The 461373-nt window shown below is 40.6% G+C and carries 478 protein-coding genes, 1 tRNA gene, 2 other RNA genes, 18 pseudogenes and 6 riboswitches (1 of these 505 cut by a window edge); of the genes and pseudogenes, 288 read left to right on the forward strand and 211 right to left on the reverse strand.

The features are described from left to right. Positions 1-285: 285 nt before the first annotated feature. A complete protein-coding gene (locus tag ACJROX_RS15345) occupies positions 286-1194 on the forward strand; it encodes an endonuclease/exonuclease/phosphatase family protein (protein WP_408011529.1) in 909 nt (302 codons plus the stop codon). Positions 1195-1336: 142 nt separating this feature from the next. Continuing rightward, positions 1337-1486, forward strand: coding sequence for a hypothetical protein (locus ACJROX_RS15350; RefSeq protein WP_408011530.1), 150 nt, complete (start codon positions 1337-1339; stop codon positions 1484-1486). A gap of 89 nt (positions 1487-1575) precedes the next feature. Here ACJROX_RS15350 and ACJROX_RS15355 read toward each other — a convergent pair whose 3' ends face one another. Together ACJROX_RS15355 and ACJROX_RS15360 are read right to left on the reverse strand one after the other, a co-directional pair. Next, a complete protein-coding gene (locus ACJROX_RS15355) occupies positions 1576-2067 on the reverse strand; it encodes a hypothetical protein (protein ID WP_408011531.1) in 492 nt (163 codons plus the stop codon). Between the two features lie 506 nt (positions 2068-2573). Further along, positions 2574-3593, reverse strand: a complete 1020-nt coding sequence (locus ACJROX_RS15360; RefSeq protein ID WP_408011532.1) for a DUF3231 family protein — start codon at positions 3591-3593, stop codon at positions 2574-2576. Positions 3594-3721: 128 nt separating this feature from the next. Between ACJROX_RS15360 and ACJROX_RS15365 the strand changes: the two genes are divergently transcribed. The 3 genes from ACJROX_RS15365 (at position 3722) to ACJROX_RS15375 (ending at position 5344) form a co-directional block, all read left to right on the forward strand. Next, entirely contained in the window at positions 3722-3898 is a 177-nt protein-coding gene (locus ACJROX_RS15365) for a hypothetical protein (protein WP_408011533.1), read from the forward strand. Between the two features lie 259 nt (positions 3899-4157). Next, the gene (locus tag ACJROX_RS15370) at positions 4158-4454 is read left to right on the forward strand and encodes a transposase (protein WP_408007393.1); all 297 of its coding nucleotides are present in this window, start codon (positions 4158-4160) and stop codon (positions 4452-4454) included. Between the two features lie 8 nt (positions 4455-4462). Beyond that, entirely contained in the window at positions 4463-5344 is an 882-nt protein-coding gene (locus ACJROX_RS15375; RefSeq protein WP_408007392.1) for an IS3 family transposase, read from the forward strand. 69 nt (positions 5345-5413) lie between these two features. On the opposite strand, the gene lexA is transcribed toward ACJROX_RS15375, so the two are convergent. Then, positions 5414-6031: a transcriptional repressor LexA gene (lexA, locus tag ACJROX_RS15380; protein ID WP_408011675.1), complete on the reverse strand. Its 618-nt coding sequence runs from the start codon at positions 6029-6031 to the stop codon at positions 5414-5416. Positions 6032-6191: 160 nt separating this feature from the next. Here lexA and ACJROX_RS15385 point away from each other — a divergent pair, with 160 nt between their 5' ends. The 13 genes from ACJROX_RS15385 (at position 6192) to ACJROX_RS15445 (ending at position 15771) form a co-directional block, all read left to right on the forward strand. Beyond that, positions 6192-6503: a LysM peptidoglycan-binding domain-containing protein gene (locus tag ACJROX_RS15385; protein WP_408011534.1), complete on the forward strand. Its 312-nt coding sequence runs from the start codon at positions 6192-6194 to the stop codon at positions 6501-6503. A 22-nt stretch (positions 6504-6525) separates the two neighbouring features. Beyond that, a complete protein-coding gene (locus ACJROX_RS15390; RefSeq protein WP_408011535.1) occupies positions 6526-7179 on the forward strand; it encodes a recombinase family protein in 654 nt (217 codons plus the stop codon). Between the two features lie 68 nt (positions 7180-7247). Then, positions 7248-7475: a DUF896 domain-containing protein gene (locus ACJROX_RS15395; RefSeq protein ID WP_408011536.1), complete on the forward strand. Its 228-nt coding sequence runs from the start codon at positions 7248-7250 to the stop codon at positions 7473-7475. 110 nt (positions 7476-7585) lie between these two features. Next, the gene (locus ACJROX_RS15400; protein ID WP_408011537.1) at positions 7586-7864 is read left to right on the forward strand and encodes a hypothetical protein; all 279 of its coding nucleotides are present in this window, start codon (positions 7586-7588) and stop codon (positions 7862-7864) included. A gap of 312 nt (positions 7865-8176) precedes the next feature. After that, entirely contained in the window at positions 8177-10171 is a 1995-nt protein-coding gene (tkt, locus tag ACJROX_RS15405) for a transketolase (RefSeq protein WP_408011538.1), read from the forward strand. A 150-nt stretch (positions 10172-10321) separates the two neighbouring features. Beyond that, on the forward strand, positions 10322-10765 hold the full coding sequence (gene sirA / locus ACJROX_RS15410; protein WP_408011539.1) for a sporulation inhibitor of replication protein SirA: 444 nt from the start codon (positions 10322-10324) through the stop codon (positions 10763-10765). 107 nt (positions 10766-10872) lie between these two features. Further along, the gene (locus ACJROX_RS15415; RefSeq protein ID WP_221564615.1) at positions 10873-11088 is read left to right on the forward strand and encodes a YneF family protein; all 216 of its coding nucleotides are present in this window, start codon (positions 10873-10875) and stop codon (positions 11086-11088) included. A 157-nt stretch (positions 11089-11245) separates the two neighbouring features. After that, complete coding sequence (gene mnmH, locus ACJROX_RS15420) at positions 11246-12310, forward strand: tRNA 2-selenouridine(34) synthase MnmH (protein WP_408011540.1); 1065 nt, start codon at positions 11246-11248, stop codon at positions 12308-12310. 92 nt (positions 12311-12402) lie between these two features. Further along, positions 12403-12954: a TVP38/TMEM64 family protein gene (locus ACJROX_RS15425; RefSeq protein ID WP_408011541.1), complete on the forward strand. Its 552-nt coding sequence runs from the start codon at positions 12403-12405 to the stop codon at positions 12952-12954. 20 nt (positions 12955-12974) lie between these two features. Then, entirely contained in the window at positions 12975-13844 is an 870-nt protein-coding gene (locus tag ACJROX_RS15430; RefSeq protein ID WP_408011542.1) for a D-alanyl-D-alanine carboxypeptidase family protein, read from the forward strand. Between the two features lie 42 nt (positions 13845-13886). Continuing rightward, entirely contained in the window at positions 13887-14600 is a 714-nt protein-coding gene (locus tag ACJROX_RS15435) for a cytochrome c biogenesis CcdA family protein (protein WP_408006105.1), read from the forward strand. 262 nt (positions 14601-14862) lie between these two features. Continuing rightward, on the forward strand, positions 14863-15288 hold the full coding sequence (locus ACJROX_RS15440) for a Na(+)/H(+) antiporter subunit B (RefSeq protein WP_408006106.1): 426 nt from the start codon (positions 14863-14865) through the stop codon (positions 15286-15288). 24 nt (positions 15289-15312) lie between these two features. Continuing rightward, entirely contained in the window at positions 15313-15771 is a 459-nt protein-coding gene (locus ACJROX_RS15445) for a CcdC family protein (protein WP_408006107.1), read from the forward strand. 32 nt (positions 15772-15803) lie between these two features. Here the strand turns inward: ACJROX_RS15445 and ACJROX_RS15450 are convergent, their stop codons facing one another. After that, positions 15804-16232 (reverse strand): DUF2621 domain-containing protein, encoded by a 429-nt coding sequence (locus tag ACJROX_RS15450; protein WP_408006108.1) that lies wholly within the window; start codon positions 16230-16232, stop codon positions 15804-15806. A gap of 342 nt (positions 16233-16574) precedes the next feature. On the opposite strand from ACJROX_RS15450, the gene ACJROX_RS15455 reads away from it, so the two are divergent. From ACJROX_RS15455 to fni, 3 genes are all read left to right on the forward strand, one after another. Further along, complete coding sequence (locus ACJROX_RS15455) at positions 16575-16835, forward strand: hypothetical protein (protein ID WP_408006109.1); 261 nt, start codon at positions 16575-16577, stop codon at positions 16833-16835. Further along, complete coding sequence (locus tag ACJROX_RS15460) at positions 16836-17051, forward strand: Ger(x)C family spore germination C-terminal domain-containing protein (protein WP_408006110.1); 216 nt, start codon at positions 16836-16838, stop codon at positions 17049-17051. Between the two features lie 88 nt (positions 17052-17139). Beyond that, complete coding sequence (fni, locus tag ACJROX_RS15465) at positions 17140-18177, forward strand: type 2 isopentenyl-diphosphate Delta-isomerase (protein WP_408006111.1); 1038 nt, start codon at positions 17140-17142, stop codon at positions 18175-18177. A gap of 39 nt (positions 18178-18216) precedes the next feature. On the opposite strand, the gene ACJROX_RS15470 is transcribed toward fni, so the two are convergent. Then, on the reverse strand, positions 18217-19809 hold the full coding sequence (locus tag ACJROX_RS15470; RefSeq protein ID WP_408011676.1) for a sodium:solute symporter family protein: 1593 nt from the start codon (positions 19807-19809) through the stop codon (positions 18217-18219). 166 nt (positions 19810-19975) lie between these two features. Next, entirely contained in the window at positions 19976-20530 is a 555-nt protein-coding gene (cudC, locus tag ACJROX_RS15475; RefSeq protein ID WP_408006112.1) for a choline uptake/conversion transcriptional regulator CudC, read from the reverse strand. Positions 20531-20852: 322 nt separating this feature from the next. Between cudC and betB the strand changes: the two genes are divergently transcribed. Together betB and ACJROX_RS15485 are read left to right on the forward strand one after the other, a co-directional pair. Further along, on the forward strand, positions 20853-22328 hold the full coding sequence (gene betB, locus ACJROX_RS15480) for a betaine-aldehyde dehydrogenase (RefSeq protein ID WP_408006113.1): 1476 nt from the start codon (positions 20853-20855) through the stop codon (positions 22326-22328). A gap of 41 nt (positions 22329-22369) precedes the next feature. Beyond that, the gene (locus ACJROX_RS15485; protein WP_408006114.1) at positions 22370-23578 is read left to right on the forward strand and encodes an iron-containing alcohol dehydrogenase; all 1209 of its coding nucleotides are present in this window, start codon (positions 22370-22372) and stop codon (positions 23576-23578) included. Between the two features lie 402 nt (positions 23579-23980). Here the strand turns inward: ACJROX_RS15485 and ACJROX_RS15490 are convergent, their stop codons facing one another. The 3 genes from ACJROX_RS15490 to ACJROX_RS15500 form a co-directional block, all read right to left on the reverse strand. Continuing rightward, a complete protein-coding gene (locus ACJROX_RS15490) occupies positions 23981-25075 on the reverse strand; it encodes an RNA-guided endonuclease InsQ/TnpB family protein (RefSeq protein WP_408011615.1) in 1095 nt (364 codons plus the stop codon). Positions 25076-26029: 954 nt separating this feature from the next. Beyond that, the gene (locus tag ACJROX_RS15495; protein ID WP_408006115.1) at positions 26030-26224 is read right to left on the reverse strand and encodes a hypothetical protein; all 195 of its coding nucleotides are present in this window, start codon (positions 26222-26224) and stop codon (positions 26030-26032) included. A 215-nt stretch (positions 26225-26439) separates the two neighbouring features. Beyond that, positions 26440-26536, reverse strand: a tRNA-Sec gene (locus ACJROX_RS15500). A gap of 755 nt (positions 26537-27291) precedes the next feature. Here ACJROX_RS15500 and ACJROX_RS15505 point away from each other — a divergent pair. The 8 genes from ACJROX_RS15505 (at position 27292) to ACJROX_RS15540 (ending at position 35303) form a co-directional block, all read left to right on the forward strand. Next, positions 27292-27864 (forward strand): recombinase family protein, encoded by a 573-nt coding sequence (locus ACJROX_RS15505; RefSeq protein ID WP_408006116.1) that lies wholly within the window; start codon positions 27292-27294, stop codon positions 27862-27864. Between the two features lie 110 nt (positions 27865-27974). Next, positions 27975-29915 (forward strand): selenocysteine-specific translation elongation factor, encoded by a 1941-nt coding sequence (selB, locus tag ACJROX_RS15510; RefSeq protein ID WP_408006117.1) that lies wholly within the window; start codon positions 27975-27977, stop codon positions 29913-29915. Then, a complete protein-coding gene (locus ACJROX_RS15515) occupies positions 29881-30918 on the forward strand; it encodes a glycosyltransferase family 4 protein (RefSeq protein WP_408006118.1) in 1038 nt (345 codons plus the stop codon). Before selB ends, ACJROX_RS15515 begins: the two co-directional genes overlap by 35 nt. Continuing rightward, positions 30915-31805: a phosphate/phosphite/phosphonate ABC transporter substrate-binding protein gene (gene phnD, locus ACJROX_RS15520; RefSeq protein ID WP_408006119.1), complete on the forward strand. Its 891-nt coding sequence runs from the start codon at positions 30915-30917 to the stop codon at positions 31803-31805. Before ACJROX_RS15515 ends, phnD begins: the two co-directional genes overlap by 4 nt. 5 nt (positions 31806-31810) lie before the next feature. Further along, positions 31811-32569 (forward strand): phosphonate ABC transporter, permease protein PhnE, encoded by a 759-nt coding sequence (gene phnE / locus ACJROX_RS15525; RefSeq protein ID WP_408006120.1) that lies wholly within the window; start codon positions 31811-31813, stop codon positions 32567-32569. Further along, positions 32569-33321 carry a phosphonate ABC transporter ATP-binding protein gene (gene phnC, locus ACJROX_RS15530; protein ID WP_408006121.1) on the forward strand — a complete coding sequence of 251 codons (753 nt, stop codon included), beginning with the start codon at positions 32569-32571 and terminating at the stop codon, positions 33319-33321. The genes phnE and phnC overlap by 1 nt, the downstream gene beginning before the upstream one ends. A gap of 344 nt (positions 33322-33665) precedes the next feature. Continuing rightward, the gene (locus ACJROX_RS15535; RefSeq protein ID WP_408006122.1) at positions 33666-34841 is read left to right on the forward strand and encodes a styrene monooxygenase/indole monooxygenase family protein; all 1176 of its coding nucleotides are present in this window, start codon (positions 33666-33668) and stop codon (positions 34839-34841) included. A 111-nt stretch (positions 34842-34952) separates the two neighbouring features. After that, positions 34953-35303 (forward strand): hypothetical protein, encoded by a 351-nt coding sequence (locus ACJROX_RS15540; protein ID WP_408006123.1) that lies wholly within the window; start codon positions 34953-34955, stop codon positions 35301-35303. On the opposite strand, the gene ACJROX_RS15545 is transcribed toward ACJROX_RS15540, so the two are convergent. Further along, positions 35270-35776 carry a glycine/sarcosine/betaine reductase selenoprotein B family protein gene (locus tag ACJROX_RS15545; RefSeq protein WP_408006124.1) on the reverse strand — a complete coding sequence of 169 codons (507 nt, stop codon included), beginning with the start codon at positions 35774-35776 and terminating at the stop codon, positions 35270-35272. The two genes, ACJROX_RS15540 and ACJROX_RS15545, sit on opposite strands and share 34 nt — an antisense overlap. A gap of 99 nt (positions 35777-35875) precedes the next feature. Further along, complete coding sequence (gene selD / locus ACJROX_RS15550) at positions 35876-36928, reverse strand: selenide, water dikinase SelD (RefSeq protein ID WP_408006126.1); 1053 nt, start codon at positions 36926-36928, stop codon at positions 35876-35878. A 173-nt stretch (positions 36929-37101) separates the two neighbouring features. Here selD and ACJROX_RS15555 point away from each other — a divergent pair. Together ACJROX_RS15555 and selA are read left to right on the forward strand one after the other, a co-directional pair. After that, a pseudogene (locus ACJROX_RS15555) lies at positions 37102-37293 on the forward strand (Rdx family protein); the annotation flags it as partial. A gap of 81 nt (positions 37294-37374) precedes the next feature. Further along, positions 37375-38769 (forward strand): L-seryl-tRNA(Sec) selenium transferase, encoded by a 1395-nt coding sequence (selA, locus tag ACJROX_RS15560; RefSeq protein ID WP_408006128.1) that lies wholly within the window; start codon positions 37375-37377, stop codon positions 38767-38769. A gap of 176 nt (positions 38770-38945) precedes the next feature. Here the strand turns inward: selA and ACJROX_RS15565 are convergent, their stop codons facing one another. Continuing rightward, positions 38946-39086 (reverse strand): small acid-soluble spore protein P, encoded by a 141-nt coding sequence (locus ACJROX_RS15565; protein WP_408006129.1) that lies wholly within the window; start codon positions 39084-39086, stop codon positions 38946-38948. A gap of 195 nt (positions 39087-39281) precedes the next feature. On the opposite strand from ACJROX_RS15565, the gene ACJROX_RS15570 reads away from it, so the two are divergent. Then, the gene (locus tag ACJROX_RS15570) at positions 39282-39539 is read left to right on the forward strand and encodes a hypothetical protein (RefSeq protein ID WP_408006130.1); all 258 of its coding nucleotides are present in this window, start codon (positions 39282-39284) and stop codon (positions 39537-39539) included. 330 nt (positions 39540-39869) lie between these two features. Here ACJROX_RS15570 and sspO read toward each other — a convergent pair whose 3' ends face one another. Next, complete coding sequence (gene sspO / locus ACJROX_RS15575; RefSeq protein WP_408006131.1) at positions 39870-40007, reverse strand: small acid-soluble spore protein O; 138 nt, start codon at positions 40005-40007, stop codon at positions 39870-39872. Positions 40008-40230: 223 nt separating this feature from the next. Here sspO and acnA point away from each other — a divergent pair, with 223 nt between their 5' ends. From acnA to ACJROX_RS15595, 4 genes are all read left to right on the forward strand, one after another. Next, positions 40231-42942, forward strand: coding sequence for an aconitate hydratase AcnA (gene acnA, locus ACJROX_RS15580; RefSeq protein ID WP_408006132.1), 2712 nt, complete (start codon positions 40231-40233; stop codon positions 42940-42942). Positions 42943-43006: 64 nt separating this feature from the next. After that, positions 43007-43705 carry a thermonuclease family protein gene (locus ACJROX_RS15585; RefSeq protein ID WP_408006133.1) on the forward strand — a complete coding sequence of 233 codons (699 nt, stop codon included), beginning with the start codon at positions 43007-43009 and terminating at the stop codon, positions 43703-43705. Between the two features lie 111 nt (positions 43706-43816). Beyond that, positions 43817-43945 carry an FbpB family small basic protein gene (locus ACJROX_RS15590; protein WP_408006134.1) on the forward strand — a complete coding sequence of 43 codons (129 nt, stop codon included), beginning with the start codon at positions 43817-43819 and terminating at the stop codon, positions 43943-43945. Positions 43946-44032: 87 nt separating this feature from the next. Continuing rightward, positions 44033-44173 carry an acid-soluble spore protein N gene (locus ACJROX_RS15595; protein ID WP_408006135.1) on the forward strand — a complete coding sequence of 47 codons (141 nt, stop codon included), beginning with the start codon at positions 44033-44035 and terminating at the stop codon, positions 44171-44173. Positions 44174-44448: 275 nt separating this feature from the next. Here ACJROX_RS15595 and ACJROX_RS15600 read toward each other — a convergent pair whose 3' ends face one another. Together ACJROX_RS15600 and ACJROX_RS15605 are read right to left on the reverse strand one after the other, a co-directional pair. Next, the gene (locus ACJROX_RS15600) at positions 44449-44832 is read right to left on the reverse strand and encodes a DUF2935 domain-containing protein (RefSeq protein WP_408006136.1); all 384 of its coding nucleotides are present in this window, start codon (positions 44830-44832) and stop codon (positions 44449-44451) included. Continuing rightward, positions 44804-45256: a DUF2935 domain-containing protein gene (locus ACJROX_RS15605; RefSeq protein ID WP_408006137.1), complete on the reverse strand. Its 453-nt coding sequence runs from the start codon at positions 45254-45256 to the stop codon at positions 44804-44806. The genes ACJROX_RS15600 and ACJROX_RS15605 overlap by 29 nt, the downstream gene beginning before the upstream one ends. A gap of 236 nt (positions 45257-45492) precedes the next feature. On the opposite strand from ACJROX_RS15605, the gene ACJROX_RS15610 reads away from it, so the two are divergent. The 4 genes from ACJROX_RS15610 to ACJROX_RS15625 all read left to right on the forward strand — a co-directional run bounded on the left by ACJROX_RS15610 (position 45493) and on the right by ACJROX_RS15625 (position 49259). Continuing rightward, the gene (locus ACJROX_RS15610; RefSeq protein ID WP_408006138.1) at positions 45493-46005 is read left to right on the forward strand and encodes a hypothetical protein; all 513 of its coding nucleotides are present in this window, start codon (positions 45493-45495) and stop codon (positions 46003-46005) included. A 128-nt stretch (positions 46006-46133) separates the two neighbouring features. Further along, the gene (locus tag ACJROX_RS15615; protein WP_408006139.1) at positions 46134-48476 is read left to right on the forward strand and encodes an AAA family ATPase; all 2343 of its coding nucleotides are present in this window, start codon (positions 46134-46136) and stop codon (positions 48474-48476) included. A 12-nt stretch (positions 48477-48488) separates the two neighbouring features. Continuing rightward, positions 48489-48923: an acyl-CoA thioesterase gene (locus ACJROX_RS15620; RefSeq protein WP_408006140.1), complete on the forward strand. Its 435-nt coding sequence runs from the start codon at positions 48489-48491 to the stop codon at positions 48921-48923. A gap of 30 nt (positions 48924-48953) precedes the next feature. Further along, complete coding sequence (locus ACJROX_RS15625; protein ID WP_408006141.1) at positions 48954-49259, forward strand: hypothetical protein; 306 nt, start codon at positions 48954-48956, stop codon at positions 49257-49259. A gap of 109 nt (positions 49260-49368) precedes the next feature. On the opposite strand, the gene ACJROX_RS15630 is transcribed toward ACJROX_RS15625, so the two are convergent. Further along, on the reverse strand, positions 49369-49665 hold the full coding sequence (locus ACJROX_RS15630) for a HesB/YadR/YfhF family protein (protein WP_408006142.1): 297 nt from the start codon (positions 49663-49665) through the stop codon (positions 49369-49371). Positions 49666-49901: 236 nt separating this feature from the next. Here ACJROX_RS15630 and ACJROX_RS15635 point away from each other — a divergent pair, with 236 nt between their 5' ends. Further along, positions 49902-50777: a GDSL-type esterase/lipase family protein gene (locus ACJROX_RS15635; protein WP_408006143.1), complete on the forward strand. Its 876-nt coding sequence runs from the start codon at positions 49902-49904 to the stop codon at positions 50775-50777. A 5-nt stretch (positions 50778-50782) separates the two neighbouring features. On the opposite strand, the gene ACJROX_RS15640 is transcribed toward ACJROX_RS15635, so the two are convergent. Then, positions 50783-52189, reverse strand: a complete 1407-nt coding sequence (locus tag ACJROX_RS15640) for a Na+/H+ antiporter NhaC family protein (RefSeq protein ID WP_408006144.1) — start codon at positions 52187-52189, stop codon at positions 50783-50785. A gap of 121 nt (positions 52190-52310) precedes the next feature. Here ACJROX_RS15640 and dat point away from each other — a divergent pair, with 121 nt between their 5' ends. The 4 genes from dat to ACJROX_RS15660 all read left to right on the forward strand — a co-directional run bounded on the left by dat (position 52311) and on the right by ACJROX_RS15660 (position 56265). Beyond that, positions 52311-53159 (forward strand): D-amino-acid transaminase, encoded by an 849-nt coding sequence (dat, locus tag ACJROX_RS15645; RefSeq protein WP_408006145.1) that lies wholly within the window; start codon positions 52311-52313, stop codon positions 53157-53159. A gap of 507 nt (positions 53160-53666) precedes the next feature. After that, entirely contained in the window at positions 53667-55169 is a 1503-nt protein-coding gene (locus tag ACJROX_RS15650; RefSeq protein WP_408006146.1) for a DEAD/DEAH box helicase, read from the forward strand. A gap of 30 nt (positions 55170-55199) precedes the next feature. Further along, positions 55200-55688 (forward strand): metallophosphoesterase family protein, encoded by a 489-nt coding sequence (locus tag ACJROX_RS15655; RefSeq protein WP_408011678.1) that lies wholly within the window; start codon positions 55200-55202, stop codon positions 55686-55688. A gap of 25 nt (positions 55689-55713) precedes the next feature. After that, a complete protein-coding gene (locus tag ACJROX_RS15660) occupies positions 55714-56265 on the forward strand; it encodes an N-acetyltransferase family protein (protein ID WP_408006147.1) in 552 nt (183 codons plus the stop codon). A gap of 269 nt (positions 56266-56534) precedes the next feature. Here ACJROX_RS15660 and ACJROX_RS15665 read toward each other — a convergent pair whose 3' ends face one another. Next, positions 56535-58133, reverse strand: a complete 1599-nt coding sequence (locus tag ACJROX_RS15665; RefSeq protein ID WP_408006148.1) for a Na+/H+ antiporter — start codon at positions 58131-58133, stop codon at positions 56535-56537. Positions 58134-58297: 164 nt separating this feature from the next. Here ACJROX_RS15665 and ACJROX_RS15670 point away from each other — a divergent pair, with 164 nt between their 5' ends. The 5 genes from ACJROX_RS15670 to ACJROX_RS15690 all read left to right on the forward strand — a co-directional run bounded on the left by ACJROX_RS15670 (position 58298) and on the right by ACJROX_RS15690 (position 63538). Continuing rightward, positions 58298-61912 carry a dynamin family protein gene (locus tag ACJROX_RS15670; protein WP_408006149.1) on the forward strand — a complete coding sequence of 1205 codons (3615 nt, stop codon included), beginning with the start codon at positions 58298-58300 and terminating at the stop codon, positions 61910-61912. Beyond that, positions 61902-62090 (forward strand): hypothetical protein, encoded by a 189-nt coding sequence (locus ACJROX_RS15675; RefSeq protein WP_408006150.1) that lies wholly within the window; start codon positions 61902-61904, stop codon positions 62088-62090. The genes ACJROX_RS15670 and ACJROX_RS15675 overlap by 11 nt, the downstream gene beginning before the upstream one ends. Before the next feature lie 10 nt (positions 62091-62100). Next, positions 62101-62361, forward strand: a complete 261-nt coding sequence (locus ACJROX_RS15680) for a DUF2533 family protein (protein ID WP_408006151.1) — start codon at positions 62101-62103, stop codon at positions 62359-62361. Positions 62362-62647: 286 nt separating this feature from the next. Beyond that, positions 62648-62980 (forward strand): thioredoxin family protein, encoded by a 333-nt coding sequence (locus tag ACJROX_RS15685; protein ID WP_408006152.1) that lies wholly within the window; start codon positions 62648-62650, stop codon positions 62978-62980. Between the two features lie 21 nt (positions 62981-63001). Then, positions 63002-63538: a DJ-1/PfpI family protein gene (locus ACJROX_RS15690; protein WP_408006153.1), complete on the forward strand. Its 537-nt coding sequence runs from the start codon at positions 63002-63004 to the stop codon at positions 63536-63538. Between the two features lie 190 nt (positions 63539-63728). Here the strand turns inward: ACJROX_RS15690 and ACJROX_RS15695 are convergent, their stop codons facing one another. Then, on the reverse strand, positions 63729-64895 hold the full coding sequence (locus ACJROX_RS15695; RefSeq protein ID WP_408006154.1) for an aminotransferase A: 1167 nt from the start codon (positions 64893-64895) through the stop codon (positions 63729-63731). Positions 64896-65048: 153 nt separating this feature from the next. On the opposite strand from ACJROX_RS15695, the gene ACJROX_RS15700 reads away from it, so the two are divergent. From ACJROX_RS15700 to ACJROX_RS15765, 14 genes are all read left to right on the forward strand, one after another. Then, positions 65049-65882 (forward strand): sulfurtransferase, encoded by an 834-nt coding sequence (locus ACJROX_RS15700; RefSeq protein WP_408006155.1) that lies wholly within the window; start codon positions 65049-65051, stop codon positions 65880-65882. A gap of 606 nt (positions 65883-66488) precedes the next feature. Beyond that, entirely contained in the window at positions 66489-67094 is a 606-nt protein-coding gene (locus tag ACJROX_RS15705; protein WP_408006156.1) for a trimeric intracellular cation channel family protein, read from the forward strand. 154 nt (positions 67095-67248) lie between these two features. Then, positions 67249-68109: a putative beta-lysine N-acetyltransferase gene (gene ablB / locus ACJROX_RS15710; RefSeq protein ID WP_408006157.1), complete on the forward strand. Its 861-nt coding sequence runs from the start codon at positions 67249-67251 to the stop codon at positions 68107-68109. A gap of 69 nt (positions 68110-68178) precedes the next feature. Then, positions 68179-69594 carry a sigma-54 interaction domain-containing protein gene (locus ACJROX_RS15715; protein ID WP_408006158.1) on the forward strand — a complete coding sequence of 472 codons (1416 nt, stop codon included), beginning with the start codon at positions 68179-68181 and terminating at the stop codon, positions 69592-69594. A gap of 180 nt (positions 69595-69774) precedes the next feature. Then, positions 69775-71163 (forward strand): lysine 2,3-aminomutase, encoded by a 1389-nt coding sequence (gene ablA, locus ACJROX_RS15720; RefSeq protein WP_408006159.1) that lies wholly within the window; start codon positions 69775-69777, stop codon positions 71161-71163. An 11-nt stretch (positions 71164-71174) separates the two neighbouring features. Next, a complete protein-coding gene (locus ACJROX_RS15725) occupies positions 71175-71447 on the forward strand; it encodes a YokU family protein (protein WP_408006160.1) in 273 nt (90 codons plus the stop codon). Positions 71448-71658: 211 nt separating this feature from the next. After that, entirely contained in the window at positions 71659-73029 is a 1371-nt protein-coding gene (locus ACJROX_RS15730) for an aspartate aminotransferase family protein (protein WP_408006161.1), read from the forward strand. Positions 73030-73074: 45 nt separating this feature from the next. Then, a complete protein-coding gene (locus ACJROX_RS15735; protein WP_408011679.1) occupies positions 73075-73776 on the forward strand; it encodes a CoA transferase subunit A in 702 nt (233 codons plus the stop codon). Continuing rightward, on the forward strand, positions 73719-74381 hold the full coding sequence (locus tag ACJROX_RS15740) for a 3-oxoacid CoA-transferase subunit B (RefSeq protein WP_408006162.1): 663 nt from the start codon (positions 73719-73721) through the stop codon (positions 74379-74381). Before ACJROX_RS15735 ends, ACJROX_RS15740 begins: the two co-directional genes overlap by 58 nt. A gap of 25 nt (positions 74382-74406) precedes the next feature. Continuing rightward, on the forward strand, positions 74407-75663 hold the full coding sequence (locus ACJROX_RS15745; protein WP_408006163.1) for a peptidase: 1257 nt from the start codon (positions 74407-74409) through the stop codon (positions 75661-75663). A gap of 322 nt (positions 75664-75985) precedes the next feature. Then, positions 75986-76495 carry a hypothetical protein gene (locus ACJROX_RS15750; protein WP_408006164.1) on the forward strand — a complete coding sequence of 170 codons (510 nt, stop codon included), beginning with the start codon at positions 75986-75988 and terminating at the stop codon, positions 76493-76495. A gap of 181 nt (positions 76496-76676) precedes the next feature. Next, positions 76677-77027: a hypothetical protein gene (locus ACJROX_RS15755; RefSeq protein WP_408006165.1), complete on the forward strand. Its 351-nt coding sequence runs from the start codon at positions 76677-76679 to the stop codon at positions 77025-77027. A 108-nt stretch (positions 77028-77135) separates the two neighbouring features. Beyond that, on the forward strand, positions 77136-77384 hold the full coding sequence (locus tag ACJROX_RS15760; RefSeq protein ID WP_408006166.1) for a hypothetical protein: 249 nt from the start codon (positions 77136-77138) through the stop codon (positions 77382-77384). Between the two features lie 119 nt (positions 77385-77503). Then, complete coding sequence (locus ACJROX_RS15765) at positions 77504-79036, forward strand: hypothetical protein (RefSeq protein ID WP_408006167.1); 1533 nt, start codon at positions 77504-77506, stop codon at positions 79034-79036. A gap of 28 nt (positions 79037-79064) precedes the next feature. Here ACJROX_RS15765 and ACJROX_RS15770 read toward each other — a convergent pair whose 3' ends face one another. Continuing rightward, the gene (locus ACJROX_RS15770; RefSeq protein WP_408006168.1) at positions 79065-79325 is read right to left on the reverse strand and encodes a DNA alkylation repair protein; all 261 of its coding nucleotides are present in this window, start codon (positions 79323-79325) and stop codon (positions 79065-79067) included. A gap of 98 nt (positions 79326-79423) precedes the next feature. Between ACJROX_RS15770 and ACJROX_RS15775 the strand changes: the two genes are divergently transcribed. The 9 genes from ACJROX_RS15775 (at position 79424) to ACJROX_RS15815 (ending at position 84200) form a co-directional block, all read left to right on the forward strand. Next, entirely contained in the window at positions 79424-79555 is a 132-nt protein-coding gene (locus tag ACJROX_RS15775; RefSeq protein WP_408006169.1) for a hypothetical protein, read from the forward strand. Between the two features lie 233 nt (positions 79556-79788). Beyond that, positions 79789-79932, forward strand: coding sequence for a hypothetical protein (locus tag ACJROX_RS15780; protein ID WP_408006170.1), 144 nt, complete (start codon positions 79789-79791; stop codon positions 79930-79932). Between the two features lie 357 nt (positions 79933-80289). Further along, positions 80290-80904, forward strand: a complete 615-nt coding sequence (locus ACJROX_RS15785) for a hypothetical protein (protein WP_408006171.1) — start codon at positions 80290-80292, stop codon at positions 80902-80904. A 14-nt stretch (positions 80905-80918) separates the two neighbouring features. Continuing rightward, positions 80919-81491, forward strand: coding sequence for a signal peptidase I SipW (gene sipW / locus ACJROX_RS15790; RefSeq protein WP_408006172.1), 573 nt, complete (start codon positions 80919-80921; stop codon positions 81489-81491). Between the two features lie 79 nt (positions 81492-81570). Further along, a complete protein-coding gene (locus tag ACJROX_RS15795; RefSeq protein ID WP_408006173.1) occupies positions 81571-82167 on the forward strand; it encodes a TasA family protein in 597 nt (198 codons plus the stop codon). A gap of 116 nt (positions 82168-82283) precedes the next feature. Further along, positions 82284-82976 (forward strand): LPXTG cell wall anchor domain-containing protein, encoded by a 693-nt coding sequence (locus ACJROX_RS15800; protein ID WP_408006174.1) that lies wholly within the window; start codon positions 82284-82286, stop codon positions 82974-82976. Positions 82977-82981: 5 nt separating this feature from the next. Then, on the forward strand, positions 82982-83587 hold the full coding sequence (locus tag ACJROX_RS15805; RefSeq protein ID WP_408006175.1) for a class D sortase: 606 nt from the start codon (positions 82982-82984) through the stop codon (positions 83585-83587). An 18-nt stretch (positions 83588-83605) separates the two neighbouring features. After that, on the forward strand, positions 83606-83857 hold the full coding sequence (locus ACJROX_RS15810; protein WP_408006176.1) for a hypothetical protein: 252 nt from the start codon (positions 83606-83608) through the stop codon (positions 83855-83857). Positions 83858-83888: 31 nt separating this feature from the next. Continuing rightward, a complete protein-coding gene (locus ACJROX_RS15815) occupies positions 83889-84200 on the forward strand; it encodes a helix-turn-helix domain-containing protein (protein WP_408006177.1) in 312 nt (103 codons plus the stop codon). A gap of 32 nt (positions 84201-84232) precedes the next feature. On the opposite strand, the gene ACJROX_RS15820 is transcribed toward ACJROX_RS15815, so the two are convergent. Continuing rightward, positions 84233-84565 (reverse strand): helix-turn-helix domain-containing protein, encoded by a 333-nt coding sequence (locus ACJROX_RS15820; RefSeq protein ID WP_408006178.1) that lies wholly within the window; start codon positions 84563-84565, stop codon positions 84233-84235. 73 nt (positions 84566-84638) lie between these two features. Beyond that, positions 84639-84782: an anti-repressor SinI family protein gene (locus tag ACJROX_RS15825; protein ID WP_408006179.1), complete on the reverse strand. Its 144-nt coding sequence runs from the start codon at positions 84780-84782 to the stop codon at positions 84639-84641. A 31-nt stretch (positions 84783-84813) separates the two neighbouring features. Continuing rightward, positions 84814-84899, reverse strand: a riboswitch (cyclic di-GMP riboswitch). A 292-nt stretch (positions 84900-85191) separates the two neighbouring features. Here ACJROX_RS15825 and ssrS point away from each other — a divergent pair. From ssrS to ACJROX_RS15840, 3 genes are all read left to right on the forward strand, one after another. Beyond that, positions 85192-85376: non-coding RNA, 6S RNA (ssrS, locus tag ACJROX_RS15830), on the forward strand. A 257-nt stretch (positions 85377-85633) separates the two neighbouring features. Then, complete coding sequence (locus ACJROX_RS15835; RefSeq protein ID WP_408006180.1) at positions 85634-86509, forward strand: 5'-3' exonuclease H3TH domain-containing protein; 876 nt, start codon at positions 85634-85636, stop codon at positions 86507-86509. A gap of 103 nt (positions 86510-86612) precedes the next feature. Beyond that, the gene (locus tag ACJROX_RS15840; protein WP_408006181.1) at positions 86613-87491 is read left to right on the forward strand and encodes an NAD(P)-dependent oxidoreductase; all 879 of its coding nucleotides are present in this window, start codon (positions 86613-86615) and stop codon (positions 87489-87491) included. A gap of 203 nt (positions 87492-87694) precedes the next feature. On the opposite strand, the gene ACJROX_RS15845 is transcribed toward ACJROX_RS15840, so the two are convergent. Next, entirely contained in the window at positions 87695-88087 is a 393-nt protein-coding gene (locus ACJROX_RS15845) for a reverse transcriptase-like protein (RefSeq protein ID WP_408006182.1), read from the reverse strand. 142 nt (positions 88088-88229) lie between these two features. Between ACJROX_RS15845 and ACJROX_RS15850 the strand changes: the two genes are divergently transcribed. From ACJROX_RS15850 to ACJROX_RS15865, 4 genes are all read left to right on the forward strand, one after another. Next, on the forward strand, positions 88230-88766 hold the full coding sequence (locus tag ACJROX_RS15850) for a type 1 glutamine amidotransferase domain-containing protein (RefSeq protein ID WP_408006183.1): 537 nt from the start codon (positions 88230-88232) through the stop codon (positions 88764-88766). A 230-nt stretch (positions 88767-88996) separates the two neighbouring features. Continuing rightward, complete coding sequence (locus tag ACJROX_RS15855; protein ID WP_408006184.1) at positions 88997-89188, forward strand: zinc-finger domain-containing protein; 192 nt, start codon at positions 88997-88999, stop codon at positions 89186-89188. Positions 89189-89429: 241 nt separating this feature from the next. Next, positions 89430-89735, forward strand: coding sequence for a DUF6123 family protein (locus ACJROX_RS15860; protein ID WP_408006185.1), 306 nt, complete (start codon positions 89430-89432; stop codon positions 89733-89735). A 128-nt stretch (positions 89736-89863) separates the two neighbouring features. After that, positions 89864-90508: an HD domain-containing protein gene (locus tag ACJROX_RS15865; RefSeq protein ID WP_408006186.1), complete on the forward strand. Its 645-nt coding sequence runs from the start codon at positions 89864-89866 to the stop codon at positions 90506-90508. Positions 90509-90648: 140 nt separating this feature from the next. On the opposite strand, the gene ACJROX_RS15870 is transcribed toward ACJROX_RS15865, so the two are convergent. Continuing rightward, complete coding sequence (locus tag ACJROX_RS15870) at positions 90649-90969, reverse strand: 2Fe-2S iron-sulfur cluster-binding protein (RefSeq protein ID WP_408006187.1); 321 nt, start codon at positions 90967-90969, stop codon at positions 90649-90651. Positions 90970-91071: 102 nt separating this feature from the next. Here ACJROX_RS15870 and ACJROX_RS15875 point away from each other — a divergent pair, with 102 nt between their 5' ends. The 6 genes from ACJROX_RS15875 (at position 91072) to ACJROX_RS15900 (ending at position 97036) form a co-directional block, all read left to right on the forward strand. After that, positions 91072-91491 carry a VOC family protein gene (locus ACJROX_RS15875; RefSeq protein ID WP_408006188.1) on the forward strand — a complete coding sequence of 140 codons (420 nt, stop codon included), beginning with the start codon at positions 91072-91074 and terminating at the stop codon, positions 91489-91491. Positions 91492-91508: 17 nt separating this feature from the next. Then, the gene (locus ACJROX_RS15880; protein ID WP_408006189.1) at positions 91509-92402 is read left to right on the forward strand and encodes a S1 RNA-binding domain-containing protein; all 894 of its coding nucleotides are present in this window, start codon (positions 91509-91511) and stop codon (positions 92400-92402) included. A gap of 140 nt (positions 92403-92542) precedes the next feature. Continuing rightward, positions 92543-94231 (forward strand): formate--tetrahydrofolate ligase, encoded by a 1689-nt coding sequence (locus ACJROX_RS15885; RefSeq protein WP_408006190.1) that lies wholly within the window; start codon positions 92543-92545, stop codon positions 94229-94231. A 273-nt stretch (positions 94232-94504) separates the two neighbouring features. Continuing rightward, entirely contained in the window at positions 94505-95992 is a 1488-nt protein-coding gene (locus ACJROX_RS15890) for an IS1182 family transposase (RefSeq protein ID WP_408006191.1), read from the forward strand. 173 nt (positions 95993-96165) lie between these two features. Continuing rightward, on the forward strand, positions 96166-96735 hold the full coding sequence (locus ACJROX_RS15895; RefSeq protein WP_408006192.1) for a cysteine hydrolase family protein: 570 nt from the start codon (positions 96166-96168) through the stop codon (positions 96733-96735). Next, on the forward strand, positions 96722-97036 hold the full coding sequence (locus tag ACJROX_RS15900) for a hypothetical protein (RefSeq protein WP_408006193.1): 315 nt from the start codon (positions 96722-96724) through the stop codon (positions 97034-97036). Before ACJROX_RS15895 ends, ACJROX_RS15900 begins: the two co-directional genes overlap by 14 nt. Positions 97037-97179: 143 nt before the next feature. Here the strand turns inward: ACJROX_RS15900 and ACJROX_RS15905 are convergent, their stop codons facing one another. Then, positions 97180-97683: an N-acetyltransferase family protein gene (locus ACJROX_RS15905; protein ID WP_408006194.1), complete on the reverse strand. Its 504-nt coding sequence runs from the start codon at positions 97681-97683 to the stop codon at positions 97180-97182. A gap of 105 nt (positions 97684-97788) precedes the next feature. On the opposite strand from ACJROX_RS15905, the gene ACJROX_RS15910 reads away from it, so the two are divergent. The 3 genes from ACJROX_RS15910 to ACJROX_RS15920 all read left to right on the forward strand — a co-directional run bounded on the left by ACJROX_RS15910 (position 97789) and on the right by ACJROX_RS15920 (position 102178). Continuing rightward, complete coding sequence (locus tag ACJROX_RS15910; protein WP_408006195.1) at positions 97789-98394, forward strand: DUF3298 domain-containing protein; 606 nt, start codon at positions 97789-97791, stop codon at positions 98392-98394. A 224-nt stretch (positions 98395-98618) separates the two neighbouring features. Then, positions 98619-101633 carry an SNF2-related protein gene (locus ACJROX_RS15915; protein ID WP_408006196.1) on the forward strand — a complete coding sequence of 1005 codons (3015 nt, stop codon included), beginning with the start codon at positions 98619-98621 and terminating at the stop codon, positions 101631-101633. Continuing rightward, positions 101630-102178: an SWIM zinc finger domain-containing protein gene (locus ACJROX_RS15920; RefSeq protein ID WP_408006197.1), complete on the forward strand. Its 549-nt coding sequence runs from the start codon at positions 101630-101632 to the stop codon at positions 102176-102178. Before ACJROX_RS15915 ends, ACJROX_RS15920 begins: the two co-directional genes overlap by 4 nt. 142 nt (positions 102179-102320) lie before the next feature. Here the strand turns inward: ACJROX_RS15920 and ACJROX_RS15925 are convergent, their stop codons facing one another. Beyond that, positions 102321-102461, reverse strand: a complete 141-nt coding sequence (locus ACJROX_RS15925; protein ID WP_408006198.1) for a hypothetical protein — start codon at positions 102459-102461, stop codon at positions 102321-102323. Between the two features lie 217 nt (positions 102462-102678). Here ACJROX_RS15925 and ACJROX_RS15930 point away from each other — a divergent pair, with 217 nt between their 5' ends. The 3 genes and pseudogenes from ACJROX_RS15930 to ACJROX_RS15940 all read left to right on the forward strand — a co-directional run. Continuing rightward, positions 102679-103815 carry a conserved virulence factor C family protein gene (locus ACJROX_RS15930; protein ID WP_408006199.1) on the forward strand — a complete coding sequence of 379 codons (1137 nt, stop codon included), beginning with the start codon at positions 102679-102681 and terminating at the stop codon, positions 103813-103815. An 81-nt stretch (positions 103816-103896) separates the two neighbouring features. Continuing rightward, positions 103897-104331, forward strand: coding sequence for a BrxA/BrxB family bacilliredoxin (locus tag ACJROX_RS15935; protein WP_408006200.1), 435 nt, complete (start codon positions 103897-103899; stop codon positions 104329-104331). A gap of 106 nt (positions 104332-104437) precedes the next feature. Further along, positions 104438-105504 (forward strand): annotated as a pseudogene (locus ACJROX_RS15940) (transposase); the annotation flags it as partial. A 343-nt stretch (positions 105505-105847) separates the two neighbouring features. Here the strand turns inward: ACJROX_RS15940 and ACJROX_RS15945 are convergent. Continuing rightward, a complete protein-coding gene (locus ACJROX_RS15945) occupies positions 105848-108019 on the reverse strand; it encodes an MMPL family transporter (RefSeq protein WP_408006201.1) in 2172 nt (723 codons plus the stop codon). 223 nt (positions 108020-108242) lie between these two features. Further along, the gene (locus ACJROX_RS15950; RefSeq protein ID WP_408011680.1) at positions 108243-108395 is read right to left on the reverse strand and encodes a YjcZ family sporulation protein; all 153 of its coding nucleotides are present in this window, start codon (positions 108393-108395) and stop codon (positions 108243-108245) included. 215 nt (positions 108396-108610) lie between these two features. Between ACJROX_RS15950 and ACJROX_RS15955 the strand changes: the two genes are divergently transcribed. The 29 genes and pseudogenes from ACJROX_RS15955 to ACJROX_RS16095 all read left to right on the forward strand — a co-directional run bounded on the left by ACJROX_RS15955 (position 108611) and on the right by ACJROX_RS16095 (position 132752). Beyond that, entirely contained in the window at positions 108611-109402 is a 792-nt protein-coding gene (locus ACJROX_RS15955; protein ID WP_408006202.1) for a class I SAM-dependent methyltransferase, read from the forward strand. 324 nt (positions 109403-109726) lie between these two features. Further along, entirely contained in the window at positions 109727-111022 is a 1296-nt protein-coding gene (locus tag ACJROX_RS15960; protein ID WP_408011681.1) for an MDR family MFS transporter, read from the forward strand. Between the two features lie 110 nt (positions 111023-111132). Beyond that, positions 111133-111984 carry an amidohydrolase family protein gene (locus ACJROX_RS15965; protein WP_408006203.1) on the forward strand — a complete coding sequence of 284 codons (852 nt, stop codon included), beginning with the start codon at positions 111133-111135 and terminating at the stop codon, positions 111982-111984. Positions 111985-112400: 416 nt separating this feature from the next. Continuing rightward, positions 112401-113435, forward strand: a complete 1035-nt coding sequence (locus ACJROX_RS15970; RefSeq protein WP_408006204.1) for a threonine aldolase family protein — start codon at positions 112401-112403, stop codon at positions 113433-113435. A gap of 128 nt (positions 113436-113563) precedes the next feature. Beyond that, on the forward strand, positions 113564-114475 hold the full coding sequence (locus ACJROX_RS15975; protein ID WP_408006205.1) for a rhodanese-related sulfurtransferase: 912 nt from the start codon (positions 113564-113566) through the stop codon (positions 114473-114475). 493 nt (positions 114476-114968) lie between these two features. Further along, positions 114969-115166, forward strand: coding sequence for a hypothetical protein (locus ACJROX_RS15980; RefSeq protein WP_408006206.1), 198 nt, complete (start codon positions 114969-114971; stop codon positions 115164-115166). Between the two features lie 213 nt (positions 115167-115379). Further along, positions 115380-116312: a glucose-1-phosphate thymidylyltransferase RfbA gene (gene rfbA, locus ACJROX_RS15985; protein WP_408006207.1), complete on the forward strand. Its 933-nt coding sequence runs from the start codon at positions 115380-115382 to the stop codon at positions 116310-116312. Next, positions 116305-117342: a dTDP-glucose 4,6-dehydratase gene (rfbB, locus tag ACJROX_RS15990; RefSeq protein WP_408006208.1), complete on the forward strand. Its 1038-nt coding sequence runs from the start codon at positions 116305-116307 to the stop codon at positions 117340-117342. Before rfbA ends, rfbB begins: the two co-directional genes overlap by 8 nt. Then, complete coding sequence (locus ACJROX_RS15995; RefSeq protein WP_408006209.1) at positions 117339-118280, forward strand: glycosyltransferase family 2 protein; 942 nt, start codon at positions 117339-117341, stop codon at positions 118278-118280. Before rfbB ends, ACJROX_RS15995 begins: the two co-directional genes overlap by 4 nt. A 4-nt stretch (positions 118281-118284) precedes the next feature. Further along, a complete protein-coding gene (locus ACJROX_RS16000; protein WP_408006210.1) occupies positions 118285-118977 on the forward strand; it encodes a GNAT family N-acetyltransferase in 693 nt (230 codons plus the stop codon). Continuing rightward, entirely contained in the window at positions 118977-119342 is a 366-nt protein-coding gene (locus ACJROX_RS16005) for an EamA family transporter (RefSeq protein ID WP_408006212.1), read from the forward strand. Before ACJROX_RS16000 ends, ACJROX_RS16005 begins: the two co-directional genes overlap by 1 nt. A gap of 10 nt (positions 119343-119352) precedes the next feature. Beyond that, a complete protein-coding gene (rffA, locus tag ACJROX_RS16010) occupies positions 119353-120483 on the forward strand; it encodes a dTDP-4-amino-4,6-dideoxygalactose transaminase (RefSeq protein WP_408006213.1) in 1131 nt (376 codons plus the stop codon). Next, positions 120446-122134 (forward strand): DUF6044 family protein, encoded by a 1689-nt coding sequence (locus tag ACJROX_RS16015; protein WP_408006214.1) that lies wholly within the window; start codon positions 120446-120448, stop codon positions 122132-122134. Before rffA ends, ACJROX_RS16015 begins: the two co-directional genes overlap by 38 nt. Positions 122135-122259: 125 nt before the next feature. Further along, positions 122260-122451, forward strand: coding sequence for a glutaredoxin domain-containing protein (locus ACJROX_RS16020; RefSeq protein WP_408006215.1), 192 nt, complete (start codon positions 122260-122262; stop codon positions 122449-122451). Between the two features lie 302 nt (positions 122452-122753). After that, positions 122754-123407 carry a spore cortex-lytic enzyme gene (gene sleB, locus ACJROX_RS16025; protein WP_408006216.1) on the forward strand — a complete coding sequence of 218 codons (654 nt, stop codon included), beginning with the start codon at positions 122754-122756 and terminating at the stop codon, positions 123405-123407. Positions 123408-123540: 133 nt separating this feature from the next. Beyond that, positions 123541-124437 (forward strand): rhodanese-related sulfurtransferase, encoded by an 897-nt coding sequence (locus ACJROX_RS16030; protein WP_408006217.1) that lies wholly within the window; start codon positions 123541-123543, stop codon positions 124435-124437. Positions 124438-124452: 15 nt separating this feature from the next. Beyond that, positions 124453-124845, forward strand: coding sequence for a sporulation phosphorelay system protein KapB (gene kapB, locus ACJROX_RS16035; RefSeq protein ID WP_408006218.1), 393 nt, complete (start codon positions 124453-124455; stop codon positions 124843-124845). A gap of 138 nt (positions 124846-124983) precedes the next feature. After that, complete coding sequence (spoIIP, locus tag ACJROX_RS16040; RefSeq protein ID WP_408006219.1) at positions 124984-126174, forward strand: stage II sporulation protein P; 1191 nt, start codon at positions 124984-124986, stop codon at positions 126172-126174. A 125-nt stretch (positions 126175-126299) separates the two neighbouring features. Next, positions 126300-126944 (forward strand): YpjP family protein, encoded by a 645-nt coding sequence (locus ACJROX_RS16045; RefSeq protein ID WP_408006220.1) that lies wholly within the window; start codon positions 126300-126302, stop codon positions 126942-126944. A gap of 154 nt (positions 126945-127098) precedes the next feature. Next, positions 127099-127269, forward strand: coding sequence for a hypothetical protein (locus ACJROX_RS16050; RefSeq protein WP_408006221.1), 171 nt, complete (start codon positions 127099-127101; stop codon positions 127267-127269). After that, entirely contained in the window at positions 127232-128089 is an 858-nt protein-coding gene (locus tag ACJROX_RS16055) for a prohibitin family protein (RefSeq protein WP_408006222.1), read from the forward strand. The genes ACJROX_RS16050 and ACJROX_RS16055 overlap by 38 nt, the downstream gene beginning before the upstream one ends. A gap of 161 nt (positions 128090-128250) precedes the next feature. After that, the gene (locus tag ACJROX_RS16060) at positions 128251-128733 is read left to right on the forward strand and encodes a sulfotransferase domain-containing protein (RefSeq protein ID WP_408006223.1); all 483 of its coding nucleotides are present in this window, start codon (positions 128251-128253) and stop codon (positions 128731-128733) included. A gap of 18 nt (positions 128734-128751) precedes the next feature. After that, positions 128752-129015 carry a sulfotransferase domain-containing protein gene (locus ACJROX_RS16065; protein WP_408006224.1) on the forward strand — a complete coding sequence of 88 codons (264 nt, stop codon included), beginning with the start codon at positions 128752-128754 and terminating at the stop codon, positions 129013-129015. A gap of 139 nt (positions 129016-129154) precedes the next feature. After that, the gene (locus ACJROX_RS16070) at positions 129155-129949 is read left to right on the forward strand and encodes a thymidylate synthase (RefSeq protein WP_408006225.1); all 795 of its coding nucleotides are present in this window, start codon (positions 129155-129157) and stop codon (positions 129947-129949) included. Next, positions 129946-130428, forward strand: coding sequence for a dihydrofolate reductase (locus ACJROX_RS16075; RefSeq protein ID WP_408006226.1), 483 nt, complete (start codon positions 129946-129948; stop codon positions 130426-130428). The genes ACJROX_RS16070 and ACJROX_RS16075 overlap by 4 nt, the downstream gene beginning before the upstream one ends. A 75-nt stretch (positions 130429-130503) precedes the next feature. Continuing rightward, positions 130504-131478, forward strand: a complete 975-nt coding sequence (locus ACJROX_RS16080; RefSeq protein WP_408006227.1) for an HD domain-containing protein — start codon at positions 130504-130506, stop codon at positions 131476-131478. A gap of 144 nt (positions 131479-131622) precedes the next feature. Continuing rightward, a pseudogene (locus ACJROX_RS16085) lies at positions 131623-131781 on the forward strand (DUF817 domain-containing protein); the annotation flags it as partial. Positions 131782-131787: 6 nt separating this feature from the next. Continuing rightward, positions 131788-131943: a DUF817 family protein gene (locus tag ACJROX_RS16090; RefSeq protein WP_408006228.1), complete on the forward strand. Its 156-nt coding sequence runs from the start codon at positions 131788-131790 to the stop codon at positions 131941-131943. Between the two features lie 284 nt (positions 131944-132227). Continuing rightward, positions 132228-132752 carry an acyl-CoA thioesterase gene (locus ACJROX_RS16095; protein WP_408006229.1) on the forward strand — a complete coding sequence of 175 codons (525 nt, stop codon included), beginning with the start codon at positions 132228-132230 and terminating at the stop codon, positions 132750-132752. A 48-nt stretch (positions 132753-132800) separates the two neighbouring features. Here the strand turns inward: ACJROX_RS16095 and ACJROX_RS16100 are convergent, their stop codons facing one another. Then, positions 132801-133145, reverse strand: coding sequence for a hypothetical protein (locus tag ACJROX_RS16100; RefSeq protein WP_408006230.1), 345 nt, complete (start codon positions 133143-133145; stop codon positions 132801-132803). 261 nt (positions 133146-133406) lie between these two features. Here ACJROX_RS16100 and ACJROX_RS16105 point away from each other — a divergent pair, with 261 nt between their 5' ends. From ACJROX_RS16105 to ACJROX_RS16115, 3 genes are read left to right on the forward strand one after another with little or no spacing between them, the layout of a single operon-like run. Then, a complete protein-coding gene (locus ACJROX_RS16105; protein ID WP_408006231.1) occupies positions 133407-135185 on the forward strand; it encodes a PAS domain S-box protein in 1779 nt (592 codons plus the stop codon). A 30-nt stretch (positions 135186-135215) separates the two neighbouring features. Continuing rightward, complete coding sequence (locus tag ACJROX_RS16110) at positions 135216-135470, forward strand: hypothetical protein (protein WP_408006232.1); 255 nt, start codon at positions 135216-135218, stop codon at positions 135468-135470. Beyond that, positions 135410-135838 carry an NUDIX domain-containing protein gene (locus ACJROX_RS16115; RefSeq protein WP_408011682.1) on the forward strand — a complete coding sequence of 143 codons (429 nt, stop codon included), beginning with the start codon at positions 135410-135412 and terminating at the stop codon, positions 135836-135838. Before ACJROX_RS16110 ends, ACJROX_RS16115 begins: the two co-directional genes overlap by 61 nt. Positions 135839-135881: 43 nt before the next feature. Here ACJROX_RS16115 and ACJROX_RS16120 read toward each other — a convergent pair whose 3' ends face one another. Beyond that, complete coding sequence (locus ACJROX_RS16120) at positions 135882-136937, reverse strand: M42 family metallopeptidase (RefSeq protein WP_408006233.1); 1056 nt, start codon at positions 136935-136937, stop codon at positions 135882-135884. 208 nt (positions 136938-137145) lie between these two features. On the opposite strand from ACJROX_RS16120, the gene ACJROX_RS16125 reads away from it, so the two are divergent. Beyond that, on the forward strand, positions 137146-137823 hold the full coding sequence (locus ACJROX_RS16125; RefSeq protein WP_408006234.1) for a GDSL-type esterase/lipase family protein: 678 nt from the start codon (positions 137146-137148) through the stop codon (positions 137821-137823). Positions 137824-137878: 55 nt separating this feature from the next. Here the strand turns inward: ACJROX_RS16125 and ACJROX_RS16130 are convergent, their stop codons facing one another. Both ACJROX_RS16130 and ACJROX_RS16135 read right to left on the reverse strand, forming a co-directional pair. Beyond that, positions 137879-138709: a metallophosphoesterase gene (locus tag ACJROX_RS16130; protein WP_408011683.1), complete on the reverse strand. Its 831-nt coding sequence runs from the start codon at positions 138707-138709 to the stop codon at positions 137879-137881. A gap of 84 nt (positions 138710-138793) precedes the next feature. Next, positions 138794-139360 carry a YkoP family protein gene (locus ACJROX_RS16135; RefSeq protein ID WP_408006235.1) on the reverse strand — a complete coding sequence of 189 codons (567 nt, stop codon included), beginning with the start codon at positions 139358-139360 and terminating at the stop codon, positions 138794-138796. Between the two features lie 155 nt (positions 139361-139515). Here ACJROX_RS16135 and ACJROX_RS16140 point away from each other — a divergent pair, with 155 nt between their 5' ends. From ACJROX_RS16140 to ACJROX_RS16150, 3 genes are all read left to right on the forward strand, one after another. Next, a complete protein-coding gene (locus ACJROX_RS16140) occupies positions 139516-140634 on the forward strand; it encodes an MGDG synthase family glycosyltransferase (protein ID WP_408006236.1) in 1119 nt (372 codons plus the stop codon). A 24-nt stretch (positions 140635-140658) separates the two neighbouring features. Beyond that, entirely contained in the window at positions 140659-141108 is a 450-nt protein-coding gene (locus tag ACJROX_RS16145; protein ID WP_408006238.1) for a YhcN/YlaJ family sporulation lipoprotein, read from the forward strand. Between the two features lie 123 nt (positions 141109-141231). Next, entirely contained in the window at positions 141232-141891 is a 660-nt protein-coding gene (locus ACJROX_RS16150; protein ID WP_408011684.1) for a TVP38/TMEM64 family protein, read from the forward strand. A gap of 1 nt (position 141892) precedes the next feature. On the opposite strand, the gene ACJROX_RS16155 is transcribed toward ACJROX_RS16150, so the two are convergent. Beyond that, positions 141893-142144, reverse strand: coding sequence for a hypothetical protein (locus tag ACJROX_RS16155; RefSeq protein WP_408006239.1), 252 nt, complete (start codon positions 142142-142144; stop codon positions 141893-141895). 91 nt (positions 142145-142235) lie between these two features. Between ACJROX_RS16155 and ACJROX_RS16160 the strand changes: the two genes are divergently transcribed. Both ACJROX_RS16160 and ACJROX_RS16165 read left to right on the forward strand, forming a co-directional pair. Beyond that, complete coding sequence (locus tag ACJROX_RS16160) at positions 142236-142667, forward strand: hypothetical protein (RefSeq protein ID WP_408006240.1); 432 nt, start codon at positions 142236-142238, stop codon at positions 142665-142667. Then, positions 142613-143077, forward strand: a complete 465-nt coding sequence (locus ACJROX_RS16165; RefSeq protein ID WP_408006242.1) for a 50S ribosomal protein L11 methyltransferase — start codon at positions 142613-142615, stop codon at positions 143075-143077. Before ACJROX_RS16160 ends, ACJROX_RS16165 begins: the two co-directional genes overlap by 55 nt. 102 nt (positions 143078-143179) lie before the next feature. On the opposite strand, the gene ACJROX_RS16170 is transcribed toward ACJROX_RS16165, so the two are convergent. Continuing rightward, a complete protein-coding gene (locus tag ACJROX_RS16170) occupies positions 143180-144085 on the reverse strand; it encodes a LysR family transcriptional regulator (protein ID WP_408006243.1) in 906 nt (301 codons plus the stop codon). A 565-nt stretch (positions 144086-144650) separates the two neighbouring features. Here ACJROX_RS16170 and gltB point away from each other — a divergent pair. The 14 genes from gltB (at position 144651) to ACJROX_RS16240 (ending at position 159687) form a co-directional block, all read left to right on the forward strand. Further along, the gene (gltB, locus tag ACJROX_RS16175; RefSeq protein ID WP_408006244.1) at positions 144651-149168 is read left to right on the forward strand and encodes a glutamate synthase large subunit; all 4518 of its coding nucleotides are present in this window, start codon (positions 144651-144653) and stop codon (positions 149166-149168) included. Positions 149169-149270: 102 nt separating this feature from the next. After that, positions 149271-150752 carry a glutamate synthase subunit beta gene (locus ACJROX_RS16180; RefSeq protein ID WP_408006245.1) on the forward strand — a complete coding sequence of 494 codons (1482 nt, stop codon included), beginning with the start codon at positions 149271-149273 and terminating at the stop codon, positions 150750-150752. 89 nt (positions 150753-150841) lie between these two features. Beyond that, a complete protein-coding gene (locus tag ACJROX_RS16185) occupies positions 150842-150985 on the forward strand; it encodes a hypothetical protein (RefSeq protein WP_408006246.1) in 144 nt (47 codons plus the stop codon). A 116-nt stretch (positions 150986-151101) separates the two neighbouring features. Further along, positions 151102-152394: an ergothioneine biosynthesis protein EgtB gene (gene egtB / locus ACJROX_RS16190; RefSeq protein WP_408006247.1), complete on the forward strand. Its 1293-nt coding sequence runs from the start codon at positions 151102-151104 to the stop codon at positions 152392-152394. Between the two features lie 207 nt (positions 152395-152601). Continuing rightward, positions 152602-153543, forward strand: coding sequence for a S8 family peptidase (locus tag ACJROX_RS16195; RefSeq protein ID WP_408006248.1), 942 nt, complete (start codon positions 152602-152604; stop codon positions 153541-153543). 117 nt (positions 153544-153660) lie between these two features. After that, the gene (locus tag ACJROX_RS16200; protein ID WP_408006249.1) at positions 153661-153957 is read left to right on the forward strand and encodes a hypothetical protein; all 297 of its coding nucleotides are present in this window, start codon (positions 153661-153663) and stop codon (positions 153955-153957) included. Between the two features lie 60 nt (positions 153958-154017). After that, positions 154018-154329: a hypothetical protein gene (locus ACJROX_RS16205; RefSeq protein WP_408006250.1), complete on the forward strand. Its 312-nt coding sequence runs from the start codon at positions 154018-154020 to the stop codon at positions 154327-154329. A gap of 278 nt (positions 154330-154607) precedes the next feature. After that, positions 154608-155474, forward strand: coding sequence for a chemotaxis protein (locus ACJROX_RS16210; RefSeq protein WP_408006251.1), 867 nt, complete (start codon positions 154608-154610; stop codon positions 155472-155474). Between the two features lie 222 nt (positions 155475-155696). Then, on the forward strand, positions 155697-156599 hold the full coding sequence (locus ACJROX_RS16215; protein WP_408006252.1) for an ATP-binding cassette domain-containing protein: 903 nt from the start codon (positions 155697-155699) through the stop codon (positions 156597-156599). Further along, the gene (locus tag ACJROX_RS16220) at positions 156596-157393 is read left to right on the forward strand and encodes an ABC transporter permease subunit (RefSeq protein ID WP_408006253.1); all 798 of its coding nucleotides are present in this window, start codon (positions 156596-156598) and stop codon (positions 157391-157393) included. The genes ACJROX_RS16215 and ACJROX_RS16220 overlap by 4 nt, the downstream gene beginning before the upstream one ends. Before the next feature lie 16 nt (positions 157394-157409). Then, the gene (locus ACJROX_RS16225) at positions 157410-158057 is read left to right on the forward strand and encodes a TetR/AcrR family transcriptional regulator (RefSeq protein ID WP_408006254.1); all 648 of its coding nucleotides are present in this window, start codon (positions 157410-157412) and stop codon (positions 158055-158057) included. A gap of 105 nt (positions 158058-158162) precedes the next feature. Next, positions 158163-158768 carry a DUF502 domain-containing protein gene (locus ACJROX_RS16230; protein ID WP_408006255.1) on the forward strand — a complete coding sequence of 202 codons (606 nt, stop codon included), beginning with the start codon at positions 158163-158165 and terminating at the stop codon, positions 158766-158768. Then, on the forward strand, positions 158768-159277 hold the full coding sequence (mug, locus tag ACJROX_RS16235; RefSeq protein WP_408006256.1) for a G/U mismatch-specific DNA glycosylase: 510 nt from the start codon (positions 158768-158770) through the stop codon (positions 159275-159277). Before ACJROX_RS16230 ends, mug begins: the two co-directional genes overlap by 1 nt. An 80-nt stretch (positions 159278-159357) precedes the next feature. Next, the gene (locus ACJROX_RS16240; RefSeq protein ID WP_408006257.1) at positions 159358-159687 is read left to right on the forward strand and encodes a four-helix bundle copper-binding protein; all 330 of its coding nucleotides are present in this window, start codon (positions 159358-159360) and stop codon (positions 159685-159687) included. A gap of 120 nt (positions 159688-159807) precedes the next feature. On the opposite strand, the gene ACJROX_RS16245 is transcribed toward ACJROX_RS16240, so the two are convergent. Both ACJROX_RS16245 and ACJROX_RS16250 read right to left on the reverse strand, forming a co-directional pair. Further along, entirely contained in the window at positions 159808-159999 is a 192-nt protein-coding gene (locus ACJROX_RS16245; RefSeq protein ID WP_408006258.1) for a polyribonucleotide nucleotidyltransferase, read from the reverse strand. A 63-nt stretch (positions 160000-160062) separates the two neighbouring features. Next, positions 160063-161433, reverse strand: a complete 1371-nt coding sequence (locus ACJROX_RS16250; protein WP_408006259.1) for an MATE family efflux transporter — start codon at positions 161431-161433, stop codon at positions 160063-160065. 144 nt (positions 161434-161577) lie between these two features. Between ACJROX_RS16250 and ACJROX_RS16255 the strand changes: the two genes are divergently transcribed. From ACJROX_RS16255 to ACJROX_RS16270, 4 genes are all read left to right on the forward strand, one after another. Continuing rightward, on the forward strand, positions 161578-162603 hold the full coding sequence (locus ACJROX_RS16255; RefSeq protein ID WP_408006260.1) for an NADP-dependent oxidoreductase: 1026 nt from the start codon (positions 161578-161580) through the stop codon (positions 162601-162603). A gap of 94 nt (positions 162604-162697) precedes the next feature. Continuing rightward, complete coding sequence (locus ACJROX_RS16260) at positions 162698-163318, forward strand: LysE family translocator (RefSeq protein ID WP_408006261.1); 621 nt, start codon at positions 162698-162700, stop codon at positions 163316-163318. Positions 163319-163336: 18 nt separating this feature from the next. Then, complete coding sequence (locus ACJROX_RS16265) at positions 163337-164092, forward strand: hypothetical protein (protein WP_408006262.1); 756 nt, start codon at positions 163337-163339, stop codon at positions 164090-164092. Between the two features lie 186 nt (positions 164093-164278). Further along, on the forward strand, positions 164279-165004 hold the full coding sequence (locus tag ACJROX_RS16270; RefSeq protein WP_408006263.1) for a class I SAM-dependent methyltransferase: 726 nt from the start codon (positions 164279-164281) through the stop codon (positions 165002-165004). A 247-nt stretch (positions 165005-165251) separates the two neighbouring features. On the opposite strand, the gene ACJROX_RS16275 is transcribed toward ACJROX_RS16270, so the two are convergent. Next, entirely contained in the window at positions 165252-166028 is a 777-nt protein-coding gene (locus ACJROX_RS16275; RefSeq protein WP_408006264.1) for a DeoR/GlpR family DNA-binding transcription regulator, read from the reverse strand. A 418-nt stretch (positions 166029-166446) separates the two neighbouring features. Between ACJROX_RS16275 and ACJROX_RS16280 the strand changes: the two genes are divergently transcribed. Both ACJROX_RS16280 and ACJROX_RS16285 read left to right on the forward strand, forming a co-directional pair. Next, positions 166447-167100, forward strand: a complete 654-nt coding sequence (locus ACJROX_RS16280; RefSeq protein WP_408006265.1) for a hypothetical protein — start codon at positions 166447-166449, stop codon at positions 167098-167100. Continuing rightward, positions 167069-167938 (forward strand): GNAT family N-acetyltransferase, encoded by an 870-nt coding sequence (locus ACJROX_RS16285; RefSeq protein WP_408006266.1) that lies wholly within the window; start codon positions 167069-167071, stop codon positions 167936-167938. Before ACJROX_RS16280 ends, ACJROX_RS16285 begins: the two co-directional genes overlap by 32 nt. A 36-nt stretch (positions 167939-167974) precedes the next feature. On the opposite strand, the gene ACJROX_RS16290 is transcribed toward ACJROX_RS16285, so the two are convergent. Beyond that, positions 167975-168856 (reverse strand): cation diffusion facilitator family transporter, encoded by an 882-nt coding sequence (locus tag ACJROX_RS16290; protein WP_408006267.1) that lies wholly within the window; start codon positions 168854-168856, stop codon positions 167975-167977. A 238-nt stretch (positions 168857-169094) separates the two neighbouring features. Here ACJROX_RS16290 and ACJROX_RS16295 point away from each other — a divergent pair, with 238 nt between their 5' ends. Both ACJROX_RS16295 and ACJROX_RS16300 read left to right on the forward strand, forming a co-directional pair. Next, positions 169095-169412 carry a thioredoxin family protein gene (locus ACJROX_RS16295; RefSeq protein WP_408006268.1) on the forward strand — a complete coding sequence of 106 codons (318 nt, stop codon included), beginning with the start codon at positions 169095-169097 and terminating at the stop codon, positions 169410-169412. 146 nt (positions 169413-169558) lie between these two features. Continuing rightward, complete coding sequence (locus ACJROX_RS16300) at positions 169559-169792, forward strand: hypothetical protein (RefSeq protein ID WP_408006269.1); 234 nt, start codon at positions 169559-169561, stop codon at positions 169790-169792. A gap of 443 nt (positions 169793-170235) precedes the next feature. On the opposite strand, the gene ACJROX_RS16305 is transcribed toward ACJROX_RS16300, so the two are convergent. Beyond that, entirely contained in the window at positions 170236-171600 is a 1365-nt protein-coding gene (locus ACJROX_RS16305; RefSeq protein ID WP_408006271.1) for a YjiH family protein, read from the reverse strand. A 503-nt stretch (positions 171601-172103) separates the two neighbouring features. Here ACJROX_RS16305 and ACJROX_RS16310 point away from each other — a divergent pair. Both ACJROX_RS16310 and ACJROX_RS16315 read left to right on the forward strand, forming a co-directional pair. Beyond that, on the forward strand, positions 172104-172196 hold the full coding sequence (locus ACJROX_RS16310; protein ID WP_408006272.1) for a YjcZ family sporulation protein: 93 nt from the start codon (positions 172104-172106) through the stop codon (positions 172194-172196). Positions 172197-172431: 235 nt separating this feature from the next. Further along, positions 172432-172653 carry a spore germination protein gene (locus tag ACJROX_RS16315; RefSeq protein ID WP_408006273.1) on the forward strand — a complete coding sequence of 74 codons (222 nt, stop codon included), beginning with the start codon at positions 172432-172434 and terminating at the stop codon, positions 172651-172653. A 42-nt stretch (positions 172654-172695) separates the two neighbouring features. On the opposite strand, the gene ACJROX_RS16320 is transcribed toward ACJROX_RS16315, so the two are convergent. From ACJROX_RS16320 to ACJROX_RS16345, 6 genes are all read right to left on the reverse strand, one after another. Next, positions 172696-173124: an Hsp20/alpha crystallin family protein gene (locus ACJROX_RS16320; RefSeq protein WP_408006274.1), complete on the reverse strand. Its 429-nt coding sequence runs from the start codon at positions 173122-173124 to the stop codon at positions 172696-172698. 26 nt (positions 173125-173150) lie between these two features. Continuing rightward, positions 173151-173378 (reverse strand): spore germination protein GerPB, encoded by a 228-nt coding sequence (locus ACJROX_RS16325; RefSeq protein WP_408006275.1) that lies wholly within the window; start codon positions 173376-173378, stop codon positions 173151-173153. A 10-nt stretch (positions 173379-173388) separates the two neighbouring features. After that, entirely contained in the window at positions 173389-173760 is a 372-nt protein-coding gene (locus tag ACJROX_RS16330) for a spore germination protein GerPE (RefSeq protein ID WP_408006276.1), read from the reverse strand. A 1-nt stretch (position 173761) separates the two neighbouring features. Next, positions 173762-173944: a spore gernimation protein GerPD gene (locus ACJROX_RS16335; protein ID WP_408006277.1), complete on the reverse strand. Its 183-nt coding sequence runs from the start codon at positions 173942-173944 to the stop codon at positions 173762-173764. Further along, positions 173934-174575: a spore germination protein GerPC gene (gene gerPC, locus ACJROX_RS16340; RefSeq protein ID WP_408006278.1), complete on the reverse strand. Its 642-nt coding sequence runs from the start codon at positions 174573-174575 to the stop codon at positions 173934-173936. Before gerPC ends, ACJROX_RS16335 begins: the two co-directional genes overlap by 11 nt. Positions 174576-174653: 78 nt before the next feature. After that, entirely contained in the window at positions 174654-174878 is a 225-nt protein-coding gene (locus ACJROX_RS16345) for a spore germination protein (RefSeq protein ID WP_408006279.1), read from the reverse strand. A 133-nt stretch (positions 174879-175011) separates the two neighbouring features. On the opposite strand from ACJROX_RS16345, the gene ACJROX_RS16350 reads away from it, so the two are divergent. Together ACJROX_RS16350 and ACJROX_RS16355 are read left to right on the forward strand one after the other, a co-directional pair. Beyond that, the gene (locus ACJROX_RS16350) at positions 175012-175236 is read left to right on the forward strand and encodes a spore germination protein (RefSeq protein WP_408006280.1); all 225 of its coding nucleotides are present in this window, start codon (positions 175012-175014) and stop codon (positions 175234-175236) included. Positions 175237-175262: 26 nt separating this feature from the next. Beyond that, on the forward strand, positions 175263-175730 hold the full coding sequence (locus ACJROX_RS16355; RefSeq protein ID WP_408006282.1) for an Hsp20/alpha crystallin family protein: 468 nt from the start codon (positions 175263-175265) through the stop codon (positions 175728-175730). A 54-nt stretch (positions 175731-175784) separates the two neighbouring features. Here ACJROX_RS16355 and ACJROX_RS16360 read toward each other — a convergent pair whose 3' ends face one another. From ACJROX_RS16360 to ACJROX_RS16375, 4 genes are all read right to left on the reverse strand, one after another. Further along, complete coding sequence (locus ACJROX_RS16360; protein ID WP_408006283.1) at positions 175785-176354, reverse strand: hypothetical protein; 570 nt, start codon at positions 176352-176354, stop codon at positions 175785-175787. 240 nt (positions 176355-176594) lie between these two features. Then, positions 176595-178004, reverse strand: coding sequence for a S8 family peptidase (locus ACJROX_RS16365; RefSeq protein ID WP_408011685.1), 1410 nt, complete (start codon positions 178002-178004; stop codon positions 176595-176597). 352 nt (positions 178005-178356) lie between these two features. Next, on the reverse strand, positions 178357-178635 hold the full coding sequence (locus ACJROX_RS16370) for a hypothetical protein (protein ID WP_408006284.1): 279 nt from the start codon (positions 178633-178635) through the stop codon (positions 178357-178359). Positions 178636-179205: 570 nt separating this feature from the next. Continuing rightward, entirely contained in the window at positions 179206-180825 is a 1620-nt protein-coding gene (locus tag ACJROX_RS16375) for an ABC-F family ATP-binding cassette domain-containing protein (protein WP_408006285.1), read from the reverse strand. 257 nt (positions 180826-181082) lie between these two features. On the opposite strand from ACJROX_RS16375, the gene ACJROX_RS16380 reads away from it, so the two are divergent. From ACJROX_RS16380 to ACJROX_RS16400, 5 genes are all read left to right on the forward strand, one after another. Next, on the forward strand, positions 181083-181775 hold the full coding sequence (locus ACJROX_RS16380) for a hypothetical protein (RefSeq protein ID WP_408006286.1): 693 nt from the start codon (positions 181083-181085) through the stop codon (positions 181773-181775). A gap of 3 nt (positions 181776-181778) precedes the next feature. Beyond that, positions 181779-182672 (forward strand): DUF3307 domain-containing protein, encoded by an 894-nt coding sequence (locus ACJROX_RS16385; RefSeq protein WP_408006287.1) that lies wholly within the window; start codon positions 181779-181781, stop codon positions 182670-182672. 228 nt (positions 182673-182900) lie between these two features. After that, a complete protein-coding gene (locus tag ACJROX_RS16390) occupies positions 182901-183818 on the forward strand; it encodes an ABC transporter ATP-binding protein (protein ID WP_408006288.1) in 918 nt (305 codons plus the stop codon). Continuing rightward, a complete protein-coding gene (locus ACJROX_RS16395) occupies positions 183811-184578 on the forward strand; it encodes an ABC transporter permease (RefSeq protein ID WP_408006289.1) in 768 nt (255 codons plus the stop codon). The genes ACJROX_RS16390 and ACJROX_RS16395 overlap by 8 nt, the downstream gene beginning before the upstream one ends. 89 nt (positions 184579-184667) lie before the next feature. Beyond that, positions 184668-184853, forward strand: coding sequence for a hypothetical protein (locus ACJROX_RS16400; RefSeq protein ID WP_408006290.1), 186 nt, complete (start codon positions 184668-184670; stop codon positions 184851-184853). A 298-nt stretch (positions 184854-185151) separates the two neighbouring features. Here the strand turns inward: ACJROX_RS16400 and ACJROX_RS16405 are convergent, their stop codons facing one another. Together ACJROX_RS16405 and proC are read right to left on the reverse strand one after the other, a co-directional pair. Next, positions 185152-185529 carry a PH domain-containing protein gene (locus ACJROX_RS16405; RefSeq protein WP_408006291.1) on the reverse strand — a complete coding sequence of 126 codons (378 nt, stop codon included), beginning with the start codon at positions 185527-185529 and terminating at the stop codon, positions 185152-185154. Positions 185530-185605: 76 nt separating this feature from the next. Next, entirely contained in the window at positions 185606-186403 is a 798-nt protein-coding gene (gene proC, locus ACJROX_RS16410) for a pyrroline-5-carboxylate reductase (protein ID WP_408006292.1), read from the reverse strand. A 241-nt stretch (positions 186404-186644) separates the two neighbouring features. Here proC and ACJROX_RS16415 point away from each other — a divergent pair, with 241 nt between their 5' ends. From ACJROX_RS16415 to ACJROX_RS16455, 9 genes and pseudogenes are all read left to right on the forward strand, one after another. Next, a complete protein-coding gene (locus tag ACJROX_RS16415; protein ID WP_408006293.1) occupies positions 186645-188843 on the forward strand; it encodes a beta-propeller domain-containing protein in 2199 nt (732 codons plus the stop codon). 82 nt (positions 188844-188925) lie between these two features. After that, complete coding sequence (locus tag ACJROX_RS16420) at positions 188926-189357, forward strand: DUF4395 domain-containing protein (protein WP_408006294.1); 432 nt, start codon at positions 188926-188928, stop codon at positions 189355-189357. 341 nt (positions 189358-189698) lie between these two features. Continuing rightward, entirely contained in the window at positions 189699-191114 is a 1416-nt protein-coding gene (locus ACJROX_RS16425; protein ID WP_408006295.1) for an alanine/glycine:cation symporter family protein, read from the forward strand. Positions 191115-191197: 83 nt separating this feature from the next. After that, positions 191198-191422 carry a hypothetical protein gene (locus ACJROX_RS16430; protein WP_408006296.1) on the forward strand — a complete coding sequence of 75 codons (225 nt, stop codon included), beginning with the start codon at positions 191198-191200 and terminating at the stop codon, positions 191420-191422. Positions 191423-191727: 305 nt separating this feature from the next. Then, positions 191728-191859 (forward strand): hypothetical protein, encoded by a 132-nt coding sequence (locus ACJROX_RS16435; protein ID WP_408006297.1) that lies wholly within the window; start codon positions 191728-191730, stop codon positions 191857-191859. A gap of 423 nt (positions 191860-192282) precedes the next feature. Next, positions 192283-193452, forward strand: a complete 1170-nt coding sequence (locus ACJROX_RS16440; protein WP_408006299.1) for an acyl-CoA dehydrogenase family protein — start codon at positions 192283-192285, stop codon at positions 193450-193452. 140 nt (positions 193453-193592) lie between these two features. Then, on the forward strand, positions 193593-194099 hold the full coding sequence (locus tag ACJROX_RS16445; RefSeq protein WP_408006300.1) for a hypothetical protein: 507 nt from the start codon (positions 193593-193595) through the stop codon (positions 194097-194099). A gap of 237 nt (positions 194100-194336) precedes the next feature. Further along, on the forward strand, positions 194337-194516 hold the full coding sequence (locus tag ACJROX_RS16450) for a sigma factor (protein WP_408011686.1): 180 nt from the start codon (positions 194337-194339) through the stop codon (positions 194514-194516). 35 nt (positions 194517-194551) lie between these two features. Beyond that, positions 194552-195382 (forward strand): annotated as a pseudogene (locus ACJROX_RS16455) (hypothetical protein). A gap of 2 nt (positions 195383-195384) precedes the next feature. Here ACJROX_RS16455 and ACJROX_RS16460 read toward each other — a convergent pair. Then, entirely contained in the window at positions 195385-195822 is a 438-nt protein-coding gene (locus ACJROX_RS16460) for an OsmC family protein (protein ID WP_408006301.1), read from the reverse strand. 148 nt (positions 195823-195970) lie between these two features. Between ACJROX_RS16460 and ACJROX_RS16465 the strand changes: the two genes are divergently transcribed. From ACJROX_RS16465 to ACJROX_RS16475, 3 genes are all read left to right on the forward strand, one after another. Continuing rightward, positions 195971-196945, forward strand: coding sequence for a ring-cleaving dioxygenase (locus ACJROX_RS16465; RefSeq protein WP_408006302.1), 975 nt, complete (start codon positions 195971-195973; stop codon positions 196943-196945). Between the two features lie 23 nt (positions 196946-196968). Continuing rightward, positions 196969-197577: an alpha/beta hydrolase gene (locus ACJROX_RS16470; protein ID WP_408006303.1), complete on the forward strand. Its 609-nt coding sequence runs from the start codon at positions 196969-196971 to the stop codon at positions 197575-197577. 165 nt (positions 197578-197742) lie between these two features. Then, positions 197743-198939, forward strand: a complete 1197-nt coding sequence (locus tag ACJROX_RS16475) for an MFS transporter (protein ID WP_408006304.1) — start codon at positions 197743-197745, stop codon at positions 198937-198939. 148 nt (positions 198940-199087) lie between these two features. On the opposite strand, the pseudogene ACJROX_RS16480 reads toward ACJROX_RS16475, so the two are convergent. Continuing rightward, a pseudogene (locus ACJROX_RS16480) lies at positions 199088-200187 on the reverse strand (transposase); the annotation flags it as partial. Positions 200188-200210: 23 nt separating this feature from the next. On the opposite strand from ACJROX_RS16480, the pseudogene ACJROX_RS16485 reads away from it, so the two are divergent. Continuing rightward, positions 200211-200450 (forward strand): annotated as a pseudogene (locus ACJROX_RS16485) (transposase); the annotation flags it as partial. 274 nt (positions 200451-200724) lie between these two features. On the opposite strand, the gene ACJROX_RS16490 reads toward ACJROX_RS16485, so the two are convergent. Beyond that, positions 200725-201006, reverse strand: coding sequence for a DUF3817 domain-containing protein (locus ACJROX_RS16490; RefSeq protein WP_408006305.1), 282 nt, complete (start codon positions 201004-201006; stop codon positions 200725-200727). 497 nt (positions 201007-201503) lie between these two features. Between ACJROX_RS16490 and trpD the strand changes: the two genes are divergently transcribed. The 11 genes from trpD to ACJROX_RS16545 all read left to right on the forward strand — a co-directional run bounded on the left by trpD (position 201504) and on the right by ACJROX_RS16545 (position 211584). Beyond that, positions 201504-202526 carry an anthranilate phosphoribosyltransferase gene (gene trpD, locus ACJROX_RS16495; protein WP_408006306.1) on the forward strand — a complete coding sequence of 341 codons (1023 nt, stop codon included), beginning with the start codon at positions 201504-201506 and terminating at the stop codon, positions 202524-202526. Then, the gene (gene trpC, locus ACJROX_RS16500; protein WP_408006307.1) at positions 202519-203280 is read left to right on the forward strand and encodes an indole-3-glycerol phosphate synthase TrpC; all 762 of its coding nucleotides are present in this window, start codon (positions 202519-202521) and stop codon (positions 203278-203280) included. The genes trpD and trpC overlap by 8 nt, the downstream gene beginning before the upstream one ends. Then, positions 203281-203931 carry a phosphoribosylanthranilate isomerase gene (locus ACJROX_RS16505; protein WP_408006308.1) on the forward strand — a complete coding sequence of 217 codons (651 nt, stop codon included), beginning with the start codon at positions 203281-203283 and terminating at the stop codon, positions 203929-203931. Further along, positions 203906-205102, forward strand: coding sequence for a tryptophan synthase subunit beta (gene trpB / locus ACJROX_RS16510; RefSeq protein ID WP_408006309.1), 1197 nt, complete (start codon positions 203906-203908; stop codon positions 205100-205102). The genes ACJROX_RS16505 and trpB overlap by 26 nt, the downstream gene beginning before the upstream one ends. Next, the gene (gene trpA, locus ACJROX_RS16515; RefSeq protein WP_408006310.1) at positions 205099-205896 is read left to right on the forward strand and encodes a tryptophan synthase subunit alpha; all 798 of its coding nucleotides are present in this window, start codon (positions 205099-205101) and stop codon (positions 205894-205896) included. The genes trpB and trpA overlap by 4 nt, the downstream gene beginning before the upstream one ends. 94 nt (positions 205897-205990) lie before the next feature. Then, positions 205991-208168: an anthranilate synthase component I gene (locus ACJROX_RS16520; RefSeq protein ID WP_408006311.1), complete on the forward strand. Its 2178-nt coding sequence runs from the start codon at positions 205991-205993 to the stop codon at positions 208166-208168. Positions 208169-208762: 594 nt separating this feature from the next. Continuing rightward, a complete protein-coding gene (locus ACJROX_RS16525; protein WP_408006312.1) occupies positions 208763-209092 on the forward strand; it encodes an MGMT family protein in 330 nt (109 codons plus the stop codon). Positions 209093-209223: 131 nt separating this feature from the next. Continuing rightward, on the forward strand, positions 209224-209841 hold the full coding sequence (locus ACJROX_RS16530) for a superoxide dismutase family protein (RefSeq protein WP_408006313.1): 618 nt from the start codon (positions 209224-209226) through the stop codon (positions 209839-209841). A gap of 182 nt (positions 209842-210023) precedes the next feature. Further along, on the forward strand, positions 210024-210209 hold the full coding sequence (locus tag ACJROX_RS16535) for a hypothetical protein (RefSeq protein ID WP_408006314.1): 186 nt from the start codon (positions 210024-210026) through the stop codon (positions 210207-210209). An 87-nt stretch (positions 210210-210296) separates the two neighbouring features. Beyond that, positions 210297-210743: a GNAT family N-acetyltransferase gene (locus ACJROX_RS16540; protein WP_408006315.1), complete on the forward strand. Its 447-nt coding sequence runs from the start codon at positions 210297-210299 to the stop codon at positions 210741-210743. Between the two features lie 64 nt (positions 210744-210807). Then, positions 210808-211584, forward strand: coding sequence for an NRDE family protein (locus ACJROX_RS16545; protein WP_408006316.1), 777 nt, complete (start codon positions 210808-210810; stop codon positions 211582-211584). Positions 211585-211595: 11 nt separating this feature from the next. On the opposite strand, the gene ACJROX_RS16550 is transcribed toward ACJROX_RS16545, so the two are convergent. After that, the gene (locus ACJROX_RS16550; RefSeq protein WP_408006317.1) at positions 211596-212069 is read right to left on the reverse strand and encodes a YndM family protein; all 474 of its coding nucleotides are present in this window, start codon (positions 212067-212069) and stop codon (positions 211596-211598) included. Between the two features lie 538 nt (positions 212070-212607). Here ACJROX_RS16550 and ACJROX_RS16555 point away from each other — a divergent pair. Beyond that, a pseudogene (locus ACJROX_RS16555) lies at positions 212608-212881 on the forward strand (ABC transporter ATP-binding protein); the annotation flags it as partial. Positions 212882-212887: 6 nt separating this feature from the next. Here the strand turns inward: ACJROX_RS16555 and ACJROX_RS16560 are convergent. The 3 genes from ACJROX_RS16560 to ACJROX_RS16570 form a co-directional block, all read right to left on the reverse strand. Further along, entirely contained in the window at positions 212888-213340 is a 453-nt protein-coding gene (locus ACJROX_RS16560; RefSeq protein WP_408006318.1) for a hypothetical protein, read from the reverse strand. Between the two features lie 356 nt (positions 213341-213696). Further along, positions 213697-215382, reverse strand: a complete 1686-nt coding sequence (locus ACJROX_RS16565) for a sodium:solute symporter family protein (protein ID WP_408006319.1) — start codon at positions 215380-215382, stop codon at positions 213697-213699. Then, positions 215379-215699 carry a DUF4212 domain-containing protein gene (locus ACJROX_RS16570; protein ID WP_408006320.1) on the reverse strand — a complete coding sequence of 107 codons (321 nt, stop codon included), beginning with the start codon at positions 215697-215699 and terminating at the stop codon, positions 215379-215381. The genes ACJROX_RS16565 and ACJROX_RS16570 overlap by 4 nt, the downstream gene beginning before the upstream one ends. 341 nt (positions 215700-216040) lie before the next feature. Here ACJROX_RS16570 and ACJROX_RS16575 point away from each other — a divergent pair, with 341 nt between their 5' ends. Genes ACJROX_RS16575 through ACJROX_RS16590 form a run of 4 tightly spaced genes read left to right on the forward strand, consistent with a single transcriptional unit; the run spans position 216041 to position 219480 of the window. Next, positions 216041-216868 carry an electron transfer flavoprotein subunit beta/FixA family protein gene (locus ACJROX_RS16575; RefSeq protein ID WP_408006321.1) on the forward strand — a complete coding sequence of 276 codons (828 nt, stop codon included), beginning with the start codon at positions 216041-216043 and terminating at the stop codon, positions 216866-216868. Beyond that, the gene (locus ACJROX_RS16580; protein WP_408006322.1) at positions 216868-217902 is read left to right on the forward strand and encodes an electron transfer flavoprotein subunit alpha/FixB family protein; all 1035 of its coding nucleotides are present in this window, start codon (positions 216868-216870) and stop codon (positions 217900-217902) included. The genes ACJROX_RS16575 and ACJROX_RS16580 overlap by 1 nt, the downstream gene beginning before the upstream one ends. Then, complete coding sequence (locus ACJROX_RS16585) at positions 217886-219181, forward strand: FAD-dependent oxidoreductase (protein WP_408006323.1); 1296 nt, start codon at positions 217886-217888, stop codon at positions 219179-219181. The genes ACJROX_RS16580 and ACJROX_RS16585 overlap by 17 nt, the downstream gene beginning before the upstream one ends. Beyond that, on the forward strand, positions 219181-219480 hold the full coding sequence (locus tag ACJROX_RS16590) for a ferredoxin family protein (protein WP_225064517.1): 300 nt from the start codon (positions 219181-219183) through the stop codon (positions 219478-219480). The genes ACJROX_RS16585 and ACJROX_RS16590 overlap by 1 nt, the downstream gene beginning before the upstream one ends. Before the next feature lie 325 nt (positions 219481-219805). Here the strand turns inward: ACJROX_RS16590 and ACJROX_RS16595 are convergent, their stop codons facing one another. Continuing rightward, positions 219806-220132 carry a hypothetical protein gene (locus ACJROX_RS16595; RefSeq protein ID WP_408006324.1) on the reverse strand — a complete coding sequence of 109 codons (327 nt, stop codon included), beginning with the start codon at positions 220130-220132 and terminating at the stop codon, positions 219806-219808. A gap of 154 nt (positions 220133-220286) precedes the next feature. On the opposite strand from ACJROX_RS16595, the gene ACJROX_RS16600 reads away from it, so the two are divergent. Continuing rightward, the gene (locus ACJROX_RS16600; RefSeq protein ID WP_408006325.1) at positions 220287-220400 is read left to right on the forward strand and encodes a TlpA family protein disulfide reductase; all 114 of its coding nucleotides are present in this window, start codon (positions 220287-220289) and stop codon (positions 220398-220400) included. 360 nt (positions 220401-220760) lie between these two features. Beyond that, the gene (locus ACJROX_RS16605; protein WP_408006326.1) at positions 220761-221033 is read left to right on the forward strand and encodes a hypothetical protein; all 273 of its coding nucleotides are present in this window, start codon (positions 220761-220763) and stop codon (positions 221031-221033) included. Between the two features lie 107 nt (positions 221034-221140). Here ACJROX_RS16605 and ACJROX_RS16610 read toward each other — a convergent pair whose 3' ends face one another. The 4 genes from ACJROX_RS16610 to ACJROX_RS16625 form a co-directional block, all read right to left on the reverse strand. Then, positions 221141-221299: a YjcZ family sporulation protein gene (locus ACJROX_RS16610; RefSeq protein WP_408006327.1), complete on the reverse strand. Its 159-nt coding sequence runs from the start codon at positions 221297-221299 to the stop codon at positions 221141-221143. A gap of 164 nt (positions 221300-221463) precedes the next feature. Continuing rightward, a complete protein-coding gene (locus tag ACJROX_RS16615; RefSeq protein WP_408006328.1) occupies positions 221464-223227 on the reverse strand; it encodes a Rieske (2Fe-2S) protein in 1764 nt (587 codons plus the stop codon). A gap of 123 nt (positions 223228-223350) precedes the next feature. Continuing rightward, positions 223351-223815, reverse strand: coding sequence for a CBO0543 family protein (locus tag ACJROX_RS16620; RefSeq protein WP_408006329.1), 465 nt, complete (start codon positions 223813-223815; stop codon positions 223351-223353). Beyond that, positions 223739-224905, reverse strand: a complete 1167-nt coding sequence (locus ACJROX_RS16625; RefSeq protein ID WP_408006330.1) for a DUF2515 family protein — start codon at positions 224903-224905, stop codon at positions 223739-223741. The genes ACJROX_RS16620 and ACJROX_RS16625 overlap by 77 nt, the downstream gene beginning before the upstream one ends. A gap of 65 nt (positions 224906-224970) precedes the next feature. On the opposite strand from ACJROX_RS16625, the gene shc reads away from it, so the two are divergent. Continuing rightward, entirely contained in the window at positions 224971-226878 is a 1908-nt protein-coding gene (shc, locus tag ACJROX_RS16630) for a squalene--hopene cyclase (protein WP_408011687.1), read from the forward strand. A gap of 242 nt (positions 226879-227120) precedes the next feature. Beyond that, complete coding sequence (locus ACJROX_RS16635) at positions 227121-227513, forward strand: hypothetical protein (protein WP_408006331.1); 393 nt, start codon at positions 227121-227123, stop codon at positions 227511-227513. A gap of 378 nt (positions 227514-227891) precedes the next feature. Here ACJROX_RS16635 and ACJROX_RS16640 read toward each other — a convergent pair whose 3' ends face one another. The 3 genes from ACJROX_RS16640 to ACJROX_RS16650 form a co-directional block, all read right to left on the reverse strand. Next, positions 227892-228758: a metallophosphoesterase gene (locus tag ACJROX_RS16640; protein WP_408006332.1), complete on the reverse strand. Its 867-nt coding sequence runs from the start codon at positions 228756-228758 to the stop codon at positions 227892-227894. A gap of 128 nt (positions 228759-228886) precedes the next feature. Continuing rightward, positions 228887-230323 carry a cardiolipin synthase gene (cls, locus tag ACJROX_RS16645; RefSeq protein ID WP_408006333.1) on the reverse strand — a complete coding sequence of 479 codons (1437 nt, stop codon included), beginning with the start codon at positions 230321-230323 and terminating at the stop codon, positions 228887-228889. A 151-nt stretch (positions 230324-230474) separates the two neighbouring features. Then, a complete protein-coding gene (locus tag ACJROX_RS16650; RefSeq protein ID WP_408006334.1) occupies positions 230475-231107 on the reverse strand; it encodes a lysophospholipid acyltransferase family protein in 633 nt (210 codons plus the stop codon). 593 nt (positions 231108-231700) lie between these two features. Here ACJROX_RS16650 and ACJROX_RS16655 point away from each other — a divergent pair. After that, entirely contained in the window at positions 231701-232435 is a 735-nt protein-coding gene (locus tag ACJROX_RS16655) for an SDR family oxidoreductase (protein ID WP_408006335.1), read from the forward strand. Between the two features lie 257 nt (positions 232436-232692). Then, positions 232693-233087: pseudogene (locus tag ACJROX_RS16660) on the forward strand (RidA family protein). 1435 nt (positions 233088-234522) lie between these two features. Here ACJROX_RS16660 and ACJROX_RS16665 read toward each other — a convergent pair. Then, entirely contained in the window at positions 234523-235983 is a 1461-nt protein-coding gene (locus ACJROX_RS16665) for a NarK family nitrate/nitrite MFS transporter (protein WP_408006336.1), read from the reverse strand. A gap of 354 nt (positions 235984-236337) precedes the next feature. Here ACJROX_RS16665 and ACJROX_RS16670 point away from each other — a divergent pair. Further along, positions 236338-236737: pseudogene (locus ACJROX_RS16670) on the forward strand (MFS transporter). 571 nt (positions 236738-237308) lie between these two features. On the opposite strand, the gene ACJROX_RS16675 reads toward ACJROX_RS16670, so the two are convergent. Genes ACJROX_RS16675 through ACJROX_RS16685 form a run of 3 tightly spaced genes read right to left on the reverse strand, consistent with a single transcriptional unit; the run spans position 237309 to position 238418 of the window. Next, a complete protein-coding gene (locus ACJROX_RS16675) occupies positions 237309-237677 on the reverse strand; it encodes a DoxX family protein (RefSeq protein WP_408006337.1) in 369 nt (122 codons plus the stop codon). Continuing rightward, complete coding sequence (locus ACJROX_RS16680; protein WP_408006338.1) at positions 237674-238111, reverse strand: SRPBCC family protein; 438 nt, start codon at positions 238109-238111, stop codon at positions 237674-237676. The genes ACJROX_RS16675 and ACJROX_RS16680 overlap by 4 nt, the downstream gene beginning before the upstream one ends. Further along, complete coding sequence (locus ACJROX_RS16685; protein WP_408011688.1) at positions 238101-238418, reverse strand: ArsR/SmtB family transcription factor; 318 nt, start codon at positions 238416-238418, stop codon at positions 238101-238103. The genes ACJROX_RS16680 and ACJROX_RS16685 overlap by 11 nt, the downstream gene beginning before the upstream one ends. Before the next feature lie 257 nt (positions 238419-238675). On the opposite strand from ACJROX_RS16685, the gene ACJROX_RS16690 reads away from it, so the two are divergent. The 3 genes from ACJROX_RS16690 (at position 238676) to ACJROX_RS16700 (ending at position 240791) form a co-directional block, all read left to right on the forward strand. Continuing rightward, entirely contained in the window at positions 238676-239020 is a 345-nt protein-coding gene (locus tag ACJROX_RS16690; protein ID WP_408006339.1) for a hypothetical protein, read from the forward strand. 241 nt (positions 239021-239261) lie between these two features. After that, on the forward strand, positions 239262-239489 hold the full coding sequence (locus ACJROX_RS16695; RefSeq protein ID WP_408006340.1) for a hypothetical protein: 228 nt from the start codon (positions 239262-239264) through the stop codon (positions 239487-239489). A 174-nt stretch (positions 239490-239663) separates the two neighbouring features. Next, positions 239664-240791 carry an IS110 family transposase gene (locus ACJROX_RS16700; protein ID WP_408006341.1) on the forward strand — a complete coding sequence of 376 codons (1128 nt, stop codon included), beginning with the start codon at positions 239664-239666 and terminating at the stop codon, positions 240789-240791. Positions 240792-241355: 564 nt separating this feature from the next. On the opposite strand, the gene blaI is transcribed toward ACJROX_RS16700, so the two are convergent. Both blaI and ACJROX_RS16710 read right to left on the reverse strand, forming a co-directional pair. Further along, entirely contained in the window at positions 241356-241736 is a 381-nt protein-coding gene (gene blaI / locus ACJROX_RS16705; RefSeq protein ID WP_408006342.1) for a penicillinase repressor BlaI, read from the reverse strand. A 35-nt stretch (positions 241737-241771) separates the two neighbouring features. Beyond that, a complete protein-coding gene (locus ACJROX_RS16710; protein WP_408006343.1) occupies positions 241772-243556 on the reverse strand; it encodes a BlaR1 family beta-lactam sensor/signal transducer in 1785 nt (594 codons plus the stop codon). Positions 243557-243769: 213 nt separating this feature from the next. On the opposite strand from ACJROX_RS16710, the gene ACJROX_RS16715 reads away from it, so the two are divergent. Then, complete coding sequence (locus ACJROX_RS16715; RefSeq protein ID WP_408006344.1) at positions 243770-245782, forward strand: penicillin-binding transpeptidase domain-containing protein; 2013 nt, start codon at positions 243770-243772, stop codon at positions 245780-245782. Positions 245783-245846: 64 nt separating this feature from the next. Beyond that, positions 245847-246761 carry a class A beta-lactamase gene (gene bla / locus ACJROX_RS16720; protein ID WP_408006345.1) on the forward strand — a complete coding sequence of 305 codons (915 nt, stop codon included), beginning with the start codon at positions 245847-245849 and terminating at the stop codon, positions 246759-246761. Between the two features lie 51 nt (positions 246762-246812). On the opposite strand, the gene ACJROX_RS16725 is transcribed toward bla, so the two are convergent. Next, positions 246813-247172 carry an SDR family oxidoreductase gene (locus ACJROX_RS16725; protein WP_408006346.1) on the reverse strand — a complete coding sequence of 120 codons (360 nt, stop codon included), beginning with the start codon at positions 247170-247172 and terminating at the stop codon, positions 246813-246815. A gap of 771 nt (positions 247173-247943) precedes the next feature. Here ACJROX_RS16725 and ACJROX_RS16730 point away from each other — a divergent pair. Both ACJROX_RS16730 and ACJROX_RS16735 read left to right on the forward strand, forming a co-directional pair. Beyond that, positions 247944-248201, forward strand: a pseudogene (locus tag ACJROX_RS16730) (putative quinol monooxygenase); the annotation flags it as partial. 128 nt (positions 248202-248329) lie between these two features. Next, the gene (locus tag ACJROX_RS16735; RefSeq protein ID WP_408006347.1) at positions 248330-248566 is read left to right on the forward strand and encodes a DUF6429 family protein; all 237 of its coding nucleotides are present in this window, start codon (positions 248330-248332) and stop codon (positions 248564-248566) included. Between the two features lie 419 nt (positions 248567-248985). Here the strand turns inward: ACJROX_RS16735 and ACJROX_RS16740 are convergent, their stop codons facing one another. After that, a complete protein-coding gene (locus ACJROX_RS16740) occupies positions 248986-249288 on the reverse strand; it encodes a hypothetical protein (RefSeq protein WP_408006348.1) in 303 nt (100 codons plus the stop codon). A 332-nt stretch (positions 249289-249620) separates the two neighbouring features. On the opposite strand from ACJROX_RS16740, the gene ACJROX_RS16745 reads away from it, so the two are divergent. After that, a complete protein-coding gene (locus ACJROX_RS16745; RefSeq protein WP_408006349.1) occupies positions 249621-250133 on the forward strand; it encodes a PCYCGC motif-containing (lipo)protein in 513 nt (170 codons plus the stop codon). 50 nt (positions 250134-250183) lie between these two features. On the opposite strand, the gene ACJROX_RS16750 is transcribed toward ACJROX_RS16745, so the two are convergent. Then, positions 250184-250375, reverse strand: a complete 192-nt coding sequence (locus tag ACJROX_RS16750) for an IS3 family transposase (protein WP_408011689.1) — start codon at positions 250373-250375, stop codon at positions 250184-250186. Next, positions 250356-250880: a DDE-type integrase/transposase/recombinase gene (locus tag ACJROX_RS16755; RefSeq protein ID WP_408006350.1), complete on the reverse strand. Its 525-nt coding sequence runs from the start codon at positions 250878-250880 to the stop codon at positions 250356-250358. Before ACJROX_RS16755 ends, ACJROX_RS16750 begins: the two co-directional genes overlap by 20 nt. A 207-nt stretch (positions 250881-251087) precedes the next feature. Then, positions 251088-251270, forward strand: a riboswitch (cobalamin riboswitch). A gap of 125 nt (positions 251271-251395) precedes the next feature. Between ACJROX_RS16755 and ACJROX_RS16760 the strand changes: the two genes are divergently transcribed. The 21 genes from ACJROX_RS16760 (at position 251396) to ACJROX_RS16860 (ending at position 269339) form a co-directional block, all read left to right on the forward strand. Next, a complete protein-coding gene (locus ACJROX_RS16760) occupies positions 251396-252370 on the forward strand; it encodes an ABC transporter substrate-binding protein (RefSeq protein WP_408006351.1) in 975 nt (324 codons plus the stop codon). Continuing rightward, complete coding sequence (locus ACJROX_RS16765) at positions 252333-253394, forward strand: FecCD family ABC transporter permease (RefSeq protein ID WP_408006352.1); 1062 nt, start codon at positions 252333-252335, stop codon at positions 253392-253394. Before ACJROX_RS16760 ends, ACJROX_RS16765 begins: the two co-directional genes overlap by 38 nt. After that, the gene (locus ACJROX_RS16770) at positions 253395-254864 is read left to right on the forward strand and encodes an adenosylcobinamide amidohydrolase (protein WP_408006353.1); all 1470 of its coding nucleotides are present in this window, start codon (positions 253395-253397) and stop codon (positions 254862-254864) included. It begins immediately after the preceding gene. Then, on the forward strand, positions 254816-255826 hold the full coding sequence (cbiB, locus tag ACJROX_RS16775; RefSeq protein WP_408006354.1) for an adenosylcobinamide-phosphate synthase CbiB: 1011 nt from the start codon (positions 254816-254818) through the stop codon (positions 255824-255826). Before ACJROX_RS16770 ends, cbiB begins: the two co-directional genes overlap by 49 nt. Further along, positions 255801-256880, forward strand: coding sequence for a threonine-phosphate decarboxylase CobD (cobD, locus tag ACJROX_RS16780; RefSeq protein WP_408006355.1), 1080 nt, complete (start codon positions 255801-255803; stop codon positions 256878-256880). The genes cbiB and cobD overlap by 26 nt, the downstream gene beginning before the upstream one ends. Then, a complete protein-coding gene (locus tag ACJROX_RS16785; RefSeq protein ID WP_408006356.1) occupies positions 256859-257419 on the forward strand; it encodes a bifunctional adenosylcobinamide kinase/adenosylcobinamide-phosphate guanylyltransferase in 561 nt (186 codons plus the stop codon). Before cobD ends, ACJROX_RS16785 begins: the two co-directional genes overlap by 22 nt. Continuing rightward, complete coding sequence (locus tag ACJROX_RS16790) at positions 257419-258921, forward strand: cobyric acid synthase (protein WP_408006357.1); 1503 nt, start codon at positions 257419-257421, stop codon at positions 258919-258921. The genes ACJROX_RS16785 and ACJROX_RS16790 overlap by 1 nt, the downstream gene beginning before the upstream one ends. Continuing rightward, positions 258922-259713 carry an adenosylcobinamide-GDP ribazoletransferase gene (gene cobS / locus ACJROX_RS16795; RefSeq protein WP_408006358.1) on the forward strand — a complete coding sequence of 264 codons (792 nt, stop codon included), beginning with the start codon at positions 258922-258924 and terminating at the stop codon, positions 259711-259713. Then, entirely contained in the window at positions 259671-260288 is a 618-nt protein-coding gene (locus tag ACJROX_RS16800) for a histidine phosphatase family protein (protein ID WP_408006359.1), read from the forward strand. The genes cobS and ACJROX_RS16800 overlap by 43 nt, the downstream gene beginning before the upstream one ends. Beyond that, on the forward strand, positions 260240-260680 hold the full coding sequence (locus tag ACJROX_RS16805) for a bifunctional adenosylcobinamide kinase/adenosylcobinamide-phosphate guanylyltransferase (RefSeq protein WP_408006360.1): 441 nt from the start codon (positions 260240-260242) through the stop codon (positions 260678-260680). Before ACJROX_RS16800 ends, ACJROX_RS16805 begins: the two co-directional genes overlap by 49 nt. Before the next feature lie 12 nt (positions 260681-260692). Beyond that, positions 260693-261280 (forward strand): cob(I)yrinic acid a,c-diamide adenosyltransferase, encoded by a 588-nt coding sequence (locus ACJROX_RS16810; protein WP_408006361.1) that lies wholly within the window; start codon positions 260693-260695, stop codon positions 261278-261280. Beyond that, a complete protein-coding gene (locus ACJROX_RS16815; protein ID WP_408006362.1) occupies positions 261277-261768 on the forward strand; it encodes an ECF transporter S component in 492 nt (163 codons plus the stop codon). The genes ACJROX_RS16810 and ACJROX_RS16815 overlap by 4 nt, the downstream gene beginning before the upstream one ends. Continuing rightward, positions 261765-262475: an ATP-binding protein gene (locus ACJROX_RS16820; protein ID WP_408006363.1), complete on the forward strand. Its 711-nt coding sequence runs from the start codon at positions 261765-261767 to the stop codon at positions 262473-262475. The genes ACJROX_RS16815 and ACJROX_RS16820 overlap by 4 nt, the downstream gene beginning before the upstream one ends. Positions 262476-262733: 258 nt before the next feature. Next, on the forward strand, positions 262734-263246 hold the full coding sequence (locus ACJROX_RS16825; protein ID WP_408011690.1) for a ribonuclease H-like YkuK family protein: 513 nt from the start codon (positions 262734-262736) through the stop codon (positions 263244-263246). 241 nt (positions 263247-263487) lie between these two features. Further along, on the forward strand, positions 263488-264630 hold the full coding sequence (locus ACJROX_RS16830; RefSeq protein ID WP_408006364.1) for a processed acidic surface protein: 1143 nt from the start codon (positions 263488-263490) through the stop codon (positions 264628-264630). After that, positions 264631-265284 (forward strand): class D sortase, encoded by a 654-nt coding sequence (locus ACJROX_RS16835; protein WP_408006365.1) that lies wholly within the window; start codon positions 264631-264633, stop codon positions 265282-265284. A 219-nt stretch (positions 265285-265503) separates the two neighbouring features. Then, a riboswitch (cyclic di-GMP riboswitch) is annotated at positions 265504-265597 on the forward strand. A 77-nt stretch (positions 265598-265674) separates the two neighbouring features. Beyond that, positions 265675-265815: a hypothetical protein gene (locus tag ACJROX_RS16840; protein ID WP_408006366.1), complete on the forward strand. Its 141-nt coding sequence runs from the start codon at positions 265675-265677 to the stop codon at positions 265813-265815. Between the two features lie 26 nt (positions 265816-265841). Beyond that, the gene (locus ACJROX_RS16845) at positions 265842-266153 is read left to right on the forward strand and encodes a hypothetical protein (protein WP_408011691.1); all 312 of its coding nucleotides are present in this window, start codon (positions 265842-265844) and stop codon (positions 266151-266153) included. 30 nt (positions 266154-266183) lie between these two features. Beyond that, positions 266184-267311 carry a GspE/PulE family protein gene (locus ACJROX_RS16850; RefSeq protein ID WP_408011692.1) on the forward strand — a complete coding sequence of 376 codons (1128 nt, stop codon included), beginning with the start codon at positions 266184-266186 and terminating at the stop codon, positions 267309-267311. A gap of 31 nt (positions 267312-267342) precedes the next feature. Next, positions 267343-268197 (forward strand): response regulator, encoded by an 855-nt coding sequence (locus ACJROX_RS16855; protein ID WP_408006367.1) that lies wholly within the window; start codon positions 267343-267345, stop codon positions 268195-268197. A gap of 110 nt (positions 268198-268307) precedes the next feature. Beyond that, positions 268308-269339 carry a serine hydrolase domain-containing protein gene (locus ACJROX_RS16860; protein WP_408006368.1) on the forward strand — a complete coding sequence of 344 codons (1032 nt, stop codon included), beginning with the start codon at positions 268308-268310 and terminating at the stop codon, positions 269337-269339. A 45-nt stretch (positions 269340-269384) separates the two neighbouring features. Here ACJROX_RS16860 and ACJROX_RS16865 read toward each other — a convergent pair whose 3' ends face one another. The 3 genes from ACJROX_RS16865 to ACJROX_RS16875 all read right to left on the reverse strand — a co-directional run bounded on the left by ACJROX_RS16865 (position 269385) and on the right by ACJROX_RS16875 (position 270641). After that, complete coding sequence (locus ACJROX_RS16865) at positions 269385-269690, reverse strand: hypothetical protein (protein ID WP_408006369.1); 306 nt, start codon at positions 269688-269690, stop codon at positions 269385-269387. A gap of 170 nt (positions 269691-269860) precedes the next feature. Beyond that, positions 269861-270004: a hypothetical protein gene (locus ACJROX_RS16870; protein WP_408006370.1), complete on the reverse strand. Its 144-nt coding sequence runs from the start codon at positions 270002-270004 to the stop codon at positions 269861-269863. Positions 270005-270050: 46 nt separating this feature from the next. Continuing rightward, positions 270051-270641, reverse strand: a complete 591-nt coding sequence (locus ACJROX_RS16875; protein ID WP_408006371.1) for a guanylate kinase — start codon at positions 270639-270641, stop codon at positions 270051-270053. 174 nt (positions 270642-270815) lie between these two features. On the opposite strand from ACJROX_RS16875, the gene ACJROX_RS16880 reads away from it, so the two are divergent. The 3 genes from ACJROX_RS16880 to ACJROX_RS16890 all read left to right on the forward strand — a co-directional run bounded on the left by ACJROX_RS16880 (position 270816) and on the right by ACJROX_RS16890 (position 272618). After that, entirely contained in the window at positions 270816-271145 is a 330-nt protein-coding gene (locus ACJROX_RS16880; RefSeq protein WP_408006372.1) for a four-helix bundle copper-binding protein, read from the forward strand. Then, complete coding sequence (locus ACJROX_RS16885) at positions 271027-271293, forward strand: hypothetical protein (protein WP_408011843.1); 267 nt, start codon at positions 271027-271029, stop codon at positions 271291-271293. Before ACJROX_RS16880 ends, ACJROX_RS16885 begins: the two co-directional genes overlap by 119 nt. Positions 271294-271409: 116 nt before the next feature. Further along, on the forward strand, positions 271410-272618 hold the full coding sequence (locus tag ACJROX_RS16890; protein ID WP_408006373.1) for an MFS transporter: 1209 nt from the start codon (positions 271410-271412) through the stop codon (positions 272616-272618). A 51-nt stretch (positions 272619-272669) separates the two neighbouring features. On the opposite strand, the gene ACJROX_RS16895 is transcribed toward ACJROX_RS16890, so the two are convergent. Next, positions 272670-274037, reverse strand: coding sequence for an LVIVD repeat-containing protein (locus tag ACJROX_RS16895; protein ID WP_408006374.1), 1368 nt, complete (start codon positions 274035-274037; stop codon positions 272670-272672). Between the two features lie 257 nt (positions 274038-274294). On the opposite strand from ACJROX_RS16895, the gene glsA reads away from it, so the two are divergent. The 5 genes from glsA to ACJROX_RS16920 all read left to right on the forward strand — a co-directional run bounded on the left by glsA (position 274295) and on the right by ACJROX_RS16920 (position 281932). Next, positions 274295-275248, forward strand: a complete 954-nt coding sequence (glsA, locus tag ACJROX_RS16900; protein ID WP_408006375.1) for a glutaminase A — start codon at positions 274295-274297, stop codon at positions 275246-275248. 312 nt (positions 275249-275560) lie between these two features. Further along, the gene (locus ACJROX_RS16905) at positions 275561-276520 is read left to right on the forward strand and encodes a nucleoside hydrolase (RefSeq protein ID WP_408006376.1); all 960 of its coding nucleotides are present in this window, start codon (positions 275561-275563) and stop codon (positions 276518-276520) included. A gap of 258 nt (positions 276521-276778) precedes the next feature. After that, on the forward strand, positions 276779-279658 hold the full coding sequence (locus ACJROX_RS16910) for a 2-oxoglutarate dehydrogenase E1 component (RefSeq protein WP_408006377.1): 2880 nt from the start codon (positions 276779-276781) through the stop codon (positions 279656-279658). Then, positions 279655-280950, forward strand: coding sequence for a 2-oxoglutarate dehydrogenase complex dihydrolipoyllysine-residue succinyltransferase (gene odhB / locus ACJROX_RS16915; RefSeq protein ID WP_408006378.1), 1296 nt, complete (start codon positions 279655-279657; stop codon positions 280948-280950). The genes ACJROX_RS16910 and odhB overlap by 4 nt, the downstream gene beginning before the upstream one ends. 145 nt (positions 280951-281095) lie before the next feature. Beyond that, complete coding sequence (locus tag ACJROX_RS16920) at positions 281096-281932, forward strand: MBL fold metallo-hydrolase (protein WP_408006379.1); 837 nt, start codon at positions 281096-281098, stop codon at positions 281930-281932. Positions 281933-281947: 15 nt separating this feature from the next. Here the strand turns inward: ACJROX_RS16920 and ACJROX_RS16925 are convergent, their stop codons facing one another. Beyond that, on the reverse strand, positions 281948-282178 hold the full coding sequence (locus tag ACJROX_RS16925) for an FAD-dependent oxidoreductase (RefSeq protein ID WP_408011693.1): 231 nt from the start codon (positions 282176-282178) through the stop codon (positions 281948-281950). A 164-nt stretch (positions 282179-282342) separates the two neighbouring features. Here ACJROX_RS16925 and ACJROX_RS16930 point away from each other — a divergent pair, with 164 nt between their 5' ends. Beyond that, complete coding sequence (locus ACJROX_RS16930; protein WP_408006380.1) at positions 282343-282966, forward strand: flavodoxin family protein; 624 nt, start codon at positions 282343-282345, stop codon at positions 282964-282966. Between the two features lie 138 nt (positions 282967-283104). Here the strand turns inward: ACJROX_RS16930 and ACJROX_RS16935 are convergent, their stop codons facing one another. The 5 genes from ACJROX_RS16935 to ACJROX_RS16955 all read right to left on the reverse strand — a co-directional run bounded on the left by ACJROX_RS16935 (position 283105) and on the right by ACJROX_RS16955 (position 287757). Beyond that, positions 283105-284670 (reverse strand): peptide chain release factor 3, encoded by a 1566-nt coding sequence (locus ACJROX_RS16935; protein WP_408006381.1) that lies wholly within the window; start codon positions 284668-284670, stop codon positions 283105-283107. Between the two features lie 30 nt (positions 284671-284700). Then, positions 284701-286362, reverse strand: coding sequence for a ribonuclease J1 (gene rnjA / locus ACJROX_RS16940; protein WP_408006382.1), 1662 nt, complete (start codon positions 286360-286362; stop codon positions 284701-284703). A gap of 197 nt (positions 286363-286559) precedes the next feature. After that, on the reverse strand, positions 286560-286832 hold the full coding sequence (locus ACJROX_RS16945; RefSeq protein ID WP_408006383.1) for a hypothetical protein: 273 nt from the start codon (positions 286830-286832) through the stop codon (positions 286560-286562). Between the two features lie 97 nt (positions 286833-286929). Further along, on the reverse strand, positions 286930-287553 hold the full coding sequence (locus tag ACJROX_RS16950; protein WP_408006384.1) for a class I SAM-dependent methyltransferase: 624 nt from the start codon (positions 287551-287553) through the stop codon (positions 286930-286932). 12 nt (positions 287554-287565) lie between these two features. Then, complete coding sequence (locus ACJROX_RS16955) at positions 287566-287757, reverse strand: helix-turn-helix domain-containing protein (protein ID WP_225064476.1); 192 nt, start codon at positions 287755-287757, stop codon at positions 287566-287568. A 220-nt stretch (positions 287758-287977) separates the two neighbouring features. On the opposite strand from ACJROX_RS16955, the pseudogene ACJROX_RS16960 reads away from it, so the two are divergent. After that, positions 287978-288432 (forward strand): annotated as a pseudogene (locus ACJROX_RS16960) (glutathione-dependent formaldehyde dehydrogenase); the annotation flags it as partial. 66 nt (positions 288433-288498) lie between these two features. Here ACJROX_RS16960 and ACJROX_RS16965 read toward each other — a convergent pair. The 4 genes from ACJROX_RS16965 to ACJROX_RS16980 all read right to left on the reverse strand — a co-directional run bounded on the left by ACJROX_RS16965 (position 288499) and on the right by ACJROX_RS16980 (position 291164). Beyond that, complete coding sequence (locus tag ACJROX_RS16965) at positions 288499-288678, reverse strand: YjzC family protein (protein ID WP_408006385.1); 180 nt, start codon at positions 288676-288678, stop codon at positions 288499-288501. Between the two features lie 148 nt (positions 288679-288826). Next, positions 288827-289240 (reverse strand): CBS domain-containing protein, encoded by a 414-nt coding sequence (locus ACJROX_RS16970; protein ID WP_408006386.1) that lies wholly within the window; start codon positions 289238-289240, stop codon positions 288827-288829. 121 nt (positions 289241-289361) lie between these two features. Beyond that, entirely contained in the window at positions 289362-290609 is a 1248-nt protein-coding gene (locus ACJROX_RS16975; protein ID WP_408006387.1) for a YeeE/YedE family protein, read from the reverse strand. Positions 290610-290792: 183 nt separating this feature from the next. Then, positions 290793-291164 carry a thiol-disulfide oxidoreductase DCC family protein gene (locus ACJROX_RS16980; protein ID WP_408006388.1) on the reverse strand — a complete coding sequence of 124 codons (372 nt, stop codon included), beginning with the start codon at positions 291162-291164 and terminating at the stop codon, positions 290793-290795. Positions 291165-291511: 347 nt separating this feature from the next. Between ACJROX_RS16980 and ACJROX_RS16985 the strand changes: the two genes are divergently transcribed. Continuing rightward, on the forward strand, positions 291512-292336 hold the full coding sequence (locus ACJROX_RS16985) for an aldo/keto reductase (RefSeq protein ID WP_408006389.1): 825 nt from the start codon (positions 291512-291514) through the stop codon (positions 292334-292336). Positions 292337-292381: 45 nt separating this feature from the next. Here the strand turns inward: ACJROX_RS16985 and ACJROX_RS16990 are convergent, their stop codons facing one another. Next, positions 292382-293449, reverse strand: coding sequence for a branched-chain amino acid aminotransferase (locus ACJROX_RS16990; RefSeq protein WP_408006390.1), 1068 nt, complete (start codon positions 293447-293449; stop codon positions 292382-292384). A 267-nt stretch (positions 293450-293716) separates the two neighbouring features. On the opposite strand from ACJROX_RS16990, the gene ACJROX_RS16995 reads away from it, so the two are divergent. The 11 genes from ACJROX_RS16995 to ACJROX_RS17045 all read left to right on the forward strand — a co-directional run bounded on the left by ACJROX_RS16995 (position 293717) and on the right by ACJROX_RS17045 (position 307188). Then, the gene (locus ACJROX_RS16995; RefSeq protein ID WP_408006391.1) at positions 293717-294190 is read left to right on the forward strand and encodes a hypothetical protein; all 474 of its coding nucleotides are present in this window, start codon (positions 293717-293719) and stop codon (positions 294188-294190) included. Between the two features lie 36 nt (positions 294191-294226). Further along, positions 294227-295048, forward strand: coding sequence for an SDR family oxidoreductase (locus tag ACJROX_RS17000; RefSeq protein WP_408006392.1), 822 nt, complete (start codon positions 294227-294229; stop codon positions 295046-295048). A 201-nt stretch (positions 295049-295249) separates the two neighbouring features. After that, entirely contained in the window at positions 295250-296278 is a 1029-nt protein-coding gene (gene eutB, locus ACJROX_RS17005; protein WP_408006393.1) for a hydroxyectoine utilization dehydratase EutB, read from the forward strand. Positions 296279-296343: 65 nt separating this feature from the next. Then, on the forward strand, positions 296344-298056 hold the full coding sequence (locus ACJROX_RS17010; RefSeq protein WP_408006394.1) for a PucR family transcriptional regulator: 1713 nt from the start codon (positions 296344-296346) through the stop codon (positions 298054-298056). Positions 298057-298294: 238 nt separating this feature from the next. Then, positions 298295-299482: a M24 family metallopeptidase gene (locus tag ACJROX_RS17015; protein WP_408006396.1), complete on the forward strand. Its 1188-nt coding sequence runs from the start codon at positions 298295-298297 to the stop codon at positions 299480-299482. 23 nt (positions 299483-299505) lie between these two features. Continuing rightward, on the forward strand, positions 299506-300510 hold the full coding sequence (locus ACJROX_RS17020; RefSeq protein ID WP_408006397.1) for a cyclodeaminase: 1005 nt from the start codon (positions 299506-299508) through the stop codon (positions 300508-300510). Positions 300511-300525: 15 nt separating this feature from the next. Further along, positions 300526-301722, forward strand: a complete 1197-nt coding sequence (locus tag ACJROX_RS17025; protein WP_408006398.1) for a cystathionine gamma-synthase family protein — start codon at positions 300526-300528, stop codon at positions 301720-301722. 33 nt (positions 301723-301755) lie between these two features. Further along, complete coding sequence (locus ACJROX_RS17030; protein WP_408006399.1) at positions 301756-303006, forward strand: M20 family metallopeptidase; 1251 nt, start codon at positions 301756-301758, stop codon at positions 303004-303006. Further along, positions 302996-304051: a homoserine dehydrogenase gene (locus ACJROX_RS17035; RefSeq protein WP_408006400.1), complete on the forward strand. Its 1056-nt coding sequence runs from the start codon at positions 302996-302998 to the stop codon at positions 304049-304051. Before ACJROX_RS17030 ends, ACJROX_RS17035 begins: the two co-directional genes overlap by 11 nt. A gap of 15 nt (positions 304052-304066) precedes the next feature. Continuing rightward, positions 304067-305500 (forward strand): aldehyde dehydrogenase family protein, encoded by a 1434-nt coding sequence (locus ACJROX_RS17040; RefSeq protein ID WP_408006401.1) that lies wholly within the window; start codon positions 304067-304069, stop codon positions 305498-305500. Positions 305501-305619: 119 nt separating this feature from the next. Next, positions 305620-307188 (forward strand): BCCT family transporter, encoded by a 1569-nt coding sequence (locus ACJROX_RS17045; protein WP_408006402.1) that lies wholly within the window; start codon positions 305620-305622, stop codon positions 307186-307188. A 47-nt stretch (positions 307189-307235) separates the two neighbouring features. Here ACJROX_RS17045 and ACJROX_RS17050 read toward each other — a convergent pair whose 3' ends face one another. Beyond that, on the reverse strand, positions 307236-307670 hold the full coding sequence (locus ACJROX_RS17050) for an Lrp/AsnC family transcriptional regulator (protein ID WP_408006403.1): 435 nt from the start codon (positions 307668-307670) through the stop codon (positions 307236-307238). A 159-nt stretch (positions 307671-307829) separates the two neighbouring features. On the opposite strand from ACJROX_RS17050, the gene lysA reads away from it, so the two are divergent. Beyond that, positions 307830-309149, forward strand: coding sequence for a diaminopimelate decarboxylase (gene lysA, locus ACJROX_RS17055; protein WP_408006404.1), 1320 nt, complete (start codon positions 307830-307832; stop codon positions 309147-309149). A 116-nt stretch (positions 309150-309265) separates the two neighbouring features. On the opposite strand, the gene ACJROX_RS17060 is transcribed toward lysA, so the two are convergent. Then, on the reverse strand, positions 309266-309781 hold the full coding sequence (locus ACJROX_RS17060; protein WP_408006405.1) for a DUF3231 family protein: 516 nt from the start codon (positions 309779-309781) through the stop codon (positions 309266-309268). A 209-nt stretch (positions 309782-309990) separates the two neighbouring features. Here ACJROX_RS17060 and ACJROX_RS17065 point away from each other — a divergent pair, with 209 nt between their 5' ends. Genes ACJROX_RS17065 through ACJROX_RS17075 form a run of 3 tightly spaced genes read left to right on the forward strand, consistent with a single transcriptional unit; the run spans position 309991 to position 313894 of the window. Then, on the forward strand, positions 309991-310983 hold the full coding sequence (locus ACJROX_RS17065) for a glycosyltransferase family 2 protein (protein WP_408006406.1): 993 nt from the start codon (positions 309991-309993) through the stop codon (positions 310981-310983). After that, positions 310931-311305 carry a GtrA family protein gene (locus tag ACJROX_RS17070; protein WP_408006407.1) on the forward strand — a complete coding sequence of 125 codons (375 nt, stop codon included), beginning with the start codon at positions 310931-310933 and terminating at the stop codon, positions 311303-311305. Before ACJROX_RS17065 ends, ACJROX_RS17070 begins: the two co-directional genes overlap by 53 nt. 12 nt (positions 311306-311317) lie before the next feature. Next, complete coding sequence (locus tag ACJROX_RS17075; RefSeq protein WP_408006408.1) at positions 311318-313894, forward strand: YfhO family protein; 2577 nt, start codon at positions 311318-311320, stop codon at positions 313892-313894. A 410-nt stretch (positions 313895-314304) separates the two neighbouring features. Here ACJROX_RS17075 and ACJROX_RS17080 read toward each other — a convergent pair whose 3' ends face one another. Beyond that, entirely contained in the window at positions 314305-314601 is a 297-nt protein-coding gene (locus tag ACJROX_RS17080; RefSeq protein ID WP_408006409.1) for a general stress protein, read from the reverse strand. Positions 314602-314673: 72 nt separating this feature from the next. Here ACJROX_RS17080 and ACJROX_RS17085 point away from each other — a divergent pair, with 72 nt between their 5' ends. From ACJROX_RS17085 to ACJROX_RS17110, 6 genes and pseudogenes are all read left to right on the forward strand, one after another. After that, on the forward strand, positions 314674-315198 hold the full coding sequence (locus tag ACJROX_RS17085; RefSeq protein WP_408006410.1) for a DinB family protein: 525 nt from the start codon (positions 314674-314676) through the stop codon (positions 315196-315198). 215 nt (positions 315199-315413) lie between these two features. Continuing rightward, positions 315414-315881 carry a universal stress protein gene (locus tag ACJROX_RS17090; protein WP_408006411.1) on the forward strand — a complete coding sequence of 156 codons (468 nt, stop codon included), beginning with the start codon at positions 315414-315416 and terminating at the stop codon, positions 315879-315881. 415 nt (positions 315882-316296) lie between these two features. After that, a pseudogene (gene iolE / locus ACJROX_RS17095) lies at positions 316297-317189 on the forward strand (myo-inosose-2 dehydratase). Between the two features lie 599 nt (positions 317190-317788). Next, the gene (locus ACJROX_RS17100) at positions 317789-318277 is read left to right on the forward strand and encodes a DinB family protein (RefSeq protein ID WP_408006412.1); all 489 of its coding nucleotides are present in this window, start codon (positions 317789-317791) and stop codon (positions 318275-318277) included. A gap of 515 nt (positions 318278-318792) precedes the next feature. Continuing rightward, positions 318793-322008 carry an SNF2 helicase associated domain-containing protein gene (locus tag ACJROX_RS17105; RefSeq protein WP_408006413.1) on the forward strand — a complete coding sequence of 1072 codons (3216 nt, stop codon included), beginning with the start codon at positions 318793-318795 and terminating at the stop codon, positions 322006-322008. Positions 322009-322018: 10 nt separating this feature from the next. Then, positions 322019-322156 carry a hypothetical protein gene (locus tag ACJROX_RS17110; protein ID WP_408006414.1) on the forward strand — a complete coding sequence of 46 codons (138 nt, stop codon included), beginning with the start codon at positions 322019-322021 and terminating at the stop codon, positions 322154-322156. 475 nt (positions 322157-322631) lie between these two features. Here the strand turns inward: ACJROX_RS17110 and ACJROX_RS17115 are convergent, their stop codons facing one another. Beyond that, positions 322632-323837, reverse strand: a complete 1206-nt coding sequence (locus tag ACJROX_RS17115) for an IS110 family transposase (RefSeq protein WP_408006415.1) — start codon at positions 323835-323837, stop codon at positions 322632-322634. 488 nt (positions 323838-324325) lie between these two features. Between ACJROX_RS17115 and ACJROX_RS17120 the strand changes: the two genes are divergently transcribed. After that, positions 324326-324568 carry a hypothetical protein gene (locus ACJROX_RS17120; protein ID WP_408006416.1) on the forward strand — a complete coding sequence of 81 codons (243 nt, stop codon included), beginning with the start codon at positions 324326-324328 and terminating at the stop codon, positions 324566-324568. 176 nt (positions 324569-324744) lie between these two features. On the opposite strand, the gene ACJROX_RS17125 is transcribed toward ACJROX_RS17120, so the two are convergent. After that, on the reverse strand, positions 324745-325206 hold the full coding sequence (locus tag ACJROX_RS17125; protein ID WP_408006417.1) for a hypothetical protein: 462 nt from the start codon (positions 325204-325206) through the stop codon (positions 324745-324747). Between the two features lie 626 nt (positions 325207-325832). On the opposite strand from ACJROX_RS17125, the gene ACJROX_RS17130 reads away from it, so the two are divergent. The 3 genes from ACJROX_RS17130 (at position 325833) to ACJROX_RS17140 (ending at position 327688) form a co-directional block, all read left to right on the forward strand. Beyond that, positions 325833-325988: a hypothetical protein gene (locus ACJROX_RS17130; RefSeq protein ID WP_408006418.1), complete on the forward strand. Its 156-nt coding sequence runs from the start codon at positions 325833-325835 to the stop codon at positions 325986-325988. A 10-nt stretch (positions 325989-325998) separates the two neighbouring features. Continuing rightward, positions 325999-326406, forward strand: coding sequence for a YbaN family protein (locus ACJROX_RS17135; protein ID WP_408006419.1), 408 nt, complete (start codon positions 325999-326001; stop codon positions 326404-326406). 820 nt (positions 326407-327226) lie between these two features. Beyond that, a complete protein-coding gene (locus tag ACJROX_RS17140; protein ID WP_408006420.1) occupies positions 327227-327688 on the forward strand; it encodes a GNAT family N-acetyltransferase in 462 nt (153 codons plus the stop codon). A gap of 79 nt (positions 327689-327767) precedes the next feature. Here ACJROX_RS17140 and ACJROX_RS17145 read toward each other — a convergent pair whose 3' ends face one another. Beyond that, complete coding sequence (locus ACJROX_RS17145) at positions 327768-327995, reverse strand: hypothetical protein (RefSeq protein ID WP_408006421.1); 228 nt, start codon at positions 327993-327995, stop codon at positions 327768-327770. A gap of 334 nt (positions 327996-328329) precedes the next feature. Here ACJROX_RS17145 and ACJROX_RS17150 point away from each other — a divergent pair, with 334 nt between their 5' ends. The 4 genes from ACJROX_RS17150 (at position 328330) to ACJROX_RS17165 (ending at position 332458) form a co-directional block, all read left to right on the forward strand. Next, the gene (locus ACJROX_RS17150; RefSeq protein WP_408006422.1) at positions 328330-328725 is read left to right on the forward strand and encodes a hypothetical protein; all 396 of its coding nucleotides are present in this window, start codon (positions 328330-328332) and stop codon (positions 328723-328725) included. Positions 328726-329429: 704 nt separating this feature from the next. Then, positions 329430-331244, forward strand: a complete 1815-nt coding sequence (ltrA, locus tag ACJROX_RS17155; RefSeq protein ID WP_408006423.1) for a group II intron reverse transcriptase/maturase — start codon at positions 329430-329432, stop codon at positions 331242-331244. 334 nt (positions 331245-331578) lie between these two features. Beyond that, positions 331579-331770, forward strand: a complete 192-nt coding sequence (locus ACJROX_RS17160) for a hypothetical protein (protein ID WP_408006424.1) — start codon at positions 331579-331581, stop codon at positions 331768-331770. A gap of 307 nt (positions 331771-332077) precedes the next feature. Further along, entirely contained in the window at positions 332078-332458 is a 381-nt protein-coding gene (locus ACJROX_RS17165; RefSeq protein WP_408006425.1) for a hypothetical protein, read from the forward strand. A 665-nt stretch (positions 332459-333123) separates the two neighbouring features. Here ACJROX_RS17165 and ACJROX_RS17170 read toward each other — a convergent pair. After that, positions 333124-333882 (reverse strand): annotated as a pseudogene (locus tag ACJROX_RS17170) (cation:dicarboxylate symporter family transporter); the annotation flags it as partial. Between ACJROX_RS17170 and ACJROX_RS17175 the strand changes: the two are divergent. The 7 genes and pseudogenes from ACJROX_RS17175 (at position 333827) to ACJROX_RS17205 (ending at position 341658) form a co-directional block, all read left to right on the forward strand. Continuing rightward, positions 333827-334063, forward strand: a complete 237-nt coding sequence (locus tag ACJROX_RS17175; protein WP_408011844.1) for a hypothetical protein — start codon at positions 333827-333829, stop codon at positions 334061-334063. The pseudogene ACJROX_RS17170 and the gene ACJROX_RS17175 overlap by 56 nt on opposite strands. Positions 334064-334140: 77 nt before the next feature. Further along, positions 334141-334695: a glycine/sarcosine/betaine reductase selenoprotein B family protein gene (locus ACJROX_RS17180; protein ID WP_408006426.1), complete on the forward strand. Its 555-nt coding sequence runs from the start codon at positions 334141-334143 to the stop codon at positions 334693-334695. An 18-nt stretch (positions 334696-334713) separates the two neighbouring features. Further along, on the forward strand, positions 334714-334947 hold the full coding sequence (locus ACJROX_RS17185) for a hypothetical protein (RefSeq protein WP_408006427.1): 234 nt from the start codon (positions 334714-334716) through the stop codon (positions 334945-334947). Positions 334948-335055: 108 nt separating this feature from the next. Further along, positions 335056-335982, forward strand: coding sequence for an RNA polymerase sigma-70 factor (locus tag ACJROX_RS17190; protein ID WP_408006428.1), 927 nt, complete (start codon positions 335056-335058; stop codon positions 335980-335982). Between the two features lie 1551 nt (positions 335983-337533). Then, positions 337534-337824, forward strand: a complete 291-nt coding sequence (locus tag ACJROX_RS17195) for a CD3324 family protein (RefSeq protein ID WP_408006429.1) — start codon at positions 337534-337536, stop codon at positions 337822-337824. Between the two features lie 541 nt (positions 337825-338365). Next, positions 338366-340494 (forward strand): annotated as a pseudogene (gene recQ / locus ACJROX_RS17200) (DNA helicase RecQ). 414 nt (positions 340495-340908) lie between these two features. Then, positions 340909-341658, forward strand: a complete 750-nt coding sequence (locus ACJROX_RS17205; protein ID WP_408006430.1) for a DUF6602 domain-containing protein — start codon at positions 340909-340911, stop codon at positions 341656-341658. Positions 341659-342084: 426 nt separating this feature from the next. Here the strand turns inward: ACJROX_RS17205 and nasC are convergent, their stop codons facing one another. From nasC to ACJROX_RS17260, 11 genes are all read right to left on the reverse strand, one after another. Continuing rightward, complete coding sequence (nasC, locus tag ACJROX_RS17210; RefSeq protein WP_408006431.1) at positions 342085-344223, reverse strand: assimilatory nitrate reductase catalytic subunit NasC; 2139 nt, start codon at positions 344221-344223, stop codon at positions 342085-342087. Between the two features lie 26 nt (positions 344224-344249). Continuing rightward, a complete protein-coding gene (gene nirD / locus ACJROX_RS17215) occupies positions 344250-344558 on the reverse strand; it encodes a nitrite reductase small subunit NirD (RefSeq protein WP_408006432.1) in 309 nt (102 codons plus the stop codon). Positions 344559-344602: 44 nt separating this feature from the next. Then, complete coding sequence (gene nirB, locus ACJROX_RS17220; protein WP_408006433.1) at positions 344603-347008, reverse strand: nitrite reductase large subunit NirB; 2406 nt, start codon at positions 347006-347008, stop codon at positions 344603-344605. Positions 347009-347024: 16 nt separating this feature from the next. Then, positions 347025-348218: a nitrate/nitrite transporter gene (locus ACJROX_RS17225; protein ID WP_408006434.1), complete on the reverse strand. Its 1194-nt coding sequence runs from the start codon at positions 348216-348218 to the stop codon at positions 347025-347027. 495 nt (positions 348219-348713) lie between these two features. Beyond that, positions 348714-349970: a cytochrome P450 gene (locus tag ACJROX_RS17230; RefSeq protein ID WP_408006435.1), complete on the reverse strand. Its 1257-nt coding sequence runs from the start codon at positions 349968-349970 to the stop codon at positions 348714-348716. 305 nt (positions 349971-350275) lie between these two features. After that, on the reverse strand, positions 350276-351244 hold the full coding sequence (locus ACJROX_RS17235) for a sugar phosphate isomerase/epimerase family protein (RefSeq protein ID WP_408006436.1): 969 nt from the start codon (positions 351242-351244) through the stop codon (positions 350276-350278). An 11-nt stretch (positions 351245-351255) separates the two neighbouring features. Beyond that, entirely contained in the window at positions 351256-352413 is a 1158-nt protein-coding gene (locus ACJROX_RS17240) for a Gfo/Idh/MocA family protein (RefSeq protein WP_408006437.1), read from the reverse strand. Next, the gene (locus ACJROX_RS17245) at positions 352410-353189 is read right to left on the reverse strand and encodes a sugar phosphate isomerase/epimerase family protein (protein WP_408006438.1); all 780 of its coding nucleotides are present in this window, start codon (positions 353187-353189) and stop codon (positions 352410-352412) included. The genes ACJROX_RS17240 and ACJROX_RS17245 overlap by 4 nt, the downstream gene beginning before the upstream one ends. Positions 353190-353218: 29 nt before the next feature. After that, positions 353219-354280, reverse strand: a complete 1062-nt coding sequence (locus tag ACJROX_RS17250) for a Gfo/Idh/MocA family protein (protein WP_408006439.1) — start codon at positions 354278-354280, stop codon at positions 353219-353221. 12 nt (positions 354281-354292) lie between these two features. Then, positions 354293-355315: a Gfo/Idh/MocA family protein gene (locus tag ACJROX_RS17255; RefSeq protein WP_408006440.1), complete on the reverse strand. Its 1023-nt coding sequence runs from the start codon at positions 355313-355315 to the stop codon at positions 354293-354295. A gap of 469 nt (positions 355316-355784) precedes the next feature. Then, positions 355785-356063, reverse strand: coding sequence for a hypothetical protein (locus ACJROX_RS17260; protein ID WP_408006441.1), 279 nt, complete (start codon positions 356061-356063; stop codon positions 355785-355787). A gap of 165 nt (positions 356064-356228) precedes the next feature. Between ACJROX_RS17260 and ACJROX_RS17265 the strand changes: the two genes are divergently transcribed. Further along, on the forward strand, positions 356229-356417 hold the full coding sequence (locus tag ACJROX_RS17265) for a hypothetical protein (RefSeq protein WP_408006443.1): 189 nt from the start codon (positions 356229-356231) through the stop codon (positions 356415-356417). Between the two features lie 36 nt (positions 356418-356453). Here the strand turns inward: ACJROX_RS17265 and ACJROX_RS17270 are convergent, their stop codons facing one another. Next, complete coding sequence (locus ACJROX_RS17270; protein ID WP_408006444.1) at positions 356454-357089, reverse strand: FMN-dependent NADH-azoreductase; 636 nt, start codon at positions 357087-357089, stop codon at positions 356454-356456. Between the two features lie 161 nt (positions 357090-357250). Further along, the gene (locus ACJROX_RS17275; RefSeq protein ID WP_408006445.1) at positions 357251-357478 is read right to left on the reverse strand and encodes a DUF3892 domain-containing protein; all 228 of its coding nucleotides are present in this window, start codon (positions 357476-357478) and stop codon (positions 357251-357253) included. A gap of 133 nt (positions 357479-357611) precedes the next feature. On the opposite strand from ACJROX_RS17275, the gene ACJROX_RS17280 reads away from it, so the two are divergent. Continuing rightward, positions 357612-358298: an FG-GAP-like repeat-containing protein gene (locus ACJROX_RS17280; protein ID WP_408006446.1), complete on the forward strand. Its 687-nt coding sequence runs from the start codon at positions 357612-357614 to the stop codon at positions 358296-358298. 53 nt (positions 358299-358351) lie between these two features. Here ACJROX_RS17280 and ACJROX_RS17285 read toward each other — a convergent pair whose 3' ends face one another. The 19 genes and pseudogenes from ACJROX_RS17285 to ACJROX_RS17375 form a co-directional block, all read right to left on the reverse strand. Further along, positions 358352-360760 carry a M14 family zinc carboxypeptidase gene (locus ACJROX_RS17285; RefSeq protein WP_408006447.1) on the reverse strand — a complete coding sequence of 803 codons (2409 nt, stop codon included), beginning with the start codon at positions 360758-360760 and terminating at the stop codon, positions 358352-358354. A 298-nt stretch (positions 360761-361058) separates the two neighbouring features. Continuing rightward, positions 361059-361751: pseudogene (locus ACJROX_RS17290) on the reverse strand (homocysteine S-methyltransferase family protein); the annotation flags it as partial. A gap of 77 nt (positions 361752-361828) precedes the next feature. Then, positions 361829-361957, reverse strand: coding sequence for a hypothetical protein (locus tag ACJROX_RS17295; protein ID WP_408006448.1), 129 nt, complete (start codon positions 361955-361957; stop codon positions 361829-361831). Then, positions 361954-362091: an NAD(P)-dependent oxidoreductase gene (locus ACJROX_RS17300; RefSeq protein ID WP_408011695.1), complete on the reverse strand. Its 138-nt coding sequence runs from the start codon at positions 362089-362091 to the stop codon at positions 361954-361956. The genes ACJROX_RS17295 and ACJROX_RS17300 overlap by 4 nt, the downstream gene beginning before the upstream one ends. A gap of 3 nt (positions 362092-362094) precedes the next feature. Beyond that, positions 362095-362832, reverse strand: coding sequence for a sirohydrochlorin chelatase (locus tag ACJROX_RS17305; RefSeq protein WP_408006449.1), 738 nt, complete (start codon positions 362830-362832; stop codon positions 362095-362097). Positions 362833-362846: 14 nt separating this feature from the next. Next, on the reverse strand, positions 362847-363632 hold the full coding sequence (cobA, locus tag ACJROX_RS17310) for a uroporphyrinogen-III C-methyltransferase (protein ID WP_408006450.1): 786 nt from the start codon (positions 363630-363632) through the stop codon (positions 362847-362849). Between the two features lie 21 nt (positions 363633-363653). Continuing rightward, a complete protein-coding gene (locus tag ACJROX_RS17315) occupies positions 363654-363878 on the reverse strand; it encodes a DUF3906 family protein (protein ID WP_408006451.1) in 225 nt (74 codons plus the stop codon). A 15-nt stretch (positions 363879-363893) separates the two neighbouring features. Next, entirely contained in the window at positions 363894-365522 is a 1629-nt protein-coding gene (locus ACJROX_RS17320; protein ID WP_408006452.1) for a nitrite/sulfite reductase, read from the reverse strand. Between the two features lie 15 nt (positions 365523-365537). Then, positions 365538-366134 carry an adenylyl-sulfate kinase gene (gene cysC, locus ACJROX_RS17325; protein WP_408006453.1) on the reverse strand — a complete coding sequence of 199 codons (597 nt, stop codon included), beginning with the start codon at positions 366132-366134 and terminating at the stop codon, positions 365538-365540. 21 nt (positions 366135-366155) lie between these two features. Next, a complete protein-coding gene (sat, locus tag ACJROX_RS17330) occupies positions 366156-367304 on the reverse strand; it encodes a sulfate adenylyltransferase (protein ID WP_408006454.1) in 1149 nt (382 codons plus the stop codon). Between the two features lies 1 nt (position 367305). Then, positions 367306-368376 carry an anion permease gene (locus ACJROX_RS17335; RefSeq protein ID WP_408006455.1) on the reverse strand — a complete coding sequence of 357 codons (1071 nt, stop codon included), beginning with the start codon at positions 368374-368376 and terminating at the stop codon, positions 367306-367308. A 16-nt stretch (positions 368377-368392) separates the two neighbouring features. Then, positions 368393-369106: a phosphoadenylyl-sulfate reductase gene (locus ACJROX_RS17340; RefSeq protein WP_408006456.1), complete on the reverse strand. Its 714-nt coding sequence runs from the start codon at positions 369104-369106 to the stop codon at positions 368393-368395. 168 nt (positions 369107-369274) lie between these two features. Next, a riboswitch (SAM riboswitch) is annotated at positions 369275-369381 on the reverse strand. 126 nt (positions 369382-369507) lie between these two features. Continuing rightward, entirely contained in the window at positions 369508-370740 is a 1233-nt protein-coding gene (locus tag ACJROX_RS17345; protein ID WP_408006457.1) for an aspartate kinase, read from the reverse strand. Positions 370741-371051: 311 nt separating this feature from the next. Further along, a riboswitch (Lysine riboswitch) is annotated at positions 371052-371242 on the reverse strand. A 196-nt stretch (positions 371243-371438) separates the two neighbouring features. After that, positions 371439-371933, reverse strand: a complete 495-nt coding sequence (locus tag ACJROX_RS17350; protein WP_408006458.1) for a VOC family protein — start codon at positions 371931-371933, stop codon at positions 371439-371441. A gap of 143 nt (positions 371934-372076) precedes the next feature. Continuing rightward, the gene (locus ACJROX_RS17355; protein ID WP_408006459.1) at positions 372077-372787 is read right to left on the reverse strand and encodes a GDSL-type esterase/lipase family protein; all 711 of its coding nucleotides are present in this window, start codon (positions 372785-372787) and stop codon (positions 372077-372079) included. 235 nt (positions 372788-373022) lie between these two features. Next, positions 373023-373844 (reverse strand): prephenate dehydratase, encoded by an 822-nt coding sequence (pheA, locus tag ACJROX_RS17360; RefSeq protein ID WP_408006460.1) that lies wholly within the window; start codon positions 373842-373844, stop codon positions 373023-373025. Positions 373845-373993: 149 nt separating this feature from the next. Then, complete coding sequence (locus ACJROX_RS17365; protein ID WP_408006461.1) at positions 373994-374686, reverse strand: hypothetical protein; 693 nt, start codon at positions 374684-374686, stop codon at positions 373994-373996. Positions 374687-375148: 462 nt separating this feature from the next. Continuing rightward, positions 375149-375454 carry a hypothetical protein gene (locus ACJROX_RS17370; RefSeq protein ID WP_408006462.1) on the reverse strand — a complete coding sequence of 102 codons (306 nt, stop codon included), beginning with the start codon at positions 375452-375454 and terminating at the stop codon, positions 375149-375151. A gap of 3 nt (positions 375455-375457) precedes the next feature. Continuing rightward, a complete protein-coding gene (locus ACJROX_RS17375; protein ID WP_408006463.1) occupies positions 375458-375781 on the reverse strand; it encodes a DUF948 domain-containing protein in 324 nt (107 codons plus the stop codon). Between the two features lie 171 nt (positions 375782-375952). Between ACJROX_RS17375 and tnpB the strand changes: the two genes are divergently transcribed. Together tnpB and ACJROX_RS17385 are read left to right on the forward strand one after the other, a co-directional pair. After that, the gene (tnpB, locus tag ACJROX_RS17380; protein ID WP_408006465.1) at positions 375953-377071 is read left to right on the forward strand and encodes an IS200/IS605 family element RNA-guided endonuclease TnpB; all 1119 of its coding nucleotides are present in this window, start codon (positions 375953-375955) and stop codon (positions 377069-377071) included. An 84-nt stretch (positions 377072-377155) separates the two neighbouring features. After that, a pseudogene (locus tag ACJROX_RS17385) lies at positions 377156-377341 on the forward strand (YhjD/YihY/BrkB family envelope integrity protein); the annotation flags it as partial. Positions 377342-377489: 148 nt separating this feature from the next. Here ACJROX_RS17385 and ACJROX_RS17390 read toward each other — a convergent pair. Next, positions 377490-378929 (reverse strand): carbon starvation protein A, encoded by a 1440-nt coding sequence (locus ACJROX_RS17390; RefSeq protein ID WP_408006466.1) that lies wholly within the window; start codon positions 378927-378929, stop codon positions 377490-377492. A 341-nt stretch (positions 378930-379270) separates the two neighbouring features. On the opposite strand from ACJROX_RS17390, the gene ACJROX_RS17395 reads away from it, so the two are divergent. Beyond that, on the forward strand, positions 379271-379792 hold the full coding sequence (locus tag ACJROX_RS17395; protein ID WP_408006467.1) for a hypothetical protein: 522 nt from the start codon (positions 379271-379273) through the stop codon (positions 379790-379792). 79 nt (positions 379793-379871) lie between these two features. Here ACJROX_RS17395 and parC read toward each other — a convergent pair whose 3' ends face one another. From parC to ACJROX_RS17410, 3 genes are all read right to left on the reverse strand, one after another. Beyond that, positions 379872-382304, reverse strand: a complete 2433-nt coding sequence (gene parC / locus ACJROX_RS17400; RefSeq protein WP_408006468.1) for a DNA topoisomerase IV subunit A — start codon at positions 382302-382304, stop codon at positions 379872-379874. A 3-nt stretch (positions 382305-382307) separates the two neighbouring features. Beyond that, positions 382308-384281 (reverse strand): DNA topoisomerase IV subunit B, encoded by a 1974-nt coding sequence (gene parE, locus ACJROX_RS17405; RefSeq protein WP_408006469.1) that lies wholly within the window; start codon positions 384279-384281, stop codon positions 382308-382310. 288 nt (positions 384282-384569) lie between these two features. After that, positions 384570-384980, reverse strand: coding sequence for a CoA-binding protein (locus ACJROX_RS17410; RefSeq protein ID WP_408006470.1), 411 nt, complete (start codon positions 384978-384980; stop codon positions 384570-384572). 191 nt (positions 384981-385171) lie between these two features. Here ACJROX_RS17410 and ACJROX_RS17415 point away from each other — a divergent pair, with 191 nt between their 5' ends. Beyond that, positions 385172-385297, forward strand: coding sequence for a hypothetical protein (locus tag ACJROX_RS17415; protein ID WP_408006471.1), 126 nt, complete (start codon positions 385172-385174; stop codon positions 385295-385297). Between the two features lie 31 nt (positions 385298-385328). On the opposite strand, the gene ACJROX_RS17420 is transcribed toward ACJROX_RS17415, so the two are convergent. From ACJROX_RS17420 to ACJROX_RS17495, 16 genes are all read right to left on the reverse strand, one after another. After that, positions 385329-386852, reverse strand: coding sequence for a carboxypeptidase M32 (locus ACJROX_RS17420; protein ID WP_408006472.1), 1524 nt, complete (start codon positions 386850-386852; stop codon positions 385329-385331). Between the two features lie 395 nt (positions 386853-387247). Further along, positions 387248-387451: a hypothetical protein gene (locus tag ACJROX_RS17425; RefSeq protein ID WP_408006473.1), complete on the reverse strand. Its 204-nt coding sequence runs from the start codon at positions 387449-387451 to the stop codon at positions 387248-387250. A 54-nt stretch (positions 387452-387505) separates the two neighbouring features. Further along, the gene (locus ACJROX_RS17430; RefSeq protein WP_408006475.1) at positions 387506-388657 is read right to left on the reverse strand and encodes a class I SAM-dependent RNA methyltransferase; all 1152 of its coding nucleotides are present in this window, start codon (positions 388655-388657) and stop codon (positions 387506-387508) included. A 387-nt stretch (positions 388658-389044) separates the two neighbouring features. Then, positions 389045-389440, reverse strand: an RNA gene (gene rnpB / locus ACJROX_RS17435) — RNase P RNA component class B. 71 nt (positions 389441-389511) lie between these two features. Beyond that, positions 389512-389817, reverse strand: a complete 306-nt coding sequence (gene gpsB / locus ACJROX_RS17440; RefSeq protein ID WP_221565124.1) for a cell division regulator GpsB — start codon at positions 389815-389817, stop codon at positions 389512-389514. Positions 389818-389917: 100 nt separating this feature from the next. Continuing rightward, positions 389918-390487, reverse strand: a complete 570-nt coding sequence (locus ACJROX_RS17445; protein WP_408011696.1) for a DUF1273 domain-containing protein — start codon at positions 390485-390487, stop codon at positions 389918-389920. Positions 390488-390735: 248 nt separating this feature from the next. Beyond that, positions 390736-391017: a CotD family spore coat protein gene (locus ACJROX_RS17450; protein ID WP_408006476.1), complete on the reverse strand. Its 282-nt coding sequence runs from the start codon at positions 391015-391017 to the stop codon at positions 390736-390738. 399 nt (positions 391018-391416) lie between these two features. Beyond that, a complete protein-coding gene (locus tag ACJROX_RS17455) occupies positions 391417-392664 on the reverse strand; it encodes a ribonuclease H-like domain-containing protein (RefSeq protein ID WP_408006477.1) in 1248 nt (415 codons plus the stop codon). Next, positions 392648-394942 carry a DEAD/DEAH box helicase gene (locus ACJROX_RS17460; RefSeq protein ID WP_408006478.1) on the reverse strand — a complete coding sequence of 765 codons (2295 nt, stop codon included), beginning with the start codon at positions 394940-394942 and terminating at the stop codon, positions 392648-392650. Before ACJROX_RS17460 ends, ACJROX_RS17455 begins: the two co-directional genes overlap by 17 nt. A 223-nt stretch (positions 394943-395165) precedes the next feature. Further along, positions 395166-397235 (reverse strand): thioredoxin domain-containing protein, encoded by a 2070-nt coding sequence (locus tag ACJROX_RS17465; RefSeq protein ID WP_408006479.1) that lies wholly within the window; start codon positions 397233-397235, stop codon positions 395166-395168. A 165-nt stretch (positions 397236-397400) separates the two neighbouring features. Further along, positions 397401-397838, reverse strand: coding sequence for a TraR/DksA family transcriptional regulator (locus tag ACJROX_RS17470; protein ID WP_408006480.1), 438 nt, complete (start codon positions 397836-397838; stop codon positions 397401-397403). A gap of 121 nt (positions 397839-397959) precedes the next feature. Further along, a complete protein-coding gene (locus ACJROX_RS17475) occupies positions 397960-398793 on the reverse strand; it encodes an STAS domain-containing protein (RefSeq protein ID WP_408006481.1) in 834 nt (277 codons plus the stop codon). A 421-nt stretch (positions 398794-399214) separates the two neighbouring features. After that, positions 399215-399400: an enoyl-CoA hydratase/isomerase family protein gene (locus ACJROX_RS17480; protein WP_408011697.1), complete on the reverse strand. Its 186-nt coding sequence runs from the start codon at positions 399398-399400 to the stop codon at positions 399215-399217. A gap of 104 nt (positions 399401-399504) precedes the next feature. Continuing rightward, a complete protein-coding gene (locus tag ACJROX_RS17485) occupies positions 399505-399807 on the reverse strand; it encodes an enoyl-CoA hydratase/isomerase family protein (protein ID WP_408006482.1) in 303 nt (100 codons plus the stop codon). A 14-nt stretch (positions 399808-399821) separates the two neighbouring features. Then, positions 399822-399968, reverse strand: coding sequence for a YezD family protein (locus ACJROX_RS17490; protein ID WP_408006483.1), 147 nt, complete (start codon positions 399966-399968; stop codon positions 399822-399824). A 109-nt stretch (positions 399969-400077) separates the two neighbouring features. Beyond that, positions 400078-400181: riboswitch (SAM riboswitch) on the reverse strand. A 1108-nt stretch (positions 400182-401289) separates the two neighbouring features. Beyond that, positions 401290-401490, reverse strand: a complete 201-nt coding sequence (locus tag ACJROX_RS17495) for a cold-shock protein (protein WP_408006485.1) — start codon at positions 401488-401490, stop codon at positions 401290-401292. 326 nt (positions 401491-401816) lie between these two features. Here ACJROX_RS17495 and ACJROX_RS17500 point away from each other — a divergent pair, with 326 nt between their 5' ends. Together ACJROX_RS17500 and ACJROX_RS17505 are read left to right on the forward strand one after the other, a co-directional pair. Beyond that, positions 401817-402482 (forward strand): SIMPL domain-containing protein, encoded by a 666-nt coding sequence (locus ACJROX_RS17500; protein WP_408006486.1) that lies wholly within the window; start codon positions 401817-401819, stop codon positions 402480-402482. Between the two features lie 96 nt (positions 402483-402578). Beyond that, positions 402579-402821, forward strand: coding sequence for a helix-turn-helix domain-containing protein (locus ACJROX_RS17505; protein ID WP_408006487.1), 243 nt, complete (start codon positions 402579-402581; stop codon positions 402819-402821). Positions 402822-402875: 54 nt separating this feature from the next. Here the strand turns inward: ACJROX_RS17505 and ACJROX_RS17510 are convergent. Next, positions 402876-403276 (reverse strand): annotated as a pseudogene (locus ACJROX_RS17510) (Mpo1-like protein). A 168-nt stretch (positions 403277-403444) separates the two neighbouring features. Between ACJROX_RS17510 and ACJROX_RS17515 the strand changes: the two are divergent. Beyond that, positions 403445-403570, forward strand: a pseudogene (locus ACJROX_RS17515) (cytochrome ubiquinol oxidase subunit I); the annotation flags it as partial. A gap of 443 nt (positions 403571-404013) precedes the next feature. On the opposite strand, the gene ACJROX_RS17520 reads toward ACJROX_RS17515, so the two are convergent. From ACJROX_RS17520 to ACJROX_RS17535, 4 genes are all read right to left on the reverse strand, one after another. Continuing rightward, positions 404014-404220: a hypothetical protein gene (locus ACJROX_RS17520; protein WP_408006488.1), complete on the reverse strand. Its 207-nt coding sequence runs from the start codon at positions 404218-404220 to the stop codon at positions 404014-404016. A gap of 137 nt (positions 404221-404357) precedes the next feature. Beyond that, a complete protein-coding gene (locus ACJROX_RS17525) occupies positions 404358-404720 on the reverse strand; it encodes a YppE family protein (protein ID WP_408006489.1) in 363 nt (120 codons plus the stop codon). A 101-nt stretch (positions 404721-404821) separates the two neighbouring features. Then, positions 404822-405349 (reverse strand): MerR family transcriptional regulator, encoded by a 528-nt coding sequence (locus tag ACJROX_RS17530; protein WP_408006490.1) that lies wholly within the window; start codon positions 405347-405349, stop codon positions 404822-404824. A 353-nt stretch (positions 405350-405702) separates the two neighbouring features. Then, positions 405703-406752, reverse strand: coding sequence for a DUF2515 family protein (locus tag ACJROX_RS17535; protein WP_408006491.1), 1050 nt, complete (start codon positions 406750-406752; stop codon positions 405703-405705). 120 nt (positions 406753-406872) lie between these two features. On the opposite strand from ACJROX_RS17535, the gene recU reads away from it, so the two are divergent. Both recU and ACJROX_RS17545 read left to right on the forward strand, forming a co-directional pair. Beyond that, positions 406873-407493, forward strand: a complete 621-nt coding sequence (gene recU, locus ACJROX_RS17540) for a Holliday junction resolvase RecU (protein ID WP_408006492.1) — start codon at positions 406873-406875, stop codon at positions 407491-407493. Positions 407494-407557: 64 nt separating this feature from the next. Beyond that, positions 407558-410206, forward strand: a complete 2649-nt coding sequence (locus ACJROX_RS17545) for a transglycosylase domain-containing protein (RefSeq protein ID WP_408006493.1) — start codon at positions 407558-407560, stop codon at positions 410204-410206. A gap of 50 nt (positions 410207-410256) precedes the next feature. On the opposite strand, the gene ACJROX_RS17550 is transcribed toward ACJROX_RS17545, so the two are convergent. From ACJROX_RS17550 to ACJROX_RS17645, 20 genes are all read right to left on the reverse strand, one after another. Beyond that, the gene (locus ACJROX_RS17550; protein WP_408006494.1) at positions 410257-411528 is read right to left on the reverse strand and encodes a glycosyl hydrolase family 18 protein; all 1272 of its coding nucleotides are present in this window, start codon (positions 411526-411528) and stop codon (positions 410257-410259) included. A 47-nt stretch (positions 411529-411575) separates the two neighbouring features. Then, on the reverse strand, positions 411576-412100 hold the full coding sequence (locus ACJROX_RS17555) for a YpoC family protein (protein ID WP_408006495.1): 525 nt from the start codon (positions 412098-412100) through the stop codon (positions 411576-411578). After that, the gene (nth, locus tag ACJROX_RS17560) at positions 412093-412752 is read right to left on the reverse strand and encodes an endonuclease III (RefSeq protein ID WP_408006496.1); all 660 of its coding nucleotides are present in this window, start codon (positions 412750-412752) and stop codon (positions 412093-412095) included. The genes ACJROX_RS17555 and nth overlap by 8 nt, the downstream gene beginning before the upstream one ends. 18 nt (positions 412753-412770) lie before the next feature. Next, a complete protein-coding gene (locus ACJROX_RS17565) occupies positions 412771-413481 on the reverse strand; it encodes a DnaD domain-containing protein (protein WP_408006497.1) in 711 nt (236 codons plus the stop codon). 391 nt (positions 413482-413872) lie between these two features. Then, positions 413873-415165 (reverse strand): asparagine--tRNA ligase, encoded by a 1293-nt coding sequence (gene asnS, locus ACJROX_RS17570; protein ID WP_408006498.1) that lies wholly within the window; start codon positions 415163-415165, stop codon positions 413873-413875. A 381-nt stretch (positions 415166-415546) separates the two neighbouring features. Next, a complete protein-coding gene (locus ACJROX_RS17575; protein ID WP_408006499.1) occupies positions 415547-416731 on the reverse strand; it encodes a pyridoxal phosphate-dependent aminotransferase in 1185 nt (394 codons plus the stop codon). 62 nt (positions 416732-416793) lie between these two features. Continuing rightward, entirely contained in the window at positions 416794-417297 is a 504-nt protein-coding gene (locus tag ACJROX_RS17580) for a hypothetical protein (RefSeq protein WP_408006500.1), read from the reverse strand. An 11-nt stretch (positions 417298-417308) separates the two neighbouring features. Beyond that, the gene (locus ACJROX_RS17585; protein ID WP_225063907.1) at positions 417309-417479 is read right to left on the reverse strand and encodes a YpmA family protein; all 171 of its coding nucleotides are present in this window, start codon (positions 417477-417479) and stop codon (positions 417309-417311) included. A 255-nt stretch (positions 417480-417734) separates the two neighbouring features. Continuing rightward, positions 417735-418637, reverse strand: coding sequence for a ComEC/Rec2 family competence protein (locus tag ACJROX_RS17590; protein WP_408006501.1), 903 nt, complete (start codon positions 418635-418637; stop codon positions 417735-417737). Positions 418638-418695: 58 nt separating this feature from the next. Continuing rightward, complete coding sequence (gene dinG / locus ACJROX_RS17595; RefSeq protein ID WP_408006502.1) at positions 418696-421497, reverse strand: ATP-dependent DNA helicase DinG; 2802 nt, start codon at positions 421495-421497, stop codon at positions 418696-418698. A 264-nt stretch (positions 421498-421761) separates the two neighbouring features. Beyond that, a complete protein-coding gene (panD, locus tag ACJROX_RS17600) occupies positions 421762-422145 on the reverse strand; it encodes an aspartate 1-decarboxylase (protein WP_408006503.1) in 384 nt (127 codons plus the stop codon). Between the two features lie 38 nt (positions 422146-422183). Then, a complete protein-coding gene (panC, locus tag ACJROX_RS17605) occupies positions 422184-423020 on the reverse strand; it encodes a pantoate--beta-alanine ligase (protein WP_408006504.1) in 837 nt (278 codons plus the stop codon). Beyond that, positions 423017-423853: a 3-methyl-2-oxobutanoate hydroxymethyltransferase gene (gene panB, locus ACJROX_RS17610; RefSeq protein WP_408006505.1), complete on the reverse strand. Its 837-nt coding sequence runs from the start codon at positions 423851-423853 to the stop codon at positions 423017-423019. The genes panC and panB overlap by 4 nt, the downstream gene beginning before the upstream one ends. 533 nt (positions 423854-424386) lie before the next feature. Further along, positions 424387-425358, reverse strand: a complete 972-nt coding sequence (locus ACJROX_RS17615) for a biotin--[acetyl-CoA-carboxylase] ligase (RefSeq protein ID WP_408006506.1) — start codon at positions 425356-425358, stop codon at positions 424387-424389. Further along, on the reverse strand, positions 425331-426521 hold the full coding sequence (locus ACJROX_RS17620) for a CCA tRNA nucleotidyltransferase (RefSeq protein WP_408006507.1): 1191 nt from the start codon (positions 426519-426521) through the stop codon (positions 425331-425333). Before ACJROX_RS17620 ends, ACJROX_RS17615 begins: the two co-directional genes overlap by 28 nt. A gap of 12 nt (positions 426522-426533) precedes the next feature. Then, a complete protein-coding gene (bshA, locus tag ACJROX_RS17625; protein ID WP_408006508.1) occupies positions 426534-427679 on the reverse strand; it encodes an N-acetyl-alpha-D-glucosaminyl L-malate synthase BshA in 1146 nt (381 codons plus the stop codon). 2 nt (positions 427680-427681) lie between these two features. After that, complete coding sequence (gene bshB1 / locus ACJROX_RS17630) at positions 427682-428386, reverse strand: bacillithiol biosynthesis deacetylase BshB1 (RefSeq protein WP_408006509.1); 705 nt, start codon at positions 428384-428386, stop codon at positions 427682-427684. Continuing rightward, a complete protein-coding gene (gene mgsA, locus ACJROX_RS17635; RefSeq protein ID WP_408006510.1) occupies positions 428383-428799 on the reverse strand; it encodes a methylglyoxal synthase in 417 nt (138 codons plus the stop codon). The genes bshB1 and mgsA overlap by 4 nt, the downstream gene beginning before the upstream one ends. Before the next feature lie 10 nt (positions 428800-428809). Next, a complete protein-coding gene (gene dapB / locus ACJROX_RS17640; RefSeq protein ID WP_408006511.1) occupies positions 428810-429616 on the reverse strand; it encodes a 4-hydroxy-tetrahydrodipicolinate reductase in 807 nt (268 codons plus the stop codon). Then, on the reverse strand, positions 429613-429951 hold the full coding sequence (locus tag ACJROX_RS17645; protein WP_408006512.1) for a nucleotide pyrophosphohydrolase: 339 nt from the start codon (positions 429949-429951) through the stop codon (positions 429613-429615). Before ACJROX_RS17645 ends, dapB begins: the two co-directional genes overlap by 4 nt. 195 nt (positions 429952-430146) lie before the next feature. On the opposite strand from ACJROX_RS17645, the gene ACJROX_RS17650 reads away from it, so the two are divergent. Continuing rightward, complete coding sequence (locus ACJROX_RS17650; protein WP_408006513.1) at positions 430147-431016, forward strand: YitT family protein; 870 nt, start codon at positions 430147-430149, stop codon at positions 431014-431016. 100 nt (positions 431017-431116) lie between these two features. Here ACJROX_RS17650 and ACJROX_RS17655 read toward each other — a convergent pair whose 3' ends face one another. The 28 genes from ACJROX_RS17655 to ACJROX_RS17790 all read right to left on the reverse strand — a co-directional run bounded on the left by ACJROX_RS17655 (position 431117) and on the right by ACJROX_RS17790 (position 455075). Continuing rightward, complete coding sequence (locus tag ACJROX_RS17655; RefSeq protein WP_408006514.1) at positions 431117-431791, reverse strand: zinc metallopeptidase; 675 nt, start codon at positions 431789-431791, stop codon at positions 431117-431119. Between the two features lie 37 nt (positions 431792-431828). Then, positions 431829-432641 (reverse strand): sporulation protein YpjB, encoded by an 813-nt coding sequence (gene ypjB / locus ACJROX_RS17660; protein WP_408006515.1) that lies wholly within the window; start codon positions 432639-432641, stop codon positions 431829-431831. A gap of 123 nt (positions 432642-432764) precedes the next feature. Further along, entirely contained in the window at positions 432765-433361 is a 597-nt protein-coding gene (locus tag ACJROX_RS17665) for a DUF1405 domain-containing protein (RefSeq protein WP_408006516.1), read from the reverse strand. A gap of 89 nt (positions 433362-433450) precedes the next feature. Next, the gene (locus ACJROX_RS17670) at positions 433451-434212 is read right to left on the reverse strand and encodes a c-type cytochrome (RefSeq protein WP_408006517.1); all 762 of its coding nucleotides are present in this window, start codon (positions 434210-434212) and stop codon (positions 433451-433453) included. Positions 434213-434241: 29 nt separating this feature from the next. Beyond that, a complete protein-coding gene (qcrB, locus tag ACJROX_RS17675; RefSeq protein ID WP_408006518.1) occupies positions 434242-434916 on the reverse strand; it encodes a menaquinol-cytochrome c reductase cytochrome b subunit in 675 nt (224 codons plus the stop codon). Between the two features lie 15 nt (positions 434917-434931). Beyond that, positions 434932-435429 carry a Rieske 2Fe-2S domain-containing protein gene (locus ACJROX_RS17680; protein WP_408006519.1) on the reverse strand — a complete coding sequence of 166 codons (498 nt, stop codon included), beginning with the start codon at positions 435427-435429 and terminating at the stop codon, positions 434932-434934. A gap of 142 nt (positions 435430-435571) precedes the next feature. Beyond that, entirely contained in the window at positions 435572-436033 is a 462-nt protein-coding gene (locus ACJROX_RS17685; RefSeq protein ID WP_408006520.1) for a YpiF family protein, read from the reverse strand. A 302-nt stretch (positions 436034-436335) separates the two neighbouring features. Next, positions 436336-436872: a ReoY family proteolytic degradation factor gene (locus ACJROX_RS17690; RefSeq protein WP_408006521.1), complete on the reverse strand. Its 537-nt coding sequence runs from the start codon at positions 436870-436872 to the stop codon at positions 436336-436338. A gap of 195 nt (positions 436873-437067) precedes the next feature. Further along, a complete protein-coding gene (locus ACJROX_RS17695; RefSeq protein WP_408006522.1) occupies positions 437068-438330 on the reverse strand; it encodes a tetratricopeptide repeat protein in 1263 nt (420 codons plus the stop codon). 19 nt (positions 438331-438349) lie between these two features. Beyond that, on the reverse strand, positions 438350-439258 hold the full coding sequence (locus ACJROX_RS17700; RefSeq protein ID WP_408006523.1) for a hypothetical protein: 909 nt from the start codon (positions 439256-439258) through the stop codon (positions 438350-438352). A 263-nt stretch (positions 439259-439521) separates the two neighbouring features. Beyond that, complete coding sequence (gene hisC, locus ACJROX_RS17705) at positions 439522-440625, reverse strand: histidinol-phosphate transaminase (RefSeq protein ID WP_408006524.1); 1104 nt, start codon at positions 440623-440625, stop codon at positions 439522-439524. Between the two features lie 73 nt (positions 440626-440698). After that, positions 440699-441796, reverse strand: a complete 1098-nt coding sequence (gene aroB, locus ACJROX_RS17710) for a 3-dehydroquinate synthase (protein ID WP_408006525.1) — start codon at positions 441794-441796, stop codon at positions 440699-440701. A 43-nt stretch (positions 441797-441839) separates the two neighbouring features. Then, on the reverse strand, positions 441840-442613 hold the full coding sequence (locus ACJROX_RS17715) for a CheR family methyltransferase (RefSeq protein ID WP_408006526.1): 774 nt from the start codon (positions 442611-442613) through the stop codon (positions 441840-441842). 378 nt (positions 442614-442991) lie between these two features. Further along, entirely contained in the window at positions 442992-443435 is a 444-nt protein-coding gene (gene ndk / locus ACJROX_RS17720; RefSeq protein WP_408006527.1) for a nucleoside-diphosphate kinase, read from the reverse strand. Between the two features lie 88 nt (positions 443436-443523). Further along, a complete protein-coding gene (gene hepT / locus ACJROX_RS17725; protein WP_408006528.1) occupies positions 443524-444492 on the reverse strand; it encodes a heptaprenyl diphosphate synthase component II in 969 nt (322 codons plus the stop codon). Between the two features lie 9 nt (positions 444493-444501). Next, a complete protein-coding gene (locus ACJROX_RS17730) occupies positions 444502-445233 on the reverse strand; it encodes a demethylmenaquinone methyltransferase (protein ID WP_408006530.1) in 732 nt (243 codons plus the stop codon). Between the two features lie 4 nt (positions 445234-445237). Further along, positions 445238-446053 carry a heptaprenyl diphosphate synthase component 1 gene (locus ACJROX_RS17735; RefSeq protein WP_408006531.1) on the reverse strand — a complete coding sequence of 272 codons (816 nt, stop codon included), beginning with the start codon at positions 446051-446053 and terminating at the stop codon, positions 445238-445240. A 245-nt stretch (positions 446054-446298) separates the two neighbouring features. Continuing rightward, positions 446299-446523 carry a trp RNA-binding attenuation protein MtrB gene (gene mtrB, locus ACJROX_RS17740; RefSeq protein ID WP_408006532.1) on the reverse strand — a complete coding sequence of 75 codons (225 nt, stop codon included), beginning with the start codon at positions 446521-446523 and terminating at the stop codon, positions 446299-446301. Positions 446524-446539: 16 nt separating this feature from the next. Beyond that, positions 446540-447097: a GTP cyclohydrolase I FolE gene (gene folE / locus ACJROX_RS17745; protein WP_408006533.1), complete on the reverse strand. Its 558-nt coding sequence runs from the start codon at positions 447095-447097 to the stop codon at positions 446540-446542. A gap of 113 nt (positions 447098-447210) precedes the next feature. Then, positions 447211-447483, reverse strand: a complete 273-nt coding sequence (locus ACJROX_RS17750) for an HU family DNA-binding protein (protein ID WP_221565211.1) — start codon at positions 447481-447483, stop codon at positions 447211-447213. Between the two features lie 405 nt (positions 447484-447888). Continuing rightward, positions 447889-449367 (reverse strand): stage IV sporulation protein A, encoded by a 1479-nt coding sequence (gene spoIVA, locus ACJROX_RS17755; RefSeq protein ID WP_261129139.1) that lies wholly within the window; start codon positions 449365-449367, stop codon positions 447889-447891. Positions 449368-449627: 260 nt separating this feature from the next. Next, entirely contained in the window at positions 449628-450341 is a 714-nt protein-coding gene (locus tag ACJROX_RS17760) for a hypothetical protein (protein WP_408006534.1), read from the reverse strand. 48 nt (positions 450342-450389) lie between these two features. After that, entirely contained in the window at positions 450390-450602 is a 213-nt protein-coding gene (locus ACJROX_RS17765) for a DUF2768 domain-containing protein (protein WP_408006536.1), read from the reverse strand. 357 nt (positions 450603-450959) lie between these two features. Further along, positions 450960-451214, reverse strand: a complete 255-nt coding sequence (locus ACJROX_RS17770) for a stage VI sporulation protein F (protein ID WP_408006537.1) — start codon at positions 451212-451214, stop codon at positions 450960-450962. Between the two features lie 72 nt (positions 451215-451286). Then, entirely contained in the window at positions 451287-452336 is a 1050-nt protein-coding gene (locus tag ACJROX_RS17775; protein WP_408006538.1) for an NAD(P)H-dependent glycerol-3-phosphate dehydrogenase, read from the reverse strand. Next, a complete protein-coding gene (gene plsY, locus ACJROX_RS17780; protein WP_408006539.1) occupies positions 452336-452950 on the reverse strand; it encodes a glycerol-3-phosphate 1-O-acyltransferase PlsY in 615 nt (204 codons plus the stop codon). Before plsY ends, ACJROX_RS17775 begins: the two co-directional genes overlap by 1 nt. 9 nt (positions 452951-452959) lie before the next feature. Next, positions 452960-454273: a ribosome biogenesis GTPase Der gene (der, locus tag ACJROX_RS17785; protein ID WP_408006540.1), complete on the reverse strand. Its 1314-nt coding sequence runs from the start codon at positions 454271-454273 to the stop codon at positions 452960-452962. A 193-nt stretch (positions 454274-454466) separates the two neighbouring features. Next, a complete protein-coding gene (locus ACJROX_RS17790) occupies positions 454467-455075 on the reverse strand; it encodes a hypothetical protein (protein WP_408006541.1) in 609 nt (202 codons plus the stop codon). 136 nt (positions 455076-455211) lie between these two features. Here ACJROX_RS17790 and ACJROX_RS17795 point away from each other — a divergent pair, with 136 nt between their 5' ends. Then, positions 455212-455349 (forward strand): YpzI family protein, encoded by a 138-nt coding sequence (locus tag ACJROX_RS17795; RefSeq protein WP_408006542.1) that lies wholly within the window; start codon positions 455212-455214, stop codon positions 455347-455349. Positions 455350-455668: 319 nt separating this feature from the next. On the opposite strand, the gene rpsA is transcribed toward ACJROX_RS17795, so the two are convergent. The 8 genes from rpsA to sleB (ACJROX_RS17835) form a co-directional block, all read right to left on the reverse strand. After that, on the reverse strand, positions 455669-456820 hold the full coding sequence (rpsA, locus tag ACJROX_RS17800; RefSeq protein WP_408006543.1) for a 30S ribosomal protein S1: 1152 nt from the start codon (positions 456818-456820) through the stop codon (positions 455669-455671). 147 nt (positions 456821-456967) lie between these two features. Next, positions 456968-457549 (reverse strand): lysophospholipid acyltransferase family protein, encoded by a 582-nt coding sequence (locus tag ACJROX_RS17805; RefSeq protein ID WP_408006544.1) that lies wholly within the window; start codon positions 457547-457549, stop codon positions 456968-456970. Between the two features lie 6 nt (positions 457550-457555). Continuing rightward, positions 457556-458233 carry a (d)CMP kinase gene (gene cmk / locus ACJROX_RS17810; protein ID WP_408006545.1) on the reverse strand — a complete coding sequence of 226 codons (678 nt, stop codon included), beginning with the start codon at positions 458231-458233 and terminating at the stop codon, positions 457556-457558. Positions 458234-458397: 164 nt separating this feature from the next. Continuing rightward, positions 458398-458610: a DUF5359 family protein gene (locus ACJROX_RS17815; protein ID WP_408006546.1), complete on the reverse strand. Its 213-nt coding sequence runs from the start codon at positions 458608-458610 to the stop codon at positions 458398-458400. 258 nt (positions 458611-458868) lie between these two features. Then, positions 458869-459135: a PilZ domain-containing protein gene (locus ACJROX_RS17820; protein ID WP_408006547.1), complete on the reverse strand. Its 267-nt coding sequence runs from the start codon at positions 459133-459135 to the stop codon at positions 458869-458871. Positions 459136-459160: 25 nt separating this feature from the next. Further along, positions 459161-459355 (reverse strand): flagellar brake domain-containing protein, encoded by a 195-nt coding sequence (locus ACJROX_RS17825; RefSeq protein WP_408006548.1) that lies wholly within the window; start codon positions 459353-459355, stop codon positions 459161-459163. A gap of 221 nt (positions 459356-459576) precedes the next feature. Next, positions 459577-460926 carry a germination protein YpeB gene (gene ypeB / locus ACJROX_RS17830; RefSeq protein ID WP_408006549.1) on the reverse strand — a complete coding sequence of 450 codons (1350 nt, stop codon included), beginning with the start codon at positions 460924-460926 and terminating at the stop codon, positions 459577-459579. 15 nt (positions 460927-460941) lie between these two features. Continuing rightward, on the reverse strand, positions 460942-461373 hold the 3' portion of the coding sequence (gene sleB, locus ACJROX_RS17835) for a spore cortex-lytic enzyme (RefSeq protein ID WP_408006550.1). The gene runs 420 nt beyond the window's last position; the window shows 432 of its 852 coding nt (coding positions 421-852); its start codon lies beyond the right edge, outside the window — the gene reads right to left on this strand; its stop codon occupies positions 460942-460944.

The raw sequence follows: 461373 nt of genomic DNA on the forward strand, positions 1-461373 counted from the left end.
TTTTACATTAATTAAACGAAATTTTTACTATTTAACAAATAACGTAAGCGAGGGTTTATAATAATTTGTTCCATTTATCTAACCACAAAGCAAAAAAGAATGGCAATCCAAGACTGCCACTTTTTTCTTAATTGGTATGGAATATTGCATCCTCATCCTTTCGCTTTTATATGAATCTGATCAATAGTTCATAAAATTAACATAACACGTACACCTCCTTAATTAGAGGTTTATAGACTTCTAGTAAGTTAATACTTGATCAATTACATAAGGAGGGAATGGGTTTTGAAAAGAAATCATTTCAAACCGATGTATTTACTGTCGTTCGTACTTTTACTTTTAGTCAGTTATTTGAACGGGAGTCCGACAGCATTCGCGAGCAAGGATGAAAATGCTTCTAATTTGGATTTAAAGGTGATGACTTTCAATTTGAGGTATTTAAACGATTACGATCCATCACCACATACTTGGGCAGAGAGGAGACCAACGGTAAAAAAGCTGATCAATATGGAGAGCCCTGATATTTTTGGTACTCAGGAAGCGGTTTACCAGCAGGTTGAAGATGTAGATAAGGATTTACCTAAATACGATTGGATTGGTTTAGGTCGTGAAGGTGGCAGTAAAGGGGAATTCATGGCAATCTTTTTCAACAAAGAACGCTTTACACCGTTAGAGTATGATCACTACTGGTTATCTGATACACCAGAAGCTGTAGGTTCCACCTCCTGGGGGAACACCATCCCAAGAATGGTCACATGGGTGAAATTCCTGGATGAAAAAACGAAAGAATCCTTTTATTTTGTGAATACTCATTTTGATCATCAATCCGAAGAAGCGAGACAAAAAAGTGCAGAATTGATTTCAAGAAAAGTGGAGGAATTCGATCCATCCCTGCCGGTCCTTTTGACTGGAGACTTCAATGCAAGTCCAAAGAGTGTGCCACATGAAAAACTAACTGCCACAGGACCGTTTATTGATCTATGGGAATCTGCAGAAGATAGAGTAAATGAGAACCTAGGAACCTTCAATGGATTCGATGATCCGACAGGTGGGGGATCGGATAGACGTATTGACTGGATTCTTTCCAAAGGTAATGTAACAGCCGAAAAAATTGAGATATTGGACTATAAGAAAAACGGTCAGTTCCCAAGCGACCATTACCCTGTCATAGCTGATGTATCCCTTCACTATTAATTATGAACGACCTCCAAAAAATATGGAGGTCGTTTTTCTTAACGGAACTTTTCCTTTTCCATAATGTAGCAAGGTTTTTTAGATAGGTATCGTATACATAGTTTTCATAATGGAAAAAGTATGCACGAAAGGAGATGGTTATATGGATAAGAAAAAGAAGGAGGAGCCTACAGTCGCTCCAGGAATGGATAGTTACGAACAGCTGAAAGAAGATGCCACAGAAGAAGAAATCAAGAAAGGCGACTATACAAAAGTCACTAGGCTTTCTTTGGATGAAGTGGATCCAAGCTAAGCAGACACAGCTAAGTTTAATTTTGGGACTAACAACAAGCGTCTATACCCTAGATACCATTGGTGTCTAGGGTTTTTAAATGTTTAAGGTTAATTATTTCTCATCAGTTTTATTAGGTGATAGTAAATGATTTGTAATATTTGAGCGGACATGTAGATCGGTACGGACCAATACATTCTGTATCCCTTTTCATAATGAAACAATCCGACTTCTCTTCCAACCCATTCAAGAAACAATGATAGAACAATCCATGATAATATGTAAGCGATTGTCATAAATCCCTTGATTTTCAGCCTTACATAGAGATACATGAAGAAATAACTATAGGGACCATACATCAGATAGCTGAAGAAATCGATTGATTGATAACTGGAATTGTCATTCACATCATAGAAATCCCATGGGGATACACTGATTGTATGGTCATAAAACATCCCAATGTACACCCCGTATACAAAATGTGCAGTTCCCTCTATAAATGAGAAAACTTTTGGGGTTACCCAAATGAGAATAATTAATAAAACTAGACTGATGATGACATACCATTCATTTAAGTCAAATGAATTTTCATAAACCTTCATATTGACGCTCCAATTGGAAGTAACGAATTATTTTGACCAAACCTAAGCCAATTAAGAAGTAGGTTGTATCCACGATGGTCTTATAATAGAAATTAATTTTAATAAACTCGATAACCTTAAAATGATCCGAGAGATAATTCACTCCTAGTAAAAAGGCGAATATACAGATGAAAATGCTAGCCCGTTTCCCGATTGACGCAGTTCGCATATATAAATTGATAAAAATAAGCACGAGTAGAGGTATCAGGATTTCCCTGTTCAAAAGGAAAAAAAGGAATAAGAAATGTTCCTCTGTCGTTTTTATAACTTTCAATTCCATTGACATGACCGTTGTGAAATTTTTGGTCAGGATAGATATCAACATGAACAGCAATGAATTTTGCAAGAAGGGCAAACTTTTATTGAGAAAAAAGAAAACCAATGAGACTAAGAAGGTTATTGTAATGATAAGCGTTAATGCCATTTAAATCATCCTTTCATTAGACCTTTTGAAAGGTATGAGATAATCATTTAGTCTCTTTTTTCTTGATGAGATCTTGTTTATCTGTCGTCCCAGGAGGTTCCTCCAACCATGAGTTCTGAATCATAAGATCTGCTCCATCTTTTGCATATTGGGCGATTTCAAGAGATAGTCGTTGGTAATTTCCTATCAGGTCGCTTCTCTGGCTTGCTGCAGATGCAGTTGCATAATTCCCCATACCAGATGCACTCATGAACCCTATTTGAAAAAGAGCCAGTTTGTCCGAAAATGGTGGTGTAGTCGAATCGGTTATGGACGCATCGGATGTAATTGGTGGCTGGATATTATTATCAAGTAGGGTTTTTGTAAATATTTGAACATGTTTCTTAGAAATGTCCCTTCCTCTTTGCATATATGTTTGGATGTTTTCTCTTGGTGAACCTTGTGCAAAACTTAGAGCAAGTTTGCTTCCCATCAAGTTAGTCTGAATGTTCATATATAAATGTGAAATTTCAACAGCATTTAATGGCCGCTGTTTACTGAAAAATGAAATCCCGCTCAAATATTTTTTAGAATCTACAAAGTCAGTTTTAGTCTGATAATCAATATAAGGAGCTCTTACAAAAACGCCTTTTGAGAGGGCAACCTGGGAGCTTAAGTCATACAACTTGGCGGTTTCTTGCAATCCTTCCATGAAATTGGCTCTCATATCGTCTCTTACACTCATAGATAGAAAACCGCTGTATCCAAGCAAGCCTACTTTTGCCATATGATTAATGTATGTGAGTATGAAAACATCACAGTACATACGGGGGGCGTTCAAATTAACGTCCTCTTTTATGGTGAAGCCTACAGGTACAGGAATCCCTTCTTCATTGAAAAGACTCGTCAATTTTTCGATATGAGCGTTAGAGAGATCATAGGAATATTGGACGATGGGCTTTATCTCTTCATCTTCTACGATTTTAAGGAAATAACTCAAAACACATTTTGACATGCAATCCTCGATATAATTCGTCCATGTCGAAGCGATTTCAGAAGCGGTCAATTGTATTTTTCCAGTCATTGTCTGGTACCTCCGATGAATAATAAATTCACTTCAAGTTATATTCTGTGTAAATATCCGCATATTATCACGGCAATCCGGGGGAACTTTGAACGATATGAACTAGTCCAAAAAAACTATAAAAAATTGTGCGAAGGAATATAGAAAAACGTTGGCTGTTCTATGTGCAGACAAATTCTTTTTCGAATTTCTTGATTGATACATACGATTTGGAGACGTTCTTGGAGATCTACAATAAATCACAGTTGATAACAAAAATAGTAGTAGTCTATGGGAAGGATTTACAGGAATTAGAAGAAGAGTAGTTAGAATTCCTAGCGGATCAGAAAATCAATAAGAAACATAGGAAGGAGAAAATACCGGATGGACTACTGGAAAAATTTAAAAAGGAATTCAACACGTAAGCTGTCCCACCTTCATGTAGATCCCTTGGGTTTCATAACCACCTGGTTTTCAAATTGATAGACAAATAAAAAATAGAGCTGTCCTTATTGATATGATCCCCACATAGTAGACAGAAAAAAGAAAGCACATTAATCTGTCTATTATGGAGGGGATTTTTCTATGGGGAAAATGAGACAATCATATGATGTTGCATTTAAGAAAAAAGTAGTGGATCTATATATTAAAGATGGTATGGGCTACGATACGGTTGCGAAGGAAGTAGGTATTTCTAGTTCAGTTGTACGTCGTTGGGTTCAACACTTTGAGGCAGAAGGAATAAAGGGTCTCGAGGAAAAGCGCGGGAAAGCAAAAGGACCTGGGAAAGGCAGACCAAGAACCCGTCCTGAGGATCCAGAAGAGAAAATCAAACGATTAGAAGCCGAGAATGAAATGTTAAAAAAGTTCTTAGGGAAGTAAAAGGGGGTATGGAAGCCGTATCAACAGGTACTAAGTATAAAGTGATTCAAGATATGTCCAAGAAACAATACCCTGTCCAACTTCTATGTGAACTTGCAGGGGTATCAAGGGGCGGATATTACAAGTGGTTAAAGCGTCAGGAAGCCCCCTCTTCTAAACAGTTAGAGGATGATAAAATCAAGAAGTTAATCATAAAGTGTCACACAAAGCTCAAGGGGATTTATGGTTATAGAAGGATACATGTCTGGCTTAAGTCGGTACACAATTTACATATGAATCATAAACGGGTTCAACGCTTGATGGGTGAATTGGGAATAAAAGCCATCATAAGAAGAAAACGGCCCTACTACGGAAAGAAGGAAGCTTATGCCATCTCAGAAAACCATTTGAACCGAGATTTTAAAGCCTCTAAGCCAAATGAAAAATGGGTAACAGACATTACATACTTAATTTTTAATGGACAAAGATTGTATTTATCGGCTATTAAAGACTTATACAATAACGAAATCATCGCATATAAAATCAGTCAAAGAAACGACCTTCAACTAGTAATGGATACAGTAAAAAAGGCAAGAAGAAAACGGAGTGTAAAAGGAATTATCCTTCATAGCGATCAGGGATTCCAGTACACCTCAAAACAATATAACCAACTGCTTAAAAAATACAAAATGAAAGCGAGTATGTCTCGAAAAGGAAACTGTTGGGATAATGCTTGTATGGAGAACTTTTTTAGCCATTTTAAAACAGAATGTTTTCACTTATACTCTTTCCGAACCTCTGAAGAGGTTAAGTTTGCCGTCCACCAATACATACGATTTTATAATCACCAGAGATTTCAAAAGAAATTAAACAACCTGAGTCCCTATAATTATAGAGCTCAGGCTGCTTAAAAATGCTTTTTAATTTCTGTCTACTTGACAGGGGTCACTTCATATTAGACGGCTCTATTTGTGTTTCGATTAATGTAACGTTCTATAAACGCCGATTACTTTACCAAGAATGGTAACGCTGTTAAGAATGATCGGTTCCAACGAAGCATTCTCTGGTTGTAGACGAATGAAATCTTTTTCCTTGAAGAATCGCTTGACTGTAGCTTCATCCTCCTCTGTCATCGCAACCACGATATCCCCGTTGTTAGCTGATGACTGCTGTTTGACAATAACCATATCCCCGTCATAGATCCCAGCCTCAATCATACTGTCTCCTTGTACAACTAATGCGAATACATTGTCATCTCCTACCATATGATCTGGTAAAGGGAAATACTCTTCTATGTTTTCAATTGCGGTGATAGGTTGACCTGCCGTTACTTTACCGATTACTGGGATATTGATAGATTCACTTTTTGGAATGGTAGTATCCATATCCTCCGTAATCACTTCGATCGCTCTCGGTTTTGTCGGATCGCGTCTGATGAGTCCTTTTTTCTCCAGACGGGACAGGTGTCCATGAACGGTCGAACTTGAAGCGAGCCCGACAGCTTCACCTATTTCACGGACAGAAGGGGGATAACCCTTATGTTTCACTTCGAACTTTATGTAATTAAGTATATCCTGTTGACGGCGTGATAGTTTCATTCTGTCCACCTCTTTTCTCCTCGATTATTGCATTAAGTATATCACTTGTTCGACAAAAATACAAACATAAGTTCGAGAAAAAACTATTGACAGGAACAAACGTTCTTAATACAATGAAAACAACAAATGAGAACAGGTATTCGTATGGGAGGGAAATGAAATGAAAAATACGAACAGAAAGAACGGTTGGTCTTTTGTTATTGTATTGATAGCTGTAGTTTTGACAATGGGTACTTATTCTTTTGTGAATGCGAAGTCAGATACAACAGAGAAATACATAAATGTTAGAATCGAACAAGGGGACACTCTTTGGGAATTATCTAGAAAGTTTAAGGAAAACCATACATTTACAAGCGAGGCCTTCGTAAAATGGGTCGAAAGCAATAACAGAGTAAAAGCGGATCAGTTACAACCTGGTGATACAGTCATCATTCCAGTAGAAGCAGATGTAAATCAACTTGCATCCAAATAACTCTTCGTGAAGGGAACATAATATGAATGCAGTCATCTATTGCAGGGTAAGTACGGAAAAAGAAACACAGGCCTCATCTCTTGAACGTCAGGAGGCGGAACTGAATCGGCTGGCTGACCACTTCAACTTTAATGTCATCTACTCGATTCACGAAAGGAAAAGCGGATATGATGTGGATCGTGAGGGAATGCTCGAAGTCTTGGATATGGCCAAAGAAGGAAAAATGGATGTCCTCCTTGTCCAGGATGAAACCAGGATCGGAAGAGGCAGTGCAAAGATTGCGATCCTTCATACACTCGGAAAATATAATGTAAAGTGCTTTACGATCAGTGAACAGGGGGAGCTTCAACTAACGGAGGCCGATTCAATGGTCTTGGAAATCGTGAGTCTGGTTGAAGACTATCAGCGGAAGCTTCACAATGCAAAAATTAAGAGGGGGATGAGACGTGCAGTCGACGGTGGATATCGGCCAGAAAAAAACCTCACTAACCTGAATCAGGGCGGGCGTGAGAAAAAGGAGATCCCAACCGAAGAGATTGTTCGTCTTAGGAATCTGGAGTTGACCTTCCAGGAGATCGCCACTACATTACAAGGATTTGGTTATGATGTTTCAAAAGCCACAGTCCATAGGCGGTATCAAGACCATATAAACAAAAATGGCAGGACAGAAGATTAGAAATCTCCTTTAAAATACGTTAGAATAAGACAAACAAGGAATCAAGTCTTTGTAAAAGGAGTTTGACAATGCTGCCGAAACAAAAAATAGATCGAATCAATGAGCTCGCACGGAAATCGAAAGATGAAGGGTTGAGCAAAAAAGAGCAAGAAGAACAACGAAAACTGCGTGAAGAATATTTGAAAGCATTCCGCGGTGGTTTTAAGGATCAATTGCGTTCTATCAAAGTTGTTGATCCAGAAGGAAAAGACGTTACCCCTGAGAAATTGAAAAATGAAAAGAAACGCTACCATTAATAAACGAGCCTGGTTTGAAAAATAATTCAAATCGGGCTTGTTTTTGTATTGCATCAGTCGCAAATTCTGATATACTGTTATATAACAATGCTAAGGGAGTGGATTGACTGATGTTCTCTATTACGAGTCCAGTAGTAGAAATGTACAGGCAAGAAATGGGATTGCAAAATGGGGATGCACTTCAGCTCTTTTGTCGATATGCTGGCAGTGAGACAGGTCTTTGTATTGGAGTAGAACGGGGAATGCCGATGGACGGCGATTATGTACAAGAGGTAGATGGAATCCGCTTTTTTGTCCGGCCGCATGAAACTTGGTTTGTTGAAGAAATGAAAATGGATTATGATCATTCGACTGATCATTTTAAAATTGAATTACCGAGTATTGCTTAATTGAAGATACTTTAAACAAAGCCTGTACCATAACAGATGGTAGAGGCTTTTTAATTGTTCTCCCCGGCATGGGCACGTACTCTAGGATTCAAGTCCGGAACGGTTAAGGTCGTTGTAGCCGCTCTCTTATATCAATTTTTTAACCACTATTAAATTTTTCAAAGCCTATATTTAAGACCCAAATCCCCTGAAATTCAACATTATTTTGAAATTTTATGCCGAATGGCCGCCAGTCTTGTGAATTTTGTAGAGAGAGTATATCATGGTAAAGGAATGAAAGAATAATGGTGTAAGAAGAAAGGATGAATCGCCGTGTCAACTTCAATTGAGCAATTAACAATTAATACAATTCGTACGTTGTCGATCGATAGCGTAGAAAAAGCGAATTCCGGACACCCTGGCATGCCAATGGGCGCTGCGCCAATGGCCTATGCATTATGGAGTAAGCATATGAACCATAACCCTTCAAACCCTGACTGGTTCAATAGAGACCGCTTCGTTTTATCGGCAGGTCACGGTTCTATGCTTTTATATAGTCTGCTGCATCTATTCGGATACGACGTATCACTAGATGATTTGAAAAATTTCCGCCAATGGGGAAGTAAGACACCAGGACACCCTGAATATGGAGATACCCCAGGTGTTGAAGCGACAACCGGACCGCTCGGACAAGGAATCGCGATGGCAGTTGGAATGGCGATGGCAGAACGCCACTTAGCAGCTACATACAACCGTGATGATTTCAATGTCGTCGATCACTTTACCTACAGCATTTGTGGAGATGGTGATTTGATGGAAGGCGTTTCTGCTGAAGCTGCGTCTCTTGCAGGACACCTTCGTCTCGGACGTTTGATCGTCATGTATGACTCTAACGATATTTCACTTGATGGGGATCTTCATATGTCCTTTTCTGAAAGTGTGAAGGATCGCTTCGAAGCTTATGGATGGCAAGTTATTTATGTAGAAGAAGGGACAGATTTTGATACGTTGGACAAGGCAATTGCTGAAGCAAAAGCAAACACGGATCGACCTACCCTGATTGAAGTGAAAACCATCATCGGCCACGGTTCACCAAATAAATCAGGTAAATCCGCTTCCCATGGGGCACCGCTTGGAGCAGATGAAATCAAGTTGACTAAGGAAGCGTACAAGTGGACGTTTGAAGAGGATTTCCATGTTCCTGATAAGGTTAAAGACCACTTCAAGCAATTGAAAGAAGAAGGCGCTCAGAAAGAACAACAATGGAATGACTTGTTCGAAGCGTATCAACAAAAACATCCGGAGCTTGCAGATCAATTATCAATGGCGATCAAAGGTGAGTTGCCAGAAGGCTGGGATGCAGAGTTACCTCAATACGTTGCAGGGGAAGACAAGCTTGCAACACGTGCTTCATCCGGTGAAGCACTGAATGCAATCGCAAACCGTGTACCTCAATTCTTCGGTGGTTCTGCAGACTTGGCTGGATCGAATAAAACAATGATGAAGGACAAAGGGACCTTCTCCCGAAACGATTACAGCGGCCGTAATATCTGGTTCGGTGTACGTGAATTTGCAATGGCGGCAGCACTTAACGGAATGCAGTTGCATGGTGGATTGAAGGTATATGGCGGAACATTCTTCGTATTCTCAGATTACCTCCGCCCTGCAATGAGACTATCCGCATTGATGGGATTACCTGTAACGTATGTTCTGACTCACGATTCCATAGCTGTGGGAGAAGATGGACCTACTCACGAGCCAGTTGAGCAGCTTTCTTCATTACGTGCGATGCCTAACCTCAGCATCATCCGCCCAGCGGATGCCAATGAGGCTGTCGCCGCATGGAAGCTTGCACTTGAAAATCAATCAAAACCGACTGCACTTGTACTGACAAGACAAGGTGTTCCGACATTGGAAGGATCCAATGAAGAAGGTGTACGTAAAGGTGCTTATGTTGTTGCACCTGCAAGCGAAGGTCCTGCTGATGCAATGCTACTCGCTACAGGTTCAGAAGTTTCCCTAGCTGTTGATGTGAAAGCTGCGCTTGAAAAAGAAGGGATCAATGTTTCGGTTGTAAGCATGCCTTCATGGGATCGTTTTGAAGAACAACCTCAGGACTATAAGGAAAGCGTCATTCCTAAAGCAATCAAAAAGCGTCTCGCTATAGAAATGGGAGCTTCTCATGGCTGGCATAAATACACAGGTGATGAAGGGGACATCCTGGCAATCGATCGTTTTGGAGCTTCTGCACCGGGGGATAGAGTCATCAAGGAATATGGGTTCACTGTTGAAAATGTCGTAGCAAAAGTGAAAGCTCTATTGAATTAATAATAGAATAAGTTTTAAAACACCAAGTCATCTGGCTTGGTGTTTTTTAGGTTCGACAAAACTAGTCATTGACATCCTACATCGATTGACACCCCTATTCACATCGCTTCGATATACTAAATGGACAAGAGTGGTAATAGGAGGGAATCTGTGCGAAACTATGACATTTATTTAATTGAAAATGAAGTTGCTTCTCATTATTTTGGTCGTGAACAAGTTCTGTATCATTTCTTTGTGGAAGCTTCACATCCTGTCCCATCGCTAGTTAATATCATTGAACGACAATATAAATATATTACCCGTTCGATCCCTTATCACGTATTCGATTATCATATAAACAAAATTGATTCGATGAGGAAAGGTTTCAAAATTAAAAAGGAAGACCAGCAGATGACGATCTATTCTACAGGGAGCAGAGCGGTGGTAACGAATAGGGGGAGGAAGCTGAAGCTGATTTCGACAGGAAGTTTCGAAGCTGAAACATTGGTATTCGAGCATTTACGGAAAATTGAAAACTCCTTTTTAGCAGTTGATCTGGAGGGAAACAGCATCGGTTGGCTAAGCCCGATCAAACAAGCTTATTACATTTTATAGTGCTAACAAAACATGCAATTCCCGAAAAAATTATAGCCCAAATATTGAGTTTGAAACAGCATTTATAGTACACTAGTTCTAGACAACCAGAAGGGAGAAGTTTTAGCATGGATTGGATGTATTTTGTTGTGGGCTTTGTCGCGCTGCTCGCTGGTGCTGCGCTTGGATTTTTCATTGCCCGCAAATATATGATGAGTTATCTTAAGAAGAATCCACCTATTAATGAAAACATGTTACGCGTGATGATGATGCAGATGGGACAAAAACCATCACAGAAGAAGATAAATCAGATGATGCAAGCAATGCAGAAACAAATGAAATAGATGGTGGACAAGCACTCAATTGATGGGTGCTTTTTTAAATGTTTTTATATCGGTTATAATAATAGAAATGACTAAATGATGAATTAAGTCGTATATACCTTGACGGATATAAATTAATACAGGTACGATTTGAATAGTCAGAAAAGGAATTGATAGTATGTCAGAAAGCAGATCAGTACCAATTGTTTCTATTGAGTCGATCAATCTATCAGATTTTCATATAATTGATGTCCGATCCCCAAAAGAGTTCGAAGAGTTTCATATTGAAAGTGCCACTAATGTACCGATTTTCACCAATGAAGAGAGGGAACAAGTCGGAACGACCTATAAGCAGATTGGAAAAGATGATGCGAAGATGCTTGGACTTTCCATCGTTTCACCCAAGCTTGTCCAAATGGTTGAAACATTGAAAGACCAAGAGAAAATACACAATAAACCATTCTTAATTTATTGTGCTCGTGGCGGTATGAGAAGCAATAGCTTTGCAACAGTCATGAAGCTCATAGGGTTAGATTGCTGCCAGCTGATGGGTGGGATCCGATCTTATCGTCAATCTATCATGTCTGGACTAGAACGTTTATCCAAGATGGCGAAACCATTCATCGTATTGGAAGGATTAACTGGTAGTAGAAAAACGGATATTTTGGAAGTCCTCCAAGAGGAGGGATATCCGGTCATCAACCTCGAGGAACTGGCAGGTCATCGCGGATCCATATTTGGAAAAATCGGAAATGAAGGCCAGTCGCAAAAACAGTTTGAACGAGACATGTTCAAGCGTCTGCAGGAAATTGAACAAGCCGCATACTATATCATTGAATCCGAAAGTAAGCGGATCGGCAGGGTTGTCGTTCCTGAGTGGATTCTGAAAGGTAAGGAGACAGGGAAGCGAATCCATATCAACTATCCATTTGAACGCAGGGTCCAATCGATTTGTGAAACATACCAGCCGGGGTTATACCATGATGAGATTGGTGAAGCTCTGCACCATCTAAAAAAACGCATCAAGCCAGAGGTATATGAGATTATGCTTCAATCCTATCATGCCGAAAACTATGAAAATGTGGTCCGGTTATTATTACAATCATATTATGACCCTAAATATAATTATGCAGCTGATCGCTATAGATCCCCTGTCATTGAATTGGAAATCGAGAATCTCGATCAGGGCAAAACAATGGTAAAAAATACCATTGAAAAAATACAAACTCATTCTTATTGTTAGTTGAAAGGAACTAAATGAATTTTAAAGCGAAACGTGTTTACGAATGAATCGACTAATAAAATGAATCAAAATGAATGTAAGGAGAGAGGGTAATGGGTGATACAATCATCAGTTTGTTTCGGGATTACCCTCAACTTGCTGTTTTGATAAGTATAGGCTTGAATATACTGATTGCAGTATCCGGCGTTCTTCCAAGCTACTTTCTGACAGCAGCTAATATTTATTTTTTCGGATTTTATTTGGGGACAGTTATTTCTTTTGCTGGCGAAGCGATCGGTGCGCTTGTTGCTTTCGTCTTATACCGGAAAGGGTTTAGAAAATATTCAAGAGCAAAACTAGAGCGTTATGCGAAAGCTAAACAATTGATCGAGCTGAAGGGAAGGAAAGCGTTCCTTTTTATTTTTGCACTGAGGCTGATGCCGTTCATGCCATCTGGAGTGGTCACTTTTTTCGCTGCGATCGGCGTTGTTTCATTATGGACGTTTTTTATTGCAAGTACGGTAGGGAAAATTCCTGCCCTTCTTTTAGAAGCATTAGCGGTCAACCAAGTCCTTGAGTGGGACTTTCTCGGTAAAACGATTTTATTGGGAGTCAGTATTGCGTTTCTATTTAGCCTCAGAACCATGTTAAAAAAACAGAATTAAAGATATAAAGGTGTGAAACCATGAAATTACGTACGGTCTTAATCAGCTTCACGTGCTTTTCACTATTATTATCAGGTTGTTCGTCTATCCCGAATCCTTTTTCGAAGGACGATCAAACAGAAGAACAGCCTTCAGGACAACCGTCCGAAGATAACCAGGACGAAAATACAAAGAAAGACCAAAATGACCAGGAACAAAATCCAGAAGATAAAGAAAAAGAGGCTGACAAAGAACCAGATCTACCATCATCTGAAGAAACAGTAGAAGTAAATGCAGACGGTGAAAAGATAGTAACGAATGTTATGGATCCCTTGGTATTAGTCAATAAAGAGAGGAACCTTCCAGCAGACTTTGTTCCAGAAACATTGACTGTTCCAGACATTCCATTTGCTTTTGAGGGAGATCATCCAAAGAAACAAATGCAACAGGTGGCAGCAGAAGCGATTGAAGACATGTTCGATCAAGCTGATAAAGATGACATTCCTTTATTGGCACAATCCGGATACCGTTCTTATTCGACTCAAAAAGCAATTTTTGCATCGAATGCCGAGTCGAATGGCCAGGAGGAAGCGAATAAATATAGCGCACGTGCGGGGCAAAGTGAGCATCAGACCGGGTTGACGATGGATGTTACGTCCCCTGAGGTCAGCTTCCAATTGATCGAGGAATTCGGTGAGACCACGGCAGGTAAATGGGTGAAGGACAATGCCCATAAGTACGGCTTCATCATCCGTTACCCGAAAGGAAAGGAAGGAATTACGGGTTATCAATATGAACCTTGGCATTTACGCTATGTCGGCAAGGAGCATGCGGCTCGAATTCATGAAAAAAATCTGACACTTGAAGAATATCTGGGTGCGCCTGTTGAACCCGTCAACTCTACAGAGTAAACTAAAAGAAGATTGTTCAATAGCGGATGAGGGGTTGAGGTAATGGCCGCTGATATAAATGTATTTTTAGCTTTAGGTGCTGGTTTCCTTTCTTTCATTTCACCATGTTGTCTACCGTTATATCCGGCATTTTTATCCTATATAACAGGGGTTTCAGTGCACGAGCTGAAAGAAGAAAAAGGGATGCTCAGAAAGCGTGCTATTCTGCATACCGCACTTTTTCTTGTAGGTTTTTCAAGCATTTTCATTTTCCTTGGTTTAAGTACGTCCTGGTTTGGAGCGTTCTTTTTCCAATATAAAGATATGATCCGGCAAATTGGTGCGATCCTGATTGTTATCTTCGGATTAGTTGTCCTCGGTGTGTTCAAGCCAGACTTTTTGATGAAAGAACGACGGTTCAAGTTCCAAAAACGACCTGCAGGATATCTTGGCTCAGTCGGGATTGGTATGGGATTTGCGGCAGGATGGACACCGTGTACAGGACCAATTCTATCTGGTGTCATCTATTTAGCAGCAACCAACCCAGGACAAGCGATGTTTTATATGATGGCGTATGTACTTGGGTTTTCCATTCCATTTTTCATCATGTCCTTCTTCATGGGACAGATGAATTGGATCAAGCGGCATAGCCGAAGAGTGATGAAGGCGGGTGGCGCGATCATGATCTTCATGGGTGTGTTTTTATACTTCGATTGGATGACGAAACTGACATCCTTTCTCGCTAACCGATTTTTTAATGGATTTTACGGATTTTAAAATGAATGCAGGGATGGTTACTGATTTTTAAAGTAATCACCCCTTTTAATTTGACCTTGATTTATGATTTGTTATATCGTTGAAGGGGATACTAGGACTTCCACGAATAAAAAATGTCGGTTACCAACTCAGGAGGTACTAGTACCGGCGTTATAATAGGAGATGACGTTCTTATCTGGTGTCTTTTGTTATCCGTTGACAATACGGTGCATGGATTTGTTTACAGTAATCATACATAAATAGAAGGGATAGAAGTGGGAAGATGCGATCAAATGATATTATCTTAAAGACGACTTCTGCTATCATCGTCTTCGTCATATTGGCTTTTTCGGTCAATTTGTTTTTAGCAGGCCATAATGCTCCAGGGGGAGGATTTATTGGAGGCTTGATGGCAGCGGGTGCCTTTATCCTGTTGTACATTTCATTCGGATTGAAAACGATGGACAAGATCTTAAAAGTAAATTTCCGCTACTTTATTGGTGCAGGTCTTTTGATAGCTTTTATGACGGGAATAGGCTCGTTTGTTTTCAATCAGCCGTTTTTGAGCCATACATTCGGCTATTTCCATCTCCCGTTATTAGGTAAGACGGAACTTGCGACAGCAGTGTTTTTTGACCTTGGTGTGTATTTGACGGTCATTGGTGTGACGATGACGATCATCCTGACGATTGCTGAGGACCGTGGTTAGGTTTTTGGAAGGGAAGTAAGTGTTGTGTGGGTTATAGCTAGTAGTATTTTCGCTTTTCTTATGGCATGTGCTGTATTGTTTATACGTATGAAAGCTGCACGAAAGCCGACATCCATCAGAAAAATAATATTGCCGCCATTATTCATGTCGACAGGATTTTTGATGTTCCTTTATCCTCCCGCACGAGTACCTTTGAGTGAAGCATTAGAAGCATTCGCAATGGGAGTCGTCTTTTCATTTTTGCTGATTCGAACTTCATCGTTTGAGCGGCGTTCGGATGCGATCTATTTGAAGAGATCGAAAGCATTTGTTTTCATACTGCTTGGATTATTGGTTTTACGGATCGTGCTGAAGCTTTATCTCGGTCAATATATTTCAATTGAAGAAACTAGCGGGCTGTTTTTCATACTTGCATTTGGAATGCTGGCGCCATGGCGTATCGCGATGTATTTCAAATTCAAAAAACTGCAAGCTGTACATTAAAGAAGGCTGATCCTGGGGGATCAGCCTTCTGTTCATCCTAATAACTGTTTATATGGGGTCATATCGATATTCTTCTGATTCAATTTTTTAATCAAAAACTTATGATCCCGTTTTGGTGTTGCGATGATGTAACCTCGGATGATCAAATCTTCATCAATCCTTTTTACGTTCTCCTGAATGGCTAATTCACCGATCTTACCGGCGATTTTATCTCTGGCAACGTCCCTGAAAAGCTCTGGAACAGGCTCGACGAGTTCTTCGAGTAACTGTTTTTGCTCGGGTGACCACATATGTTTTGTTTCTTTTATATAATGATCCTGCCAATCTAATATGGACATACCGTCTTCTTTCGGAAGCCTTTTGAGGAATTTACGGAACATGAAATATCCCCCGATTGCGAACATCGAAATCAAAAAAAGCGTCCATAAGACGATGAACCACGCAAACCAACCTTCTAACATTTTGCCACCCCTGTTTATCGTACATTCTTTCATTATTATACAAGCACCCAAATAATGAAATCAAGCAATGTCACAATAATGATAAAGTAAAAGAAAACCATAAAATAATTATGTAAACTTATTTCTCTAAGTTTGATAATGTTTTTATATTTGTACGGGTCAACATCCAAGTACTGGCCCGGTATAACGTCATCATCAGCTTTGCCAGAAAAATAATTGATGCGAAACTTGCCGGCAAACCCAGGACTGGTAAAGTACAAATCGCTTTGGTTCAGTGAGGAGCTCGCTAAAAAGGACATGTACGATATTCTGGATTTTGTATACCTAAATCAGGAGAATTCGTTGAATTCACGTGTAGCCATCGTAGAAGGAAAAGCTTCAGAAGTCATCAATATCAAAAAGGTCCAAGGAACCCAAAGAGCTATCTTTTCCTTGAACTCCGGAAAAGAAGAAGGAAAACCAATCGGTATGAACGTGTTAAAAAACGATAGAAAAATGAAAGTGAAGGTGGAAGGGGACTCTTTAGAAGTACGGATCCAATCAAGAATGGAAGTAGCGGTCAATGAATATCCCGCAGGAGCCGCAAAACCTAAAAGCGAGTAATTGAATAAAGAAATCTCCGAAATGATGACCAAAAAGGCAGAAAAAGTCATAGAAAAAATCCAGGCGGCGAATTGTGATTACTTCGGGATCGGAAGAAAACTGGCCTCTTATTATCCAGAGGCATGGAATAAGATGAATTGGGAGGAGGATTATAAGGAAATCAAAATCATCCCGGAGATCGAAGTTGAAGTAGTTGATACAGGATTATTAGATTGAAAAATGAAACATAATAATATTATGTAAACTAATTGTGTTTTAAAAATCAGTAAAAGATATACATATAGAGTAGAAGGGAGGAGAAGTTATGAAGAACAAGAAGGACTTTACAACGAAAAGAAAAGATGAACATATCGATATTACGTTGAACAAACCTGTCCAAAATGTCAATACCACTGGTTTTGAGCGATATCGTTTTCGCCACAATCCTCTCCCTGAACTCGATTTTGAAGCAGTGGACCTGTCGACGACTTTTTTAAACAAGAAATTGAAAGCCCCATTTCTAGTCAGTTCAATGACAGGCGGTTCAGAAAAAGCGAAGCGGATCAATGAAAAGCTTGCAGATATAGCTGAAGAGAAAGGATGGGCAATCGGTGTCGGTTCCATGAGAGCAGCGATTGAGACTGAAGGCACCATTGAATCTTTCCAAATCCGTAAGTTTGCTCCGACTGCAGCAATTCTTGCCAATCTTGGAGTAGTCCAGTTGAATTATGGATTCGGTGTGGATGAATGTAGAAGAGCTGTCGACTTGATTGAGGCTGATGGCCTTGTCTTGCATCTGAACTCAATGCAAGAAGTCTTCCAGCCGGAAGGTGATACGAATTTTTTCGGTCTGCTTAAAAAAATAGAATCCGTCGTCAAAGCGCTTGATGTCCCTGTAGGAGTGAAGGAAGTAGGGATGGGGATCGATCGGCATTCAGCAAAACGGCTTGTGGAAGCGGGAGTAGATTTCATTGATGTGGCTGGTGCTGGGGGGACTTCCTGGATCCAAGTCGAGAAATATCGGAATAAGAATCCTATACAATATCAGGCAGCAGACGCATTTCGTGATTGGGGAACTCCGACTGCGAGTTGCCTGGAAGGGATAAAAAGCAGCCGATTGACTGTAAAGGTGATTGCAAGTGGAGGGTTGAGCAATGGAGTGGAAGCAGCAAAGGCGATCGCTTTGGGAGCTGATCTGGTCGGTTTCGGCCGTACACTTTTACCACAGGCTATAGGTGATGACCGTATCAAGATGATCGATCAATTTGAACAGATCGAATTCGAATTGAAAGCGGCAATGTTCGGGATTGGACAGTCAACGATCAAGGAATTGAGATACACACAGTGGCTGGAACAAATATAAAAGGGATGACCCGAATCAGGTCATCCCATTAACTTATCTTTATGAGGTTGCGTTTGGCTGTTCTCTTTCCTCAGGCATTTTCAATGGCATCGGGGCACACCGTTTTCTCGTTAACTTGGAAACTACGAAAATCGTTATAAGGCCACATACCATTGCGAATGTTCTGAATGGGAAGAGGACAACGCCGTCTTCGATCATTGGATACGGAATCCATGTCGGCAGGTGCAAGACGGGTTCGCCTCCACCTACACGAAGGATGAGTGAAACGATAAATCCAGCGATGGCGCCATACTTGTTCGCCCCTTTGAAGAAAAGAGCCATAGTAAGCTGCGGGAACAAGATGACATACACCAAGTCTGCACATAGATACCATAATGCATAGACACTCTTGACGTTCAGCGCAATGATCGTTGAAGCGATCCCGACCATGATGATCGATCGCTTGATGATTTTCTTTAAGTCCTCACCTGTCGCTTCTGGCTTGACCAATGGACGGTAGACGTTCCATGCAGCCATACTCGAAGCTGACAGGATGGATGAATCCATTGAAGACATGACAGCTGCAGCAATCGCGCCAAGGCCGATTGCACCGATCACTTCTGGTGTCAAGAAGTTCAATACATACGGTAGAACCATCGCAGCATTTTCCGGTTCACTAGCGCCGAAGCTTGCCCAGTCGGCGTTAAGTCCGATCATACCAATGAACACTGCAGGAATTGCAGCTATGATACAAATAAACCCTGCTATAATTGATAGCCACATGGCTATCTTTTCAGTTTTTGCAGATAGGACTCGTTGGAAGTAGACTTGCCATGGAATACCACCAAACACAAGCAGTAAGGCGTAATCCCACCAGTTCCAATACCAATTGCCCCAAGCTGGGTCCGTCCAACCATCCAACGGAGGGAAGAGACTGAAATAACCAGCCATCTCTTCTTTATAATTGGCAATCGTATCTGTATAGCCACCGACATTTCCGAATGCGAATGGCACGACTACGAAAAGACCGATCATGATGAATAGCATTTGAATGACATCCGTCAATGCTACAGACCACATACCGCCGACTACGGTGTAGGCAATTGCAATTGCAGCGGAAAGGATGATGGATGTCTTAAAATCAAGGCCCAAGATTGTACCGAATGTCGTTCCTAGGGCTGTCAATATTGCTCCGCTCCAGAATACTTCCCCGAGTAAGGCCGGTATATATAAGAGTCCTGCTGTTTTCTTGCCGAACCTCATTTCAATCGGGTCAAGCATTGTCATGAATTGATAGCGTCTCATTTTACGGGCATAAAAAATACCGCCGATGATCAAGCTCAACGCATAACCCCATGGTGCCTGTACCCAGACAAGCCCATCAGAATATGTGTATTCAGCGGTACCAGCTATATAACCTCCGCCAACCCACGTAGCGGCCATTGTGAACATGGCGATCCAGAGCGGCATTGAACGTTTTGCAATCATCATGTCTGAAATAGAGTTTGATTTCTTTTTCGCAAGGACAGCTCCGATATAATAGACGATTGCATAAAAGATCAGCATGGAAATGAAACCGCCCCAATTGATGCCATCATTAGTTACCATGATGTAAATGAAGGCTGCTGCTACTAGTCCTAGAAAAATCCACATGTTTCGTTTAGGTGTTGTTTGTTCTGTTGTTTGCTGTGACAAAGCGTATATCTCCTCCTGGTGTAAAAATCAAAGTAAGTTTTAATTTAAAAGTAAGTTCGATCCTGTATAAGGCAAGATCAAACAAACCGAATGAACTTCACCTCCTATTCAGGATAAATTGTTCCTATTCTTCATTTATATCAGCAATAGGGACCAAATCGAATATTTCCCCTGATCTGAAACTCATTACGAGATCAGATAACCAGTAATAATACTTTTTCGATTCTTTCAGAAGTGTGAGGCTATATTCAGCTTCCTCACGGACTTCATTGTCCAAACCGGGATGGGACAAGAGAGCGTTGATTTCATTACGTGTATCTTCAATCGCATCGAGATTGATCTTCACTTCACGTTCCCACATTTTACAGAAATACTGGATGAACAGCTTAAAGAAATCTTTTTCGGAAACAAAGTGATCTCTTCTTGACCCTTTCAACCAAGTTTTTTTGATCATATCGATTTCCTGTAACGATTTTACTGCAGTACTCATGCTCGGTTTACTCATCCCTAATTCATCTTTCATTTCATCCAATGACATCGATTTGTTTCGGAAATACATCGTTCCATACAATTTTCCTACCGAAGGGGTAACCCCATAAAGGTCCATTGTTTCGGCTATAGAACGAACGACATTGTTCCGGGCTTTTTCCAATGCTTCTAACTGTTCTTTTTTATCCACGAGAACAATCACCCTTTAGATTAAAGATTAAAAAGTATATAAAAAACGTTAAATATAAATTTTACATACTTTATGATACAGGTCTCAGAGATAAAGTCAAATGCCTGGACGTAATTTTTTCGAATCAAGCTCTTGTAAATGACTTTGAAGAAAATTTTATAAAAAAGATTGCCGAAATCCTACTTATATATAGAAAAATTTAATAACAAAAAAACAGGATTTCTTAAGCATTTGCATTTGCATCCTAAATTAATCTCTGGTAGCATAAAAAATGTTCAAAACGTTAAATTTAAATTTAACAAACTTAACGAGGAGGGATTCCATGAAACGCCAACAGATGTTCATCAATGGAAAATGGATTGATTCCGAATCTGGAGAAACAAGAGAAATCATTAATCCTTTTAACCAGGAAGTCGTGGCGTGGGTTACTGAAGGTGACCGTCGTGACGCTGCTAAAGCGATTGAAGCAGCCCGTGCTGCGTTCGATGAAGGGGTGTGGGCAATTACTCCAGCTAATGAACGTGGCTATAAGCTGTTCCAAATTGCTGAAAAAATCCAAGAAGAAAAAGAAGAGCTTGCTAGGTTAGAAAGTTTAGATACTGGCAAGACCTTGACTGAGAGTTTTGCAGATATGGACGATATCACAGAAGTCTTCCGTTATTTTGCAGGATTAGCGGATAAAGATGGTGGAGAGATCATCGAATCACCAATCCCGAATTCTTCTAGTAAAGTCGTTCGCGAGCCAGTTGGTGTCTGTTCTCAAATTTCACCTTGGAACTATCCTTTATTACAAGCATCTTGGAAGATTGCACCTGCTTTAGCCGCGGGGAACACAATCGTTATGAAGCCAAGTGAAATCACACCGCTGACCACAATTAAAATCACAGAAATCATGGAGGAAGTCGGTTTTCCAGACGGCGTGGTCAATCTTGTACTTGGTGCAGGTGCTACAGTCGGCCAAGAAATGGCTGAAAACCACGATGTCGATCTTGTGTCTTTTACTGGAGGCATTGAAACAGGACGTAAAATCATGAATGCGGCGTCTGGAAACATGAAGAAACTTGCATTTGAACTTGGTGGAAAGAACCCGAACATCGTGTTTGCTGATGCTGAATTCGACACAGCGGTAGACCAGGCATTGAACGCTGTTTACTTCCACGCAGGTCAAGTTTGCTCAGCTGGTTCAAGATTGCTTGTAGAAGATTCGATTCATGATAAGTTCGTGGAAGCACTTGTTGATCGTGCAGGAAAAATCAAACTTGGAAATGGGTTTGACGAAGCAACAGAATCTGGTCCTTTGATTTCTGCAGAACACCGAGCAAAAGTTGAAAAGTATGTAGAAATCGGGAAAGAGGAAGGAGCAAATCTGGCCGTCGGTGGTAAACGGCCTGACGATCCAGAACTGCAAAATGGCTTCTTCTATCTGCCAACGATCTTTATAAACTGTGAAAACGATATGCGTATTGTTCAGGAAGAAATTTTCGGACCTGTACTGACAGTAGAACGGTTCAAATCTGAAGAAGAGGTCGTAAAACGCGCCAACAGTACAACTTACGGCCTGGCTGGTGCAGTTTTTACAACCGATTCTCAAAAAGCCGAACGTGTGGCGAACAAGCTTCGTCTCGGGACTGTATGGATCAACGACTTCCATCCGTATTTCGCACAAGCGCCTTGGGGTGGATACAAGCAATCTGGCATAGGACGCGAGTTAGGTAAGCAAGGATTAGAAGAATATACCGAAGTGAAGCACATTTTTGAAAATCATGAACCTGAACCAATCAACTGGTTCAAGGGATAATTTAAACAGAGACATTTATTTTATTGAGGAGGAAATTAATCATGGCACTAAATATGAACATTGAACACATGAACAACTTCCATACATTCGAAATTCCAACGGTCATCAAGCACGGGATCGGAGCGATCAAGCATGCTGGGGAAGAAGTGAAAAACCTGGGTGTATCCAAAGTGCTCCTCGTAACTGACCCTGGTATCTACTCTGCTGGCGTAACGAAGCCGGTTACAGATTCACTTGAAGCAGCCGGAATTGAAATCGTTGTATTCAATAAAGTGGAACCGAACCCTCCGGTACGAATCGTAAATGAAGGTTCGAAAGTATTTATTGAAGAAGGTTGTGACGGATTGGTTGCAGTAGGTGGCGGAAGCTCGATGGATACAGCAAAAGCGATTGGTGTAGAAGCTGTACACGGTGAGTCAGTACTTGAATATGAAGCCGCCGAAGGTAAAAAACCTTTAACAAAGCGTATCCCACCGCTAACGACGATTCCGACAACTGCCGGAACAGGTTCTGAAGTGACACAATGGGCGGTCATCACAGACGAAGATCGTGAATTCAAATTCAATACTGGCGGTCCATTGATCGCTGCACACATGACCATCATCGATCCGGAATTGCACATCTCCATGCCTCCGCATGTAACGGCAATGACGGGTGTGGACGCACTCTCCCATGCAATCGAGTGCTACACAATGCATTACGCTCAACCAATCACAGATGCAGTAGCATTACTGGCAATCGAATATGTAGCAACTTACATCCGTCGTGCTTATGCTAATCCTGAAGACGTTGAAGCACGTTACGGAATGGCTCAAGCGGCAATGCTTGCCGGCCTTTCTTATGGTAGTGAATCTGCAGGTGCGGCGCACGCGATGGCACAGACACTTGGTGGTATCGTTCCAGTAGCACACGGTCAGTGTGTCGCGACTATGCTTGGACCAGTAATGGAATTCAACTGGAAAGGGAATCCTGCGAAGTTCGCACGAATCGCAAAAGCAATGGGTGTCAACACGCACGGCATGACAGAAAACGAAGCTGCGAAGGCAGCAGTCAACGAAGTCTACAAGCTTGTTGAAGAAATGGACATTCCAACATTAAAAGAACAAGGCGTACCAGAGGACATGATTCCACGCCTGGCGAAGGAAGCAATGAAAGATCCGCAAACAGTCGGTAATCCACGCAAACTGAACGAAGAAAGCTACGAGTGGATCTATAACCGCTGCTACGATCTTACTCCGAAAACAGTTTAATATAGAAGAAAAAAATACTTGCGCTGAAAACGGCGCAAGTATTTTTATGCCTATTAAGCTAGTTTATATGTATTTGGCGGGACTGTATGGGAATCGAACCCACAAGGAGACAGCACGCGCCTCCCTCAGGGTTTTGAAGACCAAGTGTATAAAAAAGGTCCAAAAAATTGATTATTAATATTTTTTAGGTGTCATTATATCGAATTAGAATTACGTGGTTAGAATCGACTTCGAGGGTATTTAGTGAATGACCCCTCCTTAACACCCTTTCGGGATGTTTGAAGAAGGGGCTTCCTGTTTCGCAGACCGTTGCGTAGAGGGGTTTCCCACTACGTCTTACATAATCTCCATAGGCGTAGATTATACTGTTCGGACACAACCTTGCCCTACAGTTCGTATGATTCAGTTTGTTACAAGTAATTCTTCTAATGCTTTTTGTAGGATGTTTCGTGCTGCGTTTTGGTCTCTATCCAACACTGTTCCGCATTTTGTACAAATATGAGTACGAATAGAAAGTGACTTCTTTACACGATTCCCACAATAGGAACAGTCTTGAGAAGTGTATTTTGGTTCTACTTTTTTCAGTAGTCCTCCATGCTTTTCGCATTTATACAAAAGCATGTTTCGGAACATTCCCCAACCTGCATCCGAAATGGATTTAGATAACTTTCTATTTCTGACCATGCCGCAGATATTTAGATTTTCTACAGCGACAACAGAATAATCTTTTGACAGGTTGTAACTTAGCTTGTGAAGAAAATCTCTGCGCTGGTTTGCGACTTTCTCGTGTAAAGAACGAACCTTTTGTACTTGTTTGATGTAGTTGAGAGAGCCTTTTTTCTTCTTAGAAAGAGTACGCTGTGCCTTCTTTAGTTGTTTCTCTTTCTTACGAAGAAATCTTGGGTTTTTAATCTCTAACCCATTAGAAAGGACCGCATACTTATTAAGTCCAACGTCAATTCCTATTGCACGATTCGTATCAATAGAAGGTGGTAATGCTTGTCTTTCGACACAAAAAATCGCATACCATTTCTTTCCTTGACGTTTGATAATAAGTTGTTTAATTGTTCCTCCTAATGGTCTATGAAGCAAGATATCTATTTCACCTAGCTTTTTATTGTATATCTTACCATTATCAGAAAAGGACATAGCATAACGATGTATTCCATTTGGTTTGAAACCGAATTGAGGGAAAGTCATACTATTATAATCTTTATACTTTTTCTGTTTTGGATATTTTGCATCTTTACGAAAGAAGCTTTCAAACGCTTTTTGTAGACGCACAAAGACTTCCTGTAAAGGCTGGGAAGGTACTTCTTTTAGAAAAGGATATATCTTTTTATCTAGTGTTTGTTGGTTTTGCATATCATAACGACTGTAATTTTCTTTGTTTTGTTTATATTTCCGTTCTTTATCTAAAAGAGCAGAATTATAGGTTTGACGACAATATTGTAACCAACGTTCCAGTATTTCTTTTTGTTCTTCTGTTGGATAGATTTCATATTATTGATTTAGCAACATTGTCACCACCTCCAATGGTTTATGTGGATAATTATACTAAGAAGAGGCGATGGGAACAAGTGTTTTGGTTTGAACCAACCGAAATTCATCCCCTCCCTATCCTTGGGCTACGCCCTTCACAGGCTTGAGGAAGGAGAATTCTTTCGGAATTTGTTAAAGTTTCTTTCCACTTTGTTGCTTTCTTGTCCAATTCTGATATGTTCATTCTCTTTTGGGGTTTGTTTTGACATTAGGGAAATATCTTTTTTCTTTTTCGAGTTGTAAAAGATGGTTTTTATCAGTTGTCGCATTACATCACGTTTGTTCAAATCAATCACCTCCAGAGTAATTCTATGTAAGAGGGATCAGATGAATTCAGTCACAACACTAAAAAAAGCATCAACCGGAATACTATTTAATTGTTTAAGTTGTCAACACAATTTATACAATTTATTTCAATAAAAAAAAGACAGTGATTTTATCAATCACTGCCAACATACATGGGGGTTAAAGGGGATGTCCCCTTTAATAAGGTCATGCTTTAAATTATAAAAGTAAAATAGTGCTTAGTAAATACTACTATAGTTGTAGTTTATAAAAGAACGGTGATTCTGATTAGATAAAAAACGGTATACTCCTAATTTTATTTAGAAATATTCACTATAAAATGTTTGTTTTGCACAGAATTGAAAAGTGGTAGGAAGGATGGAAAAATATGATACATCTAATATAAAAATTTATTATGTAGGTAATGTAAGAAGTATCAACTTAAAGAATTAGAAAGAAACTGCAAGTACATAAAAGATGAGACACAGATTCATAATTGAAGAAGTGTACGAAAAATCTTTGCCTAAAGTGGATGGAAGAAAAAAGGCATTAACAATGTCTATGGTGGACTGATTCAATTGTTGATATTAGACCTACTCGCACAAACTAAAGGTAATCTTACTATCAATATAAGTAAGTTGTAAAATCAATTGATATGCCCAATTCATGAGCTTCTAATTGAACAGTACCTGCAACTAAGTCCATCTTATCTCTCTTAATATTAATTAATTCAGAGCAACGTACCATAGTATCTAATAGAATATATACAATAATTAAATCTCTGAACCCTCTAAATGTTGAATCATCTATAGCATTCATTAATGATTTAACCTCTGCTTCGAATGTCTCGAATACTTTCTTAAAGTTTTCCTAGACATGAAAAAACCTCCTACAGAATTTAGTGTAGAAGGGCTAAATATACATAAATATAAGGTTTGTCCCAGTTTTTATGTAATAGGTCGCAAACGATCTGCCTAAAAACCCGTTATGAAACTAGTTATGGATAATTTTAATAATCGTGAAAACCATTATTTTGGCGGGACTGTGTGGGAATCGAACCCACCGGAGACGGCACGCGCCTCCCTCAGGGTTTTGAAGACCCAGGCACTCACCAGATGTACAACCAGCCCCATCATTCTCACAAGAATTAATTATAAAGAGACTTTGACAAAATATCAAATGCTTTGAATTTGAGCGGCAGATTTTATATAGTCAACAAAGTTCTTTGCGGACTATAGTCGCCATATGCCGAATATGATAATATTTTCACCTGGAAAAGATATGTGATTGACCAAGCACAAAAAATTGATTAATATAAGACACGTTGTTCTTAAAATTAACATGCAGAGTCCTGGAAAGTAGCTTCGCAAAATTACGAATAAAATTCTATATATTACGGTTAAGAATAAGAGGATCTTGCCGATATAAAACATGGCGTATAATGTCGAAAAGCGAACAAAACATTGTAACAATTCTGAAATAAAGTTATCCCCAATTCATAGAGTTATCCACGAAAAAACAAATCGTCTCAAAAACATCAATATATGTAATGATTTCCCATGTAACGAAAACATTACAAAATTATCCCCAGTTGTCCAGAGTTTTCCACTGGTTATTCTATGTATCAAAACTCATATTTTATGATACAAATTCTCGGCTTGTCATGATTGTAATAAAGTTATCCACAGTCACCCCCAGTTATCCACTTCATACAATCGAATACCAAAAACATGTAATTATGATACAAATATAGGCAAAAAGAACTATGTCGGATAAGTAGTCTCATAAAAGTGTCTCAATATTTATGTAAATTGAGACAAAATTATGATACACCCCTTTTTTGTTATATCATATAGGTAACAAAAAATGATGGAGGGAGCAAACAAATGGCGAAACTTGGGTACGCAAGAGTAGCAGCACGAAAGGATACACTTGAGAAACAAGTGGTTGTTTTAAAGGAGTATGGATGCAATAAGATATTTACGGATGATCATACGACCAAAAACAATGATCGGTCCGGCCTGAAGGCGATGCTTGAGTATGCAAGGGAAGGCGATGTTGTAATTGTTTTGAAGTTGGACCGGCTGGCAAGGAGCATTCAAGATCTTCAACAGATTACAGATGAATTGAAAGAGCGCCAAATCGATTTCATCTCCCTTACACAGAACATTGATACTTCTTCCGAGAATGGTGACGCTGTCTTCAACTGGATTGATATATTTGCAGATTTTGAGCGAGAGGTACATAGTGACAGGATAAGATCGGGAATTGATAATGCGAGGGAGAAAGGCGTTAAGCTAGGAAGATCCGAAGCGGATATCGAGCTTAAAGAAAAAGCATATGATATGTATCGTGCTGGGGATCATACGATGCGTGACATCGTCGATGCGACTGGATTAAGCAGGGCAACCATCTACAGATATATCGAGAAAAAGAAAGTAGCTGAAAAGAGTGTATGACTTGTTTGAAATTTAAAATAGGAACATTTTCTATTTTGAGTGGAAATTCTTGCTTCTCAACTTGTCAGTGGATAAAGTAGAATAAGAATCTATGTCAGTAGGTGAAATGCATGGCCGATACATATTTTACGATTGGTATGGCAGGCCATATCGATCACGGTAAAACTTCGTTGACAAAAGCGTTGACGAATATCGATACCGACCGTTTAAAAGAAGAAAAAGAACGGAATATTTCCATTGAGCTTGGCTATGCTCCGTTTGATTTAGGGGAAGGATATCACGTTTCGATCATCGATGTACCAGGGCATGAGCGATTTATCCGGCAGATGATTGCTGGTGTTGCCGGTATTGATTTCGTGATTTTAGTCATTGCTGCTGATGAAGGAGTCATGCCGCAGACAAAAGAACATGCTGAGATCTTAAGTTATCTCGGTATCGAAAATGCTGTCATTGCAGTCACGAAAACCAGTAAAGTTGATTCTGACATGCTAAGTCTTGTCGAGGAGGATATCAGGAGTGACTTTACCGGTGGAACCTTTTCGACAGCACCGCTCTATTTTGTTGACAGTTTGACTGAAGAAGGGCTTGAGAACCTTAAAAAAGGTATTATTGAACAATTACCGCAAATCAAGCAGCGTAGTTCAACTTCACAGTTCCGGATGCCGATCGATCAAGCTTTTACATTGAAGGGAAAAGGAGCAATTGTGCGAGGCACAATTTTTGAAGGAAGCGTCCATGAAGGGGATGAAGTCATCCTTTTACCTCGAAATGAAGGTGTCCGGGTTCGACAGTTGCAGGTGCACAAGCAAACTGTCAAACATGCAGTAGCTGGACAGCGTGCTGCGATCAACGTAGGTGGAGTTTCCTCGAGGGAAATTGCAAGAGGAGACCAGCTAACGACTAATGGTTCGCTGAGCCCTTCAAAGACAATCGATATTGTTCTGGATGTATATCGAAAGCTTGACTATGACTTGAAACAAAGGTCCAGGGTAAAGCTTCATACGGGAACGACTGAAGTAATAGGTACGATTGTCTTTTTTGACCGGAATGAGTTGCATGAAGGCGAGTTGAAGAACATCCTTTGTCAAATTCGCCTGGACGAAGGCATTTCCGTATTGAGAGGTGATCGATATATCATACGGAGACCTTCACCTGTTGAGACAATCGGCGGGGGATGGGTACTCGATCCGTTTGGGGAGAAATATAAATTTGGTTCTTCAACCCTCGATATGCTCCAGCAAAAGATGGAGGGGAGAATCGAAGACCGGATTACAAGGGCACTTGAAGAAATGAAAGCTGCTACGATTTCTGACATAAGTAAAGAAATCGGTGAATCAGAAAAAGACACTGACCAAACGGTTAAAGAAATGAAAGAACAGGCATTTATAGTCAGCGTTGATACAAATCTCCTTTCCTTGCAATCGGAAGTAGATCGAGCAGGAAAACGGATTGAAGACTATCTTACAGACTATCATGAAAGTTACCCAATGAGGGTTGGACCAGGAAAAGCAGAGGTCATCCAGGAATTGAAGCCTCTGTTCTCTGGAGTGCTGATCGAATATGCGGTATACGAATCTATCAAAAATGAAGTAATCGAGAAAATCGGTCATTTCCTCAAGAAGTCATCACATACCCCTTCTTTTCCGAGACAATGGGATAAGCGTCTGCAAAATGTCGTCAAGAAATTAAAAGAAGGGGGATTCAAGCATGAAGGTTTGGAGAACATGTTCAATCAGCAAAACATCCCACAACAATATTACGAAGAATTGGAACGATATCTGATTGAGACGGACCAAGCTGTCACGCTTGAAGATGGCACCTTCGTCCATCGTGATGTATTTATCGGTGCATTGGTAAAGCTAAGGGATAAAACAAATAAGGAGTCCTTTAACGTACAAGATGCGAAATCAATCCTGGACCTATCCAGGAAATACTGCATCCTTTTCCTGGAAAAAGCAGATGCTTTAGGTATGACGGTACGTATGGACGATCAACGGAAGTGGGTGAATCATAAGCTTGAAAAATACCTCTCAGACAATCAGAACAACTAGAATTGGATTCTGGAGCCCTTATCTTCATAGCAAGCGGGGGAATTCTACTACTGCACGAAGGATTGTCACAGGTTTGCGTCAAACTGGCTTTTCGGTAGAGGTATACGCTTATGAAGAGGACGAGTGGACTCCACAAATACAAACAAGAATGGATAGTTGCGATCTTTTTCATATTCTGCACTTCGATCGATTTGCGAAATGGATGCAGAAAAAGAATGTTGAACTGACAAAACCGTATATTGTCACTTCAGGCGGAACAGATGTAAATGAAAAGATGGAAAACCCGATTTCAAAGGATCTATTATTGAACGCATCCGCTATCACGGTTTTTACGGATGATGCAAAGGATAAGGTAACAGGTGCTTATCCACAACTAGATGGCAGGGTGGAGGTCGTACCGCAAAGCTTCTGGCTCCCAGAGGATGGGGATTTTAATGATATCGACCTTCATGAAGGGTATCCTAAGATGCTTTTACCTTCAGGAGTCCGAAAAGTGAAAGATGTGTTGTATGTAATGGATGAGATCGAATCGTTGACAAAAGAGTACCCTGAACTGCGATTCGTCATTGCGGGCGAGCCGCTTGAAAAAGAAGAAGTTGAGCATGTCAAAGTCTATGAGGATAAAAACTCCTGGTTTACCTATGTCGGAAGTTTGCCATTAGCTTCGATGACGTCGGTGTATAAATGGGCAGATATGGTCCTCAACACGTCGGTTTCGGAAGGGCAGCCGCTTTCGTTGATGGAGGCGATGTATTACGGGAAACCGGTAATCGCCAGAAGAAATGGGGGCAATGAGAGCTTGATCACTGATGGAAGCAACGGTTTTCTGTTTACTGATCCGCCTCAATTCAAACGACAATTGTTAAAATTGATGAATAGTAAAGAGCTTTATGCTCAAATGGCCGAAAAAGGAAGGGAAAGGATCGCCAATGACTTTTCCTTAAAAAAAGAAATTCAACATTATCAAGGGATTTATCAATCAATAAGAGGTGATCATCTATGAAAAAAATAGTACCATTTATAGTGGTTCTCATGTTGGCATTACTTACAGCCTGTGGTGGGGAAGGGAATAATGAAGAATCAGGTAACAAAGTGGAAGAATTGACGATCGGTGTCATCCCTTCTCAAACAGAAGGTGAGATGCAAGGTGCGATGGACAAGCTCCAAACGAAGCTATCTGAAGAATTAGATCGTGAGGTTAAAATCGATACATACCCGGACTACAACGGTGTGGTTGAAGCGATGAACTATGATAAGATCGATATGGCCTTTTTCGGCCCATTGACGTATGTCATTGCACATGAAAAAAGCGGGGCTGAAGCGATCGTTACACAACTCGTTGATGGCGAACCGTTTTATCATTCCTATATCATCACCCATAAAGACAGCCCTTACGAGTCTCTAGAAGACTTGCTGAAGGACAGTAAAGAGGTGGATTTTGCATTCGGTGATCCGAACTCGACATCAGGTTCATTGATTCCCAGCATCGAATTGCAAGGCCGTAAAGTCTATACTGACAAAGACAATCACGAATTCAAAACTGTACGATTCACGGGATCACATGATGCTACGTCTTTAGCTGTCCAGAACAAGCAAGTGACGGCTGGAGCGGTTGACAGTGCGATTTATAACCAGCTTGTCGAGGCAGGAACTGTCGATGGCGAACAAATGAAAGTGATCTGGGAATCTGAGAAGCTGTTCCAATATCCGTGGGCTGTCAAAAAAGGTATGGATGAAGAGACGAAAAAGCAATTGCAAGATCTCTTCATCGGCATCAAGGATGAAGAGATTTTAAGTGCGTTCGGGGCTTCTGGATTTACCGAAGCAAGCAATGAAGATTATGAAAGTATCCGTAAAGCTGCAATTAAGCAGGGAGTTATAGAGGAGTAGGTTCAATGGCTTGGTTTAAGCGGCAGCACCTATATATTCTTATAGGTCTCATCATACTGATTTACTTCAGTATGCGCGCAACTGAATTCAATCTTTCTAAGTTCAGGGACTTCCGGAATATGATCGACTTTTTATCCGGTTGGTTTCCGATGAACATGGAAATTTTACCGAGGATGATCATGGAGAGTTTGGATACCTTGGCGATGGCGTTTCTAGGAAGTTTTCTTGGACTCGTTTTTGCATTGCCATTGGCATTCGTAGCGGCTCGGAATACGAGCCGTTCTCCTTTTTTATATGGTTTTTTCAGGATCAGCCTTAGTTTCTTGAGATCGGTGCCAGAAATCGTTTTTGGTTTGATTCTTCTCACAGCATTAGGATTAGGACCTTTCCCTGCAGTACTTGCTATCATTCTTCATAATATCGGTGTCCTCGGAAAACTGATTTCAGAGTTGATTGAAGCAGCGGAAGTAGGGCCGCAGGAAGCGATGAAGTCTGTCGGGGCGAAAAGATGGATTGCGAACATCTTTTCCATTCTTCCTCAAATTTGGCCGAATGTTTTATCTCATTACTTCTATCGGTTCGAGGTGGCGATCCGGACATCACTCATTTTAGGGTTCATTGGCGGTGGTGGTATCGGCCAGCAGTTGTTCAACCATTTTAAAGTATTCGCCTATCCTTCCGTGGCGATTGATGTCTTGTTAATCATGATCATGGTGATTATGGTGGATTTCGCTGGAAGTAAAATCAGGGAAAAGGTGATTTGATGAATAGTGGACCGATCATTAAACTCGAACATGCCCGTGTCCGTTATCATGGATCGAATGAAGATGCATTGACTGATTTCAACCTGGAGATGCACCCCGGTGAATTCATCTGTGTATTAGGGAAAAGTGGTGCCGGAAAGTCGACGATGATCCGGTGTTTGAACGGATTGCAGCGGCCGACAGAAGGCAGTGTCTATTTTTTGGGAGAAGACATCACTAAATATAATGAGCAGGGATTGCGGAATGTCCGGACCAATATGGGAATGATCTTTCAGCACTTCAACCTTATTCCTCGTCTTTCAGTCCTGCAAAACGTCCTGACTGGAACGTTTGGAAAGAGGAGCGATTGGAAAAACCTGATCGGCTATTTTTCAAAGGAAGAGAGGGAACAAGCGCTAAGGGCGATCAGTAGTGTTGAATTGACAAATCAACAGCACAAACGTGTTGAACATTTAAGTGGCGGACAGAAGCAGCGAGTGGCTATTGCCCGTGCATTGCTTCAAAAGCCGAAAGTGTTCTTAGGAGATGAGCCCGTAGCGAGTCTCGATCCTGGAACTGCGAATCGGATATTCAATCTCATCCTGCGGATTCATGAAAAGCATAAGCTGGTTACGCTCATCAATGTCCATGACGTCAACCTTGCGAAGCGGTATGCAACAAGGGTGCTTGCCCTGAAGGATGGCAAGCTGATCTATGATGGATCGCCAGAGGATGTAACGGAAGAATGGTTAGTGAAGATTTATGATGAATGAGAAAGAAGGGCTAACTTGGAGCATAATTGCTGTAGGTTAGCTCTTTTATTGTTCAGAAACTTGGAAGTTATTCCACGTAAATGATATCTACAAACCGTTTTGTAATCTTCAACAAGCATTGCAGCTATTAAAAGACATGAAAATAGCGGAGAGCGAAATGAATATTCGGATCTGAATAGGGAAAAAACACCTATGGATTTACTTTTATTAGCTGACTATGTGTACTGGAAGTTAGATATCTTGCCTTAAAAATAAACAAATCGGAGCATTTACAGTTTGCCGCTTAATACATACACTTGTCACAAACAGACTGTTCAAACCAAACCGAAGGAGCGGGATAGGTTGTGAAAAAGCGTATAGGTATAATTGGTACTGGAACTGCAGGTCTACATCTGGCTTATGCACTTAAAGAAGATTTTGATGTAAGCATTTTTCATTCGACTTCACCAGAAGAAATTCGAAATGGGCGAGTCCTATCGACACAAGTGCACTTTGGATCCGCAAGAGCACGTGAAAGACGCTTTCAAATGCCTGAGTGGCATACGAGGCTGATCGAAAGCATCCACATTACGATTGGTGCCCAAAAATTATTTGCTGGGAGGTTGAAAGAGTCTGCTTCATCTGTTGACCAACGCCTTTATGTTTCGCATTATATGGATGATTTGAAGAACAAAGGAGTATCTTTTTGCCATACGAAGGTGGAAAAGGATCAATTCGAAAAATTGACAGACGAATTTGATCTGGTGGTTGATTGCTCAGGGAGGACGGGGCAACTGTTTTCTTTTCCAATCGAAGAATCATTAACTCCTTTTCAACAACCACAACGAAAATGCATCGTTGGGTATTTTAAAGGAATACAAGATAACAAACCGCTTGGAGTCAATGTGACCATCCTTCCTGGTATGGGTGAAATGTTTGAAATCCCTGCGCTCACTGAAGTTGGCGGGGTAACGATTCTATTCATTATGCCTATACCTGATCAAAAGCTTGATGTCTTTAAGGGTGTCAAAAATCCAGTGGAGTTTACAGAGAAAATGCGAGAAGTACTGGAAACTCACTTCCCGAATGTCAGTAAACGTGTCGATAAAGAGAGATTCTTTCTAGCTGATGAAAATGGCTTTCTTCAAGTTGCGGTAAAGCCGGAAATTAGGAGACCACACATAACATTCAATGAAAAACTGGTCCTCGGGTGTGGTGATAGTGTATTTTTGAATGACCCGATCACGGGTCAAGGTTGTAATCTCGCATCTTATTGTGCAGAACAATTATATGAAACATTGATCGATTACAAATTCGTAGACTGGGACAATAGCCTGGGAGAGGAATATTGGGCACGAACTAAACCGTTTGTGAAAGAAGTGACAGAATGGACGAATGCGATGACCCAGCCGATCCCTGAACATATCATCGGATTATTGTTGAAAGGAGCAGAAGATTCATCAATTGCTGACCAAGTTGCAGAGTGGTTTGCCCGGCCCGACACAGCACATGAAGCCTTTTTCCAAAAGACGAATATATGACTTAAGAACAACATATGAGAATGTCTAGATCTTGAAAAGGTAGTTCAGTTAATACTCTTAATCTTGTGGATTCGATTGTGAGATTGTATATAATTCATAGGGTGATTTAGGTTGGGATTTGCCTTAGTAATTCAGATTTTATATCTCGGAATTGAACCTGATAAACTAGCTGGTCACTCTTATTTTTCGTATGATTTGATTTTCGCTGCAGGTTCGGTTGCCATATTCAGTATCTGTTTGACAACCTTCGTCCTTGTTTCAAAATCAAACGGTTCACCGCATGGGCGTCCTAACTTGAAACCAGTCATGAACGCTCTTGGGATATTAAGTTTCTCTGCCATCCCTGGAATGAGACTTACCATGACGGTTGAAATCCCTGCCTCTTCTAAAGCTCGAGCATACAGCCCGAGCACATTATGGCAGGCACCTCAGCCAGGGACGAGCAAAGCGATATTAACTTGATCATCCTTCAACAGATCGACGACAAGTGGAGCTGTTTCTTTTTCATGTCGTTCTGGTTTCAGAGTCCCGCCATTCAATCCGATATTCACATTCGAAACGGAACCGATCTTTCCTTGAGCAGCTAAGTCCCTTAACTGCGGTAGGGGAAAGACGATGGTTTTATCTACTTTAGCCTGTTTCGTATCATAATAGATGTGTGTCACCTCAAGCTCCTCGACTTCAGTATCAGCAGGAATGACCCGATAACTGTAATCCCCATCGCTTAAGGCATCAAAGGGCTCATCCTTTTTCAAGTGGACTCCCGCACTGGTGATCAGCGTCACGCGAGCTTCACTTAATGGTTTGTCTAATGACGCTGCCACTTTATCCTCTTTGTTTTCCGTCAGCTTCAAGGTGAACCGGTTGTATACTGAAGGCATCGCTTTTGCAAGCAGTACGACCATTTTTCCTTTCAATTTATGGTGCCAACTCATACATTGGACCTCCTATATGTACGGATATATAATCAGTTTAACAGATATATCCAGAATATAAATAAAAAAGCATGCGGAAACCACATGCTTTTTCCATCCTTATTTACTTGCATATAAAAATCGATCTTGCTTTTCAGTCACTTTTCCGATGATCGATGCAGCCTCGACACCTTTTTCTTTCATTCGTTCGACGTATTGCTTCGCTTCCCCTTCAGGAAGACTGATCAACAAGCCGCCGGACGTAACTGCATCGCAAAGGATCCATTGTTCAAGTTCAGACAAATCAGTATACTGGACATTCTCTTCAATCCATCGGTGATTTGCTTTCGTCCCGCCTGGAACAACACCTTGCTCAGCTAGTTCCATCGTTCCGTCAAGGATGGGGACTTCATCATAATCGATATGGAAGGATACATTGCTGCCGCATGCCATTTCCGAAGCATGACCCAGCAAACCGAAGCCGGTGACATCCGTGACGGCGTTCGGATTGAAATCTGCCAGCACTTCAGCGGCCGTTTTATTGAGAGTCGCCATCGTTGTCGTCACTATCTCAAGCTGCTCTTCAGTCAATCGTTCGTTCTTGATTGCAGTCGTTTGGATTCCGACGCCGATCGGTTTCGTCAATACCAGTGCATCACCAGGCTTCGCTCCAACATTCTTAAAAATTTTATCCGGATGGGCGATACCTGTGACGGAAAGTCCGAATTTCGGCTCATTATCATCGATGGAATGACCGCCGGCGATCACAGCCCCAGACTCGTTCACTTTGTCAGAAGCACCTTTTAAAATTTCCGCTAGGACGTCGGGACCGAGTGATTTGATCGGGAATCCAAGTATGTTCAGTACTGTTTTCGGTTTTCCACCCATCGCATAAACATCACTCAAGGAATTGGCAGCCGCAATTTGACCGAAGTGATAAGGGTCATCGACGATCGGTGTGAAGAAATCGACAGTTTGGATGATGGCTAGGTCATCTGTCAATTTATAGACACCCGCATCATCCGATGTATCTAAACCTACAAGGAGATTCGGGTCTTTTTCTCTTTCAGGTAATTGACGCAAAACTTGCGCCAGGTCTTCAGGACCGATTTTGCATCCTCAACCACCTTTGGATGATAGGGTGGTCAAGCGTAATTTCTCTTCTTTATTCATTACAAACACCTCCTTTCTATAGTATAAACAACTTTTTTGCGAATTGAGAAATAATATACTAGAATGAAATTAAATCATGGAATTGTAAACTCTTTCAAACGATGATAAGGGGGCTTTGTATCATGAGTTATAAAGTATCAGTCGAATTCTGCATGCAGTGAAACTATGCACCTAAAGCCGCGAGTTTCGCGGAGGAAATGTTCAACCGTTTTCGCTCAGAAGTGACTTCTCTGGATTTGATCCCTAGTTCTGGAGGGGCATTTGAAGTGACGGTCAATGACCAGAAGATCTATTCAAAGCTTGAAACCGGCGAATTTCCAGAAAATGAAAAGTTGTTTGATGAAATGGAAAACTTGAAAGGATGATCATGCACCTCCTTTGGGCCTCGTCCCTGGAGGTGTTCTTTCGCCTCACTGGTACGGTTTTTACAAGGAGGAAAAACATATATGAAGGATCAACTACGTCTACTGCCAGCTGTTCATGCTGTCCAATCTGACGACCGTTTTCATGATTTGGTGAAGAATGGCCTTTTCTCACTGAATGGTTTGACTATGGTGGTTCAGGAAGAACTGGATGGTATTCGTAAACAGATTTTGGCCGGAAATTGGACACGCTGTGATACGAAACACGAGATGATTGATTTCATTTTTGAGCGGCTTGTCAAAAGGGCGAATCATTCAGACGTACATAAAATCAGGCCGGTGATCAATGCAACAGGTGTCGTAATTCATACGAATTTGGGTCGTTCCAGGTTAAGTGAAAAAGCGATCGAGCAGATGACCAAGGTAGCACGTCATTACTCGAATCTTGAATATAACATCATAGAAGGGGCAAGAGGTTCCCGACACAATTTGGTCGAAGAATTGTTATGTGACATCACAGGTTCGGAAGCTGCAATGGTCGTCAATAATAATGCTGCAGCTGTCTTCCTCGTGTTAAGAGCTCTTGCGAAGGATAAAAGTGTTGTCGTTTCCAGAGGAGAACTGGTCGAAATCGGCGGTTCTTTCCGTGTTTCTTCCATTATGGAGGAGAGCGGCGCTACGCTAAAAGAAGTGGGTACGACCAACAAGACGCATGATCGTGATTACGAGGGCGCGATTGATGAAGATACGGCGATGCTCATGAAAGTCCACACCAGCAATTTTAAAGTCGTAGGATTTACCTCATCCGTTTCCACACAAAGCCTTGTCGACATCGCCAAGCATCACGATGTTTTGACTTATGAAGACTTGGGCAGCGGTGCCTTATATGATTTCCGTGAGGAGGGGATTGGTGAGGAGCCGATCGTGAAAGAAGTCCTTACCTCGGGTGTCGATCTCGTTACGTTCAGCGGAGATAAACTTCTTGGCGGTCCTCAATGCGGAATCATTGCTGGTAAAAAATCGTTGCTCCAGAAGCTGAAAAAGCATCAGCTTGCCCGGGTTTTACGAGTCGATAAATTTACGTTGGCTTCCTTGGAAGCAACGTTGCTTTCCTATAAATATGAGCGGATCGAGGAAATTCCGACCGTACGGGATATTTTACAGCCATTGGAAGAGATCAGAGAGCAGGCGCAGCGTTTTTTGGAAGCAGCAAGCTCGATTGAAAGCTTAGTATTTACTCTTGAAGAAAGTGTTTCCAAAATAGGCGGGGGAACAATGCCCGAAGTGGAGCTGCCTACCTTTGTCGTTTCTGTGAAACACGAGTCGATGTCGAGTAAGGCATTGTTTGCGGAACTAAGAGGAGCGGAACTTCCTGTCATTGGCAGGATCAAGGATGAACAGTTCATTGTCGACTTCCGTACAATCACGAATGAGGAACAATCAGAAATGGTGAAGATTTTTGAGAAAATCTTCGTTTAAATTGTATAAATGAGGGTACAAAAACCGTATGTAGACCTAACTGAATGTCTATCATACGGTTTTTTCATGTAGTGGAACGTTTTGACAGAGTATTCTACTTAAATCACGCAGGAACCTTTTATACTGCTGCATTTTTCGTTAAAAATGATCCTGGTGCAAGTCCGAGATCATTCTGTTCAGATTTTTCCGCCGTGGTTTTGCCTCGTATGGTTGCGGTTTTTTACTTTTTTAGATCCATCCAAGGGTTCTGGTTGACCAGGATTTTCACCTTTAGGCGCATTTTTTCGTTGGTCTTTAGAAGTATTCCTTTCAGTCATTGAAAGCCCTCCTTTACAGGCAGTTGGTGAAAACTTTCTTAATAATACTCAGCCTCCGACAAGGCTTTGCTCTGTCTGGTTTTCTCTATTAGTATGGAAGTGGCGGGGTGATGATATTCATATTGGCAGTGGAATAAATCCTAGTCCAGTGTCTCATATTAATGACAGGCCGACATTATAAAAGGAGGAATTCTCATGCCGTATCATAAAGATAAGCAACAAGCATTCCAAGCCGCACAGCAAGGATACGAACAGGCGATCCAAGCGAATGGAACTGCACTTGAGAGTTCAGCAGATCCTGATTTTGCAATGAAAGAACATCAATTCGAGCAAGAATTAACAGAAGCACTACAACAGATCGATAATGCCTTGGAAGTCGCGAGTGAACACCAACGAACACAGCTGCGACAATATCAAGAAGACCTTTATAATTTGAGAAAAGACTTGTATTAGATAACAACGTTCATACCTAAATTTCGCGGACACCAGAGACTCAATTTGTGAACAAAACTCCATTTTCGAAGACTTAGCGGACAACAAAGACCTTATTTGCTGAAAATCTGTTGGAATCAGCCTGTTTTGGCACAGATAAGGGATCTGATGTCCGCTACTGTTTTGAATCTCCACTTTTATGCTCACCTCATGCCCGCTAATGGTCATACGGACAGTCAAGCGTGAAAAAACGGATGGAGTTGCTCTATGAACGCTTCATAGGCAGGTGATAAAGGGCTCGCCATTGTAAGCAAGCCCTTACATCGCGTGAAACAATCATTGATTCTTTTTTTACTTTTTGTTATTCTGCTTTTCGTTTTCAGTCAGTGGCTCGTTGGCAAATTCATGATCAAAGCTACTTGGCTGTTGAACGGCTTGTCGATCAGAAATCCCCTGTTGTTTTTTATTGTTCTTTTTCGGTTTCGCCATCATGTTTCACCTCCATGTGTTTAGTTTGTATCTGTAACCAAAACTCATGCACCTTATAAGAAATACTTATTAACTTTAATAACTATATTGAAATTTACTTATGAAAGAGGTTCCTTTAAACTAGTAATGAAGGAAGGATAAAACATATAGTAACAATTAAAGTAATCTTTCGACAGTATACCCTATCGTGGGGTATCATGGTTAGGAGAAGGAGGGTTTTCGCATGACTACAAACGATGTTTATCATGCTAGAAAAACGTTTGAAGCAAATGGTAAAACGTATCACTACTATGACTTGAAAGCACTAGAAGATGCAGGAGTCGGTAATGTTTCAAGGCTCCCATATTCAATTAAAGTGCTGCTTGAATCTGTACTACGTCAATACGATGGAAGAGTCATTGACAAAGAACACATTGAAAACCTGACAAAATGGGGTACGAAGGACGTCAAAGACATTGATGTACCATTCAAACCTTCACGTGTCATCCTGCAAGACTTTACTGGGGTCCCAGCAGTTGTCGACCTTGCATCATTACGGAAAGCAATGGCTGACATGGGCGGATCACCAGACCAGATCAATCCGGAAATCCCAGTTGACCTTGTCATCGACCACTCTGTACAAGTCGACAAGTACGGATCAGATGATGCACTTAAATTCAACATGAAACGTGAATTTGAACGTAACCTTGAACGTTATAAGTTCTTGCGTTGGGCGCAGACATCATTTGATAACTACCGTGCAGTACCACCAGCAACAGGAATCGTCCATCAGGTGAACCTTGAATACTTAGCTTCAGTTGTTGCGACAAATGAAGAGAATGGTGAGCAAGTCGCATTCCCTGATTCCCTTGTTGGAACAGACTCCCATACGACGATGATCAACGGTATCGGTGTACTCGGCTGGGGCGTAGGTGGTATCGAAGCGGAGGCAGGAATGCTCGGCCAACCTTCTTACTTCCCGGTTCCAGAAGTAATCGGTGTCAAATTGACAGGTGAAATGCCGAACGGAACGACAGCGACTGACTTAGCACTTAAGGTGACGCAAGTCCTTCGTCAGAAGAACGTTGTCGGTAAATTCGTGGAATTCTTCGGACCAGGTCTTCAAGACATGACATTGGCAGACCGTGCGACGATTTCCAACATGGCACCTGAATACGGAGCAACTTGCGGATTCTTCCCAGTCGATGAGGAAACGTTGAACTACCTTCGTTTGACAGGACGTTCTCCTGAGCAGATCGAGGTCGTTGAGAAATACACGAAAGCGAACAGCATGTTCTATACTCCTGGTACAAAAGATCCTGAGTTTACAGATGTCGTTGAAGTGAATCTTTCTGAGCTTGAACCGAATCTTTCTGGACCGAAACGTCCACAAGATTTGATCCCGCTTACGCAAATGAAGGATGCTTTCAACCGTGCGTTGGTCGCTCCAGCTGGAAACAGCGGATTCGGTTTGGATAAAGATGAAATCAACAAGTCCGTTGAAATCAAGCATCCAAACGGAAAAGTATCAAATATGCGTACCGGTGACATCGCGATTGCTGCGATCACAAGTTGTACGAACACATCCAACCCTAGTGTCATGCTTGGTTCAGGATTAATCGCGAAAAAAGCGGTTGAAAAAGGATTGGAAGTACCTGAGTATGTAAAAACAAGTTTAGCACCAGGATCGAAAGTCGTTACAGGCTACCTCGAAGACGCTGGACTTATGCCTTACCTGGATAAACTTGGCTTCAACCTTGTCGGTTATGGTTGTACGACTTGTATCGGTAACTCCGGTCCATTGGCTGAAGAAATCGAAGAAGGAATTGCGGAAGCTGACTTGACAGTTGCTTCTGTCCTATCTGGTAACCGTAACTTCGAAGGTCGTATCCATCCGCTTGTGAAGGCGAACTACCTTGCTTCACCACCGCTAGTAGTAGCTTATGCTTTAGCTGGATCCGTCGACTTCGACCTTGAAAAAGATTCATTCGGTAAAGACAAAGACGGAAACGACGTATACTTCAAAGATCTATGGCCTACGACTGAAGAAATCAAAGCTGCAATGGACGACGCAGTCAAGCCTGAACTCTTCAAGAAGGAATACGAGCGTGTATTTGATGACAACCAAGAATGGAATGACCTTGATACAACTGAAGAAGAGCTTTACAGCTGGGATGACGATTCAACTTACATCCAGAACCCGCCATTCTTCCAAGGTCTTTCTGAAGAGCCTGGAAAAGTTGAATCACTAAATGGTTTACGCGTTGTTGGTAAGTTCGGCGACTCTGTCACGACTGACCACATCTCGCCTGCAGGTGCGATCGCGAAAGACAGCCCTGCTGGGAAATACTTGATGGATAACGGCGTCAAACCTTCTGAATTCAACTCTTACGGTTCTCGTCGTGGTAACCACGAAGTGATGATGCGTGGTACATTCGCGAACATCCGAATCCGTAACCAGATCGCTCCGGGTACTGAAGGGGGCTGGACGACTTACTGGCCTACTGAAGAAGTCATGTATATCTATGATGCTTGCATGAAGTATCAACAAGATGGTACTGGACTTGCAGTGCTTGCAGGAAAAGACTACGGAATGGGAAGCTCACGTGACTGGGCTGCCAAAGGTACGAACCTTCTCGGCATCAAGACAGTCATCGCTGAAAGCTTTGAACGAATCCACAGAAGCAACCTTGTGTTGATGGGTGTTCTTCCTCTTCAATTCAAGGAAGGAGAAAGTGCAGAAACACTTGGACTTACTGGAAAAGAAACATTCGCAGTTGATATCGATGAGAACGTTAAACCTCGTCAAACGCTAACTGTTACAGCGACAGACGAAGAAGGAAATGATAAGAAATTCGAAGTGATCGCTCGTTTCGATAGTGAAGTTGAAATCGACTACTACCGTCACGGCGGAATCCTTCAAATGGTCCTTCGTAACAAACTGCAAAACGCATAAGTCAGCTAAGATAGCAGCTCCAAAGGGGGCTGCTATTTATATACATAGAAGGAGAGAACATAGCTTGAAAAATTTGATATACATACTCAGCCTGATCTTGTTTGTTTTGCTTTTTGCAGGTTGTTCGGATGCAACTCCTGATGGCTCATACAAAGTAACGAAAGTGGTAGACGGCGATACCTTCAAGGTGGATTACGAAGGGGAAGAAGAAACGATCCGGCTGTTGTTGGTCGATACTCCAGAGACTGTACATCCAAATAAACCCGAGCAGCCTTTTGGAAAAGAAGCGAATAATTTCATAAAGGAAAAACTCGCAGGAAAACGAGTAAAGCTTGAACTGGATGTTTCAGAGCGTGACAAATACGGCCGGATTTTAGCATATGCTTATGATCTCGATGGAAATATGCTGAATGAAATGCTCCTTGAAAAAGGGCTGGCGAGAGTAGCTTATATTTTTCCGCCAAACACGAAATACGTAGACCGGTTTCAAGAAATTCAGAGAGGTGCACAGCAAAAGGAAATTGGGATATGGAGCATCGAGAATTACGTAACTGAGGATGGCTATGGAGATGAGCATGCGAATGAACAGGAATCTTCGAAACAAAAAGATTCCTCCTGCAACATAAAAGGCAACATCAATTCGGATGGTGAAAAGATCTATCACATGCCGGATAGCCAATATTATGAAATCACAAAGCCCGAAGAAGTGTTTTGCAGTGAATCCGAAGCGAAGGATGCAGGCTTCAGACGGTCCCAAAGATAATTTTTGCATCTCCTACGGACAAATTCAAAAACTTTCAGATAATTTGAATAAAACGGCAGGTACCTGGGAATAATTGTATCAATAGTCGAGTTTTGTGCGAGGAGGGTACATATGCGGAAAAGCAATAAGCAATCATTCAAGGAACTTGTGAATGCAAACAAGCAAGAGCTTCTGAAAGATCAGGAGGCAATGGAGAGGCTTGAAATCAAGCTTGAAAACAGACATCTGAAAAACGGATGAAAGTAGGACATGTCCTGCTTTTTTCTTTTTTTAAGCCATAATCGATCATGAAGTTGGGCAGGCTAGTAATGAAGGGAGGCTGGATCAATGAGCAATCCGAAACGTCATCCTGAGGAATTCGTTCCGAACCATCTTGGTACTCAGCCAAGAGAAGCTGGCGGGAACAAAGGTAAGCAAATGAGCAACAAATCGAATGAGAAACCTGACTATGTACCTCCGAAGGGGTGACAGAACGAATCCGATGTTTCTGAAGTCCTTTGATCAGAGTATTTAGATCAGACATCTTTCCAACTTAGGATGGAATTCCCATAAGTATGATCCGTGACCATACCGAAACCTGAAACGTCTGACTCAAAGTTTTTTACGTTTTGGGATCGGTATGTATTTATTCAGCCTATGATAGAACTTTTTCCAAGATCATTTCCTCCGATAGTAGATTCCACGCAAATTTGAAAATTAAAAAAGGATGACTCATTCGCATTTCAACGCTTTGAGTCAACCCTTTATATCCGGTATGTTGTTAACTGACAATCAGGCTCTTGAAATAAACCAGGTGTATAGTTATATAATTTTCTCAGAAAGTAGCATGATTCAGGAAAGTGGTGCTGTAAAAAACGCAGCGTTGCTCTGTTGAATACTTTATCATTCTTATATAAATCAACCACTCTTTCGACCAATTTTGAAAATCCATAGACAGCTTCAGCAGACTCTTTTGCTAGTTCCCTTTGCCCAGGAAATCCAGCATGAATGAATCGTAAGTACCCTTTGATGACTTCATTCTTCAACATAAGAGACCGGAACACATTCGAGAATTTTTCAGCTTCATTCAGTAATAGTGACTCAATTGGATCCAATGTATTAATTGCATGCCCCAATTGATCTTCCAACCAAAGATCCAGTATCAACCAGTGACAGTTCTTCCGCATTTTTTCCGTGAATATAGAACATGAGTAGACGGAGATACTCTTGGTTTTCGTTTAAGGTTCCGTTCAAGTAGGTTGGTGTAAGGTTCAAGTTTACTTGATTCAAGATCCGCAACTTTTGCATATAGCCTTCAAACTTATAATAACCTTCTGCCACTGGTTGAATTTCCTTTGCCATTTCAATCATGGCAGGTGAAGAGGGTGGCAGATTCTGATTGATAAGTTGAAGTTTTTGTCTTAAATAATTGAAAGCTTGAATATATTGATTTGCTAGATCGACCCATCTACCTTCAGTTGGTGATAGGTAATCCCGTAAAAAATGAGCATGATCACCTAATATTTCCAACCAAAATGCGTGTTCTTCCCAGACTGAAATTCTCTTTGCCATTGGCCCCCCTTGATAGAAGATTCATTCATCCTCAAAAAACAACTTCTCCCTTACCATGATATGTATTTAGGATGAGAAATTATGTTAGCAAAAGGATATTCCTGAAAATCTACTGAAAAAGGATTCTATTTCCTATGGTTTCTGGTTGCATAAATGAAAAAAATGTCGAAAAAGCCGTCGCTAAAAGTGGCCCCTATACGAAAGTTATTATGAACGATTGGGGAGGAGTGGAAGTAATGACAGTCCAAGCAATAATACAACCACTAGATGTATCACGAAATAAAGAAGATAAAGATCCGTTTTACCGTAAACTTGAAATACAAATGCAACGGTTAGGACATCTCATCCCTTTTAAAGAACAGCTTAATTGGGATTCACCGATAGCATCGATCGATTTAGGTGATACACAGACTTTACAGAATTTCAGGAAGAAAACCGCAAAGAATGACGGGGTTCTTTTGCTTTATGCAAAACTTACAAAAGGTACGATCTATCAGCACATCATCTTACATCCGAACGACACAGGGATCTATCTCCCGTTCCGATTCGAAAAGCCATTTTACATACCGATTGGTGACAAGAAGGTATGGATAGGTTCATCCGTTCGCCTCTTAGAGGAACTCGGATGGTTGGAGCTCGCGATGATGGAAGAGGAAGATGAATCAGTCGTCAGGTACTGGAACAACTTGAAAGAGGCATGTGAATTATCCGTTGAAAACACGACACCGATCATGCTGGAAACTTCATAACATTACAATGAAAAGCTGTCACTGTGCGTGATGGCTTTTTCAATTGGTCCATGAGTGTGAAGTCGGAAGAACCCATGGTCTGTATGATATAATGGGTTTGATTGGTATGTTTCAGGTGGTGAAATAAATTGAATGCGAATCGTAATGAAATTGATGATATAAAAAAACAAATACTAGAAATCCATAACGGAAAAGAATTTTCTCCGAATGCGGAAATCGACCTTTTAAAGAAGCTGCAGATCGTCGAAAAGCATCATGCTGATGAAGCTGCCGATGAGACGGCACAGCTGATCGGTCAATTGAACGCTATGATCGTGAAAGTGAGGTTGGAGCGGACAGGTCTGATTGATGATGCAATGAAACAAAGAATCGAGCAAGCCGAAACTTTCGCACGAGAAGATCGTCTCGTCAATGAAATGGGTTTTAAAACAGCAACCGTTGAAATAGAGGAATGGATTGATCTGCTGCAATTTCCGAGAATCAGGGAAACGGATAATGTCCCCGCGAAGAGAAAAGCGGCAGATGATTCGATTGAAACAGCAAAAAGCGTACTAAAAAAAGAAGAGAGAATCAACAGCTTGATTATTAAAAGCATTCATGCTGCGGAGGTACTTGGAGACAAAGCGAAGCTGGATGCAGCACAACAAAAAAAGCAGGAAGCAGATAACTTGTTTACGGTGATTGATCGACTGATCGTTGTAGCTGAAGAATACCGTTCATCATTATCTGGTTCGTTTCATCCGTCTGCTCTGCAAAATGAGATGAAACAGCTTATCAGCGATATATTGACGATCAAGGAAGGATGGCTCGAGGAAGGTTCGTCGGCGAACGATCATAGTACTGCCCTCGTGCAGTTGAACGAAATGATCGGAATGGAAGAAGTGAAAGAGCGGGTACACAAGCTCTACCGGTTTTTACAATTTCAAAAGCGCCGTCAGCAGCAAGGCTTTCACATGAAAGATGAGTTAAGTTTGAATATGGTTCTTACCGGTCAACCTGGGACAGGAAAGACGACGATCGCCCGATTACTTGCAAAGCTTTACTATGATCTAGGTCTGCTTCCAAAGAGTGAGGTCATAGAGGCTGATCGATCCCAGCTTGTCGGTGCGTATGTCGGCCAAACCGAAGAAAATACAATGAAAATGATCCACCGTGCTTTAGGTGGTGTACTGTTCATCGATGAAGCATACAGCCTGAAGCGTGAGGGGGCTTCCGGGAACGATTACGGTCAAACAGCGATCGACACACTCGTATCAGCAATGACAAGCGGTGAATACGCAGGGAAGTTCGCTGTCATTTTAGCAGGGTATCCTGAAGAGATGAGGCAGTTCCTTCATTCAAATCCAGGTCTGCATAGCCGTTTTCCTCACAGCAACCATATCTACCTTCCTGACTACAGTAACGAGGAGCTTCTGAGGATCGCTGAAAAGGTCGCCTTCGAGAATGATTATACGTTTACACAAGCAGCCCTCAACCGAATGGATGAAAAGATCGATCATGCACGTGTTGATGATACATTCGGGAATGCGAGGACGGTCAGGGATCTTGTACTGGATGTCATTTTTCATAAGGGTGCAAACCTTTCATCCGATACAGAAGCAACGCTGGAAGATTACACACAAATCAATAAGGAGGACGTACAAATTGATACGCCTTCCTTCTATGAGGATCCAGATGACCAGCTATCTGAGCTCGTCGGACTAGACGAAATCAAGCAAGAAATGAAGATCCTGAGCTCATTTATAGAGGTACAGCAAAAACGCCGGGATCTGGAGCTTCCCACTGTACCGATCCAGCTTCACTCTGTTTTCGTGGGGAATCCCGGGACAGGAAAAACAACAGTTGCCTCGATATATGCGAACCTTTTAAAAAAGAAAGGTTTCTTGAAAAGAGGGCATCTTGTCGTTGCAGGACGGTCGGACCTTGTAGCAGGGTATACAGGTCAAACCGCTCTCAAAACGAAAAGGAAAGTGCGTGAAGCGTTAGGCGGCGTTCTATTCATAGATGAAGCCTATTCATTGTTCACAGGCCAGGGAATGGATTTCGGTAAAGAAGCGATCAATACGCTTGTTGAGGAAATGACGAAGCACAATGAAAATTTGGTTGTCGTTTTAGCGGGATACCCTAAGGAAACGGAGCAACTGCTCAACAGTAATCCTGGATTGTCTTCACGTTTCAAGAAATTCTTCCATTTCGAAGATTACATCAATGATGAATTGATTGAAATCATGAAACGCCATTCTGCAAAATACGGATATGAGTGGGATCCACAATCTGAAACGTTTTTACAAGAACGATTGCCGGAAATCAAAATCGACGGAAACGGAAGATTTGCCACTGATCTCATTGAAACAACCATCCAGCAGCATGCTGACAGGATCATGAACGAAAAATCCATGACAAAAGATGAAACTGTGTTGACGATACTCACAAAAATGGATTTTGAAGCAGCTATTTCAGAATACAAATAGGGGGAAGTAATCATGCATCAATCACAGACTCAAGTCGATGTAAGATATGCTGAAACTGATCAGATGGGTGTTGTCCATCATGCTACCTATCTTATATGGTTCGAAGTGGGCAGAACCCAATTCATCAAAGATCTCGGATTTAGCTATGCCAAAATGGAGGCAGACGGTTTTTTAGCTCCGGTAACAGATATTTCGATTTCATATAAAAGGCCATTCAAATATGGAGAGACAGCTGAAATCAGGACTTGGCTCGAAAACTACAACGGCATTCGATCCGTCTATGGTTATGGAATCTATAACGAAAACGATGAGTTATGTATTTCGGGGACATCAACCCATGTTCTCGTCAATAAAGAGACGTTCAAACCGATCAGAATGGAAAAAGTTCTGCCTGATTGGCATGAAGCTTATCAAAATAATGCATTGGGACCCAAAAGAGAAATTTAATAGAAGGGTAAGAGGAGCTGTAAATCAGTCATGGCTTTTGGTATCAGACGAAAAGAACTACAAGCTTGGAAACAGAAAGCCCAACAAAATGAAATTGCCTATCTGACCCATTTTTGGATTGATGAGCGTTTCCCGGATTGCAACACCGTCACAAAGGTTGCATGTTGCAATCTCGAGAAGCTTTTCGCTTGGGGACGGCGTCATGGTTTAAAACCGGAATGGATCGATCACCGGGCGGATTTTCCGCATTATGATCTATTCGGTGACAGGCAGCTGAGGATTTTAAAAGCAGAAAACCAACTTGAGCAGATCAACCGGTTCAAGCTTGATAACTAAGAGTGCCAGCGCTGAAGCAGGCGGCGGGTATTTCTTACTGTTTTACAAAAATAAATTGATATTGAAAACAAACACCCATGAACCTATACATCCAGGGAGTTCTAGTCATCTATTCGTGTTCGGAATAATCATATGATATTTCATCATATTTTTTACTGTACTTAATTTTCAAGTCATGATCATTGAAATACCAGAGATCTTTATTTTCGATAAAAAACGTGATGCCTTCAGATTCGAACGTTTCCCCGGCTTCCATCGGTTCTTCTTTAGAAATCCCAAGTGAATAACCAGACTGGACAGTACTGCACCCTCCGACACGAGCGAAGAATCGTACATTGTCCCCTTCTGAAAGATCAAGTTCTTTTATAAACCATTTGACTGCAGGCTTTGTAATGGAAAATTCCACGGCGAACCCTCCTGTAATATGTGAAATTTTTTTGCATGTGATCGTTTTTCAACCTTATCAATGGAGTTTCATGTTTGCAACTCATTTGCAATTTTTGTCGATTTGTATATTAAAATAGATATATGAGTTTATACCCGATATACTTATAATGTAAAATGAATTTTAATGAATGATTGACTGTAAATTTCGCTAATCACTTACTTTAAACATAAACTGTTTCGCATAGAGGGGATAACATGAAAAAACAACAATTGATATTGTTCATCCTCATACCACTTGTCATCGTTTTTGGTGTGATCTTATTTTTGAACAGGGATAATCCGACAACAACTCCTGTAATGAACCCTTCAATCGAAGAGGAGTTTCCGAAAGAAGATGAACAAGTTGAGGAACCTCCACCTAAAGAAGAGGAGAAAGAGGATTCGAAGGATGATCAAAAGCCAAAGGATGAGCCAGTGGAAGAAACAGTCATTGAAGACATCCATATTGTCGGGCTTGGTGATTCTTTGACGAAAGGCTCCGGGGACAAACAGAAAGAGGGTTATATCAACCCAGTCGCCAGATACATCCAGGAAAATTCCGATGATCTGGTCAGTTTGAAAAATTTCGGCATCCACGGTCTTCCGAGTGATAAACTTGCTGCGAAGATGGAGGAAGAAGATGTCCAGAACCATATCAGAGAAGCTGACCATGTGTTCATCACGATTGGCGGAAATGATATTCTCAACATTGTGGAATACAACTTTTTCAGTCTGAATATGGATCTGTTCGAAACAGGTCAGCAAAGATATAGAAGGAACCTTTACGTCATCGTACAAACGATCCGGACATTGAACCCTAGTGCCAACATTTACTTGGTGAGCATGTTCAATCCTTTCCACAATTTCTTCCAGGATATAAAAGAAATCGATGGGGTGGTCAACGACTGGAACTCGACAGCCCAGACAGTCGCTGAAATCAATGATAATACGACATATATCCCGATCAATGATCTTTTTCTAGAGGAAGGCAGTGAAAGGCTCTTTGCCAATGATAAACTTCATCCGAACCATGAAGGGTATTTGATGATTGCTGAGCGGATTCAAAATTACCTGGTCATAGATGATGAATGATATATTTAAAGTATAAATGTGATACCTGTGTACAAGGCAGCTGAGATTGCGACGGCGATCAAGGCTGCTTTTAGTTTGAAGCGGGCATATTCCATCACTTGAAGGTTCAAGATCCGGCTTACTGTGTTTACATCATCACTCAATGGAGAAGCGAACGCCCCAAAAGTACCGCTTGCAAAAACTGCACCGATGACAAGAGGCAAAGACACATCCGAAAGCGCGGCCATCGATATTCCGAGGGGCATCAAAATGCCCCACGTCCCCCATGCTGATCCGATGAAATAAGACACAGCACAGCCGAAGAGAAACAAAATCGGAGGGACGAACATCGAAGGGATCCACCCAGCATGATCAGTTATGAATGTCGAAAAGCCCAAATCCTCGGTAACGGATGCTAACCCCCAGATAACTGATAGCAGCAGGATGACAGACATCAAATTGTTGCCTCCGTACACGAAACTTTCGATGAGCAATTTCATTCCGAATTTTTGAAACAGAAAATAAATGATGGTCAGAAAAGTCGTAATGAGCAGGGCGATCACCATCGCATCCAGAACGTCCGCCTTGATGAATGCTTTAAAGAAGTTAAATCCTTTCTGAAATCCGTCCAACCATGTTAAAATTAATGTCAAACCTATTACGAAAATTAATGGAAGCAGCAAATTCCAGGGTTTAGATGGTAAATCGAGAGACACGGCTGGATCGCAGTTATGCCAATCCTCCTCGTCGGATTCTTCCTCTCTCGGCTCTTTCTGCTCCCCATCAGAGGAATGATGGAAAAAGCTTAAATAAATACCCACAAGGAAGATTCCAATAGCGAAGAAGTTGAAAGGTATACTTTGGATGAAAAGGCTGTAAGGATCCCCTTTCAGATTTTGGTTGTGAAGACCAAGTTCCACCACGGATACCATATACCCGACAAAGGCTGTGGCAATCGGAATAAGTACGATGATCGGCGTAGTCGTCGTCTCGATTACGAAACCCAATTCTTTTTTCGTCATGTTTACCCGTTTCAACAATGCCCTCATAATCGGGCCGATGGTGACGAAACGAAAGCTCGGTGCACTGAATGTTCCGATTGTTGATACATATGTTAAAAGTATAGCTTCCCTTTTCGTATCAACCCGTTCGGAAGCTGCTTCGACAAAGCCTTTGATCCCGCCAGCTACCTTGATCATACCGACAAGTCCAGAAAAGACATACAGAAAAACGATGATTTTAATATTATTTTCATCCACTAGTGCGGTAACCAAGTATTGGAGCATCGTTTCAACCCCGCCGATCGGGGCAGGATTTATCAGATAAGCACCTGCGATCAGTCCAATCAATATGCCGGGCAATACTTGCTTTGTCACCATAGCGATCGGAATTACCAACAAGAAGGGGATAATCGACAGCCAATTTCCATCCATAGGATCACCTTTATCTTTCTTTTGGCTCTGTTAAACGATTCTTTTTTTTAGTATCATTTGTCACTTTGTATAGCTTGTGAATCGGAAAAAATATTATACTGAGGAAAGCGGAGGGGAACACATGATTTTAGTTCAAGATCAATTGAAAGATCAATCCGAAGTACGAATCGATATCGAGGATAGAGGATATCAATTCGGTGATGGTGTGTATGAAGTAGTGAGGATTTATAATGGTCAGTATTTCGGTATGGAGGAGCATTTGATCCGCCTTGAGCGAAGCGCAAGAGAAATCCAGATGACGCTTCCTTACTCGATTGAGCTTTTAAAAGAACGTTTAGAAAAATTAGCAAAGGCTAATGATATAAGAGACGGACATGTCTATCTACAAATCACCCGTGGTGTTGCAGAACGTACACACCAATTTCCTTTACAGCAGGCCCCATTCCTTGTAGCCTATGCCCGAAAGTCTCCGCGGCCGCTGAGTAAGATGAAAGATGGAATCACTGCGATCACCACAGAGGATATCCGTTGGCTGAGGTGTGATATCAAGAGTTTGAACCTGCTCGGTAACGTCCTCGGTAAACAAAAAGCGATGGATACAAAGTGCGATGAATCGATATTCATCCGGAATGATATCGTCACTGAAGGTAGTTCTACAAATGTATATATCGTTAAGAATGGTGAGATCTGGACGCATCCAGCTAACAATTTTATCCTGAACGGTATTACAAGGCAAGTCGTACTGGATATTGCGAAGGAAACGGGTATTACAGTACATGAAGAAACGTTCACGAAAAACGAATTGATGGATGCAGATGAGGTCATCATTTCGAGTACAACGATGGAAGTGACACCAGTCATCTCAATTGATGGGACACAAGTGAGCAACGGTGAACCTGGTAAAGTGGCACGAACATTGCAAGAAAAATTCAATGAGCGCATTGCCCAATTGCAACGTGTGAAAAATTGATTTCTTGCAATTCGAATACGTCCATGATAAATTTATCTTTGGATTAAAAAACCGGCAGCTCATATTTATTTGTAAAGATGATGAGGCACTTCCGGCTTTCTCGGGAAGTGCTTTTTACGTTCATGAAATGAATTTCCTTAAAAATTCGGGCGTTATAGGGAGATTTGTGAAAAGGAAACGGCTTTCTTTACATTATTGAAAGCGGGGCACTTTCAACGACAATATTAGCCAAAGGGATATAGCTGATGCCAAGCGAAAACGAAGCATAGGCACAACTGTGAGAACATCCTGTAAGAGCTGGTCAACTCTATCAAACGGACCAAGCTCATTCTAATCTAGGCACTGTTAGTTATAAACCATGATTAATACTACTTGAAATTAATATTTGGAAAAAATAACTCATTTAAGAGTATTTCTCTTTGCCAATAAAACGTGATTGTGAGCAAGGAGCCGGAAATCAATATTCAATGCTAACGTTGCCTTCTATCTAAAAAGGAGTTAGATGAATTGACAACATTTAAAGATTTAGGAATTGAAACACGTACATTAAAAGCGATCAATGACATGGGATTCGAAGAACCAACCTCAATTCAGCGAGATGCGATTCCAGTTGCTCTCAAAGGAAAAGACTTAATCGGGCAAGCACAAACTGGAACAGGTAAGACAGCAGCATTCGGGATACCAATGATTGAAAATATCGACAAGGATCAAACAGGCGTACAAGCACTGATCGTGACACCGACTCGTGAACTTGCCATCCAGGTCGCTGAAGAGTTGAACAAGATCGGTCAGCACAAACGGATCCGCACACTTCCGATTTATGGAGGTCAGCATATCGGCTTTCAGATCAAAGCGTTGAAGAAAAGACCGCAGATCCTTGTGGGTACACCTGGACGTCTTCTTGATCACCTGAACCGTAAAACGATCCGTCTTGGTGAATTGAAGACAGTCGTCCTTGATGAAGCAGACGAAATGCTGAACATGGGATTCATTGATGATATCAAGGAAATCCTCGGACAGATTCCTGAAGAACACCAAACGATGCTTTTCTCTGCAACGATGCCTAAAGCCATCAAAACGCTTGCAGATCAGTTTATGAAGCAGGATCGTGTCATCGTTCAAGTGAAAGCAAGTGAAATGACGGTAACAAAAATCGAGCAACGATACGTCAAAGTCCATGAAAAAGAAAAGTTCGATGTGCTTTGCCGACTTTTAGACATCCAGGCACCAGAACTGGCAATCATTTTCGGCCGTACGAAAAAGCGTGTCGATGAAGTGACCGATGCTCTCATCAAGCGGGGTTATTCCGCTGACGGCATTCATGGTGACTTGTCTCAGCAAAAACGTGATCGGGTCATGAAAAAGTTTCGTTCGAATCGGCTCGACATCCTTGTTGCAACAGACGTTGCGGCACGTGGAATTGACATCAGCGGTGTAAGCCATGTATACAATTTCGATATCCCTCAAGACCCGGAAAGCTATGTTCACCGTATCGGACGTACTGGCCGTGCCGGAAAAGAAGGGGTAGCAATCACGTTCATGACTTCTCGTGAATTCGATCATCTGAAAACGATTGAACAAATTACGAAGAAACGCATGGAACAAATATCGATTCCGACCACTGATGACGCGCTGGAAGGTCAACAACGCTTTGCGGCAGAGCAATTGACGAACACGATTGATAAGGATGAACTCTCTTCTTACTATGCAATTGCGGATGAATTGCTTGGAAAGTATAATGCACGCGAAATAGTGGCTTCTGCGTTGAAGAATGCAACGAAAGAGCCAGATAAGACACCAGTAGATATCACACCGATCAAGCCGTTAGATACGAAGAAGAAATCTTCGAATCGACGACCATATTCCCAAGGCAAGGGCAAAGGTGGACGTCCATACAACCGCGGTGGCAATCGTTCTGGCGGTGGAAATCGGCACGGAGGCGGTAACCGTTCGAACAGTAACCGTCAAAACCGTTCACACCGTTCCCATCGTCAACGGATAAATAAATAATTCTATACAACAGACAGGAAGTGATTTTTGATGAAGATCATCCTGATCAGTGATACGCACTTAAAAACTTCTGGGAAAACCTTTCCAGAAGTTTTTCTTTCTGAATTGAAAAAAGCGGATCTCATTGTTCATGCAGGTGATTTCGTAGAGGAAAATGTTTATGAAGGGCTGCTTGAATATGCGCCTGTGAAGGCTGTATATGGAAATGTCGATACGAAAGAACTACAAGAACGCCTTCCGGCAAAGGAGCTTTTTACAGTCGGTGGCATTACGATCGGTCTTACCCATGGCCATCTTGGTAAAGGGAAAAGCACACCTGAACGCGCATTACGAGCTTTTGAAGGGGAGAGCCCAGACATTATCGTTTTCGGTCATTCGCATATTCCGTTTCATGAAAAACTGGACGGTGTGGTCTTGTACAACCCTGGCTCTGTCACAGCCAAACGGTTTCAGAAGCATTATTCGTATGGCTGGCTCACAATTAATGAGACATACAAAATTGAGACACACTACCTCTAAAGAGTCGTAATAGGAGGAAATCGGTGTGTCACTCAAACAAGAACTTCATATCTATACCTTTTCAGCCAAAAACGGGGCGCAAGTCGTCATCCGCCCAGCGGTGAAAATAGACGCAAAAAAAATCATCAAAGCAGCTGAAGCAATCGTCGAAAGCCGGGAATATATCCAAAAGGAAAAAACGCGGAGCCTTTCTGAAGAGCAGGCTTTCATCGACAAGGTTGAAAGAGAAGGACACTTGTATGCTGTAGTGGAAGTCGATGGGACCATCCACGGTATTGCTCGCGTATTACGTGGAGAACTTGAGATGAAACGACATTGTGGTGTTTTCCGTACCTGGATTTCTGAAGACGTTCAAGGGATCGGTATAGGGAAGATCATTATGAAATATGCGCTGGATTGGTGTGAAAAAGAAGGGCTTTATAAGTTGTGGCTGACTGTGTTTTCGAGTAATCCGTTCGCCCATAAACTATATGAACGATACGGTTTCGTAATAGAGGGTACCCAGAAGGACCAGCTTTGTATCAACGGGGAGTATGAGGATGAAATCTATATGGCGTATTTCTTTGATAAAAAATAAAAGGGATGACCTCTAAATGAAAAGATCGTTAGGGTCATCTTTTTTTGTTTTGGCAGGGGCAGCAATTAATATGTTGGTTCGAAATTAAAACCATCTTTGAGTCCCTTGTTTTTCGAGTTTCGCAAAATCAGGGTGTTAAAACCCGTCTTTGAGTCCCTCGTTTTTCTATTTTCGCAAATTCAGTACCTCATAAAGCTTTCATGAGTACCGCTGTACCATTTGGTCCTTTGAAGTAATAAAAAACACAAGCGAATTTCATTTACTTTCGTTCATTTGAGTTGATCTTCATCCGAATGAAGTACAACTCGTTCACCCATGTCTTCCCGTTCCAATAGATCCCGGACATACCTTTTTTCTTTACTCGTGATTTCATCAGAGATGATGTGCCGGGTTTCTAATTTTTCAAGTGCTTCATGTTCAGCATATAACGCTTCGCGGATCGCTCTGGCTGTAGATTCCTGACGAAGCTTTGGTTCACGTTCATAGAGGGATTCAAGTTCCTCGTTCAATTGCTTCAACTCGTCTTCGTATTGGTTCGAGAGTCTGGTGAACACGATCGGAGATAACGTTCCTTCCTCTGCCATTTTTTCTAGATGTTTACGACCGGAATGATAGCGGTATAGCCGGCTCTGGATACGATCATATTCTAGTTTTTCTTCCTTGCTTGATTTCTCGCCTAATAAGCCGACAAGTGGTTTGATTGTCAATCCTTGAACGACAAGCGAGAAGAAGACGACACCGAAAGCCAGCATCAAGATCTCTTCCCGGTATGGAAAATCAATTGGCAGACTAAGTGCTAATGCTAACGATAATGAGCCTTTCAACCCGCCCCAATTGAAGATGTGCTTCCAATTATTCGGCAAGGAACGTACAAAACTGACTGTTGAATAGACCGCAATGCTTCTTGCAAGCAGGACGATCCCGATGGCGATCAATACCTGCATCCAGTTGACCGTCTCGATGATCCTCGTGATTTCAAGGCCGACAAGTAAAAACACAAGTGAGTTCGCTACCAGGGACGCGACATCCCAAAATGTACGAATGCTCAGACTGGTCGTCGGGCTCATTCCGACCTGTTTTCCGAAGTTGCCGAAGATGATTCCGCCGATCACAACGGCGATAACGCCAGAAACATGAAACGCTTCTGCTACGAAAAACGATCCGTAAAACAACAGCATCGAGAAGACGATTTCGAGCGGATAGTCATCATAAAATGAGCCAAGACGTGAGAAGAAATACCCGAATGCGCCACCGACAAGCAGTCCTCCGATCACGACTTTAAAAAATGCGCCGAGTGCCAGGGTAATCCCAGCTGCACCAGCACCCAGAATCATATCGTATTGGTAGGCAGCGATCGTGAATAAGACGACGGCAAGTCCATCATTGACTAAGCTTTCGCCCTCCATCACAGTCGATAGTTTATGGTTCACACCCATTGACTTGAAAATCGACAAAACACTGATCGGATCGGTAGGTGCCATCAAGGCTGCGAATACAAGTGCAGCCTGGATCGATAAGCCGAGGAACACAGCAGTCATCCAACCCGCAGTCACGAAAGTAATCATGGTTCCAGCAACGGCAAGAACGAGAATCGGCAGCTTATTTTCGCGAATATGGGCAAAAGGTAGATTCAATGTTGCTTCCCCAAGTAAAGTTGGGAGGAAAATAGAAATAATCGCGAATCTGAAAATCTCATCCTCTGCAAAAAAATGCTTCAATTCCTCGAGACCTTCATAAGGTAAAATGCCGATGAGGGCACCGATAATGACAAGGGCGATCGGATATGGCTGCTTCAATTTCTTTGCGATTGCCGTAATCCCTGCTGCAATTGCAAGCAATAAAAGTATTAGTTCGAATTGTGTCTCCATATGTACTCCTTTCCTTAAGATACCAGCCTGTCTGGTGTAGTATTCCATTGACGTTATCTTCTATTATATCGAAAAGATGCTCATAAAAACTTAAGGTGCCCACAGATGTTTTAAAATGTGATAAAGTAAAGATAAAACAACGTGAATCAGGTGTAAACATGTGTATGAATAAACAGAATGGTAATACCCATTGGGTCGACTGTTTTTATCGGCTTGATGACTATCTTAAGAAAAATAAAGCAGCGCCTTCTTTGTTACATAAAGTGAAGGAGTTAGCAAATAAATCATACCAAAACGAGTTGACGATCGCTTTTTGCGGCCATTTTTCTGCCGGAAAATCGAGCATGATCAACCTGTTGATGGGTAGCGATCTTCTGCCTTCTTCACCAATCCCGACCAGTGCGAATATCGTCGCAATCAAGAACGGCGAGCCGCATGTCCTTATTACGGATCAAGATGGGAACAAGATTTCCTATTCAGGTGAATTGGATATTTCTCAGGTCAAGCGAGCTTCGAAAAACGGTGAAGAGGTCAAGACCGTCGAGATTTATAAGTATCACCCCTTTTTAGAAAACGAGACGGTGGTCATGGACACGCCTGGAATCGATTCAGTAGATGATGCTCACAGGATTTCGACCGAATCTATGCTTCACCTTGCGGATGTGATCGTTTATGTGATGGATTACAATCATATCCAGTCAGAGCTCAACTTCAATTTTACGAAAGAGATGCAGGAGCTTGGTAAAGAAGTCTACCTCATCATCAATCAGATCGATAAACATAATGACGAGGAACTATCTTTTAGAGATTACTCTGAACAAACGATCCATGCATTTAAACAATGGGGTGTCAATGCAAAGGGGATCTATTTCACTACATTGAAGGAAGCCGATCATCCACAAAATCAATTAGCTGAATTACAGAATGAATTACAGACGATAAAAACGAACAAGGAAGCGTTCATTTATCATACTTTGAACAGTATGACGGCAAAAGTGATCGATGAATATCTCGAAAGGAAATATCCTGATGTCTTGGAGCAAAAAGCAGATTCAGAGGTTGCTGGGTTTAAAGAAGAAATCGAAGCATTAATAGCAAGGAAAGAACAGCTTGAAGCACAAGGGGATCAAGTGGAAATGGATTTCATCGATCAACTGAAAAAGCTGATCGACAATGCCCGGATCGCCCCTTATGAAGTCCGTGAGTTTGGTCGTGCTGTTTTGGAAGCGATGAAGAAGGACTTCAAGACAGGATTCTTTTTCGCCCGTAAAAAGACAGAGGAAGAACGAGCTGCCCGCATTGAGAGTTATGTCGAAGCGGTAAATGAAAAGGTCACGTCTGAACTAGAATGGCACATAAAAGAAGAGCTTCAACAACAAATTAAACAACTCAATATTCATGAGCCGGGTCTCGAGAGCCAGGTACATGAAATTGAACATCGTTTCAATGCAGAAGACGTCGACCGATTGCAACAGAGAGGGGCTACGTTCAATGAAGCGTATGTGCTTCAGTACAATCGGGATGTGGAAGATGATTTGAAGAAACGCTACCGCCGTTCGGCGATGGATATTTTTCAGGATATAAAAACCACCTATGTAAATGATCACATCAAGCCAGAGCTTAATGATATTGAAGACAAACTTGCAGAATTGGAAGCTGAACAGTCAAAGGCGGATCATGCCCAGCAAAGGGAAGATGCTTTCAATAAAGAAAAAGATCGGTTGATTGAAATATGCCAGTCTGATGAACCTGCAACTGAAGCTTCGTACTGGCTTGATCAAGTGCTCCAATTCCTTAATGTCCAAGCAGAAGAAGGCGCTTGGACCGATATAGCAGAGGAAATGAAAGAGAAAGTGGACGCCTTCATGGAACAGGGTGAAGAACCTGCGAACATTGTTCAAGGACAAGTTGAAGAAGCGGCAGCACGTCTTGACACGACAGTGGAGTTATTATCCAAATGGGATTCGTTGAGTGATTTGACGAACCGGATGAAGACTCGTTCTGAAAAAATCAAAAACCAACAATATACGGTCGCATTGTTCGGAGCCTTCAGCGCTGGTAAATCATCGTTTGCCAATGCCTGGTTGAAGGAGAATGTCCTGCCCGTCTCACCGAACCCGACAACAGCGACGATCAATAAGATTTTACCGGTCACAGAAGAATACCCGCATGGGACTGTCAAAATCGAAATTAAATCTTCTGAAATCTTGTTAGAAGAGCTGAAGCATTCGCTGCACAGATTCGATAAAAGCTGTGAATCGATCAAAGAGGGGATTGAAGCTATCAAAAGGATTGACACTGAAAGACCGGATCCTCATTATAATTTCCTGAAAGCTGTGGAAAAGGGCTTTCCTGCGATGAAGGATTATCTCGGTACAGACCAGCTCATCGATCATGCGAATTTTGCATCGTTCGTGGCTCAGGAGGACAAGGCCTGTTTTACAGAATCGGTCGAGCTCTATTATGACTGTGAACTGACGCGGCAAGGAATCACGTTGGTCGATACACCAGGTGCTGATTCGATCAATGCACGGCACACATCGGTTGCCTTCGATTATATCAAGAATGCCGATGCGATCGTTTTCGTGACCTATTACAACCATGCTTTCTCTAAAGCTGATCGTGATTTCCTCATCCAATTGGGACGGGTGAAGGATACGTTCTCCATGGATAAGATGTATTTTGTCATCAACGCAGCAGACCTTGCGAAAGATGAGGAAGAGCGGGAAGATGTTGTAGATTACGTAACAGATCAATTGACCGAGTATGGAATCCGGTTCCCGCGCATGTATGCATTATCAAGTAAACAAGCGCTGCTTGAACGTACTAGGGATCTTGAAGGTTTTCAGTCCAATTTTACTCATTTTGAAAAAGAATTCAAATCCGCAACGATCAGAGAACGGGATGAAGTATCCGTCAACCAGGCGAATGAACTGATGAAATCAGGGTATATCCGTCTGTCCGAATGGATCGAACATGCACAATCAGATGAGGCGCATCAGGAGCAGGAGAAAAAGCGCCTGAAAAGCGAAAAAACGGAAATCGTCGATTATATCGGTTCATACTCGCATTCTCCTTTTAAAAAATCAATGAACCAGGAGACGAAGGAACTGCTCCATTACGTTATACAACGGTTGATGCTTACGTTCAATGATGAATACAAGATCGCGTTCAATCCATCAGTCCTGATGAAAGATATGAAACAGAACCAGCTGAAAAAATGTCTCGATGAATTGTTGGGATCGATGTTGTTTCAGCTTTCTCAAGAATTGAGAGCGACGACTCTGCGTCTTGAAAAACATCTGAATGAACAACGGAACCGTTTTTATGAAATGGCGGAGAACTATACGTCGGACCGGAGCTCCTGTCAATTGATGGAGTTGCAGGAATTGAGTATGAATACGCCGGAAATCGATCCTGAGTGGCCGGGTCGGACGGTCGTTGATCTGGAGCCTTCATTAAAAAAGTTTAAAAATCCGAAACAATTCTTTGAAGGGAATGGGAGAGAAGTGATGCGCCAAGAACTCTCAGAAAAGATCCAACCACTGCTACAAGAGATCGTGCAAACGTACACGAATCACTTCAGCACCTTTTACGGAGATGGTCTTGAACAAGAAATCGAGAACATGAAGAAGCAATTCGCCGGCGAGATTGAGCAGTATTATGCAGGTATCCTTGAAGCCTTCGCCTCAAAAGATCAGCTTGATGAATTGATAGAGACGAGGCAACAACTGGAGGACATTTTGCACCAAGGAAAAGAGGCAAAGCATGAAGGGTAGCCGGTTCCATTGCTGTGCAACCTGTGTCCATTTCCAAGTCCAAAAAGAAACGGACTCGGTCCGGTACTTCTGCAGTCGGCTTGGATATGAGACGAAGCCAGATTACCGATTTGACTGCTGGACACCGAAAGAGCATGTCAAAAAGCTGATGAACAAAGAGAATAAGAATGAATCCTAGGAGGAATCCCATGTCAGTCCACCAAGATATTTCAAAGCATAGTAACGAACAGCATGAAAGAGTCCGACTATTTGCTGAGCTTGATCATAAGCGTGAGCAATTGATTGAAGATACACTGTTAAAATGTAAAGAAGACCAGCCTTTTGAAAAAGAATTGGCTGAAATCAACCAGGTGACCGATCAAATCAACGAACTTGCAAGGAAAGGCATCGTCCCACAGCGGAAGAATGTCACAAAAGAAATGGTAGAGGAGTACTGCAAGCGAAGCTGACCCTAAAGCACTTTTCGTTATTCTTACAAAACTTGGATTTAATAAGACAAAAGTAGAATTAATTTTGACAAAAGCATCATTAATTTTAACAAAGTCGTAAATAATTACGACAAAACAGACGAAAATTACGACAATGACAATATTTGGAGTGATCTTAAGGAGCTTCCCGACATCAAGAAGGATGTTTAGGGGAGCCCTTTTTATAACAAATTTATAAAAAGGAGATTCTCCGTATAATAAAGAAGTAAGACAGAAATGAATTAAGTGCCGAAAAGGAGTGAGTCCAATGAGAGAGATGAGCGATCTGCATTCAATTGAAGAGGTCGATCTATTCATAGATGAGCATCGACTAATCTTCCTATACATTTCCCGCACAAATTGCAGTGTATGTCATGCATTACTTCCACAGGTTAAAGAAATGATGACCAAGTATCCAGAGATCGAATTGGCCCATGTAAACGCTGATTATTTGGAAGAGATCGCGGGGCATCTATCAATCTTCACGGTTCCTGTCCTCCTTTTATATGTAGATGGAAAGGAGACTATCCGGGAAGCTAGATTCGTACAGATAGAGCAGTTGGATCGTAAATTGAACAGAATCTATGAAATGAATACATAAGCCTTGGAAGGAGAGGAGATTATGTACACTGGTATATTGCTCTATCCGAGATTCAGTGAATATGAATTATCCGTTTTATTATCCATACTGAAGCAAGGCAGAAAACCAATTGTTCTCATCGGGTTGGATAAAGATGCAGTAAAAGGGGAAGCCGGGTTGGCTTGCATCCCTGATGTCAGGGTCGAGGAAGTAGATGTAGAAGCACTGGATAGCATTGTTCTCCCGGGAGTAGACGATTTCCAACACCTTGACCGACACCCCAGCCTTATCTCATTTCTCGGAAAGTTTCGTAATAAGAACGTTTGGATTGGAGCTATTTCCAGTGCACCCTATTTCTTAGCGATGAGCGGGTTGCTGGATGGAAAAAAGTATACAACTGGTCTCACTTCTGAACAACGTAGTTTCCTTGATACATTCAATAATGCAACTTTGATAGAGGCACCAGTAGTAGTAGATGGAAAGCTCATCACCGCGAGAGGCTCTCATTTTATAGAATTCGCCATAAAAATTGGAGAGGCTTTGGATCTTGATTTTGATAGAAGCAGGTACAAACATTAAATAAAGATGGATAGGGGTTAATATGTATTTGTTGTTACCATTTACTGGATGATACACAAAAAAGCCTAGCGCAGATTATGCCGGAGAATGATAGAGTACAAGAAGCATAAAAGGAGTAGTTGAAAGAAAGGGAAATCCATTAGAGAACATTAAAAAACTAGCTGGAGCAATCCAAGCTAGTTTTTATGTGCTAGTCTTCCTTTTTCAAGCTGCCAATGAACCGTTCAAGGCGATCAAGTCCTTCTTTCAGTTGGTCTTTGTGGTAAGCGTAGGATATCCGGATATAATCATCACCGTAATCGGAGAAGGCGATTCCGGGTACGACCGCGAGCTTTTCTCCTTCTAGCAGCTTTGTAGCAAAGTCCCAGGAATTCATGCCGAATTGTTTTATAGAAGGAAAAAGATAGAATGCCCCTGTCGGCTCATCCATCTCCAGCCCCATTTTGAGTAAACGATCATACGCATACTCCAATCGCTCTTTGTATATTTCACGCATAGGCATCGCGTCATCTTTCCCTGTTGTCAATGCTTCGACCGCTGCGGCCTGGGTAATCGATGATACACAGGTTACGTTGTATTGATGGACTTTTAAAATATGTTTTGTAATCGCACCGTCCCCGAGTATGAATCCGATGCGCCAGCCTGTCATCGAGTGGGATTTCGATAACCCGTTGATCACGATCGTTTTTTCTTTCATGCCAGTGAAATTGGCGATCGAACGGTGAGATTCACCATATGTCAACTCACTATAAATCTCATCAGATAGCACGAAAACACTTTTATCTTTTAAAAGTAACGCGATTTCTTCAAGCTCTTCCTTCGTTAACGATACCCCAGTGGGATTCGACGGATATGGAAGGATGATACATTTCGTCCGGTCCGTCAGATGTTTTTCGATCAGGGCAGCGGTAAGCTTGAATCCTGTTTCCCGTGTATCGACATGGATCGGTTTAGCACCGCATAAGCGAATGACAGGTTCGTAGCCAGGATAGACAGGCCCCGGAAGGATGACTTCATCGCCTTCTACAAGAAGCGTCCGCAGCGAGATATCGATCGCTTCACTTGCACCGGTTGTCGCGATCACTTCATCTTCAGCCCGGTATTCCAAACCATATTTTTCAGTGACGAATTTAGCGATGGCATTTCTCAACTCTATCGAACCAGCATTATGTGTATAGGTCGTCTTGTTTTCATCGATTGCTGTTTTCCCTGCTTCTTTTACATGTTCAGGTGTTGGAAAATCGGGTAAGCCGAGAGTAAGAGAAATCGCCTCTGGAAACTCTGATACGCGATTGAAAAACTGCCGGATACCGGATATTTGTATTTCTTTGACTCTTGGATTGATGAATTGTTCCATAATGGGTCCTCTCCTTGTCCGATTCGCTTGGTATGTAATCTATTTGAAGTTTAGCGTTTTAGCGAAGTGGCGTCAACGAAAGCGCCAATCATTTGTGTTTTCCAAATAGACTTCGATACAATGAAAAAAACTCTATCAAAGTAGGTGTGATCCATGAAAAATATCGTTTCCGTAGACTGGTTGTACTCGAAACTTGATGATAAAGACGTAATACCCGTTGATTGCCGGTTCTATCTCCAGGAAAAAGAACGCGGTATGGAAGAATATCAGGATGCCCATATTCCGGGTTCCAGCTATGCCGACCTCGAAAAGAACCTTTCAGGACAAGTACAAGAACACGGTGGACGACACCCATTGCCTGTTCTCGAGGAATTTTTACAATTCTTAGGTTCGATCGGAATCGATCAATCAAAAACGGTCGTCGCATATGATGCACAGAATACAGCCATGGCGGCGAGATTTTGGTGGATGCTCAAGTATCTTGGCCATAAAGAGGTATACGTACTGGATGGCGGGATTCAGGAATGGGAAAAGCAAGGCTACCCACTCACTGAAAAGTTACCTGAGGTGGTTAAGACGACTTACAGACCGAATTTACAAGAGGGTATGGTCGCAGATCTTACAGAGGTCAGGCTTGCTTCACAGCTTGATCAAACGTTGCTGATTGATGCGCGCGATGTGGAACGTTATGAAGGGAAATCAGAACCGATCGATGCAAAAGCGGGGCATATCCCATCGGCTGCGAATAAATTCTTTGCCGACAACTTCGAACAAGGAAAATGGAAGTCTCAAGAACAATTGAGAGATCACTTTGAAAACCATTTGTATAAACCGTTAATCAATTATTGCGGCTCAGGTGTCACAGCCTGCGTCAATGTACTCGCATTGGATGAAATCGGCAAAAAAAGCAAGCTCTATGTCGGCAGCTGGAGCGACTGGAGTTCATACGAAGGCAATCCAGTCGAAACAGAAGAGGATTCGAAATAAAAAATTTCACGTACCGTACTGAAAGCGTTTTTTAGAAAAATCTTTTAAAAACGTCTTTAAAAGTCTTTCAAAATCATTGCTACTCCCATTGAAACGTTGTACATTCTATTTTGGTTTTGACTTTGTTGAATTTTGATGTTGATTTCTAATAAAAAAATGCTTTAAGTCAAATTCGCGACACTCCAGCGGGAAAAGCGAGCCAGGCGAGACCACGTATCGATTTAAGGATCTTCGACTAAAATAATGAACTTCGACTAAATACCACCACGTCCTGTAGTGAACGTCGAAGTCAGTACATCCTGTACAAGTACGTCCTGCGCCTGCGGTTACTCGGCGCAAAACTACCAGGATGGAATTTAAGTACGTGTCTTGTGGTGAACGTAGAAGCCACCATAAGGAAAGCTTCTAAGAATTCCATCGCAGACACGAAAATGATTTCATTTTTGTGTTGAGATCCATGTGGAAAGTGAGCGAGGAGTTTTCGGATCGCCCGCGGAAGGGGAGTGAATTTCGCGAAAAATCAACAATTAAGTATAACAGAGCCTTGGTTTTTAAAAGATATGGGAATAATAGAGATAGATTCAATGTGTAAAGGGGAGAGTGCAATTGACATGGGACGTCCTCAATGTAATCGGCACATTGGCATTCGCGGTCAGTGGCGCGATTGTCGCTATGGAAGAAGATTATGATTTGCTAGGTGTAATGATACTCGGCCTCGCCACAGCATTTGGCGGAGGGATCATTCGAAATATATTGATAGAAGTACCGATGTCGACGCTTTGGCAGCAAGACATCCTGATTAAAGTTACGGTCCTCTTGATCTTCATCGTCTTCATCATTCCAGATACTTGGATTCACTTTACTAGGGCCTGGTTGAACTTTTTCGATGCGATCGGATTAGCGACATTCGCTGTACAAGGTGCATTGTACGCAACGGTTGCCGGTCATTCGCTCGCTGCCGTCATTATGGCTGCGGTCATGACCGGGACGGGTGGCGGGATTGTTCGTGATTTGTTGGCTGGCCGAAAACCGACTGTTCTGCGCTACGATATCTACGCCGCATGGGCGATTATTGCAGGCTTATTCATCGGTCTCGAAATCACGAATGAACCCTGGGAACTTTATTTACTGAGTGCCATCCTCATATTCTTAAGGATGTGTTCAGCAAAATACCGCTGGAAGCTGCCACATCGATACCTTCAGACATTCTAGCATTGAAAGATCACAGTCTTTTTGAGAGGCTGTGGTCTTTTATGTTTAGATGCTTTTTCATTAGTCGTCCTATTTTGAAGGAAAAAACCATATACATATGGAATTTAACATCTATAAATGTAGTCACTATATCTCGAAAGGGGTTTTTGGCAGGATGAGAGAGGTAAAGGTTATGACAGAGGATCGCGTGGTGACTTCCACGGATTATACGATGGACGTGAGTTTGGATTTTTTTAATGAGCGTATGAAAATTGAGGATTATCGCGGCAATGTAGCCTCCATCCATAAGCAAATCATCCGTCTCCTGGATGAACATCCGTTTACCAAGGTCATCGTAAAATCAAGGCAGGAAGATTGGAAGACATTCATTGAGCTAGGCTATCAGTTTGAAGCACTTTATACCGGTTACTTCAACGGAAGTGACGCTTATTCCATGGCTCTGTTTACAGAAAACAGCCGCCGGACGAGTGAGTACTGGATTTATGAAGATGAAACGATCGAACAAGTAAAAGAAATCCCTTGTACTCTGGAGCTTCCGAATGCACCTGGCTACACGGTCAGAAAAGCAGAAGAGAAAGATGCTAAAGAGCTCTCTAACCTGTATCAAGCTGTTTTCGAGATTTACCCGACTCCGATGAACGACCCGGATTACATTGAAAAGTTGATGAAGCACGATTCGATTTTCTATGTGGCCGAATTCGATGGGAGAATCGTAAGTGCAGCATCCGCGGATATCAATCCTACCTACCACAATGCAGAACTGACCGACTGTGCAACTCTGCCAGACCATCGTAAAAATGGCCTGATGAAAATTTTAATAGCCAAGCTTGAAAATGATTTGAAGGAACAGCAGATCTATTGTGTATACTCGATTGCACGAGCATTATCGTTCGGAATGAATGCTGTTTTCCATCAACGGAAGTACGTTTATACAGGACGGTTCACAAAGAACTGCAACATCTATAATAAATTAGAGGATATGAATTTGTGGATATGTGATTTGTCACGTAGATAAGCAGAGGTGCCGAAGAATCGGCACCCAGATGATAAAAATTTGGCATCTTGTTTTAGGAGGGTTGTCCGCATGCTTTTGGATGTAACGAACACCCGAGAAATGCTGCAAGCGATCTTAAGCTCGATTGATGAAGGGATTCATGTGATCAATAGAGAAGGGATCACCGTTTTTTATAACGAAATAGCTGCCTCACATGACGGAGTTTTGGTTGAAGATGTGCTCGGGCAACATCTTTTAGAGGTATTTCCCTCTTTCTCGAAAGAAACGAGTACCCTGTTGAAGGTGCTTGAAACTGGGGAACCGATATACAATCAGCATCAACGGTACCCGAATGTAAAAGGTCAGTTGATTGTTACAGTCAACACAACGTTACCGATCAAAGTCGAAGGAAAAATTGTCGGAGCAGTTGAGATTGCGAAGGATTTTACGAAAATCCAACAATTGTCCTGGAAACTCCTCGATCTGGAGGCGCGTGTCAAGGGGAATGACGTGGATGACACGCCAAAGGAATATGAAAACGGAACGAACTTTCGGATGACCGACATTTTAACCCAGGATGAAGAATTTTTAAAGATGAAAAAGATGGCTTTGATTGCAGCAGAATCTTCTTCTCCAGTCCTTGTATACGGAGAAACAGGGACGGGAAAAGAACTGTTGGTCCAGTCGATCCATAATGCATCAGATAGATGCAATCGTTCCTTCATTGCCCAAAACTGTGCAGCAATCCCATCGTCACTTCTTGAGAGTATTTTGTTTGGTACCGCGAAAGGCAGCTATACCGGTGCTGTCGATCGCCCAGGTCTGTTCGAACTTGCAGATGGAGGGACATTGTTTTTGGATGAATTGAATTCGATGCCGCTTGAAACCCAGGCGAAATTGCTTCGCGTCTTGCAAAACGGAAAAATCCGCAGGGTTGGAAGTACATCGGAAAAAAGTGTGAATGTTCGAGTCATAGTCGCTATGAATGAAGATCCGAAAATCTGCATTGAAAAAGAAACACTTCGAAAAGACCTGTATTACCGTCTAAACGTCATTTACTTGAAAATTCCGCCACTGCGCGCAAGAAGAAAAGACATACCGTTACTGACGGATCATTTCATCCAGAGGTATAATTTCAAGTTCGGGAAACTCGTCACAAGGGTTTCAGATGAAGTGAAGCATCTATTCCAGGAGTATGAGTGGCCAGGAAATGTACGTGAACTCGAGCATGCAATCGAATCGGCGTTGAACTTAATATCAGATGATACATTGACTCTCGACCATATTCCGGTCCATTTGATTGAGGCATCTGAAATCCCTGGAGAAATAGGCGGTATTCCGTCACTTCGGGAAGCGATCTCAGATACGGAAGAAATGTGGATCAACAAAGCCATGACCGCAACAGATGGTAATATCCAGCAGGCGGCAAAGCTTTTGAAAATACCGCGACAGACCTTGCAATATAAGCTTTCGAAACTCAATGACAAGAGCACTGCCGAAAATTAGGCGGTGTTCTTGTCATACCCTCTGATTACGACCAATCCAGCGCCACTGGAAAAATAGTCATTCACCCCTTATAGATCCCTGCACATATGATATATTGCAACCTCAAAATTCAGAACAATAAAAATTGGCATAAAACTTGCATTATAGATAGATGAGTAGATTTTAAATGGGAGGAATGACATGAAAGACTTCGTTTACAAACCAGACCGTCACTGGAAGGACATTGAGCTTTGGAAAGATGTCACTGATGAACAATGGAATAATTGGCTGTGGCAACTTACAAATACGATCCGTAACGTCGACCAGCTGAAAAAAGTCGTGAACCTGACACCTGAAGAAGAAGAAGGTGTACGTATATCAACCAAGACCATTCCTCTGAACATTACACCTTATTATGCATCACTTATGAATCCGGATGATCCGAGATGTCCGGTTCGAATGCAGTCTGTGCCAATCTCAGCGGAAATCAACAAAACAAAATATGATCTTGAGGATCCTTTGCACGAGGATGAAGATTCACCTGTACCAGGCTTAACGCATCGTTATCCTGACCGTGTCTTGTTCTTGGTGACAAACCAATGCTCGATGTATTGCCGTTATTGCACGAGGCGCCGCTTTTCCGGCCAGATCGGGATGGGTATACCGAAAAAGCAATTGGATGCAGCGATCGATTATATCGCGAAAACGCCTGTTGTCCGTGATGTTCTCATCTCTGGTGGCGACGGCTTATTGATCAACGATAATATTTTAGAATATGTGTTGAAAAATTTAAGAGCGATTCCACATGTAGAAATCATCCGGATAGGGACCCGGGCACCGGTCGTGTTCCCGCAACGTATCACGGAGAACCTGTGCAATATCTTGAAGAAATACCACCCAGTATGGCTGAATACACATTTTAATACATCGATTGAAATTACCGAAGACTCGAAACGTGCTTGTGAAATGCTTGCTGATGCTGGTGTACCGGTCGGAAACCAGGCCGTCATCCTGGCGGGGATCAATGACAGTCCTTACATCATGAAAAAGTTGATGCACGACCTCGTCAAAATCCGAGTTCGTCCTTACTATATCTATCAGTGTGATCTGTCAGAAGGAATCGGTCACTTCAGGGCACCGGTTTCAAAGGGAATTGAAATCATCGAGTCGCTCAGAGGGCACACATCTGGTTATGCGGTACCAACCTTCGTGGTCGATGCACCGGGTGGAGGTGGAAAGATCGTAGTCCAGCCAAACTACATCATTTCCCAAAGTGCAGATAAAGTCGTGCTGCGTAACTTTGAAGGTGTGATCACCACGTATCCGGAACCAGAAAATTATGTGCCGGGCCGTGCAGAAGCATATTTTGATGAAGTATATCAGATTGCAGAAAAACCGAAGACAGTCGGCATTGCCAGCTTGATGCGGGATGAAGCATTCAACCTTGTTCCAGAAGGATTACAGCGCTTGAACCGCCGCAAGACATATGAAACGGATCCGGAACACTCATCACTGAAGGACCGTCGCTCGAAACGTGATGAAATGATCGAGCGAAAATGGCAAGCCGAACAACAAAAGACAGCTGAGTAGGGAGGTATTCGATGCAGTGCATGTGGTGTGATTCAAACCAAGCAGAAGAAGCGAAAATGACGGGATATTGGGAATTGCCTGATGGCTCACGAGCAATCGAAATAAAGGAAATCCCCTCTGTTACATGCCCGGATTGCGGCATGGAATATCAGGAGGAAACGCTTGTTGAAGAAATAGAAGACCAGATGATGTTAATTGATACAAAACCGCTGCCGAATTCGCTCACGTTCAAAGAACTGATGGATGTGCCGCGTTTTCTGAAGCGGAATTACTTCAAGTTGTAAATATTAAATGTCGGAAGGGCCTATCTTGACAAACCTTCACTTTATTTTGCCATAACAGAAAACTATTCTGACAAAGGTGCAGTTAATTTTAACAAAACCAATAATTACTTTGACATTTTATTAAATCAAGTCCATTTCCAACATCACGAAGCGGGGAAGCGGCGATCATCTCGCTGCTTTTTCCGACATAGGAAAGAGGTGTTATATAGCCATGGCCAAAGAATCTCATCTGATCAAACCATTACTTGGAGCATCATACCCGGAAGTTGCGTACGGGAAAGGGATCTATTTGTATGATACGGAAGGTAACCGATATTTGGACGGCGCATCTGGTGCAGTCACAGCCAATATTGGGCATGGTGTTGTTGAAATCATTGAAGCGATGAAGGAACAAGCGGAAAAGATCTCATTCTCCTATCGATCACAATTTACGAACCGTCCGGCAGAAGAACTCGCAGACAAACTTGCACAAATGGCGCCTGGAGATCTCGATTACACGTTTTTTGTGAACAGTGGGTCAGAAGCGACCGAAACGGCGTTGAAAATTGCCGTTCAATATTGGCAGGAAAAAGGACGCAAGGACAAAGACCGTGTCGTTTCTAGGTGGACCAGTTACCATGGAATTACGCTCGGGGCTCTATCGATGTCCGGACATGTCCTGCGCCGTAATCGATTCGCATCTTTACTTGCAGATTATCCGGTCGTGTCACCACCGTATTGCTATCAATGCCCATTTTATGATACGTTCCCGACTTGCGGAATGAAGTGTGCTAACGAGCTTGAAACAGCCATCCAGCGGATTGGAGCAGATAAAATCGCCGCTTTCATTTTCGAGCCGATCATCGGGGCAGCGGGTGGAGCGATCGTCCCGCCGGAACCTTATTTCAATCGGATAAAAGAAATATGCCAGCATTATGAAATCCTGCTGATCGCTGACGAGGTCATGACAGGTTTCGGCCGTACGGGGAAAACATTTGCGATGGAGCATTGGGGCATTGAACCGGATGTCATGGCACTCGGAAAAGGCCTGAGTGGTGGGTACACGCCGATTGCTGCGACGATGGTGTCGAAGCATATTTATCAAACAATCGAGAGTGGATCGAAAGTAATCATGAGTGGCCACACTTTCAGTGGGAATCCGCAATCCGCAGCGATAGGCCTTGCTGTTCTCAATTATATTGAACGCCATCAAATCATCGACCATGTGGCCCAGCTTGAGCCATATGTTGAAAAAGAACTTTCACAGCTTTCACACCGTTATCCGGTCATCGGGGATGTGCGTGGCAAAGGGATGATGTGGGGGTTTGAATTTGTCAGCAACCCTGATACGAAAGAATGCTTCCCAATCCACACTTTCGTTACCGAGCGGATCATCAAGAAATGCTTTGAGAAAGGGCTGATCGTCTATCCGGCAGTCGGTGGTATCAATGGAACGGCTGGTGATGCGATCATCGTCGCGCCACCACTAATAATCAGTAAGGAAGAATGGAAGTTTTTATTATCGACACTAGAAGAAGCGATCGCTGAAATCAGCCAGGAACTCGACCAAGAGGGACTTCTGCAGCATCGCTCGATCAGTTAGGGGGAGGACTGCTTGAATCCGAATATTCCTTCAAAAGTTGTCAATATGGAAGACCTTGCTTCACATTTTAAAGATGGAATGACCTTGATGTGTGGTGGATTTGGTGGAGTTGGTGCTCCTCCGAGCCTGATCAATTTCATTTTGGATCTAGGAACGAATGACATCGAGTTGATTTCGAACGACGTCGGTTTCCCGTGGATCGGGCCAGGCAAGCTGATCACCGAAAAGCGGGTCCGACGCATCGTTGTTTCACATATCGGTTCAAATCCGGAAGCCGGCAAGCAGATGCATGATGGTGAACTTGATGTTGAATTTTATCCACAAGGGACATTGGCTGAGAAAATTCGTGCAGGTGGCATGGGGCTCGGCGGTATCCTTGTCGATGTTGGTCTCGGGACACTTGTTGAAAAAGGAAAGCAGAAGGTGACGGTTTCAGGTCATGAATATATGATCGAGCCGGCACTTACTGCGGATGTATCGATCGTATACGCGAAGGAAGCGGACGTTTACGGCAACCTCACCTATGATAAAAGTGCCCGCAATACGAACCCGCATGTTGCGACCGCTGGAAACATTACGATCGTTGAGGTAGAACGGATCGTTGAAGCAGGTGAACTTGATCCGGAATGTATCGTCACACCAGGGGCATTCGTCGATTATGTCGTACCAAGTAAAGGGGTGGATTGGCAATGGGTTTGGGAGCTGAAACGCGCAGACGGATCGCCAAACGTGCCGCACAAGAAATAACCGAAGGGATGATCGTCAACCTTGGCATCGGGATTCCGACGTTAGTAGCTGATTATCTGAAACCAGAACTAGGTGTGATGCTGCATACGGAGAACGGCATCCTCGGGATGGGGCCTTCTCCTGCCGAAGGGACGGAAGACGGCCACCTATCCAATGCTGGTGGTTATCCCGTAACATTGATTCCTGGTGCTTCTTACTTCGATAGTGCTACAGCATTCGGAATCATCCGCAAAGGGTATCTCGACATGACGATCCTGGGTGCACTTGAAGTGAGTGAAGAAGGAGACATCGCCAACTGGATCGTTCCGGGAAAACGAGTCCCTGGAATGGGTGGTGCCATCGACCTCGCACAAAAAGCGAAGAAAGTGATCGTTCTCATGAACCATACGAATAAGGATGGCGGCTCCAAAATCGTCCATCGCTGCCGTTTGCCACTTACTGTCCAAAAAGGCGCGAATATGATCATCACCGAGATGGCGGTTTTCGAAGTGAATGACAACGGCCTCGAACTGATCGAAATCATGCACCCATACTCACTAAAGGAAATTAAAGAAGCAACAGAAGCGACATTCAAAGTCAGCAGGACTTTGACGATCAATTCTTGAAAATTACATAGTAGGAAGGAGGCGATTGGTGTTGCAGGCGAAAGTGAAACAGTGGATCGACCATAACAAAGATGAAGCAACCAGATTGCTACAGAAGCTAGTCCAAGAAGGTAGTGTTCAAGAAAACGAAGAAGGTGTCCAGAAGTTAGTCCGGGATCATCTTGAAAAATTAGGTCTTGAAGTCGATTATTGGATTCCGTATGAAGATGAGTTCTTGAATCATTCATATTTTTGTGCAACAAGAACAGATTTTTCTAAAAGTCCGAATGTAGTCGGAACCTGGAAAGGCACAGGCGGCGGGAAATCGATCGTTCTTAACGGTCATATCGATGTCGTACCGGCAGGGGATCTCAATCAATGGGACTATGATCCTTACAGCGGTCATATTGAAAATGGAAAAATGTATGGACGAGGCGTCACCGACATGAAAGGCGGTAACCTTTCTCTTTTACTCGCGATCCAATGTTTGAAAGAGTCAGGGGTCAAGCTGAAAGGTGATGTCCTTTTTCATAGTGTCATAGAAGAGGAAAGCGGCGGGGCAGGGACGCTTGCAGCTGTATTACGAGGATATACAGCAGATGCAGCCCTCGTTCCTGAACCGACCAACATGAAAATCTTCCCGAAACAGCAAGGATCCATGTGGTTCCGCTTGAAGGTGTTCGGTGTGTCGGCACATGGCGGTACACGTTATGAGGGCGTCAGTGCGATTGAAAAAGCGATGCCTGTCATCAAGACGATCCAAAAGCTTGAAAAAGTACGCAATGACCGGGTGGACGACCCGCTTTATGCGAAAACACCGATCCCGCTGCCGATCAACATCGGTAAAATCCAGGGCGGCAGCTGGCCATCGTCTGTACCGGATGAAATTTTAATAGAAGGTCGTGTCGGAGTCGGTCCACAGGAAACATTAGAAGATGTGAAGGCGGAGTTTGAAGATGCGATGAGAAATATTGAAGACGAATGGTTTGAAAAACATCCTGTCCAAATCGAATGGTTCGGTGCACAATGGCTTCCGGGGTCAATTGATTTAGAACACGAACTGATGGGGATTTTACAACATCGATTTAAAGAGGTACTCGGAACTGAACCAGAAATCGAAGCCTCACCCTGGGGGACAGACGGCGGCCTGTTGACACAAGTCGGCAACACGCCATCAATCGTCTTTGGACCTGGTGTAACCGCTTATGCCCATTACCCGAATGAATATATCGAGCTTAAAAAAGTGTTCCAGGCAGCGGAAATTTTTGCCCTCGTCATCTACGACTGGTGCGGCGGTGAATGATACGATTTAGAAAGACTTCATCTTACGCAGGTGAGGTTTTTTTAATTTGCCTTTTTTAAAGAGTGATATTTTTTTAGGAAACTTTCTAAAGCGAAATTTGCGACACTCCAGCGGGAAATGCGAGACCCCGCAGCGAGGAACGAGCGAGGAGGCTAGCGGATCGCCCGCGGAAAGGGAGGGAAATTTGCATAAATCAACAATGACATTAACAAAGCGTTTAATTTGAAGAATACTAGAAAATATAGATGAATACTCCTAAAAAATAGTATTTATGGTAGTATGATGAAGGAGGGGGTAGAAAGAAATCAATAGAAACATAGTAGTGAAAAAGATCATCCCTATCCTATTGGTCTTAGCGGGATTTCTTTTTATAAGTGAACATATACAAAAACAAGAGAACGTCACTGGAAATGCAGATGAGAAGGATTTCACCGTCGTTGATACATATGAAGAGGTCAAATTATATGAGCAAACAACTTCAGGCTATGGTATGGAGATACTAAAGAAAGCCGAACAACATGGCTTGATACAAACGTTTGATAATAAAACCATACCTGTGATGGGAAGTAAACGCACGGTCCAGATTCATGAAGCTTGGAGCAACAATCATGAGGTTTACCTTTTATATAGTGCGAATCTATTGCTTCCGGATCAGAACCCGAAAGACGTTCCGTATCTCGATGTTGGGGGACTTACTCTCCATCATCAAAATGGAAAATCGATTGACATCCCTGCCGATTTTTATAGTACGAACGAGATTGAAAACCGTACCCGTTACACCAACGACGGTTTCGTTTATAACGACAGGATGTATCGTAGCATATGGATTTAACCAAGGCTGTATGATGCTTATGAAGAAGTGTTGAGTTGGAGCGATTCAAAGACTGAAGATAAACATGAGGTATTCGAAAAGAACTTACAAGAAGTCAATAACATAACGCTTTCTACACTTCAACTGAATGATAGCGGCCTAAAGCAACCACTCGAAGATGTGTCAATCCAAAATGAGTTTCATGAAGAAAAACAATTTCCTTGAAACCATTGAGATCGATCACACTTTATCACTAGATGAAGAAAATGAATTAGATTTAAAACGGCTCGAAATCCTTCTACACCAAAATCGCCTGTATGTTGATGTGAAACCCGATGAGAAACGATTCTCCAATTATTCTTATCAATTCAACGGAAGGGACTACTGGTCTGAACTTTACTATGATGAAAAAGGGGAAACATACCTCTGGGCTGACGAGACCAATTCCAAAGTCGAATTGCAAATAAAATTCAATGGTGCAATGATCCCGACAGATGAAGAAATTCAATTCGAAATCACTCAAGATGATATTACGGATTTCAAACATCAGTAGACGACCGATTCATCATTTTTGGATTTCCATCGGGATATTGGGACTTTGTCCAGCGGACTATCCTTCAAATTAAACGGTATGGATTTTGAAAATTCAGATCAAAATTTCGTGAAAATTTTTGTGACGATGGAAAGTGGTGGGGAAGATCATGGTCAATTTTGGTTCCGCGATTATTTTGGTGTCCATATGCAAAAAGAACAGAGCCAAGAATCTAAACGGATCGAATCCAATGCCTATATCGACGTCAAAAACGACAAAGGTGAGTCCTGTTCAGTTACTTGGAATCAGTGGACACTCTACTCCAAAGGAGAGTTCATTCGAAATCGCAATCGAAACAGCCGATTTCATGGAGTCTGACGGATTGTCATTCCGGATGTTCCATTTTTCAAAGCCGGTAAAATTCAATGCTGAAGAAATCACGATACCACTAAAAAAATAGACTGATTGTAAGCTTAAACCGTTGTGAGGGGGAAATGATGAAAGGAAAAAGTAAATACATCAAAATCATCCCAGTTATCTTGATTTTGATAGCATTCATTTTTATAACCGATAAGTTCCAGGAAAAAGAACGATCTTCATTTGCGGTTGATAAGGAAAAATTCGATGTTGCCGAGAATGAAAGTGAACTGAAAGAGAAGTTAAGTAAAATTGTCCCAAATTACAATCCTGAAGAATTCGAACTGATTGATAAATATGACCTTATGACGGAAATCGATGATGTTGAAGTGAATATCTTAGAGGAACAGCGTAAGTTCAGAGTTGACTCTGTATGGAACGAAGACATGCGTCTACTGGTAACATACAGTCTGGATTTATCACCATTTGATGAAGACCCGGAAGATATCCCATTCTTGAAAGTGAATCGATTGGCCTATCATTTGGATGGAAAAGAGCCATTTGAACTGGCGGTGGGAAGTAGAAACCAGCCAGGAGCCACCTTTTGGCATCATGATGGTGTCGTTTATAAAAATCGCCTATATCGCCGTACATGGCTTGAACCTGAATTTAGTGAAAAAAAACATCAAGAATTTTCTAAGTGGATAGGAGTCCAACAAGCCCATACATACAATGCAGAAGCCATCACAAATATAAATAAATTCGAATTAGGGGACATCCAATTAATCCAAAAAACTAAAAATAATAGTGAAAAATCCTATGCGATCGATGATCTCTATGTTAATTATGATTTCAAAAGCTGGAACCCGTTATTAGAAAAGAAGCCGATCAATGAAACTGTAACTTTAAGGAAAGATTCGAAAATTACGTTCACGGATTTCGAAATGAGGCTGCATTTCAGCCAGCTGAACGTGGACTTGGATTCCCCTTACGAATTCACAAGATTAAATTATAAATACAATGATCATATAGACTTTGCTCCACTCCAATCCGGTCCTGATGGTCAACGGTTTATCGGGCTACCGCATTATCAACAGATGAACTTTTTAGATACTGAGGAAATTAACTTGAAAATTTTAGGTGGTTCATTTCCGACTGATGAAGAATTATCGCATGCCATTACTCCAGAAGATCTAAAAGAATTTCGTAACCAAATAGAGGCAGGATCAGACAGTATTGAAATTAATCGTGAAATTGGCCAGGTGAATGGGATTGAATTCAAGTTGACGAAATTAGGTAAGAATGTTCATGGACCAAGGGAATATGAATATGGATTTTTCATTTCAATAAAAGCGAATAAGGAGATGCAAAATCTTCATTTAAATAATTACACGGAATTTCTAGAATTTCGAAAAGAGAATCCAGACACTCCTTTTTATGGGGAAGCACAAGCGTTCTATGAAGTTACAGATCAAAATGGCAAATCAGTAAAGTCACGGGGGGAGTACTCTCATTGGATTGAATCAGATGAAGATAGGTTCGCCCAGGAACAATATTTCGGTATCGAAAAAGAGGATTTCGATCAACTTGATGAAATAAATATAAGATTGTTGAATATACCAAGGTATATCGAATTTGATGAAAATGAACTAACAGTTAATTTAAAGAATTAAAAAGCACCTTTTTTACGGGTGCTTTTTTCTACGATAAAAATGGGTTTTGTGATGACCGTGCACGAGCTTGAAACGTTTCCTCGTTATCAATCAAGCCGCAAGCTCCGCATTGAACACGATATTGCGAGCCCTGGTAAGGCATATGAAACACTTCCAGGTTATCGTTGGAGAACTCCTCAACGACATCACCAGATTGCGGATCCAGCTTTACACCTTTTGGAATCTGTTCAATCACATTGAAGCGGGTTCGATTTGTTTTACAGCCTGGACATAAATAAGGTCCACTCATAACGAACACCTCCTATCTTTAGAATGACCAAGAAAAAAAGAATTATGAACAGCAAATGGTCCATACTAAGAAAAAACATAAGTCAGGAGGGTTGAATGATGGGCAGACAAAAGAAAGGGAACGCCAACGCACAACGCAACAACAATGCTAAAAAGATGGAAGAACGCTCAAAAGCAGCCGACATACCAAACTATGCAGATAGCGAAGTTAAAAAGATGCAAAGTGAATAATGTTGTAATTTTCCGAAAAACAGTGTTAGTTTAGGTAAAAAGACGTATTATAATAAGACTGAGTAAAACGTATTGGTGGGAGACAAGTGAAATGCATTTCAAAAGTGGACACTTGGAAATGTGTGGAGTTACGAGTGCAACCGACCCGATCTGTTTAAAGATGGGGTTTTTTGTTTGTTTATCTTTTTAGTAACTAGAAAGAAATTCATTTTAAGCAGAAACATAAAAGTTGAATGAACGATTCCCGTATCGAAAGCATAGACAAAGAATGGGTTGCACTGATCCTCCGAAGCCAAAAAGCTTGGACTATCAAAGCAGAAGTCCAAATCTTCCTCAGAGCAATACATGAAGTAAAGTTAAAAACAGTAACGAAATAACCCCTTATTAAACTTGATGGCCGATCATCAAGTTTTTTAATGAAATTATGTTCATTTTAAAGAACGTAACCTATTTTAAATGATGTATGTATTTAGGCCAGTTCTTTAAAAGAAATAGTAAAAAAGTTGAAAAAGTAAGAAAATTAAAGGAATAGGAAGGTAATTTAAGAATAATTTCTTTAAAACGAACAATATGACTGATTCCACAGGTTTTCACGTTCGTTATATAGGTATATAATCCAATCATTTAACGTTCTTTAAAAAGAACATTAAATTTCCAACCTATCAGAAAAGTAGGTGAAATGGTTGCTTGAACTACCTAGTAGAAAAAGAAGAACGCGGAGTTCGCCAAATAAATTGAAGAAAAAATTTAGACTAATCCTTAATTTCACATTAATGCTTTTTATTTTCTTCCTATTTGGTTTTACCGTTCAGAATACTTATTCATTCTTTAGCGATTCAAGTCAAGTAAATGGAACGATAACAGCAGCAATTGATTTTTGCGCAGATAAAACTTATAAAAAATCCCATAAAGAAATCTGTAAAGATAATGCGGGGATAGGAAATGGACCGGAAAATGGTGACGAGGATACTGGGAACCATACAGATCCAGACAATCCAGGACATAACAATGATGATTGTGATGATCACACCAGCGCCTCTTGTTCAGAAAAAGGTAAAGAAAAAGACAATACCGATAATTCAAGCACTGAAGAACTGCAACAAGATACGGAACAGGAAAGTTCAGATAGTAAATCGGATGAGACTGAAACAAAAACAGATACTAGTAATCAATCTGATGACGTAAAAGAAGAATCTAATACACCAGCTAATTCGGCTTCAACAGAGACTGAAGAAGCAACAACAACGAGCAATAAATCAGAACCAGAAAATAAAGAAAATGAAAATGGTGAAAAAGAAGCAAATCAAGAAGTTGAAAAGAAAGCTAAATCAACTGATAAATCAGAATAAACGGAGTGATGCATATGAAAACAGTTTTAAAATGGATCAGTAACATTACCTCATGGTTATTATTTGCAGTATTCATTGTGATGATTTTCATGGTGGTAAGTACAAAGGCTTCGGGTGGGGAACCGAATTTCTTCGGTTATCAACTAAAATCAGTTTTATCTGGATCGATGGAACCTACATTTGATACTGGATCTGTTATTATAATCGATCCGTCGGTCAATAAGGAATCTTTAAAAAAGGATGACATCATTACCTTTAAGGAAGATGCTGAAAAATTAATAACTCATAGAATTTTTGAGGTTAAAAAAACGGAGAACCATGTACAGTACATCACAAAAGGAGACAACAATGATGGAGTGGATCTAAATCCAGTACTATCAAAAAACGTTGTCGGTAAATATAACGGTTTCAACATTCCTTTTCTAGGATACTTTATGAACTTTGCAAATTCAAAGCTCGGTACGGCCATACTGTTAATCCTACCAGGAGTACTGTTGATAATATATTCAGCTTACTCGATCTTGAAAGCAATTAGAGAAATTGAGGTACCCAAAAAAGAAGAGTCTGGTACCACATCAAGTAATTAGTTGTGTTGAATTTCCGCTATTGCGGATTCAAAATAAAAACTTTACATACCCAAGTGGGTGAAGGAGGAAAAGGGAAAATATGAGTATTAAGAAGAAGTTAGGTTTGGGCGTAGCATCAGCAGCACTAGGATTAGCATTAGTTGGGGGAGGGACTTATGCATACTTTAGTGACACAGCCGCAGCAAGTAATACTTTTGCGGCAGGTAAATTAGATCTATCAGTTGATCCAACCACAATCATTGATGTAGACAACTTAAAGCCTGGAGATACTATGATTCGTTCTTTGGAACTTGTTAACGGCGGTACATTGGATATTAAGAATGTTGTCCTAGATAATGCTTATACTGTTAATGATCATGGATCCAATAACACTCGTGATTTGGGTGAGCATATTCGAGTTAATTTCCTCTTTAATGTTGATAAGTTAGACGTACCAGTTTATTCAACTACTCTCGCTCAGCTATCTGCGATGTCTCCTGAAGCAGTAAAAGATACATGGGAGCATATCTTCGGAGATAGATGGGGTAGCGAAGGGTTAGTGGCAGGTTCTAGTGATTTACTTTACGTGCAATTTGAATTTGTTGATGATGGTAGTGATCAGAATGAATTCCAACAAGATTCATTGAATCTCCAATGGACATTTACTGGTAACCAAACTGATGGTGAAGAAAGATAACTTCAATATTCTTGAATGATGGGAAGGTGGGATCATCCCACCTTCCTATTATTTAGTATGAAAAATGAGAAACTCCTTATCCAATATAAAATTATTATAGAGGAGTCATTGTCATAATGGTTAAAAAAATACTAATACAATTAGTAATGATATATAGCGTAGTCATGTTAGTGAATGTTTTCTATCAGCCTGTCATGAATACTGGTGCTGACGAGAGTCCTTCAGTGATAGATATAAGTACTTCTCCTGCTAACTATTTGTTTGATATTAAAAACTTAAAACCAGGGGATTGGGCAGAACGAAAAATTATTATTGAAAACGATGGAAATGTAGATTTTAAATACAACACATTGGCAAAGTTTAAAGAGGGATCTGAAAAACTTTATGAACAGTTAGAAATGAAAGTTCAAGATCAAGACGGTCATATTTTATTTCAAGATAAACTTAGTAAATTTGGAAGTTTAGCTGAACGGGAGCTAGCCCATCACAATAGTGAAGAGTTCGTTGTCACTGTCACTTTCCCACCTGAATCTGGAAATGAATTTCAAGGGTTAGATACATCGTTCGATTTAGTTTTTACTGCTGAAGGTAACAAAGAATCCGTGCCTCCAAAAGATACTGAAATACCAAGTGAAGGTGGTTCACCAAATGAAAAGACACCTCCATCTAAAGATGGACGCTTACCACAAACAGGAGAATCCAATCCAATTTGGTATTACTTATCTGGAATCATGTTAGCTGGTTTAGGTGTCGGTATCATGCGTAAACGCTTGAATCGTGATCGACCTCGAATCCGGTTAAGAAGGTAGTCATTATGAGATTGCTTCTAGGATTTTTCATATTTCTCATCGGTGTCGGAATCACTATCTTTCCTTTCCTAAAGTCACAACACAGCCTCTATCAACAGGATCAGTTACTTGAAGAGTGGAATCAAGCAGACTCATTTAAAGCTGAACAGAGTTTCACTTCGTTATCAACGGTTTATGCTTCAGATACGGAAAGTACAAAGGCTCCTTCTAGTGGTGAATTGGTTGGTATGGTTGAGATTCCTGGAATCGATGTCAAATTACCAGTTTTAGAAGGAGCTACCTTATCTAATCTAAAGAAAGGTGCAGGACATTTGGAAGGGACTTCTCCCTTAGGTCAGGCAGGGAATTCTGCTATCGCTGCACACCGCAGTTATACGTACGGGAAAGACTTCAACCGTCTAAACGAAGTGAAGCCCGGTGATGAAATCATAATAAAGACAAAAGAAAAAACATACACATATATCGTATATGACTTAACTAGAGTCCTTCCAGAAGACACTTCTGTTCTAAAATTAGATCCTTCCGAAAACATTGTTACTCTCATTACCTGTGACCCGATGAAAGATCCTACTCACCGCTTGATAGTTCAAGGGACACTTAAAAATCCATAAAGAAAAGGGGGTTTACCCATGATTCGCAGATTGAATGGTGATTATATCTCTTATATCAACAACCGAAAGATCAGTCTTAAATACCATAATGACGACATCGGCGAAATTTCAATCAATAACCACGTGATGGGAAAGTGCCCGTATTCATACACGAAATATGTAATCGAAAAACTAGAACAGAAAAATAGAAACCTTAAGATCTTCATTCAGGATGATGAAATTCTATTTAGGGAATTAAAAGTAGGTACGTTGATTGATATTAAAACATAACAATGAACTATTAGAGGGTGGGATCCTACAGATGTACTTATGGAGCAAGATTAGGGATGCAAGGTTAGAGCGGCAAATTTCGGTCATTGAACTAGCTGAACGTGTACAAATTACCGAAGCTTACATATTAAATTTAGAGAATGGAAAAATACAAAACCCCTCATTCTTTAAAATGATGAGGGTTTCGAAGGAACTAGGTTTGGATTTGTATGAACTGGAGGAGTTATTCGTAGATCCAGAGTGGTTAAAACTTATGAAAGAGGCTATAGAGCTAGGTTTATCAAGGAAAGAGATTCGTAACTTCATTTTTCAACAAAAAGACATGAAACTTGGAGCAAAATAAAAGCACTGCTAAACAGTAAATGTTTGCGGTGCTTAATTATTGTCTTGTTGTTTTTTCCATTTGTTGTACTCTAGGAAACTTCTGAATTCTTCTTTCGATACTCCGGATTCCATAGCTTCTTGTACTAGTTTCATCCATCCTTGGTCCAGATCGTCAGACTCAACATCAACAGAGTCATGCAATAAACTGTCTAGAGGAACATTCAATACATTAGAAATTTTTTCTAGGAATTGGATAGAAGGATTGGTTTGTAGATTGCGTTCAATTGAGCTCAAGTAGGATTTCGCGACTCCAGCTCTATCAGCAAGTTCGGACAATGACATCCCTTTTTGATTTCTGTAGTGTTTAAGACGATCCCCGATCATTTGTGAACTCCTTTAGTATAATTAATTCAATTATACCATAAACAATCTGAAAAAATAGCTTATGTATGCGGGTTTATGCCTTTTGCTCCAAGGATTTTATTGGGAATTTTCCGATAAAATCCCTTATTTCATTCTTCGTCAAACCAACTTGTTTTGCGACCTTCATTAATTCAATCCATTCAACATCCAATTTTTCTCGATCTTGAAGCTTTTCCACTCATACATTCCCCCTACAAAGTATACTTCCTCTTGGTAGACCAGCCATCGTAGTAAAGAATACCTTAGATCTGTGACTTTGCGTCCCCGCCTTTCGATGGGTTTGCCTTTTGAACAGGAGGGTATTGTGCCCAGATAATACTTATATAATAGATGTTGCATAATACAAAGGTTGTAGGATTACGCTGAAAATAAGTTCTAATTTTGTCAAAACTTCAAAAAATTACGACAAAGTACCTGAATGTGCGAGCTTACAAGGAAAAGATATACAAAAAAATGTGATAAAAGTTTTATTTAGAAAAGTTTGTTGTTCTATTACGATCAGTTGTACTACCTAATCCTTTCCGAAAAATAACACTTATAAAAGAATAGCATCGAACTTTACAAAAAAACTATTCCTCGATATAATTAAGTTCCTGCATTGTTAGTGACACGTTTATGTCTTAAACCGATGACATGACAAAGGGAACCTTATATCTCGATCTAGACGTCATGCCGCAACTTCGGAAGCGGAAGACGAACGGATTGATGCGGGTACCCACCTACTAATGTGGGTTTATGAGTCATGAAGTGTCACGGCAAGTGCGGGGATTACATATTAAAACAAGCTGGCTCCAAGAGTACGCAAACTCGAGAGCCAGCTTTCTTTTTTAAGAATTAAGAAAGTATAAAATTTCATAGAAACACTGTCTAGCTCCAGCACCCAGCCACTTGAATCACTTCAGCCCTACTGCGGCGGCGACAGCCTCCTCGTTGGACTTCCAGTGACCTTCTTGGCTAAACAGGGGCACTTACGCTTTTCTTTTATGCTACAATGGTAAAAGGATTTTGACGGGAAAAGGGGATGGGAACATGGAAAACCGTTTTATCATAATTGATGGTTTCAATTTGTTGAGCCGATGTTATTTTGCGACAAGTTACGGCCGTGAAGATCATGAACTGACGAAAAACAGCCAGGGTTTATACACGAATGCGCTTCGGGTTAAAGTGCAGAAGCTATTAAACCTGATCGAGATGTACAACCCTTCGCATATTGTGATTGCGTGGGACGTGAAGCGAGAAGAAACGCTGCGTCGTCAGCGCTTTCCAGATTATAAGGATACGCGCAATGAATTGCCGGAGCCTTTGATCCAGCAATACAATACGATAACCGAGCTTCTCGATATCGTCGGGGTAACTCAATTGACGATCAGTCCATACGAAGCAGATGATATCATCGGAACGTTGTCGCGCCGGTGGTCAGAGGAAATGGATGGGGAGTGTTTTATTTATAGTAATGATCGCGACTTGCTTCAGCTTCTTACCAACAAAGTTTCGCAAATCATTGCTAAGAAAAAAGAAGAAAATGCATATACCCTCAAACATTTTACCGATGAATACGGGATTACGCCAGCTCAGTGGATCGATGTGAAAGCATTGTTAGGTGACAAAAGTGATAACATTCCCGGTGTTCATGGTGTCGGTGAAAAGGCGGCACTGCCGATGATCCAGCAATACGGAACGGTTGAAGCGATTTACGAAGAGGAGGAACTTGATCCGATCTTCAAACGCTATTTGAAAAAGATTGCGGCTGGGCGTGAAATGGCATTTTTAAGTAAAGAGCTGGTCACCATCGATACGGAGATTGGGATCTTGAAAGAAACACCATGGGATGGTTTCTCCCTGAGACTGGATCGCGACAAATTAAGAGGAGAAGTGGAACGACTCGAATTGCGTGTTAGAATGTAAGATGAAACCTCGCTTTAATATAGCGGGGTTTTTTAGTTGTCTAAGAAAACAACCTCGGCTATCATTATAATTATAAGAATTTTCAGATCGCAAGGAGGGCAATATGGATATAAAAGAAGCGACGATCGGATTTATCGGTACAGGGGTAATGGGAAAAAGCATGACAAAAAACTTGCTTGATGCGGGTTATGAGGTTTTGGTCCATACGAGGACCAAGTCAAAAGCCGAAGAACTCCTGGAAGCAGGAGCGGTGTGGAAAAATTCAGTAGCGGAACTTGCTTCAGAATCGAATATCACTATAACGATGGTCGGTTATCCGCATGATGTAAAAGAAATTTATTTCGGAGAAAACGGAATCCTCGAAAATGCTAAGTCTCATTCTTACGTCATCGACATGACGACATCAAGCCCGATGCTTGCCAAAGAAATCTATGAACAAGCATTGACGAATAAAATCTTCGCATTGGATGCTCCGGTTTCAGGCGGGGATATCGGTGCTCGAAATGGTAAACTTGCCATCATGGTCGGTGGAGATCCGGAAGTCTTTGAGGCAGTCAAGCCGATTTTTGAAGTGATCGGGGGGAATATCATCCTACAAGGAAAAGCAGGCGCAGGCCAGCATACGAAAATGTGCAACCAGATCGCGATTGCCTCCAATATGATCGGCGTTTGTGAAGCGATCGTCTATGCGGAAAAGGCAGGGCTTGATCCAACAAAAGTTTTAGAAAGCATTACGACAGGGGCTGCTGGAAGCTGGTCGTTGAGTAACTTGGCTCCTCGGATGATCGCAGAGGATGACAAGCCTGGCTTCTATATCAAACACTTCATCAAAGACATGACCATTGCCTTAGAGTCAGCTAAAGAAATGGGGATGACAACTCCTGGATTGGAATTATCGCTTTCACTTTATAAATCCCTGGCTGAAAAAGGAGAGGAAGACTGCGGGACTCAAGCTTTGATCAAATGGTACCAAACTCAGTAAAAAAGCCTCTCTTAAATAAGGCGCTGTCATAGCAAAGTTCTTTAAGCGAAATTCCTGACACTCTTGCGGGAAAAGCGAGCCAGGCAAGACCCTGGGACAAGGCTCGAGTGAGGTGGCTTGCGAACCGCCCACGGAAAGGGAGGGAATTTCGAAAAAATCATCATTGAAGAATAACAGAGCCTTAAAAAAGCGGAAAGGTTATTTTATCCATTCAACTGAATTGCTGAACGGGCGAGCTTATCTGCGTTTTTATTTTGCGAACTTGGAATCCATTTGATGAAAAAGAGATCAAGTTCATCTTTTAAAAGAAGGATCTGTTGGAGAAGAGGCTGATACAGATTCTTCTTTACGTATTCTTTATCGACGGCTTGCTCGACAAGCTGGGAATCAGTTCGGAAGGAAACGATCTTATATTGTTTATTGATACAAATTTTCAAAGCATGGATGACGGCATGGTATTCGGCTTCATGGTTGGTCATCGTCCCGAGTGGGATCGAATAGGATTCGGGTCCATCCGGTAACCCTTTGATAAAAATGCCCGCACCAGAGGGGCCGGGATTTCCAGAGCTAGCACCATCAACGTATACATCTATCATACTTATCACCTTTTTTATTGTTAATCCTAACGTTTATCTTATCATAGAAACCGGGTAAAAGTACTCCATATCCCCAGTGGATAAGAGTACGGCCTTCAAGAAGGTTATTACAACGAATCTTATTTAAAAGGAGGTTCAGATGATGAGGCTGTCGAATAAACGTATATTGGCTTTTGTAGAAAATGACTTTGAGGACCTTGAACTATGGTATCCTTTACTCCGTTTGCGGGAAGAAGGAGCCACGGTGCACCTTGTCGGTAAAGAGGAAAATAAAACGTATAAAGGGAAATATGGTGTTCCGGCAGTTGCGGATTACAGTTATGATGATGTGAACTACTATGAATACGATGGTGTTCTCGTCCCTGGCGGATGGGCACCTGATAAATTGCGCCGTGATTCAAAAGTGTTGGAAATCGTGCAGTATATGGACAATCAGAAGCGGGTGATCGGACAAATCTGTCATGCTGGATGGGTTCTGATTTCTGCTGATATATTGAACAATAAAGTGGTGACGAGTACCCCTGGAATCAAGGACGATATGAGGAACGCTGGTGCGGAATGGCATGATGAATCCGTCATCGTAGACGGTCATCTTGTTTCCAGTCGAAGGCCGCCTGATCTTCCAGATTACTTGCGGGAACTGATCTCAGTTTTAGAAAATGGAAGCACAAGAGATTAACCACTCCACTGTGAGTGGTTTTCTCTTGGTATATTAACAACCTGTCCATCAATAAAATAAAACAAGAAATGGAATACTTAAAGTGGAAGTTAGATTTAATTTAAAGCATATGGGAATTATTTCGGTGCAAATCCGGATTAATTTATAGCAAACTAAAAATATTTCGGTGCAAGTCCAGGTTATTTCAGAGCAGATCCGGAATATTTCATCAAATTGCAGGAGTGAGTCATGTGGAAAGAAGGGTTGTGACAGAAGAAATTGAATGGACGTTGAATACGTTCTGCCGCGATTGTTTTGTCCGCGATGCGTTCAAGAAAGATTATGGGAAGAACTATGCCCAGAGTTTTTGTAATCGTGACTGCAGTGTCGGAAAGCGTCTTCAAGCACTTGGAGAATCTTTATTACAATATAAGAAAGTATGAATACTTTATTAAGTATAAGTGAACGAGCTGGTTACTTCGGAAGCAACTCTCCGCACGAAGGAAAAGCATTTGCTTTCTCGAGGGGCTAAGGCTCAGCCGTCGCCACAGGCTTGGCATTGCCAAGTTTTCTTTATCGAAAAGTGTAGAAAAATAGCTAAATTCTGAACCTTTTGCTTCATTCTCTCTCGTTTATGATAAAATAAGAGTATCACTTTTCATAAAAGGGTAGGGCTTAGGGCATATGCGAATTGATTCTACGGGTGAATTTATCCAGTTTTTAAGCAGCAAAGGCATTCATTTGACAGAAAATCATATTGCATTCATCTATTTCGGAAAAAAATACACAGATTCGCAAGATGAGGTTGTGAATGTGGCTATTGAAACGACCTTGAAAGTCCAGGTCAAGTTCGATGGCAGCTATTATATTGCCTTGTTAGAGGCTATGAAACAAGCCGATGTTAACAACTATTTTGAGGCAAAACGGTTTGTACGGAAGAAGCAAATCGTACCGACTACTTTACATATACAGAAACAGAACAGCATTTAACAAGATGCTGTTTTTTCAATGTACGTAAGGAAAGTATATAATACTTTCTTCAGTATTAGCGCAGCTAAAGCTCAGCTTTCGACAAAGGCTTGGTAAAGCCCGAGTTTTCTTTATGAGGAGAGAAGTGTATGGAACAGATTCGAGCAAATATCGAAACGATAGTAAGAGAAAGATTGAAGGACGATCACACAGGTCATGATTGTAGCCATATCGAACGGGTACGGTCACTTGCTTTGCATATCGGAAAAATCGAAGGAGCGAACCTGTTGATATGCGAACTTGCTGTGCTGCTCCATGATTTGATTGATGATAAGCTTGTAGACGATGAAGAGAAGGCATTAAAGGAGGTCACTCAAGTTTTATTGAATGAAGGTTTGCCAGAAAATGACATCGATCACATTGTGGAAATCATCACGACGATGTCGTTTAGCAAGGGTACGAAAAAGGGAATGCGGACATTGGAAGGACAGGTTGTGCAAGATGCGGATCGGTTGGACGCGCTCGGTGCGATAGGGATCGCCCGCACATTCATGTATGGAGGTTCGAAGGGTGAGGCCATGCATCTGCCGCATCTTCCACCAAGAACGGAACCTATGACAAAAGACGAATATAGATATGGGGATAGTTCCATAATCAATCATTTTTATGAAAAACTGTTCAAGTTGAAGAATCTGATGAACACAAATGCAGGACGAAAGCTGGCAGAAGAACGTCACCATTATATGGAAGATTTCATCGAGCGATTTTTAGCCGAGTGGGATGGACGTAAGTGAGCACGACAACATTTTTAAATCATAACATGTCCTGATAATTCACGACAAAATAAAAATTATCACGACAAGATTGAAATGTATCGTGGCGTATCAATAAAAAAGGACTCCGCCACTCGAAGTCCTTCCACTACTTTTGTTTATTATTCCGCTGGCCGTGGCCCAGCGTCCATGTTGGAGTTTTCTTCCGTCATGATCGGACGGACTGTGGCATCATCATCGACTCGCACTTGACAGGATAACCGGAAACCTTCCTGCAGTCCTTTTCGTGAAAAGGCTTCTTTTTCAATATCTGTCAGTTCGCCGAAATCGCCTGCTTCCACTTCCACACGGCAAGTCGTACATTTGGCTTTACCACCGCAACGGTGGAGGATGTTGATTCCATTGTCCTCAAGTACTAATACGAGTTTTTTACCTTTTTCAACTTCAAATGTTCCATGGTCTGGCACTGTAATCTTTGGCATGATCTTCCTCCTTAGAGATGAATTACCTATAATTATACAATACTGTTGCCTTTAATTCCTAAAGTTAAACTGTAAACTTACAGAGGAGTGATTACCTGATCTATGAAGAAGACTCTTGATCATATAGGCATTGCAGTCCGTGATATCGATGAAGCGCTCAATTTTTATGTAGGCATATTGGGTGGAGAAGTCGAACATCGATATACAAGTGAAGCGCCAGGAGTTGAGGTTCATGTAGCGGCTGTCCGAGTGGATGGAAATCTAATCGAATTGCTCCAGCCAACTTCAAATACGTCACCTGTAGCTCGTTTTATCAGGCAAAAAGGTAAAGGCGTCCACCATATCGCTTATTGTGTCGATGATCTTGACAGAGCGATTGAAGAAGGTAAAAAGCAGGGAATCCGTTTCCTTGGAGATACCTACCGAACGAACCAGCTTGGACGACGGTTGATTTATCTCAATCCGATTTCAACAGAAGGTACAATCGTAGAATTTTGTGATTATCCACATCAATCATTTTGATATAATGGGAAATAATAATGACAAAGAACGTAAAGGAAGTTGGTAAATTGAATTCATTAGAAGCTGGAAATATTGTTAATCTGATAGTCAGTCGTAAGACAGAATTAGGATATATGCTGACGAATGCGAATAGAGAAGAGGTCTTTTTGCATAGCTCAGAAACTGAAAATGATTTGGAAAACGATGAAAAAGTGAAAGTGTTCCTCTATCACGATCATAAAGGGCGGCTGGCGGCAACAACGACCATGCCATTTATCGATATGAACAGCATTGCGTGGCTGGAAGTCGTAGGTGTGAAGCATAATTTAGGTGTTTTTTTGAATATAGGTATCAAGAAGGATGTCTTGCTTTCAAAGGATGATTTACCGGCCGAACGCTCATTATGGCCAAAAGAAGGGGACAAGTTATACTGCGGACTGCGTACGGATAAAAAGGGAAGGCTGTTTGCGGACCTTGCTACGAGTGAAGAAATCGAGACACTTTCTCAAGAAGCGCCTGAAAACCTTCGAAATCAATATTTGACTGGTCATGTCTATCGTTTCAAGGAACAAGGGGCGATGATTTTTACGGATGACCGTTATATCGCTTTCCTGCATGAAGAAGAAGCAGATACAAAACTGCGTCTCGGTCAGCGATTACAAGTGCGAGTCACTTTCGTCCGTGAAGACGGCAGGATGAACGTATCCCTCAAAGCACCCAAAGAGATTGCGTATGAAGAAGATTCTCAGCGTTTGATCGATTATTTGGAGCAGAACAGTGGATTCATGCCGTATCATGACAAATCTGGTCCAGAGGAGATCAAAGAAGTATTTGGGCTTTCTAAGGCAGCGTTCAAAAGAGCGATGGGTAAATTGATGAAAGAAGGAAAAGTGAAACAGTCATCTGAAGGAACAGAACTTTTACAGAAATAGTAAAAATTTCCTTCATTTTTCATGAAAGTGCTTTCATTTTTCGGAGAGTATTGTTATCGTAATAAAGGGCGTCGTAATCGAATATACACTGCAAATTAATAAAAGAGTCATGTGTACTTAGATGATGGAGGGATTGTCACGTGGTTGAGAACACGAAAGTGAAGACTGACATTGAAATTGCACAAGAAGCAAAGCTTTTACCGATAAAAGATATTGCTGAACAATTGAATCTATCAGAAGAAGAGTGGGAGCCATACGGACGTTACAAAGCGAAAATCTCACTGGATGTGATGGATCGCTTGAAGGATACAGCTGAAGGAAAAGTTGTCCTGGTCACATCAATCAATCCTACATCTGCCGGGGAAGGTAAATCGACGGTGACAGTTGGACTTGGCCAAGCACTTAATAAAATCGGAAAGAAGACGTTGATCGCTCTACGAGAGCCATCCCTTGGCCCGAGCATGGGAATAAAAGGCGGAGCTGCTGGCGGTGGATATTCTCAAGTGATGCCGATGGAGGAAATCAACCTGCATTTCACTGGGGATCTGCATGCGATTACGACAGCAAACAATGCGTTGTCAGCGCTGATTGATAACCATATCCACCAGGGAAATGAACTGAACATCGATACACGCCGTATCGTTTGGAAGCGTGTCGTCGATATGAACGACCGTTCACTGCGTAACGTCGTTGTCGGCCTTGGCGGTCCTGTTCAGGGGGTTCCACGTGAAGATGGTTTCGATATCACCGTCGCTTCTGAAATTATGGCCATCTTCTGTTTGGCGCAAAACATCGGAGACCTGAAGCAGCGTCTTTCCAGGATGGTTGTCGCATATGATACCAACAAGCAGCCGGTGACGGTCAAGGATCTTGGTGTCGAAGGTGCGCTTACCCTTCTTTTAAAAGATGCGATCAAGCCGAATCTTGTTCAGACATTGGAAAGTACACCAGCGTTGATACACGGCGGTCCTTTCGCAAACATCGCACACGGTTGTAACAGCGTCATCGCTACAAAAATGGCGTCAAAACTAGGTGATTATGTTGTCACAGAGTCTGGATTCGGTGCCGACCTAGGAGCTGAGAAGTTTCTTGATATCAAAGCGAGGTATGGAGAAATTGATCCGAACCTTGTTGTTGTAGTGGCGACGGTTAGAGCTTTGAAGATGCACGGTGGAGTTCCGAAAGATCAGTTAGGTGAGGAGAACCTTGATGCACTTGCAAAAGGGATGGTGAACCTCGAAAAGCACCTTGAGACTGTGAAAGCTTTCGGCCTGCCTTTTGTTGTAGCGCTTAACCACTTCGTGAAAGATACAGACCGTGAAGTCGAGTTCGTCAAGGAATGGTGTGCGAAAAACGGCGTGGAGGTTGCGGTTGCGAAGGTATGGGCTGACGGAGGGCAAGGTGGAGAAGAGCTTGCGCAAAAGGTTGTCGATATGATCGAATCGGCAGAAAACAACTATAAGCCACTTTACACGCTCGAACTGCCGATTGAAGAAAAAATCGAAACGATAGCTCGTATTGTTTATGGCGCTGAGGGTGTAGACTTCTCCAACAAAGCGAAGAAACAATTGAAAGAATTTGCGGGGAACGGATGGGATAACCTGCCTGTATGTATGGCGAAAACACAATATTCATTGTCGGATGATCCAACACTGCTCGGACGCCCTAAAGGATTCAGAATCCAGATCCGTGAGTTTCGAGCGTCGATCGGTGCAGGGTTTATCGTTGCATTAACCGGTAATGTGATGACGATGCCCGGTTTACCGAAAAAGCCAGCGGCATTGAATATGGATGTGAATGACGAGGGTCAAGCTGTAGGTTTATTCTAGGATCGACGAATGATAAATTGCGAATTTCGGCGTTACTTGGCTTTTCCGGTCCTCATGTATTAGACCTATACACTCTGGTCCTCAAAACCATCGTGCCTTGAACTTCTTGTTTCTAATTCGCCGACAGTCGACGAAGGATAAACGGCGGATTTTTCAATAAATGAAAAAGCACTCATTATTGAGAGTCCTGCAAAACGAATACAGTAACTGGAAAAAGCGCCTTTCGGGGCGTTTTTTGATATGATGAAAGAAAAATGCAAAGGAATTGGATAAATGTTAAAAGATCAATATCAAGAAACTCTTTCCTTTCATGCCGAGTTGTACAATTTAATACCAGAAGATCACCTATTAAAGAAAATCGATAAGGTGGTTGATTTTTCATTTATATATGACCTTACGAAGGAATCATATTGTATGTATTACGGACGACCAGCGACTGAACCAGAGTTACTACTTCGAATTCTTCTCATCCAGACCTTATATGATTTATCCGATGATCAAGTCATTCAAGATGCCAATTTACATTTAGCTTATAAGTGGTTTTTACGATTGAATCCCGAAAGTTCTTTACCCCATCCTACACAATTAAGTCGATTTCGAAACCATCGATTAGGAGCTAATCGTGTAGAGGAAGTATTGGAAGAACTCGTCAAGCAGTGCCAGGAAAAAGGGATCATCCAATCGAAAGCACTCATTTTAGATTCTACACATGCCCAAGCAAACGCAAGTAAGCGTTCGCCTCTACAAGTGCTAACAAAAGCAGCTTCAAGGCTCTCCAGAGCCGTTAAAAAACAACATACCAAACTACATAAAAAATTACCTAAAGCTCCAAAGCTTAATGATATTCCAGAGGAAGAACAAGCTAAAGAAATGCTTCGGTATTTAGCCCATTTAGGTGAACAAATCGAACAGGCTCTTCCAGATGCGGAAGGCGCGATAAAGGATAAGCTGGAGACCGCAAAGAGAATTGTCGAAGACGAAAGGCTTCTTTCGAAGAAAGGGATTCTGTCAGCAGTAGACCCGGATGCGCGTTTTGGATGGAAGTCTACTACAAAATCCTTTTATGGTTATAAGAATCATCTTGCGATGACCGAAGAAGAAATTATTACGGGTGTTCAGGTCACTCCAGGAAATGTAGATGACGGTAAGCAATTAAAAGAATTAGTGAACCAATCTAAAGCTGGTGGAATGGAAGTTAACGAAATTCTCGCTGATACGGCTTACTCATCTAAGCATAATTTATCCTACTTACAACAAAATTTAATCACAGCATCCATCCCACTCAATCCATCTGTTTATGGAGCACGAGAAGAGGACAACTTTCAATATGATAAAGAAAGAGATCAAGTGATTTGTCCAGCAGGACACCATAGTATTCGAAAAGCTCGAACGGGTAAAAAAGATACTGGAACAAACCAAATGAACACTTTTTATTTTGACGTTGATATATGTAAAGAATGTCCGTTAAAAGAAGGGTGTTATAAAGAGGGGAAAAAATCAAAAACATACTCCATTCGGATCATTTCTGAAGAACATCAACAACAAATGAAGTACTTAGACTCGGAAGAGTATCAAGAACGGAAAAAGGTACGTCCATCTATAGAGCATAAGAATGCGGAATTAAAAAGATTCCATGGGTTAACCAGGGCGAAATACCGTGGTTTATTAGGTATGAAAATACAAACCTATCTCTCGGTGTTCGCTGTAAACATTAAAAGAATGACAAAATTATTACCACAAAATGAGCTGGGAAATGTGTAATATCAGCCCATACTTCTTGAAACAATGTAAAAATCCACCAGAAAGTTAAGGTCAACTTTTCTAACTGGTGGATTTTTCTCTATTAAAGATTTTTTCGCCCTATTTTGCAGGACTCTCTTATTGGGTGCTTTTTTCCGTTATAATAAAGAAGAATGTGATAGGGGGAATGTATTGTGAAGGCTTTGATTGTCATTGATTATACGAATGATTTTGTAGCGGATGATGGACGATTGACTTGTGGTGAAGCAGGCCAGTCGATTGAAAACAGGATCACTGAATTGGCAAGATCCTTTGTAGAAGCTGACGAGTATGTCGTCTTTGCGGTGGATGTCCATGATGAAAATGATCCGAACCATCCGGAGAGTGCTTTGTTCCCGGCGCATAATATTCGCGGGACATCCGGCCGGTACCAGTATGGCATGCTTGGTGAATATTATGAAACAGTGAAGGACCAGGTTTATTGGATGGATAAAACGCGTTACAGTGCGTTTGCGGGTACGGATCTCGAGCTGAAACTCCGGGAACGTGGCATTCAGGAAGTCCATCTCGTCGGTGTCTGTACAGATATTTGTGTACTGCACACGGCTGTTGATGCTTATAATAAAGGATTCAACATCGTTGTTCACGAGGATGCTGTGCAGACATTCAATCCAGCCGGCCATGATTGGGCTCTTGAGCATTTTAAAACCACGTTAGGTGCTGAAGTGGTCAAAGCAGCCGCAGGTTCAAATGTCACAAAGTAATTTTGTAAGGGTAAAAGAAAAGCTGGCGATTGCACTAGAAGACTGGGAGCAGATGCAGAAGACGTCTGGGGATGAAGGGGCTGAGTGGGCAGAACGTTTTGAACGCCATTTTTACGAAATGATCGAGGCTTTGAAAAGCTGGTATCTTTCCCTTGAAGTTAAACCTGACAGCTATAAAGACTTGGAGTCCATGCCTGAAATGGAAGAAATTCAGGAACAGCTGCCAGGTCCCCTCCAATTGAATTTCCTCACTGAACTCGAAGACATCTATGACGGGATAGATAAAAAATCGTATGATTGATAGTGAAATCTGATCCTGGCTACGGCTGGGGATCAGATTTTTGTATGTAGGCCATTTATTCTCCAAACGGCTCATAAACCTCGAAATCGGCTCATAAATCTGGAAACCAGCTCATAAATCTCGTAATCCGCGGCAAATCTTATTCAAAGTCCCTGCAGATCATACCAACCGTAAGCGATTTCTTCGTGAAGTTGCCCTTCAATTTCCAATTGTGCCCGTCCTGCTTCTTTTCCGCCCATTTTTTCATAAAAATGCTTGGAATCATTCTTTTCCAATACCCAGATCAGCATCGAATCCCATTTCCGTACTTTAAATTCCTCGACCGCATGAACGATCAGCTCCCTTTCGATCCCTTTCCGCTGATATTCTTCAAGTATGTAGATGGCGTACACCTCCGCATCGAAAGGGAGATCTTCATTTCTGCTTTTCCCCGCACTCACAAATCCGACGACTCGTTCACCTTCAACCGCCACAAGTAGAATCGGATCAGGCTGTGCCAGATTACGGGTCCATTGCCCAACTTTCTGTTCTGTATCCAGCAAATCGAGGAACTCATCCGAGACGATCCCCCGATAAGTCGTCTTCCAACTTGCCACATGTACTTCAGCAATCTGTCTGATGTCCTTTTCCTCAGCTTTTTGTATCAATAATATCTCACCCTTCCTTGAGAATTCTGTACCAAAATATTGGGAATTGAATAACATATATCATCATGATAATCGCCCACGCCCGAATTGAAAAGAGGTTAAAGGATGTTTGATCCAATCAAGCCGGTGAAAGTGATCACCATCACAAGTGAAAAAGGACCGACGAAAGTGATGTATCCAAAAATTGTCGGGATGAAAGATAAGAAAGTCGAGGGACAGATCAATAAAGATATTCGCAAACTTGTCAATTCCTTAAAGGAAGAGGCGGAGGAACCAGATACAAGCGTCAACATTTCGTATACTATAAAAGTGAACCGTAAAGGCGTATTAAGTCTCATTATCCTTTTGGATTTCTATAAGGAACATGCAGCACACCCCATGCAAGTGCAAAAAGCTTTGACATTTTCTACACTGACTGGTCAAAATTTCACCTTTCCGGAATTATTCAATCCGACTAGTTACTATAAGACGAGATTGACCAGGTACGTCAGTGATCATATAAAAGCTGAGAAGATCCCGGTTTTCGATCAGCCTCCTAAAGTGACTGACAAACAAGAGTACTATTTGACGGACCAAACATTGGTTTTATTTTACCAGATCTATGACTATACCCCTTATGCCTATGGGTTCCTCGAAATCCCGATTCCGTTCGATACTGTGATGCAAATGCTTTCCAGAAACAGTCCGATCCGTCAACTGACCTCAAGATGAAAATCCAATTATGACTCATCATCTGGCCACATAACTCACATACTATGAAGCAGGCATGTGAAGGGAACAGAATATGATGGGTCTATATTTCACTCCTCTTTCCTACCCATCCCTCAGGTTGATAAGACTCTATTCGGGATACGATTTATAGATTTCAAGAAATATGATAAAATAGACGTTATGTACTAAATTTGAGGAAACTGTATTCCAATGGGAGTTAGGCGATGATTACATATTATCACTTGCAAATGACATTCATACCGTCCCTTGATGAAAGAGGGAAGTTTTTGATCTGGGTGACCCGACCGAACGGAGAACCGATTTCCATCAGTAAATCACGCTTGCAATGGCTTTTAGGTGAGTCGGGGATCTCTCATGTTTTTACAAGTGAACAAGAAGAAACCAAAATGCTCATGGTTGAATGGAATGATGAGTTTTACGAAGTCGAGGGTATGCTCGTTGATATGTGGCGGGTGTATTTATACATGCAGCAACCTGTTGCACACCGGACAGAAGGTTCCTTCTATTTCGGTGAAAGTTTCGTTTATTGGGAATCTGTCGCCAGGAGCATCGAGGCTCTTATCCGCGGTGGACAATACTATCCGACGATTTATGAAATCGGGAAGGAAAAGCGGCACTATGTGTATGCGCAATGGATGCTGTCTAGAAAAGTCCTGGAAGGCGGTGCGCTTTCAAATTGGCTAAAAGCTGCTTCTCCGCTCATTTTTTCATTCGAACATTTATCGACGTTTCCGATTCGTGAATGGCAGAATCTTATGCTCGACATTTGGTCCGACCAGATCTTGAAGCTCTTTGTTTCTTCAGGGGCGGAAATCGCACTCGACCAAGGAAAATCGGAGTTGATGCACCTTTGGGAGAAGGCGCTTTTGGATTCGAACGTGAGCTTTTTCCATATCATCGAGAAAAAAGATGAAGTACAAAAACTGCATGTTTTGATCCGGGAGGTCCGCAAGTGGCATTCTCCTTTAAGTGCCGATGCCTATCGACCGCTTGAAAAAGGGTTGTTGCAATTCAAACAGCAATTCATTCAAACCGGTTTCACCGCGACATCATTGGATATCGACTGTTTCCCTCTATCGGATGAGAACATGGCATCATGGGCGGTACGCATATTCGTCAAAGGGATCGACAAGGACAAAGCCATGCGCGTTCCATTGGACGATCCGAAGGTTGCACGTTCCCATATCAAAGGCTGGGTGGATGATCGCTTGAACTATCTCGTCCAGATGGATGATCACCTTTATAAATCCCAACGTCAATTAAGGGAGTATGGATCCACTGAAATCAGCCTTGATACCTTACGATCCCTGCATGGAAACTTGAGTGTATTGAAATCAATGGATATCAACTTGACCTTTCCTGCTGGTTGGTTTTTCCGTTCGCTCGAAAGTAAAGACGTCCAAGTCTCATTGAATGTGAAAAATAAAAGCGACCAAGGAATCGGTCTAAGCAGTCTGTTGGATTTCGATTGGCAAATTGCCATTGGAGATATCGAATTATCAGTGGAGGAGTTCAAAAGGCTTGTTCTCACTCAATCCTATATCATCCAAAAGGACGATACCTGGATCATGCTGCCGCAATCGAAAATCGAACAGATTTACGATGAAATTACTGAGCTGGAACCCCTTGTAAGGAATAAAAGTTCGTTTGCAACACTGGTCGGTGTAACATCTAACCAGAATGATTTCGACTCGGAGATCAACTTCCAGATCGATCGGGAGGTCCATGATTATCTAGAGCAATTTTTAGCGCCGACGGAGGAAAAGTATGAGGTGCCGGAAACATTCAATGGCATCCTAAGACCGTATCAGCAAAGAGGGTTCCAATGGCTCAGGTCACATCGGGACAGACGGATCGGAGTCTGTCTTGCAGATGATATGGGACTCGGTAAGACGATCCAAGCGATCTCCTATCTTTTGGATAGCGGGCAGAATGAAGGAATACACCTGATCATCTGCCCGACCTCGGTATTGGGGAATTGGAAGCAGGAATTCGAACGTTTTGCTCCGTCGTTGAATGTTTCACTCCATCATGGGGCAGACCGAGCGCAAGATGATCTGGCATTCCAACAGTTTTTATACGGCAAGGATGTCGTCATCACGAGCTATGCGCTAGTTTTGAGAGACTACGAACTCTTCCAGCCGATCGAATGGAACACAATGATCCTGGATGAAGCACAAATGATCAAAAACCCGACGACCAAACAAAGTAAGATTGTCCGCTCTTTAAAATCCGTTCATCGGATCGCCCTTACTGGAACTCCGATGGAAAACCGTTTGGAAGAACTCTGGTCGATTTGTGATTTTCTCAACCCAGGGTATTTAGGAAACCGATCATCCTTCAGCCAGCAATTCATCCGGCCGATCGAAAAGGAAGGTAATACAGAACGGGTCGAGGTGTTGAAACGCCTTATCCAACCGTTTTTATTGAGAAGGTCAAAAATGCAGGCTTCGATTGTGGAAGAACTTCCAGAAAAGACAGAAACCAAAATACACTGCCAGTTGACGAAGGAGCAAGCTTCCTTATATCAAACCGTAGTGGATCAGATCCGAGAAAAATTGCTTAACGCAACTGGGATGGAACGTCGCGGAACGATCCTTGGCGGTATTACGAGGCTTAAGCAGGTTTGTAACCACCCAGCATTATTGAGCTGGGAGGAACCGGATGCTTCACACTCCGGGAAAATCACGAAGTTTCTCGAAATTTTAAAAGAAGAAGTTAAAGACGGTGAAAAGGCTTTGGTATTTACCCAGTATGTGAAAATGGGGGAACTGCTTGAGAAAATTCTGGGGAAAGAGGATAAGGAAATCAAAGTGTTCTTTTTACACGGCGGTATTCCATCTCAGAAACGGGAGCAGCTTTTGAAGAAATTCAGAGATACACACCATAAATGTGTATTCATCCTATCTATCAAGGCCGGGGGAGTAGGCTTGAACCTGACTGAGGCCAACCATGTCATCCATCTCGATCGGTGGTGGAATCCAGCGGTTGAGAACCAGGCGACAGACCGGGCATATCGGATCGGACAGGAACAAAACGTACAGGTGTACAAAATGATCACCCAAGGAACGTTAGAAGAAGGTATTGACCGCCTGATCGATCGAAAGTCTGAGCTGACCTCCCAAATTGTGAATCATGAGGATCAATGGGTGACAGAAATGACCGATAACGAATTCATTGAACTGATCCAGCTGCGGGAGAAGGTGTTGAACTCATGACAAGACGTAATCGGATAACAGATAGTAAGCTCCATCATTGGCTCACTCAATTTACAGACGGGGTCGATTACGGAAGATTCCAACGTGGAATGAGCTTGTACAATGACCATCGCATCCATGGCTTTCAAGTTTTTCCTAACCATTTCGAATGTAAGGTAAATGGGATCCAGGCAGAGTATGAGGTTCGGTGCTATTTTGAGCTGGAGGATGGGGTTCCTCTCTTGGATGGATATGAAGTGACGTGCTCCTGTCCAGACGAAACGCCAATTTGCAAGCATGGTGTAGGAGCTACGATGTATTTTGTCCTTGATCAGTTGAGCAGCAATGAAGACCGATCCGGACAACAAGCTCATGCTGCCCGTGGACAATTGATTGAAGAGCCCCTACAGGAGTTGACAGGGAACATCCAGAGAGCTCATGATTCACTGCTAACCCTTCCTGATAAAAGAGAGAGCAGGATCATCAAGAATAAAATGTTCATTGAAAAAGCGCACGGGCGCATCTTGGACGTTATGGAAGAACTTCGAAAAAGAAATACTGAATGATGACATGCAAAAAGGGCTGACCCATAAGTGTCTGAGTCTCTCCGTACTTAACAACATTTTGAGAAAACGTGTTTTGATGCAAAATGTTGTGTTGGAGGTGTCTGACATTTTTCTTTTGGGTCAACCTTTTGCATGTTTTCAATTAAGCAGATTGACTGTGAAAGGCTTGATGGTCGATTTCATAATAGGCTCGGTTATACGTAAACACTTGTTCACCTAGTACTGTAACGATGCGGTCACTCGTAATCCTTATAATTCTGCCTTCAACTGGGAGCTTTCTCATAGAAATCCACTCTCCTCTCAAATTTAGGAAAAAATAAAGACTCTATATCCTATACCCCCTTTTTTTGAAAATAACACTTTTCGGTTAAAAATTTAGAAATTTCTAAATATATTTTCAGGGCAATAAGGAGAGAACCCAATAATTACAAATACAGTATGGTTCTATGTTATATTTTTAAATAGTAGGAAGAAGAACCTATGAAAGGAGTTTTCACACTATGAACCTGCGCGGTATAGAACCAACACCAAGTCCGAATACGATGAAACTGATTGTAGATAAAGCTTTACCGAGCGGTAAAAACATGAACTTCAAAGCAGATCAGAAAGAAGAGGCACCTGAACCTCTTGACCAGTTGCTCGCGCTAGAAGGGGTGAAGGGATTATATTATGTTGCAGATTTCATTGCACTAGAACGGAATCCGAAACATGATTGGAAAGTGATATTGCCGAAAGCTCGTCAAGTTTTCGGTGAAGAAGCTGATGTAGCTGAAGAAAATGATGAAAACGAGCACGATGAAGATTTTGATGAAGTGAAGGTGTTCATTCAAAAGTTCCGTGGAATTCCTATGCAGATCAAGTTGATCAAAGGGGAGACCGAGGAAAGAGTCGGACTACCAGAACGATTCATGACAATCGCGATGGAAGCTCAATCTTCCTCAGACAATCTCGTAATGGAGCGCCAATGGGTAGAACAGAGCGCCCGTTATGGTGATATGGAAGCAGTCGGAAAGGAAGTGGCAGAAGAGATAAATGCCGCGTATGACAAAGAACGTTTGAAACGGTTGAAGGAGCAAGCCTTTGAACAGAATAAGACTTCAGATATTCATCATAAGAAGGAATCTTACAAAGTGACGATGAAAATGATGGAGCAACCGGATTGGAAGGATCGTTATGCGGCTTTGGACCAAATGGATCCGACAGAAGAGGATCTTCCAGTACTGGCAAAAGCCCTGGAGGATGAGAAAACCTCGATTCGACGTCTTGCCACCGTATATCTCGGGATGATTGAAGATCAAAAAGTGCTTCCATATTTGACGAAGGCACTACAGGATAAAACCGTAACTGTTCGACGTACGGCTGGCGATTGCATGTCAGACCTAGGGTTCGAAGAGGCGATCCCAGTCATGATCGAATCGTTGAAGGATAAGAACAAACTTGTACGTTGGCGTGCAGCCATGTTCTTGTACGAAGTCGGGGATGAATCTGCAATACCAGCATTGAAAGAGGCCAAAGACGACCCTGAATTCGAGGTTGCGATGCAAGTGAATATAGCGCTTGAACGGATTGAAGGCGGAGAAGAGGCGAAGGGCTCTGTCTGGAAGCAAATGACGGATACGTTACAAGGGAAGAAATAAATAGAGGATTGATCCGCATTGATGTTTCGAAACACACGTGATAAAGTTAAAATCAAATGATCAAAAATGGAGGTATGTTCCATGTCAATGGCATATGAAGAATATATGAGACAATTAGTACAACCGATGAGAGATGAATTGACAGAAGCGGGATTCAATGAGTTACGGACACCTGAAGAAGTCGATGAATATATGGAAAGCGCTGAAGGAACGACACTGGTCATGATCAATTCTGTTTGTGGATGTGCAGCTGGACTAGCGCGCCCCGCAGTGCGCCAGGCAATCGAAAATGAAAACCGTCCAGATCATCTTGTAACCGTATTTGCTGGCCAAGATAAAGTTGCAACCTCTGTTATGAGATCCTATTTCTTGGATATCGAACCTTCTTCACCATCAATTGCACTATTGAAAGGGAAGGAAGTCGTCCACTTCATCCCTCGTGAGGAAATTGAAGACCACGAGCCATCTGACATCGTGACAAATCTTGTAAATGCATTTGAAACGCATTGTAAATAACACGAAAAAACCTACCACTTTTTAGAGAGGCCACTGAAAAAGTCCAATATTCTAAATATCAGCCTATCTTTTTTCCATTATCGGAAGAAAGATGGGCTGATTTCCTTTACCTATTGAAAAAAACATCATTCAATCCAAATCAATCATTGTGGACGCCACTCATACGAAAGCGAAGTACAATCAACTGACACCGCAAGAAATACTCCGTAATCGATCCAAAAAGGTTCGAAAAGAGATCTATTCGATTGATGAATCCATGAAAGAAAAGTTCCCGAAAAAGCCCCAAGCGGATACAATTGAAGCCGAAATCGATTATACTCAAAAGCTTGTTGAGGTAATCGACAAAGAACCCACGTTGAAAGAATACCCCAGAGTGAAAGAACCTCTGAACCTCTTAAAGGAAACTGTGGAGGATGACATCGAGTTCCTTGAACACTCCGAGGACCCTGACGCCCGTGTGTTGGCCACAAATCAGCGGACTCCTCATTCTTTGGGTATAAGACCCACCTGGCGATGAGTGAAGAGCGCATTATTACCGCAGCGACAGTTACAACAGGAGAAAAAAATGATGGGAAACAACTCGAAACCTTGATTCAAAAAAGTAAAGAATGTGGTATGGACATCGACACCATTATTGGGGACACTGCTTATTCCGAGAAGGACAACCTGAAATATATTTCTGATCACCAGATAAAATGAGTGGCGAAACTGAACCCCACCGTTTCTCATGGAAACCGTAAAGAAGAGGATGAATTCGAGTTCAATAAGGACGCAGGTATGTATGTGTGTCCCGTAGGTCATATGGCGATTCGAAAAGCGAAACAAGGAAAGAAAAACCAGAGTAAGAACCAGAAGATGACGTATTATTTTGATGTGGAAAAGTGTAAACGATGCTCATTAAGAGACGGTTGTTATACACCGGGGGCGAAAACGAAAACGTATTCCGTAAGTATAAAATCGGCAGAACATACGAACCAACTTGAATACCAAAATAGTGAGGAGTTTAAAGAAAAGGCTAAGCAGCGATATAAGATCGAGGCAAAGAATAGTGAATTAAAGCATAGACACGGATATGAGGTAGCCTCATCTTCGGGTCTTGAAGGTATGCATATACAAGGTGCGATGGCAATCTTCGCTGTTAATTTAAAAAGAATCCAAAAGCTGATGAAATAAAAAGGGGCAAGATATTCCGTCTCGTTTCAAAAAAACAGCTGTTTCGGTGAAAAATGAATCCGAAACAGCTGTTTTTCGTGAGAAACCAAGTGAAATTTTTAAAAACAGACAGTTCTTCAGTGGCCTCCTGTTTAGATGGTAGGTTTTTTGAGTGGATCGGAAATTTTATAGGACATTTATTCCTTTATTTGTGACAAATAAGGGTGATTCAAGAAATTAGAGGACATCTATTCCGTTATCCGTGTCTAGAAAGGTCCTTTTTGATGGTTTTGGAAGGATTAATGTCTCTGGTCCTCTAATTTCATCGGTCACCTCTTTTCCTTGGAATTCGGTCCTGTTAGGTTTATTCTAATGATTTTTGCTTGTTCTTCTGATATCCCGGCAGCCACCAATTCCAATGGCCCATCAGTTTCATGAGCGAAGGGACGAGTACCATACGGACGAGCGTTGCATCGATCAAGATGGCGAGCGCAATCGAAACGCCCATTTGTTTCACCGGTACGACACCGGTAAATGCGAAGGCGCCAGTGACGACGATCATGATCAATGCTGCTGAAGTGATGATTTTGCTGGTAGATGTGAGCCCCATCAATGTAGCGTAATCATTATCCTTCGATTCTTGATAATACTCCTGAATTCTTGAAATCAGGAAGACTTCGTAATCCATGCTTAGACCGAAGACAATTCCGAACGTGAAGACAGGGATCATTAAACCGATCCCGTCTGACGGGTTGACGAAATGGCCTTCTTGGAAAATCCAGACGACCAAACCAAACGTTGCGCATAAGCTGATGACGTTCATCACGATCGCTTTCAATGGTATGAAAAGTGAACGGAATGCAACGAGTAGGATGAAGTAGGTTGAAATCAAAACGAATCCTACAGCATAAGGAGCTTTGTCATAGATTTCATCGAAGATCTCTTGCGTGAATTTACTGTTGCCGCCGAGTATCAGTTCGAACTCCTCGTAATCACCGTTCCATTCTCTTACCCAATCCTGTGCTTCCGTCGAGGTCGTATCTACATTGAGATAAGCCCGGACGATGGCTTTATCTTTTTGAAGAAATGCTTCTTTCGCTTTTTGCAGTCCTTCAGGTACGTTGTCCTGCTCGAGAGCATGTTTTAACTGTTCTGCCTTTAATTCAGTTTCTGAAAAAATCGATTCGACCCGCTTGACGATCTCTTCTTTTTCAAGCCTTTCTGTTAACGATTCAAGGTCATTGAACTGATTGGTAGAAAGAATGTCCCTATCTGCATCTACAATCATGGTAACCGGGTACAACTGCTGTTCACCGAATGTATCCTTGAATGTTTCAAATGCTTGCCTGGATTCATAGGATTCCGGAAGCGCTTCTGCTTCAGGTATTGTCAGCCTAAGATCCGCCAATGGCACGATTGCTGCAGCAAGTAAGATCAATGCAAGAAAGAACATCGAGACAGGCCTTCGCATCACCAATTTTGCGAAGCGGTACCAAGTGCTTTTTTGTTTGTCTTTTTCTTTTAAAACCATCCATTTGTTGATGTTCGATCCTAACAGCCCTAAAACGGCTGGCAGGAAGGTCAGGGCACATATGACAGATAGGGTCACGACCATCATTCCCCCGATTGCCACAGTCCGGAAAATATTGATATCGATGAAAAGCATGGAAGATAATCCAAGGAATACACATAAACCAGAAAAGGCGATCGACCGTCCGGCGGTTTGGATGGATGTGCTGATTGCAGCTTCCACTGAGCCTTTTTTGATTTCTTCTCGGAAACGGTTCACGAGCAAGAGTGCAAAATCGATCCCTAATGCCAACCCGATCATCGGGACGACGTTCAATAAGAAGATTGACATATCCAAATCCAAGGCGAGAAAATAGAGGAGCCCCATGGCACTGATGACGCTGAATATCCCGATCAATAAAGGGATCAATGCAGCGACAACACCCCCAAACGCAAAAAGAAGAATGACTAATGCGGCAGGAATTCCGATCGCTTCAGCTCTCTTCAAATCATTTTGACTCGCTTTGTTCATGTCTTCCGAAATGACTGGACCACCAGTCAGACTTGCCTTGAAATTTTCATTTTTTTCAAGACGATCACGGATTTGGTCAACAGAATCCTTCAAGTCATTAAAACCTTGATCGAAGCCGAGCAGGATATATGCTATGTTATCTTTAGACATGTTTGCATTATCCAGAGGTGAAGTGATGCGTGAAAGATGCTCAACATCATCTAAATCATCAATGGTGTCTTGAACGAAAGATTGGAATTCTTCAGATTGCATATCATGGCTTGAAGATTCAATTACAATCGTCATTGTAGATTTTGGTTGGTTGAACCCTTCTTTTAATATCGTTTGGGCTTTATTAAAGGCGCCATCTGTTTCAAAGCCGCTGCCGTGAAGGATCGATGGCAGCTTGAATGCGAATACGCCTAACGTTATGGTAAACAGGATCCATAAAAAAAGAACAGATTTTTTGTAACGGTAGATCAATACAGCAAAATTATGTAAGAATGAATTTTTCATAGTTTCCTCCAAATCTTTCCTGTTTCACATGGTATTATTATACACCTGAATGATTGTGGAAGACATCATTTCGAGAGATCGTTTGAAATAGAAAAAATCTGGCTGAACAGGTTCAACCAGACTGACTGAATATATAGTTCCAGAATGAACTACATACGAAAAGACAAACTCATAGATGAGTCATTTAAATGTAGGCAATGAGCTCGACAGTATTTATTCTGGATTAGCAGTCTTTACCTTTTCCCCCGTGATGAAAAGCTGCTGCCCCGACAATGATTAGTAAGATGAACAACACAACAATGATCGCGAATGTGTTACCGTGACCGTAATCGCATCCGTATCCATATCCTCCATGGTGGTAATGCCCGTGGTGCATTGGATAGCAATGATCATGTTCCATGTAATGAGGTACTTCCATATGCATCTCTTTTTTATGAGGCATATACTTTTTCATTTTTTCCAACAGTGTTCCCCTCCAATGTTTGGTGTTATCTGGTCTGCTATACTTACAAAATATGTACAAATGCCTCAACTGTAACGGGTACAGGAGTGGAATTTTTGTGTACAAACCCATATTTGGAGGAGTCTGCAATGATAATAACGACAGGTGGAAAAGCAAGATCAGCGTTGATACAGCGAGCGAAAGAACTAGGTGAGTTGCTTGGAATCAAGTATGTGGAGCGGAGGGATCGCTCCATTGAAAATTTGATGGCTGAGGAGAGCAAGGGGGTCATCGTTGTTCAAAAAGAAAGAATCCTTTATTATGACCCTGAAATTGAAGGTCCTGTGTTCTTTCATCCGAATTCAGCGATATTTCGGATTAAGAGATTGAAAAGGGGTGAAGAGGACCCTTTCATTCGAAATGCCGGTTTGGAAAAAGGAATGACGTTACTCGACTGTACACTGGGCTGGGCATCTGATAGTATCGTGGCTCAATATGTTGTTGGAAATCAGGGAAGAGTCGTCGGTATTGAAGGGAGCCCGACGATTGCCTTATTGACAAAACTTGGATTAGAAGTTTATCAGGACAAGGATCCGGAAATCGAAGCAGCCATGAGGAACGTGGAAGTACACGAGGGAGACCATTTCGAATTTTTGAAAGGATTGGAAGATAATTCTTTTGATGTCGTCTATTTCGATCCGATGTTTGAAGAGAAAATCCTTAATTCAGATGGTATCAAGCCGCTGAAGCATTATGCTTTGTATCGATCGATAACAGATTCATTGATCGAAGAAGCGAAAAGAGTCGCCGAACGCCGTGTCGTCCTGAAAGACCACTGGAAAAGTGATCGTTTTACACAATTCGGATTTGACGTTGAAATCCGGAAAACATCTAAATTCCACTTCGGAGTCACTGTACCAGGCACCTTTCAGGAACATTGATATGGCGGGCTTGAATTTAGGTGCCTGGTACAGTGAGTTTAATTGCCATATCAAAAACGACAAATTATTCTGTTTACTTTTGTAAAGGTTTTCTCTATACTTGTTTTGGAATCGTTAAAATATGAAAGGAGTGGGTATCTATGACAATCGTACAATGTAAAGCAATCCAGCAACAACCGAAGGTTTTTTATGATGGATACCGCCTCGCTTCATGAATGACGGGATTTGATTCTTGATTTTGTATTCAGAGCTGTGGGAAGTATTCCTGCGGCTTTTTTTAATGCGATGAAAATAGTAAAAAAGTACTGGGGAGTTGGGGAAGATATGAAAGAAACATGGAGGGCTTATCGGGAAATGGATCGCAATGTTTGGATCCGATTCATCGGTGAGTCGATCAATGGAATCGCTTTTATGATGTTATTGCCGTTTTTGGCGTTATATTTGAAGGATCGTGTCGATCATATTTGGGAAGTTGGAATTGTCATGGGGGTGTCCCCGCTCGCTTCTGTTATCGGGACAATGATTGGAGGACGACTGGCGGATATCTACGGCCGTAAACCTGTCATGGTTGGTTCGATGGCTGGAAATGCAGTAGTCATGCTCGGGTTCGTATGGCTGGATGATTTTTGGTCGTTCGTCATCCTATCCCTGTTCTTAGGGTTCTTCAATTCCTTGTTCCATCCAGCAGCGTCTGCGATGGTTGCTGATGTGACGGCACCTGATAAAAGGACAGAGGCGTTCGGGCTTCTAAGGATGGGGCACAATATCGGTGCTGCGATCGGCCCGTTGCTTGGGGCATCTGTCGTTATTTTTTCGAAAGCTGTCATTTTCATGATTTCAGCGGGTAGCATGTTTTTCTACGCCATGATCGTTTTGATCTGGATCAAAGAAAGCTTACCGAAAAAAGAAAAATCAAAATCAGTTGAAAAGGAAGAAGAGGAAAAGCTGCCCAGTCCGTTCAAGGTCATTTTACAGGATAAATTATTGTTCGTCTTCATCATCACCGGAGTAGTCATATCAATGTCCTTTACTCAAACGGAAGGGATGCTTCCTTTACACTTCGACCAGACGTTATCGAATTTGACTGATGCTCAAAATCCATATACGTACATGCTTGCGTTCAATGGATTACTCGTCGTTCTGTTTCAGTTTCCGATCTCACGTTGGGCAGGAAACAGAGCAATTGGAAGAGTGATGTTATATGGATGTATACTCTTCGGCTTCGGTCTATTGGCTGTCGGATGGCTTCCACAAGCATTCTACGTCCTTAATGCCAACTATCTGACCGTAATGATTGTGTTCCTTGCGATTTATGGAATCTATACCCTTGGTGAAATGCTTATGTCTCCAGTACAGATGACCTTTGTCGCGAATCTTGCACCTGAAAATCTGCGCGGAACATATATGGGAGCAGCTGGCCTCCAATGGATTCTAGGAGGTGTGACAGGACCTTTGATCGGTGGAATTTTACTCGAGCAGAAGCTTGGGAACGTGTTATTTACGATTTTAGGGATCGGATGTGTCATAGCCGGGATTGTCTATCTATCCCTTGATCGCTGGGTTGAGAACCGTCATATGGCAGAGAATAGTATACAACCGGAAATTTCATCAGCTAAATAATCCATTGTCAGTCACATTCCTATGATAAAATAAAAATAGAAAATTCAAAAACCCTTACTCACCAACATGAGTAGGGGTTTCCTATTCGCTTTAATACATGGAGGTGTGGGATGAAAATCATTGATGCTCATATGCATTTGTCGAAAATTGAAAGTTTCCATAAAACCGCGGTTGAACTTTCAGGGGTGGATTATTCATTTGAAGGGATAAAGAAAGAGTATCAAGAGGCGGGGGTATCTATTGGAATCGGCATGGGATTGACGGAAGCCAAGGTGAACGGCTTTCCAGATGAGCATGCAACAACTCCGATGGGCCTTGATCTCGCTGAACATACTCCCTCGATCGTCTATTGTGCTGGAATCAACCCTCACCAGTTAGATGAACATGTGATGGAACGCCTCCGAACTGAGGTTCAGAAGCCGGAAGTCGTCGGTTTGAAAATCTATTTAGGCTATTATCCGTTCTATGCTTATGATGAGGTATACGAGCCAATTTACGCATTGGCAAAAGAATTCAACATGCCTGTCGTATTCCATACAGGAGATACTTATTCGGAAAGAGGTCTCTTAAAATACGCTCATCCGCTTACATTAGATGAAGCAGCCGTCAAACACCGTGAAATCAATTTCGTGATGGCCCATTTCGGTGATCCGTGGACACTCGACGGTGCTGAAGTGGTTTATAAAAATCGGAATGTATTCGCTGATCTATCGGGACTGGTCGTCGGGAATGCAGAAGACATCAAGCGAAACAAGGAATCACCGAGATTTTTCAATCATCTATTACATGCATTGACGTTCACCGATGACTACAGCAAATTCCTGTTCGGGACCGATTGGCCGCTCGTTCCAGTGACACCTTATGTTGATTTCATCAAGAGCATCATTCCGAAAAAGCATCATGAAGACGTTTTTTACAACACTGCACTTAATGTATTTCCAAAATTGAAGCCATTCATATAAAAAGCTGTTTTAAAAGTTAATTGGCGTCATATGCGAAATTCACTCCCTTTCCGCGGGCTTAAGAAAAGCGGAAGCGACCACGCTTAGTCACGTAGGTCACTGGAAGACTGACGAGGAGGCTCGAACCAAACAAAGTTCGGTTCTGCGTGGGCTCACACATAAGATGTTAAATCAGTGTGTTGCCGCCGCAGGAATTCTGAAGTAATCCAAGTAACTGGTCGCTGAGCTAGACATTACTTCTCTGAATTAGGCTAATTCCGTAAGCCTCCTCACTTGCACAGGATGTCAAGGTCCTTTTAAAGTGCGGGGTCTTGCCTGGCTCGCTTTTCCCGTAGGGGTGTCGCTAATTTCGCTTTTTTACCTTTAAAACCAACATTAATATTTAACCAAGCTATATAAAAAGGGAGAGGATCAAAGTGATCGATTTACGCAGTGATACAATCACAAAGCCGACTGAAGAAATGAGAAAAGCGATGTATGTAGCTGAGGTCGGTGACGATGTGTACGGTGAAGATCCACTCGTACAAAAATTAGAAGATAAAGCGGCAGAGATTTTAGGAAAAGAAGCGTCCCTATTTGTGACAAGTGGGACGCAAGGGAACCAGATCGCCGTTCTCACTCACTGTCAACCAGGAAACGAAGTATTGTTGGAAGAAGACGCCCATATTTTTTATTACGAGGGCGGTGCGATATCAGCTTTCGGTGGTGTTCAGACTCGTACAATCAAAGGTAATAGAGGCGCAATCAATCCTAATGATTTAAGAACCGCGATCCGTGGTGAGGATGTGCATTTTCCTGAAACGGGAATGATTTGTCTTGAAAATACCCATAACCGGGCAGGTGGGGCCATTGTCCCGATTGAAAACATGCGGGAAGTGTATCAAGTGGCCCAGGAACATAACATACCAGTCCATCTTGATGGTGCCAGGTTGTTCAATGCTTCAGCTGAACTTGGTGTTCCAGTGACAGCATTTACAGAGCATACGACCACTGTACAAATCTGCCTTTCAAAAGGACTTGGTGCACCAATCGGATCGATCATCGCCGGGAGTGATTCGTTCATAAAACGTGCCCGTAAATGGCGAAAAAGGCTTGGAGGCGGGTTGCGTCAAGTGGGTGTTGTTGCTGCGCCAGGTCTGATTGCACTCACGAAAATGGCCGATCGTTTGAAGGAAGACCATGTGCGTGCGAGACGACTTGCAGAAGGGCTCCGCAATATCCCTGATCTCAAAATCAACAATAGGGTTGATACGAACATTGTCGTCGTTGATATAGAAGCGACAGGAAAATCTGCTAATGAAATTTTAGCTCTGCTTAAAAACAACGGAATCCTTGCTGTACCATTTGGGCCGACGACAATTCGATTGACGACCCACCACCATATAACAGATGAAAATATCAATCAAACCCTGAACACGTTCCAAAAGCTTTTTGACACTGTGAAAAAATAAACCTATTCCCCAGTTACAGCAAATTCCATTAAAATTCACTTGCCAAACGACAGTCCGATTTGCTAATATATAACGTTGTAACTGGTGTTGTACCTGCAATACAATATCAAAGGAATAGGTGATCAACAATGACAAAACCATATCGAGTATTACTTTATTACAAGTACACTCCGCTTGAGAATGCGGAGCAGTTCAAGGATGAGCATCTGCAATTTTGTAAAGATCTCGGCTTGAAAGGTCGAATCCTCATTGCAGATGAAGGGATAAACGGTACAGTATCTGGAACTGTGGAACAGACCGATGCCTACATGGAATCTCTGCTCAATGACCATAGATTTGATGGTATTGAGTTTAAAATAGATGAAGTCGATGGACATGCTTTCAAAAAAATGCATGTACGTTATCGTCCGGAGCTAGTGAACTCTGGCGTTTTGAAAGAAATCAATCCAAATGTAACGACAGGAAAACATTTGACACCAGAAGAATTTTACGAAGCAATGCACCGTGATGATGTCGTGATTATCGACGCACGAAATGATTACGAATATGATATCGGTCATTTCAGAGGGGCGATCCGTCCAGACATCACGACTTTCCGGGAATTACCGAAGTGGATCAAACAAAACCGTGAGAATTTTGAAGGTAAAAAGATCCTTACTTATTGCACTGGTGGAATCCGATGCGAAAAGTTCTCCGGTTTCTTGAAAAATGAAGGATTTGAAGACGTAAACCAGTTACACGGTGGAATTATCAATTATTCCAAGAATGAGAAAACCCAAGGGCAACTGTACGATGGAAAATGCTACGTCTTCGATGAGCGTATTGCAGTACCGATCAACCGTGTGGAAGATAAAGTAGTCGGTAAATGCTACTATTGTGGTAAAACTGAAGATCGTTACGTAAATTGCGCTAACCCAGAATGCAACCGCCAACACGTTGCATGTCATAAATGTGAGGAAAAATATAAACGTTCTTGTTCTGACGAATGTCGTGAACATCCGCGTAACCGTTATGAAAAACCAGTTGAGCAACAAGCATAACGATAGAGCACTGTCTTTTAAAGGCAGTGCTTTTTTTGTAGAGATATTTCTCTAGTTGTTGAGATAATTTGATTTTCGACCATTTGGGAGGTTTTGTCATCAAAAATGTCAATTTCAAGCTGAATCAAGGCAAGTGTGTTACTCTATTAACTCGGAGTATTGGTCATTGTGTTGATGACGATGGTATGATTGCCCGTAAACGGAAAAGCGGAGTAGCAGAACTTATTTTAGTCAAGCCGGTGAGGTTATAGTACATATATCACCGCAAAGTGGGCTGTAACGACTCTACTTGTTCTCATTTCGTATTTGTGGACTGTTCATCTCATGGTATTATACGAATATCTTATTTGGAGAAATTACATTCAATCAATTTTTCCTAGTATGGTTTTTCTATAGTCTATGGCTCATTCTTGTTGTGTAGATATCTGTTTTCATGAATACTCTTGTGAAAAATTCAGGATTGGTAGCGTTTTTGGCCTTCCTTACAATCTTCATGGCAAGTATTGTGACGAGAATATTTTCCAAGTATCTCGTGTGGAGTCCGAATAGGCTTTCTGAATATATCATGGATACAATGAACACAGGATCGATCTCTGCTGAATTGCTGGGAACCTCAATCGTGACTCTTATTCTGATCATACTTTTGGTAGGTGGTTCTGCTATAATGCTCAGGACGAAAGAAATAGCTTAATATAAACATGACTTAAAAAAACCGGTTGATGGAATTTTCTGAACGTTCCACATCCGGTTTTTTTCAGTTTGGAACGAATTATTACAGTAAGTAAAACAAATTTAACATAAACGTATGTTTAAAAGTATTTCGATAAAGGAAATAAATTTACATGATTTAGAATTCAACTAGAATTTCCAGCAGGATATAAGTCGATTTCATGGAGGGGTTTATATGAAAGGGATCATTCTTGCAGGAGGAAGCGGAACTCGGTTGTCCCCGAGCACAGACAGCATCAATAAGCACCTGCTCGCTGTGTTCGACAAGCCTATGGTCTATTACCCGTTATCAATCTTGATGTTAGCTGGTATTAAAGATGTAATGATCATCAGTACGCCAGAAGACAAAACTCGATTTGAAAAATTGTTAGGTGATGGTTCTTCTTTAGGACTTTCACTTGTCTATTGTGAACAAAAAGAGCCGAACGGAATTCCAGAAGCATTCATCATCGGGGAAGAATTCATCGGCAAAGATGATGTAACGTTGATTCTTGGTGATAATATCTTCTACGGCCAAGGTTTCACCAATTTATTAAGACAAGCGATAAAGAGCCATGAGCACGCAACGATCTTCGGGTATCGGGTAAAGGATCCGCGGAGGTTCGGGGTTGTGGAGTTCGATTCCGATCAGAAGGTTGTATCGCTCGAAGAAAAACCTGATGATCCTAAATCGGATTTTGCAGTGACTGGATTATACATCTATGACCATAAAGTGGTTGATATAGCAAAAAAACTCAACTTTTCAAAGCGCGGTGAACTTGAAATCACGGATGTCAACAAAGAATATCTGAAGAAGGACCAGCTCCACGTCCAACTGTTAGGAAGAGGATTCGCTTGGCTGGATGCTGGAACGCATGATGCTCTTTTCGAAGCCTCTGAATTCGTGAAAAACATCCAGCAGCGTCAGGGCTTCAAACTTGCTTGCCTTGAAGAAATCGCCTTTTATCTAGGATACATTACAAAAGAAGATTTGAAAGATAAAGGTACCTCCATGAAAAAAACGGATTATGGACAATATTTGTTGGAAATCGCCCAAAGGAAACACAGTCAGCAATATTGGGATTCCATTGACCATAATCCTGTGCTGGGGTTGGTTGAGAATGAGTAATGAGAAACAAACGATCCTGATTACAGGCGGTGCCGGTTTCATCGGCTCGAACTTCATTCATTATTTGTCAAATATATATCCAGATTACGAAATCCTTAATGTTGATAAGCTCACTTATGCAGGTTCTCTTGACAACCTTCTCGAGATTGAATCACATGATAACTATCACTTTCTAAAAGGTGATATAGCAGACCAAAATTTTGTTGCAGAGATATTTTCCAAATATGATATCAACGGTGTGATCCATTTTGCTGCCGAATCCCATGTCGATAACTCGATCGACAATGCCAGCCCTTTTGTCGTGACGAACGTAGTAGGAACGGTGAATCTTCTCCAGGCGGCAAAACAAACCTGGGAGCAAAAGGGAGAGTTGGCAAAACGACGTTTTCATCATATTTCGACTGATGAAGTGTATGGATCATTGGAAAACGAAACAGATAAATTCACTGAAGACACACCTTATGCTCCGCGGAATCCTTATAGTGCTTCAAAAGCAAGCGCCAACATGCTTGTAAAAAGCTTCGGCCATACCCATGGGATGAATGTCATTATATCGAGCAGCTCCAATAATTATGGACCGCGACAGCATGAAGAGAAGCTGATTCCTACAATCATCTCTAAAGCCTTGGCTGCAGACCCGATTCCGATTTACGGTGACGGTCAAAACATAAGAGACTGGTTACATGTCGAGGATCATTGCCGAGCCCTTGATCTTATCTATCATCAAGGAGTGGCAGGGGAAAGCTACAATATCGGCGGGGGAAACGAATGGACGAATCTCGACCTGGCCATGAAAATTTGTTTGATTCTTAATGATTTACACCCAGATGTATTAGAGCAAGCTTCTATCATTAGTTTTCAAGACTTGATTACATTTGTAGAAGATCGTCCAGGTCATGACCGTAGATATGCAGTCGATGATCGGAAAATCCGTCAATCACTAGGGTGGGAACCGGTCATGTCATTAGATGGAGGACTGCGCAACACTGTCGAATGGTACAGCCGTAAATGGGGAGAAGTTAGGATTTGATATCTGTTGTCATACCGGTCTATGGGTGTGAAACATGCCTGGACGAACTTAGTATACGGTTAAAATCTACACTTGAAGAGATTGTTGGAGATTATGAAATCATCATGGTCAATGATGGAAGTCCTGATAATGCATGGGCAAAGATCAAAGCTTTAAGTGATGAAGATAGGCAAATCAAAGGAATCGATCTTTCTAGAAATTTTGGCCAGCATCATGCTATAACCGCAGGGCTCGACCATTCTTCCGGAGATTGGGTCGTCGTAATGGATTGTGATTTGCAGGACCGACCTGAAAATATCAAGGATTTGTATAAGAAAGCTAAAGAAGGTTATGAAGTCGTCTTCGGTAAAAGGGTTGAACGTAAAGACGGATTTTTTAAGCGTCTTTCTTCAAAAATGTTCTATAAAGTTTATGATTATCTCACTGATCAATCATCTGATCATACAATCGCGAATTTCAGTATCTGTTCAAAAAATGTCGTCGAGAGTTTCAGAAGGATGAGAGAGCAAAATCGTTTGTTCCCTCTCTTCATCAAATGGATGGGATTCAAGACGGCGACAGTCACAGTCAATCACAGCAGTCGGAAGAAAGGCAAGAGTTCCTACAACTTGAAGAAATTGATCATGTTAGCCACTGATGTGATTATTTCTCAGTCAAATAAACCATTAAGATTATCCATCCAATTAGGTTTTTTGATTTCTCTTGGATCATTCTTATACGGACTCTTCCTCTTCATACGATACTTTTTCCTATCCGTGCCAGTCCAAGGATGGACGAGTGTAATGGTTTCACTTTATTTCATCGGCGGGTTGATTTTCTTCAATTTTGGCATACTAGGCCTTTATTTAGGGAAGGTATTCAATGAAACGAAGGGGCGTCCACTTTATCTGATCCAGGATAAAACAGAAGGATTTCATAATGAAAAGGACAGGAGGTGATGGGATGCCACCATTTTTGAAAGAAACTCCTTGGGATAAGAGAAACTTTGGAATCGATACCTACGAGTTGACCTCGTCAACTGAAGAAGCACTTGTTCAAACGGATCGAATTAAGGGCCATTTTACACTCAAAGTGGATCCGCTCCAGAGTTCGGAATCACTTTTAAAACATGGGTTTTATTATACAGATACGATGATTGAACCGGAATGCAGTCGTGAGAAGTTGAAATATTTTGATCAGGAAGACATCTCCATCTCCAATGAAGGAGATCTTGAGGAGATCACCAATATTGCGGAGGAAGCTTTCACACATGGACGCTTCCATCGTGACTTCAACATTCCTTCATCATTGGCAGACCTGAGATACGCGAATTGGGTAAGGGATCTGTATGAGAAAGATCTTGTTTTTTTCATGCTATTTAAGGGCGAGATGGCGGCCTTCTATGCTTATGAAAATGATAAAGTTTTGCTGATCGGGGTTAAAAAAGAATTCCGGCAGAAGGGTTTGACGAAATATATGGTAAGCAAGGCTTGTCATGAACAGCTCAACCTCGGCGGGTATTCCCATCTGAAGACGTCGATCTCAGCTGCAAACCTTCCATCCTTGAATCTATTCCATTCACTCGGATTCAAATTGACCCGTACAATTGATGTTTATCATAAATTGAACGGTCCAGCCCCAGGACAAGGTGAATGATGGGTTATTTCTATATTTTCGGGACGATCTTTTTTACCGTTTACGGTCAACTGGTATTGAAATGGAGGATCGCGAAGTTCGGTTCCTTGCCTGAAGGATGGAAGGACAAGCTGATATTCCTGCTACAGCTTTTATTCGACCCGTTGATCTTTTCCGGATTCATCTCTGCATTCATTGCGTCATTGTTCTGGATGGCAGCGATGACGAAATTCAATATCAGTTATGCGTATCCATTCATGAGCCTTTCGTTTGTGTTGGTATTTTTACTATCCGTAATTTTATTCCAAGAGCCGGTCACAGTCCATAAAGTGGTCGGATTGGCTTTGATCGTGATAGGTATAGTAGTAACTAGTCAATCTTTATGAGGTGGTAATGATGATTCCTTTCAATAAACCATGTGTAACTGGAGATGAAGAAGCCTATATCCAAGAAGCGATACGAAATGAAAAACTATCGGGGAAAGGTGAATTCGGTAAAAAGTGTACAGACTGGCTTGAAGCTCGTCTTGGCTGCGAAAGAGCTTTGCTTACGCCTTCCTGCACTCATGCTCTCGAAATGACGGCTCTATTGACTGATATCCAGGAGGGTGATGAAGTGATCATGCCTTCCTATACGTTCGTTTCAACTGCTAATGCCTTCGTGTTGAGAGGTGCAAACATCCGCTTCGTCGATATTTCACCTGATACGATGAACATTGATCCTGACCTGATCCAAAACGCAATCACTGAAAAGACAAAAGCGATTGTCGCTGTCCATTATGCTGGTGTTGCTTGTGATATGGATGCCATCATGAAAATTGCAACCAACCATGATATATGGGTTATCGAAGATGCAGCGCAAGCATTATTGAGCACATATAAAGGAAGGCCTTTAGGAACGATCGGACATTTCGGGACATTAAGTTTTCACGAAACGAAAAATTATACGTGTGGTGAGGGAGGGGCATTGATCATCAATAGTGCCAATTCTATTCAGCATGCTGAAATCATTCAGGAAAAGGGAACAGACCGCTCCCAGTTTTTAAGAGGGATGGTCGATAAATATACATGGCAGGATGTAGGTTCCTCTTATATATTGAGTGACCTGAATGCAGCTTATTTGTATGCTCAATTTGAGAATGCAGATTTGATCAATGAAGAAAGACTGCGCTATTGGGATCTGTACAAAGCAGGCCTTCAACAATTGGCGGGTAAAAACTTCATCAAGACCCCTCACATTCCAGAAGATTGTCAACATAATGCCCATATGTTCTATATCAAAACTGAGAAGGAGGAAGATTGCACACAGCTTAGAGAGTATTTGGATGGGCAAGGGATTATGGCAGTACCGCATTATGTACCTTTGCATCCGACAAATGCTGGAGAAGCTTATAGTGAATTTTGCGGGGAAGATAAATTTACGACATCTGAAAGTGATAAAATATTACGCTTACCGTTATTTTATGGAATGGGAGATGAGGCTGTAACTCATGTTGTCGACCGTATACTCGCTTATTATAAAATATAGACATTTATTAATACCTGGCATTGTGCTCCTGATTTTCTTAGCACCTTATTATATTTTAGGAGAGGATACGCATATTCGGGTCCATGATAACCTTGACTCGAATATTGTATGGTACAAGCTGCTTGCTGAAAGTGGTTTGTTATTTTCGTTGGATGGCACCCTACCGAACGTCATTAACGGTCTTCCAAGGGATGCACTGCCCTCCAGTTTAGATGCGATGGTATGGTTGTACATCATGTTCAAACCGTTCACAGCTTATGTCATCAATCAGACGATCATGCGATTTGTCGCTTTTTATGGGATGTATAAGCTGTTGAAATCTCACTTTTTGAAAAGGATCAATTCAATATGGTTGCCTGCTGGAGTGGCTCTTTGTTTCGCATTGCTACCATTTTGGCCATCCGGAGCTTTGTCTATTGCAGGTCTGCCTTTAGCTCTGCATGTGTTCCTAACAATCCGTAAACTAGGGAAAAAAACACCAAAACGTTATTGGGTGCTATTATTTCTGATCCCTTTCCACTCGAGTTTCATTTTGACTTTTTTGTTTTTCCTCGGTGGTTTAGGTGTCCTTTGGTTGCTGGACTTGTATCGAACCCGGTGTTTCAATGGATTTTTTTTGGCTGCGATCAGTTTCATGACGTCCATCTATCTGATGAAGGAATATTTATTGGTCCATTCAATTCTTTTTAATGAAGAGCACATCCCGCATCGCAATGAGTTCAACCTGGGGCACAAAGATCTTAAAGGTGTTTACGAACTATTTGTCCATAACTTTTTGAACGCTCATACCCATGATTGGATTTTTCATAAAACGATTATCCTGCCGGTCGTTTTAATTGCTATTTTGATTGCATTATATAGAAGGACCGTCCCTGTTCACTTGATTTGGGCGATGGTAGCGAATGTTCTCTTGTCTGCCTGGTATGCGTTATGGTACTGGGAAGGAATGAGAGTGCTGAAAGAACAGTTCATGTTGATGAACACGTTCAATTTCGGAAGGATCCATTTTCTCCATCCATTATTTTGGTACCTCAGCTTCGGGTTGGCGCTGGGAATCATATGGAAGCATGTTAAATTTGCTAGAGGGATCGTTATCTTACTAATCGTCTTTCAATCGTATATCCTCTTCCAGACCGGTGAGGAGATGAAATATGAGAAACTCGGTACACCTACATTCAAAGAATTTTATTCGGCTTCGTTATTTGAGGAGATTGAGGAATACATAGGAATGGATCAATCTGATTATCGGATCGTCAGTGTCGGACTTCATCCAACGATTGCCCAATTCAATGGTTTTTACACGCTTGATACGTATAATGTCAGTTTCCCGCTCTACTATAAGCATCAATTCAGAGAAGTGATCTCGCCTGAATTGGAGGAAAACCCGGTTCTGGAAAATTATTTTGATACATGGGGCAGCAGGCTATATATGTATGTCAGTGATCTCGGTAAACATTATTTCTTTACGAAAAAAAGTGACCGGACGATTGAACATTATGATATTAACACACAGGCGCTAAAAGAAATGGGAGGAGATTATATTTTCTCTGCGCTGCCGATCGAGAACTATGAGGAACTCGATTTGACATTTGAGGATACCTTTGAAAATGAACAATCTCCATTGAGAATCTATCTTTATCGAATAAAATGACCTAGTACTGAAGCATACTACTTGCGGATAGAATTCACAGTTGATATTTTAAAACAAAGGAGTTGAATAGTATGTCCCAACAAAAAGTGATTGTTTATTCGCAGCCTTCCTGACCGCCTTGTCATGTGGTGAAAGAGTTTCTTTCACATCATAATGTTGATTTTGAAGAGTACAACGTGGCTGAAGATACTCAAGCAAGAGATGAAATGATCAACAAGTACGAATCGATGTCAACACCTACAATTGTGATCGGTGAGCAAGTCTTGACTGGATTCGATCCAGAACAGCTTACAAAAATATTGAATCTGTCAGAATAAAGAGCAGCGGTTGCTGCTCTTTTGTATGGTGGCGGTGTGAAAGGACACCTCTATGATTCAATATAATGTATTTACCAACAAAATGACTGTGTTGACCAATAAAATTGGTCCATTTACAATTAAATTTCTACCATTTACCAATAAAATAAGAAGGTTAACCAATAATAGATGTAATATTACACTTTAATCTTCAGATCTCATCCTACTGGAAAAATATACTTTTAATTCCTATAACCTCCTATTGTGTAAGTCATTAGGGCCTATTAAACTTATTGGCGTACACTTTTCAAGGAGGTGTAATTATGTTTACAAAGCTATTGAAAGTTACACTAGTTGTTGCTTTTGCAGTGGGAACGATGGTCACATTACCGACACAAGAAGCAAGTGCTCATTCCAAAACAGTAAAGATGGGTGATTCTCAAGGATATGTGTGGGATGTCCAACATCGTCTTCAACAGTTAGGTTTCTATAAATCCAATGTAGATGGTGTATTCGGTTCATCAACGAAAGACGCAGTTATGAAATTCCAGAAGGCGAATGGAATCAAAGCGGATGGAGTTGCAGGACACGAAACATTTGTAAAACTATATAGCCAAACATTCGCTGTCGATGAGATTCAAATGATGGCTCAAATGGTACATGGTGAAGCTCGCGGTGAATCGTTCAAGGGGAAAGTTGCGGTAGCAGCCGTTATCATGAATCGTCTTAACTCATCTAAATTTCCAAATGACGTCAAAGGAGTTCTCTTCGAAGATCTTGCCTTCACAGCTATTGCAGATGGACAATATAACAGAACTCCAGATGCTGAGTCATATCGAGCAGTTTACAACGCAATCAGAGGTTGGGACCCATCAAAGGGTGCGACTTATTACTTCAACCCAAACACAGCTACATCCGATTGGATTTGGTCTCGTGAACAAATCATCCAAATCGGAAAGCATATCTTTGCAAAATAGAGAGAATATATGGGAATGGCTTATGAGTCATTCCCTTTATTATGTTAATAAGTACATAACTTTATCATGTGAATGATACATCATTTTTTGGTAAGATATATTTTGGAAAATAACTTGGTTAAAGGTGAGTGCAATGTCAGAAGAGAAGAATACCTTTGAAGTATTACTTTTTTATAAATATGTTACGATCGAAGACCCCGAGTACTTTGCAAGAAAACATCTGAAGTTTTGTAAAGAAATAGGTGTGATGGGGAGGGTCCTCATTGCAAAAGAAGGAATCAACGGAACAGTATCCGGGACGTTGAAACAGACATCTGCTTATGTGGAAGCTCTCCGTAAAGATCCTAGGTTTGAAGATATGGAATTCAAACGTGAAGAGACAGAAGAGCATACCTTTAAACGAATTTCTGTAAAAGCAAGGGATGAAATCGTCTCATTAAAACTTGAAGATGATCTCAATCCCAATGAGGTGACGGGGAAGCATCTATCCCCGAAAGAGTGGCTGGAAACGATGGAGAATGAAGATGTAATCGTTCTTGATGCAAGGAATGACTATGAGTATGATATCGGCCATTTCCGTAACGCAATACGTCCGGATATCAAAGCATTTCGAGACCTTCCTGAATGGATTGAAAAGAACCTTGCCGATAAAAAGGATAAAAAGATACTCACGTATTGTACAGGTGGAATCCGTTGTGAAAAATTCTCAGGTTATTTAGTTCGTGAAGGATTTGAAGACGTCAATCAATTACATGGAGGCATCATTAAATATGGACAGGACCCTGAGACAAAAGGCAGCAATTTTGAGGGGAAATGTTTTGTGTTTGATGATCGGATGTTAGTCGACGTCAATCGTACGGAAGATCAAAAAGTGGTAGGCAGATGCCACCATTGTGGTGGGGAAGCTGAAAAGTTCGTCAATTGTCCGATTGATGAATGTGATAACCTGCACATTGTCTGTGATTCATGTCAAGTTGAATATCGAAACTGTTGTTCAGATCAATGTAAAGAAAAACTTATTACTTCGTAAAGAAAGGTGGTTGCCATGACGATAGAGATTGGAGATAAAGTGACAGCTTCTTATAAAACAGGACGTTACGTAGGTGAAATCATAGATATTAAGCCGAAACTGGATAAAGCAGTCGTAAAAGTTTTAGCAGTCATTGCTCATCCTAGACAAGGGGATCTACATGCACCGAACCAGGTTGATGTCCAGCTTTTCCACGAAAGAAGGGCGCTCGCCCATACTGAAAAAGCGCTGGTACCCTTATCAAGCATCAAACCTTTTGAAGATGAAATTCCTGATTACCACTTTTCATTGATCAAGGCGATTAAGGACCAAATGGCGAAACTAGTGAAAGATGATAGTGAGTATGCTAAACTATCCTATCAAAAACTTGAAATTCTATTAAAAGGTTATGAAAAGAATATAGATTAACATCGGAGATTACCGTATCAGTCCAATGCTGATACGGTTTTTTGTTCTATCAAAAAACTCGTGCTGAGAGAAAAATGACTTCTACTTTTTCTTACTTGTACATATTCATAGGATATGACACTGTTTGAAAGGGATTGAATGTCAATGATGAAAAAAGATCGCCTTTTATATAAATTGAAAAAACCACAAAACGAAACCTTTCTGAAGCGGGTATTTTTCTTTGCTGTGATTGTGCTTGTATTATTCGTCACTGTATCGATATTAGCCTCTTCTTTTTTTGAAAAACGGTTTCAATCCAGTTCACTGAAAGGTACCCTTCACATTTTTTCCACAGAACAACTGGTGGCTTTTATGGGGACAGTCAATCCATATTTCCAGCAAGGACTACCGAATTCCTATAAGCCTCCTTCGATTCAAAGCTTATCCTTTGAGTTGGCGACCAATATCAAACCTGGTGATATTCGTTCACTTCTAGGACGGGAACTACCAGGCTTTGCGATATTCGATACGGAAATCGTCGTTGCAGGAGAGGGGACAGATTATACAACATTACCGATAGAATCAGCTCCACCGCTAGATGTTCTTTTAAAGGAAAGGGAAGTAGCAGAGGAAAAGTTGAAAGTAGAGGAATCAGAAGAAACTCCAAAACCTGATATGACAACCAACGGACGGAAGGTCGTCTATCTGTATCAGTCCCATTCCTACGAATCCTTTTTACCATTATTGAAAGGCGCTGAAGTATCGGATGATGCAAACAGTTCCAACCCAGAGGCAAATATGATCCGTGTTGGGGGAATGTTGGCAAATGAACTGGAACAACGAGGTATAGGCGTTCAGCAAGACCGTAGCAATATAGGGGAAAAGTTGAAGGATCGAGGCTGGAACCATGGGAACGCTTATCAACTGTCAAGGGAAATTGTCCAAACGGCTGTTGCAGACAACAAAGATATAACATTTTCATTCGACTTGCACCGGGACTCTCAGAGAAGAGATAAAACCACAGTGGAAATCAATGGGAAGAGCTATGCGAAGTTGATGTTTGTCATCGGAAAAGCGAATCCGGATTATGAAAAGAACCTACAATTAGCAGAAGAATTACACCATTTATTAAAGGAAAAATATCCGGGACTTAGCAGAGGAGTTATCTTGAAATCAAAGACTGAAGGGAACGGTATATACAACCAAGACTTGTCTGATCAGGCTGCATTGTTGGAAGTCGGTGGAGTTGATAACAACTTGGAAGAAATCCAGCGATCAACGGAAGCCTTTGCTGAAGTGTTCGCAGAATATTATTGGAAAGATGAAAAAGTCAATGCAGGAGGGCAGTGATTTTTAGCGAATACAGTAAATGATGAAAAATCATTCACAATTTTCTCGAATTTACATCGGGATGGATGCTGAAGTCTATGAGAAAATGGGAATAGCAAATACTTAAGAGACTGAGGTTGGTTAGGATGCCTGTTTGGTTAAGGAAAACGCTCGTCGTTTTGATCACGGTTTTTACACTAGGAACCGTTTCACCACCACCGCATCTCCTGGCGGATAGTGATGAAAAAGCGACTGCTGAATCTACAGCTAACTATATCGAAGAAAAGGAACTTGTAAAACCAAGTATCGAAAAAGCTCCTGAACCGGACTTCCAGACTGCTTCATGGAATGAAATCGCGTCTGCATATGAAGATACTGAAGATCTTCAGGAAGCTTTCGTGACTTATACGGTCATCCAAGCAACGGAACAGACGAAAGAAAAATTCGGTGAACGGATCGAGTCAAAGCGCGGGGAAGAATTCCGGGCCGTTATCCTACCTAAGATCGAAGAAACGATCGGCCAGTTAAGCTCGAAATTAGACGAAGAAACGATTCGGAGCCTTTCAATCAGCGACCGTCCTACAAAAGGTAAGGGCGAAAAGATCTTTCACATCAAAAACGCTGTCACAGGCAAAGACGTCTTCCGTCTTCATGTTCGTAGAGAAAATCCTCCAGGGCAGGGCCACTGGTTTTCATTTCACTATCATGACGCTCGAGATGATTTCGCATCCCATCATGAATTAGGAAGCATCTATTGGGACCGTAATACACCTCCAAATTGGATGAGTTAAATATTTTAAGTGAGATAAGCGTGCATTTAACATAATGCATGCTTATTTTTTATCTTTGCTAATAACCTAGAATAAAGATATAATCATTTTTTCTTTACATAAATGAAACTTTTTTGTAATTCGCACGTAATTATTAGGGATAGGAGGAGATGACATGAAGGTGTTTATCGGGTCAGTCATAGTCGTCATTTTACTATGCATTGGTCTATGGCTCTTGTTGTCACCAACATATACAAAGGTAGGGAAAGCTGCCAAGAAGTACAAGAACTTTTGGGGGGATCCAGAGAATGGAAACAGTACAGATGCCAGAAAAGAAGAAAAATAACCGTAAGCTCATCGGTGGAATTATCGTTGGGATTACAATCGCATTGGTTGTGGTAATGGCAACATTTTTCATCCAAAGGATTCCGAATGGCTATGTCGGTGTCGTATACAGTCCAAACGGTGGGGTGCAAGAGGATACGTTAGGCCAGGGCTGGCACATCGTCGGCCTCTTCGATAAGATCACGGAATACCCGGTCAGGATGCAAACAGTCGAGTACCAGGATATCCAGGTGGCTACTTCAGATGGAAAGAATATAACGATGGACTTTGCGTATAACTACAGCATACAACCAGATAAGGTCGTTGAGCTGTTCAATAAATTCGGTCCGGTACCAGTTAAGGAAATCGAATCGACTTACTTGAGAACAAGACTATGGGATGCTGGGCGTAAGGCGATAGCAAATTACTCCGTCATTGATACGTATGGACAAAAGTCTTCGGCAGCCGGTATGGATGTACAGAAAGTCTTTTCAGAAGATGTCGGTGATCTAGGTTTCATCATTGATGACTTGACAATCGGTGTTCCGAAACCTGACGAAGCTACACAAGAAGCGATTGATGCAAGGGTAAAAGCTTCTCAAGAGCTAGAACGTAAACAGACTGAATTGAAAATCGCAGAAGCCGAGGCTGAAAAGAAACGGATTGAAGCAGAAGCGACTGCCGATTATAACAATATCATCAATGAATCGATGACATCTGAAGTGATCCAATACATGTGGATCCAGAAGTGGGATGGAAAAATGCCGAAAGCAACTGGAACAGGTAATCTCATTCAAATCCCGCTTGAAGACGAACCGGCTCAAAGTCAACAAAACAACTAACTAATACGAAATGACTTCAAATTGGTCCCCTCATGATAGATACATGGGGGGATTTTTGTTGTACTTTAAACAGTTTGGAGTCCAATTAGGATCCTTTTCAAAGGAACAGGAGAACGATGTGATCAAGTGACATAAGATAATTCAATACGAGTAACAAAGCGGTGATAGCATTGAGTATAGGTAAACCACTTCCTGCATTCTTTTCCAATTCCATACCCAAGAGTGGCACCAATTTAGTGAAACAACTTGTATTAGGTATACCTGGAATTTCACATAATCTTGTGAATCATACGATTTATGGGCATTTCGAGCAGGAGAAGGCATCCAGACTACGGAGTTTGCAGCAAAATCAATTTGGGGCAGGACATATTGTTTACTCTGAAGAATGGGTTCGAATATTCAAGGAACTTAATATGAAGCAGCTGATCATCAGCAGAGACCCTCGGGATATTGTAGTTTCCTATGTTCCGTTCATGAAGAAGTTCCCGAATTTAAGTCCGATTACATCCTATATTGTGAACGATCTGAAGACAGATAAAGAACGCTATTTAACCATCATCCGTGGAATGAAAAATTCCAAATATGATGATATCAACCGTTTTTATCGAAGATATATGGGTTGGTTCAATGCTCCGAACACTTAGCATTTCACTTTTGAGGAGTTGACATGCAATACTGATTCCCAGAATAAGATTGTAAATGAAATCGTTGGCTTCTTATACGGGTCCTCATTAGATACGGATACGAAATCCTTACTTGTCGAACAAATGATAAAAAATGTAAATCCTTCAAAGTCCATTACCTTCCGGAAAGGTCTGATCGGTGATTGGAAAAATGAATTTGATCTAGAAGTAACTAACGCTTTCAAAGAAGTAGCAGGTTCCCTTCTCATCGAATTAGGATATGAAAAAGATTTAGAATGGTAAAATTATATCTTATGGCTACAATCAGTATTGGTACAAATACGAGTCCCATTTGAGCTCCTATGTCATCTGAACTCATACCTACCTACTGAAATCTTGTTCTGCTATAATTGAGACAGCCTAAGTGAAAGAGAGGGGTTAGATGGAACAGTATAAAGAGTTATGCCGTCATATCTTAGAGAACGGCGTGAAAAAAGAAGACCGGACAGGGACCGGGACGATCAGTGTTTTTGGATATCAGATGCGTTTCGACCTGCAAAAGGGATTTCCGTTGCTTACGACGAAAAAGCTTCATTTGAGATCGATCATCCATGAATTGCTCTGGTTTTTAAAGGGTGATACAAATGTCAAATACCTGCAAGAAAACGGTGTACGTATATGGAACGAGTGGGTAGACGAAAATGGTGATCTCGGCCCAGTATACGGAAAACAATGGCGATCCTGGACAAAGCCTGATGGCGGGACGGTTGACCAGATCTCGAGAGTGGTGGAAGAGATCAAAAAGAACCCCGACTCCAGAAGATTGGTCGTCAATGCATGGAATGCAGGAGAGCTTGAAGAGATGGCATTGACCCCATGCCACTGCCTCTTTCAGTTCTATGTATCAGATGGAAAGTTATCGTGTCAGCTCTATCAGCGCAGCGCGGACACTTTTTTAGGAGTGCCCTTTAACATTGCGTCTTACGCGTTATTGACGATGATGATTGCACAGGTTTGTGATTTGGAACCAGGAGAATTTGTCCATACATTCGGTGATGCACATATTTATTTGAATCATCTTGACCAAGTGAACCTGCAATTAGCGAGGGAGCCTAGAGAGCTTCCGACTATGAAGATCAATCCTGAAGTAAAGTCCATCTTTGACTTCAAATATGACGATTTCACTTTAGAAAACTATGATCCGCATCCTCATATCAAAGGGGCTGTTTCCGTATGATTTCGTTACTGCTTGCAATGGGGAAGAATCGTGTGATCGGAAAAGATAATGATCTTCCTTGGCATTTGCCAGAGGATTTGAAATGGTTCAGACGTGTTTCGACGGGACATACGGTCATCATGGGTAGAAGAACGTATGAATCAATAGGTAAACCGTTACCGAACCGAAAAAATGTCATCGTTACAAATGATAAAAACTATCAAGCTGAAGGATGTATCGTAACCCATTCAATAGACGAAGCTCTTCAGCAAGATGGTGATGAACAGATTGTCATTGGCGGGACAAACGTATTCAAGCAAGTCCTTGACAGGGCTGAACGTATTTATTTGACTTACATCGATGAGGAATTCGATGGAGATACGTTTTTCCCAGAAATCGATGAATCTGAATGGGAACTTAAGTCAAAAGAAAAAGGGATTAAAAATGAAAAGAACCCTTATGATTATTATTTCATGATTTACGAACGGAAAGGGAAATAAACATCCTGTAAAGTGCCTGACTCCCTTTTTATAGAGGCGTCTGGCACTTTTCTATCATTCTTGAGGTGATTCGTTTTGTATATTGAAGACCGTCTTTATGGAATTTTCACGATAGATCCTATTTTGGAGAAGTTGATCCATACAGATGCAGTCCAGCGTTTAAAATATGTCCATCAAAACGGAGCCAGTTATCTCGTGAACCCGAGGTGGAGCAATACGAGATTCGACCATTCGATCGGTGTCATGCTGCTTATCAGGAAATTAGGCGGTACGATTGAAGAGCAAATTGCAGGACTCCTACACGATGTTTCCCACACAGCTTTCTCACATGTGGTCGATCAAGTGTTGAAAATGGAAAATGAGGATTATCATGAACAAATAAAACATTCAATCATAATTGACTCAGAGATTCCTGATTTGCTTCATAACCAAAATTATTGCCTAGAAGATATCTTAGATGATTCGAATTGGCCGATTCTAGAACAGTCAGCTCCTCATCTCTGTGCCGACCGTATTGATTACACATTAAGAGATCTCTATGAGTACGGGGAAATTTCTAAAAGGGAAGTGGAAAACTTTATAAACACTCTGACCTTTTGTAAAGGAAAGATTCACGTAACCACTTGCGAAGCCGGAGAATGGTTCGTCCAAGTATATTATAAAGAAGTACTGGACTTTTTCTTGAACCCTTTGAATATTTATAGCAACCATAAGATGGCGGAAATATTGGGATCAGCTTTTGAAAAAGAGATCATTAACAAAGATGATTTCCTGAAAACAGATGAGGAACTTTTACAAATTTTGACCAGGAGCGGAGATGAAGCAATACAAAAGGAGCTGAGCAAGTTGAATGCAAGCGTTGAGGTCATTGAAAGTTCCGAAGATTACTCGATACATATTCGGAATAAAGTAAGGCTTGTTGATCCCGACCATTTTGATGGAAAGTATAGTAAGCCTATCAGTGAATGCTCAGAAAAAATCAGAAAAACAAACCAGATCGCACGGGAACGAGCATTAAAAGGAGTCAAAATAAAAGTAATCAGTTCATAAAATTTCACGTACCGTACTTATTATATATTAATAAAAGGATAATCAATAAGAAACGACATGGTAAAAAATAGGAAATATCATGTATGAAGGGGAAGTCGCTATTGAAAGGAAGTTCAAAGATCTTTATGGGTTACCTACCAGCAGGGGATGTCCTGTGTTTTCCCTCTCATTATTTTTACAAGTCTATTTGTCACGAAAACATTCAGTGAAAACTTGTTGATACCTCGATATGGTATATTGCTGCTGATTGGTATTACAGCTCAAATCTTGACTTATCCAGAGGATCGAAGTACCGATATATAGCGATTCATGTATACAAGTGTGTCAAGTTATATGTGCCAGGCGTGGAGGCGTCTGAACTTGAAAATCAACCGATGGCCTGATTCCCGTTTGTCTCTACTGCTTCATACGTTGATTTACCTTAACTTTTTTACACATCATTACATCATCGACCTAAGATGGTGACTGATTTTCTTTCTGTTTATATTAGTTCTTCGTACGTGCGTTTCATTTAAAATCAGGACTAATGTTTCAGAAGTAAACATGATCCATTGTATAGTAAGATCCCATTTTACTACAGATAATTGTAGGGACCATATCATAGATACGCTGAAAGGCTCTTCTTCGTTCAAGCTTAGTATATGAATTGAATGATTAAGCGGGTTTAATCTATTGCGATTAATGTAATGTATGAGATATGAGGACCACGTAAATGATAGATATAGAATATCCGATAAGGAGCATGGAAAATGACGCTGAAAGAGAAGAGAGTAAGTGAGTCAAGAACAGTTAAAAGCAGTCATGTGCTTCCTCCAGATACAAATACACATGGGACCTTGTTCGGGGGAAAATTGATGGCACACATTGATGATGTTGCTGCAATCGCAGCAACGCGACATGCCCGGCAAAACGTTGTCACTGCATCCAGCGATTCGGTAGACTTTTTACACCCGATTAAAGAAGGTTATTCCGTATGTTTGGAAGCGTTCGTTTCCTGGACACATAGGACGTCTATGGAAGTGTTCGTCAAAGTCATCGCTGAAAACTTGCTGTCGGGTGAACGACAACTTTGCGCACTTTCTTTTCTGACATTTGTTGCAATTGATGAAAATGGCAACCCCAGTCCGGTTCCGAATGTAGTTCCTGAATCGGAGGAAGAAAAATGGTTGTTTGAAGGAGCAGCGAAACGTGCTGAGAGACGGAGAAAGAGAAGAGATGAAAGTAAACAGCTCGCAAAGAAATTCGGAACAGAAAAACCTTGGGAAAAGTTATGAAGCAAAAAAGGGGCTAACCGAAAATGGTTAGCCCCTTTTTACTGTAAATTACCTGAATGTAGGTTTTTCGTTTAAAGATGGTAATACGTTCATCCTTTCAATCTCTAATTTCGTCTTCGGCGTTCCTAACGTATAAATCCACTTATAAACTTCAAGGAGTTTACTATGGGTTATATTTCTGTCTTTATCCACTTCCTTCTCTTTGAAGTGGGCGAGGGACCAGAAATCCTCTTTTTCAGCATCCTCTGAAGAATTAAACTGCTCAACGGCAACTCTAAATTGATTCAGTTCATTTTCGGTAGCTTTTATCTCGAATAACTGTAGACTTTGGTCTGTCTTGATTGGAAACACATCGCCTTTAGGTGACACATAATAGATTTTTCGGTCTTTCATGATAACCACCTCTTTGTTGTGTTATTATGGATACCATTCCCTTTCTAAATGATCACCTAAACTTTTTTCAATTACACTATACAACGACAGAAGTTTAATATTTTCGACAAATAATCACAAAATTTATCTCTTTAAAAAAGAGGTTATGAACAAACAATGTCAAACTATGTATTATGGACTATAAATATATTCAGTGAGGTACCTTTAATTATGCATGTTAATAAACGATTAAGCACCTCGGAATTAAAAGACTTACAACAAATGATACCAACAGATACGTATCAATGTTTGTTTGACTATAGCAGTGATGCTATTTGGGCAGTAAACCTTGAAGGGATGATCCTTCACATGAATTCTGCATGTCAAACTTTATCACCTCACAACTATGAACATAGTTTATACGCCTCAATTTCACAAATCCTATCGTTAGATGATGAATCAAGTTTCTTCGATAGCATGAGGTCACTTGAGACACATAGCTTCACCGGAACTTTGGAAGACGATAGATCATTAAGGAATTTGGAATTAAACAGTATCCCTATAATAAAACATAATCAAGTAATGGGACGGTTTATTCAAGCGAAGGATCGAACCGAACAATTGGAAGAATTCGAGCAACTAAAGTCTGAAAAGGCATATTGGGAATCCTTTATCAACCATTCATCTGATGCAATTGGACTTTTCGATATGGAAGGGAATATCGTAAAATTGAATCGAGCTACAGAAGATATTTTCCTTTACACGAAAGAAGAATTGCTTGGAAACAAAGTCATCACAATTCCAGACGAAAGCTATCGGAAAGAGGTTGAATTCCTGCAGAGGAAAGTAAGGTCCGGGAAATCAGTCGTCGAATATGAAACAGTACGAAAAAGGAAAGATGGAAAACTGATCAATGTAGCCATCACCTATTCGCCGATTTTTGACCAAAAGGGAAAAATGATAGCAATAGCCAATATCCTTCGTGATATTACCGAACGGAAGAAGGCGACCATGGAGCTCCGTGAAAGTGAAGCTAAGTATCGATTAATAGCAGAAAATACTGGGGATATGATTCGTGTAAGAGACTTAGGTGGTAAGATTACTTTCGCTTCCCCGTCTCACCAATTGATACTTGGCAGAGAAGAGAAAGATTATATTAAAGAGGACGGCTTTTGTTTTGTCCATCCAGATGACTTACCAAAAGTAAAAACACATTTGGAAAAATTGATGGAGACCAAGCATCCGATTAACTTTGAATACAGAGAATTACATAAGGATGGGCACTGGATCATGTTAGAAGCTCATTGCACACCTGTAACCAATCATTCAGGTGAGATCAACTCCATAGTGACAGTAATCAGAGATCTGACAGAACGAAAGGAAACTGAAGAATTACTAAGGAATTCCGATAAACTTGCAGTCATTGGCCAGATGGCAGCGAGTATCGCCCATGAAATCCGTAACCCGCTGACATCATTGAAGGGTTTCCTTCAATTTTTTCATTCGAACAGTGAAGAATCGAAAAAACATTATTATAAGCTGATGCTTTCAGAGTTGGAGCGGATCAATGTGATTGTTAGTGAATTTTTGATGATCGCAAAACCGCATACATCCCATTTCAAAAAAACTTCTATCAACATCCTGTTAAATAATCTTTTAACTCTTGTGGAGAGCCAAGCGGTGATGGAAAACATAGAAATCACCACAGATTTCGGGGATGGGTTACCGCTGATCCATGGGGATGAAAATCAGCTGAAGCAAGCGTTCCTTAACTTTATTAAAAATGCAATAGAAGCGACCTCACCTGGTGGGAATGTATCTATAACATTAAGGAAAGAGGACCAATACATCTGTATAAATATAAAAGATGAGGGATGTGGAATCCCGGAAGAAAATCTCGAGAAAATTGGCACACCTTTCTTTACTACCAAAAATACTGGAACTGGACTAGGATTGATGATCAGTCAAAAGATCATCGATAATCATAAAGGAATAATCCATTTTACAAGTGAAGACCAGGCAGGAACTATTGTAACCATCAAACTTCCGATAGATTTTTGATACATCTTTTTTCAATTTGGGGGAAGGACATTGGAGTCAGAACTGTTGAACATATATGACGATGATAGAAAGCTTTTAGGGGTAGCAACAAGGGAAGAAGTACACCGTCTTGGATACTGGCACGATACCTTTCACTGCTGGCTTATCAGTTCGAATGATGGAAGTATTATATTTACTTACAGATCCGAAGTGAGAAGAAGAAGGATTACCCGAATTTACTTGATATTACGGCTGCAGGTCATATTCTTGCAAATGAGACCATCCACGACGGCATTCGGGAACTAGAAGAAGAGATCGGAATACGGGCTGAGATGGATGAATTAAAGGCCCTCGGAGAAGTTGAATATTCTGTGACTAATGATGACTTTATCGATAAAGAGATTGCACACGTATACCTGTATGACAATCCATTGAGGATGGAGGATTTCACACTACAGCCAGAAGAGGTGTGTGGAATCGTAAAGGCCGAATTCGATTCTTTTCAAGATTTCTGGAAAGGTAGTATTCACAAACTCGAGGTAGATGGGTTTAAGTTAGGCCCTTCTGGTAATAACAAGCCTTTTAGGATGAATGTAGACAGATCACATTTCGTTCCTCATTTTGACTATTTCAAACGAATTACTAAGATGATTCGAAAGTATCTGTATGAATGAGAAAAAGGAGATGCCGCGATACGGTCCATCTCCTTTTTTTCTATTAATAAATTGGATTCAAGTTTTCATTCAGTCCAAGTGAAGCGATCATTTCTGTGATTAAAGTAATCTCATCTTCAATGTCTCGAAGACTGGCTGTTTCGACAGGCGAATGCATATATCGGAGTGGAAGAGAGACTAATGCGATCGGTACCCCTTTTCCAGTCAATCTCATCCGGTCAGCATCAGTACCTGTAACGCGGGGAGTAAGTTCATATTGGACATTGATGTTATGCTTACGAGCCGTTTCTTCGAGCATATTATTCAATTTGAAATGGATTGGTGCACCTTTGGCGAGGACAGGACCATGATCCAATCGGATGTCACCATGCTTATTTTTGTTCACCCCAGGATAATCGGTTGCAAACGTTACATCTACAGCAAGGGCAAAATCAGGTTGGACCTGTGAAGCTGCGAAATAGGCACCACCCATATTCGTCTCTTCATTTACAGTACTGACTGCATAAACACCGACTTCTGGATTTTTCTCTGATAACCTTTTAAGTACCTCAGCTACGATGAAGGCTCCAGTTCGATTATCAAGTCCACGGCCGCTGATCCTATTATTAAGTAAAAACTCCATCTCACGCTTATAAATGGCTAGATCACCGACTTGCACAAACTTCTCCATTTCTTCTTTACTTCTTGCCCCACAATCTATGTACAAATCCTCGAATCCATAGTCATCCTTAATCCCACCATGGTGCTCTGCATTTACTCCGATGACTCCTGTAACCGTTTGTTGATTCCCTAAAATCTCGACCTTCATTCCGATCGCTGGTTTATGGCTTATTCCACCGAGCTTTGTGAAGTGCAAGAAACCGCTTTCATCAATGCGATTGATCATAAAACCGATTTCATCACAGTGTCCTGCGATCAATACCTTGAATGGAGCATCAGAATTAATGACACCGTAAGCATTCCCGACATTATCTGTCTCGATTTTATCTGCAAATGATTGAACATAGTCAATCCATTTACGTTGAATTTTCATTTCAAACCCTGATGGGGACGGAGTTGAAAGCAATTCCTTTAGAAATTGTTGTGATTCTTGTTTCATATGTTGGACCTCCTAAAACTTCTGCCTATCTAACATCATAACTGAAAAATCGAAAATAAGGAAATCACTTTAATCTAGTCTCCAACATAACCGCTGCCTACTAGTAATATTGCACAATTTTCCCCACTTAAACGGTTGTCCATATCATACAACTGGCAAGTACATAAATTAATATGAACACATTCAAATATACATTAGGTGAACGTCAATGGACGAAAATAAATTAAGGTACACAGCATTGGGGGATTCCCTGACTGCAGGGGTAGGCACTCTTTTTTCCCCAGGCTTTGTATCACGCTACAGCGAGTCTTTAGAAGGTGCATCAAACCGCAAAGTCATACGTACTGTATTTGCCAGAAACGGTGCTACTACTAAACAGATTTTGGACTTCCTATCCAAAGACAATGTAAGAGATGCCGTTTTCAATGCTGACGTCATTACGATCACAGCGGGTGGTAATGATTTGAAGAAAGCAGCAAGGACCTATTTTATTACAAACGATCAGAATGTTTTCCCGACTGTCATAAAAAAAATCATGAAAAACATCGCCATGCTGATTCAACAAATCTATAATATTAAAGAAGATTCCGATATGCCTTATATCATTCGTTTGGTCGGTTTATACAATCCATTTCCATTTCTCTCATACAGTGACACCTGGATTAAAACATTCAATCATCGTCTTGAAAGGTTTCAGTCTGACAATCTTAAGGTTGCAAATATTTATGAGGCATTTAAAAAGGGGGGTGGAAATGTCCTCTCGATTGATGGAATGCATCCAAATGGTTACGGCTATAAAATCATTGCTGATGAACTTGCATCCTTAGGATATGACCCATTATTAAGGCGGAATAAAAAAAAGTTCCTCTTTTCGATTTTCGATTAAAAAAAGCTGATTATAAGCCTATTTCTACGTGACTTAGACTTAAATCAGCTTTGTTTTATGACGCGGCATTACTTGATGCTTTAGATTTAGTGATCTCTACTTCATGGATTGTCATTTCTGGACGTGAACCTACACGGATGTTGATTCCTGTTTGTCCTAATCCTTCACTTATATAAAAAGGTTTTTCATACATATGATGAAGTCCCTGTATGATCTTTTGACGAGCTAATTTACCCATCTTAGCAAGGTGAAAAGGCTTTGGCCAATGGATTTGCCCATTGTGGAAATGACCGGATAGCAAATAATCAAAATGACTTTGATTAAGTTCCAATACGATATTCGGGTCATGGGTGAGTACTAAGTTGTAATCTGAAACAGGCAACCCTTTATAGGATTTTTCTACATCACTATTCCCAGTCCCATAATCGTCAATTCCGATCAGATTGATTGAATGGCCATCAACATTGAGGAGCTCATACTCATTTCGCAACGTTTTGCAATCATATTCATTCAATATCTCTTCAAGCTTATTGAATGATTTTCCTTTTAATACATAATCGTGATTACCGAATACAGCGTAGATCCCATAAGTCGGATCAAGCTTTTTGAAGACCTTCAGATAATCAGGAAGCTTGGTTAAAGTCCGTTTACGATCGAGATAATCTCCTGTGAGCGCGATTAGATCAATCTTTTCATCTTTTAATGTATGATAAATTTTTTCAGGTGATATTGAGATGTTCTCAAGGTGCATATCAGATATCTGTAAGATTCTTAAGTTTGTTTGCGGCTTTGAATCCATGCTCTTTATTTCAATTCTTTTCAAGTTTACATCTTTTGTATTCTTATAAGCTTTAAAAAGTCCAATAAATAAAAAAAGTATAACCATCATTCCGATAAACAATGTAATCCCCTCCCATATACAATTATAGGTAATTGGGAGAGGATTGGAACCGGTAAATGTTGTAAAGCCTCAGTTTTTACTGTGATATCGCTCAATAAGCTGTTCTTTGGACATCATCAAATACCTTGGCTCAGTACCGAAAATAGCATGTTTATTTTGGTTAAACAACAAATAGATCGGTAAAAGGGAGGTAAGTTTAAACATACGGTAAAGCTTGCTCTTTAATGAGAATGATTCGAATCCAAGTTTCTTTGTCCCTTCATTGAGGAGTGTTATACCAATGATCCCTTTAATCTCGCCGTATTGTTCATGCCCCTTTACATAAGCGGCTAAAAATGGCATTGACTGTTGGACATGCCGATACATTTGAATCACTTTTTGAAAATCATTGGTTGACTGACGCATCTCTTGGAGAAGGCGGACATTATGAAGGTGGATTTTTACCAGTAGATCATTTTTGTTGATTTGGGTACCATCATTCAATAATGTAGGTGAGCCTTTGTATTTTGTCAGGCGGACTCTGAACACGCATTTAGCCGGTTCTCCTTTTTCGATATATGTTAATCGTGTAAGCGAATAATATAATGGGTCCCATAAGCTCCATATTGAAATTGCATAGCTTCTTATTATTTCCATTTCCATAACTCCTTACAAAATACAATTTTTCGTCCCCATTATTTTTACCTGCAGATTCCGATGTAAAGATGGTAATAACAGGTTAGAAAACCAAAGGAATGTTTTTAGCTTTTTCCCAAACAATAAGTTTAAAAAAAGAGAAGAGTTAAGTATCAATGAATAAAGTCTTAATTATGCCGCTTTTAACAATTTCATCAGGACACCATCATGTTGCAGACACAATTAGCCGTGAATTAAGAGAAGTATTTGATTGTGAAAAGATCGAATTGATTTCTTATGTATATGGGAAAGGTGAAATGGCCGTATCACATGCTTATTTAGGATGGATAAGAACAGGTCCGGCGATTTACAGTAATGTCTATAAAAGATTAGCCAAATCAAGAAATGAGAATAACTTTTCCCATAGGTTTTATCAGAAAATGTTTATGAAGAGTATACGGCAAATAATCGAACGGTATAAACCAGACCTCATCGTATGTACCCATGGGTTGCCATCATGCTTGTTGAACCATTTAAAAGGCCAAGGAGCTGTAAAGGTTCCGATTATTAATGTCTATACGGATTTTGTGATTAACAATCTCTGGGGAAAGGACTTTATTGATTTACATCTTGTGCCTGATACTGATTTAAGAAATGAACTTGTACAAAGAGGGGTGGAAGATCACCTTATTGTGACAAGTGGTATCCCGGTAGATCGAAACATTATCCCGATCCAACCCAGGAAACACCAGGTGAAAAATAATTTTCGAGTCATTATTTCAGGTGGGAACTTAGGTACAGGCCGGTTATACGACTTCATTAAATCAATCCAGCCCTCAGGAAGAATCCATTATAGTGTCCTATGCGGAAAAAACTATCGGCTTTTAAGCCAAATCAAATCACTCAATAACAAGTTCATTACTGCCTACCCATACATCGAATCAAAAGTTGAAATGAATGACTTGTATGAACAAAGTGATGCGATCATCACCAAACCAGGTGGTGTAACGCTCTCCGAATGTCTGATGAAAAGATTGCCCATATTTATCTACGATTGCTTGCCTGGGCAAGAGGAATACAACCTGGCTTACCTTAAAAAGCATCAGTTGTGTTTTTCCTTCATACATGAAAAAGATATTGAAAAGCAAATACTATACCGGTTAGATAATGAAATGGATTATAGGCAGCTGCAGGAAAAAATACAGCAATACCATCAGAGAATCGAACCAGTGAATTTTCCCAATATATTTATGAATTTAATCCGAATCAATCGAATGATTGGGCTTACAAAATAACAGATAGAGAAAGGTGAGGACACGATGATAGGAATGAAAGCAAGAGCAATGAAATGGATGATTGTTTTAACTGTTTTTTCTTTTCTTGCAGGGTGTAACATCAAACAAGAAACTGAAAAACAAAATACGATCACCACACAGGAGATGGGCCACAATGAGGGAACTATATTAGAAAAGAACATCCAAAAGATGGAGGGGGTAGATGATGTAAAAATCATACAAGCCCAGAATGATCTGCTTGTTGCCATAAAAGTTACAACAGTAGACCGCTTTCAACTTCAAGAAATTACAAAAAAGGTGAAAAAGAAAGTGGAGGATAGACATCCTGATATGGAAGTTACGGTGTCACCTGATAAAAAAATATTTTTAGAAATGGATAAATTCGAAGCGAAGCATGCAGAAAAGCAGTACAGTGAAGACAAAATCCATAAGAAAATAAAATCTCTAATCAAACTCTCGAAGGATGAAGGATAGCATAACATTATTATGTAAACATGGGAATGATTGATGTACACATTCATTTAAAATGCCATATATTACAGAGCGAGCTTAGAAGGGAACATTACAATGTCTCTTATGGGGGAAAGGGCTTTGTTTATGAATATGGTCATGAAAATGTTGAAATACAGTTCGATCATTTCCTTTTTCATTTTTCTTGGCTGGATCGGTCGGCATTATGTGGATTATGATACAGAAAAGTTAAGAGACTGGATCATTTCCTTCGGGATTTTTTCCCCAGTCATCTATGTTTTGTTTTGTTCACTTCGTCCATTCATTTTCTTTCCATTTCTAATCTTATCCATATCCGGAGGACTTGCCTTCGGTGTGATAGTAGGAACATTACTTACGATGACAGGAAGTATTATCGCTGCAGCACTTTCATTCGGTATTGCAAGGAAGTATAGTCACTACTTTCATATTCAAAAGTGGAAGCGGACGCTGAAGCTTCAGAAAAGTATCGATGAAAAAGGATTCTATTATGTTCTATTCTTAAGAGTAATGCCTTTTTTGAATTTTGACTTGGTTAGCTATGCTTCAGGTCTGTCGAATGTGAGTTTCCGATCTTACCTTACAGGAACCTTTGTTGGTATGATTCCGGGGACATTCTTATTGAATTTTTTCGGGAGCAGTCTGGCATCAGGTAACCCAACCTATATTGTCATCACATCCATTGTTCTTACCACTGTATCCTTGTTAGCCTACATTCTAAAAAAACGCTTTAAAAAAGCTAGATTACCGATTGATTCAGATCAGTAACTCAATGGAAAACGTTCGTATTCCAAGATGTCAAATCATAATAACCTGAATCAATTTGATGTTTTTCATCAATGAGTAGCTGTTTCAATGATCCAGGGATGTCCGGTGACAGGGGATGGTCCAAGTCGATTGAATCATTTTCTGAATATACCAGGACAGAAAAAAGCTTTCGATTGACCATATCCATTCCTGTGATTGTGAGAAAATTCAAATCTCTGGTGCGAAATGTATAGAAGATACGGTATAATTCCATTTAAAATCACCTTTTTTAGTATCCATCATCGCCAGTTTTACATAAGTCCATACACTTTTTACGAATAAGGCGAGGAAGAAAGGAGGGGGCTATGGAATATCAATTCATGATCGATTTACCTTACTTGAAAGCTGAAGAGGTAATGGAAAAGCTGGCTATTGAGGGTTTCTTCAATACATATTTTGATAAACCGATAGAAGTTACAAGGAATGAAAATAGATATGCATATAAAATAGAAGAAACTCGGCATGTATGCCTATATGTCATCAGTGAATCAGCTTCACCAGAAAGTACAGTTGATGTATTAAGTAAGCTGTTGGAGATTGAAAGGGATAAAATAACGTATCAGCAGCATGGAAACCAGGACTGGCAACAGACGATTCCTATTATTCCGATCAATGAAAGTTGGGAAATCATATCTCCTGGACATAAACCGGTTCCGCTGAGCATTCGATCATACTTGATTCAATGGGCGGGTTCGGAACCGGAGCTCATGAAACAACGAAAGACTGCCTTAGAATGATTTTAGGGAATGATTTCAACGGAAAAACGGTCATTGATGTAGGCACATGTTCTGGAGTTCTTAGTATCGCCTCAGCACTGAAAGGTGCAGAAACCGTGCTTGCCTTTGACATCCAGCCTTGTGAAAGGGAAGTGAGTTCAAACGCCGAGTTGAATAAGGTCAACGATGTTCATCCCTTTCAAAGAGATTTGATAGCGGAAAAAATACATACACCAGTGAAGATCGATTGGGTATTCATTAATATAGGGAAAGATGAAACAATTCAAATTCTTGAAAAACAGGATTTTATTGATCGTAAAGTGACTCATTTCCTTATTTCAGGCGTCGTAGAATGGAGCAGAGAGAAACTCACTGAATACTTTTTATCCAATGGATACCAGTTGATCGACTGGAAAAAAAGCAATGAATAGATGACGATGCACTTCAACTTAACCCCGTAGATATTGGGAATGATAGAATATCTTAAAAACAAAGGAGAAGCCCACCTGGAGGGTTTCTCCTTTATACTTCCTTTATTCCCCGAATCGGTTCAGTTTATCGTAAAATTGCTTCAGGAATTCAAAAAAGATCCTTTCAGATGGGGCGAGCTGCCGATTTTGCGGAATGATGATACCAACTGTCCGTTTTACATTCGGTTCGATGATTTCTATCGCCTTCCATTCTTGTTCACTTGATCCATATAGCGTGATTTCAGGTAAAAGACTTACCCCCAGTCCAGCAGAAACAAGTCCTTTTATCGTATCGACATCTTCACCTTCAAATGCGATGCGAGGGTTGAAACCGACTTGTTGACAAGCTTTCATGACGGTATCCCTCAAGATGTACCCCTGCCGGAACAGGACAAAGGGTTCATGACGTAATTGGACTAGACGTAGGTATGGTTCATCCGCCAAGGGGTGATTGAGCGGAAGCAGTGCCATTACTTTTTCAGTGAAAAAGATCTGTCCTTTTACATCTGTCTGTTTATGAGGTACTGGGGAAACAAACGCAAGATCGATGTGTCCTTGAATCACTGCTGTGGTCAATTCCGGTACAGTTCCCTGGCGTAGTTGGAAGCCTATTTGAGGATGTTCCTTACGGAATGCCGAGATGACTGAAGGTAAGGTTTTCGCTGCTAGACTTGTTGGAAATCCCAGCCGGATCGTACCAGTTTCAGGATTCAGGAATTCATAAACTTCTTGCTTTGCTTTTTCCAGCTCAACCACAGCGATTTTCACATGATCCAGAAAAATCCTACCAACTGGGGTCAACCGGATGTTTCTTCCTTCCCGGAAAAATAAATCCACACCTAACTCTTCTTCAAGATTCGCAATTTGACGACTTACCGCTGATTGTGCAACGTGTAATTCAGCTGCAGCCTCACTGACATGTTCCATTTCTGCAACTTTTATAAAATATTTGATTTGTCTAAGTTCCATGTATATCAACCCTTGTAAGCGCTTAATCTCAAAATGAGATCAATTCTATCGAATTTATATATTGAAAGCATAACAGAAAACCCCTAAGATGAAAACAAACCTTTTGTCAGAAATTTTCGAACCAAACATGTAAAAGTAAGAATTTATCAAGGATAGATGTCTTAAGTTATAGCTCAGTTTATAACTCTTCTTAATTCCATGCAATTGCTCCGTTTCCAACGATTAGACCAAGTTTACCTTGCTCGCTCGTTTAAGAAGTGGAGCAATCTTTTAAAAGAAGGCGCTGTTAAATCCTGTTGTCGATTTTGCAATAGCGAATTTTCTTCAAGCGAAATTTGCGACACTCCTGCGGGAAAAGCGAGTTAGGCTAGACCCCGCAGCGAAGAGCGAGGAGGCTTGCGGATCGCCCGCGGAAAGGGAGTGAATATCGCATAAATCTATAGGATTAATAGCCAAACGAAATAGAAGTTTGTGAGAAAACCTTTTACAAAATGAGCTTAAAAACTTAAAAGCCTAAGAGAGGCTATATCGAGCCAAGATTTAATTTTGCAGATGGGGTGATACTATGATTCGAACTGGTCTTCCACAGAAACAAGGACTTTATGATCCTAAATACGAAAGTGATGCTTGTGGAATCGGATTTGTCGCAAAAGTTGACGGGGTAGCTACACATCAAACAATCAAGGATTCTATTACCATGCTTTGTAGACTGGAGCATAGAGGTGGCCAGGGAGCAGACCCAGACTCCGGGGATGGAGCTGGAATCATGGTACAGATACCAGATCAGCTATTCAGGGAATCATGGAACAATTTCCTGCCGAAACAAGGAGAATATGCTGTCGGTATGTTGTTCCTGCCACAAGATTCCAAGATACGTAAACAGATTGAGGATTTAATAGAAAAAATTGCATTAGAAGAAAACCTTCAATTGATAGGCTGGAGATCAGTACCTGTTAATGAGGAGATTATTAAGTCCGCATCTAAACGAACAATGCCTTACATTCGTCAACTCTTTATTAATAGGCCGGATGATATCCGCTCGGTTCAAAAATTTGAACAACGTCTTTACTTGATCCGTAGAATTATTGAAAAACGTGTTGTTAAAGAAATAGATGTAAAGGAAGGACCGTTTTATATTGCAAGTCTATCTCCGAGTACGATTGTCTACAAGGGAATGCTTACATCCTATCAATTAGATCAGTTTTACCTAGATCTTGATAATCCATTATGTAAATCCCAGTTCGGTATGGTCCATTCGCGTTATAGTACGAACACGTTTCCTTCCTGGGAAAGAGCACATCCTAACAGGATGATCATGCACAATGGCGAAATCAACACCATCACAGGTAATGTAAATTGGATGAAAGCCAGGGAAAGTGCAGCTGTTTCCAATGTTTATGGAGAAAGACACAAGGAACTTCTTCCTGTCATTTCGACTGAGGGAAGCGATTCAGGAATGCTTGATCAGGCATTCGAGTATTTGGTGATGAATGGACGGTCGATCTCGCATACTGCAATGTTGATGGTTCCTGAGGCTTGGGATTTCAATGAACAGATGAAAGATCCAGAACGGGCTTGTTTTGAATATCTAAGCTGTATTATGGAGCCATGGGATGGTCCGACTGCACTTGCTTACACAAATGGAAGACAGATTGGGGCATCCATTGACCGAAACGGACTCCGTCCAGCTCGTTATTATTTGACAGAGGATAACACGATCATTTTCTCCTCAGAGGTAGGGGTTTTAGACGTTGAGCAGGATAAAGTCGTACAAAAAGGACGATTGGCACCTGGAGAAATGATCTTGATCGACCTTGAAAAGAATGAAGTGTTATTGAATGAAGATATAAAGCGTTCAATCGCTATGGAACATCCGTACAGAAAATGGCTGAACGAGTCATTGGTCCAATTGAATGGACGTATCGATGGACCTAGCTTTGAAAACATGTCTGATGATCAATTAAGGACGTACCAGATCACACACGGATTCACTAACGAGGAGATCAACAAAAATATTGTACCGATGGTCAATGAACAGAAAGATCCGCTCGGTTCAATGGGGAATGATACTCCTTTAGCAGTGTTATCGGAAAAACCACAATTATTATTCAATTATTTCAAGCAGTTGTTTGCACAAGTGACCAATCCGCCGATCGACGCGATCCGAGAAAAAGGTGTCACATCTACAACTTCTTATCTAGGACCGAAAAGCAATGTATTAGAGGAAGGGCCACAGCATTGTAAACGGATCAGGCTTTATACACCAATCCTGCGCAAACAGGAATATGAGGAAATCATCCATAATGGACGGAATGATTTCCGATCTAAAAAAATATCTTACTGTTTTTCTGTAGATAAGGGAGCTGAGAGCTTAGAGACCCGTTTAAATGAAATATTTGAAAAAGTTGAATCGACGATTGCTCAAGGGGCTCCTTTGATCGTCCTCACTGATCGTGAAATGGACGAAAATAATGTCCCGATTCCTTCACTGCTTATGGTAAGTGGATTACATCATTACCTTGTCCGTAAAGGACTTCGTACAAAAGCCAGTATCATCGTCGAAACAGCTGAAGCTCGGGATGTCCACCAGTTCTCGATGCTGATCGGGTTCGGTGCAGATATGATTTATCCATATCTCGCTTATCGTACAATTGAAGACTTGATCAGCCAAGAACATATCACTGAGTACGATTACGAAGAAGCTGTAGAGCGATATAGAGAAGCAGCTACTTCCGGTATAGTCAAAGTGATGTCCAAGATGGGAATTTCCACAATCCAGAGTTATCGAGGAGCACAAACCTTCGAAGCAATAGGGATCGATGAAGATGTCATGTTGAAGTACTTTGCAGGAACAGCTTCAAAGCTGGGTGGTATCGACCTGAAGACGGTCGGAGAAGAATCGTTGAAACGGCATAGAAAAGCATATGTTGAGAAAGACTCGTTGTTGGAATCTGGCGGTGCCATGCAATGGCGGAAGAACGGGGAATATCATTCCTTCAACCCTGAAACCATTCATACTCTCCAGCATGCTTGCAGAGCGAATAACAAAAAGTTGTATGAACGATTTTCTGAATTAGCGTCTAATGAAAACATCACATATCTTCGTGATTTACTGGATATCAATGCGAAAAGTGAGCCAATTCCGCTTAACCAAGTGGAGCCGGTTGAATCGATCTTCAAGCGTTTCAAAACCGGAGCAATGTCATACGGTTCACTAAGTAAAGAAGCACATGAAATCCTAGCGGTGGCAATGAACCGTATTGGCGGCAAAAGTAACTCAGGTGAAGGTGGGGAAGACCCAGATCGTTTCATCCCTGATAAGAATGGGGATATTCGAAAAAGTGCGATCAAACAAGTAGCCTCTGGACGATTTGGCGTGAATAGCCATTATCTTTCCAGTGCTGATGAAATACAAATCAAAATGGCTCAGGGAGCGAAACCAGGAGAAGGCGGTCATCTTCCTGGTAAGAAAGTCCACCCTTGGATTGCCGAAGTCCGTGGCTCTACACCTGGAGTTGGATTGATTTCGCCGCCTCCACATCATGACATTTATTCGATCGAGGATCTATCACAGCTCATTTATGACCTGAAGCATGCTAACCCAGAAGCACGTATCAGTGTAAAATTAGTGGCCAAGTCGGGTGTCGGTACAATTGCAGCTGGTGTCGCAAAAGGAAAAGCGGATGTCATCCTCATCAGTGGTTATGAAGGAGGAACAGGTGCTTCTCCGAAAACGAGTATCCGTCATGCAGGACTCCCGTGGGAGCTCGGCCTGGCAGAAGCTCATCAAACACTTGTATTGAACAATTTGCGTGATAAAGTCGTCGTCGAAACAGACGGTAAATTAATGACTGGAAAGGATGTCGTAAAAGCAGCGCTTCTTGGTGCTGAGGAGTACGGCTTCTCTACAGCTCCACTGGTCGTGCTTGGTTGTATCTTGATGAGAGCATGTCACCTTGATACATGCCCAGTCGGAATTGCTACACAAAACCCTGAACTTCGTAAAAAGTTCATGGGTGAGGCAGATCATGTAGTGAATTATATGCGTTTCATCGCAGAAGAGATTCGCGAAATCATGGCACAACTCGGTGTCAGATCAATGGACGAATTGATTGGAAGGACCGATCTTCTTAAGCTGAACGAAAAAGCACACAATCATCCTAAAGCGAAACAGATGGACCTATCCCCATTACTCGTCAAAGCAGATGGGGCTTGGAAAGAGAAAGAGCGGCCTTACCGAACTGAATATGATGAAACCCATCTGGATGTAGCTGAAATTTTACCGAGGGTAAAGGACAGTATCCTTCATCAAAAACCTGTATCATTGACGCTACCGATCCGAAATACAGACAGAGCAGTTGGAACTCAGTTAGGTTACGAAGTTACCAAACGCTATGGAGGAAAAGGTCTTCCTGAAGATACCATCAAGCTCACTTTCAATGGATCTGCAGGGCAAAGCTTCGGTGCTTTTGTGCCGAGAGGTATCACGATGAAAGTCAATGGGGATGCCAATGACTATGTAGGAAAAGGTTTATCTGGTGGGAAAATCATCGTCTCTCCGAGTTCACAATCCATCGTCCGTCAGATGGAAGAAGTCATCATCGGAAATGTATCCTTGTTTGGGGCGACTGATGGTGAAGCCTATATCAACGGATCAGCAGGTGAGCGTTTTGCTGTCCGTAACAGTGGCGTACATGCGGTGGTTGAAGGTTTAGGAGATAATGGCTGTGAATATATGACAGGTGGTAAAGTCATTGTACTAGGTTCGATCGGGAAGAACTTCGCTGCCGGAATGTCAGGTGGAATCGCTTATATTTGGAATACTGATCACAGAGCTGTGAAAAAGCATTGTAACCGTGAAATGGTGTTGTTTGAACAACTTGAAGATTATGATGAAATCCAGCATCTTCACACGATGCTTCTGAAACATGTCCAATATACCGGGAGCCAGAGAGCTAAACACATCCTGAGCAATTGGAACGAATCGATATCTCAGTTTGTGAAGGTCATTCCTGAAGAATTCAAACGCATGCTCACTGAAAATGATAATGAACAGAAAAAGGTTACAAAAATTTCAAATTAAATCGAAATCGGGGACTGATCTGGAAACAGGTCAGCCTCTTACCTTTAATACGAGGACTGATCAATGATAGGATCGGTCAAACACTTCAAAGGAGGGGTCATTGTGAGTAAAGTTAAAGGATTCCTTACGTATCCTCGGAAGAAAAACCCTGAACGCAACCCATTAACGAGGACTAAGGATTGGGAAGAGTATACCCTTCGACATTCAGAAAAAGATATGAAAGAGCAAAGTGCACGCTGTATGGATTGTGGAACACCATTTTGTCATACAGGAGCAGAGTGGGGGCGTTCCTCCATCGGATGTCCGATCAATAATTTGATTCCTGAATTCAACGATCTTGTCTATCAAGGAAAATGGAAGCAAGCACTTGCTCGATTGGATGAGACGAACAATTTCCCTGAATTTACGGGGAGGGTCTGTCCGGCACCATGTGAAGGTTCGTGTACCCTCGCAATTAATAGTGATGCGGTCACGATCAAATCGATCGAAAATGAAATCATTGAACGTGGATTTGACAATGGTTGGGTACAGCCAGAACCTCCAGCATACAGGACTGGTAAGAAGGTAGCGATTGTCGGGTCTGGTCCTGCTGGATTAGCTGCTGCTGATCAGCTTAATAAACAAGGTCATTGGGTCACTGTTTACGAGCGGGATGATCGCGCTGGCGGTTTGCTCATGTATGGGATCCCGAATATGAAGCTCGAGAAAGAAACGATTGAAAGACGGGTAAACCTATTGATGGAAGAAGGAATCCGGTTTGAGCTAAATACAGAGATCGGGGTAGATATAAGCAGAGAACAGCTCAAAAATGAGTATGACGCTGTCATTGTTTGTACAGGCGCACAACAACCTCGTGACCTGCCTATTGAAAAACGGGAAAGTAATGGCGTTCACTTCGCTATGGAGTATTTGACAAGTTCAACAAAAGCCTTGAACGATGGATCCAAATTCTCGATTTCAGCAGAAGGAAAAGATGTCATCGTTATCGGTGGCGGGGACACTGGTGCAGACTGTGTCGCAACAGCGTTACGACAAAACTGTAATAGTGTCGTCCAGTTCGGTAAGCACCCTGAACAGCCTAAGGAACGTCCTGAAGATAACCCATGGCCGCATTTCCCTCTTACATTTTCATTGGAGTACGCATATGAAGAAGCGTATAAACAATTCAAGAAAGACCCGAGGGAATATGAGATCTTAACGAAGAGTTTTCAATCTTCTGAGGATGGTTCGCTTAAGTCACTCCGTACAGTCCAAGTTCAAAAAGAATTGGTCAATGGGGAGATCATTACAAATGAAATCCCAGGTACTGAAAAGGAATGGTCGACGCAACTCGTGTTGATCGCAATTGGTTTTACGGGACCTGAAAAGGAATTTCTTGACCAATTCAATCTGAAAAAGACTGATAGAGGGTTAATCTGGACGGAAAAATCCAGTTACAAGACCAATCAGGAAGGCGTTTTCGCAGCAGGAGACGCTCGACGAGGACAGAGCCTAGTTGTATGGGCGATCCGTGAAGGTAGGGAAGTAGCAGAAGAGTGCCATTCCTTTTTGATGAACCAGGAAAAGGCTGCTTTTATAGGTTAAGATTTGTATTAAACCTCCCGCGGTTACGAGTAAAAACACCCTCTATAGGTCATCCTTAAAATACAAAAGAGTGTAAAGGAGGTTAAACCGTGGGTAGAGGCCAAAATTTTAAACACAAACGTCAAGGGAACATAAATCGTCCCCCAAAAGGTTCAAAAATTGCACGGGAAGAATTTGCAAGAGATGAACCAATTGATTTGGAGATTAAAGAGGATAAAGAAAAAGAACGTTAAATAGCGAGGATTAAACTTTCATCATTAAAACTGGCGATATACTCGCCAGTTTTTTTGTTGGGTTCTGTCGTGTTTGCAGGTTATTGAGTAAGGGAAGAGTTCCACATAGAAAAAGTATGAAGTTGAAGAAAGGAGCTAACATTTTGTCAATCATTGATCAGAAATCCAGTTTATTGCTAAAACGATACCAACAAATCAGAGCCTTTTCCGAACAAATCGTAAACCCATTAGAACCAGAAGACTATGTCATTCAATCGATTCCTGAAGTAAGCCCGCCAAAATGGCATCTTTCACATACAACCTGGTTTTTTGAGACGTTCATACTCATTCCTTATTATGATTTCTACGAGTGTTTCAATGAGACATATGATTATTTGTTCAATTCGTATTATGAAACACATGGAAAACCTTATCCGCGACATAAAAGAGGTTTGCTATCAAGACCATCCGTTAAAGAAATCTTCCAATATAGGAACTACGTTGATGAAAACATGGTTAGTTTCTTAGATCAATATAAAGAAAGCATATACCAAGAAATAGCACCGATCATGGAAATCGGGTTACAACACGAACAACAACATCAGGAATTACTCATCACTGACATTAAATACAACTTTTCCATCAATCCTTTAAATCCCGTTTATCATGAAAAAGATGAAGTATCATGTTCAGATCTCCCTGATATGGAATGGAACTATATAGAAGAAGGTATTGTGGAAACAGGTCATTCTGGTGAAGGATTTTCCTTTGATAATGAAAGGCCGGTCCACAAGTCCTGGTTAGATGCCTATTCTATCGCAAACCGTCCTGTAACAAATGTAGAATATTTAAACTTCATTGAAGATTGTGGTTACCAAGAGCCTGCCTATTGGTTATCAGAGGGCTGGACTAAGATAAAAGAAGAGCAGTGGCAGGCTCCATTATATTGGGAGAAGATCGATGGCATCTGGTACACCTTTACGCTCTCAGGAATGGAAAAGGTGGAAATGAATGAACCAGTCACCCATATCAGCTTTTTTGAAGCAGATGCATTTGCGAGATGGTCCGGAAATCGCCTGCCTACAGAAGCTGAATGGGAACATGCAATGAAACAGGTAACAGTCAAAGGTAATTTCGCAGACAATAAGACGTTTCATCCTGATGGCGATTACACAAGCGACAATAAAATGTATAAAGTTTTTGGTGATGTTTGGGAATGGACATCAAGCCCTTATACCCAATATCCAAGGTCGAAACCGTTGGATGGAACGTTAGGTGAGTATAATGCTAAATTCATGTGTAATCAAATGGTACTTAGAGGGGGATCTTGCGCGACACAATCTACACATGTAAGACATACGTATCGGAACTTCTTCCATCCGGATAAGCGCTGGCAGTACAGTGGAATAAGACTTGCAAGAAATGAATAGGTGACCGGGCTTATACTAAAAGGTCCTGGGCTGATCCAATAATGGGTGCCAGAGACCTTCAAACGACTGTTATATCAAGAGAAGGTCGGACACTTATGGGTCAGCCCCTTTTTTGCATTTATCAGGACAACTCCCTATACCAATACCTTTTCATTTGAATCTACTAAGTATAAGAGAATGTGATTTAAGTGAAAAGGAGATAAATGCATGTCAGACCTGAAACTGTTTCCCACTAAGATACGGAACACGAATGAACTTGGCCAGGAGATTCCCTATGGTGTTGAAATGATCAATGCAAAGAAGATGTGGGACCTAGGCTATAAAGGTGATGGAGTAGTAGTTGCTATTCTAGATACCGGCTGTCAACCAAATCACCCTGATCTCCAAAAAAGAATCATTGGTGGAAGGAACTTTACACCAGACCATAATGGGGACCCAAGAAATTATTCAGACAATCACTTTCATGGAACGCATGTTGCTGGCACAATCGCTGCAGAATTGAATGGACAGGGCGTAGCGGGTGCAGCACCCAAAGCGAACTTATTGATTTTAAAAGTCATTCGTTCAAATGGTACAAGTTCTTATGATAGTTTGATCAGAGGTATTCATTACGCAATCAATTGGAGAGGACCGAATAAGGAGCGGGTAAGAGTCATTTCAATGTCATTGGGGGGACCAGTCCATGATCCCCGGTTGCACTCTGCAGTGAGACGAGCTGTCTCTAAAAACATTCTAGTCGTATGTGCTGCAGGGAATCTAGGGGATGGGATTGCGAATTCATTTGAACATACGTATCCTGGCTTCTATCCTGAAGTGGTATGTGTCGGAGCTTTGACAAAGGATGGAAAACCTGCAACTTTTACGAATACAAATGACCAGATTGACCTGGTAGCTCCTGGAGTAAATATTTTATCGACGTATATTGGTACAAGATATGCTGAACTATCGGGAACGTCAATGGCTACTCCCCACGTAGCTGGTGCCGCTGCTTTACTGATACAAGGGTATGAAGAAAAGCTGAATCGTAAATTGACTGAGAGAGAGATCTATAATCTGCTCATCAATAATACACAAAAATTGGATTTTGATCGTGCAGCAATCGGAGCAGGATTACTAGATGTGTCACGCGGAATCAAGTCTAAGAGATAATGGAAAAAAGGGCTAACCACTACAGGTCAGTCCTCATCATTTACATAATGCAACTTATGCATTCGCTCTATCGTAAACCAAATGGGTGAAAAAAATATAAAGGGAGAAAGTATACGGATGACGAAAACGAATAAAGGCCCCAGTGAAATCATGAAGAAATTGTTTAATGATGAAATCCTTGAAGGCATTGAACTGGCTCCAGGTTATGAAAATCATGCCAGTCATGTTTGGGACGTTAAAACATCCTGTGGAAGCTTCATAGTCCGGACAACGAACTTACATAACACGAGAGAAACTGAATTCTGGTACGGTTGTCGTTCCTTATTTGGAATCATACCTTTTTGTTCAGATTCAATGATGATTACGAATGATATGCTTCGGAAAACAAGCTTGATCCCAGTTCCGAAGGTGTAGGCTAAACGATTAATTGATGGCCAAATTTATTTGATCGTGGAGAAATTAGAGGGATCAACGGTGCAAACATTCCTTAGTGCATCACATAACGTTTTGAACGAATTAGGGAGAGGGATCGCTTCCATTCATAAGCAAAAATTTGCTTATATCGGCCAACCCGACAAAACCGTTCAATATCCGATTCAACAATTTTATACACGTTTATCGGTTGAGATTGAAAACTTATTAGAGCGATTCAACTCTGATCAACCTTTTTTTCAAGATTTCTGGATAACATTGAAACCACAATTGTTGTCATTGCATCTCCCAAAATATTCATCACTAGTGACGATTGATATGGATCCGACGCAATTCCTTGGTGTCTCCATTTAACAGGTCTCGTTGATACTGAAGCTTACGCAATTGCACCACGAGAACTTGACTTGATTGGACTGGAATATGTCTTGGATGAAAAATCATCACTTTTCGTAAAAGAAGGATATGAAAAAAATATCTCCTCTTCCCGATCTTGAAATGTGTCGAAATGTCTGATGTCTATCGATTTCTATACCGATTGATGGAAGTCCAGGGGGACGTCGATTTGAATACGTGGATGGATCACCCGAAATATTTTTAACGATTTTAACTATCCCACACAAGGAGGACGAATCATGCAACCGATCGCAGTAGCAGTTATACATGGTGCCGGAATACAGAGAGAGGATTTCGCGGAAATCCTTATTGAAAAACTACAAAGCAGATTGGAAAGATCAATGAAGGATAGAGGAATCGATTACACAGGGAATGAATTTATCTTCCAACCAATATACTGGGGCGAAGTATTCAATCAAAGAGAAAAGGATTTGTGGAAAGCTGTTCAAAAGGGGCGGCGGCTTGATTTTGCATTTCTTAGGAAATTCGTCGTTGAATTTTTAGGTGATGCCATCGCTTACCACCCGACTAGCGACCAATTTCAAAATTATGAAAATGTACATGAAATCTATTTCAACGCGTTGACTGAATTAAGTAAGAAAGCAGGGGCCGAAGCCCCCCTCTTTGTGATCGGCCACAGTTTAGGGACGGTAATCACAAGTAATTTCTTTTATGATCTGCAAAAGAAAGAAGACCGAATGGATTATATTGAGGAGTGGACAGAAAATGCATCTCCAATGGAAAAAGGGGAGACACTCTCAAAATTCATTTCTCTCGGTTCTCCTCTAGCGCTATGGAGCTTACGATACACCAACTTTGACAAACCAATACTGGTTCCATCTCCAGAATTCTTTAATCATTATCCAAGTGGAAATGGAGGCTGGTGGAACATATACGACCGGGATGATATTTTAGCCTATCCATTAAAAACCATCAGTAATGCGTACGGAAAAGTGATTCAGGAAGACCAGGAAGTGAATACTGGTAATCTGCTGACAAGCTGGAATCCCGCTTCTCATTTTCAATATGTCAAAGACAAACAAGTGCTTTCTATCCTGACGAACCAATTGATCGAATTATTCCATTCCATCAACAACGATATCTGATTGAATGGAGAAGATCGATGCTTTGAATAACAACGAAACGGTTCTGGCCTGACCCTGATAATTTGTTTTAGAAAAGACTCTTGATATACCATACCAGGATATTGAAGAGTCTTTTTCTGTTCGGCCTTATTCCGTGTTGATCAGACTCATATTGACCACCGGGTCAAGATAGACTATAATAAACATTGACTAGGTGGTCAATGTTCAAAAGGGGGGACTATGATGAGAGCCATTGAAATGAAGCAACTTACGAAATATTATGGTAAACATCGAGCAGTATCTGATCTTACTTTCTCGGTAGAAGAAGGAGAAGTGTATGGTTTTATAGGTCCAAACGGTGCTGGGAAGAGTACGACCATCAGGACTTTGTTGAATTTCATTTACCCGACGAAGGGTTCTGCAAAGATTTTCGGTAAGGATATCATCACAGACTCAAAAGAGATCAAACAAGAGGTGGGTTACCTCCCTTCAGAAGTCCATTATTATGAAAATATGAAAGTAAAGGAACTTCTGAAATATTCGGCGAGCTTCTATAAAAAAACAGCAACTAAAAAGAAAATCGACGAACTTTCAGAGCGTTTGGAACTGGATTTGAGCAAACGGTTTGAAGATCTTTCATTCGGTAATCGAAAGAAAGTCGGGATTGTTCAAGCGTTATTACATGAACCACGTATATTGATCATGGATGAACCTACTGGTGGTCTAGACCCATTGATGCAACACACATTCTTCGACCTCTTACTAGAAGAGAAGAAGAGAGGGGTTACAATATTCTTCTCTTCCCATATTTTGAGTGAAGTACAAAAGATGTGTGACAGGGTAGCCATCATAAAAGAGGGGCGTTTAATTGCTAATGATACGATTGAAAACCTCACAAAAAACCAATTCAAGAACGTGACCATTCTATTAGAAGAAGGTCAGTCTCTAAACCTTGGTCTTGATGGAATCATCCAACAAGAACAGATTGGTCAAACGTTAAGAATTTTGTTCCGAGGGGACATTCATACCCTTATCCATGCCTTAAGTCAACAATCTTATAGGGACGTGGTGATTGAAGAACCTTCATTAGATGAAATCTTCATGCATTTTTACCAGACTGAACCGATTGGAGGGGCAGAACAATGATTTTCAAACAGGAATTCAAGTGGAATCTACGTGGTTTACTCATTTGGTCAGTCATCCTTGGCGGATTGGTGTTTTTGATGATGCAGATCTATCCTGATTTTGCAAAACAACAAGAAAACCTTGAGGCTTTGATGGACGCTTATCCTGAAGGCATCAAGAAAGCCTTTAATATGGATCAGATCAGTCTTGGCACAGTCCTTGGTTTTTATGCGGTTGAAGGCTACATGCTTATTACTTTGATCGGCAGCATCTATGTGGTACTACTGTCAGGGAATATGGTGGCAAAAGAAGAAAGCGAGAAGACGATCGAATTCTTATTGTCAAAACCAATTTCAAGAACAGCAATGCTTACGCAAAAAATAATTCTTGTGATTGTCAACATCCTACTATTCAATGTCCTTGTCTCCCTGATCAACCTGGCTGCCTTCATGATCGTAGATGATGGATCATTCAAATTTCTGCCATTCCTGCTTATGACTATTGCACCGATTTTATTGCATCTTACATTTGCAGCAATTGCATTTTTGTTGTCCACCTTATTGAAAAAGGGACGACAAATTCTTTCCGTTACAGTAGGCTTAGTCTTCATCACTTATTTTTTGCAAGTGATTTCAAGTGTGTCTGATCAGTTAGAAGTGTTGAAATACTTCAGCCCATTTGAATATGTAGATCCTGCTGATATCATAGTGAATGAAACGATCAATGTCTTGTATATTTTGATCATGACAGGTATCATGTTGATTTGTACAGTAGGTGCATTTTTATATTATAAGAGAAAAGATATCGCAGTCTAAGGGTGGTTATAAGTTCATGAATCCAGCTTTTGAAAGGTTGCCAGATGAAAAGAAAAAGCAAATCCTCGATGCCTGTCTCGAAGAATTCGCTGCTAATGGTTTTGAAAATACTTCTACGAACAAAATCATCGAACGTGCAGAGATTTCGAAAGGGTTATTATTTCATTATTTCAAGAATAAGAAGACCTTATATTTATTCTTATTAGAACGATCTGCACGTTTAGTTTCCGATCAAGTTTTCGCACAATTGGAATCTGAAAAAGCGGATGATTTCTTTAAACGGATCAAAAAAGTCGCCATACTCAAAATGAATTTCTTTTCAAAGCATCCTAATGAATATCTTATCTTGATAAATGGATTCTTTAATACGCCAAAAGAGTTAAAGGATGATATAGCTGCATTGTACGATAGGATATATAATCAGATGATGCAGTTTAATGCTAAACAACTCTTCGATTATCTTCATGAAGATCAACTGCGAAATGGTTTGACGAAAGAGTTTGTTCTAGAGTACGTGTTGAAGGTGATGGAGGAATTCAATCGAGGGCTGATGCAGAAATATAAAGGACATGAAGAAGAGTTATTGATCGATTATGATCCTTTGCTCAGTCAATTGGACAAATATATCGATGTCCTCAAATATGGGGTTTACGAACAAACATGATATAATGATATAGGAATTGGATGGGGTGACACGAAGGCTGATTCGTCTTCTGGGGTCACTCCTTTTCTCTATTAATTTTCGGTTCATTCTTTTTTGGAGGTTGACATGAAAGCATTAGCAAAGAATTTTTTAAATGGTATTGTAACTGTTTTACCCATTATCCTGGTAATCTATGTGGTAATCAAAGTATTTGAATTCTTGGATAACATTCTTGGAAATACGTTCAGAAGCATCATGAAGGAAGATTATGTACCAGGACTTGGCTTGCTTGCATCAATTATTTTGATAACGATTCTAGGTTGGCTATCAAGACAATATTTAAGCGGGAAAATCGTAGAGCTTTTGGATAAACTGCTTGATCGGATTCCCATCGTGAAAAGTTTATATTCAGTCATCAAAGATACGATCCAATCATTCTTGGGAGAAAAGAAATCATTCTCAAAGGTCGCGCTGGTCCATATTCCAGGTACGAATATGAAATCTATAGGATTCGTGACTTCGGAAGATATCGACTCGATAGCTGATCCTCTTGTTGATCATATAGCAGTGTATGTTCCGCAGACATTCCAGGTTGCAGGAATGACATTTCTAATCCCAAAATCCGATGTAGAAATATTGGATATGAAACCAGAAGAAGCGATGAAGTTTGTGCTCTCCGGAGGCATGACTGTTCGGAAGAAAGATGAAGCGAATAGGCAAGGAGGAGTGTAATGCTTGAACCGATCCCAGATGTACTTGATTACAATTTGAAAATCGTGTTTGTAGGTTTCAATCCAAGTATCCGATCAAGTGAGACCGGCCACAATTTTGCTAATCCAAGAAATCGTTTCTGGAAGATTCTTCATCAATCTGGATTGACTGACCGATTGTATGCTCCTGAAGAGGATCAAACTCTGCTTAACAAATTCGGCTATGGGTTCACTAACATTGTGGAAAGACCGACAAAAGAGGCAGCAGAAATCACAAACAAGGAATATAAAGAGGGTAAGGAAAAGTTGAGGAAAAAATTAAATAGATATCAACCAAAGGTTGTCTGCTTTGTTGGGAAAGGGGTTTACAACCAATATAGCGGACGGAGAAAAGTGGAATGGGGATTGCAGAATGATCCTGTGGGATTTGGGATGAAAGAGTTTGTCACTCCATCATCAAGTGGCCTTGTTCGAATGAAATTAGAAGAAATTGTGCGGATTTATAAGGAACTTCTAGAAATCATTGAATAATGGTAAATAATTCCCAGAGTAAGTTTATCTTCGCTTCAGAACGGATACAGTTTATTAACATATTGTTGGAGGCGTGTGAAATGGCGATAGAAAGAGATCAGAACATCATAGAACTATGCCTTTCATGTAAAGAAATGTGTTCAGAGTGGTTGAAAGAGAACAACATAAAATCACCTGCACAAGCTTCTGACGATTGTGAAAAACTCATGTTGGAATGTTTTGATATTTGCTCCTATACAATAACTGCTTTACAACGCGAAACGCCTTTCGCAAAAGAAATCTGCCAACTGTGCGAGTTGATTTGTGAAGCATGTGGAAATGAATGTTCACAAAGCGAATCCCCTGAAACACAAAAATGTGCAGATATTTGTTATGAAGTCGCTGAGAGCTGCAGGATACGATTGTTTTAATGTCATTTAACCATCCTTAAAGATCTGTTAATCCTTTTTAGATATAATAATGAATTAATCGGAGTCGACTCTTAAGAAATTAACTTACATTTCTATAGGAGTCTTCTCCGCTTTTTTCATTCAACCTTTCAAATCGAAGTTATGTCCAGAAGTAGGATGCTGTGCTTGGACAGCTTGTTGTGCTGCTTCAAAATCTTTCAGCATGACAGTACTCTGGGCTGCCTTAGTCGCTAGACTCCCATCTAACAAATTCATGTTAAAGGTATGTCTTAACTGCTGAAGGTTATTTGCCATGAATGAAGAGATCTCCATCTTTAAAACTTCACCTCCTGATGCTTTCGGCTTTCATCTGTTATCGGTTTCTACATGAGATTCTTAAGGATGTAAAGGATTCTTTTGACGTCTCGCATAACTGCGTTGCAAATGTTGAAGTCTCAAATACAACGTAATAGCACCGCTGGTCAACCCCGAGCTTAATCCAATCCAATATCCGAATGGTCCAAATGCCGTGTAGTTCGCAAGGATGTATCCTAGTGGCAAACCTACGAGCCAATATGAAATCAAGGCCATGATCAGAGTCATATTGACATCCTTATACCCCCTCAGAGCACCTTGAATTGGAGCTGCAATGGCATCTGAAAGCTGGAAGAAAATCGCATAGATCAAGAAATGTGCAATCAATTTCAACACGGCTTCATCTTTCGTATACAAACTAGCGATCTGTTCATTGAAGAACCATAGAAACACTGCTGACAAGGATGCTAAAACAATGGCAATGCTGATTCCTAATACGCTGTACTGCCGGGCATCTTTAATGCGTTTAGCGCCTACTTCAAATCCGACAGCGATCGTCAACGTCATCGATACACTGAGGGGTCCCATATATAACAGAGAGGCAAAATTGATCGCAGCCTGGTGAGCCGCGATTGTAATCGTATCAAAACGACTCATAAACAAAGTGACAGCTGCAAATATGCTCACTTCAAAAAAGATGGCAAGTCCGATCGGTACTCCAATTTTCAAAACTTCTTTCCACGTATCCAAAGAAACACGGAACCACTTTCTAAAGACCCGGTAAAGAGAAAACGGAGGATTCCTATGAACGACTATGATAGCCACGAAAAAGATAAACCAATAAGTGATCGCCGAAGCATAACCTGCTCCAATACCTCCCAGTCTAGGAAAACCAAGCTTACCAAAGATAAGTAGATAATTGAAAAGGACATTGATAGGAAGTGAAAGTAAGGTGATGAACATCGTCGTCCTCGTTTCACCCAATGCATCAATAAAACTCCTTATCGCTGTATAGATGAATAAGGGAAGAATACCCATGGATAAGCCGATCAAATAATGCATAGCGATATGTCTTACTTGCTCTGTAAGATCCATCGCATTCAATATAGGCTTTAAGACAAATAAACCGATTATAACCACTGCAATTGATAGGAATACAGCCAAATAAAGGGTTTGTATGACTGAGAAAGGAACCTTTTCTTTCGTGTTACTGCCGATGAGATGGGACACGATGGGAGTCAAGGCCATTAGAATACCGCTTAATCCCGTAAAGACGGGTACCCAAATGCTTGATCCAATCGCAACTCCGGCTAAATCTTCGGCGCCTGCTTGGCCACTCATCAGCGTATCGAAGAAATTCATCGCCAACAAGCCGACTTGAGTAATCAATATCGGAAAGAGAATGTATAGAAATTGTTTCAGCTTCTGACTAGTAGTATATGTCTGGTACATTTTTTAAGCTCCATCTTCATGTAATCAAGTAATTATATCACAAAATACGTTAAATCAATCTCTCTACAATCCAAGCAATCTATTTTATTTATAATGTCCAGGAACTTATAATAAAAGGATATTATGGTAAAGGTGGGATCGAGAATGAGTACTACTAAATCAAAACAGATAAGGCTGGCAAAAAGGCCGGTAGGGATGCCGAATCACGAAGACTTTGAATGGACAGAATCACAATTGAACGAACCTGGGAGCGGAGAAGTTTTACTGAAATCCTTATATATATCCGTCGATCCATATATGAGGGGAAGAATGAACGACCAAAAATCATATGTAGAACCTTATGCATTAGGACAAGTCATCACAGGGGGAGTCATTGCTGAAGTCACTTCCAGTAACAGTACAGAATTCCAAGTAGGAGACCTCGTGATTGGAAATCTTGGTTGGGAAACATTCCAAATCGCTTCAGAAGACGCTCTTCGTAAAATCGATCCACAACTAGCTCCAGTTACAACTCACTTAGGAGTACTTGGTATGCCTGGAATAACGGCATATTTCGGTTTACTTGATATCGGAAATCCTGAGCCGGGTGAAACGGTTGTTGTTTCAGGTGCGGCTGGGGCAGTCGGTACAGTTGTCGGCCAAATAGCAAAAATTGCTGGGGCCAGGGTCGTAGGGATTGCAGGTTCCGATGAAAAATTATCCTACTTAAAAGAAGAGCTTAATTTCGACGAAGTGATCAACTATAAGTCGGAAAACTTCAAACAACAATTAAAGGATGCTTGTAAAGATGGAGTTGACGTTTATTATGACAATGTAGGCGGTGAAGTATCGGATGCTGTCTTACGTTTGATCAATAAAGGCGCACGTATTCCGATCTGTGGTCAAATTGCATTATATAACCTCGAAAAACCTGACCTTGGAATCCGGGTACAGCCGAACCTACTTATCAATAGTGCTTTGATGAAAGGGTTCATCGTTTCTGATTATGGTGCGTATTTTGAAGATGCGGTCAACGATCTTGCAAAGTGGCTTCAGGAGGGTAAACTATCTTATCGTGAAACAATAGTAGAAGGGTTTGAGAACATACCAGATGCATTTCTAGGATTGTTTAAAGGTGAGAACATCGGTAAATACATTGTAAAAGTGGCTGACCCATCTCAAAACCTATAGCAGGAAGAAGGGCTGATTCAGAATCAGTCCTTTTTTGACTTTTATTTGGTATGATAGATGCATAGTTTAATTACTTTTAAAGGAGAACTTACATATGGACATAACTACGATTGGTTATTTTCTATTCGCATCTGTATTACTAACCATTACACCTGGACCTGACTTCATGTTTGTTTTTGCGCAAAGCGTTTCCCAAGGTAAGAAAGCAGGTATTGCGACCGGGCTCGGCCTTTGTACGGGGCTGATTGCTCATACATTAGCTGCAGCAGTCGGGATCTCGGCAATCCTTTATCAGTCAAGTTTAGCTTTCACAATCATTAAGGTTGCTGGGGCAATCTATCTCTTGTATTTAGCGATCCAAGCGTTCCGTGAAAATTCTGAACCAGAACAGCAGAAAGTTAAGAAATACTCAATGATTAGCCTTTATCGAAAAGGCATTTTGATGAATATATTGAATCCTAAAGTCTCTATTTTCTTTTTAGCTTTTCTGCCTCAGTTCGTAAAGGTTAGCAATGGTACAATCCCCTTTCAAATGATAATTCTAGGATTATTATTCATTGTTCAAGCTTTACTTATTTTTATACTCTTATCCATTTCGGCAGGTAAAGTCGGCGAAAAACTGTGGAGCAATGCAACAGTTTTACGTTGGATCAATCGACTTAAAGGAACTGTATTCGCGTTTTTCTCGCTTCGTTTATTGTTAGATCAGAAATGATGATAAGGGGGTGTTGATATGGCAAGAATACTTGGACTCGGTTGGGATGTTGGAGGTTGGATGGGTTCCAAACAAGGTATTGCAGCTTGTCAATTTGACACCCTTTCAAACGAATTTAAGTGGGTCGGTCAACCCCAAAATGAAAAAATCATTGATCATAATGATTGGATGCCTGGAAAAATCCTTCAACTACTGGATCCTGAAGCCTCACTCGATGATTTTGTTGTTATTGTAATAGCGATGGATGCTTCGTTAGGTTTTCCGATCGAGTATAAAAAACTAGTCAACAATGAATCAACTTCCATAGAAAAACCTTCCAAAGATATTTTCAATCCATATGCTTATCGTGAGACGGAAAGGCATATCTATAAAATGTTTAGTAAAAAGCCTTTGTCAGCACCTTTCGATAAGTTAGGTAACAATGCGACACTTGCTATCAGCTATGCCAACCATTGGACTCAAAATCAAAATTTTAATATCCATCCTCAACAAGGCCATAAAGCAGATTCGAGGGTAATCATTGAAGTCTATCCTGCTCTAATAAAAAGTTATGAGCTTTTACATTTACAACAAAAAATCCTTGCCTTGATCCCTGAAGTGGTCCAGAAAAACACAGATGCTTATGATGCAGCAATTTGCGCTATACTTGCCCTTTTATATGCAGGAAATGGAGAGATCATAGAGAATATAACCCTTAGCGACCCTTGTATTAATTTGGAAATCGCTAAAGAAGAAGGTTGGATCTATTATCCTATGAAAAGGGATGTAGATTAGGCTTACATGATAAGGGGAGAGACTGTTGAATTACTTATCTCTGTTTGATGAAATAATTTCAATTATGCATCATGATTATGCAGGCGTATAGCAAGATACAATCGACATATGTTGACTATAGTCCGCAAGGTTTTTGCTTCTATAATTTTTTTCATTTTAAACTATACTCTTTGGGAGATGTTCAACGTGAAAGACTTAATTTCCTATGACGCCTATGAAGAATTAGCCGATTATTATGACCGATATGTCGACATTAAACCATCTAACGCGTATTATGAACGTCCTGGTACACTGTCTCTACTTCCTGATATAGAAGGGAAAAGGGTCCTTGATGCAGGTTGCGGAGCGGGTTGGTATACGAAGTGGTTCATTGAACACGGGGCTAAGAGGGTGACTTCGATCGATTTCAGTCCTAACATGATTAAATTGACGAAAAAACGTTCAGGTGACAAAGCTAGGGTTTTTCTAGCTGACCTTAATCAACCACTGGATCAGATAGAAAGCCAGTCAAAAGATTTGATCGTTTCTCCTTTAACTTTACATTATCTAAAAAACTGGGAAACACCTATGAGAGAATTCAATCGAATATTAAAAAATAGAGGACGGCTTGTCTTTTCGGTCCACCATCCTTTTATGGACTATATAGTTTTCAATCGCGATAACTATTTTACAACTGAATTACTGGACGATGAGTGGAATACACCGGATGGTAAAGTGAAAGTCCAATTTTATCGAAGACCATTGAGTGAAATCCTCAAGCCGCTCCATCTAAACGGGTTTGTCATTGAAAAGTTAATCGAGCCGATGCCAACCGATGAATTCAGAAAAGCACAACCAGACACATATGAAAAATGGACGAAAAGACCACAATTTCTCTTCATCCGTGCCCAAAAAACGACGACCATAAAATAATTAGGTTAAGACATTTATCAAAAGAATATAGGGGGAATAGATGAAAAGGAGTGGTGGATCCTTGCACTATTAGGGTTTGTTTATATGACGATAGCAGTAAACTTGTTAGAAATTATATAGTAGAACACTATTACAAATATGATTTGGTCTAAGGGTGATAGAAGCTCCCCCTTTTTAAAAATTAATTTTATAAAATAAATAACAACATCCAAAAACTAACCACAAAACCTATGGAACCCAATAGGGCTTAGTTGTGGTTTTCTTTGTTGGCTACTATTAATTTTACATCAAACTTTTCTAATATTCGAATGAATTCGCTATCAGGGTTATGGTTCGTAATCAAAATATCGATTTCCTTGAAAGAGAGACTTTTGAATAATTCTTGTTTGCCAAATGATGCAGAGTTTGCCAGTACGATGATTTGATCCCCGCGTTTTGTCATCGCGCGTGTTACCATTCCTTCTTCTTGATTAGAATAAGAAATTCCCTCTGATACAATCCCATCAGCCCCAATAAAGACTTTATCCACATAATACCGTTCTATATCTTCTAATAAGGATGAGCCTTGTAGAGACTGCGATTTTTTGTTCAATCGACCGCCGATAAGATGAATATCTATATTTGTTTTATCAGCAAGCAGCCTGGCTGATTTCAAAGAGTTCGTAATGACCGTCGATGGAATAGCGAGAATATCAGCAAGATATTGAACAGAAATAGAAGAGTCGAACATCAAGTTTTCTTCAGCTTCAATCAGGCTCATAGCCTTTTGAGCGATGGATCGATCCAATTTAGAAGTCAGCATCAACTCTCCAGAATCATCTTTTGGTTCAGCATAAGTTTTTTCAGTGGAGAGGAGCGCGCCACCTCTAGTACGTGTAATATCTCCTTGTTTTTCTAACTTAACTAAATCTCTTCTAGCCGTATCCCTGGAAATGTCATACATATCCATCATTTGAGTGACTGTTATACGACTATGCTTATATAAGTAATCGAGTATTTTCACTAACCGCTCATCTTGAAACATAAAAGTCCCCATTTCTCTATTTCTGCTTTTATTCATTATAAGTGATATAAGCGAAGTAAGCAAAAGCAAAAATAATTATATTGATTAAAGATGCTTATTGTGCATTTGTGCTTAATTACTTATAATCAATTGTAAATACTTAAATATGGGGGCGCGCGTATCTATGTTTGGTTTTATAGCAATGGTTGTACTATGTATCCTAGAACTAGGTTTAACTTTTTTGGTATCAACAGACCGAACATCTTCAGAACATATAAATAATCCATAAAACTCCAATGTGAATTAATTTTATTATGTTAAGTTACAGGAAATTTTTAAGGTGCACGGATAGGATTCCGTGTTTTTTTGTATAAGTATAGGTGAGCTAGAAAAATAGTTGGATATGGGCTCCAATATATGATGAAAGGATTATTTTTTAATGGGATCACGTATTATGCATTTGATAACAGCAGATATGGTATTGAAGGAGCTATCAATAAAGAGTGAAAATGATTTTCTGCTTGGTTCCGTTATCCCAGATGCTGTCATACCGAAAGATCTTAGCCATTTCTTCGAGTATGATAGTGATGGATTGACCATTTCCGTTAATTATCCGAAATTCGCTGTAACGTATAAGAATGTAATAAATGAACCACTCACATTGGGCTATTTATGTCATCTGATCACTGATGACATCTGGCTGAAGGATTTTTATCTTTCTTGGATCAAAGAGGAAATAGAAGCGGACGATTCTTTTTATTACGCCTACCATAGAGATTTCAGACGTTTCAATTATCATCTTTTACAACACCATGGAAACTTTCAGCTAGAGGAAAGACTTGCTTCTGGCCGGTATTTTGATTTTTATGAGGAATTGAATCACCAATCGGTAAAGCAGTTTCTACTGTCGATGGAGGAAGACTTCAAAACCCCTTCTTGCAAACATAAGGAGACATTTGAAGTCTTTCAATTTGATGACATTGTTCGTTACTTAGAGAAGTCCAAGCAAGAATCGATAAAATATTTACAGTCTTTTATATCGACCAAAGGGGAAAAGAGTCATGAATTTTCAACGATACAAGAAAGCGAGTGAACTAGCTCGTGTTGGACAAGCATTTTTGTTGAAAGATGAGGCATTAAATAACCTTCCGCTTGGTATTATGCATCGGTGTATTGAAAATGAGGAAAAGGGGATAAGTGATGGTACAACTCCATTTTTCGCATCTATTACCGATAGTAAGCAAAACATGGTTTTAATATTGATCATGACACCGCCTTACAATTTAGGGATATTCGGTGATCGTTCTCATCCTCACCTAAAAGAAGCTATAGAACTAGCTATCGAAAAGCTAAAAGCACTTCCGGTAAATATTCCAGGAGTCATTGGTTCTGGTATACTGGCAGGCTTGTTCGCTGAATCCTGGTGCGCAGCCAATAAAATCAGTTACGAGACTGCAATGGAACAATACATCTTTAAACTGACAAAGGTGAATAATGTTTGTCAGAGTCCAGGTTTCATAAGATTGGCAACAATGGATGACATCGACCTGCTTTCAAAATGGGGTTATGAATTTTCATACGTAACAGAAACTCCATTTACTAAAGAATTAGCGAGGAAAAAAACGAAGGAATTCATTTTGCAAGAAAGCCTTTATGTCTGGGAAGATAAACAACTGGTTTCCATGGCGCGAAAGGCTAGGGGTACATCTAATGGGATTAGCGTCAATTATGTATACACTCCAAAAGAGTATGAAAAGCGTGGATATGCAACATCTTGCGTGGCAGAACTGAGCAGGATCCTTTTAAGAGATGGCTATGGGTTCTGCACGTTGTATACAGATCTCTCAAACCCGACCTCCAACAGCATCTATAAAAAGATCGGTTATAAGCCAATCGGGGACTCGATCGTGTATCAATTCAAAGAAAAATAACAAGAAAAAGATGGAAACCAAACTGTCCCATCTTTTTTAGTTACAAGAATCACATTCACCATCTGAATATTCAATTTGAACCGTTGTATGATTGATGTGGAAGACGTCTTTAAGATGGTCGGATGCTTTCTCTAATATCTCCTGATGATCGGTCTCCTTATCAATCGTAATATGACAACTGAGGGCGGTAAAACCTGATGTAATCGACCAAACATGAAGGTCATGTACATTTTGGATAGATGGGAGGGTACAGAGTGATGATTTGATTTCTCCAATGTCGATATGCCCTGGCGTACCTTCCATCAATACATGGATAGCTTCCTTTGTGACGCGCCATCCGCTGATTAAAATCAAAACAGCAACCACAATACTTGCGATTGGGTCTGCATATCCCCATCCCAGTGAGATAATGAAGATTGCAGCGATAATTGCACCTACAGAACCTAAAAGATCTCCTATAACATGCAGAAAAGCACTTTTTACATTCAAGTTGCCGCTAGTGTCACCTTTCAGAAGGATATTAGCGACAATCAGGTTGATCAACAACCCGATGATAGCTATTGTGAGCATCCCGTATCCCGCAACAGCAGGGGGATTCACGAAACGGTGATAAGCCTCATAAATAATGATGAAGGAAATGACGATAAGAGCAATTCCGTTAATGAAAGCAGCAAGAATTTCAAACCGTTTATATCCGAATGTTTTATTAGGACTGGGTTGCTTGCTTCCAAAATGGATGGCTAAGAAACTTAGTCCTAAAGATGCCGCATCACTGAACATGTGGCCGGCATCAGAGAGCAACGCCAAACTGTTAGTAATAAGACCACCAATCAATTCGACGATCATGAATACACAGATTAAAAGGAAAGATATTCTCAAGGCTTTTTTATTTGCCTGATGATCATGATGATGGCCCAAAATAACCCCTCCCTCAGTAACCATTTTATCTTACAGATAATAGTTTTTACAATTATTGCTTTTTTAAAGCTTATAATTGTGATACAAATCATTATTCCAATAAACGGTATAAAGCCGTGTATTTATAGTGGACCATCAGCACATACCAGAAACAACTATACTGCACAGTGCATATCATTTATCATTCAAAAAAGTAATTTTGTATACTATTCATATTAACTAGAAGAGAGGGATTTTCATGAAAAAGATAACTTCTGAACAAGAATTCAATGATCTTATCAATCATCAGCAGCAAACAGTCATTAAATTCGAAACGGATTGGTGCCCGGATTGCAAACGTCTCGATATGTTCATCGGAGAAATAATTGAAGAAAATCAGGATAAAGATTGGTACCAGATCGATAAAGATCAATTTCCAGAAATCGCTGAAAAATATGAGGTAATGGGGATACCGAGCTTGCTTATATACCAAAAGGGAGAAAAGGTTGCTCACTTACATAGTGCAAACGCCAAAACACCAGAATCCGTCAAAGAGTTTCTCAAGAGTGTTGATTGAAGAATGAAGAGACATTTTTTAAGTCTCTTCTTTTTTATTGAATATAGGCATATATCCGTACCGAAAAATGAATTTGTCAATACCTTAATAAGAGATGGTTAATATGCCATGGTTACCTGACGTAGTTACAGAAAGGGGGGATTTTCATGGCAAAGAAAAACAACGAAGAAATGGATATTAAGAATGAAGATATGGAATTTGAAGAAGAACAAGAGGGCGTAAATCCTTGGGATGCGATGTGGGGTTTCGGTCCAAATAGAACTCATGATGAAGATGAAGAAGAAATTGAAGTGAAAAACGAGACCTCATATGATGATGAGGATGATGAGGATGATGAGTCAGAAGAGGATGAAGACTCCGATTCTTGGTTTTCCTGGTAGCAATCAATGCGGCTGAGATCAAACTGGTTCTCAGCCTTTTTTTACACTAATTTCTTAAATATTAACGTTGATTTTTACAGGAAATTTTCTAAAAAGAAATTCGTGACACTCTAGCGGTAGAAGCGGGCCAGACGGGACCCCGCAGTTTGGATGCAGAAAAGTGATGTCCAGCTCAGCGACCAGTCACTTGGATCACTTCAAACTTCCTGCGGCGGCTGACACATTAATTTATGTCGAAGCGTATCCCCACGCAGAACCAAATTTTTGTTTGGTTCGAGCCTCCTCGTCAGTCTTCCAGTGACCTACGTGACTAAGCGGGTCGCTTCCGCTTTTTCTTCAGCCCGCGGAAAGGGAGTGAAATTGCATATATCAACAATGACTTAGCAGGGCCTTTTACAAAATTGAAAGAGCAGCCACAAAAGGCTGCCCTGGCAAATAGTATCTTAAAAAATGATGTGTGCCATCAATACGATAACTGGTAATGTTACTATTGTTCTCTCTAAGAAGATGAGAACTAAATCTTTGAAGTTTACTGGAATCTTAGAACCGAGTAACAGCCCACCAACCTCAGACATGTAAATGAGCTGTGTTACAGATAGACATGCTACGATGAATCTAGTCATTTCGCTTTCAATTACTTCCACTCCGATAAGGGCTGGTAAGAACATATCAGCAAATCCTACAACAATGGTTTGAGCAGCGTCAGATGCTTCAGGCACCTGCATGATTTGCAGAAGCGGTACAAACGGTTTACCGAGCCATTCGAAAAATGGAGTCACTTCTGCTATCACTAATGCAATCGTTCCAATTGCCATGACGATAGGGATTACACCCATCCACATATCAAGCACATTTTGGAATCCACCTTTAACAATGACATCATAGCTTTTCGTTTTCTTAGCCGTGTGTGCGGCCGATCTCAATCCCCAAGACAACATTTTTGCTCCTCTAGGGATATCCTCGCTTTTACTAGCATCCGATTCATCCACATATGCGTCCTTCTTGTTTGACAACGGTGGGATACGCGGTAAAATCAGAGCTGCTACGAATCCAGCCAATACAATCGTCAAGTAGTATGGTCCGAAATAAGCGTCTAACTCCAACTGTTTCAGGACAACAATCGTGAATGTAATTGATACGACAGAGAAGGTAGTACCGATTACTGCTGCTTCTCGTTTGGAATAATTTCCTTCTTCGTATTGCTTGCTGGTAAGAAGAACTCCGATTGTCCCGTCTCCTAACCAAGAAGCAAGACAGTCAATCGAGGACCGTCCAGGAAGGGTGAAAACAGGACGCATGATTTTTGATAATAAAGCTCCAAATAGTTCTAGCAATCCAAAGTTCAGTAACAATGGCAGGAACAAACCTGCAAATAAAAATACTGAGAATAATACCGGCACGAGGTCGTATAGTAGTAGACCACCTGTATTCGGTGACCAAATCCATTCCGGTCCGATCTCATTCAATGTCATGATTGCAAAAATCATACCTAAGAATCTTGCTATCAACCAAATTGGACGTACCAATAAGAGAGATTTTAAAAATGTATTATTCATAATGAATGCTGGCTTTGCCAAAACAGCTACAAATGATAGCAGGACTGTAAGAACGATTATCCATGTCATGATGACTGGGATGCTGTCACCAAGCAAGCCCTGTAACCAGTCCGCGAGCAGGGCGACCGGTATGGTCACTTCACCTTTGTAATTAATCGGGATCATGAACAGAAATATTCCGATCAAGGAAGGTATAAGGAACTTAAGGTAATTCGATGTACTAGGTTTGGGCAATGTTTTCTCCTTGTCCATTTCTAATTGTTCACCTCGTTTAAAATGTAGTTTTGATTGATCCAACTTTTCACAATAATTAGACGATGGTCTGTTCCTTTTACCATAAAACTTACGCAGATTGTATAAACATGTAAAATAACCAGACGTTAAGTACTAATAAAAATCATTCTAAAGTTGGAAACACTTTAAATAAAACACATATAAAGATGCATTTATAAAAATCAAACAGCATAATTATAACATACTTAAATTTTCAAAAAAAGATGAAATTTCGACAAAATTCGATGATTCGACTAGTAAAAATTTACATAATAAAATAAATGATCATTACATCCGCTGTGTATCGTGATAGGTCACTAAACAATTGTCTCAAAAAACTTTTTAAAAAACGGCGAAAGATATCTAAAATATCGCCACTTGTCCCTATCAAAACCTGTACTTCTACATAGTATGTAATGAAAAGACTATTCTCTAGGTAGAATAGATTCTTTTAATGACCTGAAGGAAGGAGGATGTCTTTCATGGGTTTCGGGCATGGGCATGGAGCAGGTTTTGCTTTGATCGTAGTTTTGTTTATTCTCCTCATTATCGTGGGAGTAGCTTTTGTAAGCTAATTTGACGAATACGATCATAAAAAGGGTAAGCAAAGGAGTTGTCGGACTCCTTTTGCTTCCTGAAATAAAAAATTATATGTTTGTCATCTTACAAAAGGGTTTGATCAAATCAAATATCAGGCTACTTCAATACGTTATTTTGTATTTCATAAAGCAAGATGACGTTTATATTGGAGTAAGCATGATTGATAAGGTCAATCCCTTTTCATGCATTATGGGATAAAGGAGAGTGGCTATGCCGACAATAATCATTGCACCCATCAAAATTTCCGCTGTAAATGATGGAACGGTTAATTTCGGGGACTTATTCTATAATTCACCCGTATCGACTTCAAAGACTGCACAAGGCTCTGGAGGAGGGAACACTGGAGATTTCTTGACAGAAAACAACTTTTTCAGTGTAACGTTCACTATAGATCCAGATGCTTCAGACAGTAATAATATAGGTAACACATAGATGATAGGGAGGGTTGACCTGAATTTGAGCGTCAGCCCATCCTTAATCCGGGTAGTACTTTACCTCGACTTTTTTCTTGGATCGATCATCTGTCAATAGACGATACAGCCTTATATAGAGAATTCCTTTTTGATAATAGGCTTCAATAGGATCTTCCCGGACTGAGTAGGGTAAGGTTACTTCTCGCTCGAATCTTCCTTGGAATATTTCATTCTGTTTGAGCGACATGCCATGTGTGTGTATAGTCGTATTCCCGATGACCTTTATCGAACTTTTGTATACATAGACTTCTACATCATCGATATTTTTCAGGCCGGGAAGTGAAACCAAGCATAAGAGTTCATTCTCTGACTCATAGATGTTTACTTTTGGGCCGGATTTTTCATTTTCTTGTTGATTCGGAAAGAAATTTTGATTGATGTATTTATCAGCCATTTGTTTCCAATCCATCATTTTTGACCATGAATCCATAAAATCTCCTCGCCTTTTTCAATTGATCATCTTTGTGGCGCCAATGGCACCAATGGACCAGCTATAGGTAGTTCTTGAACCCCGCCGAATGGTTGCTTCAATTCGGGGGCGGGTTCGGTGAATCCTCCCGTATTGGCACTGTATGAAATGGGTTTTATGACACCGCTCGTGCCGATTTGGAGGACAGATGAATTTGATAATCCCTCTATGCGCAACGTTTGGATCGTGATCGTTTGATTGACATACACATTCATAATCATCCTCCTATTCATAAGGATTGACAGTGAAGTGGCGAATGTGCTTGACACGGGATTCACTCGAAATGAAATCCGTTTTCCCGATACGGATGGAAGAGGAGGCCGCCACACCAATGATATTTATGGATTTGACATGTATGGCAGGCACTTCTTGGACAGTATTTACGGGAACGCATTCATAAGATAAAGGCGGAAAAGGTATCGAGAAAATCGAATACATATCAAGCCGATGCTCATCAATATCATATGTCGATTCTTGCCTTTGTACAGCTAACGCCCTGGAAACCGGAGTCATGATTTTCGTGTCGCCAGCTTGAACGACTGAAGAACTGACGACTGAAACGATATCGATATATTGAACGACAGAAACACGATCCATTTTAAGATTCCGTCGCCAAAGGTACGAGAGGGGTCCCGATGATCAATGATTCTGGCGGTGTATCGAACATGGATTGACAATTGATCACATCACTGTCCCCGACCAAAAGCAGTGAAGAAGTCGACAGACCCATGATACGTATATCCCCCACAGATAGCTCACGATTGATGACGTTAAGTTCCATCCTGATTCCCTCCTTGGGATTTCTTCTTCTCATTATTCATATAGATTTCAATCCCGCTTACAATGTCTTTTTTAATTTGCTCCATGATCCGGTCAGCCTCTTGATTAGGATTTCGTTGTACATTATCAGGGTTTGTTGCCATCATATAATGGGGAAGACGATGCTGCATCTGTTTTTTGATATCCTCTACAATCACTTTTTGCTGTGACTTGGTTAAATTAAATCGAGTCCGCTTTTCCACTTTTTGAATATCATTGAAGATATCATGGTTCAGATAATGATCGACTCCTTGATTGATCCATTTATACATATCATCTGTAAAGGGAGATTGGGTTTCAGAGGAATTATTTTTGTTTATCTGGATTTTCTTACCGTTGACGCCTAGATCCTCAATATTATCAAGACCGCTCCCTCCAGGAGAGAGTCCGATATTCAATGTCCCTTCCAACGTTTCAATTTTCAATTGATCGAAATTATATTCAATTGAGGTTTGAGGCGAGTTTTTCAATTGTGCAACTTCATTTTGTAAACCTGCAACGATGGACTCGATCGATTTAGTTTTATCTTGTAAGTGCCTGATGATTTCTTCAAGCTGCTGGATCCGCTGTTCGAAATAATAATCATTACTCAAGCCCATCACCCCCTCATAATTAACCTATGCAATCTGATCAGCAATTTAACACAAGGTTGTTCAGAAAGATGATGATATTTAGCCTGTATTTCCAATTTGACTGTTATCGATCACATCTGAATCTAACGTATGAGTGATGCTGTAGCCATTATTGACTTGCAAGTTGTCACCTGTATTAAAAGACCCTGCTCCCGCAAAAGTTTTCGATACACTGTTAGGTGCTATATGATAGACATCCCCGATGTTAAAAACAGCTGACCCTGAAACTTCGTTGATTTTTATCGCTCCGACCATAGCAGGCATATTGAACATCCTTTTCAGGGGTTATTAATACAACATATGCGTATACCTAATCCCGTGTTAATGGGTACCAAATATTGATGAAGTGCATAGGATACGGTAGAAAAATGTGCCCATGAGAGAGGAGTAAACAGCTATGCCTTCAGTCATATTAGCTCCGATAAAGATCAGTGCAGTTTCAAGCAGTGCTACAGTTAATTTTGGTGATACTCTATATATTTCTCCAAAAATGACCTCTAAATCATCGAGTGGTTCCGGCGGATCGAATACAGGTGACTTCATGCTTGTGAACAACTTCTGGAACTTCACCAATACGATTGATCCAGATATCAATGATTCTAACAACCTGGCGAATTTTTAAACTAAGTAGAAAGGAAGAAGAGAAGGATGGATTTTTGGAAAAATCAGTTGAGTAATCTTTTCAATGATGAACGTATGGATGCTTTTTTAAACTCCATCGATCAGCAATTGCAAAAATCCTTTAAGGAATTTGATAAGCAATTGAATCATTTACACTCGAATTATTTTTTCCATGTAGATGTAGCTGAATCAGAAAATGAGGTTGTCATACAGGCAACATTACCCGTTGAAAAAGATGACCGTGTCAATTTAGAAGTCATCAATCATCAATTGAGGATTTTAATTCAAAAATTCGAAGAAGAACAATTACAAAATGATAAAGGGGAGGTTTTAAGGAAAGAAAACTATTCTAAACGCATTGAAAGATACTTGCCATTGCCGCCAAACGTGTCACATGAAAAAATCAAGGCTTCGATGTCAGGGAATCAACTTACCGTCAAAATACCGAAAACACCGGATGACCATTCGAAAATTATCCATATTGAATCAGAATGAACATAAGTGGCCTGCCCATCTTACTAGGTCAGTCCTTTCTTCTTATAAGACTAATTATTCTACGTGATTCATGTGATGTGGCGGTACTTCTTCATTGTGACTACCCGTACCTGAGAAAATCATGATGGAATACATCCCTGTACTTATTAAAATCACAGTTACCCCAATGATAAAACGAAAGGTTTTCGGGTATTTCTTTTCTGACCTTTTGTATAAATAAGTGACATTGACCAATAAAATAATTACCAGCATAACAAGAAGGAGTTTCATCATCAAATCCCATTCCTGGACCGGCAGCATCGAGCCAAGCATCACACCCATCATCCCGCCCATACTGCCTGCAAGCAATCCTTCAATTGCTGCAAGTAAGTGAACAGGGGCACTAATGATGATTCCCACGACACTTCCGATCGCCATGGCGATGAACGTTGCAAGTGTAATTTCTTCACTTAAAAAGTACATCAGGTATAAACCTGAAGCCAGTCCTAATGTCATACCGGATGACATTGCAACACTTTTCGCTTCCATCATAGTTATTTGGCTTCGATTTTCTACCATAAGCAAGAAGCAGAACAATAATATGTTGAAAGACAAAATAGAAATAATTACGATAGCGAATGTCATTGGAACTCCCCTTTATGATTTTCCTTTTTCAACTATATGAACAATTTATGGAAATCATGTTAGGGGTATTCCTTTACATACAAACACCAAAAAATAGACTGATGATTTAAGCAGTTAATTTTTGTAGAAAAAGACGAAGTTCAAATCGTTATATTTACTATTTAATCTCACAATAGAATCAAAACGCTCAGAGAATTCCTCTGAGCGTTTTGATTTCTTCATATTATCATTATTAATTGATCACTCTCGAATTCTTTTTAACCATTCACCGAATCTGCCATACGACTCTTCCTGTTCATAGGTCGAGTCGAGGGCAGCCGCAACATTGATAACACCATGTCCAGTGTATGGATCCTTTCCGATTGTCCCTGCATCATCCGTTGTATCTTTGATAATCTGTATTACTTCGCTGTTTTTAAGATCTGGCTGAGAGGAACGGATCAATCCGGCAAGCGCGGCGACATGAGGGGTTGCCATAGAAGTACCAGACAAGGATGCATACTGATTATCAATATACGTACTGGCGATGTCTACACCAGGGGCTGCGACATCAATGTAATCACCATAATTAGAAAAATCCGCTCGTCGTAAATTAGCATTGACTGCAGCTACACTAAGGACATTTTCGAAAGCCGCAGGATAACTAATTTGATTGGTATTATCGTTCCCTGAAGCTGCAACAAGGATGACATCTTTGCCATAAGCATAATCGATGGCTTCAGCTAAAGCTTTTGATTCTTTATAATTTCCAAGGCTGAGATTGATAACGTCAGCTCCATGATCTGTCGCCCATCGAACACCTTGTGCCACATCAAATGAAGTGCCATAACCATCTGCGTTCATCGCTTTGATCGGCATGATTTTGTTGTACCAGGTCATACCAGCGACACCAAGGCCGTTATTTGTCTCAGAGGCGATGATTCCGGCTACATGGGTTCCATGTCCATTGTCGTCATCCGGGTTTGGACTATCATTCAAAATATTATGCCCCTCAACGAGTCTTCCCGATAAATCTGGATGTTTCATATCGATACCGGTATCAATGATCGCGATAATCACATCTTCATTCCCGCGTGTAATTTCCCAGCCTTCTTCAGTACGGATAGCAGGCAGGTTCCATTGATATTGTTGATAGAATTCATCATCTGTCACAATTTCATTTTGTAAATAGAGGTAATTAGGCTCTGCATATTCAACATCATTTCTTGAATTGAAATAGCCAATCAATTGCGGAGTACTTAAGGAGTCAGATTTAAAAATATAAGTTGAATCCAATTGCTTAGCCACTTCACCATCGATTTCTTTCCGAAGGGTCGCCATGTCCTCTTGATTTGGTTTTTCTTTAAATTTAACCGTAGCCTGTCGCTCTTGATAGTGACTTTTAACTTTTGTTTTGTGCTGAATCACTCCTACGGAAGTACTTGTATCAAGCTTTCTGACGAGTCTTTCTCCATACTCGATTGAATTCAATTTCACAAGTTCCCTGGATTGTCTTGTATCCGACTTATTTGGGATAATCCTTTTATCAGGTTGTGTTTGTTGAACTCGAGGGGCTTCAACATTGTTAGCAGGGTAAAAGAAATATACTGCAAATATTGCAACCAACGAAACCAATGCTACTGTAACTACTTTAAATCTCAACCATATCACCTCCGAAATACACTTCATGATTTAGCTTGTGTATTTCAAAGGCAAATTATTTAATGAAAGGGGGCTTGTAACAGAAAATCCCCCTTTGCTTAAGGGGGATTTTGCCTTAACTTAAAATGTGGCTGACCATACCCAACGTAGAACCTGCCAAAATTCCGATGAACAACAGGCGTAAGCGGAACAACCGAAACCCTCCAAACTAAATGGTTTTCAATGGCGAAAGAAGCAAGCACTGTATTTTATTGCTATATCTTTTGCCATAAATTTTAAACCTCTTCAAAAACTTGGTAAATGACAAGTTGTTTATTGAGTCCTTTTACAACCTATAAGTTTTACTTATTATAAAATTGATTCATTCAACAGAAACATTGTTGCAGTCTTTGCAATAAACAGTATTCATGCTAATGTGACGCTCTTTTAAATATTCTTTTACCCGGTCGGTTGATAATAATCTTCCTACAATAAAGCCATATTGCTCTGGGTTATTCAATAGATCTTGGTCATAAGTATGCAGATTCCAATAATGATTATCCACAGACCATTTCATAATCATCGTATACAGTCTTCCTTCATAAACAAACGCAAACCTTATCTCGTCATTTTGAAACGAACGGATGATCAATGAATCCATGGAAACTACCTACTTTCTAAAAAAATTCAATCGTCTAGAGGAAAATAACTTCTTGATGTATATATATGAAAGAAAAAGATTTGAGGGGATAAAAAAAGAGAATATCGGACAAAAAACTTCTGTAACGGATTTAATACGGACAGTCTAAATCAAGTTGGTTCTAATTATATAGAAGAATAGGCAAGAAATAAATATTTCCACCTTAAAATTAATACAATTTTCAAATAATCACATCAATTGACCTATAGAAACAGGGGATTAAAACATCCAAAACATTTCTAATACGCCACATATTTTTTCTATACAATTTGTTTACATATTTATCCGGGGTGGTAGTGGATAGTAACAGCAAATTACTGGGAGGATCCAAATAATAATGGATGCAAAGTATAAGGAATGTATCGATTGTAGAAATTAGAGGAAAATTGTTCCATAATTCAAGTGAAAGAAAACTGATTTTCATTGACTTTCGGCAAATAGGGTCTCTGGTGTCCGCTAAAAATTCGTTACACTTAAGAAAAGGAAAAGAGCTTGATATTCAAGAATATTCAAGCTCTTTTTTACAATTTATTAGGCATACATCGTTTCAAGTTGTTTTTGGATTTCTTTATTTTCTAGATATTCATCGTAAGTCATTTGCTTATCCATGACCCCATTGTCCGTCAATTCAATGATACGGCTAGCGATCGTTTGGACGAATTGATGGTCATGAGACGCGAAAATCATTGAACCTTTGAATTTGATCAATCCATTGTTCAATGCAGTGATGGATTCAAGGTCAAGGTGGTTAGTCGGTTCGTCGAGAAGCAAGACGTTTGCATTGCTTAACATCATCTTTGAAAGCATGCAACGTACTTTTTCTCCTCCGGATAGGACACTGGCTTTTTTCTTCACTTCCTCACCAGAAAAGAGCATACGACCTAAGAATCCTCTTAAGAACGTATCGCTGTCATCCTCAGGTGAATATTGGCGCAACCAGTCCACAAGGCTCAGTTCACAGCCATCGAAGTAGTCAGAGTTATCCTTAGGAAAATAGGCTTGAGAAGTCGTGACCCCCCATTTGTAAGTTCCGCTGTCTGGTTCCATTTCACCCATCAAGATCTTCATCAAGGTTGTCTTCGCAATTTCATTTTTTCCAACTAAAGCGATCTTATCGTCTTTATTCATTATGAAGCTAACATTATCAAGAACTTTTTCACCGTTGACCGTTTTGGTCAATCCTTCAACACGTAACAAGTCATTACCAATTTCCCTCGCTGGCGAGAAACCGACAAATGGGTAACGGCGAGATGATGGTTTGATGTCGTCTAAGGTGATCTTTTCCAAGAGTTTCTTCCTGGAAGTCGCCTGCTTCGATTTAGATGCATTAGCACTGAATCGTGCGATAAAGTTTTGTAGTTCTTTAATCTTTTCTTCTTTTTTCTTATTCTGCTCTTGGGCCATCTTTTGGGCTAGTTGACTGGATTCATACCAGAAATCATAGTTTCCGACATAAATTTGAATTTTCCCGAAGTCCAAATCCGCAATATGTGTACACACTTTATTTAAGAAGTGCCGGTCATGGGAAACAACAATGACGGTGTTCTCGAAATTGATCAAGAATTCCTCCAACCAATGTGTCGCTTGTAGGTCGAGTCCGTTTGTCGGCTCATCGAGCAAAAGGACATCTGGATTGCCGAATAGGGCTTGCGCCAGCAATACTTTGACCTTTTGACCGCCAGTCAGGTCAGCCATTTTTTTGTTATGAAGTCCTTCTTCGATTCCAAGACCTTTTAATAGGACTGCCGCGTTAGACTCTGCTTCCCAGCCATCTAATTCAGCAAACTCACCTTCAAGTTCAGCTGCTTTGATTCCATCTTCTTCGGAAAAATCAGGCTTTGCGTAAATTGCGTCCTTCTCCTGCATGATTCCATAAAGGCGCTCGTGTCCCATTATGACAGTACTTAATACTTCATATTCTTCATATTCGAAGTGATTTTGTTTTAACACTGCCATACGTTGCCCCGGCGGTAGATGAACATCACCTTTTTGAGGTTCTATTTCACCAGAAAGGATTTTCAAGAAAGTAGATTTTCCAGCACCGTTCGCCCCGATCAAGCCATAACAGTTACCAGGGGTGAATTTTATATTAACATCTTCAAAAAGCTTGCGATCTGCAAAACGCAAACCTACATTTGTAACAGTAATCATTCTTAACATTCCTCCATATTTCAGCTATTAGAGATTATATCATTTTCTAAGCTGCAGGGCGAGATGAGAAGTGTGGCCTCTTTAAAATAGTAGGAAAATGACCAAATAAATCAAATCGGATCATTTAAACCGTTTTACCTATTGATTAAACCTCTATATCTGTTATAGTTGTTGTAAATATATCAACATCGAAAAAGTTGATGTAATTATATCAATCTATATTATGTAAGAATAACTTATTGCGAGGTGTACCAAAAGTGTCATGTATTTGTATTGCTTGTGATGTAATGCACTCTAGACAATTGGATAAAAAGCAGCTTCTAGAAGCTTTGTTGAATTGTGCAGACAGCATGAATGAAGAATGGAAAGAGGAATTACTTGTCCCATTCGACGTTCGTAACGGGGACGAGCTGATTGGAGTCTTGAACAGTTATTCTTTAGGGTATATTGCTGCTGAAAAGATCAGCAGAACACTGGCGGCTGATGGGATATACTTATATATCGGATTAGGGATTGGCGAACTTGAAACGGCTAATTCGACGATCCATACCATGAATGGATCAGCCGTATTAAATGCAATAGATGCGCGAGATTTATTTCTAAAAAAGAATCATCCAAAATCAAAGTATTGGCAATTGAATGAAGAAAACAGCTCGTTCTTTTTTCACTCTGAAAAACTCCCTTATCAGTCACTTAATGCGTTGACCTATTCCATTCATGAAAAAATCATCAACCAAAGTGACAAACAAAAGGAAGTGATCAAAATGGTAGAAAAAGATAAGGAAGCCACCTATGAGGAAATAGGAACCCGACTTGGGTACAAGTCACCTAAATCCACAATTTCGTATCTCTTATCTAGATCGAATTATCACACGGTAGTTGAAATGAGAAATAGCTTGATACAACTATTGGATTATTTGCAAAAACCAGCCGAAAAGGAAGAGGGGTAAAGGATGTTCCAATTACTCCTTTTAATAATATTAGCCCACTTCGTGGCAGACTTCGTACTTCAAAAAAATTCCGTAATCGAACTCAAGAAAGCAAGGTTGCATAAAGGTTTACTTAAGCATATTTTCACACATTTCATTGTCCTTTTTATTGCTGTTGTTATTTATTTCATATTACTGGTTGAATGGCGTTCGGATACAATCTATAAGATCACAGCAAGCATGTTTTTCATTCTACTTATCCACTACCTCGTGGATTGGGTGAAAGAATCTATAAATAGGAAACACGATCAGGTCCTTGTCGGTTCAACATTATTCTTAGTAGATCAACTTCTCCATGTCTTATCCATCATTTTAATATTGAATGTTACGGGTTTGGTTTCTTATACTGCAGCTGACATTTCAATCGGTATCTTACAGTTTTTATTTGAAGGAATTGAAATGGATCTTGTTTCGAAGTTTCTCTTTACCAGTATCCTGTTTGTTCTGGTGACAACAGGTTCAGGTTATTTTCTCGGGATAATTTTGAGAGATCTCGGGCCGAACCCAACATTATCAAAAGATAAATATAGTATTTCAGACGAGAAGACGGAAATAAAAACACACTATAATGAAAAAGGAGAAGAGGTAAACGAAGTAACAAGAATTCGAACCGAACAGTATTATAGAGATTCACCTAAAAGTGTAGGCCGGTACATTGGAATGGTTGAACGGGTATTGATCATCATTTTTATCGTACAAGGGATCCCGCATGGAATGACTTTCCTCATAGCAGTAAAGTCATTGACGAGATTCAAACAATTCGAGAACAAACAGTTTGCAGAATACTATTTGATTGGCAGTTTACTCAGTGCTCTTATTGCAGTTGTCATGGGATATCTTGTATTAAGAGTTTTGTAATCAAACCATGAAAAATCACACCAGCAAACAACTAAATAATTGTGTGTATTAATGCCAGGGGTTTCCTAGTAGAATTTCACTAGACGAACCTGGCGTTTTTTATGCTTATTGACCATTTTTTAGCTTTATCACAGGATTTTTTTAATAATCATAGAAACTTATGTAAACATTTAACGTCCAATTAAAGAGGACTACCATAATGAATACTTGCGAAATTAAGGGGAAATTATGAACAACAAACCAATTCTAAAACTTCAAAACATCTTCAAATCAATTGGTAAGAAACAAATACTAACTGATATAAATCTGCAAGTTGAACATGGAGAAATCATGGGTCTGCTCGGTCCGAATGGTTCCGGAAAAACAACACTAATCCGACTTATCGTAGGATTGATGAAAACTGACAAGGGGCGTATTGTAATTAATGGTCATGACTTGCATAAAGAGTTTACAAATGCAATCACAAATATTGGGGCGATCGTTGAAAATCCTGAGTTCTATGAACATTTGAGCGGACTACTAAATCTACAACAATATTCTGCGATGAATCCTGATATATCCGAAAACCGGCTACATGAAGTAATAGGGATCGTCAATTTAGGTGAAGCAATATACGATAGAGTGGAGTCCTATTCGTTAGGAATGAGACAACGATTAGGAATTGCTCAAGCTATTCTACACCGCCCAAAATTACTCATTCTTGATGAACCAACAAACGGCCTCGATCCACTTGGAATGAGGGAATTCCGTGAATACATAAGTGCGTTGCGTAAATCGGAAAATGTATCGATCATCATCGCTAGTCATTTGCTTCGTGAAATAGAAGATTTGTGCGATCGAGTCGCTATTATCAAATCTGGTGAAATTCGCGATGTTCGTTCTTTAAGCCAAAATGATCAACGGACAATAAGAGTTTTCCGAATGGAAGTAGAAGAAATTTCTGAGACCGCACAAATCCTCGCAGGCATGGGCATTGAAGCTAAACCATCTGCTTCAGGACTTGATATTCTTGTAGATAAACATCAAATTCCGAAGTTGGTTCGGCATCTTGCTAATGAGGGGATTAGTATATATTCCATTTCACCCAAGAACCAGTCGTTGGAAGAAGCGTTCTTTGAGGCTACGGAGGAAAATGAAGATGTTTAATCTAATACGGAATGAACATATTAAAATATTTTATAGAAAAGGCAATCAAGTTCTTCTTTTAACATTTGCAATTGGATGTTTGTTACTTGCATTGATGACGAAAAATATCTTATCGACCTCTGGAGAAAATGAGAGCTTTGCTGATTATTTCATTTTCAGTACAAATTTCTTGTTCTTGCTACAATTCGTATCTGTCATCATTGCAGGTTCAATTGTAGCAAATGAATTCGATTGGGGGACGATAAAGTTTTTATTGATCAGACCGGCACAGCGATCAAAAATCCTATTTTCAAAGTACATAACCGCCTTATTATTTGGCGTGTATCTTTTTGTTTCTTATTTGATTTTAGGCTTATTGTTCGGGCTTCTCTTTTTTGGGGTTTCTGACCTGACGGGGGATTTTGAAAATTTTGGATACATAATACTTCGGTATATGACAAGTTTTATTGAAGTGGCGGTTATGGCGACATTTGCCTTTACGCTATCAACAGTGTTCAGAAGCAGCGTCATTGCTACAGGAACCTCCATTTTTTTGATATTGACAGGCAGGACGTTCGTTGAAGTACTGGCTCATTACCAGGTTAGTTGGGGAAAATATATACTTTTTGCCAATACCAATCTTACTCAATTTTTTTCAGGGAACCGACCTTTATTTAGTGACATGACCTTATCAGGTTCCCTTGTCATTCTTTTCATCTATTTAGCAATCCTTCTGACTGCGTCCTGGTACTCGTTCTCTAGAAGGGATGTATCTATATAATAGAAGAAAGAGGAGTAGATTTTACTCATGTATATTTTCAGGCATAGGTTTCATCCTAATATTAACAACCTTAAGAAGGAGGAATCAAAATGCCACATAAACGAAATCAAAACCAGGAAGCAGTTGAACGAACTGCAAAAAATATTAAGGATGGGGCAGATACTGCTTTTGATAGTGTAGAGAATGCAGTCGAAGCAACAGAAAGTGCTGCCATGAATGCTGTTGATAAAACAGCAGATGCAATCAACAAGCAAATCGAAAGAAATAAAGAATAACGAGCAACAAAAAAGATCATCCATAGTGACAGGATGATCTTTTCACGTCCTGCACCTGCGGTTACTCGGCGCAAAACTACAAGGATGAAATGTAAAGTCCGTGGTCTGTGATGAACGTCGAAGCCAGCATAAGGAAAGCTTCTAAGAATTCTCATCGCAGACACGAAAATGATTTCATTTTTGTGTTGACATCCAGTGCAAGTGAAGAGGCTTTCAGTCGCCCGCGGAAAGGGAATCAATTTCGCAAATATCAGGGCCTAGTTAAAAGAGGAACAGCCTTACAAAATCGGCAATTTATTTATTGATTAACATAAGTTGCCAGTGCTTTTTGGACATCATAAATGCTTTTGTCTTTACGGAACTGCTTGGAAATAGGTTGAGTTGTACTGGATATATAGATTTTTAATTCTGCATCCATATCGAATGTCCCAGCCGTTTCAACACTATAATGGGTGACACTCCGATAAGGGACGGAATGATACTCAATTTTCTTTCCTGTCATACCTTGTTTATCAATCAAGATCAGTCTCTTATTTGTAAAAACGATCAAGTCGCGTATAATCTTAAACGCTTTTTCAACTTGTTCATTCTCGGTAACAATTTTTTGCAAATCTTTTTCAACTGCATTCAAATCTGCTTCAGAAGCATTACCCATAAGTCCATCTAAAATCCCCATACTTATTTTCCTCCTTAATTAGCTATATATAGGTTGTTCGCCGAAAATGTTTATTTTCCTACTAGGTATTCAGAGTCTATTGTTCTCTTGCGTGTTTGTTCGTTGCGATGACAGCCTCTTTAATCATTTCCTTCATTTTATTTATTTCTAGTACCTCAACACCCGCAGCAGTAGAACCCCCAGGGGTCATAACCTGATTCCTTAATGTTTCTACAGGAGTGTCTGTTTCTAGCATTGCCGCTGAACCAGCAATCATTTTTTTCACGAGGTATCGTGCCTGATCTTTTGTAACTCCATAACTGATCGCTGCATCTTCAAGTGCTTCTGAAAACAAGTAGAGAAATGCAGGAGCGCTCCCCGTTATTGCAGTTAAGTTATGTACTTGTTCTTCAGTCAATTCTTCATAATCTCCGATCGCCTTCAATATTTGTTCAATAACAGCCCGATGTAATTGGTCAACATTCCTTCCACATGCGAAGGTAGTCATCGACTTTTGTATCAGAGCAGCAGTGTTAGGCATCATCCAACAAACAGGTGTGCCCTCAGGTAAATTTGCTTCCATTGCAGCAGGATCAATACCCGCAGCAATCGTGATTACTAACTGGTTTTCAAGATACTTTGACAACTCGGCGAATAAAGAATCATGAGCATTTGGGGGAGCTGCCAACAAAATTACATCTGAATTAGAAATCGATGCTTTCCAGTCCGCCGTTTTTTCAACATCATACTTTGAAGATAATTCATTCAATCGGTTGGAATCCGATCGGTTTGCGATCGTTATTGTAAAAAAGGGGGGCTCAGTTGTTTGAATGCCGGATATAATTGCTTCTGCCATACGACCAGCACCTATTACCAATAATCTGGATGATGTCATTATACATCCACAACCTTTCTTTTTTCTAGGCTTTGTTAAATTTTAATATTGATCACTTAAAGAAAAGGATCGCCCGCGGCAAGGGAGTGAAATTCGCCAAAATCAACAATTAAGTATAACAGAGCTAATTTCTAAATTAAACGTACCAAAGAGAGTGAATGATGAAAAGTATTACACTGAAAAATTGGGAATTGTAACCTTTTTTGTATGACGTCCGTCTTTGGGAAAAGGGGGCAAGCAAATGAAGAAAGTATGGTTAATAAGCGGAGTGATCGTATCTATTGTGATTGTTTGTATCTATTGGGTCAATCAGCCTAAAATATTGAATGAATGGGCTGGAGATAACGAAAACCCTGTCATTCTACAAAATAAAACCTGGAAGATGGTGTTTTCTACTACGATCGATCCAAAAACCGTAACAACAAGAAATGTCTTTGTGATCGATTCACAGGGCGACCGTCAAGAAGTATCTGTTTTTCTTGATGATGATCAGCAAACTATCCACATCGAACCACCGAAATCAGGGTATGAACTTACAAGTGAATATTTTACGCTTCACCTTGATGAGAATATACGTTCAACCAGTGGTCGGAAAATCAAACGGATTGAGCCTATCAAGTTTTTTGTGAAGCGAACGCTTCCAGTCATTGGTTCAAAAGAAAAATTGAATGACTATTTTGCTCAAGCAATCAAGGAAAATAAACAAAAGGCAAGTCTCTTTTCACAGGGAGATTCAGGTGGCGCAGAAAATTCAATGGCTGCAAATGACAGTGCCGTATCAGATAGCAATGGTTCCAGAACTTTCTCAGAAACAAATGTTCAGCTTAAAGGAATTGATGAACCAGATTTGGTAAAAAATGACGGTACCTTTTTGTATCAGGTGCTTGAAAATCGAGTTGTCATTACACAAGCTTATCCAGCAGACGAAATGAAACAGGTGTCAACAATCACATTTCCAGCACGGGAATTTGGGCCACAAGAATTGATTCTATATGAAGACCGATTAGTCGTCATTGGACATAGTTATAAAGAAATGCGTGCAATCAAGGATAGTGGTAATTCTGCATCCGATTCATTCCTATTACCGATGAATCATACGCTGAAAGCCATAATTTATGAGATTAAAGACCGCTCAAATCCAATTTTAGAAAGAGAAGTCGAAATTGAAGGATCTTACGTCTCTGCGAGAAGATCGGATGATTTTCTATATTTAATTTCAAGCCATTATCCGAATTTTTGGTCGTTGGAAGAAAAGGAAAATGAAGATATTGACCTTAGGCCAAGGGTAAGGGATAGTTCTAATCAAAAGGGGACGAGATACATTGATTATGAAAGAATCAATTTTCTCCCGCATTCAAAGGATACTAACTTTACAATCATTTCATCCATACCGATAAACAAACCGAAAGAAGAAGCAAACTTCACAACCTATTTAGGAAGCGGAAATCAACTATACATGTCCCATGAAAATTTATATCTAGCTGTCAATACTTATCCTGATATGTCTGGTGACTCACAAATTGCATATTCACCAGACACAACCATCTATAAATTTTCCGTTGATCGAAATAAGGTCCATTTCAAATATTCGACTGAAATTGAAGGCTCTGTATTAAATCAATTTTCAATGGATGAATACGATGGCAACTTCCGGATTGCCACAACGGAGGGGGATTCTTGGAACGAAAAAAATCCATCCTCCAACCATTTATTCATTTTTGATGACAGGTTGAAGAAGATTGGAGAGATCACAGGTCTTGCGAAAGGGGAACGTATATATTCCGCAAGATTTATGAATGAACGTATCTACATTGTCACTTTCAAACAAGTGGATCCTTTATTCGTCATCGATGCCAGTGACCCAACGAAGCCTGAAGTAAAAGGTGAGTTGAAGATCCCTGGTTTCAGTAATTACCTTCACCCGTACGACGGCAACCATATCATCGGATTTGGACATAATACCAAACTGGTTAAGGATGCTTCAAGAAACGAACCAATCGTTCAAATCGATGGTATCAAAATCTCGATATTCGATGTTAGTGATATGAATAAACCTGTTGAAAAGTTCACAGAAATCATCAGTGGTAATGGAACGTATTCTCCATTGAATCATGACCATAGAGCATTGTTATTTGATAAAAATCAAAACTTATTTGCTTTTCCTATCCATATATACAACTATAAAGAGGGGAAACAAGCAGACGAAAATTTCTTTCAAGGTGCATTGATCTACAAAATTGATTTAGATAAAGGATTTAAATTGGCGACAAGTCTTTCCCACTTTCAAAGTAAAGGTGGGGCCGATCATAGACAATGGGAATCGGAGATCCAGCGTCTGGTTTATATCAACGATACGATTTACTCGTTGTCGAGAAATAAGATACTTGCACATGATTTAACCACTTACAAGGAAATTGGGGAGCTGAATCTTAATTATTAAAAATACATCCAGGACATTTCACATTTGTATTGAATATATTTATTATAAGGATATCATTCACATATGAAAGGTCGGAATTAAAATGAAAGATAATACTCAAACAATACCGCGACCATTAGTCAGGGCAAATCAATGGGTTATATTGGTTTCTGTACTAGGGACATGGTTCACTGGTCAGGAATGGTTGCTATGGATCCCACTACTATCAGGATTATGCGGGTTGTTTTTCCATTACAACCCAATAATGGCAGTCGCTAAACGGTTCCTCCGACGCCCATATTCCTACTATGTTTTGGAAGATAAACAGCAACAACAATTCAACCAATGGATTGCCACGATCCTATTGACTATCGCAATCGTCAGTCATTATTTTGGATGGACAGAAATTGCAATTCTCTCATCAGCCATGGTTGCAATTGCTTCATTTGTGGCGATCCTTGGTTTTTGTATCGGATGTTATTTACGTTATAAATGGAGTCAACATCGATTTAAGAGAACACAAAAAACTTTATAAATTCTACAGGCGGGCGAAATAAGCTCGCCTTTTTCTTCATTTTTCGAGATATATTTTGGGGTATACCCAAAGAATTGTGAATTATTACGATTAGTCTAAACAACGAAACAAAGGACTTCTTTCCTAAACCCACTCATTTTTTTCGGCCAAAATCACTACATAGCATAGACCACTTTAACTACTGGATATTATAAGGGAAATCGGGCTTTTGATAGTTATTTTCTCGACAACCTTCTTGTAGGATACTGCAGAAAATTGTTGCAATATTTTTAACATGAACATATAATTGTTCTTGAGTAAATATTCAGAAAAAACAAAAAACGAAAAAGGGGTTAGGTAATGTGCTGGAAAGCTTAGTAGGAGTTTTAAACGAGTATTTATGGGGGTATGTCCTGATAGCAGGATTGCTCGGACTTGGTCTATATTTCACAATCGCAACAAGATTCGTGCAATTCCGTTACCTAGGGGAGATGGGACGAGTTCTTTTTGAGAAATCCACTCTTCAAGATGGAAAAAGTATTTCTTCATTCAAATCGTTCTGTATAGGTGCAGCCACCAGGATCGGTACTGGTAACTTAGCTGGTGTCGCAGTTGCAATCGGTCTAGGAGGTCCAGGAGCTGTATTCTGGATGTGGATCGTAGCATTAGTCGGTGGTGCAACTAGTTTCATCGAAAGTACGTTGGCACAGGTTTACAAAGTGAAAGACAAAACAGCTTTCCGTGGTGGACCAGCCTATTATATCGAAAAAGGTTTAGGAAAAAGATGGTTAGGAATCATCTTTGCGGTATTAATCGCTATCACATTCGGACTTATCTTTAACTCTGTACAAAGTAATACGATTTCTGAAGCTTATGCTAATGCATTCGGTTTCAATGGAGCAGTCGTTGGAATTGTCATCACTCTTCTTACTGGATTGGTTATTTTCGGTGGGGTACAACGTATCGCAAACGTATCTGCAATTGTCGTTCCGATCATGGCAATTCTTTATATCATCATTGCGTTTATCGTATTGGCTCTTAATATCTCACAAATTCCAACAATGTTTGCGCTTATTATTAAAAGCGCTTTCGGACTTGAACAAGCTGTTGGCGGTGGAATCGGAGCTGCGATTATGAATGGTGTAAAACGAGGTTTATTCTCTAATGAAGCAGGTATGGGTAGTGCTCCTAATGCTGCTGCAACAGCAAGTGTTTCCCACCCAGCAAAACAAGGGTTCATCCAGACGCTTGGTGTATTCGTGGACACGATTGTTGTATGCTCTGCAACCGCATTTATCATCTTGATGTCAGGAATCTATTCATCTGGAGATGTAGCAGGTATCCAGTTACTGCAAGATTCACTTGGAGATCACATCGGTGGCGCTGCAAGTATCTTCATTGCCATTGCGATTTTCTTATTCGCATTCAGCTCGATAATCGGAAGCTACTATTATGGTGAAACGAATATCGAGTTCATCAGGGAAAGTAAACCTGCGATTTTCGTTTACCGTTTGTTGACGATGTCATTGGTAATGGTTGGATCAGTCCTTCCACTTGCTTTCGTCTGGACCCTTGCTGACTTATTCATGGCTCTGATGACAATAATCAACCTTATAGGTATCGCCTTACTTGGCAAAGTTGCCTTCAAAGTCCTTAAAGACTACGAATTGCAACGTAAGGAAGGTAAAGACCCTACATTCAACCCTAAAAAGCTTGGTATTCACAATACTGAGTGCTGGGGAGACGATGCTAAGAAAAAGGATGAATTAGTTGGTTAATTGATCTATAAGATAAAAGGGCGGGAAAATCTCCCGCCTTTTTATTTTGGATTTAATTTTATGATAAAATTCATTTAAACTATGTGTATACTAAAAAGGAAGATGATTATGGATCGCAAAAAGTCACTCTCAGGTACTGTTGTAAAGTAAATTTAAGAAAAAGAATTGCATTAGGTGATCCTGGGTGCGAGGTGACCATCTTCTTCCAACCAAATGACGAAGAGGGTCTTGTGTATAAAGATATACTTATTACACCAGAGCACGGTACCATTTATATGGGAAGAAGAGACGATTCGAAGCTTAAATGAAGAATTACGGAAAAGTGATGAAATGGTCTTTAGTTTGTTAAATAAGCTAGAAGACTTACGTGAACAAGTAAAAGAACTACATAAGATATGAGTCAATTTTTATTGTCGAAGCATGAGAAGTTTAGACGAAAGGGTATTAATATTTAGGCATTGCCTTCATACTAAGATCATAAACAACTTCCTTAAAATACGAGATTTTACTACTCAATTTTTTAGGGACTATGTTGTTTTGTTTATAAAAGAATGGATGTGAGAAATGATTGTGGTTAAATGATTATGTCCAGTCGAATACCCAAAAGAGATGCATGGATCATCTAGATCTGTTAGGGGTAGATAAGAAAGTAAAACAACTTGTATCCATGTACATAGAATTGGCTTACCACGAGGGAGAAAGAAATAAAGAAAACGAACTGAATCATAACAAGGTGAAGATATGAACCTTTTGGATCAAGAAATAATCCAAAAGGTTTTTTGTTTTATAAATCGATAAAAAAGAAAATCTTGACAATAATAATAGAAATGACAGTAAAGGAGAATTACTCGTGAAAATAAAAGATGGAACTGTTTATCAGATTATGGATAACTCATTAGGTAACTTCAATTCCGCTAAGACCTTGAAAATTACATCCCATCATAGGAGTGTCGTATCATTTAACCTAGGGAATCAACAAGGCTATGGGTCAATGCCCATCCAACATTTAAGATATCTATTGAAACGAAATTATCTTACAGAATTAATAGATGAACGAAAGAAGGTAAACTGAGAAGGTATAGCAGGTTCATTTCCAATGCTTAGTAGTTGAAATAAATCCGACATATTTAGTACGATTTGTTTATTAAAGAGGTTGGAGTGAATGCTGATGTGGGATGTATACGAACCTTTTATAAAAACAAAGCGACAGAAAGAATTATTCAGCTTATCAGAGCATCTTGCAGCTAAAGTCCGTAAAAGAGCTGCGGAAACAGACCGTAAAGGATCTTTTTCCCTTGAAAATCTTAAAGACCTGAAAGATACAGGCTATGTGGCATTGTCACTCCCAAAAGAACTCGGTGGAGAAGGTCTTTCACTCTATGAATTTGTTCTGTTACAAGAAAAACTTGCTGAAGGGGACGGTTCAGTTGCATTGTCAATTGGATGGCACCTTGGTATCATCATGGAGATACGCGATGAAAATCTATGGGAACCTAGTACATTTGAATGGCTGTGCTCGGAAGTGTCAGCACATAAAAAGATCATTAATCGTGCAGCAACTGAACCTGCAACTGGAAGTCCCACAAGGGGTGGGATACCTGAGACGAGAGCTGTAGCAAATGAGTCTGGATACACCATCACTGGACGTAAATCTTTCACGACAATGGCTGAAGTCCTGGATTATTATCTTGTTTCGGCCTATATCGATGAATTTGATGAAATTGGCTGGTTCCTCATCGAAAGAAATCAAAGCGGAGTCTCTGTTGAACATACTTGGGACACGCTGGGAATGAGAGGGACAGGAAGCCACGATTTAGTTTTGAACGGTGTTCATGTCGACAAAAGCAAACTTGTTGAACTTAAAGCATCCAAACAGGAAAAACCAATTCCGAAAGGTTGGTTATTACACATACCTTCATGTTACCTCGGTATTGCTATTGCAGCTCGAAATGAAGCCATTGAATTCGCTAAGAATTATCAGCCTAATAGTTTACAGACACCGATATCTGAAGTCCATCATGTAAAAGAAAAGGTTGGACAAATGGATCTTGAATTATTGAACGCCAGGCACTTTATGTATGCTGTTACGGAAAAATGGGATCACTACCCAGAAGAAAGAATAAGACTCGGACCAGAATTAGCTGCAGTAAAAACGATCGCAACAAATGCTGCCAACAAAGTCGTAGATCTAGCAATGAGAATTGTTGGTGGACGAGGGCTGTCAAAAACGTCCAGCTTTGAACGATATTACAGGGATGTGCGAGCCGGTTTGCACAATCCGCCTATGGACGACGCTGTAATCCAAACCCTTGCACAAAGAGCACTTGATGATAATTAACTTTTATTTAATGGACTCTGCTACGCAGAGTTTTTTCTTTGTAAATTTGAAAAAAGGTTCGACATCTAGTAAAATGGAAAATCGTGTGGCCCCCTCTAGGTAAATTAAACTATTCTATATAACTTAGGAAGGAGATAACAATGTCACTAGAACTACGACAACCATTTTCTAATGAACGTACTATGGACCCTGAAGAATTGGAATTTCAAGTGTTCCGCATGCAAGAAGACATGAAACGTATCGCGAAAAAGTGGGATGTAATAGGAATAGATCAGACTAAAGAGGAAAACCTAGTCATCATTTATAAATCTGAAGAAAAGAAACGTTGTAACATCATGCTCAACGATTGTGAAAGTGCTTTTAAAGGTATCTGGGACTTTTCAGTACAAGCCTATTATCCCGAGCCAGATCGAATCCATATTGGAGATATAAAAGGACCCGCTAATAAAGGTTACGGTTCCATCTGCCTGAATTATTTGAAAGAAATGGCAAAAGATAACAATGTCCCTAATATTACTGGTGATATTGCTGAACGTGATTGGGATCATGTAGATCGACTCTTGCATTTCTATGAAAAACATGATTTCCATGTAGAATTGGATTATGAGAATAAAGAAGGAAAAATACGTTGGAATCATGGATATTAGAACTCTAAATACACTAGGACTGACTCTAAAGCGTCTTTAACTCTACCAATAAGAATGGAAGTGAAGGGACTTTAGAGTCAGTCTTTTTTTAAAGATTGTGTTGGATCAAAACATTTTTAAATTGTTTTCCCTCAAACAATCGTCTAATGATTGAAGCGATTAAAAAGGATGATCTGATGTAGAAAGCATAATCGAACAATATAAGTTACAAAAGGTTGATAAAGATGACGTTCTTGGATCAGGGCTCACTCGTTAGCTTACACTTATGTAAAGGAACAAACGACTGCAGAGGATATCACACAGGAAGTGTTCGTCAAATGTTATATGAAATTGGATTCGTTCAAAGGGATTCACCCACCATTCAGTTGTTTTCCATATCGAGTGCAAGTTCATTTAGGGTTTGCTATTCTGAAATAGAGTAGAATTTCTTCAGGATAAGAGGGATGCAGCAAATGAAAATCATTCTGAGCAGAAAAGGATTTGATTCATCCGCAGGAGGTTATCCAAGTCTCATCTTAAAGGATGGTACCTTGCTGTCCTTACCGATTCCTGATGAAGACAGTATGGTCCATTACAATCATTTAAAGAAAGATAACACCACTTACTATAATCTGATGAGTTCGTTAAAAGAAAAAATCAAAAACGGAAGTAAATGGTCAAAACTTCATAAGCATACGAGTTGTCACTTGGATCCGGATCTAGATGCAAACATTATGGAAAGGAAAGAAGGCTGGAGAGGCATCTTTGGCCAAAGTGGTGGAGCACAACGTCATTTGGAAAACCAACGAGTTGAAGTGGGAGATCTTTTTCTTTTTTTCGGATGGTTCCGCAAAACAATCTAGGACGGGAAACGGATTTCTTTTGATCCAAAAGATCGGAATGGAAGACATATCATATATGGATATTTACAGGTGGGAGATATCCTTAAGGTGGATTCCTCTACTGAAGTACCAGACTGGATGATTGAGCATCCGCATTGTACACCTTTAAAACGAAGAAGAAAAGGGAATACAATTTATCTAGCCCGGAAACACCTAACCTGGAATGATTCCCTTCCTGGGCATGGTACCTTCAAGTTCGAAGAAAAACATGTCTTAACGAAAGAAGGCATGAATAAATCATGTTGGAATCTTCCAGAATGCTTTAGACATGTTCCGATCAGTTACCATAAACCTGAAAACTGGAAGGAAGATCATTTTCGATCAGTAGCAAGAGGGCAAGAATTCGTGGTAGGTGTCTCCAATGAAGTTATCCAATGGGCGAAACAGATCATCTCCCCTTGATTTCATGATATGTTTGGAAAGACATCAACCTCTATATTCCCCTTGATTGCACGAGAAATCATACATGATTTCTCTGCTTTCATGACAAGTTTCTCAACCAAACGGATATTGCCTTCAGTTGTATCTTTCAAGACGATTGAGGGACGGTGGATGATTTTTTTATAAGTGATCACTTGATTTGAAACATCCACAATTCCTTCAGATTCCATAGTAAGAGAAATTTTTTCGACTTTACTTCTTTCCATCATCGCCGCAAGGGTAATGATGTAACACGTGGCAGCTGCCCCTAATAACATTTCATCTGGATTGGTACCGATACCTGGACCGTCCATCTCAGGAGGGATAGATATCCTGGTTTGTAAATTCTTCGTTTCGATTTCCCCTACATCATTTCGAAGTCCCGGCCAAATAGCTTTTAAATGAAAACTGTGTTTTGCCATCAATATCAATTCCTTTCAAAATTACATCTATCTATATTTTATTTGTTCAACATTTTAAGCACAAATGTTTAAATCTCATTGAAGAAGGTATACAATAGAATAACACCACTTACTATTAATAAGTATACAAGGATCGGAGTGACCTTACATGGATCGGATGCCTTTAAAAGGAATCCATCACGTCTCAGCAATTACTGGAGATGCGAAGAGAAATTATGAATTTTACACAAAAACATTAGGTCTGCGCCTCGTAAAAAAGACGATCAATCAGGATGATCCTACAGTTTATCATTTGTTTTATGCAGATGAGCGCGGGAACCCCGGAACTGATCTCACCTTTTTTGAAATACCGATGGCCGGAAGAACGTACAAAGGAACGAATAGCATTTCAACTACTTCATTACGGGTTCCAAATGATGAATCTTTAGTTTACTGGAAAAAGCGTTTTGTAGAGCATGAAGTAGAACATGGTGAAATTACAGAAGAATACGGTCGTGCGACCTTAGCTTTTCAAGACTTTGAGGGTCAGCGTCTATTGCTGGTTTCAGATGAAAACAACGATGGGGTGCCTCCAGGAAAACCATGGGACAAAAGCCCAGTCCCTGTAGAATATGGCATTCAAGGTCTGGGGCCGATCTTTTTGACAGTACCTAAACTCGATCTGTCTGAAGCGATCCTACTAAACGTACTTGGGTTCTCGAAAAATGGGACATACACGAATAGGGATCATCATGACGTGTCAGTATATGAAACCGGACTAGGCGGAACCGGTGGAGAAGTCCATCTGATTCATCGAGAAGATTTACAACCTGAACGACAAGGGCGTGGAAGTGTACATCATGTTGCTTTCAGAGTCGAGAATGAAGAGGAATTGAAAAAATGGACCAGTTATTTGAAAGAACTACGTATACCGAATTCAGGTTTCGTAGAACGGTACTACTTTAAATCTTTATACTTCAGAGAACCGAATGGCATTCTGTTTGAGCTAGCGACAGATGGACCAGGTTTTGAAGGAGATGAAGATTTTGAACACTTAGGGGAAAGCCTAGCATTGCCTCCTTATTTCGAACAGGATCGTAAAGAAATCGAAGCCCGTTTGAAGCCGTTGGAAACGAAGCAATAGGACTAGTTAGAAGGAGGATGAGCATGGAGCACATTTATACAGAAGGAAAAGATAAAAATGCCCCGATATTATTATTGCTGCATGGAACAGGAGGGAACGAGAAGGATTTGTTGCCTCTTGCTGATATGATCGACCCGAATGCTACGATTCTAGGTGTCCGAGGTAATGTATCAGAAAACGGGATGCCTCGATTCTTCCGTAGGCTTCGCGAGGGTGTTTTTGATGAAGAGGATCTGAAATACCGAACAAAAGAGTTATATGAGTTTATCGATGAGATGGCTTCCCAGTACGAATTTGATAGAAATAAAGTCGTCGCCATCGGGTATTCGAATGGTGCGAATATTGCTGGGAGTCTAATGTATCATTACCATGATGCATTAGCCGGTGCGATCCTTTTTCATGCTATGGTCCCATTACGGGCCATGCAATTACCTGATTTAGAAGGTACACCTGTCTTCATTGGTGCTGGAGAAAACGATCCACTCATCCCAATGTATGAAACGAAAGAATTGGCAGAAGCCTTACGAAATTCAAATGCCGATGTGAGGGAGTTTTGGACGAAAGGCGGACACCAGTTGACGAGGGAAGAAGTTCTCGAAGCCCAAAAATGGTACGCTTCTAATATGAAATAGTGCGATTTAGTGAGTGACCTAGAAAAGGCTGCCATTTCTAGGTCATTTTATTTTTCATCTCTACAGGTATCCATAATCAAAATCCTGAGCAGATAACACTACAATATAACCATAATTGGTGTAAGATGGTATAAGGACCTACTATGAAAGAAGGCATCATCAGACATGAAGAACCAAAATGTTTTACAAAAAGATAAAATATGGACACGTGATTTTATATTCGTTTGTTTATCAAACTTTTTTATTTTTGCAGGCTTCCAGATGACCTTGCCCACACTCCCTTTGTTCGTCAATGAACTAGGCGGTAAGGATGAAATGATTGGGATGATTGTGGGTATCTTTACATTCTCCGCTCTCATCATACGTCCTTGGGCTGGCCACGTTTTAGAGACCCTTGGCCGGAGATTCGTCTATTTGATCGGTCTCGTAGTCTTTATTGTTTCTGTCGGAGCCTATTCATTTACATCCAGTATCGTGTTGTTATTCTTATTGAGGGTTGTACAAGGTCTGGGGTGGGGGATGTCCACAACAGCAGTCGGAACGATCGCTACAGACTTGATACCACCGAAACGTCGTGGAGAAGGAATGGGCTTCTTCGGCCTAGCCGGAACCCTGGCTATGGCATTCGGACCAGCTCTTGGGTTGATGTTGGTAGCAAAAGCGAGTTTCTCCGTCACTTTTGCTATCGCAGCTATATGTGGATTGTCATCCTTGGTGATCGCCTCACTTATCCACTATCGTCCTGGTGAAAAAAGCCATGCTCCCCAAAGAAAATGGGATTTGTATGAAAAAACAGCACTAGTACCAGCATTATTACTGTTTTTCATCACCATGGCATTTGGAGGTATAACCTCATTCCTGCCATTGTATGCCGAGCAATTGAATATCGGGGGAATTGGTTGGTATTTCACTGTTTTCGCCATCTCCCTGATGGTTGTCCGACCGTTCTCTGGTAAGCTTTATGATAGAGCAGGGCATAAAGCCGTCTTCCTGCCTGGCACCTTTTTAATACTGATCGCAATGATTGACCTAGCTTTCCTGGCCAATGAATGGATGTTACTTGCTGCGGCTCTGTTTTTCGGTGTCGGTTTCGGTTCTGTCCAGCCAGCGCTCCAAGCCTGGGCTATACAGCAAGCACCGAAAAATAGGAGAGGCATGGCCAATGCTACTTTCTTTTCATCCTTTGATTTAGGTGTAGGTACTGGAGCCATGGTTTTTGGAGTCATCGCATCCTGGGCAGGATATAGTGAGATTTATATTGCTTCCGCAGTATCAGTCACCATTTCGATGCTTCTATATGTGTTCATCACGAAGATGGTCCCTGAAAGGGGACGAACACGACAAGGACAACTTACCAGGTAGAAAAACACACCGCATTCTTTGGAGGCCACTGAAGAACTGTCTGTTTTTAAAAATTTCACTTGGTTTCTCACGAAAAACAGCTGTTTCGGATTCATTTTTCACCAAAACAGCTGTTTTTTTGAAACGAGACGGAATATCTTGCCCCTTTTTATTTCATCAGCTTTTGGATTCTTTTTAAATTAACAGCGAAGATTGCCATCGCACCTTGTATATGCATACCTTCAAGACCCGAAGATGAGGCTACCTCATATCCGTGTCTATGCTTTAATTCACTATTCTTTGCCTCGATCTTATATCGCTGCTTAGCCTTTTCTTTAAACTCCTCACTATTTTGGTATTCAAGTTGGTTCGTATGTTCTGCCGATTTTATACTTACGGAATACGTTTTCGTTTTCGCCCCCGGTGTATAACAACCGTCTCTTAATGAGCATCGTTTACACTTTTCCACATCAAAATAATACGTCATCTTCTGGTTCTTACTCTGGTTTTTCTTTCCTTGTTTCGCTTTTCGAATCGCCATATGACCTACGGGACACACATACATACCTGCGTCCTTATTGAACTCGAATTCATCCTCTTCTTTACGGTTTCCATGAGAAACGGTGGGGTTCAGTTTCGCCACTCATTTTATCTGGTGATCAGAAATATATTTCAGGTTGTCCTTCTCGGAATAAGCAGTGTCCCCAATAATGGTGTCGATGTCCATACCACATTCTTTACTTTTTTGAATCAAGGTTTCGAGTTGTTTCCCATCATTTTTTTCTCCTGTTGTAACTGTCGCTGCGGTAATAATGCGCTCTTCACTCATCGCCAGGTGGGTCTTATACCCAAAGAATGAGGAGTCCGCTGATTTGTGGCCAACACACGGGCGTCAGGGTCCTCGGAGTGTTCAAGGAACTCGATGTCATCCTCCACAGTTTCCTTTAAGAGGTTCAGAGGTTCTTTCACTCTGGGGTATTCTTTCAACGTGGGTTCTTTGTCGATTACCTCAACAAGCTTTTGAGTATAATCGATTTCGGCTTCAATTGTATCCGCTTGGGGCTTTTTCGGGAACTTTTCTTTCATGGATTCATCAATCGAATAGATCTCTTTTCGAACCTTTTTGGATCGATTACGGAGTATTTCTTGCGGTGTCAGTTGATTGTACTTCGCTTTCGTATGAGTGGCGTCCACAATGATTGATTTGGATTGAATGATGTTTTTTTCAATAGCGATCTCGACCGTTTTTCCAATCAAAAGATCAATAAGATATTGTCTTTTAAACGTTCAACGAACTTGTTGATTTTTCATTTGTCTACCATGAGTTGAAAAATAAGTATTGCCATGATAACGGACGAAACGCCGTGCATCCGATTCGTATGTTCAAATACCTTCTCTTAAAAACGATTTATAAATTATCCGACGCGGACCTTGTGGATCGTGCACGGGTTGACATGTCTTTTAAGTTCTTTCTGAAGATGGCGCCGGAAGATGAGGTTATTGATTCCAGTTTATTGACGCATTTTCGCCGTAAAGCCCATCTTTCTTCCGATAATGGAAAAAAGATGGGCTGATATTTAGAATATTGGACTTTTTCAGTGGCCTCCATTCTTTGCGGTGTGTTTTTTTTGTAGCACCATTAGGGGCACCTGATGCAATTATTTTTATTTTGGTGCAATTCATGAATTTCAATAATCAGAAATACGTCAACCTGATAAAAGTTGATGAATTAATATCAACAATATTATTCCTAAGTACTTTTATAAGCCGGGAAATCGGTTGTAAGGTATTCAGTGAGGTCTACTCTCAACCTCTTACAGCTTTCGCATCGAACACAAATGGACCGAACGGGAGGACAGAGGCGAGAATTCCCAAAGCCGCTTTCGTGAAGCTCCAGTTCTGATTGAATTTCAAATACACGACCATCATACAATAGAGGACGAATAACCCCCCATGGATCGCACCGACAACCGTAACTGCCATTGGATAATCGAACATATATTTCAAGGGCATTGCGATACCTAACAAGAGGAGAAAAGAAATTCCCTCTGAGTAACCGACGATTCGAAACGTTCTTAACATATTCATCAAAGCTTCAACTCCAATACATCGTAGTTTCTTAGACTCTGTGGATCACTTGTACAGAAATTATCCCAAAGTCATTATAACAGGCAAGGCTTCTGGAAATACGCTGGCTTTTTATAAGATTTATGACAATTTCATTGGATTTAAGTCTATATTTTTTTATTCTTTTTTACTCTTGACAAATACTGAGGTTCTTTAATAGTATAGGTATAAGTTTTTAATAGTCAGACGATTAGTTGAGATGAGATTAGAGTAGAGTTTGAGAGAGTTGAGGAGAGCTAAGGTACGTTTTACAGGAAACGATTCCTTGGGCACCCTTATGTCCAAGGGATTTTTATTTATACCTTCATATATTTTAACCTCAGCTCTATCAGTACTCCATTAAAGGAGCGTGATAGAGATGTCTTTCAATAACCTTCAAATTGTTAGCTTTATTCCACCTTGAACTTCTTTTGATCCAACCCATTTTAAAAAAATAACGGATCGGAAGGAGCTTTCACATGATTAAAACCCATTTAAAAAATGCAATGGATGGAGCAACATTTTCACAACGCGAAGCACAATCAATCATGGATCAAATTATGAGCGGTAACGTCACTTCAAGTCAGATCGCCAGCTTATTGACATTATTAAAAATGCGGGGAGAAACAGTCGAAGAACTGACTGGATTTGCAAAGTCAATGCGCAAACACGCAATTGCTTTTCCGGTTAATTTACATGATACAGTAGATACTTGCGGAACAGGAGGAGATGGTTCCGGAACATTCAACATTTCTACAGCTTCGGCTATTGTCATGGCTTCTCTTGGCGTGAAAGTCGCTAAGCATGGGAATCGGTCCTTTTCTTCTAAAAGCGGAAGTGCAGATGTACTTGAACGACTGAATATGCCAACCCAATCTGGGGTCGAAGAGGCAATGAGAGCGTTGAAAGAGCATTCGATGACTTTTCTGTTTGCACCGCTTTATCATCCCGCAATGAAGCATGCGATAGGTCCTCGGAAAGAAATTGGATTCCGTACGGTGTTCAATATTTTAGGTCCATTGTGTAATCCGGCTGGGTGTCATCGTCAATTAATTGGAGTCTATGATTCTCAGTTGGCTTCTAAAATGGCAGAGGTTGTCCAACGGTTGGGTATTAAAAAAGCGATGATCGTTTCAGGGGATGATGGACTGGATGAGTGCACGATTACGACAACAACAAGCATCCTGGAAGTTACCCCTAATCGAATTAAAACCTATAAAATCCATCCAGAGGACGTTGGACTCTCAACAAGCCATTTAAAAGATATTCAAGTCGACTCACCGGAAGCAAGTGCCGAGCTCATAAGAAAGGTTTTCAGCAACAGCTCGAATTTGGCGGCTAAAAATATCGTCATTCTTAATGGAGCTGCAGGACTAGTTGCTGCAGATAAAGCCGTTGATTTTAAAACCGCTGTACCGATTGTAAGGGAAGCCATCGAGTCAGGCTTGGTCGAGCGTCACTATAACAACATGACCCACGTACAGGAGAGATTCTATGCTTGAACAGATCGTTGAAACGAAAAAGAATGAAGTTTCGAAGTATCCGAGCTCATTTCAGAAACGCACATTCACTAACCGCTCGTTAAAAAGGGCGATGATCAACAGTGATCGGAATATTGGACTGATTGCTGAAGTCAAAAAAGCATCGCCTTCAAAAGGAATCATCCGTGAAGATTTTCGTCCTGTGGAGATTGCAAAAGCGTATGAGAATGCAAAAGCGGATGCAATCTCAGTTTTGACAGACCAAACGTATTTTAAAGGACATCCTGATTATTTGACACAAATAAAACAAGCAGTCGATCTTCCTGTGCTGCGGAAGGATTTCATCATTGATCCTGCACAGATTGAAGAGAGCAAATCAATTGGGGCTGATGCAATATTATTGATCCAGGCAATCCTGGATCCAATTCAGGCGAAAGAATTATACCTTTGTGCCAAAGAGCAGGGTCTTGAAGTATTGCTGGAGGTCCACTCGAAAGCTGAAGTGGAAGAGGTTCTCTATCAATTTATACCGGATCTTCTCGGGATCAATAATCGGGATTTGAATACATTCAATACCTCGGTAGCCCATACCAGTGAAATAGCAGCTTACATTCCGCAAGGCATCCCATTCATCAGTGAGAGTGGGATCAAGACTTCAGAGGATGTGAATCATGTCCATGCGGCTGGCGCATCTGGCATTTTAGTCGGTGAAACCCTGATGAGAGCCGACTCGATTACACAATGTATCGATAGATTGTTTGAGGAGAATCAATGAATGCCTTATTTGAAAATTTGCGGGATGCGTGGACAGGAAGATTATGAAGTTGTCGAAAAATCCAGTGCGGATTACGCAGGCTTTATATTTACAGACAGCAAGCGTTATATTTCACCGGAGGAAGTGGGCAAATGGATCAATCCCGATTCAAAACTAAAACATGTCGGTGTATTTGTTAACCCGACTCTCACGGAAATCGAGAAGACACTGAAGCTTGTCCAACTCGATGTCATTCAACTTCACGGAAACGAATCGAAATCTTATGTCAGTGAAGTAAGAGAAAACTTCGGCATTGAAATATGGAAGGCATTAACGCATAGTGAAGTAACGCTTACACATATGGAAGATTACTGTAGTGTTGTAAACGGATACGTCATCGATACAAAAGTAAAAGGAAAATGGGGTGGAACTGGCATTACCTTCGATTGGAAAGCCATCCCATCTTATGTGGAAAAAGCGGAAAAGATGAAAAAGGGTTGCTTCATCGCTGGAGGGATAAAACCTTCTAATATAAAGGAATGTTTGACATACAAACCGACTGGAATCGATTTATCGAGTGGGGTAGAAGAAAACGAACGGAAAAGCCCTCGACTCATCAATGATCTTATAGAGAGGATGGATATAAATGCAGACCACTTATCCAGATCTTAGAGGACGTTTTGGCCAATTCGGTGGCCGCTATGTTCCTGAAACCCTGATGTTTGCTTTGGAGGAATTGGAAGAAGCATTCAATAGTGCAATGGAGGATGAAGATTTTATAGAAGAGCTGGATCATGAATTGACCCATTATTCAGGAAGACCTACTCCACTTACGTATGCAGAGAATAGCACGAAACGTTTTGGGGGGGCACGTATTTATTTGAAGCGTGAAGATTTGAACCATACAGGAGCACATAAAATCAACAACGCTATCGGCCAGGTTCTGTTAGCAAAGCGTATGGGGAAAAGCAAAGTGGTAGCTGAAACAGGCGCGGGTCAACACGGCGTTGCAGTGGCTACTGCGTGCGCGAGGTACGGATTGACCTGCAAAGTTTTCATGGGAGAAGAGGATGTGGAACGGCAATCGTTGAATGTGTTCCGCATGAAACTGCTAGGGGCTGAGGTAATCTCGGTGCAAAGCGGAAGTAAGACATTGAAGGATGCTACGAATGAAGCGATCCGATACTGGGCAGGTGCAGTACAAGATACGTTTTATTGCATAGGATCAGTTGTAGGACCGCATCCATACCCCTACATCGTCCGAAACCTGCAAAGAATCATCGGTGTCGAAACAAAACAACAACATACTACACTTGAAGGAAAGTTACCTGACAGGATTGTCGCATGTGTTGGCGGTGGAAGCAATGCAATGGGCATGTTCCATCCATTTTTAGAGGATAAGGTGGACCTCATCGGCGTTGAAGCGGGTGGGCATGGAATCGAAACTGGTGAGCATGCTGCATCGATTACGACAGGTTCAATAGGTGTCCTGCATGGGTCAATGACATTCTTGAATCAGGACTTGAACGGTCAGATCATCGAGCCTTATTCGATTTCTGCAGGGCTTGATTACCCAGGTGTCGGGCCTGAACATGCCTTTCTTGCAGATTCGAAACGGGTTACCTATAAAACGATCACTGATGATGAGGCGGTCGAAGCTTTGAAAATTTTATCTGAAGAAGAAGGGATTCTGCCCGCAATTGAAAGTGCCCACGCTATGGCGCAAGCTTTTAAAGAAGCTGCAGAAATGGAGCAGAATCAATCAATTGTTGTGTGCCTTTCAGGGCGTGGCGATAAAGATGTAGGGACGATCATGAAAGTAATGGAGGGGGACCAGCAATGAGCACGCGGTTTGAGAATCTGAAAAATAAACCAAAACCTTTGTTTATCCCATTTATCATGGCTGGTGACCCATCACCTGAAAATACAATCGATTTGGCACTTCTTTTACAGGAAGAAGGGGCTGACGTCTTAGAGTTAGGAATTCCTTATTCAGATCCACTAGCAGATGGACCTGTCATTCAAGAATCAGCAAAACGAGCAAAGGGAATGACAATTGAAAAAGCGATGCAGCTTGTGAAGAAGATGCGAAACAGAGGTCTTGAAATACCCGTACTGATTTTCACGTACATCAATCCGTTCCTTCAATTAGGGCAAGAAATTTTCTTCCAGCTGGCTAAAGAAAATGATGTCGATGGATTATTGATTCCGGACTTGCCTTTTGAGGAGAGTGAATCGCTAAGACAACGTTGCAAGGAAGAACAAATCAGCTATATTTCATTAGTCGCTCCGACGACATCACCAGAGCGATTGTACCAAATTGCGCAAGAATCACAGGGTTTCCTGTACTGTGTTTCCTCTCTTGGTGTAACAGGTGAACGAAAGGATTTCCACCCAGAAACGAAGAGATTGTTGCGAGAAGCCAGATCCTTTACGGATATTCCTGTAGCATTAGGTTTCGGGATTTCAACACGTAAGCAATTCGTAGAAGTGGGGAAAGTCTGTGATGGTGTCATCATTGGAAGTTCCATCATACGAAAAGTTCACCAACTTTACAGGGAACATCCGGATAGTTGGCAAGAGGCGTTCAGAGCTTATATATCGTCGTTCACAAAAGAAGAGGCAAGCGTAAATTGAAATTTGATATAAATAAGAGATGAGCAGAGTAGAGACATGATGAGGACGAGAGATGAATCTTTCCCATGTCTCCTTTTCAAAAGGAGGTATAGAATTGCAACATTATTCCAGAGCACCATATACAGAAGTTAAAGAGTACGAAACAGCAGGTGGGATAAAGATTACGCGAGCACAAAAATCACTCAGCCCTGATGAAGCTGTTGACCAGATTTTAATGGAAATCGATAAATATAAAGGAGCCTTGTATTCGAGCCGGTATGAATATCCCGGCCGTTATTCAAGATGGGATGTAGGGTTCATCAATCCTCCTCTTGAAATAAGAGCCAAAGGATTGGATTTCTCAATCGAGGCTTTAAATTATCGAGGTAAGTTGTTACTACAGATGATAGGTGACACTTTGAGTCAGAAGGCAGAAATTGAAGAAGTTGAAAAGAGTGAATCTCTGATAAGGGCCTCAATCTTACAAACAGAAGGAAACTATTCAGAGGAAGAACGCAGCAGGAAACCGTCCATATTCACTGTCATACGTGCAATTAAGGACATTTTCTTTTCGAATGAGGATTCCTTTTTAGGCCTTTATGGTGCGTTCGGATATGATTTGGTTTTCCAATTCGAGCCTATCAAGCATAAACGAAGCCGATCTTATGACGATTCGGATATAAAGCTATTTCTTCCAGATCAAATTGTTGTCGTCGACCATCAATCAAATTATGGTTATGAATTATCCTATGACTTTCAATATGATTCAATCAATACGGATGGATTGCAACGAACCGGTTCTCCAATTCCTGTTCAACCCAATCGAAATACAAAAATAAAAAAATATCAACCAGGAAGATATGCAGGTCTGGTGGAGCAAGCTCGAGAACGTTTCAGGCAAGGAGATATGTTTGAGGTTGTTCCATCCCAAACCTTGTATGAGAAATGCGAATCAGCCCCATCAGAAGTGTTTGAAAGACTTCAGCAAATCAATCCCAGTCCTTATGGTTTCATCATCAATCTAGGTGTGGAACATTTGGTGGGGTCTTCACCGGAAATGTATGTCCGTGTAGAAGGGAACCGTATTGAAACATGTCCGATATCTGGTACCATCAAACGGGGTAAAAATGCATTGGAAGACGCTGATCAAATCCGAAAGCTGCTGAATTCGAAAAAAGATGAAGAAGAACTTACCATGTGCACGGATGTAGACAGAAATGACAAATCGAGGATCTGTCTCCCTGGTTCCGTGAATGTCATCGGGAGAAGACAGATTGAGATGTACTCTCACTTGATCCATACTGTCGACCATGTGGAGGGGTATCTACGACCCGAATTTGATGCGCTCGATGCTTTTTTGACCCATATGTGGGCCGTCACCGTGACCGGGGCTCCGAAAAAAGCAGCAATCAATTGGATCGAAGAACACGAAGATTCACCACGGGGCTGGTATGGAGGTGCCGTTGGCTGGTATAGCTTCAATGGCGATTTGAATACTGGATTGACATTAAGGACGATATGTTTAAAAAATCAGTTGGCTGAAATCAGGGTCGGTGCTACCTTGCTTTATGATTCGATTCCTGAGGACGAAGAACAGGAGACGCTGACCAAAGCTGCCGGGCTTCTAAAGGCGATCCGTGAACCTCTATTGCAAAAAGGGGATCAGGAGGTACAGTCATATGGTGATTCCAAAAACGTTTTAATAGTTGACCATGAGGATTCGTTTGTCCATACGTTAGCGAACTATTTCAAGCAGACTGGTGCAAATGTGGTTACGTACCGAGCCGTACAAGCCCGCGAACTGCTGCAAAAATCGGGGAGTTTTGATTTGGTTGTACTTTCACCTGGTCCTGGGAGTCCTTCCAAATTCGATGTATCAAAAACTATAAGGTTATGTTTGGAAAGTAAGATTCCTATCTTCGGAGTTTGTCTCGGGTTTCAAGGCATTGTCGAATATTTTGGAGGGAAGCTAGGGTTGTTGGATTACCCGCAGCACGGTAAAACATCAATCATTACTCAGTTGAATCCTAACGCGATGTTCGATGGATTACCTGAACAATTCAATGCAAGCAGGTATCATTCCATTTATGCTGAACAGATTCCAGACTGTCTGACATTGACCGGACATTCGCAAGATGAAATACCTATGGCAATCGAGCATAAGGACCTTCCTATCACCGCTGTACAATTTCATCCTGAATCCATCGTAAGTACTGAAGGAGATATCGGTCTGAAGATCATTAATAATGTGATGATACAATTGAAGAAGTCAGGTGAAAAACTTCCTGTGTGAAGATAAGGGGTTGACCTAAATGTCAGCCCTTTTTCCTTTGGTTCTTTTATACTTCATTGTTGATATTTGCGAATTTCACTCCCTTTCCGTTGGCGAATCCGCAAGCCTCCTCACTTGCAGAGGATGTCAACACAAAAATGAAATCATTTTCGTGTCTCGATGAGAATTCTTAGAAGCTTTCCTTATGCTGGCTTCGACGTTCACCACAAGATCACGGACTTTTCATTTCATCCTTGTAGTTTTGCGCCGAGTAACCGCAGGCGCAGGACGTACTTGTACAGGATGTACTGACTTCGACGTTCACCACAGGACGTGGTGGTATTTAGTCGAAGTTCATTATTTTACTCGCGAAGTTCATTATTTTACTCGAAGATCCTTAAATAGTAGGTCGCTGGGTCACGACTGGCACGCTTTTCCTGCAGGAGTGTCGCGAATTTCGCTGATCATAGAAAGCCGTCCTGCACAAAATTACGAAACTCCTACATTAAAGGTTAAAAAGGGATAGACATAATGGGGTAGATTGGACTGTTCAACTTTTATATTATATAAATGTATACTGGGATATTTAAATAAAAATAGAGGAGGGAAACTATCATGCAGCCATTTACTGAAAAAGTCGTTCATATTATTCAACATATACCTGCAGGTAAAGTAATGACTTATGGGCAAATTTCAAAATTGGCAGGAAACCCAAGAGGAGCTAGGCAAGTCGTACGTATCCTTCACTCGATGAGCCAGAGATATGGATTGCCTTGGCATCGAGTCATCAATGCCAAAGGGGAAGTTGCAATTCAGGATGAAGAGCACAACAACGAACAAATGGCTGCACTTAAGCAAGAGGGAATACAATTTAATAAGCAAAATAAAGTAGACCTGTCTCTATATCGATATGATCCTGAATGGAACGACATAGATATTATATAAGGAAAAATCAAATCCTTACTACTGTTTTATTTGATGCTAATGAGGCATTTAGCCTAAATTCTCGTAAATAAGTTTAATCTCTCATGATTGTGTGAACGGAATTATAACACAACATGTAAGGGGGTATAGCTATGAAACGTTGGTTAACTTTGTTCCTTATGATAATGGTCCTTTTGTTGCTCGGGGCATGTGGCACAAATTCTGATGAAGGAACCGATTCAGAAAAGAATTCTGATGATACTTCATTAAGTGGTAAAGAAAACGAAGGAAATACCAGGGATGAAGTGATTCCAATCTCAGTCGAACTTAAGAACGGAAAAGGTGAAAAGGTTGGCACAGCAGACCTTGAACAGCATTTATCAGGAGTAGTCATCAACATCAAAGCTTCTAATCTTTCACCTGGGAAGCATGGATTCCATATTCACGAAAAGGGGGTTTGTGAGGGGCCTGATTTCGAATCAGCCGAAGGGCATTTCAATCCTACTGATGCTAGTCACGGCGCTGAACATGAGGATGGTCCACATGCAGGAGATCTCGAAAACCTTGAAGTGGAGGAAGATGGAACTATAAAAGCTAAAGTAATCAATGATAAGGTCACATTAAAAAGCGGAGAAGAAAACTCATTGATTGCTTCTGATGGAACTAGTTTGATCATCCATAAAAAAGCAGATGATCATCAGTCACAGCCCTCAGGAGATGCTGGGGATCGTGTGGCATGCGGTGTAATAAGTGAAGGAGAAGGATCCTAAATATCATTCTACAAAGGTTATCTGAACGATAGCCTTTTTTGTCTAAATAAACCTAAATTCCTATACTCACATTATGTCACTTCAGATTCCTTGTTTAAATAAATGAATATTTTTAGTATTTTCATCATAAAATTCACCACTTACCTTTTTTATTTTAACAACGAAAGGAAGGAGTGGCAGAGATGGACGGAATCTTAACGTATTTCGCTGCTTTGGTCGCTGGTTTCCTCCTGTTGGAAGTGTCATTGGCTGGTACATTTTTAGAAAGCTTCAGTTCGGCGTTGAACGTTATTGGAATTATAACTGTTATCGTTTTTGCAGCCGTCATTATATTCAAGGCAGTAAAGCTGCTTATAAAGAAAGCGTAAAACTTGCTTTGTATAACCTGGGGCAACCATAATTAAAGGGGTTGCCTTTTTTATATATTTATATACTTTAAAAAGGAGTTGCAGGTAATGGTAATAAAAGCCACGCTCAAGGATTTGGACAAGCTCGCTGAACTATTCAATAAGTATCGCGTTTTTTACGGAAAACCTTCTGATTATGAAGCTAGCAAAGCATTTCTGCAAGAGCGAATTGAAAATGAAGAGTCGGTGATCTATTTAGCTCTGGAGGAATGTGAATCCAAGACAGCTATGGGATTTGTCCAGCTATATCCGATATTTACATCCGTAGGTTTGAAAAGACAGTGGTTGTTGAATGATTTATATGTGGATCAGGAATTCAGAAGGCAAGGTATAGGAGAAAAGCTACTATCCAAGGCTAAAGAACTGTCTCATCAGACAGGTTCATCAGGTATCCTTTTAGAGACAGCTGAAGATAATATAGGTGCTCAACATCTTTATGAGAAATTCGGATACAAGAAAGATACAGATCATTTTTATTACTTTCTAACTACTTAGAGTGCAACTTGACCCCATAGGAAACCATATTGAAGAATTCATAAATACGAAGGGAATCAAACCGATGTGCGTCTTATATTTCGCTTTTAAAAAACACCTTGATCATCCGCTTGTTGTAGCAGCGAATCGGGATGAATTTTATGAAAGACCTACAGCCCAGGCACATTTCTGGGAGGATGAGCCAACGATTTTGGCTGGGAGGGACTTGAAGCAAATGGGGACGTGGATGGGTGTATCGACTGATGGACGATTTGCAGCATTGACAAATTATCGCGATCCTGAGGAATCAAAGGAAAATAAAATCTCAAGAGGCCAGATCATCCGGGATTATTTATCTTCTAACAAAGACACTGAAGCATTTTTGCATAGTATAAAAAAACAGCGGGCCAGCTATCAGGGATTCAATCTAATTTTAGGGAATAAAGATTCTTTATGGTATTACTCAAACATCCAGAATGAAGTTAAAGAGTTGTCTCCAGGGATCTATGGGCTGAGTAATCATTTTCTCGATACTCCATGGCCGAAAGTGGAAAGAGGGAAGACAGATTTGAAGCGATGTATAGATACATCAAGTACCATTGATAAAGAGTGTCTGTTTCAACTTCTTGCTAACAGAGATCGGGCAGTCAGGAACGAGTTGCCTGATACGGGAATCGGGATAGATTGGGAAGAAAAGCTATCGTCTATATTCATTGAAACGGATCAATATGGAACTCGGTCATCAACAGTCATGATCGTCGATAATCATGAGATGGTTGATTTTACAGAACGAAGTTTGATTGATGGGAAAGTCAACAGAGTCAACTTTACATTTAGAAGAAGTCTCAAAAAGAACAAGTGAACCTAGTAGGATCACTTGTTCTTTTCATTCCGAGTTTCATTCATTAAATCATCTTCGGATGGAGTGAACTCTTCACCGACTTCGGTGGCAAATTTTTGTCCATTAGGATCTGTGACATCCGCTTTGGAAGGACGCAATGGATTCGACACTTCGATGAAGATATGATACACAAACTCTGATATCGAAATGAACAGGGCCGCAAGTGCAGCACCGAATAATTGGTTCGCTGGTGATTCGATGTAATGGTCTGCGAACAACCAAAATACGAAAAAAACCAACCCGAAATCAATTATCGTAGCAATGAAATTACCTAATTTCTTCAATACATATAAATCACCTATTGGATATCCCACAACTGTGATCAATGCTGACATCCACAGTATATTTCCGATCGGCACCCCGAAAAAGATAGTTAACGTAACATAAGCAATACATACAACGAACAGGAATTTCGATAGTAAAGCTACAATGTGTCTTATGTTCAAGTCGATTTCTCCTTTATGTGTATATTCAATCATCCCTATTTTTACCATAATAAGTTGTATTATTTATCAGATTTCCAATGATGTTTCATTTTTTCAGTCGTTTAGTGGAACGAAATATTATCGAAAAGACACTGGATCAATGTATTTTGACCTAGGAAGAAATGGAGCTAGAATGGACCAATATCAATGATCCATTGCCTCCATTTATCTATGCAGCAGTCAGCAATTGATTCACTATGTCTGAGTGGTTATTAACAATGGGAGGGACCTATAGAAAAGAAAGGGACTCCGAAAGATAAGTTCAAATTATTACTGTCATTGAAACTGCATCAAAAGTACAGGGAGAAAAGTACAAACATCTGTCTGGCAAAAATTGGCGTCTTGGAACTGTCCATTTGTTGAATCGCTATGATGTAATCTGGAAAGCCATGAATGCATCAACTATCCTCATAAGAATCCAGCCCAACTAGTCTCATCAAACTCCCCCGTCTTTCATTAAATTGTCAGTAACCTTTCTGGTGTCCCTTTTAGAGGCGGAATAGAACCGGATCTTATCATACTTGATGAACCGACTGCCAGTCTAGATGTTTCCATCCAAGCAAAGATTTTGAACTTGCTTAAAGACCTTCAAGAAAAAATGGGGCAGCTTTTACCTTTTTATTTCACATGATCTATCAGCGGTCAATTTTAGAAGCCAACGAATTTTAGTCATGAAAAATGGTCAATTCGTTGATCGATTTAAAAGACAAGATTTGTTTGCCCGTAACAGGCATCTGTATACCAAAGATTTGATAGCAGCATTCCAAGCTTAAAAGACGTCATTTCAGGGCTGACTTCCCAATCCCTGAGTGAGTCTCTTTTGTTTCGTGTTTAATAAAATGGCCGGACCCCAACCATGCTGATAAAGCAAACATGAGGTAGATGGCTTGGGTCGGATGGTTCCCTTGGAGAATCAGTTGCAGTCCTACTCCTATACCTAGAGAAGGAATGACAATTAATAATGTGCGCATGATCCGTTCAAATCCTTTATTACGCGGGAGTGGCCAGATCCTGGAGTATATAACCCCTAATGCGACTCCAAGACCTGTGACTATGATGATTTGAAAGATGACTGTGGGAGTCGGGAAGGGCCAACCTGCAAGGAAATGCCCGATCAAATAGAATAATTCTAAGAAAAGAGCAATCCCAAGGGCTTTACGTATAACTTTCAAATCTAAATATGGCTGGAACATATATAGCCCTAATGTCACGATTCCAAAAAATGTTGTCATAAAAAATCCTCCTGTATAAAAAAACTTAGCCAAAACGCTTATGTATTATAAGGGTAGCTCAAAAGTTTCCACAAAAATTTTTAGGGGACTTATTTGCTTAAAAACCCCATGTTTTACTAAAATAGAGGACACCATAGACCTTATTTGGTTACATCCACCAAAAATCAACAGTCTTTAACCTAAATAAAGGATTAGATGTCCTCTAATTTTTCATATCACACCATTTTGTCAAAATAACGGAATGGATGTTCATGTACATCGTTGAACTCAAGAAGGATAAACCCATGAAGAAGTTTCATTTTTTCTCCGTGGGTTTTCCTCTTTAAAAAGGCTTTTTAGCCAGCCCCGTTTATTTCTTAACCGGTCTTATCCATCACTTTAGGAACACGGATATCTTCCACCATCTGTTGGATCTCTTCCGGTGGAGGAGCTGTACGTCTTGAAACGATGAAAGAAATGACAAAGTTCAGAAGTGCTCCGATAACACCGATTCCTTGGGCATTTATTCCAAGGAAGCTCTCGATTACTGGTGTTTCTGTTCCGAAAACTTGTGGTGAACGCATTAGTAATATCATGATCACAGTAAAAGCCAAACCTACAGAAATTCCCCAGATCGCCCCTTCACGATTCATCCTTTGATCAAAAATTCCTAAGAGAATGGCAGGGAATAAGCTCGCAGCGGCCAAACCGAATGCAAACGCAACAACCTCACCGACGAATCCTGGTGGGTTGATGCCAAAATAACCAGCGACTATGACAGCAAGGAAAATCATGATCCGGCCAACTTTCAAACGCTGCTGTTCAGTTGCGTTCGGCCTATAGATCCGATAATAGATATCATGAGATACCGCACTTGACATTGCGAGCAGAAGACCAGAAGCAGTCGATAGGGCTGCTGCAAGTCCCCCGGCAGCAACCAGTGCAATCACGAATGGGGCAAGCTCAGCTACTTCAGGGGTGGAAAGGACGATGATGTCTGGATCGATGCTCACCTCATTAACTGCAGTATCAGAAGAGAATGCCAAGACCCCATCACCGTTTTTATCTTCCAATGTCAGGAGACCTGTTTCCTCCCATTTGGTCACCCAGGCTTCTTCACGAACTTGCTCAATTGATTGATCATTAAAGCTGTTGATCAGGTTGTATTTTGCAAATACTCCGATTGCAGGTGCAGTTGTATAAAGGAGGGCGATGAAAAGTAAAGCCCACCCTGCTGACCATCGTGCTGCACGGACACTTTTGACCGTATAGAAACGGATGATGACGTGTGGCAGTCCGGCTGTACCGATCATAAGTGCCAGGGTAACAGCAAAGACATTCAGTGCCGACATGTTCGTAAATGGGGCAACATACTCCTTCAAGCCTAATTCAACCTGTAACACACTCAGCTCTCTAGCAATGTCACTGAACGTTAATGCAAACTGCGGCACTGGATTCCCAGTCAACTTGAACGAAATGGCAATTGCCGGGATCAGAAAGGCCACGATCAGAATCGTATACTGGACAACCTGTGTCCAAGTGATCCCTTTCATACCGCCAAGTACAGCAAAGAAAGCTACAATCGCCATGCCTATCAGTACCCCGACAATGATATCCACTTGTAAATAACGGCTGAAAACAATTCCCACACCACGCATCTGACCCGCTACGTATGTAAGGGAAATAAAGAGCGTGGCTACTGCAGCTACTGCACGGGCACCATTCGAATAATAACGATCACCGATGAAATCCGGCACTGTATAGCGCCCAAACTTTCTAAGATAAGGTGCAAGTAAAAGAGCAAGTAGAACGTATCCACCTGTCCAGCCCATCAGATAGATTGTTCCATCATAACCTAAGAACGATATCAGTCCAGCCATCGAAATGAATGAGGCTGCGGACATCCAGTCTGCTGCAATCGCCGCACCATTCGCTGCGGCAGGAATATCTTTACCGGCTACGAAGAAGTTGCTTGTATCTTTTACTTTCGACCGCCATCCGATATACAAATAGATGGCAAATGTAATGACAACGAGGGTAAGCGTCAGTGCTTCTACACTCATGTCGATACCCCCTTGTCTTTAGAGGTTGATTCTTCAGTTAAAATTACTTCTTGGACGTCATACTCCTTATCCAGCTTATCCATCCTTTTTGCATAATAAAAAATTAAGATTAGAAAAATAATGATCGATCCCTGCTGTGCAAACCAAAATGCCAATGGAACACCAAAGAATTGAATACTACTTAGAGGCTTTGCAAGGATAATCGCAGCGACTAAAGAAACAAGTGCCCAGATCACCAATAAGATACTGATCAGTCGGGTATTTTTCTTCCAATATTCTTTTTGCTTACGTGTTAAATCCTGTTGAGTTTCTTTCATGATATTTCACCTCCATACATCGTTCCGTGACACAAAGGACTTGATACCACCACTAAAGATCTCTTATCAACCACCACCTTTCAAGTTGAACCACCCTGAAGCCCTACCATCTCTATCTTTATCAAAAATTATACATCAGTTATTCGAAAGTTCAAAATATTAAGCCAATTTAATCTACTATCCTCAATTCTTTATAAGCGGCTTTTAAAAATAGGCTACTTTAAGAGATTCATCGGTAAAAATCAGCATGTATCCTCTAACTCTTAAATATAGTAGGAGTAGATAGGCGAACTAAGCATTTTAACAAATCAGCGATTTTCGTAGTAAAGGAGAGGTGTCAAATGCTGCATATCGTCGCTTGCATCAAGCAAGTGCCTGATACGAAAATCATCAAGATGAATCCGAAGACGAACACGATGGATCGGGCAAGTGCACCTGCAATTCTAAATCCTTATGATGCACACGCCGTTGAGGAAGCGGTACGCATCAAAAAGAGATATGGTGGAATCGTTTCGGTTTTGACGATGGGGCCACCACCTGCAGTAAAAGCTATCAAGAAATGTATCGAAATCGGGGCAGATGAGGGGTACATGATATCAGATCGAAGGTTTGCCGGAGCGGATACACTTGCAACCAGTTATGCCCTTACCAAAGCTTTGGATAAAATTCAGAAAATCAAACCAGTAGACCTCATTTTATGCGGAAAGATGACCATTGATGGTGATACTGGACAAGTTGGACCCGGTATTGCACGTCGTCTTGATATTCCACCTCTCACATCGGTAAAAAAGGTCGAGGCCGTAAATCAAGAAGAGGGCCATATCATCGTTCACCGTAAGATTGAAGATGGCTACGAAGTGATCCAATCAAGTCTTCCATGCTTACTATCCGTTGAAAAAGAGATCAATGAAGTCCCTTACTCCTCTTTCCCTAATATGGTCAAAGCCGCAAGATATGAACCACACATCTGGTCTGTAGATGAATTGGAGGATGTAAATATCAAACAGCTTGGACTGAAAGGTTCCCCAACCATTGTGGCAAAGGTTTGGGCACCGCCGAAACCTGAAGGGGGAAAAATATTCGAGGGGACTCCAAAGGATCAAGTGGATCAAATTCTCTCGGTCATTTTAGAAAAGAACGAATTATTTCAAGCGAAAGGGGGATATTGATGAATCTCGAAGATTATCATGGTGTATGGGTTTTTATAGAGGAACAAGAAGGTACAATCGCCACCGTATCGCTTGAGTTGTTAGGTGCTGGAAGGCAGTTGGCCGATAAACGAAGGGTAGAGCTTGCTGGTGTAATCATCGGCAGTCAAGTGACAGCTCTTGCATCCACTGTATTCGAGTATGGAGCAGATATTGTTTATGTTTATGACCAACCGATTTTCAATGTTTATCGTACAGAATCTTACATGAAAGCACTCCTGCATTGTTGTGAAACGTATAAGCCTGAAATCATTCTATTCGGGGCTACCTCAACCGGCAAAGACTTGGCAAGCGCTGTAGCAACTGACTTGCCGACAGGATTGACCGCAGATACTACGGAATTGGATGTCGAAGAAGATACCGGCTTGCTACTTGCTAGCAGACCTGCATTCGGCGGGAACATCATGGCGACGATCCTTTGTAAAAAATACCGTCCGCAAATGGCGACCGTAAGGCCAAAAGTGATGAAAGCACTGGAAAAGGAACCTGGAAGGACAGGGAAATTGATAGAAGAAAAGATTGATATAAAAGAAGAAGATATCCGGACGAAGGTGCTGGAAATCGTTCGAGCAACCACAAAAAAAGTCAGAATTGACGAAGCGGACATCATCGTTGCTGGTGGTAAAGGATTGGGAAGTACTGAAGGATTCCAGCTGATACACCGATTGGCAGAGACGCTTGGAGGAGCTGTCGGTGCAAGCCGGGATGTCGTTGAAGCTGGATGGATCGAGCATCATCATCAGGTTGGGCAGACAGGGGTAACCGTTACTCCAAAGATTTATTTTGCGATCGGAATCTCCGGTGCGATTCAACATCTTGTCGGTATGAAAAACTCCAGTATGATCATTGCCATCAATAAAGATCCTGATGCTCCGATTTTCGAAGCCTGCCACTATGGTATCGTCGGGGACGCCTTCGAAATCATACCGCTATTAGTTGAACAATTCAGTCAAGCAATAGCGAAAGAGGAGGTCAACCATGTCGGAGAGGTTTGATTGTATCGTTGTCGGAGCGGGTCCAGCTGGAATTGCCTGTGCGTATGAGCTCGCCAAGGGCGGCGCAAAAGTGATTCTAATTGAACGCGGAGAATATCCAGGCTCAAAAAACGTCATGGGTGGTGTTCTCTATCGCCAAATGATGGAGGACGTCATCCCAGAATTCTATAAAGAAGCTCCTTTAGAACGTCCGATCGTCGAACAGCGATTCATGATGATGGATAAGGAATCCGCAGTAACGTTTGGATATAAAGGTTTGGAATGGGGGAAGGAGCCATACAACAACTTTACTGTATTGCGTGCTAAGTTCGATCAATGGTTTGCTTCCAAAGCTGTCGAAAAAGGCGCTTTACTGATCAATGAAACAGTGGTAACAGAATGTATCGTTGAAGAAGGAAGAGTGGTCGGTGTCCGGACCGATCGGCCTGGTGGAGATGTATACGCAGATGTCGTCGTGCTCGCCGATGGGGTCAATTCATTATTGGCAAAATCACTCGGTTTTCATAAAGAGTACAGACCAGATGAAGTCGCTCTTGCGACAATGGAAATTTTAAAATTGGATAAAAAAATCATCGAGGACCGGTTCAATCTCGAACCGAACCAGGGATGTACGATAGAGTTATTTGGCGATGCGACTAAAGGGATCCTTGGGACCGGCTTCCTTTATACGAATAAAGACTCGTTAAGCATCGGCGTAGGTACGTTATTATCCGGGCTCATCAAGCATAAAATTAGACCATACGAACTTTTGGAATATGTCAAAAATCATCCAATGATCCGCCCATATCTTCAAGGAAGCGAGCAACAGGAATACTTGGCTCATCTCATTCCTGAGGGAGGTTATAAATCAATGGGCAAGGTCGTAGGTGATGGGGTCATTGTCGTTGGTGATGCTGCCCAGCTCGTCAACGCGATCCATCGTGAAGGTTCCAACCTTGCCATGACATCCGGCCGAATTGCAGCAGAAACGATTCTATTAGCCATGCAAGCTGGTGATTTTTCAGAAGCGTTGTTAGACCGGTACCGCGTCAAGTTGATGAATAGTTTCGTAGGTCAAGATATGAAAAAATATAAAGATTCAACCCATCATTTCGATAAATTCCCTCAGTACTTCGATCAATACATCCCTATGGTCAACCGGGCAGCAAGTCAGATGTTTACAGTAGATGGAAAGTCGAAATGGGAAAAGCAAAAGAAAATCTGGAAGGACATTGGCTCACCTCGGGAAAAAATCAAAATTGCTCGAGACGCTTATCGAGCTTGGAGGGTGATGAAATAATGAGCGAAGAGAAGAAAAAGGGACAGTCAATCGAGGAAAAACAATACCTTGTCCGTTTCAACGCTGATACGAAGTCTCATCTCCATGTAAAAAATCCAGAGATCTGTATGACAGACTGCCCGGATAAAATTTGTACGATTTTCTGCCCTGCAGAAATCTACAAATGGGAGGACATCAGGATGCATATCGGTTACGAAGGCTGTCACGAATGCGGAAGCTGCCGAATCGGATGTCCGCACGAAAACATCGACTGGGTCTATCCGAAAGGCGGTCACGGAATCATCTTCAGGTTGGGGTAACAGAAGACATGTGAGGGTGGGCATGAAGCTCTCACATGTTTTTTGTATTGGAATTGTCGAATAAGCGCGATTGGCCGATATTTATCAAAAATCGCCGATATAATTCCAGAATCGCAGATAAATCGGGATTTCCGCCGATAAATTTCAAAAATCGCCGATATAATATTGTGATGCTACAATAAAAAGTAAGAAGTGAAACAGGGTTAAATCTGAAGTTTGGAAAGGAGGAGGAGAAGCTACGTTATATGTATTCGTCTTACTTTGTACATTGGTTCACATATATGTTTAAAAAGAGGGGAAAAATCACGGTTGATTTTTTCTCTTTTTAGCTTGAAATGGTATACAATTGATCTCCTTTTGCCTTCTTTTCGAGCTGAACGGTGTAGTCAATGGCCTCATGAATCGATTGGAAGCATTTAGATACGTAGAATGGTTTCTTGTAGTTGAATCCCCCGCACTTTTTAGAAGGGAAGACAAAGACATTCCATTGATATGCACCGGTTTCTTTATCCATTTCAGTTCCTTCAAGGGCGATGAGCCAGTGGGTATAAAAATCACATTTTGATTTTTCCTGGACTGAAACAGAGTCAGCTTCCCCGATCAAAACCAAAGACCTTTGATAGAACTCACCGTAATTAGGGGCATTTTTCATAGGCAGCACTCCTTTTTTAATTCATAACCTGTCTTATTTTACAGGTTCGAGGATGAATAGTTGATATTACTTTCAGTATATGTTTCAATTTCCATAAAGATTTTAATTTTTTATAATTTTAAAAATAATTATATGAAATTAAAGGAGTGATCAGATGTTACTGGAAAAAATGCCATCGGTTACACTTACAGCCATGGATGGACAAGCCTATTCAACTCAACAATTACACGGTAAAAAGGCTTTGATTTTCATGTGGGCGTCCTGGTGAAGATGTAGGGAACATCTGCCTGGATGGCAGGACTTTTATGAAAAATATAAAACCGAAAACTTCGAGATATTATCGGTAGCGGTTGATCTGCAAGGACCAGAGGTAGTAAAACCTTATGTTGGTAGTACAACTTTCCGGACAGTAGTCGATACAGAAAATGCCCTTTCGGATCTGTTTGGTTTTAAAATTGTTCCAAATGGAATTTTCGTAGATGAAGAAGGTACGATCCGTCTTGTAAAACAAGGTTTCAAAGTCGGGGAAGAAGAACATGTCCAAGCTATTGAAAAACTGATAAACGGCGAAGTTGAGAAAGTAGAACTAGAGGACACTTACTATGAACCGAAATCTGCTCAGCAACAGATGGAAATAGAGCTGGCGAAAACGAAGTTCAAATTGGGCATGGAATATTTAAATAGCGATAAACAAGATGAAGCCCTTAAGGAATTGGATGATGCCATCCGTTTAGATCCTGATAACTTTTTGATTCGCAAACAACGCTGGTATATCCGGTATCCCGAGAAATTCAAAGAACCGATTGATATCGAATGGCAACAAGCTCAGTTAAAAAAAGAGCGAGAAGAGGAAGCGGATTGCGGTCCCGAAGGTTGTGAAATACCGGGGACGAATCATTAATAGCATGGAGCTCTCGAATGGGAGCTTTTTTTTCATGTTCCATAACAACAGAAAGAATGAAAAGAGGACCTCTGGAAACGAAGCCCTCTGGAAAAATATCTTAAATTTTAGTAGCCATATCCTCCGTCGCAGCATCCGCCATAGCCGCCGCCGTAACCGTCATAACCACCATAACCGCATGCTGTTGCTCCGATGATCACCAACAAGATGAATAAAACGACAATCAATGCAAAAATGCGTCCATGGCCAAAACCTTTACCACTCATATTCTCATCCTCCTAAAGTTAATCGACACAATAGCAATATATGTGGACGAAAAATGATGGTCTACAAATTTGGACGAAAAACCTTAAAAATAGGCATTTGTATACTTGTCTCTTAAACATACACCCAATTGGAGCAGGAACAGCCTGCATGCTCGTTCGTCAAATTAATCTTCCTCAAAAAGTTTTTCACCTTTATGAAGTCTCATCGCAATGCGGGCTGTGTGTGGCATTTCCCGAGCCGTTGGAGCATGCCCCGCTAAATACCGGGTAATCGCAATGATCAGCGTTTCCTGTGCTCGCTCCGATAGAGGCGAGTCTTCGTCTGCCCAGTAATCATGTTCAACGATACCAGCTTCATACATCTGAAATGAATGGAATTCGGCATCTTCTCTTAACAATGCATGGCCCAACGTATTATAGAGGGGTCCTTTTTCACCGCCACGGGCCAAATAAGTCATCACCCAACGTGCACTTTCTGTTACCTGTTGCTGCTTATTCATGAGATCCAGCAATTCTGAAGGATCCTGTGGTTCGGTGATTCCTTCAACAGGTTGTGGTTTTCTAGCTGATGGCATATTCAAAAACCGATCGAGATAGACGCTCATCGCGCCGTGGAAAACAGCCCTTGTCAATTCAACCGTTGTAGAACGTGTTAAACTTTGGTGAACCGCATGGGCATGAGTGAATGTATGAAGGACAGTGATCCAATCACTGAAATCATTCTGTGTGTGAAATCTCGTAATCCTTTCGGCAGCCGCCAAAGCGACTAACTGTGAAAGTCGAACCGGAGAGACTCCTGACTCTAATGCATCCAGCATCATTTCGACCGTTTCGATTGGCTGATCAGACAACAATTGTTCGACCATTGCTTCTTCATCAAACTTTTGTACATTCATCGATTTTTTTAAGCCAATGATATGTGGCAGCTTTTCAAAAGCTTCGTTTAATGGAGTAACTAAGTTTACGGGTGATTGCCAGCTGTGAGATTCCTCACTTCGCGAAACATCCGATATCCCCGGCAGTAATGAGGTAAGGACAAAAGGACGATAATCATCACCGACATGTTCGAGTACTTCAAAGGCCTTATTATGAAAATCAACGGTATGACCAGTATTGATATAAAAATGATCAGTAACTGCGGTCATCATCATATCAGCTAATTGATCCTCTGACCAACCCGATTCGATCGCAGTAAGCAAAACTCTTTCAGCACCTTGTGAATCACGGACTTCTACACAATGACGGTACCATGTGGTCAACGTATCGACAGATTGTGTTTCCATTTCATCGGTTCCAGGAAGGGAGCCTAGTAAAAATCGCGTTCCCATACCTGAACTTTCCCTGGCAACATGTACAAGGCCCTGATACAAAGCAAGAATCTGTCCGGTTTTATCAAGTTTGGGCAAGATATTTGTCATTGCTGTTAAAATTGTGAGTCCTGATCGCCAGCCACTTTGTCGATGTTTCGTCCCGAACTCCACCCCGATTTTGGCAATTTCACCTGGTTCTATTCCTGCATCGACCAATCCTACGACCGCTTTTGCGATTACCAGGCTTAAGCTTTGCTCAAGGCCTTCCCTGAGCCGCAGCTGTAATTTTTCCACGGTGACTTTATGATGTGGCACGGTCTTTACCCATACTTCACCATCTCTAACTTCTACAGGATAGGTAGGTACATCATCCGCCCAAGGATCTAACGTCCCACCGCTTTTTACATCGAATCGTGCATGGTGCCAGTGACAAGTTAGAATTCCGTCACAGAGGCTGCCCATATGTAAGGGAAAACCCATATGAGGGCACCGGTTATCTACTGCGTGAAGCTCTCCTTCATGGAAAAACACAGCAATACCATTGTTCCCATCTTTTACGATTTTCGCGCCATCCTTTTTCAACTTTTCAAGTGGACCAACAAGGATCGATTCTGCCATGAATACACTCTCCTTTTAAATTCGATACCTCTCATCTACTACTTTAAATTAATTATTAATAAGTGAAATCCTTCATAAGTTGAAAGTTTTCTCATTCGAAAGTCTGAGATTCAAATGGACGTTTCAAGAGATTTTTCGCACTGACCACTTGAACAATAACCAAAGCATCATAAAGAAGAGCATATATCCGAAAAAGGAAAATACATGAGACCAGTGAGCGCTATGTTCGAGCAAACCTACTTTTTCGCCGACCATTTCACCAACCATCATGATGAAAGAGATGACAACTATAAAAACGATTCGTGATTGTTTTTCCAATACAGTTAAAGCGAATAGGACAAAAGAGGTCAATACCGGTATCCCGATCAGTGTAAAACGGATATCGATCGGGAATAGCTGAGGAAAAGGGCGTTGGGGAAACGAATAAAAGCCAAGTCCTGAAAAAAGCAATTCCAGATAGGTACATGACAACGTGCCGGCTAATACTACAACAAAATAGGGGATTATATTTTTATTCTCTCCTGAGAAAGATTGCCTTCTTTGTGAAAATCGTAAAAGCGAGTTTTTCAAGCGATTTACAATAGGCATGCTGAATCTCTCCATCCACTTTTTCTGGAATATTGATCAGGTGATCGATCGCATTGGTATCTTTGAACCAATCTGCTCGCGAGGGTTTTGTATGGTTGATATCTCCCCAGGCGTATTGAAATGCAGGGCTGTACAAATGGCTTGCTCCCGATTTAAGACTGCATCCTTTAACCTGTGGATTGTAAAGTCGTCCAGGAATCGTTTGTTTCACATTTTTGAAGAGGTGGGGCCAATAATCACTTCTTGATCCAGTGTGGGCTTTATTTTTTGCCCATTGAAGAAAATGCGTGTATTTCACTGAATCGGAAAACAGTAATGTGTACATTCGTTTTCCTAAGTCTATTCTTTCGTGAAGAGAAGTAAAATGGTGCAGTGTTTGTCCCATCAATTTTGTCTTATCATTCCGAGCAAAGGGGAAGAGAATGTGATTCAGGCTTAATACATCCTGTAGGCTGAATTCGATCGTATTGAGAACTTTAGTATATTGTTCATCTTTCATCAATTTTTCTTTTAAATAGCTTTGCTCATTGATAATCATTGAAATAGCTAACAAGCGACGATCATCAGCTCGCCAGAAAAATTTCCAAATCGTCTCCATGAAGAGTGAAACCGAGAGGCAAGGCAGGAGATGAAATAAAGGTCGCTGAAGCTGTCGGCTTTTTTCATAAAGAAGCAGCTGCGGAAAAACATCCTGGAAAATCAACCAGTTTCCTCGTTCTAAAAAAAGAAAGAAAGCCTTCTGCTCTTTCTCCGTCAGAAGTCTGGGAAGGAACTCACCCTTCAAATCGGTCATGTTCCATCCACCATTACGGGAGACCATATGTCCTAAAAAAGCCCAATGAATTTCTGGATTCCGCAAATAAAAGTCGAGGTAAGCCTTGGTTCTAGTGATATTGTTTAAGTTCCAATCTCTTGTTCTCGTTTTGATACCTTCTATGATCCTCATATCATCTTTTGATATTTTTGAAATTGAAAGGTCTTGTGAAGATGGCTGATTAGATATGTTATCTTCAAGTTCTTCTTTCAGAAGCAGTAAATACCCAGGAGTCTTTTCATGAAGCGAATTTTTCTTGCTGAATTTGAAATTCATGACCCGCTCCTCTCGTATGAATTCGAATCGAATTAACCGAATATGTATGGTTGTATGGGAGGTTGATGAATTTGAAAGATGGTATCGAGCGCGAAATGAATCGAATCATTTCAATCTTGTTAAGGGACCAAGCTCATGACGGTTCATGGAATTATGCATTCGAAACAGGAATTGCAACAGATACGTATATGATCATATTATTACGGTCATTTGAAATAAATGATGAAAGGTTGATCCAAGCACTGGTCCGACGTATCATTAATAACCAGGACCAAAACGGCGGGTGGAAGTTATTTCACGATGCAGAAGGAGGAGACTTATCTTCTACGATACAAGCTTATTACGCGTTAATGTATTCAGGATATCTCCATAAATATGACCCGCGTATAGTAGCGGCGAAAAACTTTATCATTGAAAAAGGGGGGATTGAGAGGGCAGAGACCTTCACCAAAACCCTTTTAGCGATAACGGGTCAATATTCATGGAAATCACTAATTCCTTTACCGATCGAAATCATGTTGTTCCCACAGAGTACCCCGCTTAACTTCTTTGACTTCTCTGTTTTCGGGAGAGCTAATATAGCACCCCTGCTCATTCTTTCACATTTTAAATATGAACTAACAACCTCTCGTACTCCTGATCTCTCTGACTTATATGTCAATCACAGGACGGATCGATCCGTTAAAAGAAATGAAGACTGGCGTGATTTGCTTAACTCTATGAAGGATCAGCTTCAAAAACTAACCGCCAAACCAGCAGAGATAACAAAAAAGGCAGTGAATGCCGCTAAGCAATATATACTCCAACGGATTGAGCCTGATGGCACTCTTCTAAGCTATTTCAGTTCGACCTTCTTAATGATTTTTGCATTGAAGGCTCTCGGATATAAGTCGACTGGTCATTTGATCAGTAATGCTATTGACGGATTAAAAAGTATGGCTATTCGGATTGACGACGATATTCATATGCAATATACAACTGCAAATGTGTGGAATACAGCACTTATTTCCCATGTACTGCAAGACGTAGGTGTACCCAGTTCAAATCCCGCCATACAGCGCACCAATCACTATTTGTTATCTCGACAGCATACCAAATTCGGAGATTGGGTATTGAGGAATCCAGATACTATGCCTGGTGGATGGGGATTTTCAAATATCAATACGATCAATCCGGATGTAGATGACTCCACTGCAAGCCTTCGATCGATCTGTAAGTGGGTCGAAGTTAAACACTCCTATCAACAAGCATGGATTCGAGGAATCAGATGGGTTTTATCTATGCAAAATGACGACGGTGGTTGGCCTGCTTTTGAACGCGGCGTCAACAAAAAATGGCTGGCTCTCGCTCCGATTCAAGGGGCTGAATATTTGTTACTAGATCCCTCCACATCGGATTTGACAGGGAGGACGCTAGAGTTCCTAGGTAATTACACTTCAATTAATAAAGATTCACCTATCATGAAAAAAGGTGTGACTTGGTTGAAAAACAACCAACGAGACGAAGGCTCATGGTATGGGCGATGGGGCATCTGCTATATCTATGGCACATGGGCCGCCTTGACTGGCATGGTTGCTGCCGGAGAAACAACGACCGAACCATCTGTTCAGAAGGCAGTTGAATGGCTTAATTCGATCCAGAATAAAGATGGGGGATGGGGTGAATCGTGCAGAAGCGACATTGAAAGAAAGTATATCCCGTTAGGTGAAAGTACCTTGACACAAACGGCATGGGCTTTGGATGCGTTGATTGCTGTTTCGAATAAAAGTACACCCGAAATTGATAGAGGAATTTTATATCTGATTAAAAATGGTGAAAAAGACGACTGGACGACCCGATATCCGAAAGGCCAAGGGATGGCAGGCGGTTTCTATATTCACTACCACAGCTACAGATATATTTGGCCATTGCACGCATTAAGCAATTATCGAAAAAAGTTTTCCGAAAATAACAGCCGTCAAACTCCTGACTAAAAAGAGCCTTCTATTTGTAACTGGGTCTGTTTTGGAGTTAACACAGGACAATTCACCTAAGTTAAAGAAATTATGATACATCTAACACTATAATTTGATACGTAAGTTCCTGAAGGGCTAAAATCTATCTTTAAATAACTGTAATTTTACTTGGTTGCTTATTCTGCCAAAGGGGCAATAGTCGAAGATCTTTGGCTGTTTTTCTTAACTAGAAGAATCAACTAAAAGGGGATGATGTCCTAATGAAATATGCTATTGAATTATTTTTTGATAAAAAAAATGAAAGGTACGTAAAGGGTATATGGGAAGGGTTGAAAGAAAAAGGAATTACAACGAATATGGCAGATATCGAAGAAATAAGACCACATATAACCTTAGCAGTTTACGATTCAGAATTACCAATTGACCAGTACATTCAGACATTTGAAAAGGCTACAATAATGATACCCTCATTTAAGGTCAAATTTCAAAGTCTTTCTATCTTTCCGCCATCTGGTAATTACCTTCTTGGTTTTAGTCTTTATATTACTTTTTATTATTCGTATCTTTACTCGCAAGCGTATATTGTCTTATTAAAAAAAGAAATATTAGCTTGTCTATTGTTGCGATTGTTTTTATTATATCTACACTTCTAATTGGTCTGATAAATAGTATAGGGAGAAACGCTGGAAACAACGAATTGGAACATTTAATTATTCATTTGGAAAAGTGATAGAACAGGGGCGAGAATCCCGACAAACTTCCGATATAGAAAAAGCCATAAAAATACTCATCATACGAAGGCGGATCGTCCAAATGTTTTTAATACTTGAAACGCTAGTGATTCATCATAAATGGCTTTCAACTCAAAAGAAAGACCTTATTTCGGGGCAATTGGGGAAAAAGAGTAATTTTTCGATTAATATATCGATATGATTTGTGTCATCCATTTTTATAGCCAAATGATACCGGGATATTTGAAAAGCTATTTTGCGGTATAGCAGAGCTTAGCTCCCTATACATCTAAAAAAGGATCAATCGTAAACGGCCAACAGAGCCTTTTCCTTTTCTATTTCGTATAGAGATAGTTGGTGAAGTGTGATTTCAGGGCGAGTTCCAATCCGTATGTTAACAGAGGTTTGTCCTAATCCTTCACTTATATAAAAAGGTTTGTCATCATAATACAGAAGGCCTTTGATCATATTCATTTGCATCATTGTCCGTGCGAGTTTCGCTAGATGATAAGGCTTAGGCCAGTGAATTTGTCCGCCATGGAAGTGGCCTGAAAGAAGATAGTCATATTGGTAGTCTTTCATAGTCAGAACAATGTTGGGATCATGCGTCAAGACCAAGTCATATCCTTCCTTCAGACTGGAAAATGATTTGTGCAGGTCGCTTTTTTTTGTGTGAAAATCATCAACACCGATAATATTAACTCGTTTTCCTTCGAAAAAAATGACCTCATGTTCGTTTTGGAGTATTTTGCAGCCATGATTCTCCAACACTTCCCGCAACATTTCAAGTTCATTCTGTTTCAAAACGTAATCGTGATTTCCGAATACGGCATATAATCCAAATGGTGCATTTAATCGCTGTAAGACTTTTAGATAAGGAATAAGTTTCGGAATCGTACTTTTTTTATCCAGGAAATCGCCTGTAATAGCAATTAAATCAATTTTTTCGCCGGCCACCTTATTGTAAAGTTGTTCGGGGGAAATGGAAATGCGTTCAATGTGCATATCTGATATCTGTAAAATATATAAAAGAGGGCCATGTTGATGATGAGAATCTGGAATAGGTAAATTGACTTTATTTAAAGTAACTTTTTGAGTATTTTTATACGCTTTATAGATAATGAGCAGAATGCTGATGAACAGTACCATCAAGAAAAGTACTTTCATTCTATTTCCTCCCTTTTCGACGTTAGTATCGAGGAACCGAAAGTGGATTATTAGAGGTAATTAATGGGATTTATTGAATGGAGATTGGTTTTCTGTCATGGCATTTTGGAAGGCAGCCTCCGTCAGCTTTATAAGATAGGCGATAATAACCTGGATATCGATTCTTTGAAACGGACCAATAGTGGACTTTGTTGATACTCTTCAAGAGTCAGTATCCTTGACACTTTTATGTCCTTTTTAAATGTTGTTGCCATTTCTTGAGCAATTCCTTCATCATATAGAAAGGCATTCACCTCAAAATCCAATTTGAAGCTTCTAACATCAATATTCGCTGTTCCGACAGATGCTATTTCTTCATCTATAACAATGGTTTTGGCATGGATGAAACCATTATCGTAAATATAAACTGTCGCCCCGCTCTTAAGCAGCTCACCAATATAAGAAAGGGTTGCCCAATATACAAATATATGATCTGGTTTATTTGGGATCATGATTTTGACCTCGACTCCGGTTGAACATGCAATTTGAAGGGCATCCAATAGACTCGAATCGGGGATAAAATAAGGTGTTTGGATGAGAATCGATTTTTTTGCTGATAAGATCATTTTGATGTACCCGTATTTTATGTGTTCTAATTTAGAGTCAGGTCCACTTGTAACAATTTGCATGCCGACATTCCCTTGGGAAATATCTTCTAGAAAGTGATTTGGATCATAGGTAATCTGTTGGTAATGGGATGTATGATTCCAATCGAGAATAAAACGGGTCTGAATCGCATGGACGGCTGTCCCCTGTATCCTTAAATGCGTGTCCCGCCAATAACTGAATTTTGGATGTAACCCTAAATATTCATTGCCAATGTTAAATCCGCCTACATATCCGATTTTTCCATCAATAATGACTAGCTTACGATGATTCCGATAATTCAGTCGGAAATTGAAAACGTGAAATTTGGAAGGAAAAAAGACTTCCGCTTCACCACCAGATGAATGAAATTCTTTGAAAAATCGTTTGGTCAATCCCCGCGAACCTATTTCATCATATAAAACACGTACTTTAATTCCTTCTTTTGCTTTCTTCGTTAGAACTTCCATGAGTTTTTTGCCGAGCTGGTCATTTTTAATCATATAGTACTCGAGATGAATATGGTCCTTTGCCCCTTCCATATCTTCAAATAACCTGTTAAACTTCGCATGCCCATCCGTAAACAATTCAACCGAATTATCTTCAGTCAGGACAGCATCATTGTTCATTAAATTCATATATATCAATTCTCTGCTGTTTCTTGTAGATCGATTGCGAAATTGGAATTGGCGGGAATTGAGCTGGGCCATTTGGGTTCTCAACATTTTTTTGCATTCGCCCTCCCAATGAAAGAGCTGATAACGGCTGAGGTTTTGTCCTAAAAGAAGATACAAGACAAAACCGAGTGGAGGTATAAAAAATAGAACCAACAACCAGGCCCATGTGGAACTAGGATCTCGTTTTTCACGAAAAATAATAAGAATCGAAAAAACACTATTCAATACAATAACCAGCCCAAACAATAGGGAAGTAATTTGCATAATGATATCCTCTCGAAAAAGTTATGGGTACTTTATAAAATAACGAAAAGATTGTTTTGATGGAATATTTTCCTAGAATGTTTAGTTTATTGTTCCACCTTTTCTAGTTGATATCGTTTCCAATTAATAGGATTATGGGCTAGGTGACAACTTAAGGGTTTTTAACATAACTCGAAGGTACGTTTACTGTATTTTCGACTGGATGCATTGAATTACGTTTTCCAAGCTCTCTAATTCGATCCATAATAGTGGTAGAAAGGAAAGAGTAATCTGAATCATCGAAAGAGGTAACCGGTATTTGTGATCCAATCACAATTTTGACTGGGGTTCTGAAACCTTTCTTTACCCCAATAATGGAAACAGGCAGAACCGGTGTTTTCGTGTGATACGCCAAAAAGGCAACCCCTTTTTTTGGCTGAACAATCTCCCTGTTTTTACATCTTTTTCCCTCTGGAAAAATTCCGAATACTTCTCCATTGTTAATTACTTCTAAAGCCTTCCGAACTGGCCTTATGACGACTCCGCTTTTTCGGTCAACAGGAATAGTGTGGACGCTTGTAAAAAACCAGTGTAATAAACGATTACGAAACAATTCGGCTTTAGCCAAAAAATAAATTTTTCTCTTTAAAAGACAACAAAGGAGAATGGGATCATAGTTACTAACATGATTTGCAGCAATAATGATTGTCTTATCCTCGGGTATATTTTCCCGTCCGATGATTTCGATTCGAAATTTCAACTGTATCCATAGTTTTGCGATAGGTTTTAGAACGTAATAAAGCATTGGGTTTCAACTCCACATTTCAATGATGATGATATTAATTGTTGGTTATTATTCCTCTTTGCTGTTGCCGCGTGGGCTGTTTGTCCAGTGATTTTACTCCCGAACGTGCAGATTCAATCTGTATTGTTAGAGTTGCTTATAAAAAATATGCGTTCGAAAAGAACTCTTTGTGCTTCTGTGTAATGAAATAATAGGTAGATAACTACAGCTCCTGGAAATGTATTAATGCATATTAACTATTTAGTAGCGAACAAGATTTCCTATATTTGACACTTGAAAATGATCTTCCTAGAGGATTCTTTGAGTAATAAGTTATAGCGTTTATTCATCTCATCTTCAACAAACGGGGGCTTTTCTTGAATATTCCTGATCAGAAATTATCAGAACGATCCTCCATTATCGGGGGCCATTCTTTTCTTTTTAAATCGGTCCATATTCTTAAATAAAAGAAGGTAAAATAGAAAAGGGTGGGTAGATATATTCTTAACGTCAAATTTTAGATTAGCGGAGGGTTAGTTGAAAAGAGAAATGGGTAACACTCATGATACAAATTAGTTAAATGAGGAAGTAAAAAAAGTGAGAGGATTTTATTAGTGCTTAAAAATAGAAAAGTAATAATAACGGGTGCGGCTTCTGGAATTGGAAAAGAAATTGTTAAACAATGTTTACTTGAAGGAGCTTCAGTAATTGCATGTGATATTAATGAATCCTCCTTACATGAGTTAAAACGGTCAACAGATGACCAGTATGTTCTGCATACATTTCAGTTAGATGTAAGTAAGTATGAAGAGGTTGCCAATTTTTTTATATATGTTGAAACAGAACATTCTGATGTAGATAGTTTAGTAAATAATGCAGGGATTTATTTGGCAAAGAATATACTTGATTATCAAGTAGTCGAAATTAATAAAGTCCTTGATATAAACGTTAAGGGATGTGTTTATTTCTCACAAATGTTCGGGAGGAAATTACTCCAAAACCAACGTAAGGGAGTGGTCGTGAATATGTCTTCAGTGTCAGGTATAGAAGGCAGTTCAGATGCAATTTATGGGATATCAAAAGCTGCCATACTAGGTTTAACTAAGAGTAATGCAATGAATTTTTCACCTTATATCCGAGTTAATGCTGTTGCGCCTACGATGGTTAATACTGCGATGATGGGTACAATACCTGATTGGAGAAAAGAGGAGTATTTAAATCACCAACTCATCGATACACCTGTAATGCCTAAAGATGTTGCTGATACAGTTATCTTCTTATTATCAGATAAATCTAAGCATTACACAGGGGCAACATTTGATTTAAATAATGGAGGATATATAAGATAGACTTGTTTTTGTTCAACTGTACCAGCTATTATAAGCTAATTGTTAATTCAAGAATCGGGCGCTTTTCTGAAATAAGAAATGCGTCTTTCTTTATGAAAAGGGCCAGTTGTTGAACAACCCATTCAAATAAAATTGGATATCTATATTAAAGTTTAGAAGAGATTGCGAAGGTTTGTACTTAAACAAACGTGACAGGAATGTTGAACAAAAATTATAATAAAAATTAGTTATATATGAGAGAGAGAGGAGATTTTGAAATGAACGAAAGGACAAGGGTATTAACTGGTTCGCCTTGGGAGCCAGTTGTTGGTTATTGTAGGGCGATTCGTGTGGGGAAACGTGTTGAAGTTGCTGGGACTACTTCGATGAAGGATGGTGAAGTATTTGGGGTTGGTGATGCGTACCAACAAACGAAATACATTTTAAAAACCATAGAAGAATCACTTAGTAAAGTTGGAGCAAATTTAACTGATGTTGTTAGAACAAGAATGTTTGTAACTGATATTTCAAAGTGGGAAGATATTGGGAACGCCCATGGAGAGATTTTTTTAAAGATATTCAACCTGTTGCCACAATGGTAGAGGTTAAAGCACTTATTGACCCAAGACTATTAGTGGAGATAGAAGTAGAAGCTATTGTAAGTGGTGAATAACTGGAATTTTTTCATTTAACGGAGGCGTTAGTTGAAGATAATAAGCTTATTTTCGTCTGTGTTTCTACTTTTGTTACTCCATTAAAGGGCGCGCGCGACAAGTTCTGTTATAAGCGCATTACTGCGCGAAAATACAGGGAGTTTAACAGTTTAGACTTCAACTTTACAACGGAGGATGGGAATGATGGAGCCATGTTTCTTGAAACCATCCCGTCAATACTCCTGCATGCGTTATAACTGACAGGTTATAGGGTATGAAGCACAGGTAGATTCGGCAGAACGAAGGCTGAAGCCAGAAAGGTATGCCAACGGATATGCCGCACGGCTGAAAAACTAGATATGGTGAGAATGTTCTTTGAGAAAGGAACTGACGAACTTCCGAATGTACAGGTCTAGATTTAAAACATGGGGAAACTTATGTGTCATCCAACGATGACGTGAGTGGTGTGGAGTAAAAGTGCGCCCTCTGAAACACGCTATATCGAACAAAGGCGATATCCAGCTCACAGGCTTATAGGAAGCACCTAATTCTAGAATGGATAGCTACGTTGTAAGGGACTTGGAAAGCAAGGAACGTTGAAATAAAGGACTGTTATCCGAAACGGTTGCCATAAAGATCATACTGAAAGGCATTTATTCTTGTGAGGGTAGGGGTATGACCTAGGAATCTCCTGTAATGGGAGTGGAGGAACAGCCCCAAGTCTAGCGAAGTGGAATGATTATTTTCCAAGCGTTCATCGCACCGATCGGGTAGGAACGTGGGAACATTGCCTCCAGCAGGAGGGATGCCACAGTGCGAGCTTTTAGTAGGAATTATAAGATACTTCCTGTCTAAAGGTAACGAGGAACTTATAGTCTAGTACAATTCGTTAGATGGAGCGCCGGATGCTGGGAAACTAGCACGTCCATGGTGTGGAGCAGGGGAAAAGCTGGAGATAACTTCAAACGCTTACCTACTGCTAACAAGAGCTGAAGATCTTTATAATGATCTCCAACTTTCACTTCATTCAAGAACTGGGCAGCATTCCTGATAAAGTAATATCCGATTTGAGAAAAAAATAAGCCTCTTGGTAAGATTGTCTTTGAGCTGGCCAGCAAAAAGAACAATATACCAGGAGGCTACACAATGAATTATAACCAACGATCTCTGTTATCGGGCGGGTTCCCCAACAGGAAGATACGCTTTTTTTAATCAGGCTGATTTAACAGAATAATGGACACAATCGGGGGTAAAAGTAACATTTCAAGAAATAGTATAAACATTAATGAATACCATAACAAAAGGGAAGAATCATTCACAAATTTCACAAAAGCCTCTCTCCATATAGTCATGGAAGAGAGGGTTTTATGCACTCGCTATGGAGAAACGCTGTGTCCTTGTCTCAATGTGTAATAGTCAAGGGATCACCTCTACACAATGAAAAATAATTGTTTTTTAAGATACCACTCTTTCTGCATTTTTTTCTTCATCTTTTTCAAAGGTTTGTTCTACAATTGCCTCCATATCTGGCTCCTTCAAGAATAATGTGCACAAGAAGCAAACAATCGCAGAACACCCAATCGTAATAAAGAAAGCCTTAGGACTAACAAAACTAAAAATTGTTAAAAATATCGTTGCACCAATATTTCCGTATGCTCCTACCATTCCCGAAACCTGTCCTGTTATTCTCTTTTTAACGAGTGGCACCATAGCATAAACTGCACCTTCACCTGCTTGAACGAAGAATGAGCAGCACATTGTAATTACGACTGCAAGCCATATAGGCCAGGTAGAACCAATTTGTGCCATAGCGAAATATCCTAATGCCAAACCTAGCATTAAAATGGTTAACGTCTTCTTTCGACCGAATTTATCACTTAACCATCCACCACCTGGACGTGACATTAAGTTCATAAATGCGAAACTACTTGCAATTAAACCAGCTTGGGCAATGCTTAATGTGAATGTTTGTTCGAAAAATAATGGTAGCATTGAAACAACAGCCAGCTCAGAACCAAATGTACAAAAATAAGAGAAGTCTAAAATTGCTACCTGCTTAAACGAATACTTCTCTTTTTCTGGAATTCCATTTTTCAATGCTTCTTTGTTAACAACAAGAATTTTGTTAATATTTAGAATTAAAAGTCCGAGCAATGCCGCAAAAACGATATAAGCAACTCCATCACTAATGAAATTCAATTGCCATCCTAATCTATAAGTTAAAAACCCAAGGATACCGTAAACAGGTAACGTCATTATGATTAATCCGATCATATCTTTATAGCTGGTAACCTCTAATGCTCCACTTTTCTTAGGACGCATATATTCAATTCCTTCAGGCGTGTCCTTTACTATACGACTAAAGATAAACCCATATACAAGTGCGATAAGACCTGTTAAACCAATTGCATATCTCCAGCCATCTTCCCCACCAAATATGATTGCTAATGTCGGCAAGATCATCGCGGCAGCTGCTGATCCGAAGTTACCCCAACCTCCATAAATTCCTTCAGCGAAACCAACATGTTTAGGTGGGAACCATTCTGATACAAGACGAATCCCCACTACGAACCCGGCACCTATAATAGCAAGAAACATTCTTGAAATCATCAATTGGATAAATGAATTTGATAAGGCAAATGCAAAACAAGGAATACTTAAAATCATCAATAATCCAGAATACACTTTTCTTGGACCAAATTTGTCAACAAGCATTCCAATTAATACACGAGCCGGTATTGTTAAAGCAACGTTTGCTACAGCCAATATAGCTACCTCATCATTTGTGAGACCAAAAGTACTTTTCAAGGTTGACATTAATGGAGCCATGTTAAACCAAACGACAAAAGTAATGAAAAAAGCTAGCGTTGTTAACATTAGAATTTTTTTATTGCCCTTGTAATAGTTCGTTTCCATATTCTAACCACCTCTAATGAATTGATAATGTTATTTTTACATGAACAAAATATGTATTCATTAAACATGTTAGTTAATCTAACATCATAAAAGGAGGAAGATTAGTAAATAGAAATTCCAATATAAATGAAACGTTTACACTATAGAAATTGCTAGTTAGTGTACCAACAACATTTTTTGTCAGGAAACCCACACTGAGGAAATTTCTGTAAACGTTTGTTCTGTCTTTATATAAGGATTTTGAATTAGGGAGGGGTGACTTTGCTGCTGGTATTATACGGAATGTGTTAACGATGTTTTTAGTCTTTTTTTACTAATGTTATTGGAATACGTACAGCTTTTTTAGGGACAATTATCTTTTTCTCTCGGTTTCTTGAAGTAATTACAGACATTGGAATAGGGATTATTGTTTACCGAACAAAATCAAAGCATGTTAAAGCACGTCCTTGGATACTTTGGATGGCGATCCCTTATGCTATTTGTGGTTACCGTCCCCGATACTAGTTCGACAGTTCAGATCGTATATATTGTAATCACAAATAATCTATTAACATTAGCTTATACAGCGGTAAACATTCCTTATGGTGTAGGAAATTCATTAAAGACTCAGGATCAATATGGACGCTCTTTATTAAGCATCATTCGAATGGTGTTCGGAGTTGGTACAGTTGTACTCGTGGGATATATTATTCAACCTTTAGTAGAGGCTTTTGGTAGAGGACAAATAGGTTGGGTTTGGCAATGGCTTTTTTAGGTGCTATTGAAAATATCTTTTTATTCCGCTGCTTCCGAAATACACAAGAGCGTTTCAAACCTGAAATTTAAACATTAGATGCAACACCAGAAAGTACTGATTCAATAGTTGAACAAGTTAGTATTTTACTTGAAAGGATAAGAAGATTTTTAATTTCAAATATGGGTTTGCATAAATAGCTTCCAAAACAACTCGTTGATCAAGCTAGTTTTGGACAGGAGTCATTTTTTTTGGAAGTTTTCGAGTGGATAAAGGAAAAGGTATATTAACCTTTTAGTTTATTTTTTAACGTTGATTAGATAGAAATACAAATGAAATTTCGCTTATAATGCCATCTAATAAAGGTAATTACACAAAAGGGCACAATTCAAGAGTATTGGATTGCGCCCCTAGTTAATACGAAGGGACTTTAGTGGAATCAGAAGATATTCAGCTCCGGCAAAGATAAACGAAGCTTGTCATTCAAACTATTATTTTTGAATTGCACTTAAAAAAGCGGAACCCTTTACCTGGAGGATAAGTTGTTTTTTATGGGGTCAATCAAGAACCCGTATTCTTTTAATGACCTATTTTACGATAGTGGAAGCACGATGTCCTTTGCATTCATAATGAATAGTGTAAGGACTAATACAAGAAATACGAGTGCGGGCGCCGTTTTGCCGAATGGGTCTTTTACTCTGAAATGCGCTAGGCACGCCATCAGCATTGTAACGCCTAGCCAGATGCCAGCCAATACAACCGCCCCTTCAATCCAGTAGCCGATAACAAGTGCAGCTGCTCCGATTAACTGGACAATACCAGTGACGACTCGAAACCATTGAGGCAATTTTAGGTTTACGAAAATATCGGTCCAGTATTTGGCGCCTATAACTTTTACGATACCTGAGAATACAAAGTAAGCGGCCAACAAACTTTGAAGAATGATGGAGATGACGGTCAATGAGTTCCCCTCCTTAAATTTACATGATTCATTTTAAATCCTGCTAACACCTCATCGAGCTCTCTGCCCATTTTCACCCATCCGTATTTCGCCCCGTTGTATGATAGGCTCTCGCTTTGGAATCCAGTATGTTCAAGATGCAGATAGGTGTTATCGTCCACTTTTTTCAGTGTCCATGTAACCTTTGTGTTTTCACCGGCAGTAACCCAAGTGTAGGATAATTTGTATGGCTCCTCCACAATGAGTACTTCGGAGTCGACAATACCATTCCAATACTTGGTAGGCTCGGTACGAAACTGAAATTTATAGCCGACGATCGGTTTAAAATTGTTATCCATTACCCATTTCGCCAACATTGTTGAATCGGTTAACGCATGCCATACCTTTTCGATGGAAGTTGCAAATTGAAAGTCCAGTGAAATTTCAGTTTTCATTTTGATCCTCCTGCAATAATTGACGTAAAAGCTCTGCTCTTTCATTCCAGAATTTCGTGTAAAAAGATACCCAATCTTCGATTTCCTTGAGCGGCTCAGCATTCAGACGATAACGGGTTTCCCGTCCTACTTTTCGGTCTCTTACCAAATCAGCATCTTTCAGGATTGCCAAATGTTTAGAAACCGCTGTACGTCCCATTTGGAAATGCTCCGTTAACTCATGGAGGGGCAACTCTTCAGCTTCAGCTAATAATCGAAGCAGCTTACGCCGTGTTGAATCGGCCACGGCGCTATAAACATCTCTCATTTCGTTTTTCTTATTCAATTCCACCCTTCTCCTCATCTTCATCAATAATTGATTGGTTACCAATTGGTGTCTTATTTATGTTTTTATAATATGACACTATATGGTGTCCTGTCAAGTTATGTAAATTGTTTTTCCGATCCAAAAAAATAAACGTCAGCAAGAAGAAGGGCTGAGCGTTTAAAAAAATAAAAAATGTTACCTATGAAAGAGTATTTATAGATGCTAAAGAAAAGCAAGGTGTCCCTGGACCTGTTACCGTGGTCAGAAAGTTGGATGTAACAGCGCCATATGAAGTATTCGCTGCCGCGGGAATGTACTCCGGAGGGAGAATTACTGTGGAATTTGTATCCGCAGAAGGTAGGTGTTCTGTCCCGAGCGGTATGAATGAGCCCGCCCTCGAAGCACAAGCAACATTAGACCCGAATAGTTCCGTAATTATTTTGGTGCCTGGAGCTGCGGGTAAGCCGGCGGGAAATTCGGAAGATGCCATCCCGAATATATTAAGGCAAGCCAAGGAAACAGGCTTAACAAATATAATGAAACAAGCTTTTAGCAATAGGAAGTCACTGTGGGTACAGTATGTGGAGGTTCATTGCTGCTAGCTATGCAAGGTTTGTTGAATGATAGACATGCAGTTACCCATCATATAGGTATGGATGCGTTAGAAGCTACCGGCGCAATTCCGATTAATGCAAGAGTCGGTTGAAGATGGTCCTTGCTAAGTGAGCGAGGGAGGCGTGACTTCAGGACTTGACGTGTCCTTGTATTTGGTTGAGCGTGAATCAGGGTCCCAAAATCGCGAGCCGTAGAAAGGTTATTCGAGTACGAGCGAAGAGGTACGGTGTGGAAAGCGAAAGGCTTAGTACCGATCGATTTTACGACGAGTCAGTAAGGTCAGCAGAAGAACAAGAAGCTACTATTTCCATGAGTAATCCCGATAAGGGAGGAATCGAGGGCAATCGAAGGATGGCAAAAAAAGCAAGGGCTTTAGGAACATCTGAGTGTAACAGTCGGGCACTGTCGGTAGGTAAAAATGTTCAACAGATGATGATCTACTATATGCAATACTAGTAAGAAAATATTTATGTTCGCTCTTGTCCGGGGGATTAAACCCTTCATCTAGGGGACTTTAATCATAATGAACGAAACAGCTCCCATCGCTTAACGTAGGTTGCACTTGGTCATAATGTTACTACCTAAATAAATAACCAAGTGTAGAGCTACACACGAAAAGGAGCCGATATTATGAAGGATGTACAAAAATTTGTTGGTTTAGACGTATCTAAAGATACTATTGCTGTTGCGATTGCTGATTCTGGTCGTGGTGAACCTAGATTTCATGGAACTATTCAAAATAAACCAGAAGATATTCGTAAACTAATGAAAAAGTTAGGAAATCATGAAAATCTACTTGTTTGTTATGAGGCAGGACCTACTGGGTATGGAATTTATCGATTACTTCTATCTATGGACATTGAATGTATGGTTGTGGCACCCTCTCTTATACCAAAGCGTTCGGGTGATCGTGTGAAAACAGATAAAAGAGATTCTACTAGATTAGCTCAGTTGCTTCGTGCTGGAGAGCTTACTTCTGTATGGGTACCAGATGAAGATCATGAAGCACTTAGAGATTTAATCCGTGCTCGGCATGATGCCCGAGAGGATTTACAAAGTTCTCGTCAGAGACTTATGCACTTTTTACTTCGCCATGAAATACGTCCTCCGCAAGGAGTTCGAAATTGGTCCGTAAAACATCGTGAATGGTTGAAACGATTAACATTTGAAAGAGCTTCTCAACGTATTGTTTTTCAAGAATATCTCCATGCCATTTATGAAGTTGAGGAGCGTATGAAACGACTAGAAGCTCAAATACATGAAGAAGCGATTCAAAGTGAACATGCTCCCGTCATTCAAGCACTCCAAACATTAAGAGGAGTTGCAGAAGTAACTGCCGTTACTTTGGTAGCTGAAATTGGACAATTCTCTCGCTTTTCCAATCCAAGACAACTGATGTCATATGCAGGTCTCGTCCCTAAAGAATACTCGAGTGGGTCTAGTCGTTGGCAAGGTTCAATTACTAAAACCGGAAACTCCCAAATTCGTCGTTCCATAGTAGAAGTTTGTTGGTCTTATCGCCATCGACCATCTCTTAAAGGTGAATTGCTTAAACGTCAAGAAGGACAAGATCCAGAGGCAAAACGTATTGCTTGGAAGGCTCAACACCGTCTTCATATGAAATATCATCGCATCTCTGCTAAAGGAAAAGGTGGAAAAGTAGCTGTTGTTGCTGTCGCTAGAGAATTGCTTGGTTTTATCTGGGCTATCGGCTGTGCTATAGAGAATAAACAGGAAAGTAAATCAAGTGTTGCCTAAGGAAAGTAAAAGTAATTCAATATAAGTCGTAACTATTTGTCCTTAAATTTTATTGGTTAATTGAGATTGAAAATTTGGCTCGGAGGCAAATCTCCGGGAAGGAGAACCCTCATGTTCCATTATGCACTAGGTTCGAAGAACTGAACGTGCGCCTTTAGTCCGAGGCAGCTCCGTGACGGATGGAGTGAAATGTGGTACCCAACCCACGCATATCAGTTTGTATACCACCGTCAGCGTTTTTGCCTTCGTGCCAAGTTTTTAAGGTTATCCTTATTCAACTTTTAGGATTGTATCCATTTCGGATTTAGCTTATCAAGGGAAAGTGCGCACTTGACAAGCTAAATCCGAAAGGAAATTTGGTTTGTAAGTTGAACAAGGAATAACTCTATTCATTGCTGAATAAAACACCATTTAAAACATTTGTGTGTGGTGGGTTGACAGTTTCGTTCATATCAATGGAATAACCTGCTCGATAAAAAGGCGTACTCCGATAAGCATCGGTTACGCCTTTTCTCAATAGCAGCAATCTTTTAGATAATAGCCTGAATTTTGCTAGCCAAAACCTCATTTGCTAGGTTTTTCATCCAAAATGGAGCGTAATTCTTTAATGTCATCTTCTGACAAAGATTCCTCCTGTATGAACTGCACAAGCATCGACTTCACTGTGCCACCATAAATTCGATTGATAAAGGACTGTGCCTCTGCACGCTGACATTCATCCTGTGAATAATAAGGGAAAAAGGTATAGACTTTCTGATTTTTATTTACCCCGACCACCTTTTTTTTGGTCAGACGATCCAACAATGTGCGTACGGTTTTTGGTTTCCAGTCTTTTTGCTCCTGCAAGGAGGAAATGACTTCATTGGCTGTTAAAGGAGCCTTATTCCAAAGTACGTTCATGACTTCCCATTCAGCTTCTGATATACTTGGTACTTCTTTTGACATAATTCATCCTCCTTTTGCTTTATTTATACGGTTATCTAATAGATCGCTTTATCGTTCAAGATAGATTTCGTGATCATTGCCGCCTTGCTTCCATAAGAATCATTTTCACTTTGTATATTCGTTGCAAAGAAATAAGTGGTTTCGTTGGTCTCTACAAATCCGATGAACCAGCCGTTGATATTTTTCCCATTGACACTTCCTGAACCGGTTTTTCCGAAGAGGGTTGCATCACCTTTTTCCTCTAATTTCATCGCCTCTTTAACGGTTCGAACATTATGATCCTTATAGCCAGGTTCATTTGTATAAAACGCTTTGAGGAGTTGCACCTGTTCGATTGGAGAAATCTTTAAGGAAGATTCCAACCAATATTCGGATAGTCCGCCAGAAAGATTGGAATTTCCATAGCCGATTTGTTTGAAATAAGCATGGAGTTTCTCTCTGCCGACTTTCTGATCCAGTCCTTGGAAATACCAGTTCACTGAATTTTTTAACGCTGTAGATAAGTTTTGATCCATATTCCAAGATTCATAAGGATATTGCTTACCATTCCATTTCATTGTTGAACGTTCACTTGTTATAACGTTCGACTCCAGGGCAAACAGTGCACTATAGATCTTGTAGGTAGAATCGGGAGAAACACGTAATGTGCTTTTGTTTTCATTATAGATACGATATTGATCAGCTTGCAAATCATATAGTACAAAGGATCCTTCATATCCGTTAAAATACTTGTCCAGATGATCAAATTCGGTCCGATCACTTTCAAAATCGTACCGTTGATCGTCATGAGCCATGACAGAAATGACTGGAACCTGACCTGTAACCACTACACCTAAAAGTATGAAAATGACGACGCTTTTAAGTTTCAACAGCTTCGATTCAGTTGTAAAGGAGGCTATGATTTCGATTCGTCTTTTTATTTGCTCCTTGGAATCGTTCAGCTGGTTTGCTACCGTGGAACACTGTGACCGTGTGGATTTGTCAACAAACTTAAGAATCGTATGCCCATATGCTGTATGACGGTTCTTATTCAAAGCGTTCAAGACAGCAATGTCACAAGCGATTTCACGGTCCAGTTTCATTTCTTTGAAAGCAACCCAAACAAAAGGGTTGAACCAGTATAAAATTTGATAAAAGGCGATAAGGTAGTTCGTTACTATATCTTTATATTTATAATGATTCAATTCATGCAAAAAAATATATTCGATATCGTCCATGGACAACCATTCTTCAAACTGCTCTGGTAGCACAATATAGGTCTTAAAAAGACCGAAAGTAAGCGGTGATTTTATAAGCGGTGATTCCCCAACCACTATATCGCCCCTTATTTTTAAACGTTGCTTGCACTGTCCGAATAAGTCCATGACTTTTTTATTTTTTATGCAATTTGATGTGCTTTTTATCCTCTTCAGCATTAGCCATGAACGTACTGTCAGAACAGTCATTACAACTATTCCAATAATCCAAATGCTCGCTAAAATTTCATTTAGGAATGTCAAATCAAAACGGTTGACGGACACTGAAAAATCCTGCATCCAATTTCCTCTTTCCAACGCTGGATCTCCAGTAGAAGCAGCACTATAACCTTTTTCATTACCCTGATTGAACTCGAATGTAAAATAATTTCCCAACTCAAACCATTCATTCGGTATAAAAGGAAGCGTCAGTGCAATCAACAAAAGAAACCATAGATTATATTGCCATTTCGCTGATAATTGCTTCTTGAACCCTTTCCTGATCAGCAGGATGACTGCAACAGTAAAAGAAGACACGATCAAACTTACAACAAAATAAGTAAAGAACATAAAATTCGTCTCCATTTCTAAATCTTTAATTGCTATAAGTATAGTTTGTTTGCTTTTTCCTGTGAAGTCTATTGTCCAGTGAACAGTCTTTAGATCATTTTACCAATCTAAACATTGGTAGTTTGATGAACTTAATGAATTTTTCAAATCCTCGTTTGACAATGAAAGATTACATGTGTAAGATTGAATTACGTTTGTAATCTGACTAAATGTTAGGAGTTGGAAGGATTGAAATGGTATGGGAAAGTGTTAATCTTGATTGGTTTAGTTGTTGTTATTTCAGGATGTTCAAATAAAGCAACACCACAGGATATTCTTAATGAATATCTTTCTGACTGGGGAGAAATGGACTATAAAAAAATGTATGAGCACCTCTCACAAGGATCCAAAAGCCGAATTACTAAAAAAGAATTCGTAGAGCGCTATCAGAAAATTTACAAGGGAATCGAGATAGAGAATTTACAGGTAAACGGCTTATATGAGCAAAACGACGACGAGGAACCTGATGGGGATTCTGTGACATTCTCTTATACGATAAAAATGGAAACGATGGCCGGTCCTATCGATGCCACCCATCAGGTGACGTTGGTGAAAGACAAGAATGGGTCGAATCAAGAATGGGTCGTGGAATGGGATCCTTCCCTTATTTTCCCATCATTAGAAGAAGGAGAAAGAGTAGTAGCACAAACATTAAAAGCCTCCCGAGGAGAAATTTTCGACAAGAACGGAACAGGTCTCGCTATAAATGGCGTAGCTTACGTGGTCGGTATCATTCCAAGCGAGCTCGGGGATGATCCGGCGAATAGCAAAACAAGATTGGCAAAACTGTTGGATCTATCTGTCGAACAAATTGAGGGTAAGTTAAATGCGTCATGGGTCGAGTCTGATCTATTTGTTCCGATCGCAACGTTGACCATGAAAGAGAAGAACCTTGAACGCTATACCGAAATTCCTGGTGTTACATATCGGGAAAAAATCGTACGTACTTACCCGATGGGGGCTTCAGCGGCACAACTGACGGGATATGTGCGTGAAATCAGTGCTGAACAACTTGGTAAATTAAAGGATAAGGGGTATTCATCAGGGGACATGATCGGGAAAAAGGGGCTTGAACAGATTTTTGAAGAAAAGTTGAGGGGGAAGAACGGTGGCCATATTTTTATTGTGCGACCTGACGGAAGCTTTAAAGAAACGTTGGCAAAAACTGAACCTGTCAATGGAGAAGACATCATGCTGACCATTGACGCTGAACTTCAACAAAGGATATTCAATCAATTCAAGGGAGATTCCGGAACCGCAACAGCAATCCATCCAAAAACCGGGGCGATTTTATCTCTTGTCAGTTCACCTTCCTATGATCCAAATGCTTTCGTCCGGGGATTGACATCCGACCAATGGGACGAATGGAGCAATGATCCTGACAAACCGTTATTAAATCGATTCACGAATCGTTATGCACCAGGATCCGTGTTCAAGACGATCACCGCAGCCATCGGGCTGGAAAATGGTGTTACGGAACCGGACGATACCAGACAAATTGATGGTCTTCACTGGGCAAAGGACAATTCTTGGGGAAGCTACTATGTGACACGTGTATCTGATATAGAGTCGGTGAATCTACGTGATGCATTCGTTTATTCCGATAATATTTATTTTGCGCAAGAAGCCCTTGAGATTGGGAAAGATCGCTTTATTAAAGAAGCAGAGACATTCGGATTCGGTGAAGAACTTCCCATTCCGTATTTCATCAAGCCTTCTCAGCTTGCGAATGACGGAATCGATCATGAAATACATCTGGCAGATTCGGCTTATGGCCAGGGTGAAGTCATGATGAGTCCTCTTCATTTAGCGTTGATTTATACTCCATTTGCGAATGAAGGTGATATGGTATCTCCTCATCTCATGAAAGATGAAGAAAGCAAAGTATGGAAGGAGAACCTTATCAGCCCGGAAACTGCCAACTTGATTAAAGAAGATTTAATCCAGGTTGTCGAAGACCCGAAAGGTACTGCTCACAGTGCTTCTATCTCAGGAATGACTATTGCGGGCAAGTCTGGTACGGCCGAAATCAAGAAAAGCAAAGAGGACAAAACAGGGACGGAAAACGGATGGTTTGTCGGCTTCAACACAGGGGAGCCAAATCTTCTGCTGGTAATGATGATTGAAGATGTGAAACAGCGTGGCGGAAGCGGTTACGTGATTCCGAAAGCGAGAAACGTTTTTAAATCTTTACAAGAGTGATCGGGTGGATTTCAGTTGTATAGAGTTGCGGGGAACAAAAATTTCTGAAAGGATTTGATATATAATGAAATGCACGGTTACGCCTGTTAAGATAATTGTCCACTACTTTTTGATTCTCTTATGTATAACGCTTGTCGGTTGTTCACAGAATGACGAACATCCTGCTCATCCTGAACAAAAGATTCAAGAAAACCCATTGAAAGATGAACTTGCCAAACTTGAGGATGAATTCGATGCGAGGATTGGCGTATATGCTTTAGATACCGGGACAAACCGAACAGTCACGTATCGGGCAGATGGACGTTTTGCCTATGCATCTACTTTTAAAGCGTTAGCTGTAGGCGTACTGTTACAACAAAAATCCATAACCGACCTTGAACAGAGAATCCATTATAACCGTAATGATCTAGTCAATTATACACCAATTACAGAAAAGCATGTTGATACAGGAATGACGCTAAAAGAGCTTTGCGATGCGGCTATCAGATACAGTGACAATACTGCTGCAAACCTCATCCTTGAACAACTGGGGGGACCTGATGGGTTTGAAAAATCACTTAGGGATATGGGGGATGATGTGACCAATCCGGAACGATATGAACCAGAGCTTAATAATGTCGAACCTGGAGAAAAGCATGATACAAGTACACCAAGAGCGCTTGCTGCCGACCTTCAGGCTTTCACTATCGGAGATGCGCTCCCAGAAGAGAAGCGGACGATTTTAATCGATTGGCTTAAACGGAACACGACTGGAGACAACTTAATTCGTGCTGGCGTGCCCGAAGATTGGGAAGTTGGAGACAAAACCGGGGCAGCATCATATGGAACCAGAAACGACATTGCAATCATATGGCCGCCAGAAGGAAAGCCGATTATTCTTGCCATCCTATCCAGTCGCGATAAAAAAGATACGGAGTATAACGATAAGCTTATTGCACAGGCAACAAAAGAAGTAATCGCCGTCCTGAAAGCGGAATAATAAATAGAGCTTAACCAACCTAAGACGTTGTCTAATTACAATCTCATTAACTCATGTATCTTCAGGTTCATTAATAGCGAACGCAATTGAACGAGCCACACTATAAGGAGAAATGCTAGGATAATTTTGATACTCAGAGAGAATACCTGTATCTGTCATATCTGGTGAGATGTTGGTAATCCGGATATGTGAACTAGGTGACTCTTCTTGACGCAGACCTTCCGAAATAGCGCGGACTGCAAATTTGGTTGCACTGTATACAGCTGTATTTGGGATCACCTTATGACCCATAAGTGAGGAGATATTAATTATATGTCCTGATTGCTGTTCTCTCATTGTCGGCAAAACTGAGGCGATGCTATAAAGAACACCTTTAATGTTTACATTAATCATTTGGTCCCTTGGATACATATTGATAGGGAGTCTATCTTTAATAGCAGCATTAGCAGTATCTGATTCTCCAACTTACGGCGGTGAGATTTCTTAAGGTTTAGGGAAGGAAATGGAAGGGCATAATTAAGTTTTCTTAATTCAACAAACGGGGGCTTATCTAAAATAGGGTAAGTTTCCTTTATATGAAATTTATGATTGAGTTAGATCAATAAATTTGAAATAATTGGTATTGAATGAATGATCAGATAATTATTAACGTGGAGGTGAAATTTATTAAGAAAAATGGGATATACACTTTTATCGATTACTTCCTTTCTTCTTACGCTACTTCTTATCATATTGTATTTTAAGGGCATCGATCCTGGGCAAGATGAATTCTTTATCCCACTAGTGATCATAGGAATTATCACCACCATATACTCCATACCAAAGATCGAGAACCACAAAATAACAAAAACGTTATTTGGTATTGTTATAGCCATTTTAATTATACTGTTTTTAGCGATGGCTATCTTTTCTTTCTTGATGCATAAAATCTAAATTCGGCATTATTCATTGGATGTATCATACTCAACAAACTTTGAGAGAATTTCATAATGCTTAATTTACTAATGAAGCAGATTGTTAAGGCTTTCACTTCAATTAATGGGCAAGATAGTGATAGAAGGCAATATTATTTATATAAATGAAAGAAACAGGAAAAATCAATAAATTCAATAATGAAGGAGAAGATATATGAGTAAATTTGGATTGTATGGTAAGTTCACAGTTAAATAAGGTGAACGTGACACATTAGTTAATATTCTTTTAGAGGCAGCAGGATCTATGCAGAATTTGGATGAATGCGAGATATATCTAGTAAATATATCTGATGAGGAACCAAATTCTGTATTTGTTTATGAAGTGTGGAGCAATGAAAATGCACATCAAGCATCGTTATCACTTGAAACTACTCAAACATTAATTAGACGTGCGAAACCAAACATGACAGGAATGGAGAGAATCAGTACCTTGAAACCAAAGGGAAGAAAGGGCATTTTAAACTGATTTTTATTAAACAAACGGTGGCGCTTATGAAGTGATTAATAATGAGAGATTAAACTTTATTATTCGGCGCTATATAACACTAACGGCTTAATCTATAATAGTGGTAAAAAGTAAGGGAGTTTTTTAATATGAAAGACCAAATTGACGAACTTACATTATTGCTATTGTATTTAACTTCATTTAAAGATGATTATGGTTTAGGAGAAGCACAGAGGAGTTGGAAGGGTTATCCTTTTGAATCATTGAATGAATTAAATGAAGATAAATATATTGTTGGTAGCAAACGTTCAAAATCTGTTTATTTAACTGATGGTGGTATTAAACAAGCACAAGAGCTTTTGAAAAAATATAATATTGTAGATTAACAGTGAAAATTCCCTCTTAGTTGCCTATTTATTTATGGTAGGTGAAATAACAGTCCTAAGTCAGATGTGGACTAAAAATTATGTGATCTTTCATTTTCACAAAAGATAAATGGACAATCGTCAAGAACAAGAAAAAGAGTTTGGTTTCAAGCTCTTTTTCTTGTGAATTTATTTTTCAAATTATTTTGTGACACATTACGTTATTTGGGCTGTGATATACGTGACGAAGTTGGTTTTTGCCCCTCAAAATACAACCCGGCATCCTGTTGGAGATTTTTATTCTTAGATATTCTTCAGTGCAACTCCATTCGGATCTTCTGACTCCTTTTCATCTAGATTCGTTATTTGAACTACTTCAAGGCCTGTCTTATCACCAATTGAAGTTTCGATGGAATTAATATCTTTGTGAAAGAGATACGTCAAATCGTTTTAAGGCCATTTCGATTCGTTGATATTCGCATTTTTTGGATAGAAGAAGTATCGTTCCTCTGGTAAATGACATCCTCATGCGTTTGTAGTTCAATGGAAAATCCATAGGGAGATAATAAGAACGTTCGTCTTTCACCGATTTTCACACCCCAGTCCATTTTACTAGCTCGATCACAAATAGCATCATGCTCATCCTTGGTGATCAGAAAGCCAATGTGGTCGAAACTAGGTCGTTTACCATATCCAAACGTCACATTTACTTTACCTTTTTTCATCTCAATAGTTCTGAACATGATGTCTTTGTCTCTAAAATCTTCCCATCTCAGATGTGGATTGAAACTGGAACTCACCGTCAAGCTATCCAATTCGTTGAGAAACGCGAAATCCTAATTTAGCATAGTAGTTTTCCATGCTTTCTATAAGTGGTGTCCAATAGTGAAAGTGAAATAGCACCGAACTCACTCCTTTTAGCTTTATCCCTTCTAATTTTATTCTAATTTATGGGGCTAAAAATCCTTCATAAGTAGAAATTTTTCTCATCCAAAAGTTTGAAACTGTAAAATCGACTGTCACAAAGATAAAACATTTTTTTCCCCTCAATTGAAAAGATAGTGTTATGATAGACGTGAAAATACACAATGGAGTGAACATGGAAATGAAAAAATTCAGCAGTTTATTCTTGGTATTAATCCTTAGCATCCCGCTTTTAGGTGCCTGTTCTGATGAAGAACACGAGGACCATGAAGGCTCGCATCAAGCATCAAATGGCGATTTACGGCAACGAACGGAATCAGCAGAAGTGGTTCCAACATTCTTGGATGACAAATCTGAAGATATGCAAAATATATACAGAGCTGCAGCCATGCATCAGGAGCTCCTTGAAAACATACCTTGCTATTGCGGTTGCGGGGAATCAGCTAACCATAAAAGCAACTACGATTGTTTCATACATGAGAACAAGAAAGATGATTCGCTTGTATGGGATGATCATGCAACAAGGTGTAAAGCATGCCTGGATATTGCTGTGAAGTCGATGTTGGAATATAAAGACGGAAAATCGATCAAAGAAATCCGTACCATGATTGATGAACAATACAAGGATGGATTCGGTGAACCGACTCCTACACCTGAATTGTAAAAAGCCCCTGATCTGGACTTACCCCTGTCAAGTGGACAGTAGAGAAAAAACTATGCAGCCAGTGTGGACCGATACTCTATTGGAGCACACTGGTTTAATCGTTTTGGGAATCGTTTGTGGTTGTAAAAGTTAATGTATTCTTCAAGTGTTTGCTTGAGTTCTTCAGCTGTTTTACACTGAGTGAAATAAGAGGTTTCCACTTTGAGATGTAAAAAGAACGACTCAATACAAGCATTGTCGATGTAGTTTCCTTTGCGAGAGTGGCTGCCGACCCATGCTCATGTTCTCAATGTGGTTACTGTAGTGTTTAGACGTGTATTGGAACCCTTGATCTGAATGGATCATGGCTCCTCTCACGTCTCTTTCTTTTTTTAGAGACGCTACTGTATTGATGACAAGAGGTAAGTCATTTCGATGCGACAACTCCCAAGCTACAATTTCATTGTTAAATAAATCTTGGATCGCAGAAAAGTGATAGAATCGATCTCCTACTCGAATGTATGTAATGTCCGTTACGTAAACTTTGTTCGGTTTATCCACTTTAAATTCTCTCTTTAGTCGGTTTGGATAAACTACCGAAGGTTGCTGACCAAAATATGTTCTCTTTTTTCGTATAGTCGATTTGATCTCCAATTCTTTCATGAGTCTATACACCTTTTTATGATTAACTTGAAAGCCCTTCTTTCTCAGAGCAACCTTAAGTCTAGGCTTACCATAGAAGGGATATTTTCGGTGAATAGCTATCAAGTGTTCTTTTACATATAACAGATCAAGGGGTTTTTATTTTTAGGCTCTGTTAAATCTTGAGCGAGGAGGTTTGCGGATCGCCCTCGGAAAGGGAGTGAATTTCGCAGATATCAACACAGAACCTATTTTCATAATGAAATTTATTTTCAGAAAGACCTTGCGTATAGCCGGCGATTGTAGTGTATAATCAAACATAGCGGAAAATTTCATACATATAACAGAGTTGGTGTCTTTTTAAACGAAGACTTGAAAGGGAAGTTGGTTAGATTCCAACGCGGTCCCGCCACTGTAATTGAGAGTTCACTGCAAAATGCCACTGTATATCGTACGGGAAGGCGTAATGAGCGATGATCATGAGCCAGGAGACCTGCCAACACCTGTATGCACTGAAAACCTACGCGGATAGGGGGTGTGTCAATCGGTAGATTTCTAAATTTAAAATCTATTTCTCGGCATCTCCATGTTCTATGTGGAGATGTTTTTTTATTCCATCAATCAAAAGGAGGCTTTTTTAAATGAACAAGTTACTATCGCTCATACTCATGTTAATATTATCAATCGGATTGGTAGCTGGATGTGGAGATGACAAAACGCCAGCTAATGAAAACACTTCTAATGAAGGAAGTGAAGAAAGTAATCAGGGTGGTGAGGCATATCCATTAACCATAAAGGATGCCCTTGATGAAGAAGTCGTCATAGATGAACAGCCTGAAAGGATCGTTTCGCTTATCCCTAGTAACACGGAAATAGCCTATGAATTAGGCCTTGGCGAAGAAATTGTAGGGGTCTCAGACTTCGATAATTATCCAGAGGATACGGCAGACAAAGAAAAAATCGGCGGTCAGGAGCTGAATATTGAAAAGATCATTTCTCTTAAACCTGATTTAGTATTAGCCCATGCATCAAGTGCACATAATTCAACTGAAGGATTACAGCAATTGAAAGATGCAGGTATCCCAGTACTTGTGGTAAATGAAGCTCAAAACTTCGATCAAGTTTATGAATCTATTGAAATGATCGGGAAAGCAGCTGGAAAACAACAAGAAGCAGGTCAAATCGTAAGTGAAATGAAAGAAGAAATAGAAGCAATTAAAGAAAAAGCCCAAAGTATTTCAGAAAAAAAATCCGTGTTCATAGAGGTTTCTCCTGCACCAGATATATATACTCCAGGAAAAAATACATTCATGGATGAAATGTTATCCATCATCAATGCAGAAAATGCAGCAGGTGATTTAGAGGGTTGGGCAAAAATCGATCAAGAAGCAGTTGTCGAGAAAAATCCGGATGTCATTATCACGACGTATGGCTATTATACTGAAAATGCAGCAGAACAAGTTTTGTCAAGAGACGGATGGAAAGATATAACGGCTATAAAAGAAAAACAAGTCTATGACGTTCATTCAGATCTTGTAGCCCGCTCAGGGCCTAGACTTGTTGAAGGAGTAGAAGAAGTTGCAAAGGCGGTTTATCCAGAAACGTTTAATAAATAATAGAATACTAGCATATCTATCTGCAATTACTTTTCTATTCATTTCAATCATTTTAGGTATTTCAGTCGGGACCGTTTCTGTTCCTGCCTCTATGATCATTCAAATAGTAGGTCATGAAATTTTTCCGTTCTTAACGATCCCTTCGATCGACGCGATGTACACAAGCATTGTCATGGATATCCGGCTTCCAAGAGTAATTCTTGCCGGCCTTGTAGGTGCTGCCCTCGCTATAGCGGGTGCAGCCTTCCAAGGTCTTTTAAGGAACCCTCTAGCCGACCCATACACGCTAGGTGTATCATCAGGTGCATCTGTAGGGGCTGTCATTACGCTTTTTTTCCAACTATCGATTCCATTCATCGGGTCTTTTACACTGCCTTTGTTGAGCATTCTCTTTTCCTTTATCACGATTTTCCTTGTCATCAGTTTTGCGCGAAAAATCGAACGTTCTATGAAAGTGGAGACCATCATTTTGACAGGTATCATCTTCAGCTCCTTTCTTGGAGCGCTCATCTCCCTCATGATTGCGTTGACAGGAGATGAATTGAGGCAAATCATCGGATGGCTATTAGGAAGTGTTTCCATGAGAGGGTGGGAATACATAAAGATCATATTGCCATTCTTCATAATTGGTTCAGCTATTCTTTTAATAAATGCAAATGAATTGAATGCGATGTCATTCGGTGAAGAAAGGGCTCATCATCTTGGAGTGAATGTTCAACAAAGAAAGTTGATTGTGTTGACTGCTGGTTCGATATTGACGGGAGCAGCAGTAGCAGTTTCAGGGACGATTGGATTTGTCGGATTGGTCATTCCACATTTGACAAGGTTGTTATGGGGGCCGGACCATAAACATTTATTGCCATTGTCGATTTTAACAGGAAGCGGGTTCTTGATACTTGCAGATCTTGTTGCAAGGACAGTGATTTCACCAACTGAGCTTCCGATCGGTGTTATTACAGCTCTAGTAGGAGCACCTGTATTTGGACTGATTTTAATCAAACGAAGGACGGAAAGAAGTGGTTGAATGCTAAACGTAGAAAACTTATCAGGCGGATATGGCGATACGAACATTTTGAAAGAGATATCCTTTAAAGTGGAAAAAGGGGAAATGTTTGGTGTCCTAGGTCCAAATGGGAGTGGAAAGACCACCTTGCTGAAAATGATCAGTGGAATCCTTTGCTTCCAACAAGGAACGGTTTCCGTCAAAGAAAGGCCTATAGAAAGTTACTCATCAAAAGAATTGGCGAAAATCATTGCAGTCCTTCCGCAGCACTCTGATCAAGGATTTTCTTATTCTGTAAAAGAAACGGTTTCTCTAGGAAGGTATGCACATCAAAAAGGCTGGTTCCAGTCGTGGAGCATAGAAGATGAATCCATCGTCCAAAAAGTGATGGAACAAACAGGGATTACAGAATTTCAGGATAAAAATATCCAGTCTCTTTCGGGCGGGGAACGTCAACGAGTATTTTTAGCTCAAGCTTTAGCGCAAGAACCTGATATCTTATTGTTGGATGAACCGACGAATCACTTGGATCTTTCCTTTCAGAAAGAGCTGTTGGACTTGTTGAAACAGTGGACAGAGGAACGGGGATTGACGGTCATATCAATTTTCCATGATTTGAACCTGGCAGGACTGTATTGTGATCGGCTGTTGTTATTGGAAAAGGGTGTCATCAATATCCAGCATACGCCGAATGAAGTCTTGCTGCAGGAACGGATCCAGACCGTTTATCGAACAACGATCGAAAAGCAGCCTCATCCGACAGTTCCCGCACCCCAAATGGTTCTGCTTCCGAAAAAGTCGTCCAATAAGCGGGATGGAGTCCATGTCGACTCCTCATTCGTTACCATATCCGATGAACGAATCGTATTACGCACTCCAATTCCATTAAAAACGATGTCTTCCGGTGTAGTCGGATCTGGAACAGGCTGGCATCAGATTTTTATCAACAGGCATGTCAGCCTTGATTACGATTGCAGCGACCACAAGCAAGAAATGGTTCAATATTTGAAAAAGCATGGATTTGAGCCTTCTGATACTGTGGGGATGATGACAGCAGTCCAGTTGAAAGATGGAGCATTACGTCCTTATGAAACAGATGGATTTTCCATTTTCGTCATCATAACAGCCGGAGTAGGAAACGCCATCGACGCCTCTAAAAGTTATCTGCATGACTTTCAGATGCAGCCAGGAACCATCAATACATGGATATTCGTAAATGGTGAAATGACAGAAGAAGCCTTCATCCAAAGCATGATGACAGCCACAGAGGCTAAAGTCAAGGTGTTGCATGACCAAGGGGTGACAGATAAAGTAAGCGGAACATTAGCAACAGGGACGTCCACTGACAGTATTTTGATCGCTGCTACCCAAACTGGAAAAAAGCTTGAATTTGCAGGTACGATCACACCACTTGGGAAACTGATCAGTAAAGCAGTGTACGAATGTACGAAAGAAGCGATTCAAAACTACGAAAAAAGGAAACAGTCATGATTCTCTCTCACTTGTACGCAATTACACTTGCATTTGTTATCGATGCACTTGTCGGTGATCCCCCTGAGTGGCCTCATCCCGTCCGATGGATTGGAAGATTGGTAGCCTATTTGGACACAAAAATGAATAAGGGATCGATCCGATTGCAAAAAGGTGTTATCATGCTCCTTTTTGTTATATTGACGGTCGGCGCTACCACTACCCTGTTGGTATGGTTCTCTTATCAAGTAAATCCATATATAGGTGTAACGATAGAGGGTGTGCTCATCTCGACAACCATTGCCAGAAAGAGCTTGAAACAGGCTGCGATGGAGGTTCATCAACCACTTGTACAAGGCAATATCAACAAAGCACGTAAAAAGCTTTCATACATAGTCGGCCGTGATACTAAAACATTGGATGAGGGAGAAATCACTCGTGGAACTGTTGAAACAGTTGCTGAAAATACAAGTGATGGAATAACCGCACCTTTGTTCTGGGCACTGATTGGCGGTGCTCCTTTCGCGATGGTCTACAGGGCTGTCAACACCTGCGACTCGATGGTTGGATACCGGAATGAAAGATATCAACGATTCGGGTGGGCTTCTGCCAGGATGGATGATATCGTCAACTGGATTCCGAGCAGATTCACTGCTTTTGTCATGTTGATTTGCAATAAACCAAAACATCACACCAGAATAACGTCCTGGGGGGTGTTGATCCGTGATGCGAAAAAGCATCCCAGTCCGAACAGTGGTTGGGGCGAAGCGGCTGTAGCAGCGTTGCTAGGTGTTTCACTTGGCGGTGCTAATTATTATGGCGGGACCATATCCCGACGGGCTGTCATTGGTGATACGGTCGTACCTTTGACAAAAGATCATATTATAGATGCAAATAACATCATGGAAAAAACACTTTTAGGATTTTTGTTAGTTTTATGGTTAGGAGGGACTTTGTTTGAATTGGCCATCTCATGGTTCTAATCCAAAATATCTTTTTGAAGCTCTCGATTTACCAATCCCCAAGAGATTGATAGACTTCAGTGCCAACATCAACCCGCTTGGTCCGCCACCTGAATTGGAAGCACGGTGGATGGATATTTTCAATAGGATCACAGATTATCCTGACCCTGATGCCTCGGAACTTAAAAAATATATATCGGAAATTGAACAAGTCGATCCACAAACGATCTTAATTGGAAATGGTGGTGCAGATCTGATCAGTCTCGTATCAAGGATGTTAAGCGGTAAAAACGTTTTGATCATTCATCCTACATTCTCAGAATATGAGAAAAACTGCAGTATAAACGAATGCAAGATCCACTATCACCAACTTGATGCACCCGGCTGGGAATTGGATGTGAAAGCACTTCGAAATAAACTCGATGGAATAGATGCCCTTTTTCTATGTAATCCGAACAATCCTACTGGCGTCCAATATCAGTCTGAAGCAATCATGGAACTTCTTAAAGCCAGTAAAGAAGCCGAGTGTCTATTCATATTGGATGAAGCCTTTTATGACATGCTGTCAAACTATCAGCCGATCATCCCGTTTGTGGAGGAATTCCGGAACCTGATCATCATCCGTTCGATGACGAAGATGTTTGCGATACCGGGCCTGAGATTAGGATATATGATCGCTCATCCGGAAGTCATCCGACGAATAGGGGGCTACCAGACACATTGGAGTGTAAACGTCCCTGCACTGGCTGCTGGGGAAATCTGTTTACAGAACCGGTCTTTTATGGTCGAAACAAGGAATTACATAATCGAGGAACGTCATAAACTGTTTACGTTTTTCAGCAATGAACGATATGTGCACTCACCCTCTGAAGTTAATTTTTATTTATTAAAAGATACAGATACTGAAGATCAGTTATCGCTGCTCCGTTATCTATTGACACATGGAATCGTACCAAGACACACGTTCAATTTTCCTGGATTGGATGGAAGATGGCTTCGTTTTGGAATCAAACAATCATCTGAAAATGATCGGTTGATCGAGGTGTTGAAGCAATGGAGAAAACACCATCTATGATTTTCATTACTGGCGGAGTACGCAGCGGCAAAAGTAGTTTTGCCGAAAAGATGGCTACGGAAAGAGCGATTGCCAGTAATGGAACGCTCAATTACATCGCGACAGGGTTACGTTCTGACCTGGAGATGGAAAGGCGTATTGAAAAGCATCGACAGGATAGACAACAATCTGACCAGATAGGGAAGACATGGGAACAACCCAGGAATATTGGAAAACTCGCTGAAAACTTTACTTCCAGGGATATCTTGCTTTTGGATTGTTTGACCACCCTCTTGAATAATGAACTCTTTGACGTGGACGCAGTTCCCGATAACATGTTGATTGATTCCATCATAGACGGAATCGGACAGTTAAAAGAGAACTGCCATTCACTGATCATCGTCAGCAACGAAATTTTAAACGAACCGATACAGAATAACGAACTTGTCTTGACTTACAAAAAGACGTTAGGGATCTTGCACCAACATATCGTCTCAAATGCAAATCAGGCATTTTTGGTCGAGTCTGGTGTGCCGATTTTAATGAAAGAGGTGACTTAATGAAGGGAATCATGATTCAGGGAACAGCTTCAGACGTAGGGAAGAGTTTGATTGCAACAGGGTTATGCCGTTTACTCGCGAATGAAGGCTGGAAGGTTACCCCATTCAAATCACAAAACATGTCAAATAATTCATATGTCACCATTAATGGTGAAGAAATCGGCAGGGCTCAGGGGGTTCAGGCTGAAGCATCGAAAGCAGAAGCCTCTGTTTGGATGAATCCGATCTTGTTGAAACCACGATCTGATCAGCAGTCAGAAATCGTCCTTCTTGGAAAAAGCTTTGAAACAATGTCCGGGATTGGTTATCGGGATCAGTTTTATGAAAAAGGAATTGAAGTAATCCGCTCCTCCCTTGAATATTTGGAAGGACACTTTGATATTGTGGTTATTGAAGGTGCAGGAAGTCCTGTTGAGATCAATCTGAAAGACCGTGAACTTGTCAACATGAAAGTTGCTGAGATGGCGGATGTACCCGTGCTGTTGGTCGCAGACATCGATCGAGGAGGGATCTTCGCCAGTATTATCGGAACACTTGAGTTACTAGCACCCGAGGAACGGAAAAGAGTCCGAGGATTGATCATCAATAAATTCCGAGGAGATATAGGCTTGTTCAGAGATGGTATTCAATGGCTTGAGGAACGGACTGGAATACCTGTTCTAGGTGTACTGCCCTATATCCATCATCACGGGATCGATGGGGAAGACTCCTTATCCTTGCAGGAGCAAATGAACAAACACCAAGGTAGTGAGATCGATCTAGCCGTCATATATCTCCCCTATGTTTCCAACTATAGTGACCTGGAACCGTTCACATATGAACCGGATGTATCCGTACGATGGATCAAACATATATCTGAGTTCGGGAACCCTGATGCAGTCATCATTCCAGGCACGAAGAGTACAATCAATGACTTGCAGTATTTGAAGGACACTGGCCTCGATGGTCTTATAAAAGATTTTGCAGAAAAAGGCGGCATCCTTATCGGGATTTGCGGAGGCTACCAAATGTTAGGTGAATCCATCATTGATGAAGCTGGGACAGATACCGGCGTGATTGGCAAAAAAGTTAAAGGACTGGGCCTTATACCTTCGGAAACGGTATTCCATCCGGTCAAAGAGACGATCAGGGTCAAAGGCTCTATTAACTCCAATTCCATCAACGTAAACTTACATGTCAATGGTTATGAAATCCACTTAGGGAAGACGGTCCATTTCAAAAAGGATCAATTTTTCATCCAGCTCGAAAATGGCCAAACTGATGGGTACTGCAATAGTGAGGGAACAGTTATCGGAACGTACCTGCATCATCTGTTCCATAATGATGGCTGGAGGAATGCATGGTTGAACTTTATTCGTGAAAAGAAAGGAATAGAAAAGAGGATTCCTATTTATGCTGCTGATTTAAAGGAAGATCGGTATAATGCCCTGGCTGCACACTTGAGAGAAAATATCGACTGTGATCTTTTGAGAACAATCATTTGTGACAAGGAGAAGGTATAGGTGAAGTATATAAAAGGCTTTATCATCAATCTGCAATTTTTCACGATGATACCTATACCGTTAGAGGTTCCAATGGATGAAGATCACCTGGAGAAAGCTGTAAGGACCTTCCCGTTGTTAGGCTTGTTTCAGGGCTTTATATATGCTTTTCTTGTCTATTTTCTCGTTCATTGGACACCCTTTTCAAGCCTTGCTATCGCATTTTTCCTTTGGCTTGTGATGATCCTTCTGACGGGCGGAATTCATCTTGATGGCTGGATGGACGCGAGTGATGCCTATTTTTCATATCGCAGTATCGAAAAACGCCTGGAAATCATGAAGGATCCGAGAGTAGGAGCATTCGGGGTTCTTTCTGTCATCATTTTATTAAGCACTAAATTTTTATTCATTTATGAAATTGTAACAACGCTTACTTTGACATCCTATTTAGCGATCGCTTTCCTGCCAGTCTTAAGTAAAAGCCTGATGGGAATTCTTCTTATAATGGTGGAACCTGCTAAGGAAGAGGGACTCGCACATCATTTCAGAAATGCTGCGGTCTCCTCTTTGTTCGGGATTTATTCCGTGTATATGCTGTTGATCATCGGAGCCCTTTCGTTGGTGGATATGAGAACTCTCCTGACTTTCATGATCATGCTTATCGTCGCGGTGATGGGTTTCGCTTTCTTACACACCAAAGTAGGTAAGTGGTTTGGCGGCATTACAGGGGATGTTTTAGGTGCATCTGTCGAAGGAGTTGAATTGATGTTATGGATGACGTTATGGTTATTGCATTATTCCGTCATGCTCTAACCGAAGAGAATAAACGAAGGGGGTATCTTGGTTGGTCCGACTCGCCTTTATGTCTCGATGAGGCCAGATCCATCCTGCCATTGACCCGGTCATATAACCTTCTTTTCTCAAGTGATTCCGGAAGATGCGTCCATACCGCAGAACTCCTGTTTCCAAACAAAGCAAAGATAAGTTTATACGAATTACGAGAGATGAACTTTGGGGAGTGGGAAGGGAAGACCTATTCTGACTTGAGAGGTCATACCGAATACGAAAATTGGTTGAAGGATCCTGGTAATCATTCTCCCCCACAGGGTGAACATTTTACAGAATTCCGAGATCGAGTCCATGCTGGATGGGGGAGAGTGTTGAAACATATGATGCATGACAGGGCTTCACGGGCTGCGGTCGTGACACATGGAGGCGTGATCAGATTATTATTGAGTGATTTTGCCCCAATCAAGAAGGAGTTCTGGGAATGGAATGTACCACATGGATATGGATTTGAGCTTATCTTTAAAAAGGAAATGCTTAGGAGGGGTGGACGATGCACTTCATTACAGGAGGTGCCTTTAATGGCAAAAAAGCATGGGTGAAAAACTATTACCGAATTGAAAGACACCTGGATTATCAATGGGTATCGTCCTATGAAAATGAAAATTTGCCGGAAGATCTCTCGCCCTTCAGAAAAAAACTTCTGTTCCTTGAAGGGATTGAACTTTGGGTCAAGGGAATCCTCCTTAAAACGGATGTCGAGGAATGCAGAAGAAGATGGGATGAAAAATTGGCCAAATGGCAGTGTTGGGAAGACGCGGCCCCCGAAAACAAGGTCATACTGATCGGGACGGATATATCGAAAGGGATAGTCCCTTTGGAAAAAGATGAACGTGCATGGCGGGATGTAACAGGATGGTGTTACCAGGATACGACCCAGATAGCTGATCGGGTCGATTTGGTCTGGTATGGAATCAATCAACAAATCAAATAGGAGGAGTTAAACATGAGAATCTACACACGAACAGGCGATAAAGGACAAACTAGCTTGATTGGAGGAAGAGTAGATAAAGACGATGTGAGGGTAGAAGCTTATGGGACGGTTGATGAAGTGAATTGCTTCGTCGGCCAAGCCATGACAGAATTGGATTCGGCTATTTTTCAAGATGTTCTCGGAGACCTTGAAAAAATCCAGCATGAATTATTTGACTGCGGTGGAGACTTAGCGAACGTTTCAAAAAAACGGGAAATGAAGCTGACAAAAGAATCGATCACTTACTTGGAGGAAAGAATCGATGTATTCATTGAAGAAGCCCCTGATTTGGAAAGGTTCATTCTACCAGGCGGTTCCAAACCTGCTGCCTCAATCCACATTGCAAGAACAGTTACGAGAAGAGCAGAACGGTTCGCTGTACGATTGATGAAAACTGAACAAGATGTTCCAGAAATTCCTCTGCAATTCTTGAATCGTTTATCTGATTACTTTTTCGCGCTTAGCCGTGTCATCAACTTTCGTATGAATGTAAAAGATGTGGAGTACGTTCGAAGTGCAAAGGTTTTCAGGAGCGGTAAGAGGAAGAGTGAGGAGAAATGACCAGTAAGAAGATCAGCTTATCAGGGCTTTTCACCGGGCTTTCTGTTGTAGGGGCTTCCATTAAGATCCCTGCAATCATAGGAAGTATCGCACTTGACGTCTTTCCGGCATTAGTGGCTGCCGTAATGGTAGGGCGTTTGACAGGAGCGATTGTGGCTGCTGTTGGACATATCGTTTCCTCAATACTTGCCGGAATGCCTTTAGGTCCGTTTCATTTCATGATTGCTCTAGAAATGGGCTTTTTAGTATGGATATTCGCGATCCTTTATCAAAAAGGAAGAAGGATGTATGCTGGTTTGATTTTTATAATTGGAAATGCAATAGTCGCTCCTTTACCATTCATATACTTGATCAGTCAGTCTTTCTATGTCGCCATCGTACCATCCTTACTGATTGGTTCGATTATCAATGCTGTAATCACCTTCCTGCTTGTACATAGGTTCCACACCCTTATGATCAAGAACAACACGCAAGAGGTGGGAAGATGAGAAATGCGGTTATCGTTCCTTTTAATGAAGATGAAAATCTTATCATGACAAGTGATAATTGTGGAGCGATAGGAGAAAAAGATAGGGATAAGGTTGAAGTTCCATATGAGATCGTCTCCTATTATTCCTTTAGAGTTGCTGTGATGGAGTGTATGGCAGCTGGAGGAGAACCAATATCCGTCAATTTACACAATTTCTGTGGTAATGAGGCGTGGAGATCACTCGTAAAAGGTGTAGAAAAAGGGTTATCAGAACTAGAAATGGACCAAGTTGTGATCACCGGAAGTACGGAAAGTAATTTTTCCATGGAGCAGTCTGCTATTGGAATTGTGGTGACGGGAAGAGGAGCACCTACTGAAATGGAAGTTCCATTTGAAGAGTTACAAGTTGCCGTTATAGGAAGTCCTTTAGTCGGTTCTGAAGTGATTGAACAGAATCAAAAGGTTGCTTCGTTATCTGTTTTTAAACGTCTTTTGCTATTAGACGATCTTTACGTTTGGCCAGTGGGTTCTAAAGGAATCCTACATGAGTTGTCACAAATGAATTCAAGATGGGTTTCACCTGATCTACATATAGATTCAGATCTTGATTTGACTAAATCCGCAGGACCTTCTACATGCTTAATTGTATTATATCCCCCTGAACTTGATTCCCACATAAGAGATATAACCGGTATCCTATACCATCCTTTGATTGTACGGACCTGAATCATTACTATTTGGTTCAGGTTTTTTTGATTCCTTCTTCCGGAATTCCCGCATAATACTCCTGTTAAATTCATTTATTAAAACAGAGGACCTCTTGACTTGTTCACTCATTGAATGAGTAAGGAATAGTATAGTATAAGTAAATTAAAAACCACCTACAATAAATAATATAGGGCATGTCAGGTTATTTTAATAGGACAAGAAAACGACAAAAGGAGATGGATGCAAGTGAATGGCAGTTTCTTTGCAGACCAGCCAATGGCGTTTAAAAACCTTACCTATCCATATTTGACTTTTGAAGATGTATTTCAACACATCGTGACCTTTATGAAAAAAGAACCGATGGGTAACTATAAACTTATGATCGGAACGGATTCACATGTCTATCAGAATGAGACGATCTTCATTACCGGATTAGTTATACAAAGAGTAGGAAGAGGAGCATGGGCCAGTTACCGGAAGTTACGATACCCTGAAGCAATCCGTAACCTGCACCAAAAGATTTCAATTGAAACTTCTTTAACGGAAGAAGTTGCTTACCTGTTCAGCGAAGATTTGAAGAACAGGCTGGTCCATATCGTCTTACCCCATGTTTACAAAGGCTCAAGTTTCACCATGGAAGGGCACTTGGACATCGGGAAAGGAAAACGTAATAAAACAAGGGAGTTCGTCGCAGAAATGGTCGCGAGGATCGAAGCGCATGGGATAGAAGCAAAAATCAAGCCAGAGTCTCTGGTTGCCTCAAGTTATGCCAATCGATATACAAAGTGAGAAAGTGCCCATCAAAAAAGCTTGTACTTTAATAACATACTAATTTGTGGAATTATCGAAAACAGGTTCGAAAATACGGAGCTGTTTTTTTATTTTTCGCAAGTGCATAAAGCCCTATGAGGACAGTATTTTAATTCGTATTATCCGTGCCAATATTTGCCGAAAAATAAATCTATCTTTTTTTATTTTTCAAGATTATACTATTCTAGAAATTACTACATTTTCAGGGGGAAAGATCAAGTTGAAACGCATACTGTCTGCAATTTTTATTCTGGTTTTATGTGTTGCGGCAATACCACATTATGCTTCTGCTTCACCAGCAGAAAAAAACCTTCAAAACTATTTGGATCAAATAGGATGGACGAAAGAAGGACTAATAGAATATCTTGATTTCTATGAGATGGCACTGGAAGATTTCAAGGACATCGAGGAATTGAAAGACTTCTTAGGACCTGTCCTAACGGAAGAATTATTAAATGAGTTATTAAAAGAGCATGGATTGACGCTTGAAGAAGCAACTGAACTACTGGTTTCCAATGGTGAAATTGAAGAAGGAGAAGGAATTCTAGATGTCTATACTTTTGTAGATGACTTGGATAGTGATCTTTATTTCTTTTCAATGACTCCGATTACAGACGATAGCTTAAACGAACTCCTAAAACAATATGATATGACGAAAGAAGAATTGGAAGCTCTTTTAGCAGAGAATGAGGATGATCTTGCTAACTATGAAACAATCGAAGACCTTGAATTCATGCTTGAGTTCTATATCAACGGTCCAGAGGTCGATATGGCAGAGTTTGATGATCTTCTAAATCAAATCGGCTTTACAGAGGATGAATTCGAGAGATTATTCAATCACCTGGAAACAATAGACTATGAGGATCCTGCTTTTCTTGAGAGATTGGACAACCTTGCCAACCGTATGATGGCATTTGAAGAGTTTGACACAGTAGCAGAATTGACTGCTGAACAGATTGCAGAATTACTTGATATTTTCCACGAATTGATGGACTTATTTGAGCTAGATGTGAAATTTTATCTCGTAAAAGGAGATGAAGTAAAAGCAATTTCATTTAAGGCATTGATGGCCATGGAAGACTCTCAAGGGTACGACCTTCTTATTGAACTTTACAACAAGAATGGAGAATTTCTTGCTGATTTCCTCTTTACGGCAGATATGTTCGGTTCGGAGTTTGTAAAAGAAGTAGGAATTGATTTGAAACAAACAGAACAAGTCGTTCAAAAACCAGTTACCAAAACAGTAAAGGGTGCAAAACTTCCGAAAACAGCTTCAAATTACGTTGAAAATACAGCCGCTGGCTTATTCTCAGCGATGTTAGGGTTCATTATATACCGCCGTTATAAAGTGAAGAATACGTAAATGGCAAAGATGACAAGAGGAAGAATCAAGCAATTGATTCTTCTTTCCCTATGTATTGGACTGATTGTTGGCGGAATCGGGTTTTCGGGTACCAACGCCTATAAATTTCTAAAAGGTTACTTCTTATTTAAAACGGGGCAAGTTTCAACCGTAGAAGCTTCACCTGATAGTGAAATTCAGGAGTCAATAAAAGATTCCGAGCGAAATGTTAAGGAGAGCGTTCTATATCCTGAGAGACCTGAAAAGGGTGAACGGATCGGGGAGCTGATCATTCCGAAGCTTGAGGCGACATTACCAATCTATCATGGTACAGAGGAAGATGAATTAGAAATAGGGGTTGGTCATTTCGAAGGCAGTGTCCTGCCTGGAGAAAATGATAATTCAGTACTTGCTGGCCATCGGGATACCGTCTTTCGTAAATTAGGGGAGGTTGGCGTTAACGATATTTTGATCGTGAAGACTTCAGCCGGAGAGTTCACCTATAAAGTTCGAAAAGTGAGGATAGTGGATGAAGACGATCGTACCGTCATCGTTCCGAAACCCCGAGCTACGCTTACGGTCTCGACCTGTTATCCATTTGATTTTATCGGTGCTGCTCCAGAACGATATGTTCTTATTGCAGAACTGAAAGGAAAAACAAGCAAAAGCCGTTGACATTGTTCGACGGCTTTTTTGTGATTTTTATAAGGAAAATTACCTATATTGAATTGTCGGAATACCTTTAATTTCGAAATAATGGTTCTTTTCAACTATTTTGGAAATTAGTGATAACGCTCTATTTTTCCAAATATTTCTTTCAAGTTTAATTGAACCAAGTAACAAAAGGGTATTTTTTCCTAGACAAATTTTTCTTCTTTACACGAAAGCCAAGTGAATGAAAAAAGGCAAACCCGTTCGAAAGTCGGGGACGCAAAGCCGCGAATCTAAACCATCTTTACTAAGATGGCATGACCGTCGGGCCGTTCAAAATACTTGGCTTTTTATGTCTTTTTTTGGTGAATGAATTCGATTCTATCTATAGCTAATAAATTCAAGGAGGTCCATATGCGCATCGGTGAACTTTTGATCATGAATGGTTTGATATCCGAAGAACAACTGGAAAAAGCACTACAGCAACAGAAGCACTCGTTTAAAAAAATTGGTGAGATTCTCATAGAAGAAGAAATGATACTGAACGGCAATTAGTAGAGGCATTAGAATTCCAGCTAGGGATTCCTGTAATCAATATGGCTGAAGCTGCACCGAGCCGTGCAACCTTGCAACTGATTCATGAATCGGTTGCTAGGAAACATTGCATGATACCGATCGAACAAAAGGATGGAAGCGTAAAGGTAGCAATGGTGGACCCCTTGAATAAAGGGGCGATGAAAGATATACAAGTTGCTTCAGGAATGGTGGTCCAACCATGTCTGGCCACACGTAGCGAACTGGAGATGGCGATCATTGATCATTATGGTTTATTGGTTTCAGTAAAAGAATTATCCGAAATCATCGACTATGGTCTCCAGAAGGAATGCGAGTGATATTCATTTGATGCTGATAAAGAAGGTCTTATAGTTCGATATCGTATTAACTATATTCTTGAAAAACAAAAAACCATTCCAAAACAATTACAAGAAGCTGTCATTGGAAGAATAAAGACGATTTCGAATATGAACACCTCAGAACGGAAACCGCCACAGAGCGGATACATACATAAGAATTTTTACAATAATGACTTTGACATTCGGGTTTCAACTGTACCGACAATCGATGGAGAAAGTGTTGTCCTAAGTCTGATGAAGCATTCAGAAGACTTTTTCAAACTTGATGATTTCGGTTTTACTGAAAAGAACAAGCGTAAATTGGAGGATGCAATGGATCGGAGTAAAGGATTTATCTTGATTGCCGGTCCAGCAGTTAGCGGTAAAACAACGCAACTGTATTCCATCTTGAATCATATGAACATCGATAAACGGAAAATCGTATCAGTAGAGGGCCCTGTCGAGCGCAGAATCAACGGCATCATGCAAGTAGAGGTAAATGAATCTTTAGGCTTTACATTTTCAAATGGACTGAGGTCAATCATGAACCAAGACCCGAATATCGGCATGGTCATTGATGTGCCTGATGCTGAGACAGCAGAGGTTGCAACAAGAGTAGCACTCTCTGGCCGATTAGTGGTCGGCTCAATACACGGTTATGATACGATCCATACCATCAGACGCCTGTTGGATATGGGGATTGAACCATACCTGATTGCTTCATCACTATCATGCATCATCGGTCAAAGGCTGGTTCCACGCATTTGTGAACCGTGTGCGAAAAGCATGCCTGCTTCAGATGATGAGTCGAAGCTCTTTGAAATACATAATCTTATAGAGGTGTCAGATCAAAAGGAAAAAAGCAAAATCGGCAATTTCCGCTCCTTCGTCACAACGAATAAAAGTTCAAAAGTAGCAGTCGTAAAAGGGGACGGTTGTAAGTTATGTAACAATTCAGGCTTTAAAGGTTACATTGGCATCCATGAAGTTTTGAAAGTTGATGATGAACTGCGTGAATTAATCTTGAAAAAGAGCTCAATTGAAGAATTCAAAGAATATTTGAAGAAAAATGAATTCAAAACCATGCTTTATGATGGACTATCAAAAGCACGCGATGGAATTTCAACAGTAGATGAAGTCCTGAAAGCGGTCAATTGAAGCAAATCATTAAAATATAGGGGGAATGAGGATGTCTTTTAAATTTCTAGTTGTGGATGATACAAGCTTTATGCGTAAAATGGCGGCTGATTGCCTCAACCAGTATGGTCATATTGTAGCTGGAGAAGCAGTCAATGGAAAGGAAGCGGTACAAAAGTACAAAGCAATTCAACCGCAAGTGGTCATGATGGACCTTACAATGCCGGAAATGAATGGAATCGATGCGATTAAAGAAATCTTGAAGTTTGATGCGGAGGCAGTGATCCTTGTTTGTTCAGCAAGCAATCAAAAAGATATGATCAAGGAAGCGTTGGATGCTGGAGCAGTAGGATACTTGATGAAGCCATTCAAGCCCGAGTATATGAATGAAATCATCAAGAAATATGCTGAACCACATCTAGTAAAAATTAAAGAACCTGTGGAAGAAGAAAATGTGGAAGAGGTTGAACAAGTAGAAAAAGAAACTGAAAAAGTTAAGTTAGAGGATGCAACGTCTATTGAGGCTGAGGCTGCAGTCGAAGAAACAGAGGCACCAAATTCAGAAGCAGCAGTATCCCTGGATACGCCTGCAATGGAAAAAGTTGATCCTCCTGCTTCCTCAGCAGAGCCGGTGGATGAACATACAAGTGAAATAGCCAAGGAGCGAAAGCCATCCCGGAACAGTAAAATCAACTTTGTAACGAGTTACATGTGTAATTGGGAAGAAGAGATTCAAGGGGAAAAGAAACATTTCGCCTTCACTTATACAGAAAATGATCAAAACATCCGTTTAGAGATGATCGATGGAGCTAATGAAAAGCAAACGATCTGCCTATCCCTCGATGGTTTCCGTGACCTTCATGGATGGCTGGAACAACGAATCGAGGAAGGGAAAAGCATGTACTAAAGCAAAAACTACATCCACAACCGGGTGTAGTTTTTATTTTTCAAAAGGGAATTCCAATTTATTGTAGAATAGAACTGAGAACGATTTCTACTTACCAGGAGGCAGACATGATGGTTAAAAACGATATATTGATCGAATCCAAAATAAAACGAGTCATTGAAGACGAAGCATTTTCCGGCACGATCCATATGAAAAGGGACGAGGAAGATGCCATTCTTATGGCAGCAGGTTATGCCAACCGTGCAGAAGAATTAATGAATAAAGTGGATACAAGATTTGGGATCGCTTCTGGATGTAAACTTTTCACAGCTGTCGCAATTGGGCAACTGGTTGAAGAGGATGTGATCTCTTTTGAAAGTCGCTTGACAGACTGTCTCGATATTGAGTTTCCGAACTTTACTCCTAACGTAACGGTCCATCATCTTTTAACACATAGTGCCGGAATTCCCGATTATTTCGACGAAGCCGAAATGGACGATTTCGAGGATTTATGGAAACAGCAGCCAATGTATCTTTTGAGGGATTTGAAGGATTTTTTACCAATGTTCCAAGACAAGAATATGATGTTTAACCCAGGGGAGAAATTTCATTATAATAACGCAGGATTCATTCTATTAGGTTTAATCATTGAACAAAAGACGCAACTTCGATTTATCGATTATGTGAAAAGGAACATTTTCAAGCGATGTAAGATGTATGATTCAGGGTATTTCTCCTTGGATCAACTTCCTGAAAATACTGCTTCAGGGTATATCGATGAAGAGGATGGGACCTGGAGGACAAATACATATTCAATCCCGATAATAGGAGGGGCAGACGGTGGGGCTTATGTCAGTGGTCCGGATATGAACAGATTCTGGGAGGGTCTACTCAGCAATAAGCTGTTGAAAGAACCGACTAAAGATAGGTTGTTGAAACCACATATTCAGGTTAAACAAGATGTGTATTATGGATATGGCATTTGGATCAATAAAAGGGCAGAGGAGATATTCAAATATCACGTGATGGGATACGATCCGGGTGTCAGTTTTCATTCCGCAGTCTATCCAAACTCTGGGATCAGCCTCACGATTCCTTCTAATAAAAGTAATGGCCCTTTTAAAATCATGAAATTTCTTGAGGATGAATTGATCATCAAATAAAACATAAAAAAAGGACTGTAAATATTCAGTCCTCTTTCCGATTCTTCAATTCGATTTCTTCCGTTTTTCAATTTCCTCAGTGACAACATAGACTAGGTCTTCGTTACCAAACATTGATAAGACGCCTAGTAGAGTCTGATCTCCGATTTCGCCCGCTTCCTCTTTAGGTACTGTAAGCTCACATGCTTGTTCAAGCGCAGAATTCAAAGCTTGATGAGGATAGGCTTTTTTATAAAGTTCTTCAGGATCGAGATCATGATTAACACACCACTGTGCAAATACAAGAATCATCATCTGTTCATCACGTTGATAATTCTCGATGATCTTCTCCTGCATCTCTTTTGAATTCATATTTATTCCCCTCTGTTATTCATATATGGCTCATTATAACGAAGAATCTTGCCTATATATACACCTTTTTATTTTTTACGTTCAAAATGTAACTAACGACCGGTAAAAAAAGATAAAGCGTATCCTAAAAGCTTTAGGACACGCTTTATTTAAGAACATTCACTTATTACTTAATCCCTATTCAAAAATTCAATGAACTCCCGCACGATCTCAAGATCCCCTGTAATCAATAGGGCAGGGAGGAGCATGATGAATCCAAATACTGCAAGGTTTGAAAGTACAATGATTCTGAACGCCTTTTTGAAAGCTTTCATTGCTTTCACTTCCTTACTAAAAGTTGTAAACCTTCCTATTTTACTTTTAATACTCGGATTCGATATAATCCCTGTTCAAATATGATTCGACCAATTCACTGATCTGATAGGACACTTGAGGTAGGTCATAATTTTCAAAGGCATGTTCACATACATTTTTATAATTCATCGTTTCATCATAATGTGTCATATGACGGCGGATAGCAGCAGCATCATCTTGGCGTTCTTGCTGTCTTTTGATGACTGTATCCCGATCGGCATAGATGAAAATCCTGATCACATTCTCACCGTACATGTGTTTCAATTTATCCGCACCTTCAGGATTTAAAGCAAGATAGACTAATTTATGATCTTTGAAAGTGTCAATAATATCCTTTTCCCGTATACCGTAGCGGAAACCATCAATTTCGACACTTTCGAGGAATTCATTTTGCTGATGCATTGTCTGGAAAGTTTCTTCGCTTACAAAATGATAGTCTTTTCCATCAACTTCATAATGTCTGCAGTTCCTTGTCGTATATGATATTACCGTTTCCATATCAAAAACAGTAGCGACCATCTTCGCTAACGTTTTTCGGCCTGAACCGTCCGGCCCTGTATAAATGAATATTTTTTCATCGTCTTTTACTTGGTACATATAAAACCTCCTTTTTAAATGTTAGAAATTTCAGTTATTTTCATTATAACATATTTATGATTTCTAAACTGCCAATCTTTACAAATTTTTAAATCCTTTAATGAATTTTTGTTTAACTGAAAAAACATATAGGGTATTGCACAACTGTACAGAAAAATTCAAAGGAGGCTAATTATGTCACATGAGAAGTACCAGTCCTTGATTAATACCTTACATGAATGTATGGTAGCTTGTAATCACTGTTATGACGCATGCTTAAGGGAAGATGACGTTAAAATGATGGTGGATTGCATCCGCCTGGACAGAGAATGTGCAGATATGTGTGCATTTCTAGAACAAGCACTAGGAAGAGGAACTCCTTTTACAACAGAATTAGTAAAAGCATGTGCAGACATTTGTGAAGCATGTGGAAATGAATGTAAGAAGCATGATCATGACCATTGTCAAAAATGCGCAGATGCATGCTTCAAATGTGCAGATGCATGCAGAAATCATGCCGCATGATCAAATTACAGACTTCGCTGATACATTAGTGTCTGGCCATTGCAGTTTTATACCGATGTTTATAGTTGCATCTCAAGACTCCGGACACTTTGCCTTCGGTATATTACAGACAGGGACGTACTATAAAGTTCCTGTCTTTTTCATTTGATTCATTCAGAACGTTCTGTCATATAGAAAGTGAATATTTATATATAATTAAGCAAAAAATGTTGAGGTGCAATACATTGTCTAATAAACCATGTAAAAACTGATGGAGACTAAAAAATGAATGAGAATAAGTTTGCTCTGTTGGCTTTAGCCTCGATTCCCCTGATGATGACATTAGGGAATTCTATGTTTATCCCCGTCCTTCCAGTCATCGAGAGGGAGATCAATATTTCGGCTTTCCAATCAAGTCTGATCATCACCATTTACTCCATAATCGCCATCATTCTCATCCCGATTGCAGGGTATCTATCCGATCACTTCGGTCGGAAGAAAATCATCATTCCGAGCTTGATTCTCGTCGGGATAGGAGGCATTGTTTGTGGATGGGCATCCATTTCCGCAGACAATCCATACCCATGGATCTTATTTGGTCGGTTTATACAAGGAGCTGGGGCTGCAGGTGCATTTCCAGTAGTTATTCCAACTGTGGGGGACCTATTTAAAAACGAAGAAGAAGTAAGTGCTGGCCTTGGTCTTATCGAAACTTCAAATACTTTTGGGAAAGTTCTCAGCCCGATTTTAGGAGCTGCCTTAGCAATTTGGGTTTGGTATATTCCTTTTTGGTCGGTTCCACTGTTTTCAGCTATCGCTGTCATCTTGATGTTACTTTTTGTCAAAGCTCCAACGGAAGAAAGTGAACCTCAACCGTTCAACGCTTTTGTAAAAACGATCAAGCAGAGCTTCAAAAAAAATGGCCACTGGTTATACGGGGTTTTCATGATTGGCGGCATCAATATGTTTGTTGTCTTCGGGTTCCTCATTTATTTGTCATCTTCTTTAGAAATCAAGTATGAAATTGCAGGGGTTCTTAAAGGTGTGTACTTAGCGATTCCACTTCTTGCACTTTGTGTCGCTTCCTATTTGACAGGGAAAATGATCGGTAAGGACAAACGAATTATGGACCGTTTGATTTTTATCGGAAATTTAGTTTCTACGATAGCTTTATTTTTATTGTTGTTCACAAACTCCTTATTGATGATCATTTTATTTCTGTCTGTATCAGGATTGGGAATCGGGATCAGTTTGCCATGTTTAGATGCATTGATTACAGAAGGTAGTGAAAAAGAGGAGAGAGGAACGATCACCTCTTTTTATAGCAGTATGCGTTTTATAGGGGTGGCTGCTGGTCCGCCTGCCATTTCTCTATTATTAAAAGCGTCTGAGAAACTGGTCTTCATCACGCTTTCTTCAGTTAGTGTATTGGCAATCGCTATCACGATATTCGCTTTAATTCGGAAAACTGCAACGGTTGGTGAACATATATAAAATAGGAGCTGCCAAGGTGTTAATCCTTAAGCCAGCTCCCTTTTCATTTCCTTATTGATGACCCTTATTTTTCAAGAGCACTTTAAGCCCTTGACCCATATCAGAAGCGAGAATGAAGTCACGATCTACGAATACACCCCAGATGTATGCCTTTTCTGGTACATACTTACCGACTTCAACAGGCGCTGCTGGATCCGTGATGTCAACTGCACGAACGCCTCCAGCATAATGGGAAAGATACAATGTGTTACCATGAACTTTTGGATCATGGACAGTGTTCGCAAATGTCACCCCATCTTCTACATTGTCTACCAAGTCAGTCTTGAAAGTACTTAACAACTTAGGGTTGGTTTTATCTTTGATATCAAAAATCCGGGTATAACCGTAAGATTCTTCGTATCCTACTCGGGTAGGTGCGTAAACTTCTCGTGTTTCAATCAGTACATTTCCACCTTTTGAAATAGCTGCTGAATGTGCTGAACCTTGGACTTTAGGTGCGAAATCAGTACGCCCTAAGTATTTTACATCGTTCGGATTGGAAATATCAAGAATAATAGTTCCCAGATCCCAGAATGAAAGATAGGCTGTCTGACCGTTCCCATCAGTCATCGTACTATGGTTGAAAACAGGTCTTGTCTTCCCGTCAGGAGAATTCCAGTGGTACCCGTTGAAATCTTCAGGTACTTCTTCTAACATTCTTGGGTCAAATTCATAGACGGTATTTGGATTAGTTGGATCAGACACATCAACCAGTGCAAAATCTTTCTGCTCTCCATGAGTGTAATAATCGGCATAGGGGTTCGCTGTCAAAACAAGCGGTTTGTTTCCTTGAACCGTCAAATATAACTCATGTGTACCAGGTACTCTTTTATCGAGCTCCCAAAAACCCAGGCGCTCCGGATTAAAAGGATCTGTTACATCGTAAAGTAGGAAACCACCTTTTGACAACGGGTTATCACGGTTCAATTGTTGAACACTTACAACTGCTAGGTCTCCTTTAAAATGGGGTGTATTAACGGTTTTTACGATGACTTTTTCTTGCCAAGTTCCAGGGATTTCTTCTGCGAATCTTGATATTTCAACAGGATTAGATGGGTCCTTCAGATCAAAGACTCGGACCCCGCCGTTACCGCCCCCAGAAGTATGTGTTCCCAGGTAAGCATAACCTTTATGGGCATACACATCTGCAGTTGAATTCTTTTTGCCGTCATATTCCTTAAGAGGCACTGCTGCGGCTTCTTTCCAGTTACCCAGATTTTTGGATCCTTCAAGTGTCGGAATTTCGTTCAACTCAGCCTCATGAGAGCCTTTTTCAATTGAGATATCATCTAAGGTATCATGGGCAGACACCCCAGGTGCAAATAAAGAAAAGCTCATAATTCCTGCTAATGCTGTATGTAGGACTACTTTCTTATTCAATATAATTCCTCCAATTCAAATCGTTTCCAACAAAATAGCACACCTCCTCTTTAAAATCAGCAAAATTCTGAAAAATAATCCGATAAGCAGGGGCTGAAAGTTTTACTTGATAGGATTGATTGACTAGTTATCTAATCGATCAGCCTGTAAAAATAGTTTAATAAGGTTCTTAGTCACGATTAATAAATCCAGGGACGGTTTCAAATGTCATGGAAGGTGGAATTAGATGATAAGGGGTAGAATAGAGGTGCATTATTATGAAAGAATTGTCAAACGACTTATTGGAAGAGCTCGTAACGGAATGCAGGCCTTATTCAAGAGAAGGACAAGTTGTGAAAGACATACCTGGCCAACGAACGATCGATCAAAATAAATTAGGGGTCTGTATCATCAATATGGATAATGAAGTATTCTCTGCTGGAGATACAGATATGAAATTCTCACTTCAAAGCGCGTCTAAAATCATAAGTTTAATGATGGCCCTTGATGACTTTGGAAAGGAAGAAGTCTTTCAAAATGTCGGGATGGAACCGATGGGTGATTTTTACAATTCAATCAGTCATCTTGAAGCACATGATGTAACAAAACCCTTCAATCCGATGGTTAACGCTGGAGCGATCGCAGTAGCCGCTATGATCAAAGGGAAAGATGTAGACGAGAAGTTCAATCGTGTCTTAAAAACATTAAGGAAGATCATGAACAACAATTCAATCAAATTGAATGATGAAGTTTATGAATCTGAACAGCTTAAAGGGGATCGTAATCGCTCGTTGGCTTTTTTCATGAAAAGTACTGGAGCGATCGCCCACGATATAGATGAAACATTAGATTTATATTTTCGTATCAACTCGATTGATGTTCATACAACCGATCTTGCAAAACTTGGCGTATTCTTTGCGAATGGTAGTAGATCCCTTAAGACAGGTGAGCAAATCATTCCAATGGATCATATCAATACGATTGAAGCGATCATGATGACATCCGGAATGTATAATGAAGCTGGAAAATATGCTGTAGATGTCGGGTTTCCGGTCAAAAGCGGTGTCAGCGGTTGTATCATAGGTTCCGTTCCTGGACGGTATGGGATTGGGATCATAGGTCCCTCTATTAATGAGAAAGGGAATAGCACTGCTGGAGGAGCGCTCCTTCACAGGATTTCCCGGAATTTAGAACTGAACGTTTTTTCGGTAATCCGTAAAGACAAAGAATAGCCTTCGAGAAGGGGCTCTTCCAAAAGTCTTCGCGATAGAGACGATAATTGTACGAAAAAGCCACGCTAAACACCCAATTTTGTCACAAATAACGGATCAGATGTCCTCTAATTTTCATAGGTATGTCCAAAAAATGGGAATGCTGGTCGCCATGTGCTGAGGTAAGCATATACACTTTATAAGTGTAAGGAAAAGAAAGCCCGTAGAAAGTTCTCAGTGGGCTTTCTCGTTTTTGGGACAGCACTTTTCCAGTTCAAAAACAATTTTTAAAACATATCTATTATAAAGATGTTAACTTAAGGGGGGCAGGGGTTGAAAAATGTATTGCTGTTTGCAGATCCTGGGATTGATGATTCCCTTGCATTGATCTATGCTGTATTGAACCCGGAGATAAACATCGTCGGTATAGTCCCTAGTTATGGAAATGTCACGAAAGAACAAGCTGTACAAAATGTCGCATATTTGCTTGAGCTAGGCAAGCTGGAAAATATACCTATCATTCGTGGGGCAGAAGGTCCGGTGAGTGGGAAATTCACCGTATTTTATCCAGAAATCCATGGACCAGAAGGGTTAGGGCCGATTCAACCTCCACAAGTCATTAGTAGTGAAATGGCTCCATTCAGTGATATCTTTACGATCATCAGTCGTTTTGAGGGTAATATCACTGTGGTAGATATAGGGAGAAATTCCTCTCTCTCTATTGCCTTTACGCTAGAGCCAGCCATTACGTCCATGGTCTCAAGTTATGTTCTCATGGGAGGAGCTTTCTTAGTTCCTGGAAATGTAACACCTGTTGCTGAAGCAAATGTCCATGGTGATTCAATTGCTTCTAGAAACGTATTTGCCAAAGCAAAAAATACAACATTGTTACCCCTTAATGTAACGAACTACGCATATGTTACTGCGGAAATGGCTTCGATCATTGAAAGAGCTTCACAAAACCCTTATAAAAGCCTCATTCCCAAAGTTTTAGACTATTATATTCAAGCATATAAAAGAATGGTCCCTGGAGTTCCCGGTGCACCAGTCCATGATGTGCTCACTCTGATGGCACTGACGAAGCCCGAAGTCTGTAACTATGTTATGAAATCTGTTGATGTTCAAATTGATGGGCCTGCACATGGACTAACCATTGCCGACTTCCGAAACCGTCCCAAAGAACAACCTGCACAACCTGAAAATGAAATCAAAATTGCCATGCAGCTTAATTACAATCTTTTTTATGAAGATTTTCTAACGACGATGACAAGAAAAATACCTCCATCCATATAGTCTCCAACTAAATATATGATAATTTATACGACGAGTTTTCTTGTTTGAAGACTCGTTTTTTTACATTTGGGGTATATAAAGTACAGGATGATCCATACATCCTTACCGCAAACTTCCAATATCCTTACAAATTTTAAATTTTGACACACTTTTATTTGTACTGAAGGCATGAAAACGATACACTAATAACAGCAAATTTCTTTATAATACCCAACGAAACCACAAAAATCACCATTAGCACTTTGGAGGTATTGACAAATGAGTACTAACCAACCCAAAAAGGGACAACCATGGGCGGGCTTTGATGGACCCAACCTTGGCTATGCGATCGAATTATACGATCGATATGTAGAGGATCCCGAGTCTGTAGATCCAGAAGTAAAGGAACTTTTCGAGGACTGGGGGGCACCGCCAGCTTCTTCTGATAAACTTACAGACAAAACTTCAGAAACATCTCAAACGATGAGTGAAGCAACAACAATGAAAAAAGTTGTTGCTGCAGTCAAGCTTGCGGAGAATATACGAACTTACGGACATTTAGCCGCCGATATCAATCCCCTGGAAGAACCGCAAACAGATGCGCCTTTCCTTGATCCAGAAAATTATCAACTTACCAATGCAGATTTGAAAGCGATTCCTGCAAAAGTTGTTTGGGAAGACGCACCAGAAAATATCCAAAACGGTCTAGAGGCAATTGAAAAACTTAAACAAATCTATACAAAATCTTTAGCTTTCGAATTCAGTCATGTCCATGATGAGGAAGAACGTAAATGGCTCGATGAAATGGTGGAATCGGAAGCGATCTATCCATCACTGTCTTCTGAAGATCGTATCGAACTTTTACATCGATTGACAGAAGTAGATGGATTCGAAAGGTTTTTGCACCGGACATTCGTAGGTCAAAAACGCTTTTCGATTGAAGGACTCGATACAATGGTACCGATGCTGGACGAAATCATCCATGCAGGTGTGCATGATGGGGCCCGCAATGTCATGATCGGGATGGCTCACAGAGGACGTTTGAATGTACTCGCTCACGTATTAGGAAAGCCCTATGAAAAGATTTTTTCTGAATTCCATCACGCTCCAAACAAAGAACTAGTACCTTCCGAAGGTTCCATGGGAATCAATTATGGATGGACTGGGGATGTCAAATACCACCTTGGAGCAGACCGGGAAATTGAAGAAGAGAGCCATGAGCCTGCTTGTATCACCTTAGCAAACAATCCGAGTCACCTCGAATTCGTCGATCCTGTAGTGGAAGGGTACGCTCGTGCAGCTCAGGAGGACCGTAGTTCAGCAGGTTATCCAAAACAAGATGTCTCCAAATCTTTCTCAATCTTGATTCACGGTGATGCTGCTTTTCCTGGAGAAGGCATTGTTGCTGAAACCTTGAATTTAAGCCAACTTCCTGGGTACAAAACTGGTGGTACCGTGCATATCATCGCAAACAACTTGTTAGGGTTTACAACCAAGAGTTCTGACTCAAGATCCACCAAATATGCAAGTGATTTGGCGAAAGGTTTCGAAATCCCGATTGTCCACGTGAACGCTGATGATCCTGAAGCTTGTCTAGCTGCAATCAGCTTAGCTTACCAGTATCGGAAAAGGTTCCAAAAAGACTTCCTTATCGATCTTATCGGATATCGCCGTTTTGGACACAACGAGATGGATGATCCTTCTGCGACGAATCCGCAGCTTTATGATAAAGTCAACAATCATCCTACAGTACGCCATCTCTACGCTGAAGTTTTACAAGCTGAGGGGGTATTAACTAAAGACCAAGCCAAAGAAATGGAAAAGGATGTACAAGATAACCTGGATGATAAATACGGAAGAGTATCGAAGAATCATGATGATAGTGTAAATGAAATTGAAGCACCGGAACAAATTGCCCACGGGCTGCCTGCTTTAGAAACGTCAGTACCGTTGAATGAACTTGAAGAAATCAATACTGATCTCCTTAAATGGCCTGAAGGATTTACCGTCTATCCTAAATTGGAAAAAATCCTGAAGCGCCGTGAAAAATCCCTTACTGAGGGTGGGAAAATCGATTGGGCATTAGCTGAAACGCTCGCATTTTCTACAATCCTTAAAGATGGTACACCAATACGATTGACAGGGCAGGATACGGAACGTGGCACATTTGCTCATAGACATCTTATACTCCATGACCCTAAAACTGGCGAAACATACTCGCCATTGCACAAGCTTCCTCAAGCGAATGCATCTTATGCCATTCATAACAGCCCATTGTCTGAAGCATCGGTAGTTGGCTTTGAATATGGTTATAATGTATTCGCCCCTGATACGCTCGTACTTTGGGAAGCGCAATATGGAGATTTTGCTAATGCTGCCCAGGTCATTTATGATCAATTTGTTTCTGCCGGAAGAGCAAAATGGGGACAGAAATCTGGACTCGTCTTGTTGCTTCCACACGGATATGAGGGACAAGGTCCAGAGCATTCAAGCGGACGTTTAGAACGTTTCTTGCAGTTATCGGCTGAAAACAACTGGACAGTAACAAATCTGTCGACTGCTGCACAATATTTCCATATTTTACGTAGGCAAGCAGCGTTGACTACTAAAGAAGAAGTCCGGCCTTTGATCATCATGACACCGAAAAGCCTACTTCGTAACCAGCGCGTTGCCTCAACGCCTTCAGAATTCAGCGAAGGGCAATTCAAGGCAGTTTATAACCCATCAAATGTCGGTACGAAGAAAGAACAAGTCAAACGACTGATCCTATGCAGCGGTAAAGTTTCGATCGATCTTGATACCGCTGTAGAAACCAATGAACAAGATTGGGATTGGATCGATATCCTCCGAATCGAGCAGCTTTATCCATATCCAGAAAAAGAGATGGTAGAATTGCTTGATCAATACAAGAATTTAGAAGAGGTTGTTTGGGTTCAAGAAGAACCAAAGAATATGGGGGCATGGTCTTATATCGAGCCAAAAATAAGAGCTTCGGTTTCAGATGACATGAAAGTGACTTATGTCGGTCGCCCTGAGCGTTCCAGCACTGCTGCTGGAGAACCGAATGTCCATAAAAGAGAACAAGAACGCATCGTCAACGAAGCATTGAAATTGAAAAAGACAGACACAGTTACCACTGAAGGAGGAAATGTATCGTGAGCGAAATCAAAGTACCAGAACTAGCAGAATCCATAACAGAAGGGACGATCTCAGAGTGGTTAGTCGAGGTAGGTGATAAAGTCACTAAAGGGGATTACCTCGTCGAATTGGAAACTGATAAGGTCAATGTCCAAGTTAGTGCGGAAGACGATGGCGTGATCACTGAGTTGTTGAGAGAACCTGGCGATACAGTCGAAGTAGGGGAAGTCATTGCAACCCTCGGTGAAGGTGACGAGGAAGCAATAAGTGAAGAAGGAAGATCTGATAAAGAAAAGGAAGAACCAAAAGAAAAAGAAGAAAAGGCTGAGAAGAAAGAAGAAAAGCCTGAAAAAGAAGAAGCCCCTGCTAAAGAGGAGCAAAAAGAAACGGATCGTCCAGTAGCTTCTCCTGCTGCGCGTAAGCTGGCAAGAGAGCTCGGTGTTGATTTAAGTGAAGTGAAATCGAAAGATCCAATCGGACGAGTCCGATCCGAAGATGTAAAGACCCACGCTGATCGATCTTCTTCTAAGACAGAAAAGGCTGAAACAAAAAAATCCAAGCCAGAAAAATCAAGCAGTCCATCACCACAGGCTACTGAAGAAAAATCAGACAAGCCAGTTGAACGCGTAAAAATGTCACGTAGAAGACAAACGATCGCGAAAAGACTTGTAGAGGCTCAACAAACAGCAGCGATGCTGACAACATATAATGAAGTTGATTTGACTGCAATCAATGATCTTCGTAAACGACGCAAAGAGCAATTCCTACAGCAAAACGACGTGAAATTGGGCTACATGTCCTTCTTTACGAAAGCAGTTGTTGCAGCATTGAAGAAGTTCCCTAGAATCAATGCAGAAATTCAAGGGGACGAAATGCTTCTTAAAAAGTTCTACGATATCGGTATTGCAGTTGGAGCTGAAGAAGGTCTTGTCGTGCCTGTCGTTCGGGATGCGGATAAACTGAGCTTTGCGGAAATCGAAAAGGAAATCAAGTCTCTTTCTAAAAAGGCTCAGGACAAAAAGTTGACGATTGATGAGCTTCAAGGCGGTACATTTACGATTACGAATGGGGGAGTCTTCGGTTCACTGATGTCTTCTCCGATTTTGAATACACCGCAAGTAGGTATTCTTGGAATGCATAAGATCCAGTGGCGTCCGGTCGCAATCGACGAAGAGCGTATGGAAAACCGACCTATGATGTACATTGCTCTTTCCTATGACCACAGAATCGTTGATGGCAGTGAAGCTGTACGCTTCCTCGTCAAAGTGAAGGAACTGTTAGAAGATCCAGAATCCTTATTATTAGAAGGATAAATGAAGTGCTAAGTGGCTGACCATTAAGTGTCAGCCACTTTTTTGTACATCATTTTCCGTGTAGATAATCAAGTGTGGATAAAGAATAGAATAGCTTTCTCTCGTGAATAATGAGGTATGATATACAACTTCTGGAGGTGACAATATGAATGAAGAGGTAAGAGATGCTTTCCTCCCTTTGACATCTGTCTCAAGCGGTAAAGGAAGTCTCGTCATACCTGATGTATTTAGTTATACAAATCAAATCGTTAATTTGTGTTTTGCCATGAATAAAAACGAAGATTGGGTTTTGGTCGATGCTGGTATGCCGAAATCAAAAGAAAAAATACTAGAGGCTGTCCAAAAACAGTTTGGACAGGAACACCCTCCCAAAGCAATCATCTTAACACACGGACACTTCGATCATGTTGGAAGCGTTGAAGAGCTGGCAACCTACTGGGATGTCCCAGTGTATGCTCATCATCTGGAATTCCCTTACCTGACTGGCCAGGAGGATTATCCTAAAGGGAATCCGAAGGTAGATGGGGGAATGGTCAGTGAAATGTCTCCACTTTTTCCAAACCATTCGATCGATATCAAAGAATTCTTGGAGGAACTACCATCTGACGGGACAGTACCATTTTTAACAGATTGGAAATGGATTCATACACCAGGGCATACACCAGGCCACATTTCTCTATTCCGCGAATCTGATCGAGCGCTGATTGCAGGAGATGCTTTTGTCACAGTAGACCAGGAGTCCTTGTATAACGTATATACGCAAAAGCAAGAGATCAATGGACCGCCTGCCTATTTCACAATGGATTGGAATCAAGCAGAAAATTCCGTAAAGGTTCTCGAACAACTCAAGCCTTCTATAGCAATTACCGGACATGGGGTGCCGATTTCCGGTAACAAGCTAGAGAATGAACTGCTTTATCTTGTCAATCATTTTGATGAGGTTGCCGTCCCAAAAATCTATCAAAACAAAGAGAATGAATAAAGCTGACCATCCCGGTCAGTTTTTATTTTGATCTTCTATAAGCTTTGCTGCTTTTATCCTTGAGGTTACGGCTCCTTCCATGGTCGCAAAATACGGCTGCAAGGTATAATCTCTAGCAAGGTACAGGTCTTTAATCGGGGTTGTTTGTTTTGGTCTATAACGATTGTTTCCTGGAGCTAGGTTATAAAAATCATTCGCACGATCAATTTTTTGATAATCGATGATTTGTTCTTTATCGATGTTGATCCTTTTAAATTCACACCTTCAATAAAAAAAGATACGGTTAGTATTCACTTTAAATAATGACTTAATAATCCTTTCCTCAACTTTTCCTTCAATACATAAAAGATTAAATTATTTTCGTACATGGTAATGGTTTAATGTACAAGAAAGGAAAGGAGAGGATTCGTTTGAACCTGAATGCGGTAGTGTTAAACTGCTCATTGAAATCCAGTAAGGAAAGTTCAAATACACAGGCATTGTTAGAAGAAGTGGTCCAAATTTTTGAAAAGAATGAGGTTCACACAGATATCTATTGGCTTACAGACTATAACATTCTCTATGGGATTTCGGATGACATGGGTGAAGGAGATGAATGGCCATCGATCTTCCAGAAGATCAAAGAGGCAGATATTCTGCTTATTGGAACGCCATTATGGTTAGGTGAGAAAAGCAGTGTGGCAAAACTTGCGATCGAGAGACTATACGGTGGAAGCAGCCTTACGAATGATAAAGGACAAGGGATCTACTATAATAAAGTAGGTGGAGTTGCTGTCACCGGGAATGAAGATGGGGCAAAAAACGCATGCCGTTCAATCCTATATTCACTTTCCCACATTGGGTTTACAGTTCCACCGAACGTTGAAACCTATTGGGTGGGTGACGCGGGCCCGGGCCCCTCTTATATCGAGGCAGAAGGATACAAGCACGAATTCACACAAAAAAATGCAAAGATGATGGCCTATAATCTAATCCACTTCGCAAAAATACTTAAAGAAAATCCAATCCCTGCTGAAGGAAATGTTGCCGACTGAAGAACTGCTTTAAAAGCACTTTAAGGGGGCAAAGAGGCAAATCAAATGGAATGTATTTACGAGTGAAGTTTACAAAGATTCTTGATATAGAATAGGCTGGCCTAAAGGAAAATTCTTCAGGTCAGCCTATTTTGATACTTAGTCATATAATTCGGTATTTGGATTTTTATCTTTGAACCATCTTAAAGCAAAATCACTTTCGAAAATGATCACAGATTTTCCTGATTGATCATGGACCAAATAATTAGGACTATCAAGTTTCAAATCCTTGTCATCAGATACCCATCTTGCACAAGTGTGGGGGAGGGATTGTATCTCAAGATCTACGCCATATTCGGTTTTCAAGCGTTGTTCAAACACTTCGAATTGGAGGATCCCAACAACTCCTAGAATGGATTCTTCCATTTTGACGGTTTTATAAACCTGGACAGCACCTTCTTCAGCCAACTGAGTAACACCTTTATAGAAATGTTTCTGTTTCATGGCGTTTTTTGCACGGACTTTAGCAAAGTGCTCTGGTGGAAACTGTGGGAGCTTCCCATAAGAATACGTATTTTTTTGACCACAAAGTGTATCACCAATTTGATACAAACCGGGATCATACAAACCGACGATATCTCCCGGATAAGCTTCATCGATATTTCCTCTCGAAGCTGCAAAGAATTGTTGTCCTTGAGCCAATTTGACCGATTTGTTCGTTCGATCGTTCCACGCTTCCATACCTTTTGTGAATTTTCCTGAGCAAACTCTCATGAACGCGATCCGGTCGCGATGGGCAGGATTCATGTTCGCTTGAATTTTAAAAATGAAACCAGAAAAATCATTATCAGACGGTTCTACATACCCTTCATTACTTTTCCGTCCCTGTGGTTCTGGCGCGAGTTCTAGAAAATGTTCCATGAATGCAGGAATACCGAAAGTAGAGATGGCACTTCCAAAGAATACAGGAGTCTGTTTCCCTTGTTTGATCGCCTCTGAGTTCATCGAATCTCCCGCTTCATTTAATAAGGAAATGGTATCTTGTAATTCAAGTATTTGTTCAGTCTCTACCAAACCATTTAAGTCATCATTAGACAAGTCATCACTCTCTAACTGAAAGGAATGATGTTCTCTTTGTTCATCATAAAGATGAATTTTGTGTACTATACGATCATAGACACCCTTGAAGGAGTTCCCCATCCCGATCGGCCAGTTCATCGGGAACGATTGGATTCCGAGGACTTCCTCGATATCTTCAAGGAGATCAAAAGGGTCCCGGCCTTGACGGTCCATTTTGTTGATGAACGTAAAGATCGGAATACCCCTATCACTGCAGACCTTAAAGAGCTTTTTCGTTTGTGCCTCGACACCCTTGGCAGCATCAATGATCATGACCACACTATCAACCGCCATCAACGTACGATAAGTATCTTCACTGAAATCCTGATGGCCAGGGGTGTCAAGAATATTGATTTTAAAATCGTTATATGTGAATTGCATGACACTAGAAGTAATCGATATACCACGTTGTTTCTCCATTTCCATCCAGTCAGAAGTTGCATACTTACCAGATTTTCTTGACTTAACAGTACCCGCAGTACGGATCGCACCGCTTAAAAACAAGATTTTTTCTGTCAGTGTGGTTTTTCCTGCATCGGGATGTGAAATGATTGCAAAGGTCTTCCTTTTATTGATTTCTTCTTCTAGTTGTGATGGTTTCTTCATAATACATGCCTTTCTGTTTATAAGATAAAATCAGACTTCCATGATTACCGGGAGGATCATTGGGTTCCGTTTTGTTTCTTCAAAGAAATAGGAAGTGAGGAGGTCGGAAATCTTCTTCTTCAGATCAGACCATTTGGTCACCCCGTCTTCCAACATGGAGTTGATTTCCTTTTCAACAAGTCGTTCAGCTTCACTTAATAACTCTCCGGATTCTTTCATGAAAACAAAACCTCTTGATACAAGAGCAGGACCAGAAAGTAATTTCGCATTTTTCGAATCGATCGTAATGGTTACAACGACTGTTCCACATAATGAGAGGAGACGCCGATCTCTGAGAACAATATTTCCAATATCCCCAATACCCGTTCCATCCACATAGACTGGATTTGCAGGGAATGATCCTGAAACCTGACCCCCGTCCTCATCTAATTCGAGGATATCTCCGTTATCCAATACAAAAGTATTTTCCGGTTCAACACCACAATCAACTGCCAATTTCACATGATTGACAAGCATTCGATATTCTCCGTGGATCGGAACGAAATACTTCGGTTTCAATAGACGGATCATCAATTTCTGTTCATCTTGGGTTCCGTGTCCAGATGTATGGATATCACTCATTTTATTATGTATGACATCCGCACCGATTCTTTCCAACTGATCAATAAGCTTATAAACTTGCTTTATATTTCCAGGAATAGGAGAGGAAGAAAAGATGACTGTATCCCCAGGTATGACTTGAATCTGACGGTGAAGTCCTTTGGCGATTCTTCCTAAAGCCGCCATCGGCTCACCCTGGCTCCCTGTACATAAGATCGTTATTTTACTGGATGGATATCGGTTGATTTCATGCCCTGATATGAACGTATCCTCTGAGGCTCGGATATAACCTAACTCACGTCCGATGCGAATTGATCGTTCCATACTTCTTCCGAAAACCGCTACTTTCCGGTTGAAAGCAATTGAAGCTTCAATCGCTTGCTGCAATCGATAGATATTTGATGCGAAAGTTGCAAAGATTATGCGACCATCGATTTGTTCAACGATATCAAATAAGGTCTCCTTTACAGCCGATTCTGATAAAGAGAACCCAGGTATTTCACTGTTCGTACTATCTGACATTAAACAGAATACACCCTCGTTTCCAATTTCGGCTATCTTGCCGATATCATAGGAAGCTCCACCAGGTGTAAGATCGAATTTAAAATCGCCTGTATGGACAATGTTTCCGTAGGGAGTATTTATACATATCGCTAAGGAATCAGGAATACTATGGCTTGTCCGCATGAAGCGGATCGAGAAATGCTTAAATTCTACAAAGGAGTTTTCATCAACTGTTTTTAAAATAGAGGCGCCTAGTAGACGATGTTCCTGCAATTTATCTTTTATGAATCCGATTGATAACTTACCAGCATAAATCGGTGCGTTTAAGCGCTTCAGCAGGAAAGGGATTGATCCTATGTGGTCTTCGTGTCCATGTGTGATGAAAACACCTTTAATCAGATCTTTATGTTTTTCTAGAAATGTGAAATCCGGAATGACATAATCTATTCCACGTAGTTCTTCATCTGGAAACTTGATTCCGCAATCAACCAAAATCATTTCATCTTCATATTGAAGACCGTACATGTTTTTTCCGATTTCACCCAGGCCCCCGAGGGCAAACAATTTAATAGGTGGGGTAGAATTCATAAATACTCCTCCATGACTCATTTTATTTATGATTTGATTTTTTCCTATTCAACCTTAAACGTTTATATCGGTAAGTTCGTTCAAGTATGCGTCCTGTCCCAATGCAATGAGGGCAGCTTTTCATACCCCAGAGGAACCCTTTCCTTTTCACTTTTCCAGTTCCTCTGCATTCGTCACAAATTACGAAAACCGCCACGTCACATAAACTCCTTCTTTCGATCATCATTTTCTACATGTACATCGGATATTTTTATATCCTGTTCTGCTAAAAAATTCAGAATTTCCCAGTTTGAAAAGAATTCATTCAACAAGTTCTTGTAATGGATCGGATTCTCAATCAAGTCCTTATCAAACGTTTTTAATAACCAGTACGATTCCTTGACCATTAATAAAGTATATAAACGTCCGTGGTTCACGAATGCAAAACGGATTTCATTTTCATGAAATTTCTTGATAATAACATTTTCCACACAATACACCTTCTTTCAAACCTGATTTTTGAAGGCAGCCCATTTTTATGGCGTCCTATGTGTGTTGATACACCCCCTGGCTGGGTTGTTTATCAAACTATTTTTTACAAACAGCTACACCGAGCGAATATTTCGCTTCATTTCTAGGTGGTTCAATCGTTACACCGCGTTGATGATAGATTTCCAATTCAGAGAATTGATAAGGAGTGAAAAGTTCTTCAAATTCTCCAGGGGTTAATTGGAAATAATGAAATGGAGAGCCACATGGTTCATACCTTCCTTGACCAAAAGGGGTTGATAAAATCAACATCCCGTCAGGATTTAACAATCCATATAAATTCTTGAGGAATGCTTTTTCATCTGGAACATGTTCGATTGTTTCGAAACTCAGAATGGTATCAAAGGTTCCAATAGTGTAAACCAACTCTTGGTCGAGAGCATTCGCTACATGATATTTAATAAGAGGATGATTGTAACGTATAGAAGCATAATCGATTACTTCTGATACATTATCTACCGCAATCAGCTCAGTTATCGTCTTTTTCTTTGATTTTGCAATGAATTGACTTCCATACCCTGAACCACAAGCAATATCTAAAACCCTGCCTTTTATATATGGCAGGGAAAAGTAATATCGGGCTATATGTTCTAGATAAAGACCGTTTGTAGGCTTCATTTCATCAGGTATAATGCGCTCACCACTATTTTTTAACACGAACATTCACCGCTTTGATTAGATTTTTTCACCATTTTTCAATTTTTCAATAAAAATAGAGAGGTCTTCTTTTTTCACCCGCCAATGACGGCCGATTTTAAAACCGGGGATTTTCTTTTCCTGCACGAGTTTGTAAGTTGTCATTTCACTGATCTGCAAATATTCCGCAACCTGTGAAACCGTCATTATCTCAGGATATTTATCTTCCATCAGGACAACGCTCCTCTTCAGAAATCTAATTATGATTATAACAAAATAATTTTATGGATAAAAGTAATTGAGCACAATAATTTATAATCAGTTATAAAAGAATTGATTCAAATAAACTTGTTCATACAAAATTAAAACTGTTTTTGTTACACTATACTACAGATCAAGAGTTAGGAGAATACTTATGAGTTCCAATATGGAGACCTATTTGGCTGAGGAAGAATTCATACGCTTCAAAAAACTTGACGATATCTTGTTACGAGAGGTTGATGCAGTATTAGGCGGGGCAGATGTGGCCATTGATTGTGTAGGGATGGATGGAAAAAAATCACCTCTCGAATTCATCGATCAAAAATTGAAAATTCAAGGAGGAACGCTAGGACCGATTCAAATTGCAACAAAAGCAGTACGAAAATATGGTACATTTCAAATTACGGGTGTGTATGGAAGTAACTACAATAACTTTCCTCTTGGAGCATTTCTCTCACGGAATATCAGCCTAAAAATGGGGCAGGCACCTGACTATATGCCTGAACTTTTCCAAAAAATCACGGATAAAGAATTCGATCGACAGACATTATTACTCATTAAATCACTCTTCACGATGCAAGCAAAGCTTATAAATTATTCAATGATCATGAAGACGACTGCATCAAAGTTATATTGAAGCCTTAGAAAAAGAAATAGGAGCTGTGTCAACACAGCCCCTCTCGTTCAAAACTTTCTCGTATTCGTTTCAATTTATGAGGATTTCACCCAAAAAGCTGCTTCATTACTTGAAGGTGATGGGGGAAATTGATCACCTTCTTCAAGTTTTACTTCGGTATTGTCCTCATTTGAATTGTTTCCATTGACTAACTTATCTACCTTGTACGTGCCTGATTCAGGAGCTTTTTCACCAGTCTTATAATTTGTTGCCATCATAAACACCTCCAAAGTTATTTTAGAAAAGTTGTTGTGCTTTTCTATATTGAACTTGTACCCGAATTCTTTCTTGATAAACAACATTTTTTCAATTTTACTAAACATATTATTTTCGTACTATTACTTTCAGGGAATAGGAAGTAGTTTATTTGGAAATCTCACTTAATGCGTTACCCGCTGCCTGATCAGCTTGTTTAGAGGCAGCTAAATCTCCAAGAGAAACAATCCCTTTCAGCTTTCCATCTTCAACGATCATTAACCTTCTGATTTGATGATCTTGCATGAGTAAAGAGGCATCTTCCACCGGCATATCAGGTTTACCCGATATGATTTTTTCTGTCATGATGTCACCTACAAGAATTTCGTTGCTTCCAACATCTCTTGCGAGGCCATTGACCACTATATCCCGATCCGTCACACATCCTACTAATTTTCCATCACTTTCAACGGGAACCATACCTACATTTTCATCAGCCATTACACTAGCAACCGATCGAATATCATCGGATGGGCTACAGGTCTTAACGTTTTCAGTCATAAACTGTTGAAGGACAGCCATAGTTGATTCCTCCTTCTAGTAATAGGATCTGTACTTTTATTTGATTTGTAATACTCTATAACCGATTCATAGGGAATTAAACATAAAAACTGCCTTTCTTTAACAGAAAGGCAGTTCATGCTTAACAAAATGTATCTTTTGGTTTTGGGACAGACATTCCAAATAATGGTCTGAGATAAAGCGCGATGAATGTCCCGGCGAGTGCCATCACCATCCAGACCCATCCATGGAGACTGAATGAAGCAATCCCTCCAAAGTAAGCACCAATGTTACAACCAAACGCGATCCGTGCGCCATAACCCATCATAACGCCTCCGATGATGGCAGCTGAAGCTCGTTTAGCTCCAATTTTTTTAAGTGCGAAGACCCCTCCTGCAGCAGAGGCTAAGAATGCACCTAGGATGACACCGAAATTGAGTACACTAGTAGAATCAAACAGAACTGACTGATTCAACGCAGCAGCTTTATCTCCAGACCAGTAGGCCCACTGTGTAACATCAATTCCAAGGGCCATAGCTGCCTTTGATCCCCATAATGCAAATGCGGATGTAACGCCCCAAGGCTGGCCTCGGACAATAAGTGTGATTGCATTAAGAACCGCCAATAAGATTGCTGCAGCCCATAATGGCCAAGAACCACGCAGGATACGTGAAAAACCTTTGCCGCTAGGCAGTGGTTTCATCGCAGGTACGTTCCTTTTCCTGGCAATTAGATATGTTGTACCGAAAATAGCCGCGAAGGCTAGGATTTGAACCATCCAAGCGCCTGTATAACCGAGACCAGTACTTGTCGCTAAAGATATCGGTTCAAACGATGGTGTCTGGTTGACCCAGAAATCCCAGTGCCAAGCACCAAGTACTGAGCCTACGATAAACGCAATCAACGTAATGAACATTGCGGACCGGCCACCCCCGACTGCATAGAGAGTACCAGAGGCACAGCCGCCGCCTAGCTGCATGCCTATACCGAAAAGGAAAGCACCAACAACGACACTCGTGCCAACTGGTGAAACATAACCAGCAGGTGTGTTACCGAATGCCCCGATCCCCATACTAAGAATCGGTGCAAACAATGTACATGCCACAGCCATCATAATCATATGCGCCCGTAATGCTTCTCCGTTTCCGACTGCCAACAAGCGCCTGAACGCTGATGTAAAACCAAATCTTGCATGGAATAATGTATAACCTAATAAAAGACCAATCCACATCGTCATACTTTGCTGAAGCCCAGCTGTAGAAAATATCACAACGCTCAATGCTAATGCAGTTATGAGGCCGCCTGTAACCAGCAAGGTTTGAGGAGAAGGCAGACCAGGATGTTCTAATGTATTCGTCTTATTGTCAATGGCAGGTTGTTGCATAGCCATAACGATTACCTCCATTTCCTATGTGATTTATCAGAATTAAATATATAATATTATAGTACGACTAAATGGTGATTGTAAACTTGATTGTTTTTGAGGAGCATAATTAACGGAATTTGCTTTAAAAGATGATGATATTTCATCAACAAATAAGGAGTTGCCATTTTTATGACAACTCCTTTAAATTTATTGGACTTTTGTTGTTTCATACCGCCCAAACCACCTGAAACGGTTTTTAGAAACCCACATATAGATTGGACTGAAGACTTTTTCAATGAAAGGGAGATATAAAATTAAACTAATTGGAAAGGAGACTGGCAACAACAAAAAAATTCTACGGACCGTGTTAAACCCTGTAAGAACTTTTCCTTTAGAAGTGATCATATGGATTTCGTCATATACTTTACGGTTTTGGGTTATAAACGCTTTATATTCGGTTTTTTCAATTTGCTGAATTGGAATCCAGTATATTCTCTGGAACCAATCCAATCTTTCAATCACAATTCTTGCTTTTGAACATAAAGGGCATTCTGCATCATAAAACACAACATGCTTCATCCAGCATCATCCTCAAATTCATATTATATATGTATTATTCCCGCATGAAGATCATTTGCAAACTTTATTTGGATGAGTATGTTAGAAAAAATACTGGCCTAGGTTTTACATATCTTTAGTGGTCACAGCTCCAATTTTGATTTTGATGTCACTTTATACAGTTTTCGTTCTAATAAATGCACTGCTATTTAAGGGATAAACAAAATTTAATTGGTGCTACAGACAAAAATCAGACAGTACCATTGGATAGGTCTATTCTAGTTACCTTTTTGGAAGTCGTCTGAAATGAAGTTTAAAGTGTAAATTGGTAAACTATTGATAACCCAAATGAAAAGGAGCTGTACAACATGCAATATGTAACGTTGAACAATGGACTGAAAATGCCACAATTAGGCTTTGGTGTATGGCAGGTAGAAAATGAAGAGGCGGTACATACAGTAAAAAAAGCATTGGATGTTGGATATCGTTCTATTGATACGGCTGCTATCTATGGCAATGAGCGTGGAGTCGGTGAAGCACTCAAACAGAGTGACATACCACGGGATGAGCTTTTTATCACAACAAAGGTATGGAATTCAGATCAAGGAAATGAAAATACTCTCCGTGCTTTTGAAGAGAGCTTAGAAAAGCTTGGACTCGACTATGTCGATCTATATTTGATTCACTGGCCCACACCAGAGTATGACCAATACGTTGATACTTACAAAGCACTTGAAAAGTTGTATCATGATGGACGTGTAAAAGCGATCGGCGTCTGTAATTTCGATCAGGATCATTTGCAGCGCTTACTTGATGAATGTGATGTGACGCCTGTTCTCAATCAAGTAGAATGCCATCCTTATTTAGCCCAAAAAGAACTTAAGAAATTTGGCCGAGATCATGATATCTATGTTGAAGCATGGAGTCCTCTTATGCAAGGTGGAGAAGTTTTGAAAAACGAAGCCATAGGGGAATTAGCGAAAAAACACAACAAAACACCAGCTCAAGTCATCCTCCGATGGCATTTACAAAACGATACGATCGTCATTCCGAAATCTGTAACACCTTCCCGCATAGAAGAGAATTTCAATGTATTTGATTTCGAGCTAAGCGGGGAAGACATCGAAAAAATTGATTCGTTTGACCGTAATGAACGGAAAGGACCTAAACCGAGTGAGATGAACAAACGATAATCTAAAAAGGCGACTTCATGATGGAAGGCGCCTTTTTTGAGGTTATCATTTTACTTCTACTGTCCATTGATGTCGGTCTTCAAGGTTACCTGTCTGAATGCCTGTAATCGTATCGTACAGCTTCTGTGATAACTCACCTATTTGATGGTTGTTGATCACCATTTTCTTCCCGAGCCAGTTCAATTCTCCAACTGGGGAAATGACTGCAGCCGTACCAGTACCGAATGCTTCTTCCAACCCACCATCCTCGTGAATCTGATACAGCTCTTCAATGGAGATTCTTCTTTCTGTTACGGGGATTCCCCATTCCTTCAGCAGTTCAATCACAGACATCCTTGTTATTCCTTGTAATATACTTCCATTTAATGCTGGTGTCACGACTTCTCCATTGATTTTGAAGAAGATATTCATGCTGCCGACTTCTTCAATATATCGTTTTTCAATCCCATCAAGCCATAATACGTCTGCATTTCCTTCAGAGTATGCTTTTGCTTGTGCCTGATAGGCGGAAGAATAGTTTCCTGCCGTCTTAGCCATACCGGTACCACCTTTAACAGCTCGAGTGAACTTATCTTCTACCAGGATTTTAACGGGGGTCAACCCACCTGAAAAGTAGGGTCCTACCGGTGAAAGGAGGATCATGAATTTATACGTTTTAGAAGGAGTGACAGAAAGGTTCGGCTCTGTCGCGATGATGAAAGGACGAATATACAGTGAAGTACCAGGAGAAGATGGTACCCAGTCCTTTTCCAACCTTATCAATTCCTTCAAATATCCCATCACTTGTTCTTCATCGATCGGCGGTATGCTCAATCGTTCACTGGAACGATTCAACCGTTCAAAGTTTTTCTCCGGTCGGAACAGTAAGATACGATCCCCAGACCGATAGGCTTTCAATCCTTCGAAAACTGTTTGCCCATAATGGAAAATCATTGCGGCTGGGTCTAACATAAGGGGTTCATAAGGGACAATCCGCGGCTCATACCACCCTTTTCCCGTTTCATAATCCATGATAAAAAGATGATCTGTAAAGTTTCTACCGAATCTAATCTGGTCCGGTTGTGGTTTTTCTTGCATGTTTGCGCTTTTTACAATGGTAAGTTCTTGACTCATCTTGAAAACTCCTTATTTTTTTGTTATTAGTTTGGGAAGCGGATAGATTATGTTCCATTGTACGCCCAAACTCTGCTTAATTAAAGTGTTAAGGAACTAAAAGATAAAATTTTTAAGGTTTTCAACCAATATTACAATTTCCAAGTCAATAATTAGGAAGAAAGCCGGAGACTGTTAGACCAAATTAGTGAATTATCCCAATTAGTGTTTAGTTTAGCAGATTCTGTGGAAATGCTGTGGTAAAACCCCGAAGAAAGGTGGATCAATATGAAACGACTTCAATTGTTAAACTTCATTCTTATCCTTGGATTATTTTTAGGGGCTTGTGGATCAGAAGAAAATCAAGAAAACAAGAACGACCCGGAGCAAAGTCAAAATGAAAGTGAATCAGGACAGCAAGATGATCAAGAAAGCGAAGACCGAGATCCTGATGAAGATTTAAGTTCGGAAATTGAAAACTTTCGAGGCACAGTTGAATCTATGGAAACCACTCTTGATCAATCTTCCGATGATGTGGAAACATTAAATGAAAATGGAAAGACCATTGAGGAAGAGTGGGACATGATTGAGAAGAAAGTAGAAGAACAGTATCCTGAGCATTATGAAAAAGTCGAAGAAAGTCTTTACCCTCTAATTAATGAAGCACAAAAAGAACAGCCTGATGTGGAAAAAGTAGATGAATTGACTCAAGCGACTATAGACAGCTTGAAAGATCTCCAAAACACGATTGATAAACAATAACATGAAGCCCAAGAATTGTGAGGTGTTGAGTAGCGTATGAAACGGCTTGAGAACAAAGTTGCAGTCATTACAGGTGCTGCTACAGGCATCGGTAGCTCGACCGCGGAAGTGTTTGCGGATAAGGGAGCCGATGTCATCTGCGCAGATGTGAAAATAGAGGAAATGAATGAAACAGTTGAATCCATCAAAGAACGAGGCGGAGAAGCGAAAGCATTCGATTTGGATATATCCAAAGAAGAAAGCGTTAAAAATTTCGCCGAGAATGTAAAACAGGAATATGGTGCGGTTGAGGTTTTATTCAATAATGCTGGCGTTGATCAGGAAGGCGGCAAGGTTCATGAATACCCGCTAGAATTATTTGACGAAATTATTAAAGTTGATTTACGAGGAACTTTCTTGATGAGTAAATATATCATACCATTAATGCTTGATCGTGGTGGATCTATTATAAATGTTTCGTCAATGTCCGGTCGTGCAGCAGATCTCGACCGCTCTGGTTATAATGCGGCGAAGGGCGGCATCATAAATTTGACAAAGGCTATGGCCATAGACTACGCAAGAGAAGGGATAAGGGTCAATTCCATTGCCCCAGGCACGATCGAAACACCGCTCATTGATATATTAGCAGGAAGTAAAGAAGACGAAGACGGCCGCGTCTTCCGGGAAGCCCAGAAATGGGTTACTCCTTTAGGACGCTTAGGAAAACCGCATGAAATTGCAAATGTTGCACTATTTCTTGCTTCAGATGAAAGTTCCTTTGTAACAGGCGAAGACATTCTAGCAGACGGTGGTGTTCAAGCATATACGTGGCCCGGAAAAATGTTGTTGGATGATAGCTGGAAAGATACAGGAAAATAAGTTTAAAAATTCGAGCTGGCTAAAACTGAAGCCAGCTCTTTTTTTCTGTTCTTTTCTGTGTTTTGTGAGAGGGGTATATTTTCGAATTTTTATTATATTCAAAATTTAACTAGACAAGCCCATGCAGGTAAAAGTTATAATAGGGAAAATAATGTGATCATAAAAATACATTAAAAATCTTCGTGAATGAGGAGGAAAAAAGTGGAGCATTCCAATCATGTCAGAAAAGAAAATAGAGACATCTCCATCTCGGATATTTGGTCGGCTAAAAAGAAGATTTCTTCTCTCCTCCATAAGACACCATTGATTGAATCTTACATACTGTCAGAAAAAATAGGACGTCCTGTTTATTTAAAACTTGAAAATACACATAACACTGGTTCATTCAAAGTAAGGGGTGCAGCGAACAAAATACTGAGCTTAAGTGAAGAGGAGAAAAAGAGAGGAGTCGTTACTTTTTCAACTGGAAATCACGGGCTTGCGGTTGCCCATGTTGCTAAAAAGCTAGGAATTGAGGCGGTCATATGTATCTCCAATCGTGTACCAAAAGCAAAAATTGATTCATTAAAAAGAATTGGCGCTACTATTGAAATCTATGGTGATAGTCAAGATGCGGCAGGGGAACGTTGTTATCAATTGGAAAGGGAGAAAGGAATGACAGTCGTTCCCCCTTTTGATGATCCTTATGTCATTGCAGGCCAGGGGACAATCGGTCTTGAACTGCTGGAAGATGTCCCTGACTTAACCGATGTCATCATACCACTATCTGGAGGAGGACTGCTTTCTGGTATAAGTCTCACATTGAAATCAAACGATCCGGGCATAAAAATAACTGGAGTATCAATGGAGCAATCAGCAGTAATGTATGAGAGTTTAAGAGCAGGAAAACCTGTCCAATTAGAAGAACAGTACACCCTTGCTGATAGTTTACTAGGTGGTATAGGACTTGCAAACCGGTATACATTCAGGTTAGTCCAGCAATTGATGGATGACATCATTCTTATTCCGGAGAAAGAAATTGCTGGCAGTATGGCCTTTATGATGGACCATCACCGTATGATCATGGAAGGCGCCGCAGCAACAAGCATAGCCGCATTGTTAGATGATCAATTCACACCACAAAAGGGACCAATCGTTGTCATTATAAGTGGAAACAATGTGGATCTATCTGTAGTTCAAGATATACTTCACAATTACAGCGGGAAGGATATCACAAAACATACTAGATAAATTTGATAAAAATTAAAATAGCCCTCTAAATACGAATTTCCTGAGCAGGCAGAGGAGGGAAAATGATGAAATTATCGGTGAAGGACTTTTTAGAACTTGATATCATGAAAGATGCGAGAGTAAGAACGGGTGAAAATCTTCTTGAGGACCGCTACGTCCAATGGATTTCGGCCATGGAAATGCCGGTAGAGAATTTTGTACGTAAAAATGAAGTTGTGTTAAGTACAACCATTGGTTGTGGGCAGGACCTTGAAACACTAAAACAATTTGTAAAGGATATAATTGAATCCCAAGCATCCACCCTTGTTATTGCCTTAGGTAGGCATATTTTTGACATTCCAATAGAAGTGATCGAATTAGCAGAAAAGAATGATTTCATCCTCATTGAAATCCCGTGGGAAGTCCGATTTGCAAACATTGTAGAAGAAGTGATGGCGCAACTGAATGGAATTCACCGGGAAGAACGGCTTAAATCTGAGAAAATCCAACAAGAATTCCTGAACTTGATTTTACAAGATACGGATATTCCGGCAATTTTAAATTTGATCCAAAAACATACTGGCTACCCAACCTTCTTGACTGATGAATCTGGAGTCTTCCAGGGGAAAAGCGATAAGTTTAGAGGATTCTCTGAAAAAAGCGAGAGAGGCGGCACTTATTTGCCAAAAAGTGTTCCAGTTGAAAGTGAAGATTCGCTTGTTACGCATGATCCTATGTTCCAGAAATTCAAAGCGTTTGAAATAGGGGGCAAGTCTGTATTACGATTACCTATTCTAAAGGCATCAGGGAATCCTCAAGGTTATTTGTTTATTGCAGTTCCTTCGGATATGCCGATGGATTCATTTTTGACACAATTTCGGGTCAACGTTTTGGATCACGCAGCAACTACAATTGCCCTTTGGCTTGCACGCAAAAATGCTGTGGAAGAGACAAAAATGCGTCTTCGAAGTGATTTTGTGCAAGAACTTGCAAAAGGAGAATTCCATTCATTTGATCAAGCAGATTCAAGAGCAAAATTACTTGGGTACAATCTGAAGGTTCCATATATTTGTATTGTTGGGCTTCCAGAAAACCTGAAAGCGGTTTTTGAGAAATACAAACAAGATTACCATTCATACGAACATTGGTTTAAGAGCATGATTCGTTATATAGAGGAAGAAATCATCTATGCCGGCCGGTCACTTGATCGAAATGTGATGATGACGGATCAAGGGGAACATTTGATTATTTATCTCCAATCTACAGGGGAGCAAATAAGTGAGGATCCTGCTGACTTCTTGGATCTTGTCGAACGTCGTTTACGCAATCTTCTTCCTGGGGTGATCAATTCATGGGGGAGCGGCGACTACCATGAAGGTTTAGAGGGGTTCAAAGATAGTTATCAACACGCACAGGTCGCATTAAAGATCGGAAGAACTAAAAAAGGAATCGGGCAGCGTACCTTGTATGAAGATACCCGGGTGGACCGAGTGCTTTTGAGTCTGTCGGAAAATCCAAATATGCAGGACGTCATCATGTCAACGATCGACCCGTTGATTCACTATGACGAACAGAGAAACATGGACTTGATCGGAACATTCCAAACCTATAATCAATTTAACGGAAATGTAAGCAAGACATCCCGGGCGTTAAATCTGCACAGACAGTCTCTGCTATATCGTTTACGAAAGATCGAATCACTGACCGGGCTATCCTTGATCGACCCCGATGATCTATTTTTATTGGATTTAAGTATAAAGACATGGAAAATCAGTTTGTCGAAAGTCAGTGGATCTTAAAAAAGAAAATATAAATAAGTGTATAGCAGTTAATATAGCTGACCGATTGCCTGGATGGAGACGATTGAACTCTGTCCAGGCTTTTCTAATGGTTAAGATTATTATCAAAATTGACTACTGGATGATTAAAAAGTTCATACATTTTTGCAGATGAAAAAAATACTTTACATTTACTATAATGAAATAAAAATAAATATTCTAAAAATTTACACAACTAAAAAGTAAGGGGGATAGCCTCATGTCATTTGGAACAAAGGAATATAAAGAGAGGATCCGCAAAACAAAAGAAAGAATGGCATTACAAGGAATTGAAGTTTTGCTCATCACCGACCCTGCTAATATGTATTATCTCTCGGGTTATAATGGATGGTCTTTCTACGTTCATCAGATGCTGGCAATCATAGATGATGAGGATCAACCGATTTGGATCGGCCGGGGACAGGACGCGAATGGAGCTAAATTAACCACTTGGCTGTACCATGAAAATATTATTCCGTACCCTGATGATTATGTCCAATCGGACTCAAAACATCCCATGGATTTCGTAGCTGAAATATTAAAACAGATTGGCCAGGAACGGCGTTCAATCGGTGTTGAAATGGAAAATTACTATTTTACTGCCAAGTGTTACGAGCATCTGAAAAAAGGGTTGCCGAATGCTGCATTTAAAGATGCTACCTTACTCGTCAACTGGGTCCGTATCGTGAAATCAGATACTGAAATCGAGTATATGGAACGTGCTGCAAAAATCGTAGAAAATGCCATGATGGCAGGAATCGAGATGATTGAAGAAGGTGTGAGGGAATGTGATGTAGCAGCTAAAATATTCCACACACAAATAAGTGGTACCTCTGAATTTGGCGGGGACTATCCGGCCATTGTACCACTTCTTCCATCTGGTGAGAAAACATCAACCCCGCATATGACATGGACTGAAGAGCGTTATAAGAGAGGCGATGCTGTCATTTTAGAACTCGCAGGTTGTTATAAACGGTATCATTCCCCACTTGCAAGAACATTGAATATCGGTCCGCCTACAGTAAAAGTCAGGGCACTTTCAGATATTGTGGTTGAAGGATTGAATGCTTGTCTGGATATGATCAAACCTGGTATTTATTGTGAGGAAATTGAAGAAACCTGGAGGAGGACCATCGTGAAAAGCGGGATCATCAAGGAGTCACGTCTAGGATATTCCGTGGGACTAAACTACCCTCCAGATTGGGGTGAGCATACAGCAAGTATCCGTAAAGGCGATAAAACAGTTTTACAGCCTAATATGACTTTCCATCTGATCCCTGGAATCTGGTTGGATCATTACGGATTTGAAGCAAGTGAAGCTTTACGGGTGACAGAGAATGGGTGCGAGACGTTCGCGTCACTTCCGCGTCAATTGATCGTGAAGGATGGATTGATCACAAACTACTAAATAAGATCAAGAGAGGAGAACTTATGCTTATTTTTACAGAACAAGAGCTTAAAGAACATGTACAGTTGAACCTTGAGGCAATTTCAATTGTCGAGGAAGGGTTCGTAAAATTGGCTAACGGCGAAGTCACAATGCCTCCAATCATGAGGGTCGATGTCCACGATCAGAATGGGGAAGTAGACGTCAAGTCGGCTTACGTCAAAGGAAAAGAAATGTTTGCGATAAAAGTTTCTTCTGGCTTTTTCAATAACTATAAGCTCGGATTACCAAGCGGGAACGGGCTCATGATGTTAATCAGTACAAAAACGGGTATTCCCCAATCACTTCTATTAGATAACGGTTATTTGACACATATCCGGACTGCAGCCGCTGGGGCGATCGCCGCAAAATACCTTTCAAGGAAGAACATTCAAACGGTTGGTGTCATAGGAGCCGGAGACCAAGCAAGGTATCAAGTCAGAGCATTGAAACTAGTCCGTGATTTTAAGAGAGTTCTCGTTTATTCCCGATCACTCGATCGTGCTGAAAGATATGCTGAAGAAATGCGTGCAGAGCTCGGTTTAGACGTACAGGCTGTGGAAAACGCTGAATCCGTAGTACGGAATAGCGATACAATTATTACGACAACTCCGGCAAATGAACCATTGATTAAAGCAGAATGGGTACATCCGGGGCTCCACATCACAGCAATGGGATCAGACGCTGAACATAAACAGGAGTTAGAACCTGAAATTTTACGGCGGGCAGATAAGCTTGTTTGCGATACAAAAGCCCAGTGTACCAGATTAGGAGAATTGCATCATGCACTAGACAGTAAAGTGCTTGCAGATGATTCATCAGTCCTCGAACTAGGTCAACTAGCGTCAAAGCAAATGAAAGGACGTGAAGATGACCAACAAATCACCGTGTGTGATTTAACAGGTACTGGCGTCCAGGATACGGTGATTGCGCTGTTCGCCTACAACGAAATGGTGAAACGAAATAAGGGATTGGCGATTGAAAAGAATACATTTGCCACCAAAAACTAATAGGAGAGTGATCAAATGAAAAAGGATACAAAACAAGGAACCAAAGCCGTTTGGGCTGGAGAAAAAGAATACTTGGTACACGGAGCGACTCAAGTCCCTGTTGTCCTAAGTGTGGCATACGGATATGACGATATGGATGAATGGTATGATGTCGCAATCGGAAAGAAAAAAGGGCATATTTATGGACGGAATACAAATCCGACCGTCCAAGCCTTCGAGGACAAAGTGAAATTCCTGGAAAGTGCAGAGGCTGCTACTAGTTTTTCTACAGGGATGGCGGCAATCAGCAACACTTTGGCGACATTTCTAGTGCCTGGTGACCGTATTGTCTCAATTAAAGACACGTATGGCGGGACGAATAAAATTTTTACCGAATTCCTTCCAAGACAGCAAATTGAAGTCGTCTTATGTGAAACTGGGAATCATGAGAAAATTGAAAAAGAGGTAGCAAAAGGCTGTAACATTTTATACTTGGAAACACCGACGAATCCGACTGTCAAAATTTCAGACATTGAACGATTAGCAAGGGCAGGACGTAACGCTGGGGCACTTGTAGTAGTCGACAATACATTCGCGACGCCAATCAATCAAAACCCGCTTTCATTGGGGGCAGATCTTGTCATTCATAGCGCTACGAAATTTTTAGGTGGTCATGCAGATGCATTAGGCGGTGTGGTATGCGGCAGGGAAGACCTTATCGAAAAAATCTATCATTATCGTGAAATTAATGGAGCGACAATGGATCCAATGGCTGCTTACTTGATGTTAAGAGGTATGAAGACCCTCCACCTGCGTGTCCGTCAACAATGTAAAAATGCGATGGAGCTTGCAAACTATCTCAATACAAAAGAAATTGTAGAAGGTGTTTATTATCCAGGGGTTGAAACTCATCCGCATCATGAGATTGCAAAAAAGCAGATGAAAGACTTTGGGGGTATGCTCAGTTTTGCTGTAAAAGGCGGAGTAGATACTGTAAGACACTTGCTGCCAAAACTACAATTTGCCAATCGCGCCGCGAATCTAGGTGCAGTTGAAACAACTGTCGGACCTGCTCGCACGACAAGCCATGTGGAATGTACTCCGGAAGAACGCGCTGCAATGGGTATTCCTGAAGGATTGATCCGTGTTTCTTGCGGCATAGAAGAGATAGAAGATATCATCGCAGATTTCGAGCAAGCTTTCAATTACGTTAGAAGTGCTTTGGAAGTTTAATAGTAACCTTGCCATGAAGGAGGTGTACATCGAGTGGCCAACATAGATCCTATCATTCAAACGGCTAATAATATCGCGAGTCAACTAATTGAATGGCGCCGCAACTTCCATCAACACCCTGAGCTTAGCTTTCAAGAATACAGGACTTCCCAATATATTTTGGATGTGCTTGGGCAATTGCCAGACATGAAAGTTGAGAAAGGAATAGGGGTTGAAACAAGTGTGATCGGTACCTTAACTAAAGGGGAAGGGCCCATTATCGCGATAAGGGCAGATATAGACGCACTTCCGATCAAAGAAAAAAATGAAACGAGTTATGCTTCAAGTAACGATGGTGTCATGCATGCATGCGGACATGATGCCCATACCGCCATGCTGCTAGGTACAGCTACTATCCTCGCAAGTCTCTTTAAAGAGGGAAAAATAAAAGGAACGGTGAAATTCATCTTCCAACCTGCAGAGGAAAGAACGGACGAAAAAGGACTTTCAGGATCTCCCAATATGATGAATGCTGGGGCTTATGAACATGTAGATACCGCTATCGCACTCCATGTTTGTCCGTGGCTTCCCGTTGGCGGGATACAAATGAATGATGGGTTCAGTATGGCGAATGTGGATGTGTTTGAAGCGAAATTAGCCGGTACAGGCGGCCATGGAGCTTATCCAGAACGCGGCACAGACCCGATTTGGATGCTTGGTCCAGTCATGCAGGCCCTATACGGGATCGTTTCCCGAAAGATTTCCACCCTGGATGCCGCAGTGATTAGTATCGGGCAAATAAATGCAGGGACAGCAAGTAATATCATTCCATCGGAAGTATCGATGACTGGAACGTTACGCAGTTACACACCGGAAGTACGCAATCAATTGGGATTGGAACTGAAGAAAGCACTGTCGATCGTGGAGCCTCTAGGGGGAGAATTTTCACTTACTATAGAAAGAGGCGAACCAGCATTATATAACGATCCTCGTGTGAATCAACTAATCCGTAAAGTGATTACTGAAATCTATCCAGAAATAAACATTACGGAAAGTCCCTTTGGATTAGGAGGAGAAGACTTCGGTTATGTGACTCAAAAGATTCCTGGATCGATGTTCTTCCTTGGAGCAGCTCGGACAGATGGAGTGGATAGAGATTTGCACACCCCGATTTTTGATATTGATGAATCGTGTTTGCCGATAGGAACCGCGATTCTCGCGAGAACTGCTCTTAAACTTTTAAAAGGTGAGGGGAACTTAACAACGATCAATCGTAACTTGGAGGTTAAAATACATGAAGCATAAATTAGTATTTATTGGTTTCGGTGTAGTTGGTCAAGGACTTGCTGAAATTTTACGGGATAAAAAAGAAGCTTTAAGACAAAAGGAAGGATTTGAACCGTTAATCGTCGGCATAGCTGACTTGATGAAAGGTTCGATCTATCATCCAGATGGCTTGGATATTGATACAGCCCTTCAAGTTTTAGAAAGAACTGGGAATTTGGAACATTACCCATCTACGACAGGCCTAGTGACAAGCTGGGATAGCTTTAAAATGATCCGAGAATCTAATGCAGATACGATCATCGAGGTGTCCTACACAGATGTTAAAACAGGGCAGCCAGCAATCGATCATTGTAAAGCCGCATTCACGAGCGGAAAAAATGTTGTAATGACGAATAAAGGACCTGTCGCACTTGCTTACAACGAACTATCCAAAATTGCTGAGGAAAACGGGGTTCAATGGGGCTTCGAAGGAACAGTGATGAGCGGGACACCAGCCCTTCGTATGCCTGTCACTTCCCTAGCCGGAAATACGATTACTGAAATTCGCGGAATTTTCAATGGAACGACTAACTTCATCCTTACGAAAATGGAAGAAGAAGGCGCTTCTTACGAAGAGGCGCTTAGTGAGGCGCAGAAACTTGGTTATGCGGAAGCTGACCCGACAAGTGACGTGGAAGGTTATGATGCGAGGTATAAAATCGTGATCTTAGCAAATCATGTCATGAATATCCCCTTGACCGTTGAAGAAGTATCATGTAAGGGGATTACGGACATCTTAAAAGATATTGAGGAAGCTAAAGGTGAAGGGAAGCGCTGGAAGCTGTTGGCGAAACTGCAAAATGAAAAAGGAAAGGTACTTGCTTCAGTAGCTCCTGAGAGGGTTGAGGTTACCGATCCACTTGCCTCCATCAATGGTGCAACCAATGCGATTACCTATGAATGTGATCTTCTCGGTCCTGTCACATTGAGTGGCGCCGGTGCCGGTAAAGTAGAAACGGGATTTTCACTTTTGATTGACTTGATCAATATCCATCGGGAAAAAAAGCTAGTCAATATTCAATAAGAAAGAGGGGTCTTGATGAAAACGCAATATGGAGGCCGAAAAATGTACGTAGCAGGACAATGGACGGATCGTGAACGGGTCATCGAAGTACGAGATCCACAGGATAATCAACTGATCGATACCGTCCCCGCTGCATCCGTTGCCGACATGCTCCAATGTATAGAGGAAGCAAAAGAAGGAGCAAAAACAGCAGCTTCAATGCCTGTTCATGAACGTATATCAGTCATCAATAAAGCTGCAGATTATATCGAAGAAAATAAAGAAATATATGCCTACACCATTTCACGAGAAGGAAGCAAGACGATCCGTGAGGCAAGAGGTGAAGTGGCCAGGTGTATCCAAACGCTTCGAATCAGTGCAGAAGAAGCAAGAAGGATTCATGGAGAAACGATTCCTTTTGATCAAAGGCCTGGAAGTGAGAATCGAGTCGGGTACTATTACTATGTTCCAATCGGGATCATCGGTGCCATCACACCGTTCAATGATCCGTTGAACCTTGTCGCACATAAGGTTGGACCGGCGATCGCTTCAGGGAATGCGATTATCGTAAAACCTGCAACGGCTACACCTTTGAGTGCTCTATTACTTGCCGAAGCTTTTGCACAAGCAGGGCTTCTACCGAAGGTCTTATCTGTCATAACTGGTTACGGGACTGAAATAGGAGATGCGCTGGTAACACATCCAGCCGTTCGAATGATTTCTTTTACCGGAGGACTCGAGGCAGGTGAAGAGATCACTCGAAAAGCAGGTTTGAAAAAAATCAGTATGGAGCTTGGATCGAATTCACCTGTAATCGTACTGGAGGATGCCGATTTAGAAGAAGCCATTGAAGCATCCGTCTCAGGAGCTTTCTCAGCAGCCGGACAAAACTGTTTGAGCGTACAGCGGATCTACATTCATGAAAGGCTGATCGACTCCTTCCAAGAAGGGTTTGTGGAACGTACGAAGCAATATTCGGTCGGAGATAAACAATCTGAGCTCACTGATATGGGACCCCTTATCAGTGAAAAGGAAGCCATCCGTGTGGAGAGTATTGTAGAAGAAGCGGTCGGAAAAGGGGCTGTACTGTTGGAAGGCGGCAAACGTGATGGTGCTTTCTATACTCCAACGGTCTTATCGAATGTCCCTGATGATTGCACAATCGCTAAAGAGGAAATTTTCGGTCCTGTCGTTCTTCTTTATCCGGTTGCAGATTTAGAAACAGCCATCGAAAAAGCGAATGATGTAAGATACGGATTACAAGCAGGGATTTTTACGAATGATGTACGGAAAGCTCACTTGGCCATCGAAAAGATGAATGTTGGCGGACTCATGATCAATGATAGCAGTGACTATAGGATCGATGCGATGCCATTCGGCGGCATGAAAAATTCCGGGTTAGGAAGGGAGGGAATCAAATTCTCTATTAAGGAAATGACGGAACCGAAAGTCGTTTGTTACAAACTCTAAAGGCAAAAGAGAAAGGGGTAAATTCAGCCCCTTTCTCAGCCATCATGATAGGACAAGCTGCTCCTCTAATATCTGCAGGCTCATGATACAAGATTTTAAAAACAACCACATACAAAAGGGTGATTGATTTGGAGAAACGAAAAAACAAAGCTTCTTACAACAATCCGGTTTTTAAATTATCTGCCATCGTCATTGCGCTTTTTACAATTTGGGGAGCACTTTCGCCAAACAATCTTGCGAAAAATGCTTCTGCTATTTTCAATTTTACAAGTTACTCCTTCGGTTGGTTTTATCTCGGTTCCGTTGCATGCTTTGTTGCGTTTTGTTTATTTCTTGCCTTCAGTAAGTACGGGAAAACCAGACTGGGAAAAGATGATGAAAAACCGGAATTTTCTCTTTTTACATGGATCAGCATGCTGTTCAGTGCCGGCTTTGGTGTTGGAATCGTCTTTTGGGGTGTCGCAGAGCCGCTGACACATTTTGCAAACCCTCCTTATGCTGATGTCGAACCTCAATCAGTGGAATCTGCTCGCCTTGCAATGCGATATTCATTTTTCAACTGGGGTATCCATCAATGGTCAGTATTTACGATTGTGGGATTAGCCCTTGCTTATTTCCAGTTCCGAAAAAAGAGTAAATCGCTCATCAGCGAAACACTTGAGGGGATTCATATAAAAAGAGGAAAGGAATCAATCAAAAAATCCGTCAATATCCTGGCTGTCATTTCGACAGTCATTGGCGTATCCACCTCACTCGGCATGGGGATCTTACAAATCAACGGTGGTCTCAACTATGTCTTTTCTGTGCCGAACAATGCCTGGATGCAAATTTCTATCGTACTTGTGTTGCTTGCGCTTTATCTTGCCTCGGCTACTACAGGCCTACATAAGGGGATTAAAATATTAAGTAATACGAATATGATCCTGGTCATGATCCTGATGGCGTTTTTCCTTTTCAGAGGTCCGACCGTTTTCATTTTAGACAGCTTTGTATTAGGTATTGGAGATTATCTTCAAAACTTTACCGAAATGAGTTTTTATTTGACACCTTATAGCGGTGATTCATGGGTGAATGATTGGACAGTCTTTTATTGGGCATGGGTTATTGCCTGGTCACCTTTCGTTGGGTCATTCGTCGCCAGGATATCAAAAGGAAGGACCATTCGGGAATTCGTTATGGGAGTATTGATTGTGCCACCTGTAATTGCTTTCATGTGGATGGCGATTTTCGGAGGGACCGGACTATACATGGACTTGTTCCAGAATACAGCCATTGCCGATGCGGTATCCAGGGATGTCACAACAGCCATATTCATTTTACTGAAAGAGTTTCCGCTTTACTTTTTCTTTTCCATCATCATCATGGCATTGATCATGATTTTCCTGGTAACGTCAGCAGACTCTGCGGTTTTTGTGCTAGGAATGATGACGTCGGATGGGAGCTTGAATCCAACTAACACAGTAAAAATCATTTGGGGAGTACTGATAGCTGGGATTACAATCGTTCTCATTATCAGCAGTGGCCTGACTGGATTGCAGGCAGCATCCTTAGTTTCGGCACTTCCATTTACGGTCATCCTGATACTGATCAGTATTTCACTCTATAGATCTCTCGTTAAGGAAACGAAATCCATCCAAACTAGAATCGATGATTCCGAACTTCAAGAATTAGAAAGAAAAGCTCAATAAAATAGCGTAAAAGTGCAAGGTCGGAGATGTTTTCCTTCCTTGCATTTTTACAAAATATCATCAAAGATGGATTTATGCTCTACAACAGTAGATAGCTTCACCAAGGTAGAGGGTTCACCAAAAGCCAATGCTGCGTCAATGAATTCTTCTAGCAGAGATACTGATTCTGTTACAACCTTCACTAAATAACTATACTGGCCAGCCAGCCGATGACATTCCAACACTACGGACTGGTCTTTGCAAAATGTCCTGAACTGCTTCCCCCGTTTGGTATCGAACAAGATGAATGCTGTAACTTTCTTATTAAGCTTTTCCGGATCGATGACAGCTCGATACCCCTTTATGATTTCTTTTTCTTCTAGTTTTTTCACCCTTTCATTTGTGGCAGGCGTTGAAAGTCCAACTCTTTTCCCAAGATCCGTCATGGAAATCCGAGCATTTCCTTGGAGTATTGAAAGAATATGTTGATCGATCTCATCCAAAGAAGTCACCATCCTTTCCTAATAAGTTTAAGATTAACAGGAGAAAAACGAGGAATTTTAAATTATAAACCAAAATTTCATTACTATGTTTATGTACTCCATCTAACATAATTCGTAAAATAGAAGTAATATAAAATACAGTTGAAATGAGGGATGTGATTGTATCTACATGGGAGCAGCAGAATCAATCAACACCGCCATCTTGAAATTGGAGGCCTCGATACGACCGACTTAGCTGCTGAATACGGAACTCCTTTATACGTCTATGATGTTGAATTAATCCGTAAACGAGCATCAGCGTTCAAATCAGCGTTTGATAAAGCGAAAGTAAAAGCAAAAGTAGCTTATGCCAGCAAAGCCTTTTCTTCAATGGCAGTGATCCAGGTGATGCATGAAGAAGGATTATACTTAGATGTAGTATCAGCAGGTGAACTTTATACTGCGATTGCAGCAGGGTTCCCAACAGAAAGAATCCACTTCCATGGGAATAATAAAAGTCCAGATGAAATAAGAATGGCACTCGAACATGGTGTAGGATGTATTGTGGTTGATAATTTTTATGAAATTGAATTGTTGGACCTGTTTTGTCGGAATCTGGGAGTAAAAATGAAAATCCTTTTACGAGTGACACCTGGGGTAGAGGCATATACACACCATTACATTACGACAGGCCAAATCGATTCCAAGTTCGGATTCGATCTCAGCAATGGCCAGGCCGATGAAGCTATTCAAATTGTAACCGCATCATCCTCTTTTGAATTGTTAGGTTTCCATTGCCATATTGGCTCACAAATTGAGGAGACAACCGCATTTGTTCTTGCAGTGGATGAAATCTTTAAGCGTATCAAGAAATGGATAGAACACCTTTCCTATGTGCCACAAGTCCTCAATTTTGGCGGGGGATTCGGAATACGTTATACGGATCAAGATAAACCATTAGCACCTGAAATATATGTCGGTAAAATCATTGAAGCAGTCAAAAGGAAAACCAACGAATTACACATCGAGATGCCTGAGATCTGGATTGAACCTGGCCGTTCATTAGTAGGGGAAGCGGGAACAACTTTATACAGAGTGGGGTCACAAAAAGAAGTTCCTTCGGTCCGGACATATCTAGCAATAGATGGCGGGATGAGCGACAACTTAAGGCCATCATTGTATCAAGCAAAATATGAAGCTGCTCTTGCCAATAAAATGACTGAACCCCATGATCGAATAGTCACTATTGTTGGAAAATGCTGTGAAAGCGGTGATACGCTGATATATGATGCCTCATTACCAGAACCACGTGCAGGAGATCTTCTCGCTGTTTTTTGTACCGGCGCTTACGGTTACTCGATGGCCAACAACTATAACCGGTTTCCAAGACCGGCAGTCATCTTTGTTGAAGATGGAGAAGCACAACTTGTTATCAAACGGGAGACATGTGAACATATTCTACAATTGGATTTACCATATAAAGCAAAAGTCACCAAATAAAGAAGAAGGTTTTTGAAGAACTGACAGATCGAGTCAGTTATTTTTGTATAGGTTTTATGTATAATCGTATAACGAGAAAAAAGTACGGGGTATATTACAACCCGTACTTTTTAGCGTTAATTTGTTTTATTCTTTTCCTTATGAAGCGGAGGTGGTACGAGCCATCCTTTTTCCTTATTCATCTGTAATAGCTTTGCACCCATTTGCGCTTTTTTCATATGCATTTGCCCGAACAACATGGCAACATCCTCACGGATAGATTGTCCAATAACTTGACTATCAGCCACAAGCCCCTGAGCGATATCCTTGGAAATCGTCATAGCGATTTCTGGATCATTGATTCTTGCCCCAATAGGTATATCGTCAAGATCAGCCTCTGAGCGTTCAGGTGGAGTAGGGGATAGAGGGACTCGATTCTTTTTCAAAACTTCCTCTAAGTCCTCAATGGAAGGCTTTATGACCGAGTTTATCATATCCTCGATAAAACGTTTCAGGTCTCGATCTCCAGTATGATTATAATAAACTTGATAGGCGACTAATGAAGCCTTAGCAGTAGAATAAGCACTCCATAGCCCGAATACTTCACCGTAATGCAGCGGTTCATTTTTTGGATTTCCACTTAGAATTCCCATTTTGTATCCTCCTCGAATGTAATGTACCTTTGTATTATGATTTATTAAAAGAAAAAGCATCCCTGCCAAAATTTATCCAGTCAATGACACCAACCACTGCCTTAAGCTTCATGTAGTCCTCCTCCAACTAATAAATCTAGAAATGATGTTCAAACTAATGGATATGGTCCTCAATTAAGTATAAAAAAATGGGCAAAGCAGGTGTCATTATGAAGTCTGGCCTTATTTCAATCATCATTCCATCTTATAATGAAGCAAATAATATTGAATTGTTATATAAATCGTTGGAAAAAGAATTTACGGACATTGATTATGATTACGAAATACTTTTTGTTAATGATGGAAGTACGGATGACACTTTACTTGTCATTAAAAGGCTTGCTAATGCGGTTCCAAATATAAAGTATATTTCTTTTACAAGAAACTTCGGTAAAGAGATGGCCATATGGGCAGGATTTCAACATGTGAAGGGTGATGCTGTAATCGTCATGGATGCCGACTTGCAACATCCTTGCTGTTTAATCAAACCTTTCATAAAAGGATACGAAGAGGGCTATCACCAGGTCATCGCTCAACGTAATCGGAAAGGGGATAACCGAGTACGCTCGTTTCTTTCATCCCTTTATTACTGTGCCATCAACAGGATTGTGGAAGTTGATATCCGAGACGGGGCAGGGGATTTCCGCCTATTAAGCCGTAAAGCAGTGGACGCTCTCCTGTTGTTGAATGAAGGAAATCGTTTTTCCAAGGGGTTATTTTCGTGGATCGGAATGGATCAGAAGATCATTTATTACGATAATGTCGTACGGAATAATGGCAATTCGAAATGGTCGTTCTCCAATTTGTTGAATTACGGAATCGATGGGATTGTATCTTTCAACAATCGCCCTCTGAGAATGTGTTTCTATACGGGAGCATTCATTTTGATAGCCTCTCTCCTCTACATTTTTGTCAATCTGATCATCATTATGAACCAGGGGATTGTGGAACCAGGATACTTTACAACAATATCGGCTGTCCTTTTTCTAGGAGGAATCCAGCTGCTCAGCCTGGGGGTTATTGGTGAGTATATCGGCAGGATCTATTACGAAACGAAAAAACGTCCGCACTACCTGATCCATGAAACAAATGTAGAGAGTGGGGAAGGCAATGCAAGTACTGAACCTGGAATTCACGAGATTCATCGTAGTTGGGATCATTAATACGTTCAATTATTATACGATTTATCTCTTCTTACATACCCTGATAGGTGTGCACTATTTATTGGCACATATAATCGCTTTCATGGTCAGTATGATCATTTCATTTTTCCTGAATGTAAACTTTACATTCAGGGTGAAACCGTCTTGGTCCAAGGTTCTGCAATTTCCGTTGACACAACTCTTCAATATGGGCTTATCATCTCTCCTTGTCTATCTGTTAGTGGAGCATTTCGGTATGAATAGCACTGTGGCACCGTTTTTATCTGTTATCTTTACGGTTCTGCCCACTTTCTTCATCACGGGAAAAATATTAAAGAAGTAACGAGGAACCTTCATGCGAATCTTCATCCTGTTAATCAGCAGCTTAATTCTTTCTGTACTCACTCATATGTTTTTTATAATCGAATGGATAAATGACAGATATATGGTCGGACCTAATGATGGCCTCGGGCAGATTTTGACATTCAAAAAACTCCTTTATGAGCAATATACGAGCGGAAATTTGTTCTACTCCTATGCATTTGGGTTTGGAGCAGGTACCTATAGTCAATTAGCCTATTACTTCTCAACCTCGATCTTTTTCATCTTAACCTTAGGCGTCATTGTTGTTTTGCAGTCCGGCCATATAGTTGAAACAGTCGATATCCTTTTCTGGTCGAAAGCCGCAGTCTACCTTAGCATTTGTCGCCTGACGCTTATCATATTTATCTCGACCCTTGTGTTTCGTTATATGAAGAGCAATTGGTTCGCCTCTTTCATTGGGGCGAGTGTATATGCCATCACAATCCTTTATTTTCGCCATGCAACATATTGGGAGTTTTTTGCTGACGCGCTCCTTTGGATTCCGTTACTTGTTTTCGGAGTGGAAAAAATATTCAGAGAAGCCCGGATCGAATGGTTCATGTTTGCAGTGGCCATTACATCATTCGATAATTTTTATTTTGCATATATCAATTTGATTTTTATAGCTGTGTATATCCTCATCCGTTGGTTCATCAAGTTGGATAAGGAAGAAGTGGGGAGTTGGAGGAAGTTCAGATTGCTCCTCATCAGTGGAGTGACCGGTTTTGGAATCAGTCTGGTATCCTTCATTCCAGCTGTTCATGGGCTATTCAACAATCATCGACCACCCTATAATAAGCCGATTCCTTTTTTCCATTGGGACAATATCTTTTTTGCGAGTGGATATGTGATCGTCCCAATCTTATTTTTGATCTTTCTGTATAGCTTTTCATTATATAAAAATCCCGTCTTCCGCTTGTTTACTATTTTGAGTCTATTTTTGCTCATCCTACACTTCAGCCCGATGGTCGCAAGTTTCTTCAATGGATTTTCTGCACCCCAGTATCGATGGGAGTATATTCTTAATTTTACGATGGGTGGGACAGTTGCTTCTGGATTACACAACTTGATGAAGATAGGTAAAAGAGAATTGGTTCTTTCAACCATTCTAGTCATTGCTACATATTTTGGCGCTTTCCTATATAGCCAGCGGTGGAGTATCACTTCATTCCCGATCCTTATCATGTTTACATTGCTTTTCCTGACGATTGCACTGTTGCTGGTCTTCAATTGGAGAAGGAGCAAAGCGTTGAAATACGTATTACATGTATGGATACTATTGATCACCTTAGTCTTAGGAAACATTTTTCAATATTCGATTTCCACCTATGGACATGTGAACAACGTATCTAAAGAGCATCTATCAAGCGAGAAATACAATGGTCCAGAACAGCAAGCTTTGTTGCAGCAACTCAAACGATACGATCCTGATCCGTATTATCGAGTAGATTGGAAAATCGGCTATTCGAATAACACCCCTATAATACAGGGCTATAATGGCATGAGTGTTTATTCAAGTATCTTGAACAGGCACTTAATTTCCTTTTATTTACATGATCTGCACATCGATATGGGACGTGAAAGTGTAAGCCGCTATGCCACTCTAGGAAACCGTGCTAATCTGCATAGCATGCTGCAAGGTAAATATATGATGATTGAAAAGAAACATCGTAAGAAGATTCCATATGGTTTCAAAAAGATAATGGATTCAGAACACTATGCTATTTACGAAAATACAAATATTCTTCCATTTGTACGTACAGCCAATCGTATATTCTTAGAAAAGGACTTGGAAAATTCGCATGCTCTGGAACGGGAGCAGGCGATGTTAGAAGGTGTCATAGTTACAAGTAGGGCCTCACAAACCGGAACTACGCCGAAAATATCCGATATCATCGATCAAGCAACCATAAAAACACCTGGTGCCACATATAAGGATGATCTATTGTCAGTAACTAAGAAAAGGGGCGGTATCGATCTGTTTATCAACGAATCCAATAGGGATACGAAAGATTACTACGTCAGTTTTCATTTAGAAAGTTTAGCTGAAAGCGAAGGATTTGCATTGAAAGTCAACGATTATCGTACGACTCGTAAACATAACCGATCAATCTATAAAACGTTTGTAGATGATCTGACCATACGTATTCCAAAAGCAGAAAAGATTAAAATCCGTTTACCAAAAGGTGAGTATATCTTAAAAGACCTGGCATTGTATGAAGAAGATTACCGTTCGCTTGAAAAGGTAAAGAGCAGTGTATCCAAGCCGATTGATTTCCACTGGGACGATAACAGGATCAAAATAACCTATAATAATCAATCGAATGCGCAGTATATGGTGTTACCAATCCCTTATGAAAAAGGTTGGAAGGCTACGATCAATAATGAGAATCAAACAGTAGAAAAGGTAAATTACAGCTCTGTGGGGATTCCACTGAAAGAGGGTATGAACCGGATCGAATTCGTATACGCCCCACCATATTTCTGGAGTTCATTGGCAGTATCTGTCACTAGTCTTATTCTCGGAATCTGGTTGATCTGGAGACAAAGAGAAATAAGAAGAGAATAGGTGAACCTACTAAGTGAAGTGATTTTAAGAAGGAGTACACATTGACTGTAAAGAAATTATGTAGAAGGAAAATCAAATCATGAGGTAACGTGCTAAATAACGAAAAAATTGACTATGTACTGGAAACGAAAAAGGTTCACCTTCGAACATTGACGAAAGACTCCAAAGAGGTTTTCAAGCATTTCTCGGACCATGCTGTAACAAGATTTATGGATATTGATTCCACTATTCAAGAAGAAAAATGAAGATTTTAATTGCAGAGATTAGTTTTGATTTAGCACAGCAATATAGGTGTCATGTCTGAAGTGGTGAGGGAAGTCATTCTATGCGGTTTTAAGCAAATGAGATCTAATATGATTGATGCCACACTTCATCTTGATTTGTGACTACTAAAAGTGTTTTACCTTTGTCTAATTCTTCTTCGAGCTTTTGAGCTTTTGAGCTTTTGATTGGTCAAATCCTATTTCCTTCATTTTTGAAAATAGTTTATCAGGTTTACCTCTAAATATGTTCTTTGTGGCAGTGCCAACGCCCGTCACTTTGACTCCGATTATGTTTGCATCCGTTTTCTTTCTTGCACGCCTATCATGGTCATTATCATGAGCAGGGATGTAAATATCATCATCTCTGACACCGTTTTTACGAAGCTTGTCAATCGATTCACATAAATGTTCATCGTTATGAAATATTTTAAATTTAGGTTTCAAAGAAATCCTTCCTATAGAGGCCGATTACCCTATCCTAAAATAATTTAAAGATACAAGGAGGAGGGCGTTTATATGAACTTTGATATGAAAGAAGCCATTGAAGTTTTAGAGCGTACACCGCAAACATTCGAGCAATTTTTGTCTGGCTTGTCTGATGGATGGCTGAAATGTAATGAGGGTGAAAATACCTGGAATGCAACTGAAGTAATTGAACATCTCATCGAAGCAGAGAAGTATAATTGGATGCCAAGAATAGAAATTATCCTTCAAGAAGGGGGAAGCAAACCATTTCCACCTTTTGACCGTTTTTCTCATTTGAAAGGGTCAAATGAAAGATCAATCGAACAAAAGCTGCTTATATTCAAAAAAATCAGGAACGAGAACTTAGCGAAACTCAAATCATTGATTGACCCTGAACAGCATCTTGAATTGACGGGTTCACACCCTGAATTTGGAGTAGTGAAATTAAGAGAATTGCTTTCTACTTGGGTAGTTCATGATCTTACCCACATATCCCAAATCGTACGGGTACTGGCTGAAAGATATAGAGAAGACGTGGGGCCATGGAAAGAGTATTTACGAATACTAAAAAAATAACCAGAAAGGACCCATAATCTCATACCAACTATCGTTCGTTTATAAATTTAAGGGATCGTCATTGCCAGCATATAAGTGATTACATGTTTTACACTCATCATTTAAGGGAAAAGGATACTACATTTATCATTATAAGTAGTATCAATTGCGATTTAATTACTTCCTCATCCAATAAGACCATATGCTGTAAAATCAACATGAAAGGGATGATCAGAATGAGCTTAATCAAGAGAGTCCTTGTTGCCTTTGATGGTTCTAAAGGAAGTATGGATGCTTTACGTCAAGGAATAGATTTAAAGAAAGAAGGCCTTAAAATTGAGTTGACAGTCGTTCATGTAGTTAAGGCTGACCCTGATCCAGCTTTTTTAACCGTAGCAGCAGTTCCACCGGATCTTCAACGAGGCGAGATGATTCGGGAATTCAACAAAAGAGAAATAATTAAACAGGGTGAGCAAACTGTTAATCATGCTAGAAAAGTTTTGAATCAAGAAAGGGTCGACGCTCAAAATATAATATTAGAAGGGGAGCCCGCTAAACAAATATGTGATCATGCTCAGGAAAAAGAATTTGATTTAATTATCATCGGAAATCAGGGTCTCAATAAATTGGATAAGATGGTCCAAGGAAGTGTAAGCCAAAGAGTTTCCCAACATTCAAACTGCTCTATTTTAGTTGTTAAATAAAAGTCATACAGGAAGCGACTGATAGTTTCAAATGAAGCTATCGGTCGTTAGCACCTATAGCTAAAAGAACATTAAGTGTAGAAGAAATGAGTCTATATAGTAATAGAAATGTTGAAATCCAACAGAAGAAAGGATCAAAGGATATAACCGGTATCATGATCTATATCAATGATTCCTTTTACTCTGACGTTTCACTCCCCTCCTTATCCCGGCAGTTCCATATGAATGAACAATATACCAGAAGGCTATTCAAACAAGTAACTGGACAATGCGGTACGTGTAGGGGAACCCGTTAACACGTTGGGTATAATTAAAAATGTCGGGGAAGGGAAATCGCCCTTCCTTCCGATATAGCATTTATGTAAGCGCTTCTACTTGATCGTTTTAATTTACATAGAGGGAGGAAAAGGTTGGCATGTTTAAAGAAAACGCAGTTAAACTTGGGATTTGCCCTATTGGTTGGACTAACGATGATATGCCTGAATTAGGAAGTGAGTACACTTTTGAACAGTGCATTAGTGAAATGGCACTCGCAGGATACATGGGGACAGAAGTAGGGAATAAATATCCTCGTGACTCAAGTGCGTTAAGAAAAGCATTAGAATTACGAAAGATGGAAATAGCAAGTGCATGGTTCTGTACATTTTTAACCATCCGTCCATATGAAGAAACCAAGTAAGCATTTATAGAACATCGGGATTTTCTACACGAAATGGGGGCCAAGGTGATTGTCGTATCTGAACAAGGTCATAGTATCCAAAAAAGGATGTTCCATTGTTTAGCGATAAACCAGTTTTTACTGAAGAAGAATGGGTGAGATTAGCAGAAGGACTCAATGATCTCGGAAAACTAGCTAATGAAAAAGATATGTCTATCGTCTTTCACCATCATATGTGTACGGGAGTCCAAACGGCGGAAGAAATCAATAGATTGATGGAGATGACCGATGAAGGCCTCGTATCACTTTTATATGACACAGGCCACCTTTATCTGTCTGGTGAAGATCCATTGATGATATTGAAGTCTCATTTCTCACGTATTAAACATGTACATTTGAAAGATGTCCGTGATGATGTGGTTGTAAAACTGAAACGTGAGCAGAATTCTTTTTTGGAGTGAGTACGTGAGGGTGTATTTACTGTACCCGGGGATGGAGATATCGATTTTCGTCCAATTTTTGAAACACTGTCTGCATTTAATTACACGGGCTGGATGCTAGTTGAAGCAGAACAGGATCCGTATAAGGCTAATCCACTTGAATATGCCAAAATTGCACGTAGATACATCAAAGATACAGCAGGTGTATAACATTGCTGAACAGTATCATAATTGCATATACTAAATATACCATTTGTTCTCAAGATTATTAGCCCGTGCAACCAATCATTTGATCTAAACAGTATGTTTCCATAATATAACACGTTCTTTTTACACTAATGAACCCTCGTACTTATTGAGAAAGCAGAGGGTTCATTTTGTATATTATAAGGGGGAGGCATGTGTATCGTAACAAATTCCAGAGGGTTGTATTATGAATATGGGAACATTTTGATAATGTAACCTTGACGATCCCAAGACGCCATCTACCACCAAATAATTAAAGAGCTTGGATACCTGGTATTAGGGGGTGCTGGAATAAAAAGGAGTTTTAAGGGTCTGATTGAAAACCTTAGTTATTCAGTTAAAGAGGGCCATTTAATTGAATAAGACTTCCAAACAAATACTGGATATTTATGTTAATATAAGGACTGTGATAGGGGAGGTACAGGACTAAAAATGAAAGAGTGTACTAATGAAACTCAATCATCTAAATCTAACTGTTACTGACGTTTCAGCTTCACTTGAGTTTTGTTAGAAAAGGGGAGCGTTACTGATGAAAGTTTACAAGAATGAAAGGAGAATGCTGCATGAAACTACAGGTTGTATTAATTGATGAATTCAAAAATGAATTAGAGATGACACGTAACGTGCTCAAACGGATACCAGAAGATAAGCTGACGTGGTGCCCGCATCCGAAATCCATGTCAGTCGGACAGCTCGGTCTACATACAGCCGTCATTCCGGGGAAACTTGCAGAACTGTTCAGTGAACTGGAAAGAGCGATACCGACAGTCCCCCTTCCTGAACCAGCTTCCTTGGATGAGATCCTGTTAGCACTAGAAAAAAGTAAAAGAGTGGGAATGGATCACTTATCACAATGGGGAGAAGAAGATCTGGAAGCAGAATGGAGGATGACTGACGGTAAGAATACGCTGATGGCAGCACCCAGGTTGGCGATGGTCCGTTCGTTGATGTTGAATCATTGGTATCACCATCGCGGACAGCTCACTGTCTACCTCAGGCTACTTGATGTGCCGGTCCCAGCCGTCTATGGTCCCAGCGCGGATGAAAACTAAAGGTAGGGTTAACATTACCATGGAGGGAATCTTTGACAATTGGTGCATCCCAAACGATTTCTGCAGTTGGAATTCCTCTGATGGCAGGAACTCCTCTATAACTTTATAGATATCCAACCTCGTTCGATATACGGCAACTAAGTGTCATCCAGCTCATTCGAATAGTTCTATAAAGAAAGAGGTGTCAGTCTCTAATACGAAGACAAAGCTTCAAGGGCGTAAGCGACAATCTCTATCTGAAATAAGTACATTATACCTTGAAAGAAGGTCTAATGATTAAAAGCCAGAAAAATCTGGTTAACCTTATAATACGAACGGGTGCTTTTATTCAATAAGCCCTTGCAATGATCTTCAACAAACGGGCATTATTCTTCAAGATAGCTTTTTTTATTAATTAAGAATGTGTCAAATAACTAACCCCTCAACAACACTCTTTTTGTGTTGATTGAAATTAATCCAATCCAGATCATTATGTTACAATCTTTATATCATTTTTCCCCGGAAGGAGTGCGGTTGTGGATATTAACTTGACTCACAAAAGAATTAAAGAATTGTGCGGAACAGTCTCCTTCAAAAGGGGGGACGTTTTCTTCCGAAATAACAAAGTAACGATTAATCAAAATAATGCTGAGAGCTGTGAAGCAACTGTATCGGTAGCGGAAGATTTTTTTGTAACGGTAAAGAAAGATACAGAAAGTAGCTTTAAAATAACCTGCAGTTGTCCAAAGCTTGCTTCCTTTGATAAAGAATGCCAGCATGTAGCGGCTGTGCTGCTAACGATTTATGAACAGCAGCAGAGTGGATCACCGCAAGTTAATGATTTTGATGAGCATGCAGCTGTGCCGGAAATTTCACTTGCAAATGGGTTGCTGACGCTTTTCAGTGATCAGCCTGTAAGGTCAAGCGGACATCAGCTTCATTTTGAGAACAGGGAAGTGCTTCAATCAGAATTTACATGCCTGCCTGTTCATTTAGGCAAAGACCACTATCTGTTTGCCTTAAAATTAAAAATTGGACCTATACCCGTGCTTGATATCCGTCAGTTTCTCCAGTCAGTAAAAGAAAGGAAATCCAGCCTATTATCCCAATCATTTACATATTCACCCAACCTGCACTGCTTTACACCCGAATCTGATGCTGTCCTCCAGCAGCTGATTCAAGTCGTCCATGATGAATCCGTTTATATAAATGCTTTAATGGATGATTATGACTACTCTGCAAGCAAAACTATGCTTTTGATTCCTCCAACATCCTGGGAAAGGCTAAAGCCTGCACTTGCACATGTTGAAAAAGTGAGGCTGCAGATAACCGGAAAAACATTTGATCAAATGGTGTTTTCGAATGATCATTTACCTTTAAGGTTCGAACTATCGGAAATAGAACGAAATTGTTATTTAAAGATCAATGGTCTTGACCACCTGCTTATATTAAATTCATACAGTTCAGTTCTATTTGGTGGAAAAATTATCACATTAAAAAAAGAGGATTGCCAGCGGTTGTATGACATTACTCAAATGCTGGAGGCCACCGGGAAAAATCAGATTCCGATTGCTCAGGAGCAAATGGAAATTTTCTTGGAAAAAGTAGCACCAGGATTGAGAAAACTGGGAGATGTCCAAATTTCTGATCATTTGGCACAAAGATTTATGAAAACACCTTTGGTTGCCAAATTATACTTGGATCGCTTGAGAAATCGTCTTTTGGCCGGCCTTGAATTTCACTATGAAAATATTGTAATTAATCCGCTCGAAAGAAGAGAACCACGTGGCGGAGCGCGTATTATCAGAGATGTTGAAAAGGAAGATGAGATTCTTCAGCTAATGGAGGAAAGTTTATTTGCAAAGACGGATGGCGGCTATTTTTTGCAAAACGACGAGCTGGAATATGAGTTTCTTTATCATGTCGTTCCCAAGTTGCAAAAACAAGTGCAAATATATGCGACAACGGCTGTCAGAAACCGTATATTCAGAGAAAATACCAAACCGCAGATCCGGATAAAAATGAAAAAGGAACGGACAAATTGGCTGGAATTCAAGTTTGAAATGACTGGGATTTCTGATCATGAAATCCGTAATATTTTGTTTACGCTTAAAGAAAAGCGGAAATTCTATCGTTTGAAAAACGGGGCGCTGCTATCATTGGAAGCAAGGGAGTTTGAGGAGATCCAAAGGTTCTTAAGAGCTGTTCCGGAGCAGGCTGAAAATCTGGAAAGCGGATTGAATATGCCGATTATCCAGGGGTTTAAAATGCTGGATACTGTTAGGGATCAGCATACATTCAAGCAGGAAGAATCTTTCCGCTCTTTTCTAAAAACCCTTGAGGATCCATCCAGCCTGCAGATACCAGTGCCGGAAAGTCTGGACCATATACTGCGTGATTACCAGAAGCACGGTTATAGATGGCTGAAGACACTGGCCCATTATGGTTTTGGAGGCATATTGGCAGATGATATGGGACTTGGTAAGACGCTGCAAAGTATTGCGTTCATACAATCTGAGCTGCCAAACATCCGCGAAAAGAAACGGCCATCCTTGATTGTGTGTCCATCATCCTTAACGTACAATTGGCTAAATGAACTGATGAAGTTCACACCTGAGATACAGGCGGTTGTGTTCGACGGTAATCTAATCGAACGGTTACAGCTTCAGAAGGAATTAGCCGACATTGATGTAGTGATTACTTCCTATCCATTGCTGCTTAAGGATATTAAATGGTATCAGATGCAGTATTTTCACATTGTATTTTTTGATGAAGCACAGGCGTTTAAAAATCCAGTAACCCAGACAGCAAAAGCAGTAAAAAAGTTAAAGTCAAACCATCGTTTCGGGCTGACAGGTACACCTGTCGAAAACTCGCTTGAAGAGCTGTGGTCCATTTTTTACGTCATCTTCCCGGAATTGTTCCAGGGCTTGAAGGACTTTAGCAATCTAGCCAGAAAAACAATTGTAAGAAGGATCCGCCCATTCGTGCTGAGAAGACTTAAGGAGGACGTACTTTCCGAGCTTCCTGAAAAAATGGAATTGATTGATTCTGCTGAACTGCTGCCTGAACAGAAAAAGCTATATGCAGCTTATTTGGCAAAACTGAGGGAAGACACGTTAAAACATTTAAATAAAGATACAATCCGGAAGAACCGAATTAAAATCCTTGCTGGTTTAACTCGCCTGCGGCAAATTTGCTGCCATCCAGCCTTGTTCGTAGATGGATATAAAGGCAGCTCCGCAAAATTTGAACAGCTCAAGAGAATTATAGAAGAATCAAGGTTATCAGGCAGAAGGGTGCTTATATTTTCACAGTTTACAAAAATGCTGGATCTCATAGGAAGAGAGCTGGCACTTGAGGGTTTGCCGTATTTCTACTTGGATGGACAGACTCCTTCGGAGGAGAGGGTAGAGGTTTGCTGCCGCTTTAACGAAGGAGAAAGGAACTTCTTTCTGATTTCACTTAAGGCTGGCGGCACTGGATTAAATTTGATTGGAGCGGATACAGTCATCTTATATGATTTATGGTGGAATCCAGCGGTTGAAGAACAGGCTGCCGACCGCGTCCATCGCATGGGACAGAAGAATACAGTTCAAGTCATTAAGCTGCTCGCCCGAGGAACGATTGAGGAAAAAATGAATGAACTGCAGGAGAAAAAGAAAAACTTAATTGAAGAGATCATCAACTCTGATAATAGGAACACCAAAAGCCTGACCGAAGAAGATATTCGTGAAATATTAATGATATAGGAGATAGAGGATGTCGGAAAATCAATTTAAAGGAAGTGATCTTCCTGAAAAGCTTGCCAAACCAGCAAGGCGGGCGCTTGAAGGGGCAGGGTATTTTCGCCTGGAGCAGCTTGCCGCTACGGAAGCAGAAATAATGACCCTCTTATAAAAATTCTGTCTAAATAAGTGAAGCCGATTCATACTAAGTCCTTCAAGTGTATGAGATACTTTGAAACTCTTACGAAATGGTTTACCCTTATCCAAAAATGATTGAACCTGACTTTCCCCCTTTGATACATCCAGACCAACTTCATTCTAAATCTCCTCCTAAACTAGTGATTTGCCAGTAACCCCTAGACCTCCGTGTAGTATCACAGCTTTGCTTGTTATACGAGATCAAAGTCCCAACCAGCCTCAATCATGTCTCTACAAGTAGACGCCCTAAGTCAATAGAATGATAGAGTGTTTAAAATAAAAAAGGCAATAGGGGACCATAGGAGTAAAAATTCAGTCTTTAACCCCCTCTTGGTGAAAATTAAATTATAGCCCTTTCCTTTTTTGATAAAGGGCTTGATAACTCAGTTCGAACGCCTTAGGTTTAAAAAGCGGAAAAGTCATGTTAGGCTTCCGAAGAAATGCACCGTTTAAGCAGCCTGTTGCTGCTTGGCTTTTAAATAAATATCTGGATCATATGGAACACGTTTTTTCCACATGGCAAATAAAATTTTGAGCCATTTGTTTGCCACAATGCGATAACATTCACTTTTACTGCGTCCGCGCCGTCGGTGTTCAAGAAAGAGCTTTTTACTCCACTCGTGAAAACGAACCATTTGGATCGCAAAGTTTTGCATGGTATTTCGAAAAGATTTTTGACAGGCACGCCTAAACCGTACGGTTTTCTTCTTACCACTTCGTCGGGTCACAGGAGCTGTTCCGGCTTCACATTGGACTGCATTGGCGTGGGAATAATAATCTCGGTCATCACCGAAATGGACTAAAAGTCTGGCAGCGAGATTGGCTCCAACCCCTCTGAGATTAAGGAAAAGGCCACTGTCTGGATGAAGCTTTACCAACGTATCAATATCTTTTTTGTATTGAAGAAGATCTTCAAGAAGCAGTTCAAGTTGTTTCAACAAGGTCATTAGAAATCGACTTTTGGTTCTTATGGTTGCCTGATCCACGTGAAATTGCTGGCGTTTGGCCAATTTTGCTAGTTCTTCGGCCTTCGTTCTCCATTTCGGATGATGACCTTCCTTAAAAATTTGAGCCAGCTCGTGATACGATGCATTATTGAATGCCGTTGGTGTAGGATAGCGACGTAAAAAGGCAATCGTAACCTTTTGGTCCAGTTTTGAGAAACATTCTAAAGCTCGCGGATAATAATCCTTAAGGCAGGAACGAATTTGGTTTTCAACACTTTTTAGATTAGAAACTAAAGTTTCCCGATCGTGAACCAAATGTTTAAGTTCAATAAGAAAGTCATTGTCGACCCGTATTGGCCGGTACTGATGACGATCTGTACGTAAGAGATCCGCTAACACACGGGTATCTCGTTTATCATCCTTCGCTCCGGCTGGAGAAAAGCGATCACGTGCACGGTCAACACTTTTTGGATTAATACCAAACACCGTATAACCCAACGCATGAAGATACTGAATAAACAGATATCTAGGTGTTTCTGCCGCAATGAGAATCGGTTGATCCTCCGGTATAGAACGAATCGTATCCAGTAATTGATCGAGCCCTTCGGGGGAATGAGAAACAATAAATTCGTTTAAGACTTTCCCCGAGGGGTCTAAAATACAAATGTCGTGTTTCTTGTCAGCGAGATCAATACCTATAAAATGCATAAAAATCACCTATCCAACAACATATTTTTTAAATTTTACCGTAGCGATGGCCTCGTAGAATCGGTATTTTTGTGGTACAACGCCCTAACAATCGTCAACGGTAAAAGGGGTTGGTTCCCCAGGGATTAGTCTACTCGTAGCCATATCCTTCATACAAAAGGCTTGTCGGGGGGTGAATGAATCTCCCGGGGAACCTCCTACCTAATATTAGGTTAGACAAAACGAAGAGACTTTGTCTATAAATCTACTATAAACTACGAGGGGGCGAACGGTTTAGCTGACGGGAATAAAGTCCCACGGGCCCAGAATAATCTGCCTGACCTTATAATACGAACGGGGCAGTAGAGTTTAATAAGAAGGGGTATTTATGAATTGTAAAAGTGTATTACATCAAATTGAAGTTGCTGTAAAAACAATAATTGAAATAATAGGAAGTTTAGAGGAAGAAGATTTGACCTACATCAAATAAACATTCTGTCGGAGAACTGTTGGAATATTTAGCAGTAATTTGTGAAGCTAATTGGCGTATATCACAAGAAGCAACAGAAGAAGAAATGGGAAATTTTTATTCAGGAGTGTCATATAAAACCTTAGACTTAATAAAAGAAGGTTTGCTTACCAATTTTAGAGCGTTACAAAAAAATTATATGAAGTTGTCGGAAAGAACTCATACATATCGGAAACTACTTCGCACTTGGGTTTCTCTTACACAAGATATGAGTGGTTGTTAGAGATTTTAGCAAACGTTTATCACCATAGGGGACAATTACACGCTATTCTTGTTCACTGTTATGGTCAAAAGACCCTAAAATCTTAATGTTTAAATAATTCTTCTTAAACGTTGATCCAAGAATGATTAACGCTTTCTTACAACAAACGGGGGGCAGGAAAATAGACGAAGCCCCTCTCAATTTTCATTTTCAAAAATTTTTTCTTGCCATATTTGATATAGATATAATATGAAGGCAATTGCGGTCATTAGTAAAAGATTTTGTATTGGAGAAATGATTCCATTTTCTCTTATTTCTAACTTGTTTAAAATTCTAACAAAAACCACCCCGTAAAAGAGATCAATTATTATATTAACAATGAGATATACCCAAAATTTACGGAAAGTAAAATAAAATATCCATATTGTCCCGACTATGAAAATGCTGTATACAGTAAACAATGGTGCTATTTTATCCCACGCAAAAAGAGTTTCTTTAAATTTCCACCAATTATAATGCCATGCTAGTTGAGCCAATATAGTATTGAGTACTGCAGTAAGTAACGCTACAGGCATATACCTTCGTATTGATAACCGATTTAAAAAAATTAGAGAAATCCAAGGAATAAGGAATGTAGACCAAATCACTAATCTATCCATTTTATAGTTCCCTTCACTTTTACAATATATTTTCACTTATGATTAGATAATATATATCTGTTTATTCACCAAGGAAGGACATAATTAAAGGGAGTTCGTAAAATAAGAAAACCATAAAACTCCACTCTAAAATGAGAAAAGGGTATTTTAAAGGATGCTCTACAATATTTAATTTCTATGTACTCGGGCAATACTATCTCTCAAAAGGGGTATAAGATTTTTTAGGATATATAGTTCAATTACCGATGGGAATCATTTTATCCTCATCGGTAATTTTTGTAATAATATTATGTAGATAAATATGTATCCGAAAAGTAACTAAAAGTAGAAGAATAAATAGCTTTACGGACAACGTACAAAACAAACCGACCTAAATAAGAAATTTTAAATTCATTTAGAGGACATTAAATACCATGACTTAGAGGTGTTAATGTCCTCTGGTTTTATTATTGAAATTATTAAGAAAACTTAAAATATACCTTTAAAGGAATATTCCTTATATAGTATATTTAAATAAAGGAATAATAATAAAATAAAGGTCGGTGTTAAAGTGCATAAATTTTAAAAGAGGATGGAAACAGTCTTTCGAAAAGCTCGTTGATTTTTTAAAGTGGGAGGAGTATATAATGACAAATAATAACAGGAAGAGCAAAGTTGTCTTTGATATCAGCATTTCGCTGGACGGATTCGTTACGGCTTCGAACCGTTCTGCCGAAGAACCCATGGGGGCTGGAGGAGATCGGTTGCACGAATGGGTGATGGACAGCGAAGACAACCGGTAGGGGAAATTTTATGATTACTTTAAAGAAGATAAAAACGATCCTATTTTTTTTGCTTGGAACTTTAGCCCTCTTAATCGGCCTTGCAGGAACAATCCTCCCTGTTCTGCCAGGCGGTCCTTTTTACTTAATTGCTGCTTTTTGCTTTACGAAAAGTTCAGAGCGGGTCGATAACTGGTTTAAGAGCACCTCGTTATATACAAAATACGTTGAGGCATTCCTCCTGAAAAAAGGTATGAGCCGAAAGGAGAAAATCAAAATAAATCTGATTGCGGATCTTTTTATTCTGACCTCTATATTATATGTGGATATACTTTTAATAAAAATCCTCATGATTGTTCTTGCCTTCTATAAACATTATTATTTCATTTATAGAATTAAGACAATTCCTGCGAAAAATACCGCACAAAAAACTTCTTGAACGAAAAATCTTGATAAAATGGTGATCGTTTAGCTGCAATCTATTTTTTTATTCTTATATAAGAGTCAATATTTGAAGGAAAGGTAAAGAGTCTCAGGTTTTTCTTTATTCAGCAAACAGGCCATTTTCTTGAATTACACAACTGTAAGATACCTGTAATTATACATTAGACCTTAGCGGAAAAGAATCCTTTTTTGCAAACCCTTAGAGGCCATTAACACCTTTAATTCCTGGTGTTAATGACCTCTAATCTTTATTATCGGAGATTAAAAATTCATTGGTCTCACAAATTTTTACTTCATTATTGCAGACCTAGTGTTACAGATTCTTCCAGGATGGCGCAAGAAAAGAGTTTTATCATAGTTAACTACTTACTATATAGTATTAGCGTTATAACTTATCACTATCACCTAATAAGTAATCTTTTACTTTCATGTTGTAGGTGACCAGGAGTAACAAACTCGAGCCTAAATTAATCTAAAGTGTGATTGTAATTCAGCCAACTTATTTGATTTCAATATCCTCACCATCAAAGTCATTTATTCTTGCATTTAAATCTTTGTTGCTTGTTCGCTTCCGATCAGGTACTCGAGATACCTTCTTGCCGTGTAATCTTTATTTAAGTAAGGGGGCGATTGCAGCACAAGGTGATCGCCTTTGTTACTTAAGATAAGGGCCATTTTCTTGAATAAGAGAAGGAATTGTTAGAAAGTGAATCGAATGCTTAATGTTATTAAATTAACTGGTGCGATTGCTTAATTTAATATTTAAATTTATATGCTATCATTTTTATAACTTTTTATAACGGGGGTGAGATTAGATGAGACGGGAAGAGCAGAGTGATTTAGGAACAAATAAGGAAGTTGGTTACAGAAAAGCAATAAGTAAAGACAAGGAAGCACTTTATGTATTAGCAAAGAGTTTAGCAACAAGTTTTTATGTGAACGAAGTAGACTTTTCATATATTTTCAACCTCCTTATTGAAGATAAAAATGTTGATTTAATTATTGCTGAAAAGGATCAAAAACTTATAGGGTATGTATTTGTGCTTCACCATCCAGCTTTTTACGCGAACGGCATAATCAGTTGGGTTGAGGAACTCTTTGTGTTAGAAAAGTATAGAGGAAAGAGTATCGGAAAGTCCTTAATGGAAGAGGCAGAAAAGTTATCTAAAGAACGAGGTTCTAAATTAATTGCATTAGCTACGAGAAGAGCAGATAAGTTTTATAAATCAATTGGCTATAGTGAATCTGCCACATATTTCAAGAAAGATTTTACTTAAAAGAAGGCTGTTCATCATTGAAGTAACGGGTGCTTATCTTGATAAGGTATAAGCAATATCTTCAACAATATCTGAAATATTACTGAAAATAAGTATTGAGGTAGTTGTCTGATTTTGAAATAATTGGTATTAAGCAAGTTGGCAGTTTAAACAACATAAAAGATAAACATGGTAGTATAAGTGGAACTCCACTTATTAGTAGGGCTAGCCAAGATTTTTTCCATAGACCCCATACAGTTAGAAGCAATCCAAGTCCAATTAACAACCAAAAAATGAGACCAACCAAATAAAAACCTACTTGTTCCATTTGTTCATCCCCTTGTTCATTTACTGTTTGTATATATTGGTGGTGCAGAGAATTGGTTCAGATTGCTCGCCCTTATTCCATTAATCCCTTTCATTTTTGCTTATTACACAAAAAAAGATAAGAACTCTTCTAATTAACATTTCAATTGTTTCTTTACATACTTAATTAAAGTGGGCTTACCAGAAATACTTGATGAGCCACTTTCTTTTAGACTAGTGAATAAATCTTATTAAACAAACGGGGGCGATTGCAGCACATAAGGTGATCTCCTTTCTTTTGCTCAAGAATTGGGCAGTTAAACGGAATAAATATTTAGGGGATGAGGAAGAGAAAAATGAAATATGTTACTGTGCTTATAGTCTTTTGTTTTACAATATTGTTGGCTTATGATTACTTTCCAAATATGTCACAAATGATATCAGTTCCAGATACCGTATTTATTTTTCTTATCATTGGATTGTTTTTAATAAGTATGTTACTTAATCGGAATAAAAGTGTTGATATCAAAGATGCTTTAAAGTGGCAAGTGTTTTTTACATCTTATGTCCTTATTCTAATGGGCATATTTACTGTTTTAGGTGGAAAATCTGCTATCGGAATATCATTTAGTAATGGTGTCTTTTGGCTTGTGTTATTTATATCTCTATTTGAAATGTTTTTGCAATTGAAGAAAGTTAGGAATTCACAATCGTTATTAATAAGCTGGGATTATTATGTTTATTCAAAATAAGGGGGTCGCTCGACAAGTTCTGTTATAAGCGCTTTAAAGCGTGAAATACAGAGGATTATTGTGTTTAATCCTAACTTTACAACGAAGGATGGGAATGACGGAACCATGTTTCCCGAAACCATCCCGTCAATACTCCTGCATGCGTCATGACTGACAGGTCATGGGGTTTGAAGAACAGGTGGATTCGGCAGAACGAAGGCTGAAGCCAAAAGGTATGCCAACGGATATGCCACACGGCTGAAAAACTGGATAGGGTGAGAATCGTTCTTTGAGATAGGAACTGACGAACTTCCGAAGGTACGGGTCTAGATTTTCAACATGGGGAAACCCATGTCCCATCTCACGATGGGGTGAGTGGCGTAGAGTAAAAGTGCCCCCTCTGAAATACGCTATACCGAACAACGGCGGTATCCAGCTCACAGGCTTACAGGAAGCACCTACATCTAGTATGGATAGCTACGTTGTAAGGGACTTGGAAAGCAAGGGACGTTGAAACAAGGGCTGTCACCTAAAATGGTTGCTATAAGGCAAATGCTGAAATACATTTATCCTTGTGAGGGTAGGGGCATGACTTATGAATCACCTGTAATGGGAGTGGAGGAATAGCCCCAAGTCTAATAAATGAAACGATTATTTTCCAAAAGTGAATGGCACCGATCGGGTAGGACAGTGGGAACATCACTTCCGTAAGGAGGGATGCCACAGTGCCAACGCTGCGAAACTGGGATTATTACGGTATGACGGAGACATTTACGGGACTATATGAAAAAGCTAGCGACGGAGAAACGTTTTCGTATCTATACGACACCATCGTATCAAGAGAAAACATCCTCCTAGCCTACCGCTCAATCAAAACCAACAAAGGTTCCAAAACACCCGGTACCGATGGAAAAACCATCGACGACATGAAAGAGCTATCAGAGAACGACCTTGTTACAAAGGTCCGAAACAAACTCAAAAACTATCACCCGAAGAAAGTGCGAAGGAAATGGATTGAAAAAGAAAATGGGAAATGGAGACCTCTTGGTATCCCCTGTATTCTGGATAGAGTAATCCAACAAAGTTTTAAACAAATCCTCGAGCCCATCGCTGAATCCAAGTTCTACAAACATAGCTATGGATTCAGACCCCTTCGGTCTGCTCATCATGCTATGGCAAGGATACAATACTTGATTAATCAAGCGCAACTACACTTCGTAATAGATATAGATATCAAAAGCTTCTTTGATAATGTTAATCATACACTATTGAACAAGCAACTATGGAATACGGGTATACAAGACCGTAAGGTGCTAGCCTGTATATCAAAAATGATTAAAGCAGAGATTGATGGTGAAGGAGCCCCAGAAAAAGGGACACCACAAGGTGGGATTTTATCTCCCCTTCTATCAAATATCGTGCTAAATGACTTGGATCAATGGGTTACAGGACAATGGGAATTCTTCCCGCTAACCAAATCGTTTAAATCAGATGTTGGAGCGAGACTTGCGAAGAAGCGTACAAACTTGAAAGAGGGATACCTCGTCCGCTATGCGGACGATTTCAAAATTCTCTGTCGAGATGGAAAGACTGCCCAACGTTGGTATCATGCCGTTCGGCTATTCTTGAAAGAACGTCTACATCTAGACATTTCTCCAGAAAAGTCCCAGATTGTCAATCTGAGAAAAAGAGAATCCGAATTTCTAGGATTCACAATTCGTGCGAATAAAAAGGGTGAAAAGCGTGTCGCACATACGGGCATTGTCTCTTCTAAAAAGAAGAAAATCAAACAGGAAGCGAAAAAGCTTATCCAAAGATTAAAAGCTTCCCCTACTGCTCAAAATGTCCAGCGCTTTAATAGTTTTGTGTTAGGGCTTCACAATTACTTCAAACGAGCGACACATGTCAGCCTAGAGTTCTCACGTCTTGCCTTTGATTTAAAACCATTCTTGTATAACCGCCTTCGACAAATTGGTACAGAGGAACATCCGTTTAATCCACCACCTATTTATAAGAAGCTTTTTAGCTTAAAGACAAAAACCATCAAGATAAATGATATGTATCTCTTCCCAATAGGTAATGTAAAAACTGTCAACGCGATGAACTTCAGTCCAAAGCTTACGCTTTTCACCGATGAAGGTAGAGAGCGTTTCTATAAGAAACTTCGACCGGATATTCAAAATGAAGTCAGTCAATTGATGAAAGCAGTTCTGCCCAATCGAAGTATAGAATACATGGACAATCGGATTAGTCGCTACAGTATGAAATTGGGGAAATGCGAAATTACAGGGCAGTATTTGCTTGCCCATAATGTCCATTGTCATCATTATCTCCCGAAACATTTTGGAGGCAATGACCAGTTTCATAATCTCCGTATCCTCCATGAAGATGTTCATCGCTTAATTCATATGAAGGATGATCAAAGGATTGACTCATTCCTCTACAAGCTGGGAATAAATCAACCGATGCTAAACAAGATTAACCAGTACCGCAAGGTGTGTAAATTAGATAGCATCGAATCTTCCCGTCTCGAAGGGTAACAAGGAACTTATAATCTAGTACATTTTATTAGATGGAGCGCCGAATGCTGGGAAACTAGCACGTTTGGTGTGGAGCAGGGGAAAAGCCGGAGATAACTTCAAACGCTTACCTATTGCTGACATATCTGTAATAGGATATGTCTCTTAATTATGAAAATTAATGATTGAGTTAGGTCTGAAAATTTGAAATAATTGGTATTAGTGAATTTGTGGGATTTATTGATAAAAAATGTAGAGGTGAAATATGGTTGAAAACACTTGAAAAACAAACCGTAAATCGGTGATCTCTTTAACCACTGGGATTCTGTCCATAATAATACCTTTTATTGGGTTAGTGCTTGGTGTAATAGGTGTTGTAACATCAATAAAAGCAACAACGGAAATCTCAAAAACAAATGAAACTGGAATTGGGTTAGCTACCTCTGGGTTAATTTGTAGTATAGTTGGTGTCTTCATTCAACTTCTTGTAATAATTCTTGCAGTAGTGGGTTTTATTTCTTTCTATTCTGGAACAAATGTAGGGTAGTATTACAGCCTATTACCCCATAATCGGGGGTGTATCTAAAAGAAGACATATAAATGAGGGGGGAAATTTATGAAAAAACATTTTGGATCACTTTCACTATTATTAATTATTTTTACCATTGTATTTTTCGTTGTAGCTTGTTTACGAATATAAAAATGGAGATTTCTATATTTAGAGATTATAGATTGTATTGCGAATCGTTGTGAAATAAAACATATTCAGTTTACTTTATTCCCAATTATTTTTAGTCATACATAATTTATTAACCCCATAAAATGATATATCTAGTTTATATGGGAGTGTCAGGATGGGTGAATATAAAGTAACAGAAGCAATGCTTGAAAAATTTTATAGTCTTAATCAAAAGAAAAAGGAAATTGAATCTGCCATGAAGGAAATGAAAAAGCAATTCCATAATTACTTTGATGAGACGGTAGGCGAAAATGTTAAAGGGCAAGTAACAGTTGGGGATTACATATTACAAAGGCAAGTTAGAGCAATTGAGAAATTTAATGAAGCGAAGACGGTAGAGAAATTAGAGGAACTAAAATTAGAAGATTTAATGATGAAAAAACCGGATATTGACAAAATGAAAGCAGCGATTAACCTTGGTATTTTAAAGGAAAATGACTTAGAAGATTGTCGGGTTATCAATATATCTCCAGCTATCTCAGTAAAAACTAAATGAACAATTGAATGATAATTAATATTCAAGAATGGAATTAAGCTAAAAGAGCGTTCCTGTAATAATCAGGAACGCTTCTTTCCGTGACTAAACATGAAAAAGACATCTAGTAGGATAGTTGGTGACTATAAAGAATTATTTAAGAAACAATCTTTTAATGGAGGTTCTTATGATTAAGGATCCATGGTATACCATTCAACAAATAAATGAAAATACATACGCAATAAGTGAGGGATATTACATTACAAACTAATGACATAATTGTATTGTCTTTATAAACCACAAGAAATCCATATTCTTTAATTTAAGACAACACTTTCATGTCAAGTTTACTTGACGTGAAAGTGTTGTTTTTTTGGGAAAGTGAAGACAAAGAGTTGTCTATATAATAACTCGTTCCTTTAAAAAAGAATATTGGTTAAATCAGGAAAGAAAATGGCTTTGAAAATGTTTATCTTAAAACATGCTTGTCACTTTAAACTTTATTTTGCACTTTTTAAGGCGCTATTTTGCACTGTAAATAAATATATAAAGCCTAATTTCCCCGCCCGATTACTTAATAAGAAGACTAAACTGTATGGGGTCAGATACTAACATTTGAGCACTGTTGACCGAGCACGTACAAAATATATGATTTGTACATGAATGGTGCCTGTCACCAATATAATTTACACTTCTACAACATTTTGCTGCTGGTAAACTTCGTGTTCAAATTCACCCGTGGCTCTGCTTGTTAGGACACCAGATGTCATTGCTCCACTGACGTTTACAGCAGTACGGCCCATGTCGATAAGAGGTTCAACTGAGATTAACAGCCCAACAATCGCAATTGGAAGATTCATGACGGATAGTACGATGAGAGCTGCAAAGGTTGCTCCTCCCCCGACACCTGCGACACCAAATGAACTGATTGCCACTACCAAAATTAGAGAAATAATAAATGATGGACTTGTAGGGTCAACACCGGCGGCTGGAGCTACCATAACGGCTAACATTGCCGGATAAACACCAGCACATCCATTTTGACCAATTGAAAGTCCAAAGGAACCAGCAAAGTTTGCAATCCCTTCCGAAACACCAAAATCCTTTGTTTGTGTCTTAATTGTCATCGGCAGTGTTCCAGCACTTGTACGTGATGTAAAGGCAAATGTTAAAGTTGGCAGCCCTTTTTTTACATAATTTACAGGGTTTAGTTTTGCAAATGACAACAACAGTAAATGCACAATAAACACCAAAATTAATGCCACATAAGAAGCCACAACAAACTTGCCTAATTTCATGAATGCGTCATAATCACTTGTAGCAGCAACTTTTGTAATAATTGCCAGGATAGCATATGGTGTTAGACGGAGAATTAACGTTACAACTCTCATGATAACAGCGTATAAACTATCGATAATTTTCGCAAAAAATTCAGCACTCGCTGGCACACTTTCTGTTGAGGTGAATCAATCATTTATAATGATGGAGCAAGCTGAACCTAAGCTAGGAAAAATATTTGATGATTATGATTATTTATCTGGTCTTTTTAAAATTGATAAAAGCCAAATAGGAAATATAAATTTTAATCTAGTACCTCAAGCTGCGGTACTGGTCTTTGGGATATAATGCTTCCATGCCATGTCACAAATCCCCCTCCTATTTCGTCACTATGTGTGGTTGAAAATGAAAAGGAGGTATATTTTATGGCGAAAATTCATTCATCTTCCAAGGTTGGCTTTGGTAGAAAGATAATATTCACGCTTGCTCAATCGAAGTTGATGGGTAAATTAACGGAGAAATACCCCAAATTAATTGATCGAATCAGTGTAAAATTGGGCAGTGAATGGAGTGGGGATGTTCCTTGGACTCCATTAAAGAGGCCGATTGAGGAAAGTCGGGTGGCTCTCGTTACCTCGGGAGGCATCATCCTGAAAAGCCAACCCCCTTTTGACTTGAACGATCCCAAGGGGGATTGCTCCTATCGTGTGATTCCCTCAAATACACCCCCAAGTGAAACGGTGATAAGCCATTTATTTTATGATCATAGCGATGTCAAGGTTGATTTGGAAATCATGTTCCCTTTAGCCACGCTTCACCGCTTGCAACGGGAAGGTAAAGTAGGGAGTATCGCTCCGCGTCACTTCAGTTTTCAAGGAGGAATTCATGATCCTTCTCCATTGGTTGAAAAAACAGGACCGGAAGTTGCGCGCAGTCTTGTGAATGACCAGGTTGATTTGGCCATTCTGACTCCTGCCTGAAACCACTGTCATCGGTCCGTGGGACTGATTGCACGAGAATTGGAAAAGCAGGGAATAGCGACAATCACAGTAACCCTGTTACCCGAAACGACAAATGCTATGGGAGTACCCCGATCGATTTATTTTCCCAACAAACTGGGAAGTCCAATCGGTCGCGCCAACAGAAAGGAGGAACAGTACTCCGCTATGTTACAATGTTTGGATGCATTGAGTAAAGCAAAAAAAGTGGAGATGATCACCGGTACGAGATGAAACCATCTCGTACCAACGGATAGAATAGCCCTATTGGACCAAAATGTGTGCTAAAATATTGAAAAGAGTGCAATTCAGGGTGCTCACAAACAAAAGGGTGTGTTTTAAATGGCGGACGGCTCTGAATCTAAACATCTTCCACCTGATGATGATATGTCCAATATGGCTGATATGACCGAAATTTACTCTTCTTATAAATCTACTCTTTTTTCGCTTGCTTATCGTATGTTGGGAAGTGTGACCGATGCGGAAGACATCGTGCAAGAAGCTTTTTTGAATTTGGATCAAGTTTCTTTGCATTCGATTCATCATGTGAAAAGTTATTTATGGAAGATCACAACCAACCTTAGCATTGACTTCCTGCGTTCTGCCCGAAAGAGGAGAGAAGTGTATGTCGGCTCCTGGTTGCCGGAACCGATCATTAACGGAATGGGGGCCGATCCCGCAGACCGGGTGATTACCAATGAGGAGCTATCCATCGCTTTTTTACAACTACTTGAAAACTTAAATCCGGTGGAAAGAGCGGTGTTCCTTCTGCGGGAAGTTTACTCTTATTCTTACGATGAGATTGCACAATTAATCGGCAAATCTACTGATAACAGCCGAAAAATCCAAAGTAGGGCGAAACAAAAAGTCGGCGATTTATCCCCGAAAAATAGTGGAGATAGGAGTAAAAAAGAAGAAACTGTGCGTGACTTTATGCAGGCTATTCAAAGCAACAACATCGAAAAACTTTTGGCCATTTTATCAGATGACTTTACTGTTTATTCCGACGGAGGAGGTAAAGCAAAAGCAAACGTGCGTCCTATCTTTGGAATTGAACGAGCTGTCGCGTTTTTAATGGGTGTTAGTCGTAAAATTCCATCCGATTTGATTGTCATAGAAGCGGATGTGAATGGACAACCGGGAATGATTATGAAGGTGGACGATCAAATTTTTTATGTATTGGCATTTCAATTCGATGACGATAAACTTTCTGCTTTATACAACATAGTTAATCCGGATAAACTAAAGCATTTAAAAAAGCTGAAGTGACAGAGTGAGTGAAAAATGATAGACACCAGAACCCCTACTTTAACTGAACCGTTTGTGAAAGTGAGTAGTAGGAGGTTTCATTTACATAAAGTTTGTTAAATCAAATTCCCCAATGATAAAACATTAATATCTGTTACCGACAATCGGACGCTTTCCTGTAGTTATATGCGCCGTTTTTCATGTTAGGGCTTAACCGTATTAAGGGTAATTAAAAAAGAATGTTTTGGTTGTATTGTAGCTTCATCCTGTTTGAAATTCTCAAAACATTAGATAAACAAGTCGTTTTTACAGAAAATACTCTTTATATCTTTATCTTTGTGGTTATTCTTTTAATTGGAACATATAAAACTTCATTTAATCAAAAAAACAAAGTAAAAAATAGTTTTCAACAATCGGGGGCATATCTGAAATAAGAGATGCCTCTTTTTTTGTGAAATATTGAGTTAGATCTAATAATTTAAAATAATTGGTATTAAGCAATAGGGAGTTTTGCGGAATAAGACATTGGAAAGATAGGATCACTTTATGGAACTAAATTTCAATCAAATAAAGAGAAAATCTGAAAAAATCATTAAAAAATATGGAGTAAATATCAATCCAAATTTATCCTTCATTGATTACCAAGGTGTACGAAATAACGATGAAATTATTAAAAGAGTAACCATAATGGCTGGAATGGTTTAAATTGCGCACCAAGCACCAACATCAGTGTGTTTTGCAGTGAAAAAATACACAAAATTGCAATTGCAAATACATAGTGTTGCAACTTGACATGGAGCCTCTACGGGTATGCACTACCAGCCAAGAAGCCAGCAGTATCAAGGGCTGGCTGTGCCAACCAGGCTAGCATACCCGCCTCTCCAAGTAAAGTTGCTATGATGTTTTAGGCTTGCAATACTCTGTACTTTTATTTTGCACTAAACAAACATCAGTGATTAGAGAATGGATTGAAGAACAGGGATTATATCAATATTACAGAGTTAGAAAAGGGGATTTTAGAAAAAAAGCATTACAAATCCACCTATTCAGAAAAATATTTTCACTGATCCAAAAGACGCATCTCTAGTAAGCACGATCATCAGCATGGCATGTAACGAAGCACAAGGATATTACTTCAGAAAACCAATTCCGACAGAAGAAATGCCAATGATTTTCAACAGTCAATTCATTTCTGGAGTAAACTGAAAGCTTTCATAAGGTAAAAAAAGACTATAATGATTTCGTCACTTGTCGACACAGCTGATTGTGTGAGAAAATTCAGATATCGGATCCGATAATATAGTGAAAGGAGGCTGATTGAAATTGATCACTAAATATGAGGTGATTTCCGCTTAGTCGGAAATCTCATAGTAGGGCCGCCATAAGCGGCCCTTTTAATAATTCTAAAATTCCATCTTTTCACGACTGTAAAATCCACTTATACTTAGATTATATTGTAAACTAGATCCATGTTAAACTGTACAATCAATTTCAAGCGAAGGGAGAGAAGCACGTTGAAAAATGTAAAATTGTATATACACGTACACCTGAATAATAAGGAGGACGTCAATTTTGCAATACAAAAACGGGAAAGAGGTGTTCCCTCCTAGCTTGCTGAAAGAAGTACAGAAACATCTTCAAGGAGAATTAGTCTATATCCCCAAGAAGAACAACCAGCGGGCTGGGTGGGGAGAAATGAACGGTTCACGTCAGCTGCTTGCTCAACGTAACAAAGAGATTTATCTTTTATATAAGGATGGTCTGTCATTTGAAGAATTAGAACAAAAGTTCAATCTATCTATTGAAAGCATCCGTAAAATCATTTATAAAACACGCGGTTCATGTAACAATCCAAAAAGTTAGCATACTAGGAAAATCTGCTACGATTAGATCATCAATATACAACGAAATCACGAAAAAACCTTAGACCAGACACTGGACTAAGGTTTTTTATAAAAGGGAGTGTGTTTATACACTCTTTTTTAACTTATATAATGGAGAAAGATTAAGGATATATTACTTACCCCATACAATCATGATAATAAAGGTACCATAACTAAGGAATCTTTCATGAAACATTGTAAAGAATTTAGTGTTGTTACGAAGGGGGCTTTTATAAGACGCTTTAATCAAGCAAGCAAACTTAGCCCTTACCGATCAGAAAGAAATGAGAGTACCCCTAAGTGAAATAGGATACGCCAATTTTTTTATAGTGAATAGCAACAATCTTTTAGAAAAGCCTTTATAAAAAAGATGTTGAAGAATAATTTCAAACACATACTTACCAGGTATTTCCTATATGAAGTCTAATTTCTTTGTGAAAATCTACACTTTGAAATGTTTTTTCTATGTGCAGATGGTACCCTTATAATCAGAGAAGATAACCGGAGGAGGATAACAAGTTTTGATACAAAGAGCAAAAGAGATGCTGGAGCAATATTATGGTTATTCGTCATTCCGAATGGGCCAAGAGAGAGCGATACAGAAGGTATTGAATGGGGAAGATACCCTTTGTGTGATGCCGACTGGTGGAGGGAAATCGATTTGTTATCAGATTCCAGCGGTGGTATTTGAGGGAACGACGATCGTCATTTCTCCATTAATTTCTTTAATGAAAGATCAAGTAGATTCATTACTTCAATTAGGCATTCCCACTGCCTTCATCAACAGTTCACTCACTGAATTGGAAATGAGAGAACGAATTGAAAAGGCGAAAAGCGGAGAATATAAGCTATTGTATATGGCACCTGAAAGACTGGAATCCTATGACTTTATGGCACTTTTAAAAGAGTTGAACATTCCTTTGATAGCAGTGGATGAAGCCCATTGTATCTCGCAATGGGGGCATGATTTCCGGCCAAGTTACCAGCGCATTCAGAGAATGATAGGGAGCCTGCCGAAACGACCGACAGTATTAGCGTTAACGGCAACGGCGACACCGAAAGTCCGTCAGGATATTTGTAGTTCGCTTGATATTGATAAGAACAATTCGGTTCTGACAGGTTTTGAGCGGGAAAATCTATCGTTTTCAGTGATCAAAGGACAAGACAGGCTGGGATTTTTAAAAGATTTTATTAAAAAGAATGGAAACGAAGCAGGCATCATTTACGCAGCAACCCGAAAAACGGTGGATAAGCTGTATGAACAATTGAAGAAAAGCGGTATTAACGTATCACGCTATCATGCAGGAATGAATGAAGTGGAGCGGATAGAAGAACAAGAGCAGTTTTTACAAGATCAATCAACAGTGATGGTTGCCACAAATGCGTTTGGTATGGGAATCGATAAATCCAACATCCGATATGTGATCCATTTTCAGCTACCGAAAAACATGGAAAGCTATTATCAGGAGGCAGGACGTGCCGGACGTGACGGACTTCCGAGTGAATGTATCCTTCTGTTTTCTTCCCAAGATGTTCAAGTACAGCGTTTTTTAATCGATCAATCGAGTGAGTCTGACCGCATGTCGCAAGAATTAGAAAAGCTGCAGCTCATGGTGGATTATTGTCATACAGAAAGCTGTTTGCAAACTTCGATTGTAAGGTATTTTAGCAACGAGGATACTCCGCCATGCGGTCGATGCGGCAACTGTACAGATTCGCGTGAAAGTATCGATGTGACACGAGAAGCTCAAATCGTACTGTCTTGTATCGTGAGAATGGGGCAGAAGAGATTCGGAAAGACGATCATCGCTCAAGTACTGACAGGTTCTAAAAATAAAAAAGTACTGGAATTGCGTCTCAATAAACTTCCGACTTATGGTCTGATGAAAGAAAAAAGTACGAAAGAAGTGACGGACTTTGTCGAATTTTTCATATCACAAGAACTGATAGCTGTAGAACATGGTACATTTCCTACCCTTTACATAAAAGAAAAAGGGAAGGGCGTTCTCCTGGGAAAAGAAATCGTGAAGCGAAAAGAAGCAGTTCAGACGAAACAAGTTGCAGTCAATGATCCGTTGTTCGAGGAGCTTCGAATGGTTCGTAAAGAGATTGCGGAAAAAGAAAACGTTCCGCCTTTCGTTATATTTGCAGATACGGCAATAAAAGATATGTGTGTGAAACAGCCTCAGTCAAGAGAGGAATTCTTAACAATAACGGGAGTGGGGCAAAATAAACTCGAAAAGTACGGAGAACAGTTTATTGAAGCCATCACGGATTATTTAGTCCAGAACCCTGGGCGGGAAGACGAAGCAATAAAGGGAACTGACGGTATTGAAAAGCCGAAGAAAGCAACACCGAACTCACATCGACGTATACGTTTTATAAAGAAGAGATGAGTGCGGAAGAAATTGCAGAACATCGCGATCTTGCTTTGAGTACGGTGGAGAATCATCTCATTCAATGCATGCAAGAAGGAATGGACGTTCAAATGGAAGACATTATTCCCCAAGAATATGTCTCAGAAATTGAAAATGCCATTGAGCAAGAAGGCGGCGAAAAGTTAAAGCCAATTAAAGAACTGCTTCCTGATGAAGTGAGCTATTTTATGATCAAAGTATATTTACTACAAAATGAGAGACAAGTAACATGATAATAAAAATCGTCAAATTAAATAATAAATAAAGGTTAAATTTATTAAGAGACTATGGTAGATAAGAATCACAGTCTCTTAATAATCCAAACTAATGACATAATTATATTGTCTTTAAAAGCCTAAAAAAAGTCAACTTATTAATTTAAGACAACACTTACATGTCAAATATATTTGACATGTAAGTGTTGTCTTTTTTAAGAAATGAAAACATATAAATGTCTTTTTTAAAATAAAAACATTGTGTTATCAATTGATTTTTGAAATAATTGGTATTAAAAGGGATTAAGTAAAGGGAGGATAACTATCTTAATCCTATTTAACATAGGAATTTGATCTTTAACTATAGAACAAAGCATTATATAATCCTACATACCTTGGATAAGGTTCATTTATAAGAGAGGGTGATATTGAATGAACCATATAAAGTTTTTTGAATCAATTAATATCGAACTAATTTCACTTAAAGATAAAGTCAGAAATTTACTTAACAACGTACATTGGTTAACAGATGGTGAACTTAAAGAATCCATACTTAGAAATATTATAAGAAGACATATGCCTAAAAATATTGAAGTTGGTAGAGGGTTTATCATGAATGATAATAATTGTTCAAATCAAATAGATATTCTACTGTTCGATAAATCTTATCCTATATTATTTAGAGACGGTGACCTTGTTTTTGTAACCCCTGATGCTGTAAAAGGTATTGTAGAAGTTAAAACTACTGCAAGTTCAGGAAACGTATTAAAAGCTTTCAGAAATCTTACTTATAATACTCAATTTGTTCAAAGCACAAATTGTTTTATAGGTTTTTTTGCATATGAATCTGAATTGAATAGCCAATCTGTACTTAATCATTTGCATAATTTTGCAGAAGAAGATAGACAAAAAGTCATTAATCACATTTGTATTGGACCTAATGATTTTTATAAATTTTGGGATAGCGACCCTTCAAATAACCAAAATGAATTTAATAGATGGAATTATTATACTTTCCCGGAAGATATTGCTCCTGCATTCTTTATTAATAATATGCTTGATTGGTGTTCAAACGGAAAGGTCAGTAATAATTCATCAATTTGGTTCCGTATTGATCCACAAAATAGAGCAAGAACTAAAGAAACATATATGTCAGATTATAAACAATTAAAAAACGAATAAATTAAATAACACTCGCCTAAAGATCTTTTTAATTGATTAGTGTATAGAGTGAATTTATGATTAATTGTAAATATAAATGTATAATTCTTCTACATGGATAGGATCAGTATCAACAAGCTTATCCTCCAGTTTTGGGAAGGATAATAACCACCATGTGAACATCAGTGGCTTCAATAATCTCCACACGGTTTTCTTCCAGAGTATTTCTCCACTTTCTTTTTGTTTTTTCTATATTATGTCATTAGTTTATTACCGACTCCAATTCATTCACTTCATTTTAGTTAACATAATATCTATTATATATAGCAATGAATAAAAAATCAATCTCATCTCAATATCATAGTATACTTCAGAAATTGAGACGAAATTGATTTTTAACTAGAGTTCCAGATAAAAATACTGGCTTCATTTTTATTGGTATGACATTTAATTTAAACTCAGATCTGTAACCGGACTTACTTTAACGGCACAAACTTTAAAGCCAGGCATTTTACAGGTTGGGTCTAGCGCTTCATGGGTAATCTGGTTCACATTTTGGTCATCTCCCCAATGAAAGGGAACAAAAACGGTATCCTCCCTTATTTTATCCGTATATTTACTTCTCACCGTAATCTGTCCTCTTTTTGATGTAATTTTCACTAATACCTGGTTTTCAATTTTATATTTCTGTGCAGTAGTCGGGTGAATTTCTATAAACGATTCAACATTCCGAGACTTCAATGCAGGACTGTTCCTTGTTTGTACACCTGTCAAATAATGGGATATGACTCTTCCCGTCGTAAGGTAAAGAGGAAATTCTTCGTCGGGTCGTTCTTTTGGAAAGTTGTTTTGAACAGATACTAATCTTCCCTTACCATCTGGATGGGTGAACGTTTTCGTGAAAAGACGACTTTCTCCAGGATGGTCTAGTTCAGGGCATGGCCAATAGACACGTTCATTCTTTAAACGATCATAAGTAATCCCATAGTAATCCGCTACACCACCTCTACTTGCCTCCCTTAGCTCATTAAAAATATCTTCAGGTGAAACGTATGGGAAAAATCTACTTTTTCCAAGGACGGTAGCCAACTCACAAATGATTTTCCAGTCTTTCTTGGCTTCACCAGGACATTTCCGGGTTGCTCGTCTTAACGTCACGCGTCCTTCTAAATTCGTCATTGTTCCTTCATTTTCCAGGTAAGATGCGGAAGGTAAGATCAAGTCTGCTAATTTTGCAGTTTCAGAAATGAATAAATCAACGACCACAAGACATGATAGTTTTTTTAGTGATTGCTCAACGAAGTTCGCGTTGGGATTTGAAACCACAGGATTTGACCCCATTACGAACAGACCTTGGATTTCTCCAGAATCAATTTTTTCCATCATTTCATAAGCTGAAACGCCCTTTCGAGGTAAGTCTGTTTCTTCAATCCCCCAAACCTTCGAAATATAATGGCGATGCACGTCGTTTTCTAAATGACGGTACCCAGGAAGCTGGTCTGCCTTTTGGCCGTGTTCCCTGCCTCCTTGACCATTTCCTTGACCTGTTATAGCGCCATAACCACAACCAATTTTACCTATTTTCCCTGTTACTAATATAAGGTTCAAAAAATTTCTGACTGCCATATAACCATCTGTTTGTTGTTCGACTCCCCTGGCCGTGAAGATCATCCCTGTTGAGTTAGCAGCGTAGTTTACAGCTGCAGATCGAATCGATTCAACTGGAATTCCGGTGATTGTCGAAATATCCTCTAAACAGATGGTGTCAATATGTTCTTTCAGTTCTTGAAATCCGTTTGTTTTTTCATTTATGAACGACTCATCGGCTAATCCCTCGTTAATGATCACTTTAAGGAAACCATTGACTAATGCTGCATCCGTTCCCGGTTTAATTTTTAGATGCAAATCCGCAATTTCTGTAGTAGCTGTTTCCCTCGGATCGATCGCAATGATAAATGAACCATTTTCCTTTGCCTTCGTGAAATAAGGCATTAATGTCGGTTGGCATTCAGCAATGTTCGTTCCCGCAAGGATAATGCACCGGGCAAAGGGAATTTCCGACAATTTGTTTGTAAACCCGCGATCCATACCGAAAGCTTCATTAGCTGCTGAAGCAGCGGCTGACATGCAAAATCGACCGTTATAATCGATATACTTTGTTTTAAGCGCCACACGGGCAAATTTTCCAAGTAAATAAGCCGATTCATTTGTAAGTGACCCTCCCCCATAAACCCCTATACCGTCAGAGCCAGTATTCTGTTGAATATCAGTAAACTTATCCTTTATATACGCCAATGCTTCTTTCCATGAAATCCGTTCGAACATCCCGTTCTTTTTTAACAAAGGATAATGGATCCGTTCTTTATGCAGTGCGTGTTGGTGGGCATGTAACCCCTTTATGCATAATCTGCCCTCTGAAGTAGGATTATCCTTCGAGATAACTTTGTAATTTTCACGGCCGACAATACGTTGTTCCACGAGCTGCATGGTACACTGTACACTGCAATAAGGGCATTGTGTATCCGAAACTTTTTCAGTTTCAGTTTCTTTCTCTTTTTGTCGGTAGTAACTTAGAAAATCATTCATAACTGGTCCACCTTTTGATTTCTCTGTTATACATATACATAAACGTTCTTATCTTGAATCTCTACTCTGAATGTTTTCACACAACCTTGATCAGGTGCTTGCACTTCGCCATCTTTCATACAAATCTTCCAATCGTGTAACGGACAAAATACATAGTCACCGCTGACGAGCCCCTGAGAAAGCATACCTCCTTTGTGAGGACACTTGTTTTCAATCGCCCTTATATCTCCATTCAATAGTTTAAATAATAAAGCTAGGTTGAAGTTTCCAATTTTCATAGATTTACCTATCTTTTCTGGCAGGTCACGAACATTGGTTATTTGTATTCGTTCCATCCGTCTTTTCCTCCTTAGACACACTCAATGCAGCGAACCCGTATTTATAAATTTTGGAATAACTTTTCTTGTTTTTCTTGGCTTTCTGCAATTTCTTTCCAAGGGTCTCTTGTATGCGTCAAGGCTTCATCCATCCGCTCGATCAACCGTTTTCTGTTTTCCTCTTCAAATATTACCTCTCGGATTTGCTCTATCCCCATACGGTTCACCCACTTCGATGTTCTTTCCAAATAACTTGCCGTTTCGCGGTAATATTGGAGGAAAGCTGCTGTGATATCAAAGACCTCTTGTTCCGTCTTCACCGCGCATAATAAATCTCCACCACGCAAATGAGTTCCGCCGTTTCCACCTACATAAATTTCAAAACCGCCATCAACCCCTACGATTCCTACATCTTTAATTCCTGATTCCGCACAATTTCTTGGACAAGCTGACACGGACATTTTTACTTTATGTGGCGTATTAAGACGTTCAAATTTCTTTTCTAAGTCGATGCCAAGCTGAGTGGAATCCTGGGTTCCAAAACGACAGAATTGGCTGCCAACACAAGTTTTTACGGTTCTTAATGCCTTTCCATATGCATATCCCGAAGGCATATCCAAGTCAGCCCATACTTTAGGAAGATCCTCTTTCTTGATTCCTAAAAGATCAATACGTTGTCCACCAGTCAGTTTGATCATTGGAACTTGATATTTATCGGCTACATCTGCAATTTTTCTTAAATCATTGGCATTGGTCACCCCGCCATACATCCTCGGAACAACAGAATAGGTTCCATCAGCCTGGATATTGGCATGCAAACGCTCATTGACGAACCGGGATTCTTCTTCATCGTCATAGTCGGAAGGATATAACATTCCTAGGTAGTAATTGAGAGCGGGTCTGCATTTGGAGCACCCCTCTTCGTTCTTCCATTCGAGGACATTCATAATCTCTTTGACGAATTTTAATTTTTTATCCTTGATTTCTTCAATTACTTCTTCACGGCTTAATGAGGTGCATCCACAAATTGCTTCTTTCATTTCACTTTGGTCGAAGTCGTCACCCAGTGTGTATTCTAATAGATCCTGAACTAGTGGTTTGCACCCCCCACAAGATCTTGAGGCATTTGTATGATCTTTTACTTGATCAGCCGTCGTCAGCCCGTTTTCCACAATAGATTCACAGATTTCACCCTTTGTGACACCATTACATCCGCAAATAACTTCATTGTTATCCATCGAAACAACTGCACTCTCAGCTGATTCAGTACCCGAGTCCTGAAGGAACGAAACCTTTGGGAGTTCTGAAATATCAGTGCCGTTATTGATTATACTTAATAATTTAGGTCCTTCTTTAATATCACCGAATAATACAGCCCCAATTACCTTGTTACCTCTGATCACAACCTTTTTATATGTTCCATCAAAATCGTCATACACTTTGATGGAATTCGTATCATCGTTATCCAAAAAGTGACCTGCAGAGAATACATCGACCCCTGATACTTTCAATTGGGTCGAAACCACTGAACCTTCATACTTTTTCCCTTCCACACCGCAGACTTTTTCAGCTAAAATTTTACCTTGATCATAAAGAGGGGCTACCAACCCGTAAACAATTTCCCGGTGTTCTGCACACTCCCCGACTGCATAAATGTTAGGGTCATCGGTCTGCATATAATCATCCACGACAATTCCTCGATTGACCTGGATACCGCTGTTCTTAGCCAACTGAACGTCTGGTCTGATTCCGACAGCCATAACAACCAAATCAGCAGAGACTTTTGATCCATCTTTAAAACGCAAACCCTTCACGCGCTCTTTTCCGAGGATCTTTTCGGTCTGTTTGTTTAGGCGGAAGTTCATTCCTTGTGACTCTAGTTCTTTTTGAAGCATTTTAGAAGCAGTTGGATCAAGCTGCCTTTCCATCAGATAATCGCATATATGGACGACATCCACTTCCATGCCAAGATTGAGCAATCCCCTGGCAGCTTCTAATCCTAAGAGTCCTCCCCCAATGACTACGGCCTTTTCATACTGCTGGGACGTTTCGATCATCGTGTGACAATCTTTTATATCCCGAAAAGCTGTTACCCCTTCCTTGTCTGCACCTGGTAACGGAAGCATGAATGGTAAGGAACCCGTCGCAAGTATCAATTCATCGTATTGTACTTGCTTTCCTTTGTCTGTATACACATGTTTTCTGTCTTTATCAATCTTTATCACAGCTTCTCCCGTGTAGAGTTGGATGTTATTCTTTACATACCAATCTCTCTCGTTGAGCGTGATATCATCTATAGAGGTGTCCCCTTGCAGTACGGTCGATAAAAGGATACGGTTATAGTTTGGATGCGGTTCACGGCCGAAAATCGTGATATCGAATGCTTCTGGATCGATTTTCAAAATTTCTTCAATACAGCGAACCCCTGCCATTCCATTTCCAACTAATACTAATTTTTTCTTCTCCATTTATGTTCCCTCCGTTTTAGTGAATCGATGGTAGAGCTTTGACATTTTTCTTCTGCTTGCTTGTTTCTCCATCTCTGATCATATGTTTTAATGCGACTAGACATATCATGGCATTGATCGAAAAAAGCCCGAATCCCAGTGTGTAACTCCCTGTCAACTCTTTTGTGAATCCAAGGATCAATGGTAAGACGAATCCCCCGATCCCCCCAATTGCGCCAATGATTCCGGATGATGCTCCTGTTTGTCCAGGTGCAACATCGGGAACAAGTTTAAATACTGCACCATTTCCTGCCCCTAGAAAAGCACCCATCAATAAGAATCCAATGCTGAATACTATAAAATTTCCAACTGCGAAAGGAATCAAAATCGAAGTACCTACCATACCGATAAACAGAATCGTTAATAGCTTTATAGCTCCAAAACGATCTGCAAGGTACCCTCCTAAAGGTCTTACGAATGTAGCAACCACCACAAATCCTGCTGTTTTTATCCCTACATCGACCAAAGAAACGTCGTAAAGTCCTTTTAATAATGTTGGTAAATAAAGACTGAATGCTACGAAACCTCCAAAGGTAAGAAAGTAGAATAGAGATAATATCCACAGGGATTGATATTTCATAACAGATAACTGTTCTATCACAGTTGTATTTTTATGGGTAAGAGGTGCCTCTTTTGTACACAACCAAAAAATGATGCTCATCAAGCCTATTAAGAGGGCGCCTCCCCAAAACGTCCATGATAAGCCGAACTTCGAAACCATAGTAGGGACAGTAAAGGCTGAAACAGCAGTTCCGATATTCCCTAATCCTACAATCCCTAATACATACCCCTTGCTTTTCGATGAATACCATTGAGAAACGTAAGTGATGGCAATTGCAAAGGTAGCCCCGCCTAGTCCAATCAAAAAAGCCCAAAATAACAGCATTTCATAGGAAGTTGAGAACCCTGCCCCTATTAGAGGAAAAATCAGGATCAGCATTGTCAACGTATAGACCTTCCTCCCACCATAACGGTCAGTGGCAATCCCCAGTGGTATTCGCATCACTGAACCTAAAAGGACAGGTATGGCTATAAGCAAGCTGAGTTTCGTATCGTTTAATTGGTACATTGTCTGGATTATAGGCGCAGCCTGGGCTATCAACGACCAAACGGTAAATGATAGTATCATTGCAATTGTTGAAAACCATAAAGCCACTTTTTGGTCTTCCATGAATGATTGCCTCCCCTCATGGTAGAATTAAAATCTCTGGAACCATACCTGAATGGCTAGAAATAAAAAGGTTAATACGCCACTTCCTCTCTTTTTTGAGACCATTGTATTCCTCCTCTCCATCAATAAAAGTTTGACGAATGATTAATAAGATAAAGCTTTAAATTGTTAAAATCCCTAAACCGACCTGTTGATAGTTCAAAAAATTGAATGAAATCCCGCTCTTCTTTCTCCATAACTCATTAAAGCTGACGAAGTATTAGGTAAAAGTATTTCATAACTTTTTAGATATGGACATTTATACGTAAGAAAATCTAACATGGTTTTTTCTTTTAACTTTACGACTTCTTTCCTTTGTCATGATACCTAACATCTTAAGGAGCGTTAATAAGGTAAACCACCTATATTCCCTAAACACTTAGATGTTGATTTTCCTGTATAAAAAAACAACCTGCATAATATGCAAGTTGCTAATAGAAATTTATATTTCTTTATTTATTTTTGACGAATATTACTCAGGATGAATCCGCTTTTCGGTAATGTCGGCATTTTTAAAAGAGTGTAACTTAAGTCCTGACCAGGAACCTCATATTCAATCTTGTTTACAAGGAAATCGAGGCTCGCTTTCATCACTTCTACTGTGATTCCCTCTCCGGGACAGCGATGCCCCTTTTCGGCCTCACCGCCGCCTTGTGGAATGAAATCAAATAAATTTCCGTCCCAATCAGAGAATCTTTCAGGTCGAAATTCTTCCGGATCCCCCCAAATTCTTGGATCATGGTTCGTCCCATACATATCTAATAACACGAGCATCCCCTTTTTAAATTCACAATCATTCCATACAAATTCCTTTTTCACTCTCGCCCCGACGAATGGACCGAATGGATAGTACCGACGTACCTCTTGGGCAAACATTTCAAGAAATCGTTCGTCCCTTGACTGGAGTTTCTCTTTATACTTGGGGTGGGTTTGTAATGCTAATGCAGAAAACGTGATGAAAGTTGCGATGGCAACAATCGGGCGTAACACATTGATAAGTTCGATCGCAGCCATTTCCGCGTCTAATTTTTTCCCGTTCAGTTGCCGGTGGAACGCCATTTCATAAAGCGCAGATCCTTCGTCTGCTTCAAGTTTACCGTTACGGACATCTTCTATGATACTTTGAATCCATTTTTCCGTTCTTCTTCTGGCTTTCCTCCCTTTCCTGTGCCGTTGGCCTACCGCACCAAATGCATCAACCATATCACTGAAATCATCTGCTCGTTCCCTTGCTTCTGATTCTTTCAAAGGAACGCCCGCCCAATTACATGAAATCCGGCATAGCGTCTCTTTCGCCTCGTCAAATAAGACGATTCCCTCGGTATCTTGCCAACTACCGATCGATTTTTGCCATTCTCTCATCATGAGATCTGCCAATCGTTTTTGATGAGGAGGGGTCATTAGTGACATGAAGAGCAATTTTCTATGAATATGTGCTTCACCATCCATCGTTTGTACTGCGTTCTCACCAAACAATGTCTTCTGGACCCTCTTAGGAGCGGCACCCTTACGTTGAAAACGTTCTGAATCATAAAAAATCTTGGCAGGTTCTTCCCCACTCATACATATGACCTTTTCTCCTAATAAACGGGTTTCAAACAAATCAGATTCATATCTGTCAATTCGGTTTCCAATAAAAAGATATCCTTCTCTCATCAGAGCAAGACTGTTATCGATCGTTTTCTCGTGTGGAACATTTTCGTTTGTGGACATAATGTTGATCTGCTCCTTTTTTCAAATTTTAACGTCTTAAATGTCACTCTTTAGTAAACCCATTTTCACGAAAATACAATCTTTTAAACATTTACTTTCTGAAATGCTCTGTTATACATCATTGGTGATACTTATACGGGCGAGCCGCAAGCCTCCTCGCTGTGGGGTCTCACTTGGATCGCTTTTCCCGCATGAGTGTCGCGAATTTCGCTTTGCTGTTGAAAATGAACAACAAAATTTAACAGTTCTTTTTGCAAAAGTAAAAACCGTTCTGGTATATCACCAATGAACGGTTTTTACTAGTATTATGTCCACCACATTTGGGAAGGTTTTTCCTCAATAAGCACAGTTTTTAAATTAGTGACTGCACGGTTGAATCCTTCTTCGATCGACATGATCGGGTCTTCATGTTCAATACTTACTACATGATCATAGCCGTATATACGAAGTGTACTGATGATATTCGACCATTCTTCCAAGCTATGGCCGCAACCAACCGATCTGAATGTCCAAGCTCTTGTTTTGACATCCCCATACGACTGCATATCCGTCAAACCATACATGTTGACGTTATCCTGGTCAATGTACGTATCTTTTGCATGAAAATGATGGATCGCATCCGCTTCCCCGAGGATTTTGATTGCTGCCACTGGATCGATCCCTTGCCACCATAAATGACTAGGATCAAGATTTGCGCCAATAGCATTACTTGTTGCGTCCCTAAGTTTGAGCATGGTATAAGGAGTGTGTACTAAGAACCCCCCATGAAGTTCAAGGCCGATTTTTACTCCATGCTCTTCAGCTAATTGACCGATCTCTTTCCAATACGGAATAAGTTTATTCTCCCATTGCCATTCATAGACGTCCCCATACTCGTTCGGCCAAGGTGTTACAGGCCAGTTTGGTTGTGTAGCATGTTCGTGATCACCCGCTACTCCCGAAAAACAATTCACCACCGGGACATTCATCAATGAGGCAAGCTTGATGGTTTTACGAAGAGTTTCATCCGATTCATGGGCGAAACCTTGATCTGGAGAGATCGGATTACCATGGCAACTGAATGCACTGATTTTCAGCTTCTGCTCCAGAACTTTTTGCATGTATTGTTTCCGGGCAGCTTCATCCTCTAATAATTCGTCCAATGGACAATGAGCATTCCCGGGATAACAACCAGTACCTATTTCTACTGCTTGTAAACCACTCTTTTTGACATGATCGAGCATTTCTTCAAAAGACTTTTCTGCAAATAACACTGTAAAAACACCTAGTTTCATGTTTGCCACCTCTACTCTTCAGAAATTTGAACCCATTGCTTTGTTTTATGACTCTTCATAATTGCCTCAATCAATTGCATGATCCGATGGCCTTCAGAGAGGGACGCAAAAGAAGGCCCACTATCGTAACCCACTTCTTCTTGTTGTGTGATCGAGCCGTAAAAGTCCAACATTAAATTTTTCAAACCATCTGGCCATCCCTCTTGATGCCCACCAGGATAATGAGCAAGGCTTGCCGATTCAGGAGAAAGGAGAGCCGGATCCTTTACTAATTCCCTGTTGGGTTCATTACGCTGACCAATCCATAATCGGTTCGGTCGTTCCTGATCCCATGAATAAGTAGCATGGTCTGTTGTGATATCAAAATAAAACTTGTTCTTACGGCCGGGGCTTACTTGTGACACGGTAAAAACACCATGAATGCCGTCCTCAAAGTGAACGAGTACACTGCCGTAATCTTCCGTATCGATCTGTACTTCTTCTGTATCGGACCCATCACTCTTCCCGAACGTCTGAACTTCAGCTTTCGGTTTCTGGCGGGTAGAATGGATTGTTTTCAAATCGGCGAAAACTTCAACAATCTTCTTGCCAAGGATATATTGCACGGTATCACACCAATGAGAACCGATGTCCGCTATCGCCCGTGACGGTCCGTTCTTTTCAGGGTCCATCCGCCAGCTGTAATCTGTATCATATAAACACCAGTCCTGTACATAACCGCCATAAACGAGGTTTACTCTTTGTTGGCTGGTGAGGAGATCTTCTTTCATTTGTTTGACCATGGGAAAATGCCGATAGTTGAAACAAACGCCTGCCACACAATTATTTTGTTTTGCTAGTTCATCCAATTCCTTGGATTCTTTACTATTCATCGCAAGAGGCTTTTCAGAAAGCAAATGCTTGCCAGCTTGCAAGATATCCTTGTTGAATGGAAAATGGAGAAAATTATAGGAGCAATTATGAATGACCTCTACTTCAGGGTCACCAATTAAATCTTTCACACTATCATAGGCTTTTTTGATATGGTGATGGTTGGCGGCTTTTTCCGCTTTAGAAAGTTCGCTTGAAGCGATTGCGACTACTTCCACGTTCGGTAGTCTCTTCAAAGCTTCAAGATGAGACATCGCTGAAAAGCCGGTACCTATAATCCCTGCTTTTATTCGTATCATGGACTCACTCCCGTCTCTACTTTCGATTTGATTCTCTGTAAGTTTTCTAGATTGATCATTAGACTTTCATACGGATCTCTTTCAAATTCCTCTTGTTCTACTGTAAGCCAGCCAATGCCATATTCCTTGGCGGTTCTCACAATTCCTTCAAAGTCCAATTTTCCGTTCCCGATTTCAGTCCCTTTTTTATGGCCATCTTCCATTTTCATGTCCTTGATATGGAGAGAGACGATCCGTTCTTGATACTTATGAAGGATTTCTTTTGGCGTACAATTTGCGAACTCGGCCCAATAACAATCAAGCTCCATTTTAACGAGGGCAGGGTCGGTATGTTCAAAAAGCAATTCAAACCCTGTCTTTTCTCCAAATCTAGCAAACTCGAAATCATGGTTATGATAACCGAAGACGAAGCCCTCCTCTTTACAGGTTTGACCAATGTTGTTGAACGTCTCAGCTATTCTCATGTAATCATCAGCTGATTGACGCTTTTCTTCAGGGATTGCAGGACAAATGATCAGGTTGTTTCCGATCATATCCTGATAGTCGAAGGTTTTAGGCAATTCATCCCCAAACAGTTGACTGAATCCGATATGGGCACCTGCACTAACAAGTTGATTTTCATGAAGAGTCCGTTTCACCTCTCTTGCAGGTGTTTCATAAAACCCGGCAAATTGAACACCTGCATACCCGAGATCAGCCACTTTTTGTATCGTTCCTAGAAAGTCCTTTTCCGTTTCCTCCCGTAAAGAATATAACTGTAAACCGATTTTGTTCATTTGGTTACCTCCTATTTAAAATATCGATATCAATTAGAGAGGGCTCGTTCGATCTTGACTGCCTCCCCTTTTTCTGCCGATTCATAGAGGCCATTGATGATCTGTTGTAAATAGACACCTTCTTTAGGAGTACTGATTGGAGGAATACCCGTCAGACATGACTCGACAAACCGATCGATTTCAAGCTCGTGATAGCCCTTCCTAGGTAGAAAAGAAGGAGTGGTATCAATGAGTACATCATGTTTCTCCTGATAGATCTTAAGCGGAAAGACATCTGCACCGCCCTGATCGCCCATCAAAGAAACGTTCATTTCTTCATGTTTCTCTACATTGGCTGCGAACGCTGAATCCAGGAGGATGGATGCACCATTTTTAAACGTAATCATACCGCGAGCCATATCTTCAATGGTGAAGTTCTCCCAATCCCATTCACCCATAATCCCGACGCCCTTTCGCTTTCCAAGCTTTTGATAAGTTACACCAAAAACAGTGTCTGGTTCTGGGTAACCCATCAAATACAAAGCAGTATCAAGCATATGAACACCGATATCAATCAGGGGACCACCGCCCTGGAGTTCCTTGTTGGTAAAAACACCCCAACCAGGGATGCCGCGACGACGTATCGCCGTGACTCTAGCAGCGTAAATGTCACCTAAATCATCATTGTCGATGAAACGTTTTAAAGCTTCGACTTCTGGGGCATGGCGGAAATGGAAGCCGTAGGTTAAAATTTTCCCTTCTTTATTTGCAGTTTCAGCCATTTCAACTGCTTCTTGTACAGTAATTGCTGGCGGTTTTTCACATAATACGTGACAACCAGCTTCTAGCGCAGCAATCGTGGCAGGATGATGGAACTTATTCGGTGTGCAAATACTGACCGCATCAATTTCGACTGATTCGAACATTTCTTGATAAGTGGAAAACGCATGAGGTGCATTGACTTCAGTCGCCAGTTGACTCGCTTTCTCCTTGACCACATCACATACTGCTACTATCTCGACTTTGTCACCGCATTTCCTATAATTGGGTATATGTACATCTTTTGCGATCGCACCAGCACCGATGATCCCGACTTTTAAGTTTTTAGCCATACTTTACTCCTCCTAGTGTGTTTGCTGAATTTTATTCATGATTTCGGTTATGGTAACTCTTCTGCCTTGTTCATGTGAAATTTTCGAAGCTTCGTTTATCAATGTAAGTCCTATCGCATCCGTTTCTGAAATGGTGGTTAGTTCACTGTCCAGTATTGCACGTACCCATTGGTTGAAAGGAGATGGGTGGGGTTCAGGGAGTGAATCAGGTACAATCCAATTTTCACTCAGCTTTTTACTTTTCAGACGAGTTTGATTATCTTCAATTAACAATGTTCCTTCGGTTCCATAAAGCTCAAATTGGAACGGACTGCCGCCGGAGACAAAACCAGTTTCAAGGATTCCAAGAGCACCTGATTCATACTCGACTATAGCGACTGCGTTATCATCAACCTCATGACCTTCTGTGTTTTGAAGGCGAGCGGTTACAGCGGTTGCAGGTCCAGCTAAACGGTTTGTTAGATAAATCGGATGGGCACCAAGATCAATCAACGCTCCTCCGCCACATTCCTCTTTATTGAAAAAGTGATCCGGAAGCCATCCTGTTGCCTTACCATCAAGCGGCACAGCCCCGTTGTGAGCTAACCTGCAACGGATCGTTGTCAGTTTTCCTAATAGACCTTGATCGACTATCTCTTGGGCATATAAATAATAATCTTCCGTAAGTCGAGGCAAGGATACCATCAGCTGCAAATCGTTTTCTTTCACTGCTTCATAGATTTCTTCACAGTCTTTCACAGTAAAAGCGAGAACTTTTTCAGTGAAGATATGCTTTTTGTATTTAGCAGCTGATAAAATGATCTCTTTATGTAGATTCGTGGGTGCATCAACAATCACAGCATCGATCTCTGAATCACCCAGAACAGTTTCTAGATGGCTGGTGAATGGGACGCCAAGTTCCTTAGCCCATCTCTCCCCTCGCTCTGTATTTTCATCCCAAATGACTTTAATTGAAACGTTTTCATTTTGACGTGCTTGATTTGCATAATCATCTGCATGGACGTGCCATCTGCTTAGCAGGGCAACATTGATCATTGGATTACCTCCTTGGATTTTAAGAAAACGTATGAGGTAAGAGTATTTTAATATCATAAGGTTGTCAAGATTTCGAATTTTCCCATCATTATTTGGGGTTTAAGGTTTAAATGTGTTCAAGTCCTGTACTTATAACGCAATGCAAATCTAATAATAAAACCGGCTAAGACGTCATCGTTCTGTGACAATCCCGGTTCTAGTACATCCTGTACGCCCCTGAAAATACTAAAAAAGACCTACCGCCATAAACTGCGGTAAGTCTACCTATATACTTATACTATTTTTCCTTCCACACAGCTCTTCAAGTTCTGCTTCAGGTGGTATGGAAGCTTCAAGTTCATTAACTTTTTCACCATCTACCACATGTGAATAACATTAAGTCTCACCTTCTCCATCATGTTTGATGGCAATATCAAGATCATTCAGAAAAACTTTGGAATACAGCATTGCCTTTTTCATTGTTTCACTTTTAAAGCCATTTCCTTAACCGTTTGATGTAGCGTTTTGACCGGAAAAGCAACTCTGTTTTTATGTATTTAGGTGCATCGATCGCATTGATCGTTTTTATAGCGGGATAGACGCCATCTTTATTGAACCTAACGTTGAAAATGCCCTTATAGATCGTCTTTCCGGACTCTTTATCAATCACTTCAGCATCAACTGTCGCTACCTTATTAATTAGTTGAGGATCTTCTAATCCATCCTTCAACGTCTCGACCTCTATCACTTTAAATAAAAATTGTGGCATAAAATCATCCCTCATCATCGGTTCTGAAAATATCTTATCACGGATTCTGCGGTAATAGAGATTTTTTGCTTGATGAATAATACTGAATTTTTTTCATAATCTAAAGGAGGACTATGGTACTCCATCGAATTAACTATTTATCAATGAACAATGGGGGTTGTTCTAATGTATGATCACAGAAAAGATATACCGTTCCATGATATGCCGTTTTTTGAAAATGTGAAGAACGACAATAAGTTGAACGATTCTGTACTGGATTATCAGAACGGAGCAGTGCACTCAGAATCATTTTCTTATGACTACTCAATGGCTATTCCGTTGAATCAAGTTCCGTTTAGACCACATGATGAATAAAAAAACGTCCTGGTGTCTCCAGGACGTTTTTTTATATTAGAATTTTGCAGCGAATTGTTTTGCTTCTTCTACTGCTTTTGATTTGATATCTTCCGTTTTATCCGGCATTGCCGCATGTCCTTCGATGATGATTGATTCCATATCTTGAACACCAAGGAAGCTCATTACGTTACGGATATAGCGGTCTCCCATCTCCAGTTCCGCAGCAGGGCCTTCTGAGTAAACGCCTCCACGCGCCTGTATATGTAGCGCTTTTTTGTCATCCAGTAATCCGACAGGACCTTCTTCGGTATATTTGAATGTCGATCCCGCTATTGCGATACAGTCAATATAAGCTTTCATTTTGGGAGGGACACTGAAATTCCAGAGAGGTGTGACGAAAACATATTTATCTGCTTTTTTAAACTGTTCGGTAAGAACATTGATCCTTCTCACCTTATCCTGCTCATCAGCACTTAACTGATCAAAAGCATTTCCTTGCTGAAGCTTACCCCAACCATTGAAAACATCTGTATCGATGTAAGGAAGGTCATATTCATATAGATTTAACCGAATAACTTCATCTTCAGGATTTGCCTCGCGATAAGAATTGATGAATTCCTCCCCTACTGCCAGGCCTAATGATTCGTCCGCGGTTTTCGGATTTGCTGTGATGTAAAGTACTTCTACCATTTTCTTTCCTCCTAGAATTATTTAGTTACTTTTATTTAGTAACTCCTTTTTACATAGTGATAATACCATGATTTTTTTATAACACAAAACATTTTGCTCAAAATTACGAGAAAAATGTAAGTTTATTTTTGGACAATAAAAAAAGCTGGTACTACCAGCTTTTAAAAAATAGGCAGACCGTCTAAGTTATTTTCCCTGCGGTTATCTGGATTGGAACGGATATAAGTCTCCCCGTCCTCTTCACGAACAACGTTTACACCTTCGATTATCTCATTATCTACCTCTTTAATTGCGTCAGAGTACGATAATTCTCTACCAGAGCTAGTTTGAAACATTTGAATTTTTCCATTTTCATCTCTTCGTACAGCAACAAAGTGTTCTTTATCCATATCCAAAACCTCCTTATATTTCCTATTGTTTTCGAGATTATGAATAATATGCGTAAAGCAGTTTGTTTTACGAATCACTGACTCACAATATCAATCATAAGGTAAAAGAGCCTACTATTATGGAGGGATGGATATGCCTGTGGAGTTGTTAGATCGTAAAACTGGTGATGTGAACGGGGATGGAATCCAGGATGTCGTTTTTTTGACCGGTACACTTCCATTTCCTGAAAGTCCTTTTCGAGAGAATATCACCTTATGGATACAAGATGGACATAGCGGGAGGTTTTATGACTTACCTTTAAAGACCTTGATGGGATATCAACCCTCGTTATTCTTAGGGGATCTTACAGGGGACAAAGTCAACGATATTCTAATCAGTATGTTTTCTGGAGGATCGGGAGGATATACCTATAATTACGTCTATTCATTCGTGCATAATAATCCCCGTATCCTTTTCAATTATGAGGTATTCAACGACTTATACCATTATAAAGTAGAATATCTTGATGGTTTCAAGGTCAAGGTGACTGCGTTGGAAACCGGAAATACATTCATCATAGATATACAGTATAAAGGGGCGGAATATTTAGCAGAATTATATGATCAGATTGGAATATTAAAAAAGCCTGTAGAAGGTTCCGTCAACGCGCTTGGCGGTTTATACCCGGTTGATTTTCAAGGGAATGGGGTGTACGATCTGTTGGCATATCAACGGATCATCGGTTTGTACAATGCAGACGGGCTTGGTCAGTTGAACACCTACTTGAGATGGAATGATCATTCATTTCATCCTTATAACCAGACAATCCAAATTTATTGAAAAGGAGCCGACCCTTTACCAGTCAGCTCCTGTATTTATTCCGAGTATAGTATTTACTCACTATAGATTGCATTTGAGAGCAGACGGAACAGATAGTCTGTATGATCTCTGAATCCTGCTTCTATCCCAATCAATGCCACATCTTGGTCCTTTTCTTTCACAATGACAGGTTTACCCTGGGCACCTTCACGGTTTTTCCAATGACCTGCAACAAAGAAATCATCATTATCATCGAATGATGCATGAATGTTGACCCCTTCTGTATCTGTATACCAAACTGGTTGATAAACAAAACCAAAATCGGTTGCATCATAACCTGAAGTCAATGCTGATTCATCATAATCTACGTTGACGATACCGTTGCTATTGGAGCTCCCTTTGTTGACCGTTACATCTGTCAATCCAAGTTGCTTCGTTGCATCAGATGCTCCAGCCCCAACTGCGATATATTTTCCTCCATTTTCCACGAGTGAATATACATTTTGCTTAAACTGATCATATTGGCTTTCATTTTCGAGACCGAATTCTGCATTCGCCCTGGAATTATTGTAGGTAATCAATCTCGAGGTTCCGCTGTATATGAACACATCTGTATCACCGAGTCCCTCTTCAGCAAGTCGTTTCGGGGTAATCTCTTCCACATCGAAGCCTAACCGCTGCAATGCCAATAATGTACCTGCATGAGACTGTCCTTTATTCATCCCGCCGTCTTTTAAAATCGTTACCTTCTGAGGTTTCAGTTTCTGTTCCACATCTCCCTTTTCTGTAGCTACTTTGATTCCTGATTCTTTAACTAGCTTTTTCAATTCAGAAGTCGGTTCAGCATCTAAATGGAAATGACCATTTTCTCCCCAGTTCAGTTCATAGCCCTTTTCTATTAGTGTGTTAACAAGATTTACGGCTTCAACTGAAGTATTAGGGATTTTGTATGGACCATCACCTATTAATTCTCCGTCATCAGTAGAAACCTTTTTCACTTCTGATGTTTTAACTTCAAAGTCACTTCCTGCGTCAACTTCTATTGCTTCAAATCCCCATAACTCAGGTAAGCTCCAAGCAGAAATATCATACATAGATGGTGTAATATCGGTAATATCTTCTCCATCCCATAACATCGTGTTGGCTAGCCCTGCTTTCGCCTGGCTCATATCAATAATGTAGGTTCCAGCTGGATAGGTTTTCCCTTCAAATTCAAAACCTTTTTTAGCCTCTGATACTTTGATGTCATTGAACTTTAAATGTTCAACGGCCTTTTCGGTAGCGGTTGGATCGGTTTCATCCACAGGTAAAATATAAGCTTTCGGGAAAAAACCTTCCGAATGATAAGGATGATCGAATTGAATTCCCCGTTTAAACACTTCGATTTGATCCTTGATCATTTCTGCTTTATTTTCATTTGAAAATTCGAGTGCACCTATTACGGCGTCATAGTGCCATTTAACGCCATCCCAATCGTTTGTCGGAGCTTCCAATGTGTAACCGTAAGCTCCGTGATACATTGCATACATTGGTGTAAAGATCGGCGGGTAGTCATCCCAACCTGCTTCGTCATCACGCTGAGGAATATAAGTGCCTGTCATGTTCTGATAGTCGACGTTTGATGTTTCTGTATTAGTGTTTTCATATTCTTCACGGTGGTCAACAATGTTTCCTTCCATAGCTTCTGCCTGATCGAGTGCCCACTTGGAATAAAGATCGTACTCATAATTCGGGTTATGCGGTGGTGTACATGGCTCAATCAATCCAGGGTGGTCCGGGCCGCCGTAGGATTTCACATAGCCATGAAGGTCAAGGAATACCATTGGATTCCATTCTTTGATCAAATTAACGGTATGTTTGGTTTCAACCTGAGATTGTGTAATGAAATCACGGTTCAAATCAATACCATTCCCGTTGAAGCGTGTTGCGTCTATTCGCCCATCTGGATTTGCAACAACATTGAAAATGAGAATGTGGTTTTCAAGTAATTGTTTCGTTTTTTCATCATTTTCGATTGCGAATCGTTCAATCAATTGAAGGGTAGCATCTGTACCTACGAATTCAGTACCATGAATCGAACCATTGATCATGACTGGAACTTTGAAGTCGGGATGTTTCTCGATGAATTCTTCAGCCTTGTCAGGATTTTTGAACATTTTCTTTCTTAAGGCTTTTTGATAGCCGTATTTTCCTTTTGTTGAAGGATCCGAAATTGTTACGACGTACATATCATGTCCCTGAGAGGACTGGTCAGTTGTTTCGATGGAGATTCGATTGCTTTTTTGGGCAATTTCTTGAAGTTTTTCGTTTACCTTCGAATATTTCACAAAATCATAGTTTTCACTATTAAATAGACTGCCGTCCTCCTCTTGGATCGTTTCATTTACATTGACGTTATGCCACTTAGTTGTTTCCGCTGTTCCGGTTAGAGGAGCAGTCAATAAACCAATTACAGCAATTCCTGATAGCAATGAATGTTTCATCATATTCCTCCCTAATGGTTTTTCTGGTAGTACATTACTAGTTTAGTATTTTTATTCATAGAATTGTATAAACCATTCATCCTGTTTAATAGGAGGTGCTATTGTACTAGTTGATCTTATCTTAAAGTCAAAAATAGGTAGGAGTTTCAAGATAAATGCGCCGATCTTTAATAATTAAGCGAATTTGTATTTTTTCAAGCCAATTTCTGAATGTATAAGCCGAATCCAGATATTTATTCGTATTTCGAAATTAAGAAGGGCTGATCCAAAAATAGATCAGCCCTTCTGCCAACATATTCTATGCTCTTGTACGGAACTCCAAATTATGCTTTTTCAAGGTTTCATCCTGTCCGAATAAGAAATGCTTTTCCATATTCGGTGAATACCTCGAATTCGGAGCAATGCGGCCGACTGCTTCAGCCACTGCCCGGATCATGGCAAGTGATGCTCCGTAACATAACCCGATGAATTTGATATCTGTTTCATAATGTGCTTTCTTTGCCCATTCAGCTAGTTCATAACGATTGTGATACAGCGGATCCAGCGAGGTCGGGAAAGTCGTTTCTGTGGGCAATGTACAGCTGCATCCACCATCCGCTAAATTGAAAAAAGTAGGATGTTCTTCCGTAGTTCGGTATGGAAGCGGAAGAGCCCCAATGTATCCTTTTACGTTTTCACGGATCTTTTCCAGATGGGGCTGCATCGTATCAGGTCCTCTGAAGCAGTTCATTCCGACGACCAGCGCCCCGTTTTCCTCCAGTATTCTGCAAGATTCTTCAACCGTATAATCATCACGTAGAATCCCTTCTCCCATCAGCCCTAACGAGATCACGGCATCCAGTCCGTTCCTTTTGATTTCCTCAAGTGCGATCAACGCTTCCTCATGATAGTAGAATGTCCCCCCTAAAATGAAATCGACGCCTTCATCCACACACCATTCAACCATCTCTGCAAACATTACACGGACCTCATCTTTCGATTTCTCATCATCTAGATAGTTTAGCTGGGACCTGGAAGTTTCCACAGACCGGGTCATCGGACAATATTGACTAACTGATGTTTTCCAGCCTATTCAGCGATACTTTTATTCACATTACGATGATTAGTAGCAGCAATGACAACGAGAGCACCTGAAGTCGGCAGCCTCCACATGTTTTCCACCCACGTTATCTTTTTCGTAACAACCAGTTTTTTCACACGTCATTTATCTCGAAACTTGCAACCGTGACAGTTGCACCAGCTTCAACAAGTGAATTGATTTTACGATAAGCGACCTTTCCACCGCCAATGACGACAGCCTTTTTGCCTTCTAGATCGCATGATCGGGTAATGGCTCATGCAATCACTCCTAATGTTTCAAGCGTTCGCTCAGAGACCACTTTTTGAAGATTCGGGTGGTAACCGAGGTACTTGCACAAAATGAATTCCTGATCAGCAGGAATCATTTTTCTGATCGTCTTTTCCATGCTTTTCATCAAGATCCCCGTAAATAATAGATAGGGGACCACAAACACTTGCTTGTGACCGAATTGTTCAGCTAGTTCAAGCCCTTTCTCAAAACTGGGTTCTGCTGCAGCCAAAAACGATGTTTCCACTCTTTTGAATGGATATTTCTCATGCAACAGATCGGCAATTTTACGTAAATCTCTTTTCACATCTGGGTCACTGCTGCCTCTCCCGACTAGAAGGACCATCGCATCGTTAACCGGTTGTTGCTGCTCATAGATTCGTTCGACCAAAATATCGATGATACCCATATGAACGCCAAACGGTCGCCCATACGTAATTTGTACATCCGGCCATCTCATTTGTAATCGCTCCAGCTCTAAAGGGATATCTGTTTTTGCATGTCCAGCAGTGAGCAACAGGACTGGGACGACTGCTATCCGAGTGGCGCCACGTTCAAGGCATCGTTGAAACCCTTCTTCAATCGTCGGGTGTGCCAATTCCAGAAAACTGATTTCCTGGATCGGTACTGATTGGTGCTCCATACTTTGTTGCATGAATCGAGCGGCTTGATTCCTTGCTTCTTCAACCCTGCTGCCATGACCGATGTATAGAATGGCTTGCATCTCATCCCTCCATCTTAAAAAGCAACTTGTGTCTGCAATTCATTTTCTGGCTGGATCAATCGTTCAAACCAGTTGATTTTGTCGCGCAGGCGTACGACCTCACCAACGATGATCATGCTTGGATTTTTAATATCACTTTGTTCAACAATCTCGACAATGGAGTCTAATGTTCCGGTCACGGTCCGCTGTTCCTCGATCGTGCCCCAATGGACAAGGGCGACAGGTGTAGCAGCAGGACGACCATGCTTCAACAGTTGTTCACAAATATAGGGAAGGTTTTTTACTCCCATATAAATGGCAAGTGTATCGATCCCTTTTGCAAGGCTTTCCCAATGGAGGTCGTCCCCTTCTTTATCCTTACGTCGATGTCCAGTCACGAATGCGAAGGTTGAGCTATGTTCCCGATGTGTGACAGGTATACCCGCATATGCAGGAGCTGCGATTCCAGATGTGATTCCTGGAACGATTTCAAACTCGAGCCCATGCTTCGCTAATTCTTCTGCTTCTTCTCCGCCCCTGCCATACACGAACGGATCGCCGCCTTTCAACCTCGTGACGATTTTACCCTTTTTCCCGTTTTTAACGAGAAAACGATTGATCGTTTCCTGTTTCATGAGATGATAGTCTGGAAGTTTACCGCAATAGATCAGTTCTGCATCAGGCTTTGCATAGTTTAATAGTTCCTTGTTGATCAATCGATCGTAAAGTATGACATCTGCTTCTTCTATACACTTCATTCCTTTAACTGTTATCAATCCTGGATCCCCTGGACCTGCCCCCACTAGATAGACTTTACCCATTTCATCCTCTCCTTCACATGTTTAACTGCCGGTCAAAATCGTCTCTTGTTCATGTAGGACAAAACCGTTGCCTCTACGGATCTTCTTTTTCTCATATAGCGATATATCATCAACCTCAGGTAATCTCAGAAAATATTTTTCAAGTTCAACTTCTACGAGATGGAATGCCGCATTATCATTTTCTGCAGCGATGATGACTGGAATCACTTCACCATTCGCCGTCACTTCAAACCGGTATAAGTTCATTCATCGCCCCTCCTATCACGAAACATTCTCGGTCACATTTCCTAAAATATGATCCAATTCTTCCTGTAGCGGCTCTATACCGAGACGGCCGACGAAATCATAGAACGATTCCCCAGGGATCTTCGCTTCTTTAAAATAGACAAGAAACTCTTTTAGAACAGCAGGAAGGTGTTCGCCATCAATCTTACCTTTCAACTTCTCATTGAATTTCCCGCCGTCATTTAATGTACCGCCGACATAGATTTCAAATGCCTCAATCATGCCTTTTTCCTTCGATTTCATTTTGATCCCTTGCAATCCGATATCAGCGATTTGCCGTTGTCCGCACGAATTCGGGCATCCAACCATATGAAGCCTTATCGGGACATCCACCCTGATCTGTTCATCGAGGTATTCTGCTATCCGACGCATCCGCTCTTTCGTTTCCACTAATGCAAGGTTGCAAAATTCAATCCCCGTGCACGATACAGAATATGCAATGAAGCGTTTCGGTTCAATCGTAATCCTCTCAAATATCTTTTCTTGCAAGAGTGTATCGACTTTCTCGTCCGGGATGTTCGGTATAATGATATTTTGAGAGTTACAAGTCCGGATCTCGCCATTTCCATACTGTTTTGATATTTTAGCGATTTCCAAAACCTCATCTGCATCCAACCGGCCGACTGGAACGTTGAATCCGATATAATTCAACCCGTCCTGTTTTTGTTTATGCACACCATAAAAGTAGCCTGCATTCCAATCCTTTTGGACATCCTCACCTTTTGAAGGCAAGGGACCTGTAAGCTCAACTAATTTTTCTTTAAATTGCTCAGGACCCCAATCCGCGACAAGAAACTTAAGCCGTGCACGGTGACGTTTCTCCCTGTAACCGAAGTCCCTGAAGATCGTCGTGATCGCAATCGCTGTCTCTTTGACTTGCTCCGGCTGTATGAAGACATCCAATGTTTCTGCAAGATATGGTCTTGCCGCGAGACCTCCACCTACCTTTACATGAAACCCATTGACTTCCTCTCCATCGATTTCTTTGACAGCCGGGGTGAAGGAAAGGCAATTGATTTCAGCATTCGATGCATTATGGACATTCGTGCTGATTGAGACCTTGTATTTCCGCGGCAAGTTCGAGAAATCTTGATTATGTTGGAAATACTCATAAATCTCTCTTACAATCGGTTCTGTATCGAACAACTCATTCGGATCTATTCCAGCCAGCGGATTTCCGACGATATTACGTGTGATATCCCCGCAAGCTCCCGCAGAAGAAAGACCTACCCGTTGTAGACGGTTGAAAATATCCGGGATGTTCTCGATTTCCAGCCAGTGGAACTGGATCGCCTGGCGTGTAGTGACATCGAATACCCCGCGGCCATAGTCTTTACAAATCGATGCCAGTGCTTCTGCTTGTTCGTAATTCAGTACACCTGACGGGACATTGACCCGCATCATGAAATAACCATCTTCTTTCGGCCGTTGTAGATACAGGCCTGCCCATTTGAATGAATCCCACTCTTCTTTAGGAATTGATTCGAAACCATTTTCAGCGTAATGCGGGATATCTTTAAAGATTTCAAGTCCGTCTTTCTCAAGCTTTTTCAATTCGGTTTTATTCAGCTTTTCGTTGTCTGCCCAGATTTTTTCATATGCCAATGGAACATCCTCCTCTTAAAATAGGTTCTTTTCTTTTAAATACGTGATCACTTGATCGGCACATTCCTCAACTGAATAGTTGTTTGTTTCAATGACCAGTTCTGGTGATTCGGGTTCTTCATATGGCGAACTTACGCCGGTGAAATCAGGTATCTCTCCTTTGCGCGCCTTTTCATACAACCCCTTCGGATCACGTGTTTCACACTCAGCCAATGGACATTTCACATAAACTTCGATGAATTCATCGGCTTCAACCATCTCCCGCACCCGATTCCGGTCCTCCTTAAATGGGGAAATAAAAGCGGTGATGGCGAATTGACCACTATCGACAAACAATTTCGCGACCTCACCGATCCGCCTGATGTTTTCTTGCCTGTCCTCTACTGAAAAACCAAGTCCTTGGTTCAAACCATGGCGGATATTATCCCCATCCAGTACGTAACTCCTCAACCCTAGATCGTGCAGCTTCCGGTCGACAGCGTTTGCCAATGTAGACTTCCCGGATCCAGAAAGACCTGTAAACCAGATGATACTGCTTGTCTGTTTATTCAAACGACGTCGTTCGCTTTTCGATACAGCCGATTCGTGCCATATGATATTTTGAATTGCCACTTATCTCACTCCTTCAGTTGTTCAAGTTGTTACCGGTTCTTGTTTCAATCCTTTTATCAAGACTTCGGCCACTTCTGGGCGGCTGAACGTACTTGGTGGGGTCGATCCATTTCGAAGAAGCTCCCTCACCTTCGTACCAGACAACACGACATGATACTGCTTGTCATGTGGACATGTTTTCGTCGAAGCCATATTTTCGCATTTTGAACAATAAAAGCTATGCTCGAAAAATAATGTTTCGATTCCTAACTCTTCTTTTGTAAAATGACTGAATATCTTTTGAGCATCGTAAGTTCCATAAAAATTCCCTACGCCGGCATGATCCCTGCCGACAATGAAATGGGTGCAGCCGAAATTCTTTCGGACAAGTGCATGAAAGATCGCCTCTCTCGGACCGGCATAACGCATAGCGGCTGGGAAAACCGCTAGAAAAACGCGGTCCCTCGGATAGTAATTTTCAAGAAGGACTTCATAGCTTTCCAGCCTCACATCTGCCGGTATATCATCCGCTTTCGTCTCTCCGACAAGCGGATTCAGGAATAAACCATCAACCGTTTCTAGTGCGGATTTTTGAATATACTCATGTGCTCGGTGGACAGGATTCCGTGTTTGGAAACCGACCACCGTCTTCCAACCAAGTTCGTCAAATTGTTCACGTGTTTGCTCCGGATCGAGATAATAATCTGCGAATCGGTCTTTTGCCGGGCGTTGGACGAGATGGATAGGGCCTCCTATGTAAACATTAGGCCGCTCTAGTAATTTTTTCACACCGGGATGGGCAGTTTCTGCCGTTTTGTAGACATGTAGTGCCTCCCGGAGCTTATCGGGAACATACTTTTCATGGATGCTAATCACCCCATATACCTTTCCATCTTTCACAAGCTTTACCTGATCACCGATTTGTAATTGAGAGGCTTTTTCTTCAGTTACCGGTAGAGTGATCGGAATGCTCCATGGCAATCCATTGTCAAGTCTCATATCGTTAACGACACTTTTATAATCTTTTTCTCCTAAAAATCCTTCAAGTGGACTGTACCCACCGATTGCAATCAATTCAAGATCACTGAGTGCGGTTGCATCCAATTCGATTTCTTTTTTCAATGACTCGTAATCAAAATGTGGATTGATACGATTGATCAATTTCCCTCCATGTGGAATGCTTGTGCTCATGTTAAATTCCTCCTTGTTCATGTATGGTACGTTTTTCTGCTTTGATCGTTTTGATCAGACTCAATGATCCAATGGTTGCAATGAATACACTCCCTATGACACTAAGGGTGTAGAAATCGCTATCCAATAAAACCTTGACCATCCCGTATGAAATGACAAGTGAAAATACAGGTGAGACGACCCAAACTTTTATCATTTGCAAAATGATGTTCTTTTGCAGGAAAGAAAGACCTTTCTGCCCCGTCCCGATTCCGATGATGGCTGAGGTTGTGATTTGTGTCAGTGGAACAGGTATTCCAAAAATGGACGCGATGATGACTAACGTTGCACCTGTTCCTGATATGGCACTACCTTCAAGAAGTGAGAATTTCGTAATACGTTTACCGTTTGTCTCCAACACCTTTCCTCCAAAGAGGATTGCTCCTAAAGCAATGAATCCACCTCCAATCAACGTTCCATGTGAGATAGAAATCATTCCAGCCCCAACCAACGGACCAATCGCATTGGCGACATTGTTCATTCCGGCTGAAAAAGCTTCCAAAAACCCCATCAGGATCAAAAGAACGGTCAACCATTTCTTCCAATTCCCCTCTAGAACAGTATGGTATCTATTCTGGATGGATTGGATCATTTTCCCGAAGATCAGGGCAATTACGAAAGCAATGATCGGAATTAGAATCCATATCAGGACAACGGTCAGTAAGCTTTTTACATAGAGTGATTGGTACGCCAGCCCCACACCAACGACCGATCCGACAGTGACTTCACTCGTGGATAACGGAATCCCGATCAGATTGGCGAACCCTAATGAAATGGTGGCCGCACCAAGGATGATGACTGCTGTCTGGGTTGTGATGATGTCTTCAGGGACGATTCCGGAGCCGATTGTTTCGACGACTTCCCCCCCACCTATGACCGCTCCAAGAAAAACACCTGTTCCACAAATGACCAAAGCGATGATTTTCTTGTTTATCGCACCCGACCCGTAAGAGACGCCCATTGATGCGGCAGCCCCGCTCGCCCCCATATTCATGGCGAAGAAGAAAGCAACTGAAAATGCAATCAGAATCATTTAACGTCTGCTCCCCTCATGATAGGTGCAGACCGCATTCTGTCTTCTTCAAATTCGTCCATCTCCCTGCTCGTAAATCAGCAGCATCATCTGTCGGTAAAGTGCATTTCTCACATCCGATGCTTGGATATCCCTGATCATGGAGGATGTTATAGGGAAGGTCATGGTCATTGATGTATCGCCAGACATCTTTCCAGGACCAGTGAATCAAGGGACAAACTTTGATTGCTCGAAACTTTTCGTCTTTATTGATGAACTCTGTGTCTCTCCGCGTAGGTGATTGTTCTCTTCTAAGCCCCGATATCCAAGCTTTATATCCTGATAAAGTCTGCGCGAGCGGAACCACCTTCCGGATGTGACAGCATTGGGTCGGATCATGTTCCCAGAGGTTCTCTCCATACGTTTCAGATTGTTCTGCTACTGTCAATTCAGGTCTTTTCATTTCAATTTGTAATTGCGGATAACGAGCTTTCACTCTTTCAATCAATTCATATGTCTCGTCGAAGTGAAGCCCGGTATCCAGGAAAACGATTTTTGCATATGGTTTAACTTTAGAAATCAAATCGACCAATACAATCCCTTCAGCCCCGAAGCTGCAAGCATAAATGAGGTCCTCCTTGTACTGGCCGTAAGCCCACTCCAATACCGGTAAAGCACCTTTGGTTTCAGAGTCTATGGAGATATCCAGTTTATTGTCAGACCATGTTTTGTACGTTATTAATTGTCCCAAATTAATCCCTCCTATCGTTTCTGTGAAAAAAGAAAGAGGCAACCCTAACCTGTTCAAAGGTTAAAGTCGCCTCTAGTTTGTCTAGTCAGCAGCCTTTTCAACTTTTCAATATTTGAGAATAAATAAAAGCCTTCCAAATTGGAAGACTCTCAGGCTAATCATCGTTTCACCTTATCTACCAAAATGGGAATCCATTTTGCTGGATTTAGCACCTTGCATACATGCAGGTTGCCGGACATCATTGGGCCAGGTCCCTCCGTCACTCTTGATAAGATTTAATTTGTTTACCATTCTAACTATTCCAAATGCAAAAGTCAACAGTCTTTTTTTGATTGTTTCGATTATTTTTACAGGTCGTTCTTCTCGATCCTTGCATAGCAGTATACAGGAGTCAATTTTTATTACACTTGGACAGGTTTTCTTTCTACAAGTTCAAATGCTTCATGCAAGCATTCAACTGCAGAGATCATTGCTGTGCTATCGACAATCGTAGACACTTTGATTTCTGACGTGCTGACCATCTTGATCTTTATTCCATGAGAAGCGAGAGCATCAAACATTTTAGCTGCGACACCTGGATTGGAAATCATTCCTGATCCCACGATCGATACTTTCGCAAGATCTCCATCATAGGTAATATGATCATAATTCAATTGAGGCTGGTATTCACTCAACACTTCCAATGCGTTATTGAGCACCGCTGAATCCAATGAAAAAGAAATATCCGTGGATTCATTGCCGTTCGTGTTTTGGATGATGATATCTACATTGATTTTGTGATCAGAAAGAATGGTAAATAACTTTGATAAAGTAGATATATCATCCTGCAATCCATGGACCGTCACTTTTGTAACATTATCTTCAAATGCAATTCCCCGAACTGTAAGATTTCCTTCCATAGAAACTTCCTCCTCTATCATTGTTCCGGTTTCTTTTTCCATACTTGAACGAACCTCTAATTTCACGTTATAATTTTTGGCAAATTCGACTGATCTAGGATGTAGGACTCCCGCCCCTAGATTCGCCATTTCAAGCATTTCATCATAAGAAATGGAATCCAACTTTCTTGCTTCTTTCACCACTCTTGGATCAGTAGTATATACACCCGTAACATCTGTATAGATCTCACACTTTTCAGCTCTTAAAGAAGCAGCCAATGCTACGGCGGTCGTATCGGATCCTCCTCTTCCAAGCGTGGCGATTTCATCGTCATCCGTCAGCCCCTGGAATCCAGCAACTATGACAATGTTTCCAGCAGCTAAGTACCCATTGAGTCGTTTTGTATCGATATCTAGAATCCTTGCATTGCCATGAGTGTTTTCCGTTTGGATCCCAGCTTGCCAACCTGTAAGTGAAACAGATTGATAGCCATTTTCTTGTAACGCCATTGCTAATAATGACATCGAAACCTGCTCTCCTGTTGAAACGAGCATATCAAGTTCCCTTTTTGAGGGATTGTTAGAAATATCGTTCGCCATTTGAATCAAATGGTCAGTGCTTTTTCCCATTGCTGAAACGACGACAACGACATCCTTACCTTGCTTGTAAGTATCGATGACCCGATCGGCCACATTTTGAATTCGTTCAATTGAACCTACAGATGTACCACCAAATTTTTGTACAATTAATCCCATCTTTACATTCCTTTCGTTTGAAAAAGATAAAGAAAACTTGGCAAAGCCAAGCCTGTGGCGACGGCTGAGCCTTAGTTCCTCGAAAAAGCAAATGCTTCTCCTTCGTGCGGAGTATTGCTTCCGAAGTGAACAGCTTGTGCACTTATACTTAAGAAAGTATTTATACTTTCTTATAGTGTAAAAAAGGATTGACTCATTAAAAGTGTGACGGACGTTTTATTTGAACCATCAAAAAAAATGGTTGAAATAAATAAACAAATCGTCAGACCTTGAGAGTCAATCCTCAAACGTCTGCCACACTTATTCCCTTTACGTGAGATAGTCCTCCATACGACAGCTGGGACTCTGGTCGTATGACAGCCCTGTACTTATTCAGTACAGGTCCAGCCAAATGCTCGTTGAGAAACAATTCGGCTTCGGCGAATCCCCCTTTCCTATGCACTCATTAGAGCTCAACCTCTTCATGCAAAGTACTTTTGGTTTTCGCGCCTCTACCATCACTTCAATGAAAATGTACTTGAAGTGTGGCCAATAAATTTAATTGTTTGTTATTTTAACAGATACATAAAAATGAAACAAGGCTTTTTTCAGAATAATTATTTGATGGAAATAATCATTAAAAAAGACACATCTCATGTTCCATGAAATGTGTCCACCCAGTACACTCATATTATTCCTATAGACAAATATAGCTGTCTTTAGTTCTTTGTCAATGGTTCATATGCTTTTTGTAAATCTTTTATATTTATTTTCTTCATCTGAAGCATAGCTTTCATGACTCGTTGCGATTTTTCAGGATCAGGGTCATTCAACATTTCTCTCAAAACGGCAGGAACGATTTGCCAAGATACGCCATACTTGTCTCTAAGCCAACCGCATTGCTCTTTTTCCCCACCAATGGATAGCTTATCCCATAACCCATCCACTTCATCCTGCGTCTCACAATCCACTAAAAATGAAATGGCAGGTGAGAAAGTGAAATGTGGGCCACCGTTCAGCGCTACGAACGATTGACCCTCAATATCAAAAGTTACAGTCAATACACTTCCCTCAGGACCAGGCCCTGCTTCTCCATACCGAGTCACATTCACAATCTTTGAATCCTTGAAAATTGAAACATAAAAGTTGGCTGCCTCTTCAGCTTGATGATCGAACCATAAGTTTGGAGTGATTTTTGACAGAGAAATACCCAAATCATTTTCCTCCTTCAGTTCATATATTTTCAAATAAAAAAGTTCGATCTATGTACTACCAAATCCTTCAACAATCTAACCGTCATCATAATAAAAAAGCAAAAACAGTAAGGACCGCGAATTCCCTTACTGTTGATTAACGTTTAAAAATCGTATTCATTAACAATTTTCTTTGTAATCAATTTATAGCCTTTTTTATTTGGATGGAGGGAATCACTGAAATACTCGGTAGATTTTTTTTGAAAGAGTTCATTGGTCGATATGAATTTTACACGTGGGTATTCATTGATGATCTCATTACTGGTCTTATTCCATTCTTCAATTACCTGCTCAATTTGTACTGAGTCAGGAAATGGATTGTATAGGCCGAGAAAAAGAATAGGCGCTTCCTGATTTTTATTACGGATGATACTGAGAATTTCTCTTATATTATTTTCATAGTCAGCTTTTCCAACTTCTAGCCGTTTTTCATAGATTGGCAGCAAATTGTGGCCATTACTTTTAAGTACATCATTTGTCCCGATGAAAATGATGAAATAATCTGCATCATCTAAGTCATCCTTTACATCTGTATTTTTTATTTGATAAAGCAAACCATCGGATTGTTGCCCTGGAATTCCATAATTATGAACTGTGACCGCTCCACCTTTGTTTTGCGAAAGTAACAATTGAAGATCACTGACATAGCCGTTTCCCGTATTGTCTCCTACCCCGTAGGTCAACGAATCACCTAACGCAACTACCTCTTCATGTTTTTTCGTCTTTGCTTCTTGCTTTTTATTAAGTCCCACGATACCAGCGATGGTTGAGATGATCAACACTGATCCAATGATATATAATAATATTTTTATCATATGCTCCTCCTAGGGCTTAACCTACCCTACTGAATTCCTGGTTAAACCAATTGGTCCATCGGAGGAGCTAAATTAGAAGCCATTTGATTGGAAGATCTCCTCATGTTTTCCATAGGGGTAATTTATTCTCATCTCCATCAAACAAATAAGCTTCTGCTGAACCAAGAACATTCATGCTTTGTCCATTTACAAAAATGCGGTTCCTTCTGGAAAGTCTATGATAGGAGATTCCCCATCATAAACTTGTGGTATTGTAGCTGCCTAGAATTTGAACGTCGTGGCCATAGGTTTCCAGGATTGTTTTCGCTCTTAACATATCCGGATCATCCACGCCCTTTTGTGTTTCAACAAAAAATCGATATTCGCCTAACTTCTTTTTAGTAGGACGAGATTCAATCCAGGATAAATTAATCGATAAAGATGAAAAAACGTTTAATATCGTTACCAGGACACCTGGACGTTCTTCGAAAGGAGTAATGACCAGCATTGCTTTATTTGAATGGGTAATCGTTTCTGGAGTATTCGTAACAATTACAAACCGTGTATGATTTTCCGTATAATCTTGAATATTTTTCTTGATTATTTGTAACCCGAAGGCTTGAGCGGACCATTCAGATGCTATTGCTCCGAATTCCTTTTCCCCTTCATCTTTGACGGCTTTAGCAGCAGCAGCGGTACTGCTGAAATGTCTGCTTGAAGCCCGCAGCGACTGTATATAATCCCTGCATTGAGCTAAAGCGGGAGGAATTGACCATACTTCCTTGATTTGATTGATTTCTGCCCCTTTTACGCTAAGCAAGTGTAATGCTACAGGTAATATGACTTCACCATCAATAAAAAGATTGTTTCTCAACAATCCATCAATTGTGATATTGATCGTTCCCTCAATGGAATTCTCAATCGGGACGATCCCTTTATCGACTTTCTTTTCTTTAATAGCCTCCAATACATCGATAATTGATTCACACATCAGCCATTCCATTTCATTTGAAGAAAAATATCGAAAAGCTGCTTCCTCTGAAAATGTTCCTTTAGGTCCTAAGTAGGCGACTTTCATATCGTGGCTCCTTTTAACAGTAGTTCATTAATTTCTTTACTCTAGCTTAAATTTAGTTTTAAATCAACTTCATATGATAGATTTATTAAAGCACTGAACAAATAAGAAAAGCCCCCTTGAGATTATAAAGGGAGCGAGTAAATCTTTTTCTACTTGAGTTTCCTTTCGATTTCATTATGTACAGACTCAATTTTTTCAGGAAGGACAAAGAGGTATTCGATCAAGCCTTCTAGCAATTCCATCAACAACACGGCTGTTTCATCATCAATTTCCCTTTCCAATTCAAGCATTTCATAAAAGGGACTGTCGGGATGGACCAAATGGCTGAGAGATTGAATAGGTTTACTTAAATCAACATGCTGGGGTAACAGTTCAAATTGTTGAGAAAGAGATTGTTCTTTTGTTTTCTCACCAAGATAGTTTTTGAGGACACTCTCAATGACACGTTTTGACATGACTGCTGTTGCAGAGTTGTCTTTTGCCTGACTAACATTCAAGGCAGACACATACGATCTGACAAGATCCTTCGGAATGTGTTTATTTCCTTCGATTTCATCCAGATGGCCTTTCGAAGCCATCGGGTCATAAATATAAACTTCGGCTTCTTGAACGCCTTGATCTGACCTGTCATTTAGCATGATTACGAATATGGATGGTTTCTTACATTCGGAACAAAGACCCTCAGCAAACAATCCCGTTTTCTTAACCTGATAATAATTTGCCTTCAATATAAAATTACCTGATCTACCACATTCCGGACATTGACTTTTGAGAGTTTTGGCAACCTTTAGGTAACCATATTGGGTATAAGATAGAATGGATGCTGGTAATATTTTTCTCACTGTGAACCTCCTAGATACTCCGACAAGAAATGTAATCTTTATTACTTACTTTTTCTATATATCGACATAAATTTCCTCTTAAAACTAAAATAAAATTATTATCTTCTGAAAATAATCGCGGATATAAAAAACACGCTCTCAATAGATCAGGAAAGCGTCAGATATAGCATATAGGAGTTTAAAACAATTAATAATACTTACAATCTTCAACAAAGTATACTCTTAATTGATCCATATCCAGTAGTTCTTTTTCCATCTTCACTCTCCCGTAGTTCGTCTTTTATAGGCTTAAGCCTCATAATCCATTAAATTTACTTTTATATTTTAGGACATACCATCCTGAAGATAATCTCGATACCAATTATTTCAAACCCCTGCTTTTAACTCAATCACTAATTTTTAATAAATGCCATAATAAAAGACGCGTTTTAAGTAACGCGCCTTAATCGGTTGTCCTGATTATTATTCTGGTTTTTCTGCCTTTTCTTTTGATGTGGCAACTTCCTTTTTTGCATTAGATACAGCATCCTTTTTGAACTCATCCTCAATATTTTTAATGTTGATATATTGAGTTCTTCCATTGTTATACATGTCTTCTTTCTTACTATTATACTTTTCTTTCGACAGCATTAAAATCGATTTCCCAGTGCGAGTACTCTCTTTTTTCAAAAATAACATGACTCCACCTAAAAACCCTGTTATAAAACACGAACTGACAATTCCCAATAATTTGAGGTTTCCGTAATTGTTTTTACCTTTTTTCATCATTAATCAATACTCCTGTTGTAAAGTTTTTTTAGCATTTCGTTTCTGTTTCCAATAATAACAGATTGCAAGTGCTCCGTACAAACCGCTCAAGTCCCGCTTACGGGTTATTTCCTTTCCTTCAGAGGTATTTTTCTTCACAGCGTTCGTTGCATCTACTAGTGATGAAGATAATTTTCTAGTAGTATCACCAATATCTCCGACAATATAAAATAAAGGGCTTAAAGCTCTTAATTTCTCATTTACATCTGCAAGAGTATCTTTGCTTGTATCAATTAACTCTCCAGTTTGCTTCGTCACTCTATCCAACTGTCCAGGTAATTGTTCCACAGTTTGATCGACACCCTTTATCGTTTACCGACAGAAGACTCCCACCTCAAGGAATGTGAAGGGCGTATCCCAATGAGTAGGTGGGAGATGAATGTCGGTTGGCGTTAGCCAAAGTGGACCTCGTTGTGTTAGAATAAGAACATACATTCCCTTCGGACGAGGTGGTCATTCATGTTCGTCAAAAAAGCGTATAAGTTCCGGATCTATCCAAACAAAGAACAGGAAACCTTAATCGCTAAAACCATTGGTTGTTCTCGTTTTGTATTTAATCATTTTTTAGCTCAATGGAACGATACCTACCGTGAAACAGGCAAAGGGTTATCGTATAATACTTGCTCTTCTCAATTACCGCCATTAAAGAAAGAATTCGTTTGGTTGAAAGAAGTTGATAGTACTGCACTTCAATCCTCCCTCAAAAACCTCGCTGATGCGTATACTCGATTCTTTAAAAAACAAAATCAGGCACCGCGGTTCAAATCGAAAAAGAACAACGTGCAGTCCTACACGACGAAACACACAAACGGGAATATTGCGGTTATCGACAACAAGATCAAGTTACCTAAACTGGGCTTCGTTCGATTTGCTAAAAGTCGTGAGGTTGAAGGTCGTATCCTTCATGTGACGGTTCGACGTCATCCTACCGGAAAATATTTTGTATCCATCCTTGTTGAAACAGAGGTTGAAGCGTTACCTAAAACCGGTTCAGCTTTAGGGATCGATGTTGGCCTCAAGGACTTTGCGATTTTGTCTGATGGAACAATACATAAGAATCACAACTATTTTCGCAAACTTGAAAAGAAATTAGCCAAAGCACAACGTACGCTTTCAAGGCGTAAAAAGGGTTCTTCCAACTGGCATAAGCAACGGATAAAGGTTGCACGACTGCATGAGAAAATTACCAATGCAAGAATGGATGACTTGCATAAAATCTCGACCGGTATTGTCAAAAACCACGACATCATCGGTATAGAAGATTTACAAGTAAGGAATCTATTGAAAAACCACCATTTAGCCAAATCTATCAGTGAGGTTAGTTGGTCGAAATTCCGTATGATGCTTGAATACAAAGCGAAGTGGTATGGCAAACAAGTAGTCATTGTCGCAAAAAATTTTCCCTCTAGTCAACTATGTTCAAAGTGCGGATACAAAAACAAAGATGTTAGAAATCTCGGATTGCGTAAATGGGATTGCCCTTCTTGCGGCGAACATCACGATCGAGACATGAACGCAAGTATCAATATTCGTAATGAAGCATTACGATTAACCGCAGGAACTGCGGGGATAGCCTAATTAAGAACCGGCGGTTGCACTGGTGCTCTTAGGAATCTCCCACTTCAAACAGACCGTAAGGTCGTTAAGTGGCGAGAGGTTCAAGTAAGTAATTTTGGTAACTATTCTGCAACTTATGGAAGTTTAGGTGGAATTATCGTCATGATGATCTGGTTCTTCTTAACTGGGTTGATTTTAATGGTTGGAGCAAAAATCAATGTAGTCAATCATAGAAGAAAACCCCTTCAGAATCAAACTTCTCAACCAGGTGAAATGAATGTGACCCACTAATTTCTCTTCATCTATGTTAAAAAACAGGGGGTAATGGCTATCATTACCCCCTTTAACAATGAAAACTTAAGAGTACTTTTTTTCATATCGAGATGAATTAATGAAGGCGTCCCGACAAAGAGTACGCCTTTTTTCAGTGCTTCAATTCTTAACTTGCTTTTTTAACAGTGACGACTTTTTTATCGAACTTTTTGGATTTTACTACCTTAGTTATGAACCATATGAGAACTGCAGTCCAGATAAATGCGCCAGCCACCATTGATGTCATGTACGGTAGAGCAAATCCTTCTGGGGCATAGAAAATATAAGTACTGACCACAGCTGTCATGAATAATGCCGGTATACTACAGATCCAATGAAACTTTTGATGTTTGATCAGGTACATGGCTCCAGTCCAAAGCATGACAGTAGCAACTACCTGATTGGACCAGCCCACGTAACGCCAAAGAAAGCTGTAGTCCATTTGTGTCAGCAAAAAGGCAGGGACCGCTACAGGAATGACGAGTAGAGCGTTCGTCCATTTACCATCCCTTTTAAGAAACGGCTTGAGAAGATCGCCAAGCATCATACGGGACGACCTTAATGCTGTATCACCTGTCGTGATCGGCAAGATGATCACACCGAGGACAGCAAGGATGCCACCTAGCGTACCAAGTGTTGTAGTACTGATTTCATTGACGACTCCAGCAGGTCCACCTGAAGCAAGAGCTTCTTGGAGACCACTGGTACCCCCGAAGAAAGTCATGCCAGCCGCAGCCCAGATAAGAGTAATAATGCCTTCACTTATCATTGCACCGTAAAAGACTTTACGCCCTTCACTCTCCTTCTTGAGTGTTCGTGCAAGAATCGGACTTTGTGTACTGTGGAAACCTGAAATAGCACCACAAGAGATCGTCACCATCAGGAGTGGCCATATCGGCAGTTCTTCTGGGTGAAAACTGCTTAACGTCAAGTTCGGAACGGGATGATCAAAAAAGAACAATCCCACACCGATCGAAAGGGCCATGAAAATGAGAATTCCTCCAAAGATCGGGTAGACACGTCCAATGATTTTATTGATAGGCAGTAATGTAGCTATCAAAAAATAGGTGAAGATGATAAGCAACGACACTATAAAACTGAGTGGTGTGATTTCAGCCATCAGCTGAGCAGGTCCTGCAGTAAAGGCTGCTGCTACAAGAACCATTAGTCCAATGGAGAGCAGGTTGATCATAGATTGCACTGGTTTGCCCAGGTATTTACCAACAATTGTTGGAAATTGAGCACCATTATGTCTAAGTGAAAGCATACCAGAAAAATAATCATGTACAGCACCTGCGAAAATACTGCCGATGACGATCCAAATGAATGCCACAGGACCATACAATGCACCTAAGATAGCCCCAAATATAGGGCCAAGGCCTGCGATGTTAAGCAGTTGAATGAGGCTCGCTTTCCACCAGCTCATCGGTGTGTAGTCAAACCCGTCATTATTGGTGTAAGCGGGTGTTTGGTTCTGGTCGTTGATACCAAAAATTCGTTCAACCACCTTTGCATAGAAAAAATAACCTAGAAGTAAAAACATGATGGATGCAAGAAATGTAACCATCGCGAAGCCTCCCTTCAAAATGAATGATAGAGAGTATTTTATACGGATTTTTGTCGAATGACAACAGGTTTTCTGAAAATTTTCTTTATTGCCATGATTTTTTCAATTATGAAACGCTTACATTTTAAAAGAGTAGATTTTTTACGAAAAATCTTCATAAAAATGACAATTTCATACTTAAAGATCCTAACCTGACTCTGAACGATCGTCTGTAAAATCGGCCACCAATAGGAGAATTGAAGTCAAGATAATTGCCCAATTAATGCTACACATAATGCCCAGTTCTGCATATAGTGGCATATCGAATCATATCATCATCCATCGAAAAGGGGATTGTAAGCATGTATCATAACCATCCACGCCAATTGCCTATTGGATCGATTGTTCCAGGAATTGGTGGTCTAGGAGGTTTAGGAGTACCTAGTCTTTTGCCTGGTCAATTGACCCTACAACAACAACAGCAAGTCCAACAGATTCTGCCGACGCTTTCTCGACCTGCATCTTTGCCACCACAGCATCTGGTAAATCTTTTCACTACTTTGTCAGCGTTTCCTCAATCCCAACTCCAATATCTACTTGGACAGCAGCCGCAAAGCCCTACACAAATTTACTCTCTGCTCGGTTTACAGCCGCGTCCATACTCTGACTCAACGAATTATTCCAAAAGAGATGGGAGAGTAAACGGAATCTGGTTTTGCCAGGGCAAATGGACATTGATTTTTTATCAAACACCATTCGGAGGAATCGGCATCGCTCTTGCGTGGGTAGCATTCGTAAACTTCTTCATTACAATTGGCTTTTGTTACCCGACATTCAATCCATGCTTCTTCTATACACCTCAAATATTCCTCGCACTGTGTTAGTAGTTACCTGAATATCTGTTGATAAATAATAGGCAAAAAAGTAGAAGGTTGGACTTCTCCAACCTTCTACTTTTTCATGTCAGTCTTCTTCTTTTACTCGTTTCCAGGCGTCTACAATTTGACCTTCTGTTGTTACGTCTATGACAAAGGATCCGTTGTTATATCGGTCTGCAGCACGGAGCTGGTTTGGATCGACGACTTCTTCTTTCCCTTTTTCAGCCTCAATCCAGACGAGGTTCGTTTCATTTACAGGTAGTGCTTGGATGATCCGATGCGGATTCGACTTAAGTTCACGCAGCATAATAACACCACGCTTCGCTCTTGAAGTACGCTCGAATTCACTTTCCAACCGCATTTTCTTAACCGCACCACGATTCGTGACGACGACGATTTCTGTACGTTCTTCTTTCTCTTTTACAAATCCGCTTACGACAAAATCATCGTCCTTCAGATTGATTGCTTTCACTCCAGCAGCACGCTGGCCGACGACACTAACTTCTTCTTCCTCATACCAAAGTCCATATCCTAGATTAGTGGCAATGAAAACATCTTTCTTACCATCTGTAACATAGACATCGACAAGCTCATCTTCCTTCTTCAATTTCAATGCCATCAACGGCTTGGAATAACGCTGGGCTTTATAATTCGAAAGCTCTGTTCTCTTGACCATTCCATTTTTCGTAAAGAACAACAGATACTCATCTGCCTTGAATTCTTCGATGACCATTGCTTCTACAACACTTTCATCTCGATCGATCGAGACGATGTTCGTAACATGCTGCCCGGCATCCTTCCAGCGTATATCTGGCAATTCATGGACTGGAATATGGAGATAGTTCCCTTTATTTGTGAAAATGAGCATGGTATTGGTCGTATTTCCGTTGAAAATCTTCAAGACACGGTCGGTATCTTTCATCCCTGGCGGTTCACCATTTGAAGCAGAATAGGATCGCGGGCTCGTACGCTTGACGTATCCTTCATTCGTCACTGAAATGACAACATCTTCAGATGGTATCATCACTTCAAGGTTGATCTTGATTTCTTGAATTTCTGCTTCGATGACAGAACGACGTTTATCTGCGTAAGTCTTCTTCACTCGTGCGAGTTCTTTTTTTATGACGGTAAGCAATTTGCGATCGCTGTTCAAGATCGCAAGTAGTTCTTTGATTTGCTTTTCAAGATCTTCTGCTTCTTTTTCTAAAGTCTTGATATCAGTATTCGTTAATCGATAAAGCTGTAACGTAACGATTGCTTCTGCTTGTGCTTCCGTAAACGCATACTGTCCGATCAAATTGTTCTTCGCATCTTTCTTGTCTTTTGATGCTCGGATCGTCGCGATAACTTCATCTAAAATCGAAATGGCTTTGATCAATCCTTCAACTACATGTTGACGGTCTTGAGCCTTTTTCAATTCATACTTAGAACGGTTTGTCACCACTTCACGCTGATGCTGGATATATGCATCGATCAGCTTTTTAAGTCCCATTAATTGCGGAGTCCGGTTGTGGATCGCGACCATATTAAAGTTATACGAAATCTGCAAATCCGTATTTTTGAATAGATAGTTCAATACCCCTTGGGAATCTGCTTCTTTCTTTAATTCAACAACAATACGTAAGCCTGTTCGATCCGTTTCATCACGCACTTCCGAGATGCCATCGACTTTTTTATCGATACGCAGCTCATCCATCCGTTTCACGAGGTTTGCTTTATTTACTTCATACGGGATTTCTGTAATGACGATCTGTTGCCGTCCACCTCGTTGATCCTCGATCTCTGTTTTCGCGCGGATGACGATCTTACCTTTCCCTGTTTCATACGCTTGCCTGATGCCATCAACACCTTGGATAATGCCCCCAGTCGGGAAGTCAGGACCTTTGATGACAGACATCAATTCATCGACAGTGCTTTCTGGTTTATCGATTTGCATCGTGACGGCATCGATCACTTCTCCCAGATGGTGCGGAGGAATTTCGGTGGCATATCCGGAAGAAATGCCTGTCGACCCGTTCACAAGCAAGCTTGGGAACAATGCTGGAAGAACAACAGGCTCTTCTTGGGTATCGTCGAAGTTCGGTGTGAAGTCGACTGTCTTTTTATCGATGTCACGAAGCAATTCAGATGCGATCGGGGAAAGGCGTGCCTCAGTATAACGCATTGCAGCAGGCGGATCCCCGTCGATACTACCGTTGTTCCCGTGCATCTCTATTAATACATTCCGTACTTTCCAATCCTGACTTAAACGCACCATTGCATCGTATACGGACGTATCGCCGTGTGGATGGTAGTTGCCGATGACATTACCGACGGTTTTAGCTGATTTACGGAATGGTTTGTCTGATACATTTCCATCCTGGTACATAGCGTATAGAATCCGCCTCTGTACAGGCTTCAGTCCATCACGTACATCAGGTAAGGCACGTTCTTGGATGATGTATTTACTGTATCGGCCGAAACGGTCGCCGATGATATCTTCTAATGGTAAATCCAAGTATTTCTCTGCATTCGTCAAATCTTACTCCCCCTCAACAACTTCAAGGTTCTCATTTTCTAAGATGTTCGTCTCTTCATCCATTCCAAATGCCACATTAGATTCGATCCATTTACGTCTCGGTTCTACCTTGTCACCCATCAGGACAGAAACACGACGTTCTGCACGCGCGATGTCTTCGATCTTCACTCGGATCAGTGTACGGGTATCAGGGTTCATCGTCGTTTCCCATAATTGATCCGCATTCATTTCACCAAGACCTTTGTAGCGTTGGATGGTATAGCCCTTTCCGACCTTCTTGATGGCCTGCTTCAAACCATCTTCGTCCCAGGCATATTCGATGACTTCTTTTTTTCCTTTACCTTTACTCACTTTGTAAAGAGGCGGTAGTGCGATATAGACTTTTCCTGCCTCAATCATCGGTTTCATGTAACGATAGAAGAATGTCAACAAAAGGACTTGGATATGAGAACCATCTGTATCGGCATCCGTCATGATGACGACTTTGTCATAATTCGAGTCCTTGATTGTGAAGTCTGCTCCGACTCCAGCACCGATTGCATTTATGATCGTGTTGATTTCTTCATTTTTAAAAATATCCTGTAACTTCGCTTTTTCTGTATTGATGACTTTTCCTCTAAGCGGAAGGATCGCCTGGAAACGTCGATCACGTCCTTGTTTTGCGGATCCACCGGCAGAATCTCCCTCTACAAGATACAATTCATTCTTGCTGGCATTCCTTGATGAAGCCGGTGTCAGCTTTCCACTTAGCATCGAGTCTTTTCGTTTATTTTTCTTCCCGTTCCGTGCCTCCTCACGTGCTTTACGTGCAGCTTCACGAGCTTGCGCTGCTTTTACAGACTTACGGATCAGCATTTCACTGATTTTCGGGTTTTCTTCTAAGAAATAATTCAAATGTTCCGATACGACCGCATCTACAGAAGATCGTGCGTCACTTGTACCGAGCTTGCTTTTCGTCTGCCCTTCGAACTGGAGCTTTTCTTCCGGAATACGGACTGAAACGATTGCTGTCAGGCCTTCACGGATATCCGAACCGTCCAAGTTCTTGTCTTTCTCTTTTAAAAGGCCAGTCTTACGGGCATATTCATTGAATATCCTTGTCATCGCTGTCTTTGAACCGGATTCGTGCGTTCCACCATCTTTCGTACGGACATTGTTGACGAATGAAAGCATGTTTTCTGAATAGCCGTCATTGAATTGGAATGCGAACTCAACATCGATCGCATTCTGAAACCCTTGAAATGAAACGACTGGATGAAGGATGTCTTTTTCTTCATTCAAGTAATCGACGAATGCCTTGATTCCAGTTTCAAATTGGAAAACAGTATTATCATTCTCGTTATCACGTTGGTCGATCAACTCGATTTTCATCCCTTTTAAAAGGAAAGCAGCTTCACGAAGACGTTCGCTCAACGTTTCATAATTGAAAGTCGTAGTTGAAAACACCGTCGGATCCGGTTTGAAATGGATGATCGTTCCGGATTTTCTTGTTGAGCCTATTTTTTCAAGAGTAGTTGCCGGTTTTCCACCATTGACAAAGCGCTGATTATAAATGACTCCTTCCCGGTGGATGGTGACTTCAAGCCACTCAGAAAGCGCGTTGACTACAGATGCTCCTACACCATGCAGTCCTCCACTCGTCTTGTATCCACCTTGACCGAATTTTCCACCAGCATGGAGAACCGTCAGGATGACCTCCGGTGTAGGCTTCCCTGTCTTATGCATACCAGTAGGCATACCACGCCCCTCGTCTTTTACACTGATGCTGTTATCTTTATGTATTGTTACAGTGATGGCCTTTCCATACCCCGCCAATGCTTCATCGACAGCATTATCTACGATTTCGTATACGAGATGGTGTAACCCTCGACTATCGGTACTGCCAATATACATACCAGGTCGTTTACGGACAGCCTCAAGGCCCTCCAATACTTGGATTGCATCATCATTATATGAAAGTTGTTCTCTCGTAGCCAAAACCCTCGTGCCCCTTTCAAAACTCAGACAATCATTTTTTATTGTATTGTAATGTTATCAGAACATTTGTTCACATACAATCTCTATTTTTATATGATGTTCATGAAAAATATCGGTATGTTCACTGAATATGTGAAGTTCTCATCCCACAATGAACCATTATATCATACCGTTCAACTTGTCCAATTTAACTTATTATCATTCGTTTTTTCCGAAAATAGTGATTTTAATTCAAATGTCTTTAAGCTCTAAGAAAATGAACCACCCTGGCTAGAGTGGTTCATATCCTCACATTGTAGCGTGTTCCACTTTAATACAACGATCCATTATGATTATCGTATCCTTCTCATTTAAAATCTCAACAACCTCTTCATTCAAAAGTCCGAGCTGAGACCAGAATACACTTGCTTCAATTTCCTTCATATCTCTTGCAACCCTGGGGAGTTCTTCACTGCGCCTGAACACATTGACGATATCGATGGGACCTTCCACATCCTTAAGAGAAGGATACGCTTTCAATCCCATAGTTTCATCAATGGTCGGATTTACCGGAATGATTTCATAACCATGATCTTTCATGTATTGTGATACCTGGTACGATGTTCTATGTGGCTTATCAGATAGGCCCACAACAGCAATACGCTTTTTGGTCTTTAGTATGTCGTTAATGGCTGCTTGATCTGGATTTTGGAAAACCATTTTCAAATCCTCTCCTTTATCCTGTTCGTTATTTATTAACCTTTCACGAAATAAACCGTTTCAAACCTTTCACTTTATAAATTTCGCTTCATATCCCTTAAAACCTTCTTTACAAATGTCTCATTTTTCGTTAAACAACATATATTGTTAGTAAGAAAAAGAGTTGCATTAAAGAAAAAGGAGGACGACAGATGCCTACAAACATTAAAAAGAAGTTATCTTATTATACGATGATCCTTCACTTTTTCTCGCTCATTGAAGATCAGGAACGAGATGAAATCTTACAAAAGCTTATGCAAAGAAATCCCCACTCCTAATTCTTATTGGACGCGGGGATTTTCTCTTCATTTAGTTGATTTTATAGACATCGCGATACTTATCTGTCAAGTAAGTGATCAAGTGTTGGGCGTTCAACCCTTCTCCTGTTATATCCTTGATGATTTCAATCGGCTTTTTCATCTTGCCATGTTGATGGACATTTTTCGTTAACCATTCTTTGATCGGTAAGAGATTTCCTTCTTTGAGTTTCTGATCGAAGTCCTGCAGATCCATAAGCATTGCTTGTTTCAATTGGGCTGCATAGATATAGCCAAGTGCATATGATGGGAAGTAACCAAAATCTCCGCCCGACCAGTGGATATCTTGAAGAACGCCTTCCCCATCATGCTTCGGTCGAATGCCAAGGTATTCGTTCATTTTCTCGTTCCAGATCTCTGGTAGATCCTTCACTTGAATTTGATTACTGAATAATCCCTTCTCGATTTCATAACGGATGATGATATGAAGTGGATAAGTCATTTCATCTGCTTCAATCCGAATCAACGACGGACCGGCAACATTTATGGCACGGTAAAAGTCGTCCATTGAAACTTGATCGAACTGCCCATTGGTATAAGACTTGAACGTTTCATAGTTATTTTCCCAGAACGACTGGTTACGGCCGACAAAGTTCTCCCAAAATAACGATTGAGATTCATGAATACCCATTGACGTCCCGGTGCATAGAAGTGTTCCGATAAGGTCCTTGCTGATGTTCTGTTCATATAAAGCATGTCCACCCTCATGGATAGTGCCGAACACAGCGGTCCTGAAATCTACTTCATCATATTTTGTCGTGACACGGACATCTCCAGGATTCAATCCAATTGCAAAAGGATGGTTCGTCTGATCCAGTCGGCCTGCAAGGAAATCATAGCCCATCTGCTTCAGGACATGCCTGCTGAAATCCCTTTGCTTATCCGCAGGAAAATGCTTGAACAGGAAAGATGTTTCAGGCTGATGCTTCGAGTTGACGACCTCCTGGACGAGCGGTACAATTGCTTCTCGTAGTTGTTTAAAGACACGATCGATCGTTTCTACATTGACACCAGGCTCATATAAATTAAGCAAGGTGTTATATGGGTGATCCTCATGTCCCCAGTAACTGACGAAATTCTTTTTGAATTGAACAAGTTTTTCTAAGTATGGTTGAAGTTTGGAGAAGTCAGATTCAGCTTTTGCATCTTCCCATACATTTTCAGCTTTTGATTGGGTAATAACATATTCTTTATATTCAGCTTCAGGGATCCTTTCATTTCTTTCATATTCCTCTTTTGCTTCCTGTACTGCCCTTTTCGTTATTTCACTCAAATTCGGGTGCAGTGAAGAAACGCTTAACGCATCCAAGCATTCTTTCATTTCTTTAGATGTCGATAATTTAAATACCTCAGAAGACAGCATTCCGATCACTTCGGAACGTTGCTCAACCCCTCGTTTCGGTGCACCAGTCCTAAGGTCCCAAACCATTAATCCAATTGCTTCATTATAGCTGGTGATCCGTTGTGTCAGGTCTTGGAATCTTTGCTCCATTTTGTTTGCTGTTGTACTTGCCATCTATTCCATCTCCCTAATATGTAAAATGATTGCAGCCATCCTAATTATTTGACGTCATACCAAGAAAACCCTTTAATGTTCCTTAATTATTTATTGAAATAACATATTAAATTCCAGTACGGTACGTGAAATTTTATGTGTTAGTCTGTTTTTCAAGATAATTTTCCTTTTTTGAAGATACATTCTGCCTTTTAAGGATAATTTTAAAATTTCAAAGGTATGGCGATGATTTTTAAAGATAATCAACAATCCAGCAACTTTTAGAAGTTTCTCTCATCTTTTAGTTCTATAATTATATCTGGATGGTCTATTTAGTCGCGATTTTTAATTGAATGAAGATCAAAACTCATTTGAAATGAATTTTTACCACATAAAAAGAACTGACCCTATGAGAACTATTGGGCAGTTCCTTCAATGATCGATGTATGTATTGACGAGTATTTGCTCATGTCCCGATGATAACCAGATTCATAAGCGACCGCGTTATCGAGCTGATAACGGATGTTTTGACATGCTCTATCGTAACAAGATTCATTCATATCCTTTAAAGCCTTTATCGCTTTCGCCACACTTTCGATGTCATTATATCGTTCATACATTAAAACCACCCACCCTAGTATTGTTACTACTAGTATGGGTGGATTCATCCAATGTTAAACTTGAACATGTCTCCGTGGCGGCTTTTTACCGAAGAATTGATAATAGTGACATTTCAAGTCCCCATTATACAATTTCCGTTTTTTTGACGCTTTTTCCCCGTATAGTGTTTCGAATCCATCATGAGATGTGAGGACATAGAACGACCAAGTGTCCAAACGTCGGAACACCTCACCAAGGTCCCTATACAAAGCTTCCACATAGTCTCTTTCATTCAACCGTTCACCGTATGGAGGGTTTCCGATTGCATATCCATATTCCGATTTCGTATGGAAATCCTTCACCTGCATCTGTTTGAAACGGATTTCTCCTTCAAAACCGGCTTCATTTGCATTATTTTCTGAGAGTTCAATCATTTTATGATCGATATCTGACCCTAAGATGTCCACAGGCAGATCGAATTTTGCGAGGTCATGCGCCTCTTCAACAGCCTCATACCATAATTTCTTGTCTAACCAAGACCAGTTTTCAGAGGCGAATTCGCGGTTTAGTCCTGGCGCGATGCTTTTTGCAATCATCGCCGCTTCAATCGGTATTGTTCCGGAACCGCAGAACGGATCCAAAAACGGTCGATCCGGCTTCCAGTTCGTCAATTGTATCAACGCAGCCGCCAAAGTTTCTTTCAGCGGTGCTTCATTATGCAAATAACGGTAGCCACGTTTATGGAGACCTTCACCGCTCGTATCGATCGTCAGGGTAGCAATGTCCTTATGCAAGGCAACTTCCACACGATAAAATGCACCATTTTCCGGTAGCCATCCCTGGACGTCGTAAGTTTCTTTCATCTTTTCGACTATCGCTTTTTTGACAATTGCCTGGCAATCAGAAACGCTGAATAGCTTTGATTTTACAGAACGGCCGATGACCGGAAACTCTGCATCTTCTGGCAGAAAATCTCCCCAAGGAAGGGCTTTTGTCTGCTCGAATAACTCTTCAAAAGACAGTGCCTTGAATGAACCGACCTTCAGTTTGATTCGATCGGCTGTCCTAAGCCATAGATTCAAGCGTGGAATCGCGCGTTCGTCCGCTTCCACGATGATTCTGCCGTTTTCAACTTGCACATTCTCATATCCTAATTGACGCACTTCGTTGGCGACAATTGATTCTAAGCCCATTGCTGCAGTTGCAATCAACGTAATCGGTTTCATTTTGAATGCTCCAATCTTTATGTATGATTCTCCTATTATACTGAATGGAATCGGACATTTCTAATCGTAGTAGTTCATTTTTATGAAAATCGTTCCTTTTCCGCAGGCGATCCGTATGCCCTCCTCAACCATTCTGTCAAGTTGTCGAAAAGCGTCAAATGTTGATAAAAACGAAAATATGTACATATATCATGGGAAATGTTCAATAAAACCTGGGAAATGTACATAAAACGAAAATAATGTTCAATAAAAGGAGAAAAATGTCCATATAATTTTCCCTATATTAAGTGGAATTGCCTGGCTCGCTTTTCCCGTAGGAGTGTGGCGAAATTGAGTTAAAAAAGCAAAATAAAAAAGCCCTCCAAATGTGGGCTTTCGGTCATCTCGTTTTGTAAGCCATGTTCTGTTCCCCGTACTCAAACAGAGCTTAAGCTCCTCGTACGCAGGCGGTAATCATCTATCTCCAGATGTTCTCCAACATCTGTCCTTCTCTTCGTTCATTTCCTCAGAGAAGACTCCCCTACCATAATTTGGGTTTCTCGCTCGTGGGGTTTACCTCGTTCCACTCCGGCAGTTTCCTGCAGGACTTCGTCACTGTGGCACTTTCAAGGTATTCACACCATATCCGAAGACGTAGGTGTTTTCCCTGCCGTTAGTCCAGTCGTAACCAGACTACCCTGACTTATTTATTGATCAGGCACGAACATTACAGCCATCTCAGACTGTGCGAGCATGGACTTTCCTCTATACTTCGAAAATGAAGTACAGCGATTACCCAAACGATATGACCTTATTAGAGTCGAATTACATTATATCGTACGTTTGAATACTTTTCAATGTCAATTATACCCAAATCAATCGTAAAGCTTACTACCGAAAACATGCTTTTCTAAATTAGAAAGACGTTTCAAGATGTCATAGTTTGTTATGCCTGCACCATTGCTTTGTGTTTTCGTCTGTTCACCAGAGCGCTGAAGCTCTTTTCTCAATTTCACGTTTTCTTCATTCAAACGGTCAATTTCTTTGTGGAACTGCTCATAGTCTTTTATTACTATGTCTAAAAATTGATCGACTTCATCTTGATCATAACCGCGGAATCCTGTTTTGAAATCTTTTTCTAAAATTTCTTTAGATGTCAATTGTACTCGTTTATTATCCATAATAAATGCGTCACCCCATTATTGATTTCTGTCATTCGTTTCATTTATAGTTGTTTTCTACACAACATTATACCAAGTTTCACATAATATTCATCTAATATTAGGTTACCCAATCATCCTCATTTGATTTCTGTGATTCCTCGATATAATCATTTATATCGAAAAAGGAAATTGACAATATAGGATATTCGTTACCAAGTTCTACATATTTGTGCGCCGTTTTCAAATAAAATTCTGGCGAACCTGGCTGATCTGTGTCATAAAGCACTAACAACCCGTCCGTTTTTTCAATGATGAATTGATTTGCCGCTTGCAACTGACCAGGGTTTTCATAAGATCTTTTCGAAATACTGTCTACAAAATCGGCTTTAGACAGGATGAGTTGGTAGTATTCCTGGGTATTTTCTTTCCACCTTTGTTCCTGATGTTGAAAGGGAGTCAAGACCGCTAGCTTCAGATCAGGATAAGAATCCTTCAGCTCAATGACTGCCTCACCAGCCCATAATTCAACCCCAAGTTGTCCACTGATGACTACCCATTCCAAACCCTCTTCAACTAAATGTGCAAGACGATTTTTTAGTATACCTTTTATGTAAGGTACTGCTTCATGCTTGTTCGAAAATATCCCTAATTCATGACCTTTATACCCAGTCACTGCTAAAACCATGATCATCCCATGACTCCTTTGTTAAACCTGTGTTACCTTGATGTTATTTAGGCTTTTGAAAACATAAATCTTTCATCACGTACCAAAAATTGGACTCACTATAAGTGTATCATATTCCATAATCAAAAATTGTTGAAAAAATACAGTTTTCATGAAAAAGTAATGTATTTTTTTGTCTACATTCAAAGAAATTCTGCATTAATTATTCTCTAAAAAAAGCGAACCGAATTAAACTCGGTCCGCTTCATAAATTACCAGTCCCAGACGCCTCCGGAGCCCCCACCGTAGTGGTCGCCTCCAAAGCCTCCGCCATAGCCGCCGTGGTGACAGCCGCATTTAGGGCGCGGCGGGACCATGCAATGCTTGTGTTGAGTCGTACAGCAAGATTTTTTACAATGCTTCTGCATATGCTTATGCTGTATGATATTGTGGTGCACATGTTCCTCAATCACTGGATGGATATGAGGTACAACCTTGTGATGACAAAAATGCTTGACACACTTCTTCGGTGGATGGACCACCGGGCACATCATTTGAGGTTTATGATAATGCATCCCATAGATTCTCCTTTATGATTTAGTAAAAAGCTTTGTTATAATGTATGAGAGATCTATGAGACTTGTCTAAGACATCCGCCTTCTTTCATTGAAAACGGACGAAAATGGTCAAGCACCTAAGTTCATGAAATATACAGTCAAGCCGATCATAAGGAAAAATAAAACCACTATAATGTTGCGCACTGTCGGAATCCCCCTAAATATGTAAATGCTACATCCCCTATTTTATGGCGATTCGACATTTTTTTCAATATTTCTGTTACAAAAGACTAAAAAATTTTAAAAAATCCCAGGATAGCACGAAAAACATCGTTTTTTGCGCTTACCCGGGGAATATTAACCATTTATCATTATTTTCATTTCCCTACTATTGACCTACCCGATTTTCCCTTCAATCCGGTTGATCCGTTTTTTGAACTCCAACCGGTCCCTATCTTCCTGTTGACGTAGAATCCGTTTCGAGGATTTCCATGCCTCATATCCCCTTCTGGCGAAAAATAATGCCTTCTCGAAATCTTTGTATTTATGCTCATGGATTTTCGAGAGTTCAACATAAGATTCCACATCTTCCTCTGTTTCTATAACCAATTCCCAGTAAAAAACCGCTTTATCTATATCCTTTTCTTTCTTATATAGACTTGCCAGGGCTTTTTTTGCTTTTAGACCTGCTGTTGAATCAAGCAGGCTTTCAAAGCGTTGTCTCGCTTCAGTAAAATCATTTATTGCTTCATACCATTTTGCGATTTCATAGCGTTCAGAAGTAGAGAGTGATGCATGACTTGGATCTAACAAAACATTAGAAAGATGTGTATATAAGGAAATGAGGGTGAGAACGTCCAATTCATTATGTTTGAATACCCCATTTAGAATGGTAGGGTCCTTTTCCCGCAAGTATTCAAAGTATAACATCGGAGCTAAGTAACCTGGTGTATCCTCGATCCTATCTATGTTCAACAATTCTTTCTCCACAATTGAGAGTCGTAATGATTCATATGTTTTTTTCCAGACTCTTCGTGAGCCATGAAGCAAATCAAAGTGACCAAAAGGCGGAAGCTTCGGCACCATCTCCCGGACGAAGGTATGCCGGGTTTTCACTTGCGGCCAATCGAATGCTTTCCCGTTATAGGTCACTAAATTGGACGTGTCCTGGACATCGGTCAAAAAGTGATGATACAAAGCCACTTCATTCCCTGGTCCTGGGAGAAAATACTGGCGCATTTGGATGTCATCGTCAATTATTCTTGCCACTCCAAGTAAAAAGATCGTATTACCCGCTCCACTGCCTAACCCTGTCGTTTCTGTATCAAAAAAGAGGAGGTCTCCCGCCTGTTTGCCTTCAGCAGATAGAGGATGGGATTCCTTCCTTTCGTTCCAACGCTTGACCGCATCATGCAGGTCGTCAACTGTATATTGTCCGATTTTAAAATCTTTCGAGAAATTCTTTTCCCGAAGAATGCAATGCTGATCATCAAAACGGACGGCTCTGGCTTGCAACGCCTCCCATTCTGAATCGTCTTCCATCACTTTTGCTTTTACAGGCTTTTTAGGATTTTCAGAAGTTGAATCCGTACCGACATGTGTCAGCTGTTTCTTAAAACGATTCAATTTATTTTGAAGTGACATAATTGGAATCGTTCCTTCCCTCTTTTAAGAATTTCAACGCAAGACTTTTCACGTCTGTATACTGCACTTCATTTCCAACACATGATGGACATCCCTTTTCGCAAGGACAACGCTCAATCACGTGTTCTGCTTCATTCATGATTTCTGATATATGGTCATATACGTACTCACTAAGCCCTATGCCCCCAGGATACCGATCATAAAAGAAAATCGTCGGCAGCTGCGAATGTGAAGCTTTCACTTGAGGCACGACGTGAAGATCGCTCACATCACACATGACGAATAATGGAGCGACGTGACGCATTACATTCGAAATTCCAATCAATCCTTCTTCGAGTTCCTGTTCAGAAAGACCTTCAATCATATCCTCCGAAAAACTGAACCAAGACGCAGAAGTATGAAGTTCTTCTTCTGGTAACGTAATCGGCCCAGAGCCGATGTTCTCGTGCGTGCCGAATTTGATCTTTTTGAAAATCGTCGCCATTGCATTGACGGTGACGTCCCCAAAAGCGACCTGAGAGTCTAGATACGTTTTTTGCTTATCTTCCTCGAGTACTTTCAAAGAAACTGCCAAATTTGCATCTGTGTAGTAATCCACGTCCACTTCTCGGATGTAAGCCTTCTTTTCTTCATAATCCAACTTCTCGACTTGATATTGGATTCCTTGATGAAGATAGATCGCTTCTTCATGCAGCAACGTCATCGAACTGAACCGGTCCATTTCGCCGATGACCTTCACATCCGCAACATCTGTCTGATCGATGATAACGACATTTTCTTGAGAAGCAGACCGCAAACTGATGTTATGTGCTGGGAACGAATCGTTCATCCAATACCACCTGTTCCCCTGCTCATGGAGGACACCTTCCTCGGTTAAGAAATACATGATGTCATCGATTTCTACTCCTTCGAATGTCTCTCCGTTTTTAAACGGCAATTCATATGCAGCACATTTCAAATGGTCCACCAGGATGATCAGGTTATCAGGGTTAATCCTGGCCGTTTCAGGATTCCGATTGAAAAAATAATCAGGATTCTGGATGATGTATTGATCAAGAGGGGTAGAGCTCGCAACGAGTACTACAACAGATTCATCCTGTCTCCGGCCAGCTCGTCCCCCTTGCTGCCATGTACTTGCAATTGTCCCTGGATATCCGTTCATGACACAGACTTGGAGTTGACCGATATCCACACCCAGCTCCAGGGCGTTCGTGCTTACGACACCCATGATTTCACCGCTTCGAAGCCCCTGTTCGATTTCTCTCCGTTGCTTTGGTAGATAACCGCCGCGATAACCACGTATCGTCTTATTCGCGATCTTGCGGTTGATCAATTCTTGCAAATATGTCAAAAGGATTTCTACCCTGACCCTGCTTCTTGCAAAAACGATCGTCTGGATTTCGTTTTCTAAAAATAATGAAGCAAGCTTTTTCGATTCAAGCGTTGCACTCCTGCGAATGTTCAGCGGCTTGTTGACGATCGGAGGGTTATAGAAGACGAAATGCTTTTTCCCTACCGGAGCGCCATTGTTATCGATCAAGCGCACCCTATCCCCTGTCAATTTTTCAGCAAGTTCTTTCGGATTGGCAATTGTTGCGGATGTACAGATGAAAATTGGGGTGCTTCCATAATAGGCACATATTCTTTTCAATCTTCTCAAGACGTTGGCGAAATGACTTCCAAATACTCCCCTATATGAATGGAGTTCATCGATCACGATATACTTCAAATTTTCGAACAAGGAAAACCATTTCGTGTGATGAGGGAGGATTGCCGAATGCAGCATGTCCGGGTTCGTCATCACAACATGGCCTGCCTTACGGATGACCTGTCGGATATTCGAGGGGGTATCCCCGTCATATGTATAGCTTTTTATATCGATGCCGATTTCTTCAATCAATTCGTTTATTTCACTTTTTTGGTCCTGTGCCAAAGCTTTCGTCGGAAACAAGTACAAAGCACGGCTGTTTTCATTCTCTGTAACTTCTTGGAGAACAGGAAGGTTATAGCAGAGTGTTTTGCCTGATGCGGTCGGCGTGACAGTAACAAAGCTTTCATAAGACCGTGCCGCTTCAAAGGCAGAATATTGATGGGTATATAAAGAAAAAAAACCTCTATTTTCCAATGCTTTCCGGATTTTCGGGTGAATTTGATCAGGGAAGGCAACTGAACGGCCCGCTTTTTCCGGGATCGTTTTCCAATAAGCGATATTGGCCGCAATCGTCTCATCTTGATTCATGATTTTAAGGATTTCAGGTAAGCTCTTTCGAATTTTCATTCCGTTCACTCCATTCTGCCTTTATTTTAGCGAATAAACGTTCGTAAGGAAAGGGGAACGTTTAAGGTTTTCTCCATAGTCGAATAACTTTTTCAATATAGAGTCAAGCCGAGTAAACAATGAAAGCCAAGAGCCTCGGATGTACCATACCTGGTGTTTTGAAAATCAAAATCACAGGGATATGGTGCCCGTAGGTACTTGGCCATGACACGGATTCTATTCGTTATCGTAATTCAGCTAATACTTCGTCTATATCTGTCGTCGGTCGATCACACGCAAAGTTCTTACATAAATAAACCGTCGTATTATCTTCAATCGGCTTATATTCTCTTGCAAATGGAGCGATATCTGCCAAATCGCTGCCGCTGGTTATGTTATGGATTGTAACTTCAGGCAAAAACCGCCGATTAATCTTTTTTATAAATGACTGACGGTCTCCACCCTTATCGGGACCTATTACGACTACTTCTTTACCATCCAGCTTCGTCAGTATGAAAGCTTCCAATAGATGAACTGCACCGCTGGGATAATGGGAAACATCTTCAGAAAATACTGTGAAGAGTTTGTCTAATCTTTCTTCATACTTCGTTTCACCGGTCAATTTCGCAAGCTTCCACAATTGGTTTGCTGCCACGCTGTTTCCTGAAGGCGTTGCTCCATCATGTAATTCTTTCGGCCGTAAGATCAATTGCTCAGAATCATGGCCGGAGAAATAGAAGCCCCCGCTCTCTTCATCCCAGAACAATCGGATCATGTCATCTGTAAATTGTTTTGCATTTCTTAAATAGCGGATCTCAAAAGTCGTTTCATATAATTCAATCGACGCCCATACGAAGTTCGCATAATCATCCAAATAACCGTCATATGCCGTCTGCCCTTCCCGAAAACGTGCTTTCAGACGATTCCCTTCGATCAAGTTTTCCTCGACGAATCGATATGCCTGTTCTGCTGTTTCCGTATACTTGTCATTTGCAAATACTCTCCCAGCTTTAGCGAATGATGCAATCATATACCCGTTCCATGAGGTCAATATCTTATCGTCTTTATGAGGATGGACACGCTTCTTGCGAATACCATAGAGAACCTGCATCGCTTCGCCCATCTTTTTCATTAAATTTCCGGTTGAAATCCCTTGTTTTTCAGCAATTTCGTCAAAACGGGAATCGATCAGATTCGGGATGTTTTTTCCTTCGAAATTCCCTTCATCTGTAATATCATAAACTTCACAGAAAAGTTGTCCTGTTTCCTCCCCTAAGTGAACAATGATTTCCTCCTTACTCCAAACATAAAACTTGCCTTCTTCCCCTTCGGAATCAGCGTCTTCTGCACTGTAAAACCCACATGCTGGATCGGTCATATCGCGTTGGACGTATGAGAGGACCTCTTTTGCAACACGTTTATAAACCTCATTAGCAGTTGCAGTGTATGCATCGATGTACGTGTTTGCAAGCAATGCATTGTCATAGAGCATTTTTTCAAAGTGTGGAACCAACCACTTCTCGTCTACTGAGTACCGTGCAAATCCGTATCCAACATGATCATAAATTCCGCCATCCGCCATCGAATCCAACGTCTTCGTCACAAAATGGAGAGCACGTCCATCGTTGGACCAACGATGATATTTCAATAAAAAAGTTAGCAAGGGTGGTGTTGGGAATTTCGGGGCTTGGCCAAAGCCGCCATGAGTCATGTCAAATGAACCGCTAAGCTGACTGTAGCAATCGCGGAGAATCTTTTCATCCAACTGCTCTCCATGCTCCACCTTCATTTTTTCCTGCAGGGCATTCGTGATTTTCTCTCCGATATCCTTAATTTTTTCCGGGTTGCCTTTGTATTGATTGTATAGCTGAGTGATCACATCGATGAATCCAGGTTGGCCATACCGGCTCTTCTTAGGGAAATAGACACCTCCATAAAACGGTTTCTGATCCGGAGTCAGGAAAGCATGCAGGGGCCAACCACCCTGTCCGGTGATTCCCTGTACCACTTTCATATAGATGTTATCAATATCCGGCCGTTCTTCACGATCGACTTTGATGGCTACGAACCTCTCATTCAAAAGCTTTGCCACTTTCTCATCTTCGAACGATTCACGCTCCATCACATGGCACCAATGACAAGTACTATACCCGATAGAAACCATAACAGGCTTATTTTCACGTTCAGCCTTCTCGAAAGCTTCCTCTCCCCATGGATACCAATCGACTGGGTTGTAGGCATGTTGTAACAAATAAGGCGATTTTTCTTGTATTAACCTGTTGGCTTTGCTATCAGATTGGTCTAAAGAAACCACAATGCACCTCCTTTAATTCATTGCTTTTTTAATGTATTCCCATTATAGTGCCAATTGAACATAGGACTCAAAATGACATGGTAAAGTAAATAGAGACCACTCACTTAATTCTACTTGTGATGTGATCTCATTATTGATAAAAGAAAAGTGTTAGTAAGTGCCTTGTCATTCATGCTCTTTTTCTATCAGGTCAATCATTTGTGAGTTGTCTTCTCGTTTGTTATTAAGGCTTTCATCAACTGGGTTCTTTTGTTGATCATATTCCTTCTGTGCTTCGATCGTCCTTTTAGCATAAGGGACGGCCTCTAATCGTTCAATTGAAATTTCCTTCCCAGTATCAACACAAATGCCGAATGTACCTTCTTCAATTCGTTGTAATGCTTCATTGATTTCATCTATTAACTGTTCATCATTTTGCGAAAGCGTCATTTCCCTTGCGTGCTCGTATTCAGCTGTACCAGCATTCCCCATATGGTTCTCATTGCCCCTTACTTGGTCAATATCAAGGTTTTCCTCTCTATTTTTGTTTCGCTGGAGAACTTCTTCCCTCATCGATAGTAATTGAGTTTTGAAATTCTCGATCTGTTTTTGAGTTAGTAACATGGTTCCTCCTCCTTTTTTGGACTTTTCCCAATCATCCTTAAAGGTAAACACCCTTAGAAGTTCTTCCTGGATAAAATGAAAAAGACGCTTTTTTAAGCGCCTCTTTCTAACATATTTTTTATCATTCGTTAGTGGTCAAAGCAATTGAAAGTTTTGACGTTATATTCACATTATCAAAGTCGATTCCCAATTGAACTGCAGTTTGCGCAATTTCAGGGCGAATACCCGATAAAGTTGTTTCAATCCCTAACAATCTTAGTGAATACAGCAATTGGAAAATTTCATGGGCGACCATCGTATCGACCATGAATACACCCGATAAATCGATATAAAGATGTTCAATATGGCGATCGGAACATTGCTGCAATGTACTATCAAGAATCGTTTTAGCCCTATGAGTATCTATATCTCCTACGATTGGTAGTAAACCTATTTTATGGGATAAGTCGATCACTGGAGAACTTAACTCATTGATCATCGCCTTTTGAGCAGTTAACTGATCATTAAGATAGTTGTTCCTTTCTTCGGTAAAACGAACCATAGCAATATCGGATTCCTTGATGATCATTTCTTTCCATAACCCGATTTGTTCATTGGAACACTTATCTGGATGGATTTTCACGAAATCATTGATCAAATTGATGTATTGTTTACGGACACGAATGAATTCTCTCATGATATAGTGGGTGGGAGTTTCGATATGATCCTTATCTCTCGCTGTTCTAATCACCCATTCTTCAAAATACTTGAAAAATTCATCTTCTTCCTTATCAAATATTTCAATCAGATTCAGGTGAAATTCATAATTTTGCTGTTTCAAATTCCTAATGACTTCAGGATCGGTAGAAGAATATACCCCTGTAGGATCACTTTTCTCTAAAGTATTATACCAATCTTCTGTAAGCTGTTCTGCTTTATCAAGAAGGAACTTATGCAACTCTTTATTTCTCTGCACCTTTTAATGACCTCCATAAAGACGTTTTTACTCTTTTTCCTCTATTTTAAATTAATCAAACCATGCGGACAATTTTTCTTGTCTATTCATTAGCTTTTTTATTCTCAAGGGAAATAAAAAAGCCTCTCGAAAAGAGAGACTTTATTAACGCGTTGAAAGCCATTCTGAAGTTCTTATTCATTGTTCACTTGTCTGCTTACCTTTATTAAGAAAACCTTTTTCTCTTATCAAAACCCCTACACCCTCTAAATCTTTTTCCGTGTTTAAGAAAAACATCGAAATCGCAGTATCTACATTGTAGTCAAGAGCCTCCCGAATCACTTGCAGTTCGAACGTTTTGTTGATATTGCTTTGTAAGCTTTACAGCAGATGCAGGTAGTTTTTATATACGTTTTGCTAAACTGAAAGCTTCGTCTTGTAGCTACTCCTTTTTCACCACCTTATTGAAAATTCCAATTTCACGTGCTTCATAAGCATCAATTACATCCCCAGTCAAAAGTAACTCCTTCGCCTTCCGGATCCCAATGACCCACGGCATCATGAGTGTAGGCGGTGCTGCAACGAAGCGTATTTCAGGCTCACCGAACTTAGCACTTTCGGATGCAATCGCTTAATCAGAACTTAATACCCAGTCTGCAGCTCCTCCGAGCACATTCCCATCAACAGCGACTATCACCGGCTTTTTAAGTGACCATAATTTCAATGATACTCTCAGTAAAAATTCGAGGTGTGCTCGCCAAACCTCTGATGGCTCCTCTCCAATCGTGTCGGGTAGTCGGACGCTTTCCTTAGATCTACACCAGATGAGAAATGCTTACCGGCGCCTGTGAGGATGACAGCTTTCACATACTTATCCCCTTCAACCTCACATAACGTTTTTTCCAGTTCATGGGCAAGTGAATCACTTATTGAATTCAACTGATTCGGTCGGTTTAAAGTTATCGTTGCTACATTTTCTTTCTTTTCAACTAAAATATATTCCTTATCTGTTTGTTTTGCTGTTGAAACTGTCATTGTCACAAGACTCTTTATTTTATTCTCACTTTTTCATTCTTTTCAATCTGAATGACTTTACCGTCCTGCACAACCAAGGTGACGGATCCAAATTTCATAGTCTTCAACATTTCATTTATCCGGGGCACAATGTTTTTTAATTCATCTCTCTCCTTCGACATTCTCTACTCTCCTTTCTTCAAACGAATTACCAGGTTTGGAATTCCTCAGAAAAATAAAAAGGTCCCTCAAAAATGAGAGACCTGGTTTCACGTACACCAAATGGTATGCACCTTATCTCTCAAAATGGAATTCCATTTTGCTGGAATTAGCACCTTGCAATAGCAGGTTGCCGGGCGTCGTTGGGCCAGTCCCTCCGCCACTCTTGATAAGTGATTCAACTTATTTTTTTGAATTTTACAGTAGTTCGATAGGAATTGTCAACAATAAAATCAAAACTAGTCTTAAATGCCCAGGTTAAGAACTTTTTTTAACGCTGGATTTTTTTCCTCTTGTATTCATTTAGCCCAAGTCCGTTACAGCGGAACATCACTTCCTCAAACTCCTTCCTTCCATGATTAAAAATCACCCTCCCTTTCAATACTTCGACTGAAGCATAACAAGCGATTGAATTGCCTCTGAAAGTAGTTCCGAGCGGTTCCAAGTTGCCTTTAAATCCTAAAAGCAAAAGTGAGCTTAAAGGAAAGCCTGAAGCTATCCTGTGGCAATGGCCTTTTTATTCGATATGACAAGGAAGCTCCAGGATGCAACCAATCCTTTGTTCTGCCCTTAATGGATTTAGATTTCGACTCATTTCTCAAAATCTTACTTATAGCTAATCAGCCTTGATTATAAGACAAAAAGAATACTCGGGCTTGGCGAAGGCTGAGCCTTAGCTGCACTTATACTTCGTTCGTAAACTTTTCTGCTACGTCGATTAGCTACATCGCTGAAAAGTTATTCCTTCTTAACGTATAAAAAAAAGACGCCTTTACTGTCGTCTCGTTCTTACGTCTATATTTGTTCATATGTATTAGCTGGTAAGTCATTCCGTGAGATTCAATAACTTCATACCAGCCGAGGTTCCGTGCTCTCTAAAGTGGTGGATAGTGATATGCAATATATTTTGTGAGTTCCACTGTACAACCCAACTGATTGCGAAAAATAACTCAAACAACGAAAGCCCTGCCTCTCTTCCGTCCTTACGACTCCTCGGCCGCGCCAGTGTGATTCAGTTACCGTACGTGCTTTTAACTCCCTTCTACTCAAATTGTTTCCTTGTCTGAAAAAATAGATTAAATGGAGATCAAAAGAGGGGTTGAAAATGTGGATTAAACATTTTTTAGTGCACGCTTTGTAGAGCACATAATACCCTTTATGATTCTTCTCACAAAGGAAGCTTAAACCAATTTTTCTTGGAAGGTCTTTTTTTTGAGGACCCAGAAAATGCAAAAAGGGTGGCGTACTAACGTATGCCACCCAATAAGACTCAAGTTTTAATACTTAGACTTTTTGTACGTTAGAAGCTTGTGGTCCGCGGTTACCATCAACGATTTCGAATGAAACGTTTTGACCTTCTTCTAAAGTTTTGAATCCGTCACCTTCAATTGCAGAAAAGTGAACGAATACGTCGTTACCTTCTGAAATTTCGATGAAACCAAAACCTTTTTCTGCGTTAAACCATTTTACTGTACCAGTATTCATATACTGTACCTCCTGAAAATCTTACAAATTCACCAAAAGTTTACCGTTATATTTATCATTCTGACTGTATAAAAAAACCGCACCCGCATGACTGTGAGACAATTAAATTCGTCCACACAATTGCAGCTACGACTTCAATCTATCCACCATTTATATAACCAACTTTATCGGCGTTAATCATATAATAATTCATTTTTAGGAGAATGTCAATAAAATGCTCATTTTACTGTTAAGGATTTTTATCTTACGTATAATCATCATCAGAGGAACATGTTTAAAAAGGTAATGAATATAGTTTACAAAAGGAAAATTGTAGAGGTGATCACATGAATAGCAGCTATCCATTTCCGAAGTGGGATGAAAATATAAAAACTTCAAAACCAGTAATGGAGCTTTATGGTGATGGTGAATTGACAATTGATGCTGATGAGATATCGCTTACAATAGGAGTTATCACGGAAGGTCCTGATGTTAAAACAGCCTCTGCTGAAAATGCCAGAAGGTCCACCCAAGTTCTGAATGCATTATTGAATTTAGGAATACCATCCAATCAAATTGAAACATTGGTTTACACGATCCAACCGATCTACGCTTATGAAAATGGGCAATCGATCTTCAAGGGTTTTAGAGTGGAACATTTGTTCAGAGTAATAATCAATGATGTTCAATCAGCTGGTAACGTTTATGATGCGGCGATCCGGAACGGGGCAAATTTCGCTAGGGACATCTCATTCGATGTTTCAAATCCTAAGGCTTTTTATTTAAAGGCTTTAACAATCGCCTACCAGGATGGTATACGAAAAGCAGTAACACTCGCTCAACAAATGGGAGTCCGGTTAAACCCAGTACCGGTCAAGGTCGTCGAACTAAAAGAGAGAGAAATAGCGCCTTTATATAAAACCCAAATGCTGCAAGCTGCTGGACCTACCCCGATCCAACAACAAAAAGTGGCAATAAATGCACAAATGAAAATTTGGTTCTGCTATTCCTAATAATTTTATTGTTCAATCGACACTCCTATACTAAAATAGAGATACGTTGACTATAGTCCGCTGTCATTTTATGGATTGTAATGGGGGATTTTTGGTATGAAACTTGAACAAGCTGTTGGGCTGGTAATCCGCAAGCACCGGACTGTTGAGAAGATTTCACAGTTCAAACTTGCTGAATTGACTGGCTACGATCGTTCTTTCATAAGTCTACTCGAAAGAGGCCGGCGTATGCCGACACTGAAAACGATATTCGTTTTAGCAGAACATTTGGATATCCCAGCTTCACAGTTAGTTGAGGAAATTCAGCAGCTTGTCAAAAGTGATATTATGGAATATTAAGTGTTACATATGTGATAAGGGACCGTAGAGAATTTTTCAACGGTCCCTTTTTTTCTATGCGGACCTTTTGATTTGCTGCTTTTCCAATTCTTTTTCCAGACTGCCTGTCAATGTATATCCGAACATTTTAAAATCAGCCCGTAAAGACCAAAATGGGTGCCCAAATGTGGCAGGTTTGTTTCCTTCAATAAAAAAATGACTGATCCAAGCAAATGAATAAGCGATGATAGGTGCAGCTAACATATACCAGAAATTTTGAATAGGAACGAAACACAGATACATACAAAAACAAAACTCGTCCCGGCAAAATGCCATGCTCTTGTAGCGGGTTTTGAATGCTGCTGTAGGTAGAACGGCCAGAATTCCTGAAAACTCTTAAATTCTTTATTCATAATCCGGTCCCTTCCAAAAATTTTTAACAATTGATCAGTTTCTTGAAATCCCCCAAATATCATTTCTTTTTTTCATCACGAAAACCCTCTATTTGTAAATGAGTATTTAGTTGATGATCACTTCTTTGCTATATCGTTCAGATATACAGAACCTCTTCTGCTTTTTCAATAAATGATTGTTGTTCAGAATAAAAGTGATTGACAGTCTGTGGAAATGAAAGGAACCATTCTATGGATGATCTATTGATTGCTAGAACCCTGTTCGGCACAACGATGGGTGTACATATCATTTACGCTACTCTTGGGGTCGGCATTCCGACGATGATCCTGATTGCAGAGTTGCTTTATCAGAAAACGGCTTTGCCATCTTGATTCCTGGTTTCATATACTTTTGAATGACCGCAGTTATCTCAAATCCGGTGAATTTGGATCTTGATGATAAGTACGGTACGTGAAATTTTTTATTTTATTTAAAAGGCTCTTTTAAAGTGAATTGTTGATAAATGCAAAATTCACTGCTGGCTTCGACGTTCACCACAAGACCACGGACTTACATTCCATCCTTGTAGTTTTGCGCCGAGTAACCGCAGGCGCAGAACGAAGGTGGTATTTAGTCGAAGTTTATTATTTTAGTCGAAGATCCTTAAATTGCAGGTTGCTCCGGGTCAACGCCTGGCTCGCTTTTCCCGCAGGAGTGTCGTGAATTTCGCTTTAAAATTTCTTGAATAATCAACACTCTATTTTAACAAAACCATTTAAAAAAGGCCCTTTACATCCTTATAGATGTTTCGAGCCTCCTTCTAGTTTTTATCTGAACCCGATTCATTCGCTTGTTTGTTCGTTGCTTTCAAATTCGGTTCTTCATTTTCCCATTTGTCTAGCTCTTTGGCAGAATGTTTCCGGATAAAGATTGTTGCTGCAATCGCCATCGTCATAAATATAAGCAACATGATCACTGATGGTATGTATTCACTTTTATCATCTGGAAAATACAAAAATTCCATCATAAGGCAAACACCCTTTCTCCTAATATTTCTATTATAACAAATGTCTACTTTCATATGTCATGGAAGGGTTTAACAATTAAGTGAACATCAAGAAATCAAACAAAAAGAGGTTGACCTATTTGGTCACCCCTCACATTTTAAAGTTGATTTTCAATCGATTCGAGAATATATTCAATTGATTTTGTCATCGAAGTGAAACGTTTCCGCTTCGTATCCTTCTGAAATGCTTGAACAGCTGCAATCGTCATATTCTCATAAGTGTCATTTATTTGAATCGGATAAACATATTTAGGCTTTTCTTCAATCGCCCATTTCACAGCAAGAGGCTTCCATTCATCGGCAAGTATCTGCACTTCATCAACAAATGGCTTCACTTCCCCATAGAAGTCGACTTCATATCCTTCTGTACAAGTTCTTTCTTCATATTGGCGATAAGCCTGTTCATTGAGTTGACGGAGCCTTTTCGTCAACTCTTTCAAACGTTGCTTTTCCGTGTCCATAGTCTCACCTCTTCTGAACCTATCCTACCAGAGGAAGTTCAGAAATGCCATCATGGGGACGACATACTAATAAAAGTGAACGTATATCTTCATTTACAATTTTAAAACAGACTGACTAGCCAGTTCCGCTTCTTTGGTTTAGGTGGGCTATATTCGGTTCGGATTTCGTTCGTCGCCGTCACCTGCAGTAGAAGTTGCTCCTCGAGATCAAGCATTTTTTCTTCGAGCTCAGTCAGACGGGTGGCCATCTGGTCCATATCTTTACGTTGCTGCATGACCTGGTAGGACAAGACTTCATCCGCTTTTTGAGAAACCTTTGACTCTAAGATGTTCAATTGATCTTGAAGCTGTTGAAAATAAATATCCAATTCTTTTAGGCCGTTTCCATTTTTCATAGGCATCTTTTCATTGGAACTTCTGTTCTGTAATTTGATATCACTCATCTGTAAACCTTGTTTCAATTGCTTCTGGATTTCTTCAAGCTGTACGATGTCTTCTGATCGGAATAAGTAGTGGCCGTGATCATTTTTCGGACAGGGAATATCAAAATACTTCACCCATCGCTGAATGGTCGTCGGATTAACACTGAGCTTCTTGGATACCGCCTTCGTTTTCACCAAGCTTTCCATATTTACGGACCTCCCGGGAATATTGTACCTGTACTATTCGATGGCAGTTTCCCTTCCCCTCCAAGCTTGACAAAACTAGTTTCCTTTCGGCAAAGAAAGTGTATTTTCCTCTCCGCATCAAGAATTCGACAGCAGTATATACTTTTGAATAGCAGAGGTTTCTTAAAACATACTAATAGTAGGAGGTGACTCACTTGAGTAAAAGAAGGGAAGCATCAAAAGAAGACAAGTATGCGGCACAACCGAACAAAAAAACAGGTTACGGAGACAAAAAAATAGAAGGACCGAACCGTCCATCAACTTAGACACCTGTTATTAAGGTGCTGACTCTATCCTTTTCGAGTCGGCCCTTTTTAATGGAAGAAAGACTTCAATTTTGCTAAAACATAAAGTTCCATACGTTTATGCTCATACCAGTCATTCAACTGGATTTGTCTCGGCAGTCGTACATTCTGAAAATATTTTTCGGGATTTCGTTCTTTTAATGACCAATCATTGAACTCCCTTCGATGATGACTGATGATTGGATAAAGCAACCGCAGAGGGAAATGATGCCCTTGTCGTGTTTGTTGGACTAATAACCGTTCGTAATCGTATCGGCTTCCAGATGGCTCCGTCATTCTCGCAAATCGAAAAAAGTGTTCGGACATTTTTGGATCCGACAAGATCTTGAGCAACCGCTTCCCAAGATCGATCCTGTTGGACACTTTACGGAAGCCATGTACCGATATACCATAAAGCTTTCCTTCTATGGTCGGAAACAAAACCGTACTGAAATGAAACCGATCTTGAAGCCAATATGGGAAAGTTGCAAAAACCTCACGCTTATATACAGTCTGTTCAAGGACAGGTTCTTGGATCACATGCTGCTCATTGATGATCAATGCAGTATCAATCCTATTCCTATCATGTTTGTACCAAAAACGTCTCCATTCTTTTACCATGAAACTCGACACCCCGAATTCCCTCAATAAATGAAATAAAGGTAGTCCTAAGTTTTTCGATTTTTCATACAGAAGAAGCTGTGGATAAGCATCTGAGAAAATCAACCAATTGGCTCTTTCATACGTATAAAAGATCCACCTGCGGTCCTGTCGAGGCATGATCTCCCTAACCTCTTCCTGTTGTAAATCAGTCATATTCCAACCAGCATTCCTTGAAACCATGCTTGCAAGGAATGGCCAGAAAAAATCTTTGTTACGAAAATAGTAATTTTGATACGCTTTTGTCCGAGATATGTTATCTACATTCAACCTTTCAGTTTCCCGCTTGATATCCTTGATTATCCTCGTTTCAATCGCTATTTTTGCAAGCGCTTCCTTGTTTTTGGACTGTTCCATATGTTCACCCATTCCGCAAACATTCGTTCGTAAAAACGTGTTATTACACTCGACATTCTCCAATAATATGGTATATTCTTAATGATGCCCTACACCCAAGGATTTATTTTGAAACTTTATCGTCTTTCTTTCGTCTAGAATGGTGACGACTTTGTAGGGTTTAAATAAGGAAGGTGAATCAGATTGAACTTTCGCTATCCAAATCGAAAAAGCCGAACCGTACAGCAACCCATCTCCCCATCTTCCAGATTGAAATTGAACAATTCCTATGCCAACAGGGGGATGACATTCGAAGAGGATATCAATCATACCAACGCCCATTATTTACAAATTGGAAAATCGGTGATCCACAAGAAACCTACACCTGTTCAGATTGTGTCAGTGGATTACCCGAAAAGAAGCGCAGCAGTGATCAAGGAAGCCTATTTCAAACAAGCATCGACGACCGATTACAATGGCGTGTATCGTGGCAGATATATCGATTTTGAGGCGAAAGAAACAAGGAACAAAACTTCATTTCCATTAACGAATTTCCATCAGCATCAGATCGATCATATGAGACGTGTCATAGAGCAGGACGGAATTTGTTTCATCCTGGTAAGATTCAAAGCTTCTCAAGAAGATTATTTGATGGAAGTTCCGCACTTATTTTATTTTTGGGACCAAAAGGACAACGGAGGGAGAAAATCCATTCCGAAAACCTATTTTGAAGAAAATGCACATTTGATTCAATTAGGTTACAACCCGCGTATTGATTATTTGAAAATTGTTGATGAATTGTTTTTTCTACGTCCTAAGGGGTAAGAAACATACGGTTTGATTCGAATGATTATTACGTTAGGTTACGTTTAGAAAGGTAGGAACAACGATGAGTGACAATAAATACAGCTCAAGACAGCAACGCCGTCAAGGAGCTCCTTCACAAAAAAAGAAAACACCCAATACGCAGAAGAAAAGTCTGCTTAAAAAGATCACGGCTCTTCTTCTCATATTTGGCTTGATAGGAGTAACAGCAGGGGCAATCGCAGTGTTTGCGGTCATCAGCCAATCACCTGAACTTGATCCGAAAGCACTTGACACACCAGCATCATCCAAGCTTTTTGACAAAGACGGAAACGAATTCGGCATGATGTTTAAAAATGAAAAACGGATCAAGGCTCCTCTTGATGAAATTCCCCAAGTGATGAAGGATGCGGTCATTGCGACAGAAGACGTCCGCTTCTATGATCATTTCGGTATTGATGTACGCCGTATTGGTGGTGCAGCAATTGCTAACGTTACAGGTGGTTTCGGCTCCCAGGGCGGTAGTACGATCACACAGCAGGTCATTAAGAATGCATTATTGACCAAAGACAAGAACATGACACGTAAAATCAAAGAAGCATATCTTGCAGTCAAGCTTGAACAACGCTATTCCAAAGATCAGATCTTGGAAATGTACCTTAATAAGATTTACTTCGGCGAAGGTGCATATGGGATTGGGACAGCGGCCAAGACCTACTTCAACAAAGATATACAAGATTTAGAATTGCATGAAGCTGCTCTTTTGGCAGGATTACCAAAAGCGCCGTCTTCATATAGCCCTATCGATTATCCTGAAAAAGCAGAGAAGCGACGCAACGTCGTCCTCTCGCAGATGGCGAAATACGGATTCATAACTGAAAAACAAAAAGAAGAAGCTTCATCCATTCCGGTTACAGAGTACGTAAAGGAATCGAAACCAGAAGAAAAACAAAAATCTTACGAAACATTCAAAGCCCAAGTCATTAAAGAGGCTGCAAAAATGGCTGGCTTCGAGGATCCGGGCGAGGTCTACACAGCAGGTTTGGAAATCCATACTACACTGGACCCGAACGCACAAAATGCAGTCGAAGAAGCGCTTTATACTAACAGCATAATAAAAGAAGAAAATATCCAGGGCGGTATCGTCCTGACCGATACAAAAACGGGAGCAGTCAGAGCGATAGGAAGTGGGCGCAAAAACACAGCTAGCTCATTCTATGCGACACAGATGGACCAACGCCAACCAGGCTCTGCAATAAAGCCGATTCTTGATTACGGTCCAGCGATTGAACATCTAAAATGGCCGACTTATAAAAAGGTAAGTGATGATAAACTTGTTGTAAACGGCCACGAATTCCACAATTGGGACAGGAAACATCATGGCGATGTGACAATACGCAGGGCATTGTATGATTCTTATAACCTTCCTGCTATCCGAACTTGGCAGGAAGTCGGTGCTGACAAGGCGAAAGATTTTGCAGCAAAACTTGGTATCGAAGTGGATGATAAGCATTACAGCCCTGCTTATGCAATCGGTGGATTCCATAAGAGTCCTTCACCGATGGAAATGGCAGCTGCCTATGGTGCATTCGGGAACAAAGGAGTTTATAACAAGCCTTTCACCGTAACAAAAATCAAGTTCCCTGATGGCCGTGTGATTGAGCATAAAGCTGATCCGCAAGTCGCAATGGAAGAATATACAGCTTATATGGTGACAGACATGTTGAAGGACGTCATCACTAAGGGGACAGCACGCCAACATGTGAACTTGAATTTCCCTGTAGCAGGTAAAACCGGTACGACGAACTATCCTGCTGAATACGGCGAAGAATTCAAAGGCAAGACGAGAGATGCCTGGTTTGCCGGTTATTCTTCAGAACTATCGGCAGCGATATGGACCGGATATAATGACAGTAAGGATGACGAAGGAAATCCGCAATATTTGACCAATGAAACAGATGATTACGCAAAATTGCTCTTCAATGATATTATGGCAAAAGCAAGTGCCGACTTAGAGAATTCTGATTGGAAGCGTCCTGACTCGGTCATTGAGGTCCCAATTGAAAAAGGGACCAACAAACGGGCAAGTGAATTTACTCCTAAGGATCAAATCATCAAGGAGCTTGCTGTCAAAGGTACGGACCTGCCAGATGTATCTAAAGAGTATAATAAGCTTGAAGTGCCACAAGGACTGCAGGCAGATTATGATGAGAAGAAAAAAGAAGCCAAATTGAAGTGGAAATATCCTAAGGAACAACTTGAAAAAGGAATCACATTCAAAGTTCTATACTCTATAGATGGTAGTGGATTCCAGGAGCTGACAAAACAGAAAGAAATGGAATTAGTCGTTCAGAACTTGTCTCCTGGCGCAAATTACACATTTGCAGTAGTAGCTGTCGATGAAGAACAGAATAAAGAAAGTGAACCTGCAACCATTCAAGTCCAGACAAAAGAGGAAGACAGTGGCGAAGGTGATGGGAACGGTAATGGTGGAAACGGGAATGGGAATGGGAATGGAAACGAAGATGGAAACGGGAACGGTAATGGGAATGGAAACGAAGATGGAAACGGGAACAATGATGGAGAAACGCCTCCAAGTGACGGGGAGACTCCACCAGATGAAGGTGGAAACGGTGGTCAAGATGGAGATGAAGATGAAGATGATGGTGACACTGGTCTTCCATTCGGTATTGGGACCATCCCTCCTCCCTCATCCAACAAACAAGCTTCATAATGTATAGAAAAGGCCTGAGTGGAAAAATTCCACCCAGGCCTTTTCTTTTTTTATCTCTCGATATTGAAACGATCTTTTATCAAGGTCCATAACGGCGTATACGGAAACGCAAGATTCCAAAATGACATCCCTGCAATATCCAGCTTTTTGATCAAATTGAATTTGGCAGACATACTCCTCAGGTCTTCAAACCAGACGATGTGTTCCTTTCCGTTTTCATCATAATACGTATAATAAGGAGCTTGATCCTCTTCATCATACTGTATTTCAGTTTTCCTTGTGTAGGCAAGCCTAGTTGCCTGAGGGACACTCAAAGCTTTGGCAAACGGTCCGCCCTCGAAATACGGCAATGTCCAGTCGTATCCATATAAGTTTATCCCCATCAACAACTTTTCTTTAGGAATTTCTGTTAAACCGTATCTTAGAACTTTTTCAACTTCTGGCAATGGACTTACGGGTAAAGGCGGCCCCCCGCTCCATCCCCATTCGTAAGTCATGATGATGACATAATCGACGATTTCCCCATGTGCTTTATAATCATGTCCCTCATAAAGGACTCCTTTTTGATCAGCACTTGTTTTTGGAGCTAGTGCCGTTGAAACAACATACCCCTGTGGCCTTAGTTTATTCGTCAACCTCTGGAGGAATCGATTATAGGGCTCTCTATTTTGACTCCCTAAAAACTCAAAATCGATATTGACGCCCCGAAAGCCTTTGTTTTTCATCACTTGTTCAATATTGTTTACTAGAGTAATCTGTATTTGATCGTTCTGGAGAACCGCTGACGCCAGTTCTGTGTCGAACTCAGCTCCCTCTTTTATATTCGTGACAGACATGATCGGTTTTACATTGTTCGTTTTAGCCACTTCGATCAAAGCATCGTCGTTCTCTAATGGTCGGATATTCCCTTGATCGTCAACATGATAACTGAATACGGATAACCAGCTTAAGGCATTGCCAGCCGTTTTTGTATTATCAACTGATTTTTCAAATGGTTCTGCATACGCATTGACAAGTGCTGAAGTTTTTGGTTTTTGAGGAACCCGGAGTAGCTGGCCAGGATATAAGATGTTCCCTTCAATTTGTGGATTCGCCCTCCTAAGTTCATCCACAGAAACACCAGTTTTATTCGCAATACTAAAAAAAGAATCTCCAGGTTGCACAGTATACCTGTTCTGCGTCGGAATCAGCAATGTTTGCCCGATCGCTAACTGATCTGGAGATTCCAATCCATTTAAATCAACGATTGGCTGCCATGGTATACCATACTGTTGAGAGATTCCCCAAAGAGATTGCCCTCTTCTTACAACATGGATTAACATGATCTAGTACCTCCTGCTCGACATCATCATGCTATTATCCTATGTTGTCATTTCTTGTCCATATGCTGTTTTTTGTGTATTGCCTTCACCCACTTCTTCTCAAGTTCTTCAAAAACCTGAGCCAATTGGATGAACGATTGGTAGTGATCTGGATTTTCTATTAGGAATGTGAGACGTTCATTCAGGTTTACAGGCTGGATTGGGAAAATTGAAAGGTCATCCTTCAAATGAGTCAAACGGTCAACCTTCTTTCCATTTATCCAAAAAATCGAAGTAATGAACCATCCGATACCTAGAACCATCTTAGGGCGTGCAACTTGCCGATTTCGTTGGGAAAATGCCTCTGATATGTGTTCTTTTTCTACTCTCCAACATTCAAAAAATCTGTTGATGTAAGCTTCTCGATCAAATTCAGGATAGGTAGAATCCCTTTTTTCACCTAAAATATCCAGTAAAAAAGGGATTTCCGCCAATTCATGAACATCTAAGGTATCTTCAAAGGTAATTTCATTGGTATTGAACCATAATGGGTGATGGAAGCAGGCTGGTATCTGAATCGTTCTTTCAGACATTCTCTTTCACTTTCTTCATTCTTTTTTGCCCCTCACGACATAAATAAAGGAGGGGACAAACAGTACATTGAGGATTCTGAGCTTTACAGTGGTATCGGCCGAAGAAAATTAGACGATGGTGCGTATCCGACCATTCTTCCTTCGGGACCTTTCGCATCAACGTTTTTTCCACCTCAAGCACGCTATCCTTCCACCGACAAATCCCTAACCGTTTCGAAACCCGTTCTACATGTGTATCAACTGCGATAGCAGGTTCGCCAAACGCCACTGAGACGATGACATTCGCTGTTTTCCTTCCGACGCCTGGAAGCTTTACAAGTTCATCTCGGTCTTTAGGGACTTCTCCCCCATACTCATGAATGAGAATTTCAGAAAGTTTCCGGATGTTTTTAGCTTTATTGCGGAAAAGACCAATAGAACGGATATCGTTCTGCAATTCCTCCAATGGTACTGCCAAGTAATCTTCCGGGCTTTTATATTTTTCGAATAAGCCAAGGGTAACTTTATTTACGAGCGCATCAGTACATTGTGCAGATAACAAGACAGCAATCGTAAGCTCGAAAGAGTTTTTATGATGCAGCTCGCAATGTGCTTCAGGGAACATTTTTCCTATTTCATCTAATACGTCTCTGATTTGCTTTTTCGTCAACATGAGTGATCTCGTCCTTTATTACGATTGTTCAAGCCAATTATAGTATGGAAAATCTGTTTTTTCTGGTGGTGAATATGTGTTCTCGGTTCTTCTATATCTTTGCTGTCGGAATTTCTCACCGTATTGTTTCGCCTCATCCACCGACTGGATTCCGTTCTTTTTCCACTCGAACAATATACGATCGATGTATCGGAAGTTCAACTTTCCTGACAATACTGATTCTTTCAAGGCGGCAATGATGATCGCCGGGTCATGATTGTCCTGATCAAGCCACATCGTCAATGTCTCACACTCGATCGGTGATAACGGCCTGCCGAACTCCTTTTCCATGATTGTATAAATCTGCTGCTCATCTTCTTTATTCTTTACAGACTCTTCATCAATTTCATCTTCTTCTAAGACTCTGATCAACTTCTCCCATAGCGGGCGGAGTGTATAGGTTTCAGAATATATGTTTTGTACGGGATCTTCTTGTTCTTCTATTTTCAACATTCCTTTTTGAATACAAGTCCGTAGAATTTGCATACATTTATGAGGAGATACCGTCATCCTCGCTGCTAATTGTTCAGGAGTAGGAAAATAATTTCCCCTTTCCAGGAACGAATGCATATGTATTAAAGCCATCACTTCTTCTTCATCAAGACCAATACGGTTATAATTTCTTAAAAGAACACTCGGGATTGAGACTGAGCCCATCTCAATCCAGTTAAAAAAACTCTCTCTATTCATAAAACACACCTCCTCTTCATTATATCAAAATCAGACCGTCTATAATTACTCCAAAGAGGGAAATACGCAATTTATTGCGAAATTGGCTCATAAATTTCAAATCCGGCTCATTTATAAATTTTTGTGCAAAGCGAAGAAAAAGCACTAGTGTAAGTAGATCGTCATGCTTGCATGTAAGACTCTATTACACCAAGTGCTTTTTTATGGATCCCTTCCCTGAATAACTTCAAAGCGATACTACCGAATACCTTCGAATCCGATTCTTTGTTCCCGAAATAATGTAATTTTGAGCGAAGCGAAACAAAGGCACTGGGAAACAAGTCGCCATGCTCGCATGTAAGACTATGTTTCCCTATGTGCCTTTGTAGGGAACAAAACAGCTCTATTTGAATCAAGGATATAAACGATTTAGCAAGCGTGGGAACGGAATAGACTCTCGGATATGCTCAATTCCAGACAACCAAGCAACGGTACGCTCTAGTCCAAGACCAAATCCAGAATGAGGTACACTGCCGTACTTGCGCAACTCTAAATACCACTTATATGCGTCATCCGACAAGTCATGTTCTTCATAACGTTTCTTCATCAATTCGAGGTCATCGATACGCTGACTTCCACCGATGATTTCACCATAACCTTCAGGTGCAATCAAGTCTGCGCACAAAACGACATCATCACGTTCAGGGTGAGGTTTCATATAAAAAGCCTTTATATCCTTCGGATAATTCGTAATGAAAACTGGTTGATCGAAGCTTTCTGCAATCGCCGTTTCATGAGGTGCTCCGAAATCTTCACCCCACTCGATATCATCGAAACCTTTTTCTTTAAGAAGCTTGATGGCATCATCATAAGATATACGTGGGAATGGCGCTTTGATCTTTTCAAGATTTTCAATGTTCCGGCCAAGTGTTTCAAGCTCGATTCGGCAATTTTCAAGCACAGACTTTGCTAAGAAAGCGACGTATTGTTCTTGAATTTCCAGGCTTTCTTCATGCTCGACGAACGCCATTTCAGGCTCGATCATCCAAAATTCGATTAAATGGCGGCGAGTTTTAGATTTTTCAGCACGGAAGGTAGGTCCGAAAGAAAACACACGCCCGAATGCCATTGCTGCAGCTTCCATATAAAGTTGTCCACTTTGAGATAAATAGGCATCTTCATCAAAGTATTTCGTATGGAATAACGTGGTCGTTCCTTCTGCAGAACTGCCTGTCAAAATAGGAGAATCAATCTTGACGAATCCTTCTTTATTGAAAAATTCGTATGTAGCACGGATGATTTCATTTCTGATCCGCATAATTGCATGCTGTTTTTTTGAACGTAACCACAAATGACGGTTGTCCATCAAGAACTCGGTTCCGTGTTCTTTCGGTGTGATCGGGTAGTCGACGGATTCATGGATCACTTCCAATCCAGAAACGACAAGCTCTACACCGGTAGGGGAACGGTCATCTTTTTGAACAGTTCCGGTTACATACAAGCTTGACTCCTGGGTAATGGATTTTGCTTGTACCCATACGTTTTCATCTACTTCTTTTTTTACCACGACACCTTGGACGAATCCTGTGCCGTCTCGTAATTGTAAAAATGCAATCTTTCCACTCGATCGTTTATTTGCTAGCCAAGCTCCGATCGTCACTTCTTCTCCAATATGATCACGTAATAATTGAATCGTGGTTTTCACTATATTCCCTCCACATATGTAAACTCGGGTAGTACAATTTGAATTGCTTTTCTTATTTTACATAAGGCTATGTTAAAGTTCAATGTTGGTATATACGAAAGATGTCAACACAAAATTGAAATCATTTTCGTGTCTGCGATGAGATTTCTTAGAAGCTTTCCTTATGCTGGCTTCGACGTTCACCATAGGACGTGGTGGTATTTAGTCGAAGTTCATTAATATACCCGAAGATCCTTAATGGTTGTTGGCCTGTGCAGTCTCGCCTGGCTCGCTTTCCCCCCGCAGAGTCTCACTAATTTCGTTTTAGAAAATTTCCTGTAAAAACCAACATTTCTATTTAACAAAGCTTTTCATAAACAAGAGCCGATAAACAACCGGCCCTTATTTTTGATGTATTTCCATAAAATTCTTGATACGAGCCAATGCATCCTCTAACACAGAAAGGGATGTAGCATATGAAAGACGTACATTATCAGGGGCTCCGAACCCGCTTCCAGGGACAAGTGCCACTTTTTCGTACTCGAGGATCGCTTCAACCCAGTCATCTACTTTCTTAAAACCTGTAAGCTCAAGCGCTTCAGTGACATTCGGGAATAAATAGAACGCTCCCTTCGGCTTTTCACACTTAAAGCCGGGAATCTGGATCAATTGCTCATAGACTTTGTCCAGACGTTCCTCAAAAGCTTTCTTCATCTCTTCAACTGGTTCCTGTGTACCATCATAAGCTGCGATAGCCGCATGCTGTGCGATTGAAGTCGGGTTTGACGTACTGTGGCTTGCGAGATTCGTCATTGCTTGAATCACATCCCGGTTACCAACAGCATAGCCAATTCTCCAGCCTGTCATCGCATGTGATTTGGATACCCCATTGATGATGATCGTTTTTTCTTTCAGCTCCAGAGAAAGCTGCGCAATCGAAACATGATGCTCTCCAAAATATGTGAGTTTTTCGTAGATCTCATCTGAAACGATGAGAATGTCATGTTTGAGGCAGACTTCGCCGATAGCCCTCAATTCTTCGGATGAATAGATTGCTCCAGTAGGATTTGATGGCGAATTTACGATCAGCACCTTTGTTTTTTCACTGATAGCATCATTCAATTGTTCAGGTGTAATTTTAAAGCCATTCTCCTCTTTACCTTCCACGTGTACCGGAACACCGCCAGCAAGCTTCACTTGTTCAGGGTAGCTTACCCAATATGGCGATGGGACAATAACCTCATCCCCTTCGTCAAGTAATACCTGGAACAATGTATACAAGGCATGCTTCGCACCAGTCGTGACAATCACTTCTCCAGGATCATAAGACAATTCCTGATCCCGATGTAGTTTTTCGATGATACATTCTTTCAGCTTCGGTAATCCTCCAGCAGGTGTATACCTCGTGTGCCCTTCATTCATGGCTTTCTGGGCATTTTCTATGATATGTTCAGGAGTGTTGAAATCGGGCTCTCCTGCTCCTAGGCCAATGACATCATGGCCTTCTGCTTTCAATGCATTCGCTTTTGCTGTAATCGCCAGTGTGCTTGATGGTGTCAATGCTTTAACTCGCTTTGCTAATTTCATTACAAACCCTCCATAAAGAATAGTTGGTACAAGCTATATTTGAAGATATCTACAATTGTGTACTATAATTTTTGGTTCATCGTGTACGTCTTAAAAAAAGTGCCATCTTTATATCGTATGTAATGGAACGTATATCTGGCTGCACCTTGTTTATAGACAATTTCCCATACTGGGGTGAACGCGGAGGTTTCACGATATTTCTCCAAACCTAAGCGGATAGATATCAAATCGTCCGGGCTCAGTTCTTGTTGTATATATTGCTTCACTCTTTGAACATTCCAACCATCTTCAACTTTGATGACTTTAGCCTCTTTTTCCTTAGAAAGTGGCATGAAAACATAGCTATCTTCCTCATCTATCTTAGCACGAATCACATCGAACGCACCATGTGATCCATAATAATGTTCGATGTCCTTTATTTCAGTGATATTAAACCTATCCTTTGCCAAAGCAACACTTTTCTGTTGGCTTTTACCATAATCATTAGACACATAGTAATAAAAAGACACACCTAGTATTAATGTGACAAGCAATAATGCTCCCAATATGTAAAACGTTTTTTTCATCCAAAAACCACCTAGGTACGATAGATGGTAAATACCATCTTTTCTTGATCTTCTTTATCAAGCGCTAAACCGAACATCAAATCCTGATGTTTAAGCGTCCTGTTCAATGCATCCACGATTTTGTAAAGGTCAGTTGAAGATTGGACCTTCACGGTAGAAAGTATTTCTATTTTACTTTCCATCTTTATTACACCTCATCCAGTTCTCGATATTGTGCCATGTAACGCTTGCTTCCTGTTTTATCCTTAATAACTCTTTTGTTTAGGGACAAAATAAATGTATCAAGCAAGCAGTTCTTTATACGACTGCACCACATAATTTCCTTCCCTACACCTTTTTAGGCTGACTTCTCAGAGTCAGCCCCATTTTTCTTACTTACTTGTATATTTTCAACGATTCCCTTGCCTTTTTCAATACCTTTGGAGAACATTTTACGGTCATTTGTAAGCCAATTTAGGTCTGAATAACGGTATTTGGGTGATTTCATATTCTTTTTGATTGGTTTTTACCATTACGATCCCTTGTTCATATGGCTTGAAAATTTCTGTCCATCGGTCTTCAAGCCGGAACATCACCTCATCACTCGCTCTATAGCCTGAACGCTTAAAAATGACAGCGACCTCAGGGTTGATATGATCCAATAATTCCTCACTTGTGCCGAAATAATGACCGAATCCACCTATTTTGATCAATGAGGCATTTAATGAACCGTCTTGAATGATTGCTTTCTCAGCAGACTCATTCGCAACGCCCATAAAGAGAAAATGCTTGATACCGTATTGAAAATCCAATGCCATACCGCCTATTTCATTCTCTTTATGTTTTTCAAGATATTTAACCTTAACAGAAATTTTATCTAACAGTTTGAATTGGTTGCCTGTTTCCAGCGGTTTTACAGTCCCATCAGGCACCTGAATACGTTCTGTGAGATCATTGACGACATTCTGGGCTACGAATACCTTTGAAATATCAAATTCATCGGTTAGCCACTCCAGATTCCCAGTGAATTGTTCCCCTTTATTCGTCAAAATCAACGTATCGATTTGATCGACATGAAAGACCCTCATCTGCTGTTTGAATTCCTCAGCGCTTTGTTCACTTCCGGTGTCGATCAGAACATTTCTACCCTCACTGTCTTGTATGAGGGTCGCTTCCCCGCTTTCAAGTTCGAGGAAAGAAATGGCGATGTCGTCTTTTTTCAAATTCAAATCGATATTCTTTACAGCATTCCCTTTCATCTCTCCATCCATAAAAAAGACCGGTTCATCTTTAACCGGATTGTTGGTGGCTAAGACAAGGACCAAGAACAAGCTGAAGATCATTATTGGCCGGATATACACACATAATCCCTCCGAAAATACGGTAGTCTTATATCTAGTGTATGCTGGCCTTGATAACTTAACCTATAAAGTATTCGAGGTCATCCAACAGCTTATCCATTGTTCCTTCCTGTACCGGTACATCAGGAAGTGAACTGAGAAACATTTTTCCATATTTTGTCGTAACAATCCGACGGTCGAACACAAATACTGCTCCATGATCCGAAGATGAACGTACTAAACGTCCGAATCCTTGTTTGAACCGGATGATCGCTTGTGGCAATGAAAGTTCCATGAAAGGGCTCTTCCCCAGTTTTCGAAGTTGTTCACTTCGAGCTTCAACTACAGGGTTATCAGGTGGATTGAACGGAAGACGAACGATAACCAAACAGGACAGATCGTTTCCTGGAATATCAACACCTTCCCAAAAACTGCTCGTACCGAATAGGACTGCACGATCCAACTGCTTAAAATGCTTTGTCAACCTCGCACGACTTCCACTGTCGATTCCCTGGCCAATCAGAGAAAAGTCCTCTGGGGCGGCTAGTTCTTTAAATCGATGGTAGGTCTTTTTCAACATATCGTAACTTGTGAACAAGACCAACATCCTTCCATCTGTAACATGAGCGATCCTGTATATTTCCGCTGCAATCGTACTTGCATATGCGTCCGTACTCACATCTTTAATCATCGGTAAATCGGTTGGAATCATGATTTTCGCCTGGTTTCTGTAGTCGAACGGGGATTGCAGCTGTACAGTTGCCGTATCATCGCCTATACCAAGCCTACCCCTCACAAAATCAAAACGGTTGCGGATCGTCAATGTAGCAGAAGTCAAAATGACACTCTTTTTCCTTTCAAAAAAATCTCTCGAAAGGCGCTCAGATATATCAATCGGTTGATTATATATCGACACAGCATTCCTTGCTCCGCCAGGATCGGTCTCTATCCAGCAGACTTCATCTTCCATTGACGTAAGAAGCATATGGGCAAGAATGTGCCGGTCCTCATCCAGTTTATTTAGAAGTCCGTTGTAATCAACCAGTGTTCCTTTTTGAGAGACATTCAAATGTTCTTCATGTTTTTGTGCTTTTTTAATTAGATCACGACAATCACGAAGCAAATCATTGGTATGCAGCTGAACTCTTGCGAAAACCTCCTTCAACTCACCATACCAATCAGGGTCTGCGTCCATGGCGGTGAAACGGAAGGTGATTTTACCCACTTCGGACTTTTTATGGCTCTTAGCAACCACATACGTTTTGATCATACTGAACAGCTGATCAATCTCGAACTTCAGATCTTTGAATCCATTGAGGATCTTGCTTTTATCATACGTGATTTCAACAGAATTCAATATTTCTTCAAGTTTGAAAAAAAGGTTTATAGTCGTTTCTTCCGATGTTCCGAGTCTTTCCAAAACTCGATGAAATGAGAAATAATCGGTTTGGAGACCGAAATGGTCACTCGCCACCTCATCCAAGTGATGCGCTTCATCAATCACAACTTCCTGATAAGCAGGAATAAGCGCATGGTCATTCACAAGATCCGTAAAAAGCAAAGCGTGATTGGTGATAATGATGTCAGCCTCATAGGCTTCCCTTTTCGAACGATGATAGAAGCACCTGGAAAACCAGGGGCATCTATGATTCAAACAGGAATTGGCGTCACTTTTCACTTGATGCCAGAATAACTGCCCGCCAGAAGGAAGGTTCAACTCCTCGATATCTCCTTCATCGGTCGTGGTCAACCAAACTAACAATTGGGCTTTTGCAAGAAGCACATCATAATTGTTGTCATAGATCTGGTCCAGTTGCTGCTCAAATTTGCGTAAACATAAATAATGATTCCGTCCCTTCAGTACAGTTGCGTTGAAGTCGAAGGGAACCATCTGCTTCAACAAGGGGATATCCCTGTCAAGAAGCTGTTCTTGCAGCTGTATAGTATGGGTGCTGACGACCAGTGGTTTCCCTGTCTTTTTAGCATGAAGCAGACCTGGAATCAGATATCCGAGGGATTTTCCTATTCCAGTACCCGCTTCGATCATCGCGTGGCGTCCATCATTGAGTGATTGACCGACGACATCCATCATTTCAAGCTGCCCGTACCTTTTTTCATAATTCGGTAGCGATTCGGCAAACCGTTCTTGTATATCAAGATGTGTCAGTGATTCGTCCACAAATTCTTCCTTATTAAGGCCTTTTTCTTTCATTTGCCTTAAGACAAGTTGACGAAATACATCCAGTTCAGGTACGTCCTCTTCCAACTGGCCTAGTTTACGGTTGATACATTCCTGCACAAGCTCTGCTACATCACTGTGCAGCCCTTTAAGCAAAGGATGAAGACGTTGCAATGTCAGTAAATGAAGGTTTTCAAGACGATTCAACAATTCAATTAACAATAACCCTGTTGCTTCTGCATCCGAGTCTGCCTGATGTGGTTGTAAATGTTCCAGGGCGAGTGATTCGGATAGCTGACTGAGTTTATATGAATCCAAATTAGGCATAAGGATCCGAGATAGCTCTACAGTATCGATCAGCATTCCTCTCCATTCAAAATAACCGGCATTTTCAAGTTCAGCATTAAGAAAGGACAGATCGAACTGGATATTATGTGCTACTAAACAAGCTCCATCCAAGAGCTTCAAAAGTTGTGGTGCCACTTCTTCAAAAGTAGGTGACTGATCCACTGTGGACTGCTCAATGCCTGTCAATGAAGTGATGAATGTAGGAATCGCGATCCCTGGATTCAAGTATGACGAATAACGGTCGGTAATCGTACCATTTTCGACGACCACAAGACCGATTTGTATAATTTTATCTTTCTTTTTAGGAGAATGTCCTGTAGTTTCTAAATCCAGGACAACATATTTATGGTTCATGGTTTCACCTCAAGATAGATGCAAACGAATGGTTCCTATGATAACTGCCACTGTCTCAAGCAGTGCAAAGAAAAAGCGGGTGCTCATGCTTCATAAGCACTCCGCTTCAAGAAAAACTTATCCTCTTAACATTTTACGCCTTCATACTTATTCGTGCAATGAAAGAAGATTGATGATTCTAGAGAAGAGGTTATATGACTTGAAGTGACAGGCAATAGAAACAACAAAAAAGCTCTCATGCGGAGAGGTTTTAACATTCACCTTTTATAAGATGGTTGCTTCTGGTTCATGGGAAATCCGTTCGATGATCGTGTTGTCCTCATCCATGATGGCAACAGTCGGCGTATGAGTGCGGGCTTCTTCCTCCGGCACCATAACATAGTTCAGGATGATGATCACATCTCCCGTATGGACAAGGCGTGCGGCTGCACCATTCAGGCAAATCGTGCTACTCCCTCTTTCTCCTGGAATGATATACGTTTCAAACCGTGCCCCATTATTATTGTTCACAATTTGCACCTTTTCATTTGGCAGCATATCGACCGCATCTAAAATATCCTCATCGATCGTGATGCTGCCTACATAATTGAGGTTCGCTTCAGTAACTCTTGCTCTATGGATTTTTCCTTTTAACATTGTGCGAAACATTTCTTGTTCTTCCCCTTTCCTTTCTCTATCGAATATCTTCAAATGATGATATTATCAATCAGGCGTGCGCTTTCAAACCGATATGCCAAAGCGATGATCGTCTTCTGATCAAACGTTTTGATAGGCTCCAACTCTGGATACGATAAAATCTCGACATAATCGGTTTCTCCACGTTCCAAACGATCAAGAGTATCGCTCAACGCCTGGCGGATTTCAAAGACAGTTTCACCTTTTTGGGCTTTTTCCCTTGCTTCATTAAGGGCTTCATATAATTTAGGTGCGATTTGCCGCTCATCATCATTCAGGTTCACATTCCTTGAACTTTTCGCAAGACCATCCTCTTCACGTATAGTCGGACATACAACAAGTTCTATCGGGAAAAAGTAAGAATTGATCAAGTCATCGACAACTGCAACTTGTTGTGCATCTTTTTGACCGAAATACGCTCGGTCAGGCTGGATGATATGGAACAATTTCGTCAATACGGTCACGACACCGTCGAAATGACCTGGTCTCTTTTCACCACAGAGCCTATTTGTCCTCTTCGTTACAGTGAGTTTTGTGCCAGCTTCATTCGGATACATTTGTGTACTGGAAGGATAGAACAGCACATCCGAACCATTATCTTTTGCTATCCTCTCATCCCATTCAAAATCACGGGGGTAACGCTCAAAATCTTCGTTCGGACCGAATTGAGTGGGATTTACGAATATGCTTGTTACGACGATATCACACTCTTGGTTTGCCCGATGCATCAGTGAAACATGGCCTTCATGTAAAAAACCCATTGTCGGAACGAAACCGACTTTGAAACCATTTTGTTTTTGCTCCTTGATGTAGCTTTGCATTTCTCCAATAGTCTCAACAACGATCATACTTTTCCTCCGTATAAGGATGCCAATTGCTCTTCTTTCATCGTAAAAGTGTGTTTTCCTTCAGGGAAATTCCGTTCTTTTACATCCTCAACGTAATTTTTTATAGAAAATCCGATTTGTTCGGATACATTCGTATATTGCTTTACAAATTTCGGAACCCGATGTGAACCATAACCGACCAGATCATGATACACCAAAACCTGGCCATCAGTACCAAGACCTGCCCCAATCCCGATTGTCGGAATCGATAATCGTTTGCTTACCATTTCAGCCAGCTGTCGTGGGACACATTCGAGGACCAAAGCAAAAGCACCTGCTTCTTCGATTGCCAACGCATCTTCAATCAACTTCTCAGCTGCTGCAGCATCTTTTCCTTGGACTTTGTAGCCCCCCAGGACAGCTACAGATTGCGGTGTCAATCCTAAGTGGCCCATCACAGGGACACCAGCATCCGTGAGACGATCGATGACTTCGATCACCTTCCCTGCCCCTTCTACTTTAACGGCATCAGCGGAGGCTTCTTGCATCAAACGGGCAGCATTTTTCAATGCGTCGGCGATCGATGTGTGATAACTCATAAACGGCATATCAGTTACGACAAAAGTTTTATCAGCCCCTCTTTTAACTGCTTTCGTATGATGGATCATGTCCTCCATCGTCACAGGGATGGTTGATTCGTAACCAAGCACAACCATTCCAAGAGAATCCCCTACCAATATCAAGTCGATATTCGCTTCTTCAGCGATTTTGGCTGAAGGGTAATCATAACTTGTGAGCATCACGATCATCTCATTTTGGTTCTTCATCTTCTTAAAATCACTAATCTGTTTCATACTTCTCCTCCTTTTTAATCAGAGGAAGATGAAAGCGGACATTCCTTTACGCAAGGCTCTGTTAAAGTTCATTGTTGGTATATGCAAAGTTCACTCCCTTTCCACGGGCGACCCGCAAGCCTCCTCACTTGCACATGGATCTCAACACAAAAATGAAATCATTTTCGTGTCTGCGATGAGAATTCTAAGAAGCTTTCCATATGCTGGCTTCGACGTTCACCACAAGACACGTACTTAAATTCCATCCTTGTAGTTTTGCGCCGAGTAACCGCAGGCGAAGGATCAACATTACTATTTAACAAAGTCTCACACATAAAAAAACCTTCTTTCAGACAAAGAGAAAGAAGGGAGTTGAAACGCTTACAAACTTTCATCCCTCTGTCCATGTCCCAGGTTCGGATCAAGGCAGAACCACAATCAATAACAAAAATATTACTCATGTCGGAAGTGCAGTTCGTCGATACGATACCGCCTATATGTGTAGTATAGCAGATAATTCGTCTTCTTGTTCTATAATAAAACTTTTACGATTTCTAAGTGAGTTCGATATCCGCAGAGTAAACACGATGTAAGGTTCCTAAATCGTCTTCTACCAATAGGACACCCTCCTCTGTAATTCCTTGTGCTTTACCAAACAATTCGCCTGTAATTGTCCGAACCCGCACACGTTTACCTAAACTTGCTGCAGAGCCTTCCCATAACAGTTTAATCGGAGAAAACCCATGTTCTAGATAAAGGTTATACAGCTTTTCCATCTTTTCTAAAATAGAACGGACAAGATTCGCTCTTTCGATTTCATTTCCACTCGCTATTTTAAGCGAAGTCGCGATATTGGAAATTTCATCTGGAAAAGCTGCGGTATTTACGTTGATACCAATTCCGATGATGACTGAATTCACTCGATCTGCCTCAGCCTGAAGTTCGGTCAGGATCCCGACAGCTTTTTTTCCGTCGATCAAGATGTCATTGGGCCATTTGATCACTGCGTCTACACCCGTAACTTGTTCAATTCCTTGCACAACACTGACAGCAGCAAGCAAAGTAAGTTGTGGTGCTTTTTGAGGGGGAATGTTCGGTCGTAAAATGACGCTCATCCAGACGCCGCTTCCTTTCGGGGAATGCCACGATCTGCCAAGTCGTCCTCTGCCGGATATTTGCTCATCTGCAATGATAATCGTCCCTTCAGGAGCGTCATTCAGTGCATGTTGATGGGCGATCTCCTGTGTCGAAGACACGCTCTCTTCGTAATGGATCTCTTGACCAAGCTTTTCGGTGTCCAGCTGGTGCTTGATTTCACCTGGAAGAAGATTATTAGGTCGAGTTGTGATTCGATAACCCTTCTTCTGGACTGCTTCCACTACATATCCTTCTTTTCTCAGCTCCTCAATATGCTTCCAGACAGCCGTTCTTGAACACCCTAATTTTTCACTCAACTTCTGTCCAGACTTATAATCTCCCGAATCAGAAAGGAGACTGATCAATCTCTCTCTTGTGGTCGTTGCCATTTTTCAATCCACTCCTTCACTCCTGAGGGGGTATTGTCGATTTTCCCCTCGATGACACACCGCTCTATTTTTTCAAGATATTCCGCAATCCATGGACCAGGCTTTTGTTTAAAAAATTTTTGCAAATCATTCCCATCGATTGCCAGCTCTGCTCGATTCTTAATTGGAAGCTCAGAAAACCGATCTTCGAGTTCTGATTCCTCTATTTCTACCTGTTTACCAAGGAAACGTTTCACTCTAATTGATGCTTGTAAATCTCCCAGCCCATATTTATATATCGTATAGGTACATGTAAAATCAATTTCACTGCGGACCAGCGTTACAATCCGATTCACCTTCGCCTTCCTTTGATTCGGAAGTTTCCAAACAAGAAGCCATTCATTAGGATCTTCAGCCTGGTTCCGTACAAGAAACCCTGCCCATTGCTCCTCGACCGTAGCAAGCGCACTCCATCGGTACATGTCAGGTTGAAGCTGCAATTCAAATGGCCCTCTCGGCAAATGGTTGTCCACTTTTGTCTTCTTAAGCAACATCAGGGCTTTTTCACAGTATGGTCCTGCTAGCATCTTTTCAAATTCATCACGGATCCGTTCGACTGAGATCTTTTCAAGCAGGTCAGCATTCTCCACAAGTGCTGAATAGGTTGTTTCTTCGAATCTGAACCCCAATATAGAGACAAATCGGATTCCCCGCATCATTCTGAGGGGATCTTCTTGGAATCTTTCTGCCGGGGTTCCGACGGCTTTCAAAATGCCCCGTTCTAGATCACCCTTTCCTCCGAATGGGTCGATGATGTTTCCATCACGCGCGAGTGCAAGGGCATTGATCGTAAAATCCCGTCTCGCTAAATCAGCTTCGAGCGATTCATGAAATTCGATTTCAGAGGGCCTCCTGAAATCTAAATAACGACCTTCTGAGCGGAATGTCGTCACTTCAAAGGATTGCTTGCCATGACGTACAATGACTGTTCCATGTTCAATGCCTACAGGTATCGTATTCGGGAATACCCTTTGGACTTCTTCAGGCTTGGCGGAAGTAGCAATATCGATATCCCCTGTAGGACGATCCAACAGGCGGTCTCGTACTACACCACCCACGATATAAGACTTGAATCCATGATTTTGTAATTCCTCAATCACTTGATTGGCAAGTTTAAAGGACATGATTAACGTCTCCTAGACTCGGACAGATTTAAGACCGAGTGTTTTAGCATAAACCTCGAGATAATCTTTCAATATCATTTTCGAATGGAAATTATGATGAACGTGCTTGATGGCGTTACGTGACATTTTCGTTTGCAATTCATCATTTTGCAAGATCTCCAAAGTCTTCGAAGCGATCTGATCGATATTTCCTATTTCACATATGTAACCGGTCACCCCTTCATCAATCACTTCCGGAATTCCACCAATGTTCGTACCGATGACCGGAACTCCGCAAGCCATCGCTTCAAGCAAAACCAAACCGAAGCTTTCTTTTTCTGATAAGAGGAGTTTGACATCACTGATCGAGAACAATTCTGCAATGTTTTCCTGTTTTCCGAGTATGAGGACATCCTCCTGCAGACCAAGATCTTTTGACAAACGGCAAGCTACTGTCAATTCCGGTCCATCCCCGATCAGCATTAGCTTTGCAGGAAGCTGTTCCCGAACTTTATGAAAGGTTTTCACGACGTCCGGAACGCGCTTCACTGTCCTGAAATTCGAAACATGGATCAAGACTTTGTCGTCAGGTTTTATTCCATACTCTTTCCGTAGATCTCGATTATGCTTCGGTTTATATACAACTTCATCGATGAAGTTGTATACACAATCAATTTCCTTTTCAATGCCTAAAAGCACCTTCGTCTGTTCAATGAGACTCCTTGATACGGCCGTCACTGAATCGGACTTTTCAATTCCGAATTTGATCAACTCGCTCAAACTTGGATCATGGCCTAGTACAGTGATGTCTGTCCCATGCAGGGTCGTCACGATCTTCAAATCCCCTCCGACCATCTGCTTAGCAAGGTAAGCACAAATAGCGTGCGGGACGGCATAATGGACATGCAGAAGATCTAGTTTTTCGCGTACTGCGATTTCAGCCATTTTACTGGCAAGGGTCAGATCATATGGAGGATAGCGGAATACTGAATATTGATTGACTTCCACTTCATGAAAATGGATATTATGATAGAATTTTCCCAGACGGAATGGAATACTTGATGTGATGAAATGGATTTCATGTCCTTCTTTTGCAAGCATCTTGCCGAGCTCGGTCGCAACAACTCCTGAGCCACCGATTGTAGGATAACATGTGATGCCTATTTTCAGTTTTTTCATATTCAATCTCCTAACAAATCATTGATCACGATAGGATTTCTTGAGCGAAATCCCTCTGCATGGCTTATACCAGATTGTTTCCCGAAAAGTGCATCTCGTACTTCTACTGTATCAAGGTAGCCGTTGTTCAACGGAGTCGGCACCCCGTCTCCGCTTTTCATGAATTGACTCTTATAAGCTTTAAGGCAATCCCTTTTCTTTTCATAAACCGTGGTTATATCGACACTGAAATGGGGATGGTCGTAACCGTTGATGAAATAATAATACAGTTGGTCGACTCGATGTGCCGGCAGTTCCCCTTCGACCTGATATTTCCGGATACCCGCTGAAAAAACTGCTTCTTCTACTAATCGGCTGCAATTTCCGTGATCAGGATGCCGATCGACAGGGTGAGGAAGGAAAACCACTTTCGGTCTATAAATCCGGATCGTACGGGCGATTTTTTGGATATAAGATTCGGTTAACCGTAAACCTCTGTCTGGAAGCTCAAGATTGATCCGTTCATGAAGCCCCATCATTTCTGCCGCTTTTCCAGCTTCTTTCTGACGGAGCTCTACATTCCCATTTGAGGAGAGTTCTGCCAAGGTCAAGTCACAAATACCTGTCTTATAACCTTTCTCGGCATGAAGGATCATTGTACCTGCCATGCCGATCTCTACATCATCTGGATGGGCTCCGAATGCCAGGATATCAAGGCTTGTAGTCATGATTTTCCTTCCCCCCGTTCATGAATCACTTTACGCCAGTTGAAATCGCCTCGTCTAAGAGCATGAATGAACAACTCTGCGCTGGCCATATTCGATGCCAGGGGGATCTGATAAACATCACATAGACGGATGAGCGCAGCAATATCTGGTTCGTGGGGCTGAGCAGTCAAGGGATCTTTGAAAAAGATGACGAGATCCATGCGATTATCGGCAATCATAGCTCCGATCTGTTGATCACCGCCGAGGGGCCCGGATTTAAAGCGATGGACATCAAGCCCTGTCGCTTCTGCGATTTTCATCCCTGTCGTCCCAGTCGCAAACAGGTCGTGTTTTTCCAATACGGGCTTGTAGGCTACTGTAAAATTGATCATATCTTGTTTCTTCTCATCATGGGCAATCAAAGCAATATTCATAACAAATCCCCTATTCCATCAAGTTTTCCAGGCCGTACACGAGCACGTCAAGCTTCATGACGGTTTCTACAGCCATTTTAACACCAGGCATGAACGCACTTCGATCAATTGTGTCATGTCTGATGGATAAGGTCTGACCGGTGGTTCCTAGCAATACTTCCTGGTGCGCAACAAGACCTGGTAAACGGACACTATGAATTCGTAATCCATCGTATTCCGCTCCTCTAGCACCACTCATATCTTCTTTTTCTTCAGGGTGTCCTTGTATCTTCGATTGTCTTACTTCCTTGATCATTTGTGCCGTCTTAACAGCCGTTCCGGATGGTGCGTCCAGCTTTTGATCATGATGCTTTTCGATGATTTCTATATCTGGCATGTATTTTGCAGCCATCTGAGCGAATTTCATCATCAGGATTGCGCCAACAGCAAAGTTTGGAGCGATTACTGCACCAAGCTCTTTCTCCTCAGCAATGCTGCTGAAATTTTGGATCTCTTCATCAGTAAAACCAGTCGTCCCGATGACCGGTCGGATACCATTCTCTAACGCTGCCTGAAGATGCTTTTTCCCAGAATCAGGCTTCGTCAAATCGATGAGTACATCCGCATCTACTTCATTGATGCATGTAAGGAAATCATCATATACAGGGATGTCCAAATTCGGTTGATCTTCTAACTCACTTAGCTTCTTCCCTGCATTTTTCGTATCGACTACAGCTTGTAAAGTGAAGTGATCAGTATTCATCACCATTTTCACTGCTTCTTTTCCCATCTTACCTCTTGGCCCAGCAATAATAATACGGATGCTCTCTTGACTCATTCTTCTGCCTCCTCGATTTTTGTCCAACGATCTTTATCTCTAGTATTGAATTTCTCCATCACGATATGAAGTGCTTTATCTAAATCAATATGTAAAGAGTTTGCAAAACAAATGATGACGAATAGAAGATCGCCCAATTCTTCTTCAATAGATTGTTCACGTTCAGTGGATTTCTTCGGCTTCTCACCATAGTGATGATTCACCTCACGGGATAGTTCACCTAATTCTTCAGTCATTCTTGCAAGCATGGCTAACGGACTAAAGTAACCTTCTTTAAACTGTCCTATATAATCATCTACTGTTTTCTGCATTTCTTTCATCGTTCGTTCATCCATATCTACACCTCATTTCATACTACTATTCATGTTAGCTAAATCAAAACCGTTTGACAAATGTTTAGGACATGGATAGATTGATTAAGGAACGATCTTAATAGTAGGATTGATTCTCATTCAAAAAAAGAATATATATCAAGTATCACCAAGCTTTCACCCAAACAATATCGATTATTGGAAAGGAGGCTTCCTATAATGAAGATCAAGATCAGGAACGTATTGTTCATTTTGTTAGGTTCAGCAATATTCGGTTTTGGCATCATCCATTTCAATATTGAAAACAATCTGGCAGAGGGTGGGTTTACTGGAATTACCCTTATTCTCTATAATCTCTTTGCTATCGATCCTGCAATCTCTAACCTCGTCCTGAACATACCTTTGTTCTTAGTAGGTTGGAGGCTTTTAGGAAGAAATTCTTTCATCTATACGATCATCGGGACTGTAGCTGTTTCGTTTTTCTTCTGGCTTTTCCAATACCATTTCAGGCTATCGTTCCCCCTCCATGAAGATTTGACTTTAGCAGCACTATTTGCTGGTGTGTTCATCGGAGTCGGACTGGGAATCATCTTCCGTTATGGTGGTACGACAGGCGGTGTGGATATTATCGCACGACTCGTGAATAAATATATTGGCTGGAGCTTCGGAAAGACAATGTTCCTGTTCGATGCTTTCGTTATATTATCCGCTACGATCACTTATTTGAATTATAAAGAAGCTATGTATACTTTGGTAGCTGTTTTTGTAGGGGCAAGGGTAATCGATTTCATCCAGGAAGGTGCATATGCTGCAAAGGCCGCAATGATCATATCGGAAAAGAATGCCGAAATTGCCAACCGTATCATTCAGGAGCTTGACCGCGGAGCGACAGTATTGAATGGAAGGGGAACTTTTACGGGTCATCAGAAAGAAGTTCTCTACTGTGTGATCGCACGTAATGAAATCTTCAGGTTACGGAACCTGATTCAGCAAATCGATCCGCATGCATTCGTCGCTGTCAACGACGTCCATGATGTACTCGGAGAAGGCTTCACACTTGATGAGAACAAAAACCCATTACATGATTAACATTCAAGAGGATTGTGCCGATTGGCGAAATCCTTTTGAATACATAAAAAAAACCGTTGACAGCACATCCGTCAAACGGTTTTTTTTATTCCATTTATACTCAGTCAGATTGGTTCATTCCTAAAAAAATGAGTACGAACCTTGCCAGCTCCAATACAGCGACCAACGCAGAAGCAACGTATGTAAGTGCTGCTGCATTCAAGACTTTCTTCGCTTGTCGTTCTTCATCATTTCGAATCACACCTAAGTGTACGATCTGGTCCATAGCCCGATTACTTGCATTAAACTCCACAGGCAAGGTGACAAGTTGGAATAATACGGCTCCAGCCATTAAAAGGATACCAGGCAAGATTAAATTCGCTGCATTCATCAGAATCCCGATTATGATCAGGAAATAGGATAGATTCGAGCCGATCGATGCAACAGGAACTAACGCATGTCGGAATTTTAAAGGCGCATAATGATTGGCATGTTGGATAGCATGTCCGACTTCATGCGCTGCAACAGCTGTTCCAGCGATTGAATGTCCATAATAATTATCTTCTGAAAGCCTGACTACTTTAGTTCTGGGGTCATAGTGATCTGAGAGCTTTCCCCTTACAGGTTCAACTTCGACATCGAAAAGACCATTGTCATTGAGGATTTTCCGAGCTACTTCCGCTCCTGACATTCCATATGCAGAACGAATCTGCGAATACTTGCTGTATACCTTTTTCACTCTGAACTGTGCCCATAGCGGAATCGCAAGCAAAAGCAGAAAGTATAATAAAAACATGGTAGGTCCCACCTCTAGTCATTTTTTGTTACATACCCTAACGGAACCGGTTGTATTCTTTCTCTTTCGAAAACGTTTGATATTCTTTCTTTTCTCCTGAATATTTTCTCCAACCCACATAAAATAATGTAGAAATAATTCCTCCGCCGACCGTAAAGATGAGCCAAAGAATCGAAGGATCAGCACTATCTTCTTTCGTCGTTTCAAAAGCATCAATCAATCCTGCTTCAATGACATGGATCTGTTGAATCTGATGGTCGGTTGTTACGATCAATGATCTATTTTCATCTAAGTAAGTTATATACGAATCAATACGGCTCAATAGCTCAGGCGGTAAATCGACGCTCAATGCCGCATGGATCTTACCGTACTCTGATAAAAATTGATTGAAATAAGCGTAAAAGCTTTGCAGCTCTTGATTGGCGGCCGCATCTTTCATTTGTTCCAGCGGGCGCATCAATTCATTTTTTGTCGATTTCCAAAGCGGCTGGTGAGTAGAGTAGACTGCATCTACCAACAGATGCAACTGAACCAATGCATCCACCCGTTCCTCGTGCGTTGCTGAGACTTTATTCAAAACCTTGACAGATTCCTCATAGCTGGTGGAAAAAACCCTTAGATTATGCATCGACAATTTCTTTTGCTGATCCGATAAACTGAGGTATTCATCTTCAAAGTAACGTAAAACATCTTTGGCATCGGTGTATTTTTCGGCTTTAGTCAATTGAAGCGCTTTATAAGATATGTCGCTCAGCTTTTTCCAATGATCACTTCCGTCTTCAGCAGCGAATATCGTTGTAGGTAATTGAATGAGTAACATGATGAGTAGTGCAACCAATACCCCTCTCATAAAACTTGTCCCTCCTCTAAAGAAACTAGCTCCTCATACTTTGTACAAGGGGAGATGACGTTCTGATAAAACACCATCTCGTCTTATAGTCCATCTTATGAAGAATGGGACAAGAGTAGAACGCTATTCTATTTTTAAACGAGAAGTAGAACTAGACCGGATCGTCAATTGATAGACGATCGTGATAGACAGGATGCTAAGCCAGAATGTATAGTAACCGATCTGGGTGGTATACATATCCAGCACCGAGTATGTCGGCTCCATATCATAGAGATAATCTATCATTTCATTATGTATGACCCAAATCGCGGCAACATATATATGCCACCTTTTGATCTTATAAAATGGTGAATATAAAAGCCCTTCAATTGCCATACCAAGATGTGAGAAAATCAACATGAAATTCACCCAGGTTAAAGACCCACTGACGTATCCTCCAACCAAATTCATCGCAACTGCCCAGATGCCATACTTGAATAGGGTGATTACCGCTAGGGCTTCTATTAATGGCCAGTTCCTTCCCAACAAGAACGCAATCAGCACAAATACGAAAAAAAGGCTAGCAGTCGGACTATCTGGGACAAACGGCAGAAAGTACCACGGGGTCGTTTTCAATTGTTCAGCATACCATATATATCCGTATATCGTGCCCAAAATATTGATGATCAGTAGCATCCAAAGAACGGATCGATGACGTAACAGCATTAAGATATTGTACATTGGTGATCTCCTTAACATTATGTATCTTCAAGGACTACCCATTGGTATGTTTGAAAAAAGCTGACTTTTTCAAGTCAGCTTTTGGGTCATTATTCATTTTCGAGTCCTGCGATGAACTCGGAAAGTTCTTGTAATTCTTTATCAGAACCTTGGAACTGATCAGCTGGCATGCTTCCAACACCGTTTTTGGCAATGTCAGCGATTTCTTCCGCTGAAAGCCCTGTTCCGATCAGTGATGGTCCGCTTCCACCCTGTAGGTTGTTACCATGACAGCCTATACAGGTCTGTTCCTGATAAACCTGATATCCAGGGTCTTCTTTATCGATCTCCACTTCAACTGGTTTACCTTGTTCTGCAGCTTTTTCCCAGTCATGGTTCACGACTGATTCCCATGTCAAGAAGATGATTGAAATCAAGGCCAACAACATCAAGCCTGTCGCTACTGGCCGTTTCTTAGGACGACGCTCTGGTCCGCGATCTAACCACGGAGCTAGCAATAGGGCACCGAATGCCAAACCTGGCATGATGACCGTACCGATCAGAGTGTAATCTCCAGCTGCATATTTATACTTCAATAATTGATATAAAAATAAGAAATACCAGTCTGGTAACGGAATGTAACTTGCATCCGTTGGATCCGCTTTACGCTCAAGCGGTGATTCGTGAACGACTGTCAGGATGAGATAGCCAATCAAGAATACGGATCCGACCATCCATTCTTTTAAAAGGAAGTTTGGCCAGAACGCTTCTGTTTTCCCAGGATACTCGGAGTAGTCCTTCGGAATGTTAGGTTTGCGTTCTGCAGGGATACGGGAATCCCCGACAAACTTCATACCTTTGCCACGATGCATCTTTCTCCCTCCTTATCCTATCGCATCTTTTACAGTGGTCCAGAAATTCCTTGCTTTCGAATCATGATGAAGTGCGCTCCCATTAGACCGAGAAGAGCACCAGGCAAGAAGAATACATGGATCGCAAAGAATCGAGTCAATGTTTGGGCACCGATGATCGTAGCATCACCTGCCAGCAGCGTTTTCATTGCCGGCCCTATGACAGGAACCGTTTGCGCGATCTCAAGTCCAACCTTTGTTGCAAATAGCGCTTTCATGTCCCAAGGTAAAAGGTAACCTGTGAATCCGAGTCCAAGCATGACTCCGAAAATCAATACTCCGACAACCCAGTTCAATTCACGAGGTTTTTTGTACGCACCCTGGAAGAAAACACGTAAAGTATGTAAAAACATCATTACGATTACTAGACTAGCACCCCAGTGGTGCATTCCACGGACAATAACGCCAAATGCGACTTCATTTTGCAAATAATGAACCGATTCATAGGCATTGATAATGTCCGGAACATAATACATCGTCAAGAACATTCCAGATAGAATTTGGATTACCGTTATGAAAAACGTCAATCCGCCGAAACAGTAAACGAACGCTGAGAAATGGTGAGCAGGGTTGACATGCTCAGGCACTTCATGGTCTGCAATATCTCGCCACATAGGCGTAATATCTAGACGTTCATCTACCCAGTCATACATTTTTTGTAACATCAATTACGCCCCTTTCTACTGTGGTTCTGCTTGACCTAAATAAAGCTTACCGTCCTTTACCTCTTTCTGATAAACATCAAGTGGCGCGAGTGGCGGCGTACCCTTTACATTCGTCCCATCCTTCGTATAACGTCCACCATGACATGGACAATAGAATTGATTTGGATGAGAAGGGTCTGTTCCCCAGTCTACTGTACAGCCAAGGTGCTTACAAATTGGTGATAATGCAACGATGTCACCGTTTTTGTCTTTAAACACCCATGCAGCTTGTGTGACTTCTGATTCATACCAGCCATCTTTTTGGTTTACTTTGAACGTAAATCTTTGCGGTTCTTCTGTGATTTCACTCTCTTCGACAACAGCTACCATATCTTGACCTGCACCCTGTTTCAAGACAGGATCGATCGCAAAACGTACCATCGGCAGGAGCATGCCCGCAGCCATGAATCCACCGACACCGGTTAAGGTATAGTTCAAAAATTGTCGTCTGGAGACCTCATCTTTGTTGGCCATTGGTTTCCCCCCTTACGCAGTAGACTAAGTCCAACCGGACAATTCATTATATTACACATATATTACTAGGACATTAACATGATAGCGTAACTTAACACCATCGTCAATAATATGATTGTCCATTTCAATCAATCTATTCGCCTTAAAATGTGTTTTGCCACTTTTTTGTGACAATTTGAAGAATATGCTTGACTTGTTCAGAGACGATCTCTCGTTGATATTCTTCATCCATATGCTCTAACGGAACTGGCGGTATGTTCACAAGCCGGTCTCCTAGCTCCTCGGATCCTGTCCATCTAGCATCTGATGTAATGAAAACCGGGTAAGGCATCCCTTCATTTTCAAGTTCACTAGTAAGGGCTGATAGCCGTTTCAGTACATCTTCATCAGGCTCACTGACCAAATATGTAATGGCTGGGAAAAGGAATACACGCCCTTTCAACTGACGCTCGATCTCCTCTGATAAGATTAACGGAAATTCCCCTTTTAAAATGACGTTCTTCTTATGAGTCCCCCATGTAATCGGGATCAACGGCACAATAGCTGTGTCCACATACTCTGAAGCTTTCAAATACATGTCCAGATCCTTTGAGCACCATTTCATAATCGTTCACATCCTTCTAAATGCATTCCTACTCAGTTTACCATTATGAATCCTGCAAGGAAAAGATTAACCGTTGAACTTTTTGTTAAATGTAATGAAGAGTGCTTATTCATCCAAGGCAATCCTTTTTAAAGTAGGAAAAATACCAGCCTTATATATACGGAACTGTTCCAAAAGACAATGCATCTGGATGACCCCGCCATTTCCATCCATAATAAAAATAAAAAACAAACCCGCAATTCCAAACTGGACCGGGTTTGTTCGTTATGGCGAGCAGCTACTTAATCCTCGAATTCCGATTATCATAGCTTATTAAGTTCTTTAGTCAACCGCTCAAAAGATTCATAATCCTTACGATCAAGTGCCTCATCAATTTGTGATTGAAGCGACTTCTTACGGAAATGGCTGAATGACTGATCAAGAATCATTTCTGCCCATAATCCATATTTCTTGTCTGGAACCATATTTTCTGGAATATGAGGATTTTCCTCCAGTACGGCTACGTATTGTGGCGTACGATAAGCACCTTTGAACTTCAATTCAATATACACATCTTCATCCTGATTCAGGCGGATATCGTGGAACGATTTTTCAGCGTCCGTTGTCAAGATATTCTGTTTATAGAATCGGAAAGGTACACCATCCACACAGTTGGTAGACATGATGATCGCTTTCGGACAGTACTCAGCGTTTTCCACAAAATGGACGTTTTCCATCAACGCCTCATCGCTCACTAAATAGTTAAGCAGCCATACGCATTCACGTTTTTTCAGTTGATAATGGTTTAAAAACCATTTTAGAAAATCTTTTTTTTCTAAGACGGTAACGGTGCTGCCCATTGCAATCCCTCCATCATTCCCATGTCATTCGAGATCTTACAATTTCTTACAGCCAAACAGCTTTACATAACTGATTTGATGATTACTTACTATGTTCTATCTTAATTGGTTTAATTCCTTCTTTTTTGTGAAATTTTTGTGTATTAGATGTACCTGCCCCTTGAATGAATGATCCGTTCAAACAAAAAATACATCTCATTGATCCTGTAACCGGAGAATTTCTTCTTCAAGATGATGACGATCAGGATCAATTGTCATTGCTTTGCTGAATAATTCTTTCGCCTTGCCACGCTCACTGATTTCAAGTGAATACCATCCGTAATCTTCTAAAAACTCTGGCTGGTCTTTGAGTTCAGTATATGCTTCTTGATACTTTTTTAATGCGTGTTCATCGTCTTCTAATTCTCGATAGGCGACCGCTGTTTTCCAATTGGCGTCAGGTGAGAGGTCCCCATAACGTCCAATTTCCCCAGCCAGGTCTGTAACAGCTTCATACATGTTATCCTGAAGATATTGTTCCATCAAGACAGATGTGGCATTCATGTTAGAAGGATTCAGGCTTAATGTATGTTTCAACAGTTCGATCCCTTTGTCCTGGTCTTTTAACCGAAAGGCTAGCTTTCCTGCTTGTAAGTACAATTCTTCGTTAAATTCATCCCACCGGATACCTTCCAAACAAGCTTCCATCGCCTCTTGCAAAGCACCTTCCTCCTCATAAGCCCGAGCTAATGTAGGGTATAATGTGGTGTATTGAGGATCCAGGTCTTTCAAATGGTTGAGTGCTTGGATCGCTTTCTGGTGTTCGCCGATCCGGCTTGCCGTCAATGCGTATCCAAACCAATCATCTGGATTAGACTCTTCTTGAAGTCCTTTTTCATAACAGGTCAAAGCCTCTTCAAATTGTCCCGATCCTGTCAGTGATTCTGCCATTCGTAAATGAATCGGGATCTGATTGAAATCTTCATGTCCAGCTTTGATCAATTCCTCATAGTAGATCCTGCTTCGATTAAAGTTCCCTTGATGTAAATAAAATTCCCCAAGACCGAATGTAATAACTGGTTCATTTGGAGCAATTCGCTTTGCTGTTAACAACTTCTGTTCTGCAACTTCAGATAGTCCTTGTCTTTCATATAGATCAGCCGAAAGTACCAAAGCCTCAAGATACCGCTCATTCTCAGATGTGATGGAAGAAAGCATCTGGAGCGCTTCCTCTTCGTGTTCTATTTCGATGTATAATTCTGCGGCAAACAATTTCAAATCATCAACCTCTGGATAAAACGCGATCAATTCTTCAATGACATCTAATGCTTCCTCAATAAACCCGAGTTCATTATAGATTTGTGCGATTTCAAGGAGGGTATCATGATCAGCGTTCTCTCTCAATTTTTTCAATAAACCGAGCCCTTTTTCAATTTCTCCACGGTCTATCGTCTCTATAGCTTCTTGCACACTCGGCATGATAGGACATCCTTTCTTTCTATAACAAGTCGTTGGCCATCGCTCGGAATATACCCGGCCGGATGATTTTCAATTCTCTTCCGGTTCCTGGTTCGAGGCGAACTTCCTCTCCAACTTTGATGACTGTTCCATTTTGTACGACGATTGCTGGATTATTACTTCCATCATACTTCAGTATTTGTTCCCCATCAACCGAAACGTTTTCCTTGTAAATCAAATAATCTACATCACTTCCGGATACCCATGAGCCTTTTTTAGGATATATACCGAGCCCTTGTAATTGATCCTTCGACAATCGTTCTCCCTCATCTGGGAATGCATCAATCGTAGCAATTGATTTTTCTTTACAGATCCTTCTCCACTTTTCTTTCAGTTGCATCAATCTTTTTTCATGGACGGGGAGTTGTGACCAATCAGCGAGGATAGGGATCGTATAGGGGAAATTCACATTCCTGATCCATTCCCAGATGACAGTGTCAAGATCTTCCTCCTGCTCGACAATCGCATTGATGAATGGGAGTTTATGCTTTTGGCAGGTCCGGATAAGCGAAGGAGAGATTCTAGTCATCGGAAGCTCTACACCTATGACGTAATCAATTGGTAAATTGGAGAGCTGTTTCCTGAATGATTCTAAGCAGTGTTCGAATTCTTTTGTGTATTTTAAAGGAAAAGCCGTCACTACCGTGGTACATCCTTTAAAGACGAGTTCTTTACAGTGCTTGATCAGTGATTCTTCATCCTTGCAACTTAAAGAAAATTCTCTCAGTATATGTCCTGGGATCACATTCAAACCAGTAGAGTTGACAGTGTAACACTTCATTTTAAGAGGTCTTTCTGATACATAACAAATGACATTATTTTTGATGTGGACATGCTTCTTTCGAGGATCTTTATCTGTGGTCCAGACATTTTCTAAAATATATTCCATCCCAACGGTCCCCTCCTCATATTGAACAACGGTGTTTATAGACAGGCTATGAAGGGAGCGCTGAATTCAGAACATTCGGTGAATCATTTAAGCATAAAAAAAAGCCCAGTTACATGTAGAAATCTACAAAGTAACTGGATCAATTGTCCATTTTTATATGGATAGGAGTGGAGAGAAACCATACTACAATTATTATAACAAGCTATAATCAAAAATCAATATATTTTTTGAAAATTTATATAATTGTATCTATTCTGATAAAATTAAGACGCAGTTTCTTTGTCCAGCCAATTGGATAGACATTGGATGATCCCTTCATTTTGTTCTTTGCTCCCTACTGTTATGCGTACACTTGTAGGGAATCCCAGAGCGTTACCGGAACGGACGATGTACCCATTCTTCAACAAATAATTGAACACTTCATCCCCTTGTTTCGTTTTAAAATCGATCAAGATAAAGTTTCCTTGTGAAGGATAGAATCTTAAATCATAGTTTTCACAAAAAGCCTCATACTGCTCCATTCCTTCCCGGTTCCTTTCACGGCACATCTTTATGAAGTCTAAATGATCAAGTGCCGTGATCGCAGCTCTCTGGGCAACACGGGACGTATTGAAAGGTTCACGAACTGGATCTACAATTTTGATGAGATCCTCATGAGCGACTCCATAACCAATCCGTAAAGACGCTAATCCAAAGGCTTTGGAGAAAGTCCGGAAGACGATCAGATTACGATACTCACGTTGAAGGGCAAGGGTATCAGGATAGTCATCTGCCACAACGTACTCTTGATATGCCTCATCACAGGCTACAATTACATCAGACGGTACTCGTTCTAAAAAGGAAACGAGTTCCCTCTCCGTCACGATCGTGCCGGTAGGATTGTTCGGGCTGCAAATCCAGACGATTTTCGTATTCCTATCAATCGCTCCATACATTTTATCTAAATCGTGTTTCCCTTCTTCTGTAAGAGGCACTTCAATGATCTCAGCACCCTCGATCACCGAATTATGCTTATATTGAGGAAATGTCGGGGCTGCCATCACCGTATTGGATTCAGGAGATAAGTATGTCCGGCAAAACATTTCAACCACTTCATCTGAACCATTCCCGAACAAAATTTGTTGTGGTTTAACATTCAAGTAATTTGCAAGCTTGAATCGTATTTCAGCTGCGTACCCATCCGGATAAATCGATACACTGTTCAACTCATCCATCACTGCATCTTTAACCGCGGATGCACAACCAAAAGGATTTTCGTTCGATGCCAGTTTCGTTACTGAAGTAAGACCAAGTTCTCTTTTGACCTCTTCGATAGGTTTACCTGGTTGATAAGCCTTCAGAGATAAAATTTGCTCCTTTGCTTTCATAAAAACACCCCTGTTCCATTTGATAGTAAGTTAGTAGGTTTATACCCTGTTTCTACTCCTGGTAAGATGAATTCTAGGTCATAACGTCAGCTTTCACCCATGCCTTGAACGATGACAATTGATCAAGAATGAATTGATCGTCGACTTTTTCAAGAGTTGCTTCTCCGCATTCCTTCAATAACACCATATTGATCTGTTGCCTGTTGTTTTTTTTGTCTTGCTTCATTCTCTCAAGTAATAAGCCGGATCTGTTCATGGTAGGATGCCACTTAGCATAGCCTAACTGTTCTATCCACTGATAGAAGTGTTTAGACACGATCGTACGGTTCATATGTGCTTCGCTTAACTTGATAGCATACAGCATACCGATCATGACCGCTTCACCATGGGAAATGCTTTGATACCTGCTTTCTGCTTCGATAGCATGCCCCAACGTATGCCCTAGATTCAGATAAGCACGTATTCCTGCTTCACGCTCGTCCAATCCAACGATTTCAGCTTTCAATTCAATTGCACGCTTGATGACTTTTCCCAGAAGTTCTTCCTTTACTGGCAACGACTCTATATTCGAGGAAAGAAATTCATAGAATTCAGCATCTCGTATGAGTCCAAGCTTCACAATTTCCGCAAATCCAGACCGCCATTCCCTTGCAGGCAAAGTTTCAAGAAAATTGACGTCGAATAAAACCGCTTCAGGTTGGTGGAATGCCCCAATCAAATTTTTACCTAAAGAATGGTTGATGCCGACCTTACCACCAACACTGCTGTCATGTGCTAGAAGTGTGGTAGGTATTTGGATGAACCGTACACCTCGCAAGTAAGTAGAGGCTATGAAACCAGCAAGGTCCCCGACCACTCCTCCTCCAAGAGCAATGATAAGAGCATTCCGATCCAATTGACACCTCAGTGCATAGGAGATCCCCTTTTCATATTCCCTTAAAGACTTGCTCGATTCACCCGCTGGTATGACCCACTCATTCACTTGAAAGTCTTTAAGCTCCCCCTTTACTTGTTGTAAATAAAGAGGAGCGACATTACTATCCGTTATGATCAAAATACCGCTGCATCCAGGAACAGATTCCTTTATTAAATTACTAAGTTTTGAAATCGTCCCTTGCCCCACATAAACTGGATATTGCTTACTTACTGTTTTCACATCAATGGTTTCCAATTTAAAACTCCTCTGACTAAGTCACATTAGTTGTTCATAGACTTTATTTTTTAGCATAAAAAAATGTCGCAATTGATTCAAGCCCAAATTGATTCGGATTAAAGATCTGTTCCGTACTTCCAACGAACAAAATACCTCCAGGACGTAAAGCTTGGCTGAACTTTAGATAAAGCTGACGCTTCGCATCTTCGGTAAAATAGATCATGACGTTCCGGCATACGATCAAATCGAAATTAGTCTTGAAAGGTTCAGCAAGCATGTTGTGTTTTTCATAATGGATATTGCCTTTCAGCATATCATTTACCTTATAACCAATTCCATCTTTTTCGAAATATTCCTTCTTCATCTTTATTGGTACATCTTTCAAACTTTTTTCCAAGTAGTAACCTAGCTTTGCCCGTTTGATGGCTAACTCATCTATGTCCGTGGCTAAGATGGAAAATTTCTGAGAAGGGATCATCTCTCTTAATATCATAGCAAGAGTATATGGTTCTTCTCCAGTTGAACATGCTGCACTCCAAGTATTAAGTGAATCTTTCCCTTTCAACAATATCGGGATCAGTTCGTTTTGCAGCACTTCCCACCTTGATGGATTTCTGAAGAACTCTGAAACATTGATGGTCATTCGGTCGAGGAATTCCTCTAGCAAGATATTGTTTCTTTTCATTGCATCATAATAATCGATGAATGTGCCGTACCCTTTCTTATCCCTCAACGCAATTAGACGACGTTTCATTTGCCCTTCTTTATAAAGTGACAAATCTATCCCTGTTTCTTTTTTGATTCGTGTTGAAAACAATGAATAATCTTGATCCATGCATATTTCTCCTCATTTGTGTTTTCTACTATATATATCGGTAAATAGCCTGATTATTTATGAAAGAATTGGATAAAAAAGAAAAAAGGAGAAAATAAAATGGAAATCAGTGTACATGAAAGATTTCTCTCGGACTATATTCCGCTATTTTTGATAAAAAGGGATTGTTCTAAAATTAGAAGACATCTGTTCCGTTAACTTAGTAAAGGTCGCTGATTTTTTATGATTTTTCGGTAAATAAGGGCTAGGGTGTCCGCAAAAAATGATTTGATTCTCATGTGAAAGAAAATCAGAACTTTCCAATGACTTGGTTACACTTCATTCAAGTGTAAAAAATATGAAAAAACCAGCCGATCAATTCGGCTGGCTCTGGGTTGCTTAAACCCACTTTGCAATTGTTTTGTCATAATTCACGAGCTCTTCTTCATTGAAAAACAAGTTGATTTCTCTTTCAGCGCTTTCAGGAGAGTCTGAACCATGAATGATATTTTGTCCTACCTGTACAGCGTAGTCGCCACGGATCGTTCCAGGAGACGCATCCGAAGGATTCGTCTTACCCATCATGTTACGTGCAGTCGCGATTACATTTTCACCTTCCCAAACCATTGCAAAAACCGGGCCGGAAGTGATGAAGTCCACGAGTTCGCCAAAGAAAGGACGCTCTTTATGTTCACCATAATGGTTCTGAGCCAATTCTTCAGAAATCTGCATAAGCTTCGCTCCAGCCAATTTGAATCCTTTTTTCTCGAAACGGCTTACGATTTCTCCAATAAGGTTACGTTGAACGCCATCAGGCTTTACCATCAAAAAAGTTTTTTCCATGATCACTTACCCCTAACTTATGTATAATTTTCGGACGTCCATGATTGTCCGAAATGATTTTAACAAATTTTAAGCGTTTTCACAACTTTTAATAGTTTCTCCGGCCGATATATTCAGCGATTTGTCTTAAAGAGCGTTTTGCCCGGTTATCTGGAAGGTCGCGGAGTGAGTTGAACGCCTTTTTCAAATAACGATCAGAGATTTCCTTTGAGTTTTCGATCGCACCCATCGCCTTGATGTCACGGATCAATCCTTCAATTAAATTCTGAGGAATCGGTTGGTTTTCAAAAACTGATTGGAGGCGTGCCTTGAAATCAGGATCCTCCATTGCAAAAAATACAGGCAAAGTGATATTCCCTTGTTGAAGATCCCCTCCCGCGGGTTTACCCAGCTGTTTTTCAGTCGCAGTGAAATCCAAGATGTCATCTGTAATCTGGAAAGCCATGCCCACGTTATAACCGAACTGTTTAAGCTGCCTCTGGACATGAGGTTCAGCATCTCCGGCAAGCGCACCTAATTCACAGCTGACAGAAATCAATAAAGCTGTCTTACGCTTGATTCTCCTGAAGTAGTCCCTCGCATTTTGATTGAGATCATATTGTTCCCTGATCTGCTCGATTTCTCCGAGGCACATTTCCATAATCGCTTCTGACAGTACTTTATGAGCCTCCAGTTTATTCAAGTGGGTGATATATTCCAAGGAGCGCGCGAAGATATAATCCCCCGTATACATCGCAACTCGGTTATCCCATTGGGCTTTGATAGTTGATTTACCGCGACGGAGTGAGGCGTCATCAATGACGTCGTCATGGACGAGGGATGCCATATGGATAAGTTCTAACGCTACAGCAGCCCTTTTGACGCGATCAACATCATACTTGCCAAATTGAGCAGACAACAACACAAAAACAGGGCGGATCCTCTTTCCCCCTGCTTTCAATAATTGTATTGATGCATCTTGAAGAATCGAATGCTGTGCCTCGATTGTCTTTTCAAGGTCATTTTCAATTGTCGAAAGTTCATTACGCAAATGAGAATAGATCGTTGTTAATTTCATAACTTCACCTTAGCCCTGACGTTCTTGTGTATCCTCGGGTTTATAACCGATATGGGTGGCAGCTACTCCCCCTGAATAAGAAATGATTTCAACCTTTTCAAAACCAGTATCTTCGAATTTTGCCGCTAATTCCTTTCTGCCTGGAAAATCTTTTGCAGATTCTTGGAGCCAAGAATATTCTTGATAGCTTTTCGCAAAAATACGCCCCAATGCAGGCATCAGATACCTAAAATACCCAAAATAGAGTTGTCTGAATACCGGAATAGTCGGCTGAGAGGTTTCAAGACAGACTACTTTACCACTGGGTTTTACCACACGATACATTTCACTCAACACTTGATTCAAATCTGGAACGTTACGTAACCCGAAACCGATGGTGACATAATCGAAGGTGTTGTTTTCGTATGGCAGTTCCATTGCATTCCCATGCTTCAACTGGATATTGGCCAGTCCTTCCTTCTTAACCTTCTCTTCACCGACTGACAACATATTTTTACTGAAGTCAAGCCCATATGCTTTACCACCTGGGCCGATCGCCCTTGCCATTGCAATCGTCCAATCACCTGTTCCGCAGCATACATCCAAAGTAGTCGAGTTTTTTTGTACATCCATTCTTCTCATCGTATCACGACGCCAAGCGATATGCCGTTGGAAGCTGATGATCGAGTTCATTTTGTCATAATGATTCGATATGGATTCAAATACTTGGTGGACACGCTGTTCTTTTGTTTCTTGTTGCACTGGATCACCCTTCTTCTGCATATTTCTTCACTCTGAAACCTGATTGCTCGATGTACCGATCGATCCGCTTCTCTAACATCGAATGCATGACAGGCTCCTCCGCCCACAATTTTTCTAAACGAATTTTCGAATGCAGGATATAGGAATCGACAACTTCAAGAATTTGATTCTTCAAAGAGAGCCAACCGCCTTTTGAACGGTTGAATTGATTCATGATTTTCGCTACTAAAGGGGTATACGTATTGTTTTGAATGCTCTTTCTCTCCATTAACATCCGTTTCATGAACGTAAACTCATCCGCTATTCCCTTCCAAAGAGGTAGATGGAAGTGTTCAGCCGTTTTAAGCAATAGCGACGATTCAATTCGATGGATATTTTCCATTGAATTTTCAATCGGTTGATTCTCGTTCTTGTAGAATTGCATTTTATTTTCATTGATTTCTTGAATAGCCTGTGCAAGCGTTCTGATCATTGTTAAATCTTTTATTTCAGATAATAGATAATAGTAAAGGCTACTATAGTAATCCCCTGCTAAAACCGTCAATTGACGGTTCTTTTTATCATAGTCACCAGTCAAATTATGTGAGGTAATCTTCTCATGTGTATCTAATGCAACCTGGACGAGCATAGTAGATACTGCGTAATACTCCAGTTCAAGGTCACTTAACTCTTTGTCTTTCAGCATGATATACGTTAAAAGAAGCTTGTCCTCGTCTATGACAGGTTCATCGATGAAATGCATCAGATATGGATGCTGTAGTTTTTGGTTGATCTGAAGTAGCAGATCCGAAATTTTCCGACCAATATCGTTGTTATTCATTGATTTAAGCCCCCAGGATTCAAGAAATCTTTCGTAATTAAATATGTATGTATTACCGACCACATTGTACTGATTATTATATCATAAAATCCCTGGTATCATGCGAGATGATTCTCAAAGGTCGTGATCATACGTAAACTTCTTTTAAAATGAAAGAGCATTTATGTATGAAAAACGGATCGAGTGCCGGTGTTTTAGTAAAAAGGTTACACTGACACTCAAATAAGACCTTAAAAAGCTATTATTCAATCTTGATCCGTGTGCATCTCACCATGTCTTGTCTGGATGACAGCTTTCCCTCTTACTTTTACGGCAGATGTATGCTCAGTGAACTGGGCAATCATAACTTCATTCTTATCTAATTTTTCAGAATGGTGGAAACGGGTATCAGAACCTCTCGTCAAACCGATTACGTTTACACCGTTTTCCTTTGCTCTTATGACAAAAAATTCGTGTTCTGATGTCGCCATTTTACTTCCTCCTTATTTAGGACTTGATCAAGCCCATTACTTCAGCACGGGCTGCCTGATCTTTTTCAAAGATCCCACGCACAGCTGATGTGATTGTTTGGGAACCTGGCTTCTTGACGCCACGCATTGTCATGCACATATGTTCCGCTTCAATGACGACCATCACTCCATATGGTTGAAGTGAATTTAGTAAAGAATCTGCGATCGTTGAAGTAATACGTTCTTGAAGCTGCGGTCGTTTCGTCACTGCTTCGACCGCTCTTGCCAATTTACTGAGACCTGTAACTTTTCCACCCTTTGGAATATATGCGACATGTGCTTTACCGAAGAAAGGTACGAGATGATGCTCACACATAGAGTAAAATGGGATATCCTTTACCAAAACCAATTCCTCGTGATCCTCGCCAAAGACCGTTTTGAAATGTTCTGCAGGATCCTGGTTCAGTCCCTGGAAAACCTCTTCGTACATTCTTGCAACTCGTTTAGGGGTATCTAAAAGTCCTTCACGTTCAGGATCTTCCCCTATCGCTTCAAGTATCATTTTTACCGCTGTTTCTATTTTTCCGTGATCCATTTCTAATCTCCTTCATTCAATACATTATCAAACAGATAATAGCATAATAGCCTCTTAATAAGCAAAAAGAAGAGCCGATTGAATCGACTCTCCTTTATCGCCCTATGTACATATTACTTTACAGCGTCTTTAAGGGCTTTACCTGGTTTAAATGCAGGTACCTTGCTTGCAGGGATTTCAATTTCGTCTCCTGTTTGCGGGTTACGGCCTTTACGAGCAGCACGCTCACGTACTTCAAAGTTACCGAAACCGATGAGTTGAACTTTGTCCCCACCTTTTAACGATTCTTCAATCGCTCCAAATACAGCATCAACTGTTTTAGAAACGTCTTTCTTAGAAAGTTGGGTTTGCTCAGATACTGAATTGATAAGATCTGTCTTGTTCACAACGACTCACCTCCTCTCAAATGGTTATGTTTCAAATAATCGAGATTTTTAGTCATTATAACCAATTATTCAAAGAACTAACAGCGTGAATACGTTGACATGCCTTATATTAAACGAAAATGTAAAGGAATTCAATATTTTTTCTAGATATTTGTATAAATGACTGTAAATTTCAAACATTTTTACAAATTCCTTGACTTATTCACGTTAAAAGGCTCAATATCCGCTTCATATCAACGTGTTATAAAATCATAACATTCTTATCGACTATAATTCAAAAATTTTTAGCGTTTTTTCGTATTTTCCGTATTCTTCCTTTACAAATCTTTATTGAACTAGAAAATATTCCGGACGATCCGCTAAAAAGGGCAATAAAAAAGACTCCTCGAATTGGAGTCTTCTGAATTATAGGATGATCGCGATCAGGCCGCCTGAACCTTCATTAATGATTCTCTCTAATGTTTCCTTGAGTTTGTAACGTGCGTTTTCAGGCATTAACGAGATTTTAGCCTGAATGCCTTCTCTTACGATTGAGTTGAGCGATCGACCGAATATGTCGGAGTTCCAGATCGATAACGGATCATCTTCAAAATCTTGCATTAAATAACGGACCAGTTCTTCACTTTGTTTTTCCGTTCCGATGATCGGTGCAAATTCAGACTCTACATCCACCTTGATCATGTGGATCGATGGTGCAACAGCTTTCAATCTGACACCGAACCTTGAACCTTGACGGATAATTTCTGGTTCATCCAAACTCATATCAGAAAGGGCTGGGGCTGCAATTCCATAGCCAGTTTGCTTTACCATCCGAAGGGCATCAGAAATCTGATCGTATTCAGACTTCGCATGAGCGAATTCTTGCATCAGTTGTAGGAGATGATCCTTACCTCTGATTTCAACTCCGACCACATCTTTTAATATTTGGTCATACAAGTCGTCTGGAGCATATAGATCGATTTCTGCAATCCCTTGCCCCATCTCAATCCCAGCGAGTCTTGCTTCATCGATGAATTCGAAATCGGTGAAGTTTCCAACGACACGATCTACATCACGTAATCGCTTGATATCTTTAACGGTTTCGCGTACAGACTCTTCATAGCTGTGCCTTAACCAGTGCTCGTTATTCAACACCATTACCCAGCTTGGTAAGTTGACGTTGACTTCAAGTACTGGGAATTCATATAATACTTCTCTTAACACATTGTTGATGTCATGCTCAGTCATACTTTCCACACTTAATGACAGTACTGGAATATCATGCTCTTCTGCTAGTTGTCTTCTAAGCTTCTCTGTCTCTGGGTGATGTGGATGTACGGAATTGATTACCATGATGAATGGTTTTCCTACTTCTTTCAGTTCTTCAACGATTCGTTGCTCGGATTCCACATAATCATATCGCGGTATTTCACCGATAGAGCCGTCTGTCGTTACAACCACACCCAGTGTCGAGTGTTCCTGTATTACTTTCCTCGTTCCGATCTCAGCTGCTTCGTGGAACGGAATCGGCTCTTCATACCATGGTGTATGGATCATTCGAGGACCATTTTCATCCTCGTAACCTTTAGCGCTAGGCACTGCATATCCGACGCTATCAACTAAGCGTATGTTCACTTCCAAGCCCTCATCCACTTCGATCTTCACTGCATTGTTCGGGACGAATTTAGGCTCTGTCGTCATGATGGTTTTGCCCGCAGCACTTTGTGGCAGCTCATCTTGAGCGCGTGCTTTATCTGATTCGCTTTCAATGTTAGGCAGGACGACAAGTTCCATGAACTTCTTGATGAAAGTCGATTTACCGGTTCGAACAGCCCCCACTACACCCAAATAAATATCGCCGCCAGTCCGTTCTGCGATATCTTTAAAGATATCTACTTTTTCCATTAGTTCCCCTCCCCATTCCAGAGTAGTGTTTGGGTAGTTATAGACAATATATGTCTATGATGTTGTCCATTGAATATGACTGATTCTGCATTAATTTCAAAAATATCATTGTAAAAGATCAATTTTCATCTTTTACAAATAGTAAGATATGAAGTATTTCTATTTTACCGGCGTTGATGGTACTTCCTATTGAATCGTTTTATTACGTACAAAAAATCCCTCCTTTTCTACACTTTATTGGTAGATAGGAGGGAACATACCTATTTTAGTAAAAAAACAGGTTCATTATCTTCGACTGTATAGGGTACGGAAAACGCAGGAACAAAAGGAGAGTCCTCAACAAGTATATCTCTGATGTCGTCTCCCTTTTTATAGTTATGATCTTTTTTTTCAAGAGCCTGGTACAGATCCATCGAGTAATCGATATATATATTATTCTTATTATCGACGATAAAGGGAAGATGATTACCGGTGAATGGACTTTTTACAGTTGGTTGTTTTTTATAACCTAATTCTTCATGCTTCAAAGTATACCTTTCGTTTGCCAGGACCTTATCATATGGTGGATATTTATGTTTTTGGATATAGAGCCTCAATTTCGTCTTATAATCTTTCACCAGTTCTACAGTTTCCAGATCGACAAGCTTTACCTTCGGATCCTTTTCCACATCCCAGAGGACATATTGATAGACTCCCCCATTTTCGTATGAATTGCCTGGTGGCTCTGACATATATCGAGGTACTAGTTTTCCGAAATTAATAGGGTATTTAACATATATGGGCGTATCCTGATCACGGTTTTCAATTGGAAGGACGCCTGTTGCTTTCCGATATTCGATAACCGCATTCTGGACACTTTTCAGTTGATCTTCATATGGCACACGATTTTGAGCCAATCGCTCTTCAGGATAAAGGCATCCTGAAAGAAGAGTGATTAATAAGCTGACCATCATCAAACGGATTAAAAGTTTCATTGTATCACCTATTTCACTAAGCTGTGGTATGTATGCATTTGTTTAATATCATCCCAGGATTAAACCTGGAACCGGGCCACTGAAGACCACAAACAGGATTAGGATACCGGCTGTAATCATGCAAACATATGCAAATAACGTGACGATAAATTTGAGTATACCGTTCAATTTCATACGACTGAATGTAATCGAAATCACTGCGAAGAACATCAACCCGATCGCCCCGAGTGCTATCCACATTTTTAATAAACCTTCAGACATCTCGATACCTCCTTGATACCGCTATAATTATAGCACATTCTCTTTCTTGTCCATATGGAAAACTGGTTAACATGTAGTTCGTTTATAAGCTTTCCTGACATAAGCAAGCTGTCGCTTGCGGCATCACGCTCTCAGGGTGATACTACTCGTAGAATGATGATTCCATTCGTCACCTTACTTTTGGATGTAAGAAAAGCCTTTTTGATCGTATGTAAAAATTAAAAGCTGAAGAAAAGGGCGCCCCTTTCTTCAGCATGACTAAATAACTATTTCCCACTGCAGCTCAAACTGGCCATTCCATGCTAGTTTATGCAAGATTTATGGATACTGTTTCGCTCAATCGCCTAATTTTTACATTTATCTCTTATTGAACATTTTCGCGATCGAGGTCATGTCCAGAGGGATATTATTATTTTTGATCGCTTTCACAATCTGATCTTCTTTTTCTTTTGAAACCGGGACACCAGCCATACGAGATACCTGTGAAATCAATTGTCTGATTGTTTTCTCATCACTTAAATTAGCACCTTGCACAGAATCTGCTAATTTGAAAATGTCTTCTTTTTTCACACCCGTTTTTTTCTCAATGTCATCCATAAAATTTCTGTCCATCGAAGTCCTCCTCACACGTAACATTCATAATATCCTATGCGAGATGAAAGACTTCGTGAGCTCTATTCAGGATTAATTTTCGTATAAGGTATATCGATCAGAAACCAGAGAACTAAGATCTTCAGATTCATGTGTACGGCTTCGTCTCATCAACGAATCAACTGCTTCTTTCGGAGACTTGGAGTCAAATAGGACTTGATAAAGTTCATTTGTAATCGGCATTTCAACGCCTTCCTTTTGGGCAAGCTGATAAGCCGCTTTTGTTGTCCTGACCCCTTCAACGACCATGCCCATATTTTCAAGGACCTCTTCCAGGGAATTACCCTTTCCAAGCAGATTTCCTGCACGCCAGTTACGGCTGTGTACACTTGTACATGTAACGACAAGGTCCCCGATACCGGAAAGCCCCGCAAATGTCAACGGTTTAGCCCCCATAAATGTACCAAGTCTTGCAATTTCCGCTAACCCTCGTGTCAATAGCGCAGCTTTGGCATTATCTCCATAGCCAAGACCATCTGAAAGGCCTGCCCCAAGGGCGATGATGTTCTTCAAAGAACCTCCGAGTTCGACACCCACAATATCAGGATTCGTATAAACACGGAAATTCGGGTTTATAAACAAGTCTTGAATCTCTTCAGCAACCTTTATGTTTTTTGAAGAGACCGTGACAGTTGTAGGTTGTCTTAAGCTGACTTCTTCAGCATGACTTGGTCCAGAAAGTACAACCACTGCCTTACGCAACGTTTCTGGAATTTCGTCTTCGATGATTTCAGACACTCTGAAGAGAGTATCAGGTTCAATACCTTTACTTGCATGCACAAGTGTTACTGGTTCAGTGAAGATCTCTTTCAACTGTCCCAGTACTTCCCGGATTCCTTTTGTAGGCGTAACCAGGAGTATCGTATCTATATCCTTGACAGTTTCCTCCAAATCGTTTGTTGCCACCACGTTTTCAGGGAGTTCTATGTTAGGTAGGTATTTGTTGTTCGTATGTTTTGTATTGATTTCTTCCACTTGTTCAGACCTTCGCGCCCAAATACGAACATCATGTTCATTATCAGCTAATACTAATGCAAGGGCGGTCCCCCAGCTCCCCGCTCCAATAATAGCAACTTTTTTCATCAACCGGTCACTTCCTTCTTTTGTCCAAGTTTACTTTCCGTTCCTTTTACAAGACGTTGGATATTTTGTCTATGACGCCATAATGATAGTAATCCGATTATGGTAGCCAATATAATATAATTCGTATTGTAGGTATCAAATATCATGGTAAGGACCGGAGTTAAAAACATGAAAATAAGTGAGCCTAATGAAACATATCTTGTGAAAGCGATGATAAGTATGGCAACAATACCAGAAATAAGTGCTGGAATGAAAACGAGTATAGCAAACACGCCGATTGTCGTCGCCACGCCTTTACCGCCGCGAAAACCATAATAGATCGGCCAGTTATGTCCAATGATGGCAAACAACCCAGCGATAAATGCAATCCATCCCTCGACACCTACAAGGTAACTTAATAATACGGCAACGATCCCTTTTGAGGCATCGAGTAAAAGAACAGTTATGGCAGGTCCCCAGCCAAGTAACCTCAATGTGTTGGTAGCCCCTGCATTCCCGCTGCCTTGCGTACGGATGTCTATCTTCTTGATTTTTTTGGCAATCAGATAGCTGAAGCTTATTGATCCAATCAAATAGCCAATGAGACTGACCACGATTATGTTAACAAGTTCCATAAGTTCCCCCTATTCATTTTTCCGTCGTGCAATGATACGAATTGGAGTTCCCTTAAATCCAAATGCTTCCCGGATACGATTTTCAATGAATCTTTTGTAAGAGAAATGAAGCAGCTCTGGATCGTTGACAAATAAAACAAAGGTCGGCGGTTTTGTCGCTACCTGTGTTACATAGTTGATTTTCAGGCGTCTTCCTTTGTCTGTAGGAGTAGGATTCATCATGACCGCATCCATGACCACATCGTTCAGTACGTTGGTCTTGACACGCATCGCATGGTTCTCCGCTACAGTATCGATCATCGGCAAGAGTGTGTGCAGGCGTTGCTTCGTCTGTGCGGATACGAATACGATCGGTGCATAATCAAGAAACAAGAAATGATCCCTGATTTTTTGTTCGAATTCCCGCAGTGTCTTATCATCCTTTTCAATGGCATCCCACTTATTGACGACGATCACGACTGCACGTCCTGCTTCATGCGCGTATCCAGCGATTTTCTTATCTTGTTCGATGATCCCCTCTTCAGCATTTAATACGACAAGGACCACATCCGAACGATCTATCGCTTTAAGTGCTCTTAATACACTATACTTTTCTGTAGACTCATACACTTTTCCTTTTTTACGCATGCCAGCCGTATCGATAATCACATATTCCTGACCATCCCGGGTGAACCTCGCATCAATGGCATCCCGTGTCGTGCCAGCAATGTCACTGACGATTGCACGTTCCTTTCCAACTATAGCGTTCACCAAAGAAGATTTCCCGACATTCGGCCGCCCGATCAGTGAAAACTTGATGGTAGATTCATCATAATCATCAATTTCTTCCTTCGGAAAATGCTTGATTACTTCATCGAGCATGTCACCAAGTCCTAGACCATGTGCCCCTGAAATCGCAACCGGTTCACCAAAACCAAGTGAATAGAATTCATACACCTCGCTCATCCGTTCAGGGTTATCGATTTTGTTCACAGCTAACACGACAGGTTTTTTTGAGCGAAACAAGATTTGTGCGACTTCTTCATCAGCAGCAGTGATCCCTTCGCGCCCGTTGACCATGAAAATGATGACTTCAGCTTCGTCGATAGCGATTTCAGCTTGTTGCCGCATTTGTTTCAACAGGGGTTCATCACCAAGATCTATCCCCCCGGTATCGATAATATTAAACTCTGTGTTCAACCACTCCGCTGAGCTGTAAATTCGATCACGTGTCACCCCAGGTTTATCTTCAACAATAGCTAAACGATCTCCGATTATGCGGTTGAAAATCGTAGACTTTCCGACGTTAGGTCTTCCTACAACTGCTACGACCGGTTTACGCATATAATCACTTCCTTTTCTAAGTACAGCAAATCTACGCTGCACGTATATTCCGGTTTTGTATGTATGTGGGCTGTTCAATGTAACTTTCCCTTTACTGAAAAGAGAAGGTTTTGGACAAAATCAGAACTCATTTATTTTAGCAAAAAACAGTTATTGTCACAACATTTGAAAATTCATGTAAGAAAGCTTATACCTATTGAGCATTTTGTTTCACATGCTTGAAAGGCCTGTCTATTCTCATCCTTATCCTGCCTGCAAAATCCTCGTAGACCGTCCACAGAAAAACGATAAGACACGACAAACTTAAAATATCAAGAAAAATAAAAGAACCGATTATATATTCGGGGGCAAGATCGTTAAATAAAAAAATATAGGCTATTTCTCCATGGGCATAGCCTGTAATAAGCACGGGAAGCCTGCTGTGAAATCTTTTCGTCATGAATAAAACGACCAGAGAAAGAGGAATGGCAATGAAAAAATTCAAATCTACAAAAATCCAAACTGGATCATACACGACGATGAAGTGCATTCCAACATAACATAAAGAAATAAGGATGCTCACAAAAATGGAATACCAAAGCTCGGTGAAGTTTTGCAATCCAAGATAAGAATAACTGATAAAGATCATGATAAAAAGTGTCGAGTTTACAAGTTGACCATCAATGTTCAAAGTAATGCCCGAGCAATAAATCAACACTAAAAGCAATGCTGATAAGAGAAATCTTTGCTGTGTTTTCGAAATCAGAAAAGTTGTTATCGTCCAACCGATCCATGCAAACCAATAAAATAAATTTCCTTCCATACAAAGATCCCAACCTTACTTACAGTTTCTATTAAAAGTATGGAAAAAAGAACTCCTTTCTAAACCTTCTCGATTGGTGAAGGGCTGAATAGAAATAACGCTTTTCCGAAAAACTATCATTAAAGGAGTGATATGCATGGGAAAAGACCGGCAAGAAAAAAAGCTGAAGCAATCCAAACGTGTTGAATCAGATCGTGACCAGGCTTTGCATTATGAAGGAGCTTCAAGAATTGACACACCGGAGGAAGCGCGTGAAGATAATCGGGGAAGATAAGGAAAGAAAAATGGAATCGCCCTGGGAGCTACAAAGGTCACTCGAATGCCGACGAGGAGGCTGTCGCCTCAGGAGGTCTGAAGTGATCCAAGTGACTGGTCGCTGAGCTAGACATCACTTCTCTTCATTCCGATTTTTTACAGTCTTAGACTTATACTGAATGCCTCTTCGTTCGTTCCTCACTATGGGGTCTCGCCTGGCTCGCTTTTCCCGCAGTTTCATTCAAAAACATTAAAAATTCAACAAAGCCATACTTAACAAAATAAAGGGCTGATCCTCTGCTTCCTGCCGAAGCGTCGAATCAGCCCATTCCTTATATTTACTTATACTTTTTAAGTTGATCGCCAATCATATCTCCAAGTGAGAAACCAGTATTGCCATCAGTTTCCTTGTTATACTCTGGATCGATTTTAGATGGGCGGTTTTCTTCCTCTAATGTTGCCCGGATGCTAAGAGATACACGCTTTTCATCAGGGTTGACGTCCAGTACTTTAACTTTGACTTTGTCACCCTGTTCGAGAACCTCACTTGGTGTTCCGATATGCTTATTAGCAATCTCGGAAATGTGAACAAGCCCTTCTACACCAGGTGCTACTTCAACGAAAGCACCGAAAGAGACGAGACGCTTTACTGTCCCATCAACAACCTGACCTTTTTGAAGAACTTCACTTACATTGTCCCAAGGTCCAGGCAGCGTTTCTTTGATGGAAAGCGAAATACGCTCATTATCGCGGTCTACTGAAAGTACTTTTACTTTGACTGTATCGCCTTCCTTGACTACTTCAGACGGAGTTTCCACACGATGATGCGCTAATTGTGAAATATGGACAAGGCCATCGATTCCACCGATATCAACGAATGCACCGAAGTCAGTAAGTCGTTGGACTGTACCTTCCAATACTTGACCTGCTTCTAATGATTGGAGAACATCTTGTTTTTTCGATTCTTCCTGCTCTTCTAAAACAGCACGATGAGACAAGATGAGTTTATTATTTTCTTCCTCAAGTTCTACGATTTTCACCTCTAATGTCTTACCTTTATAGGAAGAGAAATCTTCTACAAAGTGTTTTTCAACTAGAGAAGCCGGGATGAAACCACGGACGCCAAGATCTACCACAAGACCACCTTTTACGACATCAGCAATCTCGACCTCTAACGTTTTGTTTTCTTCCTTCGCTTCTTTCAACTCAGACCATGCCTTTTCAGCAGAAATCGCGCGCTTGGAAAGTACAAGTTCTTCCTCTGTTAGTTTGATCACCTTAAGAGTCAATGTATCTCCATCAGATAAGACATCACTAACTTTTTCGACATGCAAGCTTGAAAGCTCACTGATCGGCAGGATTCCATCCATCTTATACCCTGCATCAATCAATGCATGTTTTTCCTCAACCTTTGTAACCGTACCTACTACGATATCACCAAGTTCCAAAGGTTTAATTTCTGAAAGTTCTTGATTCATTTCATCAGTCATTGGCTTTACCTCCTTAAGTGTCTAAACGAAGAGAAAACATATATTAGACCCTCCACGTTGTGAAAGAGTATGTATAAGGTTCATTTCCCTTTACTCTAACTTCTTATAAATAGCGTTTTTTGTCAAGTAACTAAACTCCGATATTCATTACTTATTCGCTTCGTATAACTTCCGTATTTCTTCCATGATTTTTTCTGTTGCAACCTTTGCGGAAGCCTTTTGTTCTTTCAATTCAGAAAAATCAATCGGTGACCCATAAACGATTTTTACTTCCTTGAACAATTTATATGGCCCTATGATTGCACAAGGAACGACCTTCGCATCAGTTTTCAATGCAAAGAATCCAGCACCTGCAAGTCCGTCCGCTATGGATCCAGTTTTACTCCGTGTCCCCTCTGGAAACAGACCAACAGCTTTCCCATTACGCAATAATTCCAAACCTCGTCTTAAAGCTTGTTTGTCGCTCATACCTCTTCGAACAGGGAATGCGTGGATACCCGGAAGAATGCTTTTCAATACAGGGACTTTAAAGAGCTCTGCTTTCGCCATGAAATGGACTGTACGGCCGGATGAACAACCGACAAGAGGCGGGTCCAGAAAGCTGATATGATTCGTACAGATCAGGACGCCATCCTCCTTAGGTACGTTTTCAAGACCGCTCACCCTCAATTTATATCCCGCAAAGAAAATGCCATTGAATAAATTACGCCCTAAATTATAAAGATTCACCCGCCATCAAACCCTTTCGTTTTCTCGCACGATCTGAAGAATCGCTTCGACGACATCATCAATTGACATCGTTGTGGTATCAAGTTCAATTGCATCTTCCGATTTCATTAATGGTGAGGCTTCACGTTTAGAGTCTAGTTCATCTCTCTGTTCGATCTCACGTTTTATTTGTTCGAGATCTGAAGGAATCCCTTTGGCCACATTCTCCTCATGCCTTCTCTTCGCTCTTTCATCAACTGATGCAATTAAGAAGATCTTTACCTGCGCATCTGGAATTACGTGCGTTCCTATATCACGGCCATCCATGACAACCGATTGTTCCCGGCTTAATTCCTGTTGGCGTTTGACCATTTCAATTCGTACTGCTGGATGCTTCGCAACTTCAGATACATTGTTCGTAACTTCCGAAGTTCTGATTTCTTCCGTCACATCTTCCCCATCTAACACGACGAACTGTTGATCCGATTTTTTTTGAAGGCCGATTTTTGTCGTCTTCAGTATATCTTTCAGTGCATTTTCATCACTCACATCGATATCATTGCGAAGTGCTTTCAATGTTATAGAACGATACATAGCACCTGTATCGATATAAACATACGATAATATGTCAGCCACTTTTTTGGCGACAGTGCTTTTTCCTGCTCCTGCAGGTCCATCAATGGCAATTCTCATAAAGTTACTCATAGTTCCTCCTGCTACCTTTGACAAATCTAATTTTAAAATGATTCGAGGCAGATAGGCATTTTTCTGCCCATATCACAGTGAAACTTGGCCCTTTTAAGGAAACCATAAGGCTCCAAGTGCCAAGTTCGATGGTGACATTATACCTCAAAATCATAATAATACTTTCAATTTTCAACCCCTTCATCATACCATAGGAAATTTGAGCGGTCTATCGCTTCAACGGTCTCTCCACTGCTCCCTTTTGTAATTCCTTCATATTCATATAAACGATTGAAATAAGTGCCAAAGTCCCAATTAAATAAAAGATATTGGGCAGCAATAAGAAATATCATCTGACAAATGATCAACTTGATCAATACACGTTCAATCAACTTCATCGGTTAATCGCATCCTCAGTATGTTCTTATCACTATCGTTTCCAAAATAAGGCTTCTCTAATACGAAAGATAGGAAACCAACGATTACCTGACTATAATAATCCTTTTTTCTTCAGCATTAATTGCTCCTCGAAACAAAAACGCAACATATGCTGCTTATCTTGCTCGGATATTTTGAGGAACTGCAAAGGCGCTTTATCCCTTTTTCCTTTTTCCCCTTTTATGACTCGGATGACTTTTGCTTTTTGGTTTATGTATTTATGTCGTTCTTTTAAGGGTAACACCATCCAGCAATATTCCAACTTTCAATTGATACCGCTCTGGCATGATGACTGCACAACCGCCTGCACTTACATCAGAAGTAATGCAAGCGAAAGGTTGAAATTGGCGCTCTGTCGGATGGATTGATACATCTATTGCCGTTTCAACTCGTACGAATTCCCGTCTCTGGATCTTCTCCAAATTGGTTGAACCAGGAAAGGATAAGATGAGCAACGGTATATGTTCTTTTTTCCGATCTGTCATTTCAGTATGGAACTTATTTGTAATTTTAACTTTTGTCGTAAAATGTGCATAAAATTTTGTTCTTAACCATGAAAAATTCCGATTTGTTTGTGCGAAGGTCGGATGGATAAGTAACGAGTAAATGATCCCCCCTGATATCTTCGACTTTACATTGGAACTTTTGCGGTTCTTGCCCTGTTTTCCGGATTTCGAGAAAAAGGGTATCACCGATTTTGATCATGGCATATCCCCCTCACCTTTTATTCTTTAGGTCATTTATTTCATTTTAACAAGAAAAGGAAAAGCAAAATTTGCTTTTCCTGATTCTTAATTCACTATAGGTTAGGATAATTTGGCAGCAAGGAGTCATTCGATTTAGTGGCCAATTTTAGCAAAATAGTATAAACGCAACTAAGTCTCTGCCTTCGCCTCAACCAATCGCCATCGGCAAGTTTCATTTACCTACATACTGTTGACTGGTGTATTAGGGTCATCCAGTTTTTTTACTTTTTCTTCCATTCCTGTGCTGGCATTAATGAAAATTCGGAATGTCTCATTACCCATTGTTGCTAAGAACTCATAGCAATGAACCTCTTCACCAAGATCATTCGTGATGATTCCCTGGTGTGTTTCCATGATTTTAAGCTTCGGATTCAACTTACCTTGTGCTTCTTTTTGGGAAATAGCCGGAGAAGTGATTTTCCGATCTTTTTCACCAATCAGATAGTTCATTCCTTCATAGCCAATGATATCACCGGTATCAAGGGCTACTTTGATCGTTACTGTTTGGGGATAGATCCGTACATCATCCTGCTTTTTCACATAAGTGTAGATTCCAATGTTTTCAAATTGGTTGCTCGTTGACATTTCCATCTTATCCATTGCATGCTGGTTCAAGAATTGTACTGCTTTTTCACTTCCCTGATATAAGCTGATCTTAGCATCTTTAACCTTTCGATCTTCTAGTATCCAGGTTGGATGACCGCCTTTTTTGGTCAGTTCCATATAGATGTTGGAATCGCTCTTTGGTTCATTGACAGAGATGCGGTATGCCTCATATGGAGAACCTTTTCCGTTTTCCTCTACAATCACTTTACTGTTCTTATCCAGCTTAAGGTACTTGATAGCAAGGTTCTTAGCCTCTTCTTTCGTGATTTGCTTACCACTCAAGGCTTTATATTTATTATCTTCAAATTCGGTGATCTTCGTCATTTCCGGACCCCAGTTCACTTCTGAGTAACCTTCGACAGATTTGTCGACTGTTTTGAGCCCATTGATGACTGTATTGTCCATCGGATCGTTTTCTGTGGCAAGTGCCAATTCGACGTCCATCCATCTTAGATTTTCCTTCATGACAGTCGATTGCACATTTCGTAATTCATTTTTGATTTCGGTAGCGTTTTTATGCAAACCTTCAAGAGTAGCATACTCTTTATCAGAGAGTGGTTTCTTCTCCAAATCTCTGATTGCGATTCGATAACTGAACTCTCCGATTTTCGTCAAGAATTCTTCCGTTTTATTAAATGGAAGCAGTGCTAATGGCAGTTGCCCCACATCGTTATGTGCCTCCGAAGTCAATCGCCATACCTCTGCAAGTGAGGGGGAAATCTGTTGCCGGGAATTCATAGCTAATGTGGTTCCGATCTTTTCTTCTAATGCATCGATATGGAAATTCAAATCATGGAATGCTCGTTGATAGTTATTTTCAGCGTTGATAAGGATCGCGTTTTTTTCTTGATGTTCTTTATATCCCCAATAGCCGGTACCGATTACTGCAATAGCCAATATCGTTATTAAGATTGTTCTGATCATGTCTCTTCACCTCCATTATTTAGCAAAAATATGCTTTCCGATTTGGGTAACTTGTGAACGTGTCCAAATCCAACCGGATGTAGCAGTATCAGGATTGAAATAATAAATACATCCGTCCGAAGGATCCCAACCATTGATGGCGTCAATAACTGCTTTTTTCGCTTGCTCATTTGGTGTAAGCCAGATTTGTCCATCTGCTACAGCAGTGAACGCTCGTGGTTCAAATATAACGCCTGAAATGGTATTTGGAAAAGAAGAGCTTTCAATACGGTTGAGAATGACTGCAGCTACAGCGACCTGGCCAACATAGGGCTCACCACGGGCTTCACCATAAACCGCATTCGCCATTAGCTGAATATCGTTCTCTGAATAACCGCTTGGTACATTCTTCCCTTGTTTCGGCTTTTGTTGTTTAGGTTGTGCTTTTCCCCCTTGTCCTGATGGTTG

It is taken from the genome of Pseudalkalibacillus sp. A8 (assembly GCF_045920555.1).
GTDB lineage: Bacteria > Bacillota > Bacilli > Bacillales > Fictibacillaceae > Pseudalkalibacillus.

Excerpts from the sequence above, each read along its gene's own strand:
- ACJROX_RS17695 (WP_408006522.1), bottom strand. The coding sequence starts at position 438,330 with ATGCCGAGTGTGCAAGAAGCTATAGAGACGATAGACCGTGGAGAAATT.
- ACJROX_RS16530 (WP_408006313.1), top strand. The coding sequence starts at position 209,224 with ATGAAACGTTGGTTAACTTTGTTCCTTATGATAATGGTCCTTTTGTTG.
- ACJROX_RS17075 (WP_408006408.1), top strand. The coding sequence starts at position 311,318 with ATGCGAATCTTCATCCTGTTAATCAGCAGCTTAATTCTTTCTGTACTC.
- trpA (WP_408006310.1), top strand. The coding sequence starts at position 205,099 with ATGAGCACGCGGTTTGAGAATCTGAAAAATAAACCAAAACCTTTGTTT.
- ACJROX_RS17460 (WP_408006478.1), bottom strand. The coding sequence starts at position 394,942 with ATGAAAATTCGAAAGAGCTTACCTGAAATCCTTAAAATCATGAATCAA.
- ACJROX_RS17225 (WP_408006434.1), bottom strand. The coding sequence starts at position 348,218 with ATGGAAGACCAAAAAGTGGCTTTATGGTTTTCAACAATTGCAATGATA.
- ACJROX_RS15470 (WP_408011676.1), bottom strand. The coding sequence starts at position 19,809 with ATGTGGATTTTTCTAGGACTAGTAGCAGCAGCCTTCATTTACATCATG.
- bshB1 (WP_408006509.1), bottom strand. The coding sequence starts at position 428,386 with ATGACTACAAGCCTTGATATCCTGGCATTCGGAGCCCATCCAGATGAT.
- ACJROX_RS16360 (WP_408006283.1), bottom strand. The coding sequence starts at position 176,354 with ATGACATTCGCTATCGTAATTATTTCTATTTTGTCTTTCAACATATTA.
- ACJROX_RS17685 (WP_408006520.1), bottom strand. The coding sequence starts at position 436,033 with ATGAAATGGTGCTCAAAGGATCTGGACATGTATTTGAAAGCTTCAGAG.
- ACJROX_RS16605 (WP_408006326.1), top strand. The coding sequence starts at position 220,761 with ATGGAAATAGAGCTGGCGAAAACGAAGTTCAAATTGGGCATGGAATAT.
- ACJROX_RS16570 (WP_408006320.1), bottom strand. The coding sequence starts at position 215,699 with ATGAAAGAAACTCAACAGGATTTAACACGTAAGCAAAAAGAATATTGG.
- ACJROX_RS16490 (WP_408006305.1), bottom strand. The coding sequence starts at position 201,006 with ATGAATATGTTAAGAACGTTTCGAATCGTCGGTTACTCAGAGGGAATT.
- phnD (WP_408006119.1), top strand. The coding sequence starts at position 30,915 with ATGAAAAAAATAGTACCATTTATAGTGGTTCTCATGTTGGCATTACTT.
- ACJROX_RS15815 (WP_408006177.1), top strand. The coding sequence starts at position 83,889 with ATGTACTTATGGAGCAAGATTAGGGATGCAAGGTTAGAGCGGCAAATT.
- ACJROX_RS16535 (WP_408006314.1), top strand. The coding sequence starts at position 210,024 with ATGGACGGAATCTTAACGTATTTCGCTGCTTTGGTCGCTGGTTTCCTC.
- ACJROX_RS15910 (WP_408006195.1), top strand. The coding sequence starts at position 97,789 with ATGTTTGATCCAATCAAGCCGGTGAAAGTGATCACCATCACAAGTGAA.
- rfbA (WP_408006207.1), top strand. The coding sequence starts at position 115,380 with ATGAAAGGGATCATTCTTGCAGGAGGAAGCGGAACTCGGTTGTCCCCG.
- ablB (WP_408006157.1), top strand. The coding sequence starts at position 67,249 with ATGAGAGAGGTAAAGGTTATGACAGAGGATCGCGTGGTGACTTCCACG.
- egtB (WP_408006247.1), top strand. The coding sequence starts at position 151,102 with ATGAAGTTGAAGAAAGGAGCTAACATTTTGTCAATCATTGATCAGAAA.
- ACJROX_RS16280 (WP_408006265.1), top strand. The coding sequence starts at position 166,447 with ATGGGATCACGTATTATGCATTTGATAACAGCAGATATGGTATTGAAG.
- ACJROX_RS17065 (WP_408006406.1), top strand. The coding sequence starts at position 309,991 with ATGAAGTCTGGCCTTATTTCAATCATCATTCCATCTTATAATGAAGCA.
- ACJROX_RS15820 (WP_408006178.1), bottom strand. The coding sequence starts at position 84,565 with ATGATCGGGGATCGTCTTAAACACTACAGAAATCAAAAAGGGATGTCA.
- ACJROX_RS15890 (WP_408006191.1), top strand. The coding sequence starts at position 94,505 with ATGTTAAAAGATCAATATCAAGAAACTCTTTCCTTTCATGCCGAGTTG.
- ACJROX_RS16465 (WP_408006302.1), top strand. The coding sequence starts at position 195,971 with ATGGATCGGATGCCTTTAAAAGGAATCCATCACGTCTCAGCAATTACT.
- ACJROX_RS16145 (WP_408006238.1), top strand. The coding sequence starts at position 140,659 with ATGATAGGAATGAAAGCAAGAGCAATGAAATGGATGATTGTTTTAACT.
- ACJROX_RS16125 (WP_408006234.1), top strand. The coding sequence starts at position 137,146 with ATGGACGAAAATAAATTAAGGTACACAGCATTGGGGGATTCCCTGACT.
- ACJROX_RS16610 (WP_408006327.1), bottom strand. The coding sequence starts at position 221,299 with ATGAGTGGTAAAGGTTTTGGCCATGGACGCATTTTTGCATTGATTGTC.
- ACJROX_RS16565 (WP_408006319.1), bottom strand. The coding sequence starts at position 215,382 with ATGAGTGTAGAAGCACTGACGCTTACCCTCGTTGTCATTACATTTGCC.
- shc (WP_408011687.1), top strand. The coding sequence starts at position 224,971 with ATGAATTTGAAAGATGGTATCGAGCGCGAAATGAATCGAATCATTTCA.
- ACJROX_RS16400 (WP_408006290.1), top strand. The coding sequence starts at position 184,668 with ATGCCACATAAACGAAATCAAAACCAGGAAGCAGTTGAACGAACTGCA.
- ACJROX_RS16345 (WP_408006279.1), bottom strand. The coding sequence starts at position 174,878 with ATGCCTGCTATGGTCGGAGCGATAAAAATCAACGAAGTTTCAGGGTCA.
- ACJROX_RS15795 (WP_408006173.1), top strand. The coding sequence starts at position 81,571 with ATGAGTATTAAGAAGAAGTTAGGTTTGGGCGTAGCATCAGCAGCACTA.
- ACJROX_RS16260 (WP_408006261.1), top strand. The coding sequence starts at position 162,698 with ATGGACATAACTACGATTGGTTATTTTCTATTCGCATCTGTATTACTA.
- betB (WP_408006113.1), top strand. The coding sequence starts at position 20,853 with ATGAAACGCCAACAGATGTTCATCAATGGAAAATGGATTGATTCCGAA.
- hisC (WP_408006524.1), bottom strand. The coding sequence starts at position 440,625 with ATGAAAGCAAAGGAGCAAATTTTATCTCTGAAGGCTTATCAACCAGGT.
- ACJROX_RS17280 (WP_408006446.1), top strand. The coding sequence starts at position 357,612 with ATGCCTGTGGAGTTGTTAGATCGTAAAACTGGTGATGTGAACGGGGAT.
- ACJROX_RS15835 (WP_408006180.1), top strand. The coding sequence starts at position 85,634 with ATGGAAAACCGTTTTATCATAATTGATGGTTTCAATTTGTTGAGCCGA.
- ACJROX_RS17395 (WP_408006467.1), top strand. The coding sequence starts at position 379,271 with ATGTATCATAACCATCCACGCCAATTGCCTATTGGATCGATTGTTCCA.
- ACJROX_RS17010 (WP_408006394.1), top strand. The coding sequence starts at position 296,344 with ATGAAATTATCGGTGAAGGACTTTTTAGAACTTGATATCATGAAAGAT.
- ACJROX_RS16740 (WP_408006348.1), bottom strand. The coding sequence starts at position 249,288 with ATGTTCAGAACTATTGAGATGAAAAAAGGTAAAGTAAATGTGACGTTT.
- ACJROX_RS16435 (WP_408006297.1), top strand. The coding sequence starts at position 191,728 with ATGGATCATCTAGATCTGTTAGGGGTAGATAAGAAAGTAAAACAACTT.
- mnmH (WP_408011540.1), top strand. The coding sequence starts at position 11,246 with ATGTCAGAAAGCAGATCAGTACCAATTGTTTCTATTGAGTCGATCAAT.
- ACJROX_RS17615 (WP_408006506.1), bottom strand. The coding sequence starts at position 425,358 with ATGGCAACGACCACAAGAGAGAGATTGATCAGTCTCCTTTCTGATTCG.
- ACJROX_RS16130 (WP_408011683.1), bottom strand. The coding sequence starts at position 138,709 with ATGGTTATACTTTTTTTATTTATTGGACTTTTTAAAGCTTATAAGAAT.
- ACJROX_RS17815 (WP_408006546.1), bottom strand. The coding sequence starts at position 458,610 with ATGAAGTTGATTGAACGTGTATTGATCAAGTTGATCATTTGTCAGATG.
- ACJROX_RS16275 (WP_408006264.1), bottom strand. The coding sequence starts at position 166,028 with ATGTTTCAAGATGAGCGGTTAGTGAAAATACTCGATTACTTATATAAG.
- ACJROX_RS16075 (WP_408006226.1), top strand. The coding sequence starts at position 129,946 with ATGATTTCGTTACTGCTTGCAATGGGGAAGAATCGTGTGATCGGAAAA.
- ACJROX_RS15495 (WP_408006115.1), bottom strand. The coding sequence starts at position 26,224 with ATGAATGCTATAGATGATTCAACATTTAGAGGGTTCAGAGATTTAATT.
- ACJROX_RS15845 (WP_408006182.1), bottom strand. The coding sequence starts at position 88,087 with ATGATAGATGTATACGTTGATGGTGCTAGCTCTGGAAATCCCGGCCCC.
- ACJROX_RS17790 (WP_408006541.1), bottom strand. The coding sequence starts at position 455,075 with ATGGAAGGAAATTTATTTTATTGGTTTGCATGGATCGGTTGGACGATA.
- selB (WP_408006117.1), top strand. The coding sequence starts at position 27,975 with ATGGCCGATACATATTTTACGATTGGTATGGCAGGCCATATCGATCAC.
- ACJROX_RS16995 (WP_408006391.1), top strand. The coding sequence starts at position 293,717 with ATGAAACGACTTCAATTGTTAAACTTCATTCTTATCCTTGGATTATTT.
- cls (WP_408006333.1), bottom strand. The coding sequence starts at position 230,323 with ATGCAAATTACTTCCCTATTGTTTGGGCTGGTTATTGTATTGAATAGT.
- ACJROX_RS16050 (WP_408006221.1), top strand. The coding sequence starts at position 127,099 with ATGAAGGTGTTTATCGGGTCAGTCATAGTCGTCATTTTACTATGCATT.
- ACJROX_RS16135 (WP_408006235.1), bottom strand. The coding sequence starts at position 139,360 with ATGGAAATAATAAGAAGCTATGCAATTTCAATATGGAGCTTATGGGAC.
- ACJROX_RS16095 (WP_408006229.1), top strand. The coding sequence starts at position 132,228 with ATGACGCTGAAAGAGAAGAGAGTAAGTGAGTCAAGAACAGTTAAAAGC.
- ACJROX_RS17115 (WP_408006415.1), bottom strand. The coding sequence starts at position 323,837 with ATGCATTTTATAGGTATTGATCTCGCTGACAAGAAACACGACATTTGT.
- ACJROX_RS16805 (WP_408006360.1), top strand. The coding sequence starts at position 260,240 with ATGCACTTCATTACAGGAGGTGCCTTTAATGGCAAAAAAGCATGGGTG.
- ACJROX_RS15965 (WP_408006203.1), top strand. The coding sequence starts at position 111,133 with ATGAAAATCATTGATGCTCATATGCATTTGTCGAAAATTGAAAGTTTC.
- dapB (WP_408006511.1), bottom strand. The coding sequence starts at position 429,616 with ATGAGTCAAGAGAGCATCCGTATTATTATTGCTGGGCCAAGAGGTAAG.
- ACJROX_RS16950 (WP_408006384.1), bottom strand. The coding sequence starts at position 287,553 with ATGTTCGTGTTAAAAAATAGTGGTGAGCGCATTATACCTGATGAAATG.
- ACJROX_RS15595 (WP_408006135.1), top strand. The coding sequence starts at position 44,033 with ATGAGCAATCCGAAACGTCATCCTGAGGAATTCGTTCCGAACCATCTT.
- ACJROX_RS16445 (WP_408006300.1), top strand. The coding sequence starts at position 193,593 with ATGTCACTAGAACTACGACAACCATTTTCTAATGAACGTACTATGGAC.
- ACJROX_RS16210 (WP_408006251.1), top strand. The coding sequence starts at position 154,608 with ATGCAACCGATCGCAGTAGCAGTTATACATGGTGCCGGAATACAGAGA.
- panB (WP_408006505.1), bottom strand. The coding sequence starts at position 423,853 with ATGAAACAGATTAGTGATTTTAAGAAGATGAAGAACCAAAATGAGATG.
- der (WP_408006540.1), bottom strand. The coding sequence starts at position 454,273 with ATGCGTAAACCGGTCGTAGCAGTTGTAGGAAGACCTAACGTCGGAAAG.
- ACJROX_RS16505 (WP_408006308.1), top strand. The coding sequence starts at position 203,281 with ATGCCTTATTTGAAAATTTGCGGGATGCGTGGACAGGAAGATTATGAA.
- ACJROX_RS15670 (WP_408006149.1), top strand. The coding sequence starts at position 58,298 with ATGAATAAACAGAATGGTAATACCCATTGGGTCGACTGTTTTTATCGG.
- ACJROX_RS16545 (WP_408006316.1), top strand. The coding sequence starts at position 210,808 with ATGTGCGTCTTATATTTCGCTTTTAAAAAACACCTTGATCATCCGCTT.
- ACJROX_RS15930 (WP_408006199.1), top strand. The coding sequence starts at position 102,679 with ATGAACCTGCGCGGTATAGAACCAACACCAAGTCCGAATACGATGAAA.
- ACJROX_RS16470 (WP_408006303.1), top strand. The coding sequence starts at position 196,969 with ATGGAGCACATTTATACAGAAGGAAAAGATAAAAATGCCCCGATATTA.
- spoIIP (WP_408006219.1), top strand. The coding sequence starts at position 124,984 with ATGTCAATGATGAAAAAAGATCGCCTTTTATATAAATTGAAAAAACCA.
- cobA (WP_408006450.1), bottom strand. The coding sequence starts at position 363,632 with ATGGGTAAAGTCTATCTAGTGGGGGCAGGTCCAGGGGATCCAGGATTG.
- ACJROX_RS15730 (WP_408006161.1), top strand. The coding sequence starts at position 71,659 with ATGGCCAAAGAATCTCATCTGATCAAACCATTACTTGGAGCATCATAC.
- ACJROX_RS16910 (WP_408006377.1), top strand. The coding sequence starts at position 276,779 with ATGAGTACTAACCAACCCAAAAAGGGACAACCATGGGCGGGCTTTGAT.
- ACJROX_RS17470 (WP_408006480.1), bottom strand. The coding sequence starts at position 397,838 with ATGTTACTAACTCAAAAACAGATCGAGAATTTCAAAACTCAATTACTA.
- ACJROX_RS17420 (WP_408006472.1), bottom strand. The coding sequence starts at position 386,852 with ATGGCAAGTACAACAGCAAACAAAATGGAGCAAAGATTCCAAGACCTG.
- ACJROX_RS15700 (WP_408006155.1), top strand. The coding sequence starts at position 65,049 with ATGAAAAATATCGTTTCCGTAGACTGGTTGTACTCGAAACTTGATGAT.
- ACJROX_RS17455 (WP_408006477.1), bottom strand. The coding sequence starts at position 392,664 with ATGTCACTTCAAAATAAATTGAATCGTTTTAAGAAACAGCTGACACAT.
- ACJROX_RS16685 (WP_408011688.1), bottom strand. The coding sequence starts at position 238,418 with ATGAGAGATGTTTATAGCGCCGTGGCCGATTCAACACGGCGTAAGCTG.
- ACJROX_RS15570 (WP_408006130.1), top strand. The coding sequence starts at position 39,282 with ATGCCGTATCATAAAGATAAGCAACAAGCATTCCAAGCCGCACAGCAA.
- ACJROX_RS16250 (WP_408006259.1), bottom strand. The coding sequence starts at position 161,433 with ATGTACCAGACATATACTACTAGTCAGAAGCTGAAACAATTTCTATAC.
- ACJROX_RS15505 (WP_408006116.1), top strand. The coding sequence starts at position 27,292 with ATGGCGAAACTTGGGTACGCAAGAGTAGCAGCACGAAAGGATACACTT.
- ACJROX_RS17665 (WP_408006516.1), bottom strand. The coding sequence starts at position 433,361 with ATGTACAATATCTTAATGCTGTTACGTCATCGATCCGTTCTTTGGATG.
- ACJROX_RS15870 (WP_408006187.1), bottom strand. The coding sequence starts at position 90,969 with ATGCCAAAGATTACAGTGCCAGACCATGGAACATTTGAAGTTGAAAAA.
- ACJROX_RS17555 (WP_408006495.1), bottom strand. The coding sequence starts at position 412,100 with ATGTCTGAAAGAACGATTCAGATACCAGCCTGCTTCCATCACCCATTA.
- ACJROX_RS17135 (WP_408006419.1), top strand. The coding sequence starts at position 325,999 with ATGATTACTTTAAAGAAGATAAAAACGATCCTATTTTTTTTGCTTGGA.
- ACJROX_RS16090 (WP_408006228.1), top strand. The coding sequence starts at position 131,788 with ATGTATACAAGTGTGTCAAGTTATATGTGCCAGGCGTGGAGGCGTCTG.
- ACJROX_RS15605 (WP_408006137.1), bottom strand. The coding sequence starts at position 45,256 with ATGGCAAAGAGAATTTCAGTCTGGGAAGAACACGCATTTTGGTTGGAA.
- ACJROX_RS17025 (WP_408006398.1), top strand. The coding sequence starts at position 300,526 with ATGAAAAAGGATACAAAACAAGGAACCAAAGCCGTTTGGGCTGGAGAA.
- ACJROX_RS17820 (WP_408006547.1), bottom strand. The coding sequence starts at position 459,135 with ATGACAGATCGGAAAAAAGAACATATACCGTTGCTCATCTTATCCTTT.
- ACJROX_RS15695 (WP_408006154.1), bottom strand. The coding sequence starts at position 64,895 with ATGGAACAATTCATCAATCCAAGAGTCAAAGAAATACAAATATCCGGT.
- ACJROX_RS16525 (WP_408006312.1), top strand. The coding sequence starts at position 208,763 with ATGCAGCCATTTACTGAAAAAGTCGTTCATATTATTCAACATATACCT.
- ACJROX_RS16405 (WP_408006291.1), bottom strand. The coding sequence starts at position 185,529 with ATGGGGATTTTAGATGGACTTATGGGTAATGCTTCTGAAGCAGATTTG.
- ACJROX_RS16000 (WP_408006210.1), top strand. The coding sequence starts at position 118,285 with ATGCCACCATTTTTGAAAGAAACTCCTTGGGATAAGAGAAACTTTGGA.
- ACJROX_RS17735 (WP_408006531.1), bottom strand. The coding sequence starts at position 446,053 with ATGAATAACAACGATATTGGTCGGAAAATTTCGGATCTGCTACTTCAG.
- rnjA (WP_408006382.1), bottom strand. The coding sequence starts at position 286,362 with ATGAATTCTACCCCACCTATTAAATTGTTTGCCCTCGGGGGCCTGGGT.
- ACJROX_RS17410 (WP_408006470.1), bottom strand. The coding sequence starts at position 384,980 with ATGGTTTTCCAAAATCCAGATCAAGCAGCCATTAACGACATACTAAAG.
- ACJROX_RS16935 (WP_408006381.1), bottom strand. The coding sequence starts at position 284,670 with ATGAAGAAACCATCACAACTAGAAGAAGAAATCAATAAAAGGAAGACC.
- panD (WP_408006503.1), bottom strand. The coding sequence starts at position 422,145 with ATGTTTCGCACAATGTTAAAAGGAAAAATCCATAGAGCAAGAGTTACT.
- ACJROX_RS17180 (WP_408006426.1), top strand. The coding sequence starts at position 334,141 with ATGGCGAAAATTCATTCATCTTCCAAGGTTGGCTTTGGTAGAAAGATA.
- ACJROX_RS17085 (WP_408006410.1), top strand. The coding sequence starts at position 314,674 with ATGAACTTTGATATGAAAGAAGCCATTGAAGTTTTAGAGCGTACACCG.
- fni (WP_408006111.1), top strand. The coding sequence starts at position 17,140 with ATGAAGAACAAGAAGGACTTTACAACGAAAAGAAAAGATGAACATATC.
- ACJROX_RS17315 (WP_408006451.1), bottom strand. The coding sequence starts at position 363,878 with ATGAACTTATACCGGTTTGAAGTGACGGCGAATGGTGAAGTGATTCCA.
- dinG (WP_408006502.1), bottom strand. The coding sequence starts at position 421,497 with ATGAACCATAAATATGTTGTCCTGGATTTAGAAACTACAGGACATTCT.
- ACJROX_RS17520 (WP_408006488.1), bottom strand. The coding sequence starts at position 404,220 with ATGATGGAATTTTTGTATTTTCCAGATGATAAAAGTGAATACATACCA.
- ACJROX_RS15685 (WP_408006152.1), top strand. The coding sequence starts at position 62,648 with ATGAGAGAGATGAGCGATCTGCATTCAATTGAAGAGGTCGATCTATTC.
- ACJROX_RS15880 (WP_408006189.1), top strand. The coding sequence starts at position 91,509 with ATGACAAAGAACGTAAAGGAAGTTGGTAAATTGAATTCATTAGAAGCT.
- ACJROX_RS16395 (WP_408006289.1), top strand. The coding sequence starts at position 183,811 with ATGTTTAATCTAATACGGAATGAACATATTAAAATATTTTATAGAAAA.
- proC (WP_408006292.1), bottom strand. The coding sequence starts at position 186,403 with ATGACATCATCCAGATTATTGGTAATAGGTGCTGGTCGTATGGCAGAA.
- ACJROX_RS15920 (WP_408006197.1), top strand. The coding sequence starts at position 101,630 with ATGACAAGACGTAATCGGATAACAGATAGTAAGCTCCATCATTGGCTC.
- ACJROX_RS17765 (WP_408006536.1), bottom strand. The coding sequence starts at position 450,602 with ATGTCTGAAGGTTTATTAAAAATGTGGATAGCACTCGGGGCGATCGGG.
- ACJROX_RS16560 (WP_408006318.1), bottom strand. The coding sequence starts at position 213,340 with ATGACAACATTTTTTGGAATCGTGACATTAGGGCTATATATGTTCCAG.
- ACJROX_RS16865 (WP_408006369.1), bottom strand. The coding sequence starts at position 269,690 with ATGAATTCAAAAGAGATGCAGGAGAAGATCATCGAGAATTATCAACGT.
- ACJROX_RS16415 (WP_408006293.1), top strand. The coding sequence starts at position 186,645 with ATGAAGAAAGTATGGTTAATAAGCGGAGTGATCGTATCTATTGTGATT.
- lexA (WP_408011675.1), bottom strand. The coding sequence starts at position 6,031 with ATGAAACTATCACGCCGTCAACAGGATATACTTAATTACATAAAGTTC.
- ACJROX_RS17795 (WP_408006542.1), top strand. The coding sequence starts at position 455,212 with ATGGGAAAAGACCGGCAAGAAAAAAAGCTGAAGCAATCCAAACGTGTT.
- ACJROX_RS17760 (WP_408006534.1), bottom strand. The coding sequence starts at position 450,341 with ATGAAACTTTTAATCCGTTTGATGATGGTCAGCTTATTAATCACTCTT.
- ACJROX_RS16005 (WP_408006212.1), top strand. The coding sequence starts at position 118,977 with ATGGGTTATTTCTATATTTTCGGGACGATCTTTTTTACCGTTTACGGT.
- ACJROX_RS15620 (WP_408006140.1), top strand. The coding sequence starts at position 48,489 with ATGCATCAATCACAGACTCAAGTCGATGTAAGATATGCTGAAACTGAT.
- ACJROX_RS15975 (WP_408006205.1), top strand. The coding sequence starts at position 113,564 with ATGACAAAACCATATCGAGTATTACTTTATTACAAGTACACTCCGCTT.
- ACJROX_RS17100 (WP_408006412.1), top strand. The coding sequence starts at position 317,789 with ATGAAACTACAGGTTGTATTAATTGATGAATTCAAAAATGAATTAGAG.
- ACJROX_RS17140 (WP_408006420.1), top strand. The coding sequence starts at position 327,227 with ATGAGACGGGAAGAGCAGAGTGATTTAGGAACAAATAAGGAAGTTGGT.
- ACJROX_RS17015 (WP_408006396.1), top strand. The coding sequence starts at position 298,295 with ATGTCATTTGGAACAAAGGAATATAAAGAGAGGATCCGCAAAACAAAA.
- ACJROX_RS17265 (WP_408006443.1), top strand. The coding sequence starts at position 356,229 with ATGTATGATCACAGAAAAGATATACCGTTCCATGATATGCCGTTTTTT.
- ACJROX_RS17060 (WP_408006405.1), bottom strand. The coding sequence starts at position 309,781 with ATGGGAATTCTAAGTGGAAATCCAAAAAATGAACCGCTGCATTACGGT.
- ACJROX_RS16215 (WP_408006252.1), top strand. The coding sequence starts at position 155,697 with ATGAGAGCCATTGAAATGAAGCAACTTACGAAATATTATGGTAAACAT.
- ACJROX_RS16305 (WP_408006271.1), bottom strand. The coding sequence starts at position 171,600 with ATGGACAAGGAGAAAACATTGCCCAAACCTAGTACATCGAATTACCTT.
- ACJROX_RS16880 (WP_408006372.1), top strand. The coding sequence starts at position 270,816 with ATGTCACATGAGAAGTACCAGTCCTTGATTAATACCTTACATGAATGT.
- ypjB (WP_408006515.1), bottom strand. The coding sequence starts at position 432,641 with ATGAGAGGGGTATTGGTTGCACTACTCATCATGTTACTCATTCAATTA.
- ACJROX_RS16375 (WP_408006285.1), bottom strand. The coding sequence starts at position 180,825 with ATGATTACTGTTACAAATGTAGGTTTGCGTTTTGCAGATCGCAAGCTT.
- ACJROX_RS15355 (WP_408011531.1), bottom strand. The coding sequence starts at position 2,067 with ATGAAGGTTTATGAAAATTCATTTGACTTAAATGAATGGTATGTCATC.
- ACJROX_RS16030 (WP_408006217.1), top strand. The coding sequence starts at position 123,541 with ATGTCAGAAGAGAAGAATACCTTTGAAGTATTACTTTTTTATAAATAT.
- ACJROX_RS15590 (WP_408006134.1), top strand. The coding sequence starts at position 43,817 with ATGCGGAAAAGCAATAAGCAATCATTCAAGGAACTTGTGAATGCAAAC.
- ACJROX_RS16635 (WP_408006331.1), top strand. The coding sequence starts at position 227,121 with ATGAAATATGCTATTGAATTATTTTTTGATAAAAAAAATGAAAGGTAC.
- ACJROX_RS17700 (WP_408006523.1), bottom strand. The coding sequence starts at position 439,258 with ATGGAATATATTTTAGAAAATGTCTGGACCACAGATAAAGATCCTCGA.
- ACJROX_RS17450 (WP_408006476.1), bottom strand. The coding sequence starts at position 391,017 with ATGATGTGCCCGGTGGTCCATCCACCGAAGAAGTGTGTCAAGCATTTT.
- ACJROX_RS16200 (WP_408006249.1), top strand. The coding sequence starts at position 153,661 with ATGACGAAAACGAATAAAGGCCCCAGTGAAATCATGAAGAAATTGTTT.
- ACJROX_RS16330 (WP_408006276.1), bottom strand. The coding sequence starts at position 173,760 with ATGGATCGTGTTTCTGTCGTTCAATATATCGATATCGTTTCAGTCGTC.
- ACJROX_RS16620 (WP_408006329.1), bottom strand. The coding sequence starts at position 223,815 with ATGCCTATTGTAAATCGCTTGAAAAACTCGCTTTTACGATTTTCACAA.
- ACJROX_RS17245 (WP_408006438.1), bottom strand. The coding sequence starts at position 353,189 with ATGAACAAAATCGGTTTACAGTTATATTCTTTACGGGAGGAAACGGAA.
- ACJROX_RS15765 (WP_408006167.1), top strand. The coding sequence starts at position 77,504 with ATGAAAGGAAAAAGTAAATACATCAAAATCATCCCAGTTATCTTGATT.
- ACJROX_RS17035 (WP_408006400.1), top strand. The coding sequence starts at position 302,996 with ATGAAGCATAAATTAGTATTTATTGGTTTCGGTGTAGTTGGTCAAGGA.
- ACJROX_RS15640 (WP_408006144.1), bottom strand. The coding sequence starts at position 52,189 with ATGGATGGAAATTGGCTGTCGATTATCCCCTTCTTGTTGGTAATTCCG.
- ACJROX_RS17230 (WP_408006435.1), bottom strand. The coding sequence starts at position 349,970 with ATGTCCACAAACGAAAATGTTCCACACGAGAAAACGATCGATAACAGT.
- ndk (WP_408006527.1), bottom strand. The coding sequence starts at position 443,435 with ATGGAAAAAACTTTTTTGATGGTAAAGCCTGATGGCGTTCAACGTAAC.
- ACJROX_RS15440 (WP_408006106.1), top strand. The coding sequence starts at position 14,863 with ATGCGATCAAATGATATTATCTTAAAGACGACTTCTGCTATCATCGTC.
- ACJROX_RS16240 (WP_408006257.1), top strand. The coding sequence starts at position 159,358 with ATGGCGATAGAAAGAGATCAGAACATCATAGAACTATGCCTTTCATGT.
- ACJROX_RS17000 (WP_408006392.1), top strand. The coding sequence starts at position 294,227 with ATGAAACGGCTTGAGAACAAAGTTGCAGTCATTACAGGTGCTGCTACA.
- ACJROX_RS16070 (WP_408006225.1), top strand. The coding sequence starts at position 129,155 with ATGGAACAGTATAAAGAGTTATGCCGTCATATCTTAGAGAACGGCGTG.
- ACJROX_RS17110 (WP_408006414.1), top strand. The coding sequence starts at position 322,019 with ATGTCGGAAAATCAATTTAAAGGAAGTGATCTTCCTGAAAAGCTTGCC.
- nirB (WP_408006433.1), bottom strand. The coding sequence starts at position 347,008 with ATGGAGAAGAAAAAATTAGTATTAGTTGGAAATGGAATGGCAGGGGTT.
- ACJROX_RS17305 (WP_408006449.1), bottom strand. The coding sequence starts at position 362,832 with ATGCAAGCCATTCTATACATCGGTCATGGCAGCAGGGTTGAAGAAGCA.
- ACJROX_RS16625 (WP_408006330.1), bottom strand. The coding sequence starts at position 224,905 with ATGAATTTCAAATTCAGCAAGAAAAATTCGCTTCATGAAAAGACTCCT.
- ACJROX_RS17530 (WP_408006490.1), bottom strand. The coding sequence starts at position 405,349 with ATGGAAAGCTTGGTGAAAACGAAGGCGGTATCCAAGAAGCTCAGTGTT.
- ACJROX_RS17505 (WP_408006487.1), top strand. The coding sequence starts at position 402,579 with ATGAAACTTGAACAAGCTGTTGGGCTGGTAATCCGCAAGCACCGGACT.
- ACJROX_RS16860 (WP_408006368.1), top strand. The coding sequence starts at position 268,308 with ATGGTTAAAAACGATATATTGATCGAATCCAAAATAAAACGAGTCATT.
- ACJROX_RS17585 (WP_225063907.1), bottom strand. The coding sequence starts at position 417,479 with ATGGAAAGTAAAATAGAAATACTTTCTACCGTGAAGGTCCAATCTTCA.
- ACJROX_RS15755 (WP_408006165.1), top strand. The coding sequence starts at position 76,677 with ATGAAGAAAAACAATTTCCTTGAAACCATTGAGATCGATCACACTTTA.
- ACJROX_RS15945 (WP_408006201.1), bottom strand. The coding sequence starts at position 108,019 with ATGAAAAATTCATTCTTACATAATTTTGCTGTATTGATCTACCGTTAC.
- ACJROX_RS17565 (WP_408006497.1), bottom strand. The coding sequence starts at position 413,481 with ATGAATAGAGAGAGTTTTTTTAACTGGATTGAGATGGGCTCAGTCTCA.
- sleB (WP_408006216.1), top strand. The coding sequence starts at position 122,754 with ATGTTTACAAAGCTATTGAAAGTTACACTAGTTGTTGCTTTTGCAGTG.
- ACJROX_RS16105 (WP_408006231.1), top strand. The coding sequence starts at position 133,407 with ATGATACCAACAGATACGTATCAATGTTTGTTTGACTATAGCAGTGAT.
- bla (WP_408006345.1), top strand. The coding sequence starts at position 245,847 with ATGAAATGCACGGTTACGCCTGTTAAGATAATTGTCCACTACTTTTTG.
- phnC (WP_408006121.1), top strand. The coding sequence starts at position 32,569 with ATGAATAGTGGACCGATCATTAAACTCGAACATGCCCGTGTCCGTTAT.
- sat (WP_408006454.1), bottom strand. The coding sequence starts at position 367,304 with ATGAGCACAAGCATTCCACATGGAGGGAAATTGATCAATCGTATCAAT.
- ACJROX_RS16590 (WP_225064517.1), top strand. The coding sequence starts at position 219,181 with ATGAGCGAAGAGAAGAAAAAGGGACAGTCAATCGAGGAAAAACAATAC.
- ACJROX_RS15850 (WP_408006183.1), top strand. The coding sequence starts at position 88,230 with ATGAGGCTGTCGAATAAACGTATATTGGCTTTTGTAGAAAATGACTTT.
- ACJROX_RS16965 (WP_408006385.1), bottom strand. The coding sequence starts at position 288,678 with ATGGCAACAAATTATAAGACTGGTGAAAAAGCTCCTGAATCAGGCACG.
- ACJROX_RS17485 (WP_408006482.1), bottom strand. The coding sequence starts at position 399,807 with ATGACAGTTTCAACAGCAAAACAAACAGATAAGGAATATATTTTAGTT.
- folE (WP_408006533.1), bottom strand. The coding sequence starts at position 447,097 with ATGGATCACGGAAAAATAGAAACAGCGGTAAAAATGATACTTGAAGCG.
- ACJROX_RS16420 (WP_408006294.1), top strand. The coding sequence starts at position 188,926 with ATGAAAGATAATACTCAAACAATACCGCGACCATTAGTCAGGGCAAAT.
- ACJROX_RS17255 (WP_408006440.1), bottom strand. The coding sequence starts at position 355,315 with ATGATCAATGTTGCCCTGCTAAGCAGATGGCACGTCCATGCAGATGAT.
- kapB (WP_408006218.1), top strand. The coding sequence starts at position 124,453 with ATGACGATAGAGATTGGAGATAAAGTGACAGCTTCTTATAAAACAGGA.
- rffA (WP_408006213.1), top strand. The coding sequence starts at position 119,353 with ATGATTCCTTTCAATAAACCATGTGTAACTGGAGATGAAGAAGCCTAT.
- rpsA (WP_408006543.1), bottom strand. The coding sequence starts at position 456,820 with ATGACTGATGAAATGAATCAAGAACTTTCAGAAATTAAACCTTTGGAA.
- ACJROX_RS16100 (WP_408006230.1), bottom strand. The coding sequence starts at position 133,145 with ATGAAAGACCGAAAAATCTATTATGTGTCACCTAAAGGCGATGTGTTT.
- ACJROX_RS16155 (WP_408006239.1), bottom strand. The coding sequence starts at position 142,144 with ATGGAATTATACCGTATCTTCTATACATTTCGCACCAGAGATTTGAAT.
- ACJROX_RS15430 (WP_408011542.1), top strand. The coding sequence starts at position 12,975 with ATGAAATTACGTACGGTCTTAATCAGCTTCACGTGCTTTTCACTATTA.
- plsY (WP_408006539.1), bottom strand. The coding sequence starts at position 452,950 with ATGGAACTTGTTAACATAATCGTGGTCAGTCTCATTGGCTATTTGATT.
- ACJROX_RS16265 (WP_408006262.1), top strand. The coding sequence starts at position 163,337 with ATGGCAAGAATACTTGGACTCGGTTGGGATGTTGGAGGTTGGATGGGT.
- ACJROX_RS17715 (WP_408006526.1), bottom strand. The coding sequence starts at position 442,613 with ATGGATCAAGATTATTCATTGTTTTCAACACGAATCAAAAAAGAAACA.
- ACJROX_RS16640 (WP_408006332.1), bottom strand. The coding sequence starts at position 228,758 with ATGAAAGTACTTTTCTTGATGGTACTGTTCATCAGCATTCTGCTCATT.
- ACJROX_RS16815 (WP_408006362.1), top strand. The coding sequence starts at position 261,277 with ATGACCAGTAAGAAGATCAGCTTATCAGGGCTTTTCACCGGGCTTTCT.
- ACJROX_RS17390 (WP_408006466.1), bottom strand. The coding sequence starts at position 378,929 with ATGGTTACATTTCTTGCATCCATCATGTTTTTACTTCTAGGTTATTTT.
- gltB (WP_408006244.1), top strand. The coding sequence starts at position 144,651 with ATGATTCGAACTGGTCTTCCACAGAAACAAGGACTTTATGATCCTAAA.
- ACJROX_RS17240 (WP_408006437.1), bottom strand. The coding sequence starts at position 352,413 with ATGATACGAATAAAAGCAGGGATTATAGGTACCGGCTTTTCAGCGATG.
- ACJROX_RS16800 (WP_408006359.1), top strand. The coding sequence starts at position 259,671 with ATGGATGACGTTATGGTTATTGCATTATTCCGTCATGCTCTAACCGAA.
- hepT (WP_408006528.1), bottom strand. The coding sequence starts at position 444,492 with ATGAAATTAACAACGATCTATTCTCATTTGCGTAATGAACTTTCGACA.
- ACJROX_RS15955 (WP_408006202.1), top strand. The coding sequence starts at position 108,611 with ATGATAATAACGACAGGTGGAAAAGCAAGATCAGCGTTGATACAGCGA.
- cbiB (WP_408006354.1), top strand. The coding sequence starts at position 254,816 with ATGTACGAAAGAAGCGATTCAAAACTACGAAAAAAGGAAACAGTCATG.
- ACJROX_RS16170 (WP_408006243.1), bottom strand. The coding sequence starts at position 144,085 with ATGGAACTTAGACAAATCAAATATTTTATAAAAGTTGCAGAAATGGAA.
- ACJROX_RS15960 (WP_408011681.1), top strand. The coding sequence starts at position 109,727 with ATGAAAGAAACATGGAGGGCTTATCGGGAAATGGATCGCAATGTTTGG.
- ACJROX_RS16810 (WP_408006361.1), top strand. The coding sequence starts at position 260,693 with ATGAGAATCTACACACGAACAGGCGATAAAGGACAAACTAGCTTGATT.
- ACJROX_RS15725 (WP_408006160.1), top strand. The coding sequence starts at position 71,175 with ATGCAGTGCATGTGGTGTGATTCAAACCAAGCAGAAGAAGCGAAAATG.
- ACJROX_RS16055 (WP_408006222.1), top strand. The coding sequence starts at position 127,232 with ATGGAAACAGTACAGATGCCAGAAAAGAAGAAAAATAACCGTAAGCTC.
- ACJROX_RS16230 (WP_408006255.1), top strand. The coding sequence starts at position 158,163 with ATGAAAGCATTAGCAAAGAATTTTTTAAATGGTATTGTAACTGTTTTA.
- ACJROX_RS15780 (WP_408006170.1), top strand. The coding sequence starts at position 79,789 with ATGAACGATTCCCGTATCGAAAGCATAGACAAAGAATGGGTTGCACTG.
- selA (WP_408006128.1), top strand. The coding sequence starts at position 37,375 with ATGAAGGATCAACTACGTCTACTGCCAGCTGTTCATGCTGTCCAATCT.
- ACJROX_RS17175 (WP_408011844.1), top strand. The coding sequence starts at position 333,827 with ATGATAACAGCGTATAAACTATCGATAATTTTCGCAAAAAATTCAGCA.
- glsA (WP_408006375.1), top strand. The coding sequence starts at position 274,295 with ATGAAAGAATTGTCAAACGACTTATTGGAAGAGCTCGTAACGGAATGC.
- ACJROX_RS17525 (WP_408006489.1), bottom strand. The coding sequence starts at position 404,720 with ATGGACACGGAAAAGCAACGTTTGAAAGAGTTGACGAAAAGGCTCCGT.
- ACJROX_RS16665 (WP_408006336.1), bottom strand. The coding sequence starts at position 235,983 with ATGGAAACGAACTATTACAAGGGCAATAAAAAAATTCTAATGTTAACA.
- ACJROX_RS17415 (WP_408006471.1), top strand. The coding sequence starts at position 385,172 with ATGCCTACAAACATTAAAAAGAAGTTATCTTATTATACGATGATCCTT.
- ACJROX_RS16245 (WP_408006258.1), bottom strand. The coding sequence starts at position 159,999 with ATGGAGATCTCTTCATTCATGGCAAATAACCTTCAGCAGTTAAGACAT.
- ACJROX_RS17040 (WP_408006401.1), top strand. The coding sequence starts at position 304,067 with ATGAAAACGCAATATGGAGGCCGAAAAATGTACGTAGCAGGACAATGG.
- ACJROX_RS17345 (WP_408006457.1), bottom strand. The coding sequence starts at position 370,740 with ATGGGATTAATTGTACAAAAATTTGGTGGTACATCTGTAGGTTCAATT.
- trpD (WP_408006306.1), top strand. The coding sequence starts at position 201,504 with ATGATTAAAACCCATTTAAAAAATGCAATGGATGGAGCAACATTTTCA.
- ACJROX_RS15415 (WP_221564615.1), top strand. The coding sequence starts at position 10,873 with ATGGATTGGATGTATTTTGTTGTGGGCTTTGTCGCGCTGCTCGCTGGT.
- ACJROX_RS15610 (WP_408006138.1), top strand. The coding sequence starts at position 45,493 with ATGACAGTCCAAGCAATAATACAACCACTAGATGTATCACGAAATAAA.
- ACJROX_RS16840 (WP_408006366.1), top strand. The coding sequence starts at position 265,675 with ATGCGCATCGGTGAACTTTTGATCATGAATGGTTTGATATCCGAAGAA.
- cmk (WP_408006545.1), bottom strand. The coding sequence starts at position 458,233 with ATGAGTAACTTTATGAGAATTGCCATTGATGGACCTGCAGGAGCAGGA.
- ACJROX_RS16575 (WP_408006321.1), top strand. The coding sequence starts at position 216,041 with ATGCTGCATATCGTCGCTTGCATCAAGCAAGTGCCTGATACGAAAATC.
- ACJROX_RS17650 (WP_408006513.1), top strand. The coding sequence starts at position 430,147 with ATGAAGATCAAGATCAGGAACGTATTGTTCATTTTGTTAGGTTCAGCA.
- ACJROX_RS16195 (WP_408006248.1), top strand. The coding sequence starts at position 152,602 with ATGTCAGACCTGAAACTGTTTCCCACTAAGATACGGAACACGAATGAA.
- ACJROX_RS16955 (WP_225064476.1), bottom strand. The coding sequence starts at position 287,757 with ATGGAAGATAAATATCCTGAGATAATGACGGTTTCACAGGTTGCGGAA.
- ACJROX_RS16220 (WP_408006253.1), top strand. The coding sequence starts at position 156,596 with ATGATTTTCAAACAGGAATTCAAGTGGAATCTACGTGGTTTACTCATT.
- ACJROX_RS15435 (WP_408006105.1), top strand. The coding sequence starts at position 13,887 with ATGGCCGCTGATATAAATGTATTTTTAGCTTTAGGTGCTGGTTTCCTT.
- mgsA (WP_408006510.1), bottom strand. The coding sequence starts at position 428,799 with ATGAATATTGCTTTGATTGCCCATGATGAGAAGAAACAAGATATGATC.
- ACJROX_RS17130 (WP_408006418.1), top strand. The coding sequence starts at position 325,833 with ATGACAAATAATAACAGGAAGAGCAAAGTTGTCTTTGATATCAGCATT.
- ACJROX_RS15390 (WP_408011535.1), top strand. The coding sequence starts at position 6,526 with ATGAATGCAGTCATCTATTGCAGGGTAAGTACGGAAAAAGAAACACAG.
- dat (WP_408006145.1), top strand. The coding sequence starts at position 52,311 with ATGATTTTAGTTCAAGATCAATTGAAAGATCAATCCGAAGTACGAATC.
- ACJROX_RS16120 (WP_408006233.1), bottom strand. The coding sequence starts at position 136,937 with ATGAAACAAGAATCACAACAATTTCTAAAGGAATTGCTTTCAACTCCG.
- ACJROX_RS17690 (WP_408006521.1), bottom strand. The coding sequence starts at position 436,872 with ATGGGCAGCACCGTTACCGTCTTAGAAAAAAAAGATTTTCTAAAATGG.
- mtrB (WP_408006532.1), bottom strand. The coding sequence starts at position 446,523 with ATGGCGACATCAGAACACGAATTTTTTGTCATAAGAGCAAAGGAAAAC.
- ACJROX_RS17250 (WP_408006439.1), bottom strand. The coding sequence starts at position 354,280 with ATGGCTAAAAACTTAAAAGTCGGGATCATCGGTGCTGGTGCGATCGCA.
- ACJROX_RS16820 (WP_408006363.1), top strand. The coding sequence starts at position 261,765 with ATGAGAAATGCGGTTATCGTTCCTTTTAATGAAGATGAAAATCTTATC.
- ACJROX_RS16920 (WP_408006379.1), top strand. The coding sequence starts at position 281,096 with ATGAATGAAGAGGTAAGAGATGCTTTCCTCCCTTTGACATCTGTCTCA.
- ACJROX_RS16015 (WP_408006214.1), top strand. The coding sequence starts at position 120,446 with ATGTTGTCGACCGTATACTCGCTTATTATAAAATATAGACATTTATTA.
- qcrB (WP_408006518.1), bottom strand. The coding sequence starts at position 434,916 with ATGTTACAAAAAATGTATGACTGGGTAGATGAACGTCTAGATATTACG.
- ACJROX_RS16460 (WP_408006301.1), bottom strand. The coding sequence starts at position 195,822 with ATGGCAAAACACAGTTTTCATTTAAAAGCTATTTGGCCGGGACTTCGA.
- ACJROX_RS16615 (WP_408006328.1), bottom strand. The coding sequence starts at position 223,227 with ATGGCAGAATCGATCCTTGTTGGTCCACTTGAAAAGTTGAAAAAGGAT.
- ACJROX_RS16990 (WP_408006390.1), bottom strand. The coding sequence starts at position 293,449 with ATGAGTCAAGAACTTACCATTGTAAAAAGCGCAAACATGCAAGAAAAA.
- ACJROX_RS16825 (WP_408011690.1), top strand. The coding sequence starts at position 262,734 with ATGGCGTTTAAAAACCTTACCTATCCATATTTGACTTTTGAAGATGTA.
- ACJROX_RS15875 (WP_408006188.1), top strand. The coding sequence starts at position 91,072 with ATGAAGAAGACTCTTGATCATATAGGCATTGCAGTCCGTGATATCGAT.
- ACJROX_RS15635 (WP_408006143.1), top strand. The coding sequence starts at position 49,902 with ATGAAAAAACAACAATTGATATTGTTCATCCTCATACCACTTGTCATC.
- ACJROX_RS15740 (WP_408006162.1), top strand. The coding sequence starts at position 73,719 with ATGGGTTTGGGAGCTGAAACGCGCAGACGGATCGCCAAACGTGCCGCA.
- ACJROX_RS17355 (WP_408006459.1), bottom strand. The coding sequence starts at position 372,787 with ATGATAAAAATATTATTATATATCATTGGATCAGTGTTGATCATCTCA.
- panC (WP_408006504.1), bottom strand. The coding sequence starts at position 423,020 with ATGATCGTTGTTGAGACTATTGGAGAAATGCAAAGCTACATCAAGGAG.
- ACJROX_RS17150 (WP_408006422.1), top strand. The coding sequence starts at position 328,330 with ATGAAATATGTTACTGTGCTTATAGTCTTTTGTTTTACAATATTGTTG.
- ACJROX_RS16980 (WP_408006388.1), bottom strand. The coding sequence starts at position 291,164 with ATGAAGCATGTTGTGTTTTATGATGCAGAATGCCCTTTATGTTCAAAA.
- ACJROX_RS16725 (WP_408006346.1), bottom strand. The coding sequence starts at position 247,172 with ATGTATCCAAGGGACCAAATGATTAATGTAAACATTAAAGGTGTTCTT.
- ACJROX_RS17655 (WP_408006514.1), bottom strand. The coding sequence starts at position 431,791 with ATGTTTTTATTATACTTTCTGCTTTTGCTTGCGATTCCGCTATGGGCA.
- ACJROX_RS16710 (WP_408006343.1), bottom strand. The coding sequence starts at position 243,556 with ATGGAGACGAATTTTATGTTCTTTACTTATTTTGTTGTAAGTTTGATC.
- ACJROX_RS17090 (WP_408006411.1), top strand. The coding sequence starts at position 315,414 with ATGAGCTTAATCAAGAGAGTCCTTGTTGCCTTTGATGGTTCTAAAGGA.
- nasC (WP_408006431.1), bottom strand. The coding sequence starts at position 344,223 with ATGAATGATTTTCTAAGTTACTACCGACAAAAAGAGAAAGAAACTGAA.
- ACJROX_RS15925 (WP_408006198.1), bottom strand. The coding sequence starts at position 102,461 with ATGAGAAAGCTCCCAGTTGAAGGCAGAATTATAAGGATTACGAGTGAC.
- ACJROX_RS16790 (WP_408006357.1), top strand. The coding sequence starts at position 257,419 with ATGAAGGGAATCATGATTCAGGGAACAGCTTCAGACGTAGGGAAGAGT.
- ACJROX_RS17545 (WP_408006493.1), top strand. The coding sequence starts at position 407,558 with ATGAGTGACAATAAATACAGCTCAAGACAGCAACGCCGTCAAGGAGCT.
- ACJROX_RS17270 (WP_408006444.1), bottom strand. The coding sequence starts at position 357,089 with ATGGTAGAAGTACTTTACATCACAGCAAATCCGAAAACCGCGGACGAA.
- ACJROX_RS17165 (WP_408006425.1), top strand. The coding sequence starts at position 332,078 with ATGGGTGAATATAAAGTAACAGAAGCAATGCTTGAAAAATTTTATAGT.
- bshA (WP_408006508.1), bottom strand. The coding sequence starts at position 427,679 with ATGAAAAAACTGAAAATAGGCATCACATGTTATCCTACAATCGGTGGC.
- ACJROX_RS15350 (WP_408011530.1), top strand. The coding sequence starts at position 1,337 with ATGGATAAGAAAAAGAAGGAGGAGCCTACAGTCGCTCCAGGAATGGAT.
- ACJROX_RS15395 (WP_408011536.1), top strand. The coding sequence starts at position 7,248 with ATGCTGCCGAAACAAAAAATAGATCGAATCAATGAGCTCGCACGGAAA.
- nirD (WP_408006432.1), bottom strand. The coding sequence starts at position 344,558 with ATGGAACGAATACAAATAACCAATGTTCGTGACCTGCCAGAAAAGATA.
- ACJROX_RS15810 (WP_408006176.1), top strand. The coding sequence starts at position 83,606 with ATGATTCGCAGATTGAATGGTGATTATATCTCTTATATCAACAACCGA.
- ACJROX_RS16045 (WP_408006220.1), top strand. The coding sequence starts at position 126,300 with ATGCCTGTTTGGTTAAGGAAAACGCTCGTCGTTTTGATCACGGTTTTT.
- ACJROX_RS16580 (WP_408006322.1), top strand. The coding sequence starts at position 216,868 with ATGAATCTCGAAGATTATCATGGTGTATGGGTTTTTATAGAGGAACAA.
- ACJROX_RS16870 (WP_408006370.1), bottom strand. The coding sequence starts at position 270,004 with ATGAAAGCTTTCAAAAAGGCGTTCAGAATCATTGTACTTTCAAACCTT.
- ACJROX_RS16540 (WP_408006315.1), top strand. The coding sequence starts at position 210,297 with ATGGTAATAAAAGCCACGCTCAAGGATTTGGACAAGCTCGCTGAACTA.
- ACJROX_RS17645 (WP_408006512.1), bottom strand. The coding sequence starts at position 429,951 with ATGGATGAACGAACGATGAAAGAAATGCAGAAAACAGTAGATGATTAT.
- ACJROX_RS16975 (WP_408006387.1), bottom strand. The coding sequence starts at position 290,609 with ATGGCTATGCAACAACCTGCCATTGACAATAAGACGAATACATTAGAA.
- mug (WP_408006256.1), top strand. The coding sequence starts at position 158,768 with ATGCTTGAACCGATCCCAGATGTACTTGATTACAATTTGAAAATCGTG.
- ACJROX_RS17580 (WP_408006500.1), bottom strand. The coding sequence starts at position 417,297 with ATGAAAAAAACGTTTTACATATTGGGAGCATTATTGCTTGTCACATTA.
- ACJROX_RS17425 (WP_408006473.1), bottom strand. The coding sequence starts at position 387,451 with ATGTATGAACGATATAATGACATCGAAAGTGTGGCGAAAGCGATAAAG.
- ACJROX_RS15360 (WP_408011532.1), bottom strand. The coding sequence starts at position 3,593 with ATGACTGGAAAAATACAATTGACCGCTTCTGAAATCGCTTCGACATGG.
- ACJROX_RS15805 (WP_408006175.1), top strand. The coding sequence starts at position 82,982 with ATGAGATTGCTTCTAGGATTTTTCATATTTCTCATCGGTGTCGGAATC.
- ACJROX_RS15485 (WP_408006114.1), top strand. The coding sequence starts at position 22,370 with ATGGCACTAAATATGAACATTGAACACATGAACAACTTCCATACATTC.
- ACJROX_RS15450 (WP_408006108.1), bottom strand. The coding sequence starts at position 16,232 with ATGTTAGAAGGTTGGTTTGCGTGGTTCATCGTCTTATGGACGCTTTTT.
- ACJROX_RS16585 (WP_408006323.1), top strand. The coding sequence starts at position 217,886 with ATGTCGGAGAGGTTTGATTGTATCGTTGTCGGAGCGGGTCCAGCTGGA.
- ACJROX_RS15655 (WP_408011678.1), top strand. The coding sequence starts at position 55,200 with ATGAAGATCATCCTGATCAGTGATACGCACTTAAAAACTTCTGGGAAA.
- ACJROX_RS17775 (WP_408006538.1), bottom strand. The coding sequence starts at position 452,336 with ATGAAAAAAGTTGCTATTATTGGAGCGGGGAGCTGGGGGACCGCCCTT.
- ACJROX_RS16600 (WP_408006325.1), top strand. The coding sequence starts at position 220,287 with ATGTTACTGGAAAAAATGCCATCGGTTACACTTACAGCCATGGATGGA.
- ACJROX_RS17770 (WP_408006537.1), bottom strand. The coding sequence starts at position 451,214 with ATGGACAGAAATTTTATGGATGACATTGAGAAAAAAACGGGTGTGAAA.
- ACJROX_RS16310 (WP_408006272.1), top strand. The coding sequence starts at position 172,104 with ATGGGTTTCGGGCATGGGCATGGAGCAGGTTTTGCTTTGATCGTAGTT.
- ACJROX_RS16985 (WP_408006389.1), top strand. The coding sequence starts at position 291,512 with ATGCAATATGTAACGTTGAACAATGGACTGAAAATGCCACAATTAGGC.
- ACJROX_RS17190 (WP_408006428.1), top strand. The coding sequence starts at position 335,056 with ATGGCGGACGGCTCTGAATCTAAACATCTTCCACCTGATGATGATATG.
- ACJROX_RS17680 (WP_408006519.1), bottom strand. The coding sequence starts at position 435,429 with ATGGCCAACAAAGATGAGGTCTCCAGACGACAATTTTTGAACTATACC.
- ACJROX_RS17825 (WP_408006548.1), bottom strand. The coding sequence starts at position 459,355 with ATGATCAAAATCGGTGATACCCTTTTTCTCGAAATCCGGAAAACAGGG.
- ACJROX_RS17495 (WP_408006485.1), bottom strand. The coding sequence starts at position 401,490 with ATGAATACTGGTACAGTAAAATGGTTTAACGCAGAAAAAGGTTTTGGT.
- ACJROX_RS15735 (WP_408011679.1), top strand. The coding sequence starts at position 73,075 with ATGGAAGACCTTGCTTCACATTTTAAAGATGGAATGACCTTGATGTGT.
- ACJROX_RS16595 (WP_408006324.1), bottom strand. The coding sequence starts at position 220,132 with ATGAAAAATGCCCCTAATTACGGTGAGTTCTATCAAAGGTCTTTGGTT.
- ACJROX_RS17020 (WP_408006397.1), top strand. The coding sequence starts at position 299,506 with ATGCTTATTTTTACAGAACAAGAGCTTAAAGAACATGTACAGTTGAAC.
- ACJROX_RS15680 (WP_408006151.1), top strand. The coding sequence starts at position 62,101 with ATGTCAGTCCACCAAGATATTTCAAAGCATAGTAACGAACAGCATGAA.
- rfbB (WP_408006208.1), top strand. The coding sequence starts at position 116,305 with ATGAGTAATGAGAAACAAACGATCCTGATTACAGGCGGTGCCGGTTTC.
- ACJROX_RS17070 (WP_408006407.1), top strand. The coding sequence starts at position 310,931 with ATGCAAGTACTGAACCTGGAATTCACGAGATTCATCGTAGTTGGGATC.
- ACJROX_RS16390 (WP_408006288.1), top strand. The coding sequence starts at position 182,901 with ATGAACAACAAACCAATTCTAAAACTTCAAAACATCTTCAAATCAATT.
- ACJROX_RS16325 (WP_408006275.1), bottom strand. The coding sequence starts at position 173,378 with ATGAATGTGTATGTCAATCAAACGATCACGATCCAAACGTTGCGCATA.
- ACJROX_RS17125 (WP_408006417.1), bottom strand. The coding sequence starts at position 325,206 with ATGGATAGATTAGTGATTTGGTCTACATTCCTTATTCCTTGGATTTCT.
- ACJROX_RS17550 (WP_408006494.1), bottom strand. The coding sequence starts at position 411,528 with ATGTTAATCCATGTTGTAAGAAGAGGGCAATCTCTTTGGGGAATCTCT.
- ACJROX_RS15375 (WP_408007392.1), top strand. The coding sequence starts at position 4,463 with ATGGAAGCCGTATCAACAGGTACTAAGTATAAAGTGATTCAAGATATG.
- ACJROX_RS15860 (WP_408006185.1), top strand. The coding sequence starts at position 89,430 with ATGCGAATTGATTCTACGGGTGAATTTATCCAGTTTTTAAGCAGCAAA.
- ACJROX_RS17620 (WP_408006507.1), bottom strand. The coding sequence starts at position 426,521 with ATGTCCTTTAAACTTGCCAATCAAGTGATTGAGGAATTACAAAATCAT.
- ACJROX_RS16855 (WP_408006367.1), top strand. The coding sequence starts at position 267,343 with ATGTCTTTTAAATTTCTAGTTGTGGATGATACAAGCTTTATGCGTAAA.
- gpsB (WP_221565124.1), bottom strand. The coding sequence starts at position 389,817 with ATGGATAATAAACGAGTACAATTGACATCTAAAGAAATTTTAGAAAAA.
- ACJROX_RS17500 (WP_408006486.1), top strand. The coding sequence starts at position 401,817 with ATGAATAGCAGCTATCCATTTCCGAAGTGGGATGAAAATATAAAAACT.
- ACJROX_RS16150 (WP_408011684.1), top strand. The coding sequence starts at position 141,232 with ATGAATATGGTCATGAAAATGTTGAAATACAGTTCGATCATTTCCTTT.
- ACJROX_RS17260 (WP_408006441.1), bottom strand. The coding sequence starts at position 356,063 with ATGCCACAATTTTTATTTAAAGTGATAGAGGTCGAGACGTTGAAGGAT.
- ACJROX_RS16735 (WP_408006347.1), top strand. The coding sequence starts at position 248,330 with ATGAAAGACCAAATTGACGAACTTACATTATTGCTATTGTATTTAACT.
- ACJROX_RS16350 (WP_408006280.1), top strand. The coding sequence starts at position 175,012 with ATGCCTTCAGTCATATTAGCTCCGATAAAGATCAGTGCAGTTTCAAGC.
- ACJROX_RS17145 (WP_408006421.1), bottom strand. The coding sequence starts at position 327,995 with ATGGAACAAGTAGGTTTTTATTTGGTTGGTCTCATTTTTTGGTTGTTA.
- ACJROX_RS17235 (WP_408006436.1), bottom strand. The coding sequence starts at position 351,244 with ATGAAACTAGGTGTTTTTACAGTGTTATTTGCAGAAAAGTCTTTTGAA.
- ACJROX_RS16760 (WP_408006351.1), top strand. The coding sequence starts at position 251,396 with ATGAACAAGTTACTATCGCTCATACTCATGTTAATATTATCAATCGGA.
- trpB (WP_408006309.1), top strand. The coding sequence starts at position 203,906 with ATGCAGACCACTTATCCAGATCTTAGAGGACGTTTTGGCCAATTCGGT.
- ACJROX_RS15675 (WP_408006150.1), top strand. The coding sequence starts at position 61,902 with ATGAAGGGTAGCCGGTTCCATTGCTGTGCAACCTGTGTCCATTTCCAA.
- ACJROX_RS15545 (WP_408006124.1), bottom strand. The coding sequence starts at position 35,776 with ATGAGTTGGCACCATAAATTGAAAGGAAAAATGGTCGTACTGCTTGCA.
- ACJROX_RS16970 (WP_408006386.1), bottom strand. The coding sequence starts at position 289,240 with ATGGCTGTCCTTCAACAGTTTATGACTGAAAACGTTAAGACCTGTAGC.
- ACJROX_RS16225 (WP_408006254.1), top strand. The coding sequence starts at position 157,410 with ATGAATCCAGCTTTTGAAAGGTTGCCAGATGAAAAGAAAAAGCAAATC.
- ACJROX_RS15425 (WP_408011541.1), top strand. The coding sequence starts at position 12,403 with ATGGGTGATACAATCATCAGTTTGTTTCGGGATTACCCTCAACTTGCT.
- ACJROX_RS17285 (WP_408006447.1), bottom strand. The coding sequence starts at position 360,760 with ATGAAACATTCATTGCTATCAGGAATTGCTGTAATTGGTTTATTGACT.
- blaI (WP_408006342.1), bottom strand. The coding sequence starts at position 241,736 with ATGTCAAAAGAAGTACCAAGTATATCAGAAGCTGAATGGGAAGTCATG.
- ACJROX_RS16785 (WP_408006356.1), top strand. The coding sequence starts at position 256,859 with ATGGAGAAAACACCATCTATGATTTTCATTACTGGCGGAGTACGCAGC.
- ACJROX_RS15770 (WP_408006168.1), bottom strand. The coding sequence starts at position 79,325 with ATGAGTGGACCTTATTTATGTCCAGGCTGTAAAACAAATCGAACCCGC.
- ACJROX_RS16650 (WP_408006334.1), bottom strand. The coding sequence starts at position 231,107 with ATGCTTTATTACGTTCTAAAACCTATCGCAAAACTATGGATACAGTTG.
- ACJROX_RS15385 (WP_408011534.1), top strand. The coding sequence starts at position 6,192 with ATGAAAAATACGAACAGAAAGAACGGTTGGTCTTTTGTTATTGTATTG.
- ACJROX_RS15935 (WP_408006200.1), top strand. The coding sequence starts at position 103,897 with ATGTCAATGGCATATGAAGAATATATGAGACAATTAGTACAACCGATG.
- nth (WP_408006496.1), bottom strand. The coding sequence starts at position 412,752 with ATGTTGACGAAAAAGCAAATCAGAGACGTATTAGATGAAATAGGAAAA.
- ACJROX_RS15800 (WP_408006174.1), top strand. The coding sequence starts at position 82,284 with ATGGTTAAAAAAATACTAATACAATTAGTAATGATATATAGCGTAGTC.
- spoIVA (WP_261129139.1), bottom strand. The coding sequence starts at position 449,367 with ATGGAAAAAGTAGATATCTTTAAAGATATCGCAGAACGGACTGGCGGC.
- ACJROX_RS17430 (WP_408006475.1), bottom strand. The coding sequence starts at position 388,657 with ATGAAACCGATTACGTTGATTGCAACTGCAGCAATGGGCTTAGAATCA.
- ACJROX_RS15980 (WP_408006206.1), top strand. The coding sequence starts at position 114,969 with ATGGCAAGTATTGTGACGAGAATATTTTCCAAGTATCTCGTGTGGAGT.
- ACJROX_RS17370 (WP_408006462.1), bottom strand. The coding sequence starts at position 375,454 with ATGATGAAAAAAGGTAAAAACAATTACGGAAACCTCAAATTATTGGGA.
- ACJROX_RS16165 (WP_408006242.1), top strand. The coding sequence starts at position 142,613 with ATGGGCGGGTTCGGAACCGGAGCTCATGAAACAACGAAAGACTGCCTT.
- ACJROX_RS17575 (WP_408006499.1), bottom strand. The coding sequence starts at position 416,731 with ATGAAATTAGCAAAGCGAGTTAAAGCATTGACACCATCAAGCACACTG.
- ACJROX_RS16875 (WP_408006371.1), bottom strand. The coding sequence starts at position 270,641 with ATGTACCAAGTAAAAGACGATGAAAAAATATTCATTTATACAGGGCCG.
- ACJROX_RS16295 (WP_408006268.1), top strand. The coding sequence starts at position 169,095 with ATGAAAAAGATAACTTCTGAACAAGAATTCAATGATCTTATCAATCAT.
- ACJROX_RS15915 (WP_408006196.1), top strand. The coding sequence starts at position 98,619 with ATGATTACATATTATCACTTGCAAATGACATTCATACCGTCCCTTGAT.
- phnE (WP_408006120.1), top strand. The coding sequence starts at position 31,811 with ATGGCTTGGTTTAAGCGGCAGCACCTATATATTCTTATAGGTCTCATC.
- acnA (WP_408006132.1), top strand. The coding sequence starts at position 40,231 with ATGACTACAAACGATGTTTATCATGCTAGAAAAACGTTTGAAGCAAAT.
- ACJROX_RS16440 (WP_408006299.1), top strand. The coding sequence starts at position 192,283 with ATGTGGGATGTATACGAACCTTTTATAAAAACAAAGCGACAGAAAGAA.
- ACJROX_RS15690 (WP_408006153.1), top strand. The coding sequence starts at position 63,002 with ATGTACACTGGTATATTGCTCTATCCGAGATTCAGTGAATATGAATTA.
- ACJROX_RS16160 (WP_408006240.1), top strand. The coding sequence starts at position 142,236 with ATGGAATATCAATTCATGATCGATTTACCTTACTTGAAAGCTGAAGAG.
- ACJROX_RS17275 (WP_408006445.1), bottom strand. The coding sequence starts at position 357,478 with ATGGATAAAGAACACTTTGTTGCTGTACGAAGAGATGAAAATGGAAAA.
- ACJROX_RS16285 (WP_408006266.1), top strand. The coding sequence starts at position 167,069 with ATGAATTTTCAACGATACAAGAAAGCGAGTGAACTAGCTCGTGTTGGA.
- tnpB (WP_408006465.1), top strand. The coding sequence starts at position 375,953 with ATGTTCGTCAAAAAAGCGTATAAGTTCCGGATCTATCCAAACAAAGAA.
- ACJROX_RS17205 (WP_408006430.1), top strand. The coding sequence starts at position 340,909 with ATGAACCATATAAAGTTTTTTGAATCAATTAATATCGAACTAATTTCA.
- ACJROX_RS15865 (WP_408006186.1), top strand. The coding sequence starts at position 89,864 with ATGGAACAGATTCGAGCAAATATCGAAACGATAGTAAGAGAAAGATTG.
- ACJROX_RS15950 (WP_408011680.1), bottom strand. The coding sequence starts at position 108,395 with ATGCACCACGGGCATTACCACCATGGAGGATATGGATACGGATGCGAT.
- pheA (WP_408006460.1), bottom strand. The coding sequence starts at position 373,844 with ATGAAAGTCGCCTACTTAGGACCTAAAGGAACATTTTCAGAGGAAGCA.
- ablA (WP_408006159.1), top strand. The coding sequence starts at position 69,775 with ATGAAAGACTTCGTTTACAAACCAGACCGTCACTGGAAGGACATTGAG.
- ACJROX_RS15625 (WP_408006141.1), top strand. The coding sequence starts at position 48,954 with ATGGCTTTTGGTATCAGACGAAAAGAACTACAAGCTTGGAAACAGAAA.
- ACJROX_RS16355 (WP_408006282.1), top strand. The coding sequence starts at position 175,263 with ATGGATTTTTGGAAAAATCAGTTGAGTAATCTTTTCAATGATGAACGT.
- trpC (WP_408006307.1), top strand. The coding sequence starts at position 202,519 with ATGCTTGAACAGATCGTTGAAACGAAAAAGAATGAAGTTTCGAAGTAT.
- ACJROX_RS15665 (WP_408006148.1), bottom strand. The coding sequence starts at position 58,133 with ATGGAGACACAATTCGAACTAATACTTTTATTGCTTGCAATTGCAGCA.
- ACJROX_RS15400 (WP_408011537.1), top strand. The coding sequence starts at position 7,586 with ATGTTCTCTATTACGAGTCCAGTAGTAGAAATGTACAGGCAAGAAATG.
- sspO (WP_408006131.1), bottom strand. The coding sequence starts at position 40,007 with ATGGCGAAACCGAAAAAGAACAATAAAAAACAACAGGGGATTTCTGAT.
- ACJROX_RS17335 (WP_408006455.1), bottom strand. The coding sequence starts at position 368,376 with ATGATTCTGATTGCATTTTCAGTTGCTTTCTTCTTCGCCATGAATATG.
- ACJROX_RS15775 (WP_408006169.1), top strand. The coding sequence starts at position 79,424 with ATGGGCAGACAAAAGAAAGGGAACGCCAACGCACAACGCAACAACAAT.
- ACJROX_RS16300 (WP_408006269.1), top strand. The coding sequence starts at position 169,559 with ATGGCAAAGAAAAACAACGAAGAAATGGATATTAAGAATGAAGATATG.
- sipW (WP_408006172.1), top strand. The coding sequence starts at position 80,919 with ATGAAAACAGTTTTAAAATGGATCAGTAACATTACCTCATGGTTATTA.
- ACJROX_RS15715 (WP_408006158.1), top strand. The coding sequence starts at position 68,179 with ATGCTTTTGGATGTAACGAACACCCGAGAAATGCTGCAAGCGATCTTA.
- ACJROX_RS16835 (WP_408006365.1), top strand. The coding sequence starts at position 264,631 with ATGGCAAAGATGACAAGAGGAAGAATCAAGCAATTGATTCTTCTTTCC.
- ACJROX_RS15565 (WP_408006129.1), bottom strand. The coding sequence starts at position 39,086 with ATGACTGAAAGGAATACTTCTAAAGACCAACGAAAAAATGCGCCTAAA.
- ACJROX_RS16680 (WP_408006338.1), bottom strand. The coding sequence starts at position 238,111 with ATGAAAACTGAAATTTCACTGGACTTTCAATTTGCAACTTCCATCGAA.
- ACJROX_RS17670 (WP_408006517.1), bottom strand. The coding sequence starts at position 434,212 with ATGCATCGTGGCAAAGGTATGAAGTTTGTCGGGGATTCCCGTATCCCT.
- ACJROX_RS16700 (WP_408006341.1), top strand. The coding sequence starts at position 239,664 with ATGAAGGATGTACAAAAATTTGTTGGTTTAGACGTATCTAAAGATACT.
- ACJROX_RS15900 (WP_408006193.1), top strand. The coding sequence starts at position 96,722 with ATGTCACAAAGTAATTTTGTAAGGGTAAAAGAAAAGCTGGCGATTGCA.
- ACJROX_RS16140 (WP_408006236.1), top strand. The coding sequence starts at position 139,516 with ATGAATAAAGTCTTAATTATGCCGCTTTTAACAATTTCATCAGGACAC.
- ypeB (WP_408006549.1), bottom strand. The coding sequence starts at position 460,926 with ATGATCAGAACAATCTTAATAACGATATTGGCTATTGCAGTAATCGGT.
- ACJROX_RS16315 (WP_408006273.1), top strand. The coding sequence starts at position 172,432 with ATGCCGACAATAATCATTGCACCCATCAAAATTTCCGCTGTAAATGAT.
- ACJROX_RS16890 (WP_408006373.1), top strand. The coding sequence starts at position 271,410 with ATGAATGAGAATAAGTTTGCTCTGTTGGCTTTAGCCTCGATTCCCCTG.
- ACJROX_RS17490 (WP_408006483.1), bottom strand. The coding sequence starts at position 399,968 with ATGTCGAAGGAGAGAGATGAATTAAAAAACATTGTGCCCCGGATAAAT.
- ACJROX_RS16385 (WP_408006287.1), top strand. The coding sequence starts at position 181,779 with ATGTTCCAATTACTCCTTTTAATAATATTAGCCCACTTCGTGGCAGAC.
- ACJROX_RS15840 (WP_408006181.1), top strand. The coding sequence starts at position 86,613 with ATGGATATAAAAGAAGCGACGATCGGATTTATCGGTACAGGGGTAATG.
- ACJROX_RS16770 (WP_408006353.1), top strand. The coding sequence starts at position 253,395 with ATGCTAAACGTAGAAAACTTATCAGGCGGATATGGCGATACGAACATT.
- ACJROX_RS16370 (WP_408006284.1), bottom strand. The coding sequence starts at position 178,635 with ATGGATTCATTGATCATCCGTTCGTTTCAAAATGACGAGATAAGGTTT.
- ACJROX_RS16255 (WP_408006260.1), top strand. The coding sequence starts at position 161,578 with ATGAGTACTACTAAATCAAAACAGATAAGGCTGGCAAAAAGGCCGGTA.
- ACJROX_RS16320 (WP_408006274.1), bottom strand. The coding sequence starts at position 173,124 with ATGGATTCATGGTCAAAAATGATGGATTGGAAACAAATGGCTGATAAA.
- ACJROX_RS16475 (WP_408006304.1), top strand. The coding sequence starts at position 197,743 with ATGAAGAACCAAAATGTTTTACAAAAAGATAAAATATGGACACGTGAT.
- ACJROX_RS15370 (WP_408007393.1), top strand. The coding sequence starts at position 4,158 with ATGGGGAAAATGAGACAATCATATGATGTTGCATTTAAGAAAAAAGTA.
- ACJROX_RS16335 (WP_408006277.1), bottom strand. The coding sequence starts at position 173,944 with ATGGAACTTAACGTCATCAATCGTGAGCTATCTGTGGGGGATATACGT.